The 404324-nt window shown below is 70.6% G+C and carries 293 protein-coding genes, 1 tRNA gene, 1 rRNA gene, 15 pseudogenes and 2 riboswitches; of the genes and pseudogenes, 112 read left to right on the top strand and 198 right to left on the bottom strand.

All coding sequences use genetic code 11. From position 1 onward, the window contains the following. Window positions 1-142: 142 nt before the first annotated feature. The 5 genes from ACIREO_RS20240 to ACIREO_RS20220 all read left to right on the top strand — a co-directional run bounded on the left by ACIREO_RS20240 (window position 143) and on the right by ACIREO_RS20220 (window position 6560). The gene (locus ACIREO_RS20240; protein ID WP_404111846.1) at window positions 143-2272 is read left to right on the top strand and encodes a hydantoinase/oxoprolinase family protein; all 2130 of its coding nucleotides are present in this window, start codon (window positions 143-145) and stop codon (window positions 2270-2272) included. Then, the gene (locus ACIREO_RS20235) at window positions 2269-2874 is read left to right on the top strand and encodes a hypothetical protein (protein WP_404111844.1); all 606 of its coding nucleotides are present in this window, start codon (window positions 2269-2271) and stop codon (window positions 2872-2874) included. Before ACIREO_RS20240 ends, ACIREO_RS20235 begins: the two co-directional genes overlap by 4 nt. A gap of 4 nt (window positions 2875-2878) precedes the next feature. Next, window positions 2879-4159: a TRAP transporter large permease subunit gene (locus ACIREO_RS20230; RefSeq protein ID WP_404111841.1), complete on the top strand. Its 1281-nt coding sequence runs from the start codon at window positions 2879-2881 to the stop codon at window positions 4157-4159. Between the two features lie 29 nt (window positions 4160-4188). Then, entirely contained in the window at window positions 4189-5247 is a 1059-nt protein-coding gene (locus ACIREO_RS20225; RefSeq protein ID WP_404111839.1) for a hypothetical protein, read from the top strand. Window positions 5248-5591: 344 nt separating this feature from the next. Next, window positions 5592-6560 (top strand): helix-turn-helix domain-containing protein, encoded by a 969-nt coding sequence (locus ACIREO_RS20220; RefSeq protein ID WP_404111836.1) that lies wholly within the window; start codon window positions 5592-5594, stop codon window positions 6558-6560. A gap of 91 nt (window positions 6561-6651) precedes the next feature. On the opposite strand, the gene ACIREO_RS20215 is transcribed toward ACIREO_RS20220, so the two are convergent. Continuing rightward, window positions 6652-7566, bottom strand: coding sequence for an endo-beta-N-acetylglucosaminidase H (locus tag ACIREO_RS20215; protein ID WP_404111833.1), 915 nt, complete (start codon window positions 7564-7566; stop codon window positions 6652-6654). Between the two features lie 344 nt (window positions 7567-7910). Here ACIREO_RS20215 and ACIREO_RS20210 point away from each other — a divergent pair, with 344 nt between their 5' ends. The 3 genes from ACIREO_RS20210 to ACIREO_RS20200 all read left to right on the top strand — a co-directional run bounded on the left by ACIREO_RS20210 (window position 7911) and on the right by ACIREO_RS20200 (window position 13490). After that, the gene (locus tag ACIREO_RS20210) at window positions 7911-8882 is read left to right on the top strand and encodes a polysaccharide lyase family 1 protein (RefSeq protein ID WP_404111830.1); all 972 of its coding nucleotides are present in this window, start codon (window positions 7911-7913) and stop codon (window positions 8880-8882) included. Between the two features lie 184 nt (window positions 8883-9066). After that, window positions 9067-12747, top strand: a complete 3681-nt coding sequence (locus tag ACIREO_RS20205; RefSeq protein ID WP_404111827.1) for a substrate-binding domain-containing protein — start codon at window positions 9067-9069, stop codon at window positions 12745-12747. A gap of 149 nt (window positions 12748-12896) precedes the next feature. Then, entirely contained in the window at window positions 12897-13490 is a 594-nt protein-coding gene (locus tag ACIREO_RS20200) for an SGNH hydrolase domain-containing protein (RefSeq protein ID WP_404111824.1), read from the top strand. Between the two features lie 73 nt (window positions 13491-13563). On the opposite strand, the gene ACIREO_RS20195 is transcribed toward ACIREO_RS20200, so the two are convergent. From ACIREO_RS20195 to ACIREO_RS20135, 13 genes and pseudogenes are all read right to left on the bottom strand, one after another. Continuing rightward, a complete protein-coding gene (locus ACIREO_RS20195) occupies window positions 13564-14799 on the bottom strand; it encodes an FAD-dependent monooxygenase (protein WP_404111822.1) in 1236 nt (411 codons plus the stop codon). 66 nt (window positions 14800-14865) lie between these two features. Further along, window positions 14866-15924, bottom strand: a complete 1059-nt coding sequence (locus ACIREO_RS20190; RefSeq protein WP_404111819.1) for a VWA domain-containing protein — start codon at window positions 15922-15924, stop codon at window positions 14866-14868. 406 nt (window positions 15925-16330) lie between these two features. Continuing rightward, the gene (locus ACIREO_RS20185; RefSeq protein WP_404111816.1) at window positions 16331-17005 is read right to left on the bottom strand and encodes a hypothetical protein; all 675 of its coding nucleotides are present in this window, start codon (window positions 17003-17005) and stop codon (window positions 16331-16333) included. A gap of 111 nt (window positions 17006-17116) precedes the next feature. Beyond that, window positions 17117-17251, bottom strand: a pseudogene (locus ACIREO_RS20180) (2-aminoethylphosphonate ABC transporter substrate-binding protein); the annotation flags it as partial. Window positions 17252-17292: 41 nt separating this feature from the next. After that, window positions 17293-18315, bottom strand: a complete 1023-nt coding sequence (locus ACIREO_RS20175; protein WP_404111813.1) for a MerR family transcriptional regulator — start codon at window positions 18313-18315, stop codon at window positions 17293-17295. A gap of 218 nt (window positions 18316-18533) precedes the next feature. After that, entirely contained in the window at window positions 18534-21332 is a 2799-nt protein-coding gene (locus ACIREO_RS20170) for a hypothetical protein (protein WP_404111810.1), read from the bottom strand. Further along, window positions 21329-22441: an AAA family ATPase gene (locus ACIREO_RS20165; RefSeq protein ID WP_404111807.1), complete on the bottom strand. Its 1113-nt coding sequence runs from the start codon at window positions 22439-22441 to the stop codon at window positions 21329-21331. Before ACIREO_RS20165 ends, ACIREO_RS20170 begins: the two co-directional genes overlap by 4 nt. Before the next feature lie 52 nt (window positions 22442-22493). After that, window positions 22494-23939: a VWA domain-containing protein gene (locus ACIREO_RS20160; RefSeq protein WP_404111804.1), complete on the bottom strand. Its 1446-nt coding sequence runs from the start codon at window positions 23937-23939 to the stop codon at window positions 22494-22496. After that, window positions 23936-25327 (bottom strand): hypothetical protein, encoded by a 1392-nt coding sequence (locus tag ACIREO_RS20155; RefSeq protein WP_404111801.1) that lies wholly within the window; start codon window positions 25325-25327, stop codon window positions 23936-23938. The genes ACIREO_RS20160 and ACIREO_RS20155 overlap by 4 nt, the downstream gene beginning before the upstream one ends. Next, the gene (locus ACIREO_RS20150) at window positions 25328-25831 is read right to left on the bottom strand and encodes a hypothetical protein (RefSeq protein ID WP_404111798.1); all 504 of its coding nucleotides are present in this window, start codon (window positions 25829-25831) and stop codon (window positions 25328-25330) included. A gap of 106 nt (window positions 25832-25937) precedes the next feature. Further along, complete coding sequence (locus ACIREO_RS20145; protein WP_404111795.1) at window positions 25938-26582, bottom strand: alpha-ketoglutarate-dependent dioxygenase AlkB; 645 nt, start codon at window positions 26580-26582, stop codon at window positions 25938-25940. Next, the gene (locus ACIREO_RS20140; protein ID WP_404111792.1) at window positions 26477-26986 is read right to left on the bottom strand and encodes a methylated-DNA--[protein]-cysteine S-methyltransferase; all 510 of its coding nucleotides are present in this window, start codon (window positions 26984-26986) and stop codon (window positions 26477-26479) included. Before ACIREO_RS20140 ends, ACIREO_RS20145 begins: the two co-directional genes overlap by 106 nt. Window positions 26987-27066: 80 nt before the next feature. Continuing rightward, the gene (locus tag ACIREO_RS20135) at window positions 27067-28554 is read right to left on the bottom strand and encodes an AlkA N-terminal domain-containing protein (protein ID WP_404111789.1); all 1488 of its coding nucleotides are present in this window, start codon (window positions 28552-28554) and stop codon (window positions 27067-27069) included. Between the two features lie 154 nt (window positions 28555-28708). Between ACIREO_RS20135 and ACIREO_RS20130 the strand changes: the two genes are divergently transcribed. Together ACIREO_RS20130 and ACIREO_RS20125 are read left to right on the top strand one after the other, a co-directional pair. Continuing rightward, entirely contained in the window at window positions 28709-29155 is a 447-nt protein-coding gene (locus ACIREO_RS20130; RefSeq protein WP_404111786.1) for a Fur family transcriptional regulator, read from the top strand. Window positions 29156-29180: 25 nt separating this feature from the next. Next, window positions 29181-30647: a catalase gene (locus tag ACIREO_RS20125; RefSeq protein WP_404112005.1), complete on the top strand. Its 1467-nt coding sequence runs from the start codon at window positions 29181-29183 to the stop codon at window positions 30645-30647. 120 nt (window positions 30648-30767) lie between these two features. Here the strand turns inward: ACIREO_RS20125 and ACIREO_RS20120 are convergent, their stop codons facing one another. Continuing rightward, window positions 30768-31391, bottom strand: a complete 624-nt coding sequence (locus ACIREO_RS20120) for an NADPH-dependent F420 reductase (RefSeq protein WP_404111783.1) — start codon at window positions 31389-31391, stop codon at window positions 30768-30770. A 55-nt stretch (window positions 31392-31446) separates the two neighbouring features. Continuing rightward, complete coding sequence (locus tag ACIREO_RS20115; RefSeq protein ID WP_404111780.1) at window positions 31447-32181, bottom strand: SDR family NAD(P)-dependent oxidoreductase; 735 nt, start codon at window positions 32179-32181, stop codon at window positions 31447-31449. Between the two features lie 213 nt (window positions 32182-32394). Here ACIREO_RS20115 and ACIREO_RS20110 point away from each other — a divergent pair, with 213 nt between their 5' ends. Continuing rightward, window positions 32395-32985, top strand: a complete 591-nt coding sequence (locus ACIREO_RS20110) for a TetR/AcrR family transcriptional regulator (protein ID WP_404111777.1) — start codon at window positions 32395-32397, stop codon at window positions 32983-32985. Between the two features lie 58 nt (window positions 32986-33043). Here the strand turns inward: ACIREO_RS20110 and ACIREO_RS20105 are convergent, their stop codons facing one another. From ACIREO_RS20105 to ACIREO_RS20065, 9 genes are all read right to left on the bottom strand, one after another. Further along, window positions 33044-33421: an ankyrin repeat domain-containing protein gene (locus ACIREO_RS20105; RefSeq protein WP_404111774.1), complete on the bottom strand. Its 378-nt coding sequence runs from the start codon at window positions 33419-33421 to the stop codon at window positions 33044-33046. Window positions 33422-33430: 9 nt separating this feature from the next. Next, entirely contained in the window at window positions 33431-33829 is a 399-nt protein-coding gene (gene mnhG / locus ACIREO_RS20100) for a monovalent cation/H(+) antiporter subunit G (RefSeq protein ID WP_404111771.1), read from the bottom strand. Then, window positions 33826-34149, bottom strand: coding sequence for a monovalent cation/H+ antiporter complex subunit F (locus ACIREO_RS20095; RefSeq protein ID WP_404111768.1), 324 nt, complete (start codon window positions 34147-34149; stop codon window positions 33826-33828). The genes mnhG and ACIREO_RS20095 overlap by 4 nt, the downstream gene beginning before the upstream one ends. After that, window positions 34146-34778 (bottom strand): Na+/H+ antiporter subunit E, encoded by a 633-nt coding sequence (locus ACIREO_RS20090; protein ID WP_404111765.1) that lies wholly within the window; start codon window positions 34776-34778, stop codon window positions 34146-34148. Before ACIREO_RS20090 ends, ACIREO_RS20095 begins: the two co-directional genes overlap by 4 nt. Further along, window positions 34775-36424, bottom strand: a complete 1650-nt coding sequence (locus ACIREO_RS20085; RefSeq protein WP_404111762.1) for a Na+/H+ antiporter subunit D — start codon at window positions 36422-36424, stop codon at window positions 34775-34777. The genes ACIREO_RS20090 and ACIREO_RS20085 overlap by 4 nt, the downstream gene beginning before the upstream one ends. Continuing rightward, window positions 36421-37014 (bottom strand): Na(+)/H(+) antiporter subunit C, encoded by a 594-nt coding sequence (locus ACIREO_RS20080; RefSeq protein ID WP_404111760.1) that lies wholly within the window; start codon window positions 37012-37014, stop codon window positions 36421-36423. The genes ACIREO_RS20085 and ACIREO_RS20080 overlap by 4 nt, the downstream gene beginning before the upstream one ends. Beyond that, window positions 37011-39914 (bottom strand): Na+/H+ antiporter subunit A, encoded by a 2904-nt coding sequence (locus tag ACIREO_RS20075; RefSeq protein ID WP_404111757.1) that lies wholly within the window; start codon window positions 39912-39914, stop codon window positions 37011-37013. Before ACIREO_RS20075 ends, ACIREO_RS20080 begins: the two co-directional genes overlap by 4 nt. 340 nt (window positions 39915-40254) lie before the next feature. Further along, a complete protein-coding gene (locus ACIREO_RS20070; protein ID WP_404111754.1) occupies window positions 40255-40656 on the bottom strand; it encodes a RidA family protein in 402 nt (133 codons plus the stop codon). A gap of 207 nt (window positions 40657-40863) precedes the next feature. Then, window positions 40864-41982: an acyl-CoA dehydrogenase family protein gene (locus ACIREO_RS20065; RefSeq protein WP_404111751.1), complete on the bottom strand. Its 1119-nt coding sequence runs from the start codon at window positions 41980-41982 to the stop codon at window positions 40864-40866. 119 nt (window positions 41983-42101) lie between these two features. On the opposite strand from ACIREO_RS20065, the gene ACIREO_RS20060 reads away from it, so the two are divergent. Genes ACIREO_RS20060 through ACIREO_RS20045 form a run of 4 tightly spaced genes read left to right on the top strand, consistent with a single transcriptional unit; the run spans window position 42102 to window position 45886 of the window. After that, a complete protein-coding gene (locus ACIREO_RS20060) occupies window positions 42102-43718 on the top strand; it encodes an AMP-binding protein (RefSeq protein WP_404111748.1) in 1617 nt (538 codons plus the stop codon). Window positions 43719-43722: 4 nt separating this feature from the next. Continuing rightward, window positions 43723-44544, top strand: a complete 822-nt coding sequence (locus ACIREO_RS20055) for a PaaX family transcriptional regulator C-terminal domain-containing protein (RefSeq protein ID WP_404111746.1) — start codon at window positions 43723-43725, stop codon at window positions 44542-44544. 53 nt (window positions 44545-44597) lie between these two features. Beyond that, the gene (locus tag ACIREO_RS20050; protein ID WP_404111743.1) at window positions 44598-45419 is read left to right on the top strand and encodes a GNAT family N-acetyltransferase; all 822 of its coding nucleotides are present in this window, start codon (window positions 44598-44600) and stop codon (window positions 45417-45419) included. Then, window positions 45416-45886 carry a hypothetical protein gene (locus ACIREO_RS20045; RefSeq protein ID WP_404111740.1) on the top strand — a complete coding sequence of 157 codons (471 nt, stop codon included), beginning with the start codon at window positions 45416-45418 and terminating at the stop codon, window positions 45884-45886. The genes ACIREO_RS20050 and ACIREO_RS20045 overlap by 4 nt, the downstream gene beginning before the upstream one ends. On the opposite strand, the gene ACIREO_RS20040 is transcribed toward ACIREO_RS20045, so the two are convergent. Continuing rightward, window positions 45873-48158, bottom strand: coding sequence for a bifunctional salicylyl-CoA 5-hydroxylase/oxidoreductase (locus ACIREO_RS20040; RefSeq protein WP_404112004.1), 2286 nt, complete (start codon window positions 48156-48158; stop codon window positions 45873-45875). The genes ACIREO_RS20045 and ACIREO_RS20040 overlap by 14 nt on opposite strands. A 2-nt stretch (window positions 48159-48160) precedes the next feature. Next, a complete protein-coding gene (locus tag ACIREO_RS20035; RefSeq protein ID WP_404111737.1) occupies window positions 48161-48988 on the bottom strand; it encodes an enoyl-CoA hydratase family protein in 828 nt (275 codons plus the stop codon). Window positions 48989-49276: 288 nt separating this feature from the next. On the opposite strand from ACIREO_RS20035, the gene ACIREO_RS20030 reads away from it, so the two are divergent. Continuing rightward, window positions 49277-49735 carry an ATP-binding protein gene (locus tag ACIREO_RS20030; RefSeq protein ID WP_404111734.1) on the top strand — a complete coding sequence of 153 codons (459 nt, stop codon included), beginning with the start codon at window positions 49277-49279 and terminating at the stop codon, window positions 49733-49735. On the opposite strand, the gene ACIREO_RS20025 is transcribed toward ACIREO_RS20030, so the two are convergent. The 17 genes from ACIREO_RS20025 to ACIREO_RS19945 all read right to left on the bottom strand — a co-directional run bounded on the left by ACIREO_RS20025 (window position 49683) and on the right by ACIREO_RS19945 (window position 67886). Next, window positions 49683-51161, bottom strand: a complete 1479-nt coding sequence (locus ACIREO_RS20025; RefSeq protein WP_404111731.1) for an amino acid permease — start codon at window positions 51159-51161, stop codon at window positions 49683-49685. The genes ACIREO_RS20030 and ACIREO_RS20025 overlap by 53 nt on opposite strands. Before the next feature lie 176 nt (window positions 51162-51337). After that, window positions 51338-52354 carry an ornithine carbamoyltransferase gene (gene argF, locus ACIREO_RS20020; protein WP_404111728.1) on the bottom strand — a complete coding sequence of 339 codons (1017 nt, stop codon included), beginning with the start codon at window positions 52352-52354 and terminating at the stop codon, window positions 51338-51340. Between the two features lie 148 nt (window positions 52355-52502). Next, entirely contained in the window at window positions 52503-53735 is a 1233-nt protein-coding gene (locus tag ACIREO_RS20015) for an arginine deiminase (RefSeq protein WP_404111724.1), read from the bottom strand. Between the two features lie 66 nt (window positions 53736-53801). Beyond that, on the bottom strand, window positions 53802-56345 hold the full coding sequence (locus ACIREO_RS20010; protein ID WP_404111721.1) for a polynucleotide kinase-phosphatase: 2544 nt from the start codon (window positions 56343-56345) through the stop codon (window positions 53802-53804). Continuing rightward, window positions 56342-57817: a 3' terminal RNA ribose 2'-O-methyltransferase Hen1 gene (locus tag ACIREO_RS20005; protein WP_404111718.1), complete on the bottom strand. Its 1476-nt coding sequence runs from the start codon at window positions 57815-57817 to the stop codon at window positions 56342-56344. Before ACIREO_RS20005 ends, ACIREO_RS20010 begins: the two co-directional genes overlap by 4 nt. Before the next feature lie 43 nt (window positions 57818-57860). Continuing rightward, window positions 57861-58808: a homocysteine S-methyltransferase gene (mmuM, locus tag ACIREO_RS20000; RefSeq protein ID WP_404111715.1), complete on the bottom strand. Its 948-nt coding sequence runs from the start codon at window positions 58806-58808 to the stop codon at window positions 57861-57863. A 116-nt stretch (window positions 58809-58924) separates the two neighbouring features. After that, entirely contained in the window at window positions 58925-59848 is a 924-nt protein-coding gene (locus ACIREO_RS19995; RefSeq protein ID WP_404111712.1) for an LLM class F420-dependent oxidoreductase, read from the bottom strand. A gap of 87 nt (window positions 59849-59935) precedes the next feature. Next, complete coding sequence (locus tag ACIREO_RS19990; RefSeq protein WP_404111709.1) at window positions 59936-60466, bottom strand: DUF6099 family protein; 531 nt, start codon at window positions 60464-60466, stop codon at window positions 59936-59938. Between the two features lie 135 nt (window positions 60467-60601). Then, window positions 60602-60961 (bottom strand): nucleotide pyrophosphohydrolase, encoded by a 360-nt coding sequence (locus ACIREO_RS19985; RefSeq protein ID WP_404111706.1) that lies wholly within the window; start codon window positions 60959-60961, stop codon window positions 60602-60604. Continuing rightward, entirely contained in the window at window positions 60958-62136 is a 1179-nt protein-coding gene (locus ACIREO_RS19980) for an ATP-binding protein (protein ID WP_404111703.1), read from the bottom strand. Before ACIREO_RS19980 ends, ACIREO_RS19985 begins: the two co-directional genes overlap by 4 nt. A gap of 55 nt (window positions 62137-62191) precedes the next feature. Beyond that, complete coding sequence (locus ACIREO_RS19975; protein WP_404111700.1) at window positions 62192-62599, bottom strand: cell division protein SepF; 408 nt, start codon at window positions 62597-62599, stop codon at window positions 62192-62194. A 75-nt stretch (window positions 62600-62674) separates the two neighbouring features. Next, complete coding sequence (locus ACIREO_RS19970) at window positions 62675-63982, bottom strand: cytochrome P450 (RefSeq protein WP_404111697.1); 1308 nt, start codon at window positions 63980-63982, stop codon at window positions 62675-62677. After that, entirely contained in the window at window positions 63979-64593 is a 615-nt protein-coding gene (locus tag ACIREO_RS19965) for a GTP-binding protein (RefSeq protein WP_404111695.1), read from the bottom strand. Before ACIREO_RS19965 ends, ACIREO_RS19970 begins: the two co-directional genes overlap by 4 nt. Then, window positions 64571-64924 (bottom strand): DUF742 domain-containing protein, encoded by a 354-nt coding sequence (locus tag ACIREO_RS19960; RefSeq protein WP_404111692.1) that lies wholly within the window; start codon window positions 64922-64924, stop codon window positions 64571-64573. The genes ACIREO_RS19965 and ACIREO_RS19960 overlap by 23 nt, the downstream gene beginning before the upstream one ends. Beyond that, window positions 64921-65343, bottom strand: a complete 423-nt coding sequence (locus ACIREO_RS19955; protein ID WP_389196566.1) for a roadblock/LC7 domain-containing protein — start codon at window positions 65341-65343, stop codon at window positions 64921-64923. Before ACIREO_RS19955 ends, ACIREO_RS19960 begins: the two co-directional genes overlap by 4 nt. Next, complete coding sequence (locus ACIREO_RS19950; RefSeq protein ID WP_404111690.1) at window positions 65340-66815, bottom strand: ATP-binding protein; 1476 nt, start codon at window positions 66813-66815, stop codon at window positions 65340-65342. The genes ACIREO_RS19955 and ACIREO_RS19950 overlap by 4 nt, the downstream gene beginning before the upstream one ends. 81 nt (window positions 66816-66896) lie before the next feature. Next, window positions 66897-67886 carry an MBL fold metallo-hydrolase gene (locus tag ACIREO_RS19945; protein ID WP_404111688.1) on the bottom strand — a complete coding sequence of 330 codons (990 nt, stop codon included), beginning with the start codon at window positions 67884-67886 and terminating at the stop codon, window positions 66897-66899. Between the two features lie 406 nt (window positions 67887-68292). Here ACIREO_RS19945 and ACIREO_RS19940 point away from each other — a divergent pair. Then, window positions 68293-69183 (top strand): annotated as a pseudogene (locus ACIREO_RS19940) (SIS domain-containing protein). Between the two features lie 64 nt (window positions 69184-69247). Here ACIREO_RS19940 and ACIREO_RS19935 read toward each other — a convergent pair. After that, window positions 69248-69889, bottom strand: a complete 642-nt coding sequence (locus tag ACIREO_RS19935) for a hypothetical protein (protein ID WP_404111685.1) — start codon at window positions 69887-69889, stop codon at window positions 69248-69250. A gap of 257 nt (window positions 69890-70146) precedes the next feature. Further along, complete coding sequence (locus tag ACIREO_RS19930; RefSeq protein ID WP_404111683.1) at window positions 70147-71016, bottom strand: transglycosylase SLT domain-containing protein; 870 nt, start codon at window positions 71014-71016, stop codon at window positions 70147-70149. A 4-nt stretch (window positions 71017-71020) separates the two neighbouring features. Then, window positions 71021-71206: riboswitch (cyclic di-AMP (ydaO/yuaA leader) on the bottom strand. Between the two features lie 356 nt (window positions 71207-71562). On the opposite strand from ACIREO_RS19930, the gene ACIREO_RS19925 reads away from it, so the two are divergent. Then, the gene (locus tag ACIREO_RS19925) at window positions 71563-71793 is read left to right on the top strand and encodes a hypothetical protein (protein WP_404111679.1); all 231 of its coding nucleotides are present in this window, start codon (window positions 71563-71565) and stop codon (window positions 71791-71793) included. A 22-nt stretch (window positions 71794-71815) separates the two neighbouring features. Continuing rightward, window positions 71816-72211 carry a molybdopterin-binding protein gene (locus ACIREO_RS19920; protein WP_404111676.1) on the top strand — a complete coding sequence of 132 codons (396 nt, stop codon included), beginning with the start codon at window positions 71816-71818 and terminating at the stop codon, window positions 72209-72211. A 17-nt stretch (window positions 72212-72228) separates the two neighbouring features. Here ACIREO_RS19920 and ACIREO_RS19915 read toward each other — a convergent pair whose 3' ends face one another. Then, window positions 72229-72681, bottom strand: a complete 453-nt coding sequence (locus tag ACIREO_RS19915) for a flavodoxin family protein (RefSeq protein ID WP_404111673.1) — start codon at window positions 72679-72681, stop codon at window positions 72229-72231. 74 nt (window positions 72682-72755) lie between these two features. Next, a complete protein-coding gene (locus tag ACIREO_RS19910) occupies window positions 72756-75029 on the bottom strand; it encodes a heavy metal translocating P-type ATPase (protein ID WP_404111670.1) in 2274 nt (757 codons plus the stop codon). A gap of 186 nt (window positions 75030-75215) precedes the next feature. Here ACIREO_RS19910 and ACIREO_RS19905 point away from each other — a divergent pair, with 186 nt between their 5' ends. Then, a complete protein-coding gene (locus tag ACIREO_RS19905; protein WP_404111668.1) occupies window positions 75216-76163 on the top strand; it encodes a hypothetical protein in 948 nt (315 codons plus the stop codon). 60 nt (window positions 76164-76223) lie between these two features. Here ACIREO_RS19905 and ACIREO_RS19900 read toward each other — a convergent pair whose 3' ends face one another. Next, a complete protein-coding gene (locus ACIREO_RS19900; RefSeq protein ID WP_404111665.1) occupies window positions 76224-76919 on the bottom strand; it encodes a FadR/GntR family transcriptional regulator in 696 nt (231 codons plus the stop codon). A gap of 191 nt (window positions 76920-77110) precedes the next feature. Here ACIREO_RS19900 and leuA point away from each other — a divergent pair, with 191 nt between their 5' ends. Together leuA and ACIREO_RS19890 are read left to right on the top strand one after the other, a co-directional pair. Beyond that, window positions 77111-78928 carry a 2-isopropylmalate synthase gene (gene leuA / locus ACIREO_RS19895; protein ID WP_404111663.1) on the top strand — a complete coding sequence of 606 codons (1818 nt, stop codon included), beginning with the start codon at window positions 77111-77113 and terminating at the stop codon, window positions 78926-78928. Beyond that, a complete protein-coding gene (locus ACIREO_RS19890) occupies window positions 78925-79725 on the top strand; it encodes an ABC transporter ATP-binding protein (RefSeq protein WP_404111660.1) in 801 nt (266 codons plus the stop codon). Before leuA ends, ACIREO_RS19890 begins: the two co-directional genes overlap by 4 nt. Here the strand turns inward: ACIREO_RS19890 and ACIREO_RS19885 are convergent. Beyond that, on the bottom strand, window positions 79673-80689 hold the full coding sequence (locus tag ACIREO_RS19885; RefSeq protein WP_404111658.1) for a LysR family transcriptional regulator: 1017 nt from the start codon (window positions 80687-80689) through the stop codon (window positions 79673-79675). The two genes, ACIREO_RS19890 and ACIREO_RS19885, sit on opposite strands and share 53 nt — an antisense overlap. Window positions 80690-80836: 147 nt before the next feature. On the opposite strand from ACIREO_RS19885, the gene ACIREO_RS19880 reads away from it, so the two are divergent. Continuing rightward, complete coding sequence (locus ACIREO_RS19880) at window positions 80837-81712, top strand: SDR family NAD(P)-dependent oxidoreductase (protein ID WP_404111655.1); 876 nt, start codon at window positions 80837-80839, stop codon at window positions 81710-81712. Window positions 81713-81788: 76 nt separating this feature from the next. Here ACIREO_RS19880 and ACIREO_RS19875 read toward each other — a convergent pair whose 3' ends face one another. Beyond that, entirely contained in the window at window positions 81789-83117 is a 1329-nt protein-coding gene (locus ACIREO_RS19875; protein ID WP_404111652.1) for an enolase C-terminal domain-like protein, read from the bottom strand. Window positions 83118-83166: 49 nt separating this feature from the next. Further along, the gene (locus tag ACIREO_RS19870) at window positions 83167-84504 is read right to left on the bottom strand and encodes a gluconate:H+ symporter (protein ID WP_404111650.1); all 1338 of its coding nucleotides are present in this window, start codon (window positions 84502-84504) and stop codon (window positions 83167-83169) included. A gap of 230 nt (window positions 84505-84734) precedes the next feature. Between ACIREO_RS19870 and ACIREO_RS19865 the strand changes: the two genes are divergently transcribed. Beyond that, entirely contained in the window at window positions 84735-85523 is a 789-nt protein-coding gene (locus ACIREO_RS19865) for an IclR family transcriptional regulator (protein ID WP_404111647.1), read from the top strand. A 42-nt stretch (window positions 85524-85565) separates the two neighbouring features. On the opposite strand, the gene ACIREO_RS19860 is transcribed toward ACIREO_RS19865, so the two are convergent. From ACIREO_RS19860 to ACIREO_RS19835, 6 genes and pseudogenes are all read right to left on the bottom strand, one after another. After that, complete coding sequence (locus ACIREO_RS19860; RefSeq protein WP_404111644.1) at window positions 85566-86783, bottom strand: cysteine desulfurase-like protein; 1218 nt, start codon at window positions 86781-86783, stop codon at window positions 85566-85568. Between the two features lie 86 nt (window positions 86784-86869). Next, window positions 86870-88346 (bottom strand): annotated as a pseudogene (locus ACIREO_RS19855) (aldehyde dehydrogenase family protein). A 265-nt stretch (window positions 88347-88611) separates the two neighbouring features. Next, window positions 88612-89430 (bottom strand): hypothetical protein, encoded by an 819-nt coding sequence (locus tag ACIREO_RS19850; RefSeq protein WP_404111641.1) that lies wholly within the window; start codon window positions 89428-89430, stop codon window positions 88612-88614. Window positions 89431-89899: 469 nt separating this feature from the next. After that, complete coding sequence (locus ACIREO_RS19845; protein WP_404111638.1) at window positions 89900-91456, bottom strand: polysaccharide lyase family 1 protein; 1557 nt, start codon at window positions 91454-91456, stop codon at window positions 89900-89902. A 393-nt stretch (window positions 91457-91849) separates the two neighbouring features. Next, window positions 91850-93016, bottom strand: coding sequence for an acyl-CoA dehydrogenase family protein (locus tag ACIREO_RS19840; protein ID WP_404111636.1), 1167 nt, complete (start codon window positions 93014-93016; stop codon window positions 91850-91852). 45 nt (window positions 93017-93061) lie between these two features. Next, window positions 93062-94270, bottom strand: a complete 1209-nt coding sequence (locus ACIREO_RS19835) for a CaiB/BaiF CoA transferase family protein (protein ID WP_404111633.1) — start codon at window positions 94268-94270, stop codon at window positions 93062-93064. A gap of 128 nt (window positions 94271-94398) precedes the next feature. Between ACIREO_RS19835 and ACIREO_RS19830 the strand changes: the two genes are divergently transcribed. The 9 genes and pseudogenes from ACIREO_RS19830 to ACIREO_RS19790 all read left to right on the top strand — a co-directional run bounded on the left by ACIREO_RS19830 (window position 94399) and on the right by ACIREO_RS19790 (window position 104103). Further along, window positions 94399-95352, top strand: a complete 954-nt coding sequence (locus ACIREO_RS19830; protein ID WP_404111630.1) for a LysR family transcriptional regulator — start codon at window positions 94399-94401, stop codon at window positions 95350-95352. A gap of 49 nt (window positions 95353-95401) precedes the next feature. After that, a complete protein-coding gene (locus ACIREO_RS19825) occupies window positions 95402-96205 on the top strand; it encodes an alpha/beta fold hydrolase (RefSeq protein ID WP_404111627.1) in 804 nt (267 codons plus the stop codon). 29 nt (window positions 96206-96234) lie between these two features. Further along, window positions 96235-96905, top strand: a pseudogene (locus ACIREO_RS19820) (MFS transporter); the annotation flags it as partial. 81 nt (window positions 96906-96986) lie between these two features. Then, the gene (locus ACIREO_RS19815; RefSeq protein ID WP_404112001.1) at window positions 96987-97850 is read left to right on the top strand and encodes a hypothetical protein; all 864 of its coding nucleotides are present in this window, start codon (window positions 96987-96989) and stop codon (window positions 97848-97850) included. Further along, window positions 97847-98638, top strand: coding sequence for an HpcH/HpaI aldolase/citrate lyase family protein (locus ACIREO_RS19810; RefSeq protein ID WP_404111624.1), 792 nt, complete (start codon window positions 97847-97849; stop codon window positions 98636-98638). Before ACIREO_RS19815 ends, ACIREO_RS19810 begins: the two co-directional genes overlap by 4 nt. 177 nt (window positions 98639-98815) lie before the next feature. Continuing rightward, window positions 98816-99886 (top strand): glycoside hydrolase family 43 protein, encoded by a 1071-nt coding sequence (locus tag ACIREO_RS19805; protein ID WP_404111621.1) that lies wholly within the window; start codon window positions 98816-98818, stop codon window positions 99884-99886. 157 nt (window positions 99887-100043) lie between these two features. After that, window positions 100044-101435 carry a hypothetical protein gene (locus tag ACIREO_RS19800; RefSeq protein ID WP_404111618.1) on the top strand — a complete coding sequence of 464 codons (1392 nt, stop codon included), beginning with the start codon at window positions 100044-100046 and terminating at the stop codon, window positions 101433-101435. Between the two features lie 107 nt (window positions 101436-101542). Further along, window positions 101543-102826 carry an AAA family ATPase gene (locus tag ACIREO_RS19795; protein WP_404111615.1) on the top strand — a complete coding sequence of 428 codons (1284 nt, stop codon included), beginning with the start codon at window positions 101543-101545 and terminating at the stop codon, window positions 102824-102826. Next, window positions 102823-104103, top strand: a complete 1281-nt coding sequence (locus ACIREO_RS19790) for a VWA-like domain-containing protein (protein ID WP_404111613.1) — start codon at window positions 102823-102825, stop codon at window positions 104101-104103. Before ACIREO_RS19795 ends, ACIREO_RS19790 begins: the two co-directional genes overlap by 4 nt. On the opposite strand, the gene ACIREO_RS19785 is transcribed toward ACIREO_RS19790, so the two are convergent. Beyond that, window positions 104031-104747: a TetR-like C-terminal domain-containing protein gene (locus ACIREO_RS19785; RefSeq protein WP_404111610.1), complete on the bottom strand. Its 717-nt coding sequence runs from the start codon at window positions 104745-104747 to the stop codon at window positions 104031-104033. The genes ACIREO_RS19790 and ACIREO_RS19785 overlap by 73 nt on opposite strands. A 208-nt stretch (window positions 104748-104955) precedes the next feature. Between ACIREO_RS19785 and ACIREO_RS19780 the strand changes: the two genes are divergently transcribed. Both ACIREO_RS19780 and glpK read left to right on the top strand, forming a co-directional pair. Then, window positions 104956-105804: an MIP/aquaporin family protein gene (locus ACIREO_RS19780; RefSeq protein ID WP_404111607.1), complete on the top strand. Its 849-nt coding sequence runs from the start codon at window positions 104956-104958 to the stop codon at window positions 105802-105804. 23 nt (window positions 105805-105827) lie between these two features. Next, window positions 105828-107345, top strand: coding sequence for a glycerol kinase GlpK (gene glpK, locus ACIREO_RS19775; RefSeq protein ID WP_404111604.1), 1518 nt, complete (start codon window positions 105828-105830; stop codon window positions 107343-107345). Between the two features lie 93 nt (window positions 107346-107438). Here glpK and ACIREO_RS19770 read toward each other — a convergent pair. Beyond that, a pseudogene (locus ACIREO_RS19770) lies at window positions 107439-107640 on the bottom strand (CGNR zinc finger domain-containing protein); the annotation flags it as partial. On the opposite strand from ACIREO_RS19770, the pseudogene ACIREO_RS19765 reads away from it, so the two are divergent. Both ACIREO_RS19765 and ACIREO_RS19760 read left to right on the top strand, forming a co-directional pair. Beyond that, window positions 107625-107781, top strand: a pseudogene (locus tag ACIREO_RS19765) (alpha/beta fold hydrolase); the annotation flags it as partial. The pseudogenes ACIREO_RS19770 and ACIREO_RS19765 overlap by 16 nt on opposite strands. A gap of 96 nt (window positions 107782-107877) precedes the next feature. Continuing rightward, window positions 107878-109875, top strand: coding sequence for a beta-N-acetylglucosaminidase domain-containing protein (locus tag ACIREO_RS19760; protein WP_404111602.1), 1998 nt, complete (start codon window positions 107878-107880; stop codon window positions 109873-109875). On the opposite strand, the gene ACIREO_RS19755 is transcribed toward ACIREO_RS19760, so the two are convergent. Together ACIREO_RS19755 and ACIREO_RS19750 are read right to left on the bottom strand one after the other, a co-directional pair. Further along, a complete protein-coding gene (locus tag ACIREO_RS19755) occupies window positions 109850-110776 on the bottom strand; it encodes a DMT family transporter (RefSeq protein ID WP_404111599.1) in 927 nt (308 codons plus the stop codon). The genes ACIREO_RS19760 and ACIREO_RS19755 overlap by 26 nt on opposite strands. Further along, on the bottom strand, window positions 110773-111591 hold the full coding sequence (locus ACIREO_RS19750) for an SDR family NAD(P)-dependent oxidoreductase (protein WP_404111597.1): 819 nt from the start codon (window positions 111589-111591) through the stop codon (window positions 110773-110775). Before ACIREO_RS19750 ends, ACIREO_RS19755 begins: the two co-directional genes overlap by 4 nt. Window positions 111592-111733: 142 nt before the next feature. On the opposite strand from ACIREO_RS19750, the gene ACIREO_RS19745 reads away from it, so the two are divergent. Beyond that, on the top strand, window positions 111734-112315 hold the full coding sequence (locus ACIREO_RS19745; protein WP_404111595.1) for a TetR/AcrR family transcriptional regulator: 582 nt from the start codon (window positions 111734-111736) through the stop codon (window positions 112313-112315). 165 nt (window positions 112316-112480) lie between these two features. Further along, on the top strand, window positions 112481-113764 hold the full coding sequence (eno, locus tag ACIREO_RS19740; protein WP_404111593.1) for a phosphopyruvate hydratase: 1284 nt from the start codon (window positions 112481-112483) through the stop codon (window positions 113762-113764). A gap of 79 nt (window positions 113765-113843) precedes the next feature. On the opposite strand, the gene ACIREO_RS19735 is transcribed toward eno, so the two are convergent. The 8 genes and pseudogenes from ACIREO_RS19735 to ACIREO_RS19700 form a co-directional block, all read right to left on the bottom strand. Beyond that, window positions 113844-114611, bottom strand: a complete 768-nt coding sequence (locus ACIREO_RS19735; RefSeq protein WP_404111590.1) for a thioesterase II family protein — start codon at window positions 114609-114611, stop codon at window positions 113844-113846. Window positions 114612-114841: 230 nt separating this feature from the next. Then, the gene (locus ACIREO_RS19730) at window positions 114842-116023 is read right to left on the bottom strand and encodes a cytochrome P450 (RefSeq protein WP_404111588.1); all 1182 of its coding nucleotides are present in this window, start codon (window positions 116021-116023) and stop codon (window positions 114842-114844) included. A gap of 41 nt (window positions 116024-116064) precedes the next feature. Beyond that, window positions 116065-117453 (bottom strand): flavin monoamine oxidase family protein, encoded by a 1389-nt coding sequence (locus tag ACIREO_RS19725; RefSeq protein ID WP_404111586.1) that lies wholly within the window; start codon window positions 117451-117453, stop codon window positions 116065-116067. A 266-nt stretch (window positions 117454-117719) separates the two neighbouring features. Further along, window positions 117720-118613, bottom strand: coding sequence for an NAD(P)-dependent oxidoreductase (locus ACIREO_RS19720; RefSeq protein ID WP_404111583.1), 894 nt, complete (start codon window positions 118611-118613; stop codon window positions 117720-117722). A gap of 119 nt (window positions 118614-118732) precedes the next feature. Continuing rightward, window positions 118733-119158, bottom strand: coding sequence for a YybH family protein (locus ACIREO_RS19715; RefSeq protein WP_404111580.1), 426 nt, complete (start codon window positions 119156-119158; stop codon window positions 118733-118735). Window positions 119159-119337: 179 nt separating this feature from the next. Next, complete coding sequence (locus tag ACIREO_RS19710) at window positions 119338-120684, bottom strand: FAD-dependent oxidoreductase (protein WP_404111577.1); 1347 nt, start codon at window positions 120682-120684, stop codon at window positions 119338-119340. A gap of 8 nt (window positions 120685-120692) precedes the next feature. Then, entirely contained in the window at window positions 120693-126383 is a 5691-nt protein-coding gene (locus ACIREO_RS19705) for a thioester reductase domain-containing protein (protein ID WP_404111574.1), read from the bottom strand. A 271-nt stretch (window positions 126384-126654) separates the two neighbouring features. Continuing rightward, a pseudogene (locus ACIREO_RS19700) lies at window positions 126655-131106 on the bottom strand (type I polyketide synthase); the annotation flags it as partial. A 234-nt stretch (window positions 131107-131340) separates the two neighbouring features. Between ACIREO_RS19700 and ACIREO_RS19695 the strand changes: the two are divergent. From ACIREO_RS19695 to ACIREO_RS19685, 3 genes are all read left to right on the top strand, one after another. Next, on the top strand, window positions 131341-132951 hold the full coding sequence (locus tag ACIREO_RS19695) for an aspartate aminotransferase family protein (protein WP_404111571.1): 1611 nt from the start codon (window positions 131341-131343) through the stop codon (window positions 132949-132951). Window positions 132952-133010: 59 nt separating this feature from the next. After that, complete coding sequence (locus ACIREO_RS19690; protein ID WP_404111569.1) at window positions 133011-150065, top strand: SDR family NAD(P)-dependent oxidoreductase; 17055 nt, start codon at window positions 133011-133013, stop codon at window positions 150063-150065. 130 nt (window positions 150066-150195) lie between these two features. Continuing rightward, on the top strand, window positions 150196-150552 hold the full coding sequence (locus ACIREO_RS19685; RefSeq protein WP_404111998.1) for a nuclear transport factor 2 family protein: 357 nt from the start codon (window positions 150196-150198) through the stop codon (window positions 150550-150552). 300 nt (window positions 150553-150852) lie between these two features. On the opposite strand, the pseudogene ACIREO_RS19680 reads toward ACIREO_RS19685, so the two are convergent. The 3 genes and pseudogenes from ACIREO_RS19680 to ACIREO_RS19670 form a co-directional block, all read right to left on the bottom strand. After that, window positions 150853-152511: pseudogene (locus tag ACIREO_RS19680) on the bottom strand (BTAD domain-containing putative transcriptional regulator); the annotation flags it as partial. 825 nt (window positions 152512-153336) lie between these two features. Then, window positions 153337-153990, bottom strand: coding sequence for a GPP34 family phosphoprotein (locus tag ACIREO_RS19675; protein WP_404111566.1), 654 nt, complete (start codon window positions 153988-153990; stop codon window positions 153337-153339). A 64-nt stretch (window positions 153991-154054) separates the two neighbouring features. Beyond that, complete coding sequence (locus ACIREO_RS19670; protein WP_404111563.1) at window positions 154055-155992, bottom strand: S9 family peptidase; 1938 nt, start codon at window positions 155990-155992, stop codon at window positions 154055-154057. Window positions 155993-156322: 330 nt separating this feature from the next. Between ACIREO_RS19670 and ACIREO_RS19665 the strand changes: the two genes are divergently transcribed. The 4 genes from ACIREO_RS19665 to ACIREO_RS19650 all read left to right on the top strand — a co-directional run bounded on the left by ACIREO_RS19665 (window position 156323) and on the right by ACIREO_RS19650 (window position 159863). Then, on the top strand, window positions 156323-157015 hold the full coding sequence (locus ACIREO_RS19665) for a DUF3159 domain-containing protein (RefSeq protein WP_404111560.1): 693 nt from the start codon (window positions 156323-156325) through the stop codon (window positions 157013-157015). Window positions 157016-157041: 26 nt separating this feature from the next. Next, window positions 157042-158286, top strand: a complete 1245-nt coding sequence (locus ACIREO_RS19660; protein WP_404111558.1) for a peptide synthetase — start codon at window positions 157042-157044, stop codon at window positions 158284-158286. Between the two features lie 155 nt (window positions 158287-158441). Continuing rightward, window positions 158442-159101: a TetR/AcrR family transcriptional regulator gene (locus ACIREO_RS19655; protein WP_404111556.1), complete on the top strand. Its 660-nt coding sequence runs from the start codon at window positions 158442-158444 to the stop codon at window positions 159099-159101. Window positions 159102-159185: 84 nt separating this feature from the next. Next, complete coding sequence (locus ACIREO_RS19650; protein WP_404111553.1) at window positions 159186-159863, top strand: TetR/AcrR family transcriptional regulator; 678 nt, start codon at window positions 159186-159188, stop codon at window positions 159861-159863. 91 nt (window positions 159864-159954) lie between these two features. On the opposite strand, the gene ACIREO_RS19645 is transcribed toward ACIREO_RS19650, so the two are convergent. Together ACIREO_RS19645 and ACIREO_RS19640 are read right to left on the bottom strand one after the other, a co-directional pair. Next, complete coding sequence (locus ACIREO_RS19645; protein ID WP_404111550.1) at window positions 159955-160974, bottom strand: aldo/keto reductase; 1020 nt, start codon at window positions 160972-160974, stop codon at window positions 159955-159957. 26 nt (window positions 160975-161000) lie between these two features. Beyond that, entirely contained in the window at window positions 161001-161897 is an 897-nt protein-coding gene (locus ACIREO_RS19640; protein WP_404111547.1) for a helix-turn-helix transcriptional regulator, read from the bottom strand. Window positions 161898-162271: 374 nt separating this feature from the next. Between ACIREO_RS19640 and ACIREO_RS19635 the strand changes: the two genes are divergently transcribed. Next, complete coding sequence (locus ACIREO_RS19635; protein ID WP_404111544.1) at window positions 162272-163156, top strand: aldo/keto reductase; 885 nt, start codon at window positions 162272-162274, stop codon at window positions 163154-163156. 16 nt (window positions 163157-163172) lie between these two features. Further along, entirely contained in the window at window positions 163173-163544 is a 372-nt protein-coding gene (locus ACIREO_RS19630; RefSeq protein ID WP_404111541.1) for a DUF2255 family protein, read from the top strand. Window positions 163545-163556: 12 nt separating this feature from the next. Here ACIREO_RS19630 and ACIREO_RS19625 read toward each other — a convergent pair whose 3' ends face one another. From ACIREO_RS19625 to ACIREO_RS19595, 7 genes are all read right to left on the bottom strand, one after another. Beyond that, window positions 163557-165773, bottom strand: coding sequence for a 2-dehydropantoate 2-reductase (locus ACIREO_RS19625; protein ID WP_404111539.1), 2217 nt, complete (start codon window positions 165771-165773; stop codon window positions 163557-163559). After that, complete coding sequence (locus tag ACIREO_RS19620; protein WP_404111536.1) at window positions 165770-166642, bottom strand: SDR family NAD(P)-dependent oxidoreductase; 873 nt, start codon at window positions 166640-166642, stop codon at window positions 165770-165772. The genes ACIREO_RS19625 and ACIREO_RS19620 overlap by 4 nt, the downstream gene beginning before the upstream one ends. Beyond that, window positions 166642-167949, bottom strand: a complete 1308-nt coding sequence (locus ACIREO_RS19615) for an MFS transporter (RefSeq protein ID WP_404111533.1) — start codon at window positions 167947-167949, stop codon at window positions 166642-166644. Before ACIREO_RS19615 ends, ACIREO_RS19620 begins: the two co-directional genes overlap by 1 nt. After that, window positions 167946-168881, bottom strand: a complete 936-nt coding sequence (locus tag ACIREO_RS19610) for a polysaccharide deacetylase (RefSeq protein ID WP_404111531.1) — start codon at window positions 168879-168881, stop codon at window positions 167946-167948. The genes ACIREO_RS19615 and ACIREO_RS19610 overlap by 4 nt, the downstream gene beginning before the upstream one ends. A 251-nt stretch (window positions 168882-169132) precedes the next feature. Beyond that, window positions 169133-170116: an Lrp/AsnC family transcriptional regulator gene (locus tag ACIREO_RS19605; RefSeq protein WP_404111995.1), complete on the bottom strand. Its 984-nt coding sequence runs from the start codon at window positions 170114-170116 to the stop codon at window positions 169133-169135. 444 nt (window positions 170117-170560) lie between these two features. Beyond that, window positions 170561-171082, bottom strand: coding sequence for a hypothetical protein (locus ACIREO_RS19600; RefSeq protein WP_404111528.1), 522 nt, complete (start codon window positions 171080-171082; stop codon window positions 170561-170563). 274 nt (window positions 171083-171356) lie between these two features. After that, the gene (locus ACIREO_RS19595; protein ID WP_404111526.1) at window positions 171357-172688 is read right to left on the bottom strand and encodes a hypothetical protein; all 1332 of its coding nucleotides are present in this window, start codon (window positions 172686-172688) and stop codon (window positions 171357-171359) included. An 840-nt stretch (window positions 172689-173528) separates the two neighbouring features. On the opposite strand from ACIREO_RS19595, the gene ACIREO_RS19590 reads away from it, so the two are divergent. The 5 genes from ACIREO_RS19590 to ACIREO_RS19570 all read left to right on the top strand — a co-directional run bounded on the left by ACIREO_RS19590 (window position 173529) and on the right by ACIREO_RS19570 (window position 190464). Then, window positions 173529-174668, top strand: coding sequence for an SDR family oxidoreductase (locus tag ACIREO_RS19590; protein WP_404111523.1), 1140 nt, complete (start codon window positions 173529-173531; stop codon window positions 174666-174668). A 43-nt stretch (window positions 174669-174711) separates the two neighbouring features. Then, entirely contained in the window at window positions 174712-176295 is a 1584-nt protein-coding gene (locus tag ACIREO_RS19585; protein WP_404111521.1) for a PfaD family polyunsaturated fatty acid/polyketide biosynthesis protein, read from the top strand. A 26-nt stretch (window positions 176296-176321) separates the two neighbouring features. Next, window positions 176322-182375, top strand: a complete 6054-nt coding sequence (locus tag ACIREO_RS19580) for an SDR family NAD(P)-dependent oxidoreductase (protein ID WP_404111518.1) — start codon at window positions 176322-176324, stop codon at window positions 182373-182375. Between the two features lie 42 nt (window positions 182376-182417). Next, a complete protein-coding gene (locus ACIREO_RS19575) occupies window positions 182418-189026 on the top strand; it encodes a beta-ketoacyl synthase N-terminal-like domain-containing protein (protein WP_404111515.1) in 6609 nt (2202 codons plus the stop codon). A gap of 241 nt (window positions 189027-189267) precedes the next feature. Beyond that, window positions 189268-190464 carry a DUF418 domain-containing protein gene (locus ACIREO_RS19570; RefSeq protein WP_404111513.1) on the top strand — a complete coding sequence of 399 codons (1197 nt, stop codon included), beginning with the start codon at window positions 189268-189270 and terminating at the stop codon, window positions 190462-190464. A gap of 3 nt (window positions 190465-190467) precedes the next feature. On the opposite strand, the gene ACIREO_RS19565 is transcribed toward ACIREO_RS19570, so the two are convergent. The 8 genes from ACIREO_RS19565 to ACIREO_RS19530 form a co-directional block, all read right to left on the bottom strand. Then, on the bottom strand, window positions 190468-192243 hold the full coding sequence (locus tag ACIREO_RS19565) for a type IV secretory system conjugative DNA transfer family protein (protein WP_404111992.1): 1776 nt from the start codon (window positions 192241-192243) through the stop codon (window positions 190468-190470). 38 nt (window positions 192244-192281) lie between these two features. Continuing rightward, on the bottom strand, window positions 192282-193787 hold the full coding sequence (locus tag ACIREO_RS19560; RefSeq protein ID WP_404111989.1) for an ATP/GTP-binding protein: 1506 nt from the start codon (window positions 193785-193787) through the stop codon (window positions 192282-192284). Between the two features lie 47 nt (window positions 193788-193834). Beyond that, window positions 193835-195331 carry an SCO6880 family protein gene (locus ACIREO_RS19555; RefSeq protein WP_404111510.1) on the bottom strand — a complete coding sequence of 499 codons (1497 nt, stop codon included), beginning with the start codon at window positions 195329-195331 and terminating at the stop codon, window positions 193835-193837. A 143-nt stretch (window positions 195332-195474) separates the two neighbouring features. Further along, window positions 195475-196677 (bottom strand): hypothetical protein, encoded by a 1203-nt coding sequence (locus ACIREO_RS19550; protein ID WP_404111507.1) that lies wholly within the window; start codon window positions 196675-196677, stop codon window positions 195475-195477. 1 nt (window position 196678) lies between these two features. Then, a complete protein-coding gene (locus ACIREO_RS19545; protein WP_404111505.1) occupies window positions 196679-197461 on the bottom strand; it encodes a hypothetical protein in 783 nt (260 codons plus the stop codon). Between the two features lie 24 nt (window positions 197462-197485). Further along, entirely contained in the window at window positions 197486-197803 is a 318-nt protein-coding gene (locus tag ACIREO_RS19540; RefSeq protein ID WP_404111503.1) for a hypothetical protein, read from the bottom strand. A gap of 59 nt (window positions 197804-197862) precedes the next feature. Beyond that, the gene (locus tag ACIREO_RS19535; protein ID WP_404111501.1) at window positions 197863-198156 is read right to left on the bottom strand and encodes a hypothetical protein; all 294 of its coding nucleotides are present in this window, start codon (window positions 198154-198156) and stop codon (window positions 197863-197865) included. After that, window positions 198153-198578 carry a DUF6668 family protein gene (locus ACIREO_RS19530; RefSeq protein ID WP_404111499.1) on the bottom strand — a complete coding sequence of 142 codons (426 nt, stop codon included), beginning with the start codon at window positions 198576-198578 and terminating at the stop codon, window positions 198153-198155. Before ACIREO_RS19530 ends, ACIREO_RS19535 begins: the two co-directional genes overlap by 4 nt. A gap of 407 nt (window positions 198579-198985) precedes the next feature. Between ACIREO_RS19530 and ACIREO_RS19525 the strand changes: the two genes are divergently transcribed. The 3 genes from ACIREO_RS19525 (at window position 198986) to ACIREO_RS19515 (ending at window position 201502) form a co-directional block, all read left to right on the top strand. Beyond that, window positions 198986-199741, top strand: coding sequence for a transglycosylase SLT domain-containing protein (locus tag ACIREO_RS19525; protein WP_404111496.1), 756 nt, complete (start codon window positions 198986-198988; stop codon window positions 199739-199741). Window positions 199742-199764: 23 nt separating this feature from the next. Beyond that, window positions 199765-200700, top strand: a complete 936-nt coding sequence (locus tag ACIREO_RS19520; protein ID WP_404111493.1) for a hypothetical protein — start codon at window positions 199765-199767, stop codon at window positions 200698-200700. Window positions 200701-200917: 217 nt separating this feature from the next. Further along, window positions 200918-201502: a sigma-70 family RNA polymerase sigma factor gene (locus ACIREO_RS19515; RefSeq protein WP_404111490.1), complete on the top strand. Its 585-nt coding sequence runs from the start codon at window positions 200918-200920 to the stop codon at window positions 201500-201502. An 83-nt stretch (window positions 201503-201585) separates the two neighbouring features. Here ACIREO_RS19515 and ACIREO_RS19510 read toward each other — a convergent pair whose 3' ends face one another. Genes ACIREO_RS19510 through ACIREO_RS19500 form a run of 3 tightly spaced genes read right to left on the bottom strand, consistent with a single transcriptional unit; the run spans window position 201586 to window position 204304 of the window. After that, entirely contained in the window at window positions 201586-202506 is a 921-nt protein-coding gene (locus tag ACIREO_RS19510) for a hypothetical protein (RefSeq protein ID WP_404111487.1), read from the bottom strand. A gap of 47 nt (window positions 202507-202553) precedes the next feature. Continuing rightward, entirely contained in the window at window positions 202554-203252 is a 699-nt protein-coding gene (locus tag ACIREO_RS19505) for a hypothetical protein (RefSeq protein ID WP_404111484.1), read from the bottom strand. Next, window positions 203249-204304 (bottom strand): NlpC/P60 family protein, encoded by a 1056-nt coding sequence (locus ACIREO_RS19500; RefSeq protein WP_404111481.1) that lies wholly within the window; start codon window positions 204302-204304, stop codon window positions 203249-203251. The genes ACIREO_RS19505 and ACIREO_RS19500 overlap by 4 nt, the downstream gene beginning before the upstream one ends. A 143-nt stretch (window positions 204305-204447) precedes the next feature. Between ACIREO_RS19500 and ACIREO_RS19495 the strand changes: the two genes are divergently transcribed. From ACIREO_RS19495 to ACIREO_RS19465, 7 genes are all read left to right on the top strand, one after another. Beyond that, window positions 204448-205065, top strand: coding sequence for a DUF6668 family protein (locus ACIREO_RS19495; RefSeq protein ID WP_404111478.1), 618 nt, complete (start codon window positions 204448-204450; stop codon window positions 205063-205065). A 12-nt stretch (window positions 205066-205077) separates the two neighbouring features. Beyond that, entirely contained in the window at window positions 205078-205395 is a 318-nt protein-coding gene (locus ACIREO_RS19490) for a hypothetical protein (RefSeq protein ID WP_404111475.1), read from the top strand. A 14-nt stretch (window positions 205396-205409) separates the two neighbouring features. After that, on the top strand, window positions 205410-206165 hold the full coding sequence (locus ACIREO_RS19485) for a hypothetical protein (RefSeq protein WP_404111472.1): 756 nt from the start codon (window positions 205410-205412) through the stop codon (window positions 206163-206165). After that, window positions 206165-207421 carry a hypothetical protein gene (locus ACIREO_RS19480; protein ID WP_404111469.1) on the top strand — a complete coding sequence of 419 codons (1257 nt, stop codon included), beginning with the start codon at window positions 206165-206167 and terminating at the stop codon, window positions 207419-207421. The genes ACIREO_RS19485 and ACIREO_RS19480 overlap by 1 nt, the downstream gene beginning before the upstream one ends. Next, a complete protein-coding gene (locus ACIREO_RS19475) occupies window positions 207411-208907 on the top strand; it encodes an SCO6880 family protein (RefSeq protein ID WP_404111466.1) in 1497 nt (498 codons plus the stop codon). Before ACIREO_RS19480 ends, ACIREO_RS19475 begins: the two co-directional genes overlap by 11 nt. 30 nt (window positions 208908-208937) lie before the next feature. Beyond that, on the top strand, window positions 208938-210404 hold the full coding sequence (locus tag ACIREO_RS19470; protein WP_404111463.1) for an ATP/GTP-binding protein: 1467 nt from the start codon (window positions 208938-208940) through the stop codon (window positions 210402-210404). Window positions 210405-210583: 179 nt separating this feature from the next. After that, the gene (locus ACIREO_RS19465; protein WP_404111460.1) at window positions 210584-211828 is read left to right on the top strand and encodes a hypothetical protein; all 1245 of its coding nucleotides are present in this window, start codon (window positions 210584-210586) and stop codon (window positions 211826-211828) included. Between the two features lie 2748 nt (window positions 211829-214576). On the opposite strand, the gene ACIREO_RS19460 is transcribed toward ACIREO_RS19465, so the two are convergent. Beyond that, window positions 214577-214852: a hypothetical protein gene (locus tag ACIREO_RS19460; RefSeq protein ID WP_404111457.1), complete on the bottom strand. Its 276-nt coding sequence runs from the start codon at window positions 214850-214852 to the stop codon at window positions 214577-214579. Here ACIREO_RS19460 and ACIREO_RS19455 point away from each other — a divergent pair. Then, the gene (locus ACIREO_RS19455) at window positions 214845-215303 is read left to right on the top strand and encodes an RICIN domain-containing protein (RefSeq protein ID WP_404111455.1); all 459 of its coding nucleotides are present in this window, start codon (window positions 214845-214847) and stop codon (window positions 215301-215303) included. The two genes, ACIREO_RS19460 and ACIREO_RS19455, sit on opposite strands and share 8 nt — an antisense overlap. A 208-nt stretch (window positions 215304-215511) precedes the next feature. Here the strand turns inward: ACIREO_RS19455 and ACIREO_RS19450 are convergent, their stop codons facing one another. Together ACIREO_RS19450 and ACIREO_RS19445 are read right to left on the bottom strand one after the other, a co-directional pair. Then, window positions 215512-215985: a DUF4913 domain-containing protein gene (locus ACIREO_RS19450; RefSeq protein WP_404111452.1), complete on the bottom strand. Its 474-nt coding sequence runs from the start codon at window positions 215983-215985 to the stop codon at window positions 215512-215514. A gap of 353 nt (window positions 215986-216338) precedes the next feature. Further along, the gene (locus ACIREO_RS19445; RefSeq protein ID WP_404111449.1) at window positions 216339-217934 is read right to left on the bottom strand and encodes a glycosyl hydrolase; all 1596 of its coding nucleotides are present in this window, start codon (window positions 217932-217934) and stop codon (window positions 216339-216341) included. A gap of 199 nt (window positions 217935-218133) precedes the next feature. Here ACIREO_RS19445 and ACIREO_RS19440 point away from each other — a divergent pair, with 199 nt between their 5' ends. Further along, on the top strand, window positions 218134-218277 hold the full coding sequence (locus ACIREO_RS19440; RefSeq protein WP_404111446.1) for a hypothetical protein: 144 nt from the start codon (window positions 218134-218136) through the stop codon (window positions 218275-218277). A gap of 102 nt (window positions 218278-218379) precedes the next feature. Here ACIREO_RS19440 and ACIREO_RS19435 read toward each other — a convergent pair whose 3' ends face one another. The 4 genes from ACIREO_RS19435 to ACIREO_RS19420 all read right to left on the bottom strand — a co-directional run bounded on the left by ACIREO_RS19435 (window position 218380) and on the right by ACIREO_RS19420 (window position 224670). Further along, window positions 218380-221223: a BTAD domain-containing putative transcriptional regulator gene (locus tag ACIREO_RS19435; RefSeq protein WP_404111444.1), complete on the bottom strand. Its 2844-nt coding sequence runs from the start codon at window positions 221221-221223 to the stop codon at window positions 218380-218382. A 734-nt stretch (window positions 221224-221957) separates the two neighbouring features. Further along, window positions 221958-222671 (bottom strand): GntR family transcriptional regulator, encoded by a 714-nt coding sequence (locus tag ACIREO_RS19430; RefSeq protein WP_404111441.1) that lies wholly within the window; start codon window positions 222669-222671, stop codon window positions 221958-221960. Window positions 222672-222770: 99 nt separating this feature from the next. Further along, window positions 222771-223949, bottom strand: a complete 1179-nt coding sequence (locus tag ACIREO_RS19425) for a cytochrome P450 (RefSeq protein WP_404111438.1) — start codon at window positions 223947-223949, stop codon at window positions 222771-222773. A gap of 109 nt (window positions 223950-224058) precedes the next feature. Further along, window positions 224059-224670 carry a TIGR03086 family metal-binding protein gene (locus ACIREO_RS19420; protein WP_404111435.1) on the bottom strand — a complete coding sequence of 204 codons (612 nt, stop codon included), beginning with the start codon at window positions 224668-224670 and terminating at the stop codon, window positions 224059-224061. A gap of 386 nt (window positions 224671-225056) precedes the next feature. Between ACIREO_RS19420 and ACIREO_RS19415 the strand changes: the two genes are divergently transcribed. After that, entirely contained in the window at window positions 225057-237152 is a 12096-nt protein-coding gene (locus ACIREO_RS19415) for an amino acid adenylation domain-containing protein (protein WP_404111433.1), read from the top strand. 714 nt (window positions 237153-237866) lie between these two features. Here ACIREO_RS19415 and ACIREO_RS19410 read toward each other — a convergent pair. Next, window positions 237867-238142, bottom strand: a complete 276-nt coding sequence (locus ACIREO_RS19410; protein WP_404111430.1) for a hypothetical protein — start codon at window positions 238140-238142, stop codon at window positions 237867-237869. A 320-nt stretch (window positions 238143-238462) separates the two neighbouring features. Between ACIREO_RS19410 and ACIREO_RS19405 the strand changes: the two genes are divergently transcribed. From ACIREO_RS19405 to ACIREO_RS19390, 4 genes and pseudogenes are all read left to right on the top strand, one after another. After that, a complete protein-coding gene (locus tag ACIREO_RS19405) occupies window positions 238463-240355 on the top strand; it encodes a DNA/RNA helicase domain-containing protein (RefSeq protein WP_404111427.1) in 1893 nt (630 codons plus the stop codon). 96 nt (window positions 240356-240451) lie between these two features. Next, a pseudogene (locus ACIREO_RS19400) lies at window positions 240452-240983 on the top strand (phage resistance protein); the annotation flags it as partial. After that, window positions 240979-241745: pseudogene (locus ACIREO_RS19395) on the top strand (IS5 family transposase); the annotation flags it as partial. The pseudogenes ACIREO_RS19400 and ACIREO_RS19395, both read left to right, overlap by 5 nt. Window positions 241746-242560: 815 nt before the next feature. After that, window positions 242561-242689 (top strand): DUF6408 family protein, encoded by a 129-nt coding sequence (locus ACIREO_RS19390; RefSeq protein WP_404111425.1) that lies wholly within the window; start codon window positions 242561-242563, stop codon window positions 242687-242689. A 53-nt stretch (window positions 242690-242742) separates the two neighbouring features. On the opposite strand, the gene ACIREO_RS19385 is transcribed toward ACIREO_RS19390, so the two are convergent. The 4 genes from ACIREO_RS19385 to ACIREO_RS19370 all read right to left on the bottom strand — a co-directional run bounded on the left by ACIREO_RS19385 (window position 242743) and on the right by ACIREO_RS19370 (window position 248437). Beyond that, window positions 242743-244854 (bottom strand): DUF2075 domain-containing protein, encoded by a 2112-nt coding sequence (locus ACIREO_RS19385; protein WP_404111422.1) that lies wholly within the window; start codon window positions 244852-244854, stop codon window positions 242743-242745. A gap of 97 nt (window positions 244855-244951) precedes the next feature. Then, window positions 244952-246010, bottom strand: coding sequence for a beta family protein (locus ACIREO_RS19380; protein ID WP_404111419.1), 1059 nt, complete (start codon window positions 246008-246010; stop codon window positions 244952-244954). 528 nt (window positions 246011-246538) lie between these two features. Continuing rightward, a complete protein-coding gene (locus tag ACIREO_RS19375) occupies window positions 246539-247474 on the bottom strand; it encodes an NADP-dependent oxidoreductase (RefSeq protein WP_404111416.1) in 936 nt (311 codons plus the stop codon). Between the two features lie 78 nt (window positions 247475-247552). Beyond that, complete coding sequence (locus tag ACIREO_RS19370; RefSeq protein WP_404111413.1) at window positions 247553-248437, bottom strand: DODA-type extradiol aromatic ring-opening family dioxygenase; 885 nt, start codon at window positions 248435-248437, stop codon at window positions 247553-247555. A 120-nt stretch (window positions 248438-248557) separates the two neighbouring features. On the opposite strand from ACIREO_RS19370, the gene ACIREO_RS19365 reads away from it, so the two are divergent. Together ACIREO_RS19365 and ACIREO_RS19360 are read left to right on the top strand one after the other, a co-directional pair. Continuing rightward, window positions 248558-249031 (top strand): MarR family winged helix-turn-helix transcriptional regulator, encoded by a 474-nt coding sequence (locus ACIREO_RS19365; protein WP_404111410.1) that lies wholly within the window; start codon window positions 248558-248560, stop codon window positions 249029-249031. Between the two features lie 232 nt (window positions 249032-249263). After that, window positions 249264-249800, top strand: a complete 537-nt coding sequence (locus ACIREO_RS19360; protein ID WP_404111408.1) for a VOC family protein — start codon at window positions 249264-249266, stop codon at window positions 249798-249800. Window positions 249801-249999: 199 nt separating this feature from the next. Here ACIREO_RS19360 and ACIREO_RS19355 read toward each other — a convergent pair whose 3' ends face one another. Together ACIREO_RS19355 and ACIREO_RS19350 are read right to left on the bottom strand one after the other, a co-directional pair. Beyond that, entirely contained in the window at window positions 250000-250671 is a 672-nt protein-coding gene (locus tag ACIREO_RS19355; RefSeq protein ID WP_404111986.1) for a response regulator, read from the bottom strand. Window positions 250672-250868: 197 nt separating this feature from the next. Then, window positions 250869-252926, bottom strand: coding sequence for a sensor histidine kinase (locus tag ACIREO_RS19350; RefSeq protein WP_404111405.1), 2058 nt, complete (start codon window positions 252924-252926; stop codon window positions 250869-250871). Between the two features lie 176 nt (window positions 252927-253102). Between ACIREO_RS19350 and ACIREO_RS19345 the strand changes: the two genes are divergently transcribed. Then, the gene (locus ACIREO_RS19345; RefSeq protein WP_404111402.1) at window positions 253103-253411 is read left to right on the top strand and encodes a hypothetical protein; all 309 of its coding nucleotides are present in this window, start codon (window positions 253103-253105) and stop codon (window positions 253409-253411) included. A gap of 104 nt (window positions 253412-253515) precedes the next feature. Here ACIREO_RS19345 and ACIREO_RS19340 read toward each other — a convergent pair. After that, window positions 253516-253644 (bottom strand): annotated as a pseudogene (locus ACIREO_RS19340) (helix-turn-helix domain-containing protein); the annotation flags it as partial. Between the two features lie 195 nt (window positions 253645-253839). Beyond that, entirely contained in the window at window positions 253840-254304 is a 465-nt protein-coding gene (locus tag ACIREO_RS19335) for a MarR family winged helix-turn-helix transcriptional regulator (protein ID WP_404111399.1), read from the bottom strand. Between the two features lie 102 nt (window positions 254305-254406). On the opposite strand from ACIREO_RS19335, the gene ACIREO_RS19330 reads away from it, so the two are divergent. Both ACIREO_RS19330 and ACIREO_RS19325 read left to right on the top strand, forming a co-directional pair. Then, on the top strand, window positions 254407-255621 hold the full coding sequence (locus tag ACIREO_RS19330) for an amidohydrolase family protein (protein WP_404111396.1): 1215 nt from the start codon (window positions 254407-254409) through the stop codon (window positions 255619-255621). 81 nt (window positions 255622-255702) lie between these two features. Then, window positions 255703-256050, top strand: coding sequence for a hypothetical protein (locus ACIREO_RS19325; protein ID WP_404112016.1), 348 nt, complete (start codon window positions 255703-255705; stop codon window positions 256048-256050). Here ACIREO_RS19325 and ACIREO_RS19320 read toward each other — a convergent pair. After that, a pseudogene (locus tag ACIREO_RS19320) lies at window positions 256013-256232 on the bottom strand (transporter); the annotation flags it as partial. The gene ACIREO_RS19325 and the pseudogene ACIREO_RS19320 overlap by 38 nt on opposite strands. Before the next feature lie 184 nt (window positions 256233-256416). Continuing rightward, window positions 256417-257004 (bottom strand): annotated as a pseudogene (locus ACIREO_RS19315) (dienelactone hydrolase family protein); the annotation flags it as partial. Between the two features lie 38 nt (window positions 257005-257042). Between ACIREO_RS19315 and ACIREO_RS19310 the strand changes: the two are divergent. Continuing rightward, a pseudogene (locus ACIREO_RS19310) lies at window positions 257043-257243 on the top strand (putative adhesin); the annotation flags it as partial. A 67-nt stretch (window positions 257244-257310) separates the two neighbouring features. Next, window positions 257311-257730, top strand: a complete 420-nt coding sequence (locus ACIREO_RS19305) for a hypothetical protein (protein WP_404111394.1) — start codon at window positions 257311-257313, stop codon at window positions 257728-257730. A 375-nt stretch (window positions 257731-258105) separates the two neighbouring features. On the opposite strand, the gene ACIREO_RS19300 is transcribed toward ACIREO_RS19305, so the two are convergent. Continuing rightward, window positions 258106-259464 (bottom strand): class I SAM-dependent RNA methyltransferase, encoded by a 1359-nt coding sequence (locus ACIREO_RS19300; RefSeq protein WP_404111391.1) that lies wholly within the window; start codon window positions 259462-259464, stop codon window positions 258106-258108. Window positions 259465-259580: 116 nt separating this feature from the next. Continuing rightward, window positions 259581-261632 carry an APC family permease gene (locus ACIREO_RS19295; protein WP_404111388.1) on the bottom strand — a complete coding sequence of 684 codons (2052 nt, stop codon included), beginning with the start codon at window positions 261630-261632 and terminating at the stop codon, window positions 259581-259583. A 365-nt stretch (window positions 261633-261997) separates the two neighbouring features. On the opposite strand from ACIREO_RS19295, the gene ACIREO_RS19290 reads away from it, so the two are divergent. Together ACIREO_RS19290 and ACIREO_RS19285 are read left to right on the top strand one after the other, a co-directional pair. Beyond that, window positions 261998-262666, top strand: a complete 669-nt coding sequence (locus ACIREO_RS19290; protein WP_404111385.1) for a potassium channel family protein — start codon at window positions 261998-262000, stop codon at window positions 262664-262666. Continuing rightward, window positions 262666-263343 (top strand): potassium channel family protein, encoded by a 678-nt coding sequence (locus ACIREO_RS19285; RefSeq protein WP_404111382.1) that lies wholly within the window; start codon window positions 262666-262668, stop codon window positions 263341-263343. The genes ACIREO_RS19290 and ACIREO_RS19285 overlap by 1 nt, the downstream gene beginning before the upstream one ends. A 116-nt stretch (window positions 263344-263459) precedes the next feature. Here ACIREO_RS19285 and ACIREO_RS19280 read toward each other — a convergent pair whose 3' ends face one another. The 8 genes from ACIREO_RS19280 to ACIREO_RS19245 all read right to left on the bottom strand — a co-directional run bounded on the left by ACIREO_RS19280 (window position 263460) and on the right by ACIREO_RS19245 (window position 270999). Then, on the bottom strand, window positions 263460-264296 hold the full coding sequence (locus ACIREO_RS19280; protein WP_404111380.1) for a DUF3159 domain-containing protein: 837 nt from the start codon (window positions 264294-264296) through the stop codon (window positions 263460-263462). Between the two features lie 3 nt (window positions 264297-264299). Continuing rightward, window positions 264300-264716, bottom strand: a complete 417-nt coding sequence (locus ACIREO_RS19275; protein WP_404111377.1) for an OB-fold nucleic acid binding domain-containing protein — start codon at window positions 264714-264716, stop codon at window positions 264300-264302. Between the two features lie 70 nt (window positions 264717-264786). Beyond that, window positions 264787-265494, bottom strand: coding sequence for a response regulator (locus ACIREO_RS19270; RefSeq protein WP_404111374.1), 708 nt, complete (start codon window positions 265492-265494; stop codon window positions 264787-264789). A 55-nt stretch (window positions 265495-265549) separates the two neighbouring features. Beyond that, entirely contained in the window at window positions 265550-268093 is a 2544-nt protein-coding gene (locus ACIREO_RS19265; protein ID WP_404111371.1) for an ATP-binding protein, read from the bottom strand. A 137-nt stretch (window positions 268094-268230) separates the two neighbouring features. After that, window positions 268231-268965 (bottom strand): ABC transporter ATP-binding protein, encoded by a 735-nt coding sequence (locus ACIREO_RS19260; RefSeq protein ID WP_404111368.1) that lies wholly within the window; start codon window positions 268963-268965, stop codon window positions 268231-268233. Window positions 268966-269115: 150 nt separating this feature from the next. Next, window positions 269116-269886 (bottom strand): DUF3710 domain-containing protein, encoded by a 771-nt coding sequence (locus tag ACIREO_RS19255; RefSeq protein ID WP_404111365.1) that lies wholly within the window; start codon window positions 269884-269886, stop codon window positions 269116-269118. Between the two features lies 1 nt (window position 269887). Further along, a complete protein-coding gene (gene dut / locus ACIREO_RS19250; RefSeq protein ID WP_404111362.1) occupies window positions 269888-270415 on the bottom strand; it encodes a dUTP diphosphatase in 528 nt (175 codons plus the stop codon). Continuing rightward, window positions 270415-270999, bottom strand: coding sequence for a PaaI family thioesterase (locus tag ACIREO_RS19245; RefSeq protein ID WP_404111360.1), 585 nt, complete (start codon window positions 270997-270999; stop codon window positions 270415-270417). The genes dut and ACIREO_RS19245 overlap by 1 nt, the downstream gene beginning before the upstream one ends. Before the next feature lie 58 nt (window positions 271000-271057). On the opposite strand from ACIREO_RS19245, the gene ACIREO_RS19240 reads away from it, so the two are divergent. Beyond that, complete coding sequence (locus tag ACIREO_RS19240) at window positions 271058-271513, top strand: DUF3093 domain-containing protein (RefSeq protein WP_404111358.1); 456 nt, start codon at window positions 271058-271060, stop codon at window positions 271511-271513. A gap of 8 nt (window positions 271514-271521) precedes the next feature. On the opposite strand, the gene ACIREO_RS19235 is transcribed toward ACIREO_RS19240, so the two are convergent. From ACIREO_RS19235 to ACIREO_RS19220, 4 genes are all read right to left on the bottom strand, one after another. Continuing rightward, the gene (locus ACIREO_RS19235) at window positions 271522-272478 is read right to left on the bottom strand and encodes a hypothetical protein (RefSeq protein WP_404111355.1); all 957 of its coding nucleotides are present in this window, start codon (window positions 272476-272478) and stop codon (window positions 271522-271524) included. A 12-nt stretch (window positions 272479-272490) separates the two neighbouring features. Next, window positions 272491-272787, bottom strand: a complete 297-nt coding sequence (locus ACIREO_RS19230) for a DUF4193 domain-containing protein (protein ID WP_003965732.1) — start codon at window positions 272785-272787, stop codon at window positions 272491-272493. A 404-nt stretch (window positions 272788-273191) separates the two neighbouring features. Next, a complete protein-coding gene (locus tag ACIREO_RS19225; protein WP_404111352.1) occupies window positions 273192-274433 on the bottom strand; it encodes a sensor histidine kinase in 1242 nt (413 codons plus the stop codon). Between the two features lie 7 nt (window positions 274434-274440). Further along, window positions 274441-275094: a response regulator transcription factor gene (locus ACIREO_RS19220; RefSeq protein ID WP_404111349.1), complete on the bottom strand. Its 654-nt coding sequence runs from the start codon at window positions 275092-275094 to the stop codon at window positions 274441-274443. Between the two features lie 362 nt (window positions 275095-275456). Here ACIREO_RS19220 and ACIREO_RS19215 point away from each other — a divergent pair, with 362 nt between their 5' ends. After that, window positions 275457-275630, top strand: coding sequence for a hypothetical protein (locus tag ACIREO_RS19215; RefSeq protein WP_404111346.1), 174 nt, complete (start codon window positions 275457-275459; stop codon window positions 275628-275630). 100 nt (window positions 275631-275730) lie between these two features. Here ACIREO_RS19215 and ACIREO_RS19210 read toward each other — a convergent pair whose 3' ends face one another. Beyond that, a complete protein-coding gene (locus ACIREO_RS19210; RefSeq protein ID WP_404111343.1) occupies window positions 275731-276531 on the bottom strand; it encodes an inositol monophosphatase family protein in 801 nt (266 codons plus the stop codon). 83 nt (window positions 276532-276614) lie between these two features. Beyond that, window positions 276615-277739: a ferrochelatase gene (locus ACIREO_RS19205; RefSeq protein WP_404111340.1), complete on the bottom strand. Its 1125-nt coding sequence runs from the start codon at window positions 277737-277739 to the stop codon at window positions 276615-276617. Window positions 277740-277961: 222 nt separating this feature from the next. Between ACIREO_RS19205 and ACIREO_RS19200 the strand changes: the two genes are divergently transcribed. After that, a complete protein-coding gene (locus ACIREO_RS19200) occupies window positions 277962-279281 on the top strand; it encodes a D-arabinono-1,4-lactone oxidase (RefSeq protein ID WP_404111337.1) in 1320 nt (439 codons plus the stop codon). 30 nt (window positions 279282-279311) lie between these two features. Here ACIREO_RS19200 and ACIREO_RS19195 read toward each other — a convergent pair whose 3' ends face one another. Beyond that, window positions 279312-280313, bottom strand: coding sequence for a hypothetical protein (locus tag ACIREO_RS19195; RefSeq protein WP_404111335.1), 1002 nt, complete (start codon window positions 280311-280313; stop codon window positions 279312-279314). Between the two features lie 497 nt (window positions 280314-280810). Here ACIREO_RS19195 and sepH point away from each other — a divergent pair, with 497 nt between their 5' ends. Beyond that, window positions 280811-281866: a septation protein SepH gene (sepH, locus tag ACIREO_RS19190; RefSeq protein ID WP_404111333.1), complete on the top strand. Its 1056-nt coding sequence runs from the start codon at window positions 280811-280813 to the stop codon at window positions 281864-281866. Window positions 281867-281948: 82 nt separating this feature from the next. On the opposite strand, the gene ACIREO_RS19185 is transcribed toward sepH, so the two are convergent. Then, a complete protein-coding gene (locus ACIREO_RS19185) occupies window positions 281949-282776 on the bottom strand; it encodes a sulfurtransferase (protein WP_404111331.1) in 828 nt (275 codons plus the stop codon). A 242-nt stretch (window positions 282777-283018) separates the two neighbouring features. Between ACIREO_RS19185 and ACIREO_RS19180 the strand changes: the two genes are divergently transcribed. Beyond that, window positions 283019-283795: a VOC family protein gene (locus ACIREO_RS19180; RefSeq protein WP_404111330.1), complete on the top strand. Its 777-nt coding sequence runs from the start codon at window positions 283019-283021 to the stop codon at window positions 283793-283795. 83 nt (window positions 283796-283878) lie between these two features. Here ACIREO_RS19180 and ACIREO_RS19175 read toward each other — a convergent pair whose 3' ends face one another. The 5 genes from ACIREO_RS19175 to ACIREO_RS19155 all read right to left on the bottom strand — a co-directional run bounded on the left by ACIREO_RS19175 (window position 283879) and on the right by ACIREO_RS19155 (window position 290192). Beyond that, a complete protein-coding gene (locus ACIREO_RS19175; protein ID WP_404111983.1) occupies window positions 283879-284409 on the bottom strand; it encodes a nucleoside deaminase in 531 nt (176 codons plus the stop codon). Between the two features lie 341 nt (window positions 284410-284750). Beyond that, window positions 284751-285401, bottom strand: coding sequence for a thymidine kinase (locus tag ACIREO_RS19170; RefSeq protein WP_404111328.1), 651 nt, complete (start codon window positions 285399-285401; stop codon window positions 284751-284753). Between the two features lie 52 nt (window positions 285402-285453). Then, window positions 285454-286641, bottom strand: a complete 1188-nt coding sequence (locus ACIREO_RS19165) for an alkaline phosphatase family protein (protein WP_404111325.1) — start codon at window positions 286639-286641, stop codon at window positions 285454-285456. After that, window positions 286641-287237, bottom strand: a complete 597-nt coding sequence (locus ACIREO_RS19160; RefSeq protein ID WP_404111323.1) for a DUF5998 family protein — start codon at window positions 287235-287237, stop codon at window positions 286641-286643. Before ACIREO_RS19160 ends, ACIREO_RS19165 begins: the two co-directional genes overlap by 1 nt. Before the next feature lie 60 nt (window positions 287238-287297). Beyond that, window positions 287298-290192, bottom strand: coding sequence for a GNAT family N-acetyltransferase (locus ACIREO_RS19155; protein ID WP_404111321.1), 2895 nt, complete (start codon window positions 290190-290192; stop codon window positions 287298-287300). Between the two features lie 165 nt (window positions 290193-290357). Here ACIREO_RS19155 and ACIREO_RS19150 point away from each other — a divergent pair, with 165 nt between their 5' ends. After that, complete coding sequence (locus tag ACIREO_RS19150; RefSeq protein WP_018520603.1) at window positions 290358-290639, top strand: HPr family phosphocarrier protein; 282 nt, start codon at window positions 290358-290360, stop codon at window positions 290637-290639. 172 nt (window positions 290640-290811) lie between these two features. On the opposite strand, the gene ACIREO_RS19145 is transcribed toward ACIREO_RS19150, so the two are convergent. The 4 genes from ACIREO_RS19145 to ACIREO_RS19130 form a co-directional block, all read right to left on the bottom strand. Continuing rightward, window positions 290812-291510 (bottom strand): GntR family transcriptional regulator, encoded by a 699-nt coding sequence (locus ACIREO_RS19145; protein ID WP_404111319.1) that lies wholly within the window; start codon window positions 291508-291510, stop codon window positions 290812-290814. 223 nt (window positions 291511-291733) lie between these two features. Beyond that, the gene (locus ACIREO_RS19140) at window positions 291734-292525 is read right to left on the bottom strand and encodes a M23 family metallopeptidase (protein ID WP_404111317.1); all 792 of its coding nucleotides are present in this window, start codon (window positions 292523-292525) and stop codon (window positions 291734-291736) included. 12 nt (window positions 292526-292537) lie between these two features. Beyond that, window positions 292538-292706: riboswitch (cyclic di-AMP (ydaO/yuaA leader) on the bottom strand. A gap of 191 nt (window positions 292707-292897) precedes the next feature. Continuing rightward, window positions 292898-294280 (bottom strand): M16 family metallopeptidase, encoded by a 1383-nt coding sequence (locus ACIREO_RS19135; protein ID WP_404111980.1) that lies wholly within the window; start codon window positions 294278-294280, stop codon window positions 292898-292900. A 26-nt stretch (window positions 294281-294306) separates the two neighbouring features. After that, complete coding sequence (locus tag ACIREO_RS19130; protein ID WP_404111315.1) at window positions 294307-295659, bottom strand: M16 family metallopeptidase; 1353 nt, start codon at window positions 295657-295659, stop codon at window positions 294307-294309. A gap of 271 nt (window positions 295660-295930) precedes the next feature. Here ACIREO_RS19130 and ACIREO_RS19125 point away from each other — a divergent pair, with 271 nt between their 5' ends. Then, entirely contained in the window at window positions 295931-298381 is a 2451-nt protein-coding gene (locus tag ACIREO_RS19125) for a DNA topoisomerase (ATP-hydrolyzing) subunit A (RefSeq protein ID WP_404111311.1), read from the top strand. 24 nt (window positions 298382-298405) lie between these two features. On the opposite strand, the gene ACIREO_RS19120 is transcribed toward ACIREO_RS19125, so the two are convergent. Beyond that, window positions 298406-299470 carry a CobW family GTP-binding protein gene (locus ACIREO_RS19120; protein WP_404111309.1) on the bottom strand — a complete coding sequence of 355 codons (1065 nt, stop codon included), beginning with the start codon at window positions 299468-299470 and terminating at the stop codon, window positions 298406-298408. A 20-nt stretch (window positions 299471-299490) separates the two neighbouring features. Further along, on the bottom strand, window positions 299491-300654 hold the full coding sequence (locus ACIREO_RS19115) for a citrate/2-methylcitrate synthase (protein ID WP_404111306.1): 1164 nt from the start codon (window positions 300652-300654) through the stop codon (window positions 299491-299493). A gap of 142 nt (window positions 300655-300796) precedes the next feature. On the opposite strand from ACIREO_RS19115, the gene ACIREO_RS19110 reads away from it, so the two are divergent. Then, window positions 300797-302140, top strand: a complete 1344-nt coding sequence (locus tag ACIREO_RS19110) for a citrate synthase (RefSeq protein WP_404111303.1) — start codon at window positions 300797-300799, stop codon at window positions 302138-302140. A gap of 55 nt (window positions 302141-302195) precedes the next feature. On the opposite strand, the gene ACIREO_RS19105 is transcribed toward ACIREO_RS19110, so the two are convergent. Beyond that, complete coding sequence (locus ACIREO_RS19105) at window positions 302196-303215, bottom strand: LacI family DNA-binding transcriptional regulator (protein ID WP_404111300.1); 1020 nt, start codon at window positions 303213-303215, stop codon at window positions 302196-302198. Between the two features lie 169 nt (window positions 303216-303384). Between ACIREO_RS19105 and ACIREO_RS19100 the strand changes: the two genes are divergently transcribed. Beyond that, window positions 303385-305109, top strand: coding sequence for an ATP-binding protein (locus tag ACIREO_RS19100; RefSeq protein ID WP_404111296.1), 1725 nt, complete (start codon window positions 303385-303387; stop codon window positions 305107-305109). Further along, entirely contained in the window at window positions 305106-305783 is a 678-nt protein-coding gene (locus tag ACIREO_RS19095; protein ID WP_404111293.1) for a response regulator, read from the top strand. Before ACIREO_RS19100 ends, ACIREO_RS19095 begins: the two co-directional genes overlap by 4 nt. Window positions 305784-305797: 14 nt before the next feature. On the opposite strand, the gene ACIREO_RS19090 is transcribed toward ACIREO_RS19095, so the two are convergent. From ACIREO_RS19090 to ACIREO_RS19065, 6 genes are all read right to left on the bottom strand, one after another. Then, window positions 305798-307390, bottom strand: coding sequence for a cation acetate symporter (locus ACIREO_RS19090; RefSeq protein WP_404111290.1), 1593 nt, complete (start codon window positions 307388-307390; stop codon window positions 305798-305800). Continuing rightward, window positions 307387-307827 (bottom strand): DUF485 domain-containing protein, encoded by a 441-nt coding sequence (locus ACIREO_RS19085; protein WP_404111977.1) that lies wholly within the window; start codon window positions 307825-307827, stop codon window positions 307387-307389. Before ACIREO_RS19085 ends, ACIREO_RS19090 begins: the two co-directional genes overlap by 4 nt. 129 nt (window positions 307828-307956) lie before the next feature. After that, window positions 307957-308634, bottom strand: coding sequence for a response regulator (locus ACIREO_RS19080; protein WP_404111287.1), 678 nt, complete (start codon window positions 308632-308634; stop codon window positions 307957-307959). After that, a complete protein-coding gene (locus tag ACIREO_RS19075; RefSeq protein WP_404111285.1) occupies window positions 308631-309788 on the bottom strand; it encodes a sensor histidine kinase in 1158 nt (385 codons plus the stop codon). The genes ACIREO_RS19080 and ACIREO_RS19075 overlap by 4 nt, the downstream gene beginning before the upstream one ends. After that, entirely contained in the window at window positions 309785-310324 is a 540-nt protein-coding gene (locus ACIREO_RS19070) for a DUF1453 domain-containing protein (RefSeq protein ID WP_404111282.1), read from the bottom strand. Before ACIREO_RS19070 ends, ACIREO_RS19075 begins: the two co-directional genes overlap by 4 nt. Window positions 310325-310446: 122 nt before the next feature. Continuing rightward, window positions 310447-312573 carry a type IIA DNA topoisomerase subunit B gene (locus tag ACIREO_RS19065; protein ID WP_404111279.1) on the bottom strand — a complete coding sequence of 709 codons (2127 nt, stop codon included), beginning with the start codon at window positions 312571-312573 and terminating at the stop codon, window positions 310447-310449. A 432-nt stretch (window positions 312574-313005) separates the two neighbouring features. Here ACIREO_RS19065 and ACIREO_RS19060 point away from each other — a divergent pair, with 432 nt between their 5' ends. Next, a complete protein-coding gene (locus ACIREO_RS19060) occupies window positions 313006-313239 on the top strand; it encodes a hypothetical protein (RefSeq protein WP_014153643.1) in 234 nt (77 codons plus the stop codon). A gap of 117 nt (window positions 313240-313356) precedes the next feature. Here ACIREO_RS19060 and ACIREO_RS19055 read toward each other — a convergent pair whose 3' ends face one another. The 6 genes from ACIREO_RS19055 to ACIREO_RS19030 all read right to left on the bottom strand — a co-directional run bounded on the left by ACIREO_RS19055 (window position 313357) and on the right by ACIREO_RS19030 (window position 321384). Then, complete coding sequence (locus ACIREO_RS19055; RefSeq protein ID WP_404111277.1) at window positions 313357-314187, bottom strand: S1 family peptidase; 831 nt, start codon at window positions 314185-314187, stop codon at window positions 313357-313359. Window positions 314188-314315: 128 nt separating this feature from the next. Continuing rightward, a complete protein-coding gene (locus tag ACIREO_RS19050) occupies window positions 314316-315863 on the bottom strand; it encodes an RNA polymerase sigma factor (protein WP_404111274.1) in 1548 nt (515 codons plus the stop codon). Window positions 315864-316187: 324 nt separating this feature from the next. Continuing rightward, complete coding sequence (locus ACIREO_RS19045; RefSeq protein ID WP_404111271.1) at window positions 316188-317075, bottom strand: FadR/GntR family transcriptional regulator; 888 nt, start codon at window positions 317073-317075, stop codon at window positions 316188-316190. Between the two features lie 160 nt (window positions 317076-317235). Then, complete coding sequence (locus ACIREO_RS19040; protein WP_404111268.1) at window positions 317236-318996, bottom strand: ATP-binding cassette domain-containing protein; 1761 nt, start codon at window positions 318994-318996, stop codon at window positions 317236-317238. A gap of 147 nt (window positions 318997-319143) precedes the next feature. Next, entirely contained in the window at window positions 319144-319908 is a 765-nt protein-coding gene (locus tag ACIREO_RS19035) for an NUDIX domain-containing protein (RefSeq protein ID WP_404111265.1), read from the bottom strand. A 129-nt stretch (window positions 319909-320037) separates the two neighbouring features. Further along, entirely contained in the window at window positions 320038-321384 is a 1347-nt protein-coding gene (locus ACIREO_RS19030) for a DUF4192 domain-containing protein (protein ID WP_404111262.1), read from the bottom strand. 110 nt (window positions 321385-321494) lie between these two features. On the opposite strand from ACIREO_RS19030, the gene ACIREO_RS19025 reads away from it, so the two are divergent. Continuing rightward, on the top strand, window positions 321495-323666 hold the full coding sequence (locus ACIREO_RS19025; RefSeq protein WP_404111259.1) for a RecQ family ATP-dependent DNA helicase: 2172 nt from the start codon (window positions 321495-321497) through the stop codon (window positions 323664-323666). A gap of 216 nt (window positions 323667-323882) precedes the next feature. Beyond that, window positions 323883-324515, top strand: coding sequence for a hypothetical protein (locus tag ACIREO_RS19020; protein WP_404111257.1), 633 nt, complete (start codon window positions 323883-323885; stop codon window positions 324513-324515). A 54-nt stretch (window positions 324516-324569) separates the two neighbouring features. Here ACIREO_RS19020 and ACIREO_RS19015 read toward each other — a convergent pair whose 3' ends face one another. From ACIREO_RS19015 to ACIREO_RS18990, 6 genes are all read right to left on the bottom strand, one after another. Next, complete coding sequence (locus ACIREO_RS19015) at window positions 324570-325220, bottom strand: hypothetical protein (protein WP_404111254.1); 651 nt, start codon at window positions 325218-325220, stop codon at window positions 324570-324572. Window positions 325221-325280: 60 nt separating this feature from the next. Continuing rightward, the gene (locus ACIREO_RS19010) at window positions 325281-325991 is read right to left on the bottom strand and encodes a ribonuclease HII (protein WP_404111252.1); all 711 of its coding nucleotides are present in this window, start codon (window positions 325989-325991) and stop codon (window positions 325281-325283) included. A 299-nt stretch (window positions 325992-326290) separates the two neighbouring features. Next, window positions 326291-328072 (bottom strand): DUF4153 domain-containing protein, encoded by a 1782-nt coding sequence (locus ACIREO_RS19005; protein ID WP_404111250.1) that lies wholly within the window; start codon window positions 328070-328072, stop codon window positions 326291-326293. 240 nt (window positions 328073-328312) lie between these two features. Continuing rightward, window positions 328313-329224, bottom strand: coding sequence for an ADP-ribosylglycohydrolase family protein (locus ACIREO_RS19000; protein WP_404111248.1), 912 nt, complete (start codon window positions 329222-329224; stop codon window positions 328313-328315). A gap of 12 nt (window positions 329225-329236) precedes the next feature. Beyond that, entirely contained in the window at window positions 329237-329896 is a 660-nt protein-coding gene (locus ACIREO_RS18995; RefSeq protein WP_404111245.1) for a histidine phosphatase family protein, read from the bottom strand. A 90-nt stretch (window positions 329897-329986) separates the two neighbouring features. Then, window positions 329987-330592, bottom strand: a complete 606-nt coding sequence (locus ACIREO_RS18990; protein ID WP_404111242.1) for a YdbC family protein — start codon at window positions 330590-330592, stop codon at window positions 329987-329989. Between the two features lie 202 nt (window positions 330593-330794). Between ACIREO_RS18990 and ACIREO_RS18985 the strand changes: the two genes are divergently transcribed. Beyond that, window positions 330795-331325, top strand: a complete 531-nt coding sequence (locus ACIREO_RS18985; protein ID WP_404111239.1) for a TerD family protein — start codon at window positions 330795-330797, stop codon at window positions 331323-331325. A gap of 231 nt (window positions 331326-331556) precedes the next feature. Here the strand turns inward: ACIREO_RS18985 and ACIREO_RS18980 are convergent, their stop codons facing one another. Together ACIREO_RS18980 and nrdR are read right to left on the bottom strand one after the other, a co-directional pair. Next, on the bottom strand, window positions 331557-334466 hold the full coding sequence (locus tag ACIREO_RS18980; protein WP_404111237.1) for a vitamin B12-dependent ribonucleotide reductase: 2910 nt from the start codon (window positions 334464-334466) through the stop codon (window positions 331557-331559). Between the two features lie 156 nt (window positions 334467-334622). Beyond that, entirely contained in the window at window positions 334623-335138 is a 516-nt protein-coding gene (gene nrdR, locus ACIREO_RS18975; RefSeq protein ID WP_404111234.1) for a transcriptional regulator NrdR, read from the bottom strand. A gap of 535 nt (window positions 335139-335673) precedes the next feature. Between nrdR and lexA the strand changes: the two genes are divergently transcribed. Continuing rightward, window positions 335674-336471, top strand: a complete 798-nt coding sequence (gene lexA, locus ACIREO_RS18970; protein ID WP_073748110.1) for a transcriptional repressor LexA — start codon at window positions 335674-335676, stop codon at window positions 336469-336471. A 68-nt stretch (window positions 336472-336539) separates the two neighbouring features. Here lexA and ACIREO_RS18965 read toward each other — a convergent pair whose 3' ends face one another. The 5 genes from ACIREO_RS18965 to ACIREO_RS18945 are packed head-to-tail and all read right to left on the bottom strand — an operon-like array spanning window position 336540 to window position 344568. Then, window positions 336540-338507: an ATP-dependent DNA helicase gene (locus ACIREO_RS18965; RefSeq protein WP_404111231.1), complete on the bottom strand. Its 1968-nt coding sequence runs from the start codon at window positions 338505-338507 to the stop codon at window positions 336540-336542. Between the two features lie 50 nt (window positions 338508-338557). Further along, the gene (locus ACIREO_RS18960; RefSeq protein ID WP_404111229.1) at window positions 338558-340414 is read right to left on the bottom strand and encodes an IucA/IucC family protein; all 1857 of its coding nucleotides are present in this window, start codon (window positions 340412-340414) and stop codon (window positions 338558-338560) included. A 60-nt stretch (window positions 340415-340474) separates the two neighbouring features. Then, the gene (locus tag ACIREO_RS18955) at window positions 340475-341194 is read right to left on the bottom strand and encodes a GNAT family N-acetyltransferase (RefSeq protein WP_404111227.1); all 720 of its coding nucleotides are present in this window, start codon (window positions 341192-341194) and stop codon (window positions 340475-340477) included. A gap of 31 nt (window positions 341195-341225) precedes the next feature. Beyond that, complete coding sequence (locus ACIREO_RS18950) at window positions 341226-343148, bottom strand: IucA/IucC family protein (RefSeq protein WP_404111224.1); 1923 nt, start codon at window positions 343146-343148, stop codon at window positions 341226-341228. A 28-nt stretch (window positions 343149-343176) separates the two neighbouring features. Beyond that, window positions 343177-344568, bottom strand: coding sequence for a diaminobutyrate--2-oxoglutarate transaminase family protein (locus ACIREO_RS18945; protein ID WP_404111221.1), 1392 nt, complete (start codon window positions 344566-344568; stop codon window positions 343177-343179). 340 nt (window positions 344569-344908) lie between these two features. On the opposite strand from ACIREO_RS18945, the gene ACIREO_RS18940 reads away from it, so the two are divergent. Continuing rightward, window positions 344909-346120 (top strand): trypsin-like serine peptidase, encoded by a 1212-nt coding sequence (locus ACIREO_RS18940; RefSeq protein WP_404111218.1) that lies wholly within the window; start codon window positions 344909-344911, stop codon window positions 346118-346120. A gap of 120 nt (window positions 346121-346240) precedes the next feature. On the opposite strand, the gene hflX is transcribed toward ACIREO_RS18940, so the two are convergent. From hflX to ACIREO_RS18910, 6 genes are all read right to left on the bottom strand, one after another. Further along, window positions 346241-347761, bottom strand: coding sequence for a GTPase HflX (gene hflX / locus ACIREO_RS18935; RefSeq protein WP_404111215.1), 1521 nt, complete (start codon window positions 347759-347761; stop codon window positions 346241-346243). 133 nt (window positions 347762-347894) lie between these two features. Further along, window positions 347895-349385, bottom strand: a complete 1491-nt coding sequence (locus ACIREO_RS18930) for a M1 family metallopeptidase (protein ID WP_404111213.1) — start codon at window positions 349383-349385, stop codon at window positions 347895-347897. Between the two features lie 103 nt (window positions 349386-349488). Next, window positions 349489-351636, bottom strand: a complete 2148-nt coding sequence (locus ACIREO_RS18925) for a RelA/SpoT family protein (RefSeq protein WP_404111210.1) — start codon at window positions 351634-351636, stop codon at window positions 349489-349491. Between the two features lie 136 nt (window positions 351637-351772). Continuing rightward, window positions 351773-352645, bottom strand: a complete 873-nt coding sequence (dapF, locus tag ACIREO_RS18920) for a diaminopimelate epimerase (protein WP_404111207.1) — start codon at window positions 352643-352645, stop codon at window positions 351773-351775. Window positions 352646-352720: 75 nt separating this feature from the next. Then, window positions 352721-353158 (bottom strand): hypothetical protein, encoded by a 438-nt coding sequence (locus ACIREO_RS18915; RefSeq protein WP_404111974.1) that lies wholly within the window; start codon window positions 353156-353158, stop codon window positions 352721-352723. 345 nt (window positions 353159-353503) lie between these two features. Beyond that, entirely contained in the window at window positions 353504-354070 is a 567-nt protein-coding gene (locus tag ACIREO_RS18910) for a TetR/AcrR family transcriptional regulator (protein ID WP_404111204.1), read from the bottom strand. 145 nt (window positions 354071-354215) lie between these two features. Between ACIREO_RS18910 and ACIREO_RS18905 the strand changes: the two genes are divergently transcribed. Further along, the gene (locus ACIREO_RS18905; RefSeq protein WP_404111202.1) at window positions 354216-355685 is read left to right on the top strand and encodes an MFS transporter; all 1470 of its coding nucleotides are present in this window, start codon (window positions 354216-354218) and stop codon (window positions 355683-355685) included. A gap of 336 nt (window positions 355686-356021) precedes the next feature. Here the strand turns inward: ACIREO_RS18905 and ACIREO_RS18900 are convergent, their stop codons facing one another. Beyond that, window positions 356022-356639, bottom strand: coding sequence for a TetR/AcrR family transcriptional regulator (locus tag ACIREO_RS18900; RefSeq protein ID WP_404111199.1), 618 nt, complete (start codon window positions 356637-356639; stop codon window positions 356022-356024). 69 nt (window positions 356640-356708) lie between these two features. Between ACIREO_RS18900 and ACIREO_RS18895 the strand changes: the two genes are divergently transcribed. Next, window positions 356709-358043, top strand: coding sequence for an alpha/beta fold hydrolase (locus ACIREO_RS18895; protein ID WP_404111196.1), 1335 nt, complete (start codon window positions 356709-356711; stop codon window positions 358041-358043). Window positions 358044-358305: 262 nt separating this feature from the next. On the opposite strand, the gene miaA is transcribed toward ACIREO_RS18895, so the two are convergent. After that, on the bottom strand, window positions 358306-359244 hold the full coding sequence (miaA, locus tag ACIREO_RS18890) for a tRNA (adenosine(37)-N6)-dimethylallyltransferase MiaA (RefSeq protein ID WP_404111194.1): 939 nt from the start codon (window positions 359242-359244) through the stop codon (window positions 358306-358308). A gap of 173 nt (window positions 359245-359417) precedes the next feature. Between miaA and ACIREO_RS18885 the strand changes: the two genes are divergently transcribed. Then, a complete protein-coding gene (locus ACIREO_RS18885) occupies window positions 359418-359663 on the top strand; it encodes an antitoxin (protein WP_099176460.1) in 246 nt (81 codons plus the stop codon). 116 nt (window positions 359664-359779) lie between these two features. On the opposite strand, the gene ACIREO_RS18880 is transcribed toward ACIREO_RS18885, so the two are convergent. Next, window positions 359780-360499 (bottom strand): class III extradiol dioxygenase subunit B-like domain-containing protein, encoded by a 720-nt coding sequence (locus tag ACIREO_RS18880; protein ID WP_404111191.1) that lies wholly within the window; start codon window positions 360497-360499, stop codon window positions 359780-359782. A 44-nt stretch (window positions 360500-360543) separates the two neighbouring features. After that, the gene (miaB, locus tag ACIREO_RS18875) at window positions 360544-362064 is read right to left on the bottom strand and encodes a tRNA (N6-isopentenyl adenosine(37)-C2)-methylthiotransferase MiaB (RefSeq protein ID WP_404111188.1); all 1521 of its coding nucleotides are present in this window, start codon (window positions 362062-362064) and stop codon (window positions 360544-360546) included. Between the two features lie 99 nt (window positions 362065-362163). Here miaB and ACIREO_RS18870 point away from each other — a divergent pair, with 99 nt between their 5' ends. Next, entirely contained in the window at window positions 362164-363162 is a 999-nt protein-coding gene (locus ACIREO_RS18870; RefSeq protein WP_404111186.1) for a TAXI family TRAP transporter solute-binding subunit, read from the top strand. A 16-nt stretch (window positions 363163-363178) separates the two neighbouring features. Here ACIREO_RS18870 and ACIREO_RS18865 read toward each other — a convergent pair whose 3' ends face one another. Continuing rightward, the gene (locus tag ACIREO_RS18865; RefSeq protein ID WP_404111183.1) at window positions 363179-364573 is read right to left on the bottom strand and encodes an ATP-binding protein; all 1395 of its coding nucleotides are present in this window, start codon (window positions 364571-364573) and stop codon (window positions 363179-363181) included. Between the two features lie 15 nt (window positions 364574-364588). Next, entirely contained in the window at window positions 364589-365281 is a 693-nt protein-coding gene (locus ACIREO_RS18860) for a response regulator transcription factor (protein WP_404111180.1), read from the bottom strand. Window positions 365282-365636: 355 nt separating this feature from the next. Between ACIREO_RS18860 and ACIREO_RS18855 the strand changes: the two genes are divergently transcribed. From ACIREO_RS18855 to ACIREO_RS18815, 9 genes are all read left to right on the top strand, one after another. Beyond that, entirely contained in the window at window positions 365637-366422 is a 786-nt protein-coding gene (locus tag ACIREO_RS18855; protein ID WP_404111177.1) for an amino acid ABC transporter ATP-binding protein, read from the top strand. Window positions 366423-366456: 34 nt separating this feature from the next. Next, window positions 366457-367380, top strand: coding sequence for a glutamate ABC transporter substrate-binding protein (locus tag ACIREO_RS18850; protein WP_404111175.1), 924 nt, complete (start codon window positions 366457-366459; stop codon window positions 367378-367380). A gap of 145 nt (window positions 367381-367525) precedes the next feature. Next, complete coding sequence (locus ACIREO_RS18845; protein ID WP_404111172.1) at window positions 367526-368173, top strand: amino acid ABC transporter permease; 648 nt, start codon at window positions 367526-367528, stop codon at window positions 368171-368173. Further along, the gene (locus tag ACIREO_RS18840) at window positions 368170-369102 is read left to right on the top strand and encodes an amino acid ABC transporter permease (protein ID WP_404111169.1); all 933 of its coding nucleotides are present in this window, start codon (window positions 368170-368172) and stop codon (window positions 369100-369102) included. The genes ACIREO_RS18845 and ACIREO_RS18840 overlap by 4 nt, the downstream gene beginning before the upstream one ends. Window positions 369103-369450: 348 nt before the next feature. Then, complete coding sequence (locus ACIREO_RS18835) at window positions 369451-371085, top strand: FAD-dependent monooxygenase (RefSeq protein ID WP_404111167.1); 1635 nt, start codon at window positions 369451-369453, stop codon at window positions 371083-371085. Window positions 371086-371117: 32 nt separating this feature from the next. Next, window positions 371118-371204, top strand: a complete 87-nt coding sequence (locus ACIREO_RS18830) for a putative leader peptide (protein WP_311605579.1) — start codon at window positions 371118-371120, stop codon at window positions 371202-371204. A gap of 73 nt (window positions 371205-371277) precedes the next feature. Continuing rightward, window positions 371278-371895 carry a cysteine dioxygenase gene (locus tag ACIREO_RS18825; protein ID WP_404111165.1) on the top strand — a complete coding sequence of 206 codons (618 nt, stop codon included), beginning with the start codon at window positions 371278-371280 and terminating at the stop codon, window positions 371893-371895. Next, window positions 371892-372317: a rhodanese-like domain-containing protein gene (locus ACIREO_RS18820; RefSeq protein ID WP_404111162.1), complete on the top strand. Its 426-nt coding sequence runs from the start codon at window positions 371892-371894 to the stop codon at window positions 372315-372317. Before ACIREO_RS18825 ends, ACIREO_RS18820 begins: the two co-directional genes overlap by 4 nt. Window positions 372318-372591: 274 nt before the next feature. Continuing rightward, window positions 372592-373227, top strand: a complete 636-nt coding sequence (locus ACIREO_RS18815) for a hypothetical protein (RefSeq protein WP_404111159.1) — start codon at window positions 372592-372594, stop codon at window positions 373225-373227. Window positions 373228-373388: 161 nt separating this feature from the next. Here the strand turns inward: ACIREO_RS18815 and recX are convergent, their stop codons facing one another. The 4 genes from recX to ACIREO_RS18795 all read right to left on the bottom strand — a co-directional run bounded on the left by recX (window position 373389) and on the right by ACIREO_RS18795 (window position 377017). Next, window positions 373389-374081, bottom strand: coding sequence for a recombination regulator RecX (gene recX / locus ACIREO_RS18810; RefSeq protein WP_404111156.1), 693 nt, complete (start codon window positions 374079-374081; stop codon window positions 373389-373391). Window positions 374082-374084: 3 nt separating this feature from the next. After that, entirely contained in the window at window positions 374085-375206 is a 1122-nt protein-coding gene (recA, locus tag ACIREO_RS18805; protein ID WP_404111153.1) for a recombinase RecA, read from the bottom strand. A gap of 257 nt (window positions 375207-375463) precedes the next feature. Beyond that, a complete protein-coding gene (locus tag ACIREO_RS18800) occupies window positions 375464-376609 on the bottom strand; it encodes an AI-2E family transporter (protein WP_404111971.1) in 1146 nt (381 codons plus the stop codon). A gap of 213 nt (window positions 376610-376822) precedes the next feature. After that, window positions 376823-377017 carry a DUF3046 domain-containing protein gene (locus tag ACIREO_RS18795; protein ID WP_404111151.1) on the bottom strand — a complete coding sequence of 65 codons (195 nt, stop codon included), beginning with the start codon at window positions 377015-377017 and terminating at the stop codon, window positions 376823-376825. Window positions 377018-377097: 80 nt separating this feature from the next. Between ACIREO_RS18795 and ACIREO_RS18790 the strand changes: the two genes are divergently transcribed. Continuing rightward, window positions 377098-378012, top strand: coding sequence for a hypothetical protein (locus tag ACIREO_RS18790; RefSeq protein ID WP_404111149.1), 915 nt, complete (start codon window positions 377098-377100; stop codon window positions 378010-378012). Between the two features lie 10 nt (window positions 378013-378022). Here the strand turns inward: ACIREO_RS18790 and ACIREO_RS18785 are convergent, their stop codons facing one another. The 3 genes and pseudogenes from ACIREO_RS18785 to ACIREO_RS18775 form a co-directional block, all read right to left on the bottom strand. Continuing rightward, window positions 378023-378328, bottom strand: a complete 306-nt coding sequence (locus ACIREO_RS18785; RefSeq protein ID WP_404111146.1) for an AzlD domain-containing protein — start codon at window positions 378326-378328, stop codon at window positions 378023-378025. Then, window positions 378325-379104, bottom strand: a complete 780-nt coding sequence (locus tag ACIREO_RS18780) for an AzlC family ABC transporter permease (protein WP_404111143.1) — start codon at window positions 379102-379104, stop codon at window positions 378325-378327. Before ACIREO_RS18780 ends, ACIREO_RS18785 begins: the two co-directional genes overlap by 4 nt. 10 nt (window positions 379105-379114) lie before the next feature. Next, window positions 379115-379979: pseudogene (locus ACIREO_RS18775) on the bottom strand (AraC family transcriptional regulator). A gap of 102 nt (window positions 379980-380081) precedes the next feature. On the opposite strand from ACIREO_RS18775, the gene ACIREO_RS18770 reads away from it, so the two are divergent. After that, the gene (locus ACIREO_RS18770) at window positions 380082-384797 is read left to right on the top strand and encodes a DEAD/DEAH box helicase (protein WP_404111141.1); all 4716 of its coding nucleotides are present in this window, start codon (window positions 380082-380084) and stop codon (window positions 384795-384797) included. Between the two features lie 57 nt (window positions 384798-384854). Continuing rightward, complete coding sequence (locus ACIREO_RS18765) at window positions 384855-385661, top strand: Fpg/Nei family DNA glycosylase (RefSeq protein ID WP_404111138.1); 807 nt, start codon at window positions 384855-384857, stop codon at window positions 385659-385661. A 76-nt stretch (window positions 385662-385737) separates the two neighbouring features. Here the strand turns inward: ACIREO_RS18765 and ACIREO_RS18760 are convergent, their stop codons facing one another. From ACIREO_RS18760 to ACIREO_RS18710, 11 genes are all read right to left on the bottom strand, one after another. After that, window positions 385738-385956: a hypothetical protein gene (locus tag ACIREO_RS18760; protein WP_404111136.1), complete on the bottom strand. Its 219-nt coding sequence runs from the start codon at window positions 385954-385956 to the stop codon at window positions 385738-385740. A gap of 248 nt (window positions 385957-386204) precedes the next feature. Further along, window positions 386205-386396, bottom strand: coding sequence for a CsbD family protein (locus ACIREO_RS18755; protein WP_404111133.1), 192 nt, complete (start codon window positions 386394-386396; stop codon window positions 386205-386207). Window positions 386397-386421: 25 nt separating this feature from the next. Continuing rightward, complete coding sequence (locus ACIREO_RS18750; protein ID WP_404111130.1) at window positions 386422-386892, bottom strand: Dps family protein; 471 nt, start codon at window positions 386890-386892, stop codon at window positions 386422-386424. Between the two features lie 223 nt (window positions 386893-387115). Beyond that, window positions 387116-387499, bottom strand: a complete 384-nt coding sequence (locus tag ACIREO_RS18745) for a helix-turn-helix domain-containing protein (RefSeq protein ID WP_404111127.1) — start codon at window positions 387497-387499, stop codon at window positions 387116-387118. A 109-nt stretch (window positions 387500-387608) separates the two neighbouring features. Then, the gene (locus tag ACIREO_RS18740) at window positions 387609-388121 is read right to left on the bottom strand and encodes a CinA family protein (protein WP_404111125.1); all 513 of its coding nucleotides are present in this window, start codon (window positions 388119-388121) and stop codon (window positions 387609-387611) included. Beyond that, window positions 388118-388951, bottom strand: a complete 834-nt coding sequence (pgsA, locus tag ACIREO_RS18735; RefSeq protein ID WP_404111122.1) for a CDP-diacylglycerol--glycerol-3-phosphate 3-phosphatidyltransferase — start codon at window positions 388949-388951, stop codon at window positions 388118-388120. The genes ACIREO_RS18740 and pgsA overlap by 4 nt, the downstream gene beginning before the upstream one ends. Then, window positions 388948-390426, bottom strand: coding sequence for a 30S ribosomal protein S12 methylthiotransferase RimO (gene rimO / locus ACIREO_RS18730; RefSeq protein ID WP_404111119.1), 1479 nt, complete (start codon window positions 390424-390426; stop codon window positions 388948-388950). The genes pgsA and rimO overlap by 4 nt, the downstream gene beginning before the upstream one ends. 155 nt (window positions 390427-390581) lie before the next feature. Next, a complete protein-coding gene (locus ACIREO_RS18725) occupies window positions 390582-391382 on the bottom strand; it encodes a helix-turn-helix domain-containing protein (RefSeq protein WP_404111116.1) in 801 nt (266 codons plus the stop codon). 213 nt (window positions 391383-391595) lie between these two features. After that, window positions 391596-394373 carry a DNA translocase FtsK gene (locus ACIREO_RS18720; RefSeq protein WP_404111114.1) on the bottom strand — a complete coding sequence of 926 codons (2778 nt, stop codon included), beginning with the start codon at window positions 394371-394373 and terminating at the stop codon, window positions 391596-391598. Window positions 394374-394486: 113 nt separating this feature from the next. Next, a complete protein-coding gene (locus ACIREO_RS18715) occupies window positions 394487-395167 on the bottom strand; it encodes a two-component system response regulator (RefSeq protein ID WP_404111111.1) in 681 nt (226 codons plus the stop codon). 244 nt (window positions 395168-395411) lie between these two features. After that, window positions 395412-400841 carry a HAMP domain-containing protein gene (locus ACIREO_RS18710; RefSeq protein ID WP_404111108.1) on the bottom strand — a complete coding sequence of 1810 codons (5430 nt, stop codon included), beginning with the start codon at window positions 400839-400841 and terminating at the stop codon, window positions 395412-395414. A gap of 414 nt (window positions 400842-401255) precedes the next feature. On the opposite strand from ACIREO_RS18710, the gene ACIREO_RS18705 reads away from it, so the two are divergent. After that, window positions 401256-403871 (top strand): SpoIIE family protein phosphatase, encoded by a 2616-nt coding sequence (locus ACIREO_RS18705; RefSeq protein WP_404111105.1) that lies wholly within the window; start codon window positions 401256-401258, stop codon window positions 403869-403871. Window positions 403872-403935: 64 nt separating this feature from the next. On the opposite strand, the gene ACIREO_RS18700 is transcribed toward ACIREO_RS18705, so the two are convergent. After that, a tRNA-Thr gene (locus ACIREO_RS18700) sits at window positions 403936-404008 on the bottom strand. A 221-nt stretch (window positions 404009-404229) separates the two neighbouring features. Next, a 5S ribosomal RNA gene (gene rrf / locus ACIREO_RS18695) occupies window positions 404230-404324 on the bottom strand; the annotation flags it as partial.

Genomic DNA, 404324 nt, shown 5'->3' with positions numbered 1-404324 from the left:
CCGGGGGCGCGGGGGGGGGGCCCCCCCCCCCCGCCCCCCCCCCCCCCCCCCCCCCCCCCCCCCCGGGGGGGGGGGCCCCCCCCCCCGGCCCCCCCCCCCCCCCGCCCGCGCACTGCCCACCCGCACAAGGAGGTGCCCAACCATGACCACCCACCGCATCCGCGTCGGCATCGACGTGGGCGGAACCTTCACCGACGCCGTGGCGGTCGACGCCACGACGCTGGAACTCCTGGGACAGGTGAAGGTCCCCACCAGCCATCATCACGAGGACGGTGTGGCCCACGGCATCGTGGAAGCACTCGACCGTCTGCTGGAAGAGACCGGCCGCGCAGCGGAGGATGTCGCTTTCCTCGCGCACGGCACGACCCAGGCTACCAATGCCCTGCTGGAGGGCGATGTCGCGACCGTGGGACTGATCGGGATCGGCGGCGGCCCGTCCGCCGTCCTCACCCGCCGGCTCGCCGCCCTCGGCAGACTCGAACTCACCCCGGGCAAGACCCTTCCGCTCGTCTACGCCCATGTCGGTGACCCCGACGACGCGGAGTCCGTCCGGCGCGCCGCCGGTGCCCTGGCTCAGGACGGTGCCCAGGTCCTCGTCGCCAGCGAGCCGTTCAGCGTGGACCGGCCGGAGGGCGAACAGGCCGTCGTGGAGGCCGCCCGCTCCGTCGGACTGCCGCTGACCGCCGCGCACGAGATCACCTCCCTGTACGGGCTGCACAAGCGCACCCGTACCGCCGTGGTCAACGCGGCGATCCTGCCGCGCATGCTCGCCACCGCCGATCTCGTCGACGCCTCCATCACCAAGGCCGGGGTCAGTTCCCCGCTGATGGTGATGCGCTGCGACGGCGGGGTGATGTCACTGGACGAGATGCGGCGCAGGCCGCTGCTGACGGTCCTGTCGGGTCCGGCGGCGGGTGTCGCGGGCGCGCTGATGCAGGAACGGATCAGCGAGGGCGTGTTCCTGGAGACCGGCGGCACCTCCACCGACATCAGTGTCGTGCGACGGGGCAAGGTGGCGGTCCAGCACGCCACGATCCTCGGCAAGAAGTCCTACCTCAACGCCCTGGACGTACGCACGGTCGGTGTCGGCGGCGGCTCCATGGTGCGGATCGGCGACGGCAAGGTCACCGGCGTCGGACCGCGCAGCGCCCACATCGCGGGCCTGCCGTACGCCTGTTACGCGAAGGCGGAGGACCTGCGGGACGCGACGCTCACCACCGTCAGCCCGATGGAGGGGGACCCGGCGGACTACGCGGTCCTCGACGCGGCGGGCGGACGCTTCGCGATCACCATGACCTGTGCGGCCAACGCCCTGGGCCGGGTGCCCGAGGGGGACTTCGCCCGCAGCGACCAGGAGGTCTCGAAGGCGGCGCTCGCTCCGCTCGCCGAGGCCCTCGGCGTGGACACCGCCACGGCCGCCGCCCGGCTCCTGGACGCGGGGACCACGCAGGTCGAGGCGGTCGTCGACACGATGATCCGGGACTACCGCCTGGACAAGGACACCGCCGTGCTCGTCGGCGGGGGCGGCGGGGCCGCGTCCGTCACCCCGCACCTCGCGGAGACCAGCGGCCTGGAGGGACGCATCGCCCGGCACAGCGAGGTGATCAGTCCCATCGGTGTCGCGCTCGCCCTGGTGCGGGAGCAGATCGAGCGGATCATCCCGGGCGCCGGCCAGGAACAGATCCTCGCCGTACGGGCCGAGGCGGAGGCCGCGGTCGTCGCCCAGGGTGCGGCGGCCGACGGGGTCGAGGTCGAGGTCACCGTCGACCCGCAGACGAGCACCGTACGGGCCGTGGCCACCGGCGCCACCGAGCTGCGCACCCAGGACCGGGCGCACCGCGCGGACGAGGCGGAGCGGCTGCGTGCGGCGGCGGCCAGCCTCAGGACCGACCCGTCGCAGGTCACGATCCTCGCCGGGACCCCCGCCCACACGGTGTACGGGGCCGAGATCCGGCGCACCCTGCGCGCCACCCGGCACCCGGTGCGCATCGTCGACGCCGACGGGGTGATCCGGCTGCACGTCTCCGACGCGCGGGTGGAGACCACCCGGGTCGCCGACGCACCCGAGGTGCTGGCCCGGCTGGTGCGCGAGACCACGTCGTACGGCGACGGCGGGGTCCGTGCCCCGGCGGTGCGGCTGCTGCTCGGCTCGCGGATCGCGGACCTGTCCGGCGTGCTGGACCCGCAGCCCCTGCTCGCGCTCGCCCGCAGCGAGCTGAACTCCCGAGCCGCCGACGAACCGGTGATCGCCGTACTGGAGGTACGCATATGAGCGCGCCCGCAGTGACCTCGTGGGAGACCACCGACTCGGAGACCACCGACCGGGAGACCACCGACGATCTCGGCTTCGCGGTGCGGCTGCTGGCCGCGACCCCCACCCACGAGGGCCGCGACCCGGAGCTGCTGCGCCACTGGGCCGCCACGGCCGAGGCGTTCGGCTCTGCGCTGGCCCCCGTGCCGTGCCGGGCCAGGATCACCGAGCGCGCCGACGGTCTGGAGCGCGGCCTGCTGGCCCGCTACATCTCGCGGCCCGCGCCGACCGTGGAGCTCTACACCGACACGCTCGCGGCGGCAGAGGCGCTGATCGACGCGCGGGGCTGGCGGCACTGGTATCCCCACGGCTCGGTGCGCGAAGCGGCCCTCGCCCACGAGGCCGTGCACGAACAGCTCCACCACGGCCCGGCGAAGGGCGCGCTGAAGCGGGCCCTGGGCCATGTCGTCCTGCGCGCGGGCCGGTTCCGGCTGTACGGGCATGTGGCGGGTGCCGAGGAGATCGCCGCCCACGCCTACGCCCGTACCGTCTGCGGACTCGGCCGCAGCCCCCTGCACCTCACGGCCGCGCTCGCCGACGCCGTGACCCAGAGAGAGAAGTAGCGCCATGGGCGTAGTCATCCTGATCGTCATGGCGGCGGGTGTCGCCGCGATGCTCACCCGTAAACTCCCCACCGCCTTCGCCCTCGTCCTGCTGGGCGTCGTCATCGCGTTCGTCGCCGGCGCACCGCTCACCGGCAAGGAGAGCGTCCTGGACACGGTCATCCAGGAGGGCGCTCCGATGCTCGCCTCCACGATGATCGCGGTGCTGCTCGGATCGTGGCTCGGCAAGCTCCTCGACGAGACCGGGATCGCGGGCACCATCGTCCGCAAGATCGTGGAGTTCGGCGGCGACCGGCCGACGGTGGTGGCGCTCGGCGTCCTCGCCGTGTCCGCGCTGATCGGCACGGTGACGGGCTCCGCGCCCGCCGCGATGCTCGCCGGCATCATCGGCATTCCGGCGATGGTCGCCGTGGGCATCCCGAAGGTCACGGCGGCGGGCACCATCCTGATGGGCATCGCCGTGGGCGTGCCCTTCGAACTGCCCATCTGGCAGTTCTTCTCCACGGCCCTGGACCTGCCGGTGGAGACCGTGCGCGGCTTCATGGTGAAGCTGTTCCCGCTGGCGCTGGTCGCGGCCGTCGCCTTCGTGCTGATCGAGTCCCGCCGTCGGGGGGTCGAGCACACCTGGTCGCTGAAGACGGCCGCCGACAAGCCGCGTTCGCGCCGTGAGCGGCTCGGCGACGCACCCTGGTACGCCCTGCTCACACCGGTCGTACCACTGGTCCTGGCCCTCGGTTTCGAAGTGGCCATCATCCCCTCGCTGCTGGCCGGCGTGCTCTACGCCCTGGTCACCACGACCCGGCCGCGCGAGATGAACAAGCGGCTGCTGCGCACCCTCTACGGAGGGTTCGAGGTCGCCGCGCCGCCCATCGCGCTGTTCATCGCCATCGGCATCCTGCTCGCCGCGGTGAAGCTGCCCGGCGCGATCGACGCGCTCGAACCCCTGGTCAAGGCGGTCAGCCCGCAGAACCCGGTGCTGTTCGTCCTGGTCTTCACCGTGCTGGTGCCGCTGTGCCTCTACCGCGGTCCGCTGAACGTCTACGGCCTCGGCGCGGGCATCGCCGGAGTCCTCATCGCGGCCGGCATCTACCCCGCGGTCGCGGTGCTCGGCCTCGCCGCCTCCTACAACCAGGTCTTCGGGGTCTCCGATCCCACGAGCACCCAGACCGTGTGGAGCGCCCAGTACGCGGGCGTCAGCCCGCAGCAGGTCATGGTGCGGACCCTGCCCTACGTCTGGGCCGTCGCCCTGGGCGGGTTCTGTGTCACCGCCGCCACCTACCTCTGAACATCCAACTCCCGGGACGGAGTCAGAACATGAACGAGCCGCACGACACCCCGCAGCAGAGCCCCGAACTCCCCTCGTTCCTCTCACGCCGCGTCTTCCTGCGCGGAGCGGCGGCCACCGGAACGGCCCTCGCGGTCGGCGGAACGGCCCTCGCGGTCGGCGGAGCGACGGCCGGCCCCGCCTCAGCCGCACCGGGCGGTTTCCCCGACTACACGTACGTCAGGACCCTGCTGAAGCCTTCGGACCTCGCGTACAACCCGACCGGCGAGATCATCTTCCCGTGCGTACGGGGAACCGTGGGCCGGATCTCCTCGGCGCTGGGCCGCTACTACCTCTACTACGCGCCGCACGACGCGCCCGGCGGCATCTGCCTGGCCTACGGCGACTCGCTGGAAGGGCCGTTCACCGAGCACCCGGACAACCCGCTGGTCACCAACGACTGGCAACCGCACTACAAGGTCAGTCACGTCTCCTCTCCCCATGTGCTGTGGAACGAGGACGAGAAGGAGATGTGGCTGTACTTCCACGGGGAGAACACCACCACCCGGCTCGCCCGTTCCAAGGACGGCATCAACTTCACCTACGACAAGGCCGTGCTCTCCACGTCGATGCTGCCCGCGGGATCGACCGAGACGTCCTACGCCCGGGTGTTCCGGCACGACCTGCCCGCCCGCGGCGCCCGGTACGTCATGCTGTTCATGCTGAACAACACCACCGACCACCGTGACATCGCCTGGGGCTGGTCGGCCGACGGCCGTGACTGGACCTTCGACCAGGAGCCGCTGATCCGGCACTCCGACGTGGGCGCGGTGAACGTCGGCGGCCCGCACCTGCTCACCCGGGGCGGCAGCGCGTACGTCGTCTACAACAAGGACAAGGCGAGCGGCGGCGACCTGATGATCACCGAGGTCGGCAAGGACTTCTCCCGCCGCGACCATCTGGGCGTGTTCCACAACTCGATGAACGGCGCTCCGGACAACGGCCGCACGGCGTCGCCGAGTTTCGGTACGGAGAACGGCGAGCCGTACATGATCTACGAAGCGGGTGAGCGGCTCCAGGGCGCGATCGCCCTGGCTCGCGGGAAGTGACGTAGCGACTACGGCCAGGCGGCCCGTCCCCTGTGCGGGCCGCCTGGCCGATCGCACCGGTACGGCCGAAGCCGATGGCGGCTCCGCTCATGGACCATAGGGTGAGCGCGGGCTTCGGACTTTGTCATCCGTGCAGGGAACTGTGCCGGTGGTGCACCACCTCGCGTCGACACCGCATCAGGTGTGCGCTCTGCGCGTGCCCGCCGTCGAAGCCGTTGCACAGCAAGAGAGAATCCTGCCAAGCTGACGGGGCGAACCGGACGTGTGGAGGGGTGACTTGTGGGGGAACGGGCCGCGGTACTGCCAGGCAGACCCTGTGACCGACGTGGACGAAGGTCTGTCTCATGAGCCCGGCCCTCGACACCGCTTTCATTCCGCCGCGGGACCGGGAGGAAATGATCCGGCGCGCGGTGTGGGAATCGATGGTGGCCGTCGACATCGACCACGGCCCCCCGGCTGAGGACATCTCCGTACGCATAGGGCTCGACGCCGTGGGGCCCATCAGGGTCTGTTCGGCGCGGTCGACCGCGGTCACTCTGCGTCGGACGGACCGGCTCGCCCGGGAGGACGAGGAGCCGGCCGTCACGCTCGCTGTTCAGATGACGGGCAGCAGCGTGGTGGTGCAGAACGGCCGCGAGTGCCTGCTGAGGCCGGGAGACTGCGCCGTCTTCGAGTCGATAGCTCCCTACACGCTTCTCTTCGACGAGGGAGTCGACCACCACTTCATCCGTTTCCCCCGCTCGGCGCTCGCGCTCCCCGACCGATTACTACGAGACATAACCGCGGTCCCTCTGGGGCCCGGCAACCCCGTTGCGCGCCTCGCCTTCACCTACTTCTCCCAGCTCGCCGCCACCGACACGTTGCACCAGGGCCCGCACGCCGACGCCGTCGTGGAACCCAGCGTCGAACTGCTCCGTGCCGTCCTGACGTCCCAGCACGGCAACTCCAGCCTGGCCCAGGGACCGCTGGAGGCGACACTCAGCCTGCGGGTCACCCAGTACATCCGGAAGCATCTGGCTGACCCCGATCTGTCAGCGGCACGAATCGCAGCCGCACACGGCATCTCCGTACGTCATCTCTACGCCGTACTGTCCCGGTCGGGAATCAGCCTCGGAGACTGGATCCGTGCCCGCCGCCTGGCCGAATGCAAGCGCGAGCTGGCCGGCCCGAACGGGCGGCTGCGGACCATCGCGGCGACAGGGCGGAGCTGGGGCTTCGTGAACGCGACCCACTTCAGCAAGGTGTTCAAGCAGGCGTACGGAATCTCGCCTCGCGCCTGGTGCGACCAGAACCACTACCGCTCCCCGGCGTGATGGTGCTCACGACTCGCGCCCACCGCGCCCCCGACATCGTTGTCGAGGGCGCGGTGGACGCGGGTCACGGCTTTACGGGCGCAGGGTCGCCCTACGGGGTGTACCGGGCGTCACTGCCGTACAGCTCCCTGGTGAACGCGGAGACATCGGCGCTGCGATCGGCCCCGTCGAGGTTGTACGTCAGGTAGACGCCGTACCCCTCGCTGACGGTGCGGCGAGCGAGGTCGGCGGCCGTGCTCTGCGAGGTCCGGCCGATCTCGACGGCCGCCGGTGACAGCTTCGACTTGGGCAGTGCCATGCCGGGGACCTGCCAGGTGCCGTAGTACGGGTTCCAGGCGTAGTCGAACTTGGACGAGACGTCCACGCCTCCGTAGGAGAGCCGCGACGCGGCCGGGCCGATGTTGTAGAGGCTGATGATCTTGTCCGGCATGTTCGCGCGCAGCGCGGTCACCAGGTGCACGAAGGAGCTGTCGTTGGGCTGGCCGGTGCCGTTGGTGCCGTACCCGGCGTACTCGTCGTCGAAGTCGACGCCGTCGAGGCCGTACTCGGCCACGGTGTCCGACAGCTGTGTCGCGAACGCCGAGGCCGCCTGCTCGGAGGGGAAGTTGGCGAATCCCGCGCCCTGGTGGTTGCCGAGCACCGAGAGGACGACCTTGATGCCCTTCTGCTGCAACGGCCGGATCTCCGTGGCGGCGTTGTCGAGGACGCGCTGCACGTTCTCGTTGAAGGAGAGATACGCCGCCTTCGTGCCCGTGTCGTAGTTGATGTTCGCCGCGAAGATCACGGCGACGTCGAAGGCGTTGCCGCCGTCGGCGAGGGTGTACTTGCCGACGTTGAGCATGCTGTTGTTGTTCACCTCGACGTATGCCACCGAGGTCGGCCCCTGTTTCGCGGGAGCGGGAGCCGCTGCCGCGCCGGTCGTGGCGGTCGCGCCGAAGGCGAGGGCCGCGACGGCCGCGAGCGCGAGCGCGGCCGTCCGGACTCTGCTCCGTAACGGAGTGAACATCGTTGATCGGTCTCCCATCGCGTGGGTCGGCGCCCGACCTGTTCGAGAACGCCGAGTCAGCCTTCCGAGCTTTCCGCACCCGTGGTCGAACCCCGAGGATCTTGCACGAACTCTCACGACTCCCCCGCACGTCCCTCGCCCAGCGAGCGCCCCGCCGTCCACGGCCGTGGACGGGCGGCCGCAGAACTGCACGGGCCCGGGACGCGACCGAGCGGAATAGTCCACAGAGGTCGCGTCATCCTCCACACCGAGCGCTCTAGCCTCGTTCCATTGCCGGCCGCGCGGCACCGGTGCCACCCGCACACCAGCTCTCTCCATGTAACCCCCACGGACGGAGAATCCCCATGCGCAGGACGAGCGCACGGCACACCCTCACGATCGCCGCGACGACGACCGCTGTCGCGCTGGCGCTGACCGGGGCCACCGCCGCCAACGGCGCCCCGACACCCCAGGACAGTCCCAGGACCGTCGCCGCCGCAGGACCGGTCGGCTTCGGCGCCGGCACCACCGGCGGCGCGGGCGGCAGCACCGTCACCGTCACGACCGCGAGCGAGTTGACGGACGCGCTGAAGCGCAGCGAGGCTTTGGTGATCCGTGTGAACGGCACCATCAAGCTCAGCAGCATGACCAAGGTGACGGCGAACAAGACGGTGGTCGGGGTCGGCACCGCCGGCAAGATCACGGGCAGCGGGCTGAACGTCAGCAACGTCAGTAACGTGATCATCCAGAACCTCAGCTTCAGTGGCTCCAACGACGACGCCATCAACGTCCAGTACTCCACGAAGGTCTGGATCGACCACAACGACATCTCCGGCGCCAAGGACGGAGCCCTCGACATCAAGCGGGCGTCGACGAACGTCACGGTGTCGTGGAACCGCACGCACAGCCAGGACAAGAACATGCTCCTCGGCCACGACGACGGCAACGGCTCCGAGGACATCGGCAAGCTCAAGGTCACCTACGACCACAACTGGTTCGACGGCACGAAGCAGCGCAACCCACGGGTGCGCTTCGGGAATCCGGTACACGTGCTGAACAACTACTTCAGCAACATCGGCTCCTACGGCGTCGCCTCCACGGAGGACGCGGGTGTCCTGGTCGAGGGCAACTACTTCGAGAACGTCGATGACACCTTCCACCTCGGCGAGGCGGACTCGGGCCCCGGCAACCTGGTCGCGAAGAACAACCACTTCGTCAACTCCACGGCCGGCCAGACCGGTGGCAGCGTCGCCTCCATCCCCTACAGCTACTCGGCCGAAAGCGCCTCCGCGGTGAAGGGGAGTGTGACCTCCGGCGCCGGCGTCGGCAAGATCTGACCCACCCGCACCCGGTCCCGGCGCCCGGCCCCCACCGGGCGCCGGGGCCGGGCCGGGGCAGGACCGGTGAACATGGCCTGTCACCCGTCTTGCCCCGGCCCTTTGCCTCGTCTACCTTTCCCGGACCGGCCACGGACGCGCGGCCTGCGGCGCACAGCTCTTCCCGGTGAGGGAGGCACCCTGCATGGACGAGCTGGACAGTCACATGACGGACGACGCCCCGGACGGGCCCGGCCAGGGCGGGCCGCCCGCGCCCGGGGAGCCGCTGGAGCCGCTGGAGCCGCGCCGGAGCGGGGCGCATCCGAGCGGCGCGCGTCCGACGATCGGGCTCGTCACGGCGAACATCCACCTGGGGGTCGGCGCCACCCTCTGGTCCGGCGCCCTCGGCGCGGCGGAACGCAACGACGTGAACCTCGTCTGTTTCCCCGGCGGCCCGCTGCGCCACGGCGACGTCCCGCGCAGCGCGCTGTACGAACTGGTCGGCCCCGCACGGCTGGACGGCGTCGTGTGCTGGAGTTCGACGCTCGGCCTCCCGGCCTCCGGCGAGCGTGCGGAACGCCTGATGCGGCAGCTCGCCTGCCTGCCCGCGGTGAGCCTCAACCAGCCTCTGAGCGGCCTGGAGGACACCCTCACCGTCGACTCCTACGCGGGAATGCGGGAGGCCGTCGGGCATCTGGTCGAGGTGCACGGACGGCGCCGGCCTGCCTGTATCCGGGGCCCGTTGGCCAACCCGGTCTCCCAGGAGCGGTACCGGGCCTTCACGGCGGCGCTGGGACGGTACCGGGTCCCGCACGACCGCTCCCTCACCTGTGCGGCCGTCGACTTCGACGCGGGCGCCGGAGCGTCCGCGATGCGCGTCCTGATCGAGGCCAGAGGCCTCGTACCGGGCGTCGACTTCGACGCGGTGATCGCCTGTAGCGACGTGCTGGCGGCGGATGCCCTGCGCTTCCTGACCGAGCGCGGTGTACGGGTCCCCAAGGAGGTCGCGGTCATCGGCTTCAACGACTCCCCGGAAGCGGCGCTGTCCGACCCGCCGCTGACCTCGGTCGCGCTGCCGTTCGCGGAGCTGGGCGCCCTCGCGGTCGACACCCTGGTGGCCCGGCTGTGCGGCTCGCATCCACCGGTCCGTACGGCGGTGCCGGGGACCCTGGTCGTCCGGCGGTCCTGCGGCTGCCACTCCCCCCTGGTCTCCGACGGGCGCGCCGCCACCGGTGCGTCCGCCACTCCGGGACTCCCCGCCGCGCCGGAACTCTTCGCACCGCTGCCGCGCGCGGCGCCGCAGCTCGCCGCCGCCTTCCGCGCCGACACCGCGCCGATCGCGGCGGTGCCGGCCGGCTCGGGCCCGGCGGCGCAGACCCTGGCCGGGGAGTTCCTGCCCCTGCTGGAGCGCATGTTGGGCTCCCACGTCTCCACCTCGCGGGACGTTGTCTCCTGGGATACGGGACTCGCGCGGATACGCGGCTCCGTACTCTCCTCCCTGCCGCCTTCCGGTCGCGAGCGCGGTGAATTCCTGTTCGGGCGCGCTCGGTTGATGGTGGCCGAGAAGGCCCACCGGCTGCTGGAGTACGAGCGATGGGAACAGGGCCGGCAGTCCCAGCGATTACGGGAGCTGGGGACGGCGCTCACGACCGTCGTCGACGTGGAAGGGCTCACCGACGTACTGGAGCGCCATACGGTCGCCGCCTGGATGCCCGGATGCCGCCTCGTGCTGTACGACGAGGCGGGCCGGCGTACGGACCGCACGGTGCCCGGTCCGGCCCGGGTGCAGCTCGTGCAGGAGGAGCGCCTGGCCCGGGGGCGGGCCGCCGGGACCGACGTGGCCTACCCCGCGGCGCTGCTCCTGCCCGACCCACTCATGCCGGACGCCCGCCGTTTCACCCTCGTCCTGGAACCTCTGCACCTCGGTGACGACCACCTCGGCTTCGCCGTCTTCGACGCCGGCACCGTCCGGGAGGCCGAGCACTCCGGGTCCCTGTTCCGTGCGCTCGGCGACCAGATCAGCGCCACCCTCAAGGGGATCCGCCTGTTCGACGAGGTACGGCGCGCGCGGGACGCGGCCGAACAGGCCAGCCGCTTCAAGACCCGGCTGCTCGACCATGTCACCCACGAACTGCGCGCCCCCGTGCAATCCCTCTTACGGCACACCGACGTCCGGCCGCGCGACGCGCTCGCGCTCGTGCGCCGCGACGCCACGCAGCTGCTCACCCTGATCGACAATCTGCTCGACCTCTCCCGGTCCGAGGCGGATGATCTGGACCTGAACCGCCGCCTCCAGGACCCGGCACCGCTCCTGGCCCGGGTGTTCCTGGCCGCCGCAGCCCGGCGCACGGACCCGCGCTGGGAGATCACTCTGCCCGACCGGCTGCCCGTCGTCCCGGTCGACGGCGCACGGCTCGGCCGGGTCATCGACAACCTTCTGTCCGCCGCGGCCACCCACGCCGGCACCGACGGCCGCGTGACACTCGATGCCGAGGCCGGTCCCGCGTCGGTCCGCACCACCGTCACCTCGGCCCGGGCCCAACAGGAACCGCCCAGCCCGCCTGTGCCCGCCGCGGCCCGTGGGTCCGGTCAGGAGACCGCGTCGGCTGCTTCCCCCGACGGTCCCGGGCCTGCCGGCGCGGGCACCGCCCCCGGCCGTTCCGATCCGGCGGAGCCGTCCTCCGTCGGCGTACGGGCCGCGGAGATCGGCCTGGCCGCGGCCCACCGGCTGGCGATGCTGCACGGAGGCTCCCTCACCACCGATCGAGGCCCCGGCCGGCTGCGGCTCGTCCTGGACCTGCCGCTGCCCACACCCGGTGGGGGCCCGCCGCCCGCCACCGGGCGGGGGGAGTCCCTCCTGGTGGTCACGCCCCGGGGTACCCTCCCCGAACTGGGCAGCCTCGCCGAACGCCATGATCTGCGTCTGCACCGGCTGACAGCCGGCGCGGACATCGACACACTCATCGAGGAACTGGCCCCGGCCGCCGTCGCCTGGGACTCGTCCGGCGCCGGCCCCGACGAGTGGCCCGGCGTACAGCACCTGCACGACCATCCCCGGCTGCGGCACACCCCGTTCCTCCTCTACGGCGCCGAGGGCCGGGACCTGTCCCGTACGCTGCGCTCTCTGCGCCCCGGCACACTGCGGGGGCCCGTCATCGCCGCCGCCGCGTCCGAGCGGTCCCGCAGGGACTGTGTCCGGCTCCTGTCGGCCGCGCTCCCCGATCACCCCTTGAGGATCGCGCCCGACGGCACGACCGCACTGGCTCTCGTCGCGGAGGAGCCACCCGTGCTGATCATCCTGGAGCGGGTCCTGCCCGACATGCACGCCTTCGACGTCGTCGACCACATGCACCGGAGCGCGGGACCCGCCCCCTGCCCCGTGGTCCTGATGAGCGACCGCGGCTTCAGCAGAGCCGACGCCCGCCGCGCCAAGCCGCACTCCGCCCTGCTGCTCGACCCTGCCGTCCTCGGCCCCGAGGGGACAGCCGCACTGCTGAGGCTGCTGACGGACCGTCCGCCCGGCCCCACGCGCTCCCGCGCCCCGGTCGACGCGGCACTGGTCTTCCTCTACGAGCACTACCGGCACCGCATCTCCCGCTGGCAGATAGCCGAGGCCGCCGGGATCAGCCCCGACCATCTGGGCAGGCTGTTCCACCAGCAGTACGGGCTGACCGTCTGGGACTACCTCACACGGCTGCGGATCCATCGGGCGGGTGAGCGGCTGCGGCAGAGCGGGGACAGCATCCACGCGGTCGCCCGGTCGGTCGGCTTCCACGACCGCGCCTACTTCAGCCGGGTGTTCCGCAAGGTCACGGGGGAGCCGCCCAACGTCTTCCGCACCCAGGCGCCTGCCGAGGCCGGGAATGCGCCGCCGGAGACGCCGTAGGGGCCCCGGTTCCGGGGCGCTCCTGCCGGGCTCGAAGTCCCTGTCACCGGACTGTGGGGTGAACGGGTGATATCCCGCGGCTGAATCTTCACGGCTGCGACGAGTCGGGGCGGCAACAGCGGAACCCCGTGCGGCGGCGAATGATCTTCTTGGCCGACGCATGCCGGTCGCCCCGAGGAGTCACCCCTGATGCCGAGCGTCACGTCCGCCGGGATACCCGAGGTCACGGACGGCGGCAGATCCGCACCGCCCGAGCGCCCCGCACTGCGGCTCGACATCCAGGGGCTGCGGTCGTCGTCACCTCCTCGGACGCCGGGGACCCGGCCCACCCCGCCGCCGACCCCCTCCACCAGTGGACCACCGGCTACGAAACCACCTTCCGCGAGCTGGCCGGCTCAGGCACCCGGGTCGCCGCCCTGCTCGACACCCCATGGCCCAAGGGCGACCCGGTCGACTGCGCCGCCAGGAACTCCCTGCAACTACGCGCCTGCGCGCACCACTTGCCGAAGGCGACCCGCGACGCCACCCGGGGGGCCGCCGTCCGCGCCGCCGCGTCCACCACGGCGACCACGGTCATCGACCCCACCCCCTGGCTCTGCGCCCCCCGCACAGGCACCTGCCCGGTGGTCGTCGGCGACACCGCCGTCTACCGCGACGGCAGCCACCTCTCGGAGGAGTACGCGGAGGCGCTCGCCCCGGCTCTGGCGCCGCTACTGGACCGCATGTTCGTACCATCGTCATGAACCGGTGGGATCGGCCGGGGGCTCCACCGCCGCGACGAACACCCTCGGGGCTCTCGTAGGCTCCCAGCGCTTCTCAACGGCTCTCGGGGCCACTCGTCCGGATCATGCTGTGTCCGCCGAAGCCGCTGCGCCGGTCGGAGCCGTTGTTCTGGTCCTGCCACCAGACGTCGAACTCCGGCTGGCCCATGGCCGTCCAGTCGGGAGTGTTCTCGACCTGCGCGCTGCCCATCCGGCGGGCGAGCGCGACCATGGCCGCCCCGACGGGGGCGCGACCGGCGTCGTAGCCGGCCAGGATCTGGTTCCAGCTGCTCCCGGCCGCCCAGGCGGCTTCCAGGGCGGTGGCGTCCTGGAGCGCCTTCACACTGCCGCCCCCGATGTGCGGCCGGGCGACGCTCGCGGCGTCGCCGACGAGTGCCATCCGGCCCGAGGTGTAGTGCGGCACCTCCAGGTCGTAGATGGGCTGGACGAAGGTGGTCTCGGCGGGGGTACGGAGCAGCCTGGCCGCCCAGTACGGCGGGAAGGTGTCGGCTACCAGGGTGCGCAGATGCGCGGTGAGCTCCGAGTTGAGCCGGCCCGGTGGCAAGGAGGTCGGGGTGCGCAGGTCGGGGTGGTGGCCGTCGGTCCGCGGGGGCGCGGTGTAGAGAACCCAGTTGAGCACCTGCCCGCCGACGCCGTCCGGGATCCGGTAGATCATGCAGTGCCCGCCGGGAAAGACGATGTTGTGCGCGTCCTGTCCGTCCGAGGGGAGGCCGGTGACGTCCGACGACGTACCGCGCCAGCCGATGTAACCGGCGTACCTCGCGTCCGTCCCGGGAAACATGGCCTCGCGGACGACGGACCGGTATCCGTCCGCCCCGATCACCACGTCGAAACGCTCTTGGTATCCGTCCGCGAGGCGCAGTGTCACACCGTCGGCGTCCGGCTCCACGCCGGTGACCACCGCGCCTGACCGGTAGGAGACCCCCTCGGGCACCCGGCGGCGCAGTTCGCTCCACAGGGAGCCCCAGCTGTAGGCCCGGAAGGGGAACGGCTGCTCGCCGATGGGGCGGCCGTGTTCCGTCCTGCCGTCGCGCGCGCTCCACACCCGCCGGGTGAGCGGCGCCCAGGGCATCTCAGGGGCCACGTACCCGGCGTCCCTAAGCTCTTCGTACCGGTCACTGTGCAGAGCGATCCCCACTCCCCTGTCGCGGAGTCGGTCATCAGCGCGCTCGAACACGGTGATCCTCTCGGCTCCGCCCCGCGACGCGGCCAGAGCGGCGGCACACCCCGCTATGCTGCCGCCGACCACAGCGATGCTGCCTCCACGCACGACTGGCACTCCACTCATTCGGTGTCACGGCCGGGTTCCGGGTGCTGCGGAGGGCAGCGCGGCACATCAGAGCATGATCAGCAGTCTTGTGTTCGCCTTGAGCTTCCTGTTCACCGAGCGGCTCTGCACGTACACCTCCAGCTTGGGGTTGTTCCCCGCCTTGACGGAGACGGTCCCATGAACACCCGTGCCGAACAGGAGGCTTCGCGCCGCATCGCCCGTGTACGCGCGGTCGGTGTCCCTCTCGACCACGATGACCTCCTTGTCGGGCTGGACCTGAACCCGGGTGCCCAACTGGTAATAGCACGCGCCGCGTTGGTATGTGACGCCCGGGTGGGAATCGACGAAGGCACGGATCTCGACCTCCTGGTCGACCTTCAGCAGCCGGTACTTGTCGGCCGCGACCGGTTCGAGATTCGCCCGCACATCGTCGACCGATATGTCCTGGCCGACCGCGAACAGGTTCTTCGTGCCGCGCACACCCTGCTCACGCCCCCTCAGGAAGCTGGTGGCGGCGGCGCGCACGGTGCCGATGGCGTCCTCGACGCCCTTCTGGGAGTCCGCGTCCCAGATGGCGATGTTTCCGGCCGGGAAGCCGTAGTTCTGCGCAGTCCGCTTCGCCAGGGAGTTGGGGACGAGGATCGCGGAGGTCCAGTGGCTCGGGAGCCCGCCCATCTTCGCCGTGATCCTGTCGAGCCAGGGGCCGAGGATGGACATGTCGCCGTCGTGACGCCGGTCGCCGCCGGAGGCGTTCTCCTCGCCGTCGGTCACCACGATCTGGAGGAAGCTGTGCTCGCCGTACTCCTCCCAGATGTGACCCAGGTCGTCCAGGGACTTGAGCGATGCCTCGATGAGGGCCGTGGCGCCGTTGTTGACCTTGTAGAGGCCTCGCATGGAGGGCAGATGCTTCACATCCATGTCCCAGACGAGGTTCTCCACCCTGTGGTCGAAGGAGTAGAGGCTGATCCGGGTCTCATGGCCGAGGTTGTCCGACTCGGCCTTCAGGCCCGCGACGAACTCGTCCACCACGCGGATGAGCTGGCTCTGGTGCTGATACATGGAACCTGAACTGTCCACTACCAACGCGACGTGATTCACCTTGTGCTGGATCTTGTTCGCGGACACGATTCTGCTCCTTCGACGCGGCTCCCCGAGTGATGAGTTCACACTATGAGGACCCACTGACAACGGCGCCGGAGGCCGTTCGCCCCCGCCCGGGACTCGGAGAGGCTGCGGCAGCGCGGAGCTGTCGCAGAAGGCCGGAAGGAGGGCAGTGAGCCGGTCGCCGTGTACGGAGGCAGCGTGTGTGTCGGCTCAGGGGAGGAATGGCACGAGCAGGATGCCGATGTGTACGCCCTGGACGCGCGGGGGAACCGATCGGCACGGCGCGGGAGGCAATGCCCCGCAGATCGTCGGGGGCACACCTCGTACAACGGCGGTGGCCCCAGGGCGAACACCCGCTACGCCCTCACCACTCGCCCCTGACACACTCGTCGCGCGCCATCCACGCCGGTGGTCCCGGTCCGGTTCGTCAGATGACGATGGGAACGGCGCCGGAGATGTCGGTGCTCCAGTTGGTGACGATGGGCTTGTTGACGTTCGCGGTGTCGGGGAGCTTGAGTTCGGCGGGGTCGGGATCGTCGTTGGTGAGGGAGATGATGACGTTCTCGAACTCGATGCCGTCATCGCTGTTGACGCTCTTGGGGCTGATACCGGTGTAGGCGGCGGTCGAGCCGGTGAGCTTGATGGGGTCCTCGCCGCCCTGTCCGACGGGGGAGGCGAGACCGTCGGCCTCGGACCCGAACTGCACGCTCGGGGTGTTCACGTCCAGGTAGCAGGTGATGCCGGACTTGGCCTTGGCGGTGACGAGGTAGTAGCCGCCGGCCTGGGACTCCGAGGTAACTGTGAAGGCCAGGTCGTTGGTGCCGCAGGACTGCCCGTAGCCACTCTTCTCGCCGCCGCCGGACTCGGTCTTGCTGGTGGAGCCCTCACCGGAGGAGGCTTCGGTGGAGGTGGCTTCGCTGGAGGGGCTGCCGGTGGAGGTGGCGTCGCTCCCGCCGCTCGATTCGACAGCGGAAGGGGCGGCAGAGCCGGCAGCGTCCACCGCGTCGTCGGAACCGCAGGCGGTGGTGGTGGCCGCGAGGGCCGTCACGGCTGCGGCGGCCAGGATGAGACGGGCGGAACGGGCGGCGAGATGCGAACGCATCATGTTCTCCAGCGGCTGTTGGTCGGTGTCCTGCTGACCTCAGGACAATAGCGCCGATTCGATCTTGGCCTGATCCCGAGATTGTCCGGGTTCCGTCACCGCGGAGCGCCAGCTTCCGGTGGCCGGCTTCCAGGCGTCCACATAACCGTCCAGGTTGGTCCCGATGTCCGGCCGGCCGGGCTCGAAGAACTCCACCCCCTTGATGAGCGCAGCCGGCTCGGTCGCGTCGGCGTCGGTGGCCGGCCGCGTTTTTGCGCGCCCGAGACCGACTGAGGGTGTCCAGGTCGTCAGTCCCACATCGACGTCGGACGCCCCTGTCTCCTGTCCGCAGGCGATCCCTTGGAATCGTTCAGCGGTGCCCCCTGCGGTGACTGTGCGGCACGGTCATTTCGCAGGGCCTGGATGAGCCAGGGGTACACCGGCATCAGGTTCGGCACCACCTGCCAGCCGTTGACGATCCATACCAGCCGCCAGTACCGGTCCACCCGGGGATCGTGCGCCTCATTGAACTGCTGGGCCATCCAGTGCCGGAATTCCGTGTCAGGGGTGCGCGCGAGCGCCTCGGCGAAGCGGTGCACGAGGTCGTCGATGACGGGTGCGCCCCTGTCGCTGAGCGGGTCGATGCCCGACTCCATGGCTTCGGCCACCTTCTGACGGGTGAACTCCATCAGTTCCTCGCCGGCATCGCTCTCGATGTCGAGCGTGCGCCCGGCGGCCTGGCACCCGGCCGTCCGGCGCATCCGGACACGGAAGTCCTCGTCGCCGACGAGCTCGACGAGTTCCGTCCACGCGATGACCTGCTCGCTGGTCGCGTCATCGGGGAGGTCGGGAGTGGCAGCGCGGACCATGGCCACCGAGGCCGGGGCGGCATCCACCGCGCCGAAGGTGCCCTCTATGAAATCGTCGATCAAACGCCGGCGTTCCTCGCCGGACAACTGCGTGAGCCTGTGCATCGTCTTGGTCTCCTCGGGACTGGACCCACGTCCGGCCACGACTCGCAGAACGCTCCGGCGCAGTTGCAGCACCCGGATCTGGACATCCATGGCGTCGGCGTGCGCCGCGGCGACCTCCGCCACCGAGAGCCGGCGGTCCAGTACCCGTTGAATCGTGGCCAGGTCGATGCCCAGCTCACGCAGCGTGCGGAGGAGTTCCAGACGAAGCAGTGCGTCGAGGTCGTAGAGCCGATAACCGGCGGGGCTTCGGGTGGTCGGCGCCACCACCCCCGAATCGGAGTAGAACCGGATGGTCCTCACAGACAAGCCGGTCCGCCGGGAGAGCTCCCCGATCGAGTAGAGGGTCGTAGCGTCCATGTCCCCCACTCTGCTGTCTCCACCCACTGGAGACTCAAGGCCATCGGTGTCGCTCGTGTCCGAGGCCAGGCTGCCACGCGGTCCTGGTCGACTCCGCCTCGGGCTCCGTGATACCACCAGGAAGGCCCGCGCCGTCGGCGCGGGCCTTCCCCGGTCGAGTGACCACGGGAGCCGGGCCATCGGCATCCCCGCCGGATCCGGGCGCCGCCCTCAGCCGTTCAGACTCCCGCCAGCAACTCCTCCAGTGCCGCCGCCGTCTCCGGGTGGCGGCCGGCCGGCATCGCTCCCGAGGGTGCCTGTGCCTCCGCCTCCCAGGTGCCCTCGCAGCCCAGCAGTTCCGCCACGCTGTCGCACGTCTCCGGGTGGGCGGCGAGCAGTACGGCGCGGCGTGCCGTGCCGCCGCCGTCCGCCGATGGGGCGGCCGGCGATTCCGGGGTGGCCTGCCACGGCGGGACCCAGGCGTCCAGGGCGGCGAGGCGGCCGGGGAAGACGCGTCCCGCCTCACGGATCAGCAGCGGGGCGAGGTCGGCGCCGTCGGCCCGGAGGGTGGTGATCAGCGTCGGCAGCCAGGGCAGCAGCACCGGGTCCGGCAGCCGTGCGAAGGCGTTCGAGACGGCCTCCACGACGAAGTCGGCCAGCTGCGGCACCGGCTCCAGCGCGTGCAGGAAACCGCTGAGGTAGCGCGGATAGGCGGGCACCACGAGCGGGTTGTCCAGCAGTGCGTCACACCGCTCCCTCAGCTCGGCGCGGGAGAGCCGGCCGAGCTGCACCTGGGCCGCCCACAGCAGCGCCACCCTGGACGGCTCCTGCGGATGGGACTGCGCGAAGGCCAGGTCCAGCTGGGTCCGGTCGCAGCCCAGCGACAGGGCCAGGCTCTCCATGCTGAAGAGGAACCCCAGCATCGCGGCGACCTGACGGACGGTCGCGTCCTCGTCTGTGAACGCCGTCGGCAGCAGGGTGCAGTAGTGCGCGTAACCCGTCTTGGCGAAGGACTCGATCCACGCCGGAAGGACCGGCCGGCTGATCCGGTAGTACGCCAGGAGCCGGCGCACCCTGCGCAGGACCTCCGGCGCTCCGTCGACACTGCGCTCGGTGGCCAGCACCTCCAGGGCGCGGGTGCCCAGCTCGTCGGCCAGGCGGCTGCTGCGCAGATACAGCACGGCGTCCTCGACGGCTGCGAGGACCTGTGCCGTGGTGGCGCTCGGGGCGTACGCGACGCGGCGCAGGCGTTGCTCCAGGACCTGCTCGATGCTGACGCCCTCGTAACCGAGCTCGATGAGCGCCCGCTGATGGGTGCCCAGCGCGAGGTCCCAGGACTCCTGGACCGACTGCTTGCCGAGCTCCCGCTCACCCATGATCGGCCGGGCCGCACCGTGGGGCATGAGGCGGCGCAGCATCCACAGCACGTCGGAGCACTGCCGCAGTTCGGGCTGGGAGGCCATGTCCAGCAGGGCCCGCCGCACACCGCGCTGCTGGAGCTTGAGATCAAGCGGGGCGAGGCGGTCGTGGACGTCTCGGGCCAGGGGCGGCAGCGCTTCGTAGCCGACCTGGCCGATCCGGTCGCCGCCCATCAGGATCTCCACGAGCCGGCGGACATCGCGTCTGCCCGGCACGGTCTCCTTCTCGATGCAGGTGACCGCCGCGTCCTGGAAGTCGTACGGGGTGGGCCTGGCCCGGTCCCGCATGCCGGCCAGCAGGATCGACGTCTCGAACACGGCGATGGCGTCGGCGGTGGAGGCGAGATAGCCGTTGCGACGGGCGGCACGCACGATCTCCACCGACCAGCCGAGGAGTTCGGCCTCGTCGAGCCGGTCGAGGGCGGGTGGCTTCTGAAGGAAGCCGGACAGCCTGTCGGAGGGGGCTTCCGGCGCCACGGGGGTGGCCGGTGCGGCGGCCTTCCTCGTTTTCGCCGTCTTCCTGGCGCCTGCCTGACCCGCGAGCCGGTACGGCTCCACCCGGGTCCGCCCGGTGTTCTTCGCCCACTGAGTGGCGGCGATCGACACCGACCCGGCGGCGAGGCCGAACTGTGCCTCGATCGCCGCGTGGCTCGACGGGATCAGCCCGTACTGCCAGGTGCTCTCGCTCGGCGGAGTGATCTCGAAGGTGTCGCTGCCGTGGACACCGAACTCCTCGACGCGGCTGGACGCGTGGAAGGCGCCGCAGACGTAGAGGCAGTCCTCGGGGTCGGTTCCGGTGGTGGCGAGGTGCTCACGCATCCGGGTCCACATGTAGCGCTCACGGTCCTCGTCCACCCTGACCCGGTCCGTGTCCCCGGGGGCCAGCCTGCGGAACAGACTGCCGATCAGGAGCATGACCTGGCGGTAGGTGTCGTGGTCGCTGTCGCCGAGCGGCAGCTCGACGTACTGGTGCCACCACTCCGACCAGTGCCGCACACGGCCGTGGTGCAGGAGGTGCTCCTCCAGCTCGGCGAAGCGGGGCCGCAGGTCGCCGATCTCGACCCCGACGGCGTCGCCGTGCAACGCCGCCTCCTCCTCGGCGGGCGGTGCGTCGGGGTCCGCGGGCTCCGTCGCGCCGGCCTGCCACTGGAACACGTGGTCCGAGGAGCGGTCGACGAGGACCAGCTCGACACCCGGGGTGTCCAGTGCGTAGGCGATGGCCTGGTATTCGGCCGACGCCTCGGTGATCGGGGCGACGACCGACAGCGGTGCCCATTCCGCGGGGAAGCCCTTGACCTCGCTCGCGAACGCCTGGACGGCCACCGGGAGCCGGCAGTTGCGCAGCTCCGACAGCAGCGGCGCCATGTCCTCGCACAGCTCCAGATACACCACCTTCGGCTGCTTCTCCCGAAGCCGCCGCGCCATGGCGACCGCCGACGCGGGCGAGTGGTGGCAGACGGGGAAGATCTCCAGCGGCTCACGCACGGCGCGGTCGACGTCGTCGACGATGCCCAGGAGAATGCCCTGCAGTGCGTCCGGCCCGTCCGCGAACTCCGTTGCTGCGTCCTGTAGTTGTCCTCGCAGGGCCTCGAAGGGCGTCCCCTCGGTCGAGGTGCTCACGACAGGGTGGCGATCGCGTCGCGGCCGCCCTCCAGGAACTCCGGCCATGAGCCGCCCTCCTCCTTGCTGCGGGGTTCCACGACGCCGTGCAGGTACTTGTTGAGGATGGCCAGGTCCTCGGGTTCGCGGCGCGCCAGCGATCCGACGAGCGAGGAGGCGAGCGTGCGGGCGGTCAGCGCGCGTTCGCCGAAGAAGTTGCTGTGCAGGATCGCGTCCTCCAGTACGCCGATCTGCTCGGCGCTGGACAGCGCCGACTCCAGCTTCTCGTCGTCGCTGCCGGCCGCGGCGGCGGATGCCCGGAGATCGGCGAAGCTCTGCAGCAGTACGTCGAGCAGGGTCGGCGGGACGTCCAGCTCGATCTGATGACGGCGCAGCAGTTCCTCGGTGCGGAAGCGCACGATCTCCGCCTCGCTCTTCTTGTTCGTCACCACCGGGATGCGGACGAAGTTGAAGCGGCGCTTGAGCGCGGAGGACAGGTCGTTGACCCCGCGGTCACGGCTGTTGGCCGTGGCGATGACGGAGAAGCCCGGCTTGGCGAAGACGATGTTGTCGCCGTCCATCTCCGGGACCGAGATGTACTTCTCCGACAGGATCGAGATCAGCGCGTCCTGGACGTCGCTGGTGGAGCGCGTGAGCTCCTCGAAGCGGCCGATCGCCCCGGTCTCCATCGCGGTCATGATCGGTGAGGGGATCATCGACTCCCGCGACTGGCCCTTGGAGATCACCATGGACACGTTCCAGGAGTACTTGATGTGGTCCTCGGTGGTGCCGGCCGTGCCCTGCACCACAAGGGTGGAGTTTCGGGAGATGGCGGCGGACAGCAGCTCGGCCAGCCAGCTCTTGCCGGTGCCAGGGTCGCCGATGAGCAGCAGGCCCCGGTCGGAGGCCAGCGTGACGATGGAGCGCTCGACGAAGCTGCGGTCGCCGTACCACTTCTGGGCGATCTCCCGGTCGAGGCCGTCGGAGCGCTCGGATCCCAGGATGAAGAGACGGACCATCTTCGGCGACAGGCGCCAGGAGAACGGCTTGGGGCCGTCGTCCACCGACTCCAGCCAGTCGAGCTCTTCGGCGTACTTGATCTCTGCGGGGGCGCGCAACAGGTCGGACATGTGTGTAGGCCTCTCTAAGAATTCGGGTTCGACTGCACCGGGCGGAAAGGCCCTACGTGAGGAAGGTCTTCAGCTCGTGGACGAGCTTGCGGATGTGGCCGGAGAGGACCGGTGTGCCCTGGTCCTTGAAGCGCTCCCTGAACCACGGGTTGACGCTGGCGCGACCGGAGCTGGTCACGGAGCCGACCGGTATGAACTTGGCCCCCGAGCGGTGGATGGCGGCCATGCTCTCGAAGAGCGGCTCGGTCTGCCATTCGTAGAAGTCCGAGATCCACACCACGACGGTGTTGCGGGGCTCGGCGATCTTCGGCTGAGCCAGCGCCATGGCCGCCGTGCCGTCGGTGCCGCCCCCGAGGTTGGTGCGCAGCAGGGTCTCGAACGGGTCGTGCACCCACGGGGTGAGGTCGAGTGCCTGGGTGTCGTACGCGATGAGGTGGACGTCCACCTTGGGCAGACCCGCGAAGATCGAGGCGAGGATGGTGCAGTTGACCATCGAGTCCACCATCGAGCCCGACTGGTCCACGACCACGATCAGTCGCTGGGGCGTCGTCCTGCGCGCGGTGTGGCGGTAGAAGAGGCGGTCGACGTAGAGCCGTTCCTCCTCGGGGCTCCAGTTGGTGAGGTTCTTCCAGATCGTGCGGTCGAGGTCCAGATTGCGGAACACCCGCTTGGGCGGGACCGAGCGGTCCAGGGCTCCGACGGCCGACTTCTCCACCTGTGTACGCAGCACTTCGGCGACCTCGTCGACGAAGCGGCGGATCAGCGCCTTGGCGTTGGCCAGGGCCACTCCGGAGAGGTTGTCCTTGTCGCGCAGCAGCTGTTCGATCAGCGACATGCTCGGCGTCAGCTGGCCGGCCAGGTGCGGGTCGGCGAGCACCTCGCGCAGCCGCATCCGCTTGACGAGCCCGGCCTCGATGGAGCCGAGCTCCGGGCCGATCTCCGGGATGAGACGGCTGAGGTCGGGGGTCCGGCCCCCACCGCCGCTGCCGGTCGGGCCGGCACCTGTCCCACCGGCGCGTCCGCCGCGCAGTTCCCCGGGCTTGCAGCCGAGCGCGCGCTCCAGCCAGCCCGCGTCGGACTGCCACCGGGACAGCTGGCCCGCGGTGACGGTGCCGGGAGGGGAGTGGAAGACGTTCAGCAGCACCTTCGACACGAGCGCGGCGCGGCGCACCTCGGCGGCCCGGTCGCGTGCGTCGGCGTCTCCGTCCGTCTCCGTCTCCGTCTCCGTCTCCGTCTCCGTCTCCGTCTCCGGTGCCATCAGGCCGCCGAACTCTGCGGCCAGTTCGGGATGGCGCTGCACCACCGAGTCGACCGACGCCTGCGGATCCAGGAGCTTGGCCGGCAGGCCGATGTCCTCCACCACGGCGAGGCTCGCCGATTCCAGGGCCGCCTGCTCCTCATGGTCGAAGAGACGGGCGAGGAGACGCCAGTACATGACCTGGCGGCGGTTGTCGTGCGAGGGCTCTCCGGTCACCTCGGGGCTCTGCTGTCCGGTCATTTGCGCAGCAGCCTTCCCGCTCGCTCGCTGAGCACCTTCGCTGCATCGGTGGCGGCCTTCTCCGCCCTGATCCCGGCCTTGTCGGTCGTCCCTCCGGCCCACGCCCCCGCGTGCACCGAGGTCACCTTCTTCCGCACCGTTGACTCGACGGCCAGCGGCTGTACGCCGAACGTCCCGGCGTCCCAGCGGATGAGCGCGATGCACGCCCCGGACCTGGCGACGGCCTCGGGTGTGAGCGGCCCGGCGGCCGGTATGCGGTCGGTGTCCACGGCCAGTTCGGTCCCGGCGACGGTGAAGGTCAGTCGGCCGTCGTCGTCCGTCCGAGCGGTGTAGCCCTCCAGGAAGACGGGTACGGCGATGCGCGCCGGATGCCGGTCCAGGGGTGCGGTCACCGGGGCGGTCGCGGTGGGCAGTGCCACCCGGGCGGTGGTGAAGGCCTCGGCCGGCTCGCCGGGGCGGGCGTGCTCGTCGCTCCAGAGGAGGTCGCCCTCGGCGGTGACCGGCATACCGGTGAGGTCCATCGAGCGGCCCTCGCCGACGGCTGCGAGGAGCGACATGTGCGGGCGCAGCAGCTGCCAGATCCCGGCTCCGACGACCGTGTCGGGCTTCGGGACCGACACGCTGGCGCGCACCAGGCGGGGCGCGGAACCGTCCGCAGGCTCGAACACCGCGTGCACCTGCGCCTGCGCGGCGGTCGCGTGTTCCTGTACGTCGATGCCCAGGGGCAGCAGGCGTCCGTCGGCGGTCCCGACGGTGGGCGTACCGGCCGCTCCTGGCACCGTCAGCAGCATCCCGCGCGACCAGAGGTCGGCCCAGCGGCGTACCGGAAAGCGCTCCGCCGAAGCACCGGGGCAGCACGCGGCTAGTTCGGCGACGAAGCCGTCGAGGAGAGTCGCGAGGCGGCGCAGCGACGGGTCGGGCAGCATCGCGGACACGACCTCCGCCGCCCCGGACACCACCTCGTGGTCGAGGCCCTGCCATCCGCAGCGCGCCAGATCGGAGAGCCAGGCGCGGGCGGCCGTCAGCAGATTCGCCGTCGGCTGCCCATCACCGGTGGGTATGGCCTGCGCACCGCGCGAACGGCCGGCCGCCTCCTCGACGAGGGTAAGCAGCGCGTCGTGGACGGAGCCGAGCAGCGCGGTCCGAGCGGCGGCCAGGGCCACGAAGTGGTCCTCGCCCGCAGCTCCGGCCGACGCCTTCGCGGCTGCCTCGGCGACCCGCGCGGCCAGTGGTGTCCCCGCCACGGCGTCGGCGAGCGACGTCGGCCCGTCGGCCCCGGCGTGCTGGGGACGGAGCAGACCCGCGACGAGAGCGCGGTCGAAGGCGTCGACGGCCGACAGGGCTTCGTCCAGTCCGTCGACGGGTTCGGCGAGCAGGTCGGCACGCATCTACGCCACCGCCCTGGTCGGCGGGAAGAAATGCATCTCGGGCAGCGGCGCTGTGGCCGGAGCGTGTTCGAGATAGGCCAGGTGACGCAGGAAACGGCTGAAGACGGACGCGGCGGCCTTCGTCGCGTCCATCTGCGGGCGGGTGCTCCTCATGGCCGAAGCCAGTGCGGCTCCGTCCGCATCCGCCTCGGGGACCTCGATCTTCAGATACCGGACGACGCGCCCCGCGCCGTACTGCAGGACAGCCTCGTCGACCATGGCGCCGATGTGGTTGCAGAACGATCCGCGCGCACCGCCGCAGGGCCGGTTGTTGTTGGTGCTGCAGGCGAACGCGTAGGTCCCCGCGGCGACGGACGAGACGTAGACACGCCCGATGTCCGATCCGCTGGACACCACGCCCTGCAGACGTCCGTCGGCCAGCTCGACGAACGGAACCTTGGCCAGCTTGCGCGGCCTCGCGGGTGGAATCACCCGCGCCGTGCTCGACCTCTCCCAATCCGACAACGCGCCATCTCCAATGCACAGCTGAGGGGTTGTTCCCGCCGGACCGGCGGAACACAACTGAACCTACTGGCGGCCACTGACAACGGAGCCTGGACCGGAGAGACGTCTACGTGAGCCCGGTGACCCGCATCGTGATGTTCAGCCGTCCCGAGCGCAGCCCGGTGGCCGGGTCGCCCGTACTCTCGTGGACCTTCGGAACGCCGTGGTAGGCGAAGCGCGAGGGGCCGCCGAGGACGAAGAGGTCACCCGAGGAGAGCTCGATGTCGGTGTAGGGCCTGGTGCGGGTCTCGGTGTTGCCGACGCGGAAGACGCAGGTGTCGCCGATGGACAGGGAGACGACCGGGGCGGACGACCGCTCGTCCTTGTCCTGGTGCATGCCCATCCTGGCCTGCCCGTCGTAGAAGTTGATGAGCGCGGTGTCCGGTGTGTAGTCCCGCACGGCCGCCTCGTCCCCGTACGCCTCCAGGAGGGCCCGGCGGCCCAGCCGGACCATCCGGTCCGGGAAGGCGGCGACCTGCCGGCCGTTCACGTCGTCCGCCGTGCGGGTGGAGCGGCCGAGGGAGCGGCCAGGTGAAGGGTGCCGGTCATCGGTGCGCCTTCCTCGCATTGCCCCAGGAGTGTTCGCACGCCCTGGGGCGCGGCCGTTCAGGCCGCCTGGTGGTGGTTCTCCAGGTCCAGGAGCTTCCTCTTGCGGTCGAGGCCGCCCGAATAGCCGGTCAGGGCGCCGCTCGCGCCGATCACCCGGTGGCAAGGGCGTACGACCAGCAGCGGGTTGGCGCCGATCGCGGTACCGACCGAGCGCACTGCCGCGCGCGGGGCGCCGATCCGCTCGGCGATCTCGCCGTAGCTGAGAGTGGTGCCGTACGGGATGGACTCCAGGGCCTCCCACACGCGCCGCTGGAAGCCGGTGCCACGGCTGACCGCGTACTCGATGCCGAAGCCGGTCCGGTTCCCCTCGAAGTACGCGCGCAGTTCGGCGGCGATCGCGGTGAAGGCCTCCGCCTTCTCCGTCCAGCCCTCCTGGACCGTCGCACCGCCCTTCTGGCCCGGCACGGAGAGCGAGGCGAGGGCGGTGCCGCCCTCCGCGGTGGCCGACTCCTCGCCCACCAGCAGCAGCTCGCCGAGCGGGCTGTCGACCGTGGTGTAGAGCGTCATCGTCATGGTCCTTCCAGTACATCCGTCGTATACGTCAACTGTGCGGGGTCCGCGGTGATACGGCTGGCGGGATTCGGACTTCACGCTGCCGCGGGACCGGGCCGGTCCGCGGCAGCGTTCCAGAAGTGGTGCATGGCGTACGTGCGCCAGGGGCGCCATGCACCGGCCCGCACCGCGTCGGCACCCGCGTGCCGCATGCCCGCCCGGACGGCCGCGTCGCCGGTCAGCAGCACGTCGGGGTCACCGAGCGCCCGCATGCGGATGTAGGCGGCGGCCCAGGGGCCGACGCCCCTCAGGCCCAGGAGCTCCTGCTCGGCCTGGTCGCGGTCGGCGCCCGGGTCGAGCCGGATCCTCCCGTCCGCGAGGGCGGCGGCGACGTCGCGCAGGGTGGCACGCCGCGAGGCGTTCGTCCCCAGCTCCTCCAGGCCGGCCCCGGCCAGGTCGCCGGGGTCGGGGAACGTACGGGTGAGGGCGCCGCTGGGCACCTGGAGAGGTGCGCCGTAGGCCGTCACCAGGGCGCTGCCGAGCCGGCGCCCGGAGGCCACGGAGACCTGCTGGCCGAGGACCGCCCGTACGGCCAGTTCGTGGACATCGGCTGCCCCGGGGGCACGGAGTCCAGGCGTACGGGCGACGAGCCGGTGCAGTGCCGGGTCCTCGCCCAGGCGTTCGGCGACCGCGTGGGGGTCGGCGTCCAGGTCGAAGAGGCGGCGCATCCGCTGGGTGGCGGTCGTCAGGTCGCGCAGATCGCCCAGGTGCAGCCGGCAGTCCAGCCAGCCGTCGCCGGTCCGCTCACGGACCTCGACGATGCCGGTGCCGTGCGGCAGGCGCAGGGTGCGCCGGTAGGTGCGGTCACCGCGCTCGCCGGCCATCTCCTCGATGCCGGTGAGGGCGCGGGCGGCCAGGTGGTCGAAGATCCCGGCCGCCGCGTACGGTCCCCGGTGGGCGAGCCGCAGCGGCACTCCCCCGGCCCCGTCGGCGGTGGAGACGGAACCGAATCGGGAGGAGGCGCCGGGCCGGGCGGTGCGCAGCTCACCCGGGGTGAGCGCGTAGATCTCCCGGACCGTGTCGTTGAACTGCCGCACGCTGGCGAAGCCGGAGGCGAACGCGATCTCGGCGGCCTGCAGGGTGGTGGTCTGCAGCAGGACCCGCGCGGTGTGGGCCCGCTGCGCGCGGGCGAGCGCGATGGGCCCCGCGCCGACCTCGGCGTTCAGCTGGCGCTGCACCTGGCGGGCGCTGTAGCCGAGGCGCGCGGCCAGCCCGGACACACCCTCGCGGTCGACGATCCCGTCGCCGATCAGCCGCATCGCCCGGCCCACCAGATCGGCGCGGGCGTTCCAGTCCGCCGAACCGGGCACCGCGTCCGGGCGGCAGCGCCGGCAGGCGCGGAACCCTCCGCCCTGGGCGGCGGCCGCGGTGGGGTAGAACGTCACGTTGCGGCGCTTGGGCGTGGTCGCCGGACAGCTCGGGCGGCAGTAGATCCCGGTCGTGGACACGGCGAAGAAGAACTCGCCGTCGAACCGGGCGTCGCGGCTCGTCACCGCCTCGTATCTGCTGTCGTCACTGCTCATGCCTCAAGGGTGCGGCATAACGCTTCCGGGTACTGGCGGGAATCGGACACCGCGCCCCGGGCGCACCGCCGGGCCGGTGCGCCCGCACGGGCCCGGCGCAGAACTCCTTCGCACATTGATTGGAATCATTCCAGAAAGGTGGTTCACTGCGTAGGTGATCGAAACCGAGGCCAGGACCCTCCTGCGGGGAGCGTCATTGCGAGTGACCCGCCCCAGGGTCGCCGTGCTCTCGGCGGTCCACGAGGCCCCGCACTCCGATGTGAGTACCCTCCTCACCCTGGTACGCACACGCGTCGGCGCGGTCTCGACCCAAGCCGTCTACGACGTACTCAAGACGCTCGTCGACGCCGGACTGGCGCGGCGGATCGACCTGCCGAATTCTCCGGCACGGTACGAAGGACAGTCCTGGGACAACCATCAGCACGTGGTCTGCCGCTCGTGCGGCACGATCGCCGATGTCGATGTCCCCCGGAGCTCTCCGCGCCTGGAGGCGCCCCAGAATCACGGGTTCGCCATCGACCACGTAGAGGTGACGTACTGGGGCCTGTGCCCTGGGTGTCAGCCCGACCGTGGCCGACAGGATCCGGAGTCGGTGCACTGAAGTTTTCACACGGAGGAGCAGGAAAATTTCTGACAACACGAAGCCGCTGACCACTGCCGCCGGCGCACCGGTCGCGGACAACGAGAACGCCGTCACCGCCGGCCCGCGGGGCCCGATGCTGCTCCAGGACGTCTGGTTCCTGGAGAAGCTGGCCCACTTCAGCCGGGAGGTCATCCCTGAGCGTCGTATGCACGCCAAGGGATCCGGCGCCTTCGGCACCTTCAAGGTGACGCAGGACATCACCCGTTACTCCAGGGCCGCCCTCTTCTCCGAGGTCGGCAAGGAGACGGAGCTCTTCGCCCGCTTCTCAACCGTCGCCGGTGAGCGCGGCGCGGCCGACGCGGAGCGCGACATCCGCGGTTTCGCCCTCCGCTTCTACACGGAGGAGGGCAACTGGGACGTCGTCGGCAACAACACGCCGGTCTTCTTCCACCGCGACCCCCACCACTTCCCCGACCTCAACCGCGCCGTGAAGCGCGACCCGCGCACCAACCTGCGCTCGCCTGAGAACAACTGGGACTTCTGGACCAACCTCCCTGAGGCACTGCACCAGGTCACCATCGTGATGTCGGACCGCGGCATCCCCGATGGCTACCGCCACATGCACGGCTTCGGATCCCACACCTACTCGTTCATCAACGAGAGCAACGAGCGCTTCTGGGTGAAGTTCCACTTCCGCACGAAGCAGGGCATCAAGAACCTGACCGACGAGGAGGCCGCCGCGATCGTCGCCGACGACCGCGAGTCCTCCCAGGCGGACCTGTTCGACGCGATCGAGCGCGGCGACCACCCGAAGTGGACCTTCTACATCCAGGTCATGCCGGAGGCCGACGCGGCGACGTACCGCTACCACCCGTTCGACCTCACCAAGGTCTGGTCCAAGAAGGACTACCCGCTCATCGAGGTCGGCGAGTTCGAGCTCAACCGCAACCCGGAGAACTACTTCGCGGACGTGGAGCAGGCCGCCTTCACCCCGGCCAACCTCGTCCCCGGCGTGGGTGCCTCGCCCGACCGCATGCTCCAGGGCCGACTCTTCTCGTACGGTGACGCCGCGCGCTACCGCGTCGGGGTCAACCACCACCAGATCCCGGTGAACCAGCCCCGCGGTGCGAAGAACGTCAACACCTACCACCGCGACGGCCAGCTGCGCGTGGACGGCAACCAGGGCGCGGTCCCCGGTTACACCCCGAACAGCTACGGCCGCTGGGCGGAGCAGCCGCAGTTCGCCGAGCCGGGTCTGGCGCTCGACGGTGCGGCGGCCGACCGGTTCGACTACCGCGAGGACGACGACAACTACTTCGAGCAGCCGGGCAATCTGTTCCGGTCCATGACCCCGGAGGAGCAGGACGCCCTCTTCGGCAACACCGCCCGGGCCATCGACGGTGCCTCGCAGGCCACCATCGAGCGTCACATCAACCACTGCACGCAGGCCGACCCGGCCTACGGCGAGGGTGTGCGCAAGGCCATCGAGGCCCTGAAGGCCGCCAAGTAGGACCGCACGGCCGTAGACGAGGGGCCCCGGGCAACGTGTCGCTGCCCGGGGCCCCTTCGTGCGGTGCCGGCCAGGACCTGTCCGGTCGATCATGGCTGTGGGCAGCCAGGCACGATGGGCTCAGCCGGTGAATTCGTCGACGCCGAGGGCGAAGTCCCAGTGGCCGACCCCGTTGCCGGCGAGGCCCACCGTGACCACGCCCACTCCTTCCAGCCAGTGCGCCATTTTCAGGCCGCCGACGTCCAGCGGGCGCAGCCCGAGGCTCTCGATGAAAGCCGCCACGCCCGCTTTGGCCTGCGCGTCGTCGCCGGCGATGAAGACGTCGGGCCGGCCCTTCTCCAGGACATTACGGAAGATGGTGTTGAACGCCTTCACCACGCCGGCGCCGGCCGGGGCAACCTTGGCGACCTCCTGCGCGATCGAGGTCTCCTCGCTGTGGGCCAGTCCGTCGAACGTGGCGTTGAAGGGGTTGCTGATGTCGACGATGACCTTGCCCGCGAGGGCGTCTCCGTACTCGACGACGACCGGAACGACACCGTCGTACAACAGGGCCGTGATGACGATGTCCCCGGCGGGGACGGCGCCCCACCTGCCCGTCGTCGCGCCGCCGCCCAGAGCCTTGGCCAGGTCATCGGCCTTGGACTGATCGCGTCCCATGACCTCGACGGTGTTGCCTCCCGCCACCGCGAGCGTGCCGATGGTACGGGCCATGTTCCCCGTGCCGAGGAGGGTGATGCTGCTCATGGGTGTGCTCTCTTCCTGTTCTCCGGGCGTGCCCGCGGCATTCCCGGTGTGTGGTTCAGATGGCGGTGGTGCCGCCGTCGGCGACCAGTTCCAGGCCGTTGACGTAACTGGAGTCGTCGGAGGCGAGGAACAGGGCGACGGTGGCGATCTCGTCGGGGCGGCCCATCTTTCCGCGGGGGATGAGGGACTCGAATTCGGCCTTGGTCGCCTCGTCGAACAGTTCTTCCTGTTTGGCGGTGGCGACCTGGCCGGGGGTCAGGACGTTGACCCGGATCCCGCGGTCACGCAGTTCGTTGAGCCAGACGCGGGCCCAGGCCTGCTGGACGGCTTTGCTTCCCGCGTAGAGGCTCCAGCCGGGGAAGGCTCCGAGGGAGGCGTTGGATCCGGTCATGAAGACCGAGCCGTTGTCGTTGATCAGCGGCAGCGCCTTCTGCACGGTGAACAGGGTGCCGCGCGCGTTGAGCCAGAAGGAGCGGTGGAACTGTTCCTCGGTTATCTCGCCGAGGACGGCGGGTTCGCCCGTCCCGGCGCTGGCCCACAGCACGTCGATGGAGCCCTTCTCCCGCTTGACGGTGTCGTACAGACGGTCCAGGTCGTCCAGGTCGGCCGCGTCACCCTGGACGGCGGTGACGTTGCGGCCGATCAGCCTGACGGCGTCGTCCAGTGCTTCCTGCCGCCGGGCCTGGATGAAGACGTGCGCTCCTTCCTCGACGAACAGTTTGGCGCCGGCCAGTGCCATGCCGGTGGATCCACCGGTGATCACCGCTACCTTGCCATCGAGCTTTCCCACGATCACTCCGTTGAGTTGATGGCTGTCCGAAACGGTCCAGCGTTAAGTACACCAGACTGTGCACTTAACGTATCCGAGGGCCGACCGGCGCGCAAGCTAAGTACACCGATCGGTACCGAGACGCTCTCACCCTTGCGCGATCCCCGTCAGCGCGATGGACGCACGGTCCAGTCGTATGTAGACCGGTCTGTACCGAAGGTCTACACTGGAGGCATGACGGAGTTGGAGAAGGGCCCCCTGGGCCGGCGCCGCGGCAGGGGCGCGCGCGAGCGCATCCTCAGCGCGTCACGGCAGCTGTTCCGCGATCAGGGCATCAGCCGCACCGGCATGGACCAACTCTGCGCTGTGGCCCAGGTATCCAAGCGCACGGCCTATCAGCACTTCACCAGCAAGGACGAACTCGTCGCCGAATACCTACGCCGGTTCGATCCCGACGTCATGCCCGGGGTGTTCGACCGCACCGACCTCACACCCCGCGAACGGCTCCTCGCCGCCTTCGAGATGCCCGCGTCCACGCCCCTGTGCCCCTACATCGCGGCGGCCGTCGAACTCCACGACCCCCAACACCCCGCATCCGAGTACGCACGCGACTACAAGATCGCCATCGCCGCGCGGCTCACCGAAACCGCCCGCGAAGCCGGCGCCACCCGCCCCGAACAACTCGGCGAACAACTCGCGCTGCTCATCGACGGCGCCTCGGCCCGCACCCGAGTCCTCAACAGCGAGTCCTTCCCCACCGCCGCCGCCATCGCCGCCGTCCTCATCGACAACGCCATCCCCGCACCATCTCCTCCTGGGGCTTAGGGCCTCTCGTATGGATCAGGCCCCGCTCCCTTGTCCGGCCTGATCCGAACGAGAGACCCTAGTCAAGGAGGGCCGTCCTCCCGAACATCTCCGCGGTGGCCCGTGCGCTGGGGGTTCCCGCGTCCAGGTCGGCGCCGGCCGCGACCAGCACGCCGACGATCGCGTCCTCGCCCTTGAACAGGGCTCCCGCCACAGGTGACTGGTCCCGGGCGTTACGCAGATCGACGTCGGCGCCGCGCGCGACGAGCGCCCGTACCGTCTCCGTCCGCCCGTGGTACGCGGCGAGCATGAGCGCCGTGTTGCCTTGCTGGTCCCGCACGTCGACCGGCAGCCCGTGGTCGAAGAACTCCAGGAGCTCCTCCGCGCGGCCCTGCCTGGCCAGATCCATCACGATCACGACGAGCCGGCTGGTCTGTTCTTCGGAGAGCGGTTCCATGGCCCCATTTTAGGTGGGTCCCTTCGGGTGACCCTCATCGTCCTCGTCGGGTTCCGGCCCGGGCTGGGTGAGCTGCGCGTCCAGGTCGTCGAACAGGAGCTCACCGCGCTCGATCTGCCCCGTCCGGTACGCCGACCGCGCCACCAGATGGGCCGCCACCGGGCCCGTCATCAGCTGGAAGAAGCCGATGAGGGCCAGCGTCGCCAGGTCCATGCCGCTGCGCAGCCTCAGTGCGACCCCGGCCAGCACCAGCAGGAGCCCGAGGGTCTGGGGCTTGGTCGCCGCGTGACTGCGCGAGAGGACGTCGGGCAGTTTGAGCATGCCGACGACCCCGAGGAGACAGATCGCGGCGCCGATGAACACGAGCAACGCCCCGGCCGTGTCCGTGATCTGGAGCCAGACGTTCATCGCTGTCCCTCCTTCCCCGCGGCCTTCCGGCGTGACAGCGGCCTGTCGCGTACGGCGATGAAGCGGGCGATGCCCACCGATCCGGTGAAGCCGAGGAACGCGAGCACCAGCATGATCGGGAAGTAGAACGAGTCCCGGGCGAAAGCGGACTTGGCGCCCAGGCCCGCGATGATCACCGCGGCGAAGACGTCGAGTCCGATGGCCCGGTCCAGCATGGAGGGACCGCGGCTGATCCTGAAGAGCAGCAGCGCTGCCGCCACCACGACGAACACTACGGCGGCTGTCATCAGCACACGGTCGACCGTCTCGGGGCCGCTCACGGGCCCTCCTCTCCGCCGTCGGACCCGGCGACCTGTGGTGGCGGCTCGGAAACCCGGCCGATCTCGTCAGGGGTACCGAACGCCCGGACGGTCAGTTCCTCCAGCTTCCAGACGGAGCGCCGGGCCGCCTCCAGCTCCTCCGGCCTGTCCGCGTCCAGCACGTGCATGAAGAGCGTGGCGGTGGCCCTGCGCACCTCGACGACGGAACCGCCCGGCACGTTCGACACGGAGACCGCGGTCGCCGCGAGCATCAGGTCGCTCCGGCACCGCAGCGGTACGCCGATGACTGCGGGTCGGTGCGGGCGGCCCGCGAAGATCTGCCGGGTGACCTTCACGCCCGAGGTGTACATGTCGTAGAGCAGATAGCCGGCGAGCAGGAGGATGCCCCAGGGGTGCAGTCGCAGCCCCAGATCGACCTTCGGCAGCGGGAACGCCAGGCACACCGCCACCGCGACGACCACGCCGGTGACGACGTTGGCCCAGGTCAGGGTGGACCACAGCAGCACCCAGATCAGGGTGAGCCAGGCGATCAGCGGAAGGTCGAGCACGCGGCGCCGGCGGCCGGCGAACTGCACGCTGTACGGGGGCAGTTCGGGGTTGTGGTACGACAGGGTGATCAGGCGCCTCACCGGCCGAGCACCTCCTCCACATAGGGTCGGCGCGCGATGAGTTCGGCTGCCGAACGGTCGGTGAACGCCGCCAGTGGACCGGCCAGGACGGTGAAGGCCAGGCCGAGCACGACGGCTCCCGCGGTGGCCGCCGTCATGGCCCTGGGCGGGCGGATCGTGGTGGTGACGGCCCTCCCCTGCAGGGTGGCGGCCAGGGTCTGACCGGCCGGCGGTGGCCCCACCCCTTCGTCGCCCGTGCCGGGGATACGGTCGGGCCCGGTGTCGCTGTCCTCGTCGTCGCTGTCGTCGGCGGTCTCCAGAACGGTGCCGTAGGCGGCCTGGCCCGGTGGTTCGGTACGCCAGAAGGCCAGATTCCAGATCTTGGCCATCACGTACAGGGTGAGCAGGCTCGTCACGGTCGCGCCCGCGACGAGGATCCAGGCCCAGACACCGCCGTCCGAGACCCCGGCCCGCATCAGCCCGAGCTTCCCGATGAAACCGGAGAAGGGCGGGATCCCCGCGAAGTTCATCGCGGGAACGAAGAAGAGGACCGCGAGCAGCGGAGCCGACCTGGCCAGTCCGCCGAGCCGGGTGAGCTCGTTGGTCCCGCCCCGGCGTTCGATGAGTCCCGCCACGAGGAAGAGGGTGGTCTGGACGGTGATGTGGTGGGCGACGTAGAAGATCGCGCCGCCGTACGCCTCACGGGTGGCGAGGCCGATCCCGAAGACCATGTAACCGATGTGGCTGATGAGGGTGAAGGAGAACAGCCGCTTCAGGTCGGTCTGCGCGACCGCCCCGAGGATGCCCACGAGCATCGAGACGAGGGCGACGGCCATGATCAGGTCGCCGAGCCGGTTGCCGGGGAAGAGCAGGGTCTCGGTCCGCAGCATGCAGTAGATGCCGACCTTCGTCAGCAGGCCGGCGAAGACGGCGGTGACGGGGGCGGGCGCGGTCGGGTAGGAGTCGGGGAGCCAGGCGGCGAGAGGGAAGACGGCGGCCTTGATGGCGAAGACGCTGAGCAGCATCGCCTGGACCAGCGTCTGCACACCGAGGGGGAGTTCGGGCAGCCGGACCGCCAGCTGGGCCAGGTTGGCCGTGCCGGTTGCGGCGTAGGTCATGGCGATCGCCGTGAGGAAGAGCATCGAGGAGAACAGCGAGATGATCACGTATGTGGAGCCGGCCCGGATCCGGGGGCCGGTTCCGCCGAGCGTGAGCAGGACGAAGCTGGCGACCAGCATGATCTCGAAGCCGACGTAGAGGTTGACGAGGTCGCCCGCGATGAAGGTGAGGGACACCCCGGCGACCAGGATGAGATAGGCGGGGTGGAAGACGGCTACGGGCGTCTCCTTGTCCCGGTCCGCCATGCCCTGGCCGAGCGAGTAGACCAGCACGGCCAGGGTGACCGCCGAGGAGACGGTCAGCATCAGCCCGGACAGCCGGTCGGCGACGAGTGTGATGCCGAGCGGCGGCGCGAAGTCTCCGAGGTGGACGGAGAGGGGGCCCTGGCGGTCGGCGGCGACCATCAGCGTCACCGAGAGGGCCAGGACGGCGGTGAGGACGGCGACGCTGATGAAGCGCTGGAAGCGCGCGAGCCTGGTGCCGAAGGCGAGGCTCACCCCGGTGGCGCAGAGCGGCAGCAGGACCGGCAGTGGGACGAGTGCGTTCATCCGGCGGCTCCCCGGTTGTCGTCCTTGTCTTTCACGTAGTCCTCCGGATCGGCTCCCAGCACGTCGTGCCACAGGTTTCCGCCCGCATCACGGCCCCGGGCCTGAAGGGCGCGGTCGGCGCGCAGCCGGGCCCGCAGCCGGCGGTGTTCCTGGCGGTAGTCCGCGCGCTCCTGCCGCGTGGGGCTGGGCCCCGCCCGGTACTCCTCACGGAGCTCGGCCCGCTCCCCCAGCACTTCGGCGCGCAGGAAGATGCGCCGGTCCTCGAGGTCGTCGTGGACCTCGTCCGTGCCGGTCAGCTGGTAGCTGCGGTAGGCCATGGCGAGGAGGAACGCCGTGGTGGCGAGCGTGATGACGATGGCGGTGAGGGCGATGGCCTGGGGCAGCGGGTCGGTGATCCGCCGCAGCGGCACGCCGTAGAGCAGGGGCGCCGCGCCTGCCGGCCCGGTCGCCGAGAGGACCAGCAGATTGATGCCGTTGCCCGCGATCACCGCGCCGAGCAGGATGCGGGTGAGCGGCCGGGTGAGCATGAGGATGCCGCCGACCGCGCAGAGGACGACGGCGGTGGCGAGCAGTGAGGCGCTCATGATCATCGCTGCGGCTCCCCCTTCCCGGTGTCCATCCCGGGGGCCAGTGCGCCGGCCGCCCGTTCGATCTGGCGGTCGACCTTGGCGCCCAGCGCTCGCACGATGTCCAGGACGACGCCGAGCACCAGCAGATAGACCCCGAAGTCGAAGAGCACCGACGTGCTCACGTGGAAGTCGCCGAACGGGGGCAGATGCCCGTGGTAGGTCCAGGCGTGCAGCACCGTCCCCTCGGCGAGGCCGCCCAGGGCGACTCCGGTGGACACGAACAGTCCGAGTCCCGTGAAGAGTCCGGGCTGCAGCGGCGCGGCCTCCGCGAGTTCGAATCTGCCTCCCGCCAGGTAGCGGGTGATGAGAGCGAGTCCTGCCACGAGTCCGGCGACGAAGCCGCCGCCCGGCATGTTCTCCGCGCAGAACAGCAGATACAGGGAGAGCACCAGGATGGGATGGAAGAGCAGCCGGGCCACCACCTCGAAGACGACGGACCGGTGCTCGGGCGCGAGAGTGGCTCCGGCGGCCAGCCAACTGCGTTCGGGCGCGGTGTCGGCGCCCTGCGGCAGGCCGGTCAGCCGTCGGCCCGACAGTGACCAGGCGGTCTCCCCCCGCAGCTCCTCCCTGTTCATGGGGGCGTCGCCGCGGCGGTGCAGATAGATGAGGCTGGTCACGCCGATCGCCGCCGCCGCGAGGACTGCGGACTCCCCCATCGTGTCCCAGGCCCGCAGATCGACCAGGATGGTGGCCACCACGTCCTTGAGACCGTGATGGGCGACCTCCTCGACCATCGCGGCACCCGCCGGCTCGGCGACCCGCGCGGCGCCCGCCGCCCAGACGGCCACGCCGACCGTCGCCGAAGCGGCCAGCGCCACCGGGACCCGCATCGCCCGGCGCCAGGTGCCGATCGATTCCTCGAAACGCACCGGCATCCGGCGCAGGACCAGCACGAACACGATCATCGACACGGTCTCGACACAGAACTGGGTGAGCGCCAGGTCCGGCGCGCCCTGAACGACGAAGAGCAGTGCCGTCCCGTAGCCGGTCAGTCCTGCCAGGACGACTGCTTTCATCCGGCGGCTGACGGTCAGACAGGACAGGGCAGCGGCACAGGTCAGTACGGCGACGGCCCCCTGGAGCGGCACGTCCCACAGACGGGGGGCGACCGCCCCTTCCCAGGGGCGGTCCGTGACCAGGACGGCCAGCTGACCGGAGAGCATCACCATCATGGTGATGGCCAGGTAGCCGGAGAGGGAGCCGCGCTGGACGAAGCCGGTGACCTGGAGGGCTACACGTTCCAGGCCGAGCAGCAGGTGCCCGAAGACGCTGTCCGCGGTCGGCCAGGCGATGCGCCGGGAGATCCGGACGACCGTCGCACGGTGTGCGAAGAGCACCGCGCCGCCCGCCCAGGTCAGGGCGGACAGCAGCAGGACCGTCCCGAAGCCGTGCCAGAGCGCCAGGTGGTAGGGGTGCGCGGGGGCGGGGAAGGCATCGGCGTACGCGGCGAACAGGCGGTCCGTCCATCCGACGCCGGGACCGAGCACAAGACCGGCGACGGCGAGCACGGCCGGCGGGGCCAGGAGGGCGGCCCCGACGCGGCGCGTGGGGGTGTCGGCGACACCTGGCTTACGGGCGAACGCCCCCCACACGAAGCGCAGGGTGTACGCCACGGTCAGCACCGAGCCGACGACGGTGGCGGCCAGCACCCAGCGGTCGGTCACGTCGCCGTGCAGCAACGCGTCGAAGGCGGCCTCCTTCGCGGCGAATCCGAGGAGGGGCGGCACTGCGGCCATGGAGGCGGCCGCGAGCACGGCGACCGCGCAGACGTACGGCCTGGAGCGGGCGAGGCCGGAGAGCCTCCGCAGATCACGGGTGCCGGCCGTGTGGTCCACGATGCCGGTGACGAGGAACAGCGCCGCCTTGAACAGGGCGTGACCCAGGATCAAGGCGACGGCGGCGAGCGCGGCGTTCCGGTTCCCCGCCCCCGCGAGCACCGTGAGGAAGCCGAGCTGGCTGACGGTGCCGTAGGCGAGGACGAGCTTCAGGTCGTTGAGGCGCAGCGCGCGCCAGCCCCCGAGGAGCATCGTCACTCCCCCCAGCACCAGGACGACCGGCCGCCAGACGGGCACGTCGGCGAAGGCGGGTGCGAGCCGTGCCACCAGGTAGACACCGGCCTTGACCATGGCCGCGGCGTGCAGGTAGGCACTGACGGGGGTGGGCGCGGCCATGGCGTTCGGCAGCCAGAGGCTGAACGGCCAGATCGCCGACTTGGACAGGGCCCCGCACAGCACGAGGACGACGGCCACCGACACGGCGCGGGTCGGCTCCGGCGGATCGGCGACGATCGCGGAGATCCGGTAGGTGCCCGCCGCCTCGCCGAGGATCAGGAAGCCGATCAGCATGGCGAGGCCGCCGAGGGTGGTGACCGTCAGCGCCTGAAGGGCGGAGCGGCGGTTCTGCTTGCGTTCGCTGGTGTGACCGATCAGCAGATACGAGAAGACGGTGGTCAGTTCCCAGAACACGTAGAGGGAGATCAGATCGTCCGCGAGGACGAGGGCCAGCATCGCGCCGGCGAAGGCCAGCAGGTTTCCGGCGAAGGAGGCCAGCCGGGGCGAGGCGTCGGTGAAGTAGGACGCGCAGTAGAGCAGGACCAGCGTGCCCACCCCGGCAGCGAGCAGCACCATCAGCTCGCCGAGCGCGTCCATGCGCAGAGCGACCGACACGTCGTACGTGCCGATCCACTCCCAGGACCAGGTGACCGCCCGGCCTGCTTCCGTGCCGCCCCATTCGGTGAACGCCCACACCGTGGTGGCCGCGGGGGGCAGCGCGAGCACGACGAAGGCGTACCTGCCGAGCAGCCGCACGAGCGGCGCCGAGCACGCCGCCAGTGCGAAATGGCAGAGGACGAGTGCGATCACGACGAGTGGTCCGGAACAAAGGGCACCGAATACAGATATATCCCCCGGCCCGGTTCACCCGTACGGCGCGCCGCGCGGCGGCCGGCGCGCTGGTTACGGGTGGTGGTGGCCGGTGCTCGTCCCGCTGCGTTCATAGGGCGACGCCTGCCCTGTCCGTCCGCCGCCACACGGCATGGCGTGGGACCTGTCCGGCACGGAGCCCTCAGCCCCTGTCCCCGCACGGAGCACCCGGTCGGCTTCCAGGGGCAGATGGAGCGGTTCGTCGGGGACTTCGTCGGGCATTCCGTGTGCGCGGTGACAGAGGGCGGCACGGGCGCGCCGTCCTCCTCGCCGTGCCGTCTCAGTCCAGCACGGCGATGCCGTCGAGCTCGACCATGGCCTGCTCGTCCCAGAGCCTGGCCGCCCCGATGACGGCCATGGCCGGATACTCACGTCCCGCCAGCCTCCGCCAGATCCTGCCCAGTTCGGGGGCGTGGGCGCGGTAGTCCGCCACATCGGTGGCATAGACGGTGACCCTGGCCAGAGCCGACGGGGCTCCGCCCGCCGCGCGCAGAGCGGTGAGGAGATTTCCCAGAGCCGTCTCGAACTGCTCCGGCAGTGTGGAGCCGACGACCTTCCCGTCGCCGTCCAGCGCCGTCTGGCCGGCCAGGAAGACCAGTCGGCCGCCGGCGGCCGTGACGGCGTGCGAGAAGCCGGTGGGCGGGGCGAGTTCGGCGGGGTTGATCCGGGTGATCGGATTCATGCGGGCGTCTCCTGGGGTCTTTCGTTCGGATCAGGCCGGATCAGGGAGCGGGGTCTGGTGCGTCCAGCTGCAAGGCGGAGGATTGAGGCAACGCGGAGCGATTGGGGTCTCCCCTGGTCATGGGGGTCCCCCCGCTCGAGCGGAGCCGAGAGCTTGGGGGAGTGCGTGCCCACCCCCGCGAGCCCGGCATGATCCAAACGAGAGGCCCTAGGTCGCGTACAGCTCCTTGGCGATGATGGTGCGCTGCACCTCGGTGGCGCCCTCGTAGATCCGCGGCGCGCGGACCTCCCGGTAGAGGTGTTCGAGCAGATGGCCCCGGCGCAGGGCGCGGGCCCCGTGCAACTGGACGGCCGTATCGACGACGTACTGCGCGGTCTCGGTGGCGTACAGCTTGGCCATGGCGGCGCGCCGGGGCACGCCCGGCTCTCCCGCGTCGTGGGCGGCCGCGGCGGCGTAGACCAGGAGCCGGGCCGCCTCGGTGCGGGTGGCCATCTCGGCGACCTGGTGCGAGACGGCCTGCAGCTCCTTGAGCGGGGCTCCGAAGGCGGTGCGGTGCGCCGTGTGCTCCAGGGTGGCGTCGAGCGCGGCGCGTGCCATGCCCACGGCGAACGCGCCGACGCTGGGCCGGAAGAGGTTCAGGGTGTCCATGGCGACGCGGAACCCACGTCCTGGCTCGCCGAGAACATCCTCGGCGGTGACCGGTACGCCGTCGAAGTCCAGCGCCCCGATGGGGTGCGGGGAGAGCATCTCCAGGGGCGTACCGGTGAGCCCCGGGCGGTCCGCGGGGACGAGGAACGCGGTGACGCCACGGGCTCCGGCGCCCTCGCCCGTCCGGGCGAAGACGGTGTAGAAGTCGGCCTCGGGGGCGTTGGAGATCCAGCACTTCTCGCCGGTGAGCCGCCAGCCGTCCCCACCGGGGGCCGGCCGTGCGGCGAGGGCGAGCGCCGCCGCGTCGGACCCGGCGCCCGGCTCGCTCAGCGCGAAGGCGGCGACGGCGCGGCCCGCGCGCACCTCGGGGAGCCATCGCGCGCGCTGGGCCTCGGTGCCCGCCCGGCGGACCGGACCGGCTCCGAGCCCCTGGAGTGCGAGTGCGGTCTCCGCCTCGGTGCAGCCGCGCGCCAGCGATTCGCGCAGCAGGCAGAGGTCGAGCGCCCCGGAACCGAGGAGCCGGTCCAGAAGCCCCAGCCCCCCGAGGGCCGCGACGAGCGGGCGGTTGACATGGCCCGGCTCTCCCTTGTCCGCGAGGGGGCGCAGCTCGTCGCGGGCGAGGGTGTACAGCTCGTCGCACCAGGCGGTTTGACCGGGATCGAGGGAGAATGCCGTCATACCGGCGCCTCTCTTGTCACGACTTATCGCGGACCGTTGACTACCGTCACTCAAACGATACGCTCCAAGTGCGACAAGGGGCTTTCGTTTGGGTCAGCCGGATCAGGGAGCGATGCTTCATGAAGCCGTCAGGTGCCGCGAGCGCGCACACCGACACCTTCGCGCGCGACCATCTCCCACCCGCCGAGGACTGGCCCGAACTGGTCTTCGACCTTCCTGAACTGGTCTATCCGGACCGGCTGAACTGCGGCTACGAGCTGCTCGACCGCACCGCCGACCGCTTCGGATCCGGCCGCCCCGCCTTCCGCAGCCCCGACGGCGGCGTCTGGAGCTACGGCGAGCTGCGGGACCGGGTGGACCGCATCGCCCTGGTGCTGACGCACGATCTGGACGTCGTCCCCGGCAACCGGGTGCTGCTGCGCGGCCCCACCACACCCTGGCTCGCGGCCTGCTGGCTCGCCGTGATGAAGGCCGGCGCGGTCGCGGTGACGGTGCTGGCGCAGCAGCGGGCGTCGGAACTCGCCACCATCTGCTCCATCGCCCGCGTCCGCCACGCCCTGTGCGACATCAGGTCGGTCGACGACCTGGCGGCGGCCGAGGTGCCCGGACTGCGCGTCACGACGTACGGGAGCGGCTCCCCCGACGACCTGACGCAGCTCGCGGCCGCCAGGCCGGGGCCCTGCCCGCCGGTGGACACCGCCGCCGACGACATCGCGCTCATCGCCTTCACCTCGGGCACCACCGGACGGCCCAAGGGCTGTATGCACGCCCACCGCGATGTGCTGGCCGTCGCCGACACCTTCGCCCGCCACGTCCTGCGGCCGGGCCCCGACGACGTGTTCGCGGGCAGTCCGCCGCTCGGCTTCACCTTCGGGCTCGGCGGGCTGGTCGTCTTCCCCCTGCGGGCCGGAGCCTCAGCACTGCTGCTGGAGCAGGCCGGGCCCAAGCAGCTGCTGCCCGCACTCGCCGCCCACCGGGTCTCCGTCCTGTTCACCGCGCCGACCGCGTACCGCGTGATGCTCGACGCGCTCGACGGCCATGACCTGTCCGCGCTGCGCCGCTGTGTATCGGCCGGGGAGAACCTTCCCGCCGCGACCTGGCGGTCCTGGTACGAGCGGACGGGGCTGCGCATCATCAACGGCATCGGGGCCACCGAACTGCTGCACATCTTCATCTCCGCCGCCGACGGGGCGATCCGGCCCGGCACCACCGGCGTACCCGTGCCCGGCTGGCAGGCACGGGTGGTGGATGACGACGGCGAGGAGCTGCCCGACGGCGAAGCCGGGCTGCTGGCCGTGCGCGGTCCGGTCGGCTGCCGGTATCTCGCCGACGAACGCCAGCGGCAGTACGTGCGCCATGGCTGGAACATCACCGGCGACACGTACGTACGTGAGCCCGACGGCTACTTCCGCTATGTCGCCCGCGCCGACGACATGATCATCTCGGCCGGGTACAACATCGCAGGCCCCGAGGTCGAGGAGGCGCTCCTGCGCCACCCCGACGTGGCCGAGGCCGCGGTGGTGGGCCGGGCCGACGATCTGCGCGGGCAGATCGTGGCCGCGTACGTCGTACCGCGCGAGGGCGCGGCGCTGTCGGCCGACGGCCTGCGTACGCACATGAAGGCCCAACTGGCCCCGCACAAGTGCCCCCGGGTCATCGAGTTCCTGCCCGCGCTCCCGAGGACCGCGACGGGAAAGCTCCAGCGCTTCATGCTGCGCGGCACCCCTCTAGAGTGATCACGTGGCCGAGCACACTCCCCGTTCCCTGATCGTCAGCCTCTACGGCGCGTACGGCCGTCGCCCCGGCAACGCACCGCTGGCCGTGTCCGAGCTGATCCGGCTGCTGCACGCGGTCGGTGTCGACGCCCCGTCGGTGCGCTCGTCCGTCTCCCGCCTCAAGCGCCGCGGGCTGCTCTCCCCTGCCCGTACGCCGGAGGGGGCGGCCGGCTATGCCCTGTCGTCCGACGCCCGCCAGCTGCTCGACGACGGCGACCGGCGGATCTACCGGCGCCCGGCGCCCCTGTCCGGCGACGGCTGGGTACTGGCCGTCTTCTCCGTACCCGAGGCCGAACGCCACAAGCGACACCTGCTGCGCTCCCGCCTCGGCCGGCTCGGCTTCGGCACCGCGGCGCCGGGGGTGTGGATCGCGCCCGCCGGGCTGTACGAGGAGACGCGGCACACCCTGGAGCGCCTCGAACTCGCCTCGTACGTCGATCTGTTCCTCGGGGAGCACCTCGGATTCGCCGCCACGAGGGAGGCGGTGGCGCGCTGGTGGGACCTGGACGCGATCGCCCGGCTCCATCTGGACTTCCTGGAACAGCAGGAGCCGGTGCTGCGGCTCTGGGAGGCACGGGCCGGCCAGTACGCGCCGGATCCGGAGGAGGCCTACCGGGACTACCTCCGCGCGCTGGACTCCTGGCGGCAGCTGCCGTACGCGGACCCGGGGCTGCCCGGGGAACTGCTGCCGAAGGACTGGCCGGGCGGGCGCTCGGCGGAGGTGTTCGGGATGCTGCACGACCGACTGCGGGACGCGGGAGCCCGGTTCGTCCGCGGGAGCGCCTGATCCGCCTGCCGAAACCGGGGTGACCCCGGGCCGTGTGAACGACAGGATGAAGCATGACCTGGACCTTCACCGACGATGTCGGCGCCTTCCTGAACGCGGCAGGAGCGTCCCTGGCCGCCCGGCCCGCCGAGAACACCCTGCTGCTGACCGTCACCGCCACCCTGCGGGAAGACGGCCCGTTCGCGTACGGCCCGGAGCTGCCGGTGCTGGGCTGGTGGCGTGGTGCGGACGGTGAAGTGGCCGGTGCGCTGGTTCGTACACCGCCTTTCCTGCCGCTCCTGGGCTCGGCGTCCCCCGAGGCGGTCGGAGCTCTGGCTGAGGCGCTGCCGCTGTCCGGTGTCAACGCCGACCGCGACACCGCCCGGATCCTGGCCGCCGCTTGGCCGCGCCACCGCGTCGACGAGGAGCACCGGCTGTACAGGCTGGGGACCTTGGTGCCGCCCGCCCCCGCGCCCGCGGGCCGGCCCAGGGCCGCGACCACCGCCGACCGGGCGCTGCTGGTCGGCTGGCTCCGCACCTTCGTCGCGGAGACCGGCCAGCCGGGCGACCGGGCCGGGCGGATCGTGGACGAGCGCACAGCGCACGGCGCGCTGACGCTCTGGGAGACCGGCGGGGAGCCGGTGTCGATGGCGAGCGCCTCACGCATGATCGCGGACACGGTGCGGGTGGCGACCGTCTACACACCGCCGGAACACCGGGGCCGGGGCTACGCGGCGGCGGTGACCACGGAGGTCAGCCGCCAGGCACAGGACGCGGGTGCCCGGGAGGTGCTGCTCTTCACAGACCTCGCGAACCGGACGAGCAACGGGGTGTACCGGCGCATCGGTTACGAGGCCGTCGGCGACCGGCTGCTGATCACCGCGGAGCCTCGGTGACGGCGGGGGCCGGAGACGGATCGGAGAGGGCGCCGGCGGAGCAGGCGTGGCTCATAGCGGCGAACGTGGTGCGGTGGAGGCGATATGGGGAGGGTGGCCAGGAGCTGCGGCCCGGCACCAAGTCCTACCGGGGCGGCTCCAAGGTGTTCGTGATCGGGACCTACCCGGGCGGTGCGCACGAACAGCTGACGACCATCGGACGCGGGCGCCGTACGAGCTCGTACATCACGATCGACATGTCGACGCGGAACCTGCACACCTTCCGGGCCTTGCCGGTCTACAGCCCGACGGTGCTACGGCTGTGCCAGGAGGCGGGCGTGGGCGGCTGCTGGACGGGCCGTCAGGACGCCGAGGAGCTGGCCGCCCTCCTCGGCCGGCTGTCCGTCGAGTACCGCACCGGCCGGTGGCCGGCTCCGCATCCCACACCGTGCCGCTGCCACGAGTGCCTGACGCTCAGTCGAGCGTGAGCCTGGGCTTCGGGCCGTCGGTGCGGCCCGTCGGCGGGGTGCGGCTGCCCGCGCGGTACGGGAGCGGCCAGGATGCCCCAGGACCCGCGTAGCCCTGTTCGGCAGCGGCGTGCAGTGTCCAGTGCGGGTCGTACAGATGAGGGCGGGCCAGCGCGCACAGATCGGCACGGCCGGCGAGCAGCAGCGAATTGACGTCGTCCCAGGAGGAGATGGCGCCCACGGCGATGACGGGTACGTCCAGGGCGTTGCGGATCCGGTCGGCGTACGGAGTCTGGTAGGACCGTCCGTACTCGGGGCGTTCCTCCGGGACGACCTGGCCGGTGGAGACGTCGATGGCGTCCGCGCCGTGGGTGGCGAAGGCGCGGGCGGCCGCCACGGCGTCCTCGTCGCTCGTGCCGCCCTGCGCCCAGTCCGTCGCGGAGATCCGTACGGTCATGGGCCGGTCCTCGGGCCATACGGCGCGGACCGCGTCGAAGACCTCCAGGGGGAAGTGGAGCCGGTTCTCCAGGGGGCCGCCGTAGGCGTCGGTGCGCAGGTTGGTGAGCGGCGAGAGGAAGCCGGAGAGCAGATAGCCGTGGGCGCAGTGCAGTTCGAGGAGGTCGAACCCGCTCCGGGCGGCGCGCCGGGCGGCCTCGGTGAACCGGTCCCTGACCGCGTCCATCCCTGCTCTGTCCAGCTCCTGCGGGACCTGGTTGACGCCCTGCGCGTACGGCAGTGGCGAGGCGGCGCTGACCGGCCAGTTGCCTGCGTCCAGCGGCTGGTCGATACCGTCCCACATCAGCCGGGTGGAGCCCTTGCGGCCGGAGTGGCCCAGCTGGACTCCGATCGCGGTGCCGGGGGCGGAGCCGTGGACGAAGCGCGTGATCCTGGTCCATGCCTCGGCCTGTTCATCGGTCCACAGGCCGGTGCAGCCGGGCGTGATGCGGCCCTCGGGGCTCACGCAGACCATCTCGGTCATGACGAGACCGGCGCCGCCGAGCGCACGGGCGCCGAGGTGGACGAGGTGGAAGTCGCCGGGTGTCCCGTCGACGGCGGAGTACATGTCCATGGGCGAGACGACGACACGGTTACGGAGTTCGAGGCCGCGCAGCCGCAGCGGGGTGAACATCGGCGGGGTGCCGGGCGGGCAGCCGAACTCCTCCTCGACCGCCTCCGTGAAGCCGGGGTCGCGCAGCCGCAGGTTGTCGTGGGTGACGCGGCGGCTGCGGGTGAGGAGGTTGAAGGCGAACCGCAGGGGCGGCTGGTCCACGTACTGCGGGAGCTCCTCGAACCAGCGCAGACTGGCCGCGGCGGCACGCTGGGTGGACAGGACGACGGGGCGGCGCTCGGCTTCGTAGACGGCGAGCGCGGTGGGCAGGTCGGGCTGTTCCTCGACGCAGGCGGCCAGGGCGAGGGCGTCCTCCACGGCGAGCTTGGTGCCGGAGCCGATCGAGAAGTGGGCGGTGTGGGCGGCGTCGCCGAGAAGGACCGTGTTGCCGTGCGACCAGTGCGCGTTGGAGACGGTGGCGAAAGTGAGCCAGGAGGACTTGTTGGAGCGCAGCGGCCGACCGCCGAGGGCCTCGGCGAAGACCTTCGCACAGTGTTCGGCCGACCGGGCGGCGTCGCAGGTGTCGAGGCCTGCGGCCCGCCAGACCTCTTCGCGCATCTCGACGATGACGGTGGAGGCGCTGTCGGAGTAAGGGTAGGCGTGCAGCTGCATCACGCCGTACTCGGTCTCGGCGATCTCGAAGCGGAAGGCGTCGAACGCGAAGTCGGCGGCGAGCCAGACGTAGCGGTTGCGGTGGTCGGTGACCGTGGGGCGGAAGTGGCGGGCGTGTGCCTCGCGGGTGGCGCTGTGCACCCCGTCGGCGGCGATGACCAGGTCGTGGCGGGCGGCGAGCTCGGCGGCGGGCGGCGCCTCGGTCCGGAAGCGGAGCCTTACGCCGAGGGACGTGCAGCGCTCGTGCAGGATGCGCAGCATCGTACGGCGGCCGAGAGCGGCGAAGCCGTGGCCGCCCGAGGTCAGGATGGCACCCCGGTGCACCACGTCGATGGTGTCCCAGCGGACGAAGGCGTCGCTCAGCGCCCGGTACACGACGGGGTCGGCGTGCTCGATCCCGCCGAGTGTCTCGTCGGAGAGGACCACACCGAAGCCGAAGGTGTCGTCGGGGGCGTTGCGCTCCCACACGGTGATCTCGCGGCCGGGGTCCAGCCGCTTCAGGAGGGCGGCGGCGTAGAGCCCGCCGGGTCCGCCGCCGATGACCGCGATGCGCCCCGTGCCGGAGGAGGGCATCGCTACCTGCCCCGCCACTTCGGCGGCCGCTTCTCGGTGAAGGCGGCGTGGAACTCGGCGTAGTCCTCGCTGTTCATCAGGAGGGCCTGGGTGGCGGCGTCCATCTCGACGGAGGCGGCGAGCGGCATGTCGAGCTCGGCGGTGAGCAGGGCCTTCGTCTGGGCGAGGGCGAGGGCCGGCCCGTCGGCGAGCCGCCTGGCCAGCGCGGCGGCGCGGGTGTCGGCCTCGCCTTCGCCGGTCAGCTCGCTGATCAGTCCGATGCGCTCGGCCTCGGGAGCGCGGACGGGTTCGCCCAGCATCAGGATCCGGGTGGCGTGGCCGAGGCCGACGACACGGGGCAGGAGGTAGGCCGCGCCCATGTCACCGCCGGACAGGCCGACAGCGGTGAAGAGGAAGGCGAAGCGCGCGGAGGGGGCGGCGACCCGGAAGTCGGCGGCCAGCGCGAGGACCGCCCCCGCGCCGGCGGCCACGCCGTGGACGGCGGCGACGACGGGGAACGGGCACTCCCGAAGGGCTCGCACGACCTGCCCGGTCATCCGGTTGAAGTCCAGGAGCTGTGCGGTGTCCATGGCGAGCGTGGCGCCGATGATCTCGTCGACATCACCGCCCGAGCAGAAGCCGCGCCCCTCACCGGCGAGCACGAGGGCCCGCACGGACCGCTCACGGGAGAGCTCGGCGAGAAGGTCGCGCAGATCGGCGTAGGCGCCGAAGGTGAGGGCGTTGAGCTTCTCGGGACGGGCGAGCGTCACGGTCGCCACGCCGTCGTCCGTCGTGAGGCGCAGATGCTTCCAGCGCTCCGTGCGTGGGGCGGAGCCGGTGAACGGGCTCATGGGAGGGTCCCCTCCAGCCGTCGGGCCGATGCTGATGCGCTTCGAAGCTATCACTCATCTGTGACTCCCGTCATGAGTACGCGATAGTGCGGCACTGTGGCGAAGGTCCCCTTTGTGCCGGTCGACCGGCTCTATGTCTGCGGCGTCGCGCTTCGTATGGTTGAGCGCAGGAAGTCCCGGTACAGACCCCGTACCCTCCGGTGACGGAGGACGCCGTCCCGGACGCAGCCGCCCCGGAACGAAGCTTCCCCCCGCCGGATGTCCCGCTCCCGAACGGAAAATCCCGCCTTGCCGCCCGACGTCCCCGCGCCCCCGCCCTCCTCCTGGCGAATCGCCCTGCCGCACTCCACGGCCGCCGTGCCGATCGCCCGCGCCCTCATCCGTACGGCGCTGGCGGATCTCGACGCGCCGGCGGACAGCGACACCGCAGAGCTGCTGACCGCCGAGCTGGTCGCCAACGCCGTGGAGCACACCGACGGGTCGGGGCCCATCGAGCTGGTGGTGGAGCTGCTGGCGTCGGGCTGCCAGGTGGAGGTCCACGACCACGACCCGGGACCGCCCGGTGACCTGTCCCGCCTGCTGCCCGGCTCCACCCCGGACCCGTGGCAGGAGCACGGTCGGGGGCTGCTCCTGATCCGTGCCCTCAGCTCCGCCTGCGGTCACCGCCCCACCGAGCAGGGCAAGGCGGTCTGGTTCACCCTGCCGTCGGGCCCGACGGCACCGGGTCCCGCGGCTCCCCGGGGCTGACGAGCCGGGAGCGGCTACGGCCGTATCCCGCGTACACCAGGGCGCCCACGGCCAGGAAGACCACGAACTGCACCCAGGTCGTCCAGCCCGTCCCGTACATCAGGTACAGACAGAAGCCGACGCCCAGGACCGGGCTGACGGGGTAGAGCGGCACCCTGAAGGAACGCTTCAGCTCCGGGTTGCGACGGCGCAGGGCGATCACGGCGATGTTGACCACCGCCATGGTGGCGAGCGTGCCGATGGTCGTCAGGTTCACGACCACGTCCAGGGACGAGAACGCGGCGGGGACCGCGAAGACGACGGCCACGATCCAGGTGTTGGCGACCGGCGTACGGGTCTTCGGCGACACCCGCTCGAAGACCCGGGGGATCAGCCCGTCCCGGGACATCGACATCAGGATCCGGGTCTGGCCGTACATCACCGCGAGGACGACGGACGCGATGGCCACGACCGCGCCGAAGGCGATGATCCCGCCGCCCACGCTCGATTCGGTGACCTTGTCCACGACCAGCGAGAGCGCCGCCGGCTTGTCGGACACGGCGTCCGCGCCCAGTGCTTCGATGGCACCGAGGGCGACCGCGCAGTAGAGCAGCGTGACCACGCCGATGCAGATCATGATCGCGATCGGGATGTTCCGGCGGGGGTTCCTGACCTCTTCCCCGGCGGTGGTGATGGCGTCGAAGCCGATGTACGAGAAGAACGCCACCGAGGCACCGGCGGTGATCCCGGCCATGCCCTGCGGTGCGAACGGCGAGAGATGCCCGTCCTCGAACGCGGTGAAGGCGATCGCGCAGAACGCGATGAGGATGCCGATCTTCAGCACCGCCATCGCCGCCGTGGCGCCCGCACTCTCCCTGATGCCGCGCACCAGCAGGGTGGCCGCCATCATGACCACGACGACCGCCGGCAGATTGATCACCCCGCCGTCGCCGGGTCCGGAGGAGAGCGCCGCCGGAAGGCTCCAGCCGACCAGGCTGTCCAGCAGCTCGTTGACGTACTGGCTCCACCCGACCGCGACGGCGGAGACCGAGACGCCGTACTCCAGCAGCAGGCACCAGCCGACGAGGAACGCCACCCGCTCCCCGAGCGTGGCGTACGCGAAGGAGTAGGAACTGCCGGAGACCGGGATGGCGCCGCCGAGCTCGGCGAAGGAGAAAGCGGTGAAGATGCAGGTGACGGCTGCGAGGACGAACGAGACCACCACGGCGGGGCCCGCCTCTGCGACGCTGTCGGACAGCCCGACGAAGATCCCCGTGCCGACGATCGCCCCGACGCCGAAGCACACGAGCTGGAACAGCCCCATGGTGCGACGCAGGCCGTGCCCTTCCAGGTCGGCTCCGGACTCGGCGAGCAGCAGATCGGGGCTCTTGATGCGCGCCCCGGTCCTGCGTGAGGGGCTCTGCGGGGTGGGGGAGGCGGGACTCATGGGGGGACGGGGTCTCTTCTCTGGTGGTGCGGGGGAAGGAGCCTGCGGGGGGCTCGCACCTGGGCACGCGCTCCGGACCGGGCACATGAAAAGGGGTTCGAGCGTGCGAGCCCGAACCCCACCAAGTGGCACCATCGTAGCCACTTGCACACATGTTCACCCAATCAGGTGCATGTTCATACGGTGACCGCGTCGTTTGCCAGCGTCGCGACGAGCACCGCCTTGATCGTGTGCATCCGGTTCTCGGCCTCGTCGAACACGACCGAGTGCGAGGACTCGAAGACCTCGTCGGTGACCTCCAGCTCCGACAGGCCGTGCCGCTCGTGGATCTCCCTGGCCACCTTCGTACCGAGGTCGTGGTAGGCGGGAAGGCAGTGCATGAACTTCACGTCGTCGTTGCCCGTGGCGCGCAGGACGTCCATGGTCACGGCGTACGGCGTGAGAGCCGTGATGCGCTCGTCCCAGACCTCCTTGGGCTCCCCCATGGAGACCCAGACGTCGGTGACGACGAAGTCGGCGCCCCGGACGCCCTCGGTGACGTCCTCGGTGAGCGTGATGCGCGCGCCGCTGGACTCCGCGAGCTTCTTGGCCCGGTCCACGATCTCCGGCACCGGCCAGTAGGCGGCGGGGGCGACGATCCGGACGTCCATGCCGAGCAGGGCTCCGGTGATCAGGTAGGAGTTGCCCATGTTGAAGCGGGCGTCACCCAGGTAGGCGAAGGCGATCTCTCCCAGGGGCTTCGCGCTGTGCTCGGTCATCGTGAGGACGTCGGCGAGCATCTGGGTGGGGTGCCAGTCGTCGGTGAGCCCGTTGAAGACGGGCACTCCGCCGTACGCCGCGAGCTCCTCGACGACCTGCTGGCTGTCGCCCCGGTACTCGATGCCGTCGAACATCCGGCCGAGCACCCGGGCGGTGTCCTTGACCGACTCCTTGTGCCCCATCTGGGAGCCGGAGGGGTCGAGGTACGTCGTGGACGCACCCTGGTCGGCTGCGGCCACCTCGAAGGCGCAGCGGGTGCGTGTGGAGGTCTTCTCGAAGATCAGCGCGACGTTCCTGCCGCGCAGCCGCTGCACCTCGCCACCCGCCCTCTTGGCGGCCTTGAGCTCGGCGGACAGGGCGACCAGGCCGCGGAACTCCTCGGCCGTGAAGTCCAGCTCCTTGAGGAAATGGCGGCCTGTGAGGTCAATGGCCATGGTGACTGCTCCTGGGTCGGGCTGCGGGCATACGGACGAGTATGCTGGAAGTCTATACGAGGCACCGTATTGCTATACATGGCCCTCTTTGCCGCTCGTCCCGGTTCCGCTCGTCCCGGTTCCGCCCTTCCATGGACTCCGCCCCGCCTCACACGGGATCGCGCACCACGGGGCAGCTCATACAGCGGGGACCGCCCCTGCCCCGCCCCAGCTCGCTGCCACGGATCTCGATGACCTCGATGCCCTCCTTGCGCAGATAGGCGTTGGTGGTGGCGTTGCGCTCGTAGGCGACGACGACCCCGGGTTCCACGGCCAGCACGTTGCACCCGTCGTCCCACTGCTCGCGCTCGGCGGCGTGCACGTCCTGGGTGGCGGTGAGCACCCGGATCGTGTCCAGGCCGAGCGCGGCGGCGATGGCCCGGTGCATGTGCTCGGGAGGGTGGTCGGTGACCTTCAGCTCACGGGGACCGGCGCCGGGCTCGATGGTGTAGGAGCGCAGCATGCCGAGTCCGGCGTACTTGGTGAACGTGTCGCCGTCGACCATCGTCATCACCGTGTCCAGGTGCATGAACGCCCGACGCTTGGGCATGTCGAGCGCCACGATCGTGCGGGCCGACCCGGCGTCGAAGAGCCCCCTGGCCAGCATCTCCACGGCCTGAGGGGTGGTGCGTTCACTCATCCCGATCAGGACGGCGCCCCGGCCGATGACGAGGACGTCACCGCCCTCGATGGTGGAGGGATAGTCGTCCTGGCCCTGTGACCAGTGGTGGAAGACCCCCGCCTCGGGGCCGGTGAAGAGGGGGTGGTGCCGGTAGATCGCCTCGAAGTGCACGGTCTCGCGCTGCCTGGCCGGCCAGCGCATGGCGTTGATGGACACGCCGTCGTAGATCCAGGCGGAGGTGTCGCGGGTGAAGATGTGGTTGGGCAGGGGGCTGAGCAGGAAGTCGTCCAGATCCATGACGTGGAAGCGGACCGAGGTCGGTTCGCTGTGCCGTTGCAGGAACTCCCGCTTCGTCATTCCCCCGACCAGGGCCTCGGTCAGCTCCGCGGCGGACAGTTCCTCGAAGGCGGCGCGCAGATGCTCGGTCGCGAGCGGGCCGTACTCCTTCTCCGCGAAGACCCGGTCCAGGACGAGCCGCCTGGCCACCGGGATGTCGAGCGACTCCCGGAGCAGCTCGCCGAAGAGATGCACCTCCACGCCCCGGTCGCGCAGCACATCGGCGAAGCCGTCGTGCTCCTCCCTGGCGCGGCGCACCCACAGCACGTCGTCGAACAGGAGCGCGTCCTTGTTGCTGGGGGTGAGCCGCTTCAGCTCCAGATCGGGGCGGTGCAGGATGACGCGGCGTAGCCGCCCGGCCTCGGAATCGACATGGAATCCCATGCCCTCATCCTCACCGCGCGGGGCACCGTTCACCCTGCGAACCGCCACCTGGTTCCGGCCGGTCCGCTACAGCCGCGGGTCGACGGGCTCCGACTCCAGGGCCAGCACCGCGAAGACCGCCTCGTGGATCCGCCACAGCGGCTCCCCCTCGGCCAGCCGGTCGAGGGCCTCCAGGCCGAGGGCGTACTCCCGGAGTGCCAGCGACCGCTTGTGGCCGAGGAACCGGGAACGCAGCCGCTCCAGGTTCTCCGGCCGTGTGTACTCGGGGCCGTAGATGATCCGCAGATACTCCCGGCCGCGCACCTTGATGCCCGGCTGGACGAGCCTGCCCTTCTCGTCCCTGGCCAGGGCCCCGAGCGGCTTGACGACCATGCCCTCGCCACCGCGGCCGGTCATCTCCAGCCACCAGTCGGTGCCGGAGCGCACGGAGTCCTCGTCACCCGTGTCGACGACGAGGCGCCGGGTGACCTGGAGCAGACCGGTCGGGTCGTGCTCGACGAGGCGGTCCAGCCACGCCAGCTGCTCGTCGTGCGGTACGCAGGCGAGCGAGCGGCCCTGCACCGCGAGGATCTGGAACGGCGCGAGCCGGACGCCGTCGAGCCCTTCGGTGCTCCAGCAGTAGCGGCGGTACGCCTCCGTGAAGGCGGCGGCGTCCGCGGCGCGCTCCCGCTGGCGGCCGGCCAGGGCGCCGACGTCGACACCACGGGCGGCCGCCGCCGTCAGTGCCTCGTCCGCCACGGGGAGGACCGCGCCGGCGGCGGCGCCCACCGCCGCGTACTGCGAGCGCAGCAGCCCCGCGGCCTTCAGGGACCAGGGCATCAGCTCGGCGTCGAGCACCACCCAGTCGGTGTCCCACTCCTCCCAGAGCCCGGCGGCGGTGACGGCGGCGCGCAGCCGGCCGAGGACGACCTCGGTGAGCGCCGTGTCGTCCAGGAACGGCCGCCCGGTGCGGGTGTGCAGGGCGCCGGTGGGCCCGTCGGCGCCGAAGCGCTCGCGTGCGGTGCCGGCGTCACGGCAGACCAGCGCCACGGCGCGCGAACCCATGTGCTTCTCCTCGCAGACGACCCTGGTGACGCCGTCCGCGCGGTACTGCGCGAAGGCCTCGGCCGGATGCTCCAGAAAGCCCTTCTCGTGGGAGGTCGCCGTCGGGGCCATGGTCGGCGGGAGGTAGGTCAGCAGCCTGGGGTCGACGGCGAAGCGGCTCATGACTTCGAGCGCCGCCGCCGCGTTCTCCTCGCGCACCGCGACACGGCCCATGTGCCGGGTCTCCACGATGCGGCGGCCCTGGACGTCGGCGAGGTCGAGCGGCCGGCCCTCCCGGCCTCCGGGGGCCTCGGTGGTCAGCGGCTTCACCGGCTCGTACCAGACGCGCTCGGCCGGTACGTCGACGATCTCGCGCTCCGGCCAGCGCAGTGCGGTCATCTTCCCGCCGAAGACCGCCCCGGTGTCCAGACAGAGGGTGTTGTTCACCCAGGAGGCGACGGGCACCGGGGTGTGGCCGTAGACCACCGCGGCACCGCCTCGGTAGTCCTCGGCCCACGGGTAGCGCACGGGCAGGCCGAACTCGTCGGTCTCGCCGGTCGTGTCCCCGTACAGCGCGTGCGAGCGGACCTGCCCTGACGTGCGCCCGTGGTACTTTTCGGGCAGACCCGCGTGGCAGACGACCAGCTTGCCCTCGTCCAGGACGTAGTGGCTGACCAGTCCGTCGATGAACTCCGCGACCTGCTTGCGGAACTCGGGGTGCTCGGCGTCCTCCCGCTCCAGCTGCTCGACGGTCTCGGCGAGACCGTGGCTGTGCTGGACCTTGCGCCCCTTGAGGTAACGGCCGAGCTTGTTCTCGTGGTTGCCGGGCACGCAGAGCGCGTTGCCGGACTCCACCATGGCCATGACACGGCGCAGCACACCCGGGCTGTCGGGGCCCCGGTCGACGAGGTCGCCCACGAACACGGCCGTGCGCCCCTGGGGGTGGGTACCGCCCTCGTAGCCCAGCTTGCCGAGCAGGGTGTCCAGCTCGGAGCTGCAGCCGTGGATGTCGCCGATGATGTCGAAGGGGCCGGTGAGGTGCCGGAGGTCGTTGTAACGGCGCTCCAGAACGACTTCGGCGGTGTCGGCCTCCTCCTCGGTGCGCAGGATGTGCACCTTGCGGAAGCCTTCGCGCTCCAGGCCGCGCAGCGAACGGCGCAGCTCACGGCGGTGGCGCTGCACGACATGGCGGGGCATTCCGGCGCGGTCGGGGCGGGTGGCGTTGCGCGACTGGCAGACCTCTTCCGGCAGGTCGAGGACGATGGCGATGGGCAGCACGTCGTGCTCCCGGGCCAGCTGGACGAGCTGCTTACGGCTCTCCGGCTGCACGTTGGTCGCGTCCACGACGGTGAGGCGTCCAGCGGCGAGGCGCTTGCCCGCGATGTAGTGGAGCACGTCGAAGGCGTCACGGCTGGCGCTCTGGTCGTTCTCGTCGTCGGCGACGAGGCCCCGGCAGAAGTCCGAGGAGATGATCTCGGTCGGCTTGAAGTGCCTGTGGGCGAAGGTGGACTTGCCCGATCCGCTGGCGCCGATGAGCACGACGAGGGACAGGTCGGTCACCGGCAGCTTGCGCGAGGTACCGGTCATGCGGCCTTCGCCTCCTTCGTCGTCACCTGGGCCGCGGTCATCGTGAACACGGCCATCTGTGTGGGAGGGCCCACCTCGGGGTCCTCAGGGCCGACGGGCACGAACTCCACCGTGTAGCCGTGGCGTCCGGCCACCTGCCCCGCCCAGTCCCGGAATTCCTCCCTGGTCCACTCGAAGCGGTGGTCGCCGTGGCGCGCGTGTCCGGCGGGAAGCGTCTCCCAGCGGACGTTGTACTCGACGTTGGGCGTCGTCACCAGCACGGTCCGCGGCCGGGCGGAGCCGAACACCGCGTACTCCAGGGCGGGGAGCCTCGGCAGGTCGAGGTGCTCGATCACCTCACTCAGCACTGCGGCGTCATACCCCTTCAGCTGCTTGTCGGTGTAGGTGAGCGCGCCCTGACGGAGGGTGACACGCCCGGCCTGCCGCTCGCCCAGCCTGTCCAGCTTCAGCCGGCGGGCGGCCACGGTCAGGGCGCGCATCGACACGTCGACCCCGACGATCTCCGTGAAGCGCACATCCTTGAGCAGCGCCTGCACCAACTGGCCCTGGCCGCAGCCGAGGTCGAGCACGCGGGTCGCCCCGGACGCGCGGAGCGCCTCCAGGACCGCCGCCCGGCGCTGCTCGGCGAGCGGCACCGGCATCTCCTCCGTGTCGGTGGTCTCGTCGACCGCGTTGTCGACGCTCTCCACCTCCAGGTCGTCCGACTCCGCCAGCCGAACCAGCTCCAGCCGCTCCGTCGCCTGCCGTGTGAGCCCCCAGCGGCGGGAGAGATAACGGCTGGTGATCAGCTTCTGCTCGGGGTGGCCGGCCAGCCAGCCCTCACCGGCCCGGAGCAGCTTGTCCACCTCGTCGGGCGCCACCCAGTAGTGCTTGGCGTCGTCGAGCACCGGCAGCAGCACATACAGCTGACGCAAGGCGTCCGCGAGCCGCAGCTCACCCTCCAGCACCAGCCGTACGTAGCGCGAGTCGCCCCATTCCGGGAACTGCCCGTCCAGCGGTACGGCCACGGCGTCCACCCGTGTCCAGCCGAGCGGCTCGAAGAGCTTGTGCACCAGCTCCGCACCACCGCGTGCGGGCAGCGCCGGCACCTCGATCCGCAACGCCAGTGGTTCCTGGACCCGTTCGGGCATCGCCCGGCACACACCGTTCAGCGCGGACTTGAACACCGTCGTCATCGCGACCGAGAGGAGCGACGACGCCGCGTACGGCCGGTCGTTGACGTACTGCGCGAGTGCCGCGTCGGGGGCTCCACCCCGGCCCTTGCCCTTGCCGCGCCTCACCAACGCCACCGGATCCACCTCGAGCAGCAGCGCGGCGGTACAGCGCTCCGCGGAGGCCTCGGGATAGAAGACGTGCGCGGTCCCGTGCGAGGTGGAGAACGTCTGCGCCTTGTCGGGATGCTTGTGCAGCAGGTAACCGAGATCGGTCGCGGGACGCTCTGGGGTGCCGGTCGTACTGATAGTCAGGAACACCTGTCCGAGTATGGTCCGGTGATCTGTCTCCCACCAGGCAATTTCACACTCCCGACGGGTCCAGTCGCTCTGCGAGCGCCGCGATTTCGGACGGACCGATCCGGCAGCAGCCGCCGACCAGCCGCGCGCCCGCACGCTGCCAGTCGCGCACCCTGCCCGGTTCGAACGTGCCTCTCCCGGCCCAGCCCCGGCCGTCGGCGTCCCACTCCTCCCCACTGTTCGGATAGACGACCACCGGCTTTCCTGTGACCGCCGCCGCCGTCTCCACCGCACGGTCCGCGTCGGCGGGATCGCAGCAGTTGACCCCGACGGCCACGACCTGGTCGATGCCGGCGGCCAGCTCGAACGCCTCCGTCAGGGGCTGCCCGGCCCTGGTCCGGTCCCCCGCCACGCTGTACGAGAGCCAGACCGGCACCCCGAGCCCCTCGACCACCCGCAGCAGGGCCTCGGCCTCGTCGATGTCCGGCACCGTCTCCAGGGCCATCACATCGGGGCCCGCCTCGGCCAGCGTCTCCGCACGGGGCCGGTGGAAGCGCTCCAGTTCCCGGACGCCGAGCCCGTAACGGCCGCGGTACTCGCTGCCGTCCGCGAGCATCGCCCCGTACGGTCCGACCGAGGCGGCGACCCAGAGCTCCCGCCCCGTCACCGCGCCCGCCCGGCGCGCCGACTCCACGCTGCCGGCCATCAGCTCCGCCGCCCGGACCCGCCCGATCCCACGCCGCGCGAACCCCTCGAAGGTCGCCTGGTAGCTCGCGGTGATGAGCACCTGCGCACCCGCCCGCGCATAGGCCGTGTGGGCGGCCTCGATCTGCTGGGGCGCGTCGCTCAGCAGCCGGGCCGACCACAGGGCGTCGGAGAGGTCGCAGCCCTGCGCCTCCAACTGGTTGGAAAGGCCACCGTCCAGCAGGACGGTCCCCTCGGCGAGCGCGTCACCGAGGGGGCGGCCGGGCGCACGGCCGTGCGGGGTGTCCGGTGTCCGGGCGGTGTGCACAGCTGCTCCTTGCTGTCGGCCGGCCCCTGCCGGTCCGGCGGTCACGCGGTCCCGTCCCGCCGGCATCACGCGGGTCCCGTCCCGCCTCGCCTCGGGCGGGACCCTCCTGCCGGCTGTCAGCCCAGCTGCGACTGGACCTGCGACGAGATCAGCTCCAGGTGTTCCAGGTCGTGCAGGTCCAGAACCTGGAGGTAGATCCGCGACGAGCCGATGGCGGCGTACCGGCCGATCTTGTCGACCACCTCGTCGGGCGAGCCCGCCAGTCCGTTCGCCTTGATCTCCTCGACCTCCCGTCCGATGACGGATGCGCGCCGCGCCACCTCCGCGTCGTTCTTCCCGACGCACACCACCAGGGCGTTGGAGTACACCAGGTCGTCGGGGGCCCGTCCGGCTGCCACGGCCGCGGCCCTGACCCGGCCGAACTGCTGCTCGCTGTCCTCGATCGACGCGAAGGGGATGTTGAACTCGTCCGCGTACCGCGCGGCGAGCCGCGGTGTACGGACCGCGCCGTGTCCGCCGATCAGGACCGGCACCTTCGCCTGGGCGGGTTTCGGCAGCGCCGGCGAGTCGGTGAGCTGGTAATACGTCCCGTCGTAGCTGAACGTCTTGCCGGTCTCGGTCCCCCAGAGGCCTGTGACGATCGCCAGCTGCTCCTCGAGCCGGCCGAACTTCTCCTTGGGGAACGGGATGCCGTATGCCTTGTGCTCCTCCTCGAACCAGCCGGCGCCCAGGCCCAGCTCGACCCGGCCCCCGGACATCTGGTCGACCTGGGCGACCTGGATGGCCAGCACTCCGGGCAGACGGAAGGTGCCCGCGGTCATCAGCGTGCCGAGGCGGATCCGCTTGGTCTCGCGGGCCAGTCCGGCCAGGGTGATCCAGGCGTCGGTCGGGCCGGGCAGGCCGTCCCCGGAGCCCATGTGCAGATAGTGGTCCGAACGGTAGAAGGCGTCGAATCCGAGGTCCTCGGCGGCCTTGGCGACGGTGAGCAGGGTGTCGTAGCTCGCCCCTTGCTGGGGCTCGGTGAAGATTCGAAGATCCATGCCTCCATCCTGCACCTTCGAAACCGCTGAGCCCCTCTCCTTCGCTCGTCCCCGTGCCGGGCCGCCCTCGGTCCCCGGCCACCGCGCTCACGGCTGGCCGGCGACGAAGCCGGCCGGTCCGTGGATCACCCCGAAGGGGCCGTCGCGCTCCCGGTCAAGCTCCTGTTCGTGCTCATGCTCCTGCTCGGCAAGCCGTCGCAGCATGCCGTGGACCCGGTCCACTGACTCGTCCACGGCGTCTATCGCCTCGATGCACTGCCAGTAGAGCCCTTCCTCCTCGGTGCCGCAGGCGACACCCACCAGCGCGATGCCCGCCTCCCCGAGGAGCAGCGCGAGAGCGGCCAACGCCTGCGGCACATGGCCCACTTCGGTGAGCTGCGACGCCCGCACGGCTGCGGCCGGAACCAACGGGTGCTCGAGCACGGCACTGCCCAGGGCACAGGTCTCACTGAGCCCGCGCGCCTCCGTCCGTAACTCCGCCGGTCCGCACCTCGCCAGCTGCCCGCCGACCGCCCGGGCGAGTGCCTGGGCCTGCCATGCCTCCGCCATGACGGCCGGCACCCCCCGGCTCCCCGCAAGCGCACTCCGCCCCGCCTCGATCAGCCGCTCCGCTTCCATGCCACTCCCCCGTCACCGAGACCGCCCGTACAACAACCCGCTCACTTATTCATTACCCACAGTGAGGGCCATGGCACACGAAAGCCAGAGGAAATCGGAAATCTGTGGACAGGAAGTCGAATGTGAACAACTCGATCACCCTGAAGAGTGACGTTGCGTCACCTTCGCGCTGTCCGGAGCCGGAAAGCGCGCCTCATTGCGGTCGATCTTGGCCGCCAGAGCGGCGAGCACGTCGATTCCCAGGACCTCGCAGAACTGCAGCAGATACGCCAGGACGTCCGCGACCTCGTCCGTGACCCGGAACCCCGAATCAGGGTCCTCCATCACCCTCGCCGACTCCTCCGGCGTCAACCACTGAAAGATCTCCAGAAGTTCGGAGGCCTCCACGCTGAGCGCGGCAGCGAGGTTCTTGGGGGTGTGGTACGGCTCCCAGGCCCGGGACGCCGCGAAGTCGGCCAGTCGCCGCTGCAGTTGTGCTACATCCAGTTCAGTCACCGTGCCAGGTCTACCACTGTCGCACCGGCCGTCCCGCGGGCCGCTGCCGCTGCCCCCTCACCGACCGTCCCCAGCAGGCGCATGTGCCCGTTCGCGCAGATCGACGCCGCCAGCGCCAGCAGTTCTCCGGTCTGCCGCGAGTCCAGGCCCCTGTCGAGCCCGTCGGCCAGCACGGTGAGGGCCTGCATGGCCGACGGCACCTCCGCCGCCGGGTCCGCCACCAGGACGTGCGGGCCGGTCAGCAGCACGAGCGCGAAGGCGAGATACCGGAGTTCGCCGTCGCCGAGGCGGCCGAGCGGCGTACCGCGGCCCGGGCCCCGTCCGGTGAGAGCCCGCACGGTCCCGTCCTCCAGACGCTCGGCGGTCAGCCCCGTCACCGGTCCCGCGCACCCCGCGTCCGCGGTGGCGACCAGCCGGGCGTGCCGTTGCGCACACCGGCTGTGGGTGCGGTGCAGCACGTCGGCGAGATTGCCGCAGCACGAGGTGAGCCGTCCTTCCCCGACCGGCACCGGCGCACGCATCCGCCGCGGCTGGGGATCGCAGACGAAGGCCGACCGCAGGGCCACCACCACCTGCTCGGCGGCGGCCAGCACCCTGAGCTGCCCATCCGTCGTACCCGCGACCCGCAACGGCAGCAGCGCCGTGCCGAGCCTGTCGTCGGGGAAGGGGGCCCGTGTCACCGGCACCGTTCCCGCCGTGTACCAGGCGGCCTGCACCGACGAACGCCGGGGATCCCTCAGCGCCGTGCTCAGCAGCTCCTCGCCTCCGCAGTCGGTCAGCCGCTCACCGACGATGCGGAGCGAGGGCTCGGCCTGCACGGCGAGATCCAGTCTCACCGGACCGACCGGGCCCTCCACCGTGCAGCCGAGCCTGAAACCGCGCCGCCCCTGCCCGTCGGCGCCCGCCCCTTCGGGCACCCAGGCCGCCGGATCGGGGAAGACGTCCTCGAGCGGATCACCGGCTGCCAGCCGCGCGAGCGCCTCGTATCCGCGCAGGGCGGTCGACTTCCCGCTGCCGCTGCCCCCGGCGAGCAGCGTGAGCGGCCCGAGCGGGATGACGGTGCGGCGGTGCGACGCGAAGGCGTCGAGCCGGAGTTCGCTGGCGAAGGGGCGGGCGGGGCGGTCCGCGCCGGAGGGCGCGGAGGCCGCCCTTCCCGTGGAGATCACAACAGTCATGAGCGGACCGTACGCACGCCCGTGAGCGGCGAACCGTTCCGCCCGCACGACCTTCCTACGATTGAGGTACGCCCGCCGCGGTGACCCCCTCGACCTCCATGCCGACCGGCGCGAGCAGGAAGACATTGCGGTCCACCCTGTGCATCCCGCTGCCGAGCCCGAAGACCACGCCGCTGCTGAAGTCCAGGATCCGCTTGGCCACATCGGTCTCGGCGCCGGTCAGATCCAGCAGGACCGGGATCTGGGCCACCAGATACTCGGCCACCTCGCGCGCGTCCGCGAACACCTGGACCCGCAGAACGACCATGCGCCGCTGCTCGGCCGAGTCCCGCTGGTCGGGGACCGTCCTGTGGTCGACCCGGGAGGGCCATTCGTTGCGGCCCCTCAGGGGTACGACCTGGGCGAGCCCTTCCCACTGTTCGTCGGTGGCGTCGTACCTGTCGTACCTGTCGTACCTGCTCACAGAACCACCCCGTCCGTATGCCGGTTGGCTGTGCGCCGGCTGCGCTCGCTGTTCATCGGGCAATTCTCTCGCCCCTCACCCGTTCGGCGTACCACCGACACGGGTCGGAACCTGATCGGAGACGTCCGGGGCGCCCTCGCCGTCCGGTACGGGGAGCGGATCGAGCGGCGTGAAACGCACCGGGAGATGGGCGAGGGCCCGGTGGAAGGGGCCCGGCCGCCACACGAGCGCGCCGGGTTCGACGGCCAGTTCCAGGTCGCAGAGCTGGCTGGTGAGCTGTTCGATCGCGGTCATCGCCATCAGCAGTGCGGGCTGCTTGGCGGGGCAGCGGTGCGGCCCCGTCGACCACGCCAGATGAGCACCGTCACCCGAGCGCGCGGCGGGGTCCGAACCGGACGGCGGCGACTGCGTGTTGGCGGCGGCGAAGGAGACCAGCACCAGCTGCCCGGCGCGCAGCGGGACCCCGTGGAACTCGGTGTCGTGGCGCGGGAAGTGCGCTCCCATGTTGGCCATCGGCGGATCACGCCACAGCACGTCGTCGACGGCCCCGTGCGCGGTCGTCGCACCGCCGTGCAGGGAACCCCTGTACCCGGTGTCGCTGAGCATGCGCAGCAGAGCGTTGCCGATCAGGTTGGTCGTGGGGACGTGGCCCGCGCTCATGATGAGCGTGATCTGGCGCGCTGCCTCGTTGTCGTCGAGACCGGCCGGATGCGCCAGCAGATACGAGGTGAGATCGCGGCCCGGGCTGCGCCGCCGCGCGGAGACGAGAGCGGTGACGACGCCGAAGAGGTCGTCGTACGCCGCTGTCGCGTCCCCCTCGGAGTCCATCATTCCGGCGGTGCCTCGGACCACCCGTTCGGTGTCCTGGGGGGCCACGCCGAAGGAGGCGGTGAAGACGTGCAGGGGGAGCCTGCTGGCGTACTGGGCGATGAGGTCACCGGTGCCGGTGGCCGAGAAACCGGCGATGAGTCGCTGGGCGACCCGGGCGACCTCCGCGCGCAGCAGGTGGGGTTCGATCAGGGCGAGGGTGTCGTTGATGGCGTCGCGGTAGCGGGCGTGGACGGCGCCGTCGGTGAAGAGCGCGGTGGGCCGGTGGCCGAGCATGGGCAGGACCGGTGAGTCCGCCGGTACGCCCTCCTGCCAGGCACGCGGGTCCTTCGTGAAGGTCTCGGTGTCCCGCAGCAGGTCGACGGCCGCGTGGTAGTCGGTGACCAGCAGCGCGTCGACGTCAGGGGCGATACGCACCCTGGCCAGCGGCCCCTGGGCCCGCAGCCTGCGGTAGTGACCGTGCGGATCGGCGGCGAAGCCGGCGCCGTACAGCGCGAGGGGCTCGAGGAGCGAGGAGGCGGTGCCGGCCGAAGTGCCGGGCACGGGAGGGGTCATGACGGTTCCTGGGGCGCGGGCAGGCAGGTCAGTGCGTGCTCGGCGAGGGCGATCAGGGCGTCGATGCCGCCCCCTCGTTCGCGGGCGTCGCACTGCACGAGCGGGGTGCGGGGGTCGAGGTCGAGGTGCTTGCGCAGGACCTCGTCCGCATGGGCGGGGGCATCGGGGAAACGGTTCACGGCGACGGCGTACGGCAGTCCCTGCTCCTCCACCATGTCCATGACGGCGAAGGAGTCCTCGAGCCGGCGGGTGTCGACCATGACGAGAGCGCCGAGCGCACCACGCGCGATGTCCTCCCACAGCGGGAAGAAGCGTTCCTGGCCCGGCGTACCGAACATGTAGAGCACCAGGTCGTCCTGGACGGTCAGCCGCCCGAAGTCGATGGCGACCGTGGTCGTGGTCTTCTCCGGAAGCCCGGCGGTGTCGTCGAGTCCCGTACTGGACTGCGTCATCGCCTCTTCCGTGTGGAGGGTCGGGATCTCCGACAGCGTACGGATCAGGGTCGTCTTGCCCACGCCGAAGGGACCCGTGACGACGAGTTTCATCAGGGTCTCGGCAGCACTCGGCAGATAGCCGATGCCGCCCCGGTCAGTGGAGGGAACGGAGTCCAACGAGCAGCCTCTCGACGAGCGACCGGTCGATCTCACCGGCACTGGGGATCGGTGGTCGAGCGTGCAGATGTCCCGCGGCCACGAGGTCCGTGGCCAGGAAGACCGTGGCGCTGACCGGCAGGTCCAGATGGGCAGCGCACTCGACGACGGTGAGGGCTCCCGGCTCCAGGAGCTCACACAGCCTGCGCTGCTCCGAACCGGTGCCCGGCGGCAGCGTCGAGTCCGTACGGATGAGCACGGCGAGCCGGTCGAGCGCGGGGCCGGTGGGCGTGGAACGGCCACCGGTGACCAGGTAGGGGGGTATCAGGCGGCGGCCTGGGCCGGGGGTCATGGCCGGGTGGCAGCGTCCGGTTGGCGGGTGGGGGCGTGCATGGCCCTGGTCAGCGCGGTGACCTGCACCTGCATCTGGTACGCGATGTTGCCCAGATGTGCGTCGGGGGCCGCGAACAGGGCCAGCGTCGTGTTCTTGCCGGCCGGCACGACGACGGCGAAACCCAGATCGGACTCCACGACCGTCTGGGCCAGGCGCGGCGACTCGGCTTCGGTGAACGCGGTGGTGAAGGCACGGGCAGCCGCGTGCAGGGTGGCGGTCATCGCGGCGACGCGCTCGGCGGACGCACGGTCCAGGCCGGGCGACGCGCCCTCGACGAGTCCGTCGCCGGTGGCGACCACGGCGTGCTGGACGCCGGGCAGCTCCAGCAGCGGGGTCAGCACCCAGGCGAGATCACCGGCGGTGGGGGTGGTGCTCACGTCTCGTCGTCTCCTTGGTCGTCCGATGGGGATGCTGAGGGCGCCTGCGGGGGTGGCGCGGGCGCCTCCCTGCCGCTGCGGGTGCCCTCCTGGAGGGCGGTCCAGGCCGCTCCGGCCTGCTCGGGTGTACGGAGCGCGGGCGCAGCCTCCGGCTGCTGCCGAACCGTCGACGCCCCGGGTGAGGCGGTCCGGCGGGATCTGCGACGGCGGGTGGGCAGGTCTGCCGCCGGACGCGCTGCTTCCTCGGCGACGGGAGCAGGCTCGGCGGGGGCAGGCTCGGCGGGCACCGGCACCGGCACGGTCACGGGCTCAGGGCTTTCGGCCACAGGCCCGGGCACGGCCGACGTGGCGGGGGCAGGGGCGGCGGCGGGCCCGGCCGCCGTGGCGGGCTCAGGGCTCTCGGCCGGCTCGGCACGTGCGTGCACCGGCTTCGGCGCGAGCACGGACAGGGTGCGGTCGTCGTCGATCACAGTCAGCAGATGGGCCGGGATGCGCAGCATCGTGCGCATCCCCCCGTACGGCGACGACTCGATGTGGCAGCTGAAGCCGTACCGCGCGATGAGCCGCCCCACCACGGCGAAGCCGGTCTGCGGCGGGTCCCCCAGCTCGGTGAGCAGCACCTCGGAGGGGCCCGACAGCAGTGCGCGGGCCCGCTTCAACGCGTCGTCGTCCATGCCGATCCCGGCGTCGTCGACCAGGATCAGGGCCCCGCGCCCCGCGGTCTGCTGGACCGTCACCGGCACCTCGGTGTCCGGGTGGGAGTACGCCGTCGCGTTGGCCAGCAGTTCGGCGAGTGCGATCGCGAGGGGCTCGGCGGCCCTGGCGACCAGCGCGAGCCGCTCCTGGCGCAGATGGTTGGCGACCTTGATCCGCTCGTAGCCCGGGACCCGGGACTGGGCGCCGAGCACGACCTCGACGAGCGAGGAGTTCTGCCGGGCGAGTCCGGGCCAGGCGTCGCAGAGCACGGCCGTGGCCTGGGTCCGGCGCAGCGCCAGTTCGTTACGGAAGTCGAGCTGCAGGATCCGCGGGTCGTCGTACTCGTGCTGGAGCTCGTGCAGCAGGTGCTGAGACTGGTTGAGCAGTGACTGGATCTTGGCCGAGGTGCCGCGCATGGCCGACCGCGCTGCCGCGTCGACGCGTCCGCGTTCCTCCAGGACCGCCGTACGCGCGGCCTGTACGGCCTCGGTCAGCAGACGTGCGGCGTCACCCTCGATCCCGGCGGCCTCCCGCAGCCCGGGAACGGGCGCGGCCCGGTGGGAGAGTGCGGTGGCCGCGGCGGGTATCCGCTTCCGGGCCAGCTGGCGGATCTCCTCGGTGAGGGCGAGGGTGCGTGCTTCGGCCGCCTTGGCCTGCCGCTCGGTCAGTTCCGCGTGCGCCGAGGCGCCGTACGCTCCCAGCCTGGCCTGATGCATACGTACGGCCGACCATATCGCCACACCGACGGCGATCAGGGCCACGATCCATGCAAACACGGCGTCACCGCGTCTCTGTTGTCGGGGACGGTCGACAGCCCGCGCCGGTGCGGGACGTCCGGATGTCGCACCTGCGGGCCGTCACGCCGGCTCTCCGGCGGCAGCGTCGGTCTCCTGGGCGACGGTGGCCACGTCGGCCATCACCTGCAAAACACCAGGGAGTTCGGAACCGTCCAGGTGTCGGTACTCGCTCCCGATGGTCACCACGAGCCGCTCGGGCAGGCCGAGCGCCGGGTACCGGCCCTCGGCGATCACCCGGCGGGCCGCCTCGACGGCGGGCACACCGGCCGCGTGGAGGGCGTGGGCGCGGTCGCGTACGTACGCGAGGTAGACCATGTGACTCCGCACTCCGGCGGGGCCGAGCACCGGTCCGTGCCCTGGGACGATCACCTCGGCACCGGTTGCCAGGACGCGTTCGCAGGCGTCGATCACATTGCTCAGCGGCCCCACCCAGTGCACCGGATGGTCCCCGGGCTGCTGCGCGGTGGACGAGAAGATGACATCTCCGCTGAACACCGTGCGCTGCGCGGGCAGATACACGATCAGGTCACCCGCCGTGTGCGCGGGCGGCAGGGAGGACACCTGGACCGTGTACTCCCCCAGGGTCAGTTCGAGCTCGCCGGTGAAGTAGGTCGTCGGCCGTACCGTCTCGGTGGCCGACCAGTCGAAGACTCCGAAGTGACGGCCGAGGTACGCGCCTAGAGGTGTGGACGGATCACTTCCGGCCACCAGGGCGTGCTGCTGCGGCGGTGTGGGGTCGTAGTGGATGTGCTCCCGGGCCTCGCGGGTCGCGATGATCTCCGCGTCCGGAAGCACTCCGGCACCCCAGAAGTGGTCCCCGTTGGCATGGGTGACGATCACGCGGTCGATGTCCACGCCGTCGGGCAGCCGCTTCTGGCTCTCCACCAGGAACTGGCCCGCCAGCATCGTGTCGTACGGGGTGTCGATCCACAGCGCCCCGCGCGGCGACACGAGAAGGCCGCAGTTGGCCAGGCCCCAGCCCCGCTTCGGCGGCAGCCAGGCGTACAGGCCCCTGCCGAGGTCAACGACGTCCCCACCCGTGATCGACATGGGCTGATTATGCCGACCGGGATCCGGGCGCGCGTTCGAACTCGGCCAACATGCGGACCCGATGGCGCAAAATCACCCCTCACCGAGGCCTCTCACCACCGACCGGTGACCGTCCGGGGTCGCCCCGGAGGGTCATCACGGGGGATTTTCCGCCTGATGCGCGGGATGTCGGCCACCGAGTCCCCGCCGCGCGACGGATACCCACACGGCCACCACAGAACCGGATGGGGTCGACTACCCACCGAGCATGGCCGAAAACCGATGCTCCTTGGATTACGGAGGCGTGAACACTTTGCTTGTTCTTGCTCGAATACCCCATCCAACATGCAGAATTGAACACGTGGGCGTCGTTTTCATCCATCCCCTTCCCACCAGATACGCCTAGCAGCGGAAGCGGAGTGCGGACCTGTCGCATGTCGAGACCGAGACAGCCGGCCAGCCCGAGTGCTGGCGCCGCGCCGCGGACGTCGCCGCCGACCGGAAGACGGCCCTGCCCGGCACCGGCGAGCGCATCGCCGTCGTCGGCTGCGGAACGTCGTATTACATGGCCCAGGCCTACGCCTCGCTCCGCGAGGACTCGGGGCAGGGCGAGCCGGACGCGTACGCCGCCTCGGAGTTCCCCTTCGGGCGCACCTACGACCGGGTCGTCGCACTGACACGGTCGGGAACGACCACGGAGGTGCTCGGCCTGCTGTCCCGGTTGCGGGGCACCACCCGGACCGTCGCCGTGACCGCCGACCCGCGCACCCCGGTGATGGCACGGCCGACGACGTGGTCGTCCTCGACTTCGCCGACGAGCGGTCCGTCATCCGGACGATGTTCACGACCACCGCGCTGACGCCGTTCCGCGCCCGTCTCGGGCTGCACACCGAGGACGTCGTACGGGACGCGGAGACCGCGCTGGCGGAGCCGCTGCCCGAAGGGCTCGTCGGCTGCACCCGGTTCAGCTTCCTGGGGCGCGGGTGGACGGTCGGGCCGGCCAACGAGGCGGCACTCAAGATGAAGGAGGCGTCCCTGTCCTGGACGGAGTCGTATCCGGCCATGGAATACCGCCACGGCCCCATCAGTATCGCCTCGGCCGGAACGGCGACCTGGATGTTCGGCTCCGCCCCGGAAGGGCTGCGGGAACAGGTGCTGGCGACCGGGGCGCGCTGGGTGGAGCGGACTGGACCCGCCGGCCGACCTGGTCCGGGTCCAGCGGCTGGCGATCGCCCGCGCGGTGGCCCGTGACCTCGACCCCGACCTGCCGCGCCATCTGACCCGGTCGGTCGTGCTCGGCACGGCCGCAGGAGCCTGAAGCGTCACGGCATACCGCGCACCGGGCCGAGGACCGGCCCGGTGCGCAGCGGTGACCTTGGAGGTCAGGCCTCTTCGAAGTAGGCGTCCAGCGCCTCGTCGAGCTCCGCCGTCCATGTCTTCAGGTCGCTCCGGGCCCCGGCCTCGACCTCGGCGTTGAACCACCGGCGGCTCGACAGATGGACCGTCACGGTGAACCTGCGTCCGAAGCGCCCGGTCTTGGTCTCGACGGCGCCGATCTCGGTCCAGTCGAACTCCGCCTCCTGGTCGTCGAGCCGGAAGCGGACGCCATCGGCGTCCACCCTGATGGATCCACGCCGGTCGCTGACCTCGAAGACGGGGCCGCTCTCGCCATCGGCGTCCCCGGGCACGGCATCGGCCTCCTCGGCCTCCGGGGCGTCCCCGTCCGCCGGGGCCGCGTCGTCCTGCCCGGCGGCATCGTCGGCTTCGGCTGCCGCCCCGTCGTCTTCGGCCGCCGCATCGCCGGCCGCCGCGGATTCGTCCACGACCGCCTCCGTGTCGGCCGCGTCCACGGCCCCGGCCTCCTGGGTCTCCCGGGCCTCTCCGGGCTCCTGGGGAGCCGCCTTCTCCGCTTCCTCCTCCGCCTCCGTCCGCGCGGGGACAGGGGCCGTCAGGCCGGGGATGTACGCCGGGTCTGTCCCCGCGGCGAACTCGGGCTTGTTGTTCGAATCTATGCGCTGCTCCACGGCGGGCAGTATGGACGACGAACCTGTACGAGACCAGTCACCGGGACTTCTCCCGGCCTGTCGGCGGCCGTGACGCCGCCGAGCGGGGCCTCCGGACGCGTGCCGCCGTGCCGTGCCGTGCCGTGCCGTGCCGTGCCGTGCCGTGCCGTGCCGGAAAACGGACGACGGGTGGTGCGGGTTCCGCCGAACCCGCACCACCCGTCACTTCTGTCCGTCTGTCACACGCCCGTGCGTCAGCGGTTCCGCCTCGGCAAGGCTCAGTAGGCCCCGAAGACGTTGTCGATGGAGCCGTACTTGTCCGCCGCGTAGTTGCACGCGGCCGTGATGTTGGCGACCGGGTCGTAGCTGTCGGTCGATGTGCCGTCCACGTGGTAGGCCTGGAAGGTCGGGTCGATGACCTGCAGCAGACCCTTGGACGGGACGCCGTTGATCGCGTTGATGTCCCAGTCGTTGATGGCCTGGGGGTTGCCCGCGGACTCGCGGATGATGTTGCGGTGGATGCCCTCGTAGCTGCCGGGGATGCCGTGCTCGGCCATGACGGCGAGCGACTCCTTGATCCAGCCGTCGAGGTCGTTCGTGTACGAGACCGACTCGGCGGCAGGAGCGGCCTCGGCGGCGGGCGCACCCTCTGCGGCGATGGAGGTGCTCGTGCGCTCCGAACGGTCGGCGCGGTCACCGCTCTTCTCGGCACGGTCGGACGAAGCGGAGGCCTTGTCCGCCGACTTGCTCTCGGCCTTGTCCGCCGACTTGTTCTCGGCCTTGCCACCAATGGTCAGCTTCAGGCCGGGGTGAATCAGGTCGGGGTTTCCGCCGACAACCTTCTGGTTGCCCTCGTACAGGGCCTTCCAGCCACCGTTCACGGAATGCTCGCGTGCGATCTTCGCGAGTGTGTCACCCAAGATCACGGAATAGGTGGCGGACTCGGACTTCTGCGCGGCAATTCCCTTGCCGGTCGCGGCAGTCGACGTCGCGGCCTTTTCGACGGCGGCCGGCTGGGCCGGGGCCGCGAAGGCGCTCGTCGCGCCGATCACGGGGAGGGCCAGAGCGGCTCCGCCCGTGGTCACGGCGATGATGCCGCGAGTCAGTGAACTGGTCCTGGAACGACGGTGCTTACCGTTTTCGGGCATGCTGAATTCCTCTCCGTCGCCTGCGAAGTGAGCTGTCGGGTTCGAGCTGGAGATGCCCGGCCGCATACGAATGCGACTTCACCCCGAGCCGCTCCGGAAACCGGGTCGGCGCTTACTTGGGTCCCCCGCTCCTGCCGTACGAGAAGTGGTCGGGTAACCGGGCGGCGGCAGGATTCGGCGTTCCGCCCGGAGTGATGGTGACCGTAGGCGAGAAATAGGGAAAGGAACAAGCCTGGCGCGATGATCACAATTCATTCGCAAGATCAATTCTCGTGAATTCATGTAATCCACCGCACATCACGTCACCCATTTCTCTTGGCACAGAAGGGAACCGACTGCCGCGTCCCCGCGTCCGCAAGGCATAAGGTGACCCTGGTCACGGAGTCCGATTCGGGCGATTTGCGCCTGAGCGAAGCCCCCAGGTCACACGAAATGGCCTTTTATGGATTACGGGATTAATTTCAAAAAATATCTCAAAACGGGCATACGGCTCACAGCCGATACCCAGGGGCATACCGGGAGTGTCCGCGTGGAACCGATCCGTCCATGACTCGAAGTCCTCGCACCCCGGCCCCCCGGATCACCGTCCTGCCCGTCCAGCCCGGGGACCCGCCCTTCCGCATCGTGGAGATCGACGGAGAGGTGATCGGAAGCGCGACCGGCATGACGGATGTGCTGATCGCCGCCGCCGCGGCCGACATTCCGGTCCATGACCTCGAGGACCCGGCCACCGTCCGCTGGGTGGGTGGCGGCAAGCTCAGCTGGAAGCCGCACTGAGCGGTTACGTACTGTGTGGCAGATGCAGACCTACACCATCGGGCAGGCGGCCCGTCTCCTCGGCGTGAGCCCCGACACCGCACGCCGCTGGGCGGACGCCGGCCGGGTCGCCACCCATCGCGACGGGAGCGGGCGCCGCCTCATCGACGGCCGTGATCTGGCCGCGTTCTCGATCGAGGTCGGCCAGGCTTCCCCCGTCGACGAGGAGGCCCCCTACACCTCGGCGCGTAACGCCTTTCCCGGCATCGTCACCGCGGTGAAGCTCGGTGACGTGGCGGCCCAGGTCGAGATCCAGGCGGGCCCGCACCGGCTCGTCTCACTGCTGACCCGGGAAGCCGTGGAGGAGCTGGGGCTGGAGGTCGGCATGCAGGCCACGGCCCGCGTGAAGTCGACCAGCGTGCACATCGACCGCATCTGACACGGCGACTGGGCCTGTCAGTCCATCAGTCCGGCGGCGACGGTGGCCCCCAGTTCCCAGCACGCCTCGGTGTCGGCCTTGCCCGGCTCACCGGTGACGGTCACGGCGTCGGCCGTACGACGCCATCCGAGGCCCGTCGTGATCGTCTCGATGCCCCGCACCGCGCCGGTGACGTCGTTGCCGCCGTGCACGTAGTAGCCGAAGGGCCGGCCCTTCGTCCCGTCCAGGCACGGGTAGTAGACCTGGTCGAAGAAGTGCTTCAGGGCCCCGGACATGTACCCGAGGTTCGCCGGGGTGCCGAGGAGATAGCCGTCGGCCGCGAGCACATCGGACGCCGTGGCGGAGAGCGCCGCCCGCCGCACGACCCGGACGCCTTCGATGTCTTGAGCCGTCGCACCGGAGACCACCGCTTCGAACAGTGCCTGGCAGTTGGGCGAGGGCGTGTGATGCACGATCAGCAGAGTGGCCACGCCCCAGAACCTACCCGCTCACCGAACCCCGCGCCCTGCCCCGGAGCGCGGAGCCGTGGGGCGCGGACACCGCCTCAGCCGGCGGCCCGGAAGCCACGCAGGCGGAGACTGTTACCGACGACGAAGACCGACGAGAACGCCATGGCCGCGCCGGCGATCATGGGGTTGAGCAGGCCGGCCGCCGCGAGCGGGAGGGCCGCCACGTTGTAGGCGAAGGCCCAGAACAGATTCGATCGGATCGTGCCCAGCGTCCTGCGGGAGAGCCGGATCGCGTCGGCGGCCACCCGCAGGTCCCCGCGTACGAGAGTCAGGTCGCCCGCCTCGATGGCGGCGTCCGTACCCGTCCCCATGGACAGGCCCAGGTCCGCCTGGGCGAGCGCGGCCGCGTCGTTGACCCCGTCGCCGACCATGGCGACGGTACGTCCCTCCGCCTGGAGCCTCCTGACGACCTCGGCCTTGTCCTGCGGCATCACCTCGGCGATGACCTCGTCGATACCGACCTCGGCCGCGACGGAAGCGGCGACAGCCTTGTTGTCGCCGGTCAGCAGAACGGGTGTCAGTCCGAGGGAACGCAGTCGCCTGACAGCTTCGGCGCTGGTGTCCTTGACCGCGTCGGCGACCTCCAGAACCGCACGGGCCTCGCCGTCCCAGGCCACCGCGATCACGGTCCGCCCGTCCTTCTCGGCAAGGTTCTTCGCGTTCCTGAGCTCTTCCGGAAGCTCGATGGACCAGTCGGCCAGCAGCTTCTCCCGGCCGACTAGGACCGCGTGGCCCTCGACGACGCCCTGGACACCGAGGCCGGGGACGTTGACGAAGTCCTCGGGGGTCGGCAGCGCGCCCACCGCCGCGGCCGCGCCGTCGGCCACGGCGCGGGCGATCGGGTGCTCGGAGGAGTGCTCCAGTGAGCCCGCGAGGCGCAGCGCCTCGGCCTCGTCCGTGGACCCGGCCGTGTGGACCTTCAGCAGCGTCATGCGGCCGGTGGTGACGGTGCCCGTCTTGTCGAGGAGGATCGTGTCGGCCCTGCGGGTGTTCTCCAGGACCTCCGGCCCCTTGATCAGGATGCCGAGCTGGGCCCCGCGTCCGGTGCCGACCAGCAGGGCGGTGGGCGTCGCGAGGCCCAGGGCGCAGGGGCAGGCGATGATCAGTACGGCGACGGCCGCGGTGAAGGCCGCGGTCAGTCCTGCGCCCGAGCCGAGCCAGAAGCCGAGTGTCGCGAGCGCCAGCCCGATGACGACCGGCACGAAGACCGCGGAGATCCTGTCTGCCAGGCGCTGGGCGGCGGCCTTGCCGCTCTGGGCCTCTTCCACGAGCGTGGCCATCCGGGCCAGCTGGGTGTCCGCGCCGACCCTGGTGGCCTCGACGACCAGGCGGCCGCCGGCGTTGAGGGTCGCCCCCGTGACGGAGTCACCGGCGGAGACCTCGACGGGCACGGACTCGCCCGTGAGCATCGAGACGTCGACGGCGGAGGAGCCCTCGACCACGGTTCCGTCCGTGGCGATCTTCTCGCCGGGCCGGACCAGGAAGCGGTCCCCCACGTGCAGGCCGGCCGTGGGCAGGGTGATCTCACGGCCGTCACGCAGCACGGTGACTTCCTTGGCGCCCATCTCCATGAGTGCCTTGAGGGCGGCGCCGGCCTTGCGCTTCGAGCGGGCCTCGAAATACCGGCCGGCCAGGATGAAGGCCGTGACCCCGGCGGCGGCCTCCAGATAGATGTTTCCGGCTCCGTCGCTGCGGCTGATCGTGAACTCGAAGGGATGCGTCATGCCCGGCATCCCGGCCGTCCCGAAGAAGAGCGCCCACAGCGACCACAGGAAGGCGGCCGACGTACCGACCGAGATCAGGGTGTCCATGGTGGCCGCGCCGTGTCTGGCGTTGGTCCAGGCGGCGCGGTGGAAGGGCCAGGCCGCGTACGTGACGACCGGGGCGGCCAGCGTGAGGGAGAGCCACTGCCAGTACTCGAACTGGAGGGCGGGGATCATCGCCATCGCGATGACCGGCGCCGCGAGCAGGGCCGCCGTGACGAGTCGCCGGCGCAAGGACCGCAGCTCACCGTCGGCACGCTCGTCCTCGCCCCGGCCGCCCGCGGGTGCTCCGGTGTCACCGGGCTCGGGGCGGGGCGGAGCGGGGGGCTGGGCGGTGTAGCCGGTGGCCTCGACCGTGGCGATCAGGTCGTCGACCGAGATGTCCTCGGCGAAGTCGACCCTGGCCTTCTCCGTCGCGTAGTTGACGGTGGCCTCGACCCCCGTCATACGGTTGAGCTTCTTCTCGATCCGCGCCGCACACGAGGCGCAGGTCATGCCGCCGATGGTGAGCTCGACCCGGGCGGCTCCGGGAGTGGCTGAAGTCATTTCCTGCTCCTCGTCCGAACGGAACCCAGTATACCCCTCATGGGTATCTCGTCCGTTGTCAGGTATACCCCCCACCCGTACCCCTGGCAAGTTCCGGCGGCACTGCTTGCGCATACCCCCCAAGGGTATAAGTTGGAGATATTGGGCCGTCGCGAGCCCTCCACGCGGAAACAATCAGGAGCATCCATGAACCCCGCCGCGAAGATCACCGCGTTCACCGCCGCACTCGCGGCCTCCTTCGGCGCGGCCTACGGCGTCGGAGCAGTCGCCGGTCCCGGAGCCGGCACCTCCGATCCCTCCCGCCATACGGAGAGCGCCCCGCCGCATGCCGCCGACGGCCGCACCGACTCTCCGGCCGGCGGCCTCCAGATCTCCGAGGCCGGCTACACGCTCGACCTCAGGACCCCGCGGGTGAAGGCGGAGCAGAGGAGCGAGCTGCGCTTCGCCATCCTCGACCGGTCGGGCCGGCAGGTCACCGCCTTCCAGCGCGAGCACGACAAGGAACTGCATCTGATCCTCGCCTCACACGACCTGGCCACCTACCGCCACCTGCATCCCACCCGGGCGGCCGACGGCACGTGGAGCACCTCGGTCGAACTGCCCGCAGCGGGCGACTACCGGGTCTTCGCGGATTTCACCCCCGCCGGCAGGAACACCGCGAACCTGACCCTGGGCGCGGATCTCGCCGTGTCCGGGCCGTACAAGGCGGCGGAGCTTCCGAAGCCCGCCCTGTCCGCCACGGTCGACGGATACACGGTCTCCCTCAACGGCGCCCTGCGCACCGGCACGCCGGAGCGCCTCGTGTTCACCGTACGGAAGGACGGCCGGCCCGTCACCGGCCTGCAGCCCCATCTGGGCGCGTACGGACATCTCGTCGCCCTGCGCGCCGGTGACCTCGCCTATCTCCACGTCCACCCCGACGGGGAGCCCGGCGACGGCTCCACGAAGCCCGGGCCTGAGGTCTCGTTCACGGCGACGGCGCCCAGCTCCGCCACCTACCGGCTGTTCCTGGACTTCAAGCACAACGGCACCGTGCGGACGGCCGCCTTCACCGTCCCGTCCGGAGCGGCGGCGGACACCCCGTCCCCGACGGCGCCTTCCGAAGGACACGAGAGCGGGGGCCACGGTCACTGACGCGCGCCCGCACCGGACCCGAGCTACTGGTCCCGGGCGCGGTCGTTCCTCCTCCTTCGACTACAGCGACGTGAGCCGGGCCAGCGTCTGCTCCAGCTCCTCACGGAGCGTGCGGCCTGCCGCATCGCCGTCCCCCCGCACCACGGCGTCCACCAGCGCGGCATGGCCGTCGTCGCCGTGGTTCGGGTCCCCGGAGCGCAGGTCGAGCAGTTCGAGCATGTCGATCAGCCCCTTGCGCAGCGTGGGAACGAATTCCTTGAACAGCGCGGACAGTACGGGGTTGTGTGCCGCCGCGACCACGGCGGCGTGCAGCGCGATGTCCGCGTCGACGAATGCCGCGTCGCCCGCTCCAGCGTCCGCGGCGGCGCGGCGTCCGGCCAGGGCCGCGGTGAGGCCGGCTACGTCGCCGGCCGTCCGGCGCCGCCCAGCCAGCCGCGCGGCTTCGACCTCGATGCCGATGCGGACCTCGTAGACGTCGGTGACGGCCGCGCGGCGCAACTGCGCGGCCCAGTCCTCCTTGGGCTCGGCCGCGATGACGAAGACGCCCGCCCCCTGTCTCGCCTGCACAAGCCCCGCCCCGGCGAGTGCGCGCAGCGCCTCACGGACCGTGGAGCGCCCGACGCCGAGGGACGCGGCCAGCGTTGTCTCCCCGGGGAGTTTCGTCCCCACGGGCCAGACGCCCCCGGTGATCTGCTCGCGCAGTTGCTCGGTGGCCTGCTCGACCAGGGGCGAAGCTCTCAGGGGTCCCAGCGGCATGTGAGTCACTTCCCGATTCACACCTCAGGTTGTCTGAGGAGTTTATGGCGGCTACTGTACCCGGCATGCCGCTGAACGAGCTCCTTCTCCTCGTCCGCCGCTGCGGGGCCTGACACGACCGACCGGCCCCCCGCAGCGGGGGTCGGGCTGTGCCGGTCGTTCCATGGCCGACCGAAAGCAGTTTTCCCACGATGACTTCCTTCACCGTCACTCCGTTCCTCTCCGGGGCCACGGCGTTCCCCACCCTGCGCACTCCGTCCGGCGACGTCCCGGCGGGCGCACCGGCGTGGAACCGCCAGCGCCCGAGCGCGATGCCCCACCACCGCTACCGCCCCGCTCACGACCGGGTGGCACTCCCCCTGGCGGACCGCACCTGGCCCTCGCGCCGGCTCGAACGCGCTCCCCTGTGGGTGCCCGTCGACCTGCGGGACGGGAACCAGGCACTGGCCGAGCCCATGGACACCGAGCGCAAGCGCCGGCTGTTCGATCTCCTGGTCACCATGGGCTTCAAGGAGATCGAGGTCGGCTACCCGTCCGCCAGCCGGACCGACTTCGACTTCGTACGCCACCTCGCCGAAAGCGGCGCCGTTCCGGACGACGTGACGATCTCCGTGTTCACACCGGCCCGCAAGGACCTGATCGACCGGACCGTCGACTCCATCGAGGGGCTCCCCCACGCCCTGGTCCACCTCTACACCGCGACCGCGCCCGTGTGGCGGGACGTCGTGCTGGGACGGTCCCGCTCCGAGGTCCACGCACTGATCAGGGACGCCGCCGCGCACCTGATGCGGCGTGCGGGGGAACGGCCGGACGCGGACATCCGGTTCGAGTTCTCCCCGGAGGTCTTCAACCTCACCGAGCCGGACTTCGTCCTGGAGATCTGCGACGGCCTCACCGCACTGTGGGAGGCGAGCCCGGACCGGCCGGTGATCCACAACCTGCCGGCCACGGTGGAGATCGCCACCCCCAACGTGTACGCCGACCAGATCGAGTACATGCACCGCCATCTGGCCCGCCGCGATTCCGTGATCCTCTCCGTACATCCCCACAACGACCGGGGCACCGGTGTCGCCTGCGCCGAACTCGCCGTGCTGGCGGGCGCCCAGCGGGTGGAGGGCTGCCTGTTCGGCAACGGCGAGCGCACGGGCAACGTCGACCTGGTGACCCTTGCCCTCAACCTGTACGCGCAGGGCGTCGACCCGATGATCGACTTCTCCGACATCGACGCGGTCCGCGACGTGGTGGAGCACTGCAACCGGCTCCCGGTCCACCCCAGGCACCCCTACGGCGGTGAACTCGTGCACACGGCGTTCTCCGGCACCCACCAGGACGCCATCGCCAAGGGCATGGCCCACCACGCGAAGCAGGCCGCCGAATCCGGGGTGAGCGCGGGAGATGCGTCCTGGGAGGTGCCCTACCTGCCCATCGACCCGGGTGACATCGGGCGTACGTACGAGGAGATCATCCGCATCAACTCCCAGTCCGGGAAGGGGGGAATCGCCCACCTGCTCCGCACCCACCACGGGCTGGACCTGCCACAGGCGATGCGTCCGGACTTCTCGCGCACGGTGCAGCACGTCACGGACAGCACCGGGCGCGAGCTCTCCCACAAGGAGCTGTGGGACCTCTTCCGCACCACGTACATCACCCCCGCCGAGGACGGCACGCTCACGCTGGATTCCTGGGCCACCTCGGAGACCGGGCCCGGTGAGCACGAGTTCACCTGCGAGCTGCGCGCCGACGGGCAGGTCCGCCCCTGCCGGGGCACCGGGAACGGCCCGCTCTCCGCTCTGACGGACGCCCTGCGTTCGGCCGGTGTCACCGTCGACGTCCTGGGCTACGCCGAGCATGCCACCGCCACCGGGCCGGGCAGCCCCGCCGTCGCCTACGCCGAGTGCCGTGCGGACGGGGTCACCCGCTGGGGATCCGGCTGGGACACCTCGGTCCTGGCCGCGTCCGTCCATGCCGTCATGGCCGCCGTCAACCGCACTGGAGCACAGACCCGATGACCGACACGCCCCCCGTCCTCCGAGTCCGCGACGTGGACCTCGTACGCGACGGGAACCACATCCTGAGCGAGGTGTCGCTGACCGTGCGGGCCGGCGAGCACTGGGCCCTGCTCGGCGCCAACGGTGCCGGCAAGAGCACGCTGCTCAGCCTTCTCGGAGCGCTCACGCACCCCACCCGCGGCACGGTCGAGGTCCTGGGACACGAGCTGGGACGGGTCGACCTGCGCCAACTCCGCACGTACGTCGGCCATGTCGACCCGCGCCATGCGCTGCGCTCACCGCTGAGGGTCAGGGATGTCGTCCTGACGGGCCTGACGAACAGCGTCGAGCCCGTGGCCCGCTGGAGGCCGACGCCGGAGCAGGTGGCCCTGGCCGACAGCCTCACCGGCCTTCTCGGCCTCGCGGGGCGGCTGGAGGCGAGGTGGCCGACCTTGTCCCAGGGCGAGCGGGGGCGCGCCCTGATCGCGCGGGCGCTCATGCCACGGCCGCGGCTGTTGCTCCTGGACGAACCGGCGACGGGTCTGGACGTCGCGGGCCGTGAGCAGCTGATCGAGCGGATCGACACCCTTCAGCAGAGCTCACCGGAGCTCGCGTCGGTCCTGGTCACGCACCATCTGGAGGAGCTCCCTCCCGGTACGACGCATGTGATGCTGCTGCGTGACGGGCGGTGCCTCGCCTCGGGACCCGCCGACGAGGTGCTGACCAGCGATCAGATCAGCAAGTGCTTCGACCACCCGGTCCACCTCACCCGCTTCGAGGGCCGGTGGAGCGTGCGGACGAACCGCCGGATCCGCTGAGGCCCTGGCCTCCCGCCGGGGCGGACGTTCCCCGAGGAGCGCTCCGGCCCGGCGGCACGTGCCGTGCCGGCGGCCGGAGCCGCTGATCCCCCGCCCGGAACGACGCGACGGTGTGCCTCACGAAGCGCCGGACGCCCGGCGTCGTCCGCTCCTTCGGCCAGACCAGCCGCAGGGGTACGGCCGGCCCGTCCTCCAGGTGGATCCCGACGGTTCCCTCGGGCGCACCGGTGCCGTCCGCCGGCGGGGCGGCGAGCGCGACGGCCTGCCCGAGCCGGACCACCGCCAGCATCTGCAGGCCGTCGCTCACCCGGGGCCCCGGCGTGCCCGGCAGCCCGTCCGGCCAGAGGGCAGGGTCGGTGAGCTGGGCACCCGGGCCCAGCCAGTCGAGCAGTGGTTCACCGGCGAGATCGGCGATCGTCACGGTCTCCCGGTCGGCCAGCCGGTGCCCGGCCCCCATCAGCACGCTGACGCGTTCGTGGCGGAGCACCACGCTGTCCAGCCCGCGTCCGGGCAGGGGAGCGCGCAGGAGCGCGACGTCCGCCTGCCCTGACCCGAGCCGGCCGAGCTGGTCGTCGATCGTGCCGACGGTCATCCGGGCAGGATGCGGCGGGCCGGACTCGTTGTACGACCGGATCATGCCGTCCAGCAGAGACGCGTCACAGCCGGGGCCGGTCACCGTCACCGAGGCCTGCTGCTCGGCCGCCCGGCGCACCCGCGAGGCCACGTTCCCCGCCTGGGCCAGCAGCGCCCTGCCCTCTTCGAGCATCGCGTGACCGGCGGCGGTGGGTGTGACGCCCTTCGGGGTACGCAGCAGCAGCGGGGTGCCCATGGTCCTCTCCAGGGCCAGGATCGCCCTGGAGAGCGCGGGCTGCGTCATCGTCAGTCTCTGTGCGGCACGGGTGAAGTTCCCCTCCTCCGCCACAGCGATGAAGTAGTGGACCTGCCGGATCTCCACGTCACCCATGCGGCCATCGTCCCACCCGATGCCATGCCGGTGGGGCATAGGGCCATGCCGGATCGGAACTTCCATGATCGACGCCCGCCCTGTCTGCTGGAGGCACGGACGGAGGGCGCACCCGCCCACGGACGACGCATCGAACGGGAGCACAGGATGACTGAGCACGCCCCGCAGGCAGTGGTGACGGCCGGTACCGGCGGCATAGGCCTGGAGACGGCCCTCGGCCTGGCAAGGCGAGGATGGGACGTCACCCTCGTCGGGCGCGACCCGGCCCGGGGAGAGGCCGCGGTGGCCCGTGTCGACGAGGCCGCCGGACGCGGCGCGGGACGTTTCGTCCGCGCCGAGCTGTCGTCACTCGCCGAGACCCGGCAGCTGGGAGAGCGCCTCGCCGGTGAAGGCCCCCTGAACCTCCTGGTGAACAACGTGGGCGGCATGTGGACCGAGCGGTGGGTGAGCCCGGAGGGTGTCGAGGCGAGCATCGCCCTGAACCACCTTTCGCCCTACGTCCTCACCGAGGCGCTACTCGACGCGCTCGCCGCCGGGGCCCCGAGCCGCATCGTGAACGTCACGTCGAGCGCCATCGCCGCGGCGCAGACCGTGTTCGCGGACGCCGAACCGCCGGGCCCCCACTACGGCCTGGCCGCCACGGGCCGGGCCAAGCTGGCCCACCTCGCGCACTCCATGGAGCTCGCCGAGCGTCTGAGGCCCAGGGGCATCTCGGTGCTCGCCGCCGATCCCGGGGCCGCAGCGACCGACAACGCCGCGGCCATGACGATCGACATCCTGCCTCCGGCGCTGCGTCCCCACTGGGAGCAGATCCTCAAGGGCGTCTCGGCTCCGGTCGCGTCGGCGTCGAAGGGCCCTCTGACCGCGGCGACGGACCCGGCTCTGGACGGGAGCACCGGCCTGGTCCTCGGGCCCGACGGGACCGTGGACGATACGCTCCTGGCGTTCGTCACACCCGAGCTGACCCAGGCCGTACGCAGGTGGACGGCGGAGCTCATGGCGACGGCGGCACGCGCGTCCTGACGGGGCATGGCAACGGCTTCGGGCGGACCGCCGCCGTGGCGGTCCGCCCCGGTGGCGGTCCGCCCCCCGGGGAGCCCTACCGCACCAGACAGGGCCGCTTGGCGTCGAACGTCCAGCCGGGCACGAGGTACTGCATGGCGTCGGCGTCGTCCCGCGCCCCCAGCGCCTCCTCGCGGTAGAGCTCGTGGGCCGCGAGGAGGCGGTCCATGTCGAGTTCGACACCCAGGCCGGGGGCGTCGGGGACGGCGATCTCACCGCCGGCGATGCGCGGGGGTTCGACGGTGAGCCGCTCCAGGCCCTCCTGCCAGATCCAGTGCGTGTCCAGGGCGTTGTACTCGCCCGGGGCTGCGGCGCCGCAGTGCGTGATCATGGCGAGCGAGATGTCGAAGTGGTTGTTGGAGTGGCAGCCCCAGGTCAGGCCCATCGCGTTGCACAGCTGAGCCACGCGCACGGAGCCCTGCATGGTCCAGAAGTGCGGGTCGGCCAGCGGGATGGACACCGACTGGAGGGCCAGGGCGTGGGTCAGCTGACGCCAGTCGGTGGCGATCATGTTGGTCGCGGTCGGCAGGCCGGTGGCGCGGCGGAACTCGGCGAGGACCTCGCGCCCCGAGTAGCCGTCCTCCGCCCCGCAGGGGTCCTCGGCGTAGGCGAGCGTACCCACCAGCGGGGCGCACAGCTCGACCGCCTCGCGCAGCGACCAGGCACCGTTCGGGTCCAGGGTGATCCGCGCCTCGGGAAAACGGTCCTTGAGCGCGTGTACCGCCCGGACCTCCTCAGCGCCGGCCAGGACCCCGCCCTTGAGCTTGAAGTCCCGGAAGCCGTACAGGTCGTAGGCGGCCTCGGCCTGGCGGACGATCGCCTCCGGTGTGAGGGCCTCCTCATGCCGGATGCGGTACCAGTCGACGCCGGAGCCCGGCTCGCGGACGTAGTCCAGGTCGGTGCGGCCGGGGTCGCCGACGTAGAAGAGATAGCCCAGCACCCGTACGGAGTCCCGCTGCTGACCGTCGCCCAGCAGCGCCGCGACCGGTATGTCCAGATGCTGGCCCAGCAGGTCGAGCAGGGCCGACTCGACTGCGGTGACGGCGTGCACGGTGGTCCGCAGGTCGAAGGTCTGGGCGCCTCGTCCGCCCGGGTCGCGGTCCGCGAACCGGCTGCCGATCTCACGCAGGACACGCTTGTAATCGCCCACCTTCGCGCCGACGACCAGCGACTCGGCATCCCGCAGGGTCCGGGTGATCTTCTCGCCTCCCGGCACCTCCCCCAGTCCCGTACGGCCTTCGGAGTCCTTGAGGACGACGATGTTGCGGGTGAAGAAGGGCCCGTGGGCGCCGGAGAGGTTCAGCTCCATGCAGTCGCGCCCGGCGACCGGATAGACGGCGAAGTGGGTGATGGTCGGCTGGTTCATGCTGGTCGGGTTCCTTGGGTGCGAGAGAGGTGCCGGGCGGAGAGCGGTGTCAGAGGCCGATGACGTCGAGGGTCCACTCGGCCGCCAGGACGCCGCCGAGACCGAGGACGGCAAGCACTGTCGTATAGCCGGTACGGACCTTGATCGCCTGGATGACCGAGAGGTTGAAGTACTCCTTGAACAGCCAGAATCCCGGGTCGTTGACGTGGGAGAAGGCGATCGACCCGCACGAGACGGCGAGCACCATCATCTCGGGGTGGGCTCCGCTGCCCGCGAGGAGCGGCAGGACCACACCGGAGGCGGTGACCACGGCGACCGTCGCCGAACCGAGCGCGATGCGGAGGATGGCGGCGATCAGCCAGGCCAGGATGATCGGCGAGATCGACCAGTGCTCGGTGATGTCCTTGATGTAGTCGGATATCCCGCCTTCGACGAGGACGTTCTTGAAGGCGCCGCCCGCGCCGATGACCAGGAGGATCATCGCCATCGCCTGGGCCGCCGAGGCACAGGACGCGCTGACGTCGGCCAGGCTGCGGCCGATCCGCGGTCCGAACGCCCAGGCCGCCAGGAGGAGGGCCAGCAGGAGCGCGACGGGTGCCGAGCCGATGAAGGCGACGCCGTGCAGGACGGGGCTCTCGCCGGACGTGAGCATGTCGGTGACGGCAGCGCCGGCGATCAGCACCACGGGGAAGAGGGCGACGAACAGCGACCAGCCCATGCCGGGCATCTCCTCGTCGGTGAACTCGCGCTCACTGACCAGGCCCTTGGGCATGGAGGGGTTCATCGCCCTGACGAACGGCAGTCGCGGCCACAGGAGCGCGATGAGCGCACCGGCCGGTACGGCGATGAACAGGCCGTAGAAGAGGGTGTGGCCGACGGAGGCGTGGAACGTCGCGGCTACGGCGGTGGGGCCGGGGTGCGGCGGCAGGAAGCTGTGCATCGTGGACAGGGCGATCGACATCGGCAGGCCCACCCACAGCAGGTTGACCCCGGTGACCCTGACGAGCGTGAACGCGATGGGCACGATGATGATGAAGGCGACCTCGTAGAACATGGTCACGCCGATGAGCATCGACGTGACCACCATGGCCACCTGGACCCCGCGCGGCCCGAAGGCGTCGAGTAGCTTGCCCGCGATCCGCTGGGCGGCTCCGGAGTCGCCCATGACCCGGCCGACCATGGCGCCCAGGCCGATCGTGAGCATGGTGTCGCCTATCTGGTCCCCGATGCCCGCCGAGAGGACGTCCGGGATCTCCATCGCGGGGATCCCCTGGACCAGTGCCACGCCGACCGCCACGAGCAGCAGTGCGGCGAAGCCGTTGAGTTTCATGCGAGTCATCAGGAGCAGCAGCACCAGAACGCTGATCCCGACCACGACGAGCGGCATGTCAGTTCCCCTTTGAACTGTCGGACTGTCGGGCTGTGGAACCCGGGCCTGCGAAGGGTTCCTGGCGGGAGCCGTCCGGCGGCCGCTGAACGACGTCTCCGGTGTCCGCGCTGAACCGCCCCACAAATCCCATCCCTATATGCAGATGGCGTATATGTATGAGAACGGAGGTTAGGCGTGTGAACGCAACGCGGTCAATGGGTGCGGCGCCCCGGATCTAGGATGTGGAGATGTCGGAGAACACCGGGGTCCGTGGGGTGAAGTCGGCATCCCGCACCGTCGCGCTGCTCGAAGTCCTCGCCGCCCGTGGCGACCGGCCGGCCCGCCTGGACGAGCTCGCCGAGGAACTCGGCGTACCGCGCAGCAGCATGTACCAGCTGCTGCGGACCCTCATCGACTGTGGCTGGGTTCGGACCGACACGACCGGCTCCCTCTACGGCATCGGCATCCGCGCCCTCCACACGGGGACGAGCTACCTGGACAGCGACCCGCATGTGCGCGCCGCCCGCCCGTATCTCGACGAGGCCTCCGACGCGCTCGGTGAGACGATCCATCTGGCCCGGCTCGACGGCACCAACGTCGTCTATCTCGCGACGCGCGAGTCCCACGAGTACCTGCGCACCATCAACCGGGTCGGCCGCCGGATCCCGGCCCATGCCGGAGCGCTCGGCAAGGCCCTGCTCGCCGAGCGCCCGGACGATCAACTGCCGCTCGCCGCTGGCCCCCTGACGCCCCGTACGGAGAACACCCACACCGGGCGGACCACACTGCTCGCCGACCTCGCCCGGGTACGCGAGCGGGGCTACTCCATCGACCGCGAGGAGACCGTGACGGGCATCGCGGGCTTCGGCTTCGCCCTGCGGTACGACACACCGGCCATCGACGCCATCAGCTGTTCGGTGCCCGTGGCACGGCTCAGCGAGGAGCACGAGACGCGGGTGGTGGCGGTCATGCGGGAGATCCGGGCGAAGATCGAGAGCGTCCTGTCCCCCGCCCCCGGCGCCCCCGACTGGCGCTGAGCGAGGGGCGCGTCCGCCGCACTCCCGGCTCCTGCCGTCGTGTCAGCGGCGGGGCACGTCGAGCGCGTTCAGGAGCCGGTCGACGTCGTCGTCGCACGAGTAGGGCGCGAGACCGACCCGTACACCGCCGTCCTCGCCCAGTCCCAGCCTGCGGGACGCCTCCCAGGCGTAGAAGGACCCCGCCGGTGCGTCCACACCGCGTCCGGCCAGGTGCTGGGAGACCTCTTCCGGCTTCCTGCCCGCCAGCGTGAACAGTGTGGTCGGGGTGCGCCGTGCCGCGCGGGAATGCACCGTGACGTCGTCCAGCGACGCCAGGCCCTCCTCCATGCGACCGCGCAGCCGGTCCTCGTGCGAGGCGAGCGCCGTGAACGCGCGGCCCAGGTCCTCCCGTCGGCTGCCGGTTCCGGGGACGAGCCCGGCGAGGAAGTCCACGGCCGCCGTCGCGCCCGCCAGCAGTTCGTAGGGCAGCGTGCCCAGTTCGAAACGCTCGGGGACGGCGTCGCTGGAGGGCAGCAGCTTGTCCGGCCGCAGGCTGTGGAGCAGCTCCCGCCGCCCGGTGAGCACGCCGAGGTGCGGTCCGAGGAATTTGTAGGGCGAGCAGACCAGCGTGTCCGCGCCGAGCGCGGCCAGGTCGACCGTGGCGTGCGAGGCGTAGTGCACGGCGTCGACATGGAAGAGCGCGTCGGCCCCGTGCACCAGCGCGGCGAGGGCCGGGATGTCGGGGCAGGTGCCGATGAGGTTGGAGGCGGCCGTGACGGCGACGAGCCGGGTGCGGCCGGACAGCACGGCCTCGATGTGCTCGGTGCCGAGCTCGCCCGTCGCGGGGTCGAAGTCGGCCCACCGGACCGTCGCGCCCACGGCCTCGGCGACCTGGACCCAGGGCCGTATGTTCGAGTCGTGGTCCAGCCGGGAAACCACCACCTCGTCCCCCGGCCCCCAGTCCTTGGCCAGGGTGCGCGCCAGATCGTAGACGAGCTGGGTGGCGCTGCGCCCGAACACCACCGATCCGGCCTCCGAGCCGAGCAGGTCGGCCAGGGCATGCCGCGCACCGGTCACGATCGCCTCGGCGTTGCGCCCGCCCTCCGTGAGCACGCCGCGGTTGGCCAGCGGGCGGGTGAGGGCCACGGTGATCGCGTCGATGACCTGCTGGGGCGTCTGGGTGCCACCCGGCGCGTCGAAACGGGCGGTGCCCGCCTTCAGCGCCGGGAAGCAGGCACGGATCGCCTGCACGTCGAGGGTGTGGCCGGTGTCGCTCGTCAAGGGGTACTCCGGGAAGGGGAAGCCGGGCTGCGGAACTGGGCGGGTTGTCCGGCGCGCTCCTGGCTCACAGCCCGCGCGCCGGACGGTCAGAACGGGTAGCGCTCGATGTGTGCCTGAGCGGTGATCCACTGCACGTCGGAGAAGGTGTCCAGGCTCGCCCTGCCTCCGAAGCGGCCTCCCGTCCCGGACGCCTTGGTGCCGCCGAAGGGAGCCACCGCCTCGTCGTCCACCGTCTGGTCGTTGATGTGCACCGCGCCCGATTCGATCCGGTCGGCGCGTTCCCACGCGGCGAAGGCGTTGCCCGTGAGGATCGACACGGACAGCCCGTACTCGGAGGAGTTGATGATGTCGATGGCCTCGCCGACGGTCTCGTACGTGACGACGGGGGCGACCGGGCCGAACACCTCCTCCACGAACGCCGGGGAGTCCGACGGCACACCGGTCAGGACGGTGGGACGGTAGAACAGGCCGTCGTAGGTGCCGCCGGCCGCGAGCTCCGCGCCCTGCTCGACGGTGCGTGTGACGATCGAGTGGATCCTGTCGCGCTGCCGCTCGTCGATGACCGGGCCGAGCACGTTGGCCGGGTCCACGGGGTCACCGACCGGGATTCCGTCCGCCTTCTCGGCGAGCTTGGCGGCGTACTCGGCGGCTTGGGAGACATGCACCAGATGGCGTCCGGTGGTCATGCAGATCTGGCCCTGGTGCAGGAAGGAGCCCCAGGCACCGGCCGAGGCCGCGGCGTCCAGGTCGGCGTCCGGGAGGACCAGGAGGGCGTTGTTGCCGCCCAGCTCCAGGTGCACCTTCTTGAGCAGAGGGGCCGCCGCCGTGCCGATCGCACGGCCGGCCGGGGTGGAGCCGGTGAAGGAGATGCAGGGCACGTCCGGGTGCGCGACCAGGGCCTCGCCGACCTCGGTGCCGCCCGGCAGGACGTGCAGCAGGCCTTCGGGCAGCCCGGCGTCGGCCAGCAGTTCGGCGAGCGCGAGGCCTCCGGACACCGGAGTGCGGGGATCGGGCTTGAGGACCACCGCGTTGCCCGCGGCCAGCGCCGGGGCCACCGAGCGCAGGGCCAGGATGGCGGGGAAATTGAACGGACTGATGACGCCCACGACTCCGAGCGGGAGCCGGCGCACGGCGGAGAGGCGGGGCTTCGAGCTCCGCAACAGCTCGCCGTAGGGCTCCGAGGTCAGCGCCGCCGCCTCGTTGAGCTCCGAGACGAGCAGACCGACCTCGAACTGCGGCCTTGCCCTGCCCGGAGCCCGATTCCGGGACGAGCCACCGCACGATGCGGTCGGGGTCGGCGGCCAGCAGGGCGGAGGCCTTGATGAAGACCTGGGCCCGCTCGGCGTAGCCGAGCTTCGCCCAGGCGCGCTGCGCCGTCCTCGCGGAAGCGACCGATGCGTCGACGTCCTCGGCGGTGGCCGCGCCCACGGTCGCGACGACCTCGCCGGTGGCGGGGGCCGTCACCTCGATGGTGCCCCCGCCCGCAGCACGCCAGGAGCCGTCGAAGATCTTCGAGGACCAGATCGGCCCGGACGCCGAGGGGGCGGAGTCTGTGCTGGTCATGAGGGGTTCCTCCTCGCGAGTCGGGATCGGGTCGGCCGTCGGGGAGTTCGGCCGGCCCTGCCTGTCGATTCCACCACAGAGGACCGCGCCAAGGTGCTGGAGGCACTGACCACGCTCCCCCGGGTCATGGAACGTCACCTCACCTAGGGTCTTTCGTCCGGGTCAGGCCGGATCGAGAAGCGGGGTCCGGTGCCGTGCATCGCAAGGCGGAGGAGTGGGCAGTCGGGGTACCCCCGGCAACGCAGAGGGGCCTGTCGGCCGCAGGTCAGGCCCCTCCCAGCAGCCCGCCGAGCAGCCCACCCAGCAGATCACCGAGCGGCCCGCCCGGCGCGGCGGTCTCCTCGGGCTCCTGGCCCTGGGCGTCGTCATCCCCTGCGGTCGCACCCCCGGCTCCGGAGCCACTTCCGCTGTCGGGGGCGGGTGAGGAGGGTTCATCCGTGGATCCTTCACCGCCCTGCGTGTTCCCCGCGGATGCGCCGGACGCCGGGGCGGAGGACCGGGGCCCGGAGGTGGGCACTGCGGACCGCTCACCCACGGCGGGGACACCGGCGGCATCGCCGGACGCTTCGGTGGAGTGCGGGACAGCGGCCCGCGCGGGCGCCGACGGGCCCGCCGGACCGAATGCGACCGGCCCGGATGCCACCGGACCGGACGTGCCGGGCATAATTTCCGCGGCCACTGCCGCCCGGTCCCCGTCCTGACTCCGGGGCGACTGTTCCTCCACGCCGCGGTCCAGACCCAGCACCCGGGGCAGTCGCAGGTAGGGCGCCCGGGAGTCGCCTCCGACCAGCGCGGCGGTCACAGCCGTGGCGTAGCAGGCACAGCAGAGCGCCGCGATGGTCCCTGTACGGCGCCAGGTCCGGCCGCGCTTCCCGGTGGCGTCGACGAAGACCGGCCGGGTGGGCGGCGCGGCACCGCCGCGCTCCGGGCTGTGAACGGGTGCCGCGTCGTTCACGGCCGAGCCCTTGCCCGCCATCGGGGTCCCGGCCCCTCGCGTGCGGGTGGCCCGGTGGCTGTCCCCTTCCTCGGCCGTCGTGCCGTCGTCCCTCACGTCGTCGTCCACTGTCGAGCCGCGTATGCCCATGTGTGTCTCCCCCTACGTCCGCCCCGGCCGCTCGTCGGCGGGGCTCGCCCCTTGCCAGGCCCCCTGCGCCAGGCGTGTTCCGGAGATCTCCGCAACCCCGCCTGCGCGCACTGGCTCCGCCCATGATTCGGATCCGGAGGACTTACGGACTGCTCTGCTGGGCGAAGAGCCGGAACTGGCCGGTTTGTGGCCGGATCCGCGACACGACCGAGGTCATGGCCGGCACCGGCCGGACATCGGGGACAGGACGGGCGCGTACCGGGGCAGCGAGGAAGGACCGGACGGCCCGGCAGGGAGGTGCCGGGCCCCAGCCTCGGCACCCGGAACGGGGACCGTCGCATTCGACGGTCCCCGTGCGGGCGATCAGCAGCCGGCCGCGGTCCGAGGCGTCACAGCCTCGCGCGCTTCCGCCACCCCGCAGGACCCCGGGGATCCGTCGGGGCGGCGGACGGACACCGGGACCTCGCGGCTATCCGGCGTACGTCTCGAATTCGGCGACCTTCGGGGTACCGGTCGAGCCGGTGATCTCGATGGTGACCTTCTTCAGTGAGGTCTGCGGAACCGTGATGACGCCGGCTCCGCTGCCGGAGGCCAGGACGGCACCGGTGTCGCCGTTGACGACCCTCCAGGACCCGATGCTGCCGGTGGAGCCCGACGCCTCGCGGACATTGATCCTGGAGACGGAGGTCGCGGTGCCCCACTTGACCGAGACGGAACCGGTCGAGCCGGCGGGCGACCAGGAGGTGCTCATGTCACCGTCCCGCACGTTGCCGTAGCTGGATCCACTGGCCTTGCTGGAGCCGTCGGCTCCGGCACCGAGGCTGAGGTTGGTCCCGGTGGGCGGGTCCGTCGGGTCGGTCGGGTCCGGCGTGGGGTCCGTCGGGTCCGGTGTCGGGTCGGTCGGGTCCGGCGTCTGCGGCGAGCAGTTGCCGTCCGACACCTTCAGCCCCTTGTTGGCCCCCGCCGTCTCGGCCACGATCCCCGGCACACAGCTCGCGCCGTCGAGCTTGTAGGAGTAGGGGATGCTGACGGTGGTGTTGGACTCCGGGTCGGGCCCTGCGGGGTTGTTGTCGTCGGCGGGCTCCGACCAGGTCACGTTGTCGAAGGTGTTGCCGCTGACCTGCCAGTATCCGGCCTCGTCGGTGTAGAACGTGCCCAGCACGTCCTTGGAGTCCTGGAAGTAGTTGTTGTCCACCTTGGCGCGCGCGCCGGCCCGGGAGTTGATACCGGACTTGGTGAGGTTCACGTAGTGGTTGTTGTAGATGTGCGCGATGCCGCCGCGCAGCAGGGGCGCGCGGGAGTCGATGTTCTCGTACAGGTTGTGGTGGTAGGTGACGTACCCGTTGGAGGTGTCGGACTCGCTGGACCCGATGAGGCCACCGCGGCCCGAGTTGCGCAGGGTGCTGTAGGACAGCGTGACGTACTGGGTGTTGTCCTTCATGTCGAAGAGGCCGTCGTACCCCTCCGACTCACCGCCGGACGCCTCGAGCGTGGAGTGGTCGACCCAGACGTTGCGGACGTCGCTCTCCATGCCGATGGCGTCACCGCCGTTGGACGTGGGCGAGCCGGACTTCTTGACGTTCTTGACGGTCACGTTCTGGATGATGATGTTGCTGGACTGACGGATGTGGATGCCCAGCTGGTCGAAGACGGCTCCGCTGCCGACGCCCACGATCGTGACGTTGCTGATCTGCTTGAGCTCGATCACACCGGCCGCGGTGTTGCAGCTGTCGCCCGACACCTTCGTGGTGTTGCCGTGGTTGATCGTGCCCTCGACCTCGATGGTGATCGGGGTGCTGCTGTCGGCCCGGCCGCACAGGGCCGCGTGGAGCGCGGTCCCCGTGGTAGCCCGCACCGTCTCACCGCCGGCACCGCCGGTGGTCCCGCCGTTCTGGGACGCGTAGCCGGTGGCGCTCCCGGCCACCGCCGCTGAGGCCTCGGGCATCGACATCACCACACCGGTCGCGGCCGCCACGGCCAGTGTGGCCAGCGCGGCGTTGAGTCGCAGTGCGAGTGGTCGTCTCATGTTCGTGTCCCCATTCGTCTTCACGTGCTGGGTTTCGCCGCGGTCGCAACGGCGGACCGGCGGGACTGCCGGGTGGTCACCGGGCAGCCTCGTCGGCTGTTGTGCGTGAGCCCTGCGCCGGACCGGTGGCGGCTCGTGCGTGTCCGTCGCGACGGCCGTCGCGGCGGACGCTTCCACCGGGCGGAACCAGGAGGGGAAAGCGCTTTCTTCCCGCGACAATAGAGCGCCCACCGTCAACTGACAAGGTTCATGACATGCACGGCATCCGGGTTCGTCCGACGCGGCGGAACGTCAACGTCTGTCCGGATCAACGGAGTTCGACGCAGACCGGCCCACACGGGACACGGCCTGACCGAGACGCGGGGGGGGCGGCCTCGGTAAGGCCCCCCGCGTTCAGGCGTCGAGCCCTCCCCGCTTGACCAGCTGGCTCGCGATGACGTTGCGCTGGATCTCGTTGGTCCCCTCCCCGACGATCATCAGCGGGGCGTCACGGAAGTAGCGCTCCACGTCGAACTCGGTCGAGTAGCCGTAACCGCCGTGGATGCGTACGGCGTTGAGGGCGATCTGCATGGCCGTCTCGGAGGCGAACAGCTTGGCCATGCCCGCCTCCATGTCCACACGACGGCCGGCGTCCGCCTCGCGGGCCGCGTACAAGGTGAGCTGGCGGGCGGCGGTGAGCGAGGTCGCCATGTCGGCGAGGTAGTTGCCGACGGACTGGTGCTTCCAGATGGGCTTCCCGAAGGTTTCCCGCTCCTGGGCGTAGGCGAGGGAGTCCTCCAGCGCCGCCCGGCCGACGCCGAGCGCGCGGGCCGCGACCTGGAGACGGCCGGTCTCCAGGCCCTTCATCATCTGGCCGAACCCGTCGCCCTCGGCCCCGCCGAGTACCGCGTCGGCCGCCGCCCGGTAGCCCTCGAAGGAGAGTTCGCAGCTCTCCACACCCTTGTAACCCAGCTTGGGAAGGTCGCGGGAGACCGTCAGTCCTGGTCCGTGCTCGACGAGCAGGATGGAGATCCCCTTGTGCGCCGGGGAGGCCTGCGGGTCCGTCTTGCACAGCAGGGCGATCAGCTGCGAGCGGCGGGAGTTGGTGATCCAGGTCTTCGCGCCGTCGACGATGTACCCCTCACCGTCCTTACGGGCGACGGTGCGCATGGCCTGGAGGTCGGAGCCGCCGCCCGGCTCCGTCAGGGCCATGGTGGCCCGGATCTCGCCGGTGGCCATCCGGGGCAGGTAGCGCCGCTTCTGCTCCTCGGTGCCGAAGCGGAGCAGCAGCTTGGCGACCACGGTGTGTCCGCCCATGGCACCGGCCAGGCTCATCCAGCCGCGCGCCAGCTCCTCGGTGACGAGGACGTAGCAGGGGGTCGACACCGGCGTGCCGCCGTACTCCTCCGGGACGGCGAGGCCGAAGATGCCGAGCTTCTTCATCTGCTCGATCAGGGCCTCGGGATAGGTGTTGGTGTGGTCGAGTTCCCGCACCACGGGCTTGATGTCCTTGTCGACGAAGTCGCGCACCGTGCTGACGATGAACTGCTCGTCCTCGGAAAGGATGTCGAGGGTGCTCATGTGGGGGCGGCCTCCTCGCCGCAATCCTGCTCGCGTGCGGGGTGGTCAGATGGCGCCGCGGGCCCGTAGGGCGTCGATGCGGGCGGGGGTGTGTCCGAGCTCTGCCAGGATCCGTTCGGTGTGCTCGCCGACGGCGGGCACGGCCTCCATGCGCGGGGTGGTGCCGGCCAGGTCGACGGGCGGCAGCAGGGCCGACATCACCTCTCCACCGGGTACGGGCACGTCCCGCCAGCGGTCCCGGCCGGCGAGAACGGGGTGTTCCAGGAACTGCTTCACGTCGTTGACAGGGGCGTTGGCGATGCCGATGGCGTCGAGCAGCGTCATGACCTCGCCGCTGTCCGACGCGGCGATCCTCTCGGCCAGGAGCGCGTCGACCTCCTCGCGGTGGCCGACCCGCGCGGATCCGGTGGCGAAGCGCGGGTCGCCGGTGAGGCCGGGGGCGCCGAGGAACCGCTCGCAGAGGGCGGCCCATTCGCGTTCGTTCTGCACGGAGAGCAGCACGTCCTTGCCGTCGGCCGCGGTGTACGTGCCGTACGGGGCGATGGTCGCGTGCCGGGTGCCGACCCGGGGAGGCTGCGCCCCGCTGTACGCGGTGTAGTAGGCGGGCTGGCTCATCCATTCGGCCAGCGCCTCGAAGAGCGAGACCTCCACGGCGCGTACGGAACCACGGGTGGCCCGCGTGAACAGCGCGGTGAGGATGCCGCTGTAGGCGTACATGCCCGCGGCGATGTCGGCGACCGACACCCCGACCCTGGCGGACTCCTGGGCGCTGCCGGTCAGCGAGACCAGACCGGTCTGGCACTGCACCAGCAGGTCGTACGCCTTCCGGTCGGCCCACGGCCCGCTCGATCCGTAGCCGGTGACCGAACACGGGATCAGCGCCGGGAACCGCTTCGCCAGGGCGTCGGCACTCAGACCCATGCGTGCGGCGGCTCCGGGCGCCAGGTTCTGTACGAACACATCCGCCCGCGCCAGGAGTTCCTCCAGGACCTCCCGCCCCTGTTCCGACTTCAGGTCCAGGGTGATCGATTCCTTGGAGCGGTTCAGCCACACGAAGTAGCTGGACTGACCGTGCACCGTGGTGTCGTACCGGCGGGCGAAGTCGCCGTCACCCGGGCGCTCCACCTTGATCACCCGCGCTCCGAGGTCGGCCAGCTGGCGGGTGGCGAAGGGAGCGGCCACCGCCTGCTCGATGCTCACGACCGTGATGCCGGACAGCGGCAGGTCATCGGCGGGCGCTGCGTTCTCGGCCATGCGTAGTCCTTCGGAAGGTCGGTGACCCGAGCGGGAGTACCATCATGTGCACTCATGTGAAGCCAAGGGAAATAACAATCCGTGATGCTGCCATGCGGGCCGCGGATGCCGGAAGAGGGACGCACTCCATGGACGTCAAGCAGCTCAAGGCACTCGTCACGGTCGCCGAGGTGGGCAGCGTGACACGCGCCGCCGAGCTGCTGCACCTGGTGCAGCCGGCCGTCACCCGGCAGATCCGCACCCTGGAGGAGGAGCTCGGTGTCGCCCTCTTCCAGCGCACGAGACAGGGGATGCGGCCCACCGAGGCCGGCGGGATCATGGTCGACCGGGCGCGCCGGGCCCTGAACGAGCTGGAGCGGGCGCGCGCCGAGGTGCAGCCCAGCCCCGGAGAGGTGACGGGCATCGTCACGGTCGGACTGCTGGAGAGCACGAGCGACCTGCTCGCCGAGCCACTGGTGTCGGCCGTCGGAGCGGCCCACCCGGGCGTGGAACTGCGGCTGATGACGGGATACTCCGGCCATCTCCAGCAGTGGCTCGACGACGGCGATCTGGACCTGACCCTGCTGTACAACCTGGACAGCTCTCCTTCCCTCAACGCCCGCCCCCTGGTGCGGGAACGCCTGTGGGCGGTGGCACCGGCCGCGGCCGGGCTGCGCGCCGACCGCCCCGTCGCGTTCACCGACGTGGCGGCGCGTCCCCTGGTGATGCCCGCCGCCGGCCATGCTCTGCGCACCCTGATCGACGCGGCGGCCGCCCGGTCAGGGAGCGCGATGGACATCGCCGTACAGACCAATGCGATGCGCGTGCAGAAGCAGCTCGTGCTGGCCGGGCACGGCTGGACCGTGCTGCCGGGCGTCGGCATCGCCGAGGACGTCGCGAACGGCACGCTCAGCGCCGCGCCGCTCTGCGAACCCGACGTGTGGCGCTCGATCGTGCTGGGAACCCCGCGGTACGGACGCGTTCCGCCCGCCGTCGAGGTGGTCGCCGGTGAACTGGTCCGGCGCGTCAAGGCGGCCGTGGCGCAGGGGCGGTGGCCCTCGGCGCGGCTGCACGCCTCGGACGGGCCGGGCGCGGCCGCCTGAGCCGACACCGAGCGCACCACGGCCACGCACACCACTTGGAGGGAATCCTGTGACCGGTACCGATGAACGACCTGATGCCTTCGCCCGCACCGATGACGGGGTGTCGGTGGCGTACCAGTGCCGCGGGGACGAGGCAGGCCGCCCACTCGTCCTCCTGGCGGGCCAGGCGAACAACCACCACTGGTGGGACGGCGTACGCGAGGACTTCCACGGCACCGCCCGCACGATCACGCTGGACTACCGCGGCACCGGCGCGAGCGACGCCCCGCGCGACGGCTACTCCACGCCGCGCTTCGCCGACGACGTGGTCGGCGTCCTCGACGCCCTGGGCATCGAGCGGGCCGATGTGTACGGCACGTCGATGGGCGGCCGGGTCGCCCAGTGGGTCGCCGCCCGCCACCCGGAACGCGTCCGGCGGCTCGTCCTCGGATGCACCTCCCCCGGCGGGCCCCTGGCCGTCGAACGCGACGCCTCGGTGCGACGGGCCCTGGCCCAGCCCGACCCGGACGCCGTACGGCAGACCCTGACCGAGCTGATGTACAGCCCCGGCTGGATCGCCGAGCACCCGGTCCCGTACGGGACCCTCGGCGATCCTGGCATGCCACCGCACGCCCGGCGCGGCCACCTGGTCGCCAGCAACCGGCACGACGCGTGGAACGCTCTCCCCTCCGTCGTCGCCCCCACGCTGATCCTGCACGGCGACCAGGACCGGCTCACGCCTCCGGAGAACGTCCCGCTGCTCGCGGCCCGCATCCCGGATGCCAGGGCCCATCTCCTTCCCGGCGCCCGGCACGCCTATTTCGAGGAGCACCGGGAGGCGGCCGGGGCCCTGGTCCGTGAGTTCCTCGGCTGAGAGCCGCGCCTGCGGGCCCGGCTCCCGTCATGCGGACGAGTCATGTGTCCATCACCGATTTCTATTGTTCTTCTGCGTTCATCAGTGCTCATGATGTGTGGCACCTGAGCCGCCGAGCGGGGCCTCCCGAGCCGCAGCACCACCCCCCTGGGCGACGAAAGCAACGGAGCTTCCCATGCCGCACATCCGCACTCCCCACGCCCGACCGCTCCCGCGTCACCGCGAACGTCGTCCGCGGCTGTCTGGGCAACCTCATCGAGCGGTACGACTGGTTCGCCTACGCCACGTTCAGCATCTACTTCGCGTCGGTTTTCTTCCCCGAGGGCGACTGGACGGCCCAACTGCTCTCCACAGCCGTCGTCTTCGCCGTCGGGTTCTTCATGCGGCCCCTCGGCGGCTGGCTGCTCGGCGCATACGCGGACCGGTTCGGCCGGCGCCGTGCGCTGACCCTGTCGGTCACGCTCATGAGTGCCGGGTCCCTGACCATCGCTCTCGCGCCCGGCCACGACGTCATCGGTCTCTGGGCCCCCGCCCTGCTGGTCCAGGCCCGGCTGGCCAAGGGCTGTCCGTGGGAGGTGAGTTCGGCTCCAGCGCCTCCTACCTCTCCGAGGCCGCTCCGGTGGGACGGCGCGGCTTCTACTCCAGCTTCCAGTACGTCTCCATCGTGATGGGCCAGCTGGCCGCGCTGCTCGTGGCGATCGTCCTCCAGCACCTGCTCACCGAGGACCAGCTCCACAGCTGGGGATGGCGCGTCCCCTTCCTGAAACCGAGGTCCGACCCCATGCAGCCCGCCCCCCTCAGCTCCTACGTCGAGACCTGGCACCCCGAGCCCGTCACCGCTCACGACCCGATGGACCCGGGACCCGCCGCCGCCGTGTCCGCCCTCCTGGACCTGCCCGGCCCCGCCGCGGACGCCGGTGATCCTCTGCCGCCGCTGTGGCAGTGGTTCCACTTCCTCCACTGGCCCGCCCAGCACGAGCTGGGCCCTGACGGGCACCTGCGCGACGCGCGCTTCCTCCCGCCGCTCCCCGACCGGCAGCGCATGTTCGCCGGCGGGCGCTGCCGGTTCGTCCGGCCCCTGCGCCTGGGCGAGCCGGCCGAACGCGTCAGCAGCCTGGGCTCGGTGACCCCGAAGCGCGGCCGCAGCGGCGAGCTGCTCTTCGTGACGGAGCGTCAGGAGTTCCGCCAGTTCGGCCGCACCTGTCTGGTCGAGGAACAGGACATCGTCTACCGGTCCGGGCGCGGCAGCGTGCGGCACCCGGCCACCGTCGACGACCGCACGGCCCCGGACGCGCAGGAACCCTGGCAGCTCCGGCTCCAGCCGGACCCGACGCTACTGTTCCGGCTGAGCGCGCTCACGGCCAACGCCCACCGCATCCACTACGACGCCCCGTACTGCCGTAACACGGAGGGCTATCCGGGTCTCGTCGTGCACGGCCCACTGCTCGCCCTGCTCATGCTGGACGTGGTCCGGCGCGAGGCCCCCGGCCGCCAGGTGGGCACGCTCTCCTTCAGGCTGCTGCGCCCGGCGTTCGCGGGCGAGCACCTTCTCGCGGAGGGCGGCCTCTCGGGCGTGGGCGCCCAGCTGCGCACGGTCACCCACCGCGACGCGCGCCACGCCACCGCCGAGGTGACGTTCGCATGAGCACGACCGTCCTGATCGCGGCCGCCCGCACCCTGCTCTTCGTACCGGGCGACCGCCCCGACCGCTTCGACAAGGCCGCGGGCTCCGGCGCCGACCTCGTCATCGTGGACCTGGAGGACGCGGTCGCAGCCGCGGACAAGGACCGGGCCCGTTCGGCCACCGCCGAGTGGCCGGGGCTCGGCGACCGTACGGTCGTACGCGTCAACGCGCCCGGCACCCCGTGGTTCGAGGCGGACCTGCGCATGGCGGCCGGTCTCGGCTGCCCGGTGATGGTGCCCAAGGCCGAGGACCCGGCGGTCCTCGCGGAGATCGCCGCCCGCTGCACCCTGATCGCCCTCATCGAGACGGCACTGGGCGCCGAGCGGGCGTTCGAGGTGTGTTCCGTGCCGGGTGTCGTCCGCGCCGCGTTCGGCAACGTGGACCTCGCCCTGCAGCTCGGCGTCGCTCCCGACGACACCCTCGCTCTGGCCCACGCCCGTTCCCGCCTCGTCCTGGCGTCGGCGGCAGCGGGCATCAGCCCACCGGTGGACGGCGTCACGACCGCGGTGCGGGACGCCGACGCGCTGACCGCGGACACGGCACACGCCCGTCGGCTCGGCTTCTCGGGCAAGCTCTGCGTCCATCCGGCGCAGATCGCCCCGGCAGCCGCCGGCTTCGCCCCCACGGAGGCCGAACTGCGCTGGGCACGGGCGGTCCTGGGTGCCGGGGGAGGGGTCACGACCGTCGACGGCCACATGGTCGACAAGCCGGTGCTGGAGCGCGCCCACAGGATCCTGGCGCGGCCTTAGGAGCCTGGGGCACCGGGGGCCGAGCCGGGTGGATCACACACCGCACGATTGACATGTGCAGGTCCAATCAGGATGCTGAGAGAGCGCTCTTCTCATCGATGCACATGCCGACGGGGCAGTCGGCAGCCCCTCCCCCGGTGCCACGTCGGCCCCGAGGCCAACTGATGGAGCGGGATGATGAGGCTTTCTCGTTGCCTTTCCGGTGTCGCGGCCTTCACGCTGTCCGTCGTACTCGCCGCGGCGATGTCCCTTTCCTCCGCCGAGTCGGCGCACGCAGGCCAGACCGGTCTGCGGGCCGCGGACCCCAGCGTGCTCCGGGTCGGCGGTACGTACATCTCGGTGCAGTCGGCCGGGGGCGGCATCGCCGCGCGTCAGGCTTCGTCGACGGACGCCCTTGCCTCTGCCCCCGCCCGCCAGGTCTGGTCGGACTCCCGCGGCCTCGGCGAGGTCTGGGCCCCGGAGATCGTGAGGGACGGCGGACGCTACTACGTCTACTTCGCGGCCGGGCGAGGTGCGGCCCACCGGATGTACGTCATCAGCTCGGCCTCACCCGACAGCGGGTACACCGCCGACACGCAACTCGCGCTCCCCGACGACAAATGGGCCATCGACGGCACCCTGTTCACCTTCGGAGGGCAGCGCTGGTTCGTCTGGTCCGGCTGGGCAGGCGACACCGACGTCGAGCAGAACCTCTACATCACCAGGATGAGCAGCCCGACCACGCCGACCGGCGCGCGGTACGTCATCTCCCAGCCCCGGGAGAGCTGGGAACGGGTGATCGGCAACCCGTTCATCAACGAGGCACCCGAGGCGATCAAGGACCCGGACGGACAGCTGCACATCGTGTACTCCGCCAACGGCAGCTGGAGCGACCAGTACTGCCTGGCGGACCTGAGGCTCCGGTCCGGCGGCGACCCGACGTACGTCTGGGACTGGTACAAGTCGAACGGCTGCCTGTTCGGCTCCAACCGCGCGACGATGATGTCCGGCTGGGATCCCACGCTGTACGTCGACGGCCCCGGCCACCACAGCTTCGTCCTGCTCGACGGCGACATCGGCACGAGCCCGCCGGCCGGCCCGCGGTTCCCGCTGATGTTCCACGCGGTCGCGAAGGGAACGCCGTACTCGTGGGCCAACCGGTACTGGTACACGGGTACGTTCAGCTGGTGGGGCGGCACCACCTACAGCCGCGCGAACGTCCCGGGCGCCGGGACGAGCACCGGCTGGAGCCTCAAGTTCTTCGAGTAACACGCACAAGTCCGGCGCTCCGCCGTCTTCCTGGGCGCTCAACGCGGCATCGTCCGGAAAAGGTGTGGCCCTCCGCACGGGTTCGGACTACGCTCCCGCCGATGACTACTCAATGTGTCCGCAGATTGGGGGTCCCGTCCGCGCAAGGTGAGTGCTGATGCTCACCGAGACCGCGTTCGAGGATTACCGCCTTGCATTCTGGCTGCGCGTGCGTGAGATCGCCGTGCCGCCCTCCATGATCGAGACCGTGACGGCCCGGCGTACTGCCGGCGACTGGGCGGGGGCGTGTGCCGCCGCCGGATTCGACGTCGACCTCGATCTGCGTACCGTCGGACGTGTCCACGGCAGCGATCTGACCACCCGTCTCCGGGCGGACCTGCGTCGGCTCGCACCCGACCTGCTGCGGTGGCACATGCCCAGGACCGCACCTGACGGATTCCTGCGGCCCGGTACGACGCTCACGCTCGTCCGGTACGACGATCCCTCACATGCCCGCCCGGTCCACCTCGTCGCGCGCACCGCGCCCAGGTGGGCGGAGGCCGGGCAGCGGATCAGTCTGACGCTGTGGGACGGACACGCGTCGCCCGGACCTCGCGGCTACCGGCCGCCGGACCAGCGGTTCCGTCTGGATCTGCACCGCCACCTGTGGGACGCGAGCCGCAGTGGTGAACTGCGCGAGCGCTCCGTGACCGGGGGGCCCGCAGGACGGTGGGCCTCGTCCCTGCCGGGCAGGGAGCGGTTCGCGTCCGACCGGTGGGCAGCCGAGGCGGCGCTGTTGCTGACGGCGGAGAGACGTCCGGGCGGGGGCCGTGTCGCGGTCCGCCTCGGCGCCCGTAGACGTCTCCTCCTGGAGGTGCGCACCTCTGCGGCGGCCTCGGGAGGAGGAGGCACGACGCCCGAGGTGCGGTCGGCCGAGTTCGCTCGGGCAGGCGCCTGCACGAAACTTCCTGTCCTGCCCGACGCCGCCACGTGGGTCCTGCCCGATCTGGAGCTGCTGCGCGGCGGTTGGATCGCACCCGACAAACTGCACCCTCTGGTCGCGGCGGCTCTGGCGCCCGGCACACCACGTCCCACCGCCACCGGCCCCTGTGCGGAGGCGGACAGCGACACCGCGCCGCGTGTCGTGGACTGCCGGAGCGCCCGGCACCGGATCGGCCTGGTCGACGGGGTGCTGGTCCCGCTGGACCACGATCCCGCCGAGATCCGGCGGGAGGAGCTGCTCGCCGCGCTCACCGGCACACCTCTCCCCTGCCTTCAGGTCATCGACGTGGCGCATCGCCGGCCTGACTGCCTCACCGATGTCCGTGACCGGCTGGCCCACGGGGATTCGGCAGGCGCGCTGGCCCTGATCGACAGCATGCTCGGTACCGGGGCGCTGCTCCGGGACGGCGAGCTGCGCGACGTACTGCACGATGCCGCCCGACAGCGGGTCAGACACGGCCTGTTCAGGGCGGGCCTGCGGCCAGGACCGGGGCGCGAGCCGCCCGGACCGACGGCTTCCCGGCCCCCTGCCCACCGCTCCCGGCCCCGGCAGGCGGCCTCCCGCTGACCCCCGGGCGACGGTTCCGCAGGACCCGTCCGCCCTCCCGCCGCACCCCTCGCGCGCCCGCTCCACCGGACGCCAACCGCCTTCGACGACCCCCCAGGTGATGCCTCATGACCACGTACGCCCCGCTCGCCGGAACTCCCTTCTCCGAAACGGCCCCCTCCACCCCTGCCCCCTCTGCTCAGGCCTCCCGGCTCGACGTGTCCGGCGCCCTGCTCGCCCTGCTGCGCGACACGACCACTGCCCCACGTCAGGACCCGCAGCTGGAGGCGCTGACCCTCGCTGTGGCGGCCGACCTGCCGGTGCTGTTGTGGGGCGAACCCGGCATCGGCAAGACGGCCGCGCTCACCCAGCTCGCCTCCACTCTGGACCTGCCGCTGACCACGGTGATCGCCAGCGTCCACGAACCGTCGGACTTCTCGGGTCTCCCCGTCATCGGGGACGATCCGGCTTCGGACGGTGTCCCGATGGCTCCGCCGGACTGGGCGGTCCGGCTGGTGCGGGCAGGTCGTGGCCTGCTGTTCCTCGACGAACTGTCCACCGCCCCGCCGGCCGTGCAGGCGGCACTGCTGCGGCTCGTACTCGAACGCAGGGTCGGCGCGCTGCGCCTGCCGCCGGGCGTCCGGATCGTGGCCGCCGCCAACCCCCGGTCCTCCGCCGCCGACGGCTGGGAGCTGAGTCCTCCGCTCGCCAACCGGTTCGTCCATCTGCAGTGGGTCCACGACACCGACGTGGTGGTACGGGGCCTGGGCGGAGTCTGGCCCCGGGCCACGCTGCCGGTGCTCGACGCCGACAGGCTGCCCGAGGCCGTGGCGTTCGCCCGCCGCGCGGTGTGCGGCCTGTTGGGCGCACGGCCCGCCCTCGTGCACCGGCTGCCCTCGGGAGAGGCCCAGCGCGGTGGTGCGTGGCCCTCACCTCGCAGCTGGGACATGGCATTGTGCCTGACCGCCTTCGCGACCGCCGCCGACGCGTCGCGCGACGTCCTGTCCATGCTGGTCAGAGGAACGGTCGGGGACGGGCCCGGACTTGAGTTCCTGGCCTACCTGGACAGGATGGACCTGCCCGATCCGGAGGACCTGCTGGCCGATCCCGGGAGTGCGGAGCTCCCGGAGCGTGGCGATCTGCGGCAGGCGACGCTGGACGCGGTGGTCGCCGCGGTCCGCTCCCGCCCCGAGCGGAGCCGGTGGGATGCCGCCTGGGCACTGCTGGCGAGGGCGGCCGAGACCGGCGCTCCGGACCTGCTGGTCGTTCCGGCGACCACGCTGGCGACCCTGCGCCGCGACGACTGGGAGGTACCGGTGTCGATCGAGGGGCTCGCCGGGGCGGTGGCCGTGTCGCAGCGCGCCGACCGGGCGAAGGTCCGTGCCCTCGGCGTCCCACGGGCGGGCCGGTGAACGCGCCCGCCCCCGGGAGACCGGCCGCGCGCGCCTGCCACGTCCCCGAGAACGCGCTGGACACCGGGAAGCTCTTCGCGGCCCGCCTCCAGGCGGCGCGCGTGCGCCCGTACCTGGCGACGGCGCTGTTCGCCCTGCACCCCGTGGAGTCCCGCGACGTTCCGACGATGGCGGTCGATCAGTACTGGCGGTGCTACGTCTCACCCGCCTTCGTGGACCGCACGCCCGTGGAGGAGCTGGCCGGCGTCTGGGTGCACGAGGTGTCGCACCTGCTGCGCGACCACCACGGGCGGGGTGACCGCTACGCTCACCGGCACGAGCTGACCGGGCCGGCGGAGCGGCTACGGATGAACATCGCGGCCGACTGCGAGATCAACGACGACATCTTCGGTGAGGGTCTGGTGGGACCCGAGGGAGCCGTCCGGCCCGGAGCACTGGGGCTGAAGGACGGAGAACTGATGGAGGACTACCTCCGCCAGTTCCGGCTCGGACCGCACACCGCCCACCTGGCGTGGCTGGAGTGCGGGAGCGGCGCGGACGGTCTGACGCGCGCGTGGGATCTCGGCCCGGACGGGGCGCACGGGCTCAGCACACAGGAGCGGGACGCGGTGCGGTTCCGGGTGGCGCAGGGCATCGTCGGCCGTCCGGGGAGTGCGCCTGCCGGGTGGCGGCGGTGGGCGGAGGAGGCGTTCCACCCGCCGCAGCCCTGGAGGGAGCTGCTCGGAGCGGCCGTACGGTCGGCGGCGTCAGCGCCCGGCACCGGCGAGGACTACGTGTACGGCAGACCGGCGCGCCGTTCGGCGGCGGTCCCGGGCGCGATTCTGCCGAGCCTGCGGCGCAGGCCGACACGGGTCGTCGTGGTGATCGACACCTCGGGCTCGGTCAGCGACGCGGAGCTGGGCAGCGCACTGCTGGAGGTGGCCGCGATCTCACGGGCCGTGGGCGGCCGCCGCGACCTCGTCGGCGTACTGCCGTGCGACGCGGCGGCCGGCCGGGTCCGCCCCCTGTGCGGCGGTACGGAGGGTGTCGAGCTGCTGGGCGGCGGCGGAACGGACCTGCGGACCGGCTTCGCCCGCGCCCTGGAGTCCCGTCCCCGCCCGGACGTCGTGGTGATGCTGACGGACGGCCAGACCCCCTGGCCGTCCCGGCGCCCGCCGTGCCGGACGGTGGTGGGCCTGTTCGGCCGGCACCAGCCGCGTTCGTCCTACACCGAGTGCGATCCCGAGTACGTCCCGGCCGGGCCGCCGTCGTGGGCGAGGGTGGTGAGCATCGGCTGAGGGCTGTCCTGGGGCGGGGCTGTGCGGGAGAGCGGGGCGACGAGGCTCCGCACGAAGCTGGCGGGCCAGGGGAAGGCCAGGGATACAGCACGCTGGTGAGCCAGCCCGTGCAGGCTCAGCCAGAGGGCGACCGCGTCGTCGTAGGGGTCGGTGCTGGTCGAGCGGCCGGCGGTGACGCAGCCGGTGAGCGCGCCGGCGAGGATCCGCGGGATTTCCGCACCGAGGCGGGCCAGGCCGTCGTCGGGGTCCCGGAGTCCGCCGAACATGACCCGGTAGCGGACCGGGTGGGCGGCGGCGAAGCCGAGATAGGCGTGGCAGGCGGCGTACAGGCCCCGTTCGGCGTCGTCGGCGTCGTCCACGGCGACCTCGAGCCGGCCGGACAGGTCGGCGAAGGCTTCACGGACCACGGCGAGCATGATGGCGGGCCGGTTGGGGAAGTGCGGGTAGATCGAGGGGGCGGCGATCCCTGCTGCCCTGGCCACGGCGCGCAGGGTCACTGTCCGTTCGTCACCCCGGTCCAGAAGGCCGGTCGCGGCAGACAGGATGTCGGCGCGCAGATGGGCGCCCTCTCCACGGCGGTTGCGCGGGCGGGTGGCGCGGCGGGACGGCGCCGTTCCGGCGGGGGTGCCCATCGCGTCAGGCACCGGGGACGATGACGGCCTTGGTCATGGTGGAGCTCCCTCACGCTTCGCCAGTTGACTTACAGTTGTAAAGCTACAAGCGTTAGCCGCACTCCGCAAGGGGCCCGGGCGACAGACTTCACCCCGATATGCGCTCCTATGTGAGTCGCCTTAGCCTGCTCATACTGCTGGGCAGTCGACGGCCGGTCTCACCGGCGGAGGGCGAGCTTCCATGGCTGAGCGTCGTGCATGGTCCGGGTTGCCGGGCGAGTTGTCGGCCGAGTTCGTGGGCACGATGATCCTGATTCTCTTCGGCTGCGGTGTGGTGGCCCAGGTCTCGGCGGGCAGCGCCCTGACCGATCCGCCCGGCGGCCTCGGGGACCACGACAGCATCGCCTGGGCCTGGGGCCTGGGTGTCACTCTGGGCGTCTACGTGGCGGCGAGGCTCAGCGGCGCCCATCTCAATCCCGCGGTGACCCTCTCGCTCGCCGCGTTCAAGGGATTCCCATGGCGCAAGGTGGCTCCCTACGCGCTCGCCCAGACGGCCGGGGCGTTCGTGGCCGCCCTCCTCGTGCGCTGGAACTACAGCGAGGCACTGGCGAAGGCCGACCCCGGACACACCATCAAGACGCAGACGGTGTTCTCCACGCTCCCCGCCAACGGCAACCCCGCTCTGCCGGTGCACGAGTGGGGCGCCTTCCGCGACCAGGTCATCGGCACCGCCATCCTGCTGCTGCTGATCATGGCCGTCACCGACATGCTGAACACGCCGCCGGGTGCGAACCTGGGCGCGTTCATCATCGGCCTGATCGTGGTCGCCATCGGAATGGCCTTCGGGACCAACGCGGGCTACGCGATCAACCCGGCGCGTGACTTCGGCCCCCGGCTGGCGAGCTTCATCACCGGATACAACGGAGCATGGCGGGATCAGTACGGAAATCTGTACTTCTGGGTGCCCATCCTGGGCCCGCTGGTCGGCGGGCTGATCGGCGCGGGTCTGTACAAGGGCCTCATCAGCCGGTTCCTGCCCACCGCGGAACCGGAGCCACCGGGACGTGTCCCGGCGTCCGAGGACCGATAACACCGGCTGGAGAGGCGGCAATCATGGCGGACTTCATCGGCGCGGTGGATCAAGGAACCACCAGCTCCCGGTTCATGATCTTCGACCACGGCGGCAACGAAGTCGCCAAGCATCAACTGGAGCACGCCCAGATCCTCCCCCGCTCCGGGTGGGTGGAACACGACCCGGTGGAGATCTGGGAGCGCACCAACTCGGTGATGCAGAACGCCATCCGGCACAGCGGCCTGTCGGCTGACGACCTGGTGGCGATCGGAATCACCAACCAGCGTGAGACCACGGTCGTCTGGGACCCCCGCAACGGGCGGCCCTACTACAACGCGATCGTCTGGCAGGACACCCGGACCGACGCCATCGCGGCGAACCTCGAACGCTCGGGCCGCGGCGACGTCATCCGCCACAAGGCCGGACTGCCACCGGCCACCTACTTCTCCGCCGGCAAGATCCAGTGGATCCTGGATAACGTCGACGGCGTACGGGAAGCAGCGGACAAGGGCCATGCCCTCTTCGGCAACACGGACGCCTGGGTCCTGTGGAACCTGACGGGCGGCCCCGACGGCGGCATCCACGCCACCGACGTGACCAACGCGAGCCGCACCATGCTGATGAACCTGGAAACCCTCGACTGGGACGACGAACTCCTGGGCTTCTTCGGCATCCCCCGGGCGATGCTGCCCACCATCAACCCCTCGTCACACCCGGAGGCCTACGGCACGACGCGCACCTCCCGGCCGCTGCGCGCCGCGATCCCCATCGGCGGGGTCCTCGGCGACCAGCACGCGGCCACGGTCGGGCAGGTCTGCTTCTCACCCGGCGAGGCCAAGAACACCTACGGCACGGGCAACTTCCTGCTGCTCAACACCGGCACGGAGCTGGTCCGCTCCCAGCACGGCCTCCTCACCACCGTGGCGTACCAGTTCGGCGACAGCCCCGTGGTCTACGCACTGGAGGGATCCATCGCGGTGACCGGATCCGCGGTGCAGTGGCTGCGCGACCAGATGAAGATCATCAAGACCGCGGCCGAGAGCGAGGACCTCGCCCGTACGGTCGACGACAACGGCGGGATGTACTTCGTCCCCGCGTTCTCGGGCCTGTTCGCCCCCTACTGGCGCTCCGACGCCCGAGGGGCCATTGTCGGCCTGGCCAGGTACAACGACAACGCGCATCTGGCACGAGCCACTCTGGAAGCGATCTGCTACCAGAGCCGCGACGTGGTCGAGGCCATGGAACGGGACTCCGGCGTCCACCTCGACGTACTCAGGGTCGACGGCGGTGTCACCGCCAACAACCTCTGCATGCAGATCCAGGCCGACATCCTGGGTGTCCCCGTCAGCCGTCCCGTCGTCGCGGAGACGACCGCGCTCGGTGCGGCCTACGCGGCAGGACTGGCGACGGGCTTCTGGCAGAGCACCGACGAGCTGCGAACCCACTGGCACGAGTCCGAACGGTGGTCGCCGCAGTGGTCCGACGAACAACGCGCCGACGGTTACGCGGGCTGGAAGAGGGCCGTGGAACGCACGCTCGACTGGGTGAAGGTCCCCTGAGCCGAAGGGACGTGGTGCGCGGGACGGCCCGCCGCCCCCACGTTCCGCCCCCTGCCGTGACCGCCCTACCCGGGCCGCGGGGTCTCCCGCGGCCCGGGCCTGGTGCCGACGGGCCTTGAGCCGGTCCCCGCAGGTCTTCATCGAGCACCACCGTGCCGTGTCGGCGTGTCGGCACGGCTGCGGTCCAGAAGGAAGAGGCGGCATTCGGGGTTCTCGCACGGTCACGGACGGCTGGCATGCGCTCTTCGACGTCCGCCCACGCGAGCACGAGTTCCACGGCCGGACGGAGCACGCGCCTTCGCAAGGGACCCGCCCGACGCGGAGGCCCATCTGATTCCCGGCGGGCGGGCACTTCCTGCTCGAGAGCCACCCGGACACCGTGGCCGGATATGTGCGCGGATTCCTGACCACCACCGCATCATTCGCACGTTTCTGAGGTCGCGATCTTGACACCGGCGCGGGCGGGTGGTGGTTTAGACCACTCCACCACCTGAACGTGGTGGTCCACTTCCGTGGAGGTGCAGTGACCCGTATGTCTGAAAGTCATCCGTACCGTCTTCCCCGCGTCCCCCGGCTCCCGGTTCTCGGCGCCGTCGCACTACTGGCCCTCGGCACACTCTCCGTACCCGCCCAGGCAGTCGGCGCCTCGGACACAACGGCGTCGCCCGCGTCCGGCAACGCCCCGTCGGCATCCCTGCCCGTCGTCACCCCCACCCCCCAGCACATGAAGCCGGCGGGGCGCGACCTCCACGTTCCGGAACGCGTGCGCCTCGTGCTCGGCGACGACGTCGACGCGCCCAGCACCGATGTCATCAAGCGGGCGCTGGCCTCCGCCGGGGCGCGTCACATCGTCACGGACGCCGCCTCGGCGCCGCGTGCCCACGGCGCGACGCTGACCGTCGTGGCAGGTTCCGTCAAGGACCGGGCGGTGGCCGACGCCCTGCGCGCCACGGGCGGCACCGTGCCCGGCACCCTGGTCGCGGAGGGCTACTCCCTCGCCTCCCGGGGCGACACGGTCGTGCTCGCCGGCAACGACGGGGACGGCATCTACTACGCCGCCCAGACACTGCGGCAGTTGGTGACCGGCAAGCACACCCTGGCGGCCGTGTCGGTCACCGACCACCCGTCCATGCCCCTGCGCGGCAGCATCGAGGGTTTCTACGGCGCACCCTGGTCACACACCGACCGGCTCGACCAACTCGCGTTCTACGGCGACATCAAGGCCAACACCTACATCTACACACCGAAGGACGACACATATCTGAGGGAGGAGTGGCGCGAGCCCTACCCTGCCGACAAACTGGCCGATCTGCGTGAACTGATCGAGCGGGCCACCACTCACCACGTCGACTTCACCTACGCGCTCTCCCCGGGCCTGTCCATCTGTTACAGCGACCCCGATGACGTGAGCGCCCTGCAGAAGAAGCTGGGCTCCCTCTACGACCAGGGTGCCCGCAGTTTCTACGTGGCGCTGGACGACATCAGCTACACCGAGTGGAACTGCGACGCCGACCAGGCGAAGTACGGCGCCCCGGGCAGGGGCAGCGCGGGACAGGCACAGGCAGACCTGCTCAACGCCGTGCAGCACGACTTCGTCGATGCCCACCCGGATGCCGAGCCGCTCCAGTTCGTTCCCACGGAGTACTCCGACACAGCCGACTCCGCCTACAAGTCCGTACTGCGCGAGCAACTGGACCCGAAGGTGATCGTGCAGTGGACGGGCACGGACGTCGTTCCTCCTTCGATCAGCATGGAGGACGCCGAGGCCGCCTCCACGGTGTGGGGACGCAAGGTGTTCCTCTGGGACAACTACCCGGTCAACGACTACGGGCAGACGACGGGCCGACTGCTGATGGCCCCCTACGACAAGCGGGAGGCCGGGCTGCACAAGGCGCTGAGCGGCATCGTGCTGAACCCGATGAACCAGGCCGCGGCAAGCAAGGTCGCTCTCTTCGGCGGGGCGTCGTTCGCCTGGAACGACGAGAAGTACGATCCCGACCGCACCTGGCGCGCGGCGGCCGGCTACCTGGCCGGCGGCGACCCCGCCACCACCCGGGCCCTGCTGGCCTTCTTCGACACCGAGCATCTCGCGCCCACCTTCGGTGACACGAACTGGCAGCCGCAGGCACCCGGACTCGCCGCGCGGCTGGCGGACTTCACCAAGGCCTGGAACAGCGGGTCCGCTGCCCGGCGGCAGGCCGCGCTGCGGGAACTCGGCGCCTACGCCGATGTGCTGGCCGGCGCTCCCGAGCAGATACGCGCCGGCGTCCGGGACCCCGCGTTCCTGGCGCAGACGAAGCCGTGGCTGGACGCCCTCGACGTGTGGGGCGGCGCGCTCAACGCCACCCTCGACGGGCTGCGGGACCGACTGCACTCGGGCGACGGGCAGGCGGACTTCGCCGAGGCGGCCGAACTGGCCGAGACGGCCGCCGCGTTCACCACCATCCCTGGCACCACCCGGCCGCAGGGCACGGTCAAGGTGGCCGACGGGGTGCTGGACACGTTCATCGAGGGGGCACCGAAGATGTGACACGCGTCCCGGGCGCCGTGACCCGGCGCCCGGGGCCGCCGGCCGGCTGCCGCAGCCCGACGGCGACGCCCGTGGCGACGATCAGGGCGCCCGCGACGTCCGCGAGGCCCGTCCCCCCGAGGCCGAGTACGGCGCTGGTGAGCAGTGCGCCGACCGGGACGAGTCCGGCGAAGAGCCCGGCACGGTCGGCGCCCAGCCGGCGCAGCGCGTCGTACCAGAGGAAGAAGGCGATGGCCGTGACGAGCGCGCCGAGGTAACCGAAAGCGGCCGCTTCGGTGGGGGTGGGCAGACGCAGGGCGCTCCCACCGTCCAGGGCGACGCTCACGGCCAGCAGCACGGGCACGGACAGCGCCGCGGGATAGGCGGCGACCCTCAGAGGACCGAGTTTGGGCAGCAGAGGCAGAGCGAGCAGCGAGAAGGCGACCTCACCGACGAGCGCCCCCAGTGACAGCAGCAGACCGTGCGGGCTGCCGCCGCCGAACCCGGCGGCGACGGCGGCGCCCAGGGTAACGACAGCCGCGGCGCCGACGATGCGTGCGGCGGGACGGCGGCGTTGTGTCAGCGGCCCGACGAGGGCCAGGACGACGGGGATCGCTCCGACCACGGTGCCGATCATGGCGGGGCTCGCGTGCCGGGTGGCTTCGACCAGGAAGATGTTGAATCCGACCAGTCCGGTGGCGGCCAGCGCCGCCAGGAGCAGGAAGTCCCGGGGCGTCAGATGGGCGCGGGGTAACCGGCGTCGGCGTACCACGGCGAGGAGGATCGCGGCGGCGAGCGCGTAGCGCAGGGCCTGACCTGTGAGGACGGGGTAGTCCGCGATCGTCGCGGAGACGGCCGTCGAGGTGCCGACGAGCAGCATCGCGGCGGCGGCACCCGCGGCGGGGACGGTGGAGGAACTCATGCCGCGTACTCCTTCGACTGCGGCGCGGTGCCCGCGGGGGCGAGGACCTTACGGGTGACGCGTTCGGCCAGGGCGGCGACCAGGGTGCGCGGCCGGCGCGGCAGCAGATGCGCGGACAGGGCGTTGCCGAGCCCGGGGGTGACGTAGCCGCGGTCGCGGTCGAGTGCGCGCAGAGCGGCGCGTACCACCGGCTCCGGCGTGGTCATCGAGCCGTTGACGGCTGCCTTGCGGGTGCCGATGGCGTCGAAGAAGGGGGTGTCGACCGGGCCGGGGCACAGGGTCAGCACGCGAATGCCGCGCCCGCGGTACTCCTGGCGCAGGGCGAGCCCGAAGTTCAGCACGAAGCCCTTGGCCGCGCTGTAGACGGCGAAGTACGGGGAGGGCTGGAAGGCCGCGGTGGAAGCGACGTTCACGACCGCGCCCGTGCCGCGCTCCAACATGCCGGGGAGCAGTGCGTGGGTGAGGTCGACGAGTGCGACGACGTTGACCATCAACTGGTCGTGGTCACGGTCCGCGGCGATGTCCTCGAAGCGTCCGCACGTGCCGAACCCGGCGTTGTTGACCAGCAGGTCGACGCTCAGCTCACGGGCGGCGAGCCCGGCGGCGATCCGCCGGGCTGCATCGGGCTCGGCGAGGTCCTGGACCAGGACATGGGCACGGATGCCGTGCTCCGTGGTCAGACGCTCGGCGAGGGCGGTCAGCCTGCCCTCGGAACGTGCCACCAGGATCAGATCGTGCCCGCGGGCGGCGAGCTGTGCGGCGAACTCCGCGCCGAGTCCGGACGAGGCACCGGTGACGAGCGCTGCGCTGTGCATGGGAAGACTCCTTCACTCGACGAGCAACTGAGACAGAAGCGTACTCACTTTGGCTATAACTGCAACAGTCTTGATGCAGATAATCGGTAGATGGTGCAGCGGTGTATCGTTTTAGGGGTCAACCGGATGAGTGGGAGGCACCATGGGTGAGACAGTGGCACGGCCGTTGCGAGCGGACGCGGAGCGCAGTGTGCGAGCGATCCTGAAGGCAGCCGAACGCGTGCTCTCCACGGATCCCGGCGCGTCGATGGAGCAGATCGCGACCGCAGCGGGGGTGGCCAGGACGACGATCCACCGGCGGTTCACCCATCGGCAGGCGCTGATCGACGCGCTGGCCTCGTCCGCCGCCCAGCAACTGGCGCAGGCCATCGACGACGGCCGGCCGGACACCGCCCCTCCCCTGGTGGCGCTGCATCGGATCACGGCCAACGTGCTGGAGGTGAAGAGCGCCTGGGCATTCGCCCTGGAACTCCCGGCCGGCCCCGACAGCGAAGCGGCCGCCCTTCACCAGGACATCGGCAGGCGGTGCATCACAGTCCTGGAACGGGCCCGGGCGGAGAAGCTCATCCACGAGGCGGCCGACCTCCACTGGGTGCGGCGGGTCTACTACGCGCTCCTCGGGGAGTCCCTGCGCGGGAACCCGGACGACGCCGACGTCGACACCGACACCCTCGCCGCCCGCATCATCGACACCCTGCTGCACGGCGCCGGACCTCGCACCTGACGACAGATCTCGCGAAACCTCACGAAATGGCACCCACAGGCACGGACAGAACGCAAATGCCGTACTCGGATAGGGTGTTTGCCGGGCACGGCAATGGGGCCGGTGAACCCTCCAGTGAACGCACAGCGCACTGAATCGTGCATCCGCCGACAAAATGGGAGCGAAATGACTGCGATTAACCGGGTCGTGGGACGCGAAGTCATCGACAGCAGGGGCAACCCCACGGTCGAGGTGGACGTCGTACTCGAGGACGGCTCGCTCGGGCGGGCCGCGGTCCCTTCCGGAGCCTCCACCGGAGCCCACGAGGCCGTCGAGCTCCGTGACGGCGACGCCTCGCGCTTCCACGGTAAGGGGGTCCGTGCGGCCGTCGACGCCGTGAACGGCCCCCTGGCCGCCGCGGTGACCGGGCTGGACGCGGAGAGCCAGGCCCTCGTCGACGAGACCCTCATCGCCGTCGACGGCACCCCGAACAAGGGGAAGCTGGGCGCCAACGCGATCCTCGGTGTCTCCCTCGCCACCGTGAAGGCCGCGGCCGCCGCTCACCGTGTGCCGCTCTACCAGTACGTCGGCGGGGCCGGGGCCAGGATCCTCCCCGTGCCGATGATGAACATCATCAACGGTGGCGCCCACGCCAACAACGCACTGGACTTCCAGGAGTTCATGATCGCGCCGATCGGTGCGGAGAACCTCTTCGAGGCCGTCCGGATGGGCTCAGAGGTGTTCCACACCCTGCGCAAGTCCCTCTCCGACGCGGGCCACTCCACCGGCGTGGGTGACGAGGGCGGCTTCGCGCCCAACCTGCGCACCGCCGACGAGGCCCTGCAGTTCGTCGTGGACGCGATCGAGAAGACCGGCTACGTCCCCGGCGAGGACATCACCCTCGTCATGGACCCGGCCACCTCGGAGTTCTACGAGAACGGTGTCTACGACTACGCGGGCGAGGGCGTCAAGCGCACCGCCGAGGAGCACGCCCAGTACCTCGCCGGCCTGGTGGCCCGCTACCCGGTCTCCTCGATCGAGGACGGCATGGCGGAGGACGACATCGAGGGCTGGAAGATCCTCGGCAACCTGCTCGGCGACAAGTGCCAGCTCACCGGTGACGACCTGTTCTGCACGAACGACGAGCGTCTGCGCGCGGGTATCCGGGACGGCATCGCCAACTCCATCCTGGTGAAGGTCAACCAGATCGGTACCCTCACCGAGACCCTGACCACGGTCGACACGGCCCACAAGGCCGGCTACACGGTGGTCATGTCGCACCGCTCCGGCGAGACCGAGGACACCACCATCGCCGACCTGGCGGTGGCCACGGGCTGCGGGCAGATCAAGACGGGCTCCCTGTCGCGCTCCGACCGCACCGCGAAGTACAACCAGCTCATCCGCATCGAGGAAGCGCTGGGCTCGCAGGCGCAGTACGCGGGCCGGTCCGCGCTCTACGTCCGTTCCTGACCTCTGACGCCTCCCGAGGCACTCCGGGAACCGCCCGCGGGCCCGGCCACCGGTTCCTCGGGGGCCGGGCCCGTCCCGTTCACCGGCTGACGGACAGGGTGCTCAGGCACTCCCTGACGGCCGCGAGGACAGCGGCCTGTTCCTCGATCAGGTAGAAATGGCCGCCGGACAGGATCCTCAGGTCGAATCCGGCGGTGGTGTGGTCCGCCCAGGGGCGCATGGTGTCGGGCTCGACGCGGGGGTCGCTGTCCCCCACCAGGGCGAGGACGGGGCAGGTCAGCCGGGCGGTGGTGGTCCGCAGATACGTCTCCACAGCCTGATAGTCGCCGCGCACGGCAGGGAGGATCATACGGATGATCTCCTCGTCACCCAGCAGCCCGGAATCCGTGCCGCTCAGCTCGCGCAGTTCCTCGATCACTCCTTCGTCGGTCCGCGTGCGGATGTCGTCCCCGCGGTACAGGTGGGGGGCGCGGCGGCCGGAGACGATCAGCGCGGAGACGGGCGCACCGCGGTCCTGGAGGCGGTCCGCGACCTCGAACGCGACGAGCGAGCCCATGCTGTGCCCGAACAGGGCCAGCGGACGGCCGTCGGCCCGGGCGGCCAGGCGGTCCGCCACCTCGTCGGCGAGCACGGTGATGTCCGTGGCGACCGGCTCGGAACGCCGGTCCTGACGGCCGGGGTACTGGACCGCGAAGACGTCGGCGTCCTGCGCCAGGGGGCCGGCCATCGGGAAGTAGAAGCTGGCCGAGCCGCCGGCGTGCGGGAAGCAGGCCAGGCGTACGGGGGCATCGGGTGCAGGGCGGAAGTTCCTGAGCCAGAGGTCCTCAGGGGCGGATGCGGTGGGCATGGGGAAGAGTGCCTTTCACAGAGCTGACTGGCGGCGCACCGGTGTCGGGTCCATGTCGCGCCGTACCGGGGCCTGCTGACTCGGCGGGCGGGGCCCACGACGGCCGGGGGCCCGGGTGGACCGGCCGGGGCACGGGGGTCGCCCCGGCCGGTCCACCCGCGGCCCCCGCCCGCCGTCGTCACCTCACACGGCCCGGCAGGCCGTCCCGCACGCCGGATACGGGGCCGGGGTCACCGGGACACCCGGACCGGCAGCCGCCGGGGGCAGATGATCTGCATCGGGTTCTCGAACTCCACGCCGGCCGAGTAGTCCACGGAGATCTCGTCGAACCGGTCGAACAGGGCGTTGAGCGCGATACCCACCTCCAGCCGGGCCAGCGGGGCACCGAGGCAGAAGTGGATGCCCTGCCCGAAGGCGATGTGGCCGCCGGTGTCGCGGTGGATGTCGAAGCGGTCGGGATCGGTGAAGCGCTGCGTGTCCCGGTTGGCCGCGCCGATCCACAGGGTCACCAGCTCGTCCTTGCCGATCTTCTGCCCGCCGATCTCGGTCTCGGTGGTCGTCACCCGAGCCATCCGGGAGAACGGCGGGTACAGGCGCATCAGTTCCTCGATGGCGCCGGGCAGCAGGTCGCGGTTCGCACGCACCGCGGCGAGCGTCCCGGGGTGGCGGTCGAAGGTGAGGACCGCGTTGCCGATCATCGCCATGGACGCGGCGTGGCCGGCGAACAGGGTGAGGCCGACCAGACCGATCAGGTCGGCGTCCGCCAGGGGCTCGCCGTCGACATCGGCGTGCGCCAGGCCGGTGAGCAGGTCGTCGGCCGGGTTCTGCCGCCGCCGGTGTACGTGCCCGAGGATGTATTCGTTCATCTCCCGGATGGCGGGCAGAACATTCGACTCCATCACCTTCGGCGGCACGGTCGCCGCGTCCAGCGCGCCCAGGGCATCGCCCCAGCCCCGGTACATCGGCACGTCCTCGGCCGGCAGGCCGAGCATTTCCGCGACCACGATGATCGGGAGCGGGTAGGCCACCGCTTCGATGAGGTCGAAGGTGTCCGACCCTGACACGTCGTCGAGCAGCGACTCGACGGTCCGTGTGATTCGCTCCGAGAGGCCCGACACCGCCCGGGGGGTGAAGGCCTGGTTGATGGCCCGACGGAGCCTTCGGTGGTGGGGAGGATCGTTGGTGACCAGGTTGCCCGTGAGGAAGAGATCGAGGTCGGGCTGCGGTTCGTTGAACAGACGTACCGTGTCGGAGGAGAAGGTCTTCGGGTCGGTGAGCACACGCGTGATGTCGGCGTGGCGGAACAGCTGCCACCCGTACTCCTCGTCGCGGTGGACCGTGCGCTGTTCCTGCATCTGGCGGAACCAGGAGAACAGCGAGTCCACTGGTCCGGGCGCGGTTTCTTCTGTCATCGGCATGAATTCCCCCTGGGCGGACTGCCACTGAGTTGTTGTCACAGACCGAACACCGGTCGGTAGATCTTGCGGTCGACCGCGGGCATGGCCACACGGCCGGTCCGCACCTCACTCGGCGTCGGCGACAGCGTGTCCGAGCCGGCGGCCCGCAGGCCGGACTCGATGGCGCCGTCCATGTAGCCGATCCAGCCGAGGGCGAGGTCGTCGGCGCAGAACCTCACCGGCCCGAAGGGCTGGTTGATCGCCTTGTGGAGCCGCGTGAGCTGGAAGGGCTTCCGGAACGCCGGTCCGCCGCGGGAGAACTCCTGCGCGTCCCAGTCCGAGACGGTGTAGTCGCGCAGCGACGCCGACGGCAGGATCTTCCGGACCGCTGCCTCCACCTCGGCACGGTTGGACACGTTCAGGGTGCCGTCGACGCTGAAGGCGACGACGGGAGCGTTGTCGTTCAGCCGGCCGATGATCGCGAACGGGAAGCCCTCGGGCGCCTCGGCTATGAACCGGTCGGCGGGGGCGGCCAGGTCCAGGAAGAGCTTGCGCTGGCGCGGCACGCCGTAGCCCTGGGCGGTGGCGTTCCGGTGTGCCTGCGGCAGCGCCGGGCTGAAGGCGATGTCCTTCCAGACGTTGACCGGCACCGCCATGATGACCTCGGGCGCGGTGTAGGCGGCCCCCGCCCGGGTGACCACGTTCACCTTCCCGGACTGCTGGGTGACGGAGGCGACCGGGGAGTTGAGCTTCAGGTCCGGGCTCCCGTCCGCGAGGATCGCGTTGGCGAGGGCGATGGTGCCCTGCGTCAGACGGTAGGTGTTGACGCCGGAGAAGCCCGGGTAGTTCCAGCCGGCCAGGGCCCACCACTGGGCGAGCTCCAGCATCGAACCGCGCGAGCTGGGCGACCCGTACATGCTGGTGGTGCTGGTCATCCTCAGCTCGTCCTCTGGCGAGTAGGCCAGCTGGTCCAGCCGGTCACGCAGGGAGAAGCCGTCCAGCGGGGTTATCAGGTCCTCGCGGGTGAAGGGCGCGTAGGGCTTGGGGAAGTACTCGCGGGAGCCTTCGAAGAACGGGGTGAACAACTCGCCCTGCCGGGTGTACGCGGTGACCGGGTCGGACTCGGCGAACCCTCCCGGGGTCGGCATGAGTACACGCTCAGGCCCCTGGTCGGCCTCGACCGTCAGGTTGTAGCGCGAGATCTCGCGCCAGACGTGCGGCTGCAGCGGGTCGACCCAGGAACCTCCGCGCTCGATCTCCCAGCTGTTGAACGTGTCGGTCCAGGTGCGCCCGCCGATACGCCCGCGCGCCTCCAGCACGAGGACGCTACGGCCCTTCTTCCGCAGTTCACGGGCTGCGGTGAGACCGGCGAGTCCGGCCCCGACGACGATGGCGTCGTAGCTGGTGCGCTCGGTGAAGTCCGCTCCTTCGGCGGCCTCCGCCATTCCTGGAAAGCCTGCGCCCAGGGCCGTTCCCGCAACAGCGAGGCCACTCGTCCTGAGCAGACCCCTCCGGCTGAAGGAATTGCGGGAGGCGGCCTTGTTCGTTCTGCTTCGACTGTTCGACACGAATTTCCCCCGTACGGTGAATGCAAGGAGCGGTGGTGCGTTGTGCGAGCATCTGCGCGATATCGGACAGGTCCGGGAATCCGGATGCGAAGGGTGCGGTGCGGATTCCCGGTCCGTTCGGTGCGATGCCGTGCGGAGACGGATCAGGCGGTCGGCTTGCGGAACTGCTTGATCATCGCCGCGTAGCTGTCCTCGGCGTTGCCGTCAGCCACCGCGCGCTGCGCCAGTTCCAGGAAGAAGCGCGGCAGTTCGGTGCTGACGCCGAGCTCCTGGCTCTCCTCGACCAGGTGCTGCATGCCGCCCACGTGGACGTTGACGGTGGCGTCTGTGGCCGGGAACTTGCCCTCGTCGATCTGCTCCGCGTACGCGGTGACGTAGTCCGACGTCACGTTGATCGCAGTGGTGGCCATCTCGGCGAACGTCGTCGCCTTGACGTTCGCGGTGCCGAGCAGGGCGGCCGCGTGCAGGAAGCTGTTCAGCACGCCCCACATGATGCTCAGCACCGACATGTCGTACAGGGCCGACAGACCGTGGTCCTCGTCGAGGTAGACGGTTCCCGTCTCGCCGAGCGCCTGGAGCGTGGCCTGGTGCTTCTCGAAGCCGGCCTTCGGCCCGGAGTACAGCAGCGTGGCCTCGGCGGTGCCGATGGCCTGCGGGACCGCCAGGATCGCGCCGTCGATGTAGTCGGCGCCGGCCTTGGCCGCCCACTCGGCGGTTTCCCGCGCCTGCGTGGAGCCGGCGGTGGTCAGGTTGACCAGGGTGCGGCCGGCCAGCGAGGAGGCGATCGGGTCCAGGAGCCCGTGTACGGCGTCGTAGTCCGAGACACAGACGACGACGAGCGGGCTCGCCTCGACGGCGTCCTGGACCGAGTCTGCGAGGGTGGCGCCGCCGGCGACGAGGGCGTCGGCCTTGCCGGCCGAGCGGTTCCAGACGGTGGTCGGGTGGCCCTTGGCCAGGAAGGCCGTGGCGAGGGCCTGGCCCATCAGGCCCAGGCCGACGACGGTGACCGGTGATTCGGAGGCGGGAAGAATGGTCACAGTTGGGTCTCCGTACTTCGTACGTGCGGCAGGTGCCGCAACGGGTGTGATCGGTGGTGTGCGGGAGCCGGCGCGGCACCGGGCCGCGTGCGGCGACGCCCCCGTTCTCGCGTTCCGGGTCAGCCCTGGGTGGTGCCCTCGGCGTCCCACGGGCCGCTCACGCCGAAGGGGTTGTCCACGACGTAGCGCCAGTAGCCGTCCGTGCCCTGGCGCAGGACGTCGACAGCCACGCCCTCCAGGTGCTCCGGCTCACCGTTCTCGTCGAGCGCCTCCATCTGCCACTCGACGATGAGCATCGCGGTGTCGCCCACCACGAACTGCTGGCGGACGGTCGCGTCCACTGAGGGCTTGCGCTTCGCCAGGAATTCGGTCACGTACGCGCGGCGGTCCTCGCCGTAGACCGGGAATCCGGGTTCCCACATTCCGACCGCGTCGTCGGTGTACATCGCGTTGACGGCTTCCGCGTCCCCGGCGTTGAAGGCTGTTCCGAATGCCTCTTGATGCTTATCTATATCGGCCACCAGCGTGTACATGATGTCACTCACTACGCTATTTCTCCATTCGCTTTTCTTGGCACCTGAACAGATTGTTGAGGACGCTATCAGCGGGTACTCCCCGATCCGGTCTCCTGTCGGTAATCGCATGCGGCCCCACGGCGCACCGGTTCGATTACCGGGGAAAGACCGCTCGATGGCACGTCCACCGGGGCGCTCTTCCGGTACGGCTATCCCGCTCGGCCCATCACCCGTTCCACTGCTTCCTGGATCTCCGGGGTGACCAGCGCCGCCGCCGGATCGAGGAGGAACGCCACCCGGGCGTAGGCGACCAGCAGCTGCCCGTCCTTCGACGCCGCGTCCAACAGGCGGTCCAGATAGGCGTACTCGGCCAGTTGCTCCTCGGTGGGATCGTCGCCGACGCCGGGGAAGACGAGGTCGGCGCCGGTGGTCAGCTCCCACACATGGTCGACCGCCGTGGCCGCGTAGTCGGCAAGGTACGCCCGCGGGTCCACGGGCGCCGGCCGGGAGATGTGGTCGCGCAGCACGCGGGCGCCGAGCGCGGCCACCGTCATGCCCTGCCCGTAGACCGGGTTGAAGCTGCACACGGCGTCTCCGAGGACGAGCAGCCCGGTGGGGAACGAGTCCATCCGCTCGTACCGGCGGCGCAGGTTGGCCGGGAAGCGGTAGGACAGCGGCTCCCCGAGCGTCTCCTGGTCGTGCACCGCGTCGTAGATGTCGGTGGCGGCGAGCGACTTGAGGAAGTCATGGAAGCCCGCGGTGTCACGGGGCGGGTACTCGCCGGCGATGCCGTAGCCGGTCACGACGGCGCAGCCGTCCTCGATCTTGGCGCAGAGCGCCCCACGGGGCACGTCCGCCGAGCCGCCGACGTCGATGGACACTTCGCCCGGCATCCGGTCCTCGGAGAGCCGGTAGTACTGCGTCGTGTAGCCGACGTTGACGGTGAGCTGCTCCTCCTCGACCGCCGGGTAGCCGAACTCCGCGAGCCACGACGGGGTGCGCGTGCGCCGTCCCGTCGCGTCGACGACGAGGTCGGCGGTGAGGTCGCGGTAGGTCTCGCCCTGCCGGACCCGGGCACCGACGACGGCGGACCGGTCCGGGTCGGTCAGCAGCTCCGCTATCTCTGTCCGCTCCAGGAAGGTCACGTTGGGCAGTGCGCGCACCCGCCGGCGCACCCGACGCTCCAGGTGCGGCCGGCTGACCGAGAGCAGCGGGAGGCCGGAGTGCGGCTTGGGCATCTGGGTGCCGTTGACGACCCACCGCACGTCGGCGGTGCCGTCGCCGGCCACCGCGCCGGCCGTGGTCAGTTCCTCGGTGAAACCGGGGATCAGGTCCTCCAGGGCGAGGAGACCGGCGGCCAGCAGGTTGTGCAGGTGCCCGCCGTGCGGGACACCCCGACGGGTCTCGCTGTGCGCCCGGCCGGTGTCGTCGCCGACGAGGTCGTCGCGGTCGATCACCACGACGTCGGCGTAGCGGTCCGCCAGCACGTGGGCGGCCAGGAGGCCCGCCATGCTCGCACCGAGCACGATCACGCGCTCACGATCAGTTCTCTCCACGGTGGTGGTCACTCCTCGGTTCGCCCCGAACGGGCCGCGCGGGACGGGAAGTAGCCCGCGCGGACGAAAAAGTTCACGTAGGTGTCGAAAAGGTCCCGGTCGATGTCCGGGCAGGTGATGCCGGTACCGCGCAGGGAGTACTCGGTCTCCGAGACGTCGATCGGCGGGTACGTGGCGGTGCCGCTGCCGGAGTTCATCCCCTCGAAGGAGTCGAGCAGCGGGACGACGGCGTTCCGCCGGTCCTCGCGCACCCGGGCCGACCAGGTGTCCCAGTCGAGTTCGGGCAGGTCGTACCCGAACGAACGGAGGTGGCCGACGAACTCGGTGAACGTCTGGTTCTGCCGGTTGTAGAGGTGGAAGGTCCGGTTCGCGGCGTCCTCCCGGGCCGCGAGGGCCGTGATAGCCGCACTGACGTAGTCCACCGGCACCATGTGGAGGACCCCGGCGAGGCTGTCGGGTACCGCTCCGGTCTCCAACAGGCCCTTGAGACTCAGCCAGACGAAGTCCTTGGTCTGGCAGGCGCCCGTCTCCCGGTCGCCGCACACGACGTCCACCCGGTAGACCGAGACGGGCAGCCCCCGGCTCCGGCCGAGTTCGATGACCTGCTCGGCCACCCACTTGCTCTGCAGATAGCCGTTGTGCAGCAGGTGCGCGGGGCCGGTCGGGTCGGCCGCGCCGACCGGCGCGGCGTCGGGGCCGGGTGCCGGGAACACCCCGGTGGTCGAGACGTAGTGCACCGGAACCGTCCGGTGCGCCGCGGCCAGCCGCAGCACCTCCCGGGTGCCGCCCACGTTCCCCGCCGCGAGTTCGGTGTACGGTCGCACCCAGCTGACCGTCGCACCCACGTGGTGGACGACGTCGACACGGCGGGAGAGGTCGTCGAACTCGGCCTCGGTCAGGCCCAGTCGCGGGGCCGTCAGGTCGCCGACGGTGACGACGAGGCGTTCCGGGTCGATGTCGTCCCCGACCTGGTACCAGGCCAGGCTCTCGTGCAGTCGGCGGGTCGCCTCGGCCCGGTCGGTGCCCCGCACCAGGCAGTGCACCGTGGCCTTCGTCGACCGCATCAGGTCGCGGAGCAGGAAGGCGCCGAGGAACCCGGTGGCGCCGGTCAGCAGGACCTCGCGGGGATCGGCGGCCACTCTGCTGACCGTGCCGGTCGGCCGGATGGCCTCGTCGAGGCGGACCTCGGCGGCGAAGTCGAAGCCGGCGGCGGCGGCTCCCCCGGTGGCGGCGGACAGGAGGGCGGACAGGTGGCCGACCAGCTTCGCCGGCGTGGGGTGTTCGAAGATCAGCGAGGGCGGCAGCTTCAGGCCTGTGGCATCGGTGAGCCGGTTGCGCAGCTCCACCGAGGTGAGCGAGTCGAACCCGAGGTCGGCGAACCGCCGGTGGGCTTCGACGGCAGCCGCGCCGGAGTGCCCCAGAACCAGAGCCACTTCGCGGTGGACGAACTCCGTCACGACCTCCGAGCGGCGTTCCTGCGGCAGTCCTGCCAGCTGTTCCGGACGGAGCTCGGCCTGGCTTTCGGATCCTTCGGGGCCCTGGCCGGTGCCCTGGACCAGCCGGCGCAGAAGCAGCGGCGCCCGCCGGGCGTTGCCGCGCAGTGCGGTCCGGTCGACCGGTGTGACCACCAGTGCGGGCGGACCGGCGCGCAGCGCGAGATCCATCAGCCCGGGGCCCGTCTCCTCGGTGACGGCGAGCAGGCCGGAGCGGGCTATGCGGTCGAGTTCGGTCCTGGTCAGGTGCCCGCTCATGCCGTGCTCGTGCGCCCACAGGCCCCAGGCCAGCGAGGTCGCCGGCAGTCCGAGTCCGGACCGGTGGGCGGCCAGCGCGTCGAGGAACGTGTTGGCGGCGGCGTAGTTCGCCTGACCGGTGCCGCCGATGACGCCCGCCACGGACGAGAACAGCACGAAGGCGTCCAGGTCTTGGTCGAGGGTGAGTTCGTGCAGGTTCCACGCGGCGTGCACCTTGGGCCGCAGGACGACGGCCAGCCGGTCCGGGGTCAGGTCCTGGATCATGCCGTCGTCCAGTACGCCGGCCGCGTGCACGACCCCGGTGAGCGGATGCTCGGCAGGGACGGTGGCCAGCAGCGCGCCGAGGGCGTCCCGGTCGGCGAGGTCGCAGGCGGCGAGGCGCACATCGGCGCCGAGTCCGGTGAGTTCGGACGCCAGCGCGGCGGCGCCGGCCGCCTCCGGACCCCGGCGGCTGACGAGCAACAGCCGGGACACCCCGTGCGTGCGGACCAGATGGCGGGCGAACAGCCCGCCGAGCGCCCCGGTCGCACCGGTGATCAGTACGGTGCCGCTGGTACGCCACGGGGTGTCTGCGCCCGGTTCACCGTCCGGCAGGGCGTCGGCGAGGCCCGGTACGAGGATCCGGCCGGAGCGGACGGCGGCCTGCGGCTGGCCGGAGGCCAGGACCGACGGCACTGCCGCCGCCGACCCGGGGTCCTCGTCCAGGTCGATCAGCACGATCCGCTCGGGCGCCTCCGACTGCGCCGAGCGCAGCAGTCCCCACAGCGGGGCGGCGACGAGGTCCGAGACGTCCTTACCGCCGATGTCCGCGGCCACCGCGCCACGGGTCAGGACGACGAGCGGGGTGTCGGTGGTGCGGTCGTCCGCCAGCCACGACTGGACCAGCGCCAGCACCTTCTCCGCGGCGTCCTGGGCCCGCCGCGGCACATCACCGCCCGGGGTGAACACCAGGGGCACGAGCAGGAAGCCGAACGGCGTGTCCGAGCCCAGCGCGGCCAGGGCGTCCGTCACGTCGCCGAAGGGCGTGCCGGTGGCGAGCGGCGGCAGCCCGGTGGCGCCGGACCCGGCGAGGTGCAGCTCCGCGAGTCCGCGCGGCGTGACCGGGGCGGCCGGCTCGTACGGGGTCCAGCCGACCCGGAGCACCGAGTCCTCCGCACGGGGCCCGGCCGTGGGCGGGGCCGCCGGCGCGTGCTCCAGCCAGTACCGCTCCCGCTGGAAGGGGTAGGTCGGCAGGTCGACCACCCGCCGTGGTCCGGTGGTGGCGAAGACCGTCTGCCAGTCGACGGGAATCCCGGCCGACCACAGCCCGCCCAGGGCCGTGAGCGCGTCGTGCGCCTCGGTCTGCCCGCCGCGCACCGCGGCGACCGAGGTGAGGGCGGTGCTCTCGGCGACCAGAGCCGAGAGCACGCCTGCCGGGCCGAGTTCCAGGGTGACGGTCACGTTCTGGTCGGCGAGGGTGCGGGCCGCGTCGTGGAAGCGGACCGGCTGCCGCACCTGGTCGACCCAGTACTGGGGAGAGCGGAGCTCTGCCTCGGTGGCGACGCGGCCGGTGAGCGTCGACACGAGGGGGATGACCGGCGCGTTCAGGGTGACCTTCCGCAGCACCCTGCCGAACTCCTCCAGCATCGGATCCATGAGCGGCGAATGGAAGGCGTGACTGACCGTCAGCTGCTTGGTGCGGCGTCCCCAGGACCGTACGGTCCCGGCGAGCTCCAGGACTTCGTATCTGGCGCCGGACACCACGGTCGCCACCGGGCCGTTGACGGCGGCGACCGCCACGGCACCGTCCGACCGTGCCAGAAGCGGGGTGACCTCCTCCTCGGTGGCCTGCAGCGCGACCATCGCGCCGCCCTCCGGCAGTTCCTGCATGAGCCGGCCCCGGGCGGCGACCACGGCCGCCGCGTCGGGCAGGGACAGCACTCCGGCCGCGTGCGCGGCGGCCAGTTCACCGATCGAGTGGCCCGCGAGGTATTCCGGGGTGATTCCCCATGCCTCGTAGAGCCGGAACAAGGCGACCTCCAGCGCGAACAGCGCCGGCTGCGCGTGCCCCGTCCCAGTCAGCGCCGTCTCGTCGTCGAGTACGTCGCGCAGCGGCACGTCCAGGTGCCGGTCGAGCTCCTCGCACACCGCGTCGAAGGCCTCGGCGAACACCGGGAACGCCTCGTGCAGACGGCGGCCCATCGCGGCCCGCTGGGCTCCCTGGCCGGTGAAGAGGAAGCCGAGCCTGCCCCTGCCGGGCGCCGCAGCGGTCCGGGCGCCGTCCTCGGCCAGCGGGCGGAGGGCCGCGAGCAGGGACGCGGCGTCAGAGCCGACCACCACGGCGCGGTGGGGCAGAGCGGCGCGGGTGGTCGCCGTCGAGTAGGCGAAGTCGGCGCCGGACAGGCCGGGGTGGTCAGCCACGTACGCCATCAGGCTGCGCGCCTGCGCGGACAGGGCCGCACGGCTCCTGGCGGAGAGCGGCAGCGGCAGGAGCGCGGAGGCGGGCGCCGGGGCCGGCTCCTCCTGCGCCACGTCGGTCTGGTCCTCGGGTGCCTGCTCCAGAATCAGGTGGGCATTGGTGCCGCTGACTCCGAACGCGGACACCGCGGCGCGGCGCGGCCGGCCGGTCTGCGGCCACCGGCGGTGCTCGGTGAGCAGTTCGACCTCGCCCGCGGACCATTCGACCAGTGGGGTGGGCTCGTCGACGTGCAGGGTCCGCGGCAGTGCGGAATGCCGCAACGCCTGGACCATCTTGATCACACCCCCGACACCTGCCGCGGCCACCGAGTGCCCGATGTTGGACTTCAACGAGCCCAGGAGCAGAGGCTGTTCGGCGGCGTGGGCGGCCCCGTAGGTGGCCAGCAGCGCCTGGGCCTCGATGGGGTCACCCAGCCGGGTACCGGTGCCGTGGGCCTCGACGGCGTCGATGTCGGAGGCGTCCAGCCGGGCGCCGGTGAGCGCGGCGCGGATCACCCGTTCCTGCGAGGGGCCGCTGGGGGCGGTGAGCCCGTTGGAGGCACCGTCGGAGTTGACCGCCGAGGAGCGCAGGACGGCCAGCACCCGGTGTCCGTTGCGTACGGCGTCGCCGAGCCGTTCGAGGAGGATCAGGCCGGCGCCTTCAGACCAGCTGGTGCCGTCGGCGGCGGCGGCGAAGGACTTGCACCGGCCGTCGGGAGCGAGGCCGCGCTGCCGGGAGAAGTCGACGAATCCGCCGGGCGTTCCCGCGATCGTGACACCCCCGGCGAGAGCGAGGCCGGATTCGCCGGTGCGCAGCGACTGCGCGGCCAGATGCATGGCCACCAGCGACGACGAGCACGCGGTGTCCACGGTGAGGGAGGGGCCCTCGAAACCGAAGGAGTAGGAGAGCCGGCCCGAGACGACGCTGCCGAGTTTGCCCGTCAGCAGGTAGCCCTCGTACTCCTCCGGGCCGGCCAGCCCCAGGTAGGACTGCTCCACGGCGCCGACGAACACGCCGACGTCGGCGCCCTTCAGTGTGGTCGGGTCGATCCTCGCGTGCTCGAAAGTCTCCCAGGCGGTCTCCAGCAGCACGCGCTGCTGGGGGTCCATGGAAAGGGCCTCGCGCGGCGAGATACCGAAGAAGCCGGCGTCGAATTCGGCTGCCCCGTCGAGGAAGCCCCCTTCGCGCGTGTACGTGGTGCCCGGGATGTCCGGGTCGGGGTCGTAGAGCGCGTCGAGGTCCCATCCGCGATCGGCGGGGAACTCGGTGATGCCGTCCCGGCCGTCCGCGACGAGCTGCCACAGGTCGTCCGCCGAGCGCACGCCGCCGGGATAGCGGCAGGCCATGCCGACGATCGCGATCGGCTCGGTGCGGCCGGACTCCAGTTCCGTGATGCGCTGCCGGGCCTTCCGCAGGTCAGCGGTGACCCATTTCAGATAGTCCGCGAGCTTCTTCTCATCCGCCATGGGGGGATTACCTGTTCCAGGTGTCGGGGCGTCAGTGCCGGTCACGGCCGAGTTCGTTGTCGATGAAGTCGAGGAGTTCGTCGGTCGACGCCGACGCGAGGGAGCCGGCCGGGTCCTCGTCCGCGCCGTCGCCCGGCTGCGCACCGGTCTCCAGCCACCGCGACAGGACGGTCTGCAGACGTACGGTGATCTCGTCGCGCTCAGCCTCCGCCCCGGCGCCGTCCTCGGTCGCGAGCGCCTGCTCCAGTTCGTCGAGCGCGGCGATCGCGGTCGATCGCCGGTGCGGTGCGGCGTCGGGTGCGACGGAGGTGAGCAGGAACGCGGCCAGCTTGGACGGGGTGGGGTGGTCGAACACCGCGGTGGCCGGGAGCCGGGCTCCGGTGACGGTGTTCAGCCTGTTGCGCATCTCGACCGCGGTCAGCGAGTCGAAGCCGAGCTCCCGGAAGGGCTGTTCGGGATCGATCACCGACGGGTCGCCGAGACCGAGGACCGCGGCCACCCGGCCGCGGACCAGGTCGAGGACGAACTCCGTACGCTCGGCGGCGGTCAGGTCGGACAGTTGCCGCGCCATGGGCACGTCGGTGCCGCTGTCCGCGCGGTGGACCGGGGCGGGGACGAGGGACCGCAGCAACGGGGGCACCCGGTCGAGCGACCGCAGGACGTCCGGGGCGAACGCCGTGGTGACTACCGCGGGCCGGGCCGAGGAGAGCGCGGCGTCGAGCAGGGCCATGCCTTCCTTCACGCCCGTCGGGACGAAGCCGTCCCCGGCGAACCGGGCGCGGTCGATGTCGCCCAGGCCCGCGTTGATGCCGCCGTCGACGTCCCACAGCCCCCAGGCCACCGAGGTCGCGGCCAGACCGTGCGCCCGCCGCTGCTGGGCGAGCCCGTCGAGGTACGCGTTGGCGGCGGCGTAGTTCGCCTGACCGGGGCCGCCGAACAGCCCGACGGTCGAGGAGAACAGCACGAAGGCCGACAGGCCGGCGTCGCGCGTCAGTTCGTGGAGGTGCCGGGCGGCTTCCGCCTTGGGGCGCAGGACGGCGTCGAGCTGCTCTGGGGTCATGGCCGTGAGCAGGCTGTTGTCAAGCACCCCTGCCGCGTGCACGACTCCGGTGAGCGGCCGGTCGGCGGGGACCTCGGCGAGCAGCGCGGCGAGCTCCTCGCGGTCCGCGACGTCGCAGGCGGCGATGCGGACCGTCGCGCCGAGTGCGGTCAGCTCACTGTGCAGGTCGCCTGCTCCCGCCGCATCGGCGCCCGTACGGGCGGCCAGCAGCAGGTGTGTGATGCCGTGTTCGGTGACGAGGTGGCGGGCGACGGCTGTGCCGAGCGCGCCGGTGCCTCCGGTGACGAGGACCGTACCCTCCGGATTCCACACCGGAGTGTCCGCGCCGGTGCGCACCGCGGAGGAGCGGATCCGGACCAGCCGCGGGACCAGGATCCGGCCGCCACGGACGGCGGCCTGGGGCTCGTCGGCGGACAGCAGGGCGGAGAGCAGCGCCGCAGGCACCGGCTCGGCGACGCTTTCGGTGTCTGTGTCGACGTCCACCAGCAGAATCCGGTCGGGGGCTTCCGACTGGGCGGAGCGGACCAGCCCCCACACCGCCGTGGCGGCCGGATCGGGTGCCTCGGAGTCGGTGGTGGCGACGGCTCCCCTGGTGACGACGACCAGGCGCACACCGGTGAAGCGGTCGTCGGCCAGCCACTCCTGCAGGAGGGCCAGTGTCCGGCGGGCCGGCCGGTGCGGGGCGTCGTCGTCCCGGCTCGCGGCCGACGGCACGACGAGGGCCCGGACCGGGTCGCCTGCGTCGAGCGCCCTCCCGAAGGAGGCGAGGTCGTCTTGGTACGGAATGCCGTCCGCCGGGCCGGCGGCCGGTCCGAGCCGCGCCCAGGCCGCGGTCCGGGCGGACGGCCGTACGGCGTCCGGGAGCCAGCCGACCTCGTGCAAAGTGCCCAGGGGGTCCGGCCCGGCGGGCGGCGCTCCGGCATCGGCCGAAGGGTCCAGCCAGTACCGCTCGCGCTGGAAGGGGTAGGTCGGCAGCTCGACCTTGCTCACCCCGGTGCCGGCGAAGAAGGCCTGCCAGTCGACGGGCACGCCCCGGGTGTGCAGCACGCCGAGGGCGTACATCAACGACTGCGGTTCGGGCTGCTTCCTGCGCATCGCGGGTATCGCGACCGCGTGGTCCACGCAGGCGGCCGCGAGCGCGGAGAGCACTCCGCCGGGGCCGAGTTCCAGCAGGGTGGTCACGCCCTGCGCCTCGAGGGTGCGCACCGCGTCGGCGAAGCGTACGGGCCGGCGGATCTGCTGCACCCAGTACTCGGGTGAGGTCCAGCCGTCCCCGGGCTCCACCTCGCCGGTCACCGTGGACACGATGCCGAACCTGGGCCTGTGGAAGGTGAGCCCCTCGGCGATGGCACGGAACTCGTCGAGCATGGGGTCCATGCGGGGAGAGTGGGAGGCCCTCAGGATCGGCAGCACCTTGGTCGAGCGGCCGCGTTCCTTCCAGATGTCCGCGACAGCGCGCACGGCGTCCGCGTCGCCCGAGACGACCACCGCGCGCGGCCCGTTGACCGTGCCGATCACGGCACGCCCGTCCTGGCCGAGGGTCTCGCGGACCTCTTCCTCGGTCGCCTCGACGGCTGTCATCGCGCCGCCTTCCGGCAGCGACCGCATCAGGCGCCCGCGGGCGGTCACCAGGACGGCGGCGTCGGGCAGCGACAGCACGCCCGCCAGGTGGGCGGCGATCAGCTCGCCCGTCGAGTGGCCCATGAGGTAGTCGGGGCGCACTCCCCATGCCTCGAAGAGGCGGAACAGCGCCACTCCGACAGCGAAGAGAGCGGCGAGGGTGTAGTCGATCTGGTCCAGCTCGTCGCCCGACTCGATCACCGAGCGCAGCGGGCGGGGCAGGTGCTCGTCCAGGGCCGCGCACACCTCGTCGAAGGCCACGGCGAACACCGGGAAGGTTTCCACTAGTTCGCCGGCCATGCCGACGTGCTGGGCCCCTCCGCCGGTGAACATGAACGCGGTCCGGCCCTCGTCCTTGGTGCCGGTGACGGTGCCGGGCCCGTCGCCGGCCAGGGCGGCGAGGCCTTCGATCAGTTCGTCCCGGCCGGCCGCGAGCGCGACGGCCCGGTGCCGCATCGCCGTACGGGTGGCGGCCAGCGAGTAGGAGAGGTCGAGCAGATCGAGGCCGGGGCGGTCGGCGAGGAGCGTGCCTATGCGCTCGGCCTGGGCGCGCAGTGCCTCCGGGGACCGGGCCGACAGCACGTAGGGCATGACCGGCGCCGGTGGCACGGCCGGGGGCGCCGACGTCGTCCCGGCGGTCTCCTCGGGGGCCGGCTGTGGTGCCTGCTCGACGATGACGTGCGCGTTGGTACCGCTGAAGCCGAAGGCGGAGACGGCGGCCCGGCGCGGTCGGTCCAGCTCCGGCCAGTCGTGTGCCTCGTCGAGCAGTGCCAGCGCGCCGGAGTCCCAGTCGACGTGCGGGGTGGGGTCGTCGGCGTGCAGCGTCCTGGGCATGACGCCGTGGCGGATGGCCTCGACCATCTTGATGATGCCGCCGACACCCGCGGCCGCCTGGGTGTGCCCGACGTTGGACTTGAACGACCCCAGCCGCAGGGGCTGTTCGGCTGGGCGGCCCCGGCCGTAGGTGGCGAGCAGGGCATTGGCCTCGATCGGGTCACCGAGGGGCGTCCCGGTGCCGTGCGCCTCGACGATGTCGACGTCGGAGGTGGTGAGGCCCGCACTGTCGAGTGCCTGGCGGATCACGCGTTCCTGGGCAGGGCCGTTGGGTGCGCTGAGCCCGTTGCTGGCGCCGTCCTGGTTGATCGCTGAACCGGTGATCACGGCGAGCACAGGGTGGCCTTTGCGCCGGGCGTCGGACAGGCGCTCCACGAGGAGGATGCCGGCACCCTCGGCCCATCCGGTGCCGTCGGCGGAGGCGGCGAAGGACTTGCAGCGCCCGTCGGCGGACAGGCCGCGCAGCCGGGAGAACTCGACGAAGGCCTGGGGTGTGGACATCACGGTCACGCCGCCGGCGAGGGCGAGGTCGCACTCCCCACGGCGCAGCGCGGCCGCCGCGAGGTGGATGGCGACCAGCGACGAGGAGCAGGCCGTGTCGACGGTGACGGCGGGGCCCTCCAGGCCGAAGACGTAGGCCAGCCGGCCGGAGGCGACACTGCCCGCGCTTCCGCTGTACAGGTAGCCCTCGAACTCCTCGGGCGGCAGGTGCGGCCGGGACCCGTAGTCGTGGTACATCGACCCGATGAACACGCCCGTCCGGCTGCCGTGGACCGCGTCGGCAGGAATTTCCGCGCGCTCGAAGCTCTCCCATGCCGTCTCCAGCAGCAGACGCTGCTGGGGGTCGGTGGCGAGGGCCTCCCGGGGGGACATGCCGAAGAACTCGGGGTCGAAGCGGTCCGCGTCGTGCAGGAACCCGCCCTGGTCGGTGTAGGACGTGCCGACGGTGTCGGGGTCGGGGTGGTAGAGCCGGTCCAGGGACCAGCCCCGGTGCTCGGGGAAGGACGTCACCGCGTCCACGCCGTCGGCGACCACCTGCCACAGGCGTTCCGGCGAGTCCACGCCGCCGGGGTACCGGCAGGCCATTCCGACGATCGCGACCGGTTCCCGGTCCCTCTCCTCGATCTCGCGCAGACGCTTGCGGCTCACCTGGGCATCGGCGACAGCACGCTTGAGGTACTGGCGGAGCTGGTTCTCGTCAGTGCTCACGCGCCCCCAACTCCCGGGGTCTTGTCGAGTGAGGCGCCGGCTGATTCCTCGGTACCGTGCACGGAATTTCCTTTCCCGGAGAACTTCTCATGCGACTCAGAGCCTCGAGCAGTGTCGGACAAGAGGGTCCGCGAAGTGGTAATTCCGCGCTCTTTCCCGGCGGAGCAACGCCCGTGACCACGGACTGATACGCCGATTAGCGCCCGATTACAGGACCGTTACGACACGTCGGTAGGGTCCGGGGCAAGTAGCCCTCATAGATTGGGAACTCGACTCCAAATGAACCCGGGGATTGAAGAACAGAATCTCGCGGAGCCCTATCTCGGGGGTCTGCTCACATCGCTCGGACTTGACGTCCACTATTCCAGGGCGGAAAAGGACAGCCTTTTCTACCGTGATGAGACGGGCCGGGAGGTCGAGGTGCTCGACCTCGTCGGCGGATACGGCTCCACGATCATCGGGCACGGCAATCCCGACATCGTCGGCTACGCGAAGGAACTGCTGGACCAGGGTGTGCCGGTCCACGCGCAGTTCTCCAGGCACCCGTACGCCAACGACCTGGCGCAGAAGCTGAATGCCGTGATCCGGCGCGAGTTCGGCACCTCGGAGCCGTATTCGGCGCTCTTCGCCAACAGTGGTGCCGAAGCCGTCGAGATCGCGATGAAGCACGCCGAGTTCGACCGGGGTGCCAAGCTGGCCGAACTCGCCGCGGAGACCGACGGGAACATCGAAGCCGCACGTGCGGCGCTGGCCGCCGGCGCCGGGTTCGCCCCAGACGGGTCCTACGACCGCCTGGCCACGGCCGCGGGGATCGCGCCCGGCAGCACGGCGGACGAGGTGATCGCCGGGGTCCGCGGCGTCAACGCCTCACGGCTGGCGGCGGCGCCGGTGTTCCTGGCCCCCGAGGGCTCGTTCCACGGGAAGCTCGTCGGCAGCGTCCAGCTGACCCACAACGCCGGCTTCCGGACGCCGTTCGCGTCGCTGGCCGCGCAGTGCCGGTTCGTGCCGGTGCACGAACCGGACGCCGTCGCCAAGACCATCGAGTCGGTCCGCAGCACGCTGTTCGACCTCGTGGCCGACGGTACCGCTGTGCGCGTCGTCGAGCGCGAACTGCCCGTCGTCGCCGCGTTCGTCATGGAGCCGGTCCAGGGCGAGGCGGGGATCCGGGTGTTCGACCGGGAGACCGTACGCCGCATCCGGCAGGCCTGCGAGACGATCGACTGCCCGGTCATCGTCGACGAGGTACAGAGCGGCATGGGCCGTACCGGCGCGTTCTTCGCCGCCTCGCACATCGGTCTCCAGGGCGACTACATCACGCTGGCCAAGAGCCTGGGCGGCGGCGTCGCCAAGGCGGCCGTGACCCTGGTGCGCGGCTCCCGCTACCGCAAGGAGTTCGAGCTGGTGCACAGCTCGACCTTCGCGAAGGACGCCTTCTCCACGTCGATCGCCTGCCGGACGGTCGACCTGCTGGAGGCCGGTGGCGGCAAGGCCTACCAGCTGGCGGGCGAGCGCGGCAGCCGGCTGGCGGACATGCTGCGCAAGCTGCAGCAGGAGTTCGGGAGCGTCGTCAAGGAGGTCCGCGGGAAGGGCCTGATGATCGGCCTGGACTTCCACGACCTGTCGGACTCCTCCGACGAGGTCATCGCCGGGCAGGCCCGTGCCGGTCTGCTCGGGTACCTCCTGTCCGGCTACCTGCTGCGCGTGCACGCCCTGCGGCTCCTCCCGACGGCCAGTGCCACGAACACGCTGCGGCTTGAGCCGTCCGTGCACATCACGAACGCCGAGATCGCGCGGCTGGAAGCGGGGCTGCGCGGGCTGCTGACGGCGCTCCGCGACCAGAACGGCGCCGTCCTGCTTCCCGCAGATCCGGCCGGGGAGCCCAGCGCTTAGCCACTCCGACGGTAACCGCACGGCGACTGTCCAGGATGACGAAGGAATGAGCTGTTCAGATGACGACATGGCATGACGGACACGGAGACGGTCACGACGATTCGGTGGCGATCGTCGGAGTGTCATGCCGTTTGCCCGGGGCGATCGGGGCAGCGGAATTCTGGAATCTGCTGAGTGACAGTCGCCATGCGATAACCGAGGTCCCGCTCGACCGGCGGGACGGAATGTCGAATGCGGTCCGTTTCGACGGCGGCACCCGCTTCGGAGCCTTCCTCGAAGGGGTCGGGGACTTCGACGCGGCGTTCTTCGGGATCTCCGCGCGGGAAGCCGCCGCGATGGACCCGCAGCAGCGGCTGGTGCTGGAGCTGGCCTGGGCGGCCGTCGAGGACGCCGGTATCGTCCCCGCCGCCCTGGCCGGCTCGGCCGCCTCGGTGTTCGTGGGATCGCTCCGCGACGACTACGCCGGCCTCGTGATGAGCAGCGGCGACGGATCGATCACACAGCACACGAACACCGGTGTGCACCGGGGCGTCATCGCCAACAGGGTCTCCTACGCCCTGGACCTGCGCGGGCCGAGCGTCGTGGTGGACACGGCGCAGTCGTCGTCGCTGGTCGCCGTCCACCTGGCCGCCCAGAGCGTGCGGTCGGGCGAGTCACCGGTCGCCATCGCGGCGGGCGTGAACCTCAACCTCCTCGCGGAGGGCGCGCTGGGGGCGCAGCGCTTCGGCGGCCTGTCCCCGGACGGGCACAGCTATGTCTTCGACGCCCGCGCCAACGGCTACGTACGCGGTGAGGGGGCCGTGGCCCTCGTACTCAAGCCTCTGGCGGCGGCCCTGGCCGACGGGGACGAGGTCTACGCGGTCGTGCGGGGCAGCGCCGTCAACAACGACGGGGCCACCCCCGGGCTGACGGTTCCCAGCCCGCAGGCCCAGGAGAGGGTCGTCCGTGCCGCGCTGCGCCGGGCGGGCGTCGCCCCGGAGCAGGTTCAGTACGTGGAGCTGCACGGCACCGGGACCCCGGTCGGCGACCCGATCGAGGCGGCCGCCCTGGGGGCGGTCTTCTCCGGCCGGGAGAGGGACGCCGCCACGGGAGCGGACCCCCTGCTGGTGGGGTCGGTGAAGACCAACGTCGGGCATCTGGAGGGCGCCGCCGGCATCACCGGGCTGCTCAAGGCCGTGCTCGGGATCCGCAACCGCCGCCTCCCGGCGACCCTGAACTTCGCCACCCCGAACCCGGACATCCCGCTCGACGAGCTCGGGCTGCGGGTCGGCACGGACCTTTCCGACTGGCCTCACCCGGACCGGTCGCTGATCGCCGGCGTCTCGTCGTTCGGCATGGGAGGCACGAACGCACACGTGGTGCTGAGCGAGCCGCCGGCCGCCCGACAGCCGGAAGGAGTCGCGCGGCTGGACGCCGGACGGCCGGCGACCGGACAGCGGAACACCGGACAGCCGGCCGGTGGAGCGGAGCCGGCCCCCCGGCTGGTCCCGGTACCCGTGTCGGGCCGGACCCCGGCCGCGCTGCGTGCGCACGCCGCCCTGCTGCGGGACACCGGTTCCGCCCCGGGCGACCTGGGCTTCTCCCTGGCCACGACCAGGACGGCGTTCCGGCACCGGGCCGTCGTCCTCGCCTCGGACGCCGAAGGCCTGCGCGCCGGGCTGGACGCCGTCGCGCACGGCACGCCCGCGCCGAACGTGGTCTCGGGCGACGGGCCCGGGGCCGGGCGGGAAGCTGCGCCCGGTACCGCCGTGGACCGCTACGAGGCCGCCGCTCCACGGGCCGCCGAACTGACCGCCCTCGCAGCCGAGTACGTCCGGGGCGCGGACGTCGACTGGACTCCGGCGTACGCGGACGTCCGGGCCCGGCGGATCCGGCTGCCGGGGTACCCGTTCCAGCGGGAGCGCTTCTGGACCGGCGAGCAGCGCACCCCGGCGCGGGGCACCGGCAGCCCGGACGCCGCCGGCACCGACCCGGCCACCCTGGTCAGGGAACAGCTGGCGAGGGCCCTCGGTGAGGGCGACCCGGACGGTGTGGAGCTGGACACGAACTTCCGGGACCTCGGCTTCTCGTCGCTCATGACGGTGGAGCTCATCGAGAGCCTGTCCACCGCCACCGGCCGGCCGCTGCCCAGTGGTCTGCTGTTCGACTATCCGACGCCCCAGGAGCTGATCGGGTACTTCGCCAGGACCGGGACCGGAAACGCCGGGCGCGGCCCCGACGCGCCCCGTCCGTCCGCACGGGCGGACTCCGCCGCCGACCACGACGATGACGCGATCGCGATCGTCGGCATGGCCTGCCGGTTCCCCGGCGGGCTCGCCTCCCCCGAAGACCTGTGGCGCGTGGTCTCCGAGGAGCAGGACGTGACCGGCGCTTTCCCGGCCGACCGCGGCTGGCAGCCCGGTGAGGGCTACTCCCGGATCGGCGGATTCCTCGACGCTGTGGCCGAGTTCGACCCGGAGTTCTTCGGTATCTCCCCCCGCGAGGCGCTGGCCATGGATCCGCAACAGCGGCTGCTGCTGCAGACCACCTGGGAGGCGCTGGAACGGGCCGGGATCGAGCCCAAGTCCCTGCGGGGCAGCCGTACCGGAGTGTTCGTCGGCGGCACCTCCTCCGACTACGGCCCCCGCATGCACGAGGCCGGCGCGGACGTAAAGGGTTACGTGCTCACCGGGACCACGCCTAGCGTGCTGTCGGGCCGCATCGCCTACCAGTTCGGCTTCGTGGGCCCGACGCTCACCGTGGACACCGCCTGCTCGTCCTCGCTGGTCGCCCTGCACCTGGCCGTGCGCGCCCTGCGCAGCGGCGAGGCGTCCGCGGCCGTCGCCGGCGGCGTGACCGTGATGGCCACCCCCGGCATGTTCGAAGAGTTCTCCCGGCAGCAGGGGCTGGCCGCCGACGGGCGGTGCAAGCCGTTCTCCGCCGACGCCGACGGCACCGGGTGGTCCGAAGGCGTGGGCATGCTCGTGCTGGAGCGGCTGTCGGACGCGCGCCGCCACGGCCACCCCGTCCTCGCGGTGGTGCGGGGCACCGCCGTCAACTCCGACGGTTCCTCCAACGGGCTGACCGCGCCCAGCGGCCTCTCCCAGCAGCGGCTGATCGGTGCCGCGCTGGCCGACGCCGGCCTGTCCGGCTCGGATGTCGACCTGCTGGAGGCCCACGGCACCGGCACCTCGCTCGGCGACCCGATCGAGGCCGACGCGGTACTCGCCACCTACGGGCAGGATCGCGACACCCCGCTGTACCTGGGCTCGCTGAAGTCGAACATCGGCCACACCCAGGCGGCCGCCGGCGTGGCCGGTGTGATCAAGGCGGTGCAGGCCATGCGGCACGGACTGCTGCCCCGCAGTCTGCACGCCGACGTCCCGACCTCCCGGGTGGACTGGGAGTCGGGCCGGGTCGAACTGCTGACGCAGGCCCGGGAGTGGCGGCGCGCCGGCCGTCCGATCCGCGCCGCGGTGTCCGCGTTCGGCATCAGCGGCACGAACGCCCACGTCGTCCTGGAGGAGGGCGAGCAGACCCCGACGGCCCTGGTCTTTACCGGCCAGGGGGCGCAGCGCCCCGGCATGGGCCGCGAACTGTACGCGCGGTACCCGTTGTTCGCGCGCGCCCTCGACGAGGTGTGCGCCGCGTTCGACCCCCACCTGGACCGGCCGCTGAAGGAGCTGATGTTCGCCGCCGGACCCGATGCCGCACCGGAGCTGAACCAGACCCGCTACACCCAGCCCGCGCTGTTCGCCTTCGAGGTGGCGCTGGCCGAGCTGGCCACCGAGCAGGGCGTGGCGTGCGATCTGCTCGCCGGACACTCCATCGGTGAACTCGCCGCGGCCTACGTGGCGGGGGTGTTCTCACTGGCGGACGCGGCGAAGCTGGTGGCGGCCCGGGGCCGGCTTATGCAGCAGGCCCGCTCCGGCGGCGTGATGATCGCGGTGGAGGCCGCCGAGGCCGAAGTCGCCGGCACCCTGGTCGAAGGTGTCGTGGTGGCCGCGGTGAACGGCCCGGCGTCGGTGGTGCTCGCCGGCGATGCCGACGCCGCCGAGACCGTCGCCGCCGGATGGCGCGAGCGTGGCCGCAGGGTCACCCGGCTGACCGTCAGCCACGCGTTCCACTCGCCCCACATGGACGACGTGCTCGACGAGTTCCGCGCGGTGGCCGAGTCGGTCGAATACCGGCCGCCGCGGATTCCCGTGATCTCCACGGTGACCGGACTGCCGCTGCCCGCCGACACGGCCGGGTACACCGACCACTGGGTCACGCAGATCCGCGGCACCGTCCGGTTCCACGACGCCGTCTCGGCCCTGCGCGAGGCGGGCGCCGGCCTGTTCGTCGAGATCGGGCCGTCGGCCGCACTCACCCCGCTGGTCAGGTCGGCCGGCGTCGCGCGGGCCGTCGCGCTGGGCCGGTCCGCCGGATCCGAGACGGACGTGTTCGCCGCCGGTCTCGCCCGGGTCCGGGGCACGGAGCCCACGCACCCCTTCCGCCGCGACCGGTACTGGCTGCCGCCCCGGCCCGCGCGCGGTGCCTCCGGTCACCCGCTGCTCGACTCGGTGGTGGAGCTGGTCGACCGGGACGAGGTGGTGCTGGCCGGGGCCGTGTCGTCCGCCGACCACGCGTGGCTCGCCGGGCATGTGATCAACGGTTCGGTGCTGCTGCCCGGGACGGCGTTCCTGGAGATGGCGCTGTTCGCCGGCGAGCGCGTGGGCCTGCCCGAAGTGGCGGACCTGACTCTGGAGAGCCCCCTCGTGCTGCCCAGCTCCGGCGCGACGCAGCTCCAGGTCACCGTGCACGGGCGCCAGTTGGCGGTGCACTCCCGCCGGGACGGTGAGCAGGAGTGGACGCGGCACGCGTCCGGACTGCTCGGCGAGACCGGTACGGGCTCCGGGCCCGGTGCGGACGACGCACCGGCATGGCCCGTCGGCGACCCGGTACCCGTCGAGGACGCGTACGAGCTGCTGGCCGGGCGCGGATACGAGTACACCGGCGTGTTCCGCGGGCTGCAGGCGGTGCACCGGGACGGTGACACCGTGTACGCCGAGGTCCGGATCCCCGACGGGCATCTCGGTGCGGAGTCCGGCTTCCTGCTGCACCCGGCGCTGGTGGACGCGGTGCTGCACCCGATCGTGCTGGGCCTCGTCGACGGTGCGGAGGGCACCCGCCTCCCGTTCGCCTGGAGCGGGGTGCGCCTGCACCCCGGCGCGGTCGGCGGGACGGAGTTCCGGGCCCGGCTCACCCCGTCCGGCGTCGACACGTACGAACTGCTGCTCACCGACTCGACGGGCACCGCGGTGGCCACCGTCGACGGACTGGCCTTCCGGGCGTCGTCCCCGGCCTCCGCCGACGCCGTCCCTCTGTACGAGCTGGCCTGGCAGCCCCTGGCGGGGGTCACCGACGCCGGCGCCCTGCGTCCGGCCGTGGTCGAGATCGCCGCGGCCGGCACCCCCGCCGCCGCGGCCGCCGCCGCGCTCACGACGATCCAGGACTGGGTGGCCGCCGAACACGAGGCGGCGGACCGGCTGGTGCTGGTCACGCGGAACGCGGTGGCCGTCGCACCGGGCGAGCCCGTCGCCGACCCGGCCGCGGCCGCGGTGTGGGGCCTGGCGCGCACCGCCCAGAGCGAGCACCCGGACCGGATCGTCGTGGTGGACGTGTCCGGCACCACCACCGCGGAGGAAGCCGCCGACCTGGCCGTACGGACCGGGGAGCCGCAGCTCGCCGTACGGGACGGCGAGCCGCTGGTGCCCCGGATCGCCAGGTCCGCCGCACCGGTCCCCGGCGCCTCCGTGACCGGAGACACCACGGCTGCCGACAGCACCGGAACCGGGTTCGGCTGGAACCCCGACGGCACGGTCCTGATCACCGGTGGCACCGGTGGGCTGGGCGCCCTGATCGCCCGGCACCTACGTCACCGGCACGGCGTGCGGAATCTGCTGCTCGTCAGCCGCCGCGGCCCCGACGCACCCGGCGCCGCCGAGCTGGCGGCGGAACTCGACGGCGCGCGCATCGCGGCCGTCGACGTGACGGACCGCGCCGCGTTGGCCGCGCTGATCGACGGACTGCCGGCCGGCAGTCCCCTGACCGCCGTGATCCACACCGCCGGGGTACTCGACGACGCCACGATCGGTGCCCTCACCGAGGAACGGATCGGCACGGTGATGGCGGCCAAGGCGGACGCCGCACGGCACCTGCACGAGCTCACCGCCGGCCGGGGCCCGGTCGCCCTCGTCCTGTTCTCCTCGATCTCCGGTCTGCTCGGCACGGCCGGCCAGGGCAACTACGCGGCTGCCAACGCCTACCTGGACTCGCTGGCCGCGCACCGCCGCGGCCTCGGCCTGCCCGGCACGTCCCTGGCCTGGGGCCTGTGGGACGAGGGCATGGGGCAGTCCCTCAGCGCCTCCGACCTGGGCCGCTGGACCCGGTCCGGGGTGGCGCCGCTGACCTCCGCGCAGGGGCTCGCCCTGTTCGACCGGTCACTGTCCGCGGACACGGCGGACAGCGTGCTGCCGGTCCCGGCGGCCATCCAGCCGTCTCTGCTCACCGAAGACGGTCCGGTCCCGCCCCTGCTGTCCCGGCTGGTCCGCCGCCGCAAGCCCGCCGCGGCCGCTCCGGCCGTCCGCGCGGGGCGCACCCTGACCTCGAAGCAGGCCGAGGAGCTCGTACGGGCGACCACGGCCGGGGTGTTGGGACTGCCAAGCCCGAGCGCGCTCGACCTGGGCAAGGCCTTCCGGGAGCTGGGCTTCGACTCGCTGGCCGGCGTCGAGCTGCGCAACCGGCTGATCACAGCCACCGGCCGGCAGCTCCCCGCCACCCTGGTGTTCGACCACCCCACCCCGCAGGCCCTGGCCGCCTTCCTGGCGGAGGACGCGGACACGGCCCGGGAACGGCAGCAGACCGGCGGTGCCCGGCGGCCGCAAGCCCGCCACGGCCGCACCGACGAACCGATCGCGATCGTCGGCATGGCGTGCCGGTATCCCGGAGGAGTCCGTTCCGCCGACGACCTGTGGCAGCTGGTGCTGGACGGACGGGACGCCATCTCGGAGTTCCCCACCAACCGCGGCTGGGACCTGGACGGGCTTTACCACCCAGACCCGGACCACCTCGGCACCAGCTACACCTCGCGCGGCGGGTTCCTGCACGAGGCGGACCTGTTCGACGCGGCGTTCTTCGACATGTCGCCGCGCGAGGCGCTGGCCACCGACCCGCAGCAGCGACTGCTGCTGGAGACGGCCTGGGAGACCTTCGAGGACGCCGGGATCGACCCGGCGGCGCTGCGCGGCAGCCGGACCGGTGTGTTCACCGGCGTGATGTACGACGACTACGCCTCGCGCCTGGCAGACACGCCTCCGGAGGTGGAGGGCTTCCTGCTGGCAGGCAACACCTCCAGCGTCATCTCCGGCCGGCTGGCCTACAACTACGGCCTGGAGGGGCCGGCGATCACGGTGGACACCGCGTGCTCGTCCTCCCTGGTCTCGCTGCACCTGGCAGCGAACGCGCTGCGCTCGGGCGAGGTGGACCTGGCCCTGACGGGAGGCGTCACGGTCATGTCCGGGCCGAGCACCTTCGTGGAGTTCTCCCGGCAGAAGGGGCTGTCGACCGACGGCCGTTGCAAGTCCTTCTCTGCGGACGCCGACGGAACCGGCTGGTCGGAGGGCGTCGGCCTGCTCCTCATGGAGCGGCTGGAGGACGCCCACCGCAACGGACACCAGGTGCTGGCCGTGCTGCGCGGTTCCGCGGTGAACTCCGACGGAGCCTCCAACGGGCTGACAGCACCGAACGGGCCCTCGCAGGAGCGGGTGATCCGCGCCGCCCTCACCGACGCGGGCCTCTCCGCCGGCGACGTCGACCTGATCGAGGCGCATGGCACCGGTACCCGGCTCGGCGACCCGATCGAGGCCCAGGCCCTGCTGGCCACGTACGGACAGGACCGCGAGGATCCCGTCCGTCTGGGTTCGCTCAAGTCGAACCTCGGGCACGCCCAGGCCGCCGCCGGTGTCGGTGGCGTGATCAAGATGGTCCAGGCGATGCGGCACGGCGTCCAGCCCCGCACTTTGCATCTGGGCGAGCCGTCGCCGCATGTGGACTGGTCCGCGGGCGCGATCGAGCTGCTCGGCGAGCAGCAGGAGTGGCCGGACCTCGGCAGGCCGCGCCGCGCCGCGGTGTCCGCGTTCGGCATCAGCGGCACCAACGCCCACGTCATCCTCGAACAGGCAGGGCCCGCCCCGGTTCCCGCCGGTACGGCCGCCCGGACCGGCCCCGGCCTGCCGGTGGTGCCGCTGATGCTGTCGGCCCGCACCGATCAGGCCCTGCGCGAGCAGGCCGCCGGGCTGCGCGCCCACCTCGTCGTACACCCGGACCTCGGCCTGGCCGACGTCGCCGGCACGCTCGCCGGGCGACGCGCCCTGCTGGACCGGCGGGCCGTCGTGCTCGGCGCCGGCCGGGAATCCCTGCTGCGCGGCCTCGACGCCGTCGCGGCGGGCACCACGGCCGCGGGCGTCGTCCAGGGGGGCGGCACCGGCCGAGGTGCGACGGCCTTCCTGTTCACCGGGCAGGGCGCGCAGCGGTCCGGGATGGGACGCGAGCTGTACGAGCGCTCCGACGTCTTCCGTGACGCGCTCGACGCGGTGGCCGCGCACCTCGACCCGTTGCTCGACCGGCCGCTGACCACCGTCCTGTTCGCCGAGCCGGAAAGCGCCGACTCGGCCCTGCTCGACCGGACGGCCTACACCCAGGCCGCGCTGTTCGCCGTGGAGGTGGCGCTCTACCGGTTCGCCGAACACCACGGCGTCACCCCGGACCACCTGCTCGGGCACTCGGTCGGAGAGGTGGCCGCGGCCCACGTGGCCGGCGTGTTCGACCTGCCCGATGCCTGCCGCCTGGTCGCCGCCCGGGGAGCTGCCATGCAGTCCGCCCGCGACGACGGGGCGATGGCCGCGCTGGAGGCCTCCGAGGAGGAGGTCCTCGAAACCCTGGCTGCCGGGGTGGCGATCGCCGGGGTGAACGGCCCCAGGTCCGTCGTGGTGTCCGGTGACGAGGAGACGGTGAGCGCGATGATCGCGCTCTGGTCGGACCGGGGCCGCCGGACCCGGCGGCTGTCGGTCAGTCATGCCTTCCACTCGGCGCACATGGACGGGGTACTGGCAGGCTTCCGTGCCGAGCTGGACACCGTGGCCTTCCACGAGCCGCGGATCCCGGTCGTCTCGAACGTCACGGGGGAGATCGCCACCGACGGGCAGCTGACGTCGCCGGACTACTGGGTGACCCATGTCCGCGAAGCGGTCCGCTTCCTGGACGGCGTGCGTACCCTGCGGCGCTGCGGTGTCACCGAGTTCGTCGAGCTCGGCCCGGACGGGGTGCTGACCGCGATGGTCGGGCAGGCACTCGCGGACGAGGCCACCGGCACGGACGGCGGTGTCGCCGTGCCGATGCTGCGCTCCGGACGCGGCGACGTGGAGACCGCGTTCGCCGCCTTCGCCGCCCTGCACGTCAGGGGCGTACCGGTGGACTGGGCGGCGGTGCTGCCCACGACCGCGCCGGTACCGTTGCCGCGCTACCCGTTCCAGCACCGCAGGTACTGGCTGGAGAGCCCGTCGTCCGCGTATCCGCTGCTGGACACCGTGGTCGACCTCGTCGACGGCGGGACCGTGCTGGGCGGCGAGATCGGCGGTGCCGGCTGGATCGGCGACCACCGCATCAGCGGGGAGGTCCTCCTGCCCGGCACGGCCCTGCTGGACATGGCGCTGCACGCCGGGACCCGGGTGGGCTGCCCGACGGTCGCCGAACTCACCTTCACCGCACCGCTGGTGGTACCCGAGGGCGGGGCCGTGGCGGTCCAGGTCCGGGTGGATGCCCCGGAGCCGAACGGCAGCCGTGCGGTGACGGTCCACTCCGGTCCTGGAGCCGGGAGCGACGAACCGGCCGAATGGACCCCGCACGCCCACGGCGTGCTCACACCCCTGCTGCCGGAGCCCCCGGCCGCCCCGGAGCCGTCCGGCACCGTCGCCGACCTGTCCGGGGTGTACGAGCGGCTCGGTGAGCACGGCTACCACTACGGCCCGGCGTTCCAGGGCCTGACCTCGGTGCGCCACTCCGGCGACGAACGGTTCGTCGAGGTGGAGCTGGCAGAGCGGTACCACGGCGAGGCCATCCGGTATGGCGTACATCCGGCGCTGCTCGACGCGGTGCTGCACGTACTGCTCCCCGGAGTCGTCGACCCCGGTGCACGGCCCGTCCTGCCGTTCTCCTGGGCCGGGGTGACCCGGTACGCGACCGGAGCGACGGCGCTGAGCGCGCGGGTCACGGTCCGCGGGAACACGGCGGGCCTCGTGGTCCACGACCGCGACGGCCGCACGGTGCTGACGGTGGACGAGCTGGCGCTGCTGCCCGTCGGCGCGGGTCATGCGCCCGCGGGGATGCACACCGTGGTCTGGCGGGATGCCGCCGGCCCCGACGCCTCCATCGAACCGGCCGTCATGCACCGTGTGCCGGCCGTGCCGGAGCACGCGGAACAGACGGAACACGATGTCCCGACGGTGGCCAGGGCCCTGGTCCACTCCGTTCTGGCCGAGCTCAGAGCGGTCATTGCCGAGGACGGCCGGCGCCGGCACGCCTTCGTGATCACCCCACACCTGTCACATTCCGCCCTGCGCGGCCTGATCCGCACGGCCCAGTCGGAGAACCCCGGCAGGTTCGTGCTGATCGAGGCCGCCGAATCCACCGACGGTGCACAGCTGGAGGCCGCCCTGCGGACCCCGGAGCCGGAACTGGCGATCCGCGAGGACCGGATCCTGGTGCCGCGGCTGGCCCGCCCGGGCGGGGCCGCGGCGGACGCCGCACATGCCGGAGTGGACCTTTCCGCAGGCCCTGTGCTGGTCACCGGCGCGACCGGAACCCTCGGCACAGTGCTGGCCCGGCACCTGGTCGTACGCCACGGAGTGCGGGACCTGGTACTCGTCAGCCGGCGGGGTGAAGCGGCGCCCGGCGCCACCGGCCTGCGGGAGGAGCTGACGGCCCTCGGCGCCGCCGTGAGCCTGGTGGCCGCCGACGTGGCAGACCGGCAGGCCCTGGAGCGGGTGTTCGCCGAGCACGAGCCGGCCGCGGTGGTGCACACCGCGGGCGTCGTCGCCGACGCCACCCTGGCCGGGCTGACGGCCGAGCAGATCGACGCGGTGCTGCGCCCGAAGGTGGACGCAGCCTGGCACCTGCACGAACTGGCCGGCGACCGGCCGCTGTTCCTGTACTCCTCGGTGGCCGGCCTGCTCGGCACCGCGGGCCAGGCGAACTACGCGGCGGCCAACACCTTCCTGGACGCCCTCGCGGAGCACCGCCGCGGCCTCGGACGTCCCGCGGTCTCGCTGGCCTGGGGCCTGTGGGCACAGACCAGCACCATCTCCGAGCAGCTGACCGACGCGGACATCCGGCGGCTGGCCCGCTCGGGCCTGCGTCCGCTGGACACCGTGGAGGCGCTCGGCCTGTTCGACGCCTCACTCGACGCGGCCACCGGCGACGGCGCCCCGGTGCTTGCCCTGACCCGGTTCGACCGCTCCGCGCTCCGGGGCCGGACCGGTCTGCCCGCGGTGCTGCGCGATCTGGCCGGACCGGCCGTCGTCACGACGGCGGCCGTACGGGACGACGCGCCCCGCCGGGACGGGGTGGACGCGTCGGGCGTCCGCCCCGAGGCCCTGCGGGAGATCGTCCGCGACCGGATCGCCACGGTACTCGGCCACGCCGACGTCTCGGAGGTCGAGGAGGACCGCTCGTTCAGCGAGCTCGGTTTCGACTCGCTCATGGCCGTCGAGCTGCGCAATCAGCTCGGCGCCGCGATCAGCCACCGGCTGTCCGCGACCCTCGTGTTCGACCACCCCACCCCGGCCTCGCTGACCGAGCACCTGCTCGGGCTCGTCGCGGCCGAGGAGCCGGCGCCCCCCGCTCCGGTCCGGGAACGGGCCGTGGCGGCCGGGGACGGCCACGACGAGCCGATCGCGATCGTCGGGATGGCCTGCCGCTACCCGGGCGGGGTCGCCTCCCCGCAGGACCTGTGGCAGCTGGTGGCCGACGGCCGGGATGCCACATCGGACTTCCCGGTGGACCGCGGCTGGCCGGCGGACCTGTTCCACCCCGACGCGGACCACCCCGGAACCTCCACGACCCGCCGGGGCGGGTTCCTGCACGACGCCGACCGCTTCGACGCGGAGTTCTTCGGTCTGTCGCCGCGGGAGGCACTGGCCGTGGACCCACAGCAGCGGCAGCTCCTGGAGACGACCTGGGAAGCCGTGGAGCAGGCGGGCATGGACCCGCAGGCCCTGCGCGGCAGCCGGACCGGCGTGTTCGTCGGCGTGATGTACAGCGACTACGGCTCGCGTCCGGACCTGCCTGCGGAGGGGGTGCAGGGCTATCTGTACAGCGGCAGCGCCGGAAGCATCGCCTCCGGCCGGCTCGCGTACACCTTCGGGTTCGAGGGGCCGACCCTCACCGTGGACACCGCGTGCTCGTCCTCGCTGGTCGCGCTGCACCTGGCCGCGAGCTCACTGCGTCGCGGAGAGTGCGAACTGGCCGTGGCGGGCGGCGCGACGGTGATGGCCACGCCGACGCCCTTCGTGGAGTTCTCCCGGCTGCGCGGACTGTCCGAGGACGGCCGGTGCAAGTCGTTCTCCGACGACGCGGACGGCACGGGCTGGTCCGAGGGCGCGGGCATGCTGCTGCTGGAGAAGCTGTCGGACGCCCGGCGCAACGGCCACCGGGTGCTCGCCGTCCTGCGCGGCTCGGCGGTGAACTCCGACGGCGCCTCGAACGGGCTGACCGCGCCGAACGGCCCCGCGCAGGAGCGGGTGATCAGGGCGGCGCTCGACTCCGCCGGCCTGTCCCCCTCCGACGTGGACCTGCTGGAGGCGCACGGCACCGGAACCAGACTCGGCGATCCGATCGAGGCGCAGGCCGTGATGGCCACGTACGGGCGTGACCGGGAGCGCCCGCTGCTGCTGGGTTCCCTGAAGTCGAACATCGGACACGCCCAGGCGGCGGCGGGCGTCGGCGCGATCATCAAGGTCGTCCAGGCCATGCGGCACGGGATCGCCCCGGCGACCCTGCACGTCGGCACGCCGTCCCGGCACGTCGACTGGTCCGAGGGCGGCGTCGAGCTGCTGACCGAGGCCCGCCCGTGGCCGCGGGGCGCACAGCCCCGCCGGGCCGGCGTGTCCTCGTTCGGCTTCGGCGGCACCAACGCCCACGTGGTCCTGGAGGAGGCGGATGCCGCACCCACCCCGGCCCCCGAGGCTCTGTCCGGCCACGCGCGGCCCCCGGTCCCGTGGGTGCTGTCCGCCCGTACCGAGCAGGCGCTCGCCGAGCAGGCCGAGCGGGTCGCGTCCTTGTCCACGGCGGACGAGTCGTACACCCTGGCCACCCGTTCCGCCATGACGTACCGGATCGCGGCGACGAGCCCCGAGGCGCTGCGGGAGGCGGTCCCGGTCCGCGTGGCGGGAGGCCGGCTGGCCTTCGCGTTCACCGGACAGGGCGCCCAGCGGATCGGCATGGGCCTCGAACTGGCCTCTGCCCACCCGGTGTTCGCGGCAGCCTTCGACGCGGTCTGCGCGCACTTCGACACCTCGCTCCGGGCGACCGTGCGGGCGGCGATCGCCGACGGCGTCGGACTGGACGAGACCGGCACGGCGCAGCCCGCGCTGTTCGCCGTCGAGGTCGCACTGTTCCGCCTGATGGACTCGTGGGGGATCCGGCCCGACGTGGTACTCGGCCACTCGATCGGCGAGCTTGCCGCCGCACACGTCGCCGGCGTGCTGTCGCTGCCCGACGCGGCCAGGCTGGTCGCCGCCCGTGGCCGCCTCATGCAGGCCCTGCCCCGTGGCGGCGCGATGGTCGCCGTCGAGACGGCCGCGGCCGAACTGGACGGGACGGAGCTGCCCGACGGGGTCGCGGTCGCCGCGGTCAACGGCCCCGTCTCGGTCGTGCTGTCCGGCCCCGAGGACTCCCTGCTGCCCTTCGTCGCATCGGAGTTCACCGCACGGGGCAGGCGCACCAAGCGCCTGCCGGTGAGCCATGCCTTCCACTCCCCGCTGATGGAGCCGATGCTGGAGGACTTCCGGGCAGTCGCCCGGGAGCTCACCTACCGTGCCCCGGAGGTCCCCGCGATCTCCACGGTCACCGGTACGGGCGCCGAGGAGTGGACCGACCCCGAGTACTGGGTGAACCAGGTACGGGCGACCGTCCGCTTCCACGAAGCGGTGCTGACTGCCCAGGACCAGGGTGTGCGCACGGTCCTGGAGGTGGGCCCCGACGCGGTACTCACGGGCATGGTCGCGGCAGCGTTCCCCGCCGACGAGGCGGACAGCCCGGTCGCGGTGCCACTGCGGCGGGCCGGCCGGCCCGAGGCGGACTCCGTGGCCGGCGCGCTCGGCACCCTGTTCACCCGGGGTGCCGGGATCGACTGGCGTGCGGTGTTCCCCGGCGCCGAGCCGGTGGACGCGCCCACCTACGCGTTCCAGCGCAAGCGGTTCTGGCTCGACGCCACCGGACGGACCGACGCGGCCGGCTCCGGTCTGCGCGCGGCCGGACACCCGCTGCTGGGTGCGGTGGTGGACCTGGCCACAGGTGGTACGGGCGAAGGCGGCGCCACCGTCTCGACCGGACGGCTCTCGCTCGCCGCCCATCCGTGGCTGGCCGACCACCGGGTGCGGGGCGTCGTGATCGTTCCGGGTACGGCGCTGGTCGAACTGGCCGCGTCGGCGGGCCCGCTGGCGGAGTTCACCGTGACCGAACCGGTCGCCGTACCGGAGTCCGGTGCGCTCACACTCCAGATGGTTGTCGACGGCACCGACGTCACGCTGTTCTCCCGGAGCTGCGAGCCCGGCTCCGGGGAGCTCCCGTGGACCCGGCACGCCGCCGGAACCCTGGCGCCGGACTCCCCCATGGGCGCGGTGGAGGCCGGTCCGTGGCCGGACGGCCTGACGGAGATCGACCTCACCGGGCTGTACGACCGGGTCGCCGAACACGGCTATGCGTACGGTCCCGCGTTCCGGAGGCTGGAGCGGCTACTGCGGGACGGCGACGAACTGTTCGCCGAGGTAGGGGCACCGGCTGAAGGGGCCCCGGGCGGCAAGGGGTTCGCCGTGCACCCGGCGCTGCTGGACGCCGTGCTGCACGCGCTGCTGCCCGGCGTCGCCACGGACCGGCCGGCCGCGCTGCCGTTCGCCTGGAGCGGGGTGCGCTTCCACTCCCCCGCGGTGGCAGCGAACGCCACCGTCCTGCGGGCGCGGATCACACCCACGGGTCCGGACGCGGTGCGCCTGCTGGTGACCGACGGCGACAACCGCGTCGTGGCCGAGGTGGACGAGCTGGTGCTGCGCCCGCTCACCGGACTGCCGGGCGGCGCGTTGGCCGGCGCCAACCTGCTGTACACCCCGGTGTGGCGCAGGCCCGAGCGCTCCGGCGATCCGGTCGACGCCTCGGCGGCCGGCGCCGGGCACGACGTGATCCTGGTCGATTCCGGTGCCGGTGACCTGCCGCAGCGGGCCCGCCACGCGGTCCACCACACCCTCGGGGTGCTGCGCGACCGGCTGGCCGGCGACGCCACCGGCAAGCTCGCGGTGGCCGTGGGCTCCGACCTGGCCCATGCCGGTGTCCGCGGCCTGGTCCTCAGCGCCGCGGCCGAGAACCCGGGCCGGTTCGTCCTGGTGGACCTTCCTGACTGGGACGGCTCCGCGGACGTACGGGACTCCGTCGCCAAGAGCCTGGCCGAAGCCGGCGGTTCGGACGAGCCTCAGGTCCGGATCGCGGAAGGGAGGATCCTCGTCCCGCGGCTGGCCCGGCACGAGCGTCCGGCCGGTCACGGTACGGAGGTCCAGGACGGCCCCGCGCTCCCCTGGCACAAGGGCACGGTGATGATCACCGGTGCGAGCGGCGCACTGGGGTCGAAGCTTGCCGCGCACCTGGTGGCCCGGCACGGCGCCCGTTCGCTGCTGCTGGTCAGCCGGAGCGGGAAGGCTCCGCATCTCGAAGGCGCCGGGGACGGCGTCGAGATCATCGCGGCGGCCTGCGACGTCACCGACCGCGAGGCGCTGACCGAACTCGTCGCACTCCACCGGCCCGTTGCCTTCGTACACGCCGCCGGGACGCTGGCCGACGGGACCTTGGAGGGGCTCACACCGGAGCAGGTCGACTCCGTGCTACGGCCCAAGATCGATGCCGCCTGGCATCTGCACGAGGCGGCCGGCGACCGGCCCGTGGTTCTCTACTCGTCGATCGCGGGGCTGCTCGGGACGGCAGGGCAGGCGAACTACGCGGCGGGGAACACCTTCCTGGACGCCCTGGCCGAATACCGCACCTCGCTCGGCCTGCCCACGGTCTCGCTGGCCTGGGGGCTGTGGGAGACCGGGATGGGCGACGGGCTCTCCGACGCGGACGTGCGACGGATCCTCGGGCTCGGGCTGCGTCCGATCGCGGTGCCGGAAGCGCTCGCTGCCTTCGACGTCGCCACCGCGGAGATCGCCGGCCCGGCCGCGGACGGCGGTTGGGGCCCGGTGTTCGCCGTGACGGGCGTCGACCGGGTCGCGCTCGGCTCCGCTCCGAACCCGCCTTCGGCGCTGCGGGGCCTCGTACCCCGTACCGCGTCCGCAGCTGCGCCGAGGACCGGTCCGGCCCGGGCGGCGCAACAGCCGGCCGGCATCCCGTGGGACCAGCCGGGGGCCGTGCTCGACCTGGTCCGCCGCGAGGTGGCCGCAGCCCTGGGGCACGACGAGGTCTCGGCGATCGACTCGGAGGTGTCGTTCACCGAGCTGGGCTTCGACTCACTGACAGCGGTCGAACTGCGCAACCGGCTGGCTGCGGTGACCGGCGAACGCCTGCCGACCACCCTGGTGTTCGACTATCCGACAGCGGCGGCCCTGGCCGAGAACTTGCGCGCCGTCGCGGCGGCGAGGCAGGCCGCGCCTGTTCTCGACCAGCTGGAGGCGCTGATCCGCAACGGACAGCTCGGCCCGGATGCGGTGGCACGGCTCCGGCAGCTGGTCGGTCACGATCCGGCGGGCGGCAGCGCCCGCGACGAGCAGCTGGACAAGGACCTGGAAGGCGCGGCCGACGAGGATCTGTTCGCCATGATCGACGACCTGGAGTAGGCACCGCGCCGGAGGGCTCCCGGGCGACCGGCAGGAGGTGTACCACCCTCCGTCCGGGCCCGGGAGCCCTCCGGCCCTCACCCCCGACAGACCCAATATGCAGTCGAATTCACTGATAGGGTATTGAATTATGGACAGGAATGACGCCGCCAGGCTGGTCGGGAAATACATCGCGATCTGGAATGAATCCGACGATAGGATTCGGCAGGCATTGGTCGAGGAAGTCTTCACACCGGACGCGACGTACACGGATCCGAACATCGCCGCCCGGGGCACCGCACCCATCGGCGACTATCTCGCCGTGGCGCAGCGCAACTTCACCGGGATGCCCTTCACCCTGGGGCCGGTGCTGACCCACCACGACATGGTCCACTTCGCGTGGCAGGTCGGCCCCGCGGTCGGGTCGCCGGTGGTGAGCGGATTCGACGTCGCCGAATTCGACGGCGGCCGGATCGCCCGGCTGACCGGATTCTTCAACGGCTACTGAGTCATTCGCTGGCGCATGGTCTCCGGGAAAGGAATTCGTCCCGACGACCAGTGGCAATGCCCTGAGCAGCCGCGCCCGTTTCACCGATACGGAATCGGCGTCGCCGAAGATCCGGTGGAAGGTCTCCCAGGTCGATCCGGCGATGCAGTCCCCTATGGTCGCGATCAGATTCTCGAAGAGCCGGGCGACCGCGTCGACCGACAGGGTCTCGAGCAGAATCCGGGTGCTGTTCAGCTGACCGAGTCCCCACCGGGGAAGCCTGCGATGGAAATCCTCGTTCGCGCAGGCCACGATGAGCAGCATTCCGGACTGGCTTCCCGATCCGAGGCTTTCGAAGAATTCGAGCGTGGCTTCGTCGGCGAGGTGCAGATCGTCGACCGCGATGACGACCGGGTGTTTCCGGGCGACCTCGTGCACGAGGCGCACCGCCTCGTGCACGTGGCGCACCGCCTCGTGCACGTGGCGCACCGCCTCGTGCACGTGGCCCGCCGGCTCCGGGCCGTGCCGACCGGCTGCACCGGCCGGGTCCGCCGGGCCGGTCCCACGGACCAGCGAACGCAGTTGCGCGACGACCGACGCCGGGTCGATGCTCACCGACCTGCTCACCCGGTACTTCACGATGAAGGGAGCGGTGCGGGCCTCCTCCTGGAGTAGCCGGCAGAACTCCATCAGGAGGCGGCTCTTCCCCGTCCCGTGGTCGCCGAGGATGGTCACGAGATGGGGAAGGCTGCGCTGTTCCACCCGCTGGAAGGTCCGCTGCAGGATCTCCATCTCGTGATCCCGGTCCATGAAAGGCTTCGTGTCGACCGGATACTCCACCGAACGCGCTTCGGCGATCCAGTACGGCAGCTTCTCGGCAGCCATGGCCAGATAGGACACCTGGTCGAGGGTCAGCGCCCTGGTGCGGTCGGACACCCAGATCAGGCCGGCCGGCACCTGCGGGAAGATCTCCCAGCAATGGTCCAGCAGCGTGCCGTTGGCCGAGACCCGGCTGCGGCGGGGCGCCGGGTCGAAGTGCCGCTGGACGTCGCCGGTCGCCACCATGGCCCTGATCGTGATTCCGTGCCGGCTCTCGTCCGACACGTCGAGGCTGTCCCGAAGCAGCAGGGCGAGCTGTGCCGCGCGCACGGCTCCCTCCCGTGGATCGTCGACGTCGAAGAGGGCGATCGTCGCGGAGCCGACGGATGCGAGCACCTCTCCCCCGCAGCACTCCACTCCCGCCCTGACCAGGGTGTGTATCCCGTCGAGTAGATCATCGAGACCGACGGGGTGCGGTTGTCCCGCCCCGTCCCCGACATGGGCGCGGACGATCATGACCGTCACCTCGCGCCGGTGTGACCGCTCCGGGGCCGCGGCCGGAACCTCCGGCCGGCCCGCTGCGTTCAGCAGGTCCGGCACAGGGCCGTCGTGGTCCGAAGGGGCCTCCGGAACGGGCCGTACACCCACATCGGGCGTCCGGCCGGCCTCCCCGGCCGCCGGCTCGACGTGCGAGAACTCGTTGAGCGTCGGGTTATGCGACAGGATGCTCTGCTGAAGGTCCCGCAGCCACGGCCCGGGCTCCAGACCGAGCTGGTCCACGAGTTCGGCGTGTGTGCGCTGGTAGACGTTGAGCGCTTCGCTCTGCCGGCCGGCACGGTACAGGGCGAGCATGAGCAGTCCGCGGGCGCGCTCCCGCAGCGGCTCGGCCTCCACCAGCGTCTCGATGCCGCTGATCACTTCCCGGTGATGGCCGCAGTCGAGCTTGGCCTCGAAGTAGAGCTCCTGGGCGTCGATGCGCGAGTTCTCGAAGATGTTCGACTCCGGCCATACGATCCCGGCTTCCACGAGATCGGCCAGCAGATCTCCACGCCACAGGTCCAGAGCGTCCCTGAGGATCACGGCGGCCTCGGCAGGGAGCTTGTTGGCCATCTTCTTGCGCGCGCGCTCCAGTTGACGGGAGAAGACATGCACGTCGACCATTTCCTCGTCGATGTGCAACGTGTACCCGGGCGAACGCGTGATCAGTGCCGGCTGCGACTCGCGTTCGCGCAGCGTCCGCAGCACCGACCTGAGAGACCAGACCGAATTCTGGAGAATTTTCCGGGCCGTAATGGGCGGCTCACCGTCCGGCCACAATGAGTCCACCAACCGACTGGTCGCGACAACCTGATTGGGTTCGAGCAGAAGCCGCCCCAGCAGCGCGCGCTGCTTCACTCCGCCGAGAACGACCCGTTCACCGTCACGGACCGCTTCCAGCGGTCCGAGCATGCGAAACTGCATCATGATCCTCCCCCGTTTAAGCCTGATCAAGAAGCATCCCGCCCGCGAATCCACGCGATAACGACAGGGATTGAACGAAATCCAGGCATCCGGCGCGATCGGATAATCCACGATCCGCGAGCGGGCGCCTCCAGCATCGGCAACACAGAGATTTCAGGATAAGTCAAGCACACAACCCCCCAGCATGCAACCAAAAATCAATGGACCAAAACCCCGGCACTCACACCATGCCAAGACTTTACCCATTGCATTCTAAGTGCACCGCCCGGTCCTGACCGATGTGTCCAGGAACACCAACCACCCCACCACCCCCACCCATCCCCACAGAACCAGCCAACCAGCCTACCGACGGCTGAATATGGCCGCTCCGCTTGCACCGGAGGCCGCCGCCTCTGATCGGCACGAAGTCACAGCACTCGCTCCGACGCCGATCCACAAGAGGTGTTTATGAGCCACCGCTTTACGCCTGCGACGCCGAAACAGCGCCCCGGCATGAGGAGCAGGAAGAGACGGCTGTCCGCGGCCTCAGGCGCTCCAGCCGCCCCCGACCGCCCGGCTCGACAGGTACGAGTCGCGCAGGGCCTTGCGCAGGCCGGGGACCATCACGTCGAACCGCGCGGCGAGCGCCTTGAGTTCCTGCTTGTGGGTGCGGCGGTCTGCCCGGCTCCATACACAGGTCACCTCGAGCTCGGCGGCGAACACGGCCATGGTCAGCTCCGCCGACGGGATCGACGCCGGGTCGGCTCCGCCGAGCACGGTGTCGCGCACCCGCTCCTGGAGGACGCGCACCTCCTCCGGGTGAGTGACGGTGACACGGTCGGCCGGGATGAGTCCCATCAACTTGCCGCGGGAGACGGAGACCGCCCCCGTGGCTGCGAGCTGGTCGCGGACCGGTGTCTCCGCGGTGTGGGCCTTGTTGTGCACGAACTGCAGCCAGCCCTTCGGCTTGCTGTCGGGCAGGTCGCGCCACACCGCGGCGGCGAAGGAGTCGTCCGGCCCCTTCCCGGGCTTCCGGATCACCTTCCCTCCCGTGGCGTCGAGCAGCCCGTCGCGCGCCAGCTCGGCCAGGGCGCCGGCACGCAGCAACTGGCCGCGGCCCTGCAGGTTGTCGATCTGGAACTTGCCCTGGTCCACGGTGTAGCAGAGCAGGTAGAGGTGTTGCGGCAGCGTCTGGGCCATGTTGTTCTCTCCCGTGCGGAGGGTGCGGGGTTCGAGGTGGCGCAGGGCGTGAAGCCGAGTGGCCTCAGGCCTTGTGGCCCTCGAAGTGGGGCTCGGAGTCGGGCTCGGAGTCGGGCTCGAAGTGGGCATCGAAGCCCAGGTGTTCGGCCAGGAAGCGTTCCGCCGCGGTGTAGAGGGCGATCACGTTCTCCGGGTTCTCGATGGCGTGGCCTTCGTCCTTCATGACGGTGTACTCGACGGGGACACCTCGTGCGCGCAGGGCTCCGACCAGCTGGTCCGACTCGGCGAGGACGACGCGGGCGTCGTTGGCGCCGTGCACCACCATCAGGGGGGTACGGATCCGGTCGACACGGCTGATCGGGGAGCGGGCCAGCATGTCGGCCTCCTGCTCCGGGTCGGCCGGGTCGCCGACGTACGTGAACCAGTTGTAGGCGAGCATCGGTTTGACGAAGTCGGGCTGGCTGCGCATGAAGTTGGCCAGGTCGGAGATGCCGACGACGTCCACGGCGGCGGCGAAGACATCCGGGGTGAAGGTGACTCCGACCAGTGACGCGTAACCGCCGTAGGAGCCGCCCATGATCGCCACACGGTCCGGGTCGGCGTATCCCCGCTCGACCGCCCACCGCACGCCGTCGATGAGGTCGTCGTGCATCTTGCCGGCGAACTCCCCGATGGCGGCCCTGGTGAAGCCCTTGCCATAGCCGGTGGAGCCCCGGAAGTTGACCTGCAGCACCGCACAGCCGCGGTTGGCGAAGAGCTGCGCGGCGGGATTGAACCCCCAGCTGTCCCGGCTCCAGGGGCCGCCGTGGACGAACAGCACCAGCGGCAGCCTGGACGGCTGGGCACCGGTCGGCAGCGTCAGGTACGACGGCAGCGTCAGACCGTCCCGGGAGGTGATCGACACCGGTCGCATCGGTGCGAGCGACTCGGGGTCCAGGTGCGGCTTCGCCCGGTGCAGCAGGCGGCTCTCGCCTGTGGAGTGGTCGTAGAGGAAGGTGACCCCGGGGTCACGGTCGTGGGTGAAGCCGGCCACCCACCGCTGTCCGCTCTCGTCGGAGGACAGTCCGGCGAGATCACCGTCGGACAGTTTCTCCAGGTTCTCCAGCACTTCGGCGAAGTGCGGGTCCAGCGCGTGGATCACCTGCCGCTCACCCAGATAGCGGACCGCGAGCAGCTCACCTGTGCGCCGGCTGCGGATCAGAGGGGAGGGCAGGGCGGGGAAGACCTGTGCGCGGGTGTCCAGGTCGTACCGCGGGTGGGAGTCGACCTCCTCCTCATTGCCGGTGGCCAGGTCGAGCCGGGCCAGGCGGAGACGGTCGCTCCCGCGGTTCGAGCCCAGCCATACCCCGGAGCCGTCCGGCGTGACCTCCATGGGGTAGATCCCCAGCGGAGCGTCACCGCCCTCGAACCGCGCCACGGGGTCCAGCGCCTCCGTTGCCCCGTCCCACCGGGAAAGCTCGACATCTCCATCAGCCGTCGTCGCCACCGCGTACGGCTCGCGCTCGGTGTACAGCCACCCGTCGACGTTGCTCCCCGGGTTCCGGGCGAGGGTCGTGAGGCCGCCGGTGGCGATGTCCAGTTCGACCAGGTCGAACCGGGCCCGGTCGCGCAGGTTCAGCTGGGTGATCACCTTGCCGGGCCGCCCGGCGGGCAGGTCCAGGCCCATGGTCCGCACCCCGGGATAGGGCGTGAGGTCCACCGCGGCTGTGTCCGGGGCATCCAGGTCGACGCGGTAGAGGTGCAGGTTCTCGTCGCCGCCCTGGTCCCGGGTATAGAGCAGCCACCGCGGGTCGCGGGTCCAGTGGTAGCTCACCACCCCGCGGTCCTCGGTGGTCACGCACCGCGCGTCCCCGGGCGTGTCGACGCTCTCGATCCAGACGTTCATGCGGTTCTTCCACAGCGCCAGGTACGCCAGCTTCTTGCCGTCCGGCGAGAGGGTCGCCTTCGCGCGAGGCGGCGACCCGAAGAACTCCTCGACGGAGATGGTCTCCCGCAGTGCCATGTCGGTCCTTCCTGTGGTCGGCGCCGCCCGATGCCGTGGGGAGGCGAGGCCGAGCGCCGTCTGTCACTTAATGACACTGTCACTAAATGACAGGCTCTTCAAGCCCTGGAACTTCCGACAGCCGGACCGGCGCCACGCTTGAGATCCGCGGTCCGGAACAGAAGGAGTGGGACACCTCACCCAGGGGCGGCCAGTCAAGCGGATGTCGTGTTGTGACTCACATCACACCGAGAAGAGGTAGCCGTGAGTGTCACTTAGTGTCAAAGTAGCACTGAGCGACATAAGCAAATGCACCTCGGCCCCCAGACGAACTCGGGAGAACTGACCACCATGAAGACCAAAAGCTTCCTGGAGACAGAGTCCGACACGCAGACGGAGCAGACGGAGCAGCCAGCGTCCCGGCAGCAGCCTTCGGTACTCGACCAGGCCGGAGGTACCAAGGGGATCGTCTACTCGGCACTGCCCGTGGTGGCATTCGTCGTCGCCAACAGCGCCGGCGGACTGCGGGTGGCGATCATCGCCGCCCTCGCCGTCGCGGTCGGCATCGGCGTGGAGCGCCTGGCGCGCAAGGAGTCGCTGCAGCCCGCGATCGGCGGCGTGTTCGGCGTCGCGGTCGCCGCGGGCATCGTCTGGCTGACCGGCTCCGCCAAGGACTACTTCCTCATCGGCATCTGGGCGAGCCTGGCCGGCGCCGTCCTCTTCCTCCTCTCCGTCCTGGTGCGGTGGCCGCTGGCCGGCGTGATCTGGAACGTGGCCACCGGCAAGGGCAACGCCTGGCGCGCGGACAAGCGCTCGCGGCTCTACTACGACGTCGCCACCCTGGTGCTGGCCGCGGTCTTCGGCGCCCGGTTCGCCGTCCAGCAGTACTTCTACGCCACCGACCAGGTCGGCTCGCTGGGCTTCGCCAAGATCGCCATGGGCTTCCCGCTGCTCGCCCTGGCCCTCCTGGTGGTCGCCTGGGCCGCCCGGAGCTCGAACAAGCGGCTTGCGGCCATCGGCCTGCTGCCCGCCAAGCGCGCCTGACCTCCCCGGAAAGAAAGGAAGCCGTAGTGACTACGAGCCGAGGAGAGGTCGTTCGGCCGCTGGGCGCGTTCGAGCGGACCATCGACTTCTACATGCGCCGCAACCCCATCCAGTTCTCCCTGGTCGCCGAGATCGACCGGCACATACCGGAGGCCGAGCTGACCGCGGCACTGGCGAAGCTCTCCCGCAGGCACCCGCTGCTCGCGGTGACGGTGGACCACGCCGCTCCCGGCGCCGTGTACCGGCAGGCCGGTCACGCGATCCCCGTGACGACGCTGCCGGAGGGCACGCCCTGGCAAGCGGTCGTGGCGGCCGAGCAGACACGGCCGATCCCGTCGGCCCCAGGCCCGCTGGTGCGCGCCGCCCTTCTGACGCGGGGCCGGCGGTGCGCCATCGTGCTCACGTTCGCCCACCGGATCGCCGACGGGGTGGGCGGGCTGCGGGCGCTGCTCGACCTGGTAGCGGTCCTGGACGGTGAGGAGCAGGCGCCCGGCACTGTCCCCGAGGCGCAGGAGGACCTCCTCGCCCGCGTCGTCACGCCGCCGGACGCCATGACCGACAGCCCGCCGCCGGATGACCCGCGCCTGAGCGCCGCCGGTGAACTCGCACCGTTCGTAGGGCACCTGCCGCATCTGCAGGCTCTCGCGCTCGACCAGGAGCTGACCGCCCGGCTCGTCCTGCGCTGCCGGTCGGAGAGCACATCGGTGCACGCGGCGCTCTGCGCCGCCGCCGCCGTGGTGTTCCACCGGCGTGGACGGGAGTTCGTACGGGTACTGACACCCGTGGACCTGCGCCGGGCCGCCAGTCTGCCCGACGAGGTGGTGAACCGCTTCGTCGGGGCCAGGACCGCGAGCGAGGCACACGAGGCCGACGACTTCTGGAAGCTCGCCCGTGGCACCCGCGAGTCGCTCGTACGCCAGCGCGCTCCGCACGCCCTCAAGGCCGCTGGTGCCCAGCTCACGGAGCACGCCCCGGCGAGCGGGGAGGAGGCCGAGGCGATGATGGCCGCCGCCACCGCGGCCGACATCCAGATCACCAACCTCGGCGTGGCACAGCCGTGGAAGCACAGCGGGAGCACGCTCACCGCCCTCTGGGGTCCGGCACAGATCACCCAGCTGCGCGGGGAACACGTGCTCGGCGTCGTCACCGTCGGCGGGCGGCTGCGGATGACCGAGCTCACCCACGACCCCGTCGCCGGGCTGGTCGGAGACATCGCCGCCGTACTGGCCGAAGCCTGTGCCGAGCCCGGAGACGGCGCGGACCGGGCCTGAACGCCAGGGCAGCACCAGCACCGTCGGCCGCTCGACGACACCCGCACCCGCCGCGCCGGTCACCTGCCCGGCAGCCGCTCCGCACTGACATCGGACGTCACTCAATGTCAATATGACACTGGCGTGCCGACACGGAACAAGCGGAGGTGACCCGAATGGCGACGGCCAAGCGGGGCGGGAACGGAATGAGCGAGCAGCGGCGCCACCGGCTGCGCCTTGAGATCTCCCGGGAGGCGTCCCGCCTGTTCTGGGAACAGGGCGTGGACGCCACCAGCGGTGACCAGATCGCCGAAGCGGTGGGCCTGTCCACCCGCACCATCTGGCGCCACTTCCGCAGCAAGGAGAGCTGCGCCGAACCCATCGTGACGCAGGGCGTGGAATGGGAGATGCGCACACTGCGCGAGTGGCCCGCGAACCTCTCGCTCGAAGAGCGGTTCAGCGGGGAGGCGAGCCGGTTCCGCGCCGAATCCGACGCGGTCGAGCTGGCCGACAACGCGCTCGCGATGCGGATGATCCGGCTGGCCGACACCGAGCCGGCGCTGCGTACCGCCTGGCTGATGGCCTGTGACCAGGTGGAGCGCGAGATGGTCGAGATCATCGCGAAGCGTCTGGGACGCCCGGCCGATGACATCGACGTGCGCCTGCATGCCGCGGCGGCCTCAGCCGCCATCCGGGTCCTCAACGAGGAGATCGGTGCGGCTCTCCTCGACGGTGCCGACCCCGCACAGTTCGCCGACGCCTCGGAGCGCATGGCACACGCCGTCCGCAGGGCCACGGGAGGGGCTGTGGGGGACCCGGTCGTCGGCGGTCCCTGACGATGCGGGCACTTGCCAGTCAAGCCACTTAATGCCATCGTGACACTTGATGACATGTGAATGTGCTGTGACGGGGTGATCCGGATGGACATGCTCACGAGCCCCTCTGCCAGGGGAATGAGTGAGCGGCGGCGCCACCGGCTGCGTCTGGAGATCTCCCGGGAGGCGTCCCGCCTGTTCTGGGAACAGGGCGTGGACGCCACCACCGGCGACCGGATCGCCGAGGCCGTGGGCCTGTCCACCCGCACCATCTGGCGCCACTTCCGCAGCAAGGAGAGCTGCGCCGAACCCATCGTGACGCAGGGCGTGGAATGGGAGGTGAGCTTGCTGCGGAGCTGGCCGCGCCATCTCTCCCTCGAGGATCATCTCGCCGCGGAGGTCGTCAGATACGGGAACGACGCCGGTGCCGCAGAGCACGCCGACAGCCTGCTCGCGGTCAAGATGATCCGGTTGGCGGACCACGAGCCGTCGATCCGGACAGCGTGGCTCATGGCCTGTGACCAGGTGGAGCGCGAAATGACCGCGATCATCGCGGAGCGTCTGGGACGCCCCGCCGGCGACCTCTCGGTGCGACTGCACGGCGCAGCGGCCTCCGCCGCCTTCCGGGTCATCAACGAGGAGCTGGGCGCCATCGTGATGCGCGGTGTCGTTCACGTGGATCTCGAACACGACGTGATCCGACGCGTGGCGCGAGCCGTGCGCGATGCCACCGGGGGTGCGATCGGCGACGCCGTCGCCCCCGCAGCGGCGGAACTCCCGTAACTGCCACGTACGACCGCCCACGCGACTCACGACCGCCCCCGCGACTCACGGCCGGCGAACAAGCCGACCCTCGCCTTGGAGCCGACCGGTGTCACCGCCGCCGCTGGTCGGCGCGCAGCTCGAAGTCGCCGTAGCTGCTGTCGACCGGGTTGACCGTGACGCCGGGGGCGATGATCCCGTCAATGGCGTCGAGCACGTCCGGCGAGAGCTTGACGTCGGCGGCGGGCAGGAACGCCTCCAGCTGCTCCATGGTGCGCGGTCCGATGATCGCCGAGGTGACGCCGGGGTGGTTGATGACGAAGGCGACAGCCAGCTCGACGAGCGTGAGGCCGGCCTTCTCCGCCAGAACGGCGAGTTGTTCGACGGCGTCCAGCTTGCGCTGGTTGGCCAGGGTACTCATGTCGAAGCGGGCCTGAGGGCGTGCCGCGGAGGCGGGGCCATCGCCGGCGTTCTTGCGGTAGCGGCCGGAGAGCCAGCCGCCGGAGAGCGGACTGTAGGTGAGGGTGCCCATGCCGTGACGGCGCACGGCGGGCAGGACATCCTCCTCGATGCCGCGGACCAGGATCGAATACGGCGGCTGCTCGGTCACGAATCGCTCCAGGTTGCGCTCGCGCGAGACCCACTGGGCCTCGACGATCCGGGAGCCGGAGTACGACGAGGTTCCGATGTAGCGGATCTTGCCCTGGTGGACGAGGTCGGAGAGGGCGCCGAGGGTTTCCGAGACGTCGGTGTCGGGGCTGGGGCGGTGGACCTGGTAGAGGTCGATGTGGTCGGTGCCGAGGCGCCGCAGGGAGTTCTCGACCTCGCGGATGATCCAGCGCCGCGAGCCACCCCGCTGGTTGGGGTCGTCCTGGTCCATCGGCATGAAGAACTTGGTCGCGAGGAACACGTCCTCGCGGCGGTCCTTCAGCGCCTTGCCGACGATCTCCTCCGAGACCCCGGCGGAGTACACGTCCGCGGTGTCGACGAAGTTGATCCCTGCGTCGAGGGCGCGGTGGATGATCCGGATCGAGTCGGCTTCGTCCTCGTTGCCCCAGGGGCCGAACATCATCGCGCCCAGGCAGAGCGGGCTGACCTGGACGCCGGTACGGCCGAGCGGTCGGTACTGCATGAGGTGTTTCTCCGATCGTGTGGTGGTCAGTCGTTCGCCAGGGGAACGACGGTGCCGGAACTCGCCCAGCCGGCGAGCAGGCTCAGGGCCTGCCGCTCCCGGGAGTCCGGTTCGGGGGTGTAGAAGTTGAGCCGCAGGCCGGGGTCGGCCGGCAGGTCCATCGCCTCGTAGGGCAGCGCCAGATCGCCGGCCAGCGGGTGGTGAAGGTTCTTGACGCCGGAGCGGTGGAACTTCACGTCGTGGCGGGCCCATCGGCGGGCGAAGTCGTCACTCCTGGTCGTCAGCTCTCCGATCAGGTCGGTGAGCGCCTTGTCGTGGGGCGCCCGGCCCGTCTCTGTACGCAGGAAGGCGACCGCGTCGTCGGCGCCTCTTTCCCAGTCCGTCCAGAACTCCGGGCCGGCCGGGTCGAGGAACATGAAACGGGCGCTGTTGACCGGGCCGCGCCGGGCGAACAGCGGAGAGTCGAAGACAGGTGCGTACAGCGCACGTCCCAGCGCGTTGGTGGCCAGGATGTCGAAGCGCGCGTTGCGTACGTACGCCGGCACGTCGGTCATCGAGTCGAGCAGCCGCAGGATCGTGGGCCGTACGCGGGACGCGGTCACCTTGGGCCGTCGGCCCGACGGCGTCGTCGCGCGGGCGAGATCGTAGAGGTGGGTGCGCTCGGCCTCGTCCAGCTGGAGTGCGTGAGCGAGGGCTTCGAGCACCGAGTCCGAGGCACCGGTGAGGTTCCCGCGTTCGAGCCTGATGTAGTAGTCCACACTCATGCCCGCCAGCAGGGCGACCTCCTCGCGGCGAAGGCCGGCGACCCGACGGTTCGTGCCGTAGACGGGGAGCCCCGCCTGCTCCGGGGTGATCCGGGCCCGCCGGGTGCTCAGGAACTCGCGGACCTCGGCGGCCGGAGTCTTCCTGCCGGTGTCAGCCATGCGCAGGAGCTTCTGCGGTGGCGGCGAGGGCGGACATGCGGTGGCTCCTTCTGATCGTCGTGGATCCCGTGCCGGTCCCCTCACCGTAGATCCGCCGGCGGGTGCCTGCGAGGTACTGCCATTACCTGGAAGAGCAGTGACTCCCGCCTGTGCGCCGAGGCGCGGTTCCCTGGAAGGACCGGATCCCGGCCGGCCACGACCGGACCCAACCGGCGACCGGTCTCAAGGAGCACCGTGTGCAGAGCGCCTTCGTACTCGCAGCCCGGGTGCCGCGGTTGCCGGAGCGGGTGAGCAGGCCGAGAGTGCTGCTTGATGGGGCCGCCTCAACACCTCATCGCGCCCCCGCCGGCCACCCACGACGAAAGGTCCCTGTGATGCAGACCCTCACCCTCAACAACGGCGTCGAGATGCCCGCCCTCGGACTCGGCGTCTTCCAGACCCCGCCGGACGAGACCCGGGCCGCCGTCACGGCCGCGCTCGACCTCGGCTACCGGCACATCGACACCGCCGCCGCGTACGGCAACGAACGGGAGGTCGGCCGGGCCGTCCGCGAATCCACCGTGCCCCGCGAGGAGATCTTCGTCGAGACGAAGATCTGGATCAGCGACTACGGGTACGACGAGACCCTGCACGGCTTCGACAAGAGCGCCGCCAAGCTGGGCGTCGACCGCATCGACCTGCTCATCCTCCACCAGGCCCTCCCGTCGGACTTCGACAGGACCCTCGCCGCCTACCGCGCCCTGGAGACGCTCCTGGCCGACGGCAAGGTCCGCGCCATCGGCGTCAGCAACTTCATGGTCGACCCGCTGACCGCGCTGCTCGACGCCACCACCGTCGTCCCGGCGGTCAACCAGCTGGAGATCCACCCCTACTTCCAGCAGCGCGCCGTCCTGGACTTCGACGACGAGCACGGCATCCTCAACCAGGCGTGGTCCCCCATCGGCGGCATCACCTTCTACCCGGGGTACGGCGAGAACCGCAGGAGCGTCCTGGAGGACTCCGTCGGCACCGGCATCGCCGAGGCGCACGGCAAGAGCCCCGCGCAGGTGCTGCTCCGCTGGGGCCTGCAGCACGGCCGCTCCGTGATCCCCAAGTCGACCAAGCGCCACCGGATCGCCGAGAACATCGACGTCTTCGACTTCGAGCTGACCATGGACGAGCTGAACGCCCTCGACGCCCTTGAGACCGGTCGCCGCGGCGGCCCCGAGCCCACGAGCATCAACCTCACGGACCACGGCCGGGCCATCCCCGAAGCCTGACGAGAAGGAGAGGACCATGACCACCTGGAACGACTCGGACCTGACCAGGATCGGCGCGGCCGAAGAGCTGGACCTCGAGTCCGAACGCACCGACGGCACGCTCCGCGCCCCGGTGACGATGTGGGTCGTGCGGGCGGGCGACCACGTCTACGTCCGCTCGGTCAAGGGCGTCGACGGCCCCTGGTACCGGGGCGCACGCTCCCGCCACCAGGGACGTGTCGAGGCCGGAGGCGTCCGGGCCGACGTCACCTTCCGCCACGCCGGTCCCGGCGAGTACGCCGACGTGGACGCGGCCTACCGGGAGAAGTACGGCCGGTACACCGACATCGTCGAGCACGTCCTGACCGACCGGGCCCGCGCCTCCACCCTCCGTCTCGAACCCCGCTGATCCCCTGCGGATTCACCCCTCGGACAGAGCCGTGAGGACCACTGCGGTCAGTGCCGCGCGCTCCACCATGCCGGAGACCGACGTGTTCTCCGAGCGGGCGTGGGCTCCGGAGCCGACCGCGCCGATACCGTCCAGAACCGGGACACCCGCCGCCACCACGAAGTTGCCGTCGCTGGCTCCGCCGACCGCCGTCTCGCGCAGGTCGTAGCCGAGCGTCGCCGCGCAGGAGCGGGCCAGCGCCGCCAACTCGGCTACGCCTGCGGTGCGTTCGAAAACCGGGCGGTTCCAGCCGCCCGTCACCTCGGTCGATGTACGCCGGTCCACCGGCCGCAGCGCGGCCAGCGCCGCACCGATACGGTCCTGTTCGGCAGCGGTGGCGACCCGGACGTCGAGCCGGGCGACCGCCCGTCCTGCCGTCACGTTGCTGCGGGTGCCGCCATCGATCACACCTACATTGAGCGAGGTACCTGCCTCCCGGTCACGCAGTCCGGCCAACAGCGTTATCTGATGGGCTAGTTCATCCACCGCGCTGGCACCGGCGTCCGGGTCCAGGCCTGCGTGTGCCTCCTTACCGGTGACGGTGAGGGTGAAGAGACCGACCCCCTTACGCGCCGTCTTGACGGCGCCGTCGGCCGCGGCCTCGAAGACAAGAGCGGCGCGGCTCTCCCGGGCCTCGGCGACGATCGCCTCGCTGGAGGTGAGGCTGCCGGTCTCCTCGTCACCGTTGAGCATCAGGGTGCAGGCCGGACGGGGCAGCCCGAGCGCGTCCAGCGCCCGCAGCGCCCACACCGCCTGCACCAGTCCGGCCTTCATGTCGAAGACCCCGGGGCCGGTGATGCGGTCGCCGTCCCGTCGGAACGGCCACCCGTCCAGAGTGCCGGTCGGCCAGACCGTGTCGTAGTGGCCCAGCAGGAGCACCGGCCGGCTGCCGGCGCCCGGGTAGCGGCGGATCAGGATGTCGCCCGTCTGCTCGCGTTCCAGGATCTCTTCTGCCTCCGGGGTGGCCAGGGCGTCGTCGAGCCAGCCACGCACCCACGTCAGACAGGCGGCGAGCGCCTCCCGGTCGTCGCTGGCACTCCCCTGGGACGTGTACGCGGCCAGGTCGTCGACCATGTCCTCCCGGTGCGCGTCCAGCCACGCACTCACCGCGACGGCCGTCTCCTGGTCGGGGCGGGCCGGACCGTCGTCCGGGACGGGGTCCTGGCCCGGGGAGGAGCCCGCGAGGTGGTCGAGCGCGTCCAGCCGGGACTCCGTCATCAGGCCCGGGTCGCGCTCCAGCTCCCGCAGCCCGTCGATGACGGAGTGCAGAACCGGGGCGTCCACCCCGTGCCGTTCGGCCTGGGTGAAGACTTCCGCGTAATGGGTGGTCACCTCGACGGGCCGACGACGTACCGCCAGGTCGCGCCAGATGCCGCTGCGGTCCTTGGCCTGGGTGCCCAGCCATGCGGTGAGACGACCGGTGGCGGCACGGCGTACGGCGGGATCGGCGCCCCGCCGGAACACGTCGGGCTCGAAGGCGTCGAACGCCTCCAGCGTCACCCCCAGGGCGTCAGCCACGTCGAACACCTCGCCGGCCACCGCGTGCATGGTGAGCGGGTGGCGGTCGATCAGCTCGGCCATGGGTGCGTCGGCCAGGGCCGTGGCCGCCAGCATGGCGCCGAACCCGGCCTTGGCCCACAGGTAGCCCTCGACGTTGTCGCTGGCCACCGCCGGACCCCAGCTCTGAAGGTCGGCGACGAGTGCGCCGACCCGCTCGGAGACAGCGGCGCCGTGGCACTCACCGACCACCAGGGCCCCTGCTCCCCCGTCGAGGATCACACCGGGCTCGATGACGTCGGCGAAGATGTTGACGAAGGCGGCGACGGTGCGTTCCGGCCCGATCCTGTCCGCTATCAGTTGCTCGTTGAAGCCGTTCTGGAACGAGACGACCCAGCCATCCGGAGCGAGTCGCGGAGCGATCCAGTCGAGTGCGGCTTCCGTGGCCTGTGCTTTGACCGCCAGCAGCACCCGATGGACGGAGCCGTCGTACGTATCGGGTGTCGCCGCCTCGACCGGTACGCTCTCGCGGTGCTCGCCCCGGGCGACGGTCAGCCCCCGGTCACGGATCGCCGCGACGTGCGCCGCGTCCGTGTCGATGAGACAGACCCGATGGCCCGCACGGGCCAGGCTGAAGGCCAGGGTCCCGCCGATCGCTCCGGCGCCGACCACGGTGTAGCTGTCGCTGCTCATGCGGAGTGTCCTTCCGTGGCCGTCTGGGGCGGTGATGCCGGTGATCCGGATGCGGCGGTGGGGGCGTGCGGGATGCCGTCGTCGGGACCCGAACCCTCCGGTGGCCAGATCCGGGGCAGATGGGCCGCGCCGGTGCTGGATCCTCCGTCGACCCGCAGAACCTCGCCGGTGATCCAGGAGGCGTCCGGGCCCGCGATCCAGCGGACGGCGCGGGCGATGTCCTGGGGGGTACCCGCCCTGCCGAGCGGATTCGTGCCGATCGCGGTGGCGTACTGCTCGGAGACCGGGTTGCACGCGCTGTCGACCGGGATGAACCCGGGGCTGACGGCATTGACCCGGATGTTGTGGGCTCCCAGTTCGAGGGCGGCGGCCCGGGTGGCCATCTCCAGCGCCGCCTTGGAACTGGCGTAGGGGCCGCCGCCAGGACGGGCGCGGAGTGCCGAGCCCGAGGAGATGTTGACCACCGCGCCGGCCAGGCCGTGCTCGACGGCGAGCCGGGAGAAGGCGGCGGTGGCCAGTACCGGAGCCCGCAGGTTGACAGCGAAGAGCCGGTCCCAGTCCGCGGCGGACACGTCCCCCATGTCGAGGGACGGGTAGACGCCGGCAGCGTTGACCAGTACGTCGACCGGCCCGCGCGCCGCCCAGGCCTGGTGGACGAGGTCCGCCGCGGCTTCCGGCCGGGTCAGGTCAACAGTGAGCGCACCGACCGGGCCGGCGCCGGAGCCGGTCGCGCCGAGCCGTGCGGCGACGAGTTCAAGAGTCTCCCGGTCGCGGTCGGCAAGGGTGAGGGCGGCGCCGTCCGCGGCGAACTCCTCCGCGACCGCGCGGCCGATCCCACCGGCCGCTCCCGTGATGAGGACGTGGCGCATCAGTGGAACTCCTTGTTCTTGGTCTCCGGCATCGTCACGTAGACGAGGAACGAGATCAGCGACGCCCCGGCGACGTACAGCCAGAGCAGGTCGCTGTGGCCGCTCTCGTGCATCCAGGTGGTGAGGTAGGGGGCGGTGCCGCCGAAGAGGGCGACGGCCAGCGCGTACGGCAGGGCGATCCCGGTGGCCCGGATCTCTGCGGGGAACTGCTCGGCCATGATGACCGCGCAGTTCGCGGAGTAGCCGAGGATCAGCAGCATCCCGACCAGCTGCACCAGGAACAGGCTGAGGAAGCTGTCGCCCAGCAGATGCAGCAACGGCCAGGCCAGCAGCGTGAATCCGCCCGCGAAGACGGCCATGGTCGGCTTACGCCCGAGGCGGTCGGAGAGCAGGCCGACGAAGGGCAGCAGGATGACGAAGATGATCAGGCAGAGCGTCTGCGACAGCAACGCGCTGCTCAGCGGGATACCGGTGGTGAGATTCGCGTACGTCGGGAGGTAGTTGACCCATATGTAGTACGTCAATGTGCCCGCGATGGTGATCCCGGCGACCCGCAGCGCGGCGCCGGGGTGCTCGACGAACATCACCTTGAGCGGGTTCGAACGCGTACGGCCCTCCCCGTGGGCCTGGGTGAAGGACTCGGTGTCCTCCACGGAGACCCGCAGCCACAGACCGACCAGCCCGAGCAGCCCGCCGGCGACGAACGCCAGGCGCCATCCCCACGCGTGGAGGGCCTCGTCGCTGAGGGTGGAGGTCGTGATGGTTCCCAGCAGCGAGGCGATCAGCACACCGCCTGCGACCGACACCTGCTGCCACGATCCGGCGAAGGCACGGCGTCCGACGGCAGCGGACTCCACGAGGAACGCCGAGGAGGACCCGAACTCTCCCCCGGCGGAGAACCCCTGGACCAGACGGGCCACCAGGAGCACCAGCGGGGAGAGCACTCCGATGGACTGGTAGCTCGGGGTCAGGGCGATGACGAACGCGGCTCCTGCCATCAGCCCGACCGTCAGCGTCATGCCCTTCTTACGGCCGTGACGGTCGGCATACACACCGAGTACGGCCGCGCCGACGGGCCGCATGACGAAGCCGACGGCGAAGACGGCGAGGGTGGACAGCAGGGCGACCGCACCGTTGCCGGAGGGGAAGAACTCGTCGGCGATGATCTTGGCGAAGATGGAGTAGAGGGCCCAGTCGACCCACTCCACGGTGTTACCGATCGTGCCGGCGACGATGGCCTTGCGCTGCTTGCCGCTCAGTTTGTGCGTGGCGTTCGCGGCCGGGACCGCGGGGGACTCGGTACTCATGACGTGTGCTCCGGGATCTCGTGGGGAGGAGTCGCGGTGCGGACGGCCTGGGCCAGTTCCGCGTGGGTCGCGTACCAGACCCCGGGGTGCGCGGCGATGTGGTCCAGCAGCTCGCGCAGGACGACCAGCCGTGAGCGGTGGCCGATGACATGCGGATGGAGGGTGAGCTGGAAGACACCGCCCGCGCGGTGGGCGGCGTCGAACTCGTCGGTCCAGATCTCCAGCACATCGCGAGGACGGCTGTGCGGGCGGACCGCGCCGTAGCGGTCCATGGTGAAGTACGGCGCGTCATCGCGGATCCAGTCGACGGGGATCTCGACCAGGCCGGTGGGTCGGTTGGCGGCCAGGATCTCGTAGGGCTCGTCGTCGGCCATCAGCGACGAGTCGTAGGAGAAGCCGAGGTCGAGGATGGTCTGCAGGGTCGAGTCCGAGAAGTCCCAGGACGGCGTGCGGATACCGGTCGGCCGCTGCCCCGTGAGGTCGGCCAGGGTGTCCAGGGCCCGCCCCACGAGTTCCTTCTCGTCCTCGGCGCCGAGCAGTGTGTTGCGCTCGTGGATCCAGCCGTGGACGGCGAGCTCGTGGCCGTCGCGGGTGTAGGCGCGGGCCTCATCGGGGTGGAGCAGCGCGGAGACGGCCGGCATGAAGAACGTAGCCGGGACCCCGAAGCGGGCGAGCAGGTCCAGGACCCGCGGTGCGCCGACCCGTGCGCCGTACTCTCCCTGGGCGAGGAGTCCCGGGCTGGTCAGCCCGTCACGCAGGGGAATCGTCTCGTGGTCGGAGTCGAAGGAAAGGGCGACCGCGACCCGGGCGCCGTCCGGCCAACGCTCGGGCAGCAGCCGGCGACCGGCGCGGACGGCCTCGACGTGTCGCCGCCACTCGCTCTCGGGCCACCGCCAGCTCTGTGTCGCGGTGTCCAGCTCGTTCGTGGGCATGGTGCTCTCCGGGTGACTCGAGGGACGGGGGCTCAGGGGTAGAGGGGTGTGCGGCTCACGGGCACGCTGCCGCATACACGTGTCAGGTGGTATGTCCATGCCGCCGGCCGAGGGCGCGACCGGGAGGCCTTCGGCGTATGCCGGACGGGCCGATGCGCGGAAACGCAGATGCGCGATGCGCAGATGCAGCTGGGTGCGGACGGGCCCGCTGTACGGTCAGGTGACGGGCCGGGCGGGGCTCCGCCCTGCCGTCAGCCGGACTGGTCCAGCCGGGTCCAGGCCCCCTTGACGGTGGCCAGGTGCACGGTGACGTCGGAGGCGTTCAGTCCCGGCAGGGCACCGATGACCTCACCGGTGTAGCGGAACAGATCGGTACGGCGGGGCAGGACCATGTGTCCGACCAGGTTGAACCGGCCCGTGGCCGCGGCGAGGAACTTGGTGCCCGGATGACGCGCGAGCTGCCGGCCCGCGGCGTCGAGCCGATCCGGCTCGATGGACAGCCACACCATGAACTCCGCCTGGTACCCCAGGAGCGCCGGATCAACGAGGGTCCGGAAATGCAGGACTCCGCGCTCCACCAGCCGGTCCAGGGCCCGCGAGACGCTGGACTCACTTCGCTCCAGCCGGCGCGCCAGCGTACTGACCGGCAGCCGGCCGTCCTCGGCCAGACCGTCGGCCACGGCCTGTTCCAGCTCGGACAGCGCTTGTGGCGCCTTGTCCCAGTCGTCACGGTCGCAGGGTGGGGCGAGCGTGGCGGGCCGCAGGTCGGCGGCGGCCTCGGGTGGCAGCAGGCCGGTGTCCCACATGGCCGCCGACGTGAAGTTACGGATGACGGCGACGCACTCGGTACCGGTGATGAGGTGCGCGCCCGGCAGGTCGGTGAAGAGCAGCCTCATCAGCTGTTCGTTGTCCTGGGCGACGAAGTCGACGATCAGGTCGGCCGTGCCGGTGACGACGGCCAGGAACCGCACCTCCGGGCACTCGGCCAGCAGCTCGGCGAGTTCCAGTCCCTTGCCCGGCTTGGCGTGCACACGGACCAGCATGGAGGAACCGCTTTCGGTGCGGTCCAGCTCCAGCGCACCGACCACATGCACGAGTCTCCGCTCACGCAGAGCCTGGTAGCGCCGCTGCGCGGTGGTCTCGCTGACCTCCACCCAGCGGGAGACGGAGTTCCACGCGGCACGGCCGTTGAGCTGGAGCGCGGCGATGACGCGGCGGTCCAGATCGTCGATCATGCCTGCGTGCACTCGGGATGACATGGCAGGGACGCTAAATCACCGCCCGGAAACCCGTCAACGATGGAATCCTGCGTGCATGCGGCTGGCGCGGCCGCTCTCCGGCGCCAGGCATGTTTTAGGCAGGGAAATACAGCAGATCGGCCCTGGTGGTCCGGGGGCGCGGTCCCGTGCAGGATCACACCGCGAGGGCACGCAAGTTTCTCGTCGGCCGCCGCACGGCCCTTGGCATCGAACGCGCGGCAGCATCGCCCGGGGCGGCAGCCCCCCGACTCAGGCGCGCGGGCCGGCGCCGCGCAGCAAGGTGTCGATGATGCGGCGGCGAGGGCGTCCGGATCGGCGCCGCCCTCGCCGCCGCGCCGGGACTCCCCGATGAGCGCGTCGCAGACCCGGCGCACTCCGCCGAGGCCGGCAGGACGGGGTTGCGCCCGCCGCCCGGTTCCGCTACCAGCCGGCCTTCGCCCCGTTGTAGGCCGTGCGACAGTCGGCGTTGGTGGCCTCTGCGGCCAGCTTCTCCATGGAATTCATCCAGACCTTCTTGGCCAGCTTCTCCAGCTCCCGTGTCCCGGCCGGTACGTTCGGGGCGTACTTCTTGATCGTCGCCAGGGAGGACTTGGCGAACTTGTTGCACACGGGACCGGCGGCGTTCCGGTAGCGGGTGTCCAGGTCCGTGGCGACCGCCTGGCCGTTCGTGGTCGCCCAGGTGTTCCAGGCCGCGCACGCCTTCTCGGTGAAGGCCGCCTGATCGGCCTCGCTCAGTCCCAGGACCTCGGCCAGCAGGGTGTTCTGGGCCTTGTCCGGGACCGTGAAGTCGACGACGGGGAACTTGTCGAGGGTTTCGAGCAGGGCCTCCTGGCAGGCGGGGGGCAGAGGGGCCGCCTGTGCGGAGGAGGGGACGGCCAGCGCTGAAGCGGACAGGAGAGCCGCGGTGAGGACGGTGCGCTGGACGGTACGCGAAAGAGTCATGAGGGAGTGCTCCTTGCACGAGGACGTGTCGGTCCGGGCGCCGCATCAGCACCCGACGGCTACAGAACGATCAACGGCGCCCCAGGTCACGGCCGACGGCCGGCGCGACAAGGCCCTTGGCCCACAGTGCCGTTCGGCCGTCCGCGCGAGAGCGAAGACCCGCAGAACGGCCGCCGGCCCGGCGATGACACGGGTCGCACGCGCTGCTCGGCCGAGCCGTCCTCCGCTGCGGGCGGGGGCCCCGGGGCGCGCCCGGTCCGAGCGCCCGCCCGGCTCACACCGGCGCCGAACTCTCCTCCAGTTCCCCCACGGCCTGTTCCCACAGCTCCGGCAGCAGTTCTCCCAGCGGAAGGGCGCGGTCTGCGACGAAGGACACCTCGGCCCAGTCGCCGAAGAACGAGAGCCCCACCCCGAAGAGGTGCCCGGGCACGAGCAGGGGCAACAGGGCGGTACCCGTCACCTGCGTCTCCCCCAGGCTCCCCTTGTCGGCGAGCGGCATGGAGGTGGCCATGACGTTGGTGACGCGTGGGGAGAGCACCCTTCGCAGGTACCACTCGGTGGGGCGGCCCGGCATGAAGCGGACCAGGTCCTGAATGGCCTGCCGCCATGCCTCGCCCCGCAGCTTCCGGGTCCTCGTCATGACCTCGTCCAGTCGCCGCAGGGAGGCGTCACCGTCGTGGGATCCGTCCGGATGGTGCGAGGCCGTCCGCACCGGCAGCTCCAACGGCAGGGCGAAGCAGCGGTTCCCCCAGGTCTGTTCCTCGTCGGGGCGGCGGGCGTCGACGGGCAGCACGGCCGTCACCCGTGGGAGCGGTACGCCGGATCGGGCCGACCAGACCGACAACGCCCCGGCGAGTGCCGCGAGATGTACGTCGTGGGCCGAGCCGCCGCGCGCCGTGCCGATCCGGCGAAGGGTGTCCGCCGGCACGCGGCCCCGCCACAGCCGCCGCTCCCCGGAGGGGACGAACACGGCGTCGGGGCGGTGACCACGGACGGCGAGGGAGCCGACCACGAACTTCGTGGCCAGCCCGACGGCCGCGCCCACTCGCCGTGGCACCCCGGCCCGACGCCTTTGCCCGGGCACCGGGCGGGCCGAGGCCTCCCCCTCACCCAGCATGGCGCGGAAGGTCATGGCGGCGGCCGAACCGTCCTGGCAGGCGTGGTGGAAGCGATAGCACACGGCGTAGGCGTCGGGTGCGTGGCCGTGAACCAGCCAGACCCCCCAGTAGGCACCGGGCGCGAACGGGGCGTTGAGCGCGGTGTACAGGGCGGAGTCCCACGCGGCGGGCCCCTCGGCGACCACCTCGTGCACGTGCCGGTCGACGGCGAAGTCGGCGTCCGGCTGCCACCGGAGCCGCCGACCGCCCTCGACCCGGCTCGTGAGCAGGGGCAGCTCGCCCAGGCGGAAGCCCACGTACGCGCGGAGGTCCGCCAGGGTCGGGGGCGGGCCGCTGAGGTACGCGACGCCACCGGCGTCCCAACGGACGTCGGGCCGACGGCGTTCCAGGTTGAGGAACGCGCGATCGACGGAGTGGGTCGGGTGGCGGGGAGAGGGAACAGGCTGATCGGACCGGGTGGGCCGGGCGGACTGATCGGAAACGGGCATGGGGCTTCAGGGCTCCATTCGTGCCAGCGGCGAGCGGCTGACGGGAGGAGGGGCGGGCCGGAGCGCGAGCGGGCTGACAGCAGGACGGGCGCCGGCCGGGCAGCCCGTCCGCCCCCTGCCGACCGCAACGCAACGCTGCCCCGGCATGCCGACCATCAGCATGACCACCGACCGCAGCCGATCCATCCGGCACCGGAACGCCGCCCCCGCCCCGGGCAGCCCCGTTCCTCTGCATCCACGATGGTCGGCCGCATCCGCTTCAAGGCCCCCTCGGCAGCCGTTCCCCGTGCCGTGACCGGCCTGCCGCCCCACGCCGACCCGCCGCCGTCGACGCGGCGCACACGGGAAGTCCGCTCCCGGAACACCGTCCGCGAAATCCCTCGAAGGAGGGACAGGGCTCCGTACGCCTCCGTACCGCTCCGGTTGTGTCACGTCACCCCGGTACGTCCGGGCGTCCTGGCTGCGGCGAAGTACTTCGGATTCGTGCGGGCGCGCACGGGCCACGGCATGCGTACTTCGTTCGGGTGAGCAGATCGAATCGGGGCTCTCACCCCGCCCGCCGTCTGACATCGTGTGCCGTGCGCCGAAGGTATCCGGGCCCCGGGAGGGCTTGAGCAACCCCCGGCGAGGCCGGCGGCGTCGGAGGACCGGCGCGCGCTCGCCGCGCCGGACCGGCCGGAAGGGAACGGGCCGCCCGCGGCACGACCGCCGGTGACCGCCCCGCCGATGGCCGGCCGGTGGCCGCCCGGCCCGCTGTTCCCTGTCGCCGCAGCGGCGGCACCCCGCCCGCAGCCCTCCGCACGCGGTCGCGGGCCCGTCCGTTTCGAACCCCTTGGAGCCATGGTCGTGCATGTCGCCCTCACCGGCGCCACCGGATTTCTCGGACTGCGCCTGTTGCATCGCCTGCTCGGCACACACCGGTCGCTGACAGTCCTGGCCCACGCGGGTTCGGGAAACGCTCTGCACCGCATTACCCGATTCTTCGAACTGACAGGTGCTCCTGAGGCGTTCGTCGCCGGGCTCCCTGACCGGTTGCGGGTGGTGGAGACCGACCTGGCACGGCCCCGGCTGGGATTGTCCGAGCGAGCGTTCCAGAGGCTGGCCGACGACATCGGCGCGATCTGGCACAGTGCCGGCAGCATCAATCTGGAGGGAGACCTCCCCGAGCTGCGCCGGACCAACGTCGAAGGGGCCCGGCACGTGCTGGAGTTGGCCGCCGCGGGCCGCCGGCGACCCACGGTCCACCACGTGAGCACCGCCTTCGTGGCCGGCTCCCGGCGTGAAGGGGTGGCGTACGAGGACGAGTTGGACGTCACCTCCGGCTTCGAGAACGCCTACGAACGCTCCAAGTACGAGGCGGAGCTGCTGGTACGCGCGTGGTCCCGGGAGCACGGCCGCCCGGTCCTGGTCCTACGGCCGAGCATCCTGGTCACCGACCTGCCGCCGCACCCCGAGCTGCCCTCGCATCCGCTGCTGGTCATCGAGCGGATCCTGCGTGACGCCCGACGCGCCGTCGGCTCCGGAAGCCCGGCCGACCGGCCCCGCGTCCGAACGGTGGGGCATCCGCACGGCCGTCTGAACCTGTTACAGGTGGAGCACGCGGCCGAGGTCATGGTGCGGCTGGCCGGCCGGACGCCCTCGGGCGGGGTCGACACGTACCACATCGTCCATGACCGCGATGTGCCCGTACCGACGGTCGTGACCCTGCTGGAACGGCTCATCCCGCTCTCGATCGACCTGGTCGCCACCAAGCCGGAGGCCCCGTCGGCACTGGAGGCGCTGCTGGACTTCTATCCGGGTATGACGGCCTACCTCGCCCACCGGCGGCGGTTCGACGACACCCGGGTCAGGTCGTTGCTGGGGCCCTCGGCTGCCTCCGCCCCGGTGGACCTCGACTACCTCTGGTCCGGTCTGGCCCCGCCGGGCCGGGCCCTCGCCGGGTCGCAGGACGCGCCCACGACCGCCTTCTCGTCCGCCTGACACGCCTGTCCAGCCAGGCGCCCTCTCCCGTTGGAGTCTCTCCGTGTCCGTCCTCGCAGCTCCCGGCTCCCCCGCCGCGTCCCCGCCGGTCTTCTCCCCCGAGGGGATCGCGGCCTGCGCCCGGCGGATCCGGGAACCCGTCCACGTGGTCAGCGGGCCGGACGGCCGTGACCTGGGGCTCGCGACCGGTCCCGCACCCGGCGGCCCGGTGCTGGGTACGCTGCCGCCGTTGTATCCCGAGTGGCTCGGCGGTCGCACCTTCTGCGAGGCGCACAGCGTCCGCTTCCCCTATGTCGCGGGCGAGATGGCGAACGGCATCGCGACCACCGGCATGGTGTCGGCGATGGCACGGGCGGACATGCTCGGTTTCTTCGGCGCGGGCGGTCTGGCGTACCCCGATGTGGAGCGGGCGGTGCACACACTGGCCCACGAGCTGGGAACCCGCCAGAACTGGGGCGTGAACCTCATCCACTCACCGGCCGAGCCCGCGCTGGAGTCACGCGTCGCGGAGCTGCTGCTGCGCTGCGGTGTCCCCCGGATCTCCGCGTCGGCGTTCATGGAACTGACCCCGGCCGTCGTGCTGTGCTCGGCCCGGGGACTGCGCCGGGGTGCGGACGGCGACATCGTCCGGCGTACGAGGATGCTCGCGAAGGTCTCCCGGCCCGAGGTGGCCGAGAGGTTCCTCTCCCCCGCCCCGGCCGCACTGCTGAACCCTCTCGTCGCTCAGGGCAAGCTGACCCGGGAGGAGGCGGAGCTGGCGGCCCTGGTGCCGGTGGCCGAGGACATCACCGTGGAGGCGGACAGCGGCGGGCACACCGACAACCGGCCGCTGTCGGCCCTGTTGCCGAGGATCGCCCTCCTGCGCGACGCAGTGTGCCGGCGGTTCGGCTACCGCCGGCCGGTCCGGATCGGCGCGGCCGGCGGCCTCGGCACACCGGACGCGGTGGCCGCCGCCTTCGCCCTCGGCGCGTCCTACGTGGTCGTCGGTTCGGTGAACCAGACAGCCAACGAGGCGGGCCTGTCCGACGAGGCCAAGTCGATGCTCTGCGACGCGGACATCACCGATGTGGCCATGGCGCCGGCGGCCGACATGTTCGAGCTCGGAGTGAAGCTGCAAGTACTCTCCCGGGGCACGATGTTCGCCGTGCGGGCCGGACGGCTCCATGCGGCGTACCGGGCGCACGGTTCGCTGGAGGAGCTCCCGTCCGCACTGCGTGCCTCGATCGAACGCGACGTGCTGCGCGCCCCGTTCGACGAGATCTGGCAACAGACGCGCGCGTTCTGGGAGCAGCGCGATCCCACGGAGATCACCCGTGCGGAGGCCGACCCGAAGCACCGCATGGCACTGGTCTTCCGTTGGTACCTGGGCAGTTCCAGTCTGTGGGCGATCACCGGTGACGGGGCGCGGCGGGCCGACTACCAGATCTGGTGCGGACCGGCGATGGGCGCGTTCAACCGGTGGGTGGCGGGCACTCTGCTGGCCGAGCCGGGGAACCGGTCGGTGGTGCAGATCGCGCTCAACCTGCTCGAAGGAGCCGCAGTGCTGACCCGGGCGCACCAACTCCGCACCTATGGCGTGCCGTTGACGCCCGATGCGTTCACCTACACGCCGCGCGAGCTGGCGTGAGCGGCCCCGGACCCACCAAGGCGCAGATGACGACGGCCCCACCCCCAGGAGAGACCTTGTACGACTCCCCCTCTCGCCGGATTCCCGTCGCCGTGGTCGGCGTCGGCGCTCTGGTGCCCGGCGCGACGGACGCGGCCGGCTACTGGCGGATCGTGACCGGAGGCCGGGACCTGATCACCGAGGTGCCCGCCTCCCGCTGGAGGGTGGAGGATCACTACGACCCGGACCCCGCCGCCCCCGACAAGACGTACGCCCGTCGGGGCGCCTTCCTGCCGGAGGTGGACTTCGACCCGATGACTTACGGGGTCCCTCCCGCCAACCTGGCGACGACGGACACCTCCCAGCTGCTCGCCCTGATGGTCGCCGACCAGGTGCTGACGGATGCCGGCGGCCTGGCAGGGGTGGACCGGGACCGGACCGGCGTCGTCCTCGGCGCTGCCGCCCTGGAACTTCTGCCGCACATGTACGGGCGCACCCAGCGCCCGCTGTGGCTCGCGGGGCTGCGGGAGAGCGGACTCGGGGAAGCCGAGGCGCAGGCTGTGTGCGACCGCATCTCGGCTCGTTTCGCGCCGTGGCGGGAGTCGTCCTTCCCCGGGCTGCTCGGCAACGTCGTCGCGGGCCGGATCGCCAACCGGTTCGATCTGCACGGCATCAACCACACCACCGACGCCGCCTGTGCCAGCTCTCTGGCCGCCCTGTCCACGGCGGTCGGTGAGCTGGCGCTGGGCCGGGCCGACCTGGTGATCAGCGGAGGCGTCGACACCGGGAACGACATCGGTATGTTCCTCTGCTTCTCCAAGACGCCCGCGTTGTCCCCCAGCGGTGACTGCCGACCGTTCTCGGCCTCGGCCGACGGCACCATGCTCGGCGAAGCGGTCGTCATGTACGCGCTGAAACGATTGTCTGACGCTGAGCGGGACGGCGACCGGATCCACGCGGTGATCCGGGGCATCGGCACCTCGTCCGACGGCCGGAGTACGGCGATCTACGCCCCTCTCCCCGACGGCCAGGCACGGGCTCTGCGACGCACCTACGAGGAAGCGGGTTACGGACCGGAGACCGTGGAGCTGGTCGAGGCGCACGGGACCGGCACGAAGGCCGGGGACACGGCCGAACTGGCAGCCCTCGGCGAGGTGTTCGGCGCGTCAGGCCGTACGGACGGACAGTGGTGCGCGATCGGTTCGGTCAAGTCGCAGATCGGCCACACCAAGTGCGCGGCGGGTGCGGCCGGGCTGCTCAAGGCGGTCATGGCCCTGCATCACAAGGTGTTGCCGCCGACCGTCAAGGTCGAACAGCCGAACCCGGCGGCCGCCGCCCCCGACGGCCCGTTCTACGTCAACACCGAGACCCGCCCCTGGGTACGGCCCGCTGGGCATCCGCGCCGGGCGTCGGTGTCGAGCTTCGGCTTCGGCGGCAGCAACTTCCACGTCACACTGGAGGAGTACGAGCCCACGGGCACCGAGGGCCGTGCGGCCCTGCGGCACCGCACGGCGCCGAGCGAGCTCGTCCTCTTCAGCGGTGCCTCCGCTGCGGACCTGGTGCCACCAGAGACTGACGACGGCCGCCCCCTGGCCGCGTCCGCACGGGAGAGCCACGGCGCCTTCTCACCCGCCGCGTGGGTGCGGCTGGCCATCGTCGCCACCGACGGTGAGGACCTGCGCCAGAAGTACGCGCAGGCGGTCGCGTCGATCCGGCAGCGGCCCGGCACGTCGTTCTCCACACCCACCGGCATCCGGTACGCGTACGGGGAGCCCGCACCCGGCCGCGTCGGATTCCTGTTCCCGGGGCAGGGGTCCCAGTACGTCGGGATGGGGGCTGACCTCGCCATGCTGGCGCCGACCGCCCAGGCCGTGTGGGACCGGCTGGGCGGCACCCGCTTCGACGGGCGGCCCCTGCACCGGGTCGTGTTCCCGCCCCCCGCCTTCACCGACGAGGAGCGGGCGGCCCGGCGGTCCCTGCTGGACGCCACCGAGTGGGCGCAGCCCGCGCTCGCCGTGCACGCGCTCGCACTGCTGGAGGTGGTGCGAGAGCTGGGCCTGCGGCCGGACTGCGTGGCGGGCCACAGCTTCGGTGAGCTGGTGGCGCTGCACTGCGCGGGTGTGCTCGAAGCGGGGGCGCTGGTAGGTCTGGCCCGTCGCCGCGGTGAACTGATGCGGGACGCGGCCGTCACACCGGGTGCGATGCTGGCGGTGGCGGCGGACCGCGCGCACGTGGCGAAGGTGCTGGCCGGTGGCGGGTTCGGCGAGATCTGGGCGGCCAACCACAACTCCCCGCGCCAAGTGGTGCTTTCGGGTTCGCGGGAGGCTGTCCTGCGCGCCGAGAAGGCGTTCGCGGCCGAGGGGACGGGCACCCGTCGGCTGGCCACGTCGACCGCTTTCCACAGCCCGCTGGTCGCCCCGGCCACTGAGCCGTTCGCCGCATACCTCCGCACGGTGCCGCTCACGGAGCCCAGGATCGAGGTCTACGGCAACATCGACGCGGCACCGTACCCGTCGCCGCCCGACGAGGTGCGCCGCCGGATCGCCACTCATCTCGCCTCACCGGTGCTCTTCCAGGACCAGATCGAGGCGATGTACGCGGCGGGGGTGCGGACCTTCGTCGAAATCGGCGCGGGCACAGCGCTGACCGGCCTGGTCGGACAGATCCTCGGCGACCGCGAACACGCGGCCGTTCCCCTGGACCGGCCCGGCCGGTCCGGAGTCAGCACTCTGCACACCGCGCTCGGTGAACTGGCCGTGCGCGGTGTCCCCCTCGATCTCGAAACCCTCTGGGCGCCGTACGCCTCGCCCGGAGCCCCAGCGAAGGAGCGCGAGCCCCGAATGACCGTGAAGATCAGCGGAGCCAACTACGGTCAGCCCTACACGTCCGGCGCCGCAGCCGCCGAACCGTCGCCCGCACCGGAAAGCGAACCGGAGCGCCGACCGCAGGCCGCCCCCGTGCCCGTATCCGCGTCCGGCCCTCCGGCGGCCCCCTCCGTACCCTGGAAACCGGAGGCCCCGCACGAAGCGGCGAACGCCCTTGACGCCGTACCGCCACTGGCGCCGGGGCCCGTGCACGAGGCCGACGCAGCTTACGGCGCCAAGGCCGGATTCGCCGTGGGCGCCGACTGGTACGCCACGGTCGAGAACGTCCAGCGGCACACCGCGGAGGCCCACGCGGCCTGTCAACGCATGCTGACGGACAGCCATATGGCCTTTCTGCGGATGACCGAGACGACCCTGGCCGCGATGCTCGGGGCGCCCCACACGGGTGAGGCGCTCGACGCACCAGCTCCCCCTGCGCCGCTGCCGCTCCCCCGCGCTTCGTCACCACAGCGCGCACCGGTACCGGTCGCAACCGGTGGCACGGCAACCGTGCCCGCCCCGGCCGCGTCCGCTGCCCCCGTGGCTGCGGCTCCGGCTCCGGCTCCGGCTCCGGCTCCGGCTCCGGCCGATGGTGTCGTGCCCCTGACGCCGCCGGAGTTGGAGGAGCTGCTCCTGTCGGTGGTGGCCCGGCTCACCGGCTATCCCACCGACATGCTCGGCCTGGACATGGAGTTGGAGGCGGACCTGGGCGTCGACTCCATCAAGCGCGTCGAGATCCTGTCAGCCGTACGCCGTCAGGTGGGTGACGTGGCGGCGGGAGACGTCGGGCACCTCGGCAGGCTCCGCACGCTGCGCGAGATCGTGGAGGCGCTCACCGCCGGCGCCCGGCCTCCCGGGAGCCCGGCGCGGGGTGCCCGGACCACGGCCGGCTCACCCGCGGCCGTGATCGCCCCCGCCGCACCGGAGCCCCTTGGGATTTCCGGGCCCTCCGGGCTTCCCGCCGCGCGTGCCGGGGCCGACGGGAAAGTGGTGCTGACGAGGCTGGTACCGCGCGCGACGGAGTCACCGGCCTCCGGCCTGGCGACGGCGGGGCTGCTGGACGGACCGGTCGTGGTGACCGGCGAGGGCACGGACGGGTCCGGGCCGGCCGGTCTCGTCGCCCGGAAGCTGACGGAGCGCGGCGTGGACGCCACCGCTGCGGCGGAGGTGCCCGAAGACACACACGGTGTCGTCCATCTCGGGGGGCTGACCGCGAGCGGCGGGCCACAGGAGGCGAGGGAGGTCCATCTGTCGGCGTTGCGCGCGGCGCGAGCGGCGGCAGGGTGTGCCCTGTTCGTGACTGTGCAGGACACCGGGGGCGATTTCGGGCTCGGTGGCCACGCGCCCGCCCACGCCTGGCTCGGCGGGATCGCCGGTCTGACCAGGACCGCGGCGAAGGAGTGGCCGGACGCCTCGGTCAGGATCGTCGACTGCGAGCGGGGCGGCCGGGACGACGAGCAGGTCGCCGAGGCGATCGTGCGGGAACTGCTCGAAGGCGGAGCCGACATGGAGGTCGGTCTCCGCGCGGACGGCACCCGCACCCTCCTGCGGATGGTGCCCGAGCCGGTGATGCCGGGTGAGACCCGGCGGATCACCTCCGACTCGGTGATCGTGGCCACCGGAGGGGCCCGTGGGGTGACCGCCGCCGCCCTGCTGGACCTGGCAAGGACCCACGGTCCGCGGATCGTGCTGGTGGGCAGGACCGACCCGGCCGCCGAGCCCGCCGACCTGGCTTCGGCGTCCGACGAGCCGACGCTCACCCGGCTGCTCGCGGAGCGCTCCGGCACGGACGCGACGGACTCCTCGCCGGCCCGGATCGCGGTGCGGGCCAGGGGGATTCTGGCCGCGCGCGAGGTGCGCGCGACACTGGCGGCACTAGTGGCGGCCGGGTCACCCGTCCGGTACGTCCGGGTGGACGCACGTGACGGTGACGCCCTCGCCGCAGCCCTGCGCGACGTACGTGACACGTGGGGGCCGGTCACCGGCATCGTGCACGGTGCGGGTGTCCTGGCCGACAAGCTGATCGCCGACAAGAGCGACGAGCAGGCCGAGTTGGTGATGTCCACCAAGGTGGACGGTCTGCGGGCGCTGCTGGCGGCGACGGCGGAAGATCCTCTGGACATGATCTGCCTGTTCTCCTCGGTGGCCGCCGTGTTCGGCAACACGGGGCAGAGCGACTACGCCATGGCCAACGAAGTCCTCCATCAGGTCGCGTCGGCCGAACAGGCCCGCCGCCCCGGCTGCCTGGTGCGGTGCATTGCCTGGGGCCCCTGGCAGGGCGGCATGGTCACACCCGACCTGGCCGCGCGTTTCGGCCGGTCCGGGGTCCCGCTCATCCCCCTGGAGCAGGGAGCGGCCGCCTTCACGGCCGAGTTGGACGGCACCGCCGGTGAGGCCCGCGTCGTCCTTACGGCCGGGGACGACCCGGCGGCCCTGTCCCCGGCCGGTGGTCAGCCCCGGGCACAGGTGCTGGTGCGCTCGGACACCCTTCCGCAGCTGGCCGACCACGTACCCGCCGAGGTCCCCGTTCTGCCCGTGGCGATGGTCCTGAACTGGTTCGCGGGTGCAGCCGGAGCGTGGCTGCCGGGCTCCGGGCCGCTCGTCCTGCGTGATCTGCGCGTGTACAAGAAGTTCGCCCTGGCGGAACTGGCAGGTTCGGGCCACCGGCTCACCCTGCTCGGCAGCCGGGGCGCACCCGGTTCGCCTTCGGGTCTGGAGGCGGAGCTGCGGGGCGAGGACGGCCTGGCGCACTTCCGGGCCGTGCTGGACACCGGGGCCGGGGAGCCGGATCCGGCCGCCTGGGGCACCCCGGAAGGCCTGAAGCCGCTCGTCCCGGCCGATGTGTACGACAGGGAGGCCCTCTTCCACGGTCCCCGGTTCCATGCCCTGCGCACAGTGCAAGGCGTCTCGGAGCATGGGGCCGAGGCCACTGTCGCGGGCGTGCGCGTCCTGAACTGGCCGGGCGGGCACTGGCCGCTCGACCCAGCTGCCGTGGACGGCGCGCTCCAACTCGCACTGCTCTGGGGCGAGGCGGTACTCGGGGCGGCGATGCTGCCGATGGCCGTCGCCGAGTGCAGGGTGCACCGGCGCGGCCCGGTGGACGGCACCGTGCGGTGTGTCGTGCGGGGGCGGAAGGCGCATGACACGGGGGCGCGCTGCGACGCGGCACTGATCGACGCCGACGGGTCCGTCCGGCTGGAACTGACCGGTGTCGAACTCGTCCGCCGCCCCTCCTGACCTCGTCCCCGGCCTCCGCCCTGCCTTGAAGTGAGCACCCGCATGCATTTTGAACCGATCGCCGTCGTCGGCCGGGGCTGTGTGCTGCCCGGCGCGCTCGACCCGGACACGTACTGGGAGAACATCGCCGCCGGCCGCACCAGCCTGTCGGCCGCCCCGGCGGGCCGGTGGCGGTTGCCGCTCCGCTGGGCCATGGGCTCGGTGGACGACCACCTCGACCGCACCTGGACCGATGTCGGTGGTTATGTCGACGGGTTCGAGTCCGTCTTCGATCCGAGCGGCTTCCGGATCGCCCCGGAGCGGATCTCCTCGCTGGACCCGCTCTTCCACTGGGTCCTGTACGGGGTGCGGCAGGCGCTCACGGAGGCGGGCCGCACGGGCCCGCTGCCGCGCGGGGGTCTGGTGCTGGGAAACCTGTCGTACCCCACACCGGCCGGGGCGGCCTTCGCCGAACACGTCTGGTTGTCCGCGCAGCGGCCCCCGCTCCGTGACGCCCTGCTGACGGGTGAGCGCCGTGCGCGCCCTGATGCCCGCAACCGCTTCTCCTCCGGGCTGCCCGCCCGGCTCGCGGCCCGTGCGCTCGGGCTCGGCGCGGGGGCGTGGGCCCTCGACGCCGCGTGCGCGTCCTCGTTGTACGCGATCAAGCTGGCGTGCGACCGGCTGCACGACGGCACGGCCGACCTGATGGTGGCCGGTGGGGTCAGCCGACCCGATCCCCTCTACCTGCACGTGGGGTTCTGCGGGCTGTCCGCGACGAGCCGTACGGGGCGCAGCCGCCCCTTCCACCGGGACGCGGACGGGCTGGTGCACGGCGAGGGCGCCGGTTTCGTCGCGCTGATGCGCCTGCCCGAGGCTCGCGCTGCCGGCCTGCCCGTGCTCGGCGTGATCCGCGGTGTGGGGCTGTCCAACGACGGGCGCGGTTCCGGGCTGATCAGCCCGTCTGAGGAGGGTCAGGTACGGGCGATGCGCCTGGCCTACGACATGGCGGGCGTCGCTCCTGAGTCGGTGTCGCTGGTCGAGTGCCATGCGACCGGAACGCCGGTCGGCGATGCGGTGGAGGTGCGGGGCATGGCCCGGGTCTTCGGGGCCGGTGACGACGTGCCCATCGGGTCGGCGAAGTCGAACGTCGGGCACCTGCTGGCTTCGGCGGGCGTGGCCGGGCTGCTCAAGGTGCTCGGTGCGCTGCGGTCGGGAATCCGTCCGGCCACGCTCGGCGCGGGGCAGCCGCTGGAGGCGCTGGCGGGCACTCCGTTGCGGGTTCTCACATCGCCGGAGGAGTGGGCGGGGCCTCGCAGGGCGGCGGTGAGCGCCTTCGGGTTCGGCGGGACCAACGCCCACCTGGTCGTGGACTGTGCGGACGAGGATCCCCTGTCCGCCGTACCGCGACCGGCACCCAGCCCGGTGACCGCCGGGCGGCGGCCCGACGGACCTGCCGCCCATGCCCCGGCCCCGGTTCGGGGCGCGCAGGGCGGACGTACGGTGGCGATCGTCGCTCTCGGTGCCCGGGTCGGCGACGGAACCTGCACCGAGGACTTCCGCCGGGCGGTGCTGGGCGGTGAACGGCGCGGCCCCGCCACGGGAATCGCCGTGGAGCTCACGGGCCTGTGCTTCCCGCCGTCGGGGCTGGAGCGGACCGTACGCCACCAGCTTCTGGTGCTGGAGGCCGCCCGGGAGGCCGCACGGGCGGTGTCCCTGCCTCGCGAGCGGACCATGGTGGTCATCGGCATGGGGGTGGACCCCGAGGTGGCCCGGGCGGGCGCCCGCTGGCGGGTTCCGTACTGGCTGGAGCAGGCCGCTGTCCCGGGCGGAACGCTGCCGCCGGCCGGCTCGTCCCGGGACACGTTCGTGCCGCCCATGACCGCCGAGGGGGTGGTGGGCAGCATGCCGAACCTCGTGGCGAGCCGGATCAGCACCCAACTCGACCTGGCGGGGCCGGGGTTCGCGGTGTCCGCTGAGGAGGCGTCCGGGCTGGTGGCGCTGGAGGTCGCGGCTCGGGCCATCCGCTCGGGGGAGGTTGATGCCGCACTCGTCGGTGCCACCGACCTGTCCTGCGAGGCGGTGCACCGGGCCGCCCTGCGGGAGCTCGGGAGCGAGGACGATCCGGGGGACGCGGCCGTCGTCCTGGTCCTCAAGCCCCTGGACGCCGCGCGCAGGGACGGCGACACCGTCGTCGCCCTGCTGGACGAGGGGTCCGCCGAAGAGCCCGACATGGTCATCGGTGACGGCCCCGACGCGCTGTTCGATCCGGCGTCGGCCTTCGGGCGTGCTCATGCCGCGTACGGGCTGGTCTCCGTCGCGGTCGCGGCACTGTCGCTCCAGCACCGCGCGGTACCCCGCCCGGGCGGGCCTGCGGACACCGCGGCAGTCGCCCGTACCGCGCGGGCCGTGGTCACGCCGCTGGAGGGGCCGGCCGCGAGCGTACGGCTGCGCGCGGGGGACGCCCGGCCGTGGCTGCGGGGCCCGGCTCCACGCCTGCACGTCTTCTCCGGGGCCGACCGGGATGAGGTGCTGGCCGCACTGGACTCGGGCACGGAGTCCTCGGCCGGCCCGGCCCGGCTGGCGCTCGTGGTCGACGGCGACACCACACCGGCGGACCGCAAGGAAGCCGCCCGTCGATGGCTGACGCAGGGCGGGGTCCGCCCGGCCGATGTGCTGTACCGGGACGGGCCGGTCACCGGGCAGACCGCGTTCGTGTACACGAACGGCTCGGCCGCGTACCCGGGGATGGGCCATGAGCTGATGCTCGCCCTGCCGTCACTCGGCGAGGCCGTCCGTGACGGGCACCGGGCACTCGGCACGCGGTTGCGGTCCGGTCCGGTCCACGGGGTGCTCGGCCAGATCTGGGCCGCCGCCGAAGTGGGCGTTCTCCACACCGCGTTCAGCCGCGAGGTACTCGGGCTGCGGCCGGACGCCGCGCTCGGCTATTCCTCGGGTGAGTCGACCGCGCTGGTCGCGCTGGGGGCCTGGCCGGACGCTGCGGGGCTTTACGAAGCCACCCGGGACAGCGGTCTGTTCACGACCGAACTCACCGGTGAGCTCCGGGCAGTCCGACGCCATTGGCAGCGGCGGGGCATCCGGGGATCCCAGTGGTCGAGCTATCTGGTCGGCGCCCCCCTGGAAGTGGTCCGCGCGGAGCTCGCCGGGGAGGCCGCGGTCCATCTGATGGCGGTGAACGCGCCCGGGGTCTGCGTCATCGGTGGCGAGTCCCGGGCGTGCGCGGCCGTCGTGTCCAGGATCGGCGCCGACCGTGCGATCGAGCTGGACTACGACATGGCCGCGCACGCACCGGAGTTGGCGGAAGTCCGGGAAGTCTGGCGCGAGGCCCACCACCGTCCCACGGTCGAGGTGCCCGGGGTGCGGTTCTACAGCGGGGCCACCGGGCAGGCGTACCGGCCGACGGCCGAGCGGGCCGCCGAGGCGATCACCGCCCAGGGGCTGAACACGATCGACTTCGCGGCCATGGTCGAGCAGGCGTGGGCCGACGGTGTCCGGGTCTTCGTGGAGCACGGGCCGCTGAAACTGTGCACCGGTTGGATCAAGCGGGTGCTCGGCGGCCGGGAGCATGTGGCCGTCGCACTGGACTCCCCGGAGGACTCCGGGCTGCGGCAGTTGTGCCTCGCGGTGGCCGAACTCGTCGTCGCCGGAGTGCCGGTGCGGGCCGACGAGCTGTTCGCCCGGCTCGCCGAAGCCGCCACGGAACTCCCGCGGCGCGGCCCCACCGTCACCGTTCCCGTGCCCCCGACTCCCTGCCTGCCGCCCCTGGAACCTGCTGTGACCGTCATGCCTCCGGCCCCCGAGCTGGCCCCGGTACCGGACCGGGTCCCCGGCTGTCTCACCACCCCGGCCGTTCTCGTCGTGCCCTCCCCCGATGCCGTGGAACAACGCCCCCGGCCGCCCGCCGAAGCCGCGCAGGAACCGGGAGCGACGGGAATCCGTGCCTCGGTCGCCCGGCAGAGTCTGCGGGTCGCCGCACTGCACCAGGAGGTCATGGCCGCGCACACCGAGGCCCATCAGCGGTTCCTGCGGGTGTCGGCGCTCGCCGTCACGGCGCTGACGGCGGCCGGAGCGACGGCCCCCGGGCCTGTTCCCGTACGGCCGTCAGGCCGCACCGCACGGCGTCCGGCCATCCAGCCTCCGGCCCCCGTGCGCCCGGGGCCCCGGCCGCTGCCGGGGCCGGCGTTCGACCGCGCCCAACTGGAGCACCTCGCCTCCCGCGAGATCTCCACCCTGTTCGGCCCGCGGTTCGCCGAGCAGGACACATACGCGGTACAGACCCGGATGCCCGAGCCGCCCATGCTGCTCGCGGACCGGGTCACCGGCATCGACGCGGTGCCCGCGGCGCTCACCATGCCGGAACCGGTGCGCACTGACGGGAGGATCTGGACGGAGACCGACGTCCTGCCCAGCAGCTGGTACCTGGACTCCACGGGGCGTATGCCGGCCGGTCTGCTGATCGAGGCGGGCCAGGCCGATCTGCTTCTGCTCAGCTGGCTGGGTGTCGACCTCCTCAGCCGGGATGAGCGCGCCTACCGGCTGCTGGGCTGCGAGGTGACGTTCCACGGCGATCCGCCGCAGGCCGGTGACACGCTGTGCTTCGAGATCCATGTCGACGGCCACGCGGAGGACGACGGCGTCCGGCTGGCCTTCTTCCACTACGACTGTTATGTGGACGGCCGGCTCCGGCTCAGTGTCCGCGAGGGCCAGGCCGGGTTCTTCACAGCCGCGGAGCTCGCCGACAGCGGTGGTGTCCGGTGGGATCCCGCTGAACACGCTCCCGGCGACGACCTGCCGCTCGACCCGCCTGCCGTGCGCTGCGAACAGGCCCGTTTCGGCATGGACCGGGTGCGGGCCTTCATGCAGGGGCGGCCGTCGGACTGCTTCGGGCCCGGCTGGGAGGCGACGGCGTCCCATGTCCGTTCGCCGAGGCTCGACGAGGACCGGCTGCGGCTGTTGGACGAGGTGACCGCGTTCGACCCGGCCGGAGGCCCGTGGGGCCGAGGCTATCTGCGCGCCGAGACCTCGTTGTCGCCGGACGACTGGTTCTTCGCCGGGCACTTCAAGAACGACCCCTGCATGCCGGGCACTCTGATGCTCCAGGGCGGTCTCCAGGCAATGGCGTTCTACCTGGCGGCCATGGGCTTCACCCTGGACCGGGACGGCTGGCGCTTCGAACCGGTCAGCGGGCTCCCCCACAAGGCCATGTGCCGGGGCCAGGCGACCCCGGCAGGCCGGCGGGTCGTCTACGAGGTCTTCGTACGCGGCACCTCGGCCGGGCCGGTGCCGACCCTGTACGCCGACGTGCTGGGCTCGGTGGACGGGACGAAGGCGTTCCTGGGCCGCGGCATGGCGCTGCGTCTCGTCCCCGACTGGCCGCTGACGCACTGGCGGCAGTCGGGCCCGCCCCTCGCCCAGGTCAGCGGGCTCCCGGTGCCGCTACCGCGGCTCGGCGGGCTGGCCGGGCACCGGGAGGAGCAGCCGGTGGCTGCGACGGCCGACGGATTCCCCTTCGACTACGCCTCGCTGCTGGCGTGCGCCTGGGGCCGGCCGAGCGAGGCGTTCGGCGCGATGTACGAGCCCTTCGACGGCACCCGCAAGGTAGCCCGGCTCCCCGGGCCGCCGTACCACTTCATGAGCCGGATCGCCTCGGTGGACGGGCCGCAGGCCGGGATGCGGGAGGGCAGCACCGTCGTCGCGGAGTACGACGTACCGGCGGAGGCTTGGTACTTCGAGCAGAGCGGTGGCCACGCCATGCCGTTCGCCGTGCTCATGGAGATCGCGCTGCAACCGTGCGGGTGGCTGGCCTCGTACGTGGGCAGCGCGCTGACCACCGACGTGGACCTGCTGTTCCGCAACCTCGACGGGTCGGGAACGGTCACCGGCGAGGTGACCCCGGCGACGCGTACGGTCCGTACCCGTGCCGAACTGACGCGTGTGTCATGCAGCGGGGACATGATCATCGAGTCGTTCCGGGTGTCGTGCGTGGCCGACGCCGTGCCCGTGCTCGAACTTTCCACGGTCTTCGGTTACTTCCCTCCGTCGGCCTTCGAGGACCAGCCGGGTCTCGCGACATCGGCGGACGAGCGGGCCCGCCTCGACGAGCCCTGCGGCCGTACGGTCGATCTGACCGCCCGGCCCGCCCGGTACTGCGCCGGGAAGCCGTCCCTTCCGGGCCCCATGCTGCTGATGCTGGACCGGATCACGGGCTACTGGCCGGACGGGGGAAGTGCCGGACTCGGCCGGTTGCGGTCGGAGAAGGACGTTCACCCGGACGCCTGGTTCTTCCGGGCCCACTTCTTCCAGGACCCGGTGCAGCCGGGCTCGTTGGGCATCGAGGCCATGTGCCAACTGCTCCAGTACCACCTGCTCGAACGCGGCGCGGCCGGCGCCGTCCCCGACCCCAGGTTCGAACCGGTGCTGCCGGGCCACGAGGCGGCCTGGACGTACCGCGGCCAGATCACGCCGTCCCACCGGCTGGTCCGGGTGGACATGGACATCGTGGAGAGTGGCACGGACGAGCGGGGCGCCTTCGCGGTGGCGGACGCCTCGCTCTGGGGCGATGACACATGCATCTACCGGGTACGGGGGCTGGGTATGCGCGTGGTGTCCGAGGCAGGCCGTCCGCCGAACACCATGGGCAGAAGTACCAGGTGACCGGAGCCGGAGGTGGGCAGATTCGTGTGACACCCAGCATGCGGGAAGCAAGTCGGGCACCCTGCTGGTTCTTTCCGGATCCCGCCCTCACGGATGCGTGAGCAGCGCCCCGGCGGAGCCGATTGAACCGTTCGCGGGCGTTCCCCGTAATGGCCCGTCGTGTGGCGAGAAGCCCGCCACGGGGCGGCCGGTCGCGGCATCGCTGTTCGTCCTGTCACCAGATCGGCGCCGGAGGCCCGTCTTGCATTCCTCGCGCCCTGTACCGACTTCCTGCGGCACCGAGACCGCGCCGAAGCGCCACCGGGTGCGGGAGGTCGACGTACTGCGCGGATTCGCGCTGCTGGGCATTCTCCTGGTCAACGCACCGGCCATGGCCGGACCTCACATGGGCCCGGGGGGTGAGCTGTATGTGTCGTGGGTGGACGGGGCGGCCGGATGGCTGGTCACCGCCCTGGTCAGCGCCAAGTTCTATCTGCTCTTCTCCTTCCTGTTCGGGTACAGCTTCACGCTGCAGCGGGACTCGGCCGAGCGTGCGGGGGCACCTTTCGCGCCCCGGCACCTGCGCCGGTTCACCGGTCTGCTCCTCCTGGGTCTCGCACACGCCTTCCTGCTCTACCCCGGCGACATCCTGGTCACCTACGCGGTTCTGAGCCTCGTGCTGTTCGCGGTCCGCGACATCGCGCCGCGCACAGCCGTACGGGCCGCGGCCTGTCTCATCACCGGTGTGGCAGCCTGCCTGCTGGCCTGGGGTCTGGTCACGGTCGCCTTTGCCGTGCCTGCGCCTCCGCAGGACATCACGGCCGCGGTGCTCGACAGGGCGTCGTCGTACCGCGGTGACCTCGGCTCGGTGGTCGGGGCGAATCTGGAGTGGTGGCGCGACACACTGGGGTGGAACGTCCTGCACGGCGCCGACGTGCTGGCGGCATTCCTGGTGGGACTCGCCGCCGGCCGTCGCGGGATACTCGCCGAGACCGAACGGCACCGTTCGTCGATGGTGCAGATCGTGGTCTGTGCTCTGCCCCTCGGCCTGGCCGGGAGTGCCTTCATGGCGGTCTGTCGCAACGGCCCGCTGGACGGACGCTGGTACGACGTCGGATCGGCCGTCGGGGTGCTCACCGCCCCCGCGCTGACGGCCGCGTACGCCTGCGGCCTGCTGCTCCTGTTGCGCACCCGGCATGGCGGCCGGGCGGGGGATGTCCTGGCCGGGGCCGGCCGCCTGGCCCTGACCCACTACCTCACCCAGTCCCTGGTCATGGCATTGGTCTTCACCGGTTACGGGCTGGCGTGGTACGGCCGCTACGGCATGACTGCGGTGCTGGCCGGGTGCTTCGTCCTCTACGCGGCGCAGCTCACCTACGGCCGTTGGCTGTTGCGGCACTTCCGGTACGGTCCGGTCGAGTGGCTGCTGCGTGTGATGACACTGGCGCGCAGGCCATGAGGCCTATGGCTTACGCAGGGACACCGCGTCCCTCTGCCACCTGCGCGCGCCGTCGGCGGGAGCGGCGGCGGCGGACCACGCGCGGGCGGCACGCTCGGTGATGGCGGCCGTCTCGGCCTTGGCCGCGGCCGAGATGACGCCCGCGTCGGCCTCCTTGTACCAGGGGCGCAGACGAATCAGGGCGGGGCGTACACCGGTGGCCAACAGGAGTGCGGTGCCCTTGGGCAGCGCTCGTATGCGGTCCGCGGGGAGCACCGGGTCCAGCCGGTAGGAGTACGAGCGGGAGGTACCGTCCTTGCTCTTGGAGTAGGACGCCGTGCGTACGTCCTGATTGCCGACCAGTTTGGAGATCTTCTCCACGAAGTCGGCGTCGTCGAGGCCGGCGCCGAGCAGCTTGATCGTGGCCGCGCTCCACAGGGCGTCCATGCCCGCCTCTCCCCACACCCGGCTTCCTTGGCGGTAACTCTGAAGCAACGTCACGACGTTGATGCCGCGCGAGCCGAAGTGGCTGTACAGGTCGGGCAGGTCGGAGATGCGGCAGACGTTGGCCGCCTCGTCGAGGACAGCGGTCATAGGAGGGTCGAGGCGGCCGCCCATGCGCTCGGCGGCGACCACGCCCGCGCGCATGGTCGTGTCGGCGAGTCCCGCGATCACACCTGCGGCCGAGCCACCGCCGTCCTTCGACAGCAGGTAGAGGGTGTCCTTGCCCAGCACGTGCTCGTGCGGCTTGAACTGCGGAAGTGCGGGATCGGGCGTCACCCAGGCGACGATCTCCGGATCGAGCAGGCAGGCCACGCACTGCCGGGCGGTCTCGTAGATTCCGTCGCGGGTCTCCACCGCGCCCCGGACAGTGCCCTGCAACTGCTCGGCCATGGCGATCATCTCGACGTCCCGCAGCAGGTCGATCGGCGTGCGGTCGGCGGGGTCCGCCAGCCAGGCCAGCAGGTCGAGAACGGAGGCCCCGCCGCGTGCGGCCGCGAGAAACAGGGAGGTGAGAGTGTTCTGGGCCGCGGAGATCCAGAAGTCCTTCTTCGACTGGTCGTCGTTGACGGAGGCGACGAAGTGCCCGGCCAGGCGGCGGGCGCCCTCGATGGTGTGGCACTCGGAGAGGATGTCCCACCACATCGCGCGCGGGGAGTGGGCGATGCCCTGCGGGTCGAACGTCCACACCCGGCCGGCCTTCTCGCGTGCGGCCCGGGTGACGGCGTAGACGTCGGACTTGTTGGACGTCAGCAGCACCGCGCCCTGGGCGCGCAGCACACGCGGGACGGCGATACCGGTGGACTTGCCCGCGCGCGGAGCCATCAGGTCCAGCTCCACGTCCTCGTAGGAGGAGCGCAGTTCCGGGCCGTTCGGATCGAGGTCGCCGAGGAGGTTGCCGGTCTCGTCGGGGTGGAGGTGCTCGCGGCCCTTGAGCGAGGGGCGCAACTCGCGGGCCCGCTCCGTGATGCCGGCCGGAGACAGGGCGGCCAACTCCCGGTGCCCGGCCAGTCCCCGTGGCCGCGAGACGTAACGCGACACCCGTCGCGCGACCAGTACGACGGCGGCGACGGCTGAGCCGAAGACCAGGACGATGCCGGCGACCACACCGGCCGACGAGGCGTCCGGCCAGACCTCCGTCGGCCCGCCGGAGAGGAAGGTGGCGAAGGTCGCCAGGGTGAACGGCGGGGTGTGCCAGCCCGAGCCTGTCAGCGCGGCTCCCAGGGTCCCGCCGAGCCACACGCCCAGGAACACCACCAGGCTCACGCCCGACACGAGGACGATGGCCCAGGGCGCCATCTCGCTGCCGTAACTCCTGCCCTTGGCCGCGCTCTCGCTCACGCGGCCCCTCCTCCGTCCGCACTCCACCGCTTGACGCTGTCGGCGACGTGCGCGGTCGCCTTCGCGACGACCCGCTCGCTCTCGACCCAGCGCTTGTTGGTGTCGTGCAGCCGTCGTTCGGTGTCGGTGATGGCTACCTGGATCGGGATGCCGGGCCGGCCACCGACCTTGATCAGGAAACGTCCGCGGCCCGGCGGTTCCTCGCGGTCCCCGTGCGCGGCCCAGCCCGGGGGCGAGGACCAGGAGGAGACCAGGTCGATCTCCCGGCGGGACAGACCCACGACCTGGGCCAGATCCTCCATCTCCTGGCGCGGCAGCCCAGCACAGATCACCATGCCGGCGCGTTCGACGAACCCGCGTGCTTTGACCCGGTCGGCGTCGGTGCCCAGCGCCTCGGCGTCCTTGAGCGTGTGTGTGATCTTGGCGTCGCCCAGGCCGAGGCTTCGGTTGAGCCGGGTCAGGGCGTCGATGCGGTCCACGATGCCCGAGGCCGCGCGCAGGGGGCGCCAGAGCTCGTCGAGCACGGTGAAGAACCAGCGCCGGGGCCGGAGCCCGGCGTCCGCCAGGGCGTGCGAGGCGGCCACGGTGCCGAGGCCGTCGGACCAGGCCGCCAGCATCGCCGCCGCGGTGAGCTGGGTGTCCGCCTCGCCGATACGGGAGATGTCCACACACACCGCCGGCGCGTCCAGGTCGATGCGGGTGGACGTCTCGGAGGCGAACGTGTCGCCCAACGGCCCGTCCAGGACGCCCAGCAGCGAACGGTGCAGCGGGTCCACGGCATCGCGGTAACGGCTCTCGTCCCCGCGGTCCAGGGTCACCGCACGCACCCGGTCCGGACCTTCGGCGAGGATCCGTACCAGGTCGGGCAGCAGCGGCTGGCGGCCGGGCGGCGTGCGCTCACGCAGATGGTGCAGCGCCGCGGACAGCACCGACTGTTCGTGGTCGCCCACGGGATGGTCGCGCACGATGGTGACGAGCGCGGCGACCATGTTGAGGACACGGCCGTGAGTCTCGGAGGTCAGCACCCGGCCCGCCTCGCCGCCTATGCGCTCGGCGGCGGCGCCCATGGCCCCGGGGTCGAGGACGTTGATGCCGCCCACTCCACGCCCGATGGAGATGACCTGGCCGCCCAGGGCACGCACGGTGTCCGCGTAGTCGGGCTTGAGGTCGCCCAGCACCAACGGCACCACACCGGTGGCGGCCAGTCCGATGAGCATGCGGTTGACCAGGGTGGACTTGCCCAGACCCGGCATACCCAGCATGAACAGCGAGGGGTTGGAGATGTAATGGGCGCGGGTGAACCACGACAGCGGGTCCCCGCACACGGTGGCTCCGGTGTACAGGTGCTGTCCCAGTGGGACGCCACTCATGGGGGCACCGGAGCCCGCTGCGAACGGCCAGAGCCCGCAGGCCTGCACGGTCGTGGCCCGCCACATCGACGGCGGGTCCACGTTGGCGACCTGGCCGCCCCCGGGGCCGGGCCAGCCGCGCGGGGGCGGCATCTGCTCCCTGGGCGGGGCGGGGGGCTTCTTGGCTGTCTTCTTCGTGCTCACAGTGCTTCCTTCAGCTCGCGCGGGACCAGGGTGTACTCCCATGGCAGGATCCCGACCGGGAGCGTGCAGCTGAACGCCGCCGCCTGCATCCGGTCCGCCGGACGCATCAACAGCCGTGCTCCGGCCAGCTGATTGCGCACCGTCGTGTTCGCGTCCTCCAGCTCGTCCTCGGAGTCCACCGTCACGGTGACCATCAACGAGAACTCCACCAGGCCGGCGCCGGTGGCCTCCTCCACCGCCGTCTGTTCGGCGGCGCTCACCTCATTGCTGGCTCGCGCCTGCACCATGCCGCGCCGTGAGGTCGCCATGAACTGCGCCGACCGCCGGTCGGACTCGACGATGCGCGCCGAGGTCGCCGGGTCGATGGGGCGGTACAGCAGCGCGACGCGCTTTCGGCGGGTGCCCGCAGTGGCCTCCAGCAGACCGTGCAGCACGTTGGCCCGGACCGTGCCGCGGGGCGCGAGGGTGAGCATCCAGGTCCGGGACACTCCTGAGTCGTGCAGGTAGGCCTTGGCCTTCTCCACGGTCGCCGACGGGCCTGCGTCCTCCCACTCCAGTCCGGTTCCGCCGTGCTGGGCGCGGGCGTCGAGGACCTCCCCCGCCACGGACGGGTCGTAGGCCACCCGTACGACTTCGGCGATACGCTCGGCCGACAGCGGGACGGCGGGTCCGCCGCCCGCGGCCACCACTCCCGACAGCAGGCCGGGGATGCGGATGGCCAGGTCGGTGATGATCTCGTCGCTCTTGCGCCGCTGCCCGCTGGTGGGTCCGTAGGTCAGCGAGATGTAGGTGTGCATCTCGGAGGACGCGGTCGGGTACCGCTGCACCACTTCCTCCATCACCGCCCGTGCCGCAGCCGGGGCGTCGGGACGGATGCGCGGCAGCAGCTCGTTCGCCAGCCGGTTTCCCGTGTCCGGGGCGGTCTCCACGACCACGGCGGCCCCGCGCAGGCCTGGTTCGGCGGACAGCCGCGCCAGCCAGTGCCCCCATGACGCCACCCAGGTGTCCACCTGGTCGGGGTCGACGAGGGAGCCACCGTCGGGTTCACAGCCGAGCACGATGGTGTACAGGTTCCGGCTGCGATGGTGCAGCACGCCGAACGGCTGGTCGTAGGCGTCCCGGCCCTCCCTGACCTTGACCCGGTTCAGCAGCCCCGGCGGACGGAACCGGCCTCCCGGCCGTGAGGACAGCGGCCCTGCGACGTAGGTGGTCGACCCCTTGGACTTGCGGTGGAGCCAGCTGATGCGCAGGGCCATGACCTGATAGATGTTCCGCCCGTCAGGCGTGCGCGCGGCCAGGGGCAGCAGGAACACCGCCTGCACGACGAAGGCGAACAGCGTGGCCTGCAGGGAGATCAGCGACAGCATGAGGTCGACGACGATCCCGCCGAACACCCCGACGGTGCCGAGGAGGCCGAGCGGCCCCAGCCCGGGTCGTCTGGGCCTGCGCCAGTTCCCGTATGTGGGATGGACGACGGGAGCTTGGGTGGACATGTGGGGATACCTGCTTTGCTTCCGTGAGTGGATCGTGGGGCCGGGGAGTGGCGTTTCGCGGTCCGGGCCCCAGGCTTCTCGGGGCCCGGACCGCGAGCCGGGTGGGGCCGGAGGAGGCCCGTTGCACACCGGTCTGCTGTGGGTCAGTGGCCGTTACTGTTGCGGTCGGGGTTGGCGCCTTCCACGCCGCTCCGAGCGACGTCCGTGGCTCCCTTGGCAACCTTGGAGGCCACTGCCGCCGCTCCGAGCACTGCGGCGCCGATGACAGGGATGGCTCCCGCCGCAGCGGCACTGCCCTTGCCGGCCGCGGCTGCTCCGCCACCGCCTCCACCGCCTGATCCGCCGCCGCCCCCGCCGGCTGATCCGCCGCCGCCCCCGCTCGGCTTCGCCGGGGCGCTCGATCCGCCACCACTGGCCCCCGAGGGGGCCTGGGACCCGCCGCCACCGCCGGCACCGCCACCGGGGCTGACCCGGCTCATGGCTCCGCCGGCGATGGACTTCGCTCCGGAGGCGATGCCACCGGCGATGCCCATGGTGGCCTGCCCGGCCGAGTCGCCACCGAGGGCCTCCGTCGCCGGAACGATCACTCGCATCAGCGCGGGCAGGGCGACGGCGGACAGCAGGAGCAGACCCATGCCCGCGATCTGTGTATTGACCTGGCTGGCCTTCTGGGCGTTCACCATGACGGACCCCGAATAGAGCACGAGGCTGACCGTGGGCTTGTACAGCAGCCAGGCGAGCAGCCACCCGATGTGCTTGCGCCACCAGTTGCCACCCCAGTCGGTCATGGAGGCGGCAGCGGCCAGGGGGAGCGTGCCCATCAGGACGATCATCACGCCGAGCCGGATCCACATCAGGAGCGCGTGGATGACGCCGGAGATGATGAGGAGGCAGCCGATGACCAGCAACAGCATCGCCGGGATGCTGCCGCTGCAGTTGATGCCGCTCATCAGATTCTTGAGGCTGTTCTCGAACAGGTGGGCGGAGTACCTGTCCATCAGCATGGTGAACGTGATGATCACGGTGCTCGCGGCCGTGTTGACCAGCGTGACGCGCAGGACACCCTTCAACGCGGTCTGGCCCGCCTCGCCCCTCCGGTCCAGGGCCATCTTGACCGCGGCGAAGAGGATCGAGCCGGCTGCCAGGTACACCACGATCCACTGGGTCTGGCGGTTGATGATGTCCGACGATTCCTCGTCGTACGAATCGATGGAGCCTACGGCGTCGAAGATTCCGAGGGCACCCCTCATCATGATCTTGGCCACCATCTCGATCATGGCCTGGATCGGATCGTCGAACATCCCGAAGAAGTCGAGCCCGCCGCCGCATTTCTCGGCTAGGTACATATCACTCTCCCCACGCGGCGAAGTCGCCGGGTTTTGCCTGCTGGACCGATGAGTAGAGCGCTCCGTCGTCGTAGGGCACGACTTTCCAGTCGCCGTCCTGCCAGCGCATGGTCACCGAGGTCGACAGATAGCCGCCGGAGGGGTTGGTGAGGAGCAGCCGTACGGTCGCCGAGTCGGCCGAGTAGGACGCCAGGGAGAAGCCCATGAACCGCCCGACGGGGCTCTCCTCGAGGTCTCTCGCTTCGGCCTTTGCCTTACCGGTGACGAATGTGTCGCGTGGCCCTCCGGGGACGATCTGCTGCTCCGCGGTACTGCGCCACGCGGTACCGCTCAGCTGGACGGGAATGATGTGCGCCGCGAGTACCGCGCCCGTGGGGGTGTGGGCGAAGCACCACCACGCGGAGGTTTCGGTGTGCAGCGGGCCGGCTGTCGGCGAGGTCGGAACCATGATGGCGACGAGCTTCCGCCACTGCAGATCCGCGGGCGTGGTGGTCGGCCGGGAGGTGTCCTTGTCGTCGGTACGGCAGTTCTCCGGCCGGCCCCCGGGACCGCTCCGCACCTGTTGCGGATCGCCGGGGGACAGCGGGCCGCTCAGCCCGGAGAGCATGTTCCGGCTGTCGGCCGCGATCTTCGTGTCCTCGTCGGAGGCGTCGCTGGTGTCGCCCAGGAGCGCCACCAGCGCCATGACCACGAGAAAGCCGAGGAAACCGGCCGCGTTGATCCAGCCACGTTGCTTGTAGAAGGGACCCTCGACCGGGCCCTTTTTCCGTATCGAGCTGAACATTTCGGTGCTCTCTCCGGCGGTCGATCAGCCTTCTTGTTCCGCGAAGACGAAGGTGATGATCGGCCCCGCGGTGGCGACGAGGATGCAGCCTCCCAGCACCATGCCCAGGCGGCTGAGGTGCTCGGAACCCTCTCCGCGCTTCATGGAGACAGCCATCATGATTCCGGTGATCAGCACACCGGCCACACCGGCCGCGGTGCCCGCCCAGCCGGCGATTCCCAGAACGGTGTCGACCGCGTCGGCCAGCGGGCCGGGGGCCTTCCTGCCCGGGTCGGGGACCTTTTCGGTTCCGGCCAGGTAGTTCCAGCCCTTGGCGTGGAGGGAGTGCAGGGTCGCGTTCATTTGTTCTCCGTTGTCGTAAAAAAACAGCTCAGATGCCAGGCGCCGCCGGCCCTTGGCGGCTACTTGGCAGCAGGAATGAGGTAGGGGAAAATCACGTAATTGACGAGTGGCCCCGCGCTGATGCAGAGAATGCAGGCGCCCAGGACGAGAACCATCCCCCTGAAGTACGTCGCTCCTTCGCCCATCTCGCCACGGCGCAGTTGCAGGGCCATCTGGGTGCCGATGATGATCACACCTGCCACTGCGGCGGCCGTCACGGTCCAGGCGAAGTACCCGAGCAGTTCGCTCGCCTCGGGGTTCGGATCGAATCGGCCGTTGGGCGCGTAGTCGGGTGCGACTTCCGCGAGGTTCATAGCCGTCCCACCCCGCGCCCGGACGCGCCGGAGGCGAGTTCAGCCAGCGCACGTACCTGTTTAGGCAGCGGGTCCACCTCTTCGCCGAGGCGCCACGCCGGGATCCACGGAACGCGGTGGACCTCGGCTGCCGAACGCAGCACGCGTACGCGCCGGCCGAGCTCGCGCGGCAGCCGTCCCGGCGCGTCGGCGACGAGTACGACGGCGATCAGATGCACCCCCGTGGGGTGATCCCCCAGGCGCAGTGCGTTCAGTGCCTTGGAAGCCGCCTGCATGCCCTTGGCATGGGTGCGGGCCACCAGCAGCACTCCGCCTGGTTCACCACGGGCCGGTTCGGGCCACCGTTGTCCCAGGTCGGCGCCACCCAACACCCGCACGAGCGTGCCGGCTCCGCCGCCGCCGTGTGCGTTGACCCAGGCCACCCGCTCCCCCCGGTGCGGCGAAGGCTCGTCCTCGGACTGCCCGGCGGGACCGGATCGTGCGGGTGCCGCCGCATGCGGTGACACAGCTGTCGCGCTGGTTGTCTGCTGAGCAGCCGGTCCACGGATCCACATCTGCGGTCCGGCGGATGCCGCCGGTGGGACACCCATGAGCGCCCATCCCTTCCCTCGGTTCCGAACGATGGCGACGGATCCCGCATTGAACTGTTTGGCCGCCGTGTCCGTTGCGCCGTGCGGGCCCACGATGATCCGTCGGGCAGCCACTACGGAAAATCGCATGACCTGGTTCAGCGCTGCTCACAACCAGAACGTGCGGGCGTACGCGAGGGGAGCGACTGGTCGTGGGTGCAGGCGGTAAGGGGAAGGGGCAGACGTCCGAAGGGAAGGGTTTGGACACCGCTCTCATCGTCGCCGGCAGCAGTGCGGGGTTCCTGGGATGCCTGTTCAGCCCCCTGATCATCCTGATTCTGCTGATCGGGGTGATCGTCATCTGCGCCATCGGGTACATCTTCTGGCCCCTCGTGCTCATCTGCGCCATCTTCGGCTGCGGTGGAGGTGACGGCAGCGCGAGCGTGGACAACGACAAGGTGGCCGAGGCGTTCAACGGCGACGGGAAGGGCGAGCTGGCCGAAGGCAGCGTGCCCTCGGAGTTCTCCGAGTACATCGAGGACGCCGGGAAGGAATGCGATCAGATCGGGGCGGTCCTCATCGCCGCGCAGATCCAGCAGGAGTCCGCGTTCAACGTGAAACTGGTCGGCCCCGACGGGTCCGCGGGGATCTCCCAACTGCCCCAGGACAAGTTCGACGAGTTCGGCGAGGACGACGACGACAACGACGAGACCTCGGCCCTGGACGCAGGGGACTCGATCATGGCGCAGGGCAGATACATGTGCTCACTGGCCGAGGACATCGACGCACTCATCGCCAACAACGAGGTGAAGGGAGATCGCCTGGACTTGACTCTGTCGGCCTACCACCTGGGCCTGGAGAAGATCAAGCAGGCGAAGGGCGTACCGGACCACTCCGGCGCGCAGAGCTACGTCTTCGGCGTCAGGACGTCGTTCGCCCTGTACTCGGGCGCCATCGAACTCCCCGAAGGATCGTCCTACCCCAGCATCAGTCCGCTGCCGGAGAGTGGGCTGTGACCAGAGAAGTGAGGAGTGCGCGGGTGTTCAGGAAGCACGTCGACGTCGACCGGGGCACGGTCGGTCATGAGGAGGCAGGACCGCGACCGGTGCTCTTCCTGGAGGTCCTCGTCGACCTTGACGGCGTCGTTCTGGTCGACGGGGACCCCTTCCCCGTACCCGACGGCGTACCGGTCAACGTGGCCGTGCTCGACACGATGCAGCGCCGGGCGCGGGCCGGGGGCGCCCCCGTCGAGGCCGTGATCGTCGACCGCCAGGCGGGATACGCCACGCGCATCGAGGTCACCGCCGACGGTGCGAGCCGGATCGTGCGGCACGAGAGATACCCGGAGCCGTCCGGGACGGAATCCCGGCCCGCGCGCGGCTCAACGGGAACCGGTTCCCGGCCGGCCGAACGGCATATCACCGCACTGCCGTCAGAACCGGGCCCCTCGCCCGCCGGGCCGTCCGCGGAAGACGTACGGCCCGCCGACGTGGGTTCACCGGTGCCCGTCCCGGACGAACTCGCCGAACTCGTCGCGCGCATCGGCCAGGCCATCGACACCGGAGCGCTGGAACGGGCGGCGGCACTCGCGTTCAGGCTGAAGGAGCACGCCACGCGCACCTTCGGCGCCGAGCACCCGTACACCTTGGAAGCACAGGCGCTCGAGGCGTTCGCCGCGCACAGGAGCGGCAATCACGCCGCAGCCACGCTCGCATGCCTCGAACTCGCCCAGATCCGTCATCAGCAGGGTGACCTGCGCGCCCATGAGGATTTGCTGCGCGCGGTCGCCGTGTGGCAGTTGATCGATGACCTGCCGTCAGCCGTCAACCACGGCCGGGCCCTGCTCACCACGTGGTCCCGGCTTGCCGACGACAACAACGTCGCTGCCGGAGATCTCGAATTGGTAAGAGGCGTGGACCGGCGTATACACGCCCTCGCCACTGGTGCCGGCACTCATCCGGTCGGAGTGGCCTGACCAGGAACACGCAGGTCAGCAGCGAGGGCGGCCCAAGAAGGACCCGCCCCCTCGCTCGGCGCGCGACCCTCCGGCGGAGCGGAATCCGCCACTCCGGCATCAATCGAACGTCAATGCGATGTGGAGCCCGACTCGTAACACTCCCCCGACCGAGGCCGCCGACTCCGGCCTCGAGACCTGACCTTCCCCCGAGGTCATGCAGCAAGGGAGTATGTACGTGAGCTGGACAGTGATGGGCTCCTTGGGAGCGGTGAGCGCTGCGGAACGCGCGATGCGCACACTTCACGACGAACAGGCGGGCGCGCTGTACGCCTACGTGGTCCGCCTGTTGAACGGTGACCGGCACAAGGCCGAGGACGTGGTGCAGGAGGCGTTGCTGCGCTGCTGGCGGACCCAGAACCTGACTGCCGGCCGGCCCCTGCGGCCGTGGCTGTTCAGAGTGGCCCGCAACCTCGTCATCGACGAGTACCGGATGCGCAAGACCCGCCCCCAGGAGGTCAACGGCAACATCTGGCTGGAGGATCTGCTGACCAGCCCCGACGAGGTGGACTGGCTGCTCTCCTCCCTGCTCCTCAAGGACGCGTTCAGGCAGCTGTCGCACGCCCATCGCGAGGCGCTGTACGAGACGTACTTCTACGGCAGATCGATGCGCGAGGCGGGCGAGACGCTCGGCGTTCCGCCGGGCACCGTCAAGTCGCGTGTGCATCACGCGGTACGCGCCCTGCGTCTGGCCATGGACGTCGTCGAGAGCGCCGACGACGAAGGCGGCGGAAAGCCCGTGCGGTACATGTCCGCCGCCTGAGCACATCGCCGGCCGCCGCGAGGGGCGAGCATCCGCGGGCCGGCAGTGTCGCCGTCGCGGGTGAACTGCCGGACGGGCCGGACTCAGCCTGCCTTCCGGGCGCCCACGGCGGGTCGTTCCCAGGTCGGAGCGGGACGCCGGCTCCTCGGCGCGGGTGAGTCCGCCACGGTGTGGTCCTCTTCTCGCGGTCCGTGCGTGTCGTGAGCTGTCAGCAGCCGGTCCCGGTGTCTGAGGACCGCGGTGAGCGCGGCCCCGGCCTCACCCGGGATCTGGCTGCGCAGACGGATCAAGGCGACCCCGGCGGACAGCGCCTCGCCGACATCGGTGATCCGCATCCACAGCTGTTCGGCGCGGCCCGCCACGGCCTCTGCCTGTTCTGCGTCCCCCCGGTAGTGCCAGCGTTCGGCGACGTCGCGGTACAGCTGGATGCCGCCGGCCGTGTCACCGGCCATGGCGGTGGCCCCGGCACGGACCTCGCGGATGCGCAGTGTGTCGGGGTGGGACACGCCGAAGACGCCTGTCGCCCGCGTGTCGAGCTGTGCGGCGAGCTCGCGGGCCTGGTCGGCGCGGCCGGCCTCGAGGTGGGCCCTCACCTCGTCCAGGGACTCCTCGTACGCCTCGGTGTCCTTCCGGGAGCGGGAGCGGGACACGGGAGCGTCGGAAACGACTGCCTGCGCGGCGACCGCCTGCGTTCTCGCGGAGCGTTTCGTCTGTCGCTTCCTCGGCACCGTGGTGCGCGGTGCGCCGGCCGGGTCCTCGCTCACCTCTCCACCGGGTGAGACGATCAACTGCCATGCGACGCCGCTCGGTTCGGTGGCCGTGGCCCGTACGGCACGGCCGAGCCTGGCGGCCGCGCCGGCTACGACATCTATGGCGGAGGCACGCGTGGCGTGCCCGGACGTGGGCACCAGGGGGCCTGACGCGAGGACCCGTCCGTCGTCGTGGACGGTGAGGTCGTAGACCGGCCAGGCCGGTACATCGGTGGATTCGTGCCTCGTTGACATGACGTGTCTCCCGTGCAGTTGAACGTCCGGCCTGATCCAGAAGGCCCCTATCGGACGGTGACGTCGGCCACCCGCCACGGCTTGTCGACCGCTGCGCGGGTGAGCTGCACGAAGACCGCGACGACGACAGGCTCGCCCGCCCACCCCTCGCTCCCCGACGGTGTGGCGGTGACGGTCCACTGCCGCCACGCCTCGGTGTCGCTGTCGGGGGGCCTGGCAGCGTCCTCGGTCTTCTCCGGCGCGACGTCGGTACGGGCATCGTGTCCGGCCCACTCCTGCCACTGGGCGCCGCTGACCGGCTGGGGCCGGCGTGCACGGAGCCGGTCCGCGTACGCGCCGGTGAGCCAGCCGGCGTCAGCGGCGCGCAGCTCGGCGTCGTGCGGCCCACTATCGGTGGTGGTGTCGAAGGTCCACAGTGCCGTGAGCGCACCCTTGCTGACCGCGTCGGCATCGGCCTGATCGACATCTCGCGGCTTGATCGTGTTTCCGGGAGGCGCGCCGGTGTCCTTGGGCTCCGGAGCGTCCGTGGGTTCCGGGAGCGGGGGGGCGTCCGTGCGGGCGGCGGACGGTGTCGCATACGGTCCGGTGCCGGTCGCAGCGGGTTCCGACGGCGCCGTGAGCGCGCGCTCCTCACCGCCACCACCGCCACCGCCACCGTCACCGCCGGCACCGCACCCGCCGGCCACGAGACCGAACGTGAGCACCGCCACCGCCGCGACGGTGCCCCGCGTGCGGGGAGAAGTCATCCGAACCGCCTGACCTTCTGGGACTTGCCGGCGTAATAGGGCTCGTCGAGGTTGCTGATCTTCACCACGTCACCCGTCTTCGGCGCATGGATGAACTGCCGTCGGCCGATGTAGATGCCGATGTGGTCGTAGCTGCCGTTGAGCTGGAACCCGATCACGTCGCCGGGCCGCAGGTCGTCGCGGGAGACCGCCTTGCCGGACATGACCTGGAGCTGGCTGACACGGGGAAGGAGGAGGCTGCCACCGGAAGCGTGGTACACAGCGTTCTGTACGAGGCTGGAGCAGTCGAACCCCACGGTGTCCGCGCCCTGGGCGAAGCCCCGGCCGGGGCCTTCCGGCCCGCCGCCGCCCCACGCGTAGGGGGTGCCGAGCCACTTCTTGGCGTTGGCCACCACCTGGTCACCGAACGAGTCGCCGGCCTCGGACGGTTCGGCGCCGCTGTATCCGGTCATCGACGCGATGATCCTGGTGACGTAGCTCTGGGTCTCCGGATAGGGAGGCACTCCGTCGTACTCCGCGACCGCTCCGGGCCCCGCGTTGTAGGCGGCGAGCATCAGCCGGGTGAGGTCACCGCCGACGTTCATGTCCCTGACCTTGTCCGCGAGCCAGCAGTCGTAGCGCGCCTGGGTCATGATCGCGTCGCCCGGGGTGAACGGGTCTGCCACGCCGTCCGGTTCGGGGCTGCCGTCCGCGCCCGCAGCGTCCACGCCCCACGTCGCCCATGTACCGGGGATGAACTGGCTCAGCCCTTCGGCGCGGGCAGGGCTCACGGCGGTGGGGCTCCAGCCGGACTCCGCCTCGATCTGCGCGGCCACCAGCGGTGCACTGACCTCAGGGCAGAGACTGCCGGCCCGCTCGATCCACTCCACGAACTCGGGCGGAATGCGATCGGCCGTGAGCTCCGTGACCAGTCCCACGGGTTCGGCTTCCTGTTCCTTGCCCGCAGCCCCCAGGACCGACAGACCGAGGAGGGAGCCGATGCCGACCAGGCCCAGTACGACGCACCCCGCGGCCAGCGCGGACGGACTCGCCCGGCCGGAACCGCCGTTCACCGGCGCGCTCTTGTACGAGGCGCGACCCTCCGCGAAGGCCTGAAGTCCGACATGGATGAATCACTCCTTATCTGTCTTAATTACAAAAAGAGTTGTTTATTGCTATTTACCAACTTGTGTGTATTATTCGGCCCGTTGTGTTGATGGTCGAAGGAGATGCCTTGGCAGGGGATGTGCCGGTCGTCAATCCCTGGTTGCCGCAGTCGGACCGCCAGGGAGACACCAACGGGAAACCGCGGCGACCGGTTCAAAGAACGTCGTCGGAACTTTCCGGCCCGGAAGCACCCCAGGGCGCCGGAGTCCCGCGGCCTGAGCAGGGGCTGCCCCTCGCCCGCCCGCGGCTGAACGACAGTCGGTGGTGGTGGCTCGGCGTGCACGGCGGCGCGGGGGTCAGCACGTTGGAGCAGGCCGTGCCCGGTGGCAGTGACGCCGAGCGTGCCTGGCCCGTGGCCTCGGGGAAACAGCCGGTCGTGCTGGTCGCCCGCTCCACCGCGCACGGTCTCGGAGCGGCACAGATCGCCGCTCAGCAGTGGGCCTCTCGCATGGTCACCGGCATCGACCTGCTGGGGCTGGTCGTTGTCGCCGACGCTCCAGGCCGGCGCCCCCGGGTCCTTCGGGACCGGGTCCGCCTGGTCTCGGGCGCGGTGCCCCGCTTGTGGGAGGTCCCGTGGGTGGAGTCCTGGCGACTCGGAGAGCCGCATCTGCCCAAGGAATGTGTGTCCCTTGCCCGCGACCTGATCCGACTCACTCAACCCACCTAGACGGGAACCGAGTTGTCCACTCTGATGGCGGCCCTTCTGGACGCCTCGTATCTCACACATCCGGTAGCAGCCGCACCACCGCCCTCGGGCGTGCCCGATGTCGGCGGAGGTGAGGCCCCGCCCGGAGCCGAGGACCTGATTCAAATTCTGAAGTGGGTGGCCTGGACCGTGACCGCCCTGTGCGTCGCGGGCATCTTCGGTGTCGCCGCCCGGATGGCGGTCGACCACTCCCGGGGAGGCGGCCGTGACCATGCCAGAGGACTCGGCTTCGTCCTGGGGGCGTGCCTGCTCGTCGGCTCAGCTTCCGGCATCGTCGGCGCGTTCGTCTAGGAGGGGGAGGAACCATGGCTGACCCCGGCACCCGCACGGCGGCCGACGAGCCCCGAAGTCCGTGGCTGCGCGGCGGCTTCGTCCTCGCCGCCGCGTTCATCGGCTTCGTGACCGTCATCGCGGGGGCGATCGTGTTCACCTCGGACACCTCCGGCCCACGCGACGATGCCACCGCGTCCCGGCCGCCCGCCGACCGTGCCGCCGCTTCGTCGTCCTCACCCGGGAGCGACGGGCCCTGCCCCGAACTGACCGACACACGCCAGGACGTGCCCACCGCCGCTCCCCGGGGCGTGACGTGGACGCTGTACGGCGCCGTCGCCGTACCCGCCTCCGAGGCATCGGGTCCTGCGGTGGTCGGCAAGGATGTGGCGCACTGTTACGCACGTACTCCGGTCGGCGCACTGCTGGCCACCAGCCAGATCAGCGTGCGCTATCTGGCGGCCGAGGACTGGCGGAAGGTGACCCGGCTCCAGACGGTCGGAGCGGGCCGTGACGCCTACATAGCGGGACGGACCAGCGCGGAGAAGAAATCGCCCACCGACGGGGACGGCGGTGCTCACGGACAGATCGCCGGATTCAGGTTCGTCACCTACAACGAGAGCACCGGGGTGATCCAGACCGTCTGGCGGTTCCCCGACGGCCGGATGCAGGCCGCCACCACGACGGTGCTGTGGCAGGACGGGGACTGGCGGCTGGAGTACCCGGCCGACCCCGTAGCCCCCACCCCGGTCGGCTCCCTGGCCGGCTTCAGCGAGTGGGGGGGTGTGTGATGGCAGGGTGCGATTTCGGCTGGGTCACTCCCTCGGTCGGCGGCTATTGCGTCGGCAACGGCACGGGAACGGCACCGAAGGACCTCGGTGACAGCGCGTTCGACGACATCGCCGAGAGCGCGGCGAAGGCGGCGAGCACGACCGTCAAGGCGCTGGGCAGCGCCTGGATGGACCTCGGCGGCCCCGATCTGAGCGAAGGCTCCGGGCCGGTGGCCTTTCTCCGTGGCTCCACCCTGTGGGTCACCTCGTTCACCGCTGTGCTGTGCCTGCTGGTCGCGGCCGGGCAGATCGCCTGGCAGCGCCGCGGCGAGCCGGCCCGGCAGGCGCTCCAAGGGCTGTTCAACCTGGTGATGGTCTCCTCGGTGGGAGTCGCCACGGTCAGTCTTCTGACCTCGGCGGGGGACAAGTTCAGCATCTGGATCATCGACAGGTCCACCGGTTGCCGGCAGATCAGCGCGGCCGGGGAGCCGGTCGCGCAGTGCGTCGCCGAATTCGAGAAACGCACCACGGCCATGCTGGCGCTGGGTGACACGGGCTCGTCGTTCCTCGTTCTGATCATGGCCGTGCTGGTGATCACCGGCACGGTGGCGCAGATCGCCCTGATGATCGTGAGGGTGGCCATGCTGGTGATCCTCGCCGGGACGCTGCCCCTTGCGGCGGCGGCCAGCTCCACTCCCGCCGGCCGTGTCTGGTTCCGTAAGTCCCTGGGCTGGCTCTTCGCCTTCCTGCTGTACAAACCGGCAGCGGCCATCGTGTACGCGGCGGCGTTCTCGATCACCGGCCAGGACCAGGACAACGAAGTCGTCTCCATGGTCTCGGGGGTCGTGCTGATCGGCCTGGCCTGCTTCACACTGCCCGCGCTGATGCGGTTCGCCGCCCCTGTCGTCCAGGCGGCGGTCTCCGGCGGGGGCCGCACGGCCGGTTCCTCCGCCGGAGGAACCGGAACGGCGGCAGCGGCCACCGGAGCGCTGCCCGTTCCGCACCTGCGCAGCCTGGCCACCGGCCGGTCGGTGGCGGGGGCTGCCGTGAGTCCGGAGGCCACCGGAGCGCGACAGGGTGGGCCGGGCACCGCCCGGGGCACCGTGGGGGCACGCGGGGCGGCGGACGGCGAGCGGGCCGCGACCGGGCGTCCTCAGCCGGAGCCCACGGGTACCGCCGAGGCGCGGTTGGAGGGCCGGGAGGACACGGCGGCACCGGTGCCTGTCCCGGCCCGGCAGTATCCCGACGACCAGCAGGAGAAGGCCCATGACCGCTGAAGAACTCACCACGCGTACCTACGGCAACTTCCGCAAACCTCGTACCTCCGGGTTGCGGGGTCTGTCCCTGGGCGTGACGCTGCTGCTGCTCACCGGGCTGATCGCCGTGGTCCTGGCCACGCTGGCCTCCCTCTGGGCAGCGCTGGGGCTGGCACTGTCGCTGGCGGTGGTCACGGCCGCGCTCGCGTTCAAGGACCGGCACGACCGTACGCTGATGAAACGTGGAGCGGTCCGTCTGGCATGGTGGCGCACCACGTCTTCCGGCGGCCATCTGTACCGGTCGGGTCCGCTGGGCCGCACCGGCTACGGCACCTGCGAACTGCCCGGCCTGGCGGCCGAGTCGTCGCTGACGGAGGCGCAGGACGGTTACGGCCGCCCGTTCGCCGTGATCACGACTCCGGCGACCGGCCATCACACCGTGGTCATCTCCTGCGACGCGGACGGATCCGCCCTCGTCGACCAGCAACAGGTCGACATCTGGGTGGCCCACTGGGGCCAGTGGCTGTCCGCTCTGGGGGCCGAGCCGGACCTCGTCGCCGCGAGCGTGACCGTGGAGACCGCTCCCGACTCCGGAGTACGGCTCCAGCAGGAGATCGCCGCCAACACCGTTCCCGACGCTCCCCGGCTGGCCACGGAGATGCTCCGGGAAGTGCTGTCCGCTTATCCCGCGGGCTCGGCGCAGATCGCCACGCGGATCGCGCTGACCTACTCCGGTGCGGCCCGCCCGGGCACCCCCCGCCGCAGTGCCGAGGACATGGCGCTCCACATCGGTACCCGTCTGCCGGGCCTGACGGCCGGGCTGTCCCTGACGAGCGCCGGCACGGCCGTCCCGATGACCGCGACCGAACTCGCCGAGGCGGTGCGCGTCGCCTACGACCCGACCGTGGCGACGTTGGTGGAAGAGGCACGGGCCACCGGCGGCACCGGGCTGACCTGGAGCGAGGCCGGACCCATGGCGGCCCAGGAGGCGTGGGACCACTACCGGCACGACGGCGCGTTCAGCGTGACCTGGGCCATGACGGAGGCCCCGCTGGGCGAGGTGTTCTCCAATGTCCTGACCGCGCTGGTGCAGCCCAACCGCGACATCGCCCGCAAGCGGGTCACGCTCCTGTACCGCCCGCACACCCGGGCCGAAGGCGCACGCGTGGTCCAACAGGACTACAAGAACGCGCTGTTCAGTGCCCAGCAGTCACAGGTCGGAAAGGCCCGGGAGGACGCCGAGGTGGTCGCGGCCCGCAGGACGACCGAGGAACAGGCCCAGGGACACGGCGTGATCCGCTTCGGCCTGCTGATCACGGCGACGGTCACCAATGCCGCGGAACTCCCGAAGGCCGCCGCGGCCGTCGACAACCTGGCTCCCGCCGCCCGCATCGCGGTGCGACCTGTGTACGGCTCCCAGGCGGCGGCGTTCGCCGCCGCGCTGCCGCTGGGCCTGGTGCTCCCGCTGCACACCGCCGTGCCACAGACCGTGCGCGACGCGATGTGACGGAGAGCGGAGAAGAATGAGGAGAACCCGATGGCACGCGTGACCAAGCAATCCCGTCAGCCCCGCCTCACCCCCCGTGGCTGGCCCGGCCCCGGTGGCGGCATGGTCGGCTACGTCGAACCCGCGCCCGAGTGGCGCGGCACCTCCGTACAGGTGTGCGGCCTGTGGCCGTTCGGCGCGGGCGCCGGTACCCCGATGGTCGGGGTACCACTCGGCCGTGACCTGGACTCCGGGGCCACGGTGTGCTGTGATCCCGTGTCCTGGTTCATGCGCACGGGCCTGCTGGCCAACCCGTCGATGTTCGTGCTGGGACGCCCGGGGCTCGGCAAGTCGACCATCGTACGCCGCATGGCTCTCGGCCTCTCCGGCTACGGTGTCCATCCGCTGGTCTTCGGTGACCTCAAGCCGGACTACGTGGACCTGATCAGGGCCATCGGCGGGCAGGTCATCAGTCTGGGGCGGGGCCGCGGCAACCTCAACGTCCTGGACCCCGGCGAGTCCGGCCGGGCTGCGGCCCGGCTCACCGGCAGCGCCCGCCAACGGCTCCTGGCCGACATCCACGGCCGCCGCCTCCACATGGTCTCGGCCCTGGTGACCATCCTGCGCTCGGCGCCACCGACGGACCGCGAGGAGACGATCCTCTCGACCGCGCTGAACGTCCTGGACGACCGGCACGACGCCCGATCGGGCCGTGTTCCGGTGCTCGCCGACCTGGTGCAGGTCATCAAGGACGGCCCGGAAGCGGTACGGGCGGTCGCGCTGGACCGGGGCGACATGGCCCGCTACCGCGACATCACGGAGGACCTGGAGGCCTCGCTGACCGCCCTGCTCGGCGACGGCCGCCTGGGCGGGACCTTCGCCGAGCCGACAACCGAGGCGATGAAGCTGGACCGCCCGGTCTGCTTCGACATCAGTGGCATCGACGACAGCGAGGCCCTGCTCCAGGCCGCGGCTCTGCTGTCCTGCTGGTCGTACGGCTTCGGCGCGGTCTCCGCCGCGCACGCGCTCGCGGACGCGGGGCTGGAGCCGCAGCGCAACTACTTCGTGGTCATGGACGAGCTGTGGCGTGTCCTCCAGGCGGGCCGCGGCCTGGTCGACCGAGTCAACGCCCTCACCCGGCTCGACCGGCAGCGCGGGGTGGGCCTCGCCATGATCACCCACAGCATCGACGACCTACTGGCCCTGCCGACGGAGGAGGACCGCACCAAGGCGAAGGGCTTCGTGGAACGCGCCGGCATGGTGGTCTGTGCGGGACTGCCCCCCGCCGAGCTGCCGCAGCTGACTCAGATCGTGGAGCTGACCGAGGCGGAGAAACGTCTGCTGGTCGACTGGTCCACCCCGCCCGCCTGGGATGCCACTTACGGCCGCAGGGCCGAGCCGCCCGGCCTCGGCAACTTCCTCATCAAGGTCGGCAACCGCCCGGGGATCCCCCTGCACGTGGACCTGACGGCAGCGGAGCTCGGGGTCAACAACACGAACAAGAGGTGGAACAAGTGAGCGCCGAAGGCGCTCGCTCTCGACCACGGTGACCTGCTACGACGCCGACAGTGAACCGGAAGCCCGGAAACGACGTTGTGTTCGGCAAGCAGAAGCGCTCGCGCCGGAACACCGCTGAACACGCGGCAACATCTCCGGGCTCCTCGAGCGGCCGACCTCCAGCCGAAGGAGAAGGTGGAATGGCAGGTTCAGAAGACTACGTCGCAGTAAGGCTCGAAGACAACGGCACGTATCGCGTGTCGTCAAAGCCAGTCCCGCGTAATGCGCCCGAGCTCCCGGACGGCGCCACCAACGGCGTCTACGACATGAACGGGAGGAAGTTCTACATACAGAACGAAGCAGGCCAGCTCGGGCGTTATTCGGCCGACAATAACGCCTGGCGGCCGTCCGGGAACGAGGCTGCGGGGAACGCCTTGGCGGGCACCTATGGTGCGGAAACCTATGTTGCGGACACCTCCAGGGGCAAGGGCCCTGCGGCGGCGTACGAAGAGCCGTCACTGTCGCCGTCACTCGCCCGGTCGGGCGAGCCGTCATACTCCGTCACCGCCCAGAACGATGTCTCACCCTACACGCAAATGCAGGGCAACTCGGGTGAATCGCTGTCCAGCGGGGGCTCACACTCCAGCTCCTACAGCGCCGTACGGAAGGACTCCAGGGGCCGGTACAAGGCGTCGAGTCAACCCGTGCCGGAGGACGCACCCGCACCCCCGGCTGACGCAAGGCGTGCTGTCTACGACGTGGAGCGCGCGGAGTTCTACGTAGAACGCCAAGGCCATGTGGAGCGTTTCAGCCGGAACTCGCTCCAGTGGGCCACAAGTTCGGCAAAGGGTGTCATGGAGGCCCTGAGCAAATACGGTGCGGCCGTCGGCAGGGCCGCCGTGAACGGCGTTCCGAACATCGCTGCGGGCGGCGCGAAGATCTTCGGCGGCGAGCAAGCCGAGAGTTATGCGAACTACGTGGCAGGGGGCTTTCAGGGGCTGGTGGCCGCCCACTCTCTCTACACGAACGTGACTGGGGGGAATTTCGACAGGGTGCAGGCGGCCGCAGATCTAACCCAAGGGGGCGCCGCGATCCTCAACGTTGTGAGTGGTGCGACCGGGAACGAGCATGTCAATGCTGCTGCCACCGGCGCCTCGATGGCCGCGGGTGGGGCACAGATGGCCCATGAGGTCCACCAACACCAAAGGGCAGAGGAACAGGCCGAAAGGGCTGCAGGCTTTTACCTGCAATCGATGGGAAATCCGTCGCAACTAAACTTGCCGCTACGACCGGCCCCGGAGAACTCGACCGCTGCCGGAAAATATACGCCTGCCACCACCTCTGGCGCGCAGGTGAACGCCGCAAGTTCCAGCAGTAACCCCCCTGCCCCGGCATCGGCACCGGCAACGGACAATGCGCCGAAGAAGCGTGTATCCCGCAAGTAAGGTCGATCATCGTCCGCCTGGCCCTGCCCGCGAACGCAGAGGGCCGGCGGGCGGTGAAAGGGCGCTGTCCGGGTTCGTGAGGCGGCGGAAGCAGCGTCCGACGACGTTGCGGCGTCGGTAGACAGTGCGGCCGAGGCGGCGGAAGCAGCGTCCGACGACGTTGCGGCGTCGGTAGACAGTGCGGCCGAGGCGGCAGAGCGTTCCACTGCGCCGGGGCGGCTGTTGATCTGGTCGACGCTTTCGGAATCGTGCAGGCGATGCCACTTTCCCGCCGTCGGACGCGGAACTTCCGGGCAGGTCCGCCTTGTGGGCGGCCACCCGGCCGGGTCGGGTCCCGGGCCTGTCCCGGGCCCGGCCCGGCCACACGGTCTCGGACTAGGTAGTTCTCACCGACGCGAAGGTGGAACGCTCGCCAGGACGATGGGTCCGGCAACAGCTACGAGCAGTGACCACCGGCGGGGGAGAAGTAATTCGGTGACCACATGACACAACCCCTGGGGAGGCAACACCGTCATCCCAGTTGGCATGGGATTGGTTCCGTCCTCGCCACCGGGGTTTCCGCACCGCGCACACCAGGCGGTCCGGACGTCCCACGTCAAAGGTGTTCATTACATGCCATGTAGCCTCAGCCTGGGATCTACCCCACAGATGCCCCGGTCAGCCCCCTCCCCCACCCAGAAACGTGCAAGACATATGGATGACACGCTGTCACGCCGGCCGTACCTGCTCGGCCGCAACGTAGCCACAGGCGAGCCCGCAGCCGACCGTTTTCGCGGCATGCTCACGCGCGTCGCAGCGCGCACGGGGTTCGCCCTCACTGCCCATGCACTTCCGGCGTACGACCGCCGGTACACCGGCCGAACACCGACGCCGACCTGGTAAGCAACACAACGGGGCTCGGACATGAGGCAGCGGCTTCACAGGCCGGCACCGAGACCAAGTGGTGGAACAGATGAGCACCGACACCCACCACACCGAGCGGTCCGTGCAGACGGATTGAACCACTTGCCCGCCCGGCCCGTTTACCCGGCGAGGCTGCCGACCTCGACGACCTTCACGCCCTCACCCAAACCTGGCAGCCCCCCGTATCGCGATCTCCACCGATCAGCACAGCGATCGGAGACAGCCGGAGAGAGGGACCTGCACGAAGGAGTGGAACGTGGGGAATCGAAGGTGGCTGATGATCGGCCTGGCCGCGGTCGGAGCCATCGGGGGCCTTCTCCTGGGAGGCCCGGTGGGGGCAGCGCTCGGGCTGAGCCTCGGGTTGCTCGCTGGTGGAGGCCTCCGGGAACTTCTGGCAGCGCGCGACGAGAAGTCCAGGCGATCGGATGGGGCAGGTTCACCGGCGCAGGAGCCCGACTCAGCTCCCGACGCGTCTCCTTCGAGGGCGTCGACCCCTGACGCGTCTCCTTCGAGGGCGTCAACCCCTGAGCAGGAGCACGCGCAACTCAGATCCCCCTCTCCCCAGCCTCCGCTGGAGGGGTGGTACGCGCAACGTAGCGGTCGCACTTCACCGGAGCCGAGCTGGCCCTTGCGGTCACCGTCACCTTCGCCGTCACTCGGGTCCGTCTCGTCCCAGTCCTCGCTGGCAAAGCCGTTTTTCTCTCCGGAGAAGGCGCAAATGCACCCACAGGGGCGCGTACAGGGCGGTCGCAACTCACCGGAGCCCTACCAGCCACCCGCTCCGGGCCCCTCCGTTCTTCGTAAGCGCAAGGGAAAAGCCGTGTAGCGCCCTGGTCGCGCAGAACGGCCAGATCCGTGCCGGCGTCGCACCGGCACGTAACAAGATGTCTTCCCCCTACGACGATCAAATTCCCGAGCACGGCCATCCCCCGAGCTCAGGACCGTGCTTTCGCATGTCGGCGAGCACCGGGACCAGCCCCGCCCGAAATCCCCGGGCCAAGAGGTGAACTGTTTCCCTCCGGCTCCCGTTGCGACGTGAGCAGAACTGTTGTGGCGCGTGGCCTGTGACTTCCGCTCGACCCCTGAGAACTGGATCGGGCCGTACGAGGCTGCACGCCGACACCGCAAGAAAGGGATGGACATGAACAGGGGTGACGAAGCTGACGAGCCGATCACCAAGGGCGACCCTCTCCCGCCTGCGGCCCCGGCGGATCTCGACCGACAGGGCGCTTCCGGACAGGGGGCGGAGCCCTCCCCCCACTTCGCTGTGGTCATCTTCGACGACGGCTCCGCCGCCATCGACGGAGAGTCGGTGCCGTTGGTACCGGGCGAGCCGCTCGATGTAGCGATCCTCGACATGCTGCACGGATACGCACGCAGCCGCAGCGCCCCCGTAACGGGAGCCATCTCCGACCCGTCGTCAGACTACGTGGCGATCGTCGAGGTAGCCCCGGACGGCTCCAGCAAGCTGCTGGAGCAGCTTGAGGGGGAGGCAGCAGGAGCGGGAGGGGCCGCTGGACCTACTGAACCTGTTGAGCAAGCTCAACACCAGGAGCCCGGAGGGTGGTCCGGGTCCGACCGGACCGGTGACGAGGCCGGGTTCCAGGGCCCCGGTCGTGCGGAGAGCGCGGTCCCGGAGAGCGCAGGGCCCCCCGGTCTTCGGCAGACACCGGACGGGTCAGCCGTCCGGCGGAAGGCGCAGCCTCAGTCGGACGAGGAGTACCAGGGGCCTGGGCTTTTCCAGCGCCCTCTGGTCATTGGAGGGGTGGCCGCTGTTGTGGCCGTCGCCGTCGTTGGTTCGCTGGTGGCCATGGGCACCGGATCGGGCGGCGTCGAAGATCGGAATCAGGCGGCCGGATCGGGCAGTACCGCAAGCAAGTCTCCGATGACTCTCCAGCAACCGAGCCACTCGGCTCCCGCACGGCCCTCGCCTTCTCTCCCGGCGACACCTTCTCCGTCGAAGTCGCCGTCGAAGTCACCGTCGAAATCGCCGTCGAAGTCGCCCTCGAAGTCGCCCTCGCCATCGGTTACCGCGGCACCGAAGTCTGTGCCTCCGAAGCCGAAGAAGACCAAGGAGACCGGTGGCGGACCCAAGGTCCCCAGCGGTGCGGTAGTGATCAAGAACGAGAAGTACGGCTTCTGCGTCGATCTTCCCGGCCAGGGCAAGGGCAAGCCGGGAAGCACGGTCTATGACGAACAAAGCTGTACTACGTCGCCCAAGGACAACCAGCTGTGGACACTGAAGAAGACCCTCAAGGGCCGTGGCACCGGTGGATCCGACCTGTACCTGATCCGCAACGTCAAGGACGGGCTCTGCCTGGATCTGCCCGGTGAGGGCGGCGCCCGGATCACGACGGTCATCACCGAATTCAACTGCAAACCCACCGCCAAGGACAACCAGCTCTGGTGGTTCGACAAGCGCCCCAACGGCACGTACTGGATCCGCAATCAGAAGAGCGGCGACATGTGTCTCGATGTTTCGCGAACGGACAGGAAGGCCGCGAACGCCAAACTCACGGTCTTCGTGTGCAGTGATACCGACGATCACCAGTGGCGGTTCGTGAAGGGCTAGAGTCTTTCGTTTGGATCAGGCTGGATCGGAGAACGGGTCCTGATGACAGGGCACGCGAGCCCAGCATGATCCGGACGAGAGGGCCCGACCAACTGTCGTACACGTAGGCGGCCTTCGGCTGAGCATGTGATCCGGCCAAGGACACACAAGCTCAGCACGGAGGTCCGCCGCATCCCGCGTGACCGGGCCTGCGGGGCCGACGCTCGTGTCAGTCCACTTCGGGCGGCGGGCCGAACGGGTCCAGAGCGTCGACGGGCGGCGCCTCCTTCGACCGGTGGCTGCCCGGTTTGCAGCCGGCGAAGGGCCCCATCGGATCACGCAGTGACTGCATGACGTGGCCCAGATAGTCCCGATGCCAGTTGGCGGGTCCGCACATGGGGGAGCCAGGGCCGGTCAGCTCCGCCCAGGCGAGCCACAAGCCGTGGAGCTGGGCAACCGCCTCCTGGTGCTCCCACCAGCGGGAGCACCAGGGGGCCGCGGAGGTGATCTCCCTCCCGTAGACCGGCAGCAGCACATGGTGGGTCCACAGGGTCAGTTGCCGCAGATTCTGCGCGTACTCAGCACCCTCCAGATACAGGATGAACCGAGGCCCGGCCGGAGGCGGCGGAGCAGGCTGCTCCTCGGAGGACTGCTCCGGGGGGTATGTGGCCTCCTGCTCGGCTCCGGAGGTGTCGATCGTCATCGGGTTCCCTTTCAGTGCGCGGTGTGGCCTGTCCCGGGCGACCGAGGAAGTCATGGCGTGTGGAGAGACCGGCCTGTCCGGCATCACAACGCACGCCGGACGTACGGGGTTCACCGAGTCGTACGGGGACGCCGAGGCTGCCGGCCCGGGGCTCTACGGCGTCGCGCTCCCCATGAAGCGGCCTGTCCCGACGGGGTGGCCGGATGGACAAGAAGCCCCGGCGGGAAGGTGAGAGACCCGTGGACCTGCCGTGGCCCTGGATGGGTCACGGCAAGTCCCTCCCTGGCACGGACAACGGGCACTGGGCTCAACTGCGGAGCAGCCCGGATCCGCTCGCCGGGGACCGGAGCGGCTCAGCCCCCGTTGCGGTAGGTGTAGCCGCTGGAGTTCGACGTGGGCCCGATGAAGAGGCCGGTCGGGCTCGTCTGCGTGGAAAGGGCGAACCACGCGTAGCGATCCACGTAGTCCAGCATCTCCAAGGTCTCAGTCGATGTCTTGATGAAAGCGTCCTGCTCCCGCACGCTCGGGTAGCGGGGGGTTCCCTGGGTGAAGTCGATGAGGGCGTACTCGGTCAGCCAGATCGGCTTGTTGTAACGCTTGTGGATACGCTCCAGATAGGCGGCCAACTGGTAGGTGGCCGCGTAGCTGAAGTCCGAGCCGTACCAGTGCACGGGGATGAAGTCGACGCGCAGGCCGCGCTCCGCGGCCCCCGTCATGAAGCGGTCCAGCCAGCCGCCGGGCTTGTCGGCGTCGGTGGCGACCGCCGGGGCCCCCAGGTTCAGGCCGGTCTTCTGCAGTTGCGGCCAGAGATCCAGGGCCTGTTCGGGAGTCATGTTGGCCTGGGTGGGTGAGTCGGGCTCATTGAAGCCCAGAAGGTTCTTCCCCTCCTTGGCGGCATTGCCCAGCTCGGCTTCGGTGACCGATTCGGCGCCCCAGATGGTCGGGACGAACTCGACGCCCTCCGGTTTCGCGACCTCACCGCTGGAGGAGGTCCAGTTGTGGAACCACTTCGCGCCGGAGCTCGCCAGTGCCTGGTCGACACCGTCGGTGGGGTTGAGTCCGATGCCCTTGCTCACCGTGTTCGGGGGCAGGCCGTCGTCCTCGGGCTTGGGCTTGGTGCTGCGCACAGGCGTCCGGGACTTCTCGGAAGAGGCTCCTGTGCCGTGGAACGTGACGGTCAGTCCGGTGCACTCGCTGCACTGGCGTACGACCTGGTTGCCGGCCTCGGCGTCATGCTTGGACCACGAGTACGCCGAGGGGCACTTCTCGGTGAGCGCCTGGCTGTAGGCGGTCTTCGCGTCCCGATTCGGGTTGACACATACAATCGGCTCGCCCGTTGTCGGGCTCCTGGTCAGGTTCTCGGGCGGGCAGACTGCCAGCAGATCGGTGGGACAGCCCACCGAGGCGCACTGTCCGCCGTTCTCGGGCGCCGGCACTCCGTCGGGGGTGATGGTGATGGGCGCCGAGACGGCGTTGACGTAGCTGACGTTGTACCAGGGTGCCGAAGCGTCAGCCGGGTCGAAGTTGAACTCGGCGAGGCTGGCGGGCTGTTCGCCGGTCGAGCAGCGGTCGGCGAACGGTCCGCAGTCAGCGACGGTGCAGTGGAACGTGCTGCCCTCCTCTCCGCTGCAGCCCTGGCGGGCAAAGAACTTGCCACGCCAGTGCCCGGCGTCCGAACGTTCGGGGATGGTGATGGTGGCGGACTTCCCCGGGTCCAGCGTGGGCAGCCCGGTGAGCTCGGGTGAGCCGTCCGCGTTGGACGAAGCGCCGACCCAGATACGGGCGTCTGTCTTGTTCTGCAAGGTGACGGTGCGCTCGGCGCCACCGGCGGCCGCCCCGGTAACACGGTCCTCGCTCTTACCGAACGGGCCCTGCGACGACGCCGACATCACGGCGGTCAAAGCAACGACCAGCAGGAGAGCGAACAGGAACGGACGAAATTTTCGCAATGATACGAGTGATCTCACACGCATAGACATGCCTCTCACGTCAGGGATCGACTACGCCCGCACGACGTACGCACGCGGTCGACGGTTCACCATGAGGGCCGCTCCCAGGACCGCGCTGAAACGTTCAGTGAACCGGAGGGGGCAGGTGCCCGTTGTACGCAGAGCAAGATCAGGACCACCGCATCGCCAGAGAGACCACATGCCACTGATCGAAACAGCGGAAGCCGTCCCGCTCGGCGCCGTCTGCGCGCCACTGGGCAGCTGTGCCCCCCTGCTCGCTGTCACATCGCCGCGCTTCCACGGACCGACCGGAGCACCCGTCAAGCCGCTCGCCCTCGTCTGAGCACGTCACCCATCCATCCATCCGCTGTACGGCGACAGGCGCCCCCGTGTCCGGACGGGGAGAAGGGGACAGGCCCTGCCGGTGTTGAGTCGTGGGAGCCGCTCAGGCGGAAGCAGCATCCGGTGGTGTGTCGCCCGAGGGGGCGTTCAGGCGGTGGAGTCTGTCCCTCATGCTCTCGGCATCGGGGTGATCGAAATCGCTCCAGATCGCCAGTGCCCGATGCCAGCTGATGCGGGCCTCCTCAGGCTTGCCCGTCGCCAGTTGGATGTCGCCGAGATTGCTCAGGGTGTGGCCTTCGCCCCATTGGTTGGCAACGTCTCGGTGTGCCTCGAGCGCTTGCTCGTAGTGCTCGCCGGCTTCGTCGTAGCGACGGAGCCGGTGGTCGACCGTGCCGAGGATGTCGAGGACGATACCTTCGACCCAGCGATTGCCGAAGGCCCGCAGAATGGTCAGCGACTGCTCGAGGCAGTCAGCGGCCTCGTCGAACCTGCCGAGCTGTTGGTAGGCGTCGCCGAGGTTGGCCAGGGATATGGCTTCCCCCCAGGAGTATCCGTTGTGCCGAGCCGTGACCAGGCCCCGTCGGGTGTACTCGACGGCCTTGTCGATCCGGCCGGTGTTCAGGTACACGTTGCCGAGATTGAGCACGGCATCTGCCCTGCCGTCCCTGTCCCCCAGCTCACGGCTGAGGATCATCGCCTTCCAGTAGTGGTCAGCGCCCTCGTCGAACCGGCGAAAGTGCGTCAGGGCTCCGGCCACGTCCGCGAGGCTCTGGGCCTCGCCCCTGCGGTCTCCGGCGGCGCGGGCGGCCGCAAGAGCTGTCCTGGCGGTGTCGAGCCAGTCGTGCAGATGACTGCGCAGGTAGAGGAACCCCCAGGAGACGGCTGCGAGTCGCCAGGCCGTACCCGCTCTACCGGAGGAGGCGGCCTGGTGCACAGCGGCGACGATGTTGGCCCGCTCGATCTCGCACCACTGCAGAGCCTGGTCGTGAGCCGTGAACGACAGCGGGCGACAACCGGCAGGCGTCGGTTCCAGGTGGATTCGCCGACGGTGCGGGGCGAAGAGAGGGTAGGCCGCGTCCACGGTGTGCAGATACCAGGACAGGAGCCGCTCGACCGCCCGGTCCTGCTCCTCCGCCGGCTCGTCGATGCGGACTCTTTCGCGTGCGTAGACGCGCAGCAGGTCGTGCACGGTGTAGCGGCCGGGCAGACGCTCGATGAGCAGGTGCGCGTGGGAGAGCTCTGCGAGCAGGCCGCGGGCCTCCCGCAGGGGAAGCCCGGCCAGGGCGGCTGCGGCGGGTGCGGAGATGTCCGGGCCGACGTGGAGGCCCAGGAGGCGGAACAATCGCGAGGCCGGGGGCGACAGCGTGTCGTACGACCACGAGAAGATGGCCCGCACATCGGTGCTGAGGTCACCGCTCACAAAGGCGTCGAGACTCCCCTGGGTTTCACGCAGTTCGTCGGCGATGGCGCTGAGTGGGAAGCCGGGGTTGAGCGCCGCTCGGGCGGCGACGACGGCGAGTGCCAGCGGCAGCCGACCGCAGAGGGCGACGATCTCGTCCACCGCGAGGGGCTGTGCCGACAGTCGCTTCGTGCCGAGTCGCAGCCTCAGGAAGTCGTGCGCGTCGGACTGCGTCAGCTGATGCAGAGTCAGCGGTCGCGCCCCCTCACCGGCGATCAGGCTGGAGAGTTGGTTGCGGCTGGTGACAATGACAAGACAGCCGGGGGAACCGGGCAGCAGCAGACGGATCTGCTCGACGTCGCGGGCGTTGTCGAGAAGGATCAGCATGCGCCGGTGGGCGAGCAGAGTGCGGTACAGCAGGATTTGGGCCTCGAGTTGCGCGGGGATTCTCTGTGGAGAGACGCCGAGCGCGTCGAGGAATATACGGATGGCCTCCTCCGGCGTCATGATCGAGCCGGTCGCGTCGAACCCGCGCAGGTTGATGAAGAGCTGACCGTCGGGGAAGCGATCGGCGATCTCGTGGGCCATATGGACGGCCAGAGCCGTCTTGCCGATGCCGGCCATGCCGCTCACCACGCTGATGGCCATCGTCTCGGCACGCTTGTCGCCTGTCGGCAACAGGGCGCGCACCTCCTCGAGTTCGGTGTGGCGGCCGGTGAAGGTGGCAAGGTCGGCGGGGAGAGCGGTCGGCACGGCAGGTGGAGCAGCCGGGGCGCTCACCGGGGCGACTGTTCGTTGCGAGGGCGGGGAGTATTCGAGCGAGTCGTCGGCCGTCAGAATATTGTGGTGGAGTTCCCTCAGCGAAGGGCCGGGTTCGATGCCCAACTCGGCCACCAGGGTGTTTCGTGTCTTGCGGTAGCACGCCAGCGCCTCCCCCTGGCGCCCCGCTCGGTACAGGGCAACCATGAGCAGTCGGCACAGTCGCTCGCGCAGTGGATGCTGGTCGGTCAGGGTGCGCAGGTCGGAAATCACCGAGTCGTGTCGGCCGAGCGCGAGATCGATGTCAAATCTCGCCTCAAGAGCGCTGAGCCGCGCTTCGTTCAGCCTGGACCGCTCGGCCTCGGCGAGCGGGCCGGTCAGCCCGGCCAGGGGAGTCTCGTGCCAGTCGTTGAGCGCGGCGTGGAGCAGCCGGGACGCTGCGGTCAAATCGCCCGCGGCGCGCGACTGCGTCGCCCGGGCGACTCGCTGTTCGAACACGCCCACGTCCACGGCATCGTCAGCAACGCGGGCCACGTATCCGTCGGTCGCCGAGACGATCACGGCCCGGGACTCGTCGGATACCCGGCCGGGCTCCAGAATCTTGCGCAGTCGCGACACGTAGGTGCGCAGTACGGGCACGGCCGCCGTCGGCGGTTTCTCGCCCCAAACGGCATGGACGATCTCGGCGGTGGTGAGAAGGTGCCCGCGTCGCAACAGCAGCGCCGCCAGCACCACACGCTGCTGGGGCGAGCCGAGGATCAGCTCTTCCTCTCCACGCCATACCCGCACCGGCCCCAATACAGCGAAGCGTAAAGAGGCTTTGCCTACTGTTTTCACATCTTGAATATACAAAGATTATCCTACAGTCCTAGGTCGAGGTCATTAACGGCAATGAAAGCCCAGATGTGAAACCAGTAGAAGTTTGGGACGCTTTGCTCGAATTCTCTGCTTTCGCCATTCCGGCCGGACGGCCGTGGCCGGGCAACCTGAACGACTTTCGAGGTGCGGCCGCAGTGCGGGAGCACACGGTGCGAGGACTGGACGCGCCCACCGGAAAGGGCCTGCCTGCCACATTTCTGGGAGGACACCGTGGGCTTCTTGATCCGCGCTCTCCTGCGTGAGCACGTGCCGGCCATGACAGTGGCCTCCCGGGGGACGGAGTGGCGCTGAGCGGGCCGGAGTTCGTGGGTGACAGCGTTGTCAACGTCCCCGCAAGCCGTGTCGGCCACTCCCACAGGCGCGGGAGTGGCCCTGACTGCTGTCACCTTCTCGTCGAGTACGTCCTGGAGGAACCTGCCGGCCTCGCGGGCGAGCGTTTCTCCGTGCCCGCCCCCTCCGTACCCGTCCCCCGCGGCCGAGCTCCGAAGAGATGGGTGGGAGGCCCGCGGGTGATGAGGAGTTCGATGTCCTGACCAGGCATGTTCTCGCTGAGATCCCTGTTGGTCAATCTAAGATCTTTAGTCCATCACCAAGAATAAGTGTTGTCAACGCTTCCCTGGGGCGGAACGAACTCGCGCTCACCCTCAGGACACCTGGATGCTGGCCTGAGCGACCGAGTCGTGCGAGAGGAGCGCATCCAGGATCTGCCCCTGCGAGTCCTGCGTGCGGGCCGCCATGGCTTCACGGGCGGCCGTGGGATCACGATCCCGGATGCCCTCGAAGATCGCGCGCCGTTGATGCGCTGCCGTCGTGGAGAACGGCAGCGACTCCATGGTGATCCTCAGAACGCGCTCCAGCTCGTCGAAGACCCGCGAAATCGCCTGGGCCAGCATGTCGTTGCCGCACCTGTTGGCGATGATGGCGTCGAACTCGAAATGGGCCCGGATGAAGCCCTCGATACTCTCACTGTCACCCAGTTCGTAGGTTGCACCGAGCAGTTCCTCCAGGCGGGCAAGCCCAGGTTCCGGGCACCCGCGCGCCGCGGTCAGACCGGCGGCCTCCGCCTCCAGAAGCTGCCGGAAACCACACAGGTCCCGCGTGCCCTTCAGCGTCACCGGCACGATGCGGTACCCCGACCGAGGCAGGACCTGGACCAGGCCGTCGCGCTGAAGCCGGGTCAGAGCCTCTCTGACCGGCATGGTTCCCACATCCGCGTGACGCGCGAGGTCGGTCTTGGTGACGTGCGCGCCCGGAGCCAGTTCGAGCTCGATGATCCGTCGCTTGATCGCGATGTAAGCGCGCTCGGTGGCGTTCGTGCCGACGTGATCAGCGCTGAGGATTGCGGGCAGATACTTCACTCGGCCATGCTAGTCACCGGTGGCCCCAGGGCTCTCCATCAGCTACCGCCGGGGCCGGACGGGAGGCTGCCCCGCCTTCGTCCCCTTCACCGACGACGGTCAGCTCGCGGGTTCGATCGCCACTTCGAGGTGGTCGAGACCGCGTAACCCGTTGTTGATCAGCGGTCGGTGTTCGAGTATCTCGAAGCGGGCGACACGGTCGGCGAGTCTCTCCAGCAGCGCGCTCATTTCCAGCCTGGCGAGGTGCATCCCGACGCACACGTGCTCCCCCCGCCCGAAGGCGAGGTGGTCCGAAGGGCGGCGGGTGATGTCGAAGCGCGTGGGGTCCGGGTAGTGACGCTCGTCGCGGTTGGCGGAGGCATAGAGCAGCGCGACCCGTGAGCCGGCGGCCAGCGGAACTCCGCCGATCTCGTGGTCTTCGGTGAGTACCCGGCTGAACTGGGATACCGGGGTCTCCAGACGCAGCGACTCGTTGATCGCGTGCGGGATCAACGAGCGGTCCGCGCGCAGCAGATCCCACTGGTCCGGGTTCCGGGCGAACAACGCGACCGCGTTGGTGATCGCGAGGATGGTCGTGTCCAGGCTGGGAGCGACGTAGTCGAGCATCATGACCGGGCACTTTCCTTGCGGGATCTCGCCACGGTCGGCCGCCTGGTAGAGCTGGGCCGCCCAGCCGTCGGGGTCGATTTGCCCCGGCACGGCGTCATTCATGGCGAATGCCATGAACTCCTCGACGACCGGCCCCGCAGCGGCTGCCCGGCCGTCGGCGGGCCCCTGGGTGTCCCAGATGGCCGCGGCCCACTCCAGCATCTTCTCCCGCCCGTGACCGGGGAGTCCGACCAGGTCCGACACCACGGTCATGGGCAGGTACTCCGCCAGTTCGGTGACGACCTCGAACCGGCCCCGGCCGACCAGCCGTTCGACGACCTGATCGGCCTCGGCCTCGATCCGCGGAGTCACCTCACGCATCCGGTCCGGCCGCAGCGGCCGCCCCAGCACCGAGCGCATCGCCGTGTGCTCGGGCGGATCGCTGCACAGCGTGATCCCCTCCAGCCGGGTGTTCACGTCCGGATCCACGAACACTCCCCGCGCCGATGAGAACGTCTGCCAGTCCATCAGGGCGGCGCGCACGTCGTCGTAGCGGGACAACGCGTAGAGACCGTAGCGGGACAGGTACACCACAGGCCCGAGCGCCCGAAGTTCGGCGTAGATGTCGTACGGGTCGATGCGCGCCGATTCGGTGTAGAGATCGACGTCGCTGGTGGGTATGGGGGACAACGGGCCTCCAGGGAAAGGGTGAAGCGAAGACGGCGACGACCCACGTGCTGGTGCCGCGCGGAAGGGAGGGACGAAACGGCCCGCACGGACCAGTTGCGCCCGGCCTCGGTCAGTCGCCCTTGGTGACGGGCGTGGGCGTCCAGCGCGGTGATCGCCCCGCGAAGCCCAGCAACCGGTCCAGCGCCGGGGCGTCCGGGCTCACCGGCACCTCGGGGGCGAACGGCATGCCCGCGCCGCCCCGGTACTCCGGTTTGATCTGGCCGACGAGCAGTGCGTGCGCCTGCTCCGACGCCGCGGGATCGGGCTGCCAGGCCTGACCGGTGGCGCGGGCGATGTCCCAGCCGTGCACCACGGCCTCGGCCACCAGCATGCTCAGCACGTAGTCACCGGGAAACGTGCCGCCCAGCGCGGGCACCCGCACGGAGCCCGTTTCGAAGCCGTCGGCCAGGGCGGCACGCACTGCCGCCGACAGTTCCCCGATCGCCGTAACCAGGACTTCGGCCTCGTCGGGGCCGGTGTAGACCCGCGGATCCGGGCGCTGGTCGCCGTCGGGGTCGGCCAGGACGACGGTGAAGTACCCGATTCCGCCGAGCAGGTGCCGGCGCAGCGAGACCACGTCGAGATCGGCGCAGGGCGTCGGCGACGTGTCCTGCCGGGCAGTCGTCGCACCGATCACGCGTGCCAGGTGGTCCAGGACGGGAAGCACCGGATGAGAGGACATCAGTTCCGTTTCGCTCGTCGGGTTGAATACGATCCACGGGAGGAGGAGGCGTTCCGCATCCCGCAGCGGTGCGGCCGGCAGCCAGAGGGCCCCATGGGAAGACTCTCCCGCGACAGGGGGCCCTTCGCGTCGGTAAGAACTACGTACGCGGCGAGCGCCCACGTCGTGTACCGCGTCATTATGCCGAGGAGGGGGCAGCGTCGTCGAGGAACCTGCGCACTGTGCCCCGGGGTACGGGGCTGCCCGCTCCGCACACCGTTGTCGTACCAGTCCCCTCCGTCCGGCTCCGAACGGGGGTGCGGGCCAGGGGCCCCACCGTCTGCCCCACACTTGAACCCTCCGCAACCGCGTCCCGCGCGCCCCCCCACGCACGAACGAACGGACTCATGAACCCCGAAACGCTTCTGGACGTACTGCTGGACGCGGCCCGTCAGGCCCCCGGGCAAGTCATTGTCCACGTACGCGGCGACGGCAGCGAGGCGGCCGTCACCTTCCGGCAGCTCCTCGACGAGTCCCTGCGCGTCGCGGGCGGCCTTCGCGAGGCGGGGGTAGCGCCCGGTACCTGCCTGCCCTTGCTCGCGGAACGCAGCGAGGACTTCCAGCCCATGTTCTGGGGTGCGCTTGCGGCCGGTCTGGTCCCGGTGCCGCTCGCACCCGACGCCCGGCGGGTCGGTCCGGTGTGGGAGCACCTCGGCCGCCCGCCCGTTGTGGTGGATGCGGCGAGCGCCGGCGTGGCCGGCGAACTGCCGCAGCCGGTCGAGATGCTGCGGCTGGAGACGCTGCGGGAATGCCCCACGCCGGCCCAGCCGGCCACGCCGAACCCCGACGACCTGGCATTTCTTCAGTTCTCGTCCGGCAGCACCGGGGCCCCCAAGGGGGTGGAGCTCACCCATGCCGCCGTGGTGGCCAACCTGCGTCAGATCATCGGCGCCTCCGCCCTCTCCGAGCGGGACGTCCTGGTGAGCTGGATGCCCTACTTCCACGACATGGGCCTCATCGGTACCCATCTGGCGCCGCTGGCGGCGCACGCGAAGCAGGTGAAGATCGGTCCGCTCTCGTTCGCGAAGAGTCCTCGCCTGTGGGTCGACGTGGCCGCCAGGCACCGCGCCACGGTCCTGTCGGCCGCCAACTTCGCGCTCGCGCTGGCCGTTCGGCGCATTCCCGACGAGGTACTCTCCGGGCTCGACCTGAGCCCCGTACGGCTGATCCTGGTGGGCGCCGAACCGATCTCCGCGACGGTGTGGCGGGCCTTCGCCGCCAAGATGCGGCCGGCCCGGCTGGACCCTCGGGCGGCGACTCCCGTGTACGGGCTGGCCGAGGCCACCTTGGCCGTCACGTTCCCGCCGCTGGGCGAAGTGGCCGTTCCGGTCGCCCTGGAGCGGGCGGCGTTCAGTCGCGGCCGGGCCGTGGAGCGTGAACCGGGCGGCGACGCCCTGGAAGTGATGGACGTCGGCGTACCGGTGACCGGCTGCTCGGTCCGGATCACCGACAACGCCCGCCGGCCACTGGGCGACCGGCAGGTGGGACACATCGAGGTGAGCGGCCCGCAGGTCGCCCGCGGCTATCACCGGTTGCCGGAGACGACGGCGGGGTCCTTCACCGGCACCTGGCTGCGCACCGGGGACATGGGGTTCCTGCGGGACGGCCGGCTGTGTGTCAGCGGCCGGCACAAGGACGTCCTCTTCCTCAACGGCCGTACCTTCCACGCCCCTGACATGGAGGGGGTCGCGAGCGCGAGCCCCGGGCTGCCGCCGGGAGACCCGGCCGTGATCGGCTCGACCGACCCGGCGACCGGCGCCGAGCGGGTCATGGTCCTCATCCCCTGGGCCCGGCCCCCACGCGGCGCCGCCGAGGTCCTGGACGAGGTCGCACGGCGGATCCGTGCCGCGCTGCGCCACGACGACGTACGCGTGCTCGCGCTGCCGCCGTCGGCCTTCCCGCGGACCACGAGCGGCAAGTTGCAGAGGCATCGGATGCGGACGCGTTTCGAGGCGGGTTCGTACCGGCCCCTCGTGTCGTCCGGGATCCCGGACGACGCCGAGGCCAGGCCGTCGATCCCGCCGGAGGGGCAGCGCCCGGCACCCCGCCGCCGCGGCGACGTGCGGCAGACGGTGCGCGACGCCTGGGCACGCGTGCTGGGACTGTCCGAGGCGTCCTTCGGAGACCGGGACCGGTTCGCCGATCTGGGCGGCACCTCGCTGAAGGCCATGGAGACGCTTGCCGAGCTGGAAGAGGTCCTGGAGATCACCCTGGGCCCCGCCGTGATGCGCAACGACACCGTCGCCACGCTCACCGATCATCTGCTGGCCGCGACGGAGGAGAACACGGCGCCGGGGCCGCCCACAGCGAACGAACGGTCGGGACCGCACGCGGCGGGCGACATGAGCGCGACAGCGGTCGTCGCGATGGCCTGCCGGTTCCCAGGCGCGAGCACGCCGGAGGAGTTCTGGGAACTGCTGACGGCCGGCCGTGACGCCGTCACCGACGTCCCACCGGACCGCTGGGGCACCGCGCCTGCCGAGGACGTGCCGGCCGGGCCGCCGCCCACCGTGTCCGACGGCCGCCAGGGGGCGTTCCTGGACGATCCGTACGCTTTCGACGCCGGGCACTTCGGCATCGGCGACGAGGAGGCCCGCACGCTGGATCCGCAGGCCCGGATCTTCCTCGAACTCGCTCACGAAGCCCTGGAACGAGCCGGTTACGCCGGACCCCGACGGCTCGGCCTGCGGGTCGGTGTCTTCGCCGCCGCCGGGGACAGCGGCTACCGGCAGCTCCTCGCAGGTGCCTCCCCCGCCCCGGCACCGTCCGCGACGGCCCTGACGGGCAACCTGCCCAGCCTGACAGCCGCCCGGGTATCGCACTGCCTGGACCTGGACGGCCCGGCGCTCACCGTGGACACCGCGTGTTCATCGGGTCTGGTCGCCCTGCACCTGGCACGGCGCAGCCTCGCGGACGGTGAGTGCGACATCGCCGTCGTCGGCGGGGTCAGCCTTCATCTCACTCCGGACACCTATGAGGCCCTGGAGGCCGCACAGGCTCTGTCGCCCGGCGGACGCAGCCGCGCCTTCGGTGCGACGGCCGACGGGTTCGTACCCGGTGAGGGCGGCGCGGCCCTCGTCCTGCGACGCCTGCCGGACGCCCACCGGGACGGCGACGAGGTACTCGCCGTCGTGCGGGGCACCGCGGTCAACAACGACGGCGCGTCGCTGAGCCTGATGGCACCCAACCCCCTGCGGCAGCGAGAGGTGATCACTCGCGCGTACGAGGTCTGCGGCGTCGACCCGGCGTCCGTGACCTATGTCGAGGCCCACGGGACGGGCACGGCCGTAGGAGATCCCATCGAGCTCCGGTCCCTGGCGCACGCCTTCCCGGCCGATCCGGACGGCCGGCCGCGGCTGCTCGGCTCGGTGAAGACGAACATCGGGCATCTGCTGAACGCGGCTGCCCTGCCCTCACTGGTGAAGGTGGTGCTGGCGCTCGGACACGGCAGGCTGCCGGCCTCCCTCCATCACACGCCGCCGTCGCCCGCAGTCGGGCAATCCGGCTTCGCGCTGGTCACCGAGGCGGCTGCCTGGCCGTCGTCCGGCCCCCGCAGAGCAGGAGTCAACGCCTTCGGGTTCGGCGGCACGAACGCGCACGCGGTGCTGGAGCAGGCGCCGCCGGCCGCGGATCATGCTCCGCGCGAGAGCGGCGGCCCGCACCTGATGACGCTGTCGGCAGGCAGCAGAGCCGGTCTGGACGCCTGGGCGTCCCGTCTCCTGGAGCACCTGGCCGGCCACCCGGAGCTGGACGAGGGCGATGTGTGCCTGGCCGCGGCGACCGCTCGCGACGAGGGCGCTCACCGCCTCGCCGTGGTGGCCGACGGCGACCTCCGGGAACGCCTGGCCGCGGCGACCGCTCCCGGCGGCGACCGCCTTCCGGGAACAGCCACGGGGACGGTGACGAACCGTCCGCGGACCGTCTTCGTGTTCCCCGGCCAGGGTGCGCTCCGGCCGGGCCAGGGCCGTGCGCTCTACGCCACGGCGCCGGTCTACCGCGAGACACTGGATGAGGCGTCCGCCCGGGTCGGCGCGGTGAACGGGCGGGAGTTGACCGCCTGGTGCGTCGATGCCGAAGTGGACGCGGGAGCCCAGGCCGCGACCGAAGTGGCGCAACCGCTGCTCGTGGCCCACGGAGTGGCGCTCGCCCGGCAGTTGCTGGCATGGGGCGTACGGCCGGACGCGCTGGTCGGGCACAGTGTCGGCGAACTCGCCGCTGCCTGTGCCGGCGGAATGCTGTCGTTCGCCGACGCGCTGGCATTCGCGGCGGAACGCGGACGGCTCATGGGGACGTCGACCCCACCGGGCGCGATGGTGGCGGTGCGGGGAGCCGACGAGGAGGACGTGGCCGCCCTGGTCGCGGCGGATCCGGGGGAACTCGCGGTCGCCGCGTACAACGGCCCCGGCAGGCTGGTGCTCTCCGGAAGCCCCGGCGCGATCGGACGGGCGGCGGAGAAGCTCTCCGCACAGGGTGCGGCCGTACGCACGCTGGAAGTGTCACGCGCCTTCCACTCGCCCCTGATGGAACCGATCACCCAGGCCCTGGCCGACGCGGCACGCACCGTGGAGGTCACAGCTCCCGCCCTGCCCGTGATGAGCACGCTCACCGCCGAGTGGCACCCGCCCATGGACCCGGACCACCTGCGTGAGCACGCTCTGCGGCCGGTGCTGTTCGGGCGGGCCGTGACGCGGCTGCTGGAGGAGGGCTACGACACGTTCGTGGAACTCGGCTCGCAGGAGAGCCTCACAGGTCCCGTACGTGCTGCTGCCGCCCGGTACCGGAGTACCGGCACGGCCGGCGTCGACGGAGAGGTGCTCGTGCTTTCCGCCCCCTTCGAGCCGGGGCGTCCCCGAGCGTCCCAGGACGGCGCCGCGGGCGGAGCGCGGGAGCTGCTGGCAACGGTGGCGCACCTCTGGGCTCGCGGTGTGGGGCTGAATCGTGCGGGACTCGACGCGGGCCGCCGGCGGGCTCCTCTGCCGCCCTATCCCTACCAGCGGAGCCGCTACCGGCCCGGGGCCGGGGCCGGGGCGCACGAGCTGCTGCGCCACGTCACCTGGCGGACCGAGCCCCTGGCCACGGACCGTCCCTGCGGACCCGTGCTGGTGACCGGCGCCGACCCGACGGCCGTGCACGAGCTCACGCGACGTCTCGCGGAACAGGGCGTACAGACGGACTTGGCCTCCGGGGCCCGTCCCGGGACGGTGCTTCTCCTGGCCGGACCGGCCGGCCACGGCACGTCCGCGGATTTCGACCGGATCCAGCGTGCGCTGGTCACTGCGTTCCAGGAGGCTCTCACCCTTTTCGACCTGACGAGGGCCCCCCGGCTGCTGGTCGTGACCGAGGACGCGCACGTCACCGGATACGGATGCGAGCGACCGGACCCGGCACAGGCGGTGCTGGGCGGCCTGGCACTGGCCGTGCCTTCGGAGTACGCCGGAGCGGTGGCCAACTGGGTGGACCTCTGTTCACTGGACGAAGCCGGGCAGCGGCTCGGGGCCGTCCTGGCCGAGGCGACGGCCCCGCAGGCGGCCGGAGCTGTCGCCTGGCGGAACGGACAGCGGCTGGTGCGGACCGTCGCGGCGGAAGCGGCGGAGGCGGCGGACCTGCCCGGCACCCGGGACCGGCTGCCCGCCGACGGCACCTTCCTGATCACGGGCGGCGGTGGGGCCCTCGGTTCCGCACTGGCCCGGGAACTCGCCGCCCGTGGCCGGCCGGTCCTCCGGCTCACGGGTCGTTCCCCGCAGCCGCCCGCGGGTCTGCTGGAGGAGCTCGCCGGTCTCGGCGCCGACGCCCGTTACCACCCGGCCGACCTCACGGTTCGGGACGACGTCGAGGCGCTGGTGGCTGAGCTGCCTCCGGTGGACGCCCTCTTCCACGCGGCCGGAGTGGTGCGGCCCGGAAGCCTGCGCGGGGCGAAGACGGAGGAGATGGCAGAGGCGCTGGGAGCGAAGACACTCGGCACCGTGCTGCTGTCCGAGGCGTTGCGCCGGCGGGGTCGGCACCCCGAGGTGTGCGTGGCGTTCTCCTCCGTCTCCTCGGTACTGCCGGGGCTGGCCGGGGCGCTCGGTTCCTATGCGGCCGCGAACTCCTTTCTGGACTCGTTCGCCGGCGCCGAGCGGCAGGCGGGGCGGCCATGGCTGTCGGTGAACTTCGGGCCGTTCGCGCAGACGGGCCTCGCCGCCGCGTTCGCCGGCGATGTCCTCACTCATGAGGGTGGCCGCCCGCTGGCAACCGCGCCGGCCCTGGCGGCCCTGATGTCCGCCTGCGGCACGGACCTGGCTCAACTGGTCCTCGCCGACGAGGCAGTACCGCCGGATCGCGCGTCCACCCGGCGTGCGCAGCCGCGCGGGCCACTGCCCGCGCCACTGCCCGCGCCACAGTCCACACCACTGCCCGCGCCACTGCCCGCGCCACAGTCCACGCCACTGCCCGCGCCACAGTCCACGCCACGGTCCACGACCGGACACACGCCCGCCGCACCGGACGTGGTGGCCTCCGCGTCCGGCACCGCCGCGGTGCTGCGGGAACTGCTGTCGCGGTCGCTGGGAGTCCCGGCGTCCGCCGTGGACGACGACGCGCCGTTCCTCTCGATGGGTCTTGACTCGCTGGGCGCGGTCGACCTCGTCAAACGGCTCGAACACCGAGTGGGGCGGCAGCTGCCAGCCACGCTCTTCTTCGAATACCGGACCGTACGCGAGCTGACAGCCCATCTGGACATGGCCACCGGGGCCACCGCAGACACGGAGGGGGCGCGAGAGCCCTCCCCCGAGCCCGTCGCGGACTCCGTCCCGTTTCCCCTGACACCCGTACAACTGGCCCTGCACACCAGCAGTCAACTGCACCCCGACGTACCGGCCCGCGGTCACCTCCGAATGACGGTCCGCGGCCCCCTGGACACCCATGTACTCGGCCTGGCACTGACCGAACTGGCGGAACGGCACGGCATGCTGCGCGTGCGGGTCGACGACTCGGGCGCCGGGCCGGTGCAGCGCCTGGCACCTGCCGCGCCGCTGTCGGCCTGGTACGAGGTCCGCGAGTGCGGTGCGGAGCAGGTGGCCGGCCTGGAGACGGCGCTGTGCAACCAGCCCTTCGACCTGGCCGCAGGACCTCCGATGCGGGCTGTACTGCTCCGTCAGAATCCTTCCTGCGCACACTTGTTGCTGGTGGTGCATCACGCGGCGGCGGACGGGTACAGCCTGAACGTCCTGGCCGAGGACCTGTGGTCGCTGTACACCCTGCTGTGGCGGGGGGAGCGTCCGACGCCGGAGCCGGACGCGCCGAGCTTCGCGGCGTACGCCGCGCTGAGCGCCCGGTCCGCCGGCACCAGCCCGTCGGACGCCGACCGCCGCTACTGGGCGGACCGCCTGGCCGGAAGGGGCGAACCGCTGCGGCTGCCGTACGACGGTGATCCCGACGCGCCCCCCTCGGGCCCCATCCGGCAGCACTACGGCTCGCTCGACGCGACGCTCACCGCCCGCCTGGAGCGGCTGGCCGCCGCACACGAGGTGTCCCTGTTCCATCTGCTGCTCGCCGCCTACGTACGCTGCCTGGCGCGGTGGACGGGGCGCCAGGACATCGCGGTCAACGTGGCTCGCGCCCGGCGTGAGGAACGCTTCGAGGGTGTGGGCCGGCTCGTCGGCCCCTTCGCCGACACCCTTCCCCTGCTGTGCGGGACAGCCCTCGACGAGCCGGTCACGGCGCTGGCCGAACAGCTGCGCCACACCTGGCTGGAGAGCGAACGGCACTCCACGGTGAGCAGTCTGGATCTGGCCGGCCTCCTGCCCGGCAGTGGCCCGCGCACGCCGAGCCCGGCGGGCTTCAGCTTCGCCCGCTTCCCGGCACGCCTCGGGGCCGACTGCCCGGTCGAGATACGGGCCGACGCGGCCGGAACGGGATCGGCCGCAACCCGGCTGAGCCTGCTGTGCTGGGCGGACGGGCCCATGCTGCGCATGTCGTGGAACTTCCCGGACCGGCTGTTCGAAGCGGCGACGGTGGCCCGCCTGGACAAGGAGTTCCGCGAGGAACTGGCCGCGCTGTGCTCATCCCCGGATCGGTCCGTACCGGACCCCGGCGTCCCCTTGGCACCGACGCCGCCTCGCCAGGCGGACGCAGGGCACGGTGTGGTCGGCCGACTGCTCGGGCAGTTCCGTGCCACGCCCGACGCGACCGCCGTGGAAGGCGGCGGAACTCCTCTGACCTACGCCGCACTCGACCGCGCCTCCGGTCTGCTCGCCGCCCGGTTGCGCGCCGACGGCGTACGCACAGGCCAGTTGGTCGGACTGCTCACCGAGCCGGGCCCGGACACCGTGATCGGTGTGGTCGGCATCCTGCGCGCCGGGGCCGGCTGGGTGCCGCTCGACGCGGCGCACCCTCCCGCCAGGCTGGCGGACCAGCTGAAGCGCGCGCACGTCTCCACCGTGGTGTGCCACGCGCCGACCCTGCCCACCGCCCGCTCTCTCGACGGCGTGCGTGCGGTACGCGGTGACGGCCCGCCGGATCCGGGGGCGGACGACCGCGCCCCCGTAACCGTGCCCGACGCCGAGGCCATCGCGTACACCATCTTCACCTCGGGTTCCACCGGGCGTCCGAAGGCGGTCCCGATCACGTACCGGGCGATGGAGAACTACCTCGACTGGGCCGTCGCCACCTTCGGCTACGGCGCCGCCGACCGCCTGGCGCAGACCGCGTCAGCGTGCTTCGACGCCTCCGTGCGCCAACTGCTCGCGCCGCTCCTGGTGGGCGGCACCGTGGTGACCGTACCTCGGGACCTGTTGCGGGACCCCGAGCTGCTCCTGGCATACGCGGAACAGACCCGGATCACCGTGTGGAGTTCCGTCCCGACGCTGTGGGAACAGTTGTTGTCGGCCGCCGAGGAGCGGGTGCGACGGGGAGCGGGACGACCGGACCTGTCGGCTCTGCGCTGGGTGCACGTGGGCGGTGAGGCACTGCCCGCCTCACACGTACGCCGATGGTTCGACCTCTTCGGCGCCGGACAGCGCATCGCCAATCTCTACGGCCCGACCGAAGCGACCATCAACGCCACCTGCCATGTCATCTCGACGCGTCCGGACGACGACCTGAAGTCTCTGCCGATCGGGCGTCCCGTCACCGGCACCGAATTGTCGGTCGTCGCAACCGACGGGTCACCCTGCGGTCCTGACGAGCCGGGGGAACTGCTGATCGCGGGAGTGGGTCTGACGCCCGGCTATCTGGATGAGCCCGAGCTGGCCGCTCAGGCCTTCACGGTCCTGGACGGACGCCGGTGGTACCGCAGCGGTGACCGGGTCCGGCGCCGTGGGGACGGCACTCTGGAGTTCCTCGGACGGATCGACGGCCAGGTGAAGATCCGTGGCAACCGGGTGGAGCCGGGAGAGGTCGAGGCAGTCCTCCAGACGCATCCCGGCATCGCGCAGGCCTCGGTCATCGCACGCGAGGGGAGGCTGCTGGCGTACGTCACCGCCCGTCCCGGAGCCGGGCGACCGGAGCCGCGCACGGTACGCCGCCACGTGACGGGCCTCCTTCCGCCCTACATGGTCCCGGCGCGGATCACGGTGATGGACGAACTGCCGCTCACCGGGACCGGCAAGGTCGACCGCCGTGCGCTCGCCGATCTCCCCACGCGCGAGGACAGTGCCGGTGATCCGCCCGAGGGCTCGGTCCTCACCTCGACGGAGCACCAACTAGTCGCTATCTGGCAGGAACTGCTGGAGGTCGACGCCGTCCGCCGGGAGGACGACTTCTTCGAGCTGGGCGGAGACTCGATGCTCGTCCTCCAGGTGTTCGCGCGGCTCGGCGAGGTGAGGGCACCGCTGCCCCGGCCGACCGTGATCTACGAACACCGCACCCTGGCCGAGCTCGCCGCGGTCGTGGACGCGACCGTCACGGGACGGCACGGCGGCACCGCTGCGGCCGGTGCCCCCGAGGCTGCCGGTGCTGCCTCGACGACGGCGCTCCATCCGGCCCGCTTCCCCGTCACGCCGGCCCAGCGCGGTTTTCTGCTCGCGGAGGCCATCTCGCCCGGCGGAAGCGGTTCCTGGCCGGCGCTGTTGCGGCTGTCCGGCCGACTGGACCCCGAGGTGTTCCAGGCTTCGGTGGACCTGCTCGTGGAACGCCACGGCATGCTGCGTACCGTCTTCCCCTCCGGTGCCCGGCCACCCGTGCAGCAGGAACTTCCACCCTCGCTGCGACTGCCGGTCGTGTTCGAGACGCTCACCGACCGCGCCGAGGTGTCCGAACGTGCGGAGGCCGAGGCGAAGCGGCGCTTCGAGCCGTGGGCCTGGCCGCTGCTGCGGCTTCGGGTCCTCGGTCTCGGGGAGCATGAGCACGTGCTCCTGGTACACGCACACCACCTCATCGGCGACGGGTACAGCGCCGCGCTGCTCGTACAGGAGCTGACCACGGTCTACGACCGTCTGGCCGCCGGCCGCACCGCCGACCTGCCCGCACCCCGCGCCACCTTCCGCGACCACGCCCTGTTGCCGGCCGAGGAGCAGCCCGGCAACGCGCCGGGCACTGCGGAGCGTCGGGCCCGGGTGGACGCTCCGTACCGGCGTCCGGTGCTGCGCGGCACCGAAGGAGACGGCACCGTAGGAGACAGTGGCGCGGGGAGTGAGGCCGCAGCCTTCCGTTCATCGGGGTTCGTGCTCGACGCGGACCGGACGGCTGCGCTGCGGGCGCTGGCGGCGCAGGCGGGGGCGACCCTGTACGCGCCACTGCTCACGGCCTATCACCAGCAGTTGGCCCGGATGACCGGCCATACGGACCTGATCGTCGGCCTGGCGGTGAGCGGCCGTGACCGCCCGCTGCCCGATGTGCACCGGATCTTCGGCCCGTTCGCCACCGCGGTGCCCGTACGGCCTGCGGCCGGGCAGGACGACAAGCGCCCGACAGTGGACTTCGGTGAGGCCCTGCGCGGGATGGTGGCCGAGGTCGAGGAGGCGCGCAGGCACGAGGACATCGTGCCCCGCGATGTCGACGGCCTTCCGCTGACGTCGCAGTTCTTCTTCACCTTCCTCGACTTCTCCATGCCCGCCACCTCGCACGAGCAGTCGCTGACCGTGTCGTGGGACGACGAAGACAGCGCGTTCGCGCCGCCGTCGTCGGCGACGGACGTCTTCCTCGCCGTACGGCCGGAGGGCGCCGGACTGCGGGTGACGGTGCGAGGATCCGCCGCGGCCTTCTCCTCGGCCGCGCTGGAGGACTTCGCGCGGGCGCTCCAGGAACGGCTCGCACGAGCTGTGGACCGGCGTGACGCGAACCGCCCGTCGGGCAACCGCCCGTCGGGTGACCGCCCGTCGGGTGACCGCCCGTCGGGTCCGAGGAAGACGATGGATGCCGCGCTGATCGGCTATCTGCCGTCCCCCGGCCATCTGGCGCGACTGGCGGGCCTGCCCGAGGACTCGCTGCGGCGGGAAGACCTGCGCGAGCTGCTCTTCCCCGACGGCGCGCCGCGCCTGCTGGAGACCGTCCGGACCCCGCTGGGGAGGTCGGGTTTCGTCTGCGTGCCCCTCTTCGCCGACGAACTGGACCGGGATGCCGGGCTCGTCGCACACTCCGCCCGTGCGGTGTCGCTCGCCTCTTCACTCGGAGCCCGGAGTGTCTCACTGGCCGGGATGATTCCGTCGCTGACCGGTTACGGCTTCGATGTGCTGCGCTCCGCGGACGGACCGGCGGCCGTGACGACCGGGCACGCGGCGACCGTCGTCTCGGTGATCCGGACGGTGCACGCGGCACTCGAAGCCACGGGGAAGGATCTCGCGGACCTGGATGTGGCGTTCGTCGGGCTGGGCTCGATCGGCGCCTCCTCACTGGAGCTGCTGCTCTCCCGGGCCACCCGGCCGCCACGGCGGCTGGTGCTGTGCGACATGCCCGGCAGCGGGCCCCGGCTGCGGCGGTTGGCGCGACAACTGCGGGAGCGTGGCCAGGTGGGCGAGGTGGAGGTGGCGGAGTCCCGTCCCGCACTGCCCGACGCGGTGTACGAGGCCGGTCTGCTGGTGACCGCGGTGAGCGGCTCCGGCGCGGTACTGGACGTGGACCGACTGGCGCCCGGCACCGTGGTGGTCGACGACTCCTTCCCGCACTGCTTCGACACCGGCCGGGCACTGGCGCGGATGCGGGAACGCAGAGACGTCCTCGTGCTGGGCGGCGGCCTCCTGCACCTCGGCGAGCTGAGCCGCGAGGCCGCCGAAGGGCTGCCCGCACCGGCCGCGGCCGGCTATCTGGCCCAGCCGTGGATCGAGGGAACCCTCGCCTCCTGCCGGGTGGAGTCACTTCTGCACGCGGCGGACCCCGAACTGCCCCTGGTGCACGGCCTGGTGGACGGGTCGACCACTCTCGCCTACTGGGAAGCCGTGGAACGCGCCGGGGTGACGGCTGGCCCACTGCACCTGCTGGGCCACACGGTCGGGCCACATCCCCTGGCGGGGGTGCCGACGGGCCCCTGAGGACAGTAGTGATGACGGCCTGGGACGCATCACACGGAGGAGCCGTCAAAACCCGGCCCAGACAGTGCGCCGAGAGCGAACCACACCGTCCCGGGCTGGGGCAAGCCGTCAGACCTGACCCGGGCGACAGCTCCGTCAGTTTCCTCCGCCATGTTGCTCATTCACGGACCACCACATGTTCAGAACTTCGAGTCCACAGCGGCCGGTGGGCCAGGCGCGTGACGGCCTTCACCGTGCGCGCCCACGTCGTCAACTGGACAAGCCCGTCGCCTGCGACAAGTCGCGGGCCTGTTCGAGCGAGCCTGTCCGAAAGCTCCGTACCACCGACTGCCCGGTCGACCGAGGTCCTGAAACATCGTCCGAAGGTCACATTCGTAGTGTGACCGCAGGTCAGGAAGCTTCCGGGGGGCCGACTCGTCCGGCTGTACGGAGGGAACCATGTCAAGCGACCCACCAGAGCCACAAACCCGCAGGTCAGGTGCTTTTGTCGGCGGGCTCCAGAGTCACTACGCACTCCACGTGCGAGGTCATCGGAATGACGTCACGCACAACGAAATCATCGATTTACCTGGTCGGAGCCCTAAGCAAGTTCGGGGTGGCGCGGCTTCACACCTTCGAGCGTCCAACGAGCGCCGAGCCCAATGCGGCAGGGCCCCCTCAAGCAGCCACATCGCGGCCCACGCCCGTGCGCGCCGGCAGCGCATGACCGTGGAGTCAGCCAGCGATGTAGAGGAACCGGACATAGGGCACGAACGACAATCCGAGTTGCCGAAGACTGGCACCCTCGACCGCGTCACTCAACGCCCTGTGAAGCACGCCGTTGTTCCGGAGAGTGATCGCCCGATCACTGAAATTCTGGCGCTGTTGCCGGGCCCGGTCCCCCGCAAGGGAGTTTTGACGGCTGAGCCGCTCTTGTCCGTCTTCCATCTGCTTGCGTGCCCGCACACGCAGCGCATCTGTCTCCGACTCCACGCCCTTGCGCAGAGCCATGAGCTGGACCCGCGGTGGTCGCCGGCCGCCTCGATCGCCTGACGCTCTGCCGGACTGAGGGAGACCGGTTGTCGGGCTCGAGCTTCGACAACCAGACGTTTACGCCAGGTATCCAGGGCGATTGCCCTCGTTTCGCCGATGCCGTGCACGTCGACATGCCGACCGCTGTTCAGCCCGAAAACGCTGCCGCCCGATCAGTCCCCTGACCTAGGATGAACGAGATCATCTGCGGCCCGACGGGCTTCCGTTCCGCGTCAGCGGACTGAAGAGGACATGCCCCCACCCGCACGAGTTACTTCGTGCTGCCTGGGGGCAATTCCTTGCTGTTCCGCGAGTCCGCCGCGACCGTCGCCGCCCGCAACCTGGAAGGCGCGCTGGCGCTGCACCTGATGGAGAACTTCCAGCACGCGCACGGCTATCGGCCCGGAACCTCCGAGGTGCGGTCCTGGGAGCGCAGTATCCCCGCCCTCACAGGCGCACTGCTCGACGCCGGCCTCGGCGACGTGGAGATGCTGATCGAGTACACCCTCCCCCTGACCAGCAAGCGCGCCGACGTAATACTCGCCGGGGTCCACCCATCGACCGGCGAGCCGTCGTACGTCGTGGTCGAGCTCAAGCAGTGGAGTCAGGCCTTCGCGGAGGAGGAGGACCCTCTCCTCTGCTGGATAGACGCATACCCGCGTCCCGTCCTCAACCCGATCGAGCAGGTCCGCGGCTACTGCTCCTATCTGCTCTCGTTCAACAGTGCGCTGGAGCGGACTCCGGAGGCGGTCGCCGGGGTGGCGTTCCTGCACAACGCGACGGAGTCCGACATCAGTTCCCTGCGTGAGGTCCCGGAGGACCTCCAGGGCCGTATGTACACCGCCGAACAGCGCGGGGCGTTCCTCGACTTCCTGCGGTCGCGGCTCGCACCCCAGTCCGGTGCGGGGGCCGGCGACCTGCTCGTCCAGGGCAGGATGCGCCCGTCGAAGCAGTTGATGGCCGTCGCGGCGGCAGAAGTCCGGGACCGCGAGCAGTTCGTCCTCCTCGACGAGCAGCGGATCGCCTACGAGCTGGTGCTGTCGGCGGTGCGCAAGGCCAAGCGGTCGAATCACAAACAGGTCGTCGTCGTGACCGGCGGCCCCGGTTCCGGCAAGAGCGTCATCGCGCTGTCGCTCCTCGGCGAGCTGTTCCGGCGCGGCGACACCGCTCTGCACGCGACCGGTTCAGCGTCGTTCACCAAGACCATGCGTAAGGTCGCCGGCGCACGTAAGCCCGAGGTGAAGCAGCTGTTCAAGTACTTCAACAGCTTCATGGATGCCGAGCCGAACGACCTCGATGTCCTCATCTGCGACGAGGCCCACCGGCTTCGTAAGACGTCCGCCAACCGCTACACCAAGGCGGCCCTGCGCACCGGTCGCCCGCAGGTGGCGGAGCTGATCGACGCGGCCTTGGTGCCGGTATTCCTGCTCGACCAGCACCAGGTGGTGCGCCCCGGCGAGATGGGGACCAAGGAGCAGATCAAGGACGCCGCCGCCGCGCAAGGTCTCGACTGCGTCGTGGTGGAGCTGGACAGCCAGTTCCGCTGCGGCGGCAGCGAGGCCTACGTGCAGTGGGTCACGAGCCTGCTCGGCCTCGAGGGCGACGAGCCGAGGGTCTGGACGCCTGACGGCAAGGTGGAGCTACTGACCGCCGAGAGCCCCCAGGAGCTGGAGGACTTCCTCGTCGCCCGCCGCGAGGAGAAGTACAGCGCGCGCATGGCGGCCGGATACTGCTGGAAGTGGACCACGAGAATCACCCCTGAGATGTCTGAACTGCCGCGCGACGTGGTCATCGGCGCCTGGTCACGGCCCTGGAACGTGCCCGGCGACAGGTCCCTGTTCGGCGCCCCGTCGGCACCGCTGTGGGCCACCGACCCCGCCGGTTCCGGGCAGGTGGGCTGTGTGTACACCGCCCAGGGCTTCGAGTACGACTGGTCGGGCGTGATCATGGGACCGGACCTGGTGTGGCGCACCGACCAGTGGGTGGTAAACCGCACCGCTTCGAAGGATCCGATCTTCACCAAGGCCACCCCGGACGTCGAAGTCAACCGGCTCATCCGCAACACGTACAAGGTGCTGCTGACCCGGGGGATGGTCGGGACGATGATCTACTCCACGGATCCGGAGACCCGCGAGAAACTGCGCTCGCTCGTCCACCCGGAGACAGTGGTCAAGACGGCCGTTCCCGCCTGATCCGGTGATTGCGGAAGTATTGGTCCGTTGTCGTACCTGCGCCATACGATCGGACCGGCACCGGCGCCACCGCCCGCCGGAGAGTGAGATCCGCCCATGGACCAGCAGCCGCCCCTGCTCCGCGATGTCATCGACATCAAGGAGTCCCTCTCGACCTCGGACTTCGTCCTCCAGCTCTCGGAGGCGACGGCCCCGGAGGGCGCAGAGCGTGCTCTGCGGGACTACGTGGTCACGGAGCCTGCGGGACAACTTCGACGAGGCGCCCCGGCTGATCAAGGCAGCCCTGGACGGCCACACGTCCAAGGCTGCCTGTCTGCACGGCTCGTTCGGTTCGGGTAAGTCGCACTTCGTGGCGGTGCTTCACGCGCTGCTGAGCGGCAGCCCCGCCGCCAGGTCCCGCGACGATCTCGACCCCGCACTGACCAAGCACGCCTGGCTCGGCACGACCGGGAAGAACTTCCTCCTCGTGCCGTACCACATGCTCCTGGCGAAGGCCTTGGAGCAGTGGGTCCTCGGTGGCTACGTCAGTCATGTGAAGAAGCTGCACCCCGAGGCGCGGACGCCGCAGGTATACCGGACGGACGCGCTCTTCGACAACATCCGCTCCCTGCGCGAGCGCCACGGGGACCGTTACACAGAACACGCCTGATGAGACGCTGTTCGCAGCGATCATCTATGTGCCGGTCAGCGGCTGTTCGTGGCGGGCGTTGCCGCCGTGCTTCGGGGTGTCGAAGTCGACGGTGCACCGGCGGTTCATGATCTGGCCGAGAGCCGGCGTCTGGGGCCGCCTCCACGAAGCAGTCCTGCACCGGCTGGACGACGTCGGCCTCATCGATGTCTCCCGTGTCGTCCTGGACTCCGCGCACGTGCGGGCAAAAAAAGGGGGCGTCCACACAGGTCCAAGCCCCGTGGACCGAGGGAAGCCGGGCTCCAAGATGCACGTCCTGTCGGATGCGAACGGACTGCCCCTGGTCGTCGGCCTCTCCGCCGCGAACGTCCACGACAGCCTCGCACTAAAGCCCCTGGTCGAGGGCCACCAAACGAGACACGACCCCTACCGCGGGCGCTACTTCAGACCCCGACGTCTCCACGCAGACAAAGCCTACGACGTACCTCACCTGCGCAAATGGCTATGGGGCAAGCACATCGGCATCCGTATCGCCCGCCAAGGCATCGAGTCCAGCGAACGATTAGGACGCCGCCGGTGGGTGATCGAGCGGACCATGTCATGACTATCCGGCTACCGCAGTCTCAGCCCCCGGTACGAGCGCCACCCTCGCAACTACCTGGCGTTCCTCGGACTCGCTGCCACCCTCGCAACTACCTGGCGTTCCTCGGACTCGCTGCCACGCTCTGCTGCTACAAGCGACTCCTTCGACTCACCACGTAGGACATCGTCTAAGTGGAGCAGTGGCTCGCTCGTCGGCCTCTCGTACACCCTCTCGCGCGCGGTGCGGGAGGTTTTGCTGGGGGCCGGCCCCTCCGGTATCCCTGACACGCCGGGCCGAGGTGTGTCTGGCCGAATGGCGGGAGGAGGAGGCGTCCGAGCTCGTACGCTCTGAAGCGACTCTTGTGGTCCGCCACGGCAAGGACGTCCGATGGTGGACCTGGGCCGGTTATCGCGCGGACGCAACACTGCCTTCGATCGCCGACCCCGCCCAGCGGCCGACTGACTGCTATGTGCGCCTGCGCGAAGACCTCACTCCTGACATGTGGCGTGCGAGCCGTGAGTCCGCCGGCAACGGCTCGGCCCTGGTGCTTCCGGATGTCGACCGTCGCGCCGTGCACGGCCTGAAATTCTCCGGAGCCCTGCCCGAACGGCTAGCGGTGGCCACAGTCGCTGCGAGGCTCGCCGACTTCGACGCGGCTCGTGCGGTCCTCCAGGAACCGCGTGCGTCACCACCATGGGCAAGGAACTGGCTGACCGAAGCGCTCGCACACGATCACGTCGCTGATCGTCCCTCCCTCCAACCTCATGTCGGGATCCGAGCAGCGACCTCAAAAATTGGATCACTCCAACTCGACTTTGTACTAGTGTTGTTCATGCTGTGCGCCTTCCCGGAGGGTACGTCAGCGGCGTTCTGGAACCGGTTCCTGACCGTGACCGGCGAGTGGTTTCCATCGCGCGAGTGTGCGCGGTGTGAGTGCGGATGCCCGGTAGGGCTGTCCCTGCCATTCCCGGCTCACACCAAGGAGTGGTCCCGCATGAACCCCGTCGAGTACGCGCCTGCACGTCGTCACCGGCTCCGCAAGGTCCTGTACGACGTCGCCTCGGGTGTCGTCGCCAATCTCGTGGTGGCGGTCCTGACTGCGGCAGCAAGCCTGCTTTTCTGACGCAGGCCGGTGGCGGGCCCGGAGAGCCCGCCACCACTCCATCGGCGGGTCTGTCAGAACAATCGCAGGTCGGGCTCGTAGTTCCCCGGCTTCTTCCGGTTCCGCCGCGTTCGCTTCGCCCCACGGGGCCGAGGCAGGTGCGGAATACGTGCTTCCCGCGGAAGGTTTTCCCACGTCGGGCGCAACCCGTGAATCTCGACCTCGCCCACCATCTTCTTCAGGTAGGTCTGCGTCTCCTCGTCCGTGGAGTAGAGCACGGTCGCACGACTCGCTCGGGTCATCAGTACGTGATAGGCGTGCCTGACCAACCGTGCGAACTCTGTGTCGTTGACACTGCGGGGCTTGACCTTCGGGTCGAACGAACCCGGCACTGCAACACGTTTGATATCGGAATCCGGAAGCTTGCGTTCCTTACCTCGGCGAAAGACCCATCGATCGCCCCGGCGCACCATGTCATCACCCATGATCACGCCACACCAGTCCCATTCGAGACCTTGGGCAGTGTAGACACAGCCAATCTGGTCAAGACCATTCTTATGTACGGACCAGATATTCGACGGAGGTGCCTCGTTGGCGCAGAACGACTCGCTGTCTGCGTTCCATGGCCGGTGCCACTCCCCGATGCGTACGTCGTCCTCCAACCGCTTCTCTTCGCCGATCGGTTTCGTCCAAGGCCAGCAGTAGCCAGCGACCATGCGCGCCGAGGCTCCGGCCAGAGCTTCGGTACGAACAATCTCCTCGAGCTCCTCCGGGGTGTCCGCCACTTCGATATGCATCAGACCATCAGGCTTCCACGTTTCGGGCTTGTCGTCAGACACACCCAGCACGGCATGGAGCCAGCGAAGGTAGGCATCGCTCCCACCGCACCGGAACTGTTCACGGAGGCCGTACTCAAGGAGTTGGGCACCACGCCGACGCGCCGCGTCCTTGATGAGGTCGACGGTTCCGACCTCATTCGGTCGCACGGACTGGCCTTCGTCAAGGAAGAACACTGTCAGACGGGACGCATCAAGGAGATCGTCCACCTGAGGCTGAGTTCCTTGCTGCTCAGGCTTCCAGAAGCGACTCGTCGAACGGTCCCTGAGTCGGTGGGCTTCGTCGCAGATCAGAGTGTCCAGCGGTGGGTCCGGCGGGGTCACGAAACTGCTGAAGTAGGTAAAGGTCTCCTTGAATTCTCGGTCCCCGTAACCGACGTGCTCCTGGATCGCACCGTTGAAAGCCCTGCTGCCGCTGGCGTACTTGACCGTTCGGCCCTTGGCCTCGAGCTCCGCCTTGATCTGAAGACCGATGGCGCTCTTTCCGGTGCCGGGGCCTCCTGTCACCAGGAACACCACACGCCGCTCGTCCGGCACAAGGGCTGGGCTCTGGGGGTTCGGCAGAACTTGGGAAGCCGCATCGAGAATCTGTTCAGCGACCTTCTTCTGCCGACCCCGCAAAGTGAAGACTGTGTCATCACCACGTGACCAGATCATCGCGTCCAGCAGAGGCGTATTCCGCAATCCCATGCCGCGCAGGAGGACTTCCGCCGCGGCAGCACCGCCTTCGACTGCGAAGCTTCTCCGCAGGTCGGAGAGCAGTGCTTCTCTCCGGTCGCTCGTGTACAGCTGTGCGTAGGCGCCCGTCGGCGCATCGACCTCGAGAAGAGGCCGTACGGAGGCGTCGGTGGCATTGTGCAGATAGGTGAAACCACCGCACTCGTAGTCGATGCCATACAGAGGGCCTCTGCTGCTCGTGAACGCCTCGTAGTATTCCCGCAGCTGCAGGGCGGGGTGTTTCTTCTCTTCCATGCCGGAGACACGCACCAGGTCAGCTGTAGCTTGTTCCACCCGGGTCACGCTTGACCAGCGCTTCAACTCGACAAGCTGCAAGGAAAGCCCTCGCTCTTGTGGATGCTGACCCACGAGAATCACATCGATGAGCCGAGGGTCGACACGATCTGCTTCGTCGAGCGTGGCGGCGCATTCTACGATCATCTCCACGTTGCCCCGCCCGGCAGCAACCAGATCCGTTGCCAGGCTCACCAAGCTCTCGGCCCACGCCGAACGCTCCGTCTCAGAAGCGTCGGCACCACGAAAGTGCCGCCATCTGGCAGCCAGATGCGGCACCATGCGGTGCCGCTTGTCCAGCGTGAGTAGATCATGCGCCGCCAACTTGAGCAGGAGCATAGACACGAGGTGATTCCCCCAGGGCACGAGTGACTCGTGCGGGTGGGGGCATGTCCTCGTAGGGAAGCCCGTCGGGCCGCGACCGGTACCGCTGATTCTAGGCAGGCGGCCATGCGTATCGGACGACGTACGTAAAATGCTGGATGCTGCCGGCACGAAGCCATTGCGTGTGACTGCCGGTTCCCCCGCTGTCCGCTACGGAGCCGTCAGCACAGTCGCGCAGCCAGGCTTCTCCGGCGCTGGCCGCCGCCCCTCGAAAGTCGGCCAGATGGCGAATGCGGCGGGCAGCTGTCCGGACCACCGCCGTACGGTCAGGCCCGCCGGTCAGTACCTTGCACAGCACGAAGGAGTTCTCGACGGTATAGCGAAGCACGCCCCAAGGTGGGCCACCGCCCGCTGGCAGTTGAGCGAGGGCGGAAACCGGCTGGATACCGTAGTCGCCAAACACCAGAGACGTGACGTAGCCGCGGCCACTCGAACGAATCTCGTGCCACATCTGCCAGTCGCTCCGGGGCTCTTCGTGCAGGTCTCCGACTTCCATCAGACCATCAGCAACCTGGGGAAACCCACCACCGAGCACTGCGGTGGTCCGCCAGGAGGCCAGGGGGACCAACGCATCCAAAGCTCGCAGCGCATCCTTTCCTGCGCCGGGACGCCCCGGCAGGACACTGCCCAGATCCAGCAATAAGTCGACGCGAACATCAGGTGCAGCCTTGATGACAAGTGCCCGGACCGCAGCAACCGTACAATCATTCCACTCGCCCGGCACGCATACCCGGATGCCGATGCCCCGGCCTGTTCGGCGGGCGGTCTCCAGCGCGGCCGCTTGCTGAGCCACGCTCCGCTGAGGCCCGGTGACCGGACGAAGCGGAGTCAAGGCACAGTGCTCGGAGAGGATGCCGGCAAGTGCCGGTACCTGCGCCTCCTCCGCGAACGGAGCATCTATCCAGCCTGGATGGCGGCGGTGGGCGCCTCTGACCCGACGAAGCTCCTTCTGCCACCGAGCCCCGCTCAGTTCCATTCGGGGCAGCCCCGGACATGGCGGAAGGTTCCAGAGTGGCATCACTGCTGCCTGTATGTCCGGCTGCAGATGCTCGTAGGCCATTCGGGCGTGCTGCCGGACCGGCAGGACGGGAACATAGAGCGGTTCGGACATCGCGGCTCCCCCCAGTGTTACCCACAACCGTCTCTGCCAGAGTCGGCGGAGGGGACGACGCTGGAAAGGGAGCAATTTCAGCTCCGTGGCTGAAGCGCGTAGGCATCACCAGCACACACTCCCGTCGAGCTGGACCATCGGCCCACACCGACCTGCCCCGGCACGACCTGACCGACACCGCTCGTCCGTGCCCAGCTACGGGCCGATGTCGCCAGTTGCTGCCCTCAGGACGGGGCCGAACCGGCAACACAGCGCGCGCTCCGCGGCCTGGAGCACGTCCCGCTCCCGCCGCCACTCCTTCACGCCGATGCCGACGCCCTGTACGACAAGGGCGTCGACATCGGCCCTATCGCCGGCCAACGTCCCGTCGGGGCGTCTGTGCAGCCAGCTGCGGCCAGCCCGTCCTCAGCTTCCCGCGCAGCGGCCGATGCAGCCCTCGCCGCGTGGTGCGCTGGTGCCACGAACGGGCGGCCCACCGGCGGGAGAACGAACGGCGGGCCGGGCCGGTCGGGCGCGGGAAGGACGTGATCAGGGAGCGAGCACGACCACCTTGCCGGGCAGCCGCCCTGCGCCAGCATCCTCATGCACGGCGGCCAGCTCGGTCACCGGCCGGTGGGCGGCGACGTGGAGCCGGAGCTTGCCGGCCTCCACCTTGGCGACCAGCTCGGCCAGCTGGGCTCCGTCGCTGCGGACCCACAGGCTCGCGCTGCGCACTCCCCGGGCGGGGCCCTCGGGGACCGGGCCGGCTGTGCTGGCGGCGACCCCACCGTCGGCGACGTAGTGCGTCAGCTGCGCGAGCTCCTCCGGGGAGACGCGCACATGGTTCACCACGACCTGGAACGGACCGCCCACAGCGGCCGGCCCCGCGGCGGGGGCGAGGGGGCCGACGACCCGGTCCGCGCCGTAGCCCCGGAGGCGGTCGGCGTGCTGCGGCGCGTCCACTGCGGTCACGTGTGCTCCAGCGTCGACGGCGAGCTGCACCACGAGGCTGCCGACGGCGCCCCCTGCCCCGTTGACCAGGACGGTCTGACCGGGCTTCAGTTCGGCGAGCTCGAAGACCGTCTGCCAGGCCGCCAGACCGGTCAGGGGCAGCGCCGCGGCGTCGACCAGCTCGGTCGTCCGGGGCGCCGGGGCCAGGGACTCGGCCTGGGCGAGCACGTACTCGGCGGCGCCGCCGGCGGAGTCGAGGGGCAGCATCGCCACGACCGGGTCGCCGACCTCCAGGCCGGTGACGTCCGCGTCGAGTTCGGCGACGGTGCCCGCCAGGTCGATCCCTGGCACGTACGGGAGAGTGATCGGCATCATCTCGGCCATGACACCGGCGCGGATGTGGTCGTCGACCGGGTTGAACGACGTGGCCGCCACCCGCACCAGCACCTGCCCGGTGCCGGGGACCGGACGGTCTACGTCCTCGTAGCGCAGGACGTCGCTGCTGCCGAACTCGTGGAAACGTACTGCCTTCACGGAAGTTCCTTCAGAGAGTGTCGATGCCGTCGCCAACAGATGAGGCGATCAGGCGGGGAGGTGAGGCACGTCGAGCGCTCAGGTCAGCTGCAGCGACCGGGTGGAGTTGCCCATCACCATGCGGTCGATGGCGCTCACGGCGCTGCCGGGGTCATCGGCGGCGCCGACGGTGAGCAGCAGCGGGACGAAGTGTTCTGCCGTCGGATGGGCGACCGCGGCGCCGGGTGCCTTGTTGCGGTAGTCGGTGAGGGCGTCCGCGTCGCCCCGGGAGAGGGCGTCGACGGCCCATTCGTCGAACGCCGTGGTGTCGGCGGCGAGCTCGGGCCGACGGAAGACGGCGAAGCTGTGCGTCATGAAGCCGGAGCCGAGAACGAGGATGCCTTCTTCACGCAGGGGCCGCAGTCGTGCCCCGAGCCTGAGCAGAGCGCTGGGGTCGAGGCTAGGCATCGACAGCTGCACGACCGGGACGTCGGCCGCGGGGTACATGGCCATGAGCGGGATGAAGGCGCCGTGGTCGAGGCCGCGCTCGGCGAACTCGTGCACCGGCGTCCGGCCCAGCAGGCCGCTGAGTCGCCGAGCGAGGTCGGTGGCGTCCGGGGTCGCGTAGGGAAGGGTCTTGTAGCGGGGGTGGAAGCCGCTGAAATCGTAGTGGAGCGGGGTGCCGGCCGCGGCTCCGGATATAGCGACCGGTGCCCGTTCCCAGTGGGCCGAGACGACGACGACGGCCCGGGGTTTGGGCATCGACACGGCCCAGTCGAAGAGGTCGCTGAGCCACTGCGGATCGTCCAGGGTGAACGGAGCCCCGTGGCTGACGAAGAGGCTGGGCAGTGGCCCGTCGGAGGGGTTCCACACCCGCTGCTCGCGCGTCTGTGGCAGGGCCCGGGCAAGGAGGTCGTCGTACGCCGCGGCTGGTGTCTGCGGCGGGAAGCCGCCCCGGGGGGCCAGGCTGCTCGTGATGGTCATCGAAAACTCCTTCACTTGCCTCAGCAAGTGTTTTCACTTGCTGAGGCAAGTTGAAAGCTAGCCCATCATGAGTTGCCCAGGCAAGTGATGCGAGTTGCCCGGGCAAGTATGATGGGGCTCATGGACACCCACTCACCCTGGCTCGACGACGACCAGCAGGACTTGTGGCAGGCGCTGCTCACGATCGTCATCGCCCTCCCGGCGGCCCTCGACCGCCAGCTGCAGCGAGACGCAGGCATCTCCAACTTCGAGTACGGGGTTCTGGCCCAGCTGTCCATGGCCGACGAGGCCACGATGCGGCTCAGCGAACTGGCCCGGGTCTGCGACAGCACCCAGCCCCGCCTGTCGAAGGTGACGGACCGCTTCGAAGCCCGCGACTGGGTCGTGCGCCGGCCCGACCCCAGCGACGGTCGATACACCCTTGCCGCCCTGACCGACACCGGCCGGCAGAAGCTCGTCGAGAGCGCACCGGAACACGTCGCACAGGTGAAGCGGCTCGTGTTCGATCCGCTCAGCGCCGCTCAGCGCCGCCACCTCGCGGCCGCACTCACCCCCATCGCCGCTACCGTGCGCCGGGCAGTCGAAGGCGGCTGAGTGTCGCCTTCGGGCGGGGTCTCCGGTCGAGGGCCTCCCGGAACCTCGGCCGTTGTCGGCCAGCTCTCGCACGGGTGTGGGGCATCGACAGGCCAGGCGTTGCCCGGATGCAGGGCGGCGGCACGGCCAGGGTCAGCGGTGTGCCTTGCGTACATCAATGTGGCTTTTGTGAGGCCCTCGCTACATCCCTACGGTAGGGCTACGCACTAATCGTAAGTAAGCGAGGAGTGACATGCCCGTCCAGCGCCTCAACCACGCCGTGCTCTACGTCCGCGACGTCGAACGCAGTGTCGCCTTCTACACCGACCTGCTGAGCTTCCGCATCGACCACCGCCTCCACGCCGACGGCGGCAAGGTGCCCGAGGCCGCGTTCATGAAGGCCGAGGAGTCGACCAACGACCACGACCTGGCCTTCATGCAGATCGAGGGCCCGACTTCCCCGCAGAGCCCGGGCCGACGTCCCGGGCTCGCGCACCTGGCGTGGGAGGTGGACACCCTGACCGAGCTCCAGCAGATCCGCGGCAATCGGAAATCCGGCCCTGTCGGCTTCGCGCGTGTGACGAACGGAGCACCGACGGAGACGGGAGCGCTGATCTCGGCCGAGCTCGTGGTCATCGGGCCGCACGAGCGCCGCCTGCCCGACGGAGCGGTCCTGCCGCGACGGCGTGATCATGGATGTCGGCCCGCGCGAAGAGGTGAAAGCCCGCGCCCCCCGTCGGCGTCACACGCCATGACCATCCGGACGCCCACTCGTTGCGGTTCGGGCTGACGTGCGGGGCGAGGGACGCACAACGGCCGGTACCGCTCGAGTGTGGGTGCGGCTCCGTCCTCCGCGATCACCGCCTCGTCGTCCGGCAGTTCGTCGGTGCCCTGGTGAGCTGCTTGCCCGGCGTAGACAGGAAGCCCCAGCAGTCTGCGGCAGGCTCGGGCCACCCTCGGCGAAATCCGTACGCAGCTCTGAGAGCTTCTCAGGGAGTCGGCATCCCCAGCGGGCGGATCAGTCCGCTCTCATAGGCGAGAATGGTCGCCTGAACGCGATCTCGTAGGCCCAACTTGTTGAGTACCGCGCTTACATGCGCTTTCACCGTGCCAAGGGCCAGCGCGAGGTGCTCCCCTATCTCCGTGTTGCTCAAGCCGGTGGCAACCAGAGTCATGATCTCGCGTTCACGATGAGTGAGGCTGTTCAGGGCTCCGGTGACCTCCGGAACCACCGGGGCGCCGTGAGCGAAGGCCGCTATCAGACGTCCCGTGACCGCGGGCGCGAGAACACCATCACCGGAAACCACAACCCTTATCGCGGCCAGAAGGGCCTCCGGCTCGGAATCCTTGAGCAGGAAACCGGAGCATCCGGCACGCAGAGCTTCGTAGACGTAGGCGTCGAGATCGAACGTGGTGAGAACAAGGACCTTGGGCCGACTGCTGTGACGCGTGATCAGCCGGGTAGCCGTCAGCCCGTCCATACCGGGCATACGAATGTCCATCAGCACCAGGTCGGGCGCGAGCTCGGCTGCCATCGCCACTGCCGCGTCCCCGTCCGCGGCCTCACCGACCACGGTCATATCGGCCTCAGCCGACAGAATCGCGGCGAAGCCCGCACGAACGATCACCTGATCATCCACGACCAGCACACGGATGGTGATGGCACATCTCCTCTCCCCGCCCCGCGAGGGGCCCCTCGCCTGCGTCGCATTCTCCCACGGGGCCATGAACAAGACATGCCACGCCGGCCCACGCACACGCGGTGAGCCGGAACGCGAGCGCTCCCGCACGGACGGGTGAGGTGTCGGCCACGCCCATGCGGGGTGTCGGCCACGCCCATGCGCGGGGTCGGCCACACCTATGCGCGGGGGGCGCTCCGTACGGCAGCCTTCCGAGGCGCCGTCGGTGCAGTACCGGCGTCCAGGCTCCCGAGCAGCTGACGCATGGCGGCCAACGTCGCTCTCGTGGCGGCGGTGACCTCGCCCGGACTGCCCGCCTCCGCCGCGGAGATCACCCGAGTCGTCTGCTGGAGCACCGCCTCCTGCAGACCGCCGGCGACTCGTTGCCGCTCGCTGTGGACCACGTCCCTCGTACTCGAAAGCAGGCCCGTGAACACCGCGTCCTCGCGGCCCACCGCCCGTCTGCGGCGCGTGTGCATCAACCACCCCGCCCACCACGTCGCCGTGAACACCAGGACGAGCCCCACCAGCACCTCGGCGAAGAGGAACAGAACGAGAAGGGAATCGGCCGGTTCCCCCAACAGCATCCCGTCGCCGGTGAAGGCAGCCGTCATCGAGACGCCGAACGAGACAACCATGGCAGGAACCGACAGATACGACAGCCGGTAGCCGGACGGATGCCTCTTCTGTGTGTGCGAGGGCTGGACACCTCGGTCGGCAGGCCCGGTTGCAGGTTTCAGCACGCGGCCGTAAGCCGCGACACCGTAGACGGCGGCCAGTTCGACAAGTCCGCCGCCCAGGAGACAGTTCGCACTGGACGACGGCAGCACACCGCTGCCCAGCAGCACAGGCCATACGAGGGCGGTGGCCCCGATCACGCCGAGGGCCAGCCAAGGGGCTCGTCGGCGCCACAGCAGCGGCAGCGCGTGAGCGGTCAGCAGCAGCGTGAGCAGCAGGCAGACCAGAACTCCGTATTCGGCCTCCACCGCCTTCTCGATGGCGTAGCTCACCGATGCCGCGGTGAGCGAGCCGAAGACCGCCCCGTCCGCGATCCGCTGCTCCCGTGTGAAGTTGCGCCGTCGTCCCGTGGCCGGCTGCCGTGCGGTCCCGGCATCGGGCAGTACGGCGTGCACGCGCCAGCCCCCGTCAGGCCGGGGCCCCGCGGTCAGCTGTCCGCCGACAGCGGCGGCGCGTCGGTCCATCCCCTCCACACCGCGGCCGGAGCCGATACCCAGCTTGTCGCCGTCGGTGCCGCCGGGCGGCCTGCTGTTGTCGACGCTCAGGTGCAGAGCCCCCTCGGCTCGTATCGCCCGGATCACGACGGCGGCACCCGGCGCGTAGCGCAGGGCATTGGTCAGAGCCTCCCGGATGATGCCGTGGGCGGCCTCCGCCGCAGGGCCGACGAGATCGGCGGGAAGGGAGACGGAGACCGGGCGGCCCAGTCTGCCGAAGCCCGCGATCAGGGCCTCGATCGAAGCAGTCATCGACGGGGGATCCGGTGGCTCGCCCACGCGCATGACTGCCACGAGACGTCGCAGCGCCACCTGGGTCTCCCGCGCGGTGCGGCTTGCGAACGTGAGGGCTTCCGCGACCAGTTCAGGTCTGCTTTCACCGAGCCTGCGGGCTGCTTCGACGGACACCACGACAGAGGTGAGGTGATGCGCGCTGATGTCGTGCAACTCGTTCGCGAGCCGGTGGCGTTCGGTCTCGGCGGCCTGCCCCAGCTCCCGCTCGGCACGGGTCAGCCGCTCTTCCGTCACCTGCCGTTCCCGCAGCCGGTGCCGACGGCCGGCGCCGAGAGCGGAGGCCAGCAGGTACAGGCCGACGATGACAAGCCAGTGGGAGACGAGAGCGCTGCCGGACTCGTATCGTGCGACGCCCGGCAGGAGCTGCACGACGGCGGCAGCGGCAGTCGCGCCCAGGCTCACGGTCCAGTCACACAGCGCGGTAACCGAGAAGAGCGCCATCAGGACCGCCAGGCCTGCCACCATGCCCATGGTGTCGGGCGGCGCCAGAATCTGCACCAGCACGGACGACACGAGGATCTGGCCGAGGGCGGGGAGCGGCGACCGGTTTCGCCGTTCGAGCGCATGTGTGGTGAGGGCCGTGCCGGTAAGGGCAGCGAGCCACGCCGTAACACTCGGAGACTTCTCCAGCGTCGCGAGGTCGACCCACCACAGCAGCAGTTGTGCCACCGCGAACCCGCCCGGCAGGAGCAGGCCTCGAGTCTTTCCCATTTGGCACGAGTGTACGAGCGTAAGCCGGCGCAGAACACCGGCCCCAGCGTCGGCAGACTCTGCGCTCACCCCGGTGTACCGGGGTGAGCGGTGCCGCCCACCTAGGTCTTCCGGCCTAGAAGACGTTCCTCCTGGTGGCAGACGCCACAGCGGTCACCGGGCGAGACGATCAACGCATGGATCGAACCGACGTCATCATCGTCCTGGTCACCGTTCTGGCCATGGTCGTGGCGGCCAAGCAGCTGAAGAACGTGCCGTTCTGGCTCATCATCGTCCTGGCCGCAGCCACCTACCCCGTGGGCAGGAAACTGCTCTCGACATTGGAAGCGGCCACGGGCGCGAGCAGCACATGGGCCTCGTATGCCTTCACGGTCAGCACGGGCCTCGCGTTCACCGCACTGGGCTCGCCGGCCGTCCGGGGATTCAAGTCCTTCCGGAGCGCACGCGCAGACCGCGGGCACCACTGCCAGGAAATCGACGCATGAGCGTCCGCGTATTTCATCAGAAACGACCCCAGACAGGCAGAAACATGCCCCACCACTGGTCCCGGGCCACCATCGGCCTGGCATCGCTCGCCGTGCTGGCAGCCGAGGAGTGGCAGTACGCAGCTTTCCTTGCTGGGGAAGTGACGCCACAGGGTGCGGGATGAGATGCCGACGGCTTGGGCGATCTGCTCGCCAGTTGTGCCGGTTGCGCCGTGCGAGGCGAACAGGCGGACGGTTTAACTGCCCGCACCAGCAGCTGACGGACCACTGAGTTGCCGCCTACTTGCAGTCACACGTCAAAGGGCCGGTGTGGTCGGTTACCAGGACTCGCACCCTGTTCACGGGTGAGTGCCGGAACGGTAGACCGCCCGTCAGCGCGATCGACGCCTGGGCTTCTGGCCGTGGCTCGGTCTCGGGCCGCTGCTCGCTCAATCGCGGCTTGGGGGCTGTTTCCTGGACCAGGCGGTGGCGTCGACTCCGTATCGAGTCAGGAGCCGTGCGAACTGGGTCCGCTCCTCCGGTGACCAGGCGACAGTGATCTCCAGGAACGCTTCTCGCTGTTCGACGGCGAAGCGGTTGCGTTCGGCCTCGCCGTGCTCGGTGAGTTCGAGCACGGTGCGGCGTCCGTCGGACTGGGATGCCGCCCGCCGCAGCAGCCCGTCCGCTATGCAGGCGGCGACGGTCCGGCTGGCCACCGGCTGCGCGACGCCCATCTCGGCGGCAAGCCCGCCGACAGTCGTCTCGCCCGGCGCGTCGGCGATGACGTTGAGCACGAGGTTGCGGGAGAGGTCCTTGCCCGTTGCCGGTACCCGTCGCCGCAGACGGGACAGCGCCGGGCCGATCTGATCCAGCGTCCGGTCGTCGGGGGGCCGCTCGGAGGAGGTGCTGCTCATGTGCCGAGTCTAGGCCCGGCCAGCACATTTGCATACCATTCAATAAGTCCATAGCATTAGGTATGTAAATCTTGAACGGGCTAGGAAAAGAGGCGGACCGTCATGGCGCTCACAGCGATCACCAACGCGCAGGTCTTCGACGGGGAGAGGGCGGTCGGCGTGCGGACCGTGGTCATCGACGGCGGGAGGATCGCCCGCGTCGGTGGCGACGCTCCCGAGGGCAGCGAGATCGTCGACGGCAGCGGCGCCACACTGCTGCCGGGACTCATCGACGCCCACGTCCACTCCGCCCCGGGCTCCCTGGCGCTCGCCCTGCGGTTCGGGGTGACGACCGAACTGGAGATGCAGGGGATGAACACCCGGGAGAACCGGGGGCTCATCACCGACGACGACACACAGGCTGACGTGCGCTCCTCCGGCTTCGCCATCACACCGCCCGGTGGTCACCCGAGCGAGCTGATGCCCGAAGGGTATCGGCCCAAGTGGGACCTTCCCCCGGTGATGCCCCTGATGCCGTTCTCCACCACACCCGAGGAGGCCGCCGCCTTCGTGCCGCAGCTCCTCGCCCGGGGATCCGACTTCATCAAGTTCATGATCGACGACGGCAGCGTAGAGGGACACCCCGGGCTGCCCGCGCTCGACCAGGCCACCGTGAACGCCGGTGTCGCCGAAGCCAAGAAGTACGGCGCCCTCACCGTGGCCCACGCGCTGACCGTGGAGGCCACCAGGACGGCCGCCGAAGCCGGCATCGACGGCGTGACCCACGTGTTCATGGACCAGCCGCACACCGCCGAGATCATCAGTCTGATCAAGGGCGCGGGCATGTTCGTCATCCCCTGCGTCACTCTCAACGCCTCGATGATGGGGATCACCGGCAGCGAACTCGCCGACGACCCCCGGGTCGCCGCACGCCTCGACGCCGACTGGGACCGGGCCCTGCGCTCCAGCTATGACCGCTACCCGCAGGGCAAGCTCCACGACGTGTACGACACCGTGCGCGCACTGGACGCTGCCGGTGTCGACGTGCTCGCCGGCACCGACGTCTCCATGCCCGAGACGTTCTTCGGGGGCCTGGCACACGGAGCGAGCCTGCACCACGAACTGCAATACCTGGTGACAGCCGGCCTCACACCCGCACGGGCCCTGCGCGCGGCCACGGCGACCACGGCCCGCCGCTTCCGCCTGAGCGACCGGGGCCGCATCGCCGAGGGCCTCCGCGCCGACCTCCTGCTGGTCGACGGCGACCCGACCAGCAACATCAGCGACACCCTCAACACCCGTGCCGTCTGGCGCCACGGCACCCGCATGGCGGCATGACCACAGTCCCTCCCCTTCGAGGGAGGGACTCGATTGTCCGGTACTTGATCGCTGTGGTGAGCGACCTTCTACGATCCGTCCATGCTGGATCCCGAGCTGCTGGAACGGATCACCCTGCGTCGCGCGGAACTGGACGAACTCGAAGAACGGCTGGTCAAACAGCTTACGGAAGTGCGTGCCGAGCGGGACGAACGTGCCGTCGCCGAGCGGGTCCTTGAACGGATGACCGGGGAGCTCGCCGAGAAACGTGCCTCGGGCGGGCCGGTGCCCAGGCAGGTGAGCGGGCGGGCGGTGACGCTGATCCCGCACCGCGAGCCGGGCGTGGAGGAATCGCGCTGCCATGGGACTACCAGCGCATCATCACCGCCGGGTGAAACCTGGAACGAGGTCGACCTCCGCCGGTGCTCGCGCACCGCATGTGCGTCGTAGCGGGTGAAGCCGCCGGTGATGCAGATCAGCCGTGGCACGCTCCACAGGACCTCGGAGGCGGCCGCGGTCACGAACCGGTCGCGGACCAGGCTCCGGAAGGCGTCCCTGTGGGCCATGAGCCACGCCATGTAGTAGAGGCCCTGGTTGATCACCCCTGCGTCAGTGCCCCGCTTGTACTCAACTCTACCGACCGCAGGAACTCGTGAACCGGCTCTGAACTGCGACGATTCATAGACTACATGTCCGCGACGGGGAGTTGAGGCCGATGCTGTAACTCGCCTGGGTGGTCTCACGGGACGGCCCGTCCACAGGGACGGTGGACGGGCCGCGAGGTCGCCAGCCGGACAGGATCAGGTGGTTGATCCCCTACTTGATGCGGTCGAGGAAGCCGAGCACCCGATGGTTGACCTGATTTGCGGCCTGTTCGTCGTAGGACGGGAGGCTGCTGTCGGTGAACAGGTGCCTGTCGCCGGGGTAGAGGAACAGCTCGGCATCCGTCGCCGTCCCGACGAGCGCACGGGCGGCGTCCACGTCGCCCTCCCCGGCGAAAAACGGATCTGTGTCCATGCCGTGGATCTGAACCGGGACGTCCTGGGGCCAGGCGCCGCCGAACTCCGAGACCGGGACGCATGCCTCGAGCAGCAGTGCGCCCTTTGCGCCGGGGCGGGTCGTGGCCAGCTTCTGCGCCGGCAGGACGCCGAGCGAGAACCCGACGTAGACGAGCTCCGCAGGCAGCCCCTCGGCGGCGACGGTTCCGCGCGCGATGATCGTGTCGAACCCCGCGTTCTCGGCGTAGCCAGCGCCCTCCTCGATGCTGTCGAACACCTGCCCCTCGTATAGGTCTGGGGCGTGGACGGTGTGTCCGGCCCGCCGCAGCTGCTCGGCGAACTCGCGAACGCCGGCGGTCAGCCCGTGTCCATGGTGGAAGACCAGCACCTCAGCCATGTTGCTCCCCTCGTGCTGCGCTGCCCGGGTGGCGCCGCGGCACGAGTATGGCCCGCAGCACTGACATCCGGTGGCTTCGGCCGGGCAGGATCAGGTCGGTGGTCCCGGTTGGTACCTGGGGCTGCCTCTACGTCGAGGATGGGAAAATGCTCGGACAGCCCGTCGGACTTGCCGTCGAGCAGGGCAAAAAAGTGAAGCCCACGGAGATTTTCGGCCCCGCCAAGGACATACCGAATTACACGGTGTTCCCGGGCACAGACCTAAGGATGATGTCGGGGTCGATCACGGTGAGCAAGCCCACGCTGAGGACTGGTTATGCCCCACTACCCCGACATGACCACCTACGCGTACGCCACATCGGACCAGGAAATGCTCAACGTCGGTTGGTTGGCGCCCGATTGTGCTTACCGCACCGGGATCGTGGACGACCGTGTGATAGATGCGCTGAAGGCCCTCAGCAGTGCCTACGACAACCAGACGCGCGGTGTCCACGACTGCGAGTTCTGCTCCACCGAGCGGCCCGTCATTCTTGGTGGTCCGGCCTACGACACCCAGGTGTGGCTCGGCTCTGCTGAGATCCGGGCACAGGACGCCGCCGGCACTGTCTACTCGGCTCCCAACCTCGTCATCCACTACATCACGGAGCACCGCTACTGCCCTCCCGTGGAGTTCTGCCGGGCGGTGGTCAGGACGGCTGGGATGGATACCACCAACGAGCTGACCTTGGCTGACTAGCTCCAGGGGTGCGGAGGAGATAGCAATCCGCGGGTCGCGAGACCCAGGCTGAGAGACACGAAAGGGCGGCCTCCACCGGCCCGGCCTCGGTGCCCACCGTCGACGACGTGAGGGACGGGCACGCGCGGGCCCGGCCCTCACGTCGTCGAACCTCAGGAAACGGGGAACCAGGCCGACAGGCGCTTGGCAATGACCGGTACATGGCGCCCCGCCGCCGGGAAGAGTTCCTCACTCTCCATGCCGAGGGTCCGGCCCGCACGGCCCCAGCCGGAGAGGCCCGTGAGGTTGACACTCCCGATTCGAGCGTCAAGCCGAGCGACCCTCTCCATGGAGGGAAACAGGTCGAGCATCTCACCCGGATCACAAAACCGCAGGTCAGGCGCCCTTGTCAGCAGGCTCAAGGATCGCCACGCACTCGACATGATGGGTCATCGGGAACAGGTCGAACGCCCGCAGCGTCCGCACCTTGTACCCCCCGTCCCGGAAGTACGCGATGTCCCGCGCCAGCGCCGCCGGGTCGCAGGCCACGTACGCGATCTTGCGCGCGCCCAGACCCGCGAGCTGCTTGATGACCTGCTTGCCCGCGCCCGCGCGCGGCGGGTCCAGGACGATCAGGTCGCACTCGGTGATGCCCGTACGCGGCAGGACCTGGTCGACCTTGCCGTGTTCGATGCGGACCCGGTCCAGGTCCTTCAGGTTGTGCCGGGCGTCCTCGACCGCGCGCTTTCCGGACTCGATGCCCAGCACCGCGCCCTTCTCGCCGATGCGCTGGCCGATGGCGCCGGCGAACAGGCCGACGCCGCAGTAGAGGTCCAGCGCCATGTCGTTCTTGCGGGGCAGCAGTCCCTGCATGACCGCGCGGACCAGCGTGTCGGCCGCCTGCGGGTGCACCTGCCAGAAGCCGCCCGAGCCGACGCGGTACGTACGGTCGTCGGCGCGCTCACGGACGAAGGCGCGGCCGTGGACGCGGTGGACTCCGCCGTCCTTCTCCTCCACGCGGAGCACGGAGACGGGCTTGTCCAGCTCGACGAGCGGGAGGCGGCCGCCCTCCCTGGGGGTCAGGATGACCTGGCGGTCGTGGGAGCCGGTGGCGGAGATGGCCTCCACCGCGGCCATCTGCGGCCAGTCCTGCTTCTCGACGCCGAGCTCGGAGACGCCGGGGGCGGCGATCAGGCACTCGTCGATGATCTCGACGTCGTGCGAGCGGTGCTTGCGCAGCCCGACCCGGCCGTCCTCGTCGATGGCGTACTGGACGCGCGTGCGCCAGGCCGGGACCTCGCCCGGCGGGAGCTTGTCGCCCTCGGCGGGCATGACCGTGCCGTCCCAGCCGGCCTCCTCGGGCGTGAGGCCCGCGAGACGCTGGAGCTGCTCGGCGATCACTTCGCCCTTGAGGCGACGCTGGGCTCCGGGCTTGGCGTGCTGCCAGTCGCAGCCGCCGCACTTGCCGGGCCCGGCGTAAGGACAAGGGGCCTTGACCCGGTCCTTTGACGCCTCGACGACCGTGACCGCGTCGGCGCGCAGGAAACGCGAGTCGCTCTCGCCCTCGGTGATCCGGGCGACGACCTTCTCACCGGGGAGGGTGTGGCGCACGAAGAGCACCTGGCCCTCGGACGTGCGGGCGATGCAGTGGCCGCCGTGAGCGACGGGGCCGACCTCGACCTCGTACTCCCGACCGATCAGGGACTCCCCCGCCTGCGACTCCCCGGCCTGCGACGAGGTGGATTCGTTCTGCATGAGGGGGTGGCTCCAGAGGTCAGGAAAAAGGAAACGGCGAACGGCGAACGGCCGGACAACAGCCCACCAGTCTACGTGGGCGGAAGCCGACCGCTTACCACAGGCGGAACGTGGAGTCAGCCCTTGTTGCCGGGTTCTTTGTGATGCCGGCGTTCGACGGGGCCACGACGGACCGAGCCCGGCGCGATCCAGTCCGCTCGCCTCCTGGCCCGCACCTTCGCGGCCTCGGAGGACTCCAGCTGGTACGGCACCGAGGTCACCATCACTCCCGGGGTGAAGAGGAGCCGGCCCTTGAGCCGCAGCGCGCTCTGGTTGTGCAGCAGGTGCTCGTACCAGTGGCCGACCACGTACTCGGGGATGTAGACGCTGATGACGTCGCGGGGGCGGTCCTTGCGCAGGCCCTTGACGTAGTCGATGACCGGACGGGTGACCTCGCGGTAGGGCGAGTCGAGGATCTTGAGCGGGATGTCGATGCCCCGCCGCTCCCAGTCGTCCCTGAGCGCCTTGGTCTCCTCCGGGTCGACGCTGATGGACAGCGCCTCCAGATGGTCCGAGCGCACCAGCTTGGCGTACGCGAGGGCGCGCAGCGTGGGCCGGTGGAGCTTGGAGACCAGGACGATCGAGTGGACCCGCGAGGGCCTGATGGTGTCGTCGGACGGGGTGTCGGCCGCCGCGATCTCCTCGGCGACCCGGTCGTAGTGCTTGCGGATCGCGGTCATCGTGCCGAAGAAGATCACCATGCCGAGCAGTGCGACCCAGGCGCCGTGGGTGAACTTGGTGGCCAGGACGACGACCAGCACCAGGCCGGTGAAGAAGGCGCCGAAGGTGTTGATCGCCCGGGAGCGGATCATGTGCCTGCGCGCTGCCTGGTCCCGCTCCGTACGCAGATGGCGGTTCCAGTGCCGCACCATGCCGATCTGGCTGAGCGTGAAGGAGACGAAGACGCCGACGATGTAGAGCTGGATGAGCCGGGTCGAGTCGGCCCCGTAGATCCAGACGAGCAGGATCGCGGCTCCGGCGAGCAGCACGATGCCGTTGGAGAAGGCGAGCCGGTCACCGCGGGTGTGGAGCTGGCGGGGCAGGTAGCGGTCCTGGGCGAGGATCGACCCCAGCAGCGGGAAGCCGTTGTACGCGGTGTTCGCGGCGAGGAAGAGCACGAGGGCGGTGGCCGCTGCCAGGACGACGAAGAAGAACGTCCCGTCTCCGAAGACGGCTGCGGCGACCTGGGAGATGACCGGGTCCTGGGTGAAGCTCGCGCCGACCGCCGCACCGTTGTGGATCAGGTCCTTCGCGGGGTTCTCCGCCATCTTCACGTCGGTGGCCATGGCCAGGCCGATGATGCCGCAGAACATGGTGACGGCCAGCAGGCCCATCGCCGCGAGGGTGGTCGCGGCGTTCTTGCTCTTCGGCTTGCGGAAGGCGGGGACGCCGTTGCTGATCGCCTCGACGCCGGTGAGAGCCGCGCAGCCGGAGGAGAAGGCGCGCAGGAGCAGGAAGACGAGGGCGAAACCGGCGAGCCCCTGGTGCTCGGGCTTGATCTCGTAGTCGGAGGTGGGGGCGTGCATGGTGTCGCCGAGGACCAACCCCCGGAACGCGCCCCAGATGATCATCACGAAGACCCCGGCCACGAACAGATAGGTCGGGATGGCGAAGAGCTTGCCGGACTCCTTGACGCCGCGCAGGTTCATCAGCGTCAGCAGCACGATGGCCCCGATGGCGCAGAACGTCTTGTGTTCGACGACGAAGGGGATGGCCGAGCCGAGGTTCTCCACGCCCGAGGAGATCGACACGGCGACGGTGAGGACGTAGTCGACGAGGAGGGCGCTGGCGACGGTCAGACCGGCCTTCGGGCCGAGGTTGGTGTTGGCGACCTCGTAGTCGCCGCCCCCGCTCGGGTAGGCGCGTACGTTCTGCCGGTACGAGGCGACCACGGTGAACATCAGGACCACGACCGCGACCGCGATCCACGGACTGAAGTGGTATGCCGACACGCCCGCGATGGACAGCACCAGGAGGACCTCGCCGGGTGCGTACGCGACGGAGGACAGCGGGTCGGACGCGAAGACGGGGAGCGCGATGCGCTTGGGGAGGAGCGTCTCCCCCAGCTTGTCGCTGCGCAGCGCCCGGCCGATCAGGATCCGTTTGGGCACGTCGGTCAGTTTGGACACGGTGAGGATCGTAAGCGCTGCTGGGACACGCCGCCGAAGCACCACCCCCTCGGCGCCCCGAAAACCTTCATAATTACCCGCCCTCACCGGAAAAGTCCATGGAATCCTTAACGAAATCCTTGCGGTGTGGACGTGCCAGGGCCCTCGGGCGTGCCCCTTCCGTCCGCGGGCAGGCTCCCTTTTGCTCTTCGGCCCGTGGGGTACGCACACTCGGATGAGGCGGTCCGGGCGTGGCCGCATAAGCTCATCCACGGGCAACGCCGAAGGTGGTTGCCCCATTGTTTGCCCCGCAAGCTGAGAGAGAAGTGTGAGCAGGGTGTTTTCGCAGGTCATCCGGATGACCAGGACGGCGAGGTAGGCGCAAGGTGCACATCGTCATCATGGGCTGCGGGCGCGTCGGAGCCGCTCTCGCACAGACCCTGGAGCAGCAGGGGCACACGGTCGCCGTGATCGATCAGGACCCCACGGCGTTCCGTCGTCTCGGCTCCGGATTCGGCGGCAGGCGGGTCAGCGGGGTCGGCTTCGACCAGGACACCCTGCGTGAGGCGGGGATCGAGGAGGCCGGAGCGTTCGCGGCCGTCAGCAGCGGCGACAACTCCAACATCATCGCCGCCAGGGTGGCTCGCGAGATGTTCGGCATCGAGAACGTCGCGGCGCGCATCTACGACCCTCGGCGCGCCGAGGTCTATCAGCGTCTGGGCATCCCCACGGTCGCCACGGTCCGCTGGACGGCGGACCAGATGCTGCGGCGGCTGCTGCCGTCGGGCGCGGAGCCGCTGTGGCGCGACCCGAGCGGGGGTGTGCAGCTCGCCGAGGTGCACACCACGCCGTCCTGGATCGGGCACAAGATCAGTACGTTGCAGGAGGAGACGGGAGTCCGCGTCGCCTTCCTCACACGGCTGGGTGAAGCCATACTGCCCACGTCGCAGACGGTTCTGCAGGAGGGCGACCTCGTTCACGTGATGATGCGTACGAACGAGATCGCAAAGGTCGAGGAGGCCTTTGCCGAAGGTCCCGAGGAGGGCGGTCACTGATGCGCGTCGCGATTGCCGGGGCCGGTGCGGTGGGCCGTTCCATCGCGGCCGAGCTCCTGGAGAACGGGCACGAGGTACTGCTGATCGACAAGGCGCCGACCGCCATCTCGGTGGAACGCGTCCCGATGGCCGAGTGGCTTCTCGCGGACGCCTGTGAGATCACGTCGCTCGACGAGGCGGCACTCCAGCGGTGCAACGTCGTGATCGCCTCGACGGGTGACGACAAGGTCAACCTGGTCGTCTCGCTGCTCGCGAAGACCGAGTACGGCGTCCCGAGGGTCGTGGCCCGGGTGAACAACCCGAAGAACGAGTGGCTGTTCAACGAGTCCTGGGGCGTCGATGTCGCCGTCTCCACTCCGCGTCTGATGTCCGCCCTGGTCGAGGAGGCGGTGAGCGTCGGCGATCTGGTCCGGCTACTGCGCTTCAGCCACGGCGACGCCAACCTGGTCGAGCTGACGCTGCCCCCCGAGTCGGCGCTGGCCGGCATCCGGGTGAACGATGTGGCCTGGCCCGAGGACACCTCGCTCGTCACGATCATCCGCGGCACGCGTGTGCTGACGCCGAGCCCGGAGGAGACCCTGGAGGCCGGTGACGAGCTGCTGTTCGTGGCCGCCCAGGCGCGCGAGGAGCAGCTGGAGGACCTGCTGTCCGTCCGCCGCGAGCCCGCCGAGGACTGAGGCAAGGCTTGGGCAGGGCGTCCCGAGCACACGGAAGGGGCCCGGGCCGTACGTCGATGACGTACGGTACGGGCCCCTTACTGCGGGCTACGGAGGAGGCAGCCGCCCGACCGGACTCAGTCCGTACGGCGGTGCCTGGCGGGACCGGCGTCGCGCTCCGTGCCGGCGAAGCCCTCGGTCAGGTCCTGTTCGGCCTGTGCGAAATCGGGGGCCAGGCCCTCCCGGACCGCCTTGCGGGCCTTCTCGGCCTCCTCCTCCGCCTCCATCTCGGCGAAGACGTCGATGGGCGGCGGCGCCTTGGCGAGGAAGACCCAGGTCAGATACACCGCGAGCAGGAACGGCGGGATCTTGAGCGCGACCAGCACCCATCCGAGCTGAGCGGTGTCCGCCCACCAGTACAGCGGGAAGAGGATCGCGCACTTGGCGAGCAGGATCAGCCCCCAGGCGTAGCTTGCCTTCGCGTACGCCTTCTTCCGGCCGGGGTTCCTGGTGCGCCAGGAGAGGTTCTCCTTGAAGACCGGGCCGAGGATCAGCCCGATCAGGGGCACCCCGGCTACCGTCGTGACGAGGTACGCGAGGGCGAGTCCGAGCGTGTAGATCATGCCCGGCAGATAGAAGTCCTTGGCGTTGCCCGTCATCTTCGCGAAGAGCACACCGAAGGCCACGCCGAAGACGCCGCTGAAGGCGTGCTTGACGGTGTCCTTGCGGAGCAGCCGTACGACGACGAGGACCAGGGAGACGGCCAGCGCGGCGATCGCCGAGGCCGTCAGATCCTTGTTGATGGTGAAGATCGTGACGAAGAGCAGCCCGGGCAGGACTGTCTCCACCATGCCGCGCACGCCGCCGAAGGCCTCGAAGAGCGCGGCTTCCGTGACCGCCTTCGCGTCGGCGTCCTGCTGGTCGGTGCGGTGGGGCTGGTCCGTTTCGGACGTCGGCTTGTCGAGAGACGTCACCGGCTACTCCTTGCCGAGCGGTCGGAGTTCGTATTTGGGGTTGAACAGCACCCGGCGCCCGTGACTCATGGCGACGCGGCCCGACGCGATGAGCTTGCGGCCCGGCTCGATACCGACGATGGAACGCCGGCCCAGCCAGACCACGTCGAGCGGTGCGGTGCCGTCGAAGAGCTCCGCCTCCAGGGCGGGCACTCCGGCGCGCGGACGCAAGGTGACGGTCCGCAAGGTACCAGTGACCTTGACGATCTGGCGGTCCGAGCACTCGGAGATGCGCGTGCAGCCCGAAGCGTGGGTGTCCTCCCGCAGCTCCTCGGACTCGAGGTCCTCCTGGGAGCTGGACAGCCGGTCGAGCATGCGGCGGAAGCGGCCGGACGGCCTCGAAGTCCTGCCTGACTTCTCAGGTCGGGGAACAGCGCTCATACCCGAAGGGTACCGGTCTCCTGTGGTAGGGGCGGGCCCGCACGGGTGTCACCCGGACGAGTGACCGCGATCACTCCGGAACGGGTCGTCCCCGCTCGAAGCGGTAGCCCATGCCGGGCTCGGTCACGAAGTGCCTGGGGTGCGAGGGGTCGGTCTCCAGCTTGCGGCGCAGCTGCGCCATGTAGACGCGCAGATAGTTGGTCTCGGTGCCGTACGAGGGCCCCCAGACCTCCTGGAGCAGCTGCTTCTGGCTGACAAGGCGCCCGGCGTTGCGGACGAGGACCTCCAGCAGGTGCCACTCGGTGGGCGTGAGCCGCACGTCGCGCCCCTCACGGTGGACCTTCTTCGCCGAGAGGTCGACGGTGAACCCCTCGGTCTCGACGATCACCAGGTCGTCGCCGACGTCCTGGCCGACCGGTTCGGCCCGGCGCACGGCGGCGCGCAGCCTGGCCAGCAGTTCGTCCATCCCGAACGGCTTGGTGACGTAGTCGTCGGCGCCCGCGTCCAGGGCCTCGACCTTTTCGTCGGAGGTGTGACGGGCGGAGAGCACGAGGATCGGCACCCTGGTCCAGCCGCGCAGCCCCCTGATCACCTCGACGCCGTCCATGTCCGGCAGCCCGAGGTCGAGCACGACGACATCGGGGTGGCGCGCCGCCGCGAGCTGCAGGGCGGTCGCCCCGTCGGGTGCCGCGTCCACCTCGTATCTGCGCGCCTTCAGATTGATCACGAGGGCGCGCACGATCTGCGGCTCGTCGTCGACCACGAGCACCCGGGTCATCGCGGACCTGCCTTTCCGGAATACGTGTACGGGACGGGCGTGCGCCACGGGGGTCTCATGAGGTGACGTGCACGGGCGGTACGGGGACCGCGCGCACCTGCCCCGGCGCGGCCGTGAGCGTGAGGACCATGGTGAGCCCTCCGCCCGGGGTGTCCTCGGCGTCCAGCGTGCCGCCCATGGCCTCCACGAAGCCCCGGGCGACGGCGAGCCCGAGGCCGACCCCGGCGCCGCGGGGAGCGTCACCGTACCGCTGGAACGGCTCGAATATGCGTTCCTTGGCATCGTCGGGGACTCCGCGGCCCCGGTCGGCCACCCGGAGCTCGACGCGTTCGCCCAGAGCGCTGGCGGCGACGGTGGCGCGTTCCCGGCCGGGGCTGTACTTGACGGCGTTCTCGACGATGTTCGCGACCGCCCGCTCCAGCAGTCCCGGGTCCACCGCGACCATGGGCAGCGTCTCGGGGATGTCCAGGTCGACGCTGCCCTCGGGTACGCCGCCGAGTGCCATGGGGACGACCTCGTCGAGGTCTATCTCGCGGATCAGCGGGGTGACCGTGCCGGTCTGCAGGCGTGACATGTCGAGCAGATTGCCGACCAGGTGGTCCAGGCGGTCGGCGCCGTCCTCGATGGCCGCGAGGAGCTCCGCCTCGTCCTCGTCGGACCAGGAGACGTCGTCGGAGCGCAGGGAGCTCACGGCGGCCTTGATGGCGGCCAGAGGGGTACGCAGGTCGTGGCTGACGGCGGCGAGCAGCGCGGTCCTGATCCGGTTGCCCTCGGCGAGCCGTCTGGCCGCCTCGGCCTCCCCCACCAGGCGCTGCCGGTCGAGCACCACGGCTGCCTGCGCCGCGAACGCTCCGAGGACCCGGCGGTCCTCGGCGGGCAGCACGCGGCCCGAGAGTGCCAGCGCCATGTGGTCGCCGACGGGCATGTCCACGTCCGCGTCGTCGGGCCGGGCCACCGGGGCGGGACCGACGGATCCGGCGCAGGTCCAGGGCTCGACATCGCTCTGCCGCTCCAGGAGGGCGACGGATTCCATTCCGAAGGTCTCGCGGACCCTGTCGAGCAGGGCGTCCAGGGCGGTCTCGCCCCGCAGGACGCTGCCGGCGAGAGTGGAGAGGATCTCCGACTCGGCGCGCAGCCGGGCCGCCTGGTGGGTGCGCCGGGCCGCCAGGTCGACCACGGAGGCGACCGCGACCGCCACCGCGAAGAAGATCACGATGGCGACGAAGTTCTCGGGGTCCTGGACGGTCAGGGTGTGGGTGGGCGGCGTGAACCAGTAGTTCAGGAAGAAGGAGCCCGCCGCCGCGGAGGCGAGCGCGGGGGCAAGTCCCCCGAGGAGCGCGGCGGCGACGGTCAGGAAGAGGAAGAGCAGGACGTCGTTGGCGAGCCCGGGCCCGTTCTCAAGACCGCGCAGGAGCAGGGTCAGGAGGGCGGGTCCGCCGACCCCGGCCAGCCATCCCCAGATGATCCGGGTGCGGCTGAGCCGCGCTCCGCGTGCGATGGGCAGCCCGCGCCCCTTGGCGACCTCTTCGTGCGTGACGATGTGCACGTCCAGGTCGGGGCCGGACTCACGGGCGACGGTGGCACCGACGCCGGGGCCGTAGATGTACTGCCAGGTCTTGCGCCGGCTGGAGCCGAGGACGATCTGGGTGGCGTTGACGCCCCGGGCGAACGCGAGGAGTGCGGTGGGTATGTCGTCGCCGATGACGTGGTGGAAGGTGCCCCCGAGGTCCTCCACGAGGGTGCGCTGGACCGCGAGTTCCTTGGGCGAGGCGGAGGTCAGTCCGTCGCTGCGGGCGATGTACACCGCGAGGATCTCGCTGCCGGAGCCTTTCGCGGCCATCCGGGAGGCGCGTCGGATGAGCGTACGGCCCTCCGGTCCGCCGGTCAGCCCGACGACTATGCGCTCCCGGGCCTGCCAGGGGGCGCTGATGTCGTGTTCGCCGCGGTACTGCTGGAGGTACTCGTCGACCCGGTCGGCGACCCAGAGGAGCGCCAGCTCGCGCAGGGCGGTCAGGTTGCCGGGGCGGAAGTAGTTGGACAGTGCGGCGTCGACCTTGTCGGACTGGTAGATGTTTCCGTGGGCCATGCGCCGGCGCAGCGCCTGGGGCGACATGTCGACAAGCTCGATCTGGTCGGCGCGCCGGGCGACCTCGTCGGGGATGGTCTCCTGCTGCCGGACCCCTGTTATCGACTCCACCACGTCGCCGAGGGACTCCAGGTGCTGGATGTTGACGGTGGACACCACGTCGATGCCGGCCTTGAGGAGCTCTTCGACGTCCTGCCAGCGCTTCGCGTTACGGGAACCCGGCACGTTGGTGTGGGCGAGCTCGTCCACGAGTGCGACGGCGGGCGCCCTTTCCAGCACGGCGTCGACGTCCATCTCGGCGAACACGGCCGAGCGGTGTTCGATGTCGCGGCGGCGGATCTGCTCCAGGCCGTGCAGGAGCACCTCGGTGCGTGGCCGGTCATGGGTCTCGATGAACGCGACGACGCAGTCCGTGCCCCGCTCCACCCGCCGGTGGGCCTCGGCCAGCATCGCGTAGGTCTTGCCGACGCCGGGTGCCGCACCCAGGTAGATCCGTAGCTTGCCGCGTCCCATGGCCCCATTGTCTTCTCTGAACCGGCTGCCGCCGATGCGGGGAGCCGGACTCGAAGCTACCCCGAGAATTTCCGGCATACGGGTCGCAGGGGTGCACCGTGGTCCGTATTGACGGGATTCTGACGCGGCTCAGCAGGTCAGGCGTGCTCCACGATGTGCCCGTCACCGAGTTCCAGGACCCGGTCGGCGAAGCCGAGCAGCTGCGGATCATGGGTGGCGACGAGGACGGTGACGCCCTCGCTGCGCACGACGGCCCGCAGCAGCTGCATGACCGCGAGCCCGGTCTCCGCGTCGAGCTGCCCGGTGGGCTCGTCGGCGATCAGGAGGGCGGGCCGGTTGGCGAGCGCGCGGGCGATGGCCACACGCTGCTGCTGGCCGCCGGAGAGCTCGCCGGGGCGCTGCTGGGCGTGGTCACCGAGGCCCACCAGGGAGAGCAGAAGGGCCACTCGCTCCTCGCGCTCGTGCGGGTCGGTCCTGCGCAGGCGCATGGGTACGCCGACGTTCTCCGCCGCGGTCAGGATCGGGATCAGGCCGAACGACTGGAAGATGAAACCGATCCGGTCCCTTCGCAGCTCGAGCAGCCCGTCCTCGCCCAGCCCGGAGAGGTCGGTGCCGCCGACGGTGATCCGGCCGCTGTCCGGTGCGTCGAGTCCGCCTACGAGGTTGAGCAGGGTGGTCTTGCCCGATCCCGACCGGCCCTTGAGGGCGACGAGCTCTCCGCGCGGGACCTCGAAGGAGACCCCCCGCAGGGCGTGCACGGCGGCCGCCCCGGTCCCGTACGAGCGGTGCAGGTCCTCGACCCTCACCATGGCGCCCTCGGCCGGGCTCTCGGCCAGGACCGTACCGGTCTGTCCGCCGGTGCTCCGTGTCATCGCTCTCCCCCGTGCGTACGCCGCCGTGCGTACCGCTCTCCTCGGCAGCCGCCAGTATGTGCATGCGGCACCCGGTGAGGCAATGGAAGGCCGGTGGGCCGCACCCCCTCCCCGGGATGCGGCCCACCGGCCTCGCACGAGCAGGTGCGGTCAGCGCACCTCGGTGATCTCGGGCCCGCGCTGGAGCTGGCCCATGCCACCGGAGAACTTCGAGCTCTCCTGGTCCTCCTGCTGCACACCCTCGGGCACCATCTGGGCGTCGTCGGGAAGCTTGAGGACGATCGGGTCACGCGGGGCCATCGGGCCGTCACCGCGCACGACGACGGTGTCCTGGAAGATCGTCTCCAGCAGCCCGGCGGCCTCCGGCTGCACCGCGCCCTGGCCGGAGATCACACCGCGCAGGAACCAGCGCGGTCCGTCGACGCCGATGAAGCGCACCAGCTGTACGCCGTTCTTCCCGTCCGGGAGCTGTACGGGGACCTGGGCGCGCAGCTCCCAGCCCAGCGGGCCCTCGACCTCGTCGATGATCCCGCCCTGCTGGGTGATGCCCGAGGCGATCTCCTCGCGCACCTCGCCCCAGATGCCCTCCTTCTTGGGAGCGGCGAAAGCCTGCAGCTGGACCGCGCTGTCGCGCAGCACGACGGTGGCCGCGACGATGGCGTCGCCGGCGACCTCCACCCGGAGCTCCATGCCCTCGACCCCGGGCACGAAGATGCCGCCCAGGTCCACCCGGCCCTCGCCGGGCTGGGAGACCTCGGAGATGTCCCACGGCCCGTCGGGGCGGGGCGCAGGCGGAAGGTTCGTGCGGCGCGAGCCGCTCTCGGCCCCGGTGTCGTCGAGCTCGTCGGCGACCTGCTCGGCCTCGCGCGCTTCGTCCGCCGTGTCCTCGGCGGAACCACTGTTCTTGCGACGTCCGAACACGTCAATGTCCTTCCCGGTCGGATACGACCGAAGCGTAGCTGTTCCCACCCTGGGTGTTACCGCCCGTGACGCCGTCCACGGCGGCGTGACCGCCGGTGGATCCGAACCCCCCCTCGGCCCGCGCCGAGCCGGGGAGTTCCGTCACCTCGTGGAAGCGCACCTTCTCGACCTGCTGGACGACCAGTTGGGCAATCCGGTCGAACCGTTCGAACCTCACGGTCTCGCGTGGGTCGAGATTGACCACGATGACCTTGATCTCTCCACGGTACCCGGCATCGACCGTCCCTGGGGCGTTCACGAGGGCCACTCCGCAGCGGGCCGCGAGGCCCGAACGGGGGTGCACGAAGGCGGCGTAGCCGTCGGGCAGGGCGATCGACACACCGGTGGGGAGCATGACCCGTTCGCCCGGGGCGAGCTCGGCGGCCTCGGTGGTGACCAGATCGGCGCCGGCGTCGCCCGGGTGTCCGTAGCCGGGAATCGGTACGTCCGGGTCGACCCGGCGGATGAGTACGTCCACGGGACTGCGCATCAGGGGTTCACCTCGAAGGCGCGGGCACGCCTGACCTGGTTCGGATCGGACATCGCTGCCTGGATCTCCTCCGGCCGTCCGTTGTCGATGAAGTGCTCCACCTTGACCTCGATGAAGAGTGCTTCCGCACGGACCGCGACGGGCCCTTCGGGGCCGCCGGTCCGTCCCGTCGCGCGGCAGTAGATCTTCCGGCCGTGCACGGCGGTGACCTCGGCCTCCAGGAAGAGCACGGTGTCCACCGGAACCGGCAGGACGTAGTCGGTCTCCAGCCGTCCGGTCACCGCGATGACCCGCTGCAGCCAGCTCAGCGCGCCGAGCGTCTCGTCCATCGCCGCGGCCAGCACACCGCCGTGCGCGAGGCCCGGGGCACCCTGGTGGGCGGGCTTCACGGTGAATTCGGCGGTGACGTTCACGCCCTCACCGGCCGTCGCCAGGAGATGCAGTCCGTGCGGCTGCCCGTCACCACAGCCGAAACAGTGTTCGTAGTGGGAGCCGAGGAGCTCACCGGGCGCGGGAGCGTCGGGATGGCGGACAGGCTTCACCGCGTCGGCCGGGGGTGTCAGACGTGCAGATGTTCCACTCACAGCCGCAGACCTTACCCGCGCGGCCGACCGCGGGTCGCGCCGTGCCAAGCTTGCTTACATGCAGCCTTCCGCACCGCCCTTCGACGAACGTCTCGCCGCACCCCGTTCGTGGTGGCTCATCGCCTTCGGGATCGGCGTCGCCTGTGCGCTGGTACTCCTGCCTCTCGGCGCCCTGCCGATGCTCGGCGGCCTGGCCGTCGGTACGGCGGCGGCGTGCGTGGGTGTCAGCTCGTACGGCTCCGCACGCATCCGGGTCGTGGCGGGCGCGCTCGTCGCGGGCGATGCGCGGATCCCCCTGGAAGCGCTCGGCGACGCCGAGGTGCTGGACGCGGAGGAGGCGCGCGCCTGGCGCTCGTACAGGGCGGATCCCCGCGCGTTCATGCTGCTGCGCAGCTACATCCCGACGGCGGTGCGGGTGAAGGTCACGGATCCGTCCGACCCGACGCCGTACGTCTATCTCTCGACCCGGGAGCCGCAGGCTCTGGTTGCGGCCCTCGCGCCCGTACCCGCCTGAGGGGCCGGTCAGCTGCCGGGGCCGTCCAGGCCCTCGGGCAGCTCCTTGGCGGGCTCCGCGGGCTGTTCGAGCGGGGGAAGGTCCGGGAGGCGGTCCCAGGGGACCTGCCGGTGCCGCAGGTCGTTCCTGACCCGGTCGGCGAGCTTTCTGGTGTCCCGTCGGTTCATCAGCGCGCCGACGGCGGCACCGACCATGAACGGGATGAGATTCGGCAGGTCGCGGATGGTGCGCTTCATGATCTGCTGACGCAGTTCGCGCTTCATCTGCCCGCCGAGCGCCGCGTTGAGCGTGGTGGGGCGTGAGACGTCGATGCCGCGCTCTTCCGTCCAGGCCGTCAGATAGGCGGTGCTGCGCTGGCCGAGGTTGCCCGGCGGACGCAGGCCGTAGACCTCGTGGAGCTCGGCGACGAGCTTCATCTCGACGGTGGCCACTCCGGTGATCTCGGCTGCCAGCTCGGCGAGCATGGCGGGTGGTACGGGCATCATCGCCGCCACCCCGATGCCCGCGCCGACGGTCGCGGTGGCGTTGCAGGCGCCCGCGACGAGCTTGTCGGCGAGCTCTTCCGGGCCGAGCCCCGGGAACTGCCTGCGCAGGGTGCCGAGGTCCCGCACAGGGACACGGGGAGCCGTGTCGATGATGCGGTCGGCCACCGTGCCGACTGCGGCCGCGGCGCTCTCCCGGCTCTTGCGTACGCCTCGTTTCAGTGTGTGCAGGGGGCCGGAGTCCTTCGGGGACTCTGCCGGTCCGTCCTGCTCGGGTCCGGGTGACGGATCCGCCGCCCTTACCGCTTCGAGCGAGGCCGGACGGCCTCGCTCGTCGTCAGGTGTGCCGGGAGAGGCAGGCAGGGCGGCCTGTCGCTCGGCAGTGGGGCTGTCGCCCTCTGCCGGGCCCGTGCCGCCCTGATGTGCCTCCGACGACTTCGTGCGCCGCAAGCGCCGCTTCCGGAACGGTGTGTCGCCTGCCACGGCCGGCCGGCCTCAGTCGCAGTCGCGGCAGATGGGCTGGCCGTTCTTCTCGCGCGCCAGCTGACTCCGGTGGTGCACGAGGAAGCAGCTCATGCAGGTGAACTCATCGGCCTGCTTGGGCAGAACCCGCACGGCCAGCTCTTCGTTGGACAGGTCTGCGCCGGGCAGCTCCAGTCCTTCTGCCGCGTCGAACTCGTCCACGTCGACGGCGGATGCCGTCTTGTCGCTCCGACGAGCCTTGAGCTCTTCGAGGCTGTCCTGGTCCACGTCGTCGTCGGTCTTGCGTGGGGTGTCGTAATCCGTTGCCATGTTCGCTCTCCCCCTCATGGGTGTCTGCGGTGTCTCAGCGCACGTAACGCGTGAGAGGCCGGACTTGTGCCCGACCTGAGGCGGAGATCTTGCCTCACATCAAGGTCTGTTACTCAATCGACACCCAACCGGATCCCTTGTGAGCGATCAGCTTGGGTGGCGAAGGGGACCGTACACGGTCCGATTGCTGCAGTTCACGGGCGCCACCCCGTGTACTTCCCGTGATATCGGCCCCCGGAAACCCGGACGTTCCAGGCTTTCGGGGAGAGTTGTGATCACGGAGAGTAGAGGGCCCGGAAATCGCTTCTGTGATCGATCACACAGGGACAGAACGGAAACACGGTTCAAAAATTCCGCCCAAAGCGAACAGAGCGATCCAATACGGCTTCACACCGTGAAGCCTCTCAGACCGGAAGGGTGACGCGCATCACGAGACCGCCACCCTCGCGGGGCTCCGCGATGATACGGCCTCCGTGCGCCCGCGCGACGGATCGGGCGATCGACAGGCCGAGCCCGACCCCCTTGTCGCTGCCCGTGCGCTCCGTTCGCAGCCGCCTGAACGGCTCGAAGAGGTTGTCGATCTCGTAGGCGGGCACCACGGGTCCGGTGTTCGAGACGGTCAGCAGAGCCTGCCCGTGCCGGAGCTCGGTGGTGGCCTCCACCCAGCCGCCTTCCGCGGCGTTGTAGCGCACGGCGTTCTGCACGAGGTTCAGCGCGATCCGCTCCAGAAGCACCCCGTTGCCCTGGACGACGGCCTGGGAACGCTCGCCCCGGACCTCGACGCCCTTCGCCGCGGCCTCGGCCCTGGTCTGGTCGATGGCCCGGTCCGCGACCTCGGCCAGGTCCACGGGCTTGCGCTCGACGATCTGGTTGTCGCTGCGGGCGAGCAGCAGCAGCCCTTCGACCAGCTGTTCGCTGCGCTCGTTCGTGGCCAGGAGTGTCTTGCCGAGCTGGTGGAGCTCCGGCGAGGCCTCCGGATCGGAGAGATGGACCTCCAGGAGCGTGCGGTTGATCGCGAGGGGCGTACGCAGCTCGTGCGAGGCGTTCCCCACGAACCGCTGCTGCGCGGTGAAGGCCCGCTCCAGCCGGTCCAGCATCTCGTCGAACGTGTCCGCGAGCTCCTTCAGCTCGTCGTCGGGGCCGTCCAGCTCGATCCGGCGGGACAGGTCCGTTCCCGCCACCCGGCGGGCGGTGCGAGTGATCCGGCCCAGCGGGGAGAGGACGCGGCCCGCCATGGCGTAGCCGAAGGCGAAGGCGATGATGCTGAGGCCGACGAGGGCCAGCAGCGCCCTGTTCAGCAGGGAGTCGAGGGCGTGCTGGCGCTGCGCCGCGGTGCAGTTCTTGATCGCCTCGTTGAGCTGGCCGTTGTTCTGCGCGGAGCCGAGCTGCGGACAGGTGTCGCTGGAGATCTGGACGTTCGTGCCGGAGACCTGGAAGGCCGGCCCGCCCGCGTCGTGCAGGGCCTGCGCCGCCAGCATGTAGATGATCGACAGCAGGAGGATGCCGGCGATCAGGAACATGCCGCCGTAGAGCAGCGTGAGCCGTATCCGGATGGTCGGCCGCAGCCAGGGGTACGGGGACTCCTGCGCCTTGGGTTCCCAGGTCGGCTTCGGTGGTGCCTTCATGGGTGCCGGGGAGGCTGCCATCACGCCCTCAGATCCGGTATCCGGAGCCGGGGACGGTGACGATGACGGGCGGCTCGCCGAGCTTGCGTCGCAGGGTCATGACCGTCACGCGCACCACGTTGGTGAACGGGTCGGTGTTCTCGTCCCAGGCCTTCTCCAGCAGCTGCTCGGCCGAGACGACCGCGCCCTCGCTGCGCATCAGGACTTCCAGGACGGCGAACTCCTTCGGGGCGAGCTGGATCTCCTGCTCGTCCCGGAAGACCTCGCGGCGGTTGGGGTCGAGCTTGATGCCGGCCCGCTCCAGCACGGGCGGCAGCGCGACCGTGGTGCGGCGCCCCAGGGCTCGCACCCGCGCCGTCAGCTCGCTGAAGGCGAAGGGCTTGGGCAGGTAGTCGTCCGCACCGAGCTCCAGGCCCTCGACCCGGTCGCTGACGTCACCGGAGGCGGTGAGCATGAGCACCCGGGTGGGCATGCCGAGCTCGACGATCTTGCGGCAGACGTCGTCGCCGTGCACCACCGGGAGGTCCCGGTCCAGCACGACGACGTCGTAGTCGTTCACCTCGACGCGCTCCAGGGCCGCCCCTCCGTCGTAGACGACGTCGACGGCCATGGCCTCCCGGCGCAGCCCGGTGGCCACCGCATCGGCGAGCAGCTGCTCGTCCTCGACGACGAGTACGCGCACGGCGCAGTCCTTCCGTAGATCTTCGAAAAAACGGCGAGTGGCCCTCGTTCCGGCCGCTCGCTGCACGTCAGCGGCACCGACTGTGCGCGTCCATCCTGCCCGTAACGCGCATAAACCGGCGGTAAGACGGCGCGGCACGGTCCGCCGCTCCCGGGAATGGAGCGGATTTCCGCGCCAGTTGAGGTTTCTCCCGGGGCGACGGCGGGGAGGACGCTCTCACACCCGCGATCACGCCCTGCATGTGGCGTACCACAGCCCGTCCCGCATCCAGAGGGACTGCGTGATCACCCGCACTCCGGCCCACGGCCGGAGGACCACCGGGCACACCCCCGTGCCACCGACCCACGACGAGGGGGCGCTTCATGGACGCTTTCACCGCAGGTCTGCTGCAACGAATCAGGACCACCGAGTCCGACCTCACGAAGGCTCGGGAGACGGGCGACGACTTCCTCGCGGATGTCGAGCAGGGAGAGCTGGACGACCTGCACCGCCTCGCCGCCGAGCACGGCGTGGAAATCCACGCCACAAGCGTCTGAGCCGCCACGAGAGGGCCCCGGGAGCCGTTGCGGCTCTCCGGGGCCCTCTTCTTCGTGCCGACGCCTTCCCCGGGCCCCACAGGCCCCGCGGAGGGGTACGTCAGTCGTGCCAGGCGCCCAGTTCCTCCAGGAGCGCCTGCAGCGGCTCGAAGACGCCGGGGGTGGCCGCGACCGTCAGATCCCCGTCCGCGGGCCGTCCGGGCCGCCCCCCGGTGAGGGCTCCTGCCTCGCGGGCGATGAGATCGCCGGCCGCGACGTCCCACGGGTGCAGTCCGCGCTCGTAGTAGCCGTCGAGCCGGCCCGCCGCCACGTCGCACAGGTCGACGGCGGCCGATCCCCCGCGCCGGATGTCACGCAGCCGCGGAATCAGCTGCTGGGCCACGGCGGCCTGATGAGCACGGACCTCGGTGACGTAGTTGAAGCCGGTCGACACCAGTGCCTGGTCGAAGGGTGCCGTGGGACGGCAGCGCAGCGCGTCCCCGTTCCCGTACGCGCCGCCGCCCAGCACCGCGTGGAACGTCTCACGCCGCATCGGGGCCTCGACGACGCCGACGACCCGTTCGCCGTCGCGTTCGGCCGCGATGGAGACGGACCAGGTCGGGAGGCCGTAGAGATAGTTCACCGTGCCGTCGAGCGGGTCGATGACCCACCGGATGCCGGTGCTGCCCTCGGCGCTGGCGCCCTCCTCGCCGAGGAAGCCGTCGGCGGGGCGGTGCTCGGAGAGGTAGCCGGTGATCAGCTTCTCCGCCCGGATGTCCATCTCGGTCACGACGTCGATCGGGCTGGACTTCGTCGCGGCCACCCCGAGGTCGGCGGGACGGCCGTCCCGCAGGAGCGCGCCGGCCCGGCGGGATGCCTCCAGGGCGAGGCCGAGCAGTTCGGACAGGAGAGGGTCGGTCACAGCACTCCAGAGGTGGTTCGCGGGGCCGCTACGGGCCTGTCGGCGCCCGCGCGGCGGGGGGATGCGGGCGGGGTGGGAGACGGCTAGAACGGGCTGTCGGCGCCCGCGGCGGCGGGCTTGAGGGCCCTGGCCGGGCAGCATCCGGCCGGACAGAGGTCGTGCGAGGGGCCGAGCGCGCCCAGGGCGCACGGAGCGACCGGCCGGTCCTGTTCGGCGGCGGCGCGCTCCAGGAGGAGCTCGCGCACGGCGGCGGCGAAGCGGGGGTCCGCGCCCACCGTCGCGGAGCGGCGCACGGGCAGTCCGAGCTCGGCGGCCTTCGCGGTGGCCTCGGTGTCGAGGTCGTACAGCACCTCCATGTGGTCCGAGACGAAACCGATGGGTGCCATGACGACCGCGGGGACGCCCTCACCGTGGAGTGTCTCCAGGTGGTCGCAGATGTCGGGCTCCAGCCACGGGATGTGCGGGGCGCCGCTGCGCGACTGGTAGACGAGCTGCCACGGGTGTTCGACGCCGGTCTCCTCGCGCACGGCCTCGGTGATCAGCCGGGCGACGTCCAGGTGCTCGGCCACGTAGGAGCCGCCGTCGCCGTGCGTCTCCGCCGGCCCGGAGGTGTCGGCCGCCGAGGTCGGGATGGAGTGCGTGGTGAACGCGAGATGCGCCCCCGCCCTGACGTCCTCGGGGAGATCGGCCAGCGACGCCAGCACGCCGTCCACCATGGGCCGCACGAACCCGGGGTGGTTGAAGTAGTGGCGCAGCTTGTCCACCCGGGGCACCGGGAGCCCTTCCGCCTCCAGGACGGACAGCGACTCGGCCAGATTCTCGCGGTACTGACGGCAGCCGGAGTACGAGGCGTAGGCGCTGGTGGCGAGCACGGCGATCCGGCGGTGGCCGTCCGTGATCATCTCGCGGAGGGTGTCGGTGAGGTACGGAGCCCAGTTCCGGTTCCCCCAGTACACAGGCAGCTCGAGGCCGTGTTCCGTGAAGTCCTTGCGCAGTGAGTCCAGCAGTGCCCTGTTCTGCGCGTTGATCGGGCTCACGCCGCCGAAGAGGAAGTAGTGCTTGCCGACCTCCTTGAGCCGCTCTTCGGGGATGCCCCGGCCGCGCGTCACGTTCGCGAGGAACGGGACCACGTCGTCAGGGCCTTCGGGACCACCGAAGGAGAGCAGCAGCAGGGCGTCGTAGGGAGCGGGATCGCGCAGATCGGACATGCACCCGATCCTGCCACCCGCCCCCGGCAGCGCGGCAACCGCCATCGGCGGGGCAACGACGCCCGTGAGCCGTGTCGGCCGTCCACACACCTGACAGGCCTCGGCGGCCGGGGGAATGCGCGCGACCGCCGTGAGTATGATCCCCCTCCAACTGGCCGGGAGCCTGTCGTTCCTGGGTACCGCCGGCTCGCGGAGCCGGTCCGACGGGAGGGCGCGGGGAAGATGACCGACACCTACGCACGGACGACGGACACGTGGCGCAACTGGGCGGGCAATGTCACCGCCCGGCCCGCACGCGTGGAGTCCCCCGCCTCCGTCGACGAGCTCTCCGACGTGCTCCGCAGGGCGTCCGGGGACGGGCTGACGGTCAAGCCGGTCGGCACCGGTCATTCGTTCACCGCGGCCGCGGCCACCGACGGCGTCCTCATACGTCCGGATCTGCTCACCGGGATCCGTGACGTCGACCGTCGGGCGATGACCGTGACGGTCGAGGCCGGCACACCTCTGAAGCGTCTCAACGCCGCGCTCGCCCGCGAGGGGCTCTCCCTCACCAACATGGGCGACATCGTGGAGCAGACGGTGGCCGGGGCCATATCGACCGGCACCCATGGCACCGGCCGCGACTCGGCGTCGGTCGCCGCGCAGATACGCGCACTGGAGCTGGTCACGGCCGACGGCACGGTGCTGCGCTGCTCGGCCGACGAGCACCCGGACGTCTTCTCGGCGGCCCGGATCGGACTCGGGGCGCTCGGCGTGGTCACCGCGGTCACGTTCGCGGTCGAGCCGGTCTTCCTGCTGACGGCCCGCGAGGAGCCGATGACCTTCGACCGGGTCACAGCCGATTTCGATCAGCTGGTCGCGGAGAACGAGCACTTCGAGTTCTACTGGTTCCCGCACACCGGCAACTGCAACACCAAACGCAACAACCGGAGCGCGGGCCCCGCCGCTCCGCCCGGAAGGGTGAGCGGCTGGATCGAGGACGAGCTCCTCTCCAACAGGATCTTCCAGGTCGCCTGTTCGTTCGGCCGGGCGGCCCCCAGGGCCATTCCCTCCATCGCCAGGATCTCCAGCCGTGCCCTGTCGGCCCGTACGTACACCGACATCCCGTACAAGGTGTTCACCAGCCCCAGGCGGGTGCGCTTCGTCGAGATGGAGTACGCCCTGCCGCGCGAGGCGGCGGTCGACGCCCTGCGTGAGCTCAGGGCCATGGTGGAGCGCTCGCCGCTGCGGATCAGCTTCCCGGTGGAGGTCCGCACGGCACCCGCGGACGACATCACGCTCTCCACGGCATCGGGCCGGGAGAGCGCCTACATCGCGGTGCATCTGTACCGGGGCACGCCCCACCAGGCGTACTTCACGGCCGTCGAGCGGATCATGACGGGATACGCCGGCCGCCCGCACTGGGGCAAGATCCACACCCGCGACTCCGGCTACCTGGCCGGGGCCTATCCACGGTTCGGCGAGTTCACCGCCCTGCGCGACCGTCTCGACCCGGGCCGGCTGTTCGCCAACGACTACCTGCGCCGCGTGCTCGGGGACTGAGCGGGGCGCGTGCACCTCCCAGGGACCGGCTCACCGGTCCGTGCCGGTTCCGGCCGTGGCTCCGCCCTGCTGCTCCGGGGCCTCGTCGGCTCCGGTCGGGTCCGGTTCGGCCGACGTGCTGTCGTCGTCGCGCGGCACGGCCGGGGTGGTGGCTTCGGGCGTCGTGGCTCCGCCGGACGCGGAGGGCGTGGGGGTGGGGGCCGAATGGTCCCCGTCCTGGGGATCGGGCTGCGCGCTCCTGCCGTCGCCCACGTCCGTACCGGGTGACGTCGAACTCCCGCTGCCGGGCACGTCTCCCTTGTCCTCGTCGTTCCCGTCCTCCTCCTGGCCCGTGCCGTCCGAGGGGGAGGGCGAGGTCGTCCCCCCGTGGCGCTCACCGCTCACGACGGAGCCGATGGTCGTCCCTCCGTTGCCCCCCAGGTCGTGTCCGGAGACCATCTCGTACACGGTGATGCCGGCCATCGACAGGACGAAGACCCCGGTGGCCGCGAGGGCCGACCGCTTCCAGCCACGGACACGGGTGCCGTGCGTACGGGCGTCGGAGTAGGAGCCGTCCGTGAGCGCGCCTTCCGGGAGCGCGCCTTCCGGGGGCTCTTCTCCGGAGGCCGGTGCCCCGGGATACGTCCCGCCGGGGTTCGCCTCCCCCGGCCGGACCTGCCGCAGCACCGTGGTGCGGTCCGCCGCGGGCTCCACCGTGCGCAGGACCCGCGTCGCGTCGTCCCCCTCCAGCCGCTGCGCGGGAAGCGTCTCGCGCGTGTGCACGGTCACCTGGCGGCCCGCCGGATGCTTCACCTGGACGGTGACCTCGCGGATCTGTTCCCCGGTGCGACGGAAGAAGTGCTGGAAGACGGAGCCTCCACAGGTGGCCACCACGCTCATCACACCGGCGCCCGCGATGGTTCCGTACACACCGAGCTGCGAGGCCATCACCGCTGCCGCGACCGCCGCGACGGCACTGCCCGCAACCTGCGGGAGGCTCAGATCTATGCGCCTTTCCTTGCGTTCCGCACCGTTCTGCGGCTTCTGAACCATGATCAGCCCCTGGTCGACAACTACCCCACCTTGCACCAGGAAGAGACATTTGAACGAATCAGATAGTTCCGATTCTGTAGATTTTGTGAAGCAGCACACGCATTGAGGGCATACCGCAGACATCGGGGTAAGCCAACTCCCGTACCCGGCGAGAACTTCGGCGGCGCGCCGTCCACCCGGATGGCCCGAATGGAGTACTGTGGCGAGCCCTGGGGCCGGACTCCCGCACGGGTATCCGGAACCTACGGAAGGGGGCCGAAGGACGGCCCCCGAACCGGCGGCGCCGCGGCATCGCACGGGCGCCCGCTGCGTGGAGCGACCATCCGGTCACCCCACGTCGCGAACAGGTAACCGTGCCATCGTGGCGTTCCAGGGCCAAGGCCCGACACGCCGGGTAACTTGGCAAGGTTGTGGCAGGCTGAACCCGGGCAGGTCACACTCGACTAGCGGAAGCAGCGACGCACGTGACGTCGGCAGGCACCACCCGGGAGGTTCCCATGCCCGAACTGCGTGTCGTGGCCGTCTCAAACGACGGCACACGACTGGTGCTCAAGGCTGCGGACAGCACGGAGTACACGCTTCCGATCGATGAGCGGCTGCGTGCCGCCGTCCGCAACGACCGCGCCCGGCTCGGCCAGATCGAGATCGAGGTGGAGAGTCATCTCCGCCCGCGAGACATCCAGGCGCGCATACGTGCCGGCGCCTCCGCCGAGGAGGTCGCCCAGTTCGCCGGCATCCCGGTGGACCGGGTACGCCGCTTCGAGGGCCCCGTGCTCGCGGAGCGCGCGTTCATGGCCGAGCGCGCACGGAAGACGCCTGTGCGCCGTCCCGGCGAGAACACCGGACCCCAGCTCGGCGATGCGGTGCAGGAGCGACTGCTGCTGCGCGGAGCCGACAGGGAAACCGTCCAGTGGGACTCCTGGCGCCGGGACGACGGCACCTGGGAGGTTCTCCTCGTCTACCGCGTCGCGGGCGAACCGCACTCCGCGAGCTGGACGTACGACCCGCCGCGACGGCTCGTGCAGGCCGTGGACGAAGAGGCACGCTCGCTGATCGGAGAGACCGACGACGTCGCGGCTCCGGAGCCGAGCTTCCCGTTCGTGCCCCGGATCGCGCGGCTGCCGCGCGACCGGCCGCTGGACCGCGCGCTGGACCGGCAGATCGAGCGCCCCGCTCCGGAGCCGGAGGAGCGCGTCAGCGGTGTGTCCGCCGGCGAGCGCGACTCGCTGACGAGCCTCCTGGAGGCTGTTCCGAGCTTCCGTGGCGACATGGTCGTGCCGGAGCGGCCCTCGCCGCCCGAACCGCCGGCGATCGAGCCCGCGCCGCAGGAGGAGCCCGAGGCGGCCGAGCCCCCGGCCGCGGCGGCGTCCGCCGGTGCGGGTTCCGCATACGCCGACGTGCTGATGCCCCGCGCGGTGGCCGGCCACCGCGACAGGCTGACCGGGACGACGGACCGCCAGGCCGAGGCGGACGGCGTGCGTCCGGGCCGCCGGGCGGCCGTGCCGAGCTGGGACGAGATCGTCTTCGGCACACGCCGGAAGAAGCAGGACTGAGGACGGCCCGGGTGTCCGTGGCATGAGGAGGGCCCGTACGCAGCCGCGTACGGGCCCTCGCTCCGTCCCGGTCCCGGTCGCGTCAGGCGGGGTCCGGCCCCGTGGCGACGGGGCGGGACCCGTCCGAGGACCACTCCGACCAGGACCCGGCGTACAGCGCGGCCCGGTGTCCGGCGAGCTCGAGCGCCAGTACCTCATGGGCACCCGAGACTCCGGAACCGCAGTAGACGCCGACCGGGGTGTCGCCGTCGGCACCCAGGGCGGAGAACCGGGAGGCGAGCGAGCCGGCGGACAGGAAGCGCCCGTCCTCCCCGGCGTTCTGCGTGGTCGGGGCGGACACCGCGCCGGGGATGTGGCCGCCCACGCGGTCGATCGGCTCCACCTCCCCCCGGTAGCGCTCCGCCGCACGGGCGTCGAGCAGCAGACCGGAGCGGGCCATTTTCGCGGCCGCGTCCGCGTCGAGGAGAGGGAGCGCGCCCGGCCGGGGCCGGAAGTCTCCCTCCGCGGGCTCCGGAACGCCTGTGGTCAGCTCACCGGTCCAGGCGGCGAGACCGCCGTCCAGCACGCGCACGTCGGAGTGCCCGGTCCAGCGCAGCAGCCACCACGCGCGGGCCGCCGCCCAGCTCTGGCCGCCGTCGTAGACCACCACCGGGGTGTCCTGCCCGACCCCCGCCCGCCGCATGACGGCTCCGAAGGTCTCCAGGTCCGGCAGGGGGTGGCGGCCGCCGCTGCCCGCCGGACCCGCGAGCTCGGAGTCGAGATCGACGAACACCGCGCCCGGGATGTGCCCGGCCTCGTAGTCGGCGCGGCCGTTCGGCCCGCCGAGCTGCCAGCGGATGTCCAGCAGCACCGGCGGCCGCGAACCTGTCGACTCGCTCAGGTATTCGGATGCACTGATGATGGGCTTCATGGGTGCCATCTTCGCGCAGGGACGGCCGCCCTCGGCGACGTAGCACCGAATTGGATGTATCGCACCAAAACGGCCCTCTGCCTGAGCGGAAGCCGGGAAACGCGGCGCGGCCGGGGTGCCTCGGCGGCTCAGTGGTGCGAGCATCTGCACGGAGCGTACGCACCCGTGTCCGCACCGCTGGGCACCGTGCAGGCTCCGTCCCCCCGTACGGCCACCCCGATGGTACGAGGAGAGAGAAGAAGATGACCGAGGCTGCCGCCCGGCGCACGCCTGGAGCACCGTGCTGGGTGAGTCTGATCGTGCACGACCTGACCGCGACCCAGGAGTTCTACAGCCGGCTCTTCGACTGGGAGTTCCGGCCCGGGCCGGAACAGCTGGGTCCGTACGTCCGAGCGCTGCTGTGCGGCAAGGAGGTCGCGGGCATCGGACAGCTGCCGCCTGACCAGCACCTCCCCATCGCCTGGACGACCTATCTCGCCACGGCGGACGCGGACGCCACGGCGGAGTCGATCCGTTCCTGCGGCGGGACGGTGGCCGTCGGCCCCCTCGACGCCGGGGATGCCGGCCGGCTCCTGATCGCGTCCGACCCGAGCGGCGCGGTCTTCGGTGTCTGGCAGGCCGCCGAGCACCTCGGTACCGCCCTCGCGGGCACACCCGGCACCCCTGTGTGGAACGAGCTGGTGACCCGGGAGACCGCATCGGTCGCCAAGTTCTACCAGGCCGTGTTCGGATTCGGGACCGAGGCTGTGGTCTCGGCCGACTTCGACTATCAGACACTGCACATCCAGGGCCGCCCGGTGGCCGCCCTGCACGGTGTGGGACACGCCCTGCCGCGCGACCGCGGCCCCCACTGGATGACGTACTTCCAGGTCGCCGACACCGACGAGGCGGCGGCCCGGGTGGTGGAGCTCGGAGGACACGTGCTGCAGCCGCCGAGGGAAGCCTCCAGCGGCAGGCTGGCCACGGTGGCGGACCCGGAAGGCGCGGTGTTCACGATCGTGCGGCCGCCCGCGAGCTGACCTCCGCGCGGGTTCGCCAGGCTCCACGGACAGGGCTTGCGCGCGCGCCGGCCGGCGGACACGCGCTCTGCCGGCCCCTGCTGTCAGACCGCCGGGGCGGCCCCGGTGCGGGAGCGGAGCGCCAACGCACGAACCTGATCGGCGAGTTCGGGAACCGGACCGGCCGTCTCGAGGCCGGGGACGACCTCCCGGATGGACAGCGGGCGCAAGGGGGAGGTGATGGGCACGCCCCACTCGGCCTTCCAGTCCCGGGCCTGCTGGGACGAGCTCGCATAGACGATCCGGCCCAGGCCGACCCACCCGTGGGCGGCCGCGCACATCGGGCAGTGCTCCCCCGATGTGTACACGGTCGCCGTGGCCCGCTCCTCGGGGCTCAGGTGGGCCGCGGCCCATCGCGCGAGTTCGAACTCGGGGTGCCTGGTCGGGTCCCCCGTGGTGGTCTCACGGTTGCGGTCCTCGGCCAGGATCGTGCCGTCCGCGTCGACGAGTACGGATCCGAACGGCCCGTCACCGGCGTCCACGGCCTCCGCCGCCAGTTCGACGCAGCGGCGCAGATATGTCAGGTCGGCCTCGGTGACAGCGGCGGCGGCGCGATCGGCGTCGCTCTCGGGCAGGTCCTGGTCGTTGGGGGTCACTGTCACTCCGTCTCTGTGGGATATCGATACGCCCGGTGTTCGGCCACGGTGGCCAGACGCTCGACGTCGTCATAACCGGTTCGAGTCCCGTGCGATTCCCGTGGCGAAAGGGCGGACCGGAGTCCGTTCCGAGCGAAGCCCGGCCGACCGAACGAGCCCCGCCCGTACGTCAGTTACGGGCACCGGCCCGGCGCCCGAACGCGAAGTGGAGAGCCAGCAGCACGGCCCGGTCTTCCTCCTCGCCGGCATCGCGCCACGCCCTGTCTCTGAGCCGCCCCTCCAGAAGGGGCGCGCTCCGGCCGCCGGCGCCTCTCCGCGTCTCAGCCCGAGGTGACGGGCAGGACGTCCGGTGACAGCGCGCCCGCGTGTGCCGTGGCACTCGTCATGCGGCGGCGGTGGTGCCGGCGGCAGAGGACCTCGTACCCGATGTCCGTGGCGGGCCGGTCGACGTCACCGACGACGACCTGCTCCCCCTCGACAACCATCACCCCGCCGACCGTCCGGGCGTTGTGTGTGGCACGGGCGCCGCACCAGCACATGGCCTCGACCTGGAGTGTCTCTATCCGGTCGGCCAGCTCGATCAGCCGCTGGGAGCCGGGGAAGAGCTTGGTGCGGAAGTCCGTCGTGATGCCGAAGGCGAACACGTCGAGGCCGAGGTCGTCGACGACGCGGGCCAGTTGGTCGATCTGCTCGGGGGCGAGGAACTGTGCCTCGTCCACGATCACGTGGTCGACCTTGTCGCCCTTCGACATCCGGCTCACGAGGTAGCCGTACAGATCCATGCCCGGGGCGGCTTCGACCGCCTCGGTCACCAGGCCGAGCCGCGACGACAGCTTGCCCTCCCCCGCCCGGTCGTCCCGGGTGAAGATCACTCCCTGCAGTCCGCGCGCCGACCTGTTGTGGCCGATCTGGAGAGCCAGGGTGCTCTTTCCGCAGTCCATCGTCCCGGAGAAGAACACGAGCTCGGGCATGGGAAGGTGCGCGCCTTTCGGAGGTGGGTGCGGGTGCGAGGGAAAAGGCCGGCTACGAGCGTACTTCGAGGAGCGGCACCAGCTGTTCCACGGGGGTCAGCGAACCGTGCATCCCCACCATCGCGGACTCGTGGGGCTCCTTGGCCGAAGCGGTGATCACCACGTCGTCGTGGGCCGCGGCCACCACGTCGCCGATCCTGCCGTACACCCGCTCGTCGATCCGCGGGCCGAACCAGCCCGCCGCCACGGCCTCATCACGGCTCGCCACCCAGAACTGCTCGCCGAGGACCTCGCGCCAGACGGTGAGTACGTCCGCCTCGGCCCCGGGGACCGCGTACACATGGCGGGCCCGGCCCTCGCCGCCCAGCAGGGCGACTCCGGCGCTCAGCTCCCAGTCCTCGTCGAAGTCGATCCGGGACTGCTCGTCGAACGGGATGTCGATCATCCCGTGGTCGGCGGTGATGTACAGGGCCGAGCGGGGCGGCAGCTGCTCGGCGAGGCGCCGGGCGAGTCCGTCGACGTACATCAGCTGGCCCCGCCAGGCGTCGGAGTCCACGCCGTAGCGGTGTCCCTGGCCGTCGACCTCGCTGTAGTACGTGTAGACGAGGGACCTGTCACCTGCGGCCAGCCGCTCGGCGGCGAGGTCCATCCGGTCCTCGCCGGTGAGCCGGCCGAGGAAGGAACCGCCGCTGAGCGCGACCTTGGTCAGGGGGGTCTGCTCGAAGTCGGGGGCGGAGACCTGGGCCGTGCGTACGCCGGCGGCGTCGGCGCGCTGGAAGACGGTGGGGTACGGCTGCCAGGCCTTGAGGTCGGTCCACGGCCTCCAGCGCAGCTGGTTCATGAGCGCGCCCGTCTCCGGGTTGCGCACCGTGTAGCCGGGCAGGCCGTGCTCGCCCGGGGGCAGGCCCGTACCGACGGAGGCCAGCGAGGTCGCCGTCGTGGCCGGGAAGCCCGACGTGACAGGCCGGCCGGTGCCGCCGCGGGAGGTGGGGAGCAGTGAGTGCAGGAAGGGGGCCTCGTCCGGGTGGGCCTTGATCTGCTCCCAGCCGAGCCCGTCGATCAGGAAGACGCAGTTCCGGTCGGCGGGGGTGAGCTCCGGGATCGTCGCCTCGAAGCCGGGCACGCCTTGGCCCGCGACGAGCGTCGGCAGCAGATCGGCGAGCGAGCCGGTGCCGTATTCGGGCACGGGCGCGGTGTCGGGAGCGAGCAGAACGGGATCCTGCCAGGCGGGCTGGACCATCAGCGGGTGGTCGACGTGGTCGCGGCCGTCGCCTCGGAGAGGGACTGGGCGAAGGCGAGGGTCTGGCGCACCGTGTCGGGGCCGTCCCCGGCCTCGCTGACACGGAGACTCAGGTCGTCGGCGGTGGAGCTGCCGGTGTAGCCGTGGTCTGCCTCGCAGTTGGGATCCCCGCAGGCCGCGGGCTCCAGGTCGATGCGGGAGACAGCACCCCAGCCGATGGTGAGGACGACCTCACGGGGCAGCGTGCCCGGCACGTACTTCTCGGGGTTGGCGACGACGCGGCTGACCACGACGGACGAGATCCGGTCCAGCTTGACCGACTCGGTGGACGTCGTGGCGTACGGCGTCGGGGAGCTGGTGTCAGCGGCCTGCTCGTCGGTGTGGCTGACGATGAAGCGGGTGTCCGTCAGGACGAGGACCGTGACATGGCGGCGGACCTCGTTGGAGTCGAAGGTGGTCTCCTGGTGCACCAGGAACGAAGCGACCGGCTCCCCGCCGACGGCGGCCTCCACCGCCTCGGCCACGAGGGCCGGGTAGTAGCCGCTGCGCTCGATCGCCGCGCGCAGCCCCTGGGTCGTCGTACCGGTCTTTGCCATGGGAACCATCCTACGGGGGGCCGGTGACTGCCGGGGACGCTGTGCGCGGGTCCGTGGCGTTCAGTAGCTGGGGAGCCGTCGGGGGCCGAGATCACTGCGGGCGGGCGGCGGGGCCAGCCGGACGCTCGCTCCGAGCACCGTCAGGCCGTGCGTGGCCACGACGACGGGTTCCAGGGCGACCGAGACCACCTCGGGGTGGTCGTCGACCAGCCGGGACACCCGCAGCAGGAGCTCTTCGAGCGCCGCGGTGTCCGCCGGCGCGGAGCCACGCCAGCCGAACAGCACCGGAGCCGCCTTGATGGAGCGGATCAGCTCGGCCGCGTCGCGGTCGGTTGCGGGCACGAGACGGTGGGCAGTGTCGCCCAGCAGCTCCGAGGGCGCGCCGGCCAGTCCGAAGGAGAGGACGGCACCGGCGGCCGCGTCGATGGACGCCCTGACGACGGTGTCGACGCCCCTGGGTGCCATGACCTGGACGACGGGCCGGAGTTCAGCGGGCGTGCCGAGCAGATCGGCCAGTTCGTCGTACGCCCGGCGCAGGGCGTCCTCGCCGACGAGGTCGAGCCTGACGCCGCCGAGGTCGGCACGATGCCGCAGGTGGGGTGCGGTGGTCTTGAGGGCCACCGGGTAGCCCAGCTCCGCGGCGGCGGCGACGGCGGCCTCCGGATCGGGGGCGGGGAGAGCCGGCCGTACGGCGACGCCGTAGTGGCCGAGCAGCTCACGGGCCTCGTCGTGGGTGAGCGGGCGGCCACGCGGGTCGGGGCTCGGGCCGAGCAGCGTCCCGATCAGCGCGGCGGTCCCGTGCTCGTCGATGGTGTCGTCCAGAAATGCGGGAACCCTGCCGGGGGTGGCCGCCTGGCGCCGCCACTGGGCGTACTTCACCGCTTCGGCGAGCGCGCGGACGGCTCGTTCGGCGGCGGGGTAGGCAGGGATCCGCCCGGCGGAGGACCCGGGGCCCTCGGTGTCAGCCGTGCCCACGCCGGACGCGGGCGGCGCCGGCTCTTCGACGCGGGGGCTGTCCGGGCCCGGAGCGTCGGACGGGGAGGCGAGGGGTGCCGACAGGCCCGGGGCGGCCGCAGGGGCGGCCGTGCTCGTGGCGGCGGCCAGGGCCTGCGCCAGGCCGCCCATCTCCACGTGCACCACCGCCACCGGCTTGGCCGGGCCGCCGGCCGCCGCCTCGCGCAACGCGGCCGCCAGGACCTCGCCGTCGCCGGTCTCCGCCTCGCCGTTCTCCCCCACCCAGGGGATCGCGGTCACGATCACGGCGTCGCACGTCCGGTCCGCGAGCGCCTCGGCCAGCGCGTTCCGGAAGTCCCGCGGACTCGCCATCGTGGTGAGGTCGCGCGGCGGGCGCGGGCGGAGTCCTTCCGCCATGCAGGCGTCGTAGGTGAGGAGGCCGAGGGACTCCGAGTTGCCCAGGATCGCCACCCGGGGACCGTCCGGCAGGGGCTGGCCGGCGAGGAGCAGGCCGACGTCGACCATCTCCGTCACGGTGTCGACACGAATCACACCCGCCTGGCGCATCAGCGCGGAGACCGTCGCGTCCGGGATACGGCTGACGGGCACGGCGTGGCCCGGCGGACTCGACCCGCTGTGCCGGGCACCCTTCACCACGACCACCGGTTTCAGGGCGGCCGTCCGGCGGGCGAGCCGGGTGAACTTGCGCGGATTGCCCAGTGATTCGAGGTACAGCAGGGCGACGTCGGTGTCCTCGTCCTCGTACCAGTACTGCAGGAAGTCGTTGCCGGAGACATCGGCCCGGTTTCCCGAGGAGATGAAGGCCGACAGTCCGGCTCCCCTCCGGTGGAGACCTGACAGGACGGCGATCCCGATGGCGCCGGACTGGGTGAAGAGCCCGATGCGGCCCGGCTGGGGTGACTCGGGGGCGAGGGAGGCGTTGAGGCGGACGGCCCCGGAGGTGTTGATGATGCCGAACGCGTTCGGGCCGATGATCCGCATGCCGTACGAACGTGCCTGCCTGACCAGCTCCCGCTGCCGTTCCCGGCCCTCGGCCCCTCCCTCGGCGTAACCGGCGGAGAGTACGACGAGGCCCTGGACGCCGCTCTCGCCGCAGTCGGCGACGGCCTCGGGCACCCGGCCGGCCGGAACGGCGACGACCGCGAGATCGACGCGCTCGCCGATCTCGCCCACCGAGCGGTGCGCGGGCACCCCGTCGACCGTTCCCGTATCGGCGGCGAAGGAGGTGTTCACGGCGTACGTGCGCCCGGTGAAGCCCGAACCCAGGAGGTTGCGCAGAACCGTCCGGCCCACACCCCCTGGCGCACGGCCGACGCCGATGACCGCGACGGAACCGGGGGCCAGCAGGCGCTGGACGGAGCGCGCCTCGGCCCGCTGTTCACGGGCGCGCTGGACGGCGAGGGACTCGGCCGTGGGTTCCAGATCGAGGGTGAGGTGGACGGAGCCGTCCTCGAAGCTGCGCTGCTGGGTGAACCCGGCGTCCCGGAACACCTTGATCATCTTGTTGTTGGCGGGCAGCACCTCGGCGGCGAAGCGGCGGATCCCCCGCTCCCTGGCCACCGTCGCGATGTGTTCGAGGAGGGCGGAGGCCACGCCGCGGCCCTGGTGGGCGTCCTGCACGAGGAAGGCGACCTCGGCCTCGTCGGCGGGGGCGGACGCGGGCCTGCCCTGCTCGTTGATCCGGTCGAAGCGGACCGTGGCGATGAACTCGCCACCGATCGTGACGGCCAGTCCCACCCGGTCGACGTAGTCGTGATGGGTGAAGCGGTGCACGTCGCGGGCGGAGAGACGGGGGTACGGGGCGAAGAAGCGGTAGTACTTCGATTCGTCGGACACCTGCTCGTAGAAGCTGACCAGCCGCTCGGCGTCGTCCGTGGTGATGGGCCTGATCCGCGCCGTGCCACCGTCGCGGAGCACGACGTCCGCCTCCCAGTGGTCGGGGTACGCGTGATGCGGACTCTGCTCCGGAGTGGGCTCCATGGGCAAAGCCTACGGCCCGTGTCACCGGTCGCGGCGGGTTGGCGGCGAGGGCACGCTGAGGGAGCCGGCGGGCGGCGAGCCGCCGGCGGTGATGCCGGGCACAGCGGTGCGCACCGCTGTGCGAGACTGGTCTAGACAACCCATTGTTACGTGAAGGGCAGAACCATGGCTGAGCGCCGCGTCAACGTCGGTTGGGCCGAGGGCCTGCACGCCCGCCCCGCTTCCATCTTCGTCCGTGCCGCCACGGCCTCCGGCGTCCCCGTGACGATCGCCAAGGCCGACGGCAACCCGGTGAACGCCGCGTCCATGCTCGCGGTGCTCGGCCTGGGCGCCCAGGGCGGCGAGGAGATCGTGCTCGCGTCCGAGGCGGACAACGCCGAGGCCGCCCTGGACCGTCTGGCCAAGCTGGTCGCCGAGGGACTCGAGGAGCTCCCGGAGACCGTCTGATTCCGGCCACTTCGAACCGGAGTTTTTTCCTGCGGAAAAGCCGCGGCATCCCCACCGGGAGCCGCGGCTTTCCCTTTCACCCGAACCGGAGTGGACAGAGCTGGGAAACCTGAATCAGGGCAGCAAAAAGAAAGCCCTCCGATAATTACTCTCTTTGTATACGGCGCAATTGTTAATGACGGACTCCCGCGATGTTTACGGGGTGTTGCGAAGTCCTCACCCGCGCCTGGCCCGCCGTGTGCCCCGGTGTGCGGCGCAGCCGGTGGGCGGCGGTGGCCCGCTCGGCGTGCTGGGTGGCGAGCGCCCTGGCCCGCTCCGCGTCGCGGCGCGCCACGGCGTCGACGAGAGCGCCGTGCTCGGCCCAGGAGTCCGCGGGGCGGACCGGCTGCTCGACCGCGTACATCCAGGTGATCTTGTGCCGGAGCTGGGTGAGCAGCGCGATCAGCGCGGGACTGCCCGAGGCCTGCGCCAGCGTCTCGTGGAACCAGCCGCCCAGGGAGCGCAGGTCCTCCCCCTCGCCCCGGCGCACCCGCTCCTGGCCCAGCCTGACCAGGCCGCGGAGCACCTTGAGATGCGCCTCGGTGCGGCGCTGCGCCGCGCGCGCTGCCCCGAGGGGCTCCAGGAGCATGCGGATCTCCAGGAGGTCGGCGGCCTCCTGGTCGGTGGGTTCGGCGACACAGGCACCCGCGTGCCGGCGAGTGACGACGAACCCTTCGGACTCCAGGGTGCGCAGCGCCTCGCGCACCGGGACGCGGGAGACGCCGTAGCGACGCGCGAGCACCTCTTCGGTGAGGCGGCTGCCGCGCTCGAAGACACCGGAGACGATGTCGTCACGGATTGCCGTGCATACCGAATGCGCGGGAATGCGCATATCCGAACCTCCGCCTTAATCCCCGCGAAACGCGGCCGATCGACGCCTGTTCTGTGACTCTATTGCAACCGGCCGCAATTTCCGATGGCGGGGTGGAATCCATGGATATCTTTTGGCCAGGGAGCACTTCCACGCGGGCTTCGGCGCATGTCCTCCCCAGGACGCGGCGAAGGCCCCGGCGGGTGCCGGGGCCTTCGTCGGAGCGCTGTGGTGCGGCGTGAGGTCAGGCCTGGACGCCGTGGGCGCGGAGGTAGGCGACGGGGTCCATGTCCGAGCCGTACTCGGGGGTGGTCCTGGCCTCGAAGTGCAGGTGCGGTCCGGTGGAGTTGCCGGTCGAGCCGGAGAGGCCTATCTGCTCGCCCGAGCCCATGCTCTGGCCGACGGAGACACCGATCGAGGAGAGGTGGCCGTACTGGGTGTACGTGCCGTCCTTCATCTTGAGCACGATGTTGTTGCCGTAGGCGCCACCCCAGCCCGCCTCGACGACCGTCCCGGCGCCCACTGCGACGACGGACGTGCCGGACGCGGCCTGGAAGTCCACACCGGAGTGGGTGCCGGAGGACCAGAGCGCGCCACCGGACTTGTAGCCGGTGGTGACGTGCGAGCCGGCGACCGGGAGGTGGAAGGCGTTGAGCCGGGCGCGCTCGGCGGCGCGGGCGGCGCGCGCCTTCTCCTCACGGGCCTCCTTGGCGCGGGCCTCCGCCTTGCGCTTGGCCTCGGCCTTCGCCTTCGAGTTGGCCTTCGCTTCGGCCTCGGCCTTCGCGGCGACCTCGGCCTGGTGCTGCTGGACCTTCGCCTGGGCCTGGATCTGAGTGGCGAGGGTGGTGTCGAGGGCGACCGTCTGGGTCAGACCGGTGCTGCCCGCGGCGACCTCGGAGTCCGCGGCGAGGGCCGGGGACGCCGTGGCGCCGATGATGCCGGTGGTGGCCAGGGCGGCGACGCCGGCGACCTTGGCGCTCTTGCGCGTCAGGCGGCTCGGGGCACGGTGCTTCCCGGTGGCACGGATGAACGCCATGGAGGGGCTGATCCTTTCCTTCCTTCTCGCCTACCGGGTTAGCTGACGGGTTCGGAGCAGGAAGGTCTCCTACGGGCCCCTGAGCCTCCTGTGAGGCGCAGAGATCCGATTCACCCCAGGGACTTCGTGGGTCCCCGGCTCCCCAGGCTCGCGCCTGACGGGGACTCGGCGATGACTGTCCGGCGCCGCGGGCGCGGCATTCGTCCGGCGGACAGCCGGGCCGACGCTAGATCGGGCCACTTTCCGCAACCAAACGGAAAGGGCCTTTTGTCGTACATCCCACAGGATGAATGGCAACTTTCCCTGCAATACGGACAAATGACAGAACCCCGGCGAGAGTGTGCTCGCCGGGGTCCGTCCTGTCCCGTTCTGTCAGCCGGTGACGACCGACACCTCGCCGATGCCGAGCGCCTTCACGGGCTCCGCGATCTGCGCGGCGTCCCCGACCAGGACGGTGACCAGCCGGTCGACCGGGAACGCGCTGACCACGGCGGCGGTCGCCTCGACCGTGCCGGTGCCCGCCAGGCGCGCGTACAGCTTCGCCTGGTAGTCGTCCGGAAGGTGCTGCTCCACCTGGTCGGCCAGGGTGCCCGCGACGGAGCCGGCCGTCTCGTACTTCAGCGGGGCGACGCCCACGAGGTTCTGTACGGCGGTCTCGCGCTCGGCGTCGGTGAGCCCCTCGGCGGCCAGGGTGCGCAGGACCTTCCAGAGGTCGTCGAGCGCGGGACCGGTGGACTCCGTGTCGACGGAGCCGCTGATGGCGAGCATCGCGGCGCCGGTCGCCCCGGACGAGGAACCGGGGGCCGTCGAGCGCAGCACCTGTCCGAAGGCCCGGACGCCGTAGGTGTAGCCCTTCTCCTCACGCAGCACGCGGTCCAGCCGGGAGGTGAGGGTGCCTCCCAGGCAGTACGTGCCGAGGACCTGGGCGGGCCACACACTGTCGTGCCGGTCCGCGCCGATACGGCCGATCAGCAGCTGCGTCTGCACAGCTCCGGGGCGGTCCACGATGACGACACGGCCGGTGTCGTCCGCGGTGATCGGGGGCACGGGCCGGGTCCGGCCCGCGTTGCCCGACCAGTCCCCGACGGTGTCGGCGAGCAGCGCGTCCAGGTCCACACCGGTGAGGTCCCCGACGACGACCGCCGTCGCCGTGGACGGGCGGACATGAGCGTCGTAGAAGGTGCGTACGGCGGTGGCGTCGATCCGCCGGACCGTCTCCTCGGTGCCCTGGCGCGGACGCGACATCCGTGCCGTGGCGGGGAAGAGCTCCTTGGAGAGCTGCTTGGCGGCCCGCCGGGCCGGGTTGGCCTGCTCGTGCGGGATCTCGTCGAGGCGGTTGCCCACCAGACGCTCGATCTCGCTCTCCGCGAAGGCCGGGGCCCTCAGCGCCTCGGCGACCAGACCGAGAGCCTTCGTCAGCCGGGAGACCGGGACCTCCAGGGAGACGCGGAGCCCCGGGTGGTCCGCGTGGGCGTCCAGCGTGGCGCCGCACCGCTCCAGCTCGGCGGCGAACTCCTCCGCGGAGTGCTTGTCCGTGCCCTCGGACAGGGCGCGCGCCATGATCGTGGCCACACCGTCCAGGCCCTCGGGCTCGGCGTCCAGCGGTGCGTCGAGGAAGATCTCCACGGCGACGACCTGCTGGCCGGGCCGGTGGCAGCGCAGCACGGTCAGCCCGTTGGGCAGGGCACCGCGCTCGGGTGCGGGGAAGGCCCAGGGCCTGGCCTCGCCGGCGGTCGGCTGCGGGTGGTACTCCATCGCTACTCCAGTCACGGCGGCGTCGGTCACTTGTCGGCCCCCTCGGGCGCGTCGGTGCCCTCTGTCTCATCGGCCGGTTCGACCGGCTCGTAGACCAGGACCGCACGGTTGTCGGGGCGCAGGTGCGCCCGGGCTGCGGCCTTGACCTCGTCCGCCGTCACCTCGAGCACACGGCCCACCGCGGTCAGGGCGAGCTGCGGGTCACCGAACAGGACGGCGTACCGGCACAGTTCGTCCGCGCGGCCGGCGACCGTGCCGAGACGGTCCAGCCACTCGCGCTCCAACTGCGCCTGGGCGCGCTCCATCTCCTCCGGAGTGGGGCCCTCCTCGGCGAAGCGGGCGAGCTCCTCGTCGACGGCCGCCTCGATCTGCGGCACCTCGACGCCACCGGACGTCTTGACGTCCAGCCAGCCCAGCGAGGGCGCGCCGGCCAGCCTGAGCAGCCCGAATCCCGCCGCCACCGCCGTACGGTCGCGGCGCACCAGCCGGTTGTGCAGGCGGGACGACTCGCCGCCGCCGAGCACGGTCAGCGCCAGGTCCGCGGCGTCGCACTCGCGCGTGCCGTCGTGCGGCAGCCGGTAGGCGGCCATCAACGCACGCGCGGGAACCTCTTCCTGGACCACCTCGCGCAGCTGTTCGCCGATGGTGCCGGGCAGCGTGCCGTCACGCGGAGGCTGCTTGCCGTCGTGGGACGGGATGGAGCCGAAGTACTTCTCGATCCAGGCCAGCGTCTGCTCCGGGTCGATGTCCCCGACCACGGAGAGCACCGCGTTGTTCGGGGCGTAGTACGTACGGAAGAACGCCTGCGCGTCCTCCAGCGTCGCCGCGTCCAGGTCGGCCATCGAACCGATGGGCGTGTGGTGGTACGGGTGGCCGGCCGGGTAGGCGAGGGCGGTGAGCTTCTCGAAGGCCGTGCCGTACGGGACGTTGTCGTAGCGCTGGCGGCGCTCGTTCTTCACGACGTCCCGCTGGTTCTCCATGGACTCCTCGTCGAGCGCGGCGAGCAGTGAGCCCATCCGGTCGGCCTCGAGCCACAGGGCCAGCTCCAGCTGGTGCGTGGGCATCGTCTCGAAGTAGTTGGTGCGTTCGAAGCTGGTCGTGCCGTTCAGGGAACCACCGGCCCCTTGCACCAGCTCGAAGTGCCCGTTCCCCTTGACCTGGCCCGAGCCCTGGAACATCAGGTGCTCGAAGAGGTGAGCCAGGCCCGTGCGCCCCTTGACCTCGTGGCGGGAGCCGACGTCGTACCAGAGGCAGACCGCGGCGACGGGGGTCAGATGGTCCTCGGAGAGCACCACGCGCAGGCCGTTGGCCAGACGGTGCTCGGTCGCCGTCAAGCCGCCGGAACCGGCCTGGGCTGTGGCCGTGTGACCCATGGGCATGTACGTCCCTTCGATCGGTACAGGTTTTCCTGCCGGACCTGCCACTCTAAGACCAAGCGCACGGGCGCCTGACGAAGTTCCCGTCGGGTGAATGTTGTCGCGGATATCGGGTGAATGTTGTCGCAGATACTGCCGTGAACGAGGGGCCCGCGGGGGCCCTGAGTGCCGCTTCGGACGGGTCGAGGTCGGCGTTGTCAGTACGGCGGGCCACAATGGTCGGCGTCAGAACCTGAGGTTGCCCGACAGAATCTGTGAAGGAGTCGCAGCCGCGATGGCCCGCCGCAGCACGAAAACCCCGCCGCCGGACGACTTCGAGGAGAAGATCCTCGACATCGACGTCGTCGACGAAATGCAGGGCTCCTTCCTCGAGTACGCGTACTCGGTGATCTACTCCAGGGCTCTGCCCGACGCCCGCGACGGCATGAAGCCCGTGCACCGCCGCATCGTGTCCCAGATGAACGAGATGGGGCTGCGCCCCGACCGTGGCTATGTGAAGTGCGCCCGCGTCGTCGGCGAAGTGATGGGCAAACTGCACCCACACGGTGACGCCTCGATCTATGACGCACTGGTGCGCATGGCACAACCGTTCTCGATGCGCCTGCCCCTCGTCGACGGGCACGGCAACTTCGGCTCGCTGGGCAACGACGACCCGCCGGCCGCCATGCGGTACACCGAGTGCCGGATGGCCGACGCCACATCACTCATGACGGAGTCGATCGACGAGGACACCGTCGACTACCAGTCGAACTACGACGGCCAGGAGCAGGAGCCGGTCGTCCTCCCGGCGGCGTACCCGAACCTCCTGGTCAACGGTGCCTCCGGGATCGCGGTCGGCATGGCGACCAACATGCCCCCGCACAATCTCGGCGAGGTCATCGCCGCCGCCCGCCACCTCATCCGGCATCCTGGCGCCGACCTCGAGACGCTGATGCGTTTCGTTCCCGGCCCCGACCTGCCCACCGGTGGCAGGATCGTCGGTCTCGGCGGCATCAAGGACGCCTACGCCGCGGGGCGCGGCACGTTCAAGATCCGTGCCACGGTCGCCATAGAGAGCGTCACGGCGCGCCGCAAGGGTCTCGTCGTCACCGAACTGCCCTTCGCCGTCGGCCCGGAGAAGGTGATCGCCAAGATCAAGGACCTCGTCGGCTCGAAGAAGCTCCAGGGCATCGCGGACGTCAAGGACCTCACCGACCGGGCGCACGGACTGCGTCTGGTGATCGAGGTCAAGAACGGCTTCGTGCCGGAGGCCGTGCTGGAGCAGCTCTACAAGCTGACGCCGATGGAGGAGTCCTTCGGCATCAACAACGTGGCGCTGGTCGACGGACAGCCGCTCACCCTGGGGCTCAAGGAGCTCCTGGAGGTCTATCTCGACCACCGCTTCGAGGTGGTGCGCCGGCGAAGCGAGTTCCGCAGGACCAAGCGCCGTAACCGGCTGCACCTGGTCGAGGGCCTCCTCGTGGCGCTGCTCGACATCGACGAGGTCATCCGTCTCATCCGGGACAGCGACAACTCGGCGCAGGCGAAGGAGCGCCTGATGGAGCGCTTCTCGCTGAGCGAGATCCAGACCCAGTACATCCTGGACACCCCGTTGCGCAGGCTCACGCGCTTCGACAGGATCGAGCTGGAGACCGAGCGTGACAGGCTCACCGAGGAGATCGCCCAGCTGACCGCGATCCTGGACTCGGACGCCGAGCTGCGCAAGCTGGTCTCGGCCGAACTGGCCGCAGTGGCGAAGAAGTTCGGCACCGAGCGGCGCACGGTGCTGCTGGAGTCGGCGGGTTCGCAGATCGCCTCGGTACCGCTGGAGGTCGCCGACGACCCGTGCCAGGTGCTCCTCTCCTCGACCGGCCTCCTGGCCCGCACGGCCAACGCCGAGCCGATCAGCCAGGCCGAGGACGCCAAGCGCACCAAGCACGACGCGATCGTCTCCGCCGCCCCCGCGACGGCACGCGGCGAAGTGGGCGCGGTGACGTCCACCGGACGGCTGCTCCGGCTCTCGGTGATCGATCTGCCCCAGCTGCCGGACACCCATGCGGCTCCGAACCTGTCCGGCGGTGCGCAGATCTCGGAGTTCCTGACGCTGGAGGCGGACGAGGAGCTGATCTGCCTCACCACCCTCGACGAGGAGTCGCCGGGCCTGGCCATCGGCACCCTGCAGGGCGTGGTGAAGCGTGTGGTGCCCGACTACCCGTCCAACAAGGACGAGCTGGAGGTCATCTCGCTGAAGGACGGTGACCGGATCGTCGGCGCCACTCAGCTGCGTACGGGCGAGGAGGACCTGGTCTTCATCACGTCCGACGCTCAGCTGCTGCGCTATCCGGCCGCGTCGGTGCGTCCACAGGGACGCGCGGCGGGCGGCATGGCGGGCGTCAAGCTCACGGGCGACGCCATCGTTCTCTCGTTCGCCGCGGTGGATCCCTCCGCGGACGCCGCGGTGTTCACGGTCGCCGGATCACACGGCACGCTGGACGACTCCGAACGGACCTGGAAGCTCACCCCGTTCGACCAGTACCCACGAAAGGGCAGGGCCACCGGCGGGGTGCGCTGCCAGCGCTTCCTCAAGGGCGAGGACGTCCTGGTGTTCGCCTGGGCGGGTGAGACCCCGGCACGGGCGGCCCAGAAGAACGGCGCACCGGCTGTGCTCCCGGACCCGGATCCGCGCCGGGACGGTTCGGGCACGCCACTGACGAGTCCGGTCGCGGTGATCGCCGGACCGCTGTAGGACCCGGCCGGACGGCGGGGGGCCTCAGGCCTCGTCGCCGTCCGGCTGCCGCACGTACCGCAGGACACCCCACATGCTGCGCTCCAGCTCCTCGGTGGCGTCCTGCGACGCGTCCTCGCAGCCCGCGAGTTCCTTGTGCAGCGCCTCGGCGTCGATACCGGAGCCGATCAGCACCAGCTGGGTCCGCCGCGGTTCGCCGCGGGCCCAGCGCTGCGGTACGAAGCGCAGGAACCTGCCGACGGCGTGCAGGGCGTACCGGTTACCGGGGTCGCCCGCCCCGAAGTCGGCGAACCCCTTGATCCGGTAGAGGCCCGCGGGCCTGGAGTCGAGGAACGCCATGAAGCGGCGGGGGCTGAGCGGCACATCGGCGGTGAAGGAGACGCTCTCGTACGCCGTGTGCAGATGGTCCTCGTGCGTGCGGTCGGTCTCGGGGAGCAGGTCCTCGAACGTCAGCTGGCGGAAGGTGTCGTCCTCGTCCGGCCGGAGCACCGGGTCGAAGAGCAGCTCCGGGTCGATCCTCCCGTACGCGGCGCGGATGACCGCGGCCCCACCGCCCGCCGTTCCGGCCGTCTCCCGTACGGCCCGCAGTTCCTCGTCCGAGACCCGGTCGGTCTTGTTCAGGACGATCAGGTCCGCGGCCGCGAGGTGGCGGTCGATCTCGGGGTGGCGCTTCCGTGTGGCGGGGAATTCGGCCGCGTCGACGACCTCGACCAGTCCCCCGTACCGGATGTGCGGATTGTCGCTGGCCAGCAGCATCCGTACGAGCTCCTGCGGCTCGGCGAGACCGCTCGCCTCGATGACGATCACGTCGAGCCGGGCGGCGGGGCCGGTGAGCGTCTCCAGGTAGGTGTCGAGCTCGCTCGCGTCGACGGCACAGCACAGACAGCCGTTGCCCAGCGAGACCGTGGAACCGACCTGCCCCGAGACGGTCATGGCGTCGATCTCGATGGACCCGAAGTCATTGACGATGACGCCGATCCGGTTGCCCGCCCTGTTGCGGAGCAGATGGTTGAGCAGTGTCGTCTTGCCGGAGCCGAGGAACCCCGCCAGGACGACGACCGGGATCTGTGGGGCGCGGGGCGGGGTCAACAGGGCCTTCCTCGGGTCGGTCAGAGTGCCGGTACGGGGTGCGGAGGCGGGGTTCCGGTGTAACGGGCCGCCGGGCGGATGATCTTGGAGTCCTCCGCCTGCTCCAGGATATTGGCGCTCCAGCCGACCATGCGCGCGGCACAGAAGGTGGGCGTGAACATCTCACGCGGCAGTCCGCAGAGCTCCATGACGACACCGGCGTAGAACTCCACGTTCGTGTGCAGCTCGCGTCCCGGCTTGAGTTCGGCGAGGATCGCCTCCACCTGGCGTTCCACCTCGACGGCGAAGTCGACGAGGGAGCCGCCGAAGCTCTGCGCGACCGAGCGGAGCATGCGCGAGCGCGGGTCCTCCGTGCGGTAGACGGGATGCCCGAATCCCATGATCCGTTCCCCCGCGAGGACCCGTTCGCGGATCCAGCTGTCGATCCGGTCCGGGGTGCCGATCGCGTCCAGGGTGTCCAGCGCCCGGCTGGGCGCGCCACCGTGCAGCGGACCTGAGAGGGCTCCGACGGCTCCGACGAGGCAGGCGGCGACGTCGGTGCCGGTGGAGGCGATCACCCGGGCGGTGAACGTGGAGGCGTTGAAACCGTGGTCGACGGTGGAGACGAGGTACCGCTCGACGGCCGCCGCCCGTACGGCGTCCGGCTCCTCGCCGGTGAGCATGTACAGGTAGTTCGCGGCGAACGGGAGGTCGTCACGCGGTTCAACCGGGTCCAGGCCCTGGCCGAGGCGGTACAGGGAGGTCAGCACGGTGGGGACCGCGGCGCATACGGCGAGCGCGTCCTCACGGCGGCGGCCGGCGCCGATGTCGTACACCGGGCGGAACCCGGCCGAGGCCCCGAGCAGGGAGAGCGCGGTCCGCAGTCCGGCGAGCGGGCCGGAGACCACTCCGGCGCGGGCGATGGCCGGCAGCACCTCCCGCACTTCGGCGGGCAGCCGGCGCAGGCCGGCCGTGCGCGCGGCGAAACCGGCGCTCGCCGTTCGGCCGGGCAGCTCGCCGTGGAACATCAGGTACCAGACGTCCTCGAAGCTACGGCTCTGCGCCAGCTCGATCGCCGAGTACTGCCGGTAGTGGTAGAAGCCCTCACGCCCGCGCACATCCCCGAGCGCGGTGTCGGTGACGATCACGCCGGCGAGACCCCGGGGGGCGTCGGGCGGGGCGGTTTCCGTGTGCAAGGCAGGCATGGCAGGTCTCTCCTCCACCGGTGAGCTGAACATTGATTCGACTGTCTATGATTGACTCGGAGAGTGTCAATATTGATTGAATCAATATGAAGGCCTCGCTGGAGGTGATCCGAGATCCATGAACATGGATACGGTGGACGCCATGACGCATGACTCGCCGCACGGGACCGGTACGCAGGACGCGGGAGCCGAAGGGGCGGCTCAGGGCGGGCTCACGACCCGGGAGGCGGCCGAACGCCTCGGGGTGAAGCCCGAGACCGTGTACGCGTACGTGAGCCGGGGCCAGCTCACCAGCAAGCGGATCCCGGGCGGTCGCGGCAGTACGTTCGATGCCGCCGAGGTCGACGCCCTGGCCCGCCGCTCCGGACGCAGGGAGCCTCCGCCGTCCGCCGTGGGTGACCTCGTCTTCCGTACCGGCATCACGTTCATCGAGCCGGACCGCTACTTCTTCCGCGGTGTCGACGCGACCGAGCTCGCCCGGCATCACGGCTACGAGGAGGTCGCCGAGTGGATCTGGACCGGTGAGCTCCGCCCTGGCACCCGCTTCACCGCGGCGCGCGAGTCCCTGACGGCGGCCCGGCGTGCCGCCGCCGCGATGCCGCGCCACAGCAGCTCGACGGACCGGCTCCGTGCCGCTGTCGCCGCGGCCTCGTCCGCCGATCCTCTTCGGTTCGACCTCTCCCCCGAGGGTGTACTCGACAGCGCCCGCAGCCTGATCCCCACCCTGGTGGGTGCGCTGCCCGCAGCCGGGGAGCGGGAAGAGGGAAGCGGGGCCGACCGCGAGGACGGGGCCGCCTGCGAAGACGGTACCGAGGGCTCTCTCGCCACCCGGCTGTGGCCGAAGCTCTCCGCCAGGCCTGCCGACGCGGCGTCACTGACCGTGCTCGACGCCGCGCTCGCGCTGCTGGCCGACCACGATCTCGCGGCCTCGACCCTGGCGGCACGCGTCGCGGCGTCGACCCACGCGCACCCGTACGCGGTGGTCTCCACGGGACTGGGCGTGCTGGAGGGCCCCCTGCACGGCGCCGCGAGCGGGCAGGCGCACCGCATGCTGGCCGAGGTCGTGGACCGGGGCGGCGCGGCTCCGGTCGTCGCGGACCATCTGCGCGCGGGCCGGCGGGTGCCGGGTCTCGGGCACCGCCTCTACACGGGTGAGGACCCACGGGCGGGTGCGCTGTTCGCGCTGCTGGACGAGATGCCACAGGCGGCCCCGGCGATGGAAGCGGCCCGTGACGTGGTCGCGACCACCGCCCGCCACACCCCTTTGCACGCCAACGTCGATCTGGCCCTGGCCGTCCTCTCGGTGACGTACGGCATGCCCGCCGAGGCCGGCGAGACGGTGTTCGCCGTGTCCCGCACCGCGGGCTGGATCGCCCACGCCATGGAGGAGTACGCGGAACGCCCCCTGCGCATGCGGCCCAGCGGGCAGTACACCGGTCCGCGTCCGCCCCAGCCGCTGCCCGCCCCGAAGGTGGCCGCGCCGTAGGCGGCAGGACCGTAGGCGGCAGGACCTGCGGATCAGCGGCAGCCGGCGGAGATTCTCAGGTGGTCTCCGGCCGGGGCGTGCGGGCCGTGGAACCGCGAACGACCAGTTCCGGCTCGAAGAGGAGCTCGTCCGACGGCACCGTGCGCCCGCCGATCTGCGCCGAGAGCAGTTCGACCGCGGCCCTGCCCATGGCTTCGATCGGCTGGCGCACCGTGGTGAGCGGAGGCTCGGTGCAGTTCATGAACGCGGAGTCGTCGTAGCCGACCACGGAGACCTCGCCGGGGACCGACAGCCCCCGGCGGCGCGCCGCGCGTACAGCACCCAGGGCCAGCGGGTCACTGGCACAGATGATGCCGGTGATCCCCTGGTCGAGCAGTCGCATGGCGGCTGCCTGGCCGCCCTCGAGCGAGAACATGGCCCGGGAGACCCACTCGTCCGGCACGACGGCACCCGACCGGGCGGCCAGCGCGCGGGCAGCTGTGAGCTTGCGCTGCGAAGGCACGTGGTCGGCCGGCCCGAGGACGAATCCGATCCGTTCGTGGCCGAGCGAGACAAGATGACGCCAGGCCTGCTCGACGGCCACCGAGTCGTCGCACGAGACCGCGGGGAATCCGAGACGGGCGATGGCGGCGTTGATCAGGACGACCGGGATCTTGCGGTCGGCGAGCACCTTGTAGTGATCGTGGGGGGCGTCGGCCTGTGCGTACAGCCCGCCGGCGAACACGACTCCGGACACCTGCTGCTGCAGCAGGAGCTCGACGTAGTCGGGCTCGGACACCCCGCCCTTGGTCTGCGTACAGAGCACCGGGGTCAGCCCCTGCTGGGCGAGCGCACCCCCGACCACTTCGGCGAAGGCCGGGAAGATCGGGTTCTGCAGCTCGGGCAGGACCAGCCCGACCAGCCGGGCACGCTCGCCACGGAGCTGTGTCGGACGCTCGTAGCCGAGCACGTCCAGGGCGGAGAGGACGGCTTGCCGTGTGGCGTCGGAGACTCCCGGCTTACCGTTCAGCACGCGGCTGACCGTGGCCTCGCTGACTCCTACTTTCTGGGCAACCTGAGCAAGTCGTCGCGTCATGAACGCAAGATTAGCGCAAGAATCGCAAGAATATTGCGCTGGGGTGGATACCCGTCAGGGACGCTCACAGACGAGGAGCCGGAGGGCAAGAGCTCCGGCAGACGGGCGCCGGCGGGCGCTCGCCGACGGAGATTTCGGTAAGCGCGGTTTGCCCCTTACCGTTCGTATGATGAGCGCCCCACCGACCACCCCCCGGGGACCGCGCCGGTTCGGCTGGCCGCGGCGGGTCTTCTCACAGGTCCTGCTGATGCAGCTGGCCATCATCACCGGCGTCACGGTCCTCGTCACGGGCCTCTTCCTGGCACCGCTCAGCGCCCAGCTCGACGACCAGGCGATGCGCCGTGCCCTGGCGATCGCGCAGAGCACCGCGGCGCAGCCGCAGATCGCCGCCTCACTGGTCACCACCGATCCGCACCCGGGCGGCGCCGTCCAGACCGCGGCGGAACGGATCAGGCGGGCGACGGGGGCCGAATACGTCGTGATCATGGACAAGCAGGGGGTGCGCTGGTCGCACACGGACTTGTCCCGCATCGGCGACGTCGTCTCCACCGATCCGAGTGCGGCGCTCGCCGGCAGGTCCGTGATGGAGATCGACAGCGGCACGCTCGGACGCTCTGCCCGCGGCAAGGTACCGCTGCTCGACGCGTCGGACCGGGTCGTCGGCGCCGTCTCGGTCGGTATCGCGTACGACAGCGTCCGCGCCCGGCTGCTCGCCGCGATCCCCGGACTGTTCGCCTATGCGGGCGGGGCGCTGGCCGTGGGAGCTCTGGCCGCCTATCTGATCTCCCGGCGCCTCCAGCGGCAGACCCATGACCTGGCGTTCTCCGACATCTCCGCGCTGCTGACCGAGCGCGAGGCCATGCTGCACAGCATCCGCGAGGGCGTCGTCGCGCTCGACCGCACAGGGCGCATCAGGCTCCTGAACGACGAGGCCCAGCGGCTGCTCGGGCTCGGCCCCGGCGCCGCGGGCAAGCAACTCGACGAGGCACTGGGCGAGGGGCGTACCGCTGACGTTCTGGCCGGGCGGGTGGTCGGCGACGATCTGGTGACGGTCCGCGGCAGCCGCGTTCTCCTCGCCAACCGGATGCCGACCGACGACGGCGGAGCCGTGGCCACACTGCGCGACCGTACGGAGCTCGAGTACCTCGGCCGTGAACTCGACTCCACCCATGGCCTGATCGACGCTCTCCGCGCCCAGGACCACGAGCACGCCAACCGGCTTCACACGCTGCTGGGGCTGCTGGAACTGGAAATGCACGAAGAAGCGGTGGAGTTCGTCACGGAAGTCGTCGGGGTCCACCGGGCGACGGCCGAGCAGGTCACCGAGAAGGTCCACGACCCCCTGCTCGCCTCGCTCCTGGTCGGTAAGGCGACCGTGGCCGCCGAGCGCGGTGTCGCTCTGCGTATGGCTCCGGAAACCCTACTGCCGGACCGGCTGGTGGACCCGCGCGGGCTCGTCACGGTCCTCGGCAATCTGGTGGACAACGCACTGGACGCGGCCTCGGGGTCGACCGACGCCCGGATCGAGGTCGGGCTGCGGGCCGAGGGCCGTACGGTGGTGCTGCGGGTGCGCGACAGCGGCCCCGGCGTGCCGGCCGGTGATCACGAATCCATCTTCATGGAGGGCTGGTCGACCAAGGAACTCCCGGCCCACGGCAAGCGCGGTCTGGGCCTGCCGCTGGTACGGCGGCTCGCCGAGCGACAGGGCGGCAGCGTGTCCGTATCGGGCTCCCCCGGGGGCGGGGCGGTGTTCACCGTCGTCCTTCCGGAGGCTCTGAGCGAACCGGAACGGCTCGGCATCCCCGCTCCGGGCGGCCCGGAAGCACACGGCTCCCCCACCCCCGGCGGCCTGCCGGCCCCCGTGCGGCCCACGACGTCAGGAGACGCCCCGTGATCGAGGTCCTGGTCGTGGACGACGACGTACGGGTCGCCCGCATCAACGCGGCCTACGCCGCCAAGGTCCCTGGATTCCGGGTGGCCGCCATGGCCCACTCCGCAGCGGAGGCTCTCTCGAGGGTCGGCGAGGTTCCGATCGATCTGATCCTGCTCGACCACTATCTGCCGGACCGCAACGGGCTGGCCGTGGTGCGGGAGCTCCGCGCACTCGGTCATCACTCCGATGTGATCATGGTGACGGCCGCCCGCGACGTCGCCACGGTGCAGGCGGCGATGCGCCACGGCGCCCTGCAGTACCTGGTGAAACCGTTCGCGTACGCCGGGCTCCGCACCAAGCTGGAGGCGTACGCGGCGCTTCGCCGCACCTTCGAGGGCGGCGGCGAGGCCGAGCAGACGGAGGTGGACCGGCTGTTCGGGGCTCTGTGGGCCACGGGCGGGTCCGACCTCCCCAAGGGACACTCCACGACTACCGCGGAACTGGTCCGCCAGGCCCTGCGGGCGGCCGACGGGCCGCTCTCCGCCCAGGAGCTCGCGGAGAGCGCCGGGATGAGCCGTCAGACCGCCCAGCGCTATCTGAAGCTGCTGGAGCGCACGGGCCGCGTGCGGCTCTCGCTGAAGTACGGCGAGACCGGCCGTCCGGAGCACCGGTACATCTGGGCCACCGGATCCTGAAGCCGCCACCCCGCCTACGCCGCTCCCGCCCCGGTGAGCGACCGGACCTCCGTCTCCGCATGCTTGGCCGGGTCCGGCGGCTCGGGCGAGGTGACCGTGCCGATCCAGCCGGCCAGGAAGCCCGCGGGGATGGACACCAGCCCGGGGTTCTCCAGAGGGAAGAGCGCGAGGTCCACGCCGGGGAAGAGCGAGGTGGGACTCCCCGAGACGACCGGCGAGAGCAGGACGAGCAGGACGGCGGGGATCAGTCCTCCGTAGACGGCCCAGACCGCTCCCCGGGTGGTGAAGTTCCGCCAGAACAACGTGTAGAGCAGCGCCGGGAGGTTGGCCGAGGCTGCGACCGCGAAGGCGAGCCCCACCAGGAACGCGACGTTCAGATTCTGGGCGAGCAGGCCGAGGGCGATGGCCACCGCCCCGATACCCGCCGCGGCCACCCGGGCCACACCGACCTCGCTCCGCTGCTTGGCACCCGGCCTCCGGAACGAGGCGTAGAGGTCGTGGGCGACGGAGGCGGAGGAGGCGAGGGTGATTCCCGCGACGACGGCGAGGATGGTGGCGAAGGCGATTGCGGCCACGACGGCGAAGAGCACCGTGCCGCCGGTCGACCCCTCACCGCCTCCCAGGACCAGTGCCAGGAGCGGGACAGCCGTGTTCCCGGAGGCGTTGGATGCCCGGACGTCCGCGGACCCGACGAGCGCGGCCGCTCCGAACCCGAGCACGATGGTCATCAGGTAGAAGCTGCCGATGAGCCCGATGGACCAGACGACGGAACGCCGGGCCGCCCGGGCCGTGGGGACGGTGTAGAAGCGCGACAGGATGTGCGGCAGCCCGGCCGTGCCGAGGACGAGCGCCAGGCCGAGGCTGATGAAGTCGAACCGCGCCGTCCAGCTCCCGCCGTACCTCAGTCCGGGTGAGAGGAAGTCCCGGCCGTGACCGCTGCGTTCTGCGGCGGAAGTCAGCAGGGCGTTGATGTCGCCGTGGAAGCGGAGAAGGACGAGCACCGTGAGCGCGACGGCGCCGGCCATCAGCAGGACCGCCTTGACGATCTGGATCCAGGTCGTGGCACGCATACCGCCGAGCGACACATAGATCACCATGAGCGCTCCGACCCCCACCACGGTCCACGATCGGGCGGTGTCGCTCGTGCCACCGAGCAACAGCGCCACGAGGCTTCCCGCACCCACCATCTGGGCCACCAGATACAGCACCGAGACCGTGACGGACGAGGTGCCCAGCGCCGTACGCACCGGACGCTCCGCCATTCGGGCGGCCACCACGTCGGCGAGCGTGAACCGCCCGCAGTTGCGCACGAGTTCGGCGACGAGGAGCAGGACGACGAGCCAGGCGACGAGGAATCCGACGGAGTAGAGCATGCCGTCGTAGCCGAACAGGGCGATCAGCCCCGAGATGCCGAGGAAGGACGCGGCGGACATGTAGTCACCGGCGATGGCGAATCCGTTCTCCATGGGGGAGAACAGCCGCCCGCCGGCGTAGAACTCCTCGGCGGACCCCTGTCTGTTGCGGCTGACCCAGGTGGTGATGCCGAGCGTCACGGCGATGAACACGCTGAACAGCAGCAGCGCCAGCGTCTGATGGTCTCCCCTCACCGGCTGATCCCTCTTGTCATCTCCTGGGTCTCCCAGCGCAGGTCCAGGGCCGCACGGTCCCGGTGCAGGCGCGCATGACGTGCGTAGGCCCACGTGAGCAGGAACGTGGTGAGGAACTGCCCGAGCCCTGCCACCATGGCCACATTGACCACGCCGACGACGGGACGCGCCATCAGCTCGTGCGCGGTGGTGGCCGCGATGACATAGGCGAGGTACCAGAGCAGGAAGGCGACCACTGCGGGAACCACGAACCGCCTGTAGCGACGGCGCACTTCGCGGAATGCCGGGCTGTTCTGCACCTCCAGATAGATCTCGGCCGCGCTGTGGCCACGCCCCTCCACCGGCCGGGACCATCCGCCGGGCACGATGGCCCCGGCGCCGTCGGACTCGCCCCACGCGGTGCCCGACGCCTCGTACCACGGGTCGTCGAGCCGCATCGCTGAGGCTTCCGGCCCTGCTTCCTTCTCCACCGACAACTCCCTTGTCCACGAACCTTTTCGGCCGCTTAGCCAAGAATGGGCAGACTGGGAAGATCCCGGGCACTTCATTCGCCGTGCTTCACCATTTCAGGTGACGGAAGTGCCGGGCGGGTGTGCGAGCCCCTGGCCGTACGCATAGCGCACGGCTCCGGTCCTGTCGCGTGCCCCGGTCTTGGCGAAGAGGTTGTTGATGTGCGTCTTCACCGTTGCCCGAGAGATGTGCAGTGTCCGGGCGATCTCCGCGTTGGACAGTCCGTCCGCGATGAGGACCAGCACCTCGGCCTCCCGGGGGGTGAGTCCGTCGGGCAGCTCGGACGGCAGCGGTGCCCCGGTCTCGACGGCCTGGGCCGTGACCCGCTCCAGCAGCCGGCTCTGCACTTTCGGCGAGAGCCCTGCCTCGCCGGAGAGCACGGCCTCGATGGCCTGAGCGATCTCCTCACCACGGGCGTCCTTGGTCAGATACCCCCGCGCACCCGCCCGCAGAGCGGTGAACAGCGAATCGTCGTCCGCGAAGGTGGTGAGGACCACCACCTGGGTGCGGGGGTGTTCCTTGCGGATCCTGCGTGTGGCCTCGACGCCGTCACAGCGGGGCATCCGCAGGTCCATCAGGACCACATCGGGGTCGGTCCCCGCGACGAGGGCGACCGCCTCGTCCCCGTCCTTCGCGGCCCCGACCACCTCGATGCCGGGCAGGAGGCCCAGCAGCATGACAATGCCCTCACGCACCACCGACTGATCGTCGGCGACCACCACCCGCGCACTCACGCCGGCACCCGAAGATTCACCACGAAGCCCTTCTCGTCCGGCCCTGCCTCCAGCGTCCCGCCGAGCAGTTCGGCACGCTCCCGCATCCCCACAAGACCGTATCCGGAGCCACTGACAGCGAGCTCACCCGCCGGACGGTGGCCACCGGAATCCCGTACCTCCAGGGCCACCCAGCCCGGCTGGTACGCCAGCCGGACGGAGACGGCTGCCCCAGGAGCGTGCTTCCGGGTATTGGTCAGTGCTTCCTGCGCCACCCTCCGCACCGTCTGCGACGCCTCCGCGGTCAGCACCCTCCGATCCCCGGCCACGGACACCTCGGCCGACTCACCGGCCACCAGCTGGCGCAGGAAGTCCTCCACCGGAGTCATCTCCCCGCGGAGCGCGGAGAGCGCCTGACGGGTCTCCGCGAGGCCCTCGCGCGCCATGGAACGCGCCGCCACCACTCTCTCCAGCACCTGGTCGCGGAATTCCGCGGAAGGCTCCCGTTCGATCAGCAGCCGGGCCGCTTCCAGGTGCACCAGCTGGGCAGAGAGGCTGTGGGCGAGTACGTCGTGAATCTCGCGGGCGATCCTGGACCTTTCCGCCAGTGCGGCCGTCCCGGCTTCCGCCGCCCTGGCGGCCCGCTCCTGGGCGAGGAGACGCTGGGAGCTGCCCCGTGCCTCGGCATCGAGCCGCAGCACGTACCCGCCCAGGCACAGACCACCCGTTGTGGCCACCGTCGTCAGCCAGCCGTCACCCTTGACGACCGCGTAGGCAAAGAGCGTCACCGCGGTGAGGGGAACCGCAGCGAACAGCGGGAGCCGCTGCAGTGCAACCACGGCGCTCCCGCACCACAGCAGGACCGCGAGCGCTCCGGCGCCCCCCGCCAGGGCTCCGAACGCCACTGCCGTCAGCAGCACCAGCAGCCCGAGGGAGGGCCACAGCTGGTGCTCCCTGGTGGTACGGAAGAACGCTCTGCCGGATGCCCAGCAGCCCGCCGCCGCGACCACGCCGACCGCGACCTGCCAGAGCGCGAACCGCCCGTCCGCGAAGGTGTTCCAGAGGAGGCCGACGAACACCGCGCTCCACACGAACCGTCCGATCAAGGCGCGGGTATGGGGCGCCCGGGTGAGAGCCTCTCTCGAAGGCCAGCTCGTCCACGTACCGCGGTTCACGCCCCGCCCTTCGACATGGCCGGTGCGGCCGTCGACGGCGCGTCGCCGGCCGGGAAACCGGGGGTGACACCGTGCTGCTCGCGTATGCCCCTGGCCCGCAGAGACAATACGCCGCCGCGCGCGAACAGCATCGCCGCGAGCGATATGAGCAGGGCCGCCGTCCCCTGGTGCACGCCGAGCACGACTGCGGCCACGGTCAGGGATACGCGCAACGCGACCCCTCCTGCCCATATGCAGAGGCCGGCCCTGGTGCCCCGGCTCCACAGGGATCCGTCCGCCTCCTGCCACAGCCGGGTTGTCCAGCCCCATCCCGCACCGGTGACCAGTCCCACCACGAGCCCGGCGCCGAGTATCACCGCGGACAGTGATTCGTGGCGGGCATCGAGGGCTCCGTCACTGCGCAGGGCGACGACGAAAAGGATCAACGGCAGCACCCACCACCGCTTCAGGTCGCGCACCCGCTGGGGCGAGAACTGACGCACAACGACGAGGGCGACAACCGCGACGATCACCAGAACGTCGAAGAACTCTGCCATGACAGCCTCCGAGGGCGTGAAGATTTCGATGTCTTCGACGCTACGGAGGCACGGAGGTCATGGGATCGGCTCAGGGGCTGACCGTGGGTGGAGAAAGGGCCTCCACCCACGGGTGGACGGGGTCAGACGTCGATGCGAGAGCGGTCCAGGGTGGCGGCCGAGCTGGTGATGAATTCCTTGCGTGGGGCGACCTCGTTGCCCATCAGCAGATCGAAGACCTGCTCGGACGATTCCAGGTCACCGATGTTGATCCGGCGCAGGGTGCGGTGGCGCGGGTCCATCGTGGTCTCCGCGAGCTGGTCCGCGTCCATCTCCCCGAGGCCCTTGTACCGCTGGATCGAGTCCTTGAACCGGACGTTCTTGCGCTGCAGCTCCAGCAGGGTCTGCCGGAGCTCGTTGTCGGAGTAGGTGTAGATGTACTTGTCCTGGCCCTTCTTGGGCTGGACGAGCTCGATCCGGTGCAGCGGGGGCACGGCCGCGAAGACCCGTCCGGCCTCGACCATCGGCCGCATGTAGCGCTGGAAGAGCGTGAGCAGCAGGGTGCGGATGTGCGAGCCGTCGACATCGGCGTCGGTCATCATGATGACCTTGCCGTAGCGCGCCGCGTCGATGTCGAAGGTGCGCCCGGAGCCTGCCCCTATGACCTGGATGATCGCTCCGCACTCGGCGTTCTTGAGCATGTCCGAGACGGACGACTTCTGGACGTTGAGGATCTTCCCACGGATCGGCAGGAGGGCCTGGAACTCACTGTTGCGGGCCAGCTTCGCGGTGCCGAGGGCCGAGTCGCCCTCCACGATGAAGAGCTCGCTCCGCTCGACGTCGTCGCTCCGGCAGTCCGCGAGCTTGGCGGGCAGCGAGGAGGACTCGAGCGCGGTCTTGCGACGCTGCGCGTCCTTGTGCTGGCGGGCGGCGATGCGGGTGCGGGCAGCTGCCACCGCCTTGTCCAGGACAGCCCTGGCCTGAGCCTTGGCGTCACGCTTCGTGGACGTCAGGAACGCCTTGAGCTCCTTGGCGACCACGTTGGCCACGATCCGGTTGGCCGCCGAGGTGCCCAGCACCTCCTTGGTCTGTCCCTCGAACTGCGGCTCCGCGAGCCGCACGGTGACGACCGCGGTCAGACCCTCGAGGGCGTCGTCCTTGACGATGTCGTCCTCGGCGACCCGCAGCACCTTGGCGGAGCGCAGGACCTCGTTCACCGTCTTCGTGAGCGAACGCTCGAAGCCACTGACATGGGTGCCGCCCTTGGGGGTGGCGATGATGTTGACGAAGGACTTGACGTTGGTGTCGTAGCCGGTGCCCCAGCGCAGGGCGATGTCCACACCCAGCTCACGGGTGACCTCGGTCGCCGTCATGTGTCCGCGGTCGTCCAGGACCGGAACGGTCTCCTTGAACGTTCCCGTTCCGGTCAGGCGCTGAACGTCGCAGACGGCCTTGTCCTGCGCCAGGTACTCGCAGAACTCACTGATCCCGCCATCGAAGCGGAACGTCTCCTCCGTCTTGCCCTCGCCGTCGATGCCACGCTCGTCGCGTACGACGATGGTGAGGCCCGGCACCAGGAACGCGGTCTGGCGTGCCCGCTGGTACAGCGTCTCCAGGTTGAGCTTCGCGTCCTTGAGGAAGATCTGGCGGTCCGCCCAGTACCGCACCCGGGTACCCGTACGCGTCTTGGGGACGCGCTTGCCCTTGCGGAGACCGTTGGCGGGGTCGAAGGGGCTGTCCGGACCCTGTTCGGTGAACATCCCCGGGACACCGCGCCGGAAGCTTACGGAGTGGGTTGCGCCGTGGAGGTCCACCTCGACGTCCAGCCGCGCGGAGAGCGCGTTCACCACCGAGGCGCCGACGCCGTGGAGGCCGCCCGACGCCGCGTAGGCGCCGCCGCCGAACTTTCCGCCGGCGTGCAACTTGGTCATGACGACCTCGATGCCGGAGAGCCCGGTCTTGGGCTCCGCATCGACCGGAATGCCCCGGCCGTTGTCGCGGACCTCGACGGAGGAGTCGTCGTGGAGGACGACCTCGATGGCGTCGCAGTAGCCCCCGAGAGCTTCGTCGACCGAGTTGTCGATGATCTCCCAGAGGCAGTGCATCAGTCCCCGGCTGTCCGTGGACCCGATGTACATCCCGGGGCGCTTACGGACCGCTTCGAGCCCCTCGAGGACGAGGAGGTGCCGCGCGGTGTAGTTGGAGCTGTCCCTGTCTGAGCCGCCTGCTCCGGTCAGCAGCGCAGTGGACGGCACGGAATCGGCGGTCACGCGGTTCGCTCCTCGCTGAATTTCATTTGGGGCCCGGTGGGTATCGGGCTCGGCCAAGGTAGCCGCTGAGAGCCTACCGAGGCCTGGTAGAGCGGTTGTAACGCCACCCAGGGGGAATCCTTATGCTAGTCCAGCCTCGCATACGCGTTCGATCATTCGTTAGGGTGACGCGCACATCACGTTCCCTTCGAGGCATGAACCATTTAGGCTCCGGGCACGTCCTCATGAACAACCGGCAAGCCAGCCGGCGGACCGGCCCACACAAGCAACGCGAAACCGTAGCGCTACGCAATACGGCACATTCGCCGCCAACCGGCGACAGACAGCCATCCCGAGAAGAAGTTTCGAAGAAATGCCACGAGCGGGAACGTTTTCGGCCTGGTTGGATGTTGACCCTGGTACGACAGCTCGTCGAGCTAGAGAAGAGGCGACGTGACTACTGTTCTGACCCCCGCGAGCCCGCTGACCGCAGCAGACCGCTGTGACCGTTGCGGCGCCCAGGCATATCTGCGCGTCGTCCTGATCAGCGGCGGTGAACTGCTCTTCTGTGCCCATCACGGGCGCAAGTTCGAGCCGGAACTCAAGAAGATCGCCGCGGAAATACAGGATGAGACAGATCGGCTCACTGCCGTGCAGGCCAGTGCCGCCGACGAGGAACAACACTGACACCTCGCATCCACGACGAGCCATGGGCGCGGTCCAGGACCGGCCGACGGGCGGCCTCCCCTCGGGGAATGCCGCCCGTTCTCGCATGTCCCGGCGCGATGGCGCCGTCCTGGCGGTTCAGTTCCGGTCGGCCATCCACCGGATAGCCGCGGACACACGGGTGTACACTCCGGGACTGCCCGGGCTCCCGCAGCCGCTGCCCCACGAGACAAGCCCGATGAGGCGCCCACGGGCCACCAGCGGGCCTCCGCTGTCCCCCTGGCAGGCATCCCGCCCACCGGCGGTGTCACCGGCGCAGAGCATGGATGAGGCGTCGTACGCGCCGTGTGTACCGCCGGGGTACGCCCGGGCGCAGTCGCCGTCCGGCAGCACCCGCACCTTTGCCGCGTGCAGCCCGGACGCGTAGGCGCCGTACCCTGTCGTGTCCCCCCAGCCGTACACGGTCGCCGCGGTGCCCGGCTCGTACGCCGCGTTCCCGGCGCCGGCCATCGGGATGACACTGCTCTTCGGCAGCGTCCGGGCCAGGGTGAGGACCGCCAGATCAGCGGCGTTCGTCCGCGGGTCGTACCCCGGATTGACCCACGTCGACCGCACGGGGATCTCCTGCCCGCCCGGCCCGCTGAGCTCGTCCCGTCCCGCGATGATCCGCAGATCCCGGACCTCCGGGACCGCCACCCCCAGTACGTCCTCCCTGAGGCAGTGTGCCGCCGTCAGCACCTTGGTGGGTGCGATCGCCACTCCGCCGCAGAACTGGCCCGCGCGGGTTCCCCCGAACCGGTCACGGCTCGACAGGGCCACGGCCCATGGACTGTCCGCGACGGCCACCGGCCTCCCTCCGACGATGATGCTGTCCGCCGCGGCGGGAGCCGGGGGGCCGAGGGGTATCGCCGCCGCAGCGAGCACCAGGGTGAAGGCGGCGGGAAGGACACGGACGAGAACGCGAGGCATGGAGGCTCCTGACGCCGAGGTGAACAGTGCCCACTCAGCGTCATCCGCACCGGTGCCTGCCGCATGCGGACATGGGCCGGGCCCGGAACCTCTTCAGGTTCCGGGCCCGGCCCATGTCCGTCCGCGATCTAGTCGAGGTAGTCGCGCAGGACCTGCGAACGCGACGGGTGGCGCAGCTTCGACATCGTCTTGGATTCGATCTGACGGATGCGCTCACGCGTCACCCCGTAGACCTTGCCGATCTCGTCCAGCGTCTTCGGCTGGCCGTCGGTGAGACCGAAACGCATCGAGACGACGCCCGCCTCACGCTCGGAGAGCGTGTCCAGCACGGAGTGCAGCTGCTCCTGGAGCAGCGTGAAGCTCACCGCGTCCGCCGGCACGACCGCCTCGGAGTCCTCGATCAGGTCTCCGAACTCGCTGTCCCCGTCCTCACCCAGCGGGGTGTGGAGAGAGATCGGCTCGCGACCGTACTTCTGGACCTCGATGACCTTTTCGGGGGTCATGTCGAGCTCCTTGGCCAGCTCCTCCGGGGTGGGCTCACGGCCCAGGTCCTGGAGCATCTGGCGCTGCACCCGCGCGAGCTTGTTGATGACCTCGACCATGTGCACCGGGATACGGATGGTGCGGGCCTGGTCGGCCATGGCGCGGGTGATCGCCTGGCGGATCCACCACGTGGCGTACGTGGAGAACTTGTAACCCTTCGTGTAGTCGAACTTCTCGACCGCACGGATCAGACCGAGGTTGCCCTCCTGGATGAGGTCCAGGAAGAGCATGCCGCGGCCGGTGTAACGCTTGGCCAGCGAGACCACGAGGCGGAGGTTGGCCTCCAGCAGGTGGTTCTTGGCCCGACGGCCGTCCTCGGCGATGATCTCCAGCTCGCGCTTGAGCTTCGGCGCGAGCTTGTCGGAGTTCGCGAGCTTGTCCTCGGCGAAGAGGCCGGCCTCGATGCGCTTGGCGAGCTCGACCTCCTGCTCGGCATTGAGGAGCGGAACCTTGCCGATCTGCTTCAGGTAGTCCTTGACCGGGTCGGCCGTGGCGCCGGCGACGGCCACCTGCTGTGCAGGCGCGTCGTCCTCGTCGTCGTCGGAGAGGACGAAGCCCTTGTTCTCGCCCTCGCCCTCCTCTTCCTCACCCTTGCCGGCCTTGACTTCCTCGGCCGACTCGTCACCGTCGAGCAGCTCGTCGTCCTGCTTGCCGGATTTCTTCGCCGCGGTCTTCTTGACCGCGGTCTTCTTGACCGCGGTCTTCTTCGCGACCGTCTTCTTGGCTGCTGTCTTCTTCGCAGGAGCGGCAACGGCAGCGTCGTCGGCCACCACGTCCGCGCTCTCGGCCGCCGGGGCGGCAGATGCCGCGACGGTCCGCGTCACGGCCGTCTTGGCCGCGACAGTCTTGGTGGCGGTGCGCTTGACCGGGCTCTTCGCTGCGACGCTCTTGCGGGCGCGCTTAGGCGACTCCGCGGCACTGACCATCAGCGTCACACCCTCTTCCTCGAGGATCTGGTTGAGGCTGCGCAGAACATTCTTCCACTGGGTTGGCGGAATCTGGTCAGCCTCGAAGGCCCGACGCACGTCATCGCCGGCGATCTGCCCATCAGCCTTTCCCCGCTCGATGAGCGCCATCACAGACTCGGACTCGGCGATCTCCGGCGGGAGCGTACGGGATGTGCTGGCCGACACGAACAACCTCTCGGAACGATGGAAACGGCTTCCGGCCCTGCCCTGGAGAGGGCTGGAGCCGACGACCGTCGGCTGGGGATGTTGCCGACGGCGCGGGTTTGGCCTCAGAACTGCACAGCGCACTGTGTGGCTGCTGTATTCCTTCCGCGGCGGTCACCTCTTAAGTCATCGCACTGTTTCGAGGAGTGTTACGCCCAACTCGCGTGGCCCCAGTCACACCTCATTCGCGACAAACAGAACCAGAGGTCACATATCCGTATGAACATGCTGCCGAACCACGAGGGCCCGGCAGCACACGGTCCGCATACCCCGACCTTGCGGCGTTCAGTGCTCGCGAGGCGCGGGAACCACCCGCTCGCCGTCGGTGTGCCCGACCAGCAGCTGCCGCATGGCGGCCTCGGCGCCGGCGGAATCACCTGACGCGAGAGCCTCCACGATCCGCGCGTGGTGACCGAGGGACACCTCGGCAGGGCGGTCACAGCCGGTGACGGGGCCGCCCGAAACATGCAGGGCTGCCGACACGATCCCGGAGAGGTGTTCGAGCATGCGGTTGCCTGCCGCCTGGATCAGCAGCGCGTGGAACTCCGCGTCGGCCCGGGAGAACGTGATGGCGTCCCCCTGCCCCATCGCGTGCCCCATGATCTCCATCATGTCGCCGAGGCGCTGCTGAATGTCCTCGCGCCCGTGCCCGGCGGCCAGCCGGGCGGCGAGCGGCTCGATCGTCCAGCGGAGGTCGTCCAGTTCGCGGCGCTGGTCATCGCGCTGCGGGCCGAAAGCACGCCATTCGATGATGTCGGGGTCCAGCAGATTCCAGTCACTCACGGGACGGACCCGCGTGCCCACATTGGGCCGGGCACTGACCAGGCCCTTTGCCTCGAGAACACGCAGGGACTCCCTCACAACGGTGCGGGACACCTCGAATCGCTGGCCGATCTCCTCAGGGACGAGCGGCCGGTCGGCACCGAGGTCACCGGAAACGATCATCTGACCGAGCTGCTGGACCAGTTGGCCGTGAAGCCCACGGCCTCGACTGGCGGAGCCGCGTCGGCTCGCCCGCCCCAGCTCGGATTCGGCACCACCCCAGGAACGGAGGGCTGCGCGCTCGCCGGCCGGCGCCTCCGTGTACGGGTAGCGGTCGAGTTCGCCCGGGCCGGCGAGGCCGGAGTCGGCGGAGCGGGCGGCGGTCATCATGGTGTGCGCAAGGGTACTCACGCATCCTTTGTCGGCGCGGCTCACCCGACCCTTGAGGTCTTTGCTGAAAAGCACACGAAAGGGTGATCGGCACCCGCCTCCCAATTGACGCGTTATCGGTAGAAATCACATCTTTTCAGGAGAGTTGCCCTCGATTGGCCATGGGGCCTAGCCCATACGGTCACCAACGAGCTCTCCCTCGAAGGCTGGTGAACACATACGCGCAGACCAAGGCGGACAACGACAAGGAAAGCGCCAGCCCGACGGGTTGGGCCACAACCCTCACCGCGGCCATGGCCCAGCGGTCCGTCTCGTACGGCCACTGCGCCCATCCCAGTTCACGCAGTCGGCCCGGCAGTCCGGTGATCGAACGAGCGGACGGTCCCGCCAGTAGCTTCTGCATCAGCGGTACGACAAGCACCGGGACCGCCAGTACGGCCGCGACTCCAGCAGCCGTCAGCCGGAACACACCGGCTCCCAGCAGTCCCGCCCAGGCGCACCCGACGGACAGCCCCGCCCAACTGGCGGCGAGTTGAGGAGCGTTTGCCGGCACGGTCACCAAGTCGCCTCCGTACACGAGATGCAGGGCTTCGGCGTCCGCCAGCACGGAGAGCAGGGCGAGCAGCAGCGCGACGCCCGCCGAGACCACCAGCTTGGCCAGCAGGAGACCCAGGCGGCGCGGGACCGTACCCCGCCCCGCGGCGAGCGCCGGGTAGCGGAACTCGTCACCGAAGGAGAGGGCGCCCAGGAGCCCGGCGGCGAACGCGGCAGGCGGCAGGGGCAACAGGTCCGGCCAGGCAACCAGCAGATCCGGCAGGGGCGTCCGCCCGGAGCGGGCCAGCAGCACGGAGAGAGCCGCCGACATGACCAGAACGGCCGTCATGATCAGCGCGGTTGTCCTGACGCCGAAGAGGCGGCGCAGTTCGTACCGCAGGGGGCGGAGCGGACCACGGGCCGGGCGCACGGGAATCGGAGGGGGCAGCTCCGAGATCGCCACGGCCGAGGCGGGCCCCGGGAGGACAGCCCGCACCGGACCGCCGGCCGGGCCTCGCGCCGGGGTGGCCACCGGGCCCGCGTCCCCGGTCTCGTCGGCGAGCTGATGTAGAGGAAGGCCGTGCCGGTAGGCCGTGTCCCCGACCTCCGCGCAACTGCTGCCGTACACCGACAGCCGGCTGCCGTCCTCGGCGACCACCTCGACCGAACGCCGGGCCGCACGGGCCTCACGGCTCACCACGGCGGCCAGCCGGGCCGCGTGCGGGGTCCGCACGGCGACCCGGGGCCGCAGGCGGGTGCGGGAGAAGTCGGCGACGTCCTGGTCCGCGACGAGGCGCCCTTCGTCGATGGTGACCACACGGTCGGCCGCGCGAGCAGCTTCCTTGGGGTCGCCGGTCGTGTGCAGGACCGTGCCACCCTCGGCCGCGTGTGCGCGGAGCAGACCGTGGAGCCAGCTCCTCTCACGCGGCGAGAGACCCTCGGCGGGCTCGTCGAGCACGAGCGTGTGGGGATCACCGAGCAGTGCCGATGCGAGGCCGAGCCGACGGTCCATCCCGGCCGAGAGGGTTCCGATGCGCTGGTCCCCCAGCCCCGCGAGGCCGACGACCTCCAGCAGTTCGTCGGCTCGCGACGCGGGAACTCCCGCTGCGGCACAGAGCATGCGGAGCTGACCGCGCGCAGTGCGGGCGGGATGCCCCGGCACGTCCCCGAGGAGCACCCCGACCTCACGGGCGGGATGGCCGATGCGGTGCAGCGGGCGGCCCTTGAAATAGGTGACGCCTCTGCCCGCTTCGAGCTCGAGCATCAGCCGGAGGGCCGTGGTCTTGCCGGAGCCAGGAGCGCCGAGGAGCGCGGTGACACTGCCGGGCGAAGCTTCGAAGGTCAGATCGTCCACGACGGGTGGACGGTCGCGGTGTGGGGCGCTGGTGAGTCCGATGGCCTGGAGCATCGCTTCTCTCGCTGAGGGTGAGACCGCTCGGCGGCAGGGTGGGGTACCCCAGCAAGATAACGCGACATTTAAGACTTTTTGCGCACCACTGCTTCTATGGGCGTTCCGCAGGCCTGCGCCGCATGAGACCCCGGTGCGGGCCCCGACTCAGACTTCCGGCCTCAGCATCGGGGGGTTGAGCACGGTCGCCGCACCCGCCCGGAACAGCTGTGCGGGGCGACCCCCCTGCCGCGTGGTGGTCCCGCCTGACGGCACCAGGAAGCCGGGCGTGCCCGTGACCTTGCGATGGAAGTTCCTGGGGTCCAGGACCACACCCCACACCGCCTCGTACACCCTCCGCAGCTCACCGACCGTGAACTCCGGAGGGCAGAACGCCGTGGCCAGGGAGGAGTATTCGATCTTCGAACGGGCCCGTTCCACGCCGTCCTCGAGAATCCTCGCATGGTCGAAGGCCAGCGGAGCGGACTGCTCACCGTCGCGAGCGAACCCACCCCCCGGTCCGATCAGGTCCTCCACCGACGCCCAGCGAGCACTGTTCGCGTCCCCGCCCGCGCGCGGGGCCGGGAGGTCGGGCGCGAGCGCGAGGTGCGCCACGCTGACCACCCTCATCCGGGGGTCGCGCCCCGGGTCGCCGTAGGTGGCCAGCTGTTCCAGGTGGGCGCCGTTCCCGACAGCGGGGGCGACGGGGTCCTGCGCGCAGAGCCCGGTCTCCTCGACGAGTTCACGCGCCGCCGCCGCGCCGAGGTCCTCATCGGCCCTGACGAACCCGCCCGGCAGTGCCCACCGCCCCTGGAACGGCGATTCACCACGGCGTACCACCAATGCGCAGAGGGCGTGACGTCGCACCGTGAGGACAACCAGGTCGACGGTGACAGCGAAGGGCGGGAAGGTCGACGGGTCGTAGGGCGGCATGCCGAAATCATAGTCGTCTTCCTGACGATAAACACTCCCTTCGCAACACCGGTCTGCCACCGCCCCGGCTCCCTCCGCAGCGCGGCCGACCCGGCGGAGCCCTTCCGTACCGTCCGGGAAATCGGTTGGTCAATCGCGGCTCCTGGCGCCACGGTGACCCAGCCGCCGGGTGTCACGGGCTCGGTCCCGGTTCGCGGACGGGCGCGGGCGGGATGCGGAGCCCGGTGCCGGCCGGTCCGTCACCCTCCGTTTGCGCCGTGCGGCCGGAGTGCGCGGAGGCCGCGGCTCGGCGCGTCGCTCCGTACGACGCCCGCCGTGGGGTTCCTGAGGGGCGCTGTCGCTTCCGTCCTCGCGCAGGGTGCGCTCGCCACGGAGACAGCTACGCAGTGTTTCCGGGTCAAGTCCTTGATTGCACGCCTGGTGCAGCAGTTGAGCGAAGGTGTAGCCGGGGTCCGCCCGCAGAGCCAGGCCCAGCGCCACCCTGGCACCCGCCTCGTCACCGATGGACCACGAGACCCAGCCGGCCAGCGTGAGCGGCGCCGCTGCGTGCTCCACGTAGGGCCCGACACACCGGCGGGCCAGAGCGCTCCACAGCCGCAGCGCCGCCTCCGCGTCGGAGCCCTCCATCCATTCGGCGGCCCGGTCCCTGGTCTCGCGGTCCTGGAGGCCGAGGATCACGGCCGCCGCCTCCTCGGGCGCGATCAGACCGTCGTCGGCGCCGTCCGTCCCGGCCGAACCGGTGGCCGGCGCCTTACCCAGGCGTTCCATGAGGTCCCGCGCGAGCGCCAGAGTCTCTCCCGCCACCTGACCGCGCCCGTCGACGTCCAGAATGCGGGAGACCAGGACGGCACCCGCCGAGTCCAGGGCCCGCTCCTGCTCCTGTGCCGCCGCGGATTCCCACGGCATGAGCCGCGCCTCCATGTCCCGCAGCGATCCACGCACCTGAACGCCGGCGTACGCGGCTGCGGCCGCCATCACCGTGGTGCCCGGGAGCGCCAGCGGGTTGCCCTCGGGCGGACAGCAGCGGTCATCGGGACAGCAGTAGGACCAGTACCGGCCGTCGGAGATGCAGAGCGCTTCGAGTACGGGAACGTCGAGGGCCCCGCAGGCCGTACGCAGAAGCTGCGCGAGCGGCCTCAGCCGCTCCATGGCCTGCGAGGCGCTCTCCCCCTCGGCCGGGTCCTGGCAGAGGAAGACGACAATGGCGTCAGGGCGGGATTCACGCCTCTCGCTTCCCGCGATCAGGCATCGCGCCAGCTGGTCGGCGACCGGCGCCCACTCCGCCGGCTCGTGCGGGATCCCCAGCCTGAGGCGGCCGCCGAAGCGGCCCCGGCCACCGTGCAGGGCCACCATGACCACGCTGTCGTCGGGATGGAAACCCATCAGGTACGGAAGGGCGTCGGCCAGTTCGGCGGGACCGCGCAGGGTGACCTGCTGGGCCTCGGAAGGTCCGGTGGATTCGTCGTGCTTGTTCATGGCATGACCGTCCCGCGGGCCGCCGAATTCCGCGACCCCTGTGGATAACTTTTTCCACAGGCTCGGGCCACCGTTCGCGGTTTGTCGTAGGCATCGGGTTGCATGGGGGCATGACCAACGCAGACCGTGCAGAGCTCAGGGCCTCAGCCGATTCCGTACTCGCCCGTCTGGTCGGGGACACCACCGGCAACGCCCGGCTGCGCGAGGACCAGTGGCGGGCCATCGAGGCCCTCGTCGCCGACAAGCGCAGAGCCCTGGTCGTCCAGCGGACGGGATGGGGCAAGTCCGCGGTGTACTTCGTGGCGACCTCGCTGCTGCGCGCCCGGGGCAGCGGGCCGACAGTGATCGTCTCACCCCTGCTCGCCCTCATGCGCAACCAGGTGGCGGCGGCGGCCAGGGCCGGTATCAGCGCCCGCACGATCAACTCCTCCAACACCGAGGAGTGGGACACCGTTCAGGCCGAGGTGGCGGCGGGCGAGGTGGATGTTCTGCTGGTCAGCCCGGAGCGGCTCAACAACCCCGATTTCCGGGACCAGGTGCTGCCGCGCCTCTCCGCCGCGACAGGTCTGCTGGTGGTCGACGAGGCGCACTGCATCTCCGACTGGGGCCACGATTTCCGGCCGGATTACCGAAGGCTGCGGACCATGCTCGCCGATCTGCCCGCAGGCGTTCCCGTGCTGGCTACGACGGCCACCGCCAACGCTCGAGTGACCGCGGACGTCGCGGAGCAGCTCGGCACGGGAGCGGGCACGGACGCGCTGGTGCTGCGAGGACCGCTGGACCGGGAGAGCCTCAGCCTCGGGGTGCTCCAACTGCCCAACGCCGCGCACCGTCTGGCCTGGCTGGGCGACCATCTCGGCGAGCTGCCGGGCTCGGGCATCATCTATACGCTTACGGTCGCAGCCGCCGAGGAGATCACGGCCTACCTGCGCCAGTGCGGGCACCCGGTCGCGTCGTACACCGGCCGGACGGAGAACGCCGACCGGCAGCAGGCCGAGGACGATCTCCTGGCCAACCGGGTCAAGGCCCTGGTGGCCACGTCCGCGCTCGGTATGGGATTCGACAAGCCCGACCTCGGCTTCGTCGTGCATGTGGGATCGCCATCCTCGCCCATCGCCTACTACCAACAGGTCGGGCGGGCGGGACGTGGGGTCGAGCACGCCGAGGTCCTGCTGCTCCCGGGCAAGGAGGACGAAGCCATCTGGCAGTACTTCGCCTCGGTCGCGTTCCCTCCGGAGGAGCAGGTCCGCCGGACCCTGGACGTCCTCGCCCAGGCCGGCCGGCCCCTGTCGCTGCCCGCCATGGAGCCTCTGGTCGACCTGCGGCGCACCCGCCTCGAGACGATGCTCAAGGTGCTGGACGTCGACGGTGCGGTCAAGCGCGTGAAGGGCGGCTGGATCTCCACGGGCGAGCCATGGGTCTACGACGCCGAGCGCTACGCCTGGGTCGCTCGGCAGCGGGCCGCCGAGCAGCAGGCCATGCGTGACTACGCGTCCGGGACCGAGTGCCGCATGGAGTTCCTCCGGCGCCAGCTGGACGACGAGGAGGCCACCGCGTGCGGCCGCTGCGACAACTGCGCGGGCACACGATTCGACGACAAGGTCTCCACAGCCGCCCTCGACGGGGCTCGCGGCGAGCTCGGCAGGCCGGGGGTGGAGGTGGAGCCGCGCAAGATGTGGCCCACGGGGCTCGCCGCGGTAGGGGTCGATCTCAAGGGCCGCATCCCGGCCGGGGAACTGGCCCTTCCCGGCCGGGCGCTCGGCCGGCTCTCGGACATCGGGTGGGGCAACAGGCTCCGTCCCCTGCTCTCGGCCCAGGCGCAGGACACCCCGGTCCCCGACGACGTGTCGAGCGCGGTGGTCACGGTCATCACCGACTGGGCGAAGGGCCCCGGCGGCTGGGCCTCCGGGGCCCCTGACGCGGCACCCCGGCCGGTCGGAGTCGTCACGGTCGCCTCACGCCGCAGGCCCCAGCTGGTCCAGTCGCTCGGCAGCCGTATCGCCGAGGTCGGCCGGATGCCCCTGCTGGGCACCGTCACCTACGCCCCGGGCAGCGAGGACCTGCGCGTCTCCCAGACCAACAGCGCGCAGCGGGTGAGGGCGCTGCACGAGGCCCTCGTCGTGGAGCCCGCGCTGGCGGAATCGCTCGCGGCCGCGGGAGGGCCCGTCCTGCTCGTGGACGATCTCTCCGACACCGGGTGGACCCTTGCCGTCGCGGCGCGCCTGCTCCGGCGAGCGGGAGCGCAGGGAGTGTTTCCGCTGGTCCTCGCGGTCCAGGCGTGACGAATGGCTTCGTTCGTCGCCGAACGGGCAGGGATATCCGTGTCATTCCGTCAGATACCCGTCAGCCGCGCCAATTGCTCGTTGCCGCCTGCCGATACGACAGGAAGAATTGGAGTCGCTCCCCGCACGGTCTCTTCGCGGGCCCGGAAGGGCTGTGCCGCGGCGCGCCCTCACTCGACCCTGCCCGCACCGTGGGCGCGTAGCGAAGGGAGGACCGTGACCTTCGGATTCGCTCCGTCCGCAGCCACTTCGCTGTCGGCGTCCGCAGGCTCCGTCAACCAAGTCGCCAGAATGCTCGAACCGGCCGAGTGGGCCGCGGCGGGCATACCTCTGCTGCGCAGTCCGCGTGAAGTCGTCAGCGGTCTGCACGCACGGCACCGGCCGACTCCGGCCACCGCGGTCGTCGCCGTCCTCGACCACGAGGAGCGGCTCACGGCCAGCGCCTCGTTCGCCCGGCGGTCCAGCGTGGCCACGGACGGCTGGGAGTTCCGCAATGCTCTGCTCGCGCATCTGCGCCGGGTGATCCCGCACGATCTGCGCCGCCGCACCCCGGTGCGTACAGCCGTCCTGCTCTACTGCCGCGAGGGTGACGAGCGTTGGACGGAGGAGGACGGGGCGTGGATGTGGGGGCTCAGGGACGCCTGCACGCTGCACGGCCTCCGCTGCGGCGCCTACATCACTCTGACGCGTGGAGGCTGGCAGGTTCTCGGCGAGGGCCGGGGCGGCCGCAGACCGACACTGCTGTCCAAGCCGTCGGCGCTGGCGGACACCTCCACCGACCACGAGTCCGTTCCGCTGCGCACCGGCGGCGGAGCGGCCGAGGCACTGCGACGGAGCGCCGCCCGGTGAACGGCGTGGGCCCCGGTCGCCCTCACGGACGGCCGGGACCCACGGGCGTACGGCTCAGACTCCCGCGCCAAGTGCCGAGTTGACCTTCTGCGGGTCTCCGCACACGATCAGCAGCGCACCGGCGCGCTCCCGCACGTCGGGCAGGGCACGGGCGGCCGCGTCGTCGAGGTCGCCGTTGACCGCGACGACGACGACGGAACGGGTGGCGCAGCGGTCGGCGTTCACCGTGCGTGCGAAGAAGACATCGTCACCCGCGTCGTGCTGGGCCCAGTAAGCGGCCTCTCCGAAGGAGAGTTCGTGGGCGGCCCAGGGGTGCTGCTCGCCGGTGGTGAGCACCAGGATGTCGCCGGGCGCCCGACCGGAGTCGAGCAGCAGATCGACGGCCTCGTCGGCGGCGTCGATCGCACCGTCGGCCGAAGCGGGAATCAGCTGGAACTGCGCTGCGGAGCGTTCCTCCGGCAGCTTCTGCCCGGCAGGAGCTGCCGGAGCAGCGGGAGCAGCGGGAGCAGCGGATGTGGGATGCGGGCGCTGCGCCGGGGGCGCGGGCCGCGCGGGGCCGCGGCCCGGGCTTCCGGGACGCGGGGTGGCCGCAGAACGCGGGCCGGGTACGGGACGGGGGGTCGGTGCGGTGCGGCCGGCGGCCGGTGTGACGCGGGGACCCTGGGCGCTCTCGGGAATCTGAGGCTCCTCGGAGATGAGAGGCATGAATGGTTTGTCTTTCACAGCCGACGCGAACGCGTCGGCGGCTGGGGTGTGCCTGTGCGATCAGAAGTCGAAGCCGAGCTGGCCCCCGCTTTCCAGTGCCGCCGCCTCGGCGGAGAATCGGACCTTCTTCAGGTGCTGCCACTTGGGCAGCGCGTCGAGGTACGCCCAGCTGAGGCGATGGTGAGGCGTAGGCCCCCGCTCCTCCAGCGCGGCCCGGTGCACCGGTGACGGATAACCGGCGTTCGCGCCGAAGGCGAAGTCTGCGTACTCGCCCGTGTTCGCGCCCAGTTCGGCCATCATCGTGTCCCGGTGGACCTTGGCGATCACCGAGGCAGCGGCGACGGCGACGCAGGACTGGTCGCCCTTGATCACGGTACGGACGTTCCAGGGCGTTCCGAGGTAGTCGTGCTTGCCGTCGAGGATCACGGCGTCCGGCCGCACGGGCAGCACGTCGAGCGCCCTGACGGCCGCGAGACGGAGCGCCGCGGTCATGCCGAGGTCGTCGATCTCCCGTGGTGACGCGTGCCCCAGCCCGTAGGCCGTGACCCACTTCTCGAGCATCGGGGCGAGTTCCGCCCGGCGCTTGGGGCTGATCAGCTTGGAGTCGGTGAGGCCCTCGGGGGGCCTGCGGAGACCTGTGACGGCCGCGCACACGGTGACGGGGCCGGCCCACGCTCCGCGTCCGACCTCGTCGACACCGGCGACGGTCCTGGCACCGGAAGTGGTGCGCAGTGAGCGCTCGACGGTGTGCGTGGGTGGTTCGTACGGCATGGCGCCTGCCAGGTTACGCCGATGGGCACGGCAAGAACACCCCGGGGCACCGTGCAGCGCTTCGGCATGTGTCCGGCCGTGGCCGGCAGTGCGCACGGAGGCCGGCACGGCGAGTGGGACGCCGGTGCGGTACAGACCTCGCCGGCACGAGCGCCTTCCCCGAACACCCCTGTCACAACGAGGCGTTCGGGGTGTCCGGAGGGATCGCCCACGTACGACAGAACGATCCGGAGGTCACCGCGCCATGCGGAGACCGCCGGCCGGATCCCGAGGGCCGGCCGGCCTTCGGGTGGCCTCGCTCAGTACGGGTCGTAGGAGTCCTCCTCCTCGTGACCTTCCCGCCCGTCGGTTTCCGTTCCGAGGCTGCGGCAGTCGGCCTCGTGGTCCCGTACAGGGTGCTCCTCCAGGATGTCCCGGGCCCTGACCTCGCCCCAGCTGGAGGAGTACCACGGAGTGTCCAGGAGGGCGAGGTCACGCTGGATGTTCACCAGCGCACAGGACCTCAGCGGCTCCGGCAGCCGGTCCAGGGCCGGAACGGCGTCCGCGGAGAGCCCCTTGAGGTACTCGATGTCGATCGTCTCGTGGCTGTCGTACCGGTCGACGTTCTGCCGGGCGATCAGCCCGTCGGGCGAGATCAGCCCGAAGGCGAGCACACCGGCGGCCGCGCTCACGGCGATCGCGCGCGGCAGCAGCCTGGCACCGAAGACACCGGCCACGAGGATGAGGACCAGCACCACTCCGAGCCAGAGCTCCACTGCTGCCACGGAGATCCGCAGCCGGGTCAGCCCGAAGGCATCCACGTAGAGGTCCATGCGGCGCAGCGCGGAGGCCACGACGACGAGCGTCAGTACGCACAGGGCGCCGAGAACACTCCGGACCAGGGTCCGGTCACGCGGCCCGCCCCGTGGGGCCCAGCGCAGGGCGAGGGCGATGACGAGCAGCGTCAGCAGGGTGGCCCAGAGGAGCTGCCAGAAGCCCTGCCGGGCGTACTCGGCGGGCAGCAGGCCTGTCTCGTCCAGCACCTTGTCGTACCCGCCGAGAAGGACGACGAGCTGGAGCGTGATGAAGGCGGCGAAGAGCAGGTTGAGCACGATCAGCGGAAGGGCCCACTCCGCCCTTTTCCTGGCCTTGCCCGGCCGGACAGTGATTCCGTCCCAGCGCACCGGCGCCGCAGCGCTGTACGCGGCGGCGAGCGCTCCGACCAGACCGAGCAGGAAGAGGAAGACGCGCCAGGGGCTGTCCCCGACCGACACATCAGGGGTGAGACTGCCCAGCAGGTCGGCAACTGCGGCGTCCGCGGAGGCGAAGAGCGCGCCGAACACGACGAGCAGCACGACGGCCACCGCCGTGCTGCGCACAACGGTGCGCACCCGGCCCCGGGAGTCGTCCGCCCGCTCACGTACCCCGCGCCACCCCCAGCGCACGCCGGCCGCCACCGAGGGGAGCAGCCCCAGCGATCCGAGCAGCACGCCCGGCCAGCTGCGGCTTCCGTGCAGCGCGAGCGAGCCCAGGGCAAGGGCCGACACCACGGCGAGGAAGACCGGCCACCCTGCTTCGCGAAGCGCCGGAATCGCCAGCAGCGCCAGGCCGCCCACCGCCCACACCGCGGTCCAGGGCCGCAGCCTGCGCCCCGCCGAGCGTGCCGCGAAGAACGCTCCCAGGACGGCTGGTGCGGCCACGATCAGCAGGTTGGGCCCCAGGCCGTCACCGAGCAGGAGGGCGCTGAGCAGGGCAGTGGCGAAGACCGCCCAGAGTGTCTTCGGCCCGATCGCGGGCGGAGACGGAGGCCGCAGCCGCGAGAGCACACCGGGCGGCTGCTGCCCACGGCGCTGCCAGACATCCGCCTGGGGCGGCGCCTGGAGATAGGAGGGCACCTGAGGCACATCGGGGCCGGCCTTCTGGGGCGGCACCGGCAGGGTGGAAGCCCGCGCCGGTTTTCCCTCGGCCTTGGACCTGCCGGAACCCCCGGGTGCCGCCTCGCTCCCCGGACCGGACCCGGTACCTGAAGCGGATTCCACCGCGTCGCCGGGCTCCGGTGACGTCTCGGGCCGGCTGGACGCATCGGACGACTGATCGGACATGGGACCCCTCCCCCACCGGGGTCCGCTCGCACGGCCACATCGCGGCGCGACGGCCCCGGCTTCTCTAAGGCGCACGCCCGTCAAGATCGATGAGGGCGGCGTGGCGGAAAGAGTAAGTCGCCACCGGGCTGTCGGACCGTTCGGGGTCGCCGCTGTGGCAGGACCGTGACAGTGAAAAAGCAACGCCGTGGCCACACGGCTGCCTTCGACGTACGCAGGCCCACCGGCCCCCGTGGAGGGTCAGTGGCGCGCCGGTGCGGCGGGGACCCAGCCGGGCAGCGCTTCCGTCCGGGCCAGCCACTCGGCCGGGGGAGCACCGGCGGGCGCTGCCGCGACGATTCCTCCGACGATGGCGCAGGTGGTGTCCACGTCGCCGCCTGCCTGCGCCGTCACCCAGAAAGCCTGTTCGAAGTCCCCGAGGTTCCGCGCCGCCGACCAGAGGGCGAACGGCACAGTGTCGTGCGCACTCGTACGGCGGCCGTTGCCGAGCACTGCCGCGACCGTTCCCGCGTCCCGGTAGTCGAGCATGTCGCGCGCCCTGCGCAGTCCGGCACCGACAGCGCTGCGGGGGACGAGGGCGACGACGCCGTCGATCAGGTCCTCCGGCGTCGGCGGCCCTCCCGGCGCGGCGACGAGGGCGGCAGCCGCCGCGACGGCCATCGCTCCCACGACGGCTTCACGGTGCTGATGTGTGGTGTACGAAGAGATCTCGGCCTGATGGGTGGCCTGCTCCGGATCATGTGCGTACCAGGCGCCGAGCGGTGCGATACGCATCGCCGAACCGTTCCCCCAGGAACCCTGCCCCTGGAAGAGGGCGGATGCCAGCTCTCGCCAGTCGCCGCCTTCCCTCACCAGCCTGAGCAGCCGGTTCACCGCGGGCCCGTAGCCCCGGTCGAAATCGTGGTGCCGGGCGAAGGAGCCGGCGAGAGCGTCCTGGTCGACGCGCCCGTGCGAGGTCAGCACGGCGAGCACGGAGCAGGCCATCTCGGTGTCATCGGTCCACTGCCAGTCGGCGGGCGGAAGGTCCCGGCTCTTGAGCAGGGGGTAATGGGCCGGGACGAAGAACTGGGAGCCGAGGGCATCTCCCACGGACAGTCCACGCAGGCTGGCCAGAGCGCGTTCGAAACGGTCGGAAGCGGAGTCAGCGGTCATCGCTCTGCCACTCTATCCGGTGATGCCGTACGGCTCGGGAGTGCGCCACCGCTCGAAGGGCCGGTCGAGCGTATAGCGGCCGTCCTCACCGAGCAGCAGCGTTCTGGACTCGCCGTTCCCAGGATTGGACAGCGACTCGAATTCCGCCACCGACCAGTGGAACCAGCGCATGCAGAAGAGCCTCATGGTCAGACCATGGGTGACCAGCAGGACGTTCGGCGGGTGGTCGGGGACCTCGAAACTGCGGTGGAGGCTCTCCAGGAACGCGTCGACGCGGTCGTACACGTCGGCCCCGGACTCACCCTGCGCGAAGCGGTAGAAGAAGTGTCCGTACGCGTCCCGGTACGCCTTCTGCAGCCGCACGTCGTCACGGTCCTGCCAGTTTCCCCAGTCCTGCTCGCGCAGCCGGGGCTCCTCCCTGACACGCACGTGCTCGAGTTCGAGCCCGAAGGCCCTGAAGGTCTCGTGGGTGCGCCGATAGGGCGAGATGTAGACGCTGACGCGCTCGTCGCCGAACGTCTCACACAGCCGGGATCCCGCGGCCCGCGCCTGGCGCAGGCCCTTCGCCGTGAGTCCGAGCGCGTGGTCGGGCGCACGTTCGTAGACCGTGTCGTCGGCATTCCCCTCGGACTCACCGTGCCGGACGAGGACGATGCGTTGCGGTCGTGCCATGTACCGACCCTAGATGCCGTCCGGCCGGATCGAGCAACTGTGCGGGCTCCATCGGGCGTATGTGACCAAGGAAACTGCCGTACGCGCGGGTCAGACCGTCCACGACGGTTCGAGCTGCACCACGTCCCCGGCGAGCGACTCGACATCCCTCTCGGTCTCCGCCCGCGCCGAGAGCCGGGCGATACCCCCCGGCCGGTACTTGCCGCGCTCGGCGCTCGACTGCCACATGGACAGCACCAGGAACTCGTGCCCCGGGGCTTCTCCGAAGACTCCACGCAGCATCCCGGGTGAACCCGCCATGGCCGGGTTCCACACCCGTCGCTGCATGAGCGCGAAGTGGTCGGCCCGGTCCTCGTGCACCTGGCTGTGCGCGACCCGCACCACGTCCGCGTCCGTGAAGTCCGGCACGAATCCGGTCTTCACGTCGAAGCGGTACTCGAAGAGCTTGACCTGCATGTCCTTGCACATGCCGGACTGCGCGGCGGCCAGCGAATCGTGTCCGCGGGCCATGAAGGAGTCGTAGAAGACCCGGTTCTCCCAGAACGCGAAGACGTGGGCGACTTCGGGCCGACCTCGGCTCCACCCGCCGCTCTGACTCCGGAATCCCGGCTCACCGAGCAGCGCCGCCCACTTCCGCTGCCCCCGCTCGAAACCGCGGCGGTCCACCACGGTGCAGCGAATCCACTTGACCAGCACGGCGCCATCGTACGGCGCCCGGCGTGGCGCGGGTCACGCTCCGGACCGCCGGTATCCCGCCGGCACCGTCAACGCACAACTCCGGCCACTCGATGGCCCGAATACAACGTCCGATTCCAACGTGGTTGGATCCACGGACAGTTACGGACATGATCTGAGGAAGGAAGAGGTCCGTCGGTCCAGCAGCGAGGAGGCACGTCCGATGAGCACTCCCAACAAGGACATCGAGAAGGTCGAAGTGAGGGTCAAATGGGACCCCAGCGACGTCGGTGAGCCCGCCAACGACCTCGACATCATCGCGGCCACCTACGGGACGGACGCGCCCTACGGCAGCCCCGTCTACCTCGTGCACTTCGACAGCAGGGCACCGGACGGAACGATCACACTGAACCGGGACAGCCGGACGGGGCAGGGTTACGGCTTCGACGAGGTCATGACGCTCGAACTCGACCGGCTGTCGGACGCGTACTCCAGGGTCGTGGTCGGCGTGGCCATCCAGCAGCGTGACGGCCACAAGACCTTCGGTCAGATAGAGCACACGGCCGTTCAGATCCGCGAGGGCTACACGAATCTGGCGGAGGACGACTTCTCCGCGGTGTCGGCCGCCACGGCGGCGGTCGTCGCTGAGTTCGTCCGGGACGCCTCGGGGTCCTGGGGCTTCAGCGGTGCGGTCCGCGGATTCGACGGCGATCCCGATTCGTTCACCGAAGTGATGGGGAACCGCTCACGCTGACACCCACCGGGGCGGCAGCCTCCGGTCTCCGCCTCACCGGCACCCACGCTTCGGTGACGGCACCGTGCTGCTCCACCACCGCCGCTCGGACGGCGACCCCCGGGACACGGCGGTTCATCCTGCCGGCAGGCCGAAGGGGACCGGCCACCGGCCGGTCCCCTTCGTGATCTGCTGGTCAGCCACCCGGGCGGACCGCACCGGACGTCCTGTCCGGTGCGGCTCCACTCAGGGTCAGCTGCACCCGCTGGTCGAGCCGCAGCCCTCGCAGATGTAGCAGGACCCGGCGCGCTGCATCTTCGTACCGCACGAGAAGCACAGCGGCGCGTCCGCGCTGATACCGAGCTGCATCTCGACCAGCTCGGCCGAGGTGTGCGCGGCCTTGGGGGCCGGCTTCTCAGCGACGCTCTCCTCGGGCGACGCGACGGCCTTCAGCGGCTCCACGTGCGCAGGAGCGGACTGCGTGAGACTCCCCGCATCGAGATCCCCGTCCCCGAAGGCCGGCTCGTACGAGCCGGTGTCGAGGTGACGCTGACGCTCCTCGGCCGAGTGGATGCCGAGCGCGGAGCGCGTCTCGAACGGCAGGAAGTCGAGCGCCAGGCGGCGGAAGATGTAGTCGACGATCGACTGCGCCATCCGCACATCCGGGTCGTCCGTCATACCGGCCGGCTCGAAGCGCATGTTGGTGAACTTGGAGACGTAGGTCTCCAGCGGCACGCCGTACTGCAGACCGACCGAGACCGCGATCGAGAAGGCGTCCATCATGCCCGCGAGGGTGGAACCCTGCTTGGACATCTTCAGGAAGACCTCACCGAGACCGTCGTCCGGGTAGGAGTTGGCGGTCATGTAGCCCTCGGCGCCACCCACGGTGAAGGAGGTGGTGATGCCGGGACGGCCCTTGGGCAGACGCTTGCGGACCGGGCGGTACTCGACGACCTTCTCGACCGCGGCACGGATGGTGTCCTCGGTCTTCTCGGTCACCTCGGTCTTCTTCTCCTCCCACTTCTTGGTGGAGAGGGGCTGGCCGACCTTGCAGTTGTCGCGGTAGATCGCGAGCGCCTTGACGCCCATCTTCCACGCCTCGAAGTAGACCTCCTCGACGTCCTCGACGGTGGCCGTCTCCGGCAGGTTCACTGTCTTGGACAGCGCGCCGGAGATCCACGGCTGGATGGCCGCCATCATCCGGACGTGGCCCATGGCCGAGATGGAACGCTCGCCCATGGCGCAGTCGAAGACCCCGTAGTGCTCGGTCTTGAGGCCGGGGGCGTCGATCACGTTGCCGTTGTCGGCGATGTGGGCGACGATCGCCTCGATCTGCTCCGGCTGGTAGCCGAGACGCCGCAGGGCCTGCGGGACCGTGCCGTTGACGATCTGCATCGAGCCGCCGCCGACGAGCTTCTTGAACTTGACCAGGGCGAGGTCGGGCTCGAGGCCGGTGGTGTCGCAGGACATCGCGAGACCGATGGTGCCCGTCGGGGCGATGACCGACGCCTGGGCGTTGCGGAAACCGTTCTTCGCGCCGAGGCGGATCACGTCCTGCCAGGCCTCCGTGGCGGCGGCCCAGACCGGCGAGTCCAGGTCGTCGCCGTGGACGGCCACGGCGTTGGCGTCCGAGTGCTGCTTCATGACGCGCTGGTGCGGCTCGGCGTTGCGGGCGTAGCCGTCGTACGGGCCGACGACCGCGGCGAGCTCGGCGGAGCGCCGGTAGGACGTGCCCGTCATCAGCGAGGTGATGGCGCCGGCGAGCGCACGGCCGCCGTCACTGTCGTACGCGTGCCCGGTCGCCATCAGCAGGGCGCCCAGGTTGGCGTAGCCGATGCCCAGCTGGCGGAAGGCGCGGGTGTTATCGCCGATCTTCTGGGTCGGGAAGTCCGCGAAGCAGATCGAGATGTCCATCGCGGTGATGACCAGCTCGACGACCTTGGCGAAGCGCTCGGCCTGGAAGGACTGGTGTCCCTCGCCGTCGTCCTTGAGGAACTTCATCAGGTTCAGCGAGGCCAGGTTGCACGAGGTGTTGTCCAGGTGCATGTACTCGCTGCAGGGGTTCGAGCCGTTGATGCGGCCGGACTCCGGGCAGGTGTGCCACTTGTTGATGGTGTCGTCGTACTGGATACCGGGGTCGGCGCAGGCCCACGCGGCTTCCGCCATCTTGCGGAAGAGGGACTTGGCCTCGACCTCTTCGATGACGTCGCCGGTCATCCTGGCTCGCAGGCCGAACTTCCCGCCGGCTTCGACGGCCTTCATGAACTCGTCGTTCACGCGGACCGAGTTGTTGGCGTTCTGGTACTGGACGGACGTGATGTCGTCGCCGCCCAGGTCCATGTCGAAGCCCGCGTCGCGCAGGGCGCGGATCTTCTCCTCCTCCTTCACCTTGGTCTCGATGAAGTTCTCGATGTCGGGGTGGTCGACGTCGAGGATGACCATCTTGGCCGCGCGACGGGTGGCGCCACCGGACTTGATCGTCCCGGCGGAGGCGTCGGCGCCCCGCATGAAGGAGACCGGGCCGGAAGCGTTGCCGCCGGAGGAGAGCAGTTCCTTGGAGGAGCGGATGCGGGACAGGTTCAGGCCGGCACCGGAGCCGCCCTTGAAGATCATGCCCTCTTCCTTGTACCAGTCGAGGATCGACTCCATGGAGTCGTCGACCGCCAGGATGAAGCAGGCCGAGACCTGCTGCGGCTGGGGCGTACCGACATTGAACCAGACCGGCGAGTTGAAGCTGAAGATCTGGTGCAGGAGGGCGTAGGCCAGCTCGTGCTCGAAGATCTCGGCGTCGGCGGGGGAAGCGAAGTAGTTGTAGTCCTCGCCCGCCTTCCGGTACGTCCTCACGATCCGGTCGATGAGCTGTCGCAGACCGGTCTCGCGCTGTGGCGTGCCGACAGCCCCCCGGAAGTACTTACTGGTGACGATGTTGACCGCGTTCACCGACCAGAAGTCGGGGAACTCGACGCCACGCTGCTCGAAGTTGATCGAGCCGTCGCGCCAGTTGGTCATGACGACGTCACGGCGCTCCCACGCGACCTCGTCGTACGGATGCACGCCGGGAGTCGTGTGGATGCGCTCGATGCGCAGGCCCTGCTTGGTCGCAGTCGACTTGGCTCCCTTGGTGCGGGAACCTCGTGCCGGGCCGCTCGCCGTCTCTGTCATGCCGCCTCCCATATATGGGCAAAAACGCCCTGAAGTGCCCAGTTCTTCCCAGGGCACAGTGTGTGTCTGATGCTCCGGACGCCACTCAGTGCGTCTCGGAACAGGTCTGGTGCCGCCCACCGCCGGTTCCGCCGCCGTCGGCGGCCGGCTCGGTGATCAATCAGCGGCGACTGCGGAGGGGGCGGGGACCTCCAGGGTCTCGCCGCTCCCGCATTGCTCTGCGCGGGGCCGCTGTTCGCGGAGCTCCGCGATAGCGGTCTCGAAGTCTTCGAGTGAGTTGAAGGCCCGGTACACCGACGCGAAACGCAGGTACGCGACGAGGTCGAGCTCCTGCAAGGGGCCGAGTATGGCCAGACCCACGTCGTGCGTCGTCAGCTCGGCGCTCCCCGTGGCCCGCACGGCTTCCTCGACCCGCTGGCCGAGCTTCGCCAGGGCGTCCTCGGTGACCGGGCGGCCCTGGCACGCCTTGCGGACCCCCGAGATGACCTTGGTGCGACTGAAGGGCTCGGTCACGCCGCTGCGCTTGACCACCATCAGTGAGCAGGTCTCCACCGTCGTGAAGCGACGGGAGCAGTCGGGGCACTGGCGGCGCCGTCGGATCGACGTCCCGTCGTCCGTCGTGCGACTGTCCACGACCCGGCTGTCGGGGTGCCTGCAGAAGGGGCAGTGCATGTCTCCGAACCCTCCTTCACAGCACGACTGAATAGCCCTCCGGGCCCTGTTCGGGGCCCCTGAAGACAGTCACCAGCATAGGCGATGAACTCGGATCCGATGGACCGGGTACCACTACTTGTGGGTGGAGACAGCAGGGCAACCACTACATCTAGGGTTTTGCTTCATCTCCACCCCCGCGCGTGTCGCGCTTCCCCACGAGCCGGGGGGCAGCCTACGGCCCGCCACGAGAGTACGGGAGAGGCGTGGCACGCCGGCTGCGGGGGCCACCCGGCAGGCAGGCCGGGCGACCCGCCGGAAGCAGACCACCGCGGCACGCCGTGGACACACCCCCGCACACCGGAACGGACCGGCGGAACGCTAGCGTGGCACCCGGGAAGGGCGCTCGATTCCGGCCCACAGCATTCAGCTCATACACCTCTCGGTAAGCGCGCGACAGCCCTTTATTTGTTTTTCACTCGAACGTGTGTTTGGCGCAACCTTTCGAAAGCTACTACCGTTGCCTAACTAGGGAGACCATTCGAGAGGGGCCGACGTGACCACCACCGCAGACAGTGCCACCATCACTGCCCAGGACCACCGCTCCCAGAGCCGACTTGAGCCGGTGCATGCCATGAATGACTCAGTCATGAACGCGGAGGGGCCTGAGCCCGCTCGCCCCGCACGCTCCTTGCCCGGCCGCCCTCCAGGAATCCGGGCGGACAGCTCCGGGCTCACGGACCGGCAACGGCGTGTGATCGAGGTGATCCGGGATTCCGTGCAGCGTCGGGGCTATCCCCCGTCGATGCGCGAGATCGGCCAGGCGGTGGGGCTGTCCAGCACCTCGTCCGTCGCCCACCAGCTGATGGCTCTGGAGCGCAAGGGCTTCCTGCGCCGCGACCCTCACCGGCCGCGCGCTTACGAGGTCCGGGGCTCGGACCAGCCAAGCACACAGCCCACCGACACCACCGGGAAGCCCGCGGCCTCGTATGTGCCGCTGGTCGGCCGGATCGCCGCCGGCGGTCCGATCCTCGCCGAGGAGTCCGTCGAGGACGTCTTCCCGCTCCCCCGCCAGCTCGTCGGCGACGGCGAGCTCTTCGTGCTGAAGGTCGTCGGTGACTCGATGATCGAGGCAGCGATCATGGACGGGGACTGGGTCACGGTCCGGCGCCAGCCGGTCGCGGAGAACGGCGACATCGTGGCAGCCATGCTCGACGGCGAGGCCACGGTCAAGCGGTTCAAGCGCGAGGACGGCCATGTATGGCTGCTCCCGCACAACTCCGCCTACCAGCCGATTCCCGGTGACGAGGCGACGATCCTGGGCAAGGTCGTGGCGGTGCTGCGCCGCGTGTGAGTTCCGCCGGTTCGGACCGGGCCCCGGGATCCCTGCGCCGATCCCGGGGCCTGGTGCGTCCGCAGTGCTCACTGAGCGGTCTTGGCCGCTGCGTCGATGGCCGCGAGCGAGCGCCGCGCCTGGTTTCGGTCCGTGGTGTACCAGAAGTCGGGCAGGGAGGCGCGGAGGTAGCTCCCGTACCGGGCGTTGGACAGCCGGGGGTCGAGCACCGCGACCACGCCCTTGTCGCCCATCGCGCGGACGAGCCGGCCCGCTCCCTGCGCCATCAGGAGCGCCGCGTGGGTGGCCGCCACCGCCATGAACCCGTTGCCACCGGCGTCCTCGACCGCCTTCTGCCGGGCGCTCATCAGCGGGTCGTCCGGCCGGGGGAACGGAATCCGGTCCATGATCACGAGCTGGCAGCTCGGGCCGGGTACATCGACGCCCTGCCAGAGAGACAGCGTCCCGAACAGACAGGTCTCGGGGTCCGCCGCGAAATTCTTGATCAGCTCGCCGAGTGTCTCCTCGCCCTGCAGCAGGATCGGCTTGTCCTGCCGGCCACGCAGTTCCTCTGCTGCCGCCTGGGCCGCTCGCATGGACGAGAACAGGCCCAGGGTGCGTCCGCCCGCCGCCTCCACCAGCTCGGCGAGCTCGTCGAGCATGTCGGTACGGGAACCCTCCCGGCCCGGCGTGGCCAGGTGCCGGGCGACGTACAGGATGCCCTGCTTCGGGTAGTCGAACGGCGAGCCGACGTCGAGGCCCTTCCACTGCGGGATGTCCTCGCCGGCCGTTCCCTCGGGCGCGAGTCCCAGAGATGCCCCCACCCCGTTGAAATCGCCGCCGAGCTTGAGAGTCGCCGAGGTCAGCACCACCGAGCGGTCGGCGAACAGCTTCTCGCGCAGCAGCCCGGACACGGACAGCGGCGCGACCCGGACCGACGCCCCGAAGCGGTCATGGCGCTCGAACCAGACGACGTCGTACTCCGAGCCCTGCGTGATGCGCTCCGCGACGTTGTGGATGGACTCGACCGACGCCATGGCCTGCTTGCGCACCGCGTCCTCGTCCTGGACGGACTTGTCCCGGGTGCCGCCGAGGGCGGAGATCACCGTACGCGCGGCGTCACGCAGGGCCATCAGGGCGTAGCCGAGGTCCTCCGGCACTTCTTCGAGGCGCCCAGGTAGCGCCAGCTCCATGACGCGCTCGAACCCCTCGGAAGCGGTCAGCAGGGCGTCGGCCGCCTTCTCGTTGACCAGCTTCGCCGCTCGGCGGACCGCCCGGTTCACCTGCCCGGGCGTGAGCTCGCCGGTGGCGACCCCGGTGACCCGGGAGACCAGCTCATGGGCCTCGTCGACGATGAGCACCTCGTGCTTGGGGAGCACCGGGGCGCCTTCGATCGCGTCGATCGCCAGCAGGGCGTGGTTGGTGACGACGACATCGGCGAGCTTGGCCCTCTCACGGGCCGCCTCCGCGAAGCACTCGGCTCCGTACGCGCACTTGGTGGCGCCGAGGCACTCGCGCGAGGAGACGGAGATCTGGGACCAGGCACGGTCCGAGACACCCGGCGTCAGGTCGTCACGGTCGCCGGTCTCCGTCTCGTCCGACCAGTCGCGCAGACGCAGCAGGTCCTGACCCAGCTTGCTCGACGGCGCCGCCGCTTCGAACTGGTCGAAGAGCCCCTCCTCCTCGTCCTGCGGCGCCCCCTCGTGGAGCCGGTGCAGACAGAGGTAGTTCGACCGGCCCTTGAGCATCGCGAACTGCGGCCGACGGCGCAGCAGCGGATGCAGCGCGTCGACCGTACGCGGAAGGTCCCGCTCCACCAGCTGGCGCTGGAGGGCCAGCGTGGCCGTGGCCACCACGACCCGCTCGCCGTGGGCCAGCGCCGGCACCAGATAGCCGAGGGACTTGCCGGTGCCGGTGCCGGCCTGGACCAGCAGATGGGCGTTGTCGTCGACGGCCTCGGCGACGGCCTCGGCCATGGAGACCTGGCCGGGGCGTTCCGTACCGCCGACGGCGGTGACGGCGGCGTGGAGGAGATCGGGGAGAGATGGCTTCGTCATAGCCCGACCACCCTACGGCGCCCCACCGACAACGTCGGCCGGTCCCGGACTCACGCGGAGGGGTGGAGCGGATTGGGGACGGAGCCGTGGACGGCGGCGTGCGGGCGCTGCGAACGGTCGCGGTAACCGTCCAGATGCAGACGGTTGCGGTTGAGACACAGCCGCTCGATCGTCGGCGTCAGCATGTCGAAGATCTCGAACCTCTCCTTGAGGTCCGGGTACCTGCCGTGGTGTCTGAGGATCTCGGCCCGGACGAGTGACCAGAATTCACTCTCCGGTACGTCCAGTTGTTCCTCGCACAGGGGGGACAGATAGCGGAAGACGCCCACGAAGAGCCCGGAGTGGATGAACTGGGTCAGGAAGGAGGGCTCCTCCGTGAGCAGGATGCCGCGGACGTCCGGGGGCATCGTGTCGTGCTCGGGCAGCGGCCTGGCGCTGACGTTCACGTCGTCGACGAAGTCCTTGATCGCGAGCCGCACGGGGACGTCGTGCTCGTCGAAGACGACGATGGCGTTCTCGCCGTGCGGGGAGAACACCGTGCCGTAGCGATACAGGAAGTGCAGCAGCGGGGGCAGCAGCGCGGAGAAGAGACGGGTCAGCCAGACAGCGGGAGGCAGTCCCGAGCGGGCGACGAGCTCAGCCGTGAAGGAACGGCCCTCGGGGTCCGTGTGCAGCAGCGAGGCCAGCGTACGGGCGCGTTCGCCGGATGCCAGCCGCGGCTGGAGGGGCTCCCGCCAGATCGCCCCGAGGATCTCCTTGAACTGGTACGGAGACTCCGGGAGGTGGTCGTAGAGCGGGTGCTCGACGGCCACCGAGGCGACCTCGCCGAGCAGGATGACGCCGCAGGTGTCGCGGAGGAACGGATCGCCTTCGCACAGCCCCTGGACCCACGCGGTGACGGCCGGGGCGGCGAGCGTGCGCTCGGTCGGCAGGCCCCGCCAGACGAGGGTGTTGAGGATCGACAGGGGCAGCTTCACCGTGTGCCGGTCGGGCCGCCCCACATTGGTGAAGGTGCGGATGGACTGCTGGGGCAGCCGGAGGTCGTCGTCGGCGTGCAAGGGGACGATCTCGCCGTCCGCGATCGCGGGGGCGAAGAGGGGGACGATCCATTCGTCCCACTGCCACGGATGCACGGGAAGGAACAGGTAGTCCGCGGGGTCGAGGTCCCGTGCGCGCAGGATCGCGGCGAAGGACTCCCGGACGTCCGCGTCGAGTTCCTGGTCGTAGAGGTCTCCGGGGGTGGCGACACGGCCCACTCCCCGGTAACCCGCTATACGGGTGCTGACGGCGATCCAGGGCAGCGCTGTCGCGGACCGGGCTTCCGGTGTGAAGCGGGCGGCGTCCGCAGCGGAGAACCCGAGACGTCCCTTGTTCGCCACGAGCCAGGGGTGACCTGTCTGGTGGCCTTCGAGCTCGGCGTACGGAAGCTCGGCGAGCTGCGCCGCGGTGAGTGCGGTGTGGTCGAGGCGGGCGTCGGCGGTGAGTGTGGCGGTGAGCTCACGGATCAGGTGAGCGAGCGTGGCACCGTCGAGACCGAGGAGACGGCGCCCGCGGGCGAGGAATCGCAGCGGGTCCCTGAAGGGTGTGCCGGAGCTCTTGTCCCCGTCGGCCCCGGCCGTGGTCTCGGTGATCGACGCGGGATCGACGCGCCAGCTGCCGTAGACACCTCGCCGGGCGTGGAAGCTCAGGGTCGCGCCGTCGTCGAGAGGCAGGGTGTAGCCACCGGTCCGCCCCGGGCCGCCGTCCGTCCGGGGGACGGGCTCGATGACCTCCTCGTAGGCGAACTCACCGAGCATCTTGGCGAGGAGCCTCGCCGCCGCCCGGTCCCAGACGGTCCGGTTGAGTTCCGGAGTGTCGAGCGGCGTATGAGGCTTCGCCGGATGATTGCTCGCAGGATATGTCGGCACGGGGACTCCTCCGGGTGGGACCGATGGGGTTCGAGCGGGCTGGGCGGTGCGGCGAGTTGTTCACAGGCGGTCACGGTGGGCTCGGTCGCGGATCATCAGGGCGGCACGCTTGTCGGGAAGGTCCACTTCCGCGCAGAACCGGAAGCCGGCGCTCAGAAAGGCGGACACGGACGGGGTGTTGCGCAGGTCCGGCTCCGCGACGACACGTCCGCAGAGCGGCCGGTTGTCGAGTACGAGATCGGCTACGGCCCTGAGCAGTACGGTGCCGATGCCCCGACCCCGGTTGTCCACACCGCCGATGAGGAGGTGGATCCCCATGTCGTGGGGCCGTGCCGGGTAATGGCGCGCGAGCGGGTCCAGATCCGCGCGGTAGAGCTCCCAGTAGCTCATGGGCGTACCGCCGAGGACTCCGAGGCAGGGGACGCTGCGGCCGTCCCCCGCCAGCTGCCGGTGGAGATGCGCCGCGGTGACCGGCTCCGGTCCGGCGAGCTCCCAGAAAGTGGCGACAGCGGGATCGTTCATCCAGCGGCTGATCACTGCCAGATCGCGTTCGGTCTCCACCGCGACGAGCTGGAACAGCCCGGCGGGGGTGGTGACCGGGCTCCACGCGCCGGGGTTGCCCACGAGAGCGGAGGCGTCGACCCCCGCGGCGGCTGCCGCGGGGCCTTCACCGAGCAGGGCGAGGAGCTCTTCGGTGAGCCGTAGCTCCAGGGTGTCCTCGGTGCCGGTGGCGTCGGGCGGAACGGCACCGGTCCCGGTGTGGGCATCGGTTTGATGCACCGTGACGCTCTCCTCTCGTGGGTTCAGACGGTCATGCCTTGTCGGTACGGAGCGGATTGGCGATGGTGACGTACACGGACTGGGTGTCGACCGGTCCGACGAGTTCGTCCAGCCCGTGCATCCGGGTCATCAGATTGGCCTTGCAGCGGAGCTTGCCGGTCTCCAGAAGGTAGGCGGGCAACGATGAGCCCAGCCCGGCGGCGCCTTCCAGGAAGCGGCGGAACGCCGCGAGGAGCAGTTGTTCGTCGGCGAGCCGCTGAGCGCCGAAGGCGCCGATCAGTCCGAACACGTTGTTGATACCCAGGTAGTAGGCGAGCCGCTCGTCCGTGACGGAGTCGGACACGAAGGTGTCGCTGACGGTCCCGATGCCCGGGAGCCGGCGCTCGAGTGCGTGCCGGTGGGACTCGCGGAAGTAGTAACCCTGGTTGTCGCGGTACCTGCCGCCGACGGGCCAGCCGTCCGCGTCGAGGAGTACGAGCGTGTTCTGCTGGTGTGCCTCCAGGGCGACGCCGGCGTGGGCGTCGAGCCAGAGGACGGGGAGGACGACACGGTCGAGATAGCGCAGGAACCACTCGGCACACACCGCCCCGGTGGTCCTGCCCGTGCGGGCGGCCAGCGAGGAGACCGTGTCGGCGAGCCGCGAGTGCGTGCCGGTACGGCCGGGCCACGGGCGGGGGGCGGTGAGCCCGGCGATGCATACCGCGTCATCGGCCGGGCCGAACGGATTGTGGCGAAGCATCACGTCGAGGCCGGGGACGGGGCTGCCGTCCGTCTGGTCGACGGCGAGCCAGGCGGGGTCCCGGACGATGTCGAAGCCCGGGTGTGCCTCCTGCCACCGGTCGGCCAGGCCGGTGCGGAGCAGCCGGTGCACCTCGGCTCCGCGGTGGAGCTCCTTGCGGAGGTTCTCCCGGCGGGAGTTGGTGATGCGTACGCCGAGGGACAGCTTCAGCATGAGGTCGGAGCCCGGGCGGTACACGGTACGGACGGAGGACGTGGGATGCCAGCGTTCGCCGTGCGGGCCGAGGTCGTGCAGGAGGCCCTTCTCGCAGAGGGCGGCGACCTCGGGCCGGCGCAGGACCTCCGCGGCCTGCCAGGGGTGGAGCGGGAGGGCCGTGGTCCCTTCGGGGAGGTTCAGCCCCTCGGCGTGGGGTGCGAGGAGCGCCTCCGCGGGGACCGGCCTGCCGGCCTTCGTCCACGCCGACTCCGTGGCGAGCACGGAGCGGTCGACGGCCATCCAGTGGAGCGGGAAGGAGCCGCGCAACTCGGGTGAGTAGAGCAGTGTCTCGGACTCCGAGAGCCCTTCGCGGCTCTTGGGTGTGGGGTGCAGCGGGTGGCCGAGGACGAGGGACTGCTCGGCGGTGAGGAAGAGATCGGTCTCGGACGACTCGGTGGGTGTGCGGCGACGGGCCGCGATGAAGGCCGCCGTGTGCCGCACGGAGTCGGCCACCCTCGCCACCAGATCGGCTCCGGCGTTCCGCTCGCACTCACGGCCCAGCAGCGCGGCTACCGTGACGGCGTCGGCGCCCGGGGCACCGGCGGGAGCGTTCTCCAGGGCGGGTGTCCCGAAGCGGTGCCAGCCCGTCGCGGACCAGTGGGCGACCGGGACGAGCAGGGCGGTGCCACTGGCCGGGAGCGGGATGCGCAGAGTGCTTCCCTGCGGGCGGGGCAGGTCGTTCTCCCTGGTCCAGCAGCGCAGCAGATTCTCCGTACCGGCCGAGTCGGCGGCCCGCAGAGGGTCCGGATGGTCCAGCGGTTCCGGCTCCGTGCCCCCGGGGCGGTCCGCCGGGGCACCGCTCATGAGGCTGTCCGCCCCGGCACGCGGGGCTCCGTGCGGACCGGCCTTCTGGCGCGGCACGGTCGTGGACTCGACGGCCAGGGGGCCCTCCGGCTGGTCATGTCCTCGCTGCTGGCTGGTGAGGGGGCCGTCGGCCTCGGGCGCAGGGGTGGGGTTCACGGCGGTCTTCCTTGAGAGGGGTCCGGGATCAGCGGGTCGGCCCGGCAGCGGCCCGGCGGCACGGAGAGCGTTCGGCGGCTCTCAGCGCGTCGGCGAGGCGGTCGACGACCGCCGTCGCCTGTTCGTCGGTGAGAGTGAGGGGAGGGAGGAGCCGCACCACGGCGCTGTGGCGTCCGCCGAGTTCGACGATGAGGCCGCGGCGCAGGCATTCCTGCTGCACCGCCGCGGCGAGGGCGGGATCGGGCGGCGGGGCGGCGCCGTTCTCGGCGGTGACGGTGGGCGGCTCGGCCTCTGGGTCGACGAGCTCGATGCCGATCATCAGGCCGCGGCCGCGGACGTCGCCGATGCTCGGGTGGTCCGCGCCGAGCGCCTGGAGCCTGGCGAGCATGCGCGCGCCCAGCGTCCCCGCGCGTTCGGCGAGGCCGTTCTCTCGTACGTACGCGAGGGTCGCGGTACCGGCCGCCATGGCGAGCTGGTTGCCCCGGAAGGTGCCCGCGTGGGCGCCCGGCTGCCAGAGATCGAGCTCGGAGCGGTAGACGATCACCGCGAGGGGCAGCGAGCCGCCGATGGCTTTCGAGAGCACCATCACGTCCGGCACGATACCGCTGTGCTCGACCGCCCAGAAGGTGCCGGTCCTGCCGACGCCGGTCTGCACCTCGTCCGCGATCAGGGCGATGGAACGCTCCTTGGTGATCTCCCGCATCCGGCGCATCCAGCCGTCCGGTGCGGGATTCACCCCGCCCTCGCCCTGGACCGGCTCCAGAATCATGGCGGCCGGGGAGGGCACCCCGCCCTTGGGGTCGTCCAGGAGGTATTCCGTCCAGTGCGCGGCGATGTCCGCGCCCCGCTCCCCGCCGGCTCCGAACGGGCAGCGGTAGTTCTGCGGGAAGGGCAGCCGCGTCACCCGGACGTCCGTGGCGCCGCCCGAAGCGGCCAGGGCGCCGGCGGTCATCCCGTGGTAGGCGCCGGTGAAGGCGAGGAGTTCACTGCGCCCGCTCGCTGCCCGGACCAGCTTGAACGCCGCCTCGACGGCGTCCGTACCAGCCGGACCGCAGAACTGGATCCGGGCGTTGTCGGCCAGCTCCCGGGGCAGAGTGGCGAACAGCTCGGTCGTGAAGGCGTCCTTGACCGGCGTGGCGAGATCGAGCACATGCAGCGGTGCGCCGGAGTCGATGACCTTTCTGATGGCCTCGAGCACCACGGGGTGGTTGTGCCCGAGGGCCAGTGTGCCCGCCCCTGACAGACAGTCGAGATAGCGCCGGCCGTCCGCGCCCTCGATGGTCATGCCACGCGCGCGCACCGGCACGATCGGCAGGGACCGCGCATAGGTGCGGGCCGCCGACTCACGTAGCGCCTGACGCCGCAGAATCCCTTCGTGCGCAGGGGAGAGTGCCACCGGAGCTGGTTCGGTCACGGCCACGGCTGTCTGGTCCTCCTGCTGTAACAGTTGCGTTGCGCATCGGTACGGTCCGTCGGGGGCGGACCGCGCCGACGAACACTGTCCGGGTGTCCCCCGTACGTACCAACGACGAGGAACACGGGAGATCACGGGTAAATCGGAAGATCCTTGCGCAGGCGGAACCGTGGCCCTGCCGAGCGCCGTCCCCATCGGCACCGGCATAGTAGGGGCCGCACTCGGGACGGAGCCGCCGCTCCCAGGGTGCGCGATACGGCCCGCAGGGCCGTGCCGTGCACGTCAAGTCCGCAGTGCGGTACCGAAGTCAGTGACGAAGTCCCAGGGGGATCACCAGATGCGACCCATGCGCCCGATCGATACCGCACACCGCGGGGGGAGCGCCCGCCGCGCCCCTCGGGTGTTTGCCGCGGCCGCCCTTGCCGCTGTCCTGACGCTCACCGCCTCCGCCTGCGGGCCGGAGGAGGACGGCGCGATCAGCGAGCCGAGCAGTTCCACCGGCCAGTCCTCCGACGGGAAGGTCGCGATCCCGGACGATCTGAAGGACCGGCTCAAGGAGCACGGGATCGACCTCGACAAGTGGAGGGGCGGCGAGTGGAAGAACTGGGACAGGGACACGTGGCTGCGTGAGGCCAAGGACTACGTCAATCCCATCATCGAGGACCTCTGGGACCCGGAGCGGATGCGGGACGCCGACAAAGCCCCGGAGAACCCTGTCGACAACGACATCTCCGGTGACGAGGGCGTGACGGACCCCACCCCCGCGCCTGTCGAGGCGGCGAACCTGCAGACGCCGTACCACGGCAGTGCGCCCGAGTCCGGCAAGCTCCTGTTCGACGGACCCGAGGGTTCGATGGTCTGCTCGGCGACCGTGGTCCAGGACCCGGCCCACCCGGGCAAATCCAACATGGTCTGGACCGCCGGGCACTGTGTGCACGCGGGCAAGAACGGCGGCTGGTACCGCAACATCGCGTTCGTCCCCTCGTACAACGACAGCGGTATGTCGACGGCCGAACTGCAGAACGCGTCCAAGGAGGAGATCGCTCCGTACGGCGTGTGGTGGGGCCAGTGGGCGCAGACCTCCGACGAGTGGATCAACCAGGGCGCCGCGACCGGCGGCCAGGGTGCTCCGTACGACTTCGCGGTGCTGCAGGTCGCTCCGGAGAAGGGTTCGACGGGCAAGTCCCTGGAGGAGACCGTCGGTTCGGCGCTCCCGGTCGACTTCAACGCCCCGGCCGTACCGGAGATCGACAGCATGACGGCGACCGGCTATCCGGCGGCCCCGCCGTTCGACGGCCAGAAGGCGCTCCGGTGCACCGACGGGCCGGGCCGGCTCGCCGTCTTCGAGCAGCAGCCGACGATGTACCGCATCGGGTGCACCATGACCGGTGGTTCCTCCGGTGGCGGCTGGGTCGCGAAGGGCCAGGACGGTAAGCCGGCCCTGGTCTCCAACACCTCCATCGGCCCGGTGACGGCCGGCTGGCTGGCCGGCCCCCGCCTCGGCAAGGAGGCCCAGGGCGTCTACCAGGCCGTCAGCAAGAAGTACGCGGGACAGTAGGCACCGCGCGGGCGGCGGGTCGGCGACCACCGGCCCGAACAGGAGCCGGAGCGCAAGAAGGCCGGGCTCCCCCTTTTACGAGGGGAGCCCGGCCTCCTTGCGTGTCCGCTGCCTACCGCGTCAGTGAGCCACCGGCACGAAGATCGCGATCTCCGCGGCGAGCTCCGCGTGGACCCGCGCCTTGAGCAGTGTGCCCTCCGGTGTGTGCTCCTCGGAGATCACCTCGCCCTCGGCGTGCACCCGGGAGACGAGCGCGCCCTGGATGTAGGGCACGAGCGCCTCGATCTCCACGGACGGCCGCGGCAGCTCGGCGTCGATGAGCGCGAGCAGCTCGTCGATCCCGGCGCCGGTCCGCGCCGACACCGCGATCGCGTGCTTCTCGGTGCGCAGCAGGCGCTGCAGCACGAGCGGGTCCGCCGCGTCCGCCTTGTTGATCACGACGACCTCGGGTACGTCGACGGCGCCGACCTCCCGGATCACCTGGCGCACGGCGGCGAGCTGCTCCTCCGGCACCGGGTGGGAACCGTCCACCACATGCAGGATCAGGTCGGACTCACCGACCTCCTCCATGGTGGAGCGGAACGCCTCGACCAGGTGGTGCGGAAGGTGCCGCACGAACCCGACGGTGTCGGCCAGGGTGTAGAGCCGACCGCCCGGCGTCTCGGCCCGGCGCACGGTCGGGTCGAGGGTCGCGAACAGGGAGTTCTCCACGAGGACACCCGCACCGGTGAGCCGGTTGAGCAGCGAGGACTTTCCGGCGTTGGTGTACCCGGCGATCGCCACCGAGGGCACCTTGTTCCGCTTGCGCTCCTGGCGCTTGATCTCGCGGCCGGTCTTCATCTCCGCGATCTCCCGGCGCATCTTCGCCATCTTCTCGCGGATCCGTCGGCGGTCCGTCTCGATCTTGGTCTCACCAGGACCACGCGTGGCCATGCCGCCACCGCCGCTGGATCCGCCACCGCCCATCTGCCGGGACAGCGACTGACCCCAGCCGCGCAGCCTGGGGAGCATGTACTGCATCTGTGCCAGTGACACCTGCGCCTTGCCCTCACGGGACTTGGCGTGCTGGGCGAAGATGTCGAGGATCAGAGCGGTCCTGTCGACCACCTTGACCTTGACGACGTCTTCCAGGTGGATCAGCTGGCCGGGGCTGAGTTCACCGTCGCAGACGACGGTGTCGGCCCCGGATTCGAGAACGATGTCACGCAACTCCAGTGCCTTGCCCGAACCGATGTAGGTGGCCGGGTCGGGCTTGTCACGCCGCTGGAACACGGCGTCGAGCACCTGGGCACCCGCTGTCTCGGCGAGGGCCGCGAGCTCCGCGAGGGAGATCTCCGCGTCATGGACGGTTCCCGATGTCCAGACACCGACGAGCACCACGCGCTCCAGGCGCAGCTGCCGGTACTCGACCTCGGTGACGTCCTCGAGCTCGGTGGAGAGACCTGCAACGCGGCGCAGCGCCGCTCGCTCGGAACGGTCGAGCTGCTCGCCGTCCCGCTCTCCGTCGATCTCGTGGCTCCAGGCGACGTCCTCTTCCATCAGGGCGTCGGCCCGAAGGCTCTCGGTGAGGCTCTCGGAGTTGGCTTCCGTGGCGCTCTGCGCGTCGTGCGCGTCCTGGGGAAGGGAAGAAGAGGAGGTCATTGGATCCTTACGTCGATAGAAGTCCGATACGTCAGTCACAACGCGTGATCCCGCCGGAAGATTCCCATGAAGGGGGTCCACCGGCCGGCCGCCGTGCCGACGCGTCGATAGTGGCATGTCCCCGCCCGCGTCGTCACTCGGGTTTCGGTGCCCGCGCAGGGCTCTTCCCACCCGTGGCGTTCCGGGGCGTCTCGGTGCGCCAGTCCGGGTGCCCCGGCATCGGCGGGGTCTTCTTCCCGTAGAGCCACCCGTCGAAGAACGCCGTCAGGTCCCGTTCCGCGATCCTCGACGCCAGGGCAGTGAACTGCTGGGTGGTGGCCGATTCGTTCCGGTGGGCGCGCACCCAGGTCCGCTCCAGGCGGTCGAACGCGGCCTCGCCGATCTCCTCACGGAGCGCGTACAGGATGAGCGCGCTGCCGTCGTACACGACCGGCCTGAAGAGGCTGATCTTGTGGTCGGGGGTGGGCAGGTCGGGGCGGGCGGGCGGGCCTCCCGCGGCGCGCCAGGTGTCGGAGCGGGCGTAGGCCTCACGCATCCGCCGTTCCATCGGCTTCTGCGCGTGTTCCTCGGCGTAGCGGGCCTCGTACCAGGTGGCGTGTCCCTCGTTGAGCCACAGATCGGACCAGGACCGTGGGGAGACGCTGTTGCCGAACCACTGGTGTGCCAGCTCGTGCACCATGACCGATTCGACGTACCACTCGGGATATCCGGCCCCGGTGAACAGGGAGCGTTCGAAGAGCGAGAGGGTCTGCGTCTCCAGCTCGAAGCCCGTCTCGGTGTCCGCGACCAGGAGTCCGTACGTCTCGAACGGGTACGGACCGACCTGCTTCTCCATCCAGGCCAGCTGGGCCGGGGTCTTCTTCAGCCAGGGTTCCAGCTTCTCGCGGTCGGCCGCGGGCACCACGTCCCGTACGGGCAGCCCGCGCGGTCCGGTGCGGTGCGCGACCGCGGAGCGGCCGATGGAGACCTGGGCGAGCTCCGTCGCCATCGGGTGCTCGGTGCGGTAGGTCCAGGTGGTCGCGCCCGCGTGGTCCCGCTTCCCGGCGGGAAGGCCGCCCGCCACGACGGTGAGTTCCTTCGGCGCGGTCACCCGGAAGGTGAAGTACGCCTTGTCGGCGGGGTGGTCGTTGCCGGGAAAGACACGGTGCGCGGCGTCGGCCTGGTTCGCCATCGCGAGACCGTCGGCGGTCGGCACCCACCCTCCGTCGGCCTGGTCCCCGGAGGGGTCGCTCGTGTGCCGGACGGTGATCCGCACGGGTACGCCGGCCGGGAGCCGGGAGGGTGCGTCCACGACGAGGTCCTCGCCCGCGGTGGCGAACTCCGAGTTCAGACCGTTGACTTCGACCGAGCGGACGGCCCCACGCGCGAAGTCGAGGTTGATCCGCTCCAGCGGTGCGGTGGTCCGTGCGTCGATCGTGGTGACGGCGTCGAGAGGCTCGGTGTTTCTTCCCTTGTAGGTGAGCGAGATGTCGTACGAGAGGACGTCGTAGCCCGGGTTGCCGAGGTGAGGGAACAGGCGGTCGCCGATGCCGAGCGGCCCGGGTGCGGGCAGGGTGGCGGCGACGAGGGTGACCGACGCGGTGGCCAGCAGAGCGGCACGCAGTCGGCGGGAGGTGAGCGGCATGGACTACGGCTACCAGCGCGCGCCGTCCACACGGGGGTGGCGCGCGCCGCACCACCCGAACGGGGTCGCCGGGAAGCGGCAAGGAGAGGCCAGGGGGCGTGCGTCAGCCCGTGGCGGCAGGCTGCTGGGCTCGGCTCACGTCGTACACGCCGGGTACGTCACGCATGGCCCGCATGAGGCTCGGCAGCCCTGCCGCGTCGGGCAACTGCAGCGTGTAGGTGTGCCTGACGCGCTGTTCGCTGGGCGGCTCGACGGTCGCCGACACGATGGCCGCGTCCGCGGTCGCGATGGCCTCCGTGAGGTCGGCGAGGAGCCGGGGGCGCCCGAAGGACTCGGCGACGAGGGTGACCCGGTAGTCGGGGGTGCCGCTCCGGTCGCCGGGGTCGTTCCAGCGTGCTCCTACGGCTGCCCGGCCGGTCGCCCGCATCCGGCTCACCGCCGGGCACTCCTCGCGGTGCACGGTGACGGCCCCGCCGCGCACCGTGAATCCGATGATGCCGTCGGGCGGGACCGGCGTGCAGCAGCCCGCGAGCCGGACCGGCGCGCCCGGGGTGTCGACGGACACGATCGAAGCCCGGCCGGCCGGCCTGCCCCGGCCGCCCGACGCGTCGTCGGCCGGCTGGGCCTGCGGCCTCGGTGCGTCGGGCCTGCTCCTGTGCGGCCCCTGCGCGCCGTCCGGATGGGCTTCGCGCCATGCCGTGATCGCGATCCGGGCGGCAGGGGTACGCGCGTGGTCCAGCCATTCGGGGGAGGGCCCGGACGAGGCGTCCTGGGCGAGCAGCAGCTGCACGGTGTCGCCGTCGTTCAGGACGGTGCTCAGCGTCGCCAGCCGGCCGTTCACACGGGCTCCGATGCAGCCGTGTGCCTCGTCGCCGTACTGCGCGTAGGCCGCGTCGACGCAGCTGGCGCCCGCGGGCAGCCCGAGCGTCCCGCCGTCGGTGCGGAAGACCGTGATCTCCCGGTCCTGTGCGAGGTCGGCGCGCAGCGTGGCCCAGAACGTGTCGGAGTCGGTCGCCGACTCCTGCCAGTCCAGGAGGCGGGAGAGCCAGCCAGGCCTGGTCGGGTCGGCGCGCTCACCGTCGGCGGGTTCGGTCTGGTTCGGGGCGGTGGTGCCGTCCTGGGTGTACGGGTTGCCGAGGGCGACGACACCCGCTTCCGCGACCTTGTGCATCCGGTGCGTACGGATGAGGACCTCGGCGACCGCGCCCTCCGGGCCGACGACCGCCGTGTGCAGCGACTGGTAGAGGTTGTACTTGGGGGCCGCGATGAAATCCTTGAACTCGGAGACGACCGGGGTGAAACAGGTGTGCAGTTCGCCGAGGACCGCGTAACAGTCGGCGTCCTCCCCGACCAGTACCAGCAGCCGTCCGAAGTCGGTGCCCCGCATCTCGCCGCGTTTGATCCTCACCCGGTGCACCGAGACGAAGTGACGTGGTCTGATGAGTACTTCGGAGCTGATGCCGGCTTCCCGCAGAGTCGATCTGACGCTGTCGGAGATCTCCGCGAGCGGGTCCTGCGTGCCGTCCCACGCGGAGATCAGGGCCTGGGTGCGCTCGTACTCGTCCGGGTGCAGGATCGCGAAGACGAGGTCCTCCAGCTCCGTCTTGAGCGCCTGGACACCGAGCCGCTCGGCGAGCGGGATGAGCACGTCCCGGGTGACCTTGGCGATCCTGGCCTGCTTCTCGGGGCGCATGACGCCGAGCGTCCGCATGTTGTGCAGCCGGTCGGCCAGTTTGATCGACATGACGCGGACGTCGTTCCCCGTGGCCACGAGCATCTTGCGGAAGGTCTCGGGCTCGGCGGCGGCCCCGTAGTCGACCTTCTCGAGCTTCGTGACACCGTCCACCAGATAGCAGACCTCGTCGCCGAACTCGTCCCGCACCTGATCGAGGGTCACCTCGGTGTCCTCGACCGTGTCGTGGAGCAGTGAGGCCGTCAGGGTCGTCGTCTCCGCGCCGAGTTCGGCGAGGATCAGGGTCACCGCCAGCGGATGTGTGATGTACGGCTCACCGCTCTTGCGCATCTGGCCTCGATGAGAGGTCTCGGCGAGGACGTACGCCTTGCGCAGAACGGCGAGGTCGGCGTCCGGGTAGTGCGCGCGATGGGCCTCCGCGACATGCCCGATGGCATCGGGAAGCCGGTCACGGGAGACCGGCCCGAGCAGGGCGGCACGGCCCAGCCTGCGCAGATCGATCCGTGGACGACCGCGCTTGCGAAGGGGAGCACCTGGATTGGCGGCCTCTGCGCTCATGGGGCACCTCCGGCAACGTCGACCGGCGGTGGATGCGGTTACACCCCCGAGCCGGTGCTTGATGCTATCGACCCCACCACGTGGCGCAGTCCAGCTCTTGCTCAGCGTGAAACGGATCACCCATTCGAGCGAAGCTCTAACCGATCACCGTTTCGAGCCAGGCGGCGTCGATCACACCTTCCGCGACGATCACGGCGGGCCCCGTCATATCGATCCCGCCGTCCGGGTATTCGGTGATCACCAGGGTGCCGCCCGGCAGGTCCACCGTGTACGTCGCGGCGGCACCGGTCTCCGCCGGGTCCACACCGTCCCTGCGGGCAGCGGCGACAGCCACGGCGCAGGCGCCGGTGCCGCAGGACCTGGTCTCGCCGGAACCACGCTCATGGACGCGCATCGCGACGTGCCGGGGTCCACGGTCCGCGACGAACTCGATGTTGACCCCGTCGGGGTAGACGGACCGCGGGCTGAACGGCGGTACGCCGGAGAGCTCTCCGGCGTGGGCCAGGTCCTCGACGAACGCGACGGCGTGGGGATTGCCCATGTTCACGTTGCGGGCCTCCCAGCTGCGGCCGTCCACCGTGACCGTGACCCCGTCGTCGGGCAGCGCGGCGCGCCCCATGGAGACCGTGATGTCGCCGTCCTTGGCGATGTGCACCCGCTTGACCCCGCCCCGCGTCGCGACGGCCAGATCACCCTCCGCGACGAACCCGGCACGCTGCAGGTAGTGGGCGAAGACACGCACTCCGTTGCCGCACATCTCGGCGACCGAGCCGTCCGAGTTGCGGTAGTCCATGAACCACTCGGCCTGTTCGGCCATGCCCCGCGCCTCGGGGTGCGCCGCGGACCGTACGACGTGCAGCAGCCCGTCGCCGCCGATGCCCGCCCGGCGGTCGCAGAGCCGGGCGACGACGGGAACCGGCAGGTCGAGGGCGTTGTCCGGGTCGGGGACGATCACGAAGTCGTTCTCCGTGCCGTGCCCCTTGAGGAAGCTGATCCGCGAAGTGCTCACGGACCAACTGTACGAGGCTCCGCCCGCAGCTCGCGTGGCCGGGCCACGCCCTGGACCCGCGGGGCGGGGGGACGGTCAGCGGAGCCGGGCCACACGCCAGACGGCGAGGGCGACCAGTGCGCCGCAGACGGCGACGTAGAGCGTGACCACGCGCCAGTCGGGGCGTTCGTTCGACCCTCTGGCCGGCAGACCGGGCCAGGTGTGGCCGACCCGGCGGGCGGCCATCATGCCCCAGCCGGCGGCGCAGCAGCTGATCAGCAGGCCCAGCATCGCCACGACGGCACCGCCGCCGCCGAACTCGAAGGCGAGGGGGAAGGCGAACATCAGGGAGCCGACCGCCGCCAGCCCCACGATCGGTGCGAGCTGCCAGATCCGCAGCCGACGGGCGGGGCGGAGCTCCACCTCGACCTCGGGGGCCACCTCGTGCTCGTCCGGCCCGTCAGGGCTCAGACGTCCTGCCTCGTGCTGCGTATCCGGTGCGTCTCTGTCTGTGTCGCGAGGGCCGGCCTCCATCGCCACGCGCCCTCCCAACTCGGACTCCACTGGTCGATCGATGCTCGATGATGGCACGGCCCCGGCCGCCGAAATGACGGGCGGAGCTTCCCGATGCCATCACGTGATCAGGCTGTTATAGCCCTGCTTGAGGGTTTATGCAGGTCAGACGCTTGTCGCTGGTCGGCGAGGCAGCAGGAGGTCAGCAATAGCCGCAGGTCAGCGCCGGATTGACCGGTCGCGACCAGCCAGAAAAAGGAACCATGCCGAACAAGCTTGCGGGGGGCATGGGGAGCTCCGGAGCGGCGGATCAAAGCGGCCGGATTCCCGCGGGAGAAGTCACTGCGAGCGAAAGCCTGGTCGGGGTCACAGCAATCGGTCGACCAACCCGTCGACGTAGTCCGGGGTGAGCGGGCCCATGCCGAACAGAACGCGGATGTACATCGGGGCCAGGATGTGGTCCAGCACGTCGAGCGCGCCGGGTGCGTGCTCGCCGCGTTCGCGGGCGCGATCGAGCATGGACTGCAGTTGCCTGGTGCGTTCGGCGCGGAAGGCGTCACGCGCCTCCAGCCCCTGCTGACCGTTGCTCGACAGGGCGACGGCCAGGCGCACCAACAACAGGCCGTCAGGGCCGGTGATCTCACGGGCCACTTGGGCTGCGTACATACGCAGGTCGCCGACCAGACTCCCGGTGTCGGGCATCGGTGACTGCGTGTTGAGGCGGGCGAGCGCCACGTCGGTGAGCAGGGTTTCGAGGCTCCCCCACCGGCGGTAGATGCTGCTGTCGGCTACGCCCGCGCGGGCTGCGACCTCGCCGACGGTGAAGTTGCCGTAGCCGCGCTCGTTGATCAGCCCAGTGACGGCCTGGTGCACCTCCGCGGCGACGCGGGCGCTGCGCCCGCCGGGCCGCCGTGCTCGCTGTTGTTCGTTCACACCCCCACCTTAACGCAGTTGGTACTTGTGTTTACGGGGGGACCCTCGTACAGTCACCTAACGCAGCCACCGGCTGCGTTAGTGCGCTCGGAGGCTGACCACGTCGGCCGTGGAGGGGCGCAATCGACGATGGAGAGGAATTCCCTTGACTGCATCGCCTGCGTCCGTAGGCAGTCGGCAGAGCCGGGCCGTGCTGCTCACAGTGACGTGCCTGGGTCAGTTCATGGTCCTGCTCGACAACACGATCGTCGGAGCGGCGCTGCCTGATATGCAGCACCGGCTGCACACTCAGCTGACCGGTCTGCAATGGATTGTCGACGCGTATGTGCTGCTGGTCGCCATGCTGTTGCTGTCCGGTGGTGTCTTCGCCGACCGGTTCGGCCGTAAGCGGGTGTACCTGACCGGAGTGGCGGTGTTCACCGTCGCGTCGGTGCTGTGCAGCCTCGCGCCCTCGGTCGGCTGGCTGGTCGCCGGACGGGTGCTCCAGGGCATCGGGGCCGCGGCGCTGAGCCCTGCCTCGCTGGCCCTGCTCGTCGCCGCCTGTCCCGTGCCCCAGGAACGGCTCAAGGCGATCGGGCTGTGGGCCGGGTTCAGTGGACTCGGTCTGGCCGTGGGCCCCGTGGCCGGCGGCGTGCTGACGGATGTCTTCGGCTGGCCGGCCATCTTCCTGGTCAATCTGCCCATCGGCGTGGTCCTGCTGGTGATCGGTCTGCGCGGCCTCGAAGAGACCCGTAATCCGAGCGCCCCGGCGATCGATGTTCCGGGGACGGTGCTGTCCGTTCTGGGGGTGGGGGCGCTGACCTACGGGCTGATCGAGGGTGGTGCCCGCGGCTGGACGGCGCCCGTGATCCTGGGAAGCTTCACCGCCGGGGTGATCCTCCTGGCCGCCTTCCTCGCCGTCGAAGCGCGACGTTCCGCTCCGATGCTGCCGCTGCGGCTGTTCCGTCAGCGCCTGTTCACCGTGTCCAACACCGCCATGGTCGTGGTGGGGTTCGCGCTCATGGGTTCGTCGTTCTTCTTCTCCCAGTTCTTCGTGTACGTCCAGGGCAGCTCGATCCTGCGCGCGGGCCTGCAGACCTTGCCGATGTCCCTCGGCATGGTGATCGTCAGCCCGTACGCGGGCCGCCTCGCCGCCCGGTACGGCTTCCGCATCGTGGTGACCGCCGGCCTGGCCCTGGCCGGCCTGGGACTGCTGGCGCTCGGCATGGTGCACGCCGACACCGGCTACGGGAACGTGTGGTGGCGGCTCGGAGTCGTCGGAATCGGCTTCGCACTGACCCTGTCCCCGCTGACGGGAGCCGCCATCCAAGCAGTCAGCCCTCAGGAAGGCGGCCTCGCATCAGGCATCAGCAGCACCACGCGGCAGATCGGCGCGGTGCTCGGCGTGGCCGTACTCGGAGCCGTCGTCCGTACCCGGGAATCCGGCGGCGCCTCCTTCGAGACCGGACTCAACAGCGCCTTCCTCGCCGCCGGCGCCGTCACATTGGCCACTGCCGTGTTCGCGGGCCTGTGGCTGACCAGGTCCGAGCCCACGGAAGGCTCCGCGGCGCCGCGACGTTCCACCGCCCCCGGTGCGGTCACCACCTCGAACGAAGCATCCGCGAACAGCCGTTGACAACGACAGCCGCCTCGGATGACCGCCCTACCGCGCCGGGAGCGCCCACGGCCCAGCCGACGCGTGGCCGGCCCGGCTCGGCCTGAAGTCTCCACAGACCGGCCGCCCTGCTCTCCCCGCCCCCGTGCGGCCAGGTACTCCTCGGCCGTCAATCCTTCACCCGGTACTTCGGCACCGGGCCCCGGATCAGTCTCATGGACGTCATTTCACCGGGTGCGTCGGTGGTGGCTGGTGAGGGCCGATACCGATAGCCACGAACCGATCCGTGCCAGCTGGGGAGCGTACTTCGACTCGGCCCTCCGCCAGCCGTCTCCGTGTGGCTGCGGAGCAATGGCTTCACAGCGCCGGGTCTGGGCGTCGAAGGCCAGGGAAGGCGGAGGGGGTTGCCCAGCCGCGCAGCACTGCATCGATCGTTGACCGGAACGCGGTCTCTGCTGCGGTGCCGTCGAGGCTCCCGGCGAGTTCGAGGGTCACGAGCCCGTGCAGGGCGACCCACAACGAGACGGCGATCAGTGTGGTGTCGCCCGCGAGGATGTGGCCCACCACGGCGCGGTCGATCGCCGCGACGAGCGGTCGCACCGGGTCTCGGTCGCCGATCCGGTGCGAGGGGACGAAGGACTGCGCGCCACCGAACAGCACCGTGTACAGGTGGCGGTGTTCGAGTCCCCAGTGGCGATACGCCGCGGCCAACGCGTACAGATCCTCCAGGGCGGCCTCTGAGCCGGGAGCGGCCGTCAGGTCCTGGAACAGGCCGGCCACCGCCTGGTCGCGCACCTCGCGGATCAATCCGTCCTTGCCCTGGAACAAGGTGTACACCGCCGCCGTCGACGTTCCGGCGGCGGCGGCCAGCGCGCGGACCGTGACCGACTCCTGGGGGCGGGTGGCGAACATCTCGGTCGCGCATGCCACGAGCCGTTCTCTGACTGCGGCGTCGTTCGTTCTCGGCCTTCCCATGGGAAGCAGTTTACCCATGCTGATAACATCGTTTCAAAACAGCGTTTCAAAAACTCGGGAGAGATCACCATGCCACCGTCCGTCATACGTCCCTTGCGCTTCATGGGCCGCCTGCTGGCGGCCGCCGCCGCGGTGGTGGGCCTGGTCGTCCTGTTCCTGGCGCTGATCGTCGCCACCGACGGCGCCGGGTCGGGGTCAGCCGCGTGGTTCGCGGCTGTCGGGGTCGCGGTCGTCGCGGCGATGTGGCGGGGCCGCCGACGCGCCTGGCGAGGACGGCTGGTGCCATTCCTGCCGGTGCTGGTCGCAGCGGCCCTGACGCTGTCGGTGTGCGTCCCCACCGTCCCCACGACGCGCCGCTACCCGGCCGCCCTGTCGTTCGTGACCACCGAGCACATGCGCCTGTCCACCGGCAGCCGGGTCGCGGTCTACCACTATCCGCCCACCGGCAGCAGCCCCCGGCAGCGCGTCCCGCTCGTCTACCTCAACGGCGGGCCGGTACGCGGCATCTCGGTGCTCGACCACCGCTTCCTGCAGCGGCTCGCGGGACAGGGCTACGACGTGTACGCCTACGAGCAGGCCGGCGGTGGACGCAGCGACCTGCTGCCCATGGGCCAGTACTCGATCACCCGGTCCGTCCATGACCTCGGCGCCTTCGTCGACAAGCTCGGCAAGGGCCGCGCCGACGTGCTGGGTTTCTCCTCGGGCGCGGTCGTGCTCACCCGCGCGCTGGCCGACCCGGCCATCGCCGGCCACCTGCGCCGGGCGGTCATCGCCGAGCCGGGCCCGATGGACGGCCCCACCGCCCGGCTCGCGGGGCAGAAGGGCCGACCGTCGGCCCGCGGCATCGCACCGGCCATGACCGGACCGCGCTCCACACGCGTCCCGCGGTACGCGATCGCGTTCGGCCTCATGCGGCTCGGACTGCTCAGCCCGGACAACGGGCTGGTAGGACAAGCGGAGGGCGACAACGCCTTCACCGCCGCTGATCTCGGCAGCGACACCGCGTCCGCCTACTGCGCGCGGGACGCGCAGCGCATCCCGGTCGAGGACACTGCGGAGAACTTCTCCTTCAGCGCCGCCGCCAGCCTTCGCATCCAGCAAACGATCAAGGACTCCGCTTCCATCGCTCCTCAGCTGAGGCGCTCTCGGACACCCGCGATGCTGATGATCGCCGAGTGCTCCTCCCAGGTCCGGCAGTGGGCGACGAACATCCTTGCGGGCAACCCCGCCGTCCAGCGCACCCAGTACATGCCTGGTGTAGGCCACCACATGTGGAATGGCCTGGGTGACAACGACCAACGAGCAGCAGACGTCATCGCCGCATTCCTCCAGGACAAGCCCGCACCGCTGCCCGACTACCCGACCCGAGCTGACATCCCGGCTTTCCTCCGCAATGACAAGTAAGCGGGCAGGGGCTTGTCCGAAGCCTGACGCACAAGCCGGCTCGCCGTGCCGCGCGCGCGGTGGAGCGGTCGCCTCCGCCTACCACACCCGCCGCTTCACGAAGGTGCCCCGGCTGAAGAAGGCGCTGCGGGTGCCGACTCCGACCGACCGCGGACCGGACCGTCCATGGCGGCCCGGCACCCTGCCGCGAGCTCGGCCTCTCTGACCTGCTCCGATGCAGCACTGAGGGTTCCTGCCGCACTCTCGTTCATTCGTCATGCGATCAGGCTGTAACCGCTCGTTCGACCAACGCCAGCGCCCGGTGCGGGAGTTCTCGGCTGTGTTCCTCGGCGCCACTCAGCCACCGGACGCGCGGGTCGCGCCGGAACCATGAGTCCTGACGTCGCGAGAAGCGTTTGGTCGCGCGTACGGTCTCGGTGCGTGCCTCGTCCTCGGTGCAGTCCCCCGCGAGAGCGGCGAGCACCTGCTGGTAGCCGAGCGCCCGCGAGGCGGTGCGTCCCTCGCGCAGTCCCCGGGCCTCCAGGTCGCGCACCTCTTCCACGAGCCCGGCTTCCCACATCCGGTCCACGCGGGTACGGATCCGTTCGTCGAGCTCGGGACGTTCGACGTCCACACCGATCTGAAGGGCGTCGTACACCGCCTCGCCACTCGGAAGGTTGGCCGTGAAGGGCTTGCCCGTGATCTCGATGACCTCCAGGGCGCGGACGATGCGACGCCCGTTGCCGGCCAGGATCGCGCGGGCGGCCTCGGGGTCCGCTGCCGCGAGCCGTGCGTGCAGGGCACCGGAGCCATGCTCCGTGAGCTCCTGTTCGAGCCGGGCGCGCACGCCCGGGTCCGTTCCCGGGAATTCGAGCGCGTCGATCGCACCCTTCACATAGAGACCCGAACCGCCCACCAGGACGGGAGTCCGGCCTTCGGCCAGCAGCCGGTCGATCTCGATGCGGGCGAGCCGCTGGTATTCGGCGACGCTCGCCGCCTCGGTGACGTCCCAGATGTCCAGCAGGTGGTGCGGAACGCCGTCACGCTCGGGGAGAGTCAGCTTCGCCGTGCCGATGTCCATGCCCCGGTAGAGCTGCATGGAGTCGGCGTTGACCACTTCACCACCGAGCTGCTGGGCGAGGAACACTCCCAGATCGGACTTTCCGGCTGCGGTGGGACCGACGACGGTGATGACGCGGGGGGTGGGAGCTGGTCTTCTCACCGGGACAGTCTCCCAAACTTCGGGGTGCTGTCCGACCGGAAGGAACCCGGGTGATTCTCCGCGGGGCACCAGCACCACGTTTCCCCCAGGCGCGGACGGACACGGCGAGTAACGCGTGTTTGCTCACAGACGAGTAAAATGTGATCACAGTCCCCCAGCACGGAAGGTGACCCATGGGTTTCCTGGACAACCTGAAGGCCAAGCTGGCCCCGGCCAAGGAGAAGGTCGGCGACCTCGCGCAGCAGCACGGGGGCAAGATCGACCAGGGCCTCGACAAGGCCGCTCGTACGGTCGACCAAAAGACCAAGGGCAAGTACAGCGACAAGATCGTGTCCGGCACGCAGAAGGCCAAGGACGCGGTCGACCGCCTGGGCCAGAAGAACGAGGGCGGTACGCCGCCGCCCCCGCCCGCACACTGACCCGGGCCCCGCAGGAAATCGAGGGCCGTGGAGCGATACAGCTCCGCGGCCCTCATCCGCGCCGTGAGGGGCCGTGGGGGGCCGGGAATGACGGGGTCACGACCAGGCCGGAGGAGTCACGACCAGGCCGCGACGACGTATCCCACGCCGTACGGGGCGTCCTCGTACAGCAGCTGTCCGCCGAGGCCCGCGCCCCGGGCCGCGCCCGCGAGCATCTGCCAGGGCGCCCGGCCCGCCACCTTCAGTTCGTACGCGAGCGACTCGTCCAGAGCGCTCAGCGCGGCCAGATCCGCACTGCCGAGGGCTCGGGCCGCCACCGCGTCGAAGTCCACGGCCCGCTCGTCCAGATAGCCGGGCGCCTTGACCGTACGGCAGGCGCTGCCGTCACCCATGACCAGCAGGGCCACCCGCTCCGCTCTGGTCGCCAGCTCGGCTCCGGCGCGCAGGCAGCGGTCGGCTGCGAGCGGCTCCCCCACTCCTAGCCCTTCGACCGGGGCACCGTCCCACCGGGTGCGGCCCAGCAGCCAGGCGCCGACGGCGAGGGAGGCGGGGAGCGTGCGCTCCGGGGCGGAAGATCCGGCGGGCGCCTCACCCAGCCGCACGGTCAGGTCGACGCCGAATCCGGCGAAGGATCCTGCCGACCCCGGGGGGAACGGTCCCCGGTCAGCCGGTTCGCCGGGGCCGGCCACGATCAGCAGATCCGGTTGCGCGGCGGCGAGCACGCCCAGTGCGTCCACGCACGCGTCCCTGGCGGCATCGAGCTCGGGCCCGGCTCCCGCGGCCACCTCGGGGACCAGGATCGGCGGGCAGGGACAGACGGCGGCGGCGACAAGCATGCCGGTCAGCGTACTCAGACCGGCCCCCGGTGCGTCTGCCGGTCTCAGTCGCAGCCGCACCCCGGGGTGGCGGCCACGGGCAGGGGGGCGGGCGCGCCGATCCCGGGCAGCCCCAGCATGACTCCGGCCGGCCGGTCGGCGGGAGCCGCGTTGCGCTTCTCCCAGGCGTCTCCGGACCGCGTGTGCCGGACGCCCAGGGGCGTGCCCTCGGCGAGCAGGTGGTGAGGGGCTGCGTAGCTGATCTCGACCGTCACCACGTCCCCGGGACGTACGTCCTGGGAGGGCTTGGTGAAATGCACCAGACGGTTGTCGGGTGCGCGGCCGGAGAGCCGGTGAGTGGCGCCGTCCTTGCGGCCTTCGCCCTCCGCGACCATGACCTCCAGGGTGCGGCCGACCTGCTTCTTGTTCTCCTCCCAGGAGATCTCCTCCTGGAGGGCGGACAGGCGCATGTAGCGCTCCTGGACGACCTCCTTGGGGATCTGTCCCTCCATGTCGGCGGCGGGGGTCCCGGGGCGCTTGGAGTACTGGAAGGTGAAGGCGTTCGCGAAGCGGGCCTCGCGCACGGCGTGCATGGTCTGCTCGAAGTCCTCCTCGGTCTCCCCGGGGAAGCCGACGATGATGTCGGTCGAGATGGCCGCGTCCGGCATGGCGGCGCGCACCTTCTCGATGATCCTCAGGAAGCGCTCCTGGCGGTACGAGCGGCGCATGGCCTTGAGGATCGTGTCCGAACCCGACTGCATCGGCATGTGCAGCTGGGGCATCACGTTCGGCGTCTCGGCCATCGCCGCGATCACGTCGTCGGTGAAGTCGCGCGGGTGGGGCGAGGTGAAGCGGACGCGCTCCAGGCCCTCGATCGTGCCGCAGGCCCGCAGCAGCTTGGAGAAGGCCTCGCGGTCGCCGATGTCGGAACCGTAGGCGTTGACGTTCTGTCCGAGCAGGGTGATCTCGCTGACCCCCTCGGCGACCAGGGCCTCGATCTCGGCCAGGATGTCGCCGGTGCGACGGTCCTTCTCCTTGCCGCGCAGCGCCGGGACGATGCAGAAGGTGCAGGTGTTGTTGCAGCCGACCGAGATCGACACCCACGCCGCGTAGGCGGACTCACGGCGGGTGGGAAGCGTCGAGGGGAACGCCTCCAGGGACTCGGCGATCTCGACCTGCGCTTCCTCCTGGACCCGGGCACGCTCCAGAAGCACCGGCAGCTTGCCGATGTTGTGCGTACCGAAGACGACGTCCACCCAGGGGGCGCGCCGGACGATGGTGTCGCGGTCCTTCTGTGCCAGGCAGCCGCCGACGGCGATCTGCATCCCGGGGCGCTTCGTCTTCATGGGGGCGAGGCGGCCGAGGTTGCCGTAGAGCTTGTTGTCCGCGTTCTCACGCACCGCGCAGGTGTTGAAGACGACGACATCGGCGTCACCGTCGGATCCCTCGGGGGCGCGTACGTATCCGGCGCCCTCCAACAGCCCCGACAAGCGTTCGGAGTCGTGGACGTTCATCTGGCACCCGTAAGTGCGTACCTCGTAGCTCTTCTGGACGTCCACTGCTTCGCTCCGGTTGCCGCTGGTCATGCGACAAGGGTAGGCGGTAACGGCACCTCTCCCTCCGCCGGAGCCCGTGCCGCGGGTCCGGCCTGGCCAGGACGGGGCAGGTCCTGGCAGGATCGCGCCATGCTGCACGCACTGTCCCGCTTCGGCCGGCGACGCACCCTTCAGGGAGGCGCCGCCGCCGTGGTCGTGCTCGGACTGCTGCTGTGGTGGGTGCTCCCGATCGGGGAGGAGGAGCCGAGCGGTTCGCTCACGTTCTCCACCGGCGTACGGAGCGGGGTCTACCAGCGCTACGGACAGCGGCTGGAGGGCGCGCTGGCCAAGGACATGCCCAAGGTGTCGATACGGCTGCAGACCAGCGAGGGCTCGCAGCAGAACATCGAACGGGTCGCGACGGGGAAGGCCGACTTCACCATCGCCACGGCCGACGCCGTCGCCACCTATCTGCAGAGCGGGAAGCCTGGCGCCGACCGGCTGCGCGGCTGCGTCCGGCTGTACGACGACTACATCCAGCTGATCGTGCCCCGCGGCTCCGGGATCCGTACGGTCGCCGACCTCCGGGGCAAGCGGGTCGGCGTGGGGCAGAAGGGGTCGGGGGTGCTTCTCGTCGCGGACCGGCTGATGAGGGCGGCGGGCGTCGATCCCGCCGAGGACATCACGCCCGTACAGGCCGGGATCGACACGATGCCGGCGCGACTGGCCGACGACCGGCTCGACGCCTTCTTCTGGTCCGGCGGGCTGCCGACCGGCGCGGTGCAGAACCTCTCGGAGAAGTTCGCGATCCGGCTGGTGCCCCTGGAGGACGCGCTGATCACCGAGCTCCAGGCGGCGGGCGGGTCCACGCGCTACTACCGCTCGGCCGTGATGCCGGCCGACGCCTACCTGAACGCGCAGCAGGGTCAGGCAGTGAAGACGGTCGCTGTCTCCAATCTGCTGGTCACCGCGGACCGTACGGATCCGCTGACGACCGAGGCGTTCACCCGGACCGTGATCGACAGCCGGGACCGGATCGGACGCGAGGTGCACTCCGCGCAGCTGGTGGACCTGCGGACGGCCATCTACACCGATCCGCTGCCGCTGCACGAAGGCGCGAGGCGCTACTACCGCTCGGCGAAACCCTGACGGTCCGGTGCCGGGGTCACCCGTGCGGGGGATTGCGCGGCACGGTGACCGTCACCTTCAGGCCGTGCGGTTCGTGCGTCCCGTAGTGGATCGATCCGCCGCCCGCCGCGAGCAGGGCACGCGAGATGGACAGCCCGAGACCGGATCCCTTGATGTTCTGGTGCCGTCCGCTGCGCCAGAAGCGGTCGCCGACGCGCTCCAGCTCCTGCTCCGTCAGGCCGGGCCCTCGATCGGCGACGACGACCGTGGCGCCCTCTCCTTCGAACCCGGCGGTGACCCGGACCTCCTGGCCTTCGGGGGTGAATTTGAGCGCGTTGTCGATGACGGCGTCCAGCGCGCTGGAGAGGGCGATCGGGTCCGCCCAGCCGGTCACCGCGGGCGCCCCGTCCAGTGTCAGTCGTACGCCCTTCTCCTCGGCCAGCGGACGCCATGAGGCGGCCCGTTCGCCGGCCAGTGCGGCGATGTCCGTGAGCTGGAGATCCGCGGCCGTGTGCTCGGCCAGAGCCAGGTCCAGCAGGTCGTCGAGGACCTGGGCGAGGCGCTTGCCCTCCGTACGGACCGAGGCGATCTCCTCGTTGTCCTCGGGCAGTTCGAGGGCGAGGAGCTCGATCCGGAGCAGCAGCGCCGCCAGCGGGTTGCGCAACTGGTGCGAGGCGTCGGCGACGAAGGCACGCTGCTGCTCCAGCACGTCCTCGACGTTGTCGGCCATCTCGTTGAACGAGCGGGCGAGACGGCGGAGTTCCGGCGGCCCGCCGGACGCGGCCACCCGGGACCTCATCCGGCCGCTCGCGATGTCGTGGGTCGCCGCGTCCAGGACCCTCACCGGCAGCAGCACCCATCCGGTGAGGCGGATCGCGGCGCCGACCGCCACCAGCATGGCCAGGGCCTCGCCGAGGGCGATGAGGAGCCAGCCGCGCAGTGTCCGGGACCGCATGTCGCCGGTGGGTGAGTCGGTCACGACGACGGCGACCACGTCCCCGTCGCGTACGACCGGGGAGGCTACGACGATCCGGCCGTCCTGCCAGGGCCAGACCTGGGACGGGTCGTGGGAGCGGCGGCCGAGGAGGGCCTCCTTGAAGGCCGCCCGTCCCTCCCCTGCGGCGGGCAGGGTCCAGGAGGCGGGGGCCTTGGCGAGAGCCCTGTCGTCGCGGTAGAAGACTCCGGCCCGGATCCCGTACACCGAGTCGTAGGCCTCCAGCTCGGTCTGCAGGATCCGCTGCCGTTCCTCGGTGCCCCGGACGGGTTCGTCGACGAATTGGGCCAGCGCGCCGAAGCGTGCGGTGTCGTCGATCCGGTCGATGACGACCCGCTGCTGTTCGGCGGCGGCCACACGAACGGCCAGAGGGAAGCCCAGTGCGAGCAGTACCGCGGCCATCAGGACGATGAGCAGGGGGAGCAGACGGGTGCGCACGGGGAGCGTATGTCCTCAGGCCGACGGCGGGACGAGGCGGTAGCCGACGCCTCGCACGGTCTCGACGAGTGCGGGAAGCCGCAGCTTGGAGCGGAGCGACGCGACGTGCACCTCCAGGGTGCGTCCCGTTCCCTCCCAGCTCGTCCGCCACACCTCGCTGATGATCTGCTCCCGGCGGAAGACCACGCCGGGACGCTGGGCGAGCAGCGCGAGCAGGTCGAACTCCTTACGGGTGAGCTGGACCTCCTCGCCGTCGACACTGACCCTGCGGGTGGGCAGCTCGATGTGGACCGAGCCGATCCGGAGGGCCGCGAGCCGGGTCGGCCCGGTGTCCTCGCCGACGCTCCCGCGCCGGGCGACGGCGTGGATACGGGCCAGCAGCTCTCCGGTGTCGTACGGCTTCACGACGTAGTCGTCGGCGCCCAGGTTGAGTCCGTGGATCCTCGAGCGGACATCGGACCGGGCGGTCACCATGATCACCGGGATCGCCGAGCGTTTGCGGATCTTCCCGCACACCTCGTAGCCGTCCTGGTCGGGCAGCCCGAGGTCCAGGAGTACGACCCCGAAGGGCTCCCTCTCGGCCGGCAGCAGTGCCTGCAGGGCCTCCTCGCCGCTTCTGGCGTGCACGACCTGGAAGCCGTGGCGTGAGAGCACGGCGGACAGGGCCGCGGCGACGTGGTCGTCGTCCTCGACGAGCAGCAGTCTCATGGCCCCCCTCTCCGTCTCATGTGTTCTCGATGGTCCTTCGTGACGACCGCGAACCGTGCGTGACGGCCCGCCGGTGTTCCGCCCGGCGAACCTCTCCGTACAGCGGCGGTTCACGTCATCCCCGTACCAGGGCATCCACGCCGATGACGGGTACGTCAGTCAAGTCCCTGTCCGTTACCGGCAGGTTTCCGTTACCCACCCGGTACGCCGCCGGGCGTCCCGTGGCGTCCCGTTCACGCGGTGTGTCCGGTTGCGGCCGGATCGTTATGCTCAATTTCCGCTCAGATGTAATGACGCTGGTAGCACTGCGTCACTAGTGTCCTTGCCTAACCGAGGAGGACGGAGCAAGAAGCCGATGAGCGGAGTTTCAGTGACCAAGGCCGCCGAGGATGCCGCACCTGCGGGAGACGACCTTGTCGTACTGAGCAACGTCAACAAGCACTTCGGCGCGCTGCATGTGCTCCAGGACATCGATCTGACCATCGCCCGTGGCGAGGTCGTCGTAGTCATCGGGCCCTCCGGGTCCGGGAAGTCCACGCTGTGCCGCACGATCAACCGCTTGGAGACGATTGACTCGGGCGCGATCGCGATCGACGGCAAGCCGCTGCCCCAGGAGGGCAAGGAGCTGGCCAGGCTGCGTGCCGATGTCGGCATGGTCTTCCAGTCGTTCAATCTCTTCGCGCACAAGACGGTGCTCGAGAACGTGATGCTGGGGCAGGTCAAGGTCCGCGGGACGGACAAGAAGGCCGCCGAGGAGAAGGCCCGGAACCTGCTCGACCGCGTGGGGGTCGGCGTGCAGGCGGACAAGTACCCGGCGCAGCTCTCGGGCGGTCAGCAGCAGCGCGTCGCGATCGCGCGTGCGCTGGCGATGGACCCCAAGGTCATGCTCTTCGACGAGCCCACGTCGGCGCTCGACCCGGAGATGATCAACGAGGTTCTCGAGGTCATGCAGCAGCTGGCCCGGGAGGGGATGACCATGGTCGTCGTCACCCACGAGATGGGTTTTGCCCGTTCGGCTGCCAACCGTGTGGTCTTCATGGCGGACGGGAAGATCGTCGAAGAGGCAGTTCCCGACCAGTTCTTCAGCAATCCGCGCAGCGACCGGGCCAAGGACTTCCTGTCGAAGATTCTTCACCACTGATACCGACGACCTACGACACGAGGATTGTTCACACATGAAGCTCCGTAAGTCGGCCGCCGTTGCGGCCATCGCTGTGCTTGCCCTGACCGCGACCGCCTGCGGCGGCAAGGAAGGCTCCGCCGGTGACAAGCAGTCCGGGGTCAAGCCCGGTTCCTCGGAGGCTCCCAAGCTGCCGAAGTACACCGTCGCGACCGGTGTCGACCTCGACTCGCCGACCTTCAAGGAGGCGAAGAAGCGCGGCAAGCTGGTCATCGGTGTCAAGGCCGACCAGCCGTACCTCGGTTTCGAGGACCAGTCGACGAAGGAGCGCTCCGGCTTCGACGTCGAGATCGCCAGGATGATCGCGGCCGATCTCGGCTTCTCGGAGAAGCAGATCGAGTGGAAGACCGTCGACTCCGGTGTCCGTGAGACGGCCATCTCCAAGGGCCAGGTCGACTACTACGTCGGTACCTACACGATCAACGACGAGCGCAAGAAGCAGGTCGGATTCGCCGGCCCGTACTACAAGGCCGGCGCGGACCTGCTGGTGCGCAAGGAGGACACGTCCATCACCGGCAAGGAGTCGGTGAAGGACAAGAAGGTCTGCTCGATCGTCGGTTCGACCCCGCTCCAGGAGATCAAGAAGCCCGAGTACGGCGCGAAGGTCGTCGAGCTGGCCAAGTACTCGGACTGCGTGCAGCAGCTCCTGACCAAGCAGGTCGACGCCGTCACCACCGACGACTCGATCCTCAAGGGTTACGCCGCCGCCAACTCCGGCAAGCTCAGGGTCGTCGGCAAGCCGTTCACCGACGAGCCCTACGGCGTCGGCCTGAACAAGGACGACAAGGCTCTCCGGGACGCGCTCAACAAGTCGCTGGAGACCCACGTCACGGACGGCACGTACAAGAAGATCTACGAGGCGACCCTGGGCCTGTCCGGTTCGGACTACACCGAGCCGCCGGCCATCGAGAGCTACTGAAGCGGCTCCCGTCGCTGACGTCCTGTCGCTGACGCCACACGCGTGAGTGAGGCGTCCCGTACGCCGCCGCCGTCACTGAGCACGGCGGCGTACGGGGCGCCCCTTCCCCTGCCCAGATGCCGCTGACCGCCGACGCGGAGACCCCATGAACGTATTGCTCGACAACTTCCCGGAATACCGCGACGGCTTCATAGGCACCGTGTCGATCACCGCCATCAGCTCGGTCATCGCTCTGGTCCTGGGTGTCGCCATCGCCGGCTTCCGTGTGTCGCCCGTGCCGCCGCTGCGCTTCTTCGGCACCGCCTGGGTGACCCTGCTGCGCAACACCCCCCTGACCCTTCTCTTCCTGATCTTCTTCTTCGTGGTGCCGGAGATCCTCTTCCCGGGCATGAGCCCCTTCCTTCTCGGCTCGCTGGCGCTCGGCTTCTACACCTCCTCCTTCGTGTGCGAGGCGGTCCGGTCAGGCATCAACACCGTCCCTCTGGGGCAGGCCGAAGCCGCACGCTCCATCGGTATGACGTTCGCCCAGACCCTGCGGATCGTGGTTCTCCCGCAGGCCACCAGGTCCGTCATCCCACCGCTGAGCAGCATCTTCATCGCGCTCACGAAGAACTCGGCGATCGCCGGGGCCTTCAGTGTCACCGAACTCTTCGGGTGGCAGAAGCTGATGAGCGACCGGGGCTACGAGATCATGCCTGTCTTCGTCTGGGTGGCCCTCGGCTACCTGGTCGTCACGTTTGTCATCAGCGGTCTCTTCCGGCTGCTGGAGCGTCGTATGGAGGTCGCCCGATGAGTGCCAGCGTTCTCTACGACGCCCCGGGCCCCAAGGCGGCCGTCCGCAACCGGATCTATGCCGTCGTCGGAAGCCTCGTCATCCTCGGCCTGATCGCGATCAGCCTGGTGCGGCTTTCCGACAAGGGGCATCTCGCCCCCGAGATGTGGGACATCTTCAACTACGCGGGCATCCGGCAGAACATCGCCGACGCCGTGCTCGCCACGCTGAAGGCCTTCGGTCTGGCGGCGGCCGGTTCACTGATCCTCGGGGTCCTGCTCGCGGTCGGCCGGCTCTCCGACCACAAGCCGGTCCGCTGGGCCGCCACCACGTTCATCGAACTCTTCCGTTCGATCCCGCTGCTGATCACCATCTACGCCATCTGGGTCGGCTTCCTCACCGACTACTCGATGTGGGCCCTGGCCGCCGGACTCTCGGTCTACAACGGCTGTGTCCAGGCCGAGGTGCTGCGCGCGGGTATCAACTCCGTGCCCAAGGGCCAGGGCGAGGCGGCCTACGCCCTCGGGATGAGCAAGACCCAGGTCATGGTCAGCGTGCTGATCCCGCAGGCGGTCCGGGCCATGCTGCCGACGATCATCAGCCAGCTCGTGGTGACCCTCAAGGACACCTCGCTCGGCTTCATCATCCTGTACCCGGAGCTGCTTCAGACGGCGCGTCTGATCGCGTCCAACACTCAGGTCAACAGCCAGTACCCGTACGTCTCGACCATCGCGGTCATCGGCACGATCTATGTGGCGATGTGTCTGCTCCTGTCGGCGCTCGCCACCTGGATCGAGAAGCGCGGCCGGCGGGCCAAGACCGGTATCGCGGTGGCCGCGGCCGCGGAGACGCCCGGCATCCTCCCCGTCGGCGGTCTCGCGGAGCCCCGTGCCGAGGACGGGCCGGGAGACGGCCCCGACGCGAACCAGGGGATCCGAAAGACGGACTGACGGATCAGGCGCCCTGCACCTCCCACGAGAGAACGTGCCGTTCGCCCTCCATCCTGAAAGCCCGTCGGTACGCCGGCGGGCTTTCAGGGTTTCCAGAGCCACGCTTCCGATGGGCGCCCCGCACGGTGCGTCCCGTTCTTCCGGGGCGGCCTGAGGCGCGGGAGCTGCATGGGTTGCGTGGGGCGGCAACGCGGGCGTCCCGTCCCCCTGTCGCTTGACGCAAGCACCGGCAGTGGGTTGCATTCGTTCTGTGATCGCGTCCCGAACCACCGCCGCCGCACCCCCTTCCTCCCTCTCGGCAGCCACGCCCGCCACGGCCACTCCCACCAGCGCCGGAGGGTTCACACCGTGGACCCGGTGATCGTCGTCGGCGCCGGGCCGGTCGGGCTGGCGCTGTCGCTCGCCCTCGCGGCTCAGGGCGTTCCCTCCGTCCTGCTGGACGAGGGGCCCGGGAAGGACGAACCGCGCCCTGCCCGCACCGTCGTGCTGCGCGAGGACACCGCGGACCTGGTGGAACGGCTCGGATGCCCGACGCTCCGTCACGAAGGGCTTCGGTGGTCCGGCTGGCGGTCGGTGCGACGTAAGCAACTGGTGCGGGCCGTGCCGCTGGGCGAGGAGGACGGCACCGTGCCGCTTCCCTCACCCGTCCATGTGCCTCAGCACGCTCTCGCCGACGGCCTGAGGGCGGCGGTCGTCGCGCAGGACCTGGTCACCATGGTGCCGTTCAGCAGGATCGACACCTTGGAACAGGACCCCCACGGGGTCACGGTGCACACCCGTGAGCCCGGATCGACCTGGTGGCGCGGGAGTTACCTGGTGGGCTGCGACGGCGCGCGGTCCACCGTACGCAAGCTCCTGGACATCAGGTTTCCCGGACGCACGGCGGTCGAGCGCCATGCCGTCGCGGCACTCCGCACCCAACTGCCCTGGCCCGACGAGGCGGTGCTGCACAGGGCCCCGCCCTGGCGCACCGGTGGCGCCGAGGTCACCGCGCGACCGCTTCCCGGCAGTGTCTGGCGGCTGGACTGGCTCCTTCCGCCACGCGGTGAACTGGTGACCCCCGACGCTCTGATCACCAGGATCCGCGACACCCTCGAGGGCTGGTGCGGTGAGACCCCGGCTTACGACCTGCTGGACACGGGCGTGTACACGCTGCACCACCGGCTGGCCCGGCGCTGGCGTTCCAAGCGGGCCTTTCTCGCCGGGGACGCCGCGCACCTGTTGGGTGCGCTCGGCACCCAGGGCCTGGACGAAGGGCTGCGGGACGCCGAGAACCTGGCCTGGAAGCTGGCACAGGCCTGGCACCGGAGTGCCTCCGAGCTTCTGCTCGACAGTTACCAGGCCGAGCGCAGAGCCGCCGTCGCCTCCCGGCTGCGCGCCGCCGACCAGTCACTGCCGATACTGCGGGGCGGCGCGGGCCTCCGCACGCTCGTACCCGGCACCGCGCGCGGGCACGACACATTGCTGGCCGACGGCCATCTTGGTTGTGGGCCCCTCGGCGCGCCCCCTTCGTACTCGCACTCCCCTCTCTCGCCTCAACGCGCCGAGGCTCACGTCTCGGTGGGAACGGACCCCGGGGCGCCGGTCACCGATGTGCGGGTGACCGCGCCCGACGGGAAGACCGTGCGGCTGCGTGACCGGCTCGGGCTGGGGCATCTGCTGGTGATCCTGGTCGCTCCGGGCACAGGGGTGTGGGACAGACGCCACTGGCTGACGGCGGGGGTCATGCCCCGGCTGGTCGACGCGGTGGACGCTCTCCCCGTGAGCGCCGAACTGCTGGTGCCCGAGAGCTACCCGGGGGCGACGGCCCATACGGTGCTGCTGGTCAGGCCGGACGGACATCTCGTCGCGGCCTTCAGCGGGGTGCGCCCCGCCGAGCTGCTCGCTGCGGCCGACGCGGCGCGCGGAGGTGACGCGGACACAGCGCACGACGACCAGGCGAGCACCACCGAGAGCTCCGACCGGACCGCGGACGTCAATTGACCGTCGCAGGCGCACATGGTGTACTCCAGATCATGACCGACACCGATGTGCGCCTGTGGCGGAGGGTCCACATGGACCTCGTCCGCTATGCGGGCTGCGTGTGTCGCCCGTCCTGCTGAATCGCCTCTTCTCGCACGCCGCGCTGTTTCCCGTGCGGCTGCACTTCCACGCGAACTTCTCAGGACGGTCCCCGTGTCTGCATCTTCTTCCTCCCTGCCCACCCCCACGCCCTTGTCCGCGTCCGCCTTCGGAACGGACCTGTCGGTCCCGGCCACCGGCAGTGGGGACGCTCCGGCCGTCGCCGGCCCGAGCGCCCCGGCCCCGACCGTCGCGGAACTGCTCGACTTCGTCCGCCGGACCGCGGAGGACGCCGCGCTCGTCTCCTCACTCCCGCTCGATCCCGAGGGGCGCACCTGGCTCCGACTCGACGGCCCCGGCGGCAGCGAGGCGTGGCTGATCGGCTGGCCGCCCGGCACCGGCACCGGCTGGCACGACCACGCCGAGTCCACGGGAGCGTTCACCGTCGCCGCGGGCACGCTCAGGGAACACTCCCTGGCCGCGCGGCTGCCCACCGACGGCTGGACGACCCTCGAGCTGAGTGACGGCATCGACCGGGACCGGCTCCTGGCGACCGGCCAGGGCCGGGCCTTCAGCCGGCACCATGTCCACGAGGTACTGAACGAGTCCGGCGACGAACACGCCGTATCGGTGCACGTCTACTACCCGCCCCTGCCGCAGATCCGCCGCTACAGCCGCACGGGAGCGGTGCTGCGCCTGGAGCAGACCGAGCGCCCGGAGGACTGGCAGTGAGTGGGGGGCCGGCGGTGGGCGTCGGGGACCAGGGCCGCCAGGACCCCGTGGGTATCGATGAACTGCTCGACCAGGTACGGGCCGCCTACGAGCGGATCGGACCCCAGGAGGCCGCGGACGCGGCTGCCGGAGGTGCGCTGCTGGTCGACATCCGTTACGCGGCTCTGCGTGAGAAGGACGGCCTGATCCCCGGGGCCCTGGTCGTCGAGCGCAACGAGCTGGAATGGCGGCTCGATCCGCGGGGAAGCCACCGTGCCCCGCAGGCGGTGAGCCACGATCTGCGGGTCGTGGTGATCTGCAACGAGGGCTACGCCTCGAGTCTCGCGGTCGCCTCCCTGCGGCAGCTGGGACTGCACCGGGCCACGGATCTGACCGGCGGCTTCCAGGCTTGGCGCGCGGCCGGGCTCCCGGTCGCTCTCTGACCGGAGGCCACTGGCGGGCCGGTCCCCTCGCTGGTGACCCCTGTGCCGCAGGCCGCCATCCGGCGGCCGGCCTTGTCTTCCTGTGGCCGGCCTTCCCTCCCCGGTGCCGGATGACCGGTGGTGCCCTGATGCCCTGACACCCGTCATTCGGCTCCCGGCAGGGCCGAATGACTCTCCGCCCCACCCGAACGCTGCTCTCCGGTGGAGCAATCGCCGCACGCGACGGACATTCGCCTCATCACTGAGGAACGGAATGTACGGAGATGTCGCGCTGATGGAAACCGCTCAGCTCACCCCGGACCAGCTAGACGCACAGGCTTCCCTGCTCCATGGCACCGACGCGTGGCAGCGGATCGTCACGGGCTGGGAGCAGACCGCACGAGAGCCCACGCACCAGGCGCCCGCACCGGGCCACGGGACCGGGCCCTCGCACCCGGCCGACTGGCGGAACCTGCTGTCCGTACCCGTCAACCGGCTCGTCGAGGACTCCCTGCGGGCCTTGCCCGCGCGGCAGCCACGCGAGCGCCCTCTTCCCGGACGCCTCGGCGCTGTGCTGCCCGAGCGTGTGCACGCGTGGCGCCGCATCGGGCAGCCCGATGTGCGTCCGTCCACCCATCTGGGCTACGCGCGACAGATCCTCACCGAGTGGGGCTGGCAGAACACCCCCTACCGCCTGCGCAACGCCCGTGGCGCGCGTTGCCTCTGCGGAGCCATGCTGACCGCCCACCGGCTCGGTTACGGGTCACTCGACACCGTCGACCGTGCCGGTGCGTGGGTCATCACCGAGCTGCGCGCACAGGGCTGGCCCGGTCTGATCGGCCCCTGGAATCGGCACCCCGGCCGCACCGCCGCCGACGCACTGGCCCTGGTCGACGCCACCGTCCGCCGCGCCTCCCTGGCAGGGCACTGAGCCTGTGCGCGGCACCCCCTGTCCGGCACCGGGCGCAGCCTCTGCGGCGGCGGCCCCCTCCGCCACCGCCGCAGACCGTTCGGATGTCCCGGGCGCCCGTTCCCCGACCCCCCGTACCCGCCGAGCTGCCCCTGCCTCCCCCGGTCCTCCCGATTGGCCGGTCAGAAGGGCTCGTCCAGCCCTTCTGTGTCCTCCCCCTCCGCCTCGATCGCCTGACGCACCACTCGCAGGGCCATCCCCTCGCCGTACCCCTTGCGCGCGAGCATGCCCGCGAGCCGGCGCAGCCGCTTGTCGCGGTCCAGCCCCCGGGTGGAGCGGAGCTTCCGCGCGACGAGCTCCCTGGCGGTCTCCTCCTCCTGCTCGGGGTCGAGCTGCCCGACAGCCTCGTCGATCACGGTCGGGTCGACCCCCTTGGTCCGCAGCTCCCTCACGAGGGCGCGGCGGGCCAGTCCTTTCCCGTGGTGCCGGGACTCGACCCAGGCGTCCGCGAACGCCGCGTCATCGATCAGTCCCACGTCCTCGAACCGCGAGAGCACTTCCTCCGCCGCCTCGTCGGGGATCTCCCGCTTACGCAGTGCGTCAGCCAGCTGTTTACGGGTGCGCGGAGTCCCCGTGAGCAGCCTGAGGCAGATGTTGCGCGCCCGCTCGACCGGGTCTCGCGGTTCCCCCTTCTCGGCCCTCGACGATGAGGGGGAACCGCTGCTTCTGGAACGGGAGCGGGAACGCCTGCCCGCCCCCTCGCCGAACCCGGCCCCCCGGCCTGGCTCAGGGGGGCCCTCGGACGGTTCTGCGGCGTACTCAGGGCCAGGGCCCGAACCGGCGTCGGGACCGGGCCACTCCGTGCGACGCATCACGGCCTAGCTCTTGGCCGCCGCGGCCTTGGCGGGCTTTGCCTTGGTCGCGGGAGCCGGTACCGACTTGGCCGCCCCGTCTGCCGGGACACCCGAGGCATCGGCCGCGGGCTCCTCCGTGGCCTCCTCCGGACGGACACCGACGCCGAGCTTGTCGAGGATCTTCTTCTCGATCTCGTTGGCCAGGTCGGGGTTGTCCTTGAGGAAGTTGCGGGAGTTCTCCTTGCCCTGGCCGAGCTGGTCACCCTCGTACGTGTACCAGGCGCCGGCCTTGCGGACGAAGCCGTGCTCCACGCCCATGTCGATCAGACCGCCCTCACGGCTGATCCCCTGGCCGTAGAGGATGTCGAACTCCGCCTGCTTGAACGGCGGCGCCACCTTGTTCTTGACGACCTTGACGCGGGTACGGTTGCCGACCGCGTCGGTCCCGTCCTTCAGCGTCTCGATACGCCGGATGTCCAGACGCACGGAGGCATAGAACTTCAGCGCCCGGCCACCGGTCGTGGTCTCCGGCGAGCCGAACATCACGCCGATCTTCTCGCGCAGCTGGTTGATGAAGATCGCGGTGGTCTTGGACTGGTTGAGCGCGCTGGTGATCTTCCGCAGCGCCTGGCTCATCAGACGGGCCTGCAGACCCACGTGCGAGTCGCCCATCTCACCCTCGATCTCCGCACGGGGCACCAGGGCCGCGACGGAGTCGATGACGATCAGGTCGAGCGCACCGGAGCGGACGAGCATGTCCACGATCTCCAGCGCCTGCTCGCCGTTGTCCGGCTGCGAGAGGATGAGGTTGTCGATGTCGACGCCGAGCTTCTTCGCGTACTCCGGGTCCAGAGCGTGCTCCGCGTCGATGAACGCCACCGAGCCGCCGAGCTTCTGCGCGTTCGCCACGGCGTGCAGCGTCAGCGTCGTCTTGCCGGAGGACTCCGGTCCGTACACCTCCACCACGCGGCCGCGTGGCAGACCGCCCACACCGAGCGCGACGTCGAGCGCGGTGGACCCGGTGGGGATCACCTCGATCGGCTCGTTCGGCCGCTCGCCGAGGCGCATCACCGCACCCTTGCCGAATTGCCGTTCAATCTGTGCGAGTGCGGCGTCCAGCGCCTTCTCGCGGTCGGTTCCTGCCATGGGTTCCACCCGATTTGCTTGAGTCGATCGCTTCACATCACAGACGCTAACCCCTGCCACTGACAATGGGCCTCGACGTCCTCCCGGCCTGTGGACAACTCCACGACCGGACCCGGCAAAACCCGGCCGGAATCCCATGAGAATGGATGTTCGATTTCAGTGTCAAGGGCACCACGCCGGGCCGCACGACCGGGCGTCACCGGCTGTTCCGGCCGAGCGACGCGGTGTCCGCCACGGGTCGGGCCTGCCGGCCGACGTCACGGATTGCCGCCTGCCCGGCCCTCGTCGTCTGCGCCGCCCCCCACCGCACGGCGGATCCTCGACAGCACCGGCTCGCCCCGGCGCCAGCGGTGGCCGCCCTGCACCCTCGGGTCGTCCGTCACGTCGTAGCGCCTCACATACGCGCCCAGGAACGCCTGGAGCGTCGCGACGGCCGGAATGGCGATCAAAGCCCCGACCGCACCCATCAGCGCGGTGCCCGCGACCACCGACCCGAAGGCGACCGCTGGATGGATGTCGACCGTCTTGGACGTCAGCTTCGGCTGCAGCACGTAGTTCTCGAACTGCTGGTAGACCACGACGAAACCGAGAACCCACAGCGCGTACCAGGGATCGATGGTGAAGGCGATCAGCATGGGCAGCGCGCCCGCCAGGTACGTACCGATCGTTGGAATGAACTGTGAGACGAGGCCGACCCAGACCGCGAGCGCGGGTGCGTAGGGCACGCCGAGGACCACCAGCAGGATGTAGTGCGCCACACCGGAGATCAAAGCCATCAGCCCGCGCGAGTAGATGTAGCCGCCGGTCTTGTCGACCGCGATCTCCCAGGCGCGCAGCACCTCGGTCTGCCGGGAGGGCGGCAGCACGGAGCACAGCGCGCGCCGCAGCCGGGGTCCGTCGGCCGCGAAGTAGAAGGAGAACAGGAAGATCATCAGCAGCCGGAACAGTCCGCCGAGGACGGTCGTAGAGACGTCGAGCACGCCGGTCGCGCTGTTCTGCACGTACTTCTGGAGCCAGTCGGAGTGCAGCAGACTGTCCTGCACCTCGACCCGGGAGAGCTCCGTGTGGAAGGTCTGGTTGACCCAGTTGATCACCGAGTCGAGGTACTTGGGGAACTCCTCGACCATGTCGACGATCTGGCCGGCGAGCATCGAGCCGAGCAGGACCACGAAACCGACCCCGGCGATCAGCACGCCGAGGAAGACCAGGAAAGTGGCGAGTCCCCGGCGCAGCCCGTGTCCGGCCATGCGGCTGACGGCAGGCTCGATGGCCAGCGCCAGGAAGAAGGCGATGAGGATGTTGGTCAGCAGCCCGATGAGCTGGTAGAAGGCCCAGCTGCTCAGCTGGAAGCACCCGTAGAGCGCCAGTGCCATCACCATCGCGCGCGGCAGCCAAGCGGGCATGCGGGCGGGGCCTGTGCCGGGCGGCGGACTCGGTGGTGCCGGCGGGACGGGCGGCGAAGCGGGCGGCTGGGTCTGGGCGGTCTCGTCTGTCGGTGCCACGGGACAAGTCTCGCTCACCGCTGTGACATCCGGCCGCCCGGCCCGGCAGGGGCCGACGCGGATGACGCAGGTGACGCAGGTGACGCGGTCGTACCGGTGGCGGGCCCGCGTCGCTCAGCGCTTGTCCGGAGGCACGCCGACCGCCGAGCAGACTCCCCGCCAGACGTCCTTCGTCTCCCAGCCCGCGGCCAGGGCCTCGTGCACCGTACGTCCGCCGAGCTCCGCCATGACGTGATCGCGTGCGAAGGAGTCGGCGTACGTCTCGCCGAAGTGGTCCGCCATCCGTTCCCAGAAAATCGTCAACCGCATGCCCTCAGTATCCCGCTCCTGAGAGTGCAGCCGGGCCGGGAGGGCCCTGCCGGCGACGTTTTCCCCTCTACGGTCGGTTCATGGCTGGAACTGGAGCAAACCACCTCGCCCGCGCCGAGCAGTTCGTCTGGCTCACCGCACGTGTCCTCGAACAGCGGCGGTTCGCCCATCTTTTTCTCGAAGGAAGCGCGGACTCCGTCGAGACCGCGCTCTCCGCCTATCGGAACGAGGACGGCGGCTACGGTCATGCGCTCGAACCCGATCTTCGCGGACCGGTGAGTCAACCGCTCCACACGGCTCACGCGCTGAGCGTCCTCGACTCGATCGGTCGCTGCGGCGGCCTGCGTGTGGAGCGGATCTGCCGCTATCTGACAGACGTGTCGACCAAGGAAGGCGCGCTGCCCGCGCTCCACCCGTCCCAGCGCGGCTACCCCGCGGCCCCCTTCATTCCCGTCGTCGACGACCCGCCCGCCGAACTGCTGGCGACGGGCCCGGTGGTCGGACTGCTGCATCGCAATCAGGTATGGCATGCCTGGCTCTTCCGGGCCACCGACTTCTGCTGGGCCGCCGTCGACGCCCTGGAGCAGTCCCATCCGTACGAGATCGAGGCGGCCGTCGCCTTCCTGGACGGCGTCCCCGACCGTGCGCGTGCGGAATCGGCTGCCGACCGCCTGGGACAACTGGTGCGTGAGCAGCGGCTGGTGGTATTGGACCCACGGCGCCGCGCGGAATACCCGGTGGCCCCCGGTTACGCCCCCGGGGAGCACCATTTCCCTTACGACTACGCCCGCACACCCGGCTCGCTCGCCCGTCGCTGGTTCAGCAACGGCGAACTGGAGAGTTCCCTGGACCACCTGGAGGCCGAGCAGGAGGAGGACGGCGGCTGGCCGGTCAACTGGCGGCAGTGGGCCCCGGGAACGACCCTGGAAGGCCGTCCGATCGTGACGCTCAAGGCTCTGCAGACCCTCCAGGCGTACGGCCGCGGTCCGCGCTGATCCGTCCGCCTCAGATCAGGGCGCGCGTGGCAGCCGTGACCACGACGGCGGTGCCGACGACGAGGAGGAAGGGAGCCCGCAGGACGAGGGCGAGCGCCGCCGCGGCGAGGCCTGCCGCTCTGGCGCCCAGCACCAGGTGCTGTCCGTCGGCGAAGCTCTGCTGAGCGGTGAGGGCCGCGAGCAGCGCCACCGGCATAAGTGCTGCCAGCCGTTGCACAAGGGGGCGTTCCAGGACGCCGGCAGGAACCAGGAGCCCCAGGAGCTTCGCGAGATAGCAGCCGACGGCGGTGAGCCCGATGGCGATCCAGATGTTCATCGGCCCTCCCCGGGCGCTGTGCCTTCGGTGGCGGTTCCGTCCGAGGTGTTCACGCCCCGGCCCTTCAGGAACAGGACGATCGGAGCCGCCAGCGCGGACACGAGTACGGGCGCGCCCGTCGGCAGCACCGGCAGGAGGCCCAGCACCAGCACGACCGCCAGCCCTGCCGTGACACGCTCCATGGTGCTCTTCAGCATCGGCGCGAGCAGGGCGAGGAACACGGCGGGGCCCGCCGCGTCCAGCCCCCAGGCGGCGGTGTCGCCGAGCGCCTCCGCCCCGAGCGCGCCGCCCAGCGTGGTCAGGTTCCACAGGACGTAGAGGGTGAGCCCGGTGACGGTGAAGCCGATACGCGCGGCACGCCTGGTGGGCTGGGGCAGCGTGACGGCGGTCGTCTCGTCGATGACCCATTGGGCTGCCAGCGGGCGCACGAAGCGCGGCAGAGCGAGGAGCTGCGACAGCCGCAATCCGTAGAAGGCGTTGCGGATGCCCAGGAAGAACGCTCCTGCCGCGGCGGTGTAGGGGTTGCCGCCGACCGCGAGGGCACCCACGAGGGCGAACTGGGAGGCCCCCGTGAAGACGAGGAGACTCAGCGCGCAGGTCTGGAGAAGGCTCAGTCCTGAGCCTGCCGAGGTCACGCCGAAGGCGAACCCGGAGAGACCCACGGCTGTACCGACGCCGAGCGCGTCCCGGACGACGGCGCCGTCCGGCTTCTCCGTGCCCGCGCCCGGTGCGTCGGAGGCGCCGGAGCTCTGAGGGAGTGCTGTCTGTTCTGCCACGACCGGAACGCTACGGGGCGAGATCCCTGCCGGTCTTGTACGTTCTTGCACGCTCGCGCTGGTAGGCGCCCGGGGGTACGCCGACGATCCGGGTGAAGTGACGGTTGAGATGGGGCTGGTCGGTGAAGCCGACGGCAGCGGCGGCCTCGGCGGGTGCGGTCCCCGCGTCGAGCATGCGTCGCGCACGGCGCACCCGGGCGTCGGTGAGCCACGTGTGCGGGGGCATTCCGTACTGCTTCTTGAAGGCCCGCAGCAGAGCGAACGGGCTGGTACCCAGCTCCGTGGCGAGCGCCTCCAGGGTCGGTGGCCGCTCCATCCGCTCCTCCAGTGCGGTCCGCGCGCGGGCCGCGTCCCGGGCACCGGCGAAGTGCGAGGTCCTGGCCGTCAGCGCGCTGCCGTGGCGGTCGAGCAGCCGGGCGACCAGGACGCGCAGGACGCTGTCGGCGGCCAGGGCGTTGCCCTCTTCGGCGGCTCGGTGCACCTCGGTGATCAGACGGGCGGCATGCGGGTCCCGCACACCGGTCTCGGAGAAGCCGAACGTGCCGCGCAGGTTCGTCAGGTCGGCCGCGATGTCGTTGATCACCCGGGCCGACGGATAGAGCGTGGCGTACACCCATCCTTCGGGCACCCCGGCGCGGGCGGTGTGCGGCACCTCCGGGTTGATCATGACCACGGTGCCACAGTCCGGCGTGCACGGTGCCGTCGGGGAGACCGACGTCCTCGACACCGCTGGTGATCGTGCCGAAGACGTAACCCTCGTGGCTGTGGCGCGGGAAGGTGTGGCGGACGTAGCGGGCACGCAGCAGATCGAGGTCGGGCAGTTCCGCGTACTGCCAGTACCTCGCCCATTCCTGTGCTGTGTCCGCCTCCGCCACGTTCGTATTCTCGCAGGTCCGGACAGGTGGCCGAGGTCCGGGAAGATGAGCGGCGGGCACGTCCACCGGCCGTTGTCAGTGGCGGGGTGCACGATGGGGGTCATGGCCGGTTCCGCACTCGACTCGTTCTCACCCGCGACCCGCAGCTGGTTCGCGGCGGCCTTCGACGCGCCCACCGCGGCGCAGGAGGGCGCCTGGCGGGCCATCGGTGAGGGTTCGGACGTGCTGGTCGTCGCCCCGACCGGGTCGGGTAAGACACTCGCGGCCTTTCTCGCCTCCCTGGACCGGCTGGCGGCTGTCCCGCCGCCGGCCGAGGCGAAGAAGCGCTGCCGGGTGCTGTACGTGTCACCGATGAAGGCGCTCGCCGTGGACGTGGAGCGGAATCTGCGTTCACCGCTGACCGGGATCCGCCAGGAATCGGTGCGCCTGGGCCTGCCCGAGCCGGAGGTGCGGGTGGGGATCCGTTCCGGCGACACCCCTCCGGCGGAACGCCGCTCGATGGCGACGAAACCCCCGGACATCCTGATCACCACTCCCGAATCCCTGTTCCTGATGCTCACCTCCTCCGCCCGGGATGCGCTGGCCGGGATCGAGACGGTCATCGTGGACGAGGTGCATGCCGTCGCGGGCACCAAGCGCGGCGCCCACCTCGCCGTGTCCCTGGAGCGTCTGGACGAGCTGTTGCCGCGGCCCGCGCGGCGTATCGGGCTGTCGGCGACGGTCCGCCCGGTCGACGAGGTCGCCCGGTTCCTCTCACCGCAGCGGAAGGTGGAGATCGTCCAGCCACCGTCCACCAAGCAGTTCGACCTCTCCGTCGTTGTTCCCGTGGAGGATCTCGGCGAGCTGAGCGGCTCCCCCGCCACGGGCGACGAAGGCGGACAGGCGGAGAAGCCGTCGATCTGGCCCCATGTCGAGGAGCGCATCGCCGATCTCGTGCAGTCGCACCGCTCCACGATCGTCTTCGCCAATTCCCGGCGGCTGGCGGAGCGCCTGTGCAACCGGCTGAACGAGATCGCCTACGAGCGGGCGACCGGCACCGCGTTCGAGGAGAAGCCGGGGACGGGCGGTCCCCTGCCCGAAGCCCACTCCCCTGCCGAGATCATGGCGCAGTCCGGGGCCGCGAAAGGGGCACCGGCCGTCCTCGCCCGTGCGCACCACGGCTCGGTGTCCAAGGAGCAGCGCTCCCAGGTCGAGGAGGACCTCAAGGCGGGCCGGCTGCCCGCGGTGGTCGCCACCTCCAGCCTGGAGCTGGGGATCGACATGGGCGCGGTCGACCTGGTGATCCAGGTCGAGTCGCCGCCGTCCGTGGCCTCGGGGCTGCAGCGGGTGGGCCGCGCCGGACATCAGGTCGGCGCCGTGTCCACCGGGGTGGTGTTCCCCAAGTACCGCGGCGACCTGGTGCAGGCGGCCGTCGTCACCGAGCGGATGCGTGAGGGCGCCATCGAGGCGCTGCGGATCCCGTCCAACCCACTGGACGTGCTCGCCCAGCAGATCGTCGCCACTGTTGCGCTCGACAGCTGGCAGGCCGACGATCTGCTCGCACTCGCCCGCCGGGCGGCCCCGTTCGCCTCACTTCCCGAATCCGCGTTCACCGCCGTGCTCGACATGCTCGCCGGACGCTATCCGTCCGACGCCTTCGCGGAGCTCCGGCCCCGCGTGGTGTGGGACCGCGTCACCGGCACGGTCACGGGCCGCCCGGGCGCCCAGCGGCTCGCTGTCACCTCGGGCGGCACCATTCCCGACCGCGGGCTCTTCGGCGTCTTCCTGGCCGGTGCCGATCCGAAGAAGGGCGGCGGCCGCGTCGGCGAGCTCGACGAGGAGATGGTCTACGAGTCCCGGGTCGGCGACGTCTTCACCCTGGGCACCACCTCTTGGCGGATCGAGGACATCACCAGGGACAGGGTCCTGGTCTCACCGGCCCCCGGGGTCCCGGGCCGCCTGCCGTTCTGGAAGGGCGACCAGCTGGGCCGCCCGCTGGAGCTGGGCCGTGCGCTGGGTGCGTTCCTCCGGGAGCTCGGCGCGCTGTCCGCCGAGGACGCCAGGCTACGGCTGCTCGGCGCCGGGCTCGACACCTTCGCCGCGGACAACATCCTCTCCTACCTCGACGAGCAGCGCCGGGCCTGCGGCCACGTCCCCGACGACCGGACCGTCCTCGTCGAGAGGTTCCGGGACGAGCTGGGCGACTGGCGGATCGTGGTGCATTCGCCGTTCGGCGCCCAGGTGCATGCCCCGTGGGCACTCGCCCTGTCCGCCCGGCTCGGCGAGCGGTACGGCATGGACGCGCAGGTCATGCACGCGGACGACGGAATCGTGCTGCGGCTGCCGGACGCCGATCTGATGGGCCTCGACCTCCTCGACTTCGATCCGGCCCAGGCGGATGCGGGCGGCGACGCCGCAGCAGGCGCGGGGCGCGGCGATGCCGGCCCAGGGTTCTCCGCCGCCGGGTACGACAGCGAGCAGCCCCCCGTCGGGGCCACGGACGTGGTGTTCGACAAGGGCGAGATCGGCCAAATCGTCACCGAACAGGTCGGCGGCTCCGCCCTGTTCGCCTCCCGGTTCCGCGAATGCGCCGCGCGCGCACTGCTGTTGCCCCGGCGCAGTCCGGGGAAGCGCACTCCGCTGTGGCAGCAGCGCCAGCGCGCGTCCCAGCTGCTACAGGTGGCCTCGGAGTTCGGCTCGTTCCCTATCGTCCTCGAAGCCGTCCGCGAATGCCTTCAGGACGTCTTCGACGTCCCTGGCCTCACCGAACTGATGGGCGACCTGGAGGCTCGCCGCATCCGTCTGGTCGAGGTGACCACGCCCGAGCCGTCACCGTTCGCCCGCTCCCTCCTCTTCGGCTATGTCGCGCAGTTCCTGTACGAGGGCGACTCGCCCCTCGCCGAGCGGCGGGCCGCAGCGCTCTCGCTCGACTCCCATCTCCTGGCCGAGCTGCTCGGCCAGGCGGAGCTGCGGGAGCTGCTCGACGCCGATGTCCTCGGCGAACTGGAGCGGGAGCTCCAGTGGCTGACCGACGACAGGAAGATCAAGGACGTCGAGGGGGTCGCCGATCTCCTGCGTGTACTCGGCCCCCTCACGGACACCGAGCTGGCGGAGCGCGGCGCGGAGCCCGCATGGGCCCCGGAGCTGGCTACGTCCCGGCGCGCCATCCAGGTCCGTATCGGCGGAGCCGCTCACTGGGCAGCCGTGGAGGACGCGGGCCGGCTGCGCGACGCGCTCGGCACCGCTCTCCCGGTAGGAGTTCCCGAGGCGTTCACCGAGCCGGTCAAGGACCCGCTCAATGACCTCCTCGCCCGGTTCGCCCGTACGCACGGCCCGTTCACCAGCACGCAGGCGGCGAGCCGCTTCGGCCTCGGCACCGCCGTCACGGACGGGGCACTGCAGCGGCTCGCCGCGTCGGGCCGTGTCGTCCAGGGCGAATTCCACCCTGCGGGCATCGGCCAGGAGTGGTGCGATGCCACGGTCCTGCGGCGGCTGCGCCGCCGTTCGCTCGCCGCGCTCCGCCAGGAGCTGGAGCCTGTTCCGCCCGCCGCGCTGGCCGGCTTCCTCCCCCAGTGGCAGCACCTCGGCGACAACAGCCTGCGAGGGATCGACGGACTGGCCCGCGCCATCGAGCAGTTGCAGGGCGCCCCGGTGCCCGCGTCCGCTCTGGAGAAGCTGATTCTGCCGAGCCGTGTCGCGGGATACACCCCCGCCATGCTCGACGAGCTCACGACCACCGGAGAGGTCGTCTGGGCAGGCGCGGGCGCCCTCCCCGGAAAGGACGGCTGGCTCTCCGTCCACCTCGCCGACAGCGCGCCACTGCTCCTCCCGCCGCCCCTCCCGCTGGAGGAGACCGCGTTGCACGAGTCGGTTCTCACCGTGCTCTCCGGCGGGTTCGGACTCTTCTTCCGGCAGATCGCCGATCAGGTCCGTGCCACCACCCACCCGGACTGCACCGATCCCCAGCTGGCCGACGCCCTCTGGGACCTGGTCTGGTCCGGCCGTCTCACCAACGACACGCTCGCGCCCCTGCGTTCGCTCCTCGGCTCAGGGCGCACGGCCGGTTCCACCGCACACCGCGCGAGGCGCAATGTGCCGCGCGGCCGTTACGGGACGTTGACCGCGGCCGCCCGTCCCGCGTCCCGCACCGGTCCACCGACCGTGTCAGGACGCTGGTCGCTGCTGCCCCCGGCCGAGACCGAGCCGACCCACCGGGCGCATGCCCTGGCGCGTACTCTCCTCGACCGCCACGGGGTCGTGACCCGAGGCGCGGTGCAGGCCGAGGGCGTCGAGGGCGGGTTCTCGGCGGTCTACCGCGTCCTTGCGGCGTTCGAGGACAGTGGGCAGGCCCGCCGTGGTTATGTCGTCGAGGGGCTGGGGGCTGCCCAGTTCGCCATGGAGGGTGCGGTGGACCGGCTCAGAGCAGCGTCCACCGCACGCGACCGTGCTGATCCGGGCTCGGCACCCCGCGCCCTGGTCCTCGCGGCGGCCGACCCTGCCAACGCGTACGGCGCCGCCCTGCCCTGGCCCGAGTCTCCGGACGGTGCGGGACACAAGCCCGGCCGCAAAGCGGGAGCGCTGGTGGTGCTCGTGGACGGCGAGCTGACGCTCTACATGGAGCGCGGCGGCAAATCACTTCTCGCGTGGCCGACCGATCCCGCCGACCCGGCGCTCCGCGCCGCGGCCGAAGCCCTCGCGTCGGCGGCCCGCGCGGGGACGCTCGGCACGGTCACGGTGGAACGCACCAACGGCACCTCCTCCCTCACCTCCCCCCTGGGCCGCACCCTGGAGGAGGCCGGTTTCCTGGCCACGCCGCGAGGTCTGCGGCTGCGCGCCTGACGACATTCGCGCGGCCGGGGGAACCACACGCGGCCCCGTCGGCGCATCATGGGGTGCATGCCCGAAGGTGACACCGTCCTGCAGACCGCCCGGCGTCTCGACGTGGCACTCGCCGGTCAGGTGCTGACGGTCTCCGACCTGCGGGTCCCCCGCTTCGCCACAGCCGACCTGACCGGCCGCACAGTCCTGGACGTCACAGCGCGCGGCAAGCATCTGCTCACCCGTTTCCAGGGCGGCCTGACCCTCCACAGCCATCTGCGCATGGAAGGTGCCTGGCGTGTGTACGAACCCGGCGAACGCTGGCGCGGCGGTCCCGCCCACCAGATCCGCGCGGTGCTCGCCACGGAGGAGCACACCGCCGTCGGCTACCGGCTGCCCGTCCTCGAACTGCTCCGCACCGAGGACGAAGCGCAGGCCGTGGGCCACCTGGGCCCAGATCTGCTGGGCCCGGACTGGGATCCGGACGCCGCTCTGCGCAATGTGCTCGCCGACCCCGGGCGCCGGATCGGGGACGCGCTTCTCGACCAGCGGAACCTGGCCGGCATCGGCAATGTCTACATGTGCGAGCTCTGCTTCATGGCCCGCGCGACACCATGGCTCCCGGTGGGCCGGCTGTCCCTTCCCGTCGCCACCCGCCTGGTGAGCACGGCCAAGCAGCTCCTGGAGGCCAATCGCGACCGTCCGATGAGGACCACGACCGGGGCGACAGCAGCAATGTCCCGCGGTCACGCGCGAGAGCGTCTCTTCGTCTACAGCCGCTCCGGCCGCCCCTGCCTGCGTTGCCGTACGCCCATCCGCATGGCGGACCGCGACAACCGCCCCGCCTACTGGTGCCCGCACTGCCAGACCGGTCCGACCGCCTGAGGCATCAGGCCCTCGTCCCGGAGGCCCAAGGACCACGCCACGCCCCGTCGGCCCGGCGTGACTCGAACGAGAGGGCCTAGGAGGGTATGTCTGTCCGGTCCGTCGCGGGCTCGTCGGCGGACCGCCCCGGCCCCGCCGCGGACGCCACATGCACCGGAAGCAGACTCAGCCCCCATCCCCCGGCCGCCACGGCACCCTCGACCAGGCCGGCGTGCTCCGGCTCGAGGAGCAGTCTCAGCGCCGCCCACCACCACACGCCGCCGAGGACGAGCACCAGCACCCACCGCCGCACCATGGCTGCCTCCTCCGGCCGACGCTAGTACGGCACGATCTCCTGACGGGAGGGCGCATCGGTGCACTACCGGCGTGCACGGCACAAGTGGAACGGCAGTGCGCGCTCTCTCCTGGGGCCGCGGACGGGAGAGGTCCTGCCGCCCCTCCCCGCAGTTTCCCCCGGGTCCGCGTCGGCTGCATCCCGCGGCCCCGGACATACCGGTGCCCCCGGGACCGGAATCCTCGGGGGCACACAGGTGGACGCTTCTCTCACCTGTCGTCGTCGGTGAGGGAGTCCTTCACGCCCTTGGTGCGTTCGCCGGTAGCGCCCAGCGCTCCCTCTGCCTTGGCCTTGACCTGGTCGGACTTGCCTTCGGCTTCCTTGCGTCGGTCACCGGTGACCTTGCCGGTCGCTTCCTTGGCCTTGCCCTTGAGCTTGTCCATGGCCTTCTTGTCCGTCACGGTGTCTTCCCTCCTAGGTCCGGATTCAGGCACTCTCCGCCTGGAACATCCACGCGTGCTTCTCGAGATCCGCGGTGAGCGTGATCAGGATGTCCTGGCTGATGGGGTCCGGTTCGTCGGTCGCCTCGATCCGCTCCCGCATGCGGTCGATGACCACGCGGAGAGCGTCGACAAGCACCCGCACCGCGTCGACGTCCTTGATCCATCCGTCGGGCACGGAATCGATCGCGGTGGTCTTCGCGAGCGTCCGGGACCGGCCGTCCGGGTTGATACCGACCGCGGAAGCCCTCTCCGCAACCGTGTCCGAGTGCTGCCGCGCCGTGTCGACGACCTCGTCGAGCTGCAGGTGCACGGAGCGGAAGCGCGGGCCGACCACGTTCCAGTGGACCTGCTTGGCTACCAGGGAGAGGTCGATCAGGTCGACCAGGGCGCCTTGCAGCGCGTCTCCCACGACCTTGCGGTCGCCGTCGGACAGGGCGCTCTTCACGACAGACATGCACTTCTCCGTTCAGATTGCTGTTCGACTTACCATCTGCCCACGATGTCACATTTAAGGCAAAATGGTCATCCGGGTGATAGCTCCGGAGGATCCGGAGACTCGCCCTCCGGCCTCACTGCGCGCCTGCCCCGCGAACGGCCCCGCACACACCGGGTACGCGAAAGCCCCGGCCGACCCCGTGAAGGGTCGGCCGGGGCTTCGTTCACCACGAACCGTGCGGTCAGGCGGCGACGACATCCACCGCTTCCGCGGGCGCCTTGATGGTCACCCGTCCCGTCGGTACGCCCGCGACCGACGCAACAGAGACGGAATTGAGCATCGGGCGTACCGACACAGGCACCGCATCACTGGCTGCTGCCGACTCGGCCAGCTCAGCCAGCGACAGTTCATCGCTCACTTCACGCATGAGCTCGGACATCCGTACGTCCAGCGCGTCGCAAATGGCGGAGAGCAGTTCGGAGGATGCCTCCTTCTGCCCCCGCTCCACCTCGGATAGATAGCCGAGCGAGACTCGGGCGGACGAGGAGACTTCGCGCAGAGTACGGCCTTGGCGCTGGCGCTGCCGACGCAGCACGTCACCAAGCAGGCGACGGAGCAGAATCATCGGTGGCTCCCTCCTCGGACCGCGTAGCCGCATCCTTCACGCCCCACCGTACCGCCTTGCGCTGCGGCCGTGCGGGGAGCGATGTCGTGTTCACTCAGGGCTGCAAACATCAATTCCCCCCGTTCTGTTCCGTATCCTGTGCCCCCGCATTTTCGCCGAGTTCGCCCGAGAGCAGTTCGAGCAGGCTCCGTACGCTCTCCTTACGGATGTCCGCCCTTCCGCCGTTCAACCTCAGCGCGGCGACTTTCCGTATGCCACCCGGCCCGGAAACGGCTATGAAGACCGTTCCGACAGGCTTGCCGTCCTGAGGCTCCGGGCCGGCGACGCCGGTGGTCGATATGCCCCAGTCCGAACCGAGGACCCGGCGCACGCCGACGGCCATCGCCTCGGCGACCGCTGGGTCCACCGCGCCGCGCTCGGCCAGGAGCTCGCCGTCGACGCCCAGCAGATCCCGCTTCAGGGGCGTGGCATACGCCGTGACGGAGCCGCGGAAGCACTGCGAGGCTCCGGGTACCGAAGTGAGCTCGGCGGCCACCAGACCGCCGGTGAGGGACTCGGCCACGCCGAGCGTCTCGCCGCGCTCCTGAAGCCGGCGCAGGGCCTGGGCCGCCGCGGACGTCACCGCTCCGCCTCCGCGGCGCCCCGGCCACCGGCCACTCTCTCCCCGACCGGCTCCCCGGGGGGCTGTTCCACCGGCGGCTGCACCGCTCCGTCAGCGGTCCCGACCGCTTCTTCCGTGGCGATGCGCGCCGCGGAAGCGTCCCTCACGTCCGCCGCCGCCGCGACCGCTTCCAGAGCGGCGGCCCGCTCGGCGGCGAGCCCGCTGCGACGCAGCACGACTGCCTGGCGTACGTAGTCGAGGCCGGTGACCACCGTCAGGACGACGGCCACCATCATCACCCAGAAGCGCAGGGTCGCCAGGGGACCCGTCAGTGCCAGGACATACATCCCCACGGCAATGCCCTGAGCCAGGGTCTTCACCTTCCCGCCGCGGCTGGCGGGAATCACCGATTGCCTGATGACCCAGAAACGCATGAGCGTGATGCCGAGCTCACGGAAGAGGATCACACCGGTGATCCACCACGGCAGATCTCCGAGCGATGACAGACAGATCAACGCCGCGCCCATGATCGCCTTGTCCGCGATCGGGTCGGCGATCTTCCCGAAATCGGTGACCAGGTTGTACGCGCGTGCCAGATGGCCGTCGAACACATCAGTGATCATCGCGACGGCGAAGGCCGCCCAGGCGAACGACCGCCAGACCTGGTCGTAGCCGCCGTCGTGCAGCAGCAGCATGACGAAACCAGGGACGAGCAGCAGCCGCACCATGGTGAGGATGTTCGCGATGTTCCACAGCCCGGCCTGGTTGACGGCCGCCGCGCCCAGCTTGCCGCCACGGGGCGCCGGCGTCGCGCCGGAGCCGCCTGCCGCGGATGCCGGGGCTCCCGTCATCTGGCTGCCTCCGCAAGCTCGTGGTGTTCGGCCACGAGGTCCACTCCCTCGGTGCCCACTGCCTTCGCTTCGACCATACGGCCCGGCACAAGCCCTTCGCGTGCGGTGAAGACGACCTGGCCGTCCGTTTCCGGCGCCTGGTGCGCGGCACGGCCCACGGCCACGGGCCCGTCCTCGTCGGACTCCACGGACTCGACGAGCACCTGGAGGGTTTCGCCGACCCGCTCCTCGGCACGCTGGGAGGTCAGCTCCTCGGCGAGCTGCGAGATGTGCGCGAGGCGCTCGGCGATGACGTCGGCATCCAGCTTGTTCTCGTAACCGACCGCCTCGGTGCCGTCCTCGTCGGAGTAGCCGAAGACCCCGATGGCATCCAGGCGCGCGCCGGTGAGGAAGCGTTCCAGCTCCGCGAGGTCGGCCTCCGTCTCACCGGGGAATCCCACGATGAAGTTCGACCGCACGCCGGCCTGCGGAGACTTCGACCGAATGGTGTCCAGCAGTTCGAGGAAACGGTCCGTGTCGCCGAACCGGCGCATCGCGCGCAGGACCCCGGGGGCGGAGTGCTGGAAGGAGAGGTCGAAATACGGGGCGACCTTGGGCGTCGAGGTGAGTACGTCGATGAGCCCCGGCCGCATCTCGGCGGGCTGCAGATAGCTGACGCGGATCCGCTCGATCCCGTCGACGTCGGCCAGCTCGGGCAGCAGGGTCTCCAGGAGCCGGATGTCCCCGAGGTCCTTGCCGTACGAGGTGTTGTTCTCGGAGACGAGCATGACCTCCTTGACGCCCTGCTCGGCGAGCCAGCGGGTCTCTCCGAGGACGTCGGAGGGGCGCCGTGAGATGAACGAGCCGCGGAAGGACGGGATGGCGCAGAACGAGCAGCGCCGGTCACAGCCCGAGGCGAGCTTCACCGAGGCGACCGGGCTGGTCCCGAGCCGCCGGCGCAGCGGTGCCCGCGGTCCGGAGACCGGCGCGACACCTTCGGGCAGGTCCGCGGGGGCCGGTGCGATCTCCTGGGCGTGCCCCGGCAGTGCGACGGCGGTGTCCTGCCGCTCGGCAGGACTGATCGGCAGGAGCTTGCGCCGGTCGCGCGGGGTGTGGGAGGCGTGGATGCCGCCGTTGAGGATGGTCTGCAGGCGGTCGGAGATGTCGGCGTAGTCGTCGAATCCGAGGACTCCGTCGGCTTCCGGCAGCGCCTCGGCAAGATCCTTGCCGTAGCGCTCGGCCATGCAGCCGACGGCCACGACGGCCTGGGTTCTGCCGTGATCCTTCAGATCGTTGGCTTCGAGCAGGGCATCGACGGAGTCCTTCTTGGCGGCCTCCACGAACCCACAGGTGTTGACAACGGCGACATCCGCGTCCGTGGCGTTCTCGACGAGCTCCCAGCCGTCCGCTGCCAAGCGGCCTGCGAGCTCCTCCGAGTCCACCTCGTTACGGGCGCAGCCAAGAGTGACAAGGGCGACGGTACGGCGTTCGGGCATGGGCTCAAGACTACTTTGTCCCGGCACTCGCCCTGCCGCGCAGGGTTCACCGCTACGGGGAGTGACCGAACAGTCGGTGAAGGAGAGGGAGAACAAGACGGTGAGTGCCCGCACATGCCGGGCGCTCACCGTCGGTAAAGCAGAAGTGGAAAGGGTCAGCCCACCTCGGGGTCACCCTTCGTGTACGAAAGCCGTTCGACCTGACCAGATTCGAACTGATCGTCGACCTTCTTGCCGTTCACGAAGAGGTCGATCGCTCCGGCGTCTCCGAGAACGAGGTCGACCCGCTCCTTGTCCTGGAAGGTCTTGGTATCGCCCTGGGCCAGCAGACCGTCGAAGAGCAGCCGTCCGTTGTGATCCTTGGCGGAGATCCAGCTCTTGCCCTCGCTGGCACTCAGCCTCACCGTCACCTTGTCCCGCGGAGCTGCGGCGATGGCGCTTTCGGAGGGCACGGGCTTGGGGTCTGCGGGCTTGGTCGTCGTGGGCTTGGGAGTGGTCTTGTCGGGGGTCGAGCCTTCGGCGACCTGTGCCGAGCCGGAACCACCGTCGTCATCGTTGAAGAGCGTGAATCCGACGAAACCGACCACGGCGACGATCGCCGCGACCATGGCCGCGGTCCAGTTCGGCCGACGGGGTTCGGAGCGGATCCGCTCCGCCTCGAACAGCGGCGCCGCGGGCGTCGGTGCGGGACGGCCGCCGTGCTCGGCGTCGAACTCCGCGACCAGCGGATCAGGGTCGATCCGGACGGCACCGGCGAGCATGCGGATATGGCCGCGGGCATACACGTCGCCGCCGCAGCGGGAGAAGTCGTCCTCCTCGATCGCGTGCACGATGGGGATGCGCACCCGGGTGGAGCTGCTGACTTCCTCGACCGTCAGACCTGCGGCGATACGAGCCTGCTGAAGCACGCGACCGATCGAAGGGTGGTCTTCTTCGGGGGAGTTGCCGATGGACACGGGGGCGCCTTTCGAGCGTGAGCCACCTGCTGGATGTTCAGTCTAGGGGTGGGACGAAAGGGTGGGGCAACCGGGAGCGACGACTTTGTACGCCATCGGGTTCGCCGGGAAGCCCCTCGGGCAGGACAGAGGACGGAGCACCGGTCGGATCATCCCGCTGCTCCTCCCTTCAACTTGACGTACGGCCGGGCGAAACGGTTGCCCGCAAAACTCTTACGAAGCGGTTTCCCCACGAATGACGGCCAACACACCGTCGAGCTCGTCCGGTTTCACCATGACATCGCGCGCCTTGGAACCCTCGCTGGGACCCACGATGTTGCGCGACTCCATCAGGTCCATCAGCCGTCCGGCCTTCGCGAAGCCGACCCGCAGCTTGCGCTGGAGCATCGATGTCGAACCGAACTGGGTGGACACGACCAGTTCGGCCGCCTGGCAGAGCAGATCGAGGTCGTCGCCGATGTCCTCGTCGATCGCCTTCTTCTGCTTGGTGCCGACCACCACGTCCTCGCGGAAGACCGGCGCCATCTGATCCTTGCAGTGCTGGACGACGGCCGCGACCTCGCCCTCGGTGACGAAGGCTCCCTGCATACGGGTCGGCTTGTTCGCCCCCATGGGCAGGAAGAGACCGTCGCCCTTCCCGATGAGTTTCTCGGCGCCGGGCTGATCGAGGATGACCCGGCTGTCGGCGAGCGACGAGGTCGCGAAGGCGAGCCGGGAGGGCACATTCGCCTTGATCAGACCGGTCACGACATCGACCGAGGGGCGCTGGGTGGCGAGCACCAGATGGATGCCGGCTGCCCGCGCCAGTTGGGTGATCCGGACGATGGAGTCCTCGACGTCGCGCGGAGCCACCATCATGAGGTCCGCCAGCTCGTCGACGATGACCAGCAGGTACGGATAGGGCGAGAGCTCACGCTCACTCCCCTCGGGCGCCTTGGCCTTGCCCGTGCGTACCGCGTGGTTGAAGTCGTCGATGTGCCGGAAGCCGTAGGCCGCGAGGTCGTCGTAGCGGAGGTCCATCTCCCGCACGACCCACTGGAGTGCCTCGGCGGCCTTCTTCGGGTTGGTGATGATGGGCGTGATGAGGTGGGGGATGCCCTCGTAGGCGGTGAGCTCGACGCGCTTCGGGTCGACGAGCACCATCCGCACGTCCTCCGGTGTCGCCCGCACCATGACCGAGGTGATCAGACAGTTGATGCAGGAGGACTTCCCGGAACCGGTCGCGCCGGCGACCAGGACGTGTGGCATGTTCGCCAGGTTGGCCATCTCGTAGCCACCCTCGACGTTCTTGCCGAGTGCGACCAGCATGGGGTGGTCGTCCTCCGCCGCGTCCGCGAGACGCAGGACGTCGCCGAGATTGACCATCTCCCGGTCGGAGTTGGGGATCTCGATGCCGACGGCGGACTTGCCCGGGATCGGGGAGATGATCCGGACGTCCGGGCTGGCGACGGCATAGGCGATGTTCTTGGTGAGGGCGGTGATCCGCTCGACCTTGACGGCGGGACCGAGTTCCACCTCGTACCGGGTGACGGTCGGCCCCCGTGTGAAGCCGGTGACGGCCGCGTCGACCTTGAACTCCGTGAAGACGGTGGTCAGTGAGGCGACGACCACGTCGTTGGCGGCGCTGCGCGTCTTGCCGGGGCCGCCGCGCTCCAGCAGGTCCAGCGAGGGCAGGGAGTAGGTGATGTCGCCGGAGAGCTGCAGCTGCTCGGCCCGGGTGGGCAGTCCCCCGGTCCGCTCGGGTGCGGGCTTCGTCAGATCGGGGACGCCGTCGTCGGAGGACGTCGTGCCCTTCTCGACGCGCTCGGAGCCGGACGAGGCCTTCCCCGCCGACCGCGCACCTGGGACCGGAGTGCCCGTCCGCTCCCGGTCCGTGGAGACGCCCTGGGTCAGATCGGCGACGACCGGCGACGGGGGCATCCCGTTGAGTACCGCCCCGTCGAGTGCGGCGGCCGCTGCTGCCGCGACGTCCACAGCGTCCATGGTGCGGTTCATCGCGGGCTGCGCGGACGGCCTGCGGGGGCGGCGACGCTTGGCCAGCGCCTGGCCCTCCGCCTCGTCCGGGTCGTACACGTCGTCCGGCTCCGGGCGACGTGCCGAGGACCGGCGCGAGCGGTCCGGCAGCGCTTCGCGCCACTGCTCGTCGTACCGCTCGTCGTCGCTCCCGTCCTCCCCGCCCGGCACGTACACCGGGTCGACGATGCCGAGCTTGACGCCGAGCTGGCGCAGCCGCCGGGGGATGGCGTTGACCGGGGTGGCGGTGACGACCAGGAGCCCGAAGACCGTCAGCAGCAGAAGCAGCGGGACGGCGAGGACCTCGCCCATCGTGAAGACCAGAGGCTGGGAGGCAGCCCAGCCGATGAGGCCGCCCGCGTCCTGCATGGCGCCGGTGCCGTCCTCACGGCCCGGCGATCCGCAGGCGATGTGGACCTGGCCCAGCACGCCGATGACGAGGGCGGAGAGTCCGATGACGATACGGCCGTTGGCCTCGGGCTTCTCCGGATAGAGGATCAGCCGCACCGCGACGGCACCCAGCAGCATCGGCACCAGCAGATCGAGCCGGCCGAACGCCCCGGTCACGAGCATCTCGACGAGATCGCCGACGGGGCCCCGCAGATGCGACCAGGTGCCCGCCGCCACGACGAGCGCGAGCCCCAGGAGCAGCAGGGCGAGTCCGTCCTTGCGATGGGCCGGGTCAAGACCCTTCGCACCACGCCCTATGGACCGGAACACCGCGCCGACACCGTGCGCGGTACCCAGCCACATGGCACGGACGAGCCGGTACACGCCCCCCGTGGGGGACGGTGCGGGCTTGGGCCCGGCCTTCTTCGCGGCCGCCTTCTTGGCGGGCGCCTTTCTGGCGGGCGCCGTCTTCTTGGCCGCCGCCTTCTTGACGGGTGCCGCTTTCTTCGCCGGTCCCTGGGTGCGGCCGGCGCGCTTCGCGGTGCCCGCCGTGCCCAGGGAACCCTTGCCGGACGTACGTGAGGCCATGGGACTGAGGTTACCGGTGTCGACGCCGGTGGACACGTGTGCCTACGGCTTCACCCGTCCGTGTCGCCCTTGCACAGGCGTCGAACTGACACCCCTTCAGTCAGGACAGGGGGTCAGCTCTGGGAGGGCAAGGAGGCCGCGGAACCGCCCGCCCCGGGTTCCAGTGCGTCGAGCGCGCGGCGCAGTCCCGTGAGCTTGCGCTCGAGATGGGCCGCGGTGGCCACGGCTGCCGCGTCCGCCGATTCGTCGTCCAACTGCTTGGAAAGGGCCTCCGCCTGCTCCTCGACCGCGGCGAGCCGCGCGGAGAGCTCGGCGAGCAGACCGGCGGGCTCCCTCTCGTCGGCGCCCTGGTGGGTGCCGCCTTCGAGCTGGAGCCGCAGCAGAGACGCCTGTTCGCGCAGCTGGCAGTTCTTCATGTACAGCTCGACGAAGACCGAGACCTTGGCGCGCAGCACCCAGGGGTCGAAAGGCTTCGAGATGTAGTCCACCGCGCCCGCCGCATAACCACGGAAGGTGTGGTGCGGACCGTGGTTGATCGCGGTCAGGAAGATGATCGGGATGTCCCGGGTCCGCTCCCGCCGCTTGATGTGTGCCGCCGTCTCGAATCCGTCCATGCCGGGCATCTGTACATCCAGCAGAATGACCGCGAAATCGTCCGTGAGCAGCGCCTTGAGCGCTTCCTCCCCTGACGATGCCCGTACCAGTGTCTGATCGAGCGCAGAGAGGATGGCCTCCAGCGCCAGCAGATTCTCCGGCCGGTCATCGACCAGGAGGATCTTGGCCTTCTGCACCATGGCCCGTCCTCCTCGCCCCGGAATCGCACCGGGTACCGCCCCAGGGGACGACTCCCTTACGCCGTCCGTCCTTGTGCCGGTCATGGTAGCCGCACCCCGACCGTCACCACACCCTGTCACCGCGATGTCACTGTGCACACAGCGAAAACGCGGTCGGAGACCAGAAGGTTCCCCGGAATCCACCCGGTCACACCCGGCTGCAGACAGCCGACCGGTGGATTTCGGCGAACTGCTCCCCGACCGGTCACTCTCCACGCATCCAGTTCTCCATCACCGACAGCAGATGGTCGGAATCCACCGGCTTGGTCACGTAGTCGGACGCTCCGCAGTCGATCGCCTTCTCACGGTCGCCCTTCATGGCCTTGGCCGTCAGCGCGACGATCGGCAGCCCGGCGAACTGAGGCATCCGGCGGATCGCCGTCGTCGTCGCATAGCCGTCCATCTCGGGCATCATGATGTCCATCAGAACGATCGTCACATCATCGTGCTGCTCAAGGACTTCGATGCCCTCGCGCCCGTTCTCCGCGTACAGGACCGACAGCCCGTGCTGCTCCAGCACACTGGTGAGGGCGAAGACGTTGCGGATGTCGTCGTCGACGATCAGCACCTTCTCCCCGTGGAAACGGAACGTCCGGCGGGGTTCCGCCTCCTCCTGCGCGCTCTGCACCCACTCCTCCGGCGCCGTGCTCTCCTCCGCCGGCCTGCCGTTGAGGGCGGGGCGCTGCGCCGCTCCTCCCAGGGCCTGGCGCCGGCGACGGAACACCCCTGCGGAGTTGGCAGGGTCGCCCAGGGGCTGCTCGGTCCCGTTGCCCGGCGAGGCCTCCAGGTGCAGGGCACCCTCCGCGGAACTCGCGTGGACCTCGATGGGGCCCGGCCCCATCTGCGGGTAGCCCTGCGGAGGCAGCTCGCTCGGGTGCAGGGGCAGGTACAGCGTGAAGGTCGAGCCACGTCCCGGTTCGCTCGCCGCGTGGATCTCACCGCCCAGCAGACGGGCGATCTCACGGCTGATGGAGAGGCCGAGGCCCGTACCCCCGTACTTACGGCTGGTCGTACCGTCCGCCTGCTTGAACGCCTCGAAGATCACCAGCATCTTGCTCGAAGCGATGCCGATTCCGGTGTCGGTGACCGAGAAGGCGATCAGGTCGCCGTCGGCGTCACGCAGTGAGCCGGCCTCCAGCAGGTGTTCCCTGATGGCGTTGGGCACATCGGGACCGGCCGGCCGGATGACCAGCTCCACGGCGCCGCCGTCGGTGAACTTCACCGCGTTGGACAGGAGGTTGCGCAGGACCTGCAGCAGCCGCTGCTCGTCCGTGTGCAGCGTGGCGGGGAGCTCCGGAGACACCCGTACGGAGAAGTCGAGACCCTTCTCCGCGGTGAGCGGCCGGAACGTCGCCTCCACGTAGTCGACCAGCTGCACCAGAGCGATCCGGGTCGGGCTGACGTCCATCTTGCCCGCCTCGACCTTGGAGAGGTCGAGGATGTCGTTGATCAGCTGGAGCAGGTCGGAACCCGCCCCGTGGATCGTCTCGGCGAACTCCACCTGCTTCGGCGAGAGGTTGCCCTCGGCATTGTCCGCGAGCAGCTTGGCCAGAATGAGCAGCGAGTTGAGCGGCGTACGCAGCTCGTGCGACATGTTGGCCAGGAACTCGGACTTGTAGCGCATGGAGACGGCGAGCTGCTCGGCGCGCTCCTCCAGGACCTGCCGCGCCTCCTCGATCTCGGTGTTCTTCACCTCGATGTCGCGGTTCTGCTGAGCCAGCAGTTCCGCCTTCTCCTCCAGCTCCGCGTTGGAGGCCTGCAGCGCCTTCTGCCGGTTCTCGAGCTCCTGCGAACGGTCGCGCAGCTGCTCGGTGAGCTCCTGGGACTGCTCGAGGAGCTTCTCGGTCTTCGTGTTGACGCTGATGGTGTTGACGCTCGTGGCGATCATCTCGGCGAGCTGGTTGAGGAAGTCGCGCTGAATATGCGTGAACGGCTGGAACGAGGCCAGCTCGATGACTCCGAGCACCTGGCCCTCGAAGAGCACCGGAAGCACGATCACATGCGCCGGCGGCGCCTCGCCGAGTCCGGAGGAGATCTTCAGATACCCCGGCGGCACGTTGTCCACCTGGATCGTCCGCTTCTCCTCGGCCGCCGTGCCGATGAGCGTCTCGCCGGGGCGGAAGGAGGTCGGCATGGAGCCCGCCGAATAGCCGTAACTGCCCCGCATGCGCAGCTCGTACGAGCTCTCCCTGCCGCTGTCCGACCCGACCTCGTCTCCGTCGCCGGTGGACATGGCCAGGAAGAACGCACCGTGCTGGGCGGAGACGACGGGCGTCAGCTCGCTCATGATCAGCGAGGCGACGTCGTCCAGATCGCGGCGGCCCTGCATCAGGCCGGAGATCCGGGCGAGGTTGCCCTTGAGCCAGTCCTGCTCCTTGTTGGCCAGTGTGGTGTCGCGCAGATTGGCGATCATCGTGTTGATGTTGTCCTGCAGTACCTGGATCTCACCGGCCGCGTCGACATCGATCTTGAGGTTGAGATCACCGCGGGTCACCGCGGTGGCGACGGCCGCGATGGCGCGCACCTGACGGGTCAGGTTCCCTGCCATCTCGTTCACCGACTCGGTGAGGTCGCGCCACGTGCCGTCGACGTCCCTCACCCGGGCCTGCCCGCCCAGTTGCCCCTCGGTGCCCACCTCACGGGCCACCCGGGTCACCTGCTCCGCGAAGGAGGAGAGCTGGTCGACCATCGTGTTGATGGTGTTCTTGAGCTCCTGGATCTCACCGCGCGCATCGATGTCGATCTTCTTGGTGAGATCGCCCTTGGCGATGGCCGTGGTCACCGTGGCGATCTGGCGCACCTGGCCCGTCAGGTTGGACGCCATCGAGTTCACCGACTCGGTGAGGTCCTTCCAGGTGCCCGAGACGCCCGGTACGCGCGCCTGGCCGCCCAGCTCCCCCTCGGTGCCCACCTCGCGGGCGACCCGGGTCACCTCGTCGGCGAACGACGACAGGGTCGTCACCATCGTGTTGACGGTGTCGGCGAGCTCGGCGACCTCACCACGCGCCTCGACGGTGACCTTCTTCGTCAGGTCACCGTTGGCGACGGCGGACGAGACCCGGGAGATGTTCCTCACCTGACTGGTCAGGTTGTTGGCCATCAGGTTGACGTTCTCGCTGAGGTCCTTCCAGATGCCCGTGGCACCACGCACCCGGGCCTGGCCACCGAGGATGCCCTCGGTACCCACCTCACGGGCGACCCGCGTCACCTCGTCGCCGAAGTTCATCAGCTGGTCGACCATCGTGTTGACGGTCGTGACCAGTTCGAGGATCTCGCCCTTGGCGTCAACGGTGATCTTCTTGGAGAGGTCACCCTTCGCGACCGCTGTGGTCACCTCCGCGATGTTGCGTACCTGGAGCGTCAGGTTGTTCGCCATGCCGTTGACGGACTGGGTGAGGTCCTTCCACGTACCGGAGACCCCCTGCACCTCCGCCTGGCCGCCGAGGATGCCCTCGGTGCCCACCTCACGGGCCACCCTGGTCACCTGCTCCGCGAAGTTCGAGAGCTGGTCGACCATCGTGTTGAGAGTGTTCTTCAGCTCCAGGATCTCGCCCCGGGCATCCACGTCGATCTTCTGCGACAGGTCACCCCGCGCCACCGCCGTGGCGACCTGCGCGATGTTGCGGACCTGAGCGGTGAGGTTCCCCGCCATGCCGTTCACCGAGTCGGTCAGATCACGCCACACGCCTGCCACACCGGGCACCTGGGCCTGGCCGCCGAGACGGCCGTCCGTGCCCACCTCGCGGGCCACCCGGGTCACCTGGTCGGCGAAGGCGGAGAGCTGGTCGACCATCGTGTTGATGGTGTTCTTCAGCTCCAGGATCTCGCCCCGGGCATCCACGTCGATCTTCTGCGACAGGTCACCCCGCGCCACCGCCGTGGTCACCTGGGCGATCTGGCGCACCTGGGAGGTCAGATTCCCGGCCATGAAGTTGACGGAGTCGGTGAGCTCCTTCCACGTACCGGACACACCGTCGACGCGCGCCTGGCCGCCGAGACGGCCCTCCGTGCCCACGTCCCGCGCCATCCGGGTCACCTGGTCCGCGAAGCTGGACAGCTGCGCCACCATCGTGTTGACGGTGTTCTTCAGCTCCAGCATCTCGCCGGCCACGTCGACGGTGACCTTCTGCGACAGATCACCGTTAGCGACGGCCGTGGTCACCTGCGCGATGTCCCGTACCTGGCCGGTGAGGTTCCGGAAGGCGGTGTTCACCGAGTCGGTGAGGTCCTTCCAGGTCCCGGCCGCACCCGGCACCTCCGCCTGGCCGCCGAGACGGCCCTCGACACCGACCTCCCGGGCGACCCGGGTCACCTCCGAACCGAAGGCCTGGAGCTGGTCCACCATCGTGTTGACGGTGTTCTTCAGCTCCAGCATCTCGCCGGCCACGTCGACGGTGACCTTCTGCGTCATGTCGCCGCTGGCCACCGCGGTGGTCACCTGCGCGATGTCCCGCACCTGAGTCGTCAGGTTCCGGAAGACCGTGTTCACAGAGTCGGTGAGGTCCTTCCAGGTGCCGGCGGCACCCGGCACCTGGGCCTGGCCGCCGAGCAGCCCCTCGCCTCCGACCTCGCTCGCCACGCGCGTCACTTCGTCGGCGAAGGTACGCAGCGTCTCGGTCATCTGGTTGATCGTCTCGGCGAGCTGCGCGACCTCGCCGCGGGCGCTCACCGTGACCTTCTGGGACAGGTCACCGTTGGCGACGGCCGTCGTCACCTCGGCGATGCCTCGCACCTGGGAGGTGAGGTTGCCTGCCATCGTGTTGACGGAGTCCGTGAGGTCCTTCCAGACCCCCGCCACCCCCGGCACCGTTGCCTGCCCGCCCAGTTCGCCCTCGGTGCCCACCTCACGGGCGACCCGGGTCACCTCTGAGGAGAACGACGACAGCTGGTCCACCATCGTGTTGACGGTGTTCTTCAGCTGGAGCATCTCACCGGCCACATGGACGGTGACCTTCCGTGACAGGTCTCCCTTGGCCACCGCCGTCGTCACCAGGGCGATGTCACGCACCTGCGCGGTGAGCCGGTAGGCCATGGTGTTGACGGAGTCCGTGAGGTCCTTCCAGGACCCGGACATGCCCCGCACCTGGGCCTGACCGCCCAGCTTCCCCTCGGTGCCCACCTCGACCGCCACCCGCGTCACCTGCTCGGTGAACGCGGACAGCTGGTCGACCAGGTTGTTGACCGTGCGGGCGACCTTCAGGAACTCCCCGCGGAGCGGGCGTACCGTCTCGTCCGGCGCGTGGGTACGCAGCTCCATCCGCTGCTCGAGATCACCGTCGGCGACCGCGGAGAGCACCCGGCCGACCTCGGACACGGGTCGCGCCAGGTCGTCGACGAGCTCGTTGGAGGCATCGATCGCGGCCGCCCAGGAGCCCTCACAGGCGCCCGTCTCCAGGCGCTCGGTGAGTTTCCCCTCACGCCCGACCACACGTCGCACACGGGCGAGCTCGCCCGTCAGATGCAGATTGCGGTCGGCCACCTCGTTGAAGACAGCGGCGATCTCCGTGAGTACGCCGTCGCCGGAGACGGTGAGCCGCCTGCGGAAGTTGCCGTCACGCATCGCCACGAGGCCCGAGAGCAGTCTGTTCAGAGCTGCCGCGTCCACGTCGATGGTCCCATTGCGCTGCTTTTTCACGGACTGCCCGCCTTTTGTGCGCGTTCCTGAACCCCGCGCCGCCACGCCAGACTCCACCGTGTCCCTCCCGCAGGGGTTGACCGTATCGCTCGGGCCGTTATCGGAAGCTTGCCCAGTTCCACTTTGGCTCACCGCCACAGCACACCGTCAACGGGTGACTATGCGGTCGTCAAATCGTTGAAACGTACCAGGCCGGAACGGGAGGGCGAGGAAGGTCTCATGGTCGTCCCATTTCCCTCACCGAGGGCCCCATAGTTGTGCGCCCGGCGCACAACCACCGGGTGGCCTGCGTACCCAAGTCTGCCCTCGTGTACCCGGGACGTCGGGCGAACGTCTAGCCTGGCAGACGAATCGAAGCGGCGATATACGGGCACAGGACTCGGGGAAGCGACGAGACACCATATGGGGAGTGCTGTGATCACCGCGCGCGCGGCTGCCACCTTCGATCCGGTCGGACGCTCGGTCGCGACCGCCCGCGCGTTCGTCCGCGACACCCTTCAGGGGTGGGGTTACGCGGACGTCGTTGACGACGCCGTCGTTCTTACCAGTGAACTCGTGACCAATGCGGTCGTGCACGCGGGCACGGCCGCCGATGTGCTCTGTCTGCGCACCGAGGACGGCGTACGCGTCGAGGTCTCCGACCATTACCCGGAGCGGGAGGTCCCGCTCCAGAGCTCCGGTCTCGACTTCGGGAGCCCGGACCGGGAGGGAGGCCGTGGCCTGCTCCTCTGCGCGGCTCTGGCTTCCCGCTGGGGCGTCGAGTACACCCCGACGCACAAACATGTCTGGTTCCAGCTCGATCTTCCCGAACGCCCCGTGGGTATCCGCTCGGCAAGCCCGGTCCTGCCCACCGCTCTCCTGCCGGTGGCGGATCAGCGTGTGCGGGTGGCCGTCGCCCAGATCGACGGCTCCGGATCCATCGCCTCGTGGAACGACGACGCCTTCTTCCTCTTCGGATACGCAGCCGAGCAGGTCGACGGAAAACAGTTCACCGACTTCGTTGCGTGGCCGCACACCCCGGGCACCAACACCGGTATCGCCGACGCACTGCAACTCTCCCGGTGGGAGGGCAGCTACGGCATCCGCGGCTCCGACGGCCGTGTCATCCCGGTGTACGCCTCGCACCTCAGAGTCCGCGACGCGGACGGCGAACCCTCCACGGTCTGCCTCCTCGTACGCGATTACGAACGCGCCGTGATCCAGACGCCGGTGCGCGCCCCCGTCTCCGACACTTCGGCCGAAAACCGCAGTAGGGATCCGTTCGAGATCTTCATCGGCTCACCGGCCCCCGACGACCTCGACGGACTGCTGCAGCGCACGGTCGAGCGGGCGCGCGACATGCTGGACGCCGACGCCGCCTTCCTGCTGCTGGCCACCGATGACGAGACCGAGCTGGAGGTCCGCGCGACCACCGGCCTGCCCTCGGCCCGCCAGCGCTTCGCACGGGTCCCTGTCGAGGCCGGCACGGGCCGCTACGGCTCCGCCCGTATGCCCGCAGTCCACGAGGACCTCACCGTCGTCCCGGGCGCCGTTCCACTGCTCAGTGACACCGGCATGCGCTCGGTCGTCACTGTCCCCCTCAAGGTCGAGGGGCGTCTCACCGGCTCCCTCGGGGTCGCGGCTGAAGCGGCCGGGCGGTACTCCAACGAGGAGGCCCTGCGGCTGCAGTTCGCCGCCGACCGCATCGCACTGGCCGTCGAGTCGGCCAGGCTGGGCGAGCTGGAACGCCTGCGCCGCGGCTCGCTGTCCTTCCTCGTCGAGGCGTCCGACCTGCTGGCCGGGACACTGGACAGGGACCAGACGCTGGCGCTCATGGCACAGATGACGGTGCCCACGCTGGCAACCTGGTGCGCCGTCTACACCATCGCGGACCAGTCCTCTGAGCCGTATCTGTCCTACGTCCTCCATGAGGACGAGGAGCGCATCGACGGCCTGAAGGCCCTGCTCGCCTCCATCGACCCGCCTGACCCTGTCCCGGCGCCCGGTGCCCGCCTCTGGCCGGCACCCACGGAGGCCGGTCACCAGGCCGCCCTCCGCACCTCCAAGCGCACCCTGGGCAGGGACGCGCCCCTGAGCATGGGGGCGGCAGCCCGCACCACGCTGGCCACGGCGGTCGCCGTGGGAGGCGAGACCGTGGTCCTGCCGCTGGTGGCGAGGAACCGTGTGATCGGCATGCTCACGCTCGGCAAGCCGTCCGACGAGCACTTCCGCCAGGAGATCCTGGAGCTGGCCGAGGACCTGTCCCGACGGGCCGCTCTGGCCCTCGACAACGCTCGCCTGTACTCGGAGCGTATGGCCATCAGCCAGTCCCTCCAGCGGAGTCTGCTCCCGCCCGGTCTGCCCGACGTGCCCAATGTCGAGATCGAGGTCATCTACCGTGCGGCGGGCGAGGGCAACGAGGTCGGCGGCGACTTCTACGACGTGTTCCCCATCCGTGACGGTGCCTACGGCTTCGCCATCGGTGACGTCTGCGGTACGGGCCCGGAGGCTGCGGCCGTCACTGGCCTCGCCCGTCATGCCCTGCGCTTGTTGGCCCGCGAGGGTTTCTCCGGTCCTGCGGTGCTGGAGCGGCTCAATGCCGCCATCCTGGACGAGGGCGCGCGCAGCCGGTTCCTCACGCTGCTCTACGGGGAGTTGTGGCCCCAGGAGGACGGCAGCGCCCTCCTGAAGGTGGTCTGTGCCGGCCATCCTCTCCCCCTGCGTCTGCGCCAGGACGGCTCCGTGGAGGCCGCTGCCGAGCCGCAGCCGCTGCTGGGAGTCATCGAGGACCTCGAGCTCTACGAACAGGAGGTCACTCTGGAGCCGGGTGATGTGCTCCTGTGCGTGACCGACGGAGTCACCGAACGTCGCGAGGGGGCTCGCATGCTGGGCGACGACGGCCTGGCCGATGTCCTCGCCATGTGTACGGGCCTGACGGCCGGCGCGGTGGCGGGGCGCATCCTGCGGGCCGTCGAGCGATTCGCCGCGGAGCCCGCGTCCGACGACATGGCCATCCTGGCCATGCGGGTCCCGGAGCCGCAGAGCCTCTAGGACAGCCGAGCCTCCAGGACATGAGAAAGGCCCCCGCCTGTGGCGGGGGCCTTTCTCTGTGCCGAGCCCCAATGCGGAATCGAACCGCAGACCTTCTCCTTACCATGGAGACGCTCTACCGACTGAGCTATTGGGGCCTGTTGCCTTGCGGCAACGGGTTAAAGCATACCCGAACACGGGGGGTGCTCAGAACCACCGGTACGAGGTTTCCGCGAACGCGCCTCCGTGGTTCCCACAGACGCGTCGCCGCCGACTCGACCTCCGCTGAACAGGCCGGCGGGCACCTAGTCTCTCACCGCTGTCCGTGAACGCAGAAAAGCCCCGTGCCACAAGGGCACGGGGCTAGTCCGTAATAATAGTTCGGCGGCGTCCTACTCTCCCACAGGGTCCCCCCTGCAGTACCATCGGCGCTGAAAGGCTTAGCTTCCGGGTTCGGAATGTAACCGGGCGTTT

This window comes from Streptomyces sp. NPDC102441, from assembly GCF_044765585.1.
Lineage (GTDB): Bacteria > Actinomycetota > Actinomycetes > Streptomycetales > Streptomycetaceae > Streptomyces.
This window is presented reverse-complemented; position numbering and strand designations above follow the sequence as displayed.

Excerpts from the sequence above, each read along its gene's own strand:
- ACIREO_RS20155 (WP_404111801.1), bottom strand. The coding sequence starts at position 25,327 with ATGCGTGCCGACCTGCTCGCCGAACCCGTCGACGGACTGGACGAAGCC.
- ACIREO_RS19385 (WP_404111422.1), bottom strand. The coding sequence starts at position 244,854 with ATGCTCCTGCTCAAGTTGGCGGCGCATGATCTACTCACGCTGGACAAG.
- ACIREO_RS18765 (WP_404111138.1), top strand. The coding sequence starts at position 384,855 with ATGCCCGAAGGTGACACCGTCCTGCAGACCGCCCGGCGTCTCGACGTG.
- ACIREO_RS19995 (WP_404111712.1), bottom strand. The coding sequence starts at position 59,848 with ATGGATCTTCGAATCTTCACCGAGCCCCAGCAAGGGGCGAGCTACGAC.
- ACIREO_RS20015 (WP_404111724.1), bottom strand. The coding sequence starts at position 53,735 with ATGGGATTCCATGTCGATTCCGAGGCCGGGCGGCTACGCCGCGTCATC.
- ACIREO_RS19485 (WP_404111472.1), top strand. The coding sequence starts at position 205,410 with ATGGCTGACCCCGGCACCCGCACGGCGGCCGACGAGCCCCGAAGTCCG.
- ACIREO_RS19625 (WP_404111539.1), bottom strand. The coding sequence starts at position 165,773 with ATGAGCAGCGACAGCTACACCGTGGTCGGCGCCGGAGCGATCGGCGGG.
- ACIREO_RS19335 (WP_404111399.1), bottom strand. The coding sequence starts at position 254,304 with ATGAGCAGCACCTCCTCCGAGCGGCCCCCCGACGACCGGACGCTGGAT.
- ACIREO_RS19360 (WP_404111408.1), top strand. The coding sequence starts at position 249,264 with ATGCCCGTCCAGCGCCTCAACCACGCCGTGCTCTACGTCCGCGACGTC.
- ACIREO_RS19725 (WP_404111586.1), bottom strand. The coding sequence starts at position 117,453 with ATGGCGGAGGCCGCCGAAGGAGCGGACTTCACCGAGCGCACCAGCTAC.
- ACIREO_RS19185 (WP_404111331.1), bottom strand. The coding sequence starts at position 282,776 with ATGAAGCCCATCATCAGTGCATCCGAATACCTGAGCGAGTCGACAGGT.
- ACIREO_RS20220 (WP_404111836.1), top strand. The coding sequence starts at position 5,592 with ATGAGCCCGGCCCTCGACACCGCTTTCATTCCGCCGCGGGACCGGGAG.
- ACIREO_RS19115 (WP_404111306.1), bottom strand. The coding sequence starts at position 300,654 with ATGCCTGCCTTGCACACGGAAACCGCCCCGCCCGACGCCCCCCGGGGT.
- ACIREO_RS19285 (WP_404111382.1), top strand. The coding sequence starts at position 262,666 with ATGCGCGTCGCGATTGCCGGGGCCGGTGCGGTGGGCCGTTCCATCGCG.
- ACIREO_RS19610 (WP_404111531.1), bottom strand. The coding sequence starts at position 168,881 with ATGCCCACGAACGAGCTGGACACCGCGACACAGAGCTGGCGGTGGCCC.
- ACIREO_RS19410 (WP_404111430.1), bottom strand. The coding sequence starts at position 238,142 with ATGGCTCTGCGCAAGGGCGTGGAGTCGGAGACAGATGCGCTGCGTGTG.
- ACIREO_RS18940 (WP_404111218.1), top strand. The coding sequence starts at position 344,909 with ATGCGCCCGATCGATACCGCACACCGCGGGGGGAGCGCCCGCCGCGCC.
- ACIREO_RS19545 (WP_404111505.1), bottom strand. The coding sequence starts at position 197,461 with ATGTTCAGCTCGATACGGAAAAAGGGCCCGGTCGAGGGTCCCTTCTAC.
- ACIREO_RS20025 (WP_404111731.1), bottom strand. The coding sequence starts at position 51,161 with ATGAGTCCCGCCTCCCCCACCCCGCAGAGCCCCTCACGCAGGACCGGG.
- ACIREO_RS19480 (WP_404111469.1), top strand. The coding sequence starts at position 206,165 with ATGGCAGGGTGCGATTTCGGCTGGGTCACTCCCTCGGTCGGCGGCTAT.
- ACIREO_RS19125 (WP_404111311.1), top strand. The coding sequence starts at position 295,931 with ATGGCCCGCCGCAGCACGAAAACCCCGCCGCCGGACGACTTCGAGGAG.
- ACIREO_RS19030 (WP_404111262.1), bottom strand. The coding sequence starts at position 321,384 with ATGAACAAGCACGACGAATCCACCGGACCTTCCGAGGCCCAGCAGGTC.
- ACIREO_RS19875 (WP_404111652.1), bottom strand. The coding sequence starts at position 83,117 with ATGAACCAGCCGACCATCACCCACTTCGCCGTCTATCCGGTCGCCGGG.
- ACIREO_RS19690 (WP_404111569.1), top strand. The coding sequence starts at position 133,011 with ATGACGACATGGCATGACGGACACGGAGACGGTCACGACGATTCGGTG.
- ACIREO_RS18715 (WP_404111111.1), bottom strand. The coding sequence starts at position 395,167 with ATGGTGCAGAAGGCCAAGATCCTCCTGGTCGATGACCGGCCGGAGAAT.
- ACIREO_RS19510 (WP_404111487.1), bottom strand. The coding sequence starts at position 202,506 with ATGTCAACGAGGCACGAATCCACCGATGTACCGGCCTGGCCGGTCTAC.
- ACIREO_RS19420 (WP_404111435.1), bottom strand. The coding sequence starts at position 224,670 with ATGTCCTCTCATCCGGTGCTTCCCGTCCTGGACCACCTGGCACGCGTG.
- ACIREO_RS19590 (WP_404111523.1), top strand. The coding sequence starts at position 173,529 with ATGGTCGTGCATGTCGCCCTCACCGGCGCCACCGGATTTCTCGGACTG.
- ACIREO_RS18745 (WP_404111127.1), bottom strand. The coding sequence starts at position 387,499 with ATGATTCTGCTCCGTCGCCTGCTTGGTGACGTGCTGCGTCGGCAGCGC.
- ACIREO_RS19815 (WP_404112001.1), top strand. The coding sequence starts at position 96,987 with ATGCAGCCCGCCCCCCTCAGCTCCTACGTCGAGACCTGGCACCCCGAG.
- ACIREO_RS19035 (WP_404111265.1), bottom strand. The coding sequence starts at position 319,908 with ATGCCGCCCTACGACCCGTCGACCTTCCCGCCCTTCGCTGTCACCGTC.
- leuA (WP_404111663.1), top strand. The coding sequence starts at position 77,111 with ATGACTTCCTTCACCGTCACTCCGTTCCTCTCCGGGGCCACGGCGTTC.
- ACIREO_RS19070 (WP_404111282.1), bottom strand. The coding sequence starts at position 310,324 with ATGGCAGAGTTCTTCGACGTTCTGGTGATCGTCGCGGTTGTCGCCCTC.
- ACIREO_RS18830 (WP_311605579.1), top strand. The coding sequence starts at position 371,118 with ATGACCGACACCGATGTGCGCCTGTGGCGGAGGGTCCACATGGACCTC.
- ACIREO_RS19810 (WP_404111624.1), top strand. The coding sequence starts at position 97,847 with ATGAGCACGACCGTCCTGATCGCGGCCGCCCGCACCCTGCTCTTCGTA.
- ACIREO_RS19440 (WP_404111446.1), top strand. The coding sequence starts at position 218,134 with ATGCCACTGATCGAAACAGCGGAAGCCGTCCCGCTCGGCGCCGTCTGC.
- ACIREO_RS19560 (WP_404111989.1), bottom strand. The coding sequence starts at position 193,787 with ATGCCGCCCCCGCGCGGCTGGCCCGGCCCCGGGGGCGGCCAGGTCGCC.
- ACIREO_RS19465 (WP_404111460.1), top strand. The coding sequence starts at position 210,584 with ATGGCAGGTTCAGAAGACTACGTCGCAGTAAGGCTCGAAGACAACGGC.
- ACIREO_RS20040 (WP_404112004.1), bottom strand. The coding sequence starts at position 48,158 with ATGCCCTCCTCCGGCACGGGGCGCATCGCGGTCATCGGCGGCGGACCC.
- ACIREO_RS19535 (WP_404111501.1), bottom strand. The coding sequence starts at position 198,156 with ATGAACCTCGCGGAAGTCGCACCCGACTACGCGCCCAACGGCCGATTC.
- ACIREO_RS18860 (WP_404111180.1), bottom strand. The coding sequence starts at position 365,281 with ATGAGACTGCTGCTCGTCGAGGACGACGACCACGTCGCCGCGGCCCTG.
- ACIREO_RS19835 (WP_404111633.1), bottom strand. The coding sequence starts at position 94,270 with ATGGCCGAGAACGCAGCGCCCGCCGATGACCTGCCGCTGTCCGGCATC.
- ACIREO_RS19845 (WP_404111638.1), bottom strand. The coding sequence starts at position 91,456 with ATGAGACGACCACTCGCACTGCGACTCAACGCCGCGCTGGCCACACTG.
- ACIREO_RS19670 (WP_404111563.1), bottom strand. The coding sequence starts at position 155,992 with ATGGCACTGCGGGAGACCATCTCCGTCGAGGAGTTCTTCGGGTCGCCG.
- ACIREO_RS19865 (WP_404111647.1), top strand. The coding sequence starts at position 84,735 with ATGTCGGAGAACACCGGGGTCCGTGGGGTGAAGTCGGCATCCCGCACC.
- ACIREO_RS19755 (WP_404111599.1), bottom strand. The coding sequence starts at position 110,776 with ATGAGTTCCTCCACCGTCCCCGCCGCGGGTGCCGCCGCCGCGATGCTG.
- ACIREO_RS19550 (WP_404111507.1), bottom strand. The coding sequence starts at position 196,677 with ATGTACCTAGCCGAGAAATGCGGCGGCGGGCTCGACTTCTTCGGGATG.
- ACIREO_RS19495 (WP_404111478.1), top strand. The coding sequence starts at position 204,448 with ATGGTCGAAGGAGATGCCTTGGCAGGGGATGTGCCGGTCGTCAATCCC.
- ACIREO_RS19830 (WP_404111630.1), top strand. The coding sequence starts at position 94,399 with ATGGACGTCAAGCAGCTCAAGGCACTCGTCACGGTCGCCGAGGTGGGC.
- ACIREO_RS19450 (WP_404111452.1), bottom strand. The coding sequence starts at position 215,985 with ATGACGATCGACACCTCCGGAGCCGAGCAGGAGGCCACATACCCCCCG.
- ACIREO_RS19760 (WP_404111602.1), top strand. The coding sequence starts at position 107,878 with ATGTCTGAAAGTCATCCGTACCGTCTTCCCCGCGTCCCCCGGCTCCCG.
- ACIREO_RS18885 (WP_099176460.1), top strand. The coding sequence starts at position 359,418 with ATGGGTTTCCTGGACAACCTGAAGGCCAAGCTGGCCCCGGCCAAGGAG.
- ACIREO_RS20230 (WP_404111841.1), top strand. The coding sequence starts at position 2,879 with ATGGGCGTAGTCATCCTGATCGTCATGGCGGCGGGTGTCGCCGCGATG.
- ACIREO_RS19910 (WP_404111670.1), bottom strand. The coding sequence starts at position 75,029 with ATGACTTCAGCCACTCCCGGAGCCGCCCGGGTCGAGCTCACCATCGGC.
- ACIREO_RS19930 (WP_404111683.1), bottom strand. The coding sequence starts at position 71,016 with ATGCCCGAAAACGGTAAGCACCGTCGTTCCAGGACCAGTTCACTGACT.
- ACIREO_RS19330 (WP_404111396.1), top strand. The coding sequence starts at position 254,407 with ATGGCGCTCACAGCGATCACCAACGCGCAGGTCTTCGACGGGGAGAGG.
- ACIREO_RS19105 (WP_404111300.1), bottom strand. The coding sequence starts at position 303,215 with ATGACGCGACGACTTGCTCAGGTTGCCCAGAAAGTAGGAGTCAGCGAG.
- ACIREO_RS19605 (WP_404111995.1), bottom strand. The coding sequence starts at position 170,116 with ATGATCGACGATCTGGACCGCCGCGTCATCGCCGCGCTCCAGCTCAAC.
- pgsA (WP_404111122.1), bottom strand. The coding sequence starts at position 388,951 with ATGACGGGAGCCCCGGCATCCGCGGCAGGCGGCTCCGGCGCGACGCCG.
- ACIREO_RS19225 (WP_404111352.1), bottom strand. The coding sequence starts at position 274,433 with ATGGCAGCCTCCCCGGCACCCATGAAGGCACCACCGAAGCCGACCTGG.
- ACIREO_RS18720 (WP_404111114.1), bottom strand. The coding sequence starts at position 394,373 with ATGGCCTCACGTACGTCCGGCAAGGGTTCCCTGGGCACGGCGGGCACC.
- ACIREO_RS18785 (WP_404111146.1), bottom strand. The coding sequence starts at position 378,328 with ATGAACATCTGGATCGCCATCGGGCTCACCGCCGTCGGCTGCTATCTC.
- ACIREO_RS18915 (WP_404111974.1), bottom strand. The coding sequence starts at position 353,158 with ATGGAGGCCGGCCCTCGCGACACAGACAGAGACGCACCGGATACGCAG.
- ACIREO_RS19205 (WP_404111340.1), bottom strand. The coding sequence starts at position 277,739 with ATGTCCGATCTGCGCGATCCCGCTCCCTACGACGCCCTGCTGCTGCTC.
- ACIREO_RS19945 (WP_404111688.1), bottom strand. The coding sequence starts at position 67,886 with ATGTCGATCACGGGTGGGGACGTCGTTGACCTCGGCAGGGGCCTGTAC.
- ACIREO_RS20070 (WP_404111754.1), bottom strand. The coding sequence starts at position 40,656 with ATGAATCCGATCACCCGGATCAACCCCGCCGAACTCGCCCCGCCCACC.
- ACIREO_RS19600 (WP_404111528.1), bottom strand. The coding sequence starts at position 171,082 with ATGACTCTTTCGCGTACCGTCCAGCGCACCGTCCTCACCGCGGCTCTC.
- ACIREO_RS19110 (WP_404111303.1), top strand. The coding sequence starts at position 300,797 with ATGACGCATGACTCGCCGCACGGGACCGGTACGCAGGACGCGGGAGCC.
- ACIREO_RS20225 (WP_404111839.1), top strand. The coding sequence starts at position 4,189 with ATGAACGAGCCGCACGACACCCCGCAGCAGAGCCCCGAACTCCCCTCG.
- ACIREO_RS18760 (WP_404111136.1), bottom strand. The coding sequence starts at position 385,956 with ATGGTGCGGCGGTGGGTGCTGGTGCTCGTCCTCGGCGGCGTGTGGTGG.
- ACIREO_RS19800 (WP_404111618.1), top strand. The coding sequence starts at position 100,044 with ATGCTCACCGAGACCGCGTTCGAGGATTACCGCCTTGCATTCTGGCTG.
- ACIREO_RS18985 (WP_404111239.1), top strand. The coding sequence starts at position 330,795 with ATGAGCACTCCCAACAAGGACATCGAGAAGGTCGAAGTGAGGGTCAAA.
- ACIREO_RS19645 (WP_404111550.1), bottom strand. The coding sequence starts at position 160,974 with ATGCAGTACCGACCGCTCGGCCGTACCGGCGTCCAGGTCAGCCCGCTC.
- ACIREO_RS18930 (WP_404111213.1), bottom strand. The coding sequence starts at position 349,385 with ATGCCGCTCACCTCCCGCCGACTGCGTGCCGCTCTGCTGGCCACCGCG.
- ACIREO_RS19870 (WP_404111650.1), bottom strand. The coding sequence starts at position 84,504 with ATGCCGCTCGTCGTGGTCGGGATCAGCGTTCTGGTGCTGCTGCTCCTG.
- ACIREO_RS20010 (WP_404111721.1), bottom strand. The coding sequence starts at position 56,345 with ATGACCGGTACCTCGCGCAAGCTGCCGGTGACCGACCTGTCCCTCGTC.
- ACIREO_RS19905 (WP_404111668.1), top strand. The coding sequence starts at position 75,216 with ATGAACCCCGCCGCGAAGATCACCGCGTTCACCGCCGCACTCGCGGCC.
- ACIREO_RS19675 (WP_404111566.1), bottom strand. The coding sequence starts at position 153,990 with ATGGCCCAGACGCTGCCGCAACACCTCTACCTGCTCTGCTACACCGTG.
- ACIREO_RS19805 (WP_404111621.1), top strand. The coding sequence starts at position 98,816 with ATGAGGCTTTCTCGTTGCCTTTCCGGTGTCGCGGCCTTCACGCTGTCC.
- ACIREO_RS19140 (WP_404111317.1), bottom strand. The coding sequence starts at position 292,525 with ATGGCGTTCATCCGTGCCACCGGGAAGCACCGTGCCCCGAGCCGCCTG.
- rimO (WP_404111119.1), bottom strand. The coding sequence starts at position 390,426 with ATGCCCGAACGCCGTACCGTCGCCCTTGTCACTCTTGGCTGCGCCCGT.
- ACIREO_RS19885 (WP_404111658.1), bottom strand. The coding sequence starts at position 80,689 with ATGGGTGACGTGGAGATCCGGCAGGTCCACTACTTCATCGCTGTGGCG.
- ACIREO_RS20035 (WP_404111737.1), bottom strand. The coding sequence starts at position 48,988 with ATGAGCCCGTTCACCGGCTCCGCCCCACGCACGGAGCGCTGGAAGCAT.
- recA (WP_404111153.1), bottom strand. The coding sequence starts at position 375,206 with ATGGCAGGAACCGACCGCGAGAAGGCGCTGGACGCCGCACTCGCACAG.
- ACIREO_RS20135 (WP_404111789.1), bottom strand. The coding sequence starts at position 28,554 with ATGAGCAGTGACGACAGCAGATACGAGGCGGTGACGAGCCGCGACGCC.
- ACIREO_RS19640 (WP_404111547.1), bottom strand. The coding sequence starts at position 161,897 with ATGGCTGACACCGGCAGGAAGACTCCGGCCGCCGAGGTCCGCGAGTTC.
- eno (WP_404111593.1), top strand. The coding sequence starts at position 112,481 with ATGACTGCGATTAACCGGGTCGTGGGACGCGAAGTCATCGACAGCAGG.
- dut (WP_404111362.1), bottom strand. The coding sequence starts at position 270,415 with ATGCGCAGTCCCGTGGACGTACTCATCCGCCGGGTCGACCCGGACGTA.
- ACIREO_RS18795 (WP_404111151.1), bottom strand. The coding sequence starts at position 377,017 with ATGCGGTTGACGATTTTCTGGGAACGGATGGCGGACCACTTCGGCGAG.
- ACIREO_RS18750 (WP_404111130.1), bottom strand. The coding sequence starts at position 386,892 with ATGTCTGTCGTGAAGAGCGCCCTGTCCGACGGCGACCGCAAGGTCGTG.
- ACIREO_RS19470 (WP_404111463.1), top strand. The coding sequence starts at position 208,938 with ATGGCACGCGTGACCAAGCAATCCCGTCAGCCCCGCCTCACCCCCCGT.
- ACIREO_RS19180 (WP_404111330.1), top strand. The coding sequence starts at position 283,019 with ATGACCGAGGCTGCCGCCCGGCGCACGCCTGGAGCACCGTGCTGGGTG.
- ACIREO_RS19620 (WP_404111536.1), bottom strand. The coding sequence starts at position 166,642 with ATGCGCCACGTCCTCATCACGGGAGCGGCCGGTGGGATCGGCCGCGCG.
- ACIREO_RS19000 (WP_404111248.1), bottom strand. The coding sequence starts at position 329,224 with ATGACCGCTGACTCCGCTTCCGACCGTTTCGAACGCGCTCTGGCCAGC.
- ACIREO_RS19990 (WP_404111709.1), bottom strand. The coding sequence starts at position 60,466 with ATGGAAGCGGAGCGGCTGATCGAGGCGGGGCGGAGTGCGCTTGCGGGG.
- ACIREO_RS20110 (WP_404111777.1), top strand. The coding sequence starts at position 32,395 with ATGACGGAGTTGGAGAAGGGCCCCCTGGGCCGGCGCCGCGGCAGGGGC.
- ACIREO_RS19780 (WP_404111607.1), top strand. The coding sequence starts at position 104,956 with ATGGCTGAGCGTCGTGCATGGTCCGGGTTGCCGGGCGAGTTGTCGGCC.
- ACIREO_RS19960 (WP_404111692.1), bottom strand. The coding sequence starts at position 64,924 with ATGACCCCCGGCCCAGGCCGCCGCCTGATACCCCCCTACCTGGTCACC.
- ACIREO_RS19555 (WP_404111510.1), bottom strand. The coding sequence starts at position 195,331 with ATGTCCACCCAAGCTCCCGTCGTCCATCCCACATACGGGAACTGGCGC.
- ACIREO_RS19215 (WP_404111346.1), top strand. The coding sequence starts at position 275,457 with ATGGACGCTTTCACCGCAGGTCTGCTGCAACGAATCAGGACCACCGAG.
- ACIREO_RS19275 (WP_404111377.1), bottom strand. The coding sequence starts at position 264,716 with ATGAGCGCTGTTCCCCGACCTGAGAAGTCAGGCAGGACTTCGAGGCCG.
- ACIREO_RS19010 (WP_404111252.1), bottom strand. The coding sequence starts at position 325,991 with ATGCCGTACGAACCACCCACGCACACCGTCGAGCGCTCACTGCGCACC.
- ACIREO_RS20105 (WP_404111774.1), bottom strand. The coding sequence starts at position 33,421 with ATGGAACCGCTCTCCGAAGAACAGACCAGCCGGCTCGTCGTGATCGTG.
- ACIREO_RS19040 (WP_404111268.1), bottom strand. The coding sequence starts at position 318,996 with ATGCTCCAGGCCATCGGACTCACCAGCGCCCCACACCGCGACCGTCCA.
- ACIREO_RS19200 (WP_404111337.1), top strand. The coding sequence starts at position 277,962 with ATGACCGACACCTACGCACGGACGACGGACACGTGGCGCAACTGGGCG.
- ACIREO_RS18845 (WP_404111172.1), top strand. The coding sequence starts at position 367,526 with ATGAACGTATTGCTCGACAACTTCCCGGAATACCGCGACGGCTTCATA.
- ACIREO_RS19890 (WP_404111660.1), top strand. The coding sequence starts at position 78,925 with ATGACCGACACGCCCCCCGTCCTCCGAGTCCGCGACGTGGACCTCGTA.
- mnhG (WP_404111771.1), bottom strand. The coding sequence starts at position 33,829 with ATGAACGTCTGGCTCCAGATCACGGACACGGCCGGGGCGTTGCTCGTG.
- ACIREO_RS20205 (WP_404111827.1), top strand. The coding sequence starts at position 9,067 with ATGGACGAGCTGGACAGTCACATGACGGACGACGCCCCGGACGGGCCC.
- ACIREO_RS18770 (WP_404111141.1), top strand. The coding sequence starts at position 380,082 with ATGGCCGGTTCCGCACTCGACTCGTTCTCACCCGCGACCCGCAGCTGG.
- ACIREO_RS19980 (WP_404111703.1), bottom strand. The coding sequence starts at position 62,136 with ATGACTGTTGTGATCTCCACGGGAAGGGCGGCCTCCGCGCCCTCCGGC.
- ACIREO_RS19665 (WP_404111560.1), top strand. The coding sequence starts at position 156,323 with ATGAAGACCAAAAGCTTCCTGGAGACAGAGTCCGACACGCAGACGGAG.
- ACIREO_RS18800 (WP_404111971.1), bottom strand. The coding sequence starts at position 376,609 with ATGCCCGCTTGGCTGCCGCGCGCGATGGTGATGGCACTGGCGCTCTAC.
- ACIREO_RS18925 (WP_404111210.1), bottom strand. The coding sequence starts at position 351,636 with ATGAGCGCAGAGGCCGCCAATCCAGGTGCTCCCCTTCGCAAGCGCGGT.
- glpK (WP_404111604.1), top strand. The coding sequence starts at position 105,828 with ATGGCGGACTTCATCGGCGCGGTGGATCAAGGAACCACCAGCTCCCGG.
- ACIREO_RS19390 (WP_404111425.1), top strand. The coding sequence starts at position 242,561 with ATGAACCCCGTCGAGTACGCGCCTGCACGTCGTCACCGGCTCCGCAAG.
- ACIREO_RS19025 (WP_404111259.1), top strand. The coding sequence starts at position 321,495 with ATGACCAACGCAGACCGTGCAGAGCTCAGGGCCTCAGCCGATTCCGTA.
- ACIREO_RS20215 (WP_404111833.1), bottom strand. The coding sequence starts at position 7,566 with ATGTTCACTCCGTTACGGAGCAGAGTCCGGACGGCCGCGCTCGCGCTC.
- nrdR (WP_404111234.1), bottom strand. The coding sequence starts at position 335,138 with ATGCACTGCCCCTTCTGCAGGCACCCCGACAGCCGGGTCGTGGACAGT.
- ACIREO_RS19505 (WP_404111484.1), bottom strand. The coding sequence starts at position 203,252 with ATGACTTCTCCCCGCACGCGGGGCACCGTCGCGGCGGTGGCGGTGCTC.
- ACIREO_RS19270 (WP_404111374.1), bottom strand. The coding sequence starts at position 265,494 with ATGACCCGGGTGCTCGTGGTCGACGACGAGCCGCAGATCGTGCGCGCC.
- ACIREO_RS19135 (WP_404111980.1), bottom strand. The coding sequence starts at position 294,280 with ATGGAGTACCACCCGCAGCCGACCGCCGGCGAGGCCAGGCCCTGGGCC.
- miaB (WP_404111188.1), bottom strand. The coding sequence starts at position 362,064 with ATGACCAGCGGCAACCGGAGCGAAGCAGTGGACGTCCAGAAGAGCTAC.
- ACIREO_RS19595 (WP_404111526.1), bottom strand. The coding sequence starts at position 172,688 with ATGCCCGTTTCCGATCAGTCCGCCCGGCCCACCCGGTCCGATCAGCCT.
- ACIREO_RS19920 (WP_404111676.1), top strand. The coding sequence starts at position 71,816 with ATGCAGACCTACACCATCGGGCAGGCGGCCCGTCTCCTCGGCGTGAGC.
- ACIREO_RS19925 (WP_404111679.1), top strand. The coding sequence starts at position 71,563 with ATGACTCGAAGTCCTCGCACCCCGGCCCCCCGGATCACCGTCCTGCCC.
- ACIREO_RS19230 (WP_003965732.1), bottom strand. The coding sequence starts at position 272,787 with ATGGCAACGGATTACGACACCCCACGCAAGACCGACGACGACGTGGAC.
- ACIREO_RS19265 (WP_404111371.1), bottom strand. The coding sequence starts at position 268,093 with ATGGGACGCGGCAAGCTACGGATCTACCTGGGTGCGGCACCCGGCGTC.
- hflX (WP_404111215.1), bottom strand. The coding sequence starts at position 347,761 with ATGACCTCCTCTTCTTCCCTTCCCCAGGACGCGCACGACGCGCAGAGC.
- ACIREO_RS19005 (WP_404111250.1), bottom strand. The coding sequence starts at position 328,072 with ATGTCCGATCAGTCGTCCGATGCGTCCAGCCGGCCCGAGACGTCACCG.
- ACIREO_RS18840 (WP_404111169.1), top strand. The coding sequence starts at position 368,170 with ATGAGTGCCAGCGTTCTCTACGACGCCCCGGGCCCCAAGGCGGCCGTC.
- ACIREO_RS19415 (WP_404111433.1), top strand. The coding sequence starts at position 225,057 with ATGAACCCCGAAACGCTTCTGGACGTACTGCTGGACGCGGCCCGTCAG.
- ACIREO_RS19195 (WP_404111335.1), bottom strand. The coding sequence starts at position 280,313 with ATGGTTCAGAAGCCGCAGAACGGTGCGGAACGCAAGGAAAGGCGCATA.
- ACIREO_RS19370 (WP_404111413.1), bottom strand. The coding sequence starts at position 248,437 with ATGACCATCACGAGCAGCCTGGCCCCCCGGGGCGGCTTCCCGCCGCAG.
- ACIREO_RS19055 (WP_404111277.1), bottom strand. The coding sequence starts at position 314,187 with ATGCCTCGCGTTCTCGTCCGTGTCCTTCCCGCCGCCTTCACCCTGGTG.
- ACIREO_RS19685 (WP_404111998.1), top strand. The coding sequence starts at position 150,196 with ATGGACAGGAATGACGCCGCCAGGCTGGTCGGGAAATACATCGCGATC.
- ACIREO_RS19880 (WP_404111655.1), top strand. The coding sequence starts at position 80,837 with ATGACTGAGCACGCCCCGCAGGCAGTGGTGACGGCCGGTACCGGCGGC.
- ACIREO_RS18790 (WP_404111149.1), top strand. The coding sequence starts at position 377,098 with ATGGCTGGAACTGGAGCAAACCACCTCGCCCGCGCCGAGCAGTTCGTC.
- ACIREO_RS19240 (WP_404111358.1), top strand. The coding sequence starts at position 271,058 with ATGCAGCCTTCCGCACCGCCCTTCGACGAACGTCTCGCCGCACCCCGT.
- ACIREO_RS19325 (WP_404112016.1), top strand. The coding sequence starts at position 255,703 with ATGCTGGATCCCGAGCTGCTGGAACGGATCACCCTGCGTCGCGCGGAA.
- ACIREO_RS19750 (WP_404111597.1), bottom strand. The coding sequence starts at position 111,591 with ATGCACAGCGCAGCGCTCGTCACCGGTGCCTCGTCCGGACTCGGCGCG.
- ACIREO_RS19350 (WP_404111405.1), bottom strand. The coding sequence starts at position 252,926 with ATGGGAAAGACTCGAGGCCTGCTCCTGCCGGGCGGGTTCGCGGTGGCA.
- ACIREO_RS20240 (WP_404111846.1), top strand. The coding sequence starts at position 143 with ATGACCACCCACCGCATCCGCGTCGGCATCGACGTGGGCGGAACCTTC.
- ACIREO_RS19100 (WP_404111296.1), top strand. The coding sequence starts at position 303,385 with ATGAGCGCCCCACCGACCACCCCCCGGGGACCGCGCCGGTTCGGCTGG.
- ACIREO_RS19745 (WP_404111595.1), top strand. The coding sequence starts at position 111,734 with ATGGGTGAGACAGTGGCACGGCCGTTGCGAGCGGACGCGGAGCGCAGT.
- ACIREO_RS18850 (WP_404111175.1), top strand. The coding sequence starts at position 366,457 with ATGAAGCTCCGTAAGTCGGCCGCCGTTGCGGCCATCGCTGTGCTTGCC.
- ACIREO_RS19015 (WP_404111254.1), bottom strand. The coding sequence starts at position 325,220 with ATGCCTCTCATCTCCGAGGAGCCTCAGATTCCCGAGAGCGCCCAGGGT.
- ACIREO_RS18880 (WP_404111191.1), bottom strand. The coding sequence starts at position 360,499 with ATGCTTGTCGCCGCCGCCGTCTGTCCCTGCCCGCCGATCCTGGTCCCC.
- ACIREO_RS19650 (WP_404111553.1), top strand. The coding sequence starts at position 159,186 with ATGGACATGCTCACGAGCCCCTCTGCCAGGGGAATGAGTGAGCGGCGG.
- ACIREO_RS19145 (WP_404111319.1), bottom strand. The coding sequence starts at position 291,510 with ATGCGCATTCCCGCGCATTCGGTATGCACGGCAATCCGTGACGACATC.
- ACIREO_RS19165 (WP_404111325.1), bottom strand. The coding sequence starts at position 286,641 with ATGGTCCAGCCCGCCTGGCAGGATCCCGTTCTGCTCGCTCCCGACACC.
- ACIREO_RS19160 (WP_404111323.1), bottom strand. The coding sequence starts at position 287,237 with ATGGCAAAGACCGGTACGACGACCCAGGGGCTGCGCGCGGCGATCGAG.
- ACIREO_RS18900 (WP_404111199.1), bottom strand. The coding sequence starts at position 356,639 with ATGGGAAGGCCGAGAACGAACGACGCCGCAGTCAGAGAACGGCTCGTG.
- ACIREO_RS18870 (WP_404111186.1), top strand. The coding sequence starts at position 362,164 with ATGCTGCACGCACTGTCCCGCTTCGGCCGGCGACGCACCCTTCAGGGA.
- ACIREO_RS19345 (WP_404111402.1), top strand. The coding sequence starts at position 253,103 with ATGGATCGAACCGACGTCATCATCGTCCTGGTCACCGTTCTGGCCATG.
- ACIREO_RS19850 (WP_404111641.1), bottom strand. The coding sequence starts at position 89,430 with ATGGGCATACGCGGCTCGACAGTGGACGACGACGTGAGGGACGACGGC.
- ACIREO_RS19615 (WP_404111533.1), bottom strand. The coding sequence starts at position 167,949 with ATGAGTACCGAGTCCCCCGCGGTCCCGGCCGCGAACGCCACGCACAAA.
- ACIREO_RS20235 (WP_404111844.1), top strand. The coding sequence starts at position 2,269 with ATGAGCGCGCCCGCAGTGACCTCGTGGGAGACCACCGACTCGGAGACC.
- ACIREO_RS20165 (WP_404111807.1), bottom strand. The coding sequence starts at position 22,441 with ATGTCCGACCTGTTGCGCGCCCCCGCAGAGATCAAGTACGCCGAAGAG.
- ACIREO_RS18815 (WP_404111159.1), top strand. The coding sequence starts at position 372,592 with ATGGAAACCGCTCAGCTCACCCCGGACCAGCTAGACGCACAGGCTTCC.
- ACIREO_RS19575 (WP_404111515.1), top strand. The coding sequence starts at position 182,418 with ATGCATTTTGAACCGATCGCCGTCGTCGGCCGGGGCTGTGTGCTGCCC.
- ACIREO_RS19150 (WP_018520603.1), top strand. The coding sequence starts at position 290,358 with ATGGCTGAGCGCCGCGTCAACGTCGGTTGGGCCGAGGGCCTGCACGCC.
- ACIREO_RS19540 (WP_404111503.1), bottom strand. The coding sequence starts at position 197,803 with ATGAACGCGACCCTGCACTCCCTCCACGCCAAGGGCTGGAACTACCTG.
- ACIREO_RS19695 (WP_404111571.1), top strand. The coding sequence starts at position 131,341 with ATGAACCCGGGGATTGAAGAACAGAATCTCGCGGAGCCCTATCTCGGG.
- ACIREO_RS20160 (WP_404111804.1), bottom strand. The coding sequence starts at position 23,939 with ATGACCGGACAGCAGAGCCCCGAGGTGACCGGAGAGCCCTCGCACGAC.
- ACIREO_RS18895 (WP_404111196.1), top strand. The coding sequence starts at position 356,709 with ATGCCACCGTCCGTCATACGTCCCTTGCGCTTCATGGGCCGCCTGCTG.
- ACIREO_RS20065 (WP_404111751.1), bottom strand. The coding sequence starts at position 41,982 with ATGACGGCATTCTCCCTCGATCCCGGTCAAACCGCCTGGTGCGACGAG.
- ACIREO_RS20085 (WP_404111762.1), bottom strand. The coding sequence starts at position 36,424 with ATGAACGCACTCGTCCCACTGCCGGTCCTGCTGCCGCTCTGCGCCACC.
- ACIREO_RS19305 (WP_404111394.1), top strand. The coding sequence starts at position 257,311 with ATGCCCCACTACCCCGACATGACCACCTACGCGTACGCCACATCGGAC.
- ACIREO_RS19130 (WP_404111315.1), bottom strand. The coding sequence starts at position 295,659 with ATGCCCATGGGTCACACGGCCACAGCCCAGGCCGGTTCCGGCGGCTTG.
- ACIREO_RS20210 (WP_404111830.1), top strand. The coding sequence starts at position 7,911 with ATGCGCAGGACGAGCGCACGGCACACCCTCACGATCGCCGCGACGACG.
- ACIREO_RS20120 (WP_404111783.1), bottom strand. The coding sequence starts at position 31,391 with ATGAGCAGCATCACCCTCCTCGGCACGGGGAACATGGCCCGTACCATC.
- ACIREO_RS20140 (WP_404111792.1), bottom strand. The coding sequence starts at position 26,986 with ATGACGCTCTACACCACGGTCGACAGCCCGCTCGGCGAGCTGCTGCTG.
- ACIREO_RS18995 (WP_404111245.1), bottom strand. The coding sequence starts at position 329,896 with ATGGCACGACCGCAACGCATCGTCCTCGTCCGGCACGGTGAGTCCGAG.
- ACIREO_RS18855 (WP_404111177.1), top strand. The coding sequence starts at position 365,637 with ATGAGCGGAGTTTCAGTGACCAAGGCCGCCGAGGATGCCGCACCTGCG.
- ACIREO_RS19970 (WP_404111697.1), bottom strand. The coding sequence starts at position 63,982 with ATGACCCCTCCCGTGCCCGGCACTTCGGCCGGCACCGCCTCCTCGCTC.
- ACIREO_RS19630 (WP_404111541.1), top strand. The coding sequence starts at position 163,173 with ATGACCACCTGGAACGACTCGGACCTGACCAGGATCGGCGCGGCCGAA.
- sepH (WP_404111333.1), top strand. The coding sequence starts at position 280,811 with ATGCCCGAACTGCGTGTCGTGGCCGTCTCAAACGACGGCACACGACTG.
- ACIREO_RS19475 (WP_404111466.1), top strand. The coding sequence starts at position 207,411 with ATGACCGCTGAAGAACTCACCACGCGTACCTACGGCAACTTCCGCAAA.
- ACIREO_RS19580 (WP_404111518.1), top strand. The coding sequence starts at position 176,322 with ATGACGACGGCCCCACCCCCAGGAGAGACCTTGTACGACTCCCCCTCT.
- ACIREO_RS20175 (WP_404111813.1), bottom strand. The coding sequence starts at position 18,315 with ATGGACGCTACGACCCTCTACTCGATCGGGGAGCTCTCCCGGCGGACC.
- ACIREO_RS19565 (WP_404111992.1), bottom strand. The coding sequence starts at position 192,243 with ATGGCGCCCTGGGCCATCGTCCTCGTGTCGGGCGTGAGCCTGGTGGTG.
- ACIREO_RS19085 (WP_404111977.1), bottom strand. The coding sequence starts at position 307,827 with ATGCGGCTCGACGACCCGTGGTACGAGGCGTCGGGCACCGCGTGGGGC.
- ACIREO_RS19735 (WP_404111590.1), bottom strand. The coding sequence starts at position 114,611 with ATGCCCACCGCATCCGCCCCTGAGGACCTCTGGCTCAGGAACTTCCGC.
- ACIREO_RS19300 (WP_404111391.1), bottom strand. The coding sequence starts at position 259,464 with ATGCAGAACGAATCCACCTCGTCGCAGGCCGGGGAGTCGCAGGCGGGG.
- ACIREO_RS18980 (WP_404111237.1), bottom strand. The coding sequence starts at position 334,466 with ATGACAGAGACGGCGAGCGGCCCGGCACGAGGTTCCCGCACCAAGGGA.
- ACIREO_RS20185 (WP_404111816.1), bottom strand. The coding sequence starts at position 17,005 with ATGCGTTCGCATCTCGCCGCCCGTTCCGCCCGTCTCATCCTGGCCGCC.
- argF (WP_404111728.1), bottom strand. The coding sequence starts at position 52,354 with ATGGCCATTGACCTCACAGGCCGCCATTTCCTCAAGGAGCTGGACTTC.
- ACIREO_RS19840 (WP_404111636.1), bottom strand. The coding sequence starts at position 93,016 with ATGAGCACCCTCGACATCCTTTCCGAGGACGAGCAGTTCATCGTCAGC.
- ACIREO_RS18965 (WP_404111231.1), bottom strand. The coding sequence starts at position 338,507 with ATGACGAAGCCATCTCTCCCCGATCTCCTCCACGCCGCCGTCACCGCC.
- ACIREO_RS19260 (WP_404111368.1), bottom strand. The coding sequence starts at position 268,965 with ATGACACGGAGCACCGGCGGACAGACCGGTACGGTCCTGGCCGAGAGC.
- ACIREO_RS19900 (WP_404111665.1), bottom strand. The coding sequence starts at position 76,919 with ATGCCGCTGGGACCCCTGAGAGCTTCGCCCCTGGTCGAGCAGGCCACC.
- ACIREO_RS19365 (WP_404111410.1), top strand. The coding sequence starts at position 248,558 with ATGGACACCCACTCACCCTGGCTCGACGACGACCAGCAGGACTTGTGG.
- ACIREO_RS20060 (WP_404111748.1), top strand. The coding sequence starts at position 42,102 with ATGAAGCCGTCAGGTGCCGCGAGCGCGCACACCGACACCTTCGCGCGC.
- ACIREO_RS19655 (WP_404111556.1), top strand. The coding sequence starts at position 158,442 with ATGGCGACGGCCAAGCGGGGCGGGAACGGAATGAGCGAGCAGCGGCGC.
- ACIREO_RS19635 (WP_404111544.1), top strand. The coding sequence starts at position 162,272 with ATGCAGACCCTCACCCTCAACAACGGCGTCGAGATGCCCGCCCTCGGA.
- ACIREO_RS20050 (WP_404111743.1), top strand. The coding sequence starts at position 44,598 with ATGACCTGGACCTTCACCGACGATGTCGGCGCCTTCCTGAACGCGGCA.
- ACIREO_RS20080 (WP_404111760.1), bottom strand. The coding sequence starts at position 37,014 with ATGATCATGAGCGCCTCACTGCTCGCCACCGCCGTCGTCCTCTGCGCG.
- ACIREO_RS19730 (WP_404111588.1), bottom strand. The coding sequence starts at position 116,023 with ATGACAGAAGAAACCGCGCCCGGACCAGTGGACTCGCTGTTCTCCTGG.
- ACIREO_RS19170 (WP_404111328.1), bottom strand. The coding sequence starts at position 285,401 with ATGCCCGAGCTCGTGTTCTTCTCCGGGACGATGGACTGCGGAAAGAGC.
- ACIREO_RS19795 (WP_404111615.1), top strand. The coding sequence starts at position 101,543 with ATGACCACGTACGCCCCGCTCGCCGGAACTCCCTTCTCCGAAACGGCC.
- ACIREO_RS19380 (WP_404111419.1), bottom strand. The coding sequence starts at position 246,010 with ATGTCCGAACCGCTCTATGTTCCCGTCCTGCCGGTCCGGCAGCACGCC.
- ACIREO_RS19155 (WP_404111321.1), bottom strand. The coding sequence starts at position 290,192 with ATGGAGCCCACTCCGGAGCAGAGTCCGCATCACGCGTACCCCGACCAC.